Source organism: Rhodospirillales bacterium (genome assembly GCA_016712595.1).
Classification (GTDB): Bacteria; Pseudomonadota; Alphaproteobacteria; order Rhodospirillales; family Defluviicoccaceae; genus Defluviicoccus.
In genome coordinates this window covers 712,843-1,174,215 of sequence record JADJQT010000001.1, presented here as the reverse complement: position 1 = coordinate 1,174,215, position 461,373 = coordinate 712,843, and the positions used below count along the sequence as shown (strand labels likewise).

The window sequence follows — 461,373 nt, the reverse complement described above, 5'->3', positions numbered from 1 at the left end:
GATGTCGTTACCGGCAAGACCAAGCCGGATACTGGCGAGGTCGTTTTCAACGGCGGCATCGATCTGACCAAGCTCGACGAGGCACGCATCGCCAATCTGGGCATCGGGCGAAAGTTTCAAAAGCCGACCGTGTTCGAAAACCACACGGTCCTGGACAATCTGGAGCTGGCGCTCACCGGCCAGCGCGGCGCGTTCGCCTCGCTGTTCTTCCGCCTGTCGGGCGCGCAGCGCCGCCGCATCGATGAAGTGTTGCAGACCATCGCGCTGACGGCGCACCGCTCCCGCTTCGCCGGTGCCCTATCGCACGGCCAGAAGCAGTGGCTGGAGATCGGCATGCTGCTGATGCAAGATCCCGACTTGTTGCTGATCGACGAGCCGGCGGCGGGAATGACCGACGCCGAGACCGCGGCGACGGCGGTGCTGCTCAAGGAGATCGTCAAGAACCATTCGGTCGTCGTCGTCGAGCACGACATGGTGTTCGTCCGCGCCCTCGACTGCCACGTGACGGTGCTGCACGAGGGCTCGGTGCTGGCGGAAGGCTCGCTCGATACGGTGCAGGCCAACCAGCAGGTCATCGAGGTCTATCTCGGACGATGAGGCGATCGATGCGAAGGATGGGCGAAGGGATGCAAACGACGCGACGTGAAGCGGAGGCGCGCGCATGTTGAGCGTCGAGAACGTCGATCTGTTCTACGGGGCATCGCAAGCGCTGCGCGGCGTCAGCCTCGAGGTGCGCAAGGACGCGGTCACCTGCGTGATGGGCCGCAACGGCGTCGGCAAGACCAGCTTGATGCGGGCGATCGTCGGCCAGCAGGGAATCCGCTCGGGGCGCATCGTCTGGGAGGGCGAGGACATTACCCGCCTTGCGACCTACGAGCGGGCGGCGCGGGGCATCGCCTTCGTGCCGCAAGGGCGGGAAATCTTTCCGCTGATGACCGTCGAGGAAAACCTCAAGACCGGGTTCGCCGCCGTCTCCCGATCGCTGCGCCACGTCCCGGACGAGATCTTCGAGCTGTTCCCGGTGCTGCGCACGATGTTGGCACGGCGCGGCGGCGACCTGTCCGGCGGCCAGCAGCAGCAGCTCGCCATTGCCCGGGCGCTGGTCATGCGCCCGCGCCTGCTCGTTCTCGACGAGCCGACCGAAGGCATTCAGCCCTCGATCATCAAGGACATCGAGCGGGTCATCCGCCTGCTCGTCCGCCGCGGTAATCTCGCCATCCTGCTGGTTGAACAGTACTTTGATTTCGCACGCAGCCTCGCCGACAACTATGCGGTGATGGACCGGGGCGAGGTCGTCGTCGCCGGCAAGGGCGCCGAGATGGTGGAGGCGGATGTCCGTCGTCATCTCACCGTCTGATCCAGGCATATCCTCGCGCGCGGGTCCGGCGTCCGCCCGGTCCGGTGCGACCCATGGAATCGCCGATCTTCGCTTCCGCGCCGACGCCGGAACGACCCGGCTTGCCGGACTCGATCAGCGCGCCCCACTGCGCGCGCTGTTTCCCGCCAGCGCCGACGACGGGCTTGCGAACGCCGTGCTCGTCACCACCACCGGCGGGCTTGTCGGCGGCGATCGCCTCGACGTGCGCGTCATCGCCGGCGCCGGCGCCAACGTCCTGGTGACCGCCCAGGCGGCGGAGAAGGTCTACCGCTCGCTGGGCGCCGACTGCCGGGTGAGCATCGATCTGAACGCCGCCGAGGCAAGCTGGCTGGAATGGCTGCCGCAGGAGACCATCCTGTTCGAAGCGGCACGCCTCGAGCGGACGACGCGCATCGACGCCGCCGCGGGTGCCCGCGTGCTCGCCGGTGACATCCTCGTCTTCGGCCGGCGCGCCCGCGGTGAGACGCTCACCCAGGGGCGATTTCGCGACGCCTGGCAGGTCCACCGCGCGGGGCGGCTGGTCTGGGCGGATGCGCTCGCCGGCGCCGGCGATCTCGCCGCCGTGCTCGCCGCGCCCGCCTGCCTCGCCGGCGCCGCGGCCATCGCCACCGCCATCTATCTCGCCGACGACGCGGCGAAGCTCGTCACCATCGTCCGTGACTTGACGGGAGAGGCGGACGGGGGCGAAATGGCGGTTGCCGTCACCTGCATCGCGGGCGTGCTCATCGTCCGCTGGCTGAGCCGCGACGCCAGAGTGTTGCGGTCTGCTTTCGGGCGATTTTGGGCGACGTTCCGCCGCCAGGTGGGCGGCTGGACCTGCGCGCTGCCGCGCGTCTGGTGCGTATGAATGAATAAAAGGGACCATGGGGACAGACGATGCATCTTAGCCCGCGTGAAAAGGACAAGCTGCTCGTTTCCATGGCGGCGGAAGTGGCACGCAAACGCCTCGCCCGCGGGGTCAAGCTGAACTATCCCGAGGCGGTGGCGCTGATCACCGACTTCGTCGTCGAGGGCGCGCGCGATGGCCGCATGGTCGCGGACCTGATGCGCGACGGCGCGACGGTGCTGTCGCGCGATCAGGTGATGGAGGGCGTCGGCGAGATGATCCACGAGATCCAGGTCGAGGCGACCTTTCCCGACGGGACCAAGCTGGTGACCGTCCACGAGCCGATCAGGTGATAGGAGCACGGCGATGATCCCCGGAGAAGTCTTCCCTGCTGAGGGTACGATCACGCTGAACGAGGGGCGGCCCACGGTGACGCTGCTCGTCGCCAACAGCGGCGACCGGCCGATCCAGGTCGGCTCGCACTACCACTTTTTCGAGACCAACGCCGCGCTCGACTTCGATCGCACCACGGCGCGCGGCTGCCGCCTCGATATCCCCGCCGGCACGGCGGTACGCTTCGAGCCGGGGCAAAGCCGCGAGGTCACGCTCGTCGCCTATGCCGGAGCGCGCCGGGTGTTCGGCTTCAATGGTCTCGTCGACGGCCCGCTCGAACAGGCCTGAGGAGCAATGTGGCGATGATGCCGGCAACTGTGGTTTTCGTCATGCACGGAGGTGATCCGCGCACCTACGCGGCTCCGTTCGGCCGACTGTCGACGGTGACGGCGTGGATGGCCGGGACGAGCCCGGCCATGACGTGGTGAGGAGCGAGCACCCGTGCCTTTTCCCATTTCGCGCACCGCCTATGCCCAGATGTTCGGCCCGACGACGGGCGATCGCGTACGCCTGGCCGATACCGACCTCATCCTCGAAGTCGAGGCGGACCGGACGATCTACGGCGAGGAGGTGAAGTTCGGCGGCGGCAAGGTCATACGCGACGGCATGGGCCAGAGCCAGCGCAGCCGGGACGAGGGCGCCGTCGATACCGTGATCACCAACGCGCTGATCGTCGACCATTGGGGCATCATCAAGGCTGACATCGGCCTCAAGGACGGGCGGATCGTCGGGATCGGCAAGGCGGGCAATCCGGACATCCAGCCCGGAGTCGACATCATCATCGGCCCCGGGACCGAGGCCATCGCCGGCGAGGGGCGTATCCTGACCGCCGGCGGGATCGACGCACATATCCACTGGATCTGCCCGCAGCAGGTCGAGGACGCGCTTTATTCGGGCATCACCACCATGCTCGGCGGCGGCACCGGCCCCGCGGAGGGGACCAATGCCACCACCTGCACGCCGGGCCCCTGGCACCTCGGCCGCATGCTGCAGGCGGCCGAGGGGTTGCCGATGAACCTCGGCTTCTTCGGCAAGGGCAACGCCACCAAGCCGGACGCGCTGATCGAACAGGTGGTGGGCGGCGCCTGCGGGCTGAAGCTGCACGAGGACTGGGGAACGACGCCCGCCGCCATCGACGCCTGCCTTTCGGTCGCCGAGGAGACCGACGTTCAGGTCGCCATCCACACCGATACGTTGAATGAATCCGGCTTCGTCGAGAACACCATCGCCGCGTTCGATGGGCGCACCATTCATGCCTTCCATACCGAGGGAGCCGGTGGCGGTCACGCGCCGGACATCATCAAGGTCGCGGGACTGATGAACGTACTGCCGTCGTCGACCAATCCGACACGGCCGTTCACCGTCAATACCCTCGACGAGCACCTCGACATGCTGATGGTGTGCCACCACCTCGACGCCCGCATCCCCGAGGACGTGGCCTTCGCCGAAAGCCGCATCCGCCGCGAGACGATCGCCGCCGAGGACATTCTCCACGACCTCGGCGCCTTTTCGATGATCTCCTCCGACAGTCAGGCGATGGGCCGGGTCGGCGAGGTGATCATCCGCACCTGGCAGACCGCGGACAAGATGAGAAAGCAGCGCGGGCCTCTGGTGGGAGAAGCGCCGGGCAACGACAACCTGCGGATCAAGCGTTATATCGCCAAGTACACGATCAACCCGGCGCTGACCCACGGCATCGCCGCCTACGTCGGCTCCGTCGAGGTCGGCAAGCTCGCCGACCTCGTCCTGTGGAAGCCGATGTTTTTCGGGGTCAAGCCGGATCTGGTGTTGAAGTGCGGGGTGATCGCCGCCGCGGCGATGGGTGATCCCAACGCCTCGATTCCGACACCGCAACCCGTTCATTACCGGCCGATGTTCGCGGGCTTCGGCCGCGCGCTGGTGCACAGCGCGGTGACGTTCGTCAGCGCGGCCGCGCACGAGTCCGGCATTGGCGACGCGCTGGGGCTATCGAAGCCGCTCCTCGCCGTGGGCGGAACCCGCCAGTTGAGCAAGAAGGACATGGTGCTGAACAATGCCACGCCCGCGATCGAGGTCGATCCCGAGACCTACGAGGTTCGGGCCGACGGCGCCCTTCTGATCTGCGAGCCGGCAACGGTGCTGCCCATGGCACAGCGCTACTTCCTGTTCTAGGAAGCGCTGGTTCGAGCGGCCATGCCAGCAAGAAACGCGTGGGGGATTGCGATGCGAAAGGCGATCATAGTTCTACCGCGGGGATCGTGGATTGAAGTCGAGCCCGTGGCGACCGTAACGTTGCCGTACGACGAACGCTGCCGCCGCCGCCTGCGCATGCACGATGACGCCGGCGAGCCGTTCCTGCTCGACCTGGACCGGCCGGTGCAGCTCGCCGACGGCGACGGCCTCGGACTCGAGGGGGGCGGCGTCATCGGCGTGTGCGCCGCCGAGGAGGCGGTGATCGAGGCGCGTGGCGCCACGGTGGCCGATTCCGTGCGCCTCGCTTGGCATATCGGCAATCGCCACGCACAGGTGCAGGTCCTCGCCGACGCCACGATCCGCCTGCGCGCCGATGCGGTGCTGGCCGACATGCTCCGCCGGTCGGGTGCGCGGCTGTTCTACCGGCTGGCTCCCTTTAACCCCGAGCCCGGCGCCTACGCAGCCGAGGTGGCGGCGCCGGCGATGCAGCCCCCTGCGCACATCCATGACCACGACCACGACATCGATGCCAACCATGCCGCCGATCACTGACGGCGCTCTCCTCCGGCTGATGACGTGGATGTCACCGGCGTTTCCCGTCGGCGCCTACAGCTATTCGCACGGTATCGAAGCCGCGGTTGAACGCGGCCTCATCACCGATGCCGTCGGGCTGCGCGCGTGGATCGACGCCATTCTCCGCCACGGCAGCGGACGGTGCGATGCGATCCTTGTGTATGCGGCATGGCAGGCGGAGCGCGCCCGCGACGACGTGCGCCTCGCCGAGACCCTCGCCTGGGCAGACGCCTTTCGCGCCACCTTCGAGATGGCACTGGAAAGCGCCGCGCAAGGACGGGCATTCCTCGATGGCGTGCGCGCCGCATGGCCGCATCCGCGCCTCGATGCGCTCGCCGACTTGGCGGCGGATCTCAAACGGCCGCCGTCCTACCCGCTGGTCGCTGGCGTGGCGATCGCCGCCGCCGGCATCGACATATCGGCGGGCCTCGTCGCCTTCGTGCACGCCTTCGCCGCCAACCTGGTCTCGGCGGGAACGCGCTTGATCCCCTTGGGACAGAGCGATGCCTTACGCGTCCTGGCGGGACTGGAGGCGACGATCCGCGCCGTGGCTCAGGACGCGCAAGGCCTCGGCCTGGCCGACCTGGGAACCGCAACCTGGATGGTCGATTGGACCTCGGCGCGACATGAAACGCAGTACACGAGGCTGTTCCGGTCATGACCAGTCCCTTTCGCGTCGGGGTCGGCGGGCCGGTCGGCTCGGGAAAGACGGCGCTCGTCGATGCGTTGTGCAAGCGGATGCGCGACCAATATCGCCTTGCCGCGATTACCAATGACATCTACACGCAAGAGGACGCGCAGTTCTTGACCCGCTCCGGCGCGCTCGCCGCCGAGCGCATCATCGGCGTCGAAACCGGCGGCTGCCCGCACACGGCGATCCGCGAGGATGCCTCGATCAACCTCGCGGCGGTACGCGACATCACCGAGCGCTTTCCCGATCTGCAGATCGTTTTCATCGAGTCCGGGGGCGACAATCTCGCCGCGACGTTTTCGCCGGAGCTGGCCGACATCACGCTTTACGTCATCGATGTCGCCGCTGGCGACAAGATCCCGCGCAAGGGTGGCCCCGGCATTACCCGTTCGGACCTGCTCATCATCAACAAGACCGATCTCGCGCCCTACGTCGGCGCCAGTCTCGATGTGATGGACCGGGACGCGCGAAAAATGCGCGGTGAGCGCCCGTTCGTCTTTACCAACCTGAAATCGGGCGACGGCATCGACACCGTCGCCCAGTTCGTTATCATCGCGGGTGGCCTGGATGTCGCCTGAGCTGCTCGCCGCCGCAGCGTCGGTCTGCATGGGCGGCGCGCTCGCCGCCCGCCAGCGGCCTTGCCGCGAAACAACCGGGTCTGCGATGATCCACGCAAACACAACTCCGCCGAGGCAATCATAACATGGCGATCGACGTCGCACTTCGTCACCGAACCAGCTACCGCTATGACCGGCCGGTTCAACTCGGCCCGCAGATCATTCGTCTGCGCCCCGCCCCCCATTGCCGAACGCGCGTCCTCTCATATTCGCTGACGGTCACGCCGAAACTGCATTTCATCAATTGGCAGCAGGACCCGCAGGGCAACTACCTCGCCCGCTTCGTCTTCCCGGAGCGGACACGCGAATTCAGCGTCGACGTCGATCTCGTCGCCGAAATGGCGGTGTTCAATCCATTCGATTTCTTCCTTGAACCCGAGGCGGAAAAGATCCCGTTTAGCTACGCGCCGTGGCTCGCCAAGGAGCTTGCCCCATACCTGACGCCCCTGCCCGCCGGCCCGCTCCTCCGCGAATGGCTGGCCAGCGTCCCGCGCGAAGAAACCTTGACCGCCGACTTTCTCGTCGCGCTCAACCAGCGACTACAGGGGGATATCGGCTACGTTATCCGCATGGAGCCGGGCATCCAGACCTGTGAGCAGACTCTCGGCTTTCGACGCGGTTCGTGCCGCGATACCGGCTGGCTGCTGGTGCAGATCCTGCGCAACCTCGGACTCGCGGCGCGGTTTGTCTCCGGCTACCTGATCCAGCTCAAACCGGACGAAAAGCCGCTCGAGGGCCCCGCCGGCGCCGCCGAGGACTTCACCGATCTGCATGCCTGGACGGAGGTGTACCTGCCGGGTGCCGGATGGATAGGTCTTGACCCGACGTCCGGCCTGTTCGCTGGCGAGGGGCACCTGCCGCTGGTGTGTACGCCCGATCCGGAAAGCGCGGCACCGATCACCGGTAGCGTCGACGCGGCGGAGACCGCCTTCGATTTTTCAATGACCATCGAGCGCATCCGCGAGACACCGCGGGTGACCAAGCCCTACGCTGACGATCAGTGGAAGGGAATTCTCGCGGTCGGCGAAGAGGTGGATCGCCGTCTGAAGGCGGCGGATGTCCGGCTGACGGTCGGCGGCGAGCCGACGTTCGTGTCCATCGACGATATGGACGGCGCCGAGTGGAACACGGATGCCGACGGTCCGGCGAAGCGCCACCTCGCCACCGAACTTGTCGGCCGCCTGCGTGACCGCTTCGCACCTGGTGGACTGATCCACTTCGGCCAAGGCAAATGGTACCCGGGCGAAAGTCTGCCGCGCTGGGCCTATGCCCTGTTCTGGCGGCGCGACGGCAAGGAGCTGTGGAACGACCCGGCGCTGATCGCCAGCGACGCGAACCCGTCGCTGGCGACCGTCGAAAACGCCGAGCAGTTCGCCATCGCGCTCGCCGAGAGCCTGAATATCAATCCGGAGTACGCGGTTCCGGCTTACGAAGATCCGTTCCCTTACGTCGCGCGCGAACAGTCGCTACCGGACAACGTCGATCCGTTCGATTCAAAGCTGGAGGACCCCGAAGAGCGGGCGCGTCTCGCTCGCGTCTTCGAGCGCGGCCTCGGCAACCCCGTCGGATATGTCCTGCCGGTGCAGCGCTGGAACGCGCGCGACGGGCGGGCCCGCTGGGCAAGCGAGCGCTGGCGCTTCCGTCGCGGCAGGCTGTTCCTGGTTCCCGGAGACTCCCCGCTCGGATTCCGCCTGCCGCTGGGCTCGCTGCCATGGATCACCCCGGAGTGGTATCCCTACTATTCGCCGGGCGATCCGTTCGAACAGCGTCCCCCCTTGCCGGAACCGAGGAGATTGCGCCAACAGCGGCGCGTGCCACCCGCATCGCCTGCGGGCGGTTCCGCAGGTGGTTTTGGAACGGGTGGATCGCAAGGGCGAGGCGAGCGGCAAACGATCGTCGAGCAGGAACTGCCGATCGATATCAACGCCGTCCGCACGGCGGTCGGAATCGAAGCGCGTGACGGCACCATCTGCGTGTTCATGCCGCCGCTCGAAACCGCCGACGACTACGTCGAGATGATCGCTGCGATCGAAACGGCGGCGGCGGCGGTCGATCTGCCCGTGCGGATCGAAGGGTATACGCCACCAACCGATCCACGCATGGGTGTCATCAAGGTGACCCCTGATCCCGGCGTCATCGAGGTCAACATCCATCCCTCGCGGTCGTGGTCGGAACTGGTCGCAACGACGACGGGACTCTACGAGGACGCCCGCAATACCCGCCTCGGCACCGAGAAATTCATGCTCGACGGCCGGCACACCGGGACGGGTGGCGGCAACCATATCGTCGTCGGCGGAGCCAGTCCCGCCGACAGCCCGTTCCTGCGCCGGCCCGATCTGCTGCGCAGCCTGATCACCTATTGGCAGAACCATCCGGCGTTGTCGTACCTGTTCTCCGGGCTGTTCATCGGTCCGACCAGTCAGGCACCAAGGGTCGACGAAGCGCGCAACGACCAGCTCTACGAACTGGAGCTGGCGTTCCGGCAGATTCCCGATCCTGGCACGATGCCCGTCCCGCCCTGGCTGGTCGATCGGATCTTGCGCAATTTATTGATCGACTCTACCGGCAACACCCACCGGGCCGAGGTTTGCATCGATAAGCTGTATAATCCGGATGGACCGTCCGGGCGCCTGGGGCTGGTCGAATTCCGCGCCTTCGAGATGCCGCCGCACGCACGCATGAGTCTGGCCCAGCACCTCCTCCTGCGGGCATTGATCTCGTGGTTCTGGAACGAGCCGTACACACAGCCGTTGGTGCGATGGGGCACGACACTGCACGACCGCTTCATGCTACCCCACTATGTCTGGAAGGATCTTCTCGGCGTTGTCGGCGACTTGAACCGGGCGGAGATTCCGATTGAAGCCGAATGGTATGCGCCGCACTTCGAGTTCCGTTTCCCCCTTTACGGCGCCGTCGACCACGGCGGGGTGAAGATCGAGTTGCGCCAAGCGCTCGAACCGTGGCACGTCATGGGCGAAGAGGGAGCAATCGGCGGAACCGTCCGATATGTCGACTCCTCGCTCGAGCGCCTGCAGGTGCGCACCACCGGCCTGACGGCAAATCGCTTCGTGCTGATCTGCAACGGCCAGCGCGTGCCGCTGCAATCCACAGGAACGTTCGGCGAGTACGTCGCCGGCGTTCGCTATCGGGCATGGCAGCCGCCCGCCTGCCTGCATCCAACGCTTCCACCGGACGCGCCGCTGGTTTTTGACCTCTTCGATACCTGGTCGAATCGTTCGCTCGGCGGATGCACCTACAACGTCGCACACCCAGGTGGACGCAATTACGAGACGTTTCCAGTCAACGCATACGAGGCGGAAAGCCGGCGCTGCGCCCGTTTCGTCCCATTCGGACATACGCCAGGACATTTCCGCCCACCGGCGCAACTCGACAACGAACAATTCCCCTCGACACTCGATCTGCGTTGGAGTCGATTGAACGGATGACGATGCATCTTCTGCCAAGTCCTGCGCGCCCGGCGATGGCGCCACGCGCGCCTCGCCCCCTCAATCGAAGCGGACCTCGCTCACACGGCGAATACGCCCGTCCGGTTCCGTGGGCGTGAGTAAGATCGACCAAGCATCGGAGGTGCTCCGCGCCGGACGCCTGCACGATACCTACACGCCATTGCCGGGCGTTTACGACGAGATGGTCTCGGCGGATGGCTGCCTGCGGCCGCACTGGCGGCAGTTTATCGACGGCCTGGAAAGCATGAGCGAAAGCGAGCTCGGCAAGCGATGGCGGCTTGCCGAGCGGCTGCTCCATGAGAACGGCCTGACCTACACAGCGGACGTCGGTTCGGGAGGCAGCGGCGGCTACGCCGGGCGGCCTTGGAATCTAGACTTCGTGCCGCTGGTCATCGACGCCAGCGAATGGCGCGCGCTCGAAGCGGGGATCATTCAGCGCGCGCAGGTGCTCAATGCCATCCTCGCCGATCTTTACGGCCCGCAAACGCTGTTGCGCGATGGACTTCTGCCGCCCGCCGTCGTTCTGGGCAATCCGCAATTCCTGCGTCCGTGTCATGGCATCCGTCCTCGCAACGACGTCTATCTCCATATCTACGCCGTCGACCTCGGCCGGGCACCGAATGGCCGTTGGTGGGTTCTCGCTGACCGCACGCAGGCACCGTCTGGCGTCGGCTTCGCCCTGGAAAACCGGGTTGTGCTATCGCGATGCTTGCCCGAGCAGTTTCGGGACTTTCATGTCGTCCGCCTCGCCAACTACTTCCAATCGATGCATGACAGTCTGGTTTCGCGCACCAATCGCGAAAACCCGCGCATCGTTCTGCTTACCCAGGGACCTGAGGGCGAGGGCTACTTCGCTCACGCCTATCTTGCCCGCTACCTCGGATACACGATGGCCGAGGGCGGCGATCTTACCGTTCGCGACAACCGGGTGTTCTTGAAGTCGGTCGACGGCCTCAAGCCGGTTGACCTGATCTTGCGCCGGATCGACGGGGACGACTGCGATCCTCTCGAGCTGCGGGCGAGTTCGATGCTGGGGGTAGCCGGACTTTTGCAGGCAACGCGCGCCGGAAACGTCACCGTCGCCAATGCGATCGGCAGCGGGCTGGCCGAGACCAAGGCGATGCTGGCGTTCATGCCGGCTCTGTGCCGGCACCTGTTGGGCGAGGACCTGGAGATCCCGAACACGTCGACGTGGTGGTGCGGCGATGAGCAGGTGCGCAACTACGTGTCCATGAACATCGACCGTCTTGCCATCGATTCCGCATTCAAGCGAAGAACCTTGCTGTCGCATGCGACCAGCGGCGTGCGGGGCGCATCGCTGTCGCCAACCGAGCGCCGCGCGATCATTGACCAGATCAACGCGCGGGGTGACGCCTATGTCGGTCAGGAACTCGTCTCGCTATCGACGACACCCGTGTGGACGGGCGCCGGTCTGGAACCGCGCCCGATGACCCTGCGGGTGTTCGTCGCGGCGACGAAAGACAACGGCTACGTCGTCATGCCGGGCGGACTTACCCGCGTATCGAAAAGCCGCGACGCCCGGGCCATCGCTCTGCGCCGGGGAGACGGCACCAAGGACACCTGGGTTCTGTCGGACGAGCCGGTCAGCAGCAGCTTCACGCTGCTTCGCTCACCGCTCAGCTACGTCAAGCCGCGGCGGACCGGCAAGGATCTGCCCAGCCGCGCCGCCGACAATCTGTTCTGGCTCGGACGCTATGCCGAACGCTCCGAGGACATCATCCGCGTCCTGCGCAGCGTCGTGCGCCGGCTGACCGAGGACTCCAGTTCGCTCGACAACATAACGGCGATGCAGCGCGTGCTTTTCGTGCTCTTCGAGAAAAGTCAGCTCGCTCCGCCATCGGCAGCGGCCGACGACGATCCGATGCGCGGCCTCGAGACCCAACTCGCTGCGTTGATGTTCGATCCCAACCTCGCCTATGGCTTACGCGAAACGCTCAGCCACTTTCACCGCACGGCGTCGCTCGTGCGCGATCGGCTGTCGCTCGACGCATGGCGGACGCTCAGCCATCTGAACAACGCCAAGATCCTCGAGCGTCCGCGTGAAAGTCAATCGAGCGCGCATCCGCTCGAACTCGGCGACGTTCTGGAATCACTCGACGAATCGATCCGCACCCTTGCCGCCTTTAGTGGCATGGAACTCGAAAACATGACGCGCAACCACGGCTGGCGCTTCCTTGATATGGGCAGGAGGCTCGAGCGGGCGCAGCATCTGGTGGACCTGCTGCACAGCCTGCTCGCCCGCGGCAACCCCGAGGAGGACGGTAGTCTCGTCTTGCTGCTGGAACTGGCCGACAGCCTGATGACCTACCGCTCGCGCTACCTGACGACGCCGATGCTGCCGCCGGTGATCGACCTGTTGATTCTCGACGAGACCAACCCCCGATCGGTCGGCTTTCAGGTGGCGGCGCTGGTCGAACACGTCGACGCACTGCCGCGCGATTTGGATGCAAACGTCCGCACCCCCGAGCAGCGGCTCGTGCTGTCGTTGCTGACAGAGGTTCGACTGGCGGAAATCGCCCAACTCTGTGACGAGGACAGCGAGGGGCGGAGAGGCTCGCTGGAAGCGCTACTCGACACCATCGGCTCCGCGCTTCCCCATCTCTCCGAGCTGATCACCCGTGATTATTTCAGTCACACCGAAGCACGACGACCGGCCGATTTGTAAGCATGCGGAATTCTTCGATTCTCTACGAGGTTAGTCATCGGACTACCTATCGGTACTCCATTCCGGTGTCGTTCTCGCACCATCTCTTGCATCTGAGCCCCCGTGCCTGCGCGCATCAAACCTGCCATCGCACGGCGCTTATCATTCTGCCGACGCCGTCGCAGCACTCGAGTGGGACCGATTATTACGGCAATCCAGTCACTTACATCACCTTGCAGAATCAGCACAAGGAACTGATCCTGCATGCCCGCAGCGTGATCGAGGTGATGTCACTGCCAAAGGTCATCCCCGAGCAGACCCAACCCTGGGACGACGTTTATCGCCGCCTTTACCACGATACCTCAGAGGCGGGCCGCGATGCGTTGCAGTTCGTTTTCGAGACAGCGAAGACAAAGGCGAGCGCGGATATCCACGCTTACGCCATCGCCAGTTTTCCGCCGCGGCGGCCAGTGCTTGCCGGGGTCATCGACTTGACACGGCGCATTTTCAAGGACTTCAAATTCGATCCCACGGCAACGACGGTATCCACGCCGGTCAAGGACGTCTTCAAGGCGCGACGCGGCGTCTGCCAGGATTTCGCCCATCTTCAAATCGCATGTCTGCGATCGCTGCGGCTGCCGGCCCGATACGTCAGCGGCTATCTGATGACCCGGCCTCCGGAAGGAAAGGAAAAGCTCATCGGAGCCGATGCGTCACACGCCTGGGTCTCGGTGTGCTGCCCGGAGCACGGTTGGATCGACGTTGATCCAACCAATAATGTCGCCGTGTCGCTCGACCATGTAACGCTTGCCTGGGGCCGCGATTACGGCGACGTCAGTCCGGTCAATGGCGCCATCTTCGGCGGTGGCGCGCATACCGTGCAGGTCGCGGTTGACGTCGTGCCGATTAATCGTGATCGGGCCGCCTGACCCCGGCTCCACCATAAGTGATATCATCGCAAGCGTACGCTCGCGCCTGTGCGCGTCCTCGTGTATAGAAGGAGGGGTTCGATCGGGGACTCTCAAACGGCAAGGACGACGCGGCGCTAATGTTCGAGGCGATGAACCTCGCGATCCTCGTCGGCGCTGGCCTTATCGCCATCTCGACCTTCACCAGCCTGATTTCGTTCCGCGTCGGCGCTCCGTTGCTGCTCGTGTTTCTGGCGGTCGGCCTCGTCGCCGGTGTCGACGGGCCCGGCGGCCTGACTTTCGATGATGCACCGGCAGCCTATTTTATCGGCTCTGTCGCGCTCGCCGTCATTCTGTTCGACAGCGGATTTAATACACAATTCCGCACGGTGCGCGCTGCGCTCGGCCCGGCACTCACGCTCGCGACCGTCGGGGTCTTGCTGACGGCAGCACTCGTCGGCGCCGCCGCACATCTCCTGCTGGAGCTCGAATGGCTGGAAGCGCTGTTGCTGGGAGCAATCGTCAGCTCTACCGACGCGGCGGCGGTGTTCTTTTTGCTGCGCGTCGGCGGCATCACGTTGCGCGACCGGGTCCGATCGACGCTGGAAGTGGAATCCGGATCAAACGATCCGATGGCGATCTTCCTCACCGTTACGCTGGTGCAGATCATTTCCGCGTCCGACACGGCCACCGCCGCAACCGGACTTGCCTTCCTCGAGGCATTTGCCCGACAGATGGGCTTCGGGCTGCTTGCCGGTCTTGCCGGTGGCCAGGCGATCGTGCTGATTATCGGCCGCCTCAAGCTCGAGGCGGGGCTCTATCCCATCGTCGTCCTCAGCCTTGCTCTGTGCGTCTTCGCCGCAACCGGGTTTGCCAGCGGGAGCGGTTATCTTGCCGTTTATGTCGCGGGAGTGATTGCCGGAAACTCCGGGCTGCAAAGACTGGCGCTTCTCCGCCGCTTCCAGGACGGGATGACGTGGTTTAGCCAGATCGCGATGTTTCTGACCCTGGGGCTGCTTGCAACCCCCTCGCAGTTTCTGGGGATCGCCTGGCCCGCCGTCGCGCTCGCTCTTTTTCTGACCCTCGTCGGCCGGCCAATCGCGGCCTGGCTGTGCCTGCTGCCGTTTGGCTTCACCCGCAATGAGACGACGTTCGTCGCCTGGGTCGGGCTTCGCGGGGCGGTCTCGATCCTGCTCGCCATTTTACCGATCGTAGCCGAACTGCCGAATGGGCGATTGCTGTTCAACGTTGCGTTCGTCGTCGTCATCGTCTCGCTGGTGGTTCAGGGCTGGACGATCCGACCGATGGCGCGGTGGCTGGGGCTGATCGTCCCTCCGCGGATCGGCCCGGTCGAGCGGGTCGAACTCGAACTGCCGGGACGTGCCAGCCACGAACTGATCACCTACAGGATCGCCGCCGAAAGTCCGGTAGCGCGGGGAGAGCGCGTTCCCCGTTGGGCACGGCCGTCCCTGATCGTCCGCGATGGTCGCACGATCCGCGTTCATGACGCCGGACGACTGCGCGCCGGTGACTACGTCTATATTTTCGCGTCGCCGAAACTCGTCCACCTACTCGACCGGCTGTTCGCCCGACCGGCAGGGCTTGATCTCGCCGACCGGGAATTTTTCGGCGACTTTACCATCGATCCGCGAACACAAATCGCCGACCTTGCCGAGGCCTATGGTTTTTCCGTTGCCGACGAGGATGCGACGCTCAGCGTCGCCGATTACGTCTCCCGCCGGATGCAGGGCACACCCGAAACCGGCGACCGCGTGCCGGCGGGCGCGATCGAACTGATCGTCCGCGAGATCACCGACGCCGGCGAGATCGGCGAAATCGGCGTTGCCCTCGAGCCGAGCCGGGCGGCGCAGCCAAAGCTTCCGGTATTCCTGACGTGGCAGGAGATGCGCGCTTTTATCCGGGCGCTGCGATTGAGCCGCCGCCGGCGCCGCCAGCAAAAACGTTTGCGCCGGCAGGAACTCCTCGTGGCGCAAACGCCGATGGTGAACAGCGCCGAAGACTCGCAGCCACCATCAGCGCTGCCCGCGCCACCGCTGGAGACGCCCACTGCGTCGTCGCAAACGATCGTGCGAGACTGAGACGGCAGGCGCAGAGGCGCTGCGCACCGCCGCCCGCCGAGACCATGCCCCGAATTCGAGCCGGCTCTGGCGACAGGTTACGCCGATCGTGCCTTTTACATCAACCGAGAATAGGGAAAACAGCCACCGTAAGTGGCGCGCTCAGCCCTGGCGCGTTTTATACCGCGGGTGCTTTTTGTTGATGACGTAAAGACGTCGCTTGCGCCGCACGACGATGCAGCTCCGCTCGCGCGTTCTTGCCGACTTGATCGAATGTCTGATCTTCATTGCCGCCGCCCAATACACCAACGATCCGCGAGCGGCCTTCCCCGCCGCAGTGGCCGTGACCATAATCGCGCATGCCCCGCTCGTCAACATGAAGGGCTCAGCTTCAAACGCAACACCAGGAGCGCTCACGATTCATCCCCTGCGCGTTGCCGAGAAGACTGCGCACGCTCAGACGAACCATCCGATCATCTCGCGCCAACGCCGATAGCTGTGCGCTCGCCCGTCCCATACCTTGAACAGATGCCAGACGCCGTGTAGCCATAAAATATCGCTCAGTCGCCGATTGTCGTCGAGAAAGGGGTCCTGCTCGCCGATGATCAGCTTGATGTCCAGCCGGCGGATCGGCGCGAGGATGCCGTTCATCCCGACGTTCGCCATGTAGTGGTTGGGCATATTGAAATAGACGTCCTGATCGTAATGGCCGTCGAGCAGGTCGCGGAATCCCTCCGGCGCCTGGGTGAGATCGTAGCGACCACTCATCGCGACCACCCGGTTGAACCGGTGCGGATGGCGAAAGGCGATGTTGACGGCGTGATACGCGCCGAAGCTGCAGCCTAGTGACGTCAGGTAGGGTGTTCCGTTGATCGTTTCACTGAGCGGCAGAACCTCCTGCAAGATGTATCGCTCGAAGGCCATGTGTCGAAACACCCGATCGCGCGGGTTGCACCAATTACAATAGAACGACTCCGGATCGATGCTGTCGACGCAAATCACTTGCAGCCACCCCTCATTCAGATGGTGGCGCAACACGTCAATGATCCCATTGTTCTCGTAGTCGAAAAAACGACCGCAACGCGGCGGAAAAGCGAGCACGCGCGCACCACGGTGTCCGAAAACGAGAAGTTCCATATCGCGACCAAGCGCTGGACTATACCATTTATGATATTCTCGTTTCATTTGCTATACACAATTATTGCAGTTGCGTTAAACAATAAATACATTCATAGATCGTTTAATACATTAATAATTGCCTCGTATCACGATCATTATCACGATTAAAGTTTAATCAATGCTTGAATTTTCGGAACATATGCTCGATCGTTAAAGTTCGACCTGCTGGTATTTGTTACAGTTTGATGAAAAGCTGGAATATCGGAGTGATCCGATGTATGGCGATGCTTGTCGCCAATAGCCGCGAGTGCGATGCCCGGCGCTCCCGGCGAACGCGACGCTGAACGTTCGGGACGATCGTGGCGATGACTTCCTGGTTTGACGACGAAGTGAGCGCGTTGGAGCGGCGGACCCTTTCAGCTCAGGGCTCGGTCAACCCGATTTTGTTTTACGGCAGCTCGTCCTTCACCTTGTGGCACGACATCGAGCAGCATTTCCCCGGCTACAACGTCGTCAATCACGGCTTTGGCGGCTCAACGCTCGCGGACTGCATCCAATACTTCGACCGGCTGGTCGTGCCGATCGCGCCGCGAATGGTCGTCGTCTACGCCGGTGATAACGATCTGGCCGACGGCGCATCGCCAGAAGCGGTTCTCTCCCGCGTGGCGACGTTGGTCCGTCGCAAACGCGACGCGCTGGGTGCGGTCCCGATGGCGTTCGTCTCGATCAAGGTCAGTCCGGCGCGGTTCGCAATCATGCACCGCATCGCCTATACCAACCTGATCGTCGAACGCGCGCTGTTCGAACAGCAGGACGTCCGGTTCGTCGACATTACCCGGCGCATGGTCGGTCGCGGGATGGGATCGTTGCTTGAACTTTATTCGGAAGACCCGCTGCACATGAACCGGGACGGCTATCGCGTCCTCGCGCGCTCCCTTTTTGAGTACATCACCGGGATCGAGCGGCATGCCGGCGATTTACGTGTTGGAACCGCCTTGGCGCACCCCGCCTGGCGCGATCCGCCGGAGCGCGATGCAATGCCCGATGCGCTATCGGTTTGTTAATTCCGATCTGCTATCTCCTTGCCTCGGTGCCATCGGTCGCATAGAGTAAAGCATGCAACTTTTACGTGCTCTCGGCATAGCTGTGGTGGCCGGACTCACTCTCGGGTGCGGTTTAGGTCAGGCGGCGGTACCGCTTCCCACGGACTCATGGCGGTTGTGTCCGCAGGCGATTGCCACGGAGGAGCGTTCGAATTCCATTCCCAAGCACCTGCTCTCGGCGATCGCACTCGCTGAGTCAGCGCGCACCCATCCGGATACCGGCAAACGCATGCCGTGGCCATGGACGGTGATGGCTGAAGGTCAAGGACGCTATCTGCCGACGAAGGCGGCCGCGATCAGCGAGGTCCGCAACTTGCAGGCGCGGGGAATTCGCAACATCGACGTTGGTTGCATGCAGGTCAATCTCTACCACCATGCGGACGCGTTCGCCAGCCTTGATGAGGCGTTCGATCCAGCTTCCAACGTCGCCTATGCGGCACGATTCCTACGCTCATTATTCGAAGATGAAGGATCATGGCGAGATGCGGCCGGCCGCTACCACTCGGCGACGCCAGAGCTGAAAATCCCTTATCAAAATAAGGTCGCGGCGTTGTGGAACGATCAGCAACGGCGCGAGCGCAGCGGCGGCACCGATCTTGAGACCGGGCCGTTGACGGCAGGATTGGGAACGGACAGCACGATCCAATCGCGCGTTCGCTCTCCGGCGTTAATGTTCTCGCTCGCTGACCGGCGCATGATTGGCGGCACCCGGATGCCGGTCATGCCCCGTCTCGCACGATCGCTGCCGGGCGCACCATCGGCACCCTCCGCTCCCGAACCGCCAGTGTCCGGCATCCAGCGCGCCCCACTCGGCATGACCGGGCGCTACGTACGATCCCACGACGAAGAGGCGGCGTTTGCGGCTCGCCGCGTTCAGTATTTGCAAGAACTCCGTCAAGCTGTGGCTGAGGTCAAGCGGTCGTACTCGGTGCAGGTCGCGCGCGACGACCCCCGCTAGGCGCCGTTCCGGGCCCAGGCGCGGACGGTTGTCGCGCTCGGCCACGTTGACGATTTTGAATCGCGCGATCCGCCTGACGCTGCCGCCAACCCCATTCCCGCCACCCATTGGCCCACCTACCCCTGTCCCGCCCGCGCCTGGGATAACCGTTGCGTGCAAGGAACGCACGTCCGAACGCGAGGCATCGCACCGGAGCGGAGAACCCGCCTCAGCGAACGGCCCCTATCGATACGGATGGGATAAGCGGGCTCGGAAGAATTCACCGCCCGTCATGGAGGCGATCGCGAAGCCAATCGCCAGGACGGACGCACCGCCATCGGGCAAATGGACAGAGGTAACGCGCGTTTGCGTCGTCCGCGAGTGCTCGCGCCTTGCCCTCGCCGCCGGGTGTTCGCCTATTGCAGGGTCGCGTGCTCTTTTTCAAGCATCGCGCTTGCCATCAGCGCCCCCTGACGCCAAGCCTCGATCAATTCCAACGCGCGCTCATCGAACTCGTCGTCCAAGTACATATCGGCGATCTGATTGATCTCCGCGAGATCGATGATGTGTCGATAGCCCATCTGGAAAGCGCGTTTGGACGTCATCGCTACAGCCCCATGCCTTGGATGCTCCAGCGTAAGCCGGCGATCGTGAATAATCGGTTTCACCCATCCATTTTTACTTCCGCCGAACCGATTACCGCCCACGGATAGGGGCCGGAAAACGAACGCCCCCTCACCATTTTCTCATCGTGGTGAAAAGACGAAAATTCCCAAATGTCCACGCCTGGATGTGTTCTGCGCCTTGGCCTCCGCCGAGAAAACGAAAAAATCAGATAAATAAGTGTACAAGGCGCGTATACCCATAATACAACATAATTATAATTACATATGCAATATAAATATTCTTTTAAGTTTCATGATTTATTATAAATAATTCAGTGTATGACATCGATATCTACCTCATTCCATTTAAAATGATTAATATATAAATTGAATTACACTCATAACGGGCATGCAGGGCGATACTTCACTAAGTGGCACTTCCGACAATGATTGGATCGACGGGCTCGGCGGCATCGATCTCGTCCGCAGTTCGGTCGATCACGCCCTCAACGACGCAATCGAAAATCTTACCTCGATCGGAAGCGCGGACATCTGAGGCGCAGATCTCTTCAGTCTGGCAACGCAGGCGCGGTGACGGCAACGACGTCCTCGCCAGCAGTTATCATGACGATACGCTGCAAGACGGCAACGGGAACGTTTCGCTGACCGGCGGTATCAACGCAGATACGTTCGTTTTCGACGCCGAGACCGGTGGTGGCGCCCTCGATCGCCCGCGGGCGGATGGTAATCGCCGTTTTCTCGACGTATATCGTTTTTTCGACGTATATAGTGCGGGACGTGGTGGCGAGCGTTAAGCACCGCGAGGGGTTGACTATGCCGAACTGGTCTTTGCGAACATGCCATATCTGATTCACGGCGACAGCGGCGATTGGGAAGTGGTCATCGGTCTGGAGATCCACGCGCAGATCGTCTCGCGCGCCAAGTTGTTCTCCGGGGCGGCTTCCGACTTCGGCGCCGAGCCGAACACCCAGGTAAGCTTGGTCGATGCCGCATTCCCCGGGATGTTGCCGGTCCTGAACCGTGTGTGCATCGAGCAGGCGGTCCGAACCGGAATCGGACTCAACGGCAAGATCAATCTCGATAGTGTCTTTGAGCGCAAAAACTATTTTTACGCCGATCTGCCGCAGGGCTATCAGATCTCGCAATATCAGTCGCCGCTGGTTGGCGAGGGGCGCGTTGCCATCGACCTTGCCGATGGTTCCAGCAAGGACATCGGCATCGAGCGGCTGCATGTCGAACAGGATGCGGGCAAGTCGCTGCACGATCAGCATGCCCGCTACACCCTGATCGACCTGAACCGGGCGGGTGTCGCCCTGATGGAGATCGTCTCAAAGCCGGATATCCGCAGCCCGGAAGAAGCCGGCGCTTACTTGCGCAAGATCCGCTCGATTGTCCGCTACCTCGGCACCTGCGACGGCAATATGGAGCAGGGCTCGATGCGATGCGACATTAACGTCTCCGTCCGCCCCGTCGGCGAGAACGCGCTGCGCACGCGCGCCGAGGTCAAGAACGTCAACTCGATCCGCTTTGTTATGCAGGCGATCGACTATGAGGCCGCACGGCAGGTTGCCATCTACGACGCCGGCGGAACGGTGGTCCAGGAGACACGGCTCTACGATTCCGGCCGCGGCGAAACCCGCTCGATGCGGGCCAAGGAGTTCGCGCACGACTATCGCTATTTTCCCGATCCCGACCTGCTCCCGCTGCACCTCGATCCAGCGGAGGTCGAACGTATCCGCACGTCTCTGCCGGAACTTCCCGACGAGCGCAAGCAGCGGTTTATCGATGCCTACGGTCTCACCGCGTATGATGCAGGGGTGCTAACGGCGGAGAAGGAAGCGTCCGAATACTATGAACAGGTGGCGAAAGGACGCGACGGCAAGCAGGCGGCGAACTGGGTTATCACCAATCTGTTTGCCGTGCTCAACAAGCAGGGCCGAAGCATCGCCGCCTCGCCGATCTCGGCGCAACGCCTCGGCAAGCTGCTTGACCTGATGGCCGATAGCACGATTTCCGGGCGGATCGCCAAGGACGTATTCGAGATCATGGCCGAATCCGGCGAGGATCCCGCCGCGATCATTGAAGCAAAGGGCTTGAAACAGATCACCGATGCCGGCGCCATAGAAAGTGCCGTCGCCAAGGTGGTGGCCGATAATCCTTTGCAGGTCGAACAGTTTCGCGGCGGTAACGAAAAGGTGCTGGGCTGGCTGGTCGGCCAGGTGATGAAGGCGACCGCCGGCAAAGCCAATCCGGGGCAGGTCAACCAGTTGCTGCGCAATAAGCTCGTCTGATCTGCCTTACGGGGCGAGCACGAGAGGCGAACGGCGCAAGCGGGATCAGCCTCCCGTGCCGCTTTTTCTCATCGGTCGCGCCTATAATTCTTCCGTGTAGGCTTCGTGGAAGCGATTGTTCGAGCGGAACTGCGTCTGGATGTGCTCTGCCCGTCGCCGGTTGCCGAGCATGGCATCGACACAATCAGGATCGAAGCGCCGCCCGGCTTGATCGCGCAGAAAGTCGAACGCCCGATCATTCGTCCACGCCGGTTTGTAGCAGCGCTCGGTGGTCAGCGCGTCGAATACGTCCGCGACGGTAACGATCCGCGCTTCTAACGGGATTCCGGCACCGGCGCGGCCCTCGAGGTAGCCGCTGCCGTCGTAAGCTTCGTGATGATAGCGGACGATGTTGCGCAGGACCTCGACGTGCTGACCGGAGCCAACGTTAAAGCCGGTGGCGATGCTTTCGACGATGCCCATTCCGGCCGAAACATGCGACTTCATAATGGTGAATTCATCATCGGAGAGTTTTTTCGGCTTCAACAGAATCTGGTCGGGAATGGCGATTTTCCCAACGTCGTGCAGCGGGGCGTAAAGAAAGACGTACTCGACGAATTCGTCGTCGATGGCGTCTCCCGGATCGCGGTCGGCAAGCGCCTTGGCGATCAGACGAGCATAGCGGGCCATACGATCGAGATGGGCGCCGGTTTCCTCGTTGCGCGAATGGCTCATCGCTCTCGCCACGTCGATCGCCGAACGCAACGCGGTCACGCGCGAGACCTCGTTGATGATCAGCAGCGAAATCAGGTGGGCGTGGAGCTCGAGATGACGGACGACCGCTTCGGAAAAATAGCCGACCACACTTGAATCGAAGAACATGAAGCCGAAAAAGCGGCCGTGATCGTAAAATGGAATAGTATAGCTTGAACGATACCCTGTCTGGACCAGGCGCAGGATGTGCAGGCTGCCGCTGACCCCATCGATCTGTAAATCGTCGATGACGCGCACGTCATGGGAAAGCGCGAGGTCGCGCAGCGACGGTACTTGGTTCAGCCGGGCCTCATAATGGCTGAACGGCGCTTCGCCGTCGGTCGAATGCACGAACGTTTTCAGGATGTCCGTCTGCTCGTCGTAAATGGCGACAGCGATGCGGCCGATTTCCGGTCGTTCCAGCTTCAGGCTCGCATGGATCTCCTGAAGCTGATTTTGGACCGATACGGTATTGCTCAACGTTTCGATCACCGCCGCTCCAGGCTCCCAGCATCAAAGAATTTACAACGTTAGCGATAAGCAATGCTCGGCGCCAGTCGCCCCGCGCAGCATGCCTGCGCAAAAACATCGACAAGCACTTTCCGGACCGATCTCGGGGAGGGGGACGAATTTTCTGGTGCGTGCGCTCTTACCTGCCAAACTCAATCCGAGATTGAAGGCCCCTGATTGGAAGATCGCCAATGCGGCCACTGCCGACCTTGCGCCAGTTGAGATACCTCGTCGCCGTCGCCGAGCATCGCCATTTTGGCCGCGCGGCTGAGGATTGCCTCGTCACCCAGTCGACTCTCAGCGCCGGCATCCGCGAGCTTGAAGACGTGCTCGGTGCCACGCTCGTTGGCCGCAGCAAGCGGCGAATCGCGATGACGCCCCTGGGCGAGGACATCGTTCAGCGCGCGCGCGCCATGCTGCGCGCGGCCAATGATATGGTCGATGCGGTCGAGGCCGGGACCCAGCCACTCAGCGGATTGCTCCGGCTGGGAGTGATCCCGACCGTTGCCCCCTATGTTCTGCCGAAGGCCCTTCCGTCATTACGGGCGGACTATCCGCGCTTGCGCCTTTATCTGCGGGAGGATCAGACGGCCCGCGTGCTCGATCTGCTCGACGGCGGGCGATTGGACGGCGCCATCATCGCGCTGCCGTATGCGACCAACGACCTCGAGATCATGCCTCTCGGCGACGACGCGCTCCTAATCGCCTGCCCCAAGACGCACCGTTTCGCCGGACGGGAACGGTTGCAGAGCGGAGAGCTGGCGAGCGAGCGGATGCTGCTTCTAGAAGACGGGCACTGCCTGCGCGATCATGCGCTCACCGCCTGCCGCCTGCTGCCAGGGCAGGCGAACGAAGATCTGCAGGCAACCAGTCTCGGAACGCTGATGCAGATGGTGGCGAGCGGCCTGGGTCTGACATTCGTTCCCGCCATGGCGGTGGATGTCGAAACGCGCGGTGATACCAATCTGACCGTGGTTCCACTCGCCGACGGCCATCCGTCGCGTCAGATCGCGCTCGTCTGGCGCCCCGAATCCGTCCGGACTCAGGATATGCGGTTATTGGGAAACCGGTTGAAGGATTTCGTCGTGGCCCCGCTTTGTGGGCTCCCCGGCGCCGCGACGATGGCATGACGCACGAAAGCGCCAGCGAGGCCAGCCATGGGAGCGATTTTACGCCACTGTTCGCATCGCCACGTCGCCATGCTTGATCGGCGGGCCGGTCGCTGGTCTAATCACCGCCGTCACGCCCGTCAGCGGCGATCGACGCGGACGCGATGAAGTCCCGGATGGGTGGCCGAGCGGCTGAAGGCACTCGCCTGCTAAGTGAGTATGGGTCAAAAGCCCATCGAGGGTTCGAATCCCTCCCCATCCGCCATTAAAGTGTAGCGTAGTCTGGCGTGCCGACGGTGGTCGAAGCGTAGAATCGGTGTTCTCTACGCTACTTGCTGACCGGCCCCTCGGCAGCAATGCGCCTCCATATCGGTCGTTCCAGGCTTGGTGCTCCTTCCTAAAACCTGCCGCCCCGGCGTACCGGCACGTGCCAGACCGAAGGACGGGGATTGGGACCTAGCCGTCAGTCTGCTTTGGGATTGCAAGTATTTAAAGCGGCCATAGGGATAAGTGCGCCAATGCGTCCTCAACTCGGCGACCGGGATCGGACGTCTCAGCTGTCGAACGACTGAACATCGGCCTTGATGCCATTGAGGCGGAGGATCGACGTCACGGTCCGCGCCCACGCATTTGCACGATCGATCGATTGACTGAGAATGGGGCTGAACGCGACCACCCCGCCACAGCCGTCGGTATCGCCGAGGCCTTCTCGCTTCAGCCAACGTGCGAACCCACGCCTAGCGTCGAACACGCGCACCAGCGCGGTGCCACATTCGCCTTCCGAAATCGCCGCTATTCCCGACAGGAACATCGGCGTCGGGACGTGCCCCTCGCCAGCCCGAACCCCGGCTGCGTTCGCCAACGCCCAGAGCTGCGACCACTCGGCAGTCCCCCGCGCACCCGGCGGCAGGATTGGCGGCTCGCCCGGCTCAACGGCCTCTGCATCGCGCGGGTCGGGATAGGCAGTCGAAAATGACGGCAGCGCACCGGGGTTCATATTCCATCCGGTGACGATCACAGCCGTCTTCCCCGCGCGGTTGCGGATGCGCATCGGCACTTCGAAGCGGGCGCCGTATCCGGTCTCCCACTCGTTGAGCTTCACCGCATTGGGCTCGGCCATCAGCAGGCCCGAATAGAATTGCGCAGCCAGATATCGCCAGTCCTCGGGATCGATACCGAGATCGTCGATCAAAAAGGCAGCCTTCGACTTCCCATCTTTGCTGGTCCGGTCGAACAGATATTTGGTGAACTTGCTCTCGGGCATGATGGCCTGGAGGATGTCGGACGATTCCGCGATGGCCTTGAAATCGAACGTCTTGCGTCCGGCGTTCAGGAGGAAGACGCGTCTCATCTCTTCGAGAACTCGCTGCTCGACATCTCCAGCCTGTTTGCGCGCTACACCGTCGGCAGCCTTCTTTCCGCGCTCAGAGATCGAGCCGCGCGGAAGCCCGTCCGGCCCAGAGCTCGCGAGCCAACCATAAGGCTGCCATACTGGACCACCGGGCTTGAACGTGGCAGCCCCCTCCAGAGGCCAATCCTGCTCCCCCTCGTAGCTAAGCACCTGCACGATCGTCCCATCCTTGATGGCGGCGGCGTAGATCAGACTGTCGAAAAAACCACCGCGATGGACGGGATTGCCGGGATCGATCGCGAAGGCGCCGACATAGCCCGGCACCGCGCGCAGACTGACATCCATCGCGTCACGGACATCGACATCGAGCGCCGAGAACGCGACGCACTCTCCGGTATGGAGTCTGAAGATGTCCAAACCGGACTGGCGATCGACGCTGTGCCAATCCTCGCCAAGTGAATCGAGCCATTCCCAGATCACGTATTTGTAGATATCCTTGTCGTGTGAGACCGTCCAGCCGCTCCCGCGCTCGAAGCCGTGGACCCCGGTCGTTCGCTCGGCGAAGCCCGACAAGGTCGGCACCCCGACCCGAAATTGCGAGCACGTGCGCCCCGAGGGATCAGCAGTTCCAAGAGCAGTAAGCACCTCGCTCGTGAAATAGGCCCACTGCGGATCGGGTAGCCCTTCAACGCTACCATCGAACAGAAACGCACAAGGGCTGGTTGGGCGCTGTTTACTGGATTGCACGGCATCCCCCATTTGTCAGGAGATGGTCACCGATCCGTTCCGGATCAATCTTCCACATCGTATCCCAGCCGGGCGTCATCAACCAGACAGGCAGGAGACGGCCCCCATCTTGCCGGCCCTGGTATAGAGAATCCGCCGAACTTCTATCCAATTCCATCCATTTCGATAATGACCATTGCACGGGAAAGGCCTGGCGCCCGGACATGACTGACTACCGCAATGTGGCAACTGCCTATCGGATCGCGCTCAAGTCTCTCGCTCGCCGATATCTCGAACTTCACGACGAGATCGCCGACCTCGATGCCATGATCGCCGCCATCGTCGACGAGCTTGCTCCCGCCCTGGTGACACGGAATTCCATCGGTCACGCGTCCGCCGCGCAGCTCCTCCTCACCGCCGGCGACAACTCCGAGCGCCTGCAGTCCGAAGCAAGCTTCGCTGCACTCTGCGGCGTGAGCCCGGTCCCAGCCTCTTCCGGCAAGACAACGCGCCATCGCCTCAACCGTGGCGGCGACAGGGCAGCCAACAGCGCACTCCACATCATCGCCATCGGACGGCTTCGCACCGACACCCCCGCACCAAAAGCTATATCGCAAAGCGTATCGCCGAGGGCCATTCCAAGCTCGAGGCCATTCGGTGCCTCAAGCGCTACATCGCGCGAGAAATCTTCTCCCTCATCCGCCAAAGAAGGCAGGAGATCAATCAGGCGCAGATCGCCACTTGACAAACAGAAGGGCATCCGCGGCTCGCAGTACGCCAGCCAAGGATACTGGGAGATGCCGGCAAAGCACGGCCTCGAGGGCTCGATGGGACGGCGCGGCAATCCCTACGACAACGCCAAGGCGGAAAGCGTCATGAAGACGCTGAAGGTGGAAGCCATCTACCTGATGGCCTACGACAGCTTCGAAGACGTCATAGCCGACCTTCCCCGCTTCATCGATCAGGTCTACAACACCCGCCGGCTGCATTCCGCGCTCGGATATCTCAGCCCATCACAGTTCGAGGATCACCACGCCCGGCAGACGGTCAAATCCGCAGCCTGATCCTGTCCATCCCAAGGGGCGCAGTCCAGATCCCGGGCAATCTTCAACGCCGATTGACACCTTCGCGTTGTCGGCGGCTTTCCTGCGCGGCGGCGGACGCCTCGCGAAGGTAGGTCGTCTGTTCGCGGATGGCGGAAACGGCGGCGGCGGCATCCCGGGCTTCGATCGCCCGGAGAAGCTTTCGATGTTGCTCGACGATCGCCTCTCGGTCGCGGAACCGGGACACGACCATGTTCTCGATCGGCTGAAGCGCCTCAATCACCGCGAACATGACGAGCTGGATCACCGGGTTATGGGTCGCGTCGACGAGGGCGCGGTGGAAACGCACGTCCGAGCCGCAGAACTCTTCGTCGCCGATGCCGGCACTCGCCTGGACGTCGATCTCCGCCGTCATGATCGCGAGTTCCGCGTCCGTGCGCCGTTCCGCGGCAAGCCGCGCGCAAACCACCTCCAGCTCGTACCGCGCCTCGAGAACGTTGGACAGATCGAACTCGCCAAGCCCGACGAGGAGAGCCAGCGCGGTGCCGATCATTGACCCGACTTCTTCGCGGTCGGGACGATTGACGAAGTTGCCGCCCGCCGGTCCGCGTCGGGAGCGGATCAGGTTCTGAGCGGCGAGACGCTTCAGCGCTTCGCGGATCGTCGGACGCGAAACCTCAAATCGCCGGGCAAGTTCCTCCTCGGTCGGCAGTCTATCGTCCGCCTTCAGACTGCCGTCGGCAATTGCGCCACGAATGCTTTCGGCAATCTGCTTGGCGAGACTATCGGTCACCAGCGGAGTATATTTGAACGCCATTTTTTCCTGACGCCGTTGTTTCCAAATCACCGCGGATCGGCTGCATCGATTGCCGGCCCCGGCCGATCGATCGTTGGCAGGAGAGCCCGCTCCGCAGCGATTCTGACACTGATAGCCGAATCCCGCTGCGAGAGCGAACGGAATTTGAACATTCTTAAATTTATCAATTTGTTTGACAAATAGGCGAATATCGCTTTTGCTCGATGTGGGATGACGAATGATCGACCTCAGGGCGAAACGAATAAAGAACAACTTGATGGAGGAGACGAAATGCGAACGGCCGCAATCGGACTTTCTATCGTAATCGGGCTGGCACCCTCAAGTGTTGATGCCGCAAACTTCAAGTGCGATGACAATGTTCTGCACCCCACGTACTCGGTGGAAGAACAAGCACTTGTCGATCAGTTCTGGAATGAAACGCTTTTATATTTAGACGCCTATGTCGATGTGCTGAGTACGCCGACCGGGCGATGCAAAGACTCGGCCGAGGCCACGATCCAGACATTCGACGCCACGACGGGCAAGAAGCAGTCGCGCTGTATCCTCAAGTACCGCGATATGGAACTGATGACCAAACACCTGAAGGCGATCCTCGCCGAGCCGGACAAGGCCAAGGCCTGCTTCGACCCACAGAAAAATTACACCGAATTTCAGCTGTATACGCCGAACGCGAAACTCCAATCGGTGTCGGCGGTAAGCCGATGGCTCGATCGGCCACTGCTGACCGACTACTTCACAAAGATCGGCGGGCCCATCGGCAAGGCCGGGCTTGAGCTGAACGAGAACTTCGTCGAAGTCACCTCCAAAACCGACACTCAGGCGCACTGGAAGCGTGACGTCAGCATCAACGGCTTGCCGAACCTGTGGGCGTCGGTTGGCTGGATCCCGTTCTACGCGGAGAACGAAAATGCGCGAAACGAACGCTTTCGCGGCGGCTATCTCTACGCCGAGGTCATGGGGCCTTGGGGAAATCTCCGGATCGCCGAAATCGACGGAGAGAGGGTCGGGGCCGAGATCGGCATGACCGTGCAGTTGTTCAACTCATCCTATCCCTACCACTACCATCATCCCCAGGAGATCTACATCACCTTAACCAAGCCGCAGTGCATGGATCAGAACAAGGACATGGTCATGCATTGGGACAGCGACGCGTTGCATCAGGAACGCGTCGAGGGGGGATGGGCCGTCACCGTCGATGGTTCTGGCGACACCTGGAAGAAGTGGTTCACGAACCAGGATCCGACCAAGGAATGGCTGTCCTATTTCGAACGGAACGCCATCCATGCCTTCTATCTGAAAGAGGGCTGCAACGCCACTATCAAGAACTCCGGGTTGGTAACTGTCTGGGCTCGCTCAACCTCGCGCGATAACCAGCAGTCGACCCGGCTGTGCCACCCGGCCGACGGTAAGCCCCATGTCAACGACATGATGCCGTGGACAAAGGCGGTCTGCGATCTCAAGGACTGGGCGCCGTAAGTCAAGGTTGCTCGTTCGTCCTATTCCTGCGCGCTCCGGCCCGCCGGAGGTGCATCCCGACAAATACTTCAGACGGAAGGTGACGACATGACATTCAAAGGCTGGAGACTCGATAAGACCGATGGCGCGTTCAACTGCGCGCTGACCGACCTCGACGAGGCCGAAATGATGGACGGGGACGTCACCGTCGACGTCCAACACTCGACCATCAACTACAAGGACGGGCTGGCGATGACCAACGCGGGCCCGGTGGTTCGGCGCTGGCCGATGGTGCCGGGGATCGATTTCGCCGGGACGGTCAGCAGCAGCGAGCATCGTGACTTCAAGGCCGGTGACGCGGTCGTCCTCAACGGTTGGGGCGTCGGCGAAGTCCATTGGGGCGGTCTCGCCGAAAAGGCGCGTGTCCGTGGCGATTGGCTGGTACCGCTGCCCAAGGCGTTCACGCCGGCGCAGGCGATGACCATTGGCACCGCCGGTTACACGGCGATGCTATGCGTCATGAAGCTACAGGATCACGGGGTGTTGCCCCAGGACGGCGACGTGCTGGTGACCGGTGCCGCCGGTGGTGTCGGGAGCGTGGCCGTGTCCATCCTGGCGAGCCTCGGATACCGGGTGCTGGCGGCGACCGGGCGTGAAAGCGATGCATCCTATCTCAAGGAACTGGGCGCCGCCGAGATTGTCCCGCGTGCGGAATTGAGCGAAAAGGGCCGGCCGTTGGGCAAGGAACGTTGGGCCGGTGCCGTCGATTCGGTTGGCAGTCACACGCTTGCCAACGTTCTGGCGTCGACCAAATACGGCGGCACCGTCGCAGCCTGCGGCCTGGCTCAGGGCGCCGATCTGCCGTCGACGGTCATGCCGTTCATCTTGCGCGGTGTAACTTTGGCCGGCGTCGATTCGGTCATGTGTCCGAAACCGGTCCGGCTGAAGGCATGGCAACGGCTCGGCGAATGCCTGCCGTTGTCCAAGCTCGAAGCGATCACCTCGACGGTCGGGCTCGCCGACGCCAGAAGGGTCGCCGAGGACATCATGGCCGGAAAGGTTCGAGGCCGCGTCGTCGTCGACATCAACGGCTGACGCGAGCGCCGGTGTCAGCCAGCCTGAATTCGACTCCGATTTTGGAACAAGTGGCCTGATTGGAGCGCGGTCGCTGCCGCCAAGCCGGCGGGTCGGCTTCCCGTCGCCGCCCCCGTCGGCAACTTTCATGTCGCTCGAGGCGACCGTGAGCCACCATGTCTGTACAAGCCTCGAAAGCGACGATTGGAACGTCTGCTTTTCGATTTCTCGAAACGTCGTTAATGGTGAACACCGTCGTAATGGCCCAACTCTGCTCGGCGATCCCACGCGAGATATTCGGGCTTCCGCGACGAGGCCCGCTGGCGCCGCACATCCCGCCCATCGCCAGAAGGCAATATAGGTGCTAAATCCTATTTTGCTTGGCGCGCGGCCATACGCTTGGTATGAGCACCCGAGATCAGGAACTGCGCCAGGACAGAGCGCTGTCGCGAGATCCCCCGCAGGGCTTGGTGTCGGCACGAGAGATGTACGGGCCCCTTCCCGCCATGCGGGAAAGTGGAGGTGGCCAGCCCGAGACCTCCCCAGCGACAGCCGCAAATTTTGGGAAGCCACCTGGGAAGCCAGGAAGCCACCCTGGAGTCGACCCGGAAGCCAGCCGGCCAGAGCAACCAGCCTTTCGCTTCACCCTTTCGGATGCAACGACCATGCTCCCATTCCTGCCCGAGCAGATCGAGCAATGGCCGATCGCGCGGCTGAAGCCGTATGCGCGCAACGCGCGGACGCACTCGGATGATCAGATCGCCAAGATCGCCGCCTCGCTGGTCGAGTACGGCTGGACGGCGCCGGGGATGGTGGCGGACGACGACGAGATCGTCGCCGGCCACGGCCGGCTGCTGGCCGCCCGCCAGCTCGGGCTGGAGCAGGTGCCGGTCATTCGCCTGGCGCACCTGACGCCCGAGCAGGTGCGTGCGTATCGGATCGCCGACAATCGGCTGTCCGAGCTGTCCGGCTGGGACGTCGCACTGTTGGCGGCAGAGCTGCAGGCGCTCGACGCCGACGGCTTCGACCTGGGCCTCACCGGCTCCGACTTCGAGTGGAGCATCGACGACTGCTGCGCCGCCAACCTGTCGGCCGTCGTTGCCGACGATCCCGGCCAGCAGCGCGCCTTCCGCTTCCTCGGTAACCGCGTCTTCCAATGCCAGGGCGTCAAGCTGCTCGGCGGCAAGCATGTGCTGATCGCGGGCAACAGCTTCCGCCTGCCGTTCAACTACGCGGTGTTCCTCGGCGGCGACGACAGCTACGGCGAGGGAGCCAGGGCGATCGAGGACGTGCTGGTCTACGGCAACACCGTCACCGACCTGGTGACCGCGGATCAAGTGGGCAACGTCAACGTCGTCCTGACCAAGCGCGGCGCGGACGAATGGATCGTCAGCGGCGATCTTGCCTGAGACAGCTTCTTGATGCCGGCCGCTGCGGGACTGCATCGAATTTCCGGATCGGATGTCTCGAAAGCTCGACAATGTGTGCGCCGTCGAATTCGATGGAATGCTCGCTTGTCGCGCTGAGCCTGTACGCAGGAGACGTCAAGCGTCTTGCCCGGCGGCCGTCACCCTTGCGGGTCAGGACGGACACCGGGCGAACGCGATCATCATGGCCGGTCCTGGACGCCCTGATGCTCACCCGGCGCATCCGTAAATGCTCCGGCTCCGGCGGTATTCGAGGGCGTCCGGGCGACACGGAACCCCAAGTTGTTGTTCCGATTGTCGGGATTGTTCCTGTTGCGGATCGCGGAGCGGAGGTTCCTCGAATTGTTGTTCCAGGATCCGCCGCGGTTGACGCGTTCGCGAGAGGGGACCGGGCAGGCTCCCGCTTGGGGCACGACGGCCATCGCGGAAGGGGGCAACGCAGCGGGATCGAAGGGGCCGCCGCGAAAATGGCATGGCGCAAACGCCACGTATTCGCGTGTTCGGAATGGGCGATCCATGAGCGTATACGGCGTGCCGCGTCGGCTTCGTCGAGACTGCCGACGCGCATGCGATCACGAAGGCCGCGCAACCGGTTGCGGAACCGGCGGACGTTGTCCTCCGGCAAGCGGCGGCCTCCAGGGAACAGCACGTAGCCGAGAAAAGTAGTCGGTTCGATCGTGGCGCGGATGAGCGTCTTGCGCGGATGCAAGGTCAGCCTCCGGCCGGCGAGATAGGTGCCGATGCTGCGGCGCCAATCCACCAGCGCCAACGGATCGTTGCCGAACAGCACGAAATCGTCCACGTAACGCAGATAACCTTTCGGGCGAAGCACCTCGGTGCAGTAGTGGTCCAGCCCGTCGAGGTACAGGTTGGCAAAGAACTGGCTGGTGAGATTGCCAAGCGGCAAGCCACGCCGACGCTCCCAAGGTGTTAGGAGATCGTCGCCCGGGTAATGAATATAAACCGGTTCTTGCGGATTCGAGCCATCGATGATGCTGTCGATCAGCCAGAGCGTCCGTTCGCAAGCGATCCGTCGGCGAACAGCACACTTGAGGAGTTCATGGTCGATAGCCGGAAAGTAGCGGTAGATGTCGCATCGGAGCACATACGCCGAGCGGTCACGGAAGCGCTCGTAGCGGGTAACGGCGGCGTGTGTGCCCTTGCCAACCCGGTTGGCGTAGCTGTCGAAAATGAAGCCGCGCTCGAAGATCGGCTCGATGACGGCGCACAGCGCGTGATGGACGACCCGGTCGCGGAACGGAGCTGCGGAAACAAGGCGCGGCTTCGGATCCTCGATGCGGATGGTGACATAACCGCCGGGCCGATAGCTTCCCGCCTGTAATTCCCGTTCGAGCTTGAGGATCTCGCGCTCCAGACCCGCCATGAACGCGGCCGGCATCGGCTTGGCGCGCTTGCCCTTGATGGCGCTGCGCGCAGCAGCGTGAAGCGCCGGAAACGTGGCGATCGCGCCGAACAGGTCGTCAAACCGCTTCGGGGGCATGACTTGCTTTCAGCCAGCCGCCGACGAGACGACCGATCTCGTCGATGGTTCGGGCGGCGTGCTCATAACGGCGCAGATCGAGGATTTGCAGATCACTGGCGAGGCGGATCAGCAGACGCAGCTTTTCCAGCTTCAGATTGACCGAGCGCAGGACTGGAGCGCGGTTCCGGGTGTAGGTGGCCTCGACCAGACCTTCGAGAATATCGAGAGCAGCGGACTGAATTCGGTCACCGAGCAGAAACTTCTGCGCGCGCGGAAACTTCTCGACCGTCGGCACCAGCCACACGACGAACTGATAGGCCTTTTCCAGCGCAACTCCGGTCTGCCTGGCGTTATCGGCCACCTCGTTCGATGCTCCAAAAAAAATCGGCCAGGGCTCCGCCCTGGACCCAAGAGGTAAAGTGGTAAAGATTCAAGTCCTAATGAAGCGTCCGGGCGACACGGAACCCCAAGTTGCTGCCCCGACCGCCGGGACCGTCCCTGCCGCGGATCGCGGAGCGGAGGTACCCCGAATAGCAGTTCCAGGATCCGCCGCGGTCGACGCGATCGCGAGAGGAATAAATTCCTTCGTTGTCCGTCCATGCCGAGCCGTCGGTCGGCGCACCCTGATAGGTGCCGTGCCAGACATCCCCGACCCACTCCCAGACGTTGCCATGCATGTCGTACAATCCCCAGGGGTTGGCTGGATACCCGCCAACCTCCGTCGTCTTGCCGTGCTTCGATTGATCGTAGTTCGCCTGTTTCGGCGTGATCGCATCGCCCCAGGAATAGCGGGTGGTTGTTCCCGCCCGGCAGCCATACTCCCTCCCGCTTCCGACGGCAACCGGTACGGCTGCCCCGTCTCCCGCGACAGCCACTCACAGTAAGCCACCGCATCCCACCAGGACACGTTGATCACCGGCCGACGGCCGCGACCCCAACCCTCATCGCCAAGCCGCTCCCGCTTCGTCATCGCGCAAAAATGGTCGTATTCCTCAAACGTCACCGGGTAGCGGCCAAGCGCAAAACCAGCATCAATCCTCACCCGGTGCTGTGGGCCCTCGCTATCATAGCGTCCTTCCTCCCCCGCCGGCGAACCCATCAGAAACTCACCCGCCGGTAACATAACCAACTCCGGACACCAAGGCGCATCGACGTCGCGGAAAACGGTCGAAACGGGAGGTATCGGAGGGACAGGCGGCGGCATCTTCGTCGCCAACACTCCCTCAATTCGCTTGTAGACGCGGACGTGCTCTTCGAATTCGAGACGCCGAGTCAAAACCCGCCGAACCGCATCGATACAATAGGCGTCACCGCTTCGAAGCATCTCCTCCAATTCGGCAACGGCACCGAGACGCGCAAAAACATCGGCATTGTTCAAAGCCGCGAGGAGGTCCTCCCGAAGCCGAACAGGGTTCCGTGCCAGGATCACCTCGCCCTTGCCACCGTCGACGAAAAATTGCGGCGACATCGCCGGCCCGTCGGACGGCAGACTGCGGTAGACGTAGTCATAAAGATCTTGGACGCTGATGAACTCCTGGTCCGGCGCGGCATCACCACTCATCAAGCCCCGCACCAAAAGGCGCGTGAACAGCGAGGTTCGCCCGTCGGTGCCGGTCGGCCCTTCCTTCAGCGCCGATGCATCCCAGGCGAAGGACTGTGCATCGGAAGCCGTGAGCACGTAGCGGCCAAGACCAGGCTGGGCACCAGGTGCATCGCCGCTGTGCGCAAACGTCGCGGCCGTGACCGCGGCCGTCGCACCAGCCTTCCGTCCGGCCATGAATGCGCCGCTGTGGCAGCAGTCGAGGACCAGCACCTGCCGCCGTGCCCGACAACGGTCCAGCCGGGCACGCAGCCATCCTGCTTCCAGGCCGTCCGCCTCAGGCAGATCGACGGTCGTCTCGCCGAGCGCCAAGTAAAAATCATTGTGCGCGGTGAGGATACCGTGGCCGGTGTAGTAAAGCAGGAGCAGCTCATTTGGTGTCGTGCCCGCACACAGGCTGGCAATCGCGCGGCGGACTGGTTGCAGCGGCTGATCCAGCAACACCTCCACGGCATCGAAACCGCCAATGGCCGGATCGGCAAGGGCACTCCGTAACGCTTCGACGTCCTCCGCCGGCGCGAACAAGCGCGCCAGACGCGCGTCAGCGAAGTGGCTGTTGCCAATCAACAAGGCCCGTTTTCTGCCGTCGGTCATCGTCGTTCAGCGTGGGTCCAGTTGCGCCACCAGCGCGGCAACGTCGGCGGACGACGTGCGGCGTGGATCGAACTCGACCGAAACCTCGCGGCCCTTTCTCTTGATCGTGACCTTCGTCGCCACCGCGCCGGGCCGGCTGAGATAGTCTCTGATCATTCGAAGCACACCATCGAGCGCTGTGGGCGCAATCTGCAGCAGCAAGGCGCCCAGCGCCGCGACCTCTCCGCCAGATTTTGCGGCATCCGGCGCAGGCTCCGAGCCCTGTCGGATTTCGCTGATTTCCGGGCGGTCGGCCAAGCCGGCGCAGAGCGCCCCGGTCGCAGCGCGAATTTCCTCCGGCGTGGTATCTCCGGATGCGGCGACAATGACCACGAGATCGAGCTGATCGGACATCTGTTCCCCCTGTTGCTTGTTTTCCGGCGAAAGCAAAACGCCGTTCAGCTGCCGGGTGCGCTTTCCTTGGACGCGCCCATTGCCGCGGATTTGGCGGACCAGGTCAGCGTTACCTTCAGACCGCCCTTGGCGTCGGCGCTGAATAGCTTGATGGCGCCCCCGGTGCCGATCTCCACTGACGTCTCGACCACGATCGTATCGGGTGCGCGCGGCGTCAGGGATTCCAGCGCGCCGGCGACGACGCCGAGCGCGTCACCCATCTCTTTGGCGACGTCGACAAGCTTGCGGCGCACCGGCTGACCCGGCGAGAGTTCGCGAAAGCCACCCCCGACACTTGTTGCCTCGGCGACGACGACTGCCCCCGACGGCAATTCCAGCTCGACGATTGCCGACATATCCCCCTCCCTGCGTTGCAAAGCCCTTCCCCTTTGATACTCTTTGCAAGCTGTTGGGAAAAGTGGCGAAGGGGGGATGAGCGGATGGCGGGAGAGCAGGAGGCCATCGCCGCCGTGATCGATCTTGACGGCAGCTTCCTCGGCACCGGCTTCTTCTCGCGCGGGGTGCTGGTCACCTGCGCCCATGTCATCGACAATCGCGAGCGCGTTCAGGCTCAATTCGGTACGGAAAAGGGCCGCAGGACCATTGCCTTTCGACTGCTCAAGGTATTCCCGCCTCGCCAATCCAGATTATGCGACGAGCCGCATGCGTTGTGCGACATCGCCGTGCTTCGGCCAGATGAACGGCTCAACATCGCTTTGCCGGATACTGAAATTGCCGCCGGCTCCGCCTGTGGCGGGGAGGTGGCAATGCGCGGCCATGTCCTGGACCCGCGCAGCGGTCGCATTCTCGTGCCAGTTCGCGCCACCATCGATGCACATCCGCAACCCAACGGCTGGCGGATCGCCACACCGCTCGACCGCGTTGCCGATGCCCCGAGCGGTGGAATGAGCGGCGCGCCGGTGTTCCACGATCACATCACGGGCGCAATTGGGATGCTCTCCATGGGGGAGGAGGATGGACGCGGACTCTGGTTGGTCATCCCTGCTGAAGCGCTGCGAGAGGCTCTTGCCGATGCCCTGGGAGATCATAAGGCCGACAGCACTGGACCGAAATTTGCGCTCAGAGAAATTCATGCCTCGACCTATTCAAGCTATGCTCATGGAGAACTCTTTGCGCCGCGCCAGAAGGCGCGGCCTGGTGAAGGTGTCGAAGTCCTGTTTGACGTCAGCTTCGGTTGCTCTCCGGATGAAGATTTCCCTCAACTTCGCGAAGTCGATATCGCTATTACGCTGCCGCCCTCATGTTGCGCTGCCGATGTGATTGGGCTTAAAGCGCCACACAAGACCGAGATGGATGTGACCATCCGCTGGCGAGGTCGTCTGAGCGAGCCGCGTTGGCGGCTCAGCGTTGCCGAAAACAATCAAAGCCTGCACGGTCGCAATGCAGCGCTTGATGGGCCACCGCTATTCCGGATGCCGGAAGCAGAAGCGGGGCAGAGGTTTCGCTTTCGGATGATGGCATACGCGAACAAGGCATACTTCGTTGCCGAAGATCTGCCGGGGCCTTATGCGCAACGTTCAAAAGCGCTCAGTATGGCAGCGTCGAAGATTATCAATCGCTTGCAGCTCATGGAGATTAATCGGCCGAATAAGGATGGCGCCATTGTCTTTTGTGAAAGCGAGGCCGAGGTGGTGAAGGTGGAACAATGAGCATCGCCGAGGAAAGCATTGCAACGATTTCGGTTTGGTCACGGGAGCGGATCCTGGAGCGTTCGGAGGCAGTGCGGACAGCGCCGGATGGTGCCCGCTTTGACGCACTGATCGCGCTGGCTGAGCTCGACCCTACAGAAGATCTGCGGTTCATGGACGGGTCCGGGATCGACTTCTCGGATTGCGACCTGAGCGGCTTTGATTTCACGGGGGCAAACCTCACCGGCTGCACGTTTGAGCGTGCCCGCATCGCGGGTACGATCTTTGACCAGGCGCAGGTTGACCGTCGGACCCTGCGGCGAGCCGCCGATTGGCCTGAACACCTGCAACGCTGGCGCCTGCCCGAGCGTCAGCAGCCTTCCGGTGCGCACCTTCCTGATCTGGCAATATTTGGGGACGCGCCTTGGTGTCCGGAGTTGGTTATGTTACCGGCGGGTGAGTTTCTGATGGGTTCGCCGGCGGGGGAGGAAGGACGCTATGATAGCGAGGGCCCACAGCACCGGGTGAGGATTGATGCTGGTTTTGCGCTTGGCCGCTACCCGGTGACGTTTGAGGAATACGACCATTTTTGCGCGATGACGAAGCGGGAGCGGCTTGGCGATGAGGGTTGGGGTCGCGGCCGTCGGCCGGTGATCAACGTGTCCTGGTGGGATGCGGTGGCTTACTGTGAGTGGCTGTCGCGGGAGACGGGGCAGCCGTACCGGTTGCCGTCGGAAGCGGAGTGGGAGTATGGCTGCCGGGCGGGAACAACCACCCGCTATTCCTGGGGCGATGCGATCACGCCGAAACAGGCGAACTACGATCAATCGAAGCACGGCAAGACGACGGAGGTTGGCGGGTATCCAGCCAACCCCTGGGGATTGTACGACATGCATGGCAACGTCTGGGAGTGGGTCGGGGATGTCTGGCACGGCACCTATCAGGGTGCGCCGACCGACGGCTCGGCATGGACGGACAACGAAGGAATTTATTCCTCTCGCGATCGCGTCGACCGCGGCGGATCCTGGGACAGCATTTCGTGGTTCCTCCGCTCCGCGTTCCGTAGCGGGATCTTTCCCGGCGATCGGGTCGACTACTTGGGGTTCCGTGTCGCCCGGACGCTTCATTAGGACTTTAATCTTTACCACTTTACCTCTTGGGTCCAGGGCGGAGCCCTGGCCGATTTTTTTTGGGGGGGTACAAGGGTCATTCGGTTCGGGGAATGCGATGGCCTCGGCCTACGGATCGAACCCGATCACACGCGCGATTGGCCAATATGAGAATATTTGGACGTCTTACGAACCCTGCCTCGCCGCAGAAGCCTCGCCAAAGCGAGCAGATAGCAGCCGCAATCTGTAACCTGTTATAGAACAAGCTGAAAACAGAGACGGTTCGCGCCGAACCTCCCCATCCCCGTGACTTTGTTGTCGAAGACGTCGTCGGTGATGGCGTGGCGACCCAGATCAGGGTTCGTCCGGCGAGCAGCGAGAGCGCCTGTCCGGGTTGTGGCACGCGATCGAAGCGGATCCACAGTCGGTATCAGCGGTGGCTGGCGGATCTTGAGCAACGATACCCTGCTGCGCGTCGTGCGCCGGCGCGGCAGTGCGCGCTTCGTTCCGCCGACCGTGATCGGGATCGACGACTGGGCGTGGCGGCGCAACCAGCGCTACGGGACGATCATCTGCGATCTGGAACGGCGCAAGACCATCGCCCTGTTGCCGGATCGCGAACCGGCAACGGCCCGGGCCTGGCTCTCGGATCAGCCGCAGATTGGCGTCGTCGCCCGCGAGCGTGGCGGAGGTTATGCTTTGGCGGCCGCAAAAGCTCTGCCGAAGGCGATCCAGGTCGCCGACCGCTGGCACTTGATGGAGAACGCCAGCCGAGCCTTTCTCGACGCGGTGCGCAAATCCATGCGGCAGATCCGCCGCGTCCTCGGCGCCGCCACGATCGATCCCGACCTGCTCACCGCCCCAATATGCGAGACACGGGGCGGCTGCAATATGAGGGATACCTGCCGCCGAAAGGAGACGAACGCCGTCCTTCTCGGCCTGGCCAAGGAAGGGGCCTCGATCAAGGAGATCGTCCGCCGTACCGGACTGAGCCGCGGTCTCGTCCGCAAGGTCGTGCGCGGTCAACGCTCGGATGTTTTCCGGGTTCGCGAGAGCTCCCTCGAACCCCACCTGCCTTGGCTCGAAGCCCAGTGGGCGGCCGAGGCCCGCAACGGCGCGGAACTCTGGCGACAGCTCAGAGGCCAAGGGTTCCGCGGCTGCCTTCGCCTCGTTTCCGAATGGGCGACGCGCCGCCGGCGAGCGGAGAAGGTCAATGGCATCGTTAAAGATCAGGCGGCGGTCAGGACGGCAATCGTCTCCCCATGGTCCAATGGACAGACCGAAGGCCAAATCACCAAACTCAAGCTCGTCAAACGCCAGATGTACGGCAGAGGGAAAATCGACCTGCTCCAGGCCCGCGTCATCGGTGCCCAATAGGCGCCATCACCACCAAAATAGCGTCAGATGGGGTATTCGGCCTGCCGCCGCTTTCCCCAACCCTCGGAGAAGGCGCTGCGCTTCAGGTTGATGATAGACGTGGTGTGGATTGAAACAGCCACAGCATCAGATGGAGAAGCGCAGCATGAAGCACTATGCCGGTCTGGACGTTTCGGTCAAAGAGACCTCGGTGTGCATTGTCGACGAAGCGGGCGCGATCTGCTGCGAAGGGAAGGTGCCGAGCCATCCGGAGGATCTGGCGCGGTTACTCAGGGATACAGCCTGGCGGCTTGTCCGGGTAGGTCTCGGGCCGGGCCCTTGTCGCAATGGCTGTTCAGTGGGATGGCGGAAGCCGGATTGCCGGTGGTCTGCATTGAAACCCGGCACACGAAGGCGTTCCTCAAAGCCCAGGTCAACAAGAGCGACCGCAATGACGCCCGCGGCATCGCCCAAATGATGCGTGTGCAGCTATTCCGGCCCGTGCATGTGAAGACCCTGACCAGCCAGAAGCATCGCGCCCTGCTGACGGCCCGTAAGCTGCTGCAGGAGAAATTCATCGCCATCGAGAACGACATCCGCGGCCTGCTGCGCAACTTCGGGCTCAAGGTCGGCGTCGTCGGCGTGCTCAAATTCGACCAACGGATCCGGGAGCTTGTCGAGGGCTTGCCCGACCTCGTCGAAATCATGGAACCGCTCCTGGCATCCAGGAAACAGCTTCGCGAGGCGTTCATGGCACTCCACCGCAGGCTGCTCGCGATCGTTCGAGATGACGCCGTCTGCCGGCGGTTGATGACGATACCCGGCGTCGGTCCGGTCGTATCGCTGGCGTTCCGAAGCACCATCGACAGTCCAGCACGGTTCACGAGCTCAAAGGCTGTCGGCCCAGCCTTGGGGTTGACGCCCGTGCTGCATCAATCGGGAGAGAGCCACCGGCTGGGTCGGATCTCGCTGTGCGGGGACGAGATGATGCGTCACCTGCTCTACGAAGCCGCTCAGGTCATGCTGACGCGAGCACAGACATGGTCGTGGCTGAAGGCCTGGGCGATGAGCATCGCCAAACGGCGCGGTCAGCAAAGGCGATTGTCGCGCTCGCCCGCCGACTGGCGGTGATCATGCATCGCATGTGGATGGACGGCACGGAGTTCCGCTGGACCAGGGAGAGCATACCGGCTTCTGTCTGACGGGTTTCCGAAGCCTCCCGTCGCACGAGAAGGAAATCTTGAGTTCCGCCAGCCGGCGGATCGATGTCCCTCGCGGGACGATGGATGGGGTGAGTTCGCCTGGGCTCTTGTGCCGGTCGCCCGACACGTGATCAGGACGCGCGTCAGATTGTTCCACCCCATCTTCCTGATCCCATGCTGGGAGAGCCAAACGGCTGATCCCGAAGAGAAGCGCGGATCCGCGAGCGACAGCAACCGACGGAACGGCGGATCGCCTGAAAGCGCTTGACCTCAACCGGCCGAATAGAGAAGAGCCAATTTTCAACGCCGAATAACACGCGAGCGGGGCAACGGCTATCGCTGGGACTTCACCAGGGCGTGCTTCCTGCCGCTGTCGGCGGAGCCGCTCGATGCCGCCGAGCGCGATACGCCGGAGTTGGTGGAAGGGCTGGTGCAGGCGATCGAGCATATCCAGCAGCGGCTGCAGCTCGACCTGCCGAAGGCGAGCCAGCGGGCGCTGCGGAATTATCGCCGTCGCACCCGCGCCGGACGCCCGAGGTCATCGAGGTGAGGACGGAGGAGCCCACATGACCCAGGCATCCGATCTCGGCGGCATCGCCAACCCGCTGGCGGCGTTCTATCGCGCGCGGGTCAACGTCAACCTGCAGGCGCTGGGCTCGCTCGTCCGGGGGCAGCGAGACTGTCGGGCTCGGCCTCAACAACCTGCCGGCGACGAAACCAACTGGGACGGCTGGGCCGATATCCCTGACGCGCTGTGGCAGTCGATCGGCGTGCAGCTGGCGATGTTCGGCAGCAACGGCAACGGCTCCACCACGGCGACCATCCTCTCGATCGGCGTCGACGTGAAGACCGTCGACCAGACCAGCGCCGCCCGGCTGCTGCCGAGGCAGGTGCTGCCGGCGGAGAAGCTGGCCGCCGACGGCACGGCGCTGCGCAGCTACAGCGTGCAGGACATTGCCGACATCGGCTTCGCCGCCACGCCAGCGCCGACCGTCCGGACCGGCATCAGCTACACCCTGGCGCTCGGAGACAACCACAGCCTCGTCGAGTGCGCCAACGCCGCCGCGATCACCGTCGGCGATCAGCACCCATTGGCACGCTGGCCGTAACGGGGTAATTATCCCACAACTCGTCGCCAAATAGGGTGCGGCTCGTGGGTTCGTTTTCGAACACGGCAACTCAAGGCGTTACCTGCCGCCCGACGGCAGCTCAGACGGTTGCACCGACGAAGAGGCTGAGCACGTCCCGCGTGGGTCGTGGAGGGACCCGCGGCACGGAGGCGCCGGAGAGCCCGCGGACCGGGAGCACGCCGTGATCCCGGTGGTCGGCATCGGTGCGTCGGCGGGCGGACTGGAAGCGGCGAGCCGCTTTCTCGATGCGATGCCCGCTGATAGCGGGTGTGCCTTGGTCATCATTCTGCACTTAGATCCGACCCGCGAGAGCGCTTTGGCGCAGTTGCTTGGCCGCCGCACGGCCATGCCGGTGGTGGAAGTCGCGGACGGCATGGCCGCCGAGCCCAACCGCGTCCATGTGATCGTCCCCGACCGGACGTTGACGATTCTCGACGGCACGCTGCGCCTCTCCGTACCTGCCGAGCCGCGCGGCCACCGTCACCCGATCGACGTCTTCTTCGAGACCTTGGCGGAGGAATGCCAGGAACGGGCGGTCGGCATCGTCCTCTCCGGAACTGGAAACAACGGAACCCACGGTCTCAGAGAGATCAAGGCGCGAGGCGGCATGACGCTGGTCCAGGATCTGGCAAGCGCACAGTTCGACGGCATGCCGCGCAGCGCGATCTCGGCGGGGGTCGCCGATCAAGTTCTCGCCCCCGAGAAGATGCCGGAGGCGCTGCTGCGCTACGTCCGGCACCGCTACATTGCCACTCCGGATGGGATCGGAACCGGGATACCCGATGAACCTCCTTCCATGCTGGAGGCGATCCTGGCGCTCACGCGGAGCCGGTCGGGTCACGCGTTCGGCGGCTACAAGCGGAGCACGCTGCTCCGCCGCATTCATCGACGCATGGGTCTCAGCGACCGGGAGACGCTGGCCGACTATGCCGAGCTGTTGCGCGCGAACCCGGCTGAGATCAAGGCGCTCGCCAAGGACCTGATGATCAGCGTCACCGGCTTCTTCCGTGACCCCAAGGCGTGGGAGGCGTTGGATGCGACAGTGCTCGCGCCGCTGGCCGCCGAGCGGAAACCAGGTGCGGAGATGCGCTTCTGGGTGCCGGCCTGCGCCTCCGGCGAGGAAGCCTATTCGCTGGCCATGCTGGCGCTCGAGCGGGCCGAGGCGGCGTGGAAGCAGTTCGATGTGAAGATCTTCGCAACGGACCCCCAAGAGGATAATCTGAGAGTTGCGCGCGACGGCATCTATCCCGCGGCCGCCGCCGAGGCGATTTCGCCGGAGCGCCTAAGGCGTTTCTTCAACACGCTCGACGACTCCTACCAGATCAAGAAGGAACTGCGTGAACGAGTGGTGTTCGCTCAGCATAACCTGCTCAGCGATCCGCCGTTTTCGCGCCTCGACCTGATCTCTTGCCGCAACCTGCTGATCTATCTCGACGGGCAGGCGCAGGGGAGGATCCTGGCCCTGTTCCATTTCGCCTTGCGCGAGGGCGGAGCGCTGTTTCTCGGGAACGCGGAAACGATCGGACGGAATGACGAGCTGTTCGAACAAGTCTCGAAGAAGTGGAGGCTCTACCGCCGGCTTGGCCCGACCCGGCACGACGTCCTGGATTTCCCGGTGCTTGGCACACCGGTGTGGTCGCATGGCGGGGAGGTGCTCGCTAAGCCGGACCCGGAGCTGTCCGCTCGGGCCGCCGATGTGGCGCGACGCGCGCTGCTGGAGCGGTATGCCCCGGCCTCGGTGTTGATCGACCAAAAGGGCCGCATCCTGTACTTCCACGGCCCGACGGCTGACTATCTGCAACAGCCGACGGGGGAGCCGACCCGCGACGTGGTGGCGATGGCTCGCTTGGGGCTGCGGGCGCGACTGCGCAGCGCGGTGCGCCAGGCGATCGATACGGCCGAAAGCGTGACTTTCGTGGTGCGCATCCATCAGGATGACGCCGTCCGCCCGACGTCGGTGACGGTCGCGCCATTGGCTGCGCCCGGGCGGCCGACCGGCTTGCTGCTGATGAGCTTCGAGCCGACACCGGAGCTGTGCTCGAGCGCCTGCGCCCTCCCCGAAGACGCTGAGGACGGCGCCGCGAGCACGCGCGCCCTGGAAGAGGAGTTGAGATCGACCCGGACCGAGCTGCAGACCACCATCCAGCAGATGGAGAGCGCGAACGAGGAGCTGAAGGCCGCCAACGAGGAAGTCACCTCGATCAACGAGGAGCTGCAGTCCACCAACGAAGAGCTGGAGACCTCCAAGGAGGAGATGCAATCCTACAACGAGGAGCTGCATACGATCAACAGTGAGCTGCAGAACAAAATTCTGGAACTGGAGACGCTCTCCGACAACCTGGACAATCTGCTGAACAGCACCGACATCGCCACCGTTTTTCTGGACACCGACTTGCGCATCAATTGGTTCTCGCCGGGCAGCCGGGACCTGCTCGATCTCCTGCCCTCCGATATCGGTCGGCCGATCGGGCATTTCGCCTTGAAGTTCGCCGACGCAGACCTGCTGCGCGACGCCGCGACGGTGCTCGACAAGCTGATCCGCATCGAGGCCGAAGTGCGGAGCAACGTCGGCGGGTGGTACCTGCGACGCATGCTCCCCTACCGCACGCAGGACGACCGCATCGCCGGCGTCGTCGTCACCTTCGTCGACATCACCGAGCGCAAGCAGACGGCGGACGCGATCAACGAGGCGCGGATCTATGCCGAAACCATCGTCGAGACCATTCGGCAGCCGCTGTTGGTCCTCGACTCCGAGTTGCGCATCCGATCGGCCAACCGGGCCTTCCATATGCTGTTCGCGGACTCTGCGACCGAGACGGAAAACAGCCTCCTGTACGAGCTCGGAAACCGGCAATGGGACATCCCGCCGCTGCGGTCATTGCTGGACACAGTCCTGCGCACGGACGCGAAGATCGATGACTTTTCGGTCGAACATGACTTCCCGGGACTCGGCCGGCGCATCATGCTGCTCTGCGCCCGCAGGATTCTGGGCGACAGCGGCCGCGAGAATCTGATCCTGCTCGCCATCGAGGATGTCACCGCGCGAATCCACGCCGAGGCGCGACTGAAGCACGACGCCGCCCACGACGGGCTGACCGGCCTGCCCAACCGCCGCGAGTTCGAACGGCACCTCCAGCGGGCTGTGCTTAGCGCCAAGCTGCACGGTTCGGAACACGTGCTCTGCTACTTCGATCTGGACCAGTTCAAGCTCATCAACGACACCGCCGGTCACGCCGCCGGCGACGGGTTGCTGCAGCAGGTACGGGGACTTTTGGCCGGCAAGTTCCGAGAGCGGGATACGCTTGCCCGGCTGGGCGGGGACGAGTTTGCGCTTCTCTTGGAGACTTGCACTCTATCCGAAGCAAGCCGCATTGCCGAGATCATCGTTGCCACCTTTCGGGAGTGGCGCTTCGTTTGGGAAGGCCGCTCCTTTCAGGTCGGCACGAGCGCCGGCGTCGTTGCCATCACCGCCCGATCCGAGAGCGCGGCTCAAGTTTTGAGCCAAGCTGACGTGGCGTGCTACACGGCGAAAGAGAACGGGAGAAACCGAGTAATTGTATACGGCGCCGAGCCTTCACCACATCACGCGCAAATCTTCATCGCCTCGACGTTGAAACAGGCGCTCGAGCAGAACCGCTTCCGCCTATTTGGGCAGCCGATCGTTTCGCTGGCGGCGGACCGCAGTGCAGCACAGCTCCATTACGAGATCCTGATCCGGCTGCTGGGCAATGAAGATGACGTGATGCTCCCGAAAACGTTCATTCCGGCGGCCGAGCGCTTCGGTTTGATGGCTGCTATTGATCGCTGGGTCGTCGCAACAGCGTTCCGCACTTACGCCGAACGTGGCCGCACATCGGCCGGGATTGCGATCAATCTCTCGGGCGGCTCGTTGAACACCGGCGACTTCGCGAAGTTCGTGGCCGACCAGTTGAAGGTGTATTGCATGCCGTCGGACAGGATCTGCTTCGAGATCACCGAGACCGCCGCCATTCACAACCTCGATCAGACGATAGAGTTTATCGGCGAGATGAAGGCGCTGGGCAGCCGCTTCGCTCTGGACGATTTCGGCAGCGGCTTCTCGTCCTTCCGGTACCTGCGAGTCCTGCCTGCCGACTACCTGAAGATCGACGGAAGTTTCGTGGAGCACATGGCCGACAATCCTCAGGACGAAGCCATGGTGGCGGCGATCAACGAGCTCGGCCACACGCTCGGCATCGCTACCATCGCCGAGCACGCGCACAATGGTGCTGTCGTGGACCGCCTGCGGCACCTGGGTGTCGACTACGCGCAGGGCTACGCGTTCGCTGCTCCTATGCCTCTGGAAAGCCTGCTCTAGGAGGTCGACGCGCAACCTCCCATCACCCGGTGTCGACATCGAAAAACTGATCGCGGCTCAGCAAAAGACCGTTCAAGCCGTTGTTCTGCGCCACCGCCTTCCTTTGCGCGGCCGTCAGCACCGGGGCCACCATCGTCGCCGCCATCCTGTTGCAGGACGGAGCGACGACCCAGTGCGCGGTCTGCTTCGAGCGGCATGCAACATCGCGCTGCGCAGCGGCGGCATCACCGGTGCGGTGCTGGCGACCTACAGCAATGCCTGCAGCCGGGACGGTCAACTCGCCAGCACAGACTTGATCCGACTATAGGCCTCGACGAGCCGCCGGCTCGAATGAGGCGTCGACCTCGTGCATCAGGCGAAAGTACCGGGCAGGGCAATCTCGCCCACCACCACCGCGCAATGGCAGGCGGCGGCAGCCGCAACGAAGGCATGCCAGATCGCCTGCTGATAGGCGAGCTACTCCCACAGGTAGAATACGACGCCGACGCTGTAGAAAACACCGCCGATCACCAGTACCATGGTCGCCGGCGGCGAGCCCGATGGAGTTTACCCACCCATCCACGACGCGTTCACCCCGGCTGAACGGGCGTGACATCGCGCCCGGCAATCTCCTTTCGCCATCGAGAACGACATCCGCGGCCTGCTGCGCAACTTCGGGCTCAAGGTCGGCGTCGTCGGCGTGCTCAAATTCGACCAACGGATCCGGGAGCTTGTTGAGGGCTTGCCCGACCTCGTCGAAATCATGGAACCGCTACTGGCATCCAGGAAACAGCTTCGCGAGGCGTTCATGGCACTCCACCGCAGGCTGCTCGCGATCGTTCGAGATGACGCCGTCTGCCGGCGGTTGATGACGATACCCGGCGTCGGTCCGGTCGTATCGCTGGCGTTCCGAAGCACCATCGACAGTCCAGCACGGTTCACGAGCTCAAAGGCTGTCGGCCCAGCCTTGGGGCTGACGCCCGTGCTGCATCAGTCAGGCGAGAGCCACCGGCTGGGTCGGATCTCGCTGTGCGGGGACGAGATGATGCGTCACCTGCTCTACGAAGCCGCTCAGGTCATGCTGACGCGAGCACAGAAATGGTCGTGGCTAAAGGCCTGGGCAATGAACATCGCCAAACGGCGCGGCCTGCAAAAGGCGATCGTCGCGCTCGCCCGCCGACTGGCGGTGATCATGCATCGCATGTGGATGGACGGCACGGAGTTCCGCTGGACCAGGGAGAGCATTCCGGCTTCTGTCTGACGGGTCTGCGAAGCCTCGTGCCAAACGAGAAGGAAACCTTGAGTTCCGCCAGCCAGCGGGCCGATGTCCCTCGCGGGACGATGGATGGGGTGAGTTCGCCTGGGCTCTTGTGCCGGTCGCCCGACACGTGATCAGGACGCGCGTCAGATTGTTCCACCCCATCTTCCTGATCCCATGCTGGGAGAGCCAAACGGCTGATCCCGAAGAGAAGCGCGGATCCGCGAGCGACAGCAACCGACGAAACGGCGAACCGCCTGAAAGCGCTTGACCTCAAACCGCCGAATAGAGAAGAGCCCTTATTCCTTGCCGATTGACAGCGGGTGCCGCCAAGTGGCTATCAACCCGCCAAACCGCCGCCGAGGCTCGTAGAATCTTTTGGCACGTCGGTTACGGAAAGGCCAACAGAGCCGCTTCCACCGTCCGGCGGCCAGGCTTATGCTCGCTTTCGCAAAGGGGGCGGTGGATGGCGAACGAACAGCACTTGGCCCAGTTGCGCGCGGGGGTGGATGCCTGGAATGACTGGCGGGAACAGCACCCCCGTCAGATACTACCGAACCTCAATGGGGCGAACCTCAATGGGGCGGACCTCAGCTGCGCACTCCTCGTCGAGGCGGACCTCCGCGAGGCGAAGCTCGTCGGGGCGGACCTCCACAGGGCACACCTCTCCGGGGCGCGCCTCCAGAGGGCCAAGCTCGACGGGGCGGACCTCCGCCAGGCGTGGCTTTACGAGACCGTGTTCGTGAACGTCGATCTGAGCGCGACACAAGGCCTGGAAGCTTGCATTCATCGCGGGCCGAGCGTGATCGATCACCGCACCTTGCAGCAATCGGGCCGCCTGCCCTTGGCCTTCCTGCGTGGCTGCGGCCTGCCCGACCGGCTGATTGATTACCTGCCCTCGCTGCTCGACCAGGCGATCCAGTATTACTCCTGCTTCATCAGCTACTCGTCGAAGGACGATGCTTTCGCCAAGCGGCTGCACGCCGACCTGCAGAACAGTGGCGTGCGCTGCTGGTTCGCGCCGCACGACCTGCCGATCGGCGCAAAGACATGGGACGCGATCGACGCCGCCATTCGCGTCCGGGACAAGGTGCTGCTAATCCTCTCCGAAAACGCGATCGCCAGTGATTGGGTCGAGGACGAGGTCAGCAAGGCGTTCGCCGAGGAGAAGCGCCGCGGGCAGGTCGTATTGTTTCCTGTCCGGATCGACGAGGAGGTGAAAACGACCTCCGAGCCGTGGGCGGTGAAGCTCAGCGACCAGCGCCACATCGGCGACTTCCGCAAGTGGAAGGACCACGACGCCTACCAACAGGCGTTCGAGCGGGTCTTGCGCGACCTAAAACAGACGCCGAGGTGAATGCAGGCGCTTTGCGTAATGCGACGCACCGATCGCTCCGAGGCCTTAGAGTCCGTCCGGAGACTCTATGAGGGATTACAGAGCTTTCTGAGCATCAGGCGGATGGAGGCGAGGCGGAGGAAGGCGAGCGCGTTGTGGTTGAGGTTTTCCCAGTCCTTGGCGAGACGACGACATCGACCGAGCCAGCCGATGGTGCGTTCGACGATCCAGCGCTTGGGCAGAACGACGAAGCCTTTGGCTTGATCGCAGCGGCGGACGATATCGGTTGCCAGGCCCGGCAAGGCGTTCGCCAGACCATCATTGAACACCGGCCCGGCGTAGGGTAACTGCTCACCGGGTTGGCATTTTCGGGTTGCGCGGGCGGGCTGGATGTGAGTCAAGGTATGGATGCCTCCGCCGTTTCGGTACCGCCTCAGTGACCGGGAGAAGGACGCGCTGCTCACGGAGCAGGCGGCGTTGATCGAGCGGCAGGCGGTGCGCATCGCGGAGCTCGAGGCGCTGCTGGCGAAGCCGAAGAAGACGTCGCAGAACAGCCCCACGCCGCCGTCGCAGGACCGGAAACCGGGCGTGCCCGCGGACAAGAACGACGGCAGCAAGCGGCGCAAGCCGCGGCCATCGCGCTCGGGCTGGGCGCGGGCGCTGACCGACACGCCGGCCAGCAGGATCTGGCGCCGGCACACCAGGTCTGCCTTGCCCATGTGCTGCGCAACGTCCAGTACGCCATCGACTGCGGTGACACCGTCTTCGCCCCGCGCTTGCGCGACCTGCTACGCTGGGCGATCCGCATCGGCCGGCGGCGCGACGCCCCTGCGACCGACGACGCTGCGATGCTACCGAAGTCGTGCCGAACGCCGCCTCGATGCGCTCCTCGCCAACCCCGCCGCACACCCGGCCGGCCGCGAACTGCAGACCGCGCTCAAGGCATGGCGGACGAAGTTCTTCGTCTTCCTCGAAGACCCCGACGTGCCGACGACCAACAACGCCTGCGAACGGGAAATCCGCCCGTCGGTGGTGTTCCGCAAGGTCACCGGTGGCTTCCGCTCGAAATGGGGCGCCCACATCCACGCCGGCTACCGCTCCGTCATCGGTACCGCCAGGCTCCACGGCCACACCGCCCGCCAGGCTATCGGCCAGCTCCTCAACGGAACCTTCGAGCAAACCCTCCCGGCCCGATCGCCAGGGAGGTGAGCAATTACATATCAACTGCCCCTGGAAGGGATTGCAACGGCCCGGCTGAATTCAAGGCACGGCCCCGTTCCAGTGGCAATCAACGCTTGCGGCACAGCCCCGCCATAGGGATCCCCGCATGGGGGACTCCTTGAATCCTGCTGTGTTTTGCGCCGTGCTGAAACGACCCATCCCCCCCCCCATGTTCCCGCCGATTGCGCGTCCCCGCCGGTTCAACGCACTGGCGCCGGGTGTTCTGCGCTCAGCGGTGTGACGCCGGTCCTTTCGCCGTGGACGCCGGACGTGCAGACTTCCCCGGCAGCGCCGATGGGCAACGCATCGAGTCCGTTTCGCTCAAGGCGGTCCGGCTGGCGCGATGCAATCCCTGGTACGCAATGAGGCGCACGACTGGCACGTCGCGGGTGGACGGATTATCTTAAGGCTTTTGCCCCTGGAACTTTTAGCAAGGATATCATTGCAATGTCCGTTTTCAGCCACCGGGACTTCGACGATCATGAAGAGGTTGTGTTCGTTTCCAAGCCGGCGGCCGGCCTGCGGGCCATTATCGCGGTCCATAATACCAATCGCGGGCCTTCGCTCGGCGGCTGCCGGATGTGGCCATATGCCTCGGACGAGGAAGCTCTGCACGACGTTCTCCGCCTGTCCCGCGGCATGACCTACAAGTCCGCGGTTGCCAATCTCGACATCGGCGGGGGAAAGTCGGTGATCATCGGCAATCCGCGCACCGAGAAAACTGAGGTTTTGCTGCGCGCGATGGCCCACGCCATCGACGGACTCGGCGGCCGTTACATCGCCGCCGAGGATTCCGGAACCTCCGTCGCCGACATGAAGCTGATGGCCGAGGAGACCGCGCATGTCGCCGGTATTCTTGACCGGCAGGCGGCGGACGGCGGTATCCGCGATGGCGATCCCTCGCCCGCAACCGCTCTCGGCACCTTCGTCGGTCTGGGCGCTGCCGTCCGACACGGCCTCGGCCGAAACGATCTCGAAGGGTTGCGCATCGCCATCCAGGGCGTCGGTAGCGTTGGCTTCCGACTTGCCCGGCTGCTGCATCAGGCAGGCGCGAAGCTCTGGGTGACAGATATCTACCGTGACCAGCTCACGCGGGCCGTCGACGCCTTTGGCGCCACCGCGGTGGCGCCGGACGAGATTTATGGTCTTGACGTCGACGTCTTCGCGCCATGCGCCATGGGCGCAGTCCTGAATGATCTGACGATCCCGCATCTTCGTGCCCGCATCGTCGCCGGCGCCGCCAACAACCAGCTCTCAGAAGCCCGTCACGGAACAGACCTGATGGAGCGTGACATCCTCTACGCGCCGGACTACGTGATTAACGCTGGGGGTATTATCGATGTCTGGTACGAACGACGCGGACAGTTCGATCGGGATGTCATCGCCCGGCACATCGAGGGCATTGGCGGAACGCTGAGCGAGATTTTCACCCGCGCCCACATCGACGGTCTGCCCACCAATATCGTCGCCGATCAGGTCGCCGAAGAGCGCTTCCGCAAGGCCGGGGCCATGCCCGCGGCCGGCCCCGGTCGCGCCGCGGCAGCGTGAACACGAAGGTATGATCTTGCCGGTCCCGCCTCGCCGCGGCCGGATGCCCGGACTGAGGATACAGGCACGCGGGCGGTGGACCTGATCGTCGGGCCTCCGGCAGGGCGCATCCGAAACCCCGGCCCGCGCTCTACGGGCCCGCCCCTCCTACCCGCCCTGCAGCTCACCGCCTGTGGCTTACCGTGCCGCCGCGGCGTGGAGAAACGCAGAAAGGCTGGTCCTCCCGGCACTTGCACCGCTCCGGGGGGCATCCCAGGGGGGAATAACCCGCGCTGCCATCCCGTCCGCGTCATCTTCCCCCGCAGTTACGCTCCGATCGCGAGGCCAGCCCAGCGGCGGGCTGGTGTCAATCGCGGGGCAGGAGAGATTCGACCAGTGCCGTCCAGTATCGTGCGCCGATTGGCAAGGCATCGTCGTTGAAGTCGTAGTGAGGATTGTGAAGGACACAACCGCCGTCGGTCGCGCCGTTGCCGAGCCACACATAGCAGCCCGGTCTTTCCTTCAGCATGAAGGCAAAATCCTCGGAGCCCATGCTCGGCGCCGGATCATGCTCGACGTTGGCCTCCCCGACCGCCAGGGCGGCGGCATGCGCGGCACGAAGCGTCGCCCCGGCATCGTTCACCGTCGCCGGATAGCTGCGCTGATAGGTTAGCGCACTATCACAGCGGTGCATCCGCGCCGCCGCTTCGGCGGTCGCACCGATCGCCGTTTCGAGCGTGTCCTGCACCGACGGCTCGAAGGTGCGGACGGTGCCACGTAACACTGCTTTGTCGGGAATGACGTTCCACGTCTCGCCCGCGTGCACCTGGGTGATCGAGACGATGGCCGAGTCGCGTGGATCAACCACGCGACCGACGAGGGTGTGCAGCGCGCCGACGACGCTGGAGGCGGCGAGGATAACGTCGGTTCCATGATGCGGCATCGCCGCGTGGCAGCCGCGCCCGCACAAAGTGATTTCGACGAGGTCACACGCCGCCATGATCGGCCCCGCGCGAACGGCGATGCGACCGACGGGCAGACCCGGCCAATTATGCAGGCCGAATACGGCATCAACGGGAAACTTGCGGAACAGGCCCTGCTCGACCATCACCTGCCCGCCCGCTTCATTCTCCTCAGCCGGCTGGAAGATAAAATGCACCGTGCCACGAAATGAGCGGCTCTGCGCCAGATACCGGGCGGCGCCGAGCAGCATCGCGGTGTGGCCGTCGTGGCCACAGGCATGCATCTTGCCGGGGTTTGTCGAGCGATGAGCAAAATCGTTGCGCTCCTCGAGTCCGAGCGCGTCCATGTCAGCACGCAGGCCGATCGACGGCCCAGCGCCGGTGCTCAGCGTCCCGACGACGCCGGTTCTGGCAAGACCGCGATGGACGGCGATACCAAATCCGGCCAACGTCTCGGCGACGAACTGCGCGGTGTTATGTTCTTGAAATGCCGTCTCGGGATGCGCGTGCAAGTGGCGGCGCCAGGAACTCATCTCCCGGTGTAGCATCGATCCGATGTCAAAGATCATTCCGCCGTCCTTCGCGTCTTACTCGTCGATCAGCGCGCCCACGTCCGGCACCCGTATGGCCGTTCTTCAACGAGGTATGTCAAGCCGTCTCTTGGAGATGGCACTCTTGTTGTTGTTCAGCCAGTATCATCGGTAAACATCATCGATTTCGCCCGACAACCGTTTCCGCTAGCTGTGGTTGCGCGAGCAGGGCTGGAGCCGATGCGGAGCGACTTCTATAGTGTCCTCTGTCCTGACCATGTTCGCTGAAATGCCCGGTGAGAGTGTAATGAAAGATGCCGCATTGGCCGATGATCCCGTCGCCGTGCAATCCCCCGAACGGTCGCTCAATCCGCTAATCGCTTGGCTATGGGAGACCGGTTGGAACATTGGATCTCTCCCGGATCTCACGCGCGGGTTGGGACACGCGATGAATGCTGCCGGTGTTCCCACGTTCCGGCTGCGCCTGACGCTGCGCACGATGCATCCGCAACTCGCCGGTCTCAGTCACACTTGGCGGCGCGATACCGACGAGATCGAAGAGTTCTGGCCGCCGTTGAGCGTCCTGCAGCAAGATTTATTCTTGAAAAGTCCCTATGCCCTGATTTTCCAGGGGGCAGGCGCGGTCCGCCGGCGGCTCGATCTTCCGGACACGGCGATGGATTTTCCCATCCTTGAGGAGCTCAAGGCGCTATCTGCCACCGATTACGTCGCATTGCCGCTTGTCTTCGGCGACGGTCGCATCAGCGCAGTGACGATCGCCACCGACCGCCCGGGTGGATTTTCCACGCACGAGTTGCAAACCATCTCCGATGCCATGCCGGTGCTCGCCCGCCTGATGGAAACGCATGCGTTACGGCGCACCGCTCGAACGGTGCTGGAAACCTACCTCGGTCGCCTGACGGGTGAACGAGTCTGGCGGGGACTGATCCATCGCGGCGAAGGCGAGGACATCTTTGCGGTCATCTGGTTTTGCGATCTGCGCGCCTCGACGGCGCTGGCTGACGCGCTTCCCCGCCGCGCCTACCTCGACCTGCTCAACGACTACTTCGAGTGCATGGCGGAGGCGGTCCTCGGACATGGCGGCGAGGTACTGAAGTTCATCGGTGATGCTGTGCTGGCAATCTTTCCGCTCGGCCCGGTCGGCGCCGAACGGACCAGCGAGGCCGGGGATGATATCGCCTGCAAGGCGGCGCTGACGGCGGCGCGCGACGCTATCGGTCGCATGGCGATCCTCAACGCCCGGCGCGCGGATGAGGGCGAGACCCCACTGCGATTCGGTATCGGGCTCCACCTGGGAGACGTGATGTACGGCAATGTTGGCGCCCCCAGTCGCCTCGACTTCACCGTCATCGGCGCCGCCTGCAATGAGGCCGCGCGACTAGAAGCCATGTGCAAGGTGCTGTCCCGGCCGGTGATCATCTCGGCCGATTTCGCCAATGCCCTCGCCGAGCCGCTGACCTCGCTCGGTTTTCACGGCTTGCGCGGCATTCGCCAGCCGCACGAGCTCTTCACCCTGCCCGAATACGCATGAAGTGCCGTTTGGGCGATGTCGAAGGCGCCGCGGGTGTGCTCGGTGACGCCGAGAGACTCACGTCATAAGCCGGATGAAGAGCCACCGAAGGCCAGGCCCGCCCTTGCGTACGCCAGGCGATCCATCGACGCGCGTGAGCTTCAACGGGCTTCGGATGGCACTCCTTCCGCACCCGCCTGCTGATAACATGGCTGGACCGTCTGGATGCTTCGCCTAGCGGTTGGGTTTGCCGCGGCCGGATGCTAGACTCGCGCTCGAGCAGGAGAGTCCGTCGATCGGGATGTCACCGTGGAGGACGCGGGAACCGTTCGCAGGCTGGAATTGCTCCGCCCGCAGGGGAATGCAGTCTACAGGGGAACCCAACAATGAACCGGACGCCCGCGCGTAGCGCGCTCAAACTCGTGATCCTGTCCACCGTCGCGCTCGTCGTTCCCGCTTGGCTCGGGACGGCCACCGCCGCCGAGGAGCAGGTCAGCTACTCCCTCGACGTCGAGCCGATTCTTCAGAGCCGGTGCGTCGAATGCCACAAGCCAGGTGGCGCCGGATACGAGGCCAGCGGCCTCGACCTGACCAGCTACGAAGGCCTGATGAAGGGGACCAAGCATGGTCCGATCGTCGTGGCGGGCGACCCCCTGACCAGCAATCTGGTGGTGCTCGTCGAAGGCCGGGCGCAGATGCGCATGCCGCACAACCAGCGCCCGCTGCTCAAGCAGCAAACGGAAATCTTGCGGCTCTGGGTAAAGCAAGGCGCCGCGAACAATTGACCGAGTGGGCACGAACGGGCGACGGCGGGCGAGGCCCGGCGCCGCCCCAAGCGATTTCGCCGCTAGGGGTGCGGCTCGTGCGGAGCCTGCGCCGAGCGCTCCAGATCCGGACATGACGGGGCGACCACCTTCATCTCTGCGTCACTGACGGCGAGCAACGACTTGACCATCGGGCTATCCGCCTGGCTCTTCATCTGCTGCACCATCGCCGTCATCTGCTGGACCATCCGCTGCTTCTGCTCGTCCGGCATGCTGGTATCGGCGTCGACCTTGGCGATGGCCTGCTGAAGCTGCTCATCCAACTTCTTTGATCGCTGCTCCGGATGGGCGAGTTCGTCGCGCCAGTTCGGGTTCTGCTGCTCAGCCCTTACGGCACTGCACGCGGCAAACACCTTGAGCGATGCGCGACAATATTGCTCGCCGTTCTTATAGCCATGGCTCTTGATCGTTTTTTCCATCTCCTGCATGCCAGGATGCGCCTTTACCGCCGCCGGAATGTCGCACGGATCTTTGTGGCCGTCCTTCGCCGTGCCTTTGGCCGACTCGGATTGCGCCAGGGCACGGAGCTCGTCACGATACTTCTCGGACAGCGGCGCAAGGTCATGTGTCGTTGCGATCACTCGAGCAACCTCGCTCTCGCTCAACGGGCTGTCCGCGGCACGTACCGCTGCCGGGATCAATACCGCAACCACGGACGCGGCGCGGATCAATTGGGTGATCGTCGTGGACATCGGTGCATTACGGATCGGCATGAAAGCCTCAACTTTCGTTCTCAAGGGTGAACGAGCATGGGAGAATCAGAAGTTCGAGTAAACCCGCGCGCATTGGCAAAAACGTGACGGCCCCCGCGAGAGAATTCGCGGGGGCCGCCGAACATCGTTCCTGTCGCGTTGGGGATGACTCAGTGGTGTACGTCCAACCAGATCTTTCGCTTCACGGCATAAAGGATCGCGGTAAAGACAATCAGGAACAACATCACCGAGACGCCAAGTTGCTTGCGTTCCTCGAGATTGGGCTCCGACGCCCAGGCGAGAAAGGCGGACACGTCCTTGGCTTCCTGATCGAGGGTTGCTTCCGTACCGTCGGCGTACTCGACGCGACCGTCGGACAGTGGCGGCGGCATCCCGATCTGATGTCCCGGGAAATAGTCGTTATAGTACATCCCCTCCTGGAGCTTGAATCCCTCCGGGGCAGGATCACGGAACCCGACCATCAACGCATGCACGTAGTCCGCCCCGCCGGCGCGGGCGTCGACGATCAGCGACAGATCGGGCGGAAGAGCGCCATTGTTGGCGACCCGTGCCGCCTGATCGTTGGCGAACGGCGCGGGGACATGATCCGAGGCCTTCGCCGCCCGCATGAACATATCGCCTTCGTCGTTCGGCCCGTCCTGAACCTCAAACTCGGCCGCGATCGCCTGCACCTGTTCCGGTGAATAGCCGATGGATTGCAGGTTGCGGAACGCGACGTATTTCAGCCCGTGACAGGAGTGGCAGACCTCCTTGAACACCTGGAATCCACGCTGGACCTGGGCGCGATCGAAGGTCCCGAACAGGCCGTTGAAGCTCCAGTCCTCGTGCGGCAGTGCAGCGCCTTCGTTGGCCGATGCCGGAGTGGACGCCGGACCAGACCAGGCGAACGCCGCCAGAGCTGCCGCCGCAAGCAGATTGTATTTGGTTTTCATTCCGCGGCCCCCTTTGCCGCAACGCCGACGCCCGCGTGTGTAACCGCCGCGCTGATCGAAGCGGGTAACGGTCGCGGTCGCTCGATGATGCTGATCAGCGGCAGGATGATAAGGAAGTGAGCAAAATAGTAGGCGGTAGCGATTTGGCCAAGGATAACGAAGTATCCTTCCGGCGGATTGGCGCCGACGTAGCCGAGAATTAGGCAGTCCAGCACGAATATCCAGAAAAACTGCTTATAGATCGGCCGGAACCGTGCGCTTCGTACCTTCGAGCGATCGAGCCAGGGCAGGAAGAGCATGACGATGATCGATCCGAACATCGCACACACACCCAGAAGCTTTGCCGGGATCAGCCCCCAGAACAGATCGAACGTAATCGCCCGCAAGATCGCATAGAACGGCAGGAAATACCATTCCGGGACGATATGCGGCGGCGTGACCATCGGGTTCGCCTTGATGTAGTTGTCCGGCTCCCCGAAAAAGTTGGGGGAGAAAAAGACAAACCCGAGATAGACAAGCAGGAAGACGCCAATGCCGAACGCATCCTTGATCGTATAGTAGGGTGTGAACGGGATCGTGTCCTGCGGCCCCTTGACGTCGATGCCGAGAGGATTGTTCGACTTGCTGGTATGCAATGCGACGAGATGCAGGAAGACCAGCGCAAAAATGATGAACGGCAACAGATAGTGCAGGGCGAAGAACCGGTTCAACGTCGCGTTATCGACCGAGAAACCGCCCCAGAGCCACGTCACGATGCTCTCGCCCACCAACGGAATGGCAGAGAACAGATTGGTGATGACGGTGGCGCCCCAGAAACTCATCTGCCCCCACGGCAACACGTAGCCCATGAAGGCGGTGGCCATCATCGCCAGCAGGATGAAGACCCCGATAATCCACAGCAGTTCGCGCGGCGCCTTGTACGAACCGTAATAAAGGCCACGGAGCATGTGGATATAGACGACGATGAAGAACATCGACGCGCCGTTCATGTGCAGGTAGCGCATGAGCCAGCCGTAATTGACGTCGCGCATGATGCGCTCGACGCTCTCGAAGGCGAAGCTGACGTGAGGCGTATACTGCATCGCCAGAAACACGCCGGTTGCAATCATTACAACCAAAACGATGCCCGCGAGCGAGCCGAAATTCCACCAATAGTTGAGATTTTTTGGCGTGGGATAGTCGACGAGATCATGCTGCATCATCGTAAAGAGAGGCAGTCGCCGATCGATCCAGTCGATGACCGGGTTTTTCCAGGTTCGCGCTTCCATGCGTCTGTTCCTCAGCCGATCTTGATGGTCGTATCGCCGGTGAACTCATACGGCGGCACGATAAGGTTTTTCGGGGCTGGGCCCTGGCGAATGCGTCCGGACGTATCGTACATCGATCCATGGCAGGGGCAGAACCAGCCGCCGTAGGGGCTGCGGGGATCGCCGGACTTCTGACCGAGGGGGATGCATCCGAGGTGCGTGCACACGCCGACCACGATCAGCCATTCCGGCTTGATAACCCGGGCGCTGTCCGGCTGCGGATCGACGAGAGTCTTGATGTCGACGTCCTGCGCCGCCTTGATTTCCGCCTCCGGGCGGTGGTCGATAAACACCGGCTTACCGCGCCAGACGACAGTGATGCGCTGACCGACTTCGACCGGCGACAAATCGACGCCGGTTGACGCCAGCGCCAGCGTGTCCGCCGCCGGGTTCATGCTGTCGATGAAAGGCCATGCGGCCAAGGCTGCACCCGCAGCACCGACAACGCCGGCGGCGATGAGCAGGAAGTCACGCCGTGTGTCCCCTTCGACCGGGTGCGGCGGAGAGGTTGACACCATTTCTGCCATGGAAGTTCCTCGTTAATCATCTTCGGGGGCGTGAAATCAACCGCCGGTTGTCCAGCCCCTGGAAGGAAGACGCCCGTGCCGGTCCCGCCCGGCGACGCCCATACCTGTTCCCCTGAACGAAAATCGCGCGGCGCCGACCGCAGGTCGGACTCCACCCGGTCTCGGTACGTATCCATACGCCCGGTGGATTTCGCCCCTGCGGTATGAAAACGCAACGGCGCCAGCATATAATCTAAAAGCCCTACGCAGAAAAGTCTGAAACGCGCACCTTTCGCGCAGGGCGTTCGACTTGTCCCGGTTTATCACCGTTCGATGCGCCTTGCCCTTTTCGAGCCCGACATTCCCCAAAACGCGGGCACCATCATCCGTCTTGCCGCCTGCCTCGGCGTCGGCGTCGATATCATCGAGCCCGCGGGCTTTGTGTTCGGTGACCGGCAGTTCCGCCGGGCCGGACTTGATTACATCCAACTCGCCGCGGTCAATCGCTTCGCCTCCTGGTCAGAGTACCAGTCGAGCCGGCCGGCCGGCCGGCTGGTCCTGCTGACGACGCGGGCCGAGATGCCGTACACACGCTTTCCGTTTGCCGCCGACGACACCCTCGTGCTCGGCAGGGAAAGCGCCGGGGTTCCCGACGCCGTGCATGCGATTGTGGACGCGCGTGTTGCGGTGCCGATGCGAGCGGATGCCCGCTCGCTCAATGTCGCCATTGCCGCCGCCATGGTGCTCGGCGAGGCGCTCCGACAGACGGATGGATGGCCGGAAGCCGCAAGGCGGCCCCCCGCCTGGTCAACCTGACACGCTCTGCCGCATCAGCGGGATGCCGGACGCGAAAACCAGAAGAGAGCGGCGCGATTCGGCTGCTCTCGTCATCCGTGACCGGCAATCGCCAGCGGCCCCCATTCATAGCGCCGCCGGTCCGAGCGGCCGCTCCCCTGATGACAGACCGAACCGAGTCGTTTTCGCGACACACGCATCACGGGCCCGTCGGGCGATCGGCTTGCGCGCCCGTAGGGCTGTCGGCGCTTACCCGCGGGCAACGCGGCGCGGGGCGAGTCAGGTCGATCAGGGAAGAAAGCGGCGGCGGGCTTCCGCCACCGCTTCGCGCACCCGCTCCGGCGCCGTGCCGCCCTCCGATCGGCGGCTGGCGACCGAAGCGTCAATACCGAGAACGCCGAAAACATCGTCGGTAATTACCGGATCAATCGCCTGCATGGCATCAAGAGGCATGACGTCGAGCGCACACCCTCGTCGCTCGGCTTCTTTGACGATAGCACCAGCGATATGATGGGCCCGCCGAAACGGCAATCCCTTGACGCGAACCAGCCAGTCCGCGAGGTCGGTGGCGGAGGGAAACCCCCGCTCCGCCGCCGCGCGAAGCCGGGCGGTATCGAACGTGGCGGTGGCGATCATCCCGGCGGTAGCCGCAAGGCAAAGCTGCAAGGTATCGAACGCCTCGAACACCGGCTCCTTGTCCTCCTGCATGTCCTTGGCGTAGGCGAGCGGCAGCCCCTTCATGACGACGAGCAGCCCCGTCAGCGCGCCGATGATCCGTCCGGTCTTGGCCCTGGTCAGCTCGGCGGCGTCGGGATTGCGCTTTTGCGGCATGATCGAGCTGCCGGTGGAGAATTCGTCGGAGAGCCGCAAGAAACCGAACTGTTCACACGCCCAGACGACGATTTCCTCGGCAAGCCGCGACAGATGCACCGCGAGGACGGCGGCGACGGCGAGAAACTCCAAGGCAAAGTCGCGATCGGACACGGCGTCCAGCGAATTCGCGCATGGACGATCGAAACCAAGCGCCGCCGCGCTCGCCCGCCGGTCGATGGGAAAGGAGGTGCCGGCCAGTGCTGCCGCGCCGAGCGGGCACTCGTTGAGCCGCGCGCGCGCGTCACGGAGCCGGCCGCGATCGCGTCCCAGCATCTCGACATAGGCAAGCAGGTGATGGCCGAGCGTGACCGGCTGCGCCGCCTGCAGATGGGTAAACCCCGGCATGATCGAAGCGGCGTGCCGGTCGGCCTGCTCGATCAGCACCCGCTGGAGTTCAGTGACCATACGATCGAGCGCATCAATGGAATCGCGCACCCACAGGCGAAAATCCGTCGCCACCTGATCGTTGCGCGAGCGCGCGGTGTGCAGACGGCCCGCCGGCTCGCCGATCAACCGGGCGAGCCGATCCTCGACGTTCATATGAACGTCCTCAAGCTCCCGACTGAACGACAAAGTGCCGTTCCGATGTTCGGCGTGCACCTGATCCAGGCCGCGCAGGATCACATCCGCGTCCGCCTGCGCGACGATTCCCTGTTGCGAGAGCATCGTTACATGGGCTTTCGAGGCCGCGACGTCCTGATCGACGAGTCGGCAGTCGAAATCAATGGAGACATTGATCGCCTGCATCACCGCCGACGGGCCCGCCGCGAAGCGGCCTCCCCACATGCGGCTAACGTCCGCCACGGCATCGGCTTCAGGTGTCGTCGCAAATGCGGTAATTGGTGGGGGGGCGTCGTCGTTGCTCACGCGCGGCGACCCGCTGGCGGAATTGGGAGACGGAACATGCGCAATCGCTTCCTCGTACTGGCTCTGCTCGCGGCCATTGTGCTGAACGCAGCGCCCTTCGCAAGCGCCGCGGACAGTCCATGCGCTCATCCGCCGGCAGAATTGGGCAAATACACGGCCGCGAAGTCGGGACTGACCATGCCGGCGACATCGTATATCGACGCCAGTGGCGACGAGAGGCCCTTTGCCGCGTTACGGGGAACAGGGTTGATTGTGAACTTCTGGGCGACATGGTGCCCCCCCTGCGTCGAGGAGATGCCGGCGCTCGACCGTCTGGCGGCGCGGGCACAGGGTCTCGGCCTGAACGTCGCCGCTTTATCCGCGGATCGGGAAGGTGCGACGGTGGTGCGCCGGTTTTATGCGGTCAACGGCATTTCCTCCCTCCCGGTCGCGGTCGACAAATCAAGCCGCGTGATGCACGCCCTCGGCATCGATGGTTTGCCGACGACGGTGCTCTTCGATGCGGACGGTCGGGAAGTCGGCCGTGTCGTCGGTCAGGCCCAGTGGGACGCGCCGGCGACAATTTCTTTCCTCTCCCGCTGCCTCGGTCCGCAAACGTGACAAGACGAGAGATCGTTGCCCTCGCTTCGGTGCTCGCACTGCTTGCCTGCACGCCCACCGGCTCCTGGCAAAATGCGAGCGTTCCCGAGGAGCAGTGGGGAAGCGATCGCGCTGCCTGTCAAGCCTGGTCGCGCGATCAGGCGGAGCGCGACTTCGCCTTGGACCAGCAATCGAGCGCGTCGCTCAACTACAATCGCGGCGGACAATGGTCGAGCGAGATGAACCGCTATTCCGGCCAGACGCGCGAGCGCGACCTGTTCGGGACGTGCATGCGCGCGCGCGGCTATCATTTCGAGGCACAGAGCGAATGACCGGGCATGCGTCTCCTTGCGACCGAATGCGCATTCGACTGTATTGGTGGAACTGGGAGAAATGCCTTAAAAATCCGCGACAGGTGTCAGGCGGCGAGGCGGCGATCCCCGGCGGCGTTGCCCAGCCTTGCGGCCGAGGCTGGCTGTTGGACCGCGGGCTCCGCGGCAAGGTGCACGAAAGCGCCGTCGGCGCGGAATGCGGCGACATCATTATTGATGACATCCGCGATGGCCAGCGGCGCCGCGCGGAACACCCAGGCGTCGCCCCCGCAACCCGCCGGCCGCGCCGGCAACTCCGCGCGACGCACACGCTTCAGCCAGGAAAGCGCGCGGAAAAACAGTCTCCTGACTTCCAGCGCCCGCCGCACCTTCGCTTCAGCAAGCAGCGTTTCGAGCGCCACCCGGCGACCATCTTCGAGCTCGATCATGCGGCCGTCGTGCGCCCACGTGTCGCTGCCCAACATCGGATACAACCTTTCAAAAAGCCCCGATTGCCATCGGTAGTTGTCGAGAATGTACTCTGGCGCACGAAGAAGTTTCAGCCGTATTCTTGCAATCCAGGCCTACGGCGGGGGCATGGCATACGTGACACAACGTAAACGGGTTGTTCACAAGGCCCACTTCAAGACGTTCGTCCACCGGTGGGAGCAGCAGCGCGAGCCTGCGTGGACGTCATTCGTCGTTACCAGAGAGGACGCTCGTGAATCACGTGAATCAGATGTGCAGTGAAGGCCCTGCCGAACTCGCAACGCTTCTGGACGCGTGCGACGCGCGGGTCGGCGAGGAGGCGGCGCTTGCAATCATCGAAGGCGTGGCTGCAGCGCCGCCCAGCTTCGATTCAACCGCCTGGATGCATCTGATTGCGGATGCTCCCTCGGCCGCGTTGACCGCGCTGCTCGAAAGGCGCCTGAACGGCGCCCGTGACCGGCTGGCCGTGTCCAGTGGCGGCGATCGTCGCGCTCGGCTCGCGGCGCTGCGCGCCGAAATGCGTGCCCACCGGCTCGCCGGCTACATCGTACCGCGAAGCGACGAGCATCAAGGCGAGTATGTCGCGGCACGGTCTGAGCGGCTTGCCTGGATCTCCAATTTCACCGGTTCGGCCGGCTTGGCCGTGATTCTACGCGATGCGGCGATGCTCCTGGTCGACGGACGCTACACCACGCAAGCAGCCGGAGAAGTCGACGCGGCATTGTTCACCATCCGTCATTCCACCCGCCAGCCACTTGGCCAACTGCTCGAAACCACCCTGAGCCGCAACGCCAGACTGGGATACGATCCCTGGCTGCATACCCCCAGCCAGATCGCGGCATTCGAACAGGCATGCAAGGCGTGCGGCGCCCGGGCCGTCGCTGTTGAAGGCAACCTCATCGATCGCATCTGGAATGCTCAGCCCTCGCCCCCGGTTTCACCCATCGTTCCGCATGAGGGCCGTTTCGCCGGGCTGACATCGAAAGAAAAGCGCAACGGCATTGCTGAAACGCTCACCCATGATCGGCAGGATGCGGCCTTTCTCGCCCAGCCGGACTCTGTCGCCTGGCTGCTCAATATCCGCGGCGGCGACATTCCGCATATTCCGATCCCACTGTGCTTCGCGCTGGTGCATGCCGACGCCAGCGTCGACTGGTTCGTCGATGCGCGCAAGCTGACTTCCGAGGCCAAAGCGCACCTCGACGATGGCGTCCGGGTCGCTCCAGCGAACGCGCTCGCCCACGCCCTCGATCAGCTTGGCGAGGAACGTCGGGTCGTTCGCGTCGATCCCGAAGCAACACCCGCGTGGGTGGTGAAGCGGTTACAACAGGCCCGCGCGACGATCTTTACGGCCCCTGATCCATGCCTGCTCCCCAAGGCAGTGAAATCGGGCGCCGAACTTGCCGGCATCCGCGCGGCACACGTCCGTGATGGCGTCGCATTGACACGTTTTCTCGCCTGGATTCCCGGCGCAGCAGAGGCAGGTGATCTCAGCGAGAGCGCCGCGGCCGACGCGCTCGCCCGCTTGCGCGCCGAGAACGAGCATTACCGCGGACTGAGCTTCCCGACCATCTCAGCCTCTGGATCACACGGCGCCATCGTGCATTACCGCGTCTCACCTCAATCCGACCGAGCAATCGAACGCGGCAGCCTCTATCTTGTCGACTCGGGAGCGCAGTATCTCGACGGGACGACCGATGTAACCCGGACCATCGCCATCGGCACGCCGAGCCAGGAAATGTGCGAACGGTTCACACTGGTGTTAAAGGGACATATCGCGGTCGCTACCGCCCGATTCCCGGTGGGAACGACTGGCTCGCAGATCGATGCGTTGGCACGGGTAGCGCTTTGGCGTGAGGGCCTCGACTACGATCACGGCACCGGGCACGGAGTCGGATTTCATCTCAGTGTGCACGAAGGACCGCAGCGGATCTCCAAACTTCCGAGCCGGATTCCCCTGCAGCCGGGGATGATCGTGTCCAACGAGCCGGGATATTACAAGCCGGGCAGTTACGGCATTCGCATCGAGAATCTGGTGGCCGTCACGCCGATCGCTTCCCCTGAGGGCGGAGAGGTCGAATTGCACGGGTTCGACACGCTCACACTCGCGCCGATCGACCGCAGACTTATTGTCCGCGAGCGCCTCGATGCCGAAGAGATCGCCTGGCTCGACGCCTACCATCGACGGGTCGACGAAACGATTGGCCCATTCGTGGACGAGAGAACACGGCAGTGGCTCGAATCGGCGACCCGGCCCCTGTAATCCGCGAAGCGCTGCGATGCGGCCTCGCCCCGGTTCCAGGCGCTCCGCCTGCGTCAGTCCTGGCCGTCGGATCACGGCCAGAAGCCTCTTCTCTCTGTGTGAGGGGTGAGGTCGCGCCAAACGGACACGCGCGCTTTGCAAGCGTCGGAACGAGTCTCGCTTTGTTTCCGACGCCGATAAATCTATGAATACTTTAACGTCGGCGGCCGGCGCGCAGGACAACCAAGCGGCAACCGGGCCGAACGAGCTTTAGCGTAACCAACGTCTGTGCAGCCATGATGATTCCCTCTGTGGAGAAGCAAACAGACAGGTTCCATTACCATATCGCTTCCCCCGGCCATCGAAGATAGAGCGATATTCTCCACAACATTGTTAATTTTTTCTTGCATATAGCCAGGACATTGTTTTGCAAAAGGAAAATCATTTTTGGTGGATATGGTGATGCCGCCTAGTAACGGCGACGGGACGCCGCATGACGACGGGAGCGGAGCGAAAGCGCCGCCGCTGCTACGACCGGCCGCGCTTGACACTTGCCGGGAAGCGGCGCGCACGCTACTCGATTGGTCGAGGACCCGTTGGCGGACACCGGACGAGGACGTGCCATGCGTCGATACGGATCGTGTTTAGCGCTGCTCTTGGTGGGATTTCTGACGCCGGCTTTTGCTCGCGCTCAGGAAGCCAGCTTCGACTGCCTGAAGGCTGCGGCACCGATTGAGTTGCTGATTTGCTCCGATCCGGATTTGATCGTGCTCGACGGATCGCTCGGCTCCGCGTTTGAGGCGTCTCAGGCCCGCTTGCCGGCGGAAAAACGTGCCGCCGCCCTGACCGAACAACGGGCTTGGCTCGCCCAGCGACTGACCCGTTGCGAGATTCCATCACGCGGTGATGAGATTTCCCCGTCTTTGCGCTGGCGCGCCGCACCATGCCTGGATGAACTGTACCGGGCGCGCCTGTCCGCCCTCGGCGCTCCGGCGGCGCCGACGCCGCAGCCGCCGAATGGCGTGGCGGAAGCAGGATTCATCCATCCGGCCTGCCTGTGGAGTCTGGTCGAACAGGACCCTGAAACCGGAATGGCCGCCCGCGTGCCCATTGCCGCCTGCACGCTCGGCAATCGCCACATCCCCGTCACCGAGACCGACGACGGCGGATGGTCTGCCGAGAGCGCGTCGGACGGCTACCCCATCTGGCTGTCGTACCGGATCCTCGGCAAGGTCGCAAGCGGCGGAGACGCTGCCGTCATCAGCTACAATTCCGGCGGAAGCGGCCATTTCTCCGAGATTTATGTCCTTCGGCGCGCAGCTTCGCCGGACCACAAAGATACGATGTTAACCGGTGAGATCATCGGAGGCGGCGGTGACCGCTGTAACGGAGGGATTGATCAGGCAAAATTGCTCGATGCGAATACGCTCCAGGTAGATTTCAACGTCACGCCCCAGGATCTCTTGTCGGAGGCCGACGAAGATATGGCAAACGACAACATCGATGCGCTTGCGTTCTGTGCAATCTGCTGCACGGGCACGGTCCGCAGGACCATCGACGTTACCAGCAAGAACGAAAAGACCATCTCGGCGACCGTCGTCGAACTGGTGAGCGATGACGCGGACATGGACGAAGACGAAGGGGCGCAGAAATGCTTCGACGGACTGATCCACAAGGCAGCCCCGACGTTGCCGCACACGTTTTCGCTCGCCGATCTGAAGGCCCTCGCGGCGTCATTTTCAAAAACCTGCCTGAAGACCGAGCATCCTTGACGGTTTGACGACCTTGCGGAGCGGGCCCCACACTCAGCGCGCGCTGTGTCTGGGTTCGCCCGCAATTGGCGCACCTCCGACGGCAGGGATGTCGCCGGCAATGCCAGCGGCAGCCCAAAGCGCATCCATAAGCGGGAACACTTGCGCTCACTCATCGTTGCGGTGCTTGATAGTGACATGCGCGTATCCGAGGTCGGTACGCACGTCGTTCACGCGCAACAGAGCGTGGTGGATTGTTGGACGCGGGGGCACGCGGATGCTGTGGCGTGGTGGCCGACAAAGTGAGAACATCGAAGATCGCCGTGGTGAGGACGACGGCAGTGGACCGATGGGCGGGGGGTATGGCGGCGGCGGTTTCAACCTTCCCGTCGGCCGTCTCGGGGGCGTCGGACTGGTGGCGCTTATCGTCCTGTCACTGGTTTTCGGTATTGATCCGAGCGTCTTGCTCGATGGCGGCCAAACATCATCTCCACCCAGTTCACACGTCGACCGCCCCGCGCCGCAAGCCCGGTCCGACGGCGAGGACGAAGCACGCTCGTTCGTCTCCGTTGTCCTTGCCGACACGGAGGACACCTGGCAGGCACTGTTCAGTCAGATGGGCCGAGCCTACAAAGATCCCACCCTCGTGCTGTTTTCCGGTTCCACGCGATCCGGTTGCGGCTTCGCTCAATCGGCGACGGGCCCCTTCTATTGCCCGCGTGACGGCAAGGTCTATCTCGACACTGCCTTCTTCGATGAGTTGAGCCGCCAGTTCGGCGCTCCCGGCGATTTCGCCGATGCCTATGTCATCGCTCATGAGGTCGGCCATCACGTTCAAAACCTGCTCGGTATCTTGCCGCGCGTCGAAGCGGCTCAGCAGCAGGCCGCGCGCAGCGATGCGAATCGGCTTCAGGTCAGGGTCGAACTGCAAGCGGACTGCTTTGCCGGCATCTGGGCGCACTACGCCGACCGTTCCCGTCATCTTTTAGAAGCAGGCGATATCGACGAAGGATTGAACGCCGCCGCGGCCATCGGCGACGATCGCCTGCAAAAACGCGCACAAGGCTACGTTGTTCCCGATGCCTTCACGCACGGCACCTCGCAACAGCGCGTTCGCTGGTTCCGGCGCGGCCTCGATCAGGGATCGCTCGCCGCCTGCGATACATTTTCCGCGGAGCAACTCTGAGTTCAGACGAGGAAGGCGGACAGCAACGGGCGACGCTCGACGTGCTTGCGGATCGTCGAGCGCAGGCTATCCATCGAGGCATCATAATGCGCGGGCGTCAGGTCGCCGCGCACCATGTTATAGCGCAAGAAGACGCTGTAGGTGGCAAGCACGTCGGTAAGGCAGTAATCCGCCACGTCGGCGAGTTTCCCTGCCTCGACGAAGGCTTCGACGTAGCTGCCGTCGATTCCGCCGATCTTCACGGGAATGTCGGCCAGCGCGGCCATCTCAGCGAGGCTGGGCTTGGCTGACGCGCCGTAGGCCGACAGCACGTCGCACAGATCGACGTGATCCTGGCCGAAGCGGTGCCAATAGTCACGGCGATGGGCTCCATGCAGGCTGGGCACCGCCACGCCGAGAGCGAACGCGCGATAGCGCAAGAGCGGCAGATCGAAGCCATTGCCGCCGAAGGTGACCAGGACCGGGCCGAGTCCGCGACTGTCCACCGGCAGGGCCTTAACGAAACCAAGTAAAACCTCGGCTTCCGTTTTCTCACCAACCGCGCGGCTGCCGATCTGGCCTGCGACCCACGGCCCGTTGTTTTCTTCCCGCTTGGCGTTCAGCGTCGCGATGCAGACGATCTTGTACATCGGCACCTTGAGAAACGCCGCCGACGGGTCCTCGCCGTTGCGCGCATAGCGCTCGCCCAGTCGGCGGCGAATGTCGGCGTCGGGCACGTCGTCGGCCGCGGCGAGCAGGCGACGCGCCGAAGCAAAGTCGGGAACAGCTTCAATGTCAAAAACGACCAGCGTGGTCATTCAAGGCTCCGTCACAGCCGGAAGGGGTAGATACCGCGGCGAGCGAGGCTGAAATCGTCCGCGCCAGATGTCCCGACCATCGGGGGTGCGGTCTTAGCATCGTTTTCGCTTATCGTCTCGTCCTGAAAGCCGAGAGACAGACGGGGCGCGGTTCTCGCCACCCCGGCGGAGCGTTGGGGGCGGCGCTATGCGTCTTTCGCGATCGGTGGGGTGTCCTTCAGCCACGCGCAGAGCAGCGTGTAGCCGAGGGAGAGCACCACCGAGCCCACGAACAGACCAATGATGCCGGTGGCAAGAAATCCGCCGATCGCGCCAATGAAAACGACCACCATCGGAACCTTGGCGCCGCGCCCGAGCAGGATCGGCTTGAGCACGTTGTCGATCAGGGCGACGAAGGCGCACCAGACGGCAAAGACGACGGCGATCAGCGTTGGCGCCGTCGAGAACACATAGATCGCGGCACCGATGAGCACGAGGCCGGGGCCGATCTGCACGATCGCCAGCAGCAGGCAGAGAACAGCGAGCAGCCCCGCCCCCGGAAGCCCAACCGCGAGGAATCCGAGGCCAGCAAGCAGCGATTGGATCAGTGCCACACCAAGAATGCCCCGCGCGACGCCGCGCACCGTCGCCTGTCCGAGTTCGGCGAGTTCTGGGCCGCGATCGCCCGCCAATCGCTGCGCAAACGCGTGCGCCACCTCGTCGCCGTCGTGCGCGTGCGCCATCAGAACGCCGGCGATAACGATCGCAAGCATGAATTGGAGAAGACCGATGCCGGCATCCGCCGTCGTCGATAGAAGAATTCGCCCGCCGCTGGCGAGCTGCGGACGGATTTGCTGGAGTGCGCGGGCGAGATCGTTGGACGCCAGCTTCCAGAATGCCTCGAGGGGTTCGCCGATCAGCGGCCAATCAGCAACGCCGGGCGGAGGAGGCGGCACGCTCAAGGAGCCGTCGATGAGCTTCCCCGCAACGTGCTCGGCGCCGTCGACGAGGGTACCGGCGAGCATGACCGTTGGCACGAGAAGCACTGCGAGCATCACCAGCGTCGCCACGATCGCGGCCATCGCGCGCCGTCCGCCGAGAGCTCGCTCAATCGGGAGATACGCCGGGAAAACGGCGACGGCGATGATGATTCCCCAGACGACCGGAACGACGAACGGGCGAACGATCTCAAAGCACCACGCGCCGAGCAGGGCGATGATGCCGATGCGAATCGCCGCCTCGAGTGCCCGCCTCACGAAAACGCGATCTTGCGCTTGATCCATCTCGATCCGCTCCTTCCCCAACCACAAATCGCCCGAGCATAGGCGACCGGGTGGAAGCTGGCGAGGCACGCTTAGATGTTTGATCTCAGCCTTTGATGGCGCACTCTTTTCGCAGGACGGGACGGATGCGCTATGGGCCAGGTTCTTTACGCAAGCGCCACAGAGCCTGCCCTCGGGCGGGCGAGGTCCGGCCCGTGGAACAGAGCAGCGGCAGTCCGGCGAGCGATACACCATGGTCGAGAGAGCCTGAGGGCACTGTCTAAACGCTCCGCCATCAACCGGAAGACCATCGCCAAATGGGAGAAGCGCCGATCAGTCGCTGATCCGCTGACAGTCCCCGGGGATGCGAGACCGACGATCCTGCCCATCGAACACCGGCTGACAAAGCCAATCATCCCCGCACCAACAGACAGGTCGGGCGAATGTACCGAACGATCCAGGACGCCGCCAAAGGAAACGAAAGAGGCCTGAATACCGCCGGCGCTGCTGCGAGGCCGACTACTGACGCGTTAATCGGATGTCTCCATACGCCCGATTGCGAAATATTCGGCAAAATTTTTATCGAGCTTCTGCCAAGATTGCTTGCGCAACATTACGAAAAATTCTGAGGAGACGTCTCATCAGAGATTGCTGCGAAAAAGGAGCCCAGTATGGTTTTCCCGCGGAGTCGCATAATTGATCTCTGGGATAGGATGCGGAGTTCTTATTGGTTTATACCATCGCTGATGTTTTTGGGCGCTATCATCCTATCAATTCTAATGGTAAGGCTCGATATTTACGTACTGCGCAATAACTTTATCACTGACGAATCGTGGTTTCCCAAATTCGAGGCAGAGGCAGCGCGGTCAATACTTTCGACAATTGCTTCTGGAATGGTAACGGTTGCCGGAGTTGTTTTTTCACTGACCATCGTCAGCCTTCAGTTGGCCTCGTCGCAATTCGGGCCGAGATTGCTGCGCACGTTCATGAACAGCCTCGGCAACCAGATCGTGCTGGGAACATTCACGGCGACCTTTCTATATTGTCTGATTCTGATCGGCACCGTCCGCGATCGCATTGATTTCGTTCCGCAATTATCCGTTGTTACCGGAATTCTACTTGGCGTAATCGATGTCGCAGTGCTGATTTTCTTTATTCATCATGTAGCAACCTCGATTCGCATTGAATCTCTGATCGCGACTGTGACGACGGATCTCCGCACCGTCATCGACCGCATATTTCCCGTCGAGATTGGCGAGGAACCACCGGATCGTGGGGTTGCGAACGACGCGCGCCTTCAATTTGATAAAGATTCGGCAGCCATAAGGGCTCGCAGTTCCGGATATGTCCGTCATGTCGATGGCGAGATGCTTTTGGCGATTGCGAGGCATCACGACCTCGTTTTGCACGTCGACAGAAAGCCCGGCGATTTCGTCGTCGAGGGGGCCACTCTCTTCCGTGTCGTGCCGAGCGAGCGCGTGACCGAAGAGGTCACCGGTCGCATTCTCGACAGTACGGTTCTGGGGCGCGACCGCACGCCAAGCCAGGACATGGATTTTGCCTTGCGGCAACTCGTGGAGGTCGCCCTCAGGGCGCTCTCGCCCGGCATTAACGATCCCTTCACCGCAGTGGAGTGCGTCAATCGCCTCGGCGAAGCGTTGTGCATCGTCGTGCGCCGCCCAGAGCCGTCCGCTTACCGTGTCGATGACAATGGTGTGCTGAGAGTGATCGCCGAGCCTCTCGGACGACCGGAGATGATTCGGACGGCGTTCGATCCCATCGCCCGCGCGGGCGGCAGCAACGGTGATGTCGCCGCGCGCATTCTCGAGATCATCATCACCATTGCGACATACGCGAAAAGCCGCCCTGCACGAATCGAGCTTATCGAGTATGCAAACGCGCTGGAGGCGCAAATGAACGAGCAATTGGCGCTGCCGCGCGATCGAAACGCTGTCGCCACGCGTTTCGCGGCGGCTTTGCGTGAATTGCAAAACGAAGGACGCGGCGGAAAAGGCGTCGCCGAACAGGAAACCTGACGGGAAGAACGATCGCGCGCCATTGTTTTGCGCACGGCCGGCATCCGTTGCGAAATGGGTAATAACGTCTCGTGGGCGATTTCCCCGTAAGTGACTTCACATCCTATTGACGCCGAGTCCGCCGTTTTGCATGCTGCGCGGTATGGTTGAATCACCTTGCGACCTCAATTCGAGGCAGATCCTTATCGGTAATTGCATTGATCTGATGTCGACGCTTGACGCGCAGAGTGTCGATGCGATCTTTGCCGATCCGCCGTATAATTTACAGCTCGAAGGCGAATTATTCCGGCCGAATCATAGCCGCGTTGACGGGGTCACCGACGCGTGGGATCGCTTCGAAGATCTGAACGCCTACGATCAGTTTACCCGCGCCTGGCTCGCCGCCGCCCGCCGCCTGCTCAAACCCGACGGCACGCTTTGGGTCATCGGCTCCTATCACAACATCTTCCGTGTGGGTGCGGTCCTGCAAGAACTCGGCTATTGGATCCTCAACGATATCGTCTGGCGCAAGACCAATCCGATGCCGAATTTCCGCGGCCGCCGCTTCACCAACGCGCACGAAACGCTCATCTGGTGCGCCCACAACCGGCAGGGACGCCACAGATTCAACCATTGGGCGATGAAAAGCCTGAACGATGACCTACAGATGCGTTCGGACTGGCTGATTCCGGTCTGCGGCGGCAGTGAGCGAATCAGGATCGACGGCCGAAAGGCGCATCCGACGCAAAAACCCGAGGCGCTGTTGCACCGCGTCTTGCTCGCCTCGACCGCACCGGGCGAGCTCGTGCTCGACCCTTTCTTCGGCACCGGCACAACCGGGGCAGTCGCGGCGAAGCTCGGACGGCGCTTCATCGGCATCGAGGCAGACGAACGCTATGCCCAGATCGCGCGCGAGCGGATTGATGCCATTGAACCGGCCTCCGAGCCCGGTCTGCTCACCACGCGCGCCGTTCGCGACGAGCCGCGCATTCCGTTCGGCTGGCTCGTCGAACGCGGCATGCTACAGCCGGGCGAGGTCCTGTTTGACGAGCGGCGGCGGTGGACGGCGAAGGTTGCCGCGGATGGCTCGATCGTCGCTGCGGACATTCGTGGCTCAATCCATCAGGTCGCCGCACGAATTCAGAACATGCCGACCTGCAATGGCTGGCAATTCTGGTTCGCCCGCGTCAACGGCGAGTCGGTATCGATCGACTGGTTCCGTCAGAAGCTGCGGGCGGAGTTGAACTGAGCGGTCAAGCCTGCGTTGTGAGCACCGCCTCGCGCTTCATCTCGGCGTTGACCGCGGCGACAGCGGCTGCGACCGCCGCCTCGGCTTGGCGCGCGAGTTCTTTGCGACCGACACCGGACGTGGCAATCGGCTCCTGGTAGCGTACCTCGACGATCGCGCCCGGCAAGCTGAGCATGCGCATGAGATGCGGCAGCATCGTCGCATCGCCGAACCAGCAGTACAGCGCGCGAAGCGGTCCGATCAGCGGCGTTCCGTCCAACGCCCGGCAGTAGGTGATCGAAACCGGCTGAACCATCAACGTACTTCCCACCGGTTGCCGCTCCGCGATGGAGAAAAGCGTCGACTTGAAAGGGGCCACGGCGGAACCGTCGGTACTCGTGCCTTCGGCGAAAAGCATGAGGTTATCGCCGGCGGCAAGCCGCTCAAGCATCTGCCGGCCCTGGATCTTCGCCTCAGCTCCGACGCGATGAATGAAAATCGTGCGCGTCAGCTTCGCTGCCTGGCCGAACAGCGGCCACCGGGCAACGTCCGCCTTGGCGACAAACGTCATGTCCGCGGTCCGGGCGATCACCGGGATGTCGAGATAGGAGACGTGATTGGCGACAAATAGTGTCGGCCCCACGTTACGCGGCTTACCGCGAATCACCAGTCTCAGCCCGGAACAGTAGCACAGCGAGCGACACCACAGGACCTGCAGCGGCCTCCGCCAGCGGCGCAGCGGTCCGATGCTGATCGCATAAATCGCCATAAGCCCGAGGCTGACGAGCACCATCAGGACAAAACGGATGCCCGCCCTCAGCCGGGATCGCCGCAGACGAGCTAAAGGGTTTCCGTCGTTGTCGCCGGCCGCCGGTAGCGACGGTCGTACTTCTCCGACAACTGTTCCGTTACGACAATTACGCATACATCCGTGGTGTTAAACTGGTGGTCGACAACCGCCCCGTCGCCGACGAATCCGCCGACACGGAGGTAGCCCTTGATCAACGGGGGCAACTCGGACAGAACCGTCTGCGCGTCGAATGCGGATTCCGGCAGGATCCCCATGGAAACGTAATGCTGGGCAAGCGCCCGCGGCCGAAGAGACTGTGGCGCGAGATGGTTATAGTAAAGGTAAGAGAGCTGCGCGCCCATTTCTTTCGGTTCGGTTCCGTGAAAACTGGCGCAGCCAAACATCACATCGATACCATGCGCGCGAACGTAGGCAGCGAGACCGCGCCAGAGAAGTTGCATGACGCTGCCGCTTCGATACGTGGTATCGACACAGGAGCGTCCGAGTTCGACGATCTCGCCCGGGTACTGCAGTAGGGCGGTAAGATCGTACTCCTGCGCGGAGTAAAAGCCGCTGCTGCGCAAGGCAACAGACCGCCGCAGCAGCCGGTAGGTGCCGACCACACCAGCGGAACCGTTCCGGCGGGCACGATCGATGACCAGCAGATGGTCACAGACATCATCGAAGGCGTCGAAGTCGCGACGTTTTTCGAGTACCTCCCGGGTTGGGCTCGCCGCCATTTCCTCGTAAAACACGCGGTATCGGAGCGCCTGCGCGGCGTCGATCTCAGCGGGAGTCTCGGCGATACGAACGACGAAACTATTGAACTCTAATGGCTCCACGTCGTGATCGCACTCCGTAACCGCTTGTTCGTAGCATCATGCACCGTTCATTCCTTCTAGACGCAACCACCGGTCACGCTTGGGAAATGGGCGGACGGCATGAGCAATGACCAACCCTTGCCCCAGCAGCGCCTCTCTCAATGCGCTGCCACCGTTCGACAGACTTTTGCCGACGTCGTCGATAATCCCTTGCCGTCTATCGCGTGGGTACCGGACGGTCGCCGGAGTAGTCGTAAAAGCCCCGCCCAGCCTTACGCCCGAGCCACCCTGCCTCGACGTACTTGACCAAGAGCGGACAAGGCCGGTATTTCGAATCAGACAAGCCATCATGCAACGTATGCATCACGCCGAGGCACGTGTCGAGACCGATGAAATCGGCCAGTTCGAGCGGTCCCATTGGATGATGGGTGCCGAGGCGCATTGCGGTATCGATGCTCTCGACCGATCCAACGCCCTCGTAAAGGGTGTAGATGGCTTCATTGATCATCGGCATTACGATCCGATTGACGACAAACGCCGGAAAATCCTCGGCGCTGATCGGGATCTTATGGAGCTGGATCGCAAAGTCGTGAAGCTCTCGATAGGTGTCTTCCTCCGTGGCAATGCCGCGAATGAGCTCGACGAGCTCCATCTTCGGCACCGGATTCATAAAATGCGTGCCGAGAAAGCGGCCGGGGCGGTCGGTCTGCGCGGCAAGGCGGGTAATGGACAGCGTCGATGTATTGGTGGTGATGATCGCATCCGGCGGCAAGACGGGGCAAAGCTGCTTAAAGATCGACTTCTTCACCGCCTCATCTTCGACTGCCGCCTCGATGATGACGTGGCAGTCGCGAAAGCCGTCATAGCCAGTGCCTGTCGTGATCCGCAAGAGGGCTGAGCGCGCTGATTCCGCGCTCAGCCGTCCTTTTTCGACGAGCCGGGAAAACTCCTCTTCGATGCTTTTTACCGACTCGTCCAGCCGCTCCTGGCTGATGTCCATGAAGTAGACATCAAACCCGGATTCGGCGCAGACATGGACAATGCCGGTGCCCATCTGCCCTGCGCCGATCACGCCGACGTTGTTGCGACCCATTCACGAAGCTCCTGGCGGCGTCCTGCGACCGTATTTCACTTCTGCAACGAGGCGGCCAATTCGGGCAATGCCTGGAAGAGGTCGGCAACGAGGCCATAATCGGCAACCTGGAAAATCGGCGCCTCCTCATCCTTATTGATGGCGACGATCACTTTCGAGTCCTTCATTCCGGCGAGATGCTGGATAGCGCCGGAAATACCCACAGCGATATAGAGCTCCGGCGCGACGACCTTGCCGGTCTGCCCGACCTGATAGTCATTGGGCACGAACCCGGCGTCAACCGCCGCTCTGGATGCGCCGACCGCCGCGCCGAGTTTATCGGCAATGGCATCGATCAGCTTGAAGTTCTCGCCATTACCCATGCCGCGACCGCCAGCGACGATCACGCGTGCCGCGGTCAATTCCGGCCGTTCGCTCTTGGTCAATTCCTGACCGACGACCTTGGTTAACGCCGACTCGCTGCCCGGATCGATGGTTTCGACCGTAGCCGAGCCGCCATCCGCCGCCGCCGCGTCGAAGCCGGTGGTGCGGACGGAAATAACCTTGATCGCGTCGCTGCTCTTCACCGTGGCCATGGCATTCCCGGCATAGATCGGCCTGACGAAGGTATCGGCATCGACGACCGCACTGACATCCGAGAGCATAGCGACATCGAGAAGGGCCGCCGCACGCGGTAGGACATTCTTGCCGGTCGTCGTCGCTGCGGCGAGGATGTGGGTATAGCCAGGCGCGAGACCGACGATCAGCGGCGCGATCGATTCCGCCAGCGGATGCGCGTGAAACGGCGCGTCGGCGAGGAGGACCTTTTCGACGCCGGCGATCTTCGCCGCGGCGTCAGCGACCGCAGCACAGCCCGATCCGACAACCAGCAGCGTTGGCGAGCCGAGCGCCAGCGCCGCCGTCACGGTGTTCAAGGTTGCGGGCTTGAGGTGTGTATTGTCGTGTTCGACAAGAACGAGAACGCTCATCAGATCACCTTCGCCTCGTTGCGGAGTTTCTCGATCAGTTCAGCGACGCTGCCCACCTTCACGCCGGCTTTTCGCTTCGCCGGCTCTTCGACCTGCACGGTCGTCAGCCGCGACGCGATATCGATGCCGGCCTCCGCCGCCTTGATCGTCTCGATCGGCTTCTTCTTCGCCTTCATGATGTTCGGCAGGCTCGCGTACCGGGGGGTATTCAGTCGCAGATCGACAGTCACCACCGCCGGAAGCTTGAGTTCGAGCGATTCGAGTCCGCCGTCGACTTCGCGCGTGACCGACAGCCCGTCGTCGCCGACCGTAACCTTCGATGCGAACGTCGCCTGCGGCCAGCCAAGGAGGCCGGCAAGCATTTGCCCCGTCTGATTCGAATCGTCGTCGATCGCCTGCTTGCCAAGAAAGACGAGGCTTGGCTGCTCCTTATCGATGATCGACTTGAGAAGCTTGGCGACCGCCAGCGGCTGCAGGTCCTCATCCGCCTGCACGAGGATTCCGCGGTCTGCACCGATCGCAAGCGCGGTGCGGATCGTTTCTTGTGCCTGCGCCGGCCCCATAGAGACCGCGATGATCTCCTTTGCTTTACCCGCTTCCTTAAGCCGTACGGCCTCTTCGACCCCGATCTCGTCGAACGGGTTCATCGACATTTTGACGTTTGCTGTTTCGACGCCCGTCTTGTCCGGTTTGACACGGATCTTGACGTTGTAGTCGACAACGCGCTTTATGCAGACGAGGATTTTCATGAACGACCCGCGCCCTTCTCTGATGGTTATCTAGTCTTCGGGAAAGGCGGAATTGTTCCCGCCATGCGCCGAGGCAGAGGGCGTCGCCACAGGCCTTGTCCCGCGCCCCGAGCCGCACACTAAGGTTACGTCTATGCAACGTCAAGGTTGCGCGCGCGCCACGCGACCTTTCGCAGTCGGCGACGATGATCGGCATGAATGGCTCAAGAGCGTTGCGCCGGTCGCCTATCCAACGGCGCTCCAATTCATGGAACGCCGGGTGAACGCCATCATCGCGGCGCAGGCGCCGGAGGCGATCTGGCTGCTCGAGCACCCGCCGATCTATACCTGCGGCACCAGCGCCGCCGACGCCGAACTGCTCGATCGACAGCGATTTCCCGTTTACCGCACCGGTCGCGGCGGGCGCATCACCTACCACGGCCCTGGTCAACGCGTCGGGTACGTCATGCTCGACCTGAAGCGACGCGGCGCGGATGTCCATAACTTTGTCGCCAGCCTCGAGGCGTGGTTAATCGCATCGCTCGCGTCATTCGAGATCAAGGCCCATACCAGCCCGGGCCGGATCGGGATCTGGGTCGATACGGGCTTCGCGGGCGAGGCGAAAATCGCGGCGATCGGCGTCCGTGTCCGCCGCTGGGTCAGCTTCCACGGCTTCGCGCTCAACGTCGCCCCCAACCTCGAACATTTCGCCGGCATCGTGCCCTGCGGCATCGCCGATCGCGGCGTTACGTCTCTGAGGGCGCTCGGACTCGACGTCGACATGGCGGACGTGGACGCGGCGCTGCGAACAAGCTTCCCCGCGGTCTTCACTTCCAGCTCGGCAAGCCGTCCGGTGATCTGACGGCGGCGATAATCGCGCGCGGCTACCGGTTGCCGCCGGGCACCCACAAAACGTCGCGTATCCCCTTTTCGTTCTCCCAGCGCGCGAGGACGAAAAGATGATCGGAAAGCCGGTTGACGTAGCGCACGGCGGCGGGATTGATCTGGTCCGTCGCCGCCACATCGCAGATGATGCGTTCGGCGCGGCGTGCCACCGTCCGGGCTAGGTGCAGGTGCGCGGCGACTGCGGTTCCCCCGGGCAGAATGAACGAGGCGAGCGGTTTAAGCTCGGCGTTCATCGCGTCGATCTCACGCTCGAGGCGCTCGACCTGAGAATCGACGATGCGTAGCGCGTCTTCGCTCTTTCGGCCGCCTTCGGGCGTGCAGAGGTCCGCGCCGAGGTCAAACAGGTCGTTCTGAATGCGCGCGAGCATTTCGTCGGCCTGCGCGTTTGCGTGCAGGCGGGCGATGCCGATCACCGCGTTGGCCTCGTCGACGGTTCCGTACGCCTCGACACGCCGGTCATACTTCGGCACGCGCGCACCGTTACCCAACGACGTCTCTCCGGCGTCACCGCCGCGCGTATAGATACGGGTCAAGGTTACCATTTCGCTGCTCCCTATCGAGCGCTGAAGAGGCCGTTCCGTCCCGCCGCCCTCTCGCGCCACGAAACGCCGGCACCTCGTTCGGTTTCCGCCCGCTTCACGCGTTGCGGCCCCCACGCGCTCCCAGGTCAGGCGAGATGCAACAGCATGATGGCCCCGAACAGCGCGATCGCAACCCCTTGGCAAACGACGCGCGCCTTCATCAAGGTATGCGAATACTTCGCATTGAGTCCGCTGTTAAACGCGAAGGCGATGATGCCGGCGACGAGAATGACCACCGTCGCGAGCATGGCGATACCCAGAAGCACCGGAAGAATACTATTCATATCACCATTTATAATCGACCCATGGCGGCGGGTCACCCGCTAAACGAACGATACGGCTAAAGCGGGACCGCTTCGATGGCTTGATGCAATTCCGCCTCTTATCGAGACCTCGAGCGCCGTGCAGATCAACAGGTCGGTCACCCGGCGCGCGAGACCCGCGAGGTCTCGGGGAAGAGAGCGAAACCTCGCGGGATAAGACGTCTCGGCGGCCGATGGCGAAGCGCGGTCAGCTTCGTGCCGACAGCAGCCCGCGAGCGATGACCTGCGCCTGGATCTCCGCCGCGCCCTCGAACACGCTGAGGATGCGCGAGTCGCACAGGACCCGCGAGATCGGATATTCAAGCGCGTAGCCGTTCCCACCGTGGATCTGCAACGCGTTATCGGCGTTCGACCATGCCACCCGGGCGGCGAGCAGCTTGGCCATGCCGGCCTCGATATCACAGCGGCGATCACTGTCTTTCTGCCGGGCGCTGTCGTAGGTGAGTTGCCGGGCGATCATCGTTTCGACCACCATCCACGCAACCTTGGCAGCGACACGCGGGAACTCGAAGATCGGCCGGCCGAACTGAATCCGTTCCTGACCGTACTTCATTCCAAGTTCCAGGGCGTTCTGGGCAACGCCGACGGCCCGCGCAGCAGTTTGGATGCGGGCGCTTTCGAATGTCGCCATGAGCTGCTTGAAGCCTTGGCCTTCGTGCTGCCCCAGAAGGTTTTTCGCCGGCACGGTGAAGTCGTCAAAGCCGAGTTCGTACTCCTTCATGCCGCGATACCCGAGCACGGCGATCTCGCCGCCGGTCATGCCTTCGGCCGGGAACGGATTGCCGGGCTCGCCGCGTGGCTTTTCGGCAAGGAACATCGACAGACCCTTCCAGTCCTTCGTCGAAGGGTCGGTTCGGGCGAGCAGCGTCATCAAGTCGGTGCGGGCGGCGTGGGTAATCCAGGTCTTGTTTCCGGTAATCTTATAGTCGTCGCCGGATTTCACCGCGCGGGTGCGAAGGCTGCCCAGGTCCGAACCCGTGTTCGGTTCGGTGAACACGGCTGTCGGTAAAATCTCGCCGGACGCCAGCTTGGGCAGCCAATGGTGCTTCTGCTCGTCGGTTCCCCCGAGGCGGATCAATTCGGCGGCGATTTCCGAGCGGGTGCCGAGCGAGCCGACACCAATATAGCCGCGGCTGAGTTCCTCGGTGACAACACACATTGCCATCTTTTCCATCTCGAGGCCGCCGAATTCCTCGGGAATGGTCAGGCCGAAAACACCGAGCTCGGCCATCTCCTGGATGATTTCGATAGGGATGAGTTCGTCGCGCTCGTGCCATCCCTGGGCGAAGGGAATGACCTTCTCTTCGGCGAAGCGGCGGAACTGGTCGCGAACGAGTTCGAGTGTTTCGTCGATGCCAAGATTGCCAAAATTGCCGTCGGCGACCAGCTGGGCGATACGCATCCTGCCGGCACCGGAGTTGCCGCAACTGATCAAGCGGGTGACCGTGGGCGTGCAAAACGCCTGCAGGGCGTCGTCGGTCACGCCCATATCGCGGGGCCGGACGATCTCAACCTGGGTCATCGGAATGCCGCCGGCGATCTGCGAGAGATATTCGCCGAATGCCGTCTGCAAAAGGAGCTGCTCGAGTTCGGTCAGCTGGCCGCCCTCGTCAAGCCGTTCGGACCAGGCCAGCATCTGCTGAAGGCCGGCGACATACGTGGCGAGCCATGCATAACCGTGCGCCGCCGTCTGATTCTGGTCGAGCAGATCGGCGTCGATCCGCCCGCCACGGACGACCATTGCCGAGACGCCCTTACGGGCCTCAACGAGCAGGTGTTGCGCTGCACTCAGTGCATCGCGGCAGGACGGGACGAGGTCTTGAAGCAGTGGATTTGTTTTCTCGGCGACGGCGACGTCCATGGCGTCATTCTCCTCCTGAGTGCGGACGAGGTGAGCGCCGGACTCGTCGCGCTGTTTTTCTGGAACGGGAGGCGCCGTACGGCCGACGCCTCCCGATCTTGTGCTGATCGTTAGCCGATCAGATTACGCACGATGTCGGTCATCGACAGAACGCCGACCGGCACGCCCTTTTCGGTGACAACGAGGCGATGGATCCGCCGCTTCATCATTTCGGAGATGGCGAACGACAGCTTCTCGCCCGCATCAATGGTGGCACACCCTTCGGTCATCACAGAACCGACGGTCAAGCTCCGCGCCTCTTCCATCGTCCGCCCCTGGCGAGCGAGGACAATGTCGGTCTGGGACAGAACGCCCACCGCGCGGTCGTTCTCGATCACCATCAACGCATGGATGTCGTTATCAATCATCACCTTTCCGGCCGCAGCCACGGAATCGGTCCGGGCACACGAGACGATGCCGGCGTGCATGCGATCGCGGACCAGCGTGCCGTCGTCGTGAATCTCCGGCACTTCGAAGACCGTGGCGACATCCGGGAGCGGCGCCGAAACCGGATAGGGATGCCGCGCCTTCGGATCGTGGAGATCGCCCTTCGGCAGGGTCGGGGTGGCGGCGGCAGTCGGCGCCGGCGCGCTCTTGCCCAGGCCAAAATCGGGAGCACCGATCAGGACCGCCATGTTTCCGTGCGGATGCTGGTTGTCATGCATGAGTTGATGCGCCAGTGGCAGTTCTTCGTAGGTGAACGCCCGCGACATGCAGGGATTGAGCTTACCGGCGAGCGCCAGCTCGTTCATCGCATAGCACTGCTCGTCGTTGGCGAAGTGCGACCCCTGGAACCGCTTTTGCCGCATCCAAAGGTAGCGCAGATCGATCGTAGCATTATAGCCGGTTGTGCCAGCGCAGATGACGATCTGACCGCCCGTGTCGCAGACGAACATCGAGGTCGGGATCGTGGACTCGCCCGGATGCTCGAAGACCACCTTGGGGCTCCGCTTCTCTCCCAGCACATCCCAGATCGCGGCGCCGAAGGCGCGAACCCCCTTCAGCCAGCTATTGTAGCCAACCGTGTCCTTCCAGTGCGGCAGCATGCCCCAGTGGTCGAACTTGCGCCGATCGATGCACCCCTTGGCGCCGAGCTTGACGCAATAATCGACCTTGTCGTCGCCAGAAACGACGGCGACCGGAATGGCGCCGGCAGCCTTGGCGATCTGAATGGCCATCGAGCCGAGCCCGCCGGCACCGCCCCAGATCAGCACTGGATCGTCCGGCTGCATCTCGTGTTCCGGCCAGCCATGCAGCATACGCCAAGCAGTCGCGGCGACGAGAACGTAGGAGGCCGCCTCTTCCCAGGTCATGTGCTTCGGCTTCGGCATGCACTGGTGCGCCTGCACACGCGTGAACTGCGCAAAGCTGCCGAAATTGGTCTCGTAACCCCAGATCCGGAACGATGGCGAATACATCGGATCATTGCCGGCTGTTACCCACGGATCATTGCGATCCCAGGTCGCGCAGTGAACAACGACTTCGTCACCGACCTTGACGTTCTTGACATCCTTGCCGACGGCATAAACGATACCCGATGCATCGGATCCGCCAATATGGAAGTCTTCTTTCTCGCCACCTTTCTGCCGCGCCTTGATGACATTGACGGGAATACCGAGAGCAGCCCAGACGTTGTTGTAATTAACGCCGGCGGCCATGACGTAGACGAGAACGTCATCGTCGGCGATTGCCGGGACATCAACCACTTCCTTCTGGAACGATGAGGTCGGTTGGCCGAACCGGTTCTCGCGGATCAACCAGGCGTTCATCTTCGCGGGAACTTCGCCGAGGGGCGGTTGCTCACCGATGTTGTAGAGCTGCTTTTCCATGGTCGTTACCATTCTTGTCCCTCCGCGCCCGGGCAGCGATGCCTGATGATTAAAAAAAATTCCTATTATACCGCTCTTGGTATGCCGCCAACGCGCGCGCGCAGCCTCTTTTCGAGCGCCACTAATCGGATCGCCTCGTTGACAGATGAAGTTGTGTTTTAAACCGTAGCCGCTTTCTTCGCAACGCACAATTTGCTAGCTTGGTTCGCATCTGCGGCTCCGCTGCGATGCGGATTTCTTAAGCAATTTGCTGCGTTCGGGCGGGTTCGCCCGGCGCGTTGGGAGGAACGGGATGGTCGAACAGTTCGCAACCGCAAAACAAGCGGCGCCGAAGCGGCAGGCTCCATGGCTGATCCGGACATACTCGGGTTACGCATCGGCCAAGGAGAGTAACGCGCTCTATCGCAAGAATCTCGCCCGCGGCCAGACGGGACTGTCGATCGCCTTCGATCTTCCGACGCAGACCGGATACGACAGCGACCACGTTCTCGCTAAGGGCGAGGTCGGCAAGGTCGGTGTCCCGGTCTGTCACGTCGGCGACATGGACACGCTTCTCGACGGCATTCCGCTCGACAAGATGAACACGTCGATGACGATCAACGCGCCGGCCGCATGGCTCTTGTCGCTCTACATCGCGACGGCGGAGCGGCACGGCGTCGCCCGCAGCGCGCTATCGGGTACGACGCAGAACGATATCATCAAAGAATACCTGTCGCGCGGCACCTATATCTTTCCGCCCGAACCGTCGATGCGGCTGATTTCCGATGTCATCTCGTTCACCTACAAGGAAGTTCCGAAGTGGAACCCGATCAACGTCTGCTCGTACCATTTGCAGGAGGCGGGCGCGACGCCGGAACAAGAACTGGCCTACGCTCTGGCGACGGCTATCGCCGTGCTCGACGGCGTACGCGCCTCGGGCCAGGTTCCGGCGGACGACTTCCCGCAGGTGGTTGGACGGATCAGCTTCTTTGCAACGCCGGCATCCGGTTCGTCACCGAGCTGTGCAAGATGCGGGCGTTCAACGAGCTTTGGGATGAGATCTGCCTGCAGCGATATGGTGTGCAGGACCCGAAACTGCGCCGCTTCCGCTACGGCGTCCAGGTCAACTCGCTGGGCCTGACGGAGCAGCAGCCGGAAAACAACGTCTATCGCATCCTGCTCGAGATGCTGGCAGTGGTGCTGTCGAAAGACGCCCGCGCCCGCGCCGTCCAGCTTCCCGCTTGGAACGAGGCGCTCGGACTGCCGCGTCCGTGGGACCAGCAATGGTCCTTGCGCCTGCAGCAGATCGTCGCCTTCGAGACCGACCTGGTTGAATTCGGCGACCTCTTCGACGGCTCCCGCGTCATTGCGGAAAAAGTCGAGCAGCTCGCCTATCAGGCGCGCGGCGAACTGGCACGCATCGAGGAGATCGGTGGCGCGGTCGCCGCGGTCGAGACGAGTTACATGAAGCGGCGCCTCGTTGAATCGAATGCCACGCGCCTGGCGGCGATCGAGGCGGGGGACCAGGTGGTTGTCGGCGTGAACATGTTCCGCGAGGCCGAACCTTCGCCGCTGTCGACCGCCGAGGAAAGCATCATGACGGTCGATCCGCGGGCCGAAGCGGAGCAGATCGCCTCCCTCACCGCGTGGCGGTCCGCGCGCGATGCCGCGAGCGTGAAAGCCGCTCTGGCGAATGTCGCCGCTGCCGCAAAAGAAGGCCGCAACATGATGGAACCCTCGATCGCTGCGGCGCACGCGGGGGCAACCACCGGAGAGTGGTCGGGCGCATTGCGAGAAATCTTCGGCGAGTATCGGGCCCCGACGGGCGTCGGGCAGGCGGTGGTCACGTCTGATCTCAGCGGGCTCAAAGGCGTGCGCGCCGGGGTCGACGGTCTTACCGAAAAACTCGGCCGGCGGATCAAGATGTTGGTCGGAAAGCCTGGTCTTGACGGTCATTCGAACGGTGCCGAGCAAATCGCCCTGCGTGCCCGCGACGCCGGCTTCGAGGTCGTCTATGAGGGCATTCGTCTTACGCCCGAGCAGATTGTATCAGCGGCGCTGGAAGAGGGCGTGCACGTCGTCGGCCTGTCGATCCTTTCCGGCTCGCACATCCCCTTGGTGACCGAGATCATGGAACGCATGCGCGCCGCCGATCTCGCCGACGTTCCGGTCGTCGTCGGCGGCATCATTCCGCCCGAGGATGCGGAGCAGCTTCTCGCCACGGGTGTGAGCCGCGTGTACACGCCCAAAGACTTCGACTTGAACGCGATCATGTCCGATATCCTCATGGTTGTTGAGGAAACCGCGCTGCAGGCCGCCTGATCGCCTCGCGATCGGGACAGACGGCACGCAAGGCAGAAAAGCGACGTGGGCGGGATCCGGTTTCGCTGAGATCCCGCCCGAAATGCTTAACCCATGCGCACCCGCCGGACTTTCCAGGGGTGCGCGGCGCCGGGCAGCGGACACAGGCGGGCGAGCAAGAACTAAGCGCTGGCATCTTGCAAAGTCGCCGGACGCGGGTAACGATGCAACGAGCACCCAAGCACAGTCCGAACGAGGCTCCCTCCTGGTGCACGCAATGATCGGCGAACGGGCGCGATGGTGACCATTCGCTTCGTGGATGAGCGGGAACGCAACACGCAGAGCATCGTTCTGCCGGCGGGAACCAGCCGGACAGTGTTGGCAATCGCCAAGGATCATGGTGTGCCAATCCTGTTCAATTGCGAAGCGGGCGCCTGCGGTGCCTGCATTGTTCGCGTCGAACCCCTTACTCGCAGCCCCGTATCGCTAAGCCGAATTGATGCCGATGAGCGCGCAGTGTTGGATGCGATCGGGCGGACAACCGGGCGCCGTGCTGCCGATGGTCCCCGTCGGGCGGATCGTGCGGATTGCGACCGGCTCGCCTGTCGCTGCGTTGTCGGGGACGAGGACATTCTCGTAACCTACCCGGCCGGCTTGGGCGATGGCTGAGTCCGGCGAGTCGGTAGGTGCGCTGAGCGAAGCGCGCGCGGTGCTGCGGCGCGTCTTTGGCTTCGACGGCTTCCGCCCGGGCCAAGAAGAGATCATTCGCGCCATCCTCGCTGGCGAGGACGTGCTTGCCATCATGCCGACCGGTAGCGGCAAATCGCTATGCTACCAGCTGCCGAGCCTAGTGCGGTCCGGATTGACCGTCGTCGTCTCGCCACTGATCGCCTTGATGCGTGATCAGATCGGCCAACTTCGCGCGCTCGGGATCGAAGCCGCGAGCCTGAACTCGGCCAACACCGCATCCGAAAACGCCGACGTTCGCCGCATGCTGCGCCAGCGCAGCCTGCGGCTCCTTTATGCCGCGCCCGAGCGACTGGTACGCTCGGACACGCGCGCCGATCTGCGCGAAGCGGGCACTTCGTTGCTGGCGATTGATGAGGCGCATTGCGTTTCGCAATGGGGTCATGACTTCCGGCCGGAATATCTTGGCCTTGCCAGCGTTCGCGACGCCCTCGGCGGGGTCCAGACCATCGCACTCACCGCGACCGCCGATGCACCCACCCGCGCCGACATCGTCGGCAAGTTGTTCCGGGTGGCTCCCCGGACGTTCATCCGCTCCTTCGACCGGCCCAACCTGCGCCTTGCCATGCAGCCGAAGGCTGACCGCCGCCGTCAGTTGGCGAGCTTCATTTCGGCGCATTCACAACAGAGCGGCATCGTCTATTGCGCCTCGCGCAAGACGACCGAAGCCCTCGCGGCCATTCTGTGTGCCGCCGGTCATCGGGCGATCGCATATCACGCGGGAATGGATTCGGCGACGCGCGCCGCCAACCAGGACCTGTTCCTGCAAGAAGATGGCATCGTCGTTGTCGCCACCGTCGCCTTCGGCATGGGAATTGACAAACCGGATGTCCGCTTCGTCTGTCACGCCGACCTGCCCCAGAGCATTGAGGGCTATTATCAGGAGATCGGGCGAGCCGGGCGCGACGGTCTGCCGGCGGATACCTTGACCCTTTACGGTCTTGATGACTTCCGCTTGCGACGCATGCAGATCGAAGCGAGCGACGCACCCGACGAACGGAAACGGATCGAGCGGGCACGGTTCAACGCGCTCATCGCCTTGTGCGAAGCGCCGCGCTGCCGGCGTCAGACACTGCTGGCGTACTTCGCCGAAACATCCGAGCCGTGCGGCAACTGCGATCTGTGCCTGAACGGCGTCGAGTCCTTCGACGGCACGATCGACGCGCAAAAGGCGATGTCGGCGATCCTGAGGACCGGGGAGCGGTTCGGCACCGAGCATCTCGTCCGGCTGCTCACCGGGGCGGACGATGCGGCGCTGCGCCGCTGGCGGCACGATCTGCTGCCGACGTATGGCGTCGGCCGCGACCGCACCGCCGACGACTGGCGCTCGATCTTCCGCCAGCTCTATGCCGCGGGGCTGATTTCACTCGATATTGCTGAACACGGCTGCTGGCGGATCACCGACGCCGGACGGTGTGTCCTGCGTGGTCAGGAGCGCGTTCTTCTGCGCAAGGACGTACTTCGCGCCAAGCTCCCGGTGCGGGAGCGGACCAGGACCGCGGCCTCCGCCACGATCGTGGCGCCGGAACATGCCGCGCTCCTGGCGTCTCTTAAGGATCTGCGCCGCGAATTCGCCCGTGCTCAGGGACAGCCGGCTTACGTGGTGTTTCCCGACCGGACACTGATCGAGATGGCGTCGTTGCGCCCGTCGTCGGAATCCCAGATGCGCGAGCTCTATGGTATCGGCCAGGCGAAACTGGAACGGTACGGCGCGGCATTTCTATCGGTCATTCGCCGCCACGCGACGCCGGTATCCGACTGACCGGAGCCTTCGCGCGCGCTTTCCCACGGGTGCGGCGATGGAGCGACTTTTCAAGGCGGATCAGTCAGATCGCGGAGCCCCGCTCGCGCGGACCTCGAACGGGTAAGAGCGAAGAACCGTTCGTCGCGTTCAACGGTCCTCGTCAGCATCAAAATGCCTGCAAGCGCGTCACGCCCCCCTGATCAGATCTCTTCACGAATAATTAACGCAAATTAACCTTGGTCTTCGGGGCTGATGACGCTTTGCGTGCCTTTTCCATTTTTGGCGCCTGCTGGCCGATATCAGCGAAATTGCGTCACATTCTTGCGATCAGGTCACGTTGGCTGGGCCGCGTTCTTTGCATAGCGACTTCCTGCTGCACCATGTTAAGGTGACGACCGTTGTGATGATGGGACGATGATCATGCAAGCGCTGAGGGACGAAAGTGCGGCCGACGGGACCCCGGACGCGGCGACAAGCCTGTGGCGCTACAGTATGTCTTTGTGGCGTGCGATCGACCGCGAACGGCTCGAGTTCTTCGATCCTTTCCGCATCGCCCTGCAGATTTCCGCCCGCGCGGCACGGCATCATCCGCCGAGTCTGACGGCGATGATGCACCTCATGCGGTACAACTCCGAGATCATAAACAAGGCATGGTGGGCCAACCACGAGCAGTTGTCTCGCTACGTCCTCGATGAAAGCGAGAAAGGCTGTAGCGCTTTTCTTAATACGCTGTTCGATATGCCGGGAGAAAAGTTTGACGAATTCGCTAACCGGCAAGCGGATGTCATGGACGCAGTGTCAAATTTCAACGATCAGATCGAAAAGGTTCAAGACGTTTTCGGTTTTCACTTCGAATCGCCCAGCTATAAGCTGATCCACGAAACGGATAGCTTTGTAATGTACCAGGTGATGCCTTTGTGGAAAGGTGTTACCGTCCGCGACGATTTGAAGCCGATGCTTCTCGTTCCCCCCTATATGCTCGGCGTACACATTCTCGCATTCCTGCCACACGAGGATAAAAGCTACGCGCATGCTTTCGCCAATGAAGGCATCCCCACCTATGTGCGGGTCGTCAAGGACATCTGGGCAAACGAGAAGGTCCAGACGATGACGCCCGACGACGACTGCCGTCAGACGCGCGAGCTATGCGAAAAACTTGTCGAAAAGCACGGGCAGAAGGTGACGTTGAACGGTACCTGCCAGGGTGGCTACATCTCCTTGATGAATGTTCTGTCAGGCACGCTCAAGGACGTGTGCGATTGCCTGATCACCAACGTTACACCCGTGGACGGCACATTCAGTCAGGCGATCAGCAATGTGCCGCGAATGCAGCACGACTTCATTTTCTCGAAGCTGCCGAATGGCAACATGGTGGCGAACGGCTATCTGCTCAGTCTCGGGATGCGACTGATCGCGATCAACCAGGAAACACCGCTGGTTCAGGTGTTGAACCAAGCGCGCATGGAAGAGAAAAGCGGCATGCATCCTGGCAATACGGCCGCGGCGCTTTTCCGCTATTTGCGTAAGGAGCGGGTCCATCTGCCAGTGGCGATCGCCGAGATGAGTTCGATCAGCTTCGAGCAGCCGATCAGCGAAGATGGCACGTTGCCGATCAGCTTATTTGGCAAGCCATTGAAAATGGGCGACCTCGTCGGTCTCGGCGTGCGCTGGTACCAGAATTACGCGATAAAGGACGGTCTGGTCACCCAGCCGTGCGCAACTGCCGGCAATCGCTTCGTGGAGGCATCCGGCCTGCTGGAGGAAGTTCCGTTTCCCGGTGGGCACGTCGCCATTCTCACCAGCCCCTATGCGAAGAACGCCCCGGTCAACGGTCGGTTTGAGGCCCCAAACGGCAAGGTTTGCCGTGGACCTGTCACGTTCCAACTAGAGGTCTCGAAAGAGGCGAACGTTCTGGCGGCGTGATGCGCGGACGGCAGGCTAGATTATTCTCAACCGATGGCAAGGCGGCCCGCTCAATAAGCGGCGGGACGCCTTCACTACGGTGTGCTTACGCGTCTTCGCCGAGGGCGCGAAACGCGACGGTACGACCAACCAGAAAGCCAACGAACGCGGCGAGTACCGGAAGCATTCCCAGGTGCGCGAGCCAGGCAAAGAATGCAATGGCGGCTGCAAGGCGAAGAGCATAAACAGCCTGCAACATCCAGCGCGGAAGTGAAGCCGCGCGCTCGGGGAGCTGCATAGAGATATAGTAGCCAAACCCGACAATCAAACCAAGTGCGGCATAGGAAAGCACGGCCTCCAGCGAAATCTGCCCAGCGCCGAGGCTGCCTCCCATTGGATCATTTCCCCAGAATAGTTGACGGCGATACTGGCACCCCAGAGATGCCGGCGGGAAGGCTTCCCTCCCCTCCGTTCAGGTAGGGCCGACGACTGTGGAAACTCGCACCGACGCCCACTTAACGATCATGCGCGCGCCCACAGACCCCGTTAATCCAACGCCGTCGTTAATCAGTCGACCGCCAAAATAACGTGAGACGCCTTGATCAGAGCGCAGGCGCGCTGACCAACCTTAAAATCAAGACTATTCGCGCTCTCTTTGGTGACGATCGCAGCGATCGTCTTGCCGCTGCCGAGATCAAGCACAATCTCGCTATTAACCGCCCCGTCTTCGCGATGGGAGACGGTTCCGATCAGCACGTTTCTCGCCGAGGTGCGTCCGATCTGCCCCTCGTGAGCCAGCAACACGAAGCTCGACTTGATCAGCGCATAGACGTCTTTGCCCGGCTCCAAGCCGAGTGACTTGACGCTTTCGTCGGTGATAATGGCAAAGAGCTTCACGCCTTCGCCAACATCCAGAACGATCTCCGCGTTAACGGCGCCGAGCTTAACATCCGCGACCTTGCAAGGCAGCATATTGCGGGCACTGGTGCGCATAAATTGCCTCCATGACAGGACGGGACAGACAGCGCCCCTCCGCGAGCGATACTGACAGCGTGGATATCGTCATTCAACACTCGTCGGACGACGTCGGCCTCGGCACGAACCGGCGACCGGCCTCGGCTGCCCCTCTTCCGACAAGAACACACCCGCCCGCCATTACCCGGTCGCTATCAGGGGAGAATACGGCCGTCGGCGTGTCGACGACGGCTATCGAATTCCTGGCCGTTGTCCAATTCTGCGGTCCACGGCCGCGACGCCACCGACAATGCCAAAGGATATCCGCTGATCGTGCGCACCTCGCCGATAAAACGGTAACCGCGGCGATGCACGGTTTCGATGAAACGCGGTGATTTGGCGTCATCTGCAAGGACTTTTCTAAGATCTCTTACGTATTCCTTAATCATACCTTCTGTAATACACGTATTTGGCCAAATACTATTTAATATAAATTCTTTTCTTAACAGTCTTGATGGATTTTCTACAAATAGACGAAGCAACGAAAATACTTTAGGTGGTAGGAAAACCTCAAGCATACCGTGCCAAAGCTGCTCTTCGTCGAAATCGATTCGGAATGTGTCCTGCCCATCATCATTCCCGGGTTGGGTGAGCGCGGCGATGCTCGCGCGCGTTGCCAGAACATCTTCAAGCGTGATCGGTCGGCAGACGCATGCCGCGCTGCGACTTGTGCTTCCCTGCTCACGGGCGCTTCCCTGCTCACGCACCTCCGGCGGTCGCGCCCCGTCGCGCAAGAGTCGCGTTCCCCCGCGAAATAAACGCACACGCTCACCACAGTGGATCCGACTTCGTTCAAAAGCCGTCATGCCGTAGCCCCTTGCTCCCCGAAAACCCTATCGAAGTTAAATCGCTTCAAGCCTTGATGAGCGAGTTCCGCTTCCGCGCGAGCACTTCCGCGCCCTATCGAACAATCGATCACGTCACAGCGCAGTCACAAATATAGGATATTAATCATTATATATAGGCGTTAACAACCCTCTCCAGTACAGAAATCCGTTTATGCCGGTCGCTGCCCGACGAATGCGTCGATTCATCGGATTATCGAACGCGTCTCGCCGCCCGACGAACCACTCGTCACACCCTCGACACCCCGTTTATATGCCCCAAATGGCGGATTGCCGTTGTCGAGAGCAAAGGATTTTTTTGTGACATCGCGCTGGATATGACATCGCGCTGAAAATTATTGCCGCGCGCTTGATCCACCAAAAAACCACGGAAACCCCACCGTTTGGCCACGACCCGGTAATCTCACGCTGTTACGATGTATTAACTGAAATTTATTAATATAATATCAGCATAGTGTGGAATATTATTTCCACACGATGAGTATTTATTGACGTTATTTGTTAGATAATCTCGATATTTATTAGTTTTTACCTCGTCAGGAGGCGAAAATGGACAGCGAAGCGCTGATGCCGACCTATCACAAGATTGCCGTCGTCGGCATGTCTGTTTGGTATCCCGGCGCGCAAAGCATGCGTCAATTTTGGGAAAATATTCTTACTAAACGGTCGCAATTCCGGGAAATGCTCGATCAGCGGCTGCCCCTCGCTGAATACTGGAACGAAGACAAGTCGGCTCCGGACAAAACCTATGGCCGATGGGCAGCCTATATTGACGGTTTCGATTTCGACTGGCGCAATCGGCGTGTGCCGAAATCCGCGGCCGAATCATCCGACATCGTCCACTGGCTAGCGCTCGAAGTCGCACTCCGCGCACTGCAAGACGCCGGCTACAGCCGCGATCAGATCCGAGGCTCGCGCACGGCGGTCATCCTCGGCAATACGCTGACCGGCGAATGGACGCGCGCGAACACCATGCGCACGCGCTGGCCATTCGTCGAAAAAGTGTTGCGCAAGACCGCGATGACGCGCGGTCTCGATGGCGAGGCAATGGAGCAATTCCTGGCGGATGCCGAGGGCGCGTTCAAGTCTGTATTTCCACCAGTGGACGAAGACACGCTTGCCGGCGGTCTGTCGAACACCATCGCCGGGCGGGTTTGTAACTTCCTCGATCTGCACGGCGGCGGCTACACCGTCGATGGCGCATGTTCCTCCTCGATGCTGGCAGTGATCAACGCCGCCAATGCGCTGGTGCTGAGGGACGCCGACATGGTGCTCGCCGGCGGCATCGACATCAGCCTCGACAACTTCGAGTTGATTGGATTCGCCAAGACCGGCGCCCTGACAGCCGACGAGATGCGCGTCTACGATCAGCGCGCGAGCGGGTTCATCCCCGGCGAAGGGTGCGGCTTTGTCGTCCTTAAGCGACTGACCGACGCAATCGATGACGGCGACCGGATTTATGCCGTCATCAACGGGTGGGGCATATCCTCCGACGGCAAGGGTGGAATCACCGCGCCCAGTGTCAACGGTCAGGCGATCGCGCTACGGGCTGCGTATCGCAAGGCCGGCTACGACGCCTCCTCGATCGATTTTATTGAGGGGCACGGCACCGGCACGCCGCTTGGCGATAACGTCGAGTTGCGCGCGATCTGCGCCGCGATGCATCCCGAAGCCGCCGAGCGCAGCGTTGGGGTTACCTCGCTGAAATCGGTGATCGGTCACACCAAGGCCGCTGCCGGCATCGGCGCCCTCATCAAGACGGTCATCGCTGTCAACCGACGGGTTTTGCCGCCGATCTGCGGCACTGAGGTCGTTCGTGACGTCTTCCGCGAAGAGGCCAAGGCCATATTCCCGCTGATCGATGGCGCGATTCGTCCACACGCCGACGTGCTGCGCGCTGGCGTTTCGGCCATGGGTTTCGGTGGCATCAACACGCATGTCACGTGTGAATCGTTCGGCCCGCCTGCCCGCCATATTCAGCCGTTCATGTCCGAAGCGGTTCTTCTGGCTCACCCGGAAGACGCGGAGGTTTTCGTCTTCGCCGCACCATCCATCGACGAGATGCGCCGCCAGATCGACACCGTGCGCGCCGATGCCGCTCACATGGCCAAGGGCGAACTCGCTGATCTCGCCGCCAGCCTCGCCCATCGTATGGCGCCGAACGCGCCCATTCGTGCCGCCTTCGTCGCCGACTCGCCGCAAAGCTTCACCTTAAAGCTGGATGCGCTCACGGCGATGGCAGGCAAGGGCGTCCGCGAGGGCCGCTTTGTGCGCGACGAGCCGCGCGCAATCTGGTTTGGCAACAACGTCAACCGGACGCGCGTCGCGTTCCTGTTCCCCGGACAAGGATCGCAACGCGTAAACATGGCGAAAACGCTCATCCGCCGTTTTGCCTGGGCCGCCGAGCTCGCCGAGGCGGCCGAGCAGGCAACGACGGCTCTCGGCACGGACGGGCTGGTCGATCGCATCCTGATCGACAATCTGCAGGTGCTGACCGACGACGCGATCTCGGCGCGTCAACGTGCCTTGGCGCAGACCGAAGTCGCGCAGCCGGCGATCATCCTGGCATCGCTGATCTGGTATCGTTACCTAGCGGAACTCGGCATTACTCCAGCAGCCGCCGGTGGCCACAGCCTCGGCGAACTAATGACCCTTTACGCCGGTGGTGCGTGCGACGAACGCACGCTGCTCTCACTGGCCGCACGGCGCGGCTATGAGATGTCGCCTGGCCGCGGCGACGAACGGGGCAAAATGGCCGCGTTGATGTGCGACCGACAGACGGCACAGGCATTGATCGGCTCGGTGCTTGGCTACGTGACCATCGCCAATATCAACGGGCCGACGCAGATCGCCGTATCGGGCGAGGGCGCCGCGATCGATGCAATCGTGACCGCGGCGGGGCGGCAAGGCGTCAACGCACGCCTGCTGCCCGTTTCCAACGCTTTTCATTCCAAATACATGGATGGCGCATCGGCGCACTTCGCCGACGTGTTCGCCGGCCTGGAGGGCTCGATCGCCGGTTGCCGGACGCTGTCGTGCATCGACGGCAATCCAATTCTGGGCACGGTCAAGGTTGGCGCACACCTCGGCCAGCAAATGCTGGCCGAGGTAGACTTCGTCGCCCTCGCTCATTCGCTCGCCGAAGAAGCCGATCTCGTCATCGAAGTCGGACCGGGGCGGGTTCTCAGTGACCTGTTCGGCTCGATCGTCGGCAAGGAGACCGTCCTGGCGCTGCCGATCGAACCGCAGGCGGGGAGCATGCAGGGCTGGAAACAGGTTCTCGCCGCCACCCATGTGTTTGGTCATGAACTCAATTGGTCGGCGCTCTACGCCGATCGCCTGATCCGCCCGTTCATTCCGGCACACCAGCGCTTGTTCCTGGAAAACCCGTGCGAACGCGAAATCGTCGTGCCGGCTTCGGCCTTTGGTCTCACCGCCATCCCGGCCCCGGACCACGGCTTTACCTCCGTGGTGGCCATCGGCTCGGCGACCGACGGCGCCACCGTTCTCCCCTTCCCGGCGCCGATGCGGCCGGCGGACACCGCCACCGGATCGCCGCAACCCGCCCCCCACGGTGGTGCCGGCGAAGCGGCAGCGCCCGTAGCTGCGGTTCAGCCGCCGGCGGTGCCGCAGCAGAGCACACGGCAACGGGTGATGCAGGTCGCAGCCGAGCTTACCGGCTTCGATATCGCGATGCTGAGCGGCGATATGCGCCTGCTCGACGATTTGAACATCGACTCGATCAAGTCGGCCGAACTGATCGCGGTGCTCGCACGCGAGTTCGGCAAGGAAGCGCAGAGCGAGGCATCGACCCTCGCCAACGCCAGCATCGATGCGCTTGCCGAGTGGCTCGGCGAGCGTCCGGCGATGCCGGGCGGCCCGCAACCCTCCGCTCCAGCCGTTCTGCCCGCCCCGGCGCCCGTTGCCAGCGTTCCCTCGGCAGCGGTGGCGGGACCGACGACGCCGGCCTTGCTGGTGTTGCCGGCGCAACCGGAGGCGCGCGCGATCGAGAACCAGCTGCTCACGCTGGTGGCGCAACTCACGCAGTTCGAGCAGGAAACGCTCGACGCCGACATGAAGCTTCTCGACGACTTGAACATGGACTCGATCAAGGCTGCGGAAATGCTGACGCTCGTCAGCAAGGAGCACGCGCTCCCTGAGGCGTTGCCGCTCACCGATTACGCCAACGCGCGGATCTCGGATATTGCACGCGCCATCGTCTCGGCGCGCACCCAGGCACCCGCCACCACCGCTCCGGCCGCCGCAACGGCACCCGCCCCATCAGGATCGGCAGCGCGCCGGCAGGCGGCTCCCCCATTTCCGCGACGGGCAAGCTGGGTGCGGAACTTCATCGAAACTCCTGTCCGCAGCGATGTTTCGGCAGTCCCGCCGATGTCGGCATGGCGAACTCGCAACGTTCGCGTCATCCGCGAAAACGATGACCTCGTGGCCGCGGCATGCGCCGCCTGTCTGTCCTCACATGGCGCCCATGTCATAGAGACCGCGTTCAGCAGCCCTGCCGAAGCACATTCCGCACCGGTCGGCGACGTGGTGATTTTCGTGCCCGCCCCCGCCGCGATCCTCGATTGGACATCGCTTGGCTCCTTCCTCGACGCGCTGCATGGAGCCACCCTGAGCGCGCTGGCACTCAATGGAACCGGACCCAAACCGCGCATCGCCTTCGTCCAGCGCTATACCCGCCTGCCCCGGCGCCAGGAAGACAACCCGGTGTACTCGGCGACGGCCTACGTCGCCAGTCTGGCGCTCGAGCGCTCGGACATCCAAATGCGCTCGATCGGCTACACCTCCGGAGCCGCCCACGTGCTTGACCGCCTGGTTGCCGCGATCGGCAGCGAGCTGCTCGTCAAACCGGCGCCGGTGATCGTCTCGTTCGACGATGACGGCGGTCGCTGGACACCGACGTATCCGGTCGACGAGCCAAGCCGTTACCACGACCGCGCCATCGCGTGGACCCGCGAAGACGTGGTGCTGGTCACCGGCGGCGCCCGCGGGATTACCGCGGAATGCGCGCTGGCCTTCGCGCGGAAGACCGGCACGACGATGGCGCTCGTCGGCTCGTCACCGGCGCCGGATCCGCAGGCGGCGGATGATGCCGCCAAAGAGATCCGCCACACGCTCGACCGCTATGCCGAAGCAGGCCTGCGCTGCCGCTACTACAGCGCCGACATTACCGACGGCGCGGCCGTTGCCGCCCTCGTCGCACGCGTACAGCAGGATCTGGGACCGATCACCGGCTTGATCCACGGCGCTGGCCTCAATCGGCCGCGCCCGATCACCACTGTGGTCAGCGCCTCGGCGGCTCAGGAGTGCGCCCCGAAGGTCCTGGGCGCCGTCAACCTGCTGAGCCAGTTGGATATCGCCCGTCTGAAGACCGTTATCGGCCTCAGTTCGATCATCGGCGTGACCGGCATGCACGGCAATGCCGTCTATGCCTTCTCCAACGAGGTGCTTGCCAACCTGTTGGCCGACGTGCGGCGAACGGCGCCCCATGCGCACGTGGTGAGCATCGCCTACAGCGTCTGGGACGAAGTGGGAATGGGCGCGCGGATGGGCAGCATCGATAAGCTCAGCGCCCAGGGGATCGGCGCCATTCCCGTGGCGGAAGGGGTCAGCCGCTTCCTGCGGCTGGCGACGGCGGACGCCGGCACCGATCAGATCATCGTCGCCGGTCGAATGGGACGCAACGGCGCCTGGAACCAGGCAGCGGAGGGGCTATCACAGGTTGATGCGCGCATCGATGGGCAAACGCTGGTCTACCATCATCCGCAGGTGGAGACGGTCTATCGCCGGCGCCTGTCGCTCGCCACGGATACCTATCTCGCCGACCACAACTTCAAGGGCAGCCTGCTGTTCCCGACGGTCTTCGGGCTCGAGGCGATGGCCCGGGCGGTCCACGCGGTCACCGGCGCGGTCTGTCTCGGATCTCACGCGATTACCGACGTCAGCCTTGCCCGACCGATCACCGCCGGCCACCACTACGATACCGAACTCGAGGTCCATGCCGAGGTGCTCGAGCGAGGCACGCCAAGCGATCCGGTACGGGTGCGGGCCGGCGTTCGCTGCGATTTGACCAATTTCGAACACGACCATTTCGCCGCGACGTTCGAGCTGACCGACCTCGGCGAGGGCCCCGGTCACGACGTTGAGGTCGGCGCGCCGCTGCCGATCGCCAAGGAGGGCGGACTTTACGGGGAAGTCCTTTTCCAAGGCCCGCGGTTCCAGCGCATCAGTTCCGTGCACCGGATGGAGAACCCCGATCCGAACAGCGGACTGTGCATTTTCAAATCACGCCATCAACGCGGGGAGTTCCTGCTGGGCGATCCGTTCTTCCGCGACTCGCTGCTGCAGTCGGTCCAGCTGATCATCCCGCAAGACGTCTCGCTCCCGGTGTCGATCGGCCGCATCGAGCTGTTCTCCGCGCCGGACGTCGGCGACGAGGAACGCACCTGCGTTGCCTACCTGGACGAGAAGGACGGCGATTTCTACGTGACCAGCGTCTACGCCCTCGGTGGCGATGGCAGGGTGATCGAACGTCTTCAAGGTTATCGGCTCAAGATCCTGGAACGGCGGGAAACCCCGCGCGTCCTGCGCGAACTCGCGCTCGCCTGACATTGAAACCATTCAAAACCAAGGGGATAGGACATGGGCGAACTCTCTTTCCAGGACGCTGGAGATACTCTCAAAATCTGGGCCGAGGATTGCGGCGGCCCGCAAGGGCAGGAAGTCTTCGTCAGTACATTCATCCCGCCGTTCCGCATGTTCGCGGACGTCGATCGCAGCATCTACTACCCGCATTACTTCTCCTGGATGGGGGAAGCGCGAGAGATGTCGGTGCTTCCCGTCCTTCAGCGGCTGAACCAATGGATGGGTTCGGGCCGATGGGGATTGGTGACCAACAGCGCCTCCGTCGAGGTTGTGGGCGAGACGATGGGGGAGAATAACATCGTCTGCGTGCGCATGTGGTCGGGGCTGCCGAGCAACGCCAGCGTCGATATGACCTTCGACTGGTGGTCGATGGCGCCGGACGGCCCGCTCGAGCGGATCGCGCTCGGTCGGATGAAGACCACCTGGGTCGAGGTTCTCAGGCATGGCTCGGTCAAGCCGGCCGAACTGCCCTCTTTCTACGCGGACTTCCTGAAGCGCGTGGGACCCCAGTACGACGCGCCGGACACCTTGCCGACGTTGCCGGAACCGCTGCGCGATGTGTCCCTCGGCGAGACTCTGTTCAAGGCGAAGCAGGGTCCGCGCGCCGAAGTGCCGCTGGCGACCAAGTCGTTCGAGACGTCTCAGTACCACTCTAACATCGTCAGCAATATTTACTTTTCAAATTACGCCATGTGGCTGGCCAAGATGCGCGAACATTACTTCTGGTCCATCGCGCCGCAACTGTACGTTCCTGGCGCGCAACCGGGCGTGTTGAAGTGCCTGCACTGCGCCGTTCATCACTTAAGGGAGGTCATGCCCTTCGAGGTCATCGAGGTAACGATGGCGCTGAGGGGACTCTATGGCAACGGCGTCGAGCTTTATTTCGAGTTCTTTCGCAAAAACCCGGACGGGACCCGTACGAAAGTCGCCTACGGCGATCACCGTGCCGCCTGGATGGCTAAGGGCGCCGATGGCCGGTCGCAGGTGCGACCGCTGCCGCCGGAACTGGCCCGACCGCTGCGGCAGGCCGCAACCGCGCTCATCCACGCCTGAATGACGTCCCGCATCCACCGGGATGGGGATGAGCCGTAATCACGGAGACGCAACAATGAGGACTTGGATCGCCGGCGCCGTACTTGGCACTTGCATTGGCCTGTCACTGATCGGGCCGTCCGCGCTCGCCGCATCTGAATCGACTCTCTACGACGTTGGCTACCATGAGCACTCGATCAAGGTTGACGAGTACTACGCGCCGCCAGGGGCGGTGATACAGGTGGGGCTGAATTACCGCGAGTGGTATTCGCCCAACGCCACCGATGTGCTCGTCTACGTCTCCGGAATGCAGAGCCACAGCCAATGGTTCAACGACGCAGCCGATGAATTCGCGGCGCGAGGCTTCAATGTCTACGCGCTGGACCGGCGCGGCTCCGGCCTGTCGCATGGAAAGCGTGGCCATGTGCGCACGCCGTTCCAGTGGGTTGCCGATCTTGCCCAGTTCATCGGCTTCGTGAAGGCAAAAAACCCGGGCAAGCGGGTGCACCTGATGGGCAACTCGTTCGGTGCACGCATCGTGATGACCTATGCCGAATCGTTCCCGACGACGATCGATACGCTCATTCTCGAGACTCCGGCGACGGCCATGCGGGTCTCGTTGACGCCGCAGACGATGGTCGAAATTCAGTCGTACGTCTGGAAGTACTACCCCACGCCCCTGCATGACGAGTTGTTCACCGACCAGGTCAACTACCTCGATTTCATGGCGCAGGACGATCTCGCGATCCGCAACATCACCGCGAACATTTACAAGATGGGTGAATTGATCAACGTCGGCAATCTCATGGCCAGAGGCCTTGCCCAATTGACCATGCCGGTACTTATGCTGGTCTCTAACGACGATCCGATCGTCGATACGCCCGCCGTGGTCGCGACCATTTATGATCGATTGAACACGTCCAAGAAGCTCGTCCGCTACGACGGTGTCCGCCACTTCTTGCTGTTCGAACCCGTTCATGCCCAGGTCATCGAGGAGATTTCCGCGTGGATGAACGGCGCAACCACTACGTCCGCCGCGAAGCGCGCGGCCGCAGCCGTCGCGCCCAGTGATGCCGTGGAAGAAGACGGCAGCGATTGGATCTTATCGCTGCGCACTGAAGCCGAACAGATGGGCTGGAGCCCGCTGTTAAACCAATAAGCAGCGCGAAGTGGCTCTGAGAAAAGTGGCGTTGCTCGGGCGGCACTTGGCACGAGCAACGCCACGCAGGCTCGATGTGATCAACAGTAAGTAGGCCCGTGGCGGTCTGCTGAAGCCGGCCGCGGCGCGAATTCTTCGCTCGCACCGCCGGCCAATAGCACGCGTGAGGGAAACCGCCGTGAAGATCCGAACGATCACCGTCTGGGCCGAAGAGATCCCGCTGAAGTTCGCGTTCAAGCACGCGCTGGCTGAGCGGCGCCATTCGGACTCGCTCATCGTCAAGGCGGTGCTTGATAACGGCGCCTGCGGCTGGGGCGAAGCGCTGCCACGCCAATACGTCACCGGCGAAACGGTCGGCGGCTGCATCGAAGCGCTCGGCACGCGGATCCTGCCTCGGCTTGCCGGACTCGAGATTACGACTGCCGACGATCTGCGGGCGGCAATCCTCGATCTGCATGACGATCCGTTAACCGGAGGGGATCTGGCCGCCCTGTGCTCGATCGAGCTGGCGTTGCTCGACGCCCTCGCCCGCTCTGAGGGCAAGACGATGTACGCGCTCCTCGACCGCAAGCCGCGCGTGCGGACCGTCACCTACAGCATGGTCCTTGGCTCCGGCGAAAAGAAGGCCCGCAAACTGGCGCGACTCAGCCGGCTGCTCGGAATCGCTGAAATCAAGGTCAAGGTCGGCCCGTCGCCGATCGATAATGAGCGGCTCGTTTTCGCCGTCCGCAGCGTCTATCCCCATGCCCGACTGCGCCTCGATGCGAACTGCGCCTGGACGCTCGACTCGGCAAGGCACAACCTCGATGTCCTGCGGCGATACGGCATCGAAGCCTGCGAGCAGCCACTGGACAGGCACGACATCAACGGACACGCGCGGCTGGTAGCGGAATACCCGGCACTGCGGATTTGCGCCGATGAATCGCTATGCTCGTACAACGATGCCCGCAAGCTGGCGGTCGCAAGGGCGGTGAATTGCTTCAACATCCGGTTGTCCAAAAACGGCGGACTGTTCAATGCGCTGCGTATTCACGCCCTGGCGCAAAAAGCGGGCATCGCCTGCCAATTGGGAGCCCAGGTCGGCGAAACGTCGATCCTCTCGGCGGCGGGCCGCATATTCGCGGGAATCTCAGGTGATCTTTGCTACCATGAAGGGTCGTTCGGTACGCGCCTGATCGCCAGCGATGTGGTTCGCCGCCCTGTCGTCTTCGGCCTCGGTGGCCGGGCGGTGACCCGCTGCCGTGGCCAAGGCTGGGGAATACCGGCGGACGAGGCGCAGGTCGAGCGCTTCGCAGTGGATCGGGTCAGCTTTCCGCCTGTCGGATCACACGCCGTTTTAATGCGGAGCGAAAGCATGCCGCAGTCTTCTCCTCCATCGCTGGCGCTCGGTGGAATGGCCTGACCGGCATCGTGGCCTCACCGATTGCGGCCGTCAGCGGCTCAACCTCAGCAAGCGAACTCAAACCAGAGAGGGTGACGAGATGCGGTTCCCTTCGATGCTCTCCCGGGGCCCACGCGCCGCGATCGACTACGCGCTCTATCGCAACCGTGAAACCGTGCTGTCGATCCCCGGCCGGCGCCTTTACAAGACATTCGTCGCCGCGACCAAGGACGTCAAATCGACGCAGGCGGCAGTCCTCGCGGACATTTTGAACTACGCCGGCGAGACGGTTTACGGGCGCGAGCACGGATTTGCCTCGGCGCGCGGGTATGACGACTACGCACGCCGCGTTCCGATCAACGATTACGAAGACTTGCGGGAAGCGATCGATCGCCATACGCGCGGCGAGCGCGACGTGCTCTTTCCCGGCAAACCCTTGATGTACAATCAGTCGAGCGGCACCACGGCGTTGCCGAAGCTGATTCCCGTCACCCCGTACAACTTCGAGCGGACCATCCGCGATCGCGGCAAGCTTTGGCTTTACGGCTTGATGCAACAGTTTCCGGGCGCCTACGCCGGCAAGGACATGACGATGATCTCGCCCGCAGTCGAGGGGCATACGGCCGACGGCACGCCGTTCGGATCGCTCTCCGGGCTGGTCTATAAGAATATCCCCAGCTTCCTCAGCCGGGTGCATTCAGCTCCCTATAGCGTCTATACGCTGAGCGATTATGAGGCAAAGGCCTACACCGTGCTGCGCTGCGCGCTGGCGAGCGACGTTTCGATGGTCCTCACCGCCAATCCTAGCACCATTCTCAACCTCGTCACCCGCGCGGACACGTGGAAAGAACGGCTGATCCGCGACATCCACGACGGCACGCTCGACCCTGAAGTCGACCCCACCATTCGCGCCGAGCTCGCGCCCATGTTGCGAGCCAATCCTCTACGGGCGGCGGTTCTTGACCGCTTCGCCCGCCAAAGCGATGCGCTGCTTCCATCCGATTACTGGCCCAACCTGAAACTGATCCACACCTGGAAACAGGGTAACTGTGCCCTGGTCATTCCCAAGCTCAAGCCCTGGTTCCGCGCCGACACGCCGATCGCCGAGTTTGGCTACTTGGCGAGTGAGATCACCGCCACCGATCTCATCGACGCCGAGACCGACGGTTCGATCTTACAGGTCCGCAGCGCCTTCTACGAATTCAGCCCATACGAGGATGGCGGGGACGATCGCGGCGATCGCATGCTGCTCGCCCATGAACTGACCGTGGGCCAGCGCTACTTCGTCTACGTTACGACCTACAGCGGCCTTTACCGCTACGACATGAACGACGTCATCGAGGTGATCGGCTCGTTTGGCCAGGCGCCGGTCATTCGCTTTCTGTTCAAGGGCAAGGGGATTACCAGCCTCCAAGGCGAAAAGCTATCGGAGGAACAGTTGATCGAAGGGGTGCGCCAGGCCGCGTGCGAACTCGCTGTGCGGGCCGATTTCTTCATCGCCTACGCCGATGCCGACCACCAGCGCTACGAGTTGTTGATCGATCTCGGTGACGACGCCCGTTCGCCGGCGCTGACGCAGCTCGCCGACGCGCTCGATCGGGCGCTGATGGCGGTGAATGTCGAGTACGCGGCAAAGCGCAAGTCGGCCCGCCTCCATCAGCCCGTGGTGATCGATGCCGGCCGCAATTTCTTCGAGCGGTATAAGGCGATGCGTCTGGCGGAGGGGGCCTCGGAAGGTCAGTTCAAGTGGCTCCACCTGACATCGAGCGATGATCTTCGCGCCAAACTCGTGCGGCTCAGTGGTCTGCGCGCGGAATCGCATGTTCGCGGCCTACAGCGCGAGGTGGCGGGCTAGGCCGACCTCGCTTGGACGGCGCACGGTGACTGCGAATGCGCGCGTCAGACATGGCGGACCGAGAACCGACGGAAGCCAGGTCGGCCGACGGACATCCGACGGTCCGGCTCGCGCCGAAGACGATCCATGTTTTCGCGCTCGATCTGGCGCAGACCGGAGCCAACGGGGATCAGCGCGGAAATGGGACCCGCCCGAGGCGAGGACCGCAGCGATCCCCGTTCCCGCAACCGGCCCGCCGGCATCGGGACCCTGCCACGGAGGACTGGCTGCGCTGCATTCTCGGCGCCTGCACCGGACGCGATCCGCAATCATTGGTGATCGCGCGCACGGCCGAAGGGCAACCTTTGCTTCACGGCCAGGACCCGATGGAGCGAACGTGCTTTAGCCTTTCTCATTCGGCGGCGTTGATGCTGCTGGCGGTCACGCGCGATTGGCCGGTCGGCGTCGACGTCGAGGCGATCCGCCCGATCCCCGTCATGTCGTCGATCGCCGAGTATTACTTTTCGCCGGCCGAACGCCGTGAACTTCTCTCTGTCCGCAGTGAGGATCGCCTGCGGGCCTTTTTCAACGGCTGGACGCGCAAGGAAGCGTTCGTCAAGGCTACCGGCGACGGCATGGCGCGGGATTTTCGCTCGTTCGACGTGACCCTCGCCCCGGGATCCGCGCCGGCCCTTTCCGCGGTTCGCTCGCATGGCACGATGGAGGTTAGCGATGCTTGGGAGATATTTGCGTTCGAACCACGGCCGGGCTACGTCGCTGCGGCCGTCGCCCGCGGCGGAGGCTGGCGGCTTGCTTTCGATGACTGAGTCCTGCCCGCGGCGCGCTCCGATCCAGCTCGGGACAGTGCCCGGAACAGCCGGGCGGACCAATCGGGATGTGCGCTGATGTCGTCGCTGACCCCCGTGACGCCCGATGGCCGCCCGACGGCCGCCCTGGTACCACTGCTTGCCTCGCTGGCCGCGGTCGGCCAGTTCGCGTGCAATATTTACATTCCGTCTTTGCCCGGAATAGCGGTGGCGCTCGCACAGCCGATGCCGGCGGTGCAGATGACCCTCGCGGCGTTTTTCGCGATGTTCGCACTCGGTCAGTTGATCTGCGGCCCGCTCTCGGATCGCTACGGCCGGCGGCCGGTGCTGATCGTGGGCATGCTGACCTTCCTTATCGGCACCGCGGTCTGCGCCGCGTCCACCGATCTGGGAACGCTCATCGCCGGCAGGATCATCCAGGGCGGAGGAGCCGCCGCAGCGTTCGTCATTTCCCGGGCGATGACCCGCGATTTGTTCAGCGGCACCGATCTCACCCGGGTGATGGCCCTGATCTCCATCGCCTTCGCTCTTGTCCCGGGCTTAACGCCGTTGGTCGGCGGGCTTTTGAATGAGGTGGGCGGCTGGCGATCCACGTTCGCCGCCGCGCTCGCTTTCGGACTGGTCGTCTTCGTTTGTACCCTGCGGCTGACAGAAACCAACCACGCGCGGACATCGCGGATCGATGTTCACGCCATCCGCCGTGCGTACATGGAGGTGCTCGGCACGCGCGCCTTCCTGCGCTTCGCATTGCCTTCGGCGCTGGTCTTCGCCGGCATGTCGGCGTTTTTTGCCGGATCACCGGACGTGTTCATCAACCGGCTTGGCATAAGCCCGATCGAGTACGGGCTTTATCCACCCCTGTCGATCATCGGCTTCGTGCTCGGTGGGCTGGCGACCCGCCGGCTGGCGAGCACGCGATCGCAACCGGAGGTCGCTGGCGTCGGGCTGGGTTTCATCGTCCTTGCCGGCGTGGCGATCGCCGGGTTTCCGGCGGCAGGCGTCGTCCACAAGCACGCGTTCAACGGTTGCATGATCGTCTTCGTCACCGGGCTCGGCATTTTCCTGCCGACGGCGGTAGCTGCGGCACTGTCACCGTTCGCCCGCATCGCCGGCAGCGCCGCGGCCGTGCTTGGATTTCTACAGATGGCGGGAGGTGCCCTCGGCACCATCGCGGTCAGCGCGCTAATCGCATCGCTGCCGGTCATGGCATTTCCACTGGTGATGGCCGCCACGGGCCTCGGCGCGGGGCTCCTGTTCATCGCCTTGAGGCGGAGCGCGACCGAGGGAGCGCGTTTAAGCGCCGATGGCGCTGTTCCTTCGGTGGTCACCGTCGTCGGACCGCCAGCGGGAGAATGATCCATGGCCGTGCGATATCGTGTTTATTCAAACGCTGTTCGCCGGACTGCCGTTCGCCGGGCGAGACGCGATCAGCCCTTGCAGCGGCAGATCAACGCTTCCCCGGATCAGCACCTCGCGATCCGACCAGGGAAAGTCCGGAAAGGTGATCAGCAGCGATACAAGCCCGTGTCCCGCCGCCCAAATCAGTTCGGCGATCGTCCCCGGATCGCCCGGCTGCAACGAGCGGCTGTCGATCAGCATGGCCACCTGGCTCTGCAGCAGGGCGAACGACTGCGGCCCCTTCCCTCCCGGTGCCTGCAGGTCGAGTTCATCGGTGCGATGCGCGAAGGGCAACGCGCCCGCCCTGGCCATGTCCGACTTCGCCATGAAGGTCAGCCGGTATTCGTCAGGGTGATCGAGGCCGAAGCGGACGTAGGCTTCCATCATCCGCCGCAGAACGGTCAGCGGATCGTCGCCGTCATTGCGGATCTGCTCGAATCGATCCAGCAGGCGGGCAAACGCGTGATCGCAAATTTCCAGCAGGATTGCGTCTTTATCCGAAAAATAGAGATAGAGTGCGGCGGAGGTAACGCCGACGCGGGCGGCAATTCGACGGATGGTGGTATTCTCGTATCCTTCCGCGAGAAACACTTCGCCCGCGGCCGCAAGGATTTCCTCGCGACGGACGTGACCCTCTCCTTTACGCTTTCGGTAAGGCTTGCTCATGCGCCGTGCTCGCCTCTTGACTTTTCGATGATCGATAGTAAGTTATCGATGTTTACATCATGCGCCGTCGGTGCGCGAAAGGCAAGCGGCGCAGGGCGCCGTCCGCGCGGCGCCAGGGAGGCGGGGGATGTACACCGTCGCATTGAGGATGCTGGTCGGCGACCGTGCGAAATATCTCGGGCTGATCTTCAGCATCGCCTTTGCCACCATGCTGATGTCGAATCAGGTGTCGATTTTCATCGGACTGATGACGCGAACCGCCAACCAGATCATCGACGTTCAGGAGGCGGATCTGTGGGTGATGGACCCGCGAAGCCATTATGTCGATGAAGTCGAACCGTTGACCGATACCCAACTCTATCGCGTGCGTGGCATTGATGGCGTCGAGTGGGCCACGCCGTTTCTCAAGAGCACGAGCGTGATCCGCGCGCCCAACACGTTGCAACTGACGATCCTGATGGGGGTGGATGACGCCACATTGACCGGAGCGCCCACGCGCATGCTGCTCGGCTCTGTGGAAGACCTGAAGCACCCGGACGCGATCATCATTGATCGCGCCGGTTATCAGTTTGTCTGGCCGGGCGAGCCACTTGCGATCGGCAAGGAAGTCGAACTCAACGATCGCCGCGCGGTGATCGTCGGCATCTGCGAGGCACGTGCACCCTACGCAACGTTCCCTATCGTCTATTCAAAGTATTCCGATGCATTGAATTATATTGGCCGAACGCGCAAGCAACTCTCCTACGTGCTGGTGCGCGCCGATCCCGGCCAGGACTTACAGGAACTTAAAAAGAGAATTGTAGGGGCCACCGGATTAGCCGCACTGACGTGGCGCGAGTTCATGTGGAAGACGATTTCCTATTACTTGTCGCGAACCGGCATTCCGGTAAACTTCGGCATCACCGTTGCACTTGGTTTCATCGTCGGTGCCGCAGTCTCGGCCCAAACCTTCTACATCTTCGTCCTCGAAAACCTCCGTCAATTCGGGGCACTCAAGGCCATCGGCGTCAGCGACGCCACCATCTTGCGAATGATCCTGCTGCAGGCCACGATCGTCGCCATCGTCGGTTACGCGTTCGGCATTGCCTTGTGCGCCGGCTTTTTCGAAATCACCACCCGCGTCGCGGTGCACCTGCGGGGATTCGTGCTGTCGTGGGAGGTGATGGTGGGAACGGCCGCCATCGTCATCGCAATCGCCGCCATTGCGAGTTTTGCCAGTGTGCGCAAGGTCATGGTGCTCGATCCGGCGATCGTGTTCCGCGGCTGAGGACAAGGCGATGGACGCCGTCATGAAACTGCCGCACCCCCCTTTCGATACGGCAACGGACGCTGCGACCCCCACCCCGCCAGCCTCCATCCTGCCTGCCCCCATCGCTGCGGTTCGCTGTCGCGGCATCATCAAGGACTTCGAGACCGGCGATGCGGCGGTGCGGGTTCTTCACGGTATCGATATAGACTTTAATGCTGGAGAAATGACGCTTCTCGTCGGTCCGTCGGGCTGTGGGAAGACAACCCTGATCTCGATCATCGCGGCCATCTTGTCGGCAACGGAAGGATCGGTCGAAGTCCTGGGACAGCCGCTGGCCGGCATGCGCGGACGCGATGTGGTCGCGTTCCGGCGCAAGAACATCGGCTTCATTTTCCAGCAATACAATCTCCTGCCGGCGTTGAACGCGGCCGAAAATGCCTCCATGCCACTGGTGGCCGCGGGGATGTCCCTCGAAGCGGGCGCACGGCGGGCGGCGTCGGTCCTGGAGCGGCTCGGCATGGGGCCGCACATCCATAAACTGCCGCGACAGCTTTCCGGCGGGCAGCAGCAAAGGGTGGCGATCGCCCGCGCTTTGATCCACGAGCCCAAGCTGATCGTCTGTGACGAGCCGACCGCGGCGCTCGACGCCGCGTCAGGGCTATCGGTCATGACTCTGATGCGCGCGGCCGCCCTCGAACCCGACCGCGCCGTCATCGTCGTCACCCATGACAATCGCATTTTCGACTTCGCCGATCGAATTGCCCAGATGGAGGACGGCCGCATCTTGCATATCGAGACGCGGCTTGGCGCCAAGGAGAACGGAGCATGGCACTGAAATTCAGGCCGATGACCCATGGAATGCTGATCGCCGCCGGCGTGGCTCTGGCCTTCGCTGCGGCGTCGGTGGCCAATTCGACAACATCACGGACACAGACCGATCCGCCCGTCACCCCCCCGGCCAGCCCCTATGAGCTCACGGTCGCCGCGCGGGGTCTCGTCGAGCCGGCCAGCGAGACAATCGCCATCGCCATCGATTCCGGCGGGGTCGTGCGGCAGGTGAACGTCGCCGCCGGCCAGACGGTCAAGAAAGGCGATCCGCTGTTTGCCATCGACGATCGCGACGAGCGCGCGGCCGTAACGCTCGCCGAGGCGGATACGCGCGCGACGGAATCATCGATCGCGGCAACCGATCAGAATTTGGCCCTGCAACACTCGGCGGTGAACGAGGCACTGGCGCGCGTCGCCAGCGCCGAAGCCGACGCGGAGCGGACGGCGCTCGATCAACGACGCTATGGCGAACTAATCGAGCAGGGCTGGACGACGCACCAGAGATTTGAAACGGCGACAGCCGATGCGCGCCGCGCTTCCGCAGAAGTGAAAGCCTCGAAGGCGGCAACCGAAAGCGCACGCCGGCAAATCGATGTGCTCAAGGCCGACCGTCAGCGGGCGGTAGCCGAACTCGCACGTGATAAGGCCGCGCTCGATCGCGCCCGGATCGTTCTTGATAAAACCGTAGTCAAGGCGCCGATTGATGGGGCAATCCTCAAGGTGAACGTTCGCCTTGGCGAGTTCGCCGAGCAGGGCGTCTTGAGCGTGCCATTGATGACAATGGGCATTGTCGATCCCCTGCACGTCCGGGTCGACGTCGACGAGACCGACGCACAACGCATCGATGCGCACAGTCCGGCGACAGCGATGCTTCCTGGTGCGTCAGACGTAAAGGCGCCGCTGAAATTCGTCCGCTTCGAGCCGGCAGTCGTGCCGAAGCGCCAACTCGCCGCCGGTTCCAGCGCCGAGCGGGTCGACACCCGCGTTCTTCAGGTGATTTACAGCTTCGATCCCAAGACGTTTCCAGCGATGGTGGGTCAACAGGTGGATGTCTTCGTCGAGACAAGCGCCGCTCCCGGCACCGTGCTTCGGTCAACGACGGACCACCTCGCGCGCTCCGGCTAGAGCGATTTCACGATGACTGTCGATATCCGCAATTGGTGATGTAGTTTGTGCATTCCCTGGAGGAGAAGCTGTCGAGGAGGCTTCTGATTTTGGTCCAGAGGTCGTTGATGGTGCGGGCAGCGGCAGTTCTGAGGAGTTGCTTGAGCTTGGCGAAGACCTGCTCGATGGGATTGAGGTCCGGAGAATAGGGTGGCAGGTAGAGGACGCTGGCGCCACGGCTTCGATCGCTTGGCGGACACCTTCGACCTTGTGCGCGCCGAGATTGTCCATGACGACGACGTCGCCTTCGGCGAGGCATGGAGCCAGAACCTCCTCGACGTAAGTGCGAAAGACGCGTCCGTTAATGGCGCCGTCGATGACGAAAGGGGCGGTGATGCCGTTGCTGCGCAGGGCGGCGACGAAGGTCGAGGTTTTCCAGTGGCCGTGCGGGACGGCGGCGCGCAGCCGCTGGCCGCGCCGGCAACGCCCGCAGGTGCGTGCCATGTTGGTGGTCGCCCAGGTCTCGTCGATGAACACCAGGCGTGCGGGGTTCAGTTTCGGCTGCCGCTGTCGCCAGGCGTCGCCGGCGGCGGCAACGTCAGCGCGCTCCTGCTCGGCGGCATGCCGCGGTTTTTTTGAGCGTCAGCCCGAGCCGGTCGAGGGTATTCCACAGCCCACCGATGCTGGTGGTAACGCCGTGCTTTTCCGAAAGCCAGGCGCGCAGCTCGGCCAGCGTCACGTCGGGCCGCGCCGCGACCTCAGCGCTGATCGCCTCGTGGTGGACCGCCAGCTTGCGGGCAAGATGGCAGCGCTGCGGCCGCGCCGTCGTCTCGCCGGTCCGCATCCGCCGCAGCCGCGCCTTGTAGATGTAAGACACGCTCACCCGGAACAGCGCCGCCGCGTCGGCTGCCGTCATCCCGCCATCGACCGCCGCCAGCACCCGCTCGCGCAGGTCCTGCGAATACGACTGCCCTCGACGCCAACCCATCGCCGCCTCCGGCCCACCAAAACCGGAAACCGATGAACGTATGGCCCGCCCCGTCCGCAAGGGGGTGTTTCGGACTTTGGCGCTGTCCAGTCTGCGTCAACGTATCCGGTCTCGGGTTTTGCCCGGCCAAGATGGAGATCCGCGCAGCTTGGTCCTCATAATCACAACGGCCTCGATCGACCGTTCAATGGGCCAGGGTTACAGGCTGCCGTTCGACTGTCAGGCCATCTTCCTTTCCACCACCCGCAGACACCGTCGGCCGGTCGTCACTGCGACGCGCGTACCGTCCCCCGGATCTTCATGCCGCGGCAAGCTCCGCGTCGTAAGCCCGGCCATGGGCAAGCACCGCCCAGACGATCCGCGCCAGCTTATTGGCCAAGGCGACGATGGCGACGTTCTTCGGCGCGCGCGCCAGCAAGCCCCGCGCCCATCTTCCCAGCGGCGTCGGCTGATCAGCGAGCCGCGGCAGAACCGCTCGCGCGCCATGAATCAGGTTCTTGCGCAGGTAGCGGTTGCCGCGCTTGCTGATCCCGAGCAGATGCGGCTTGCCGCCGGTGGTCCGCTGTCGCGGCGTCAGACCCAGCCATGCCGCCATGTCGCGTCCACGCCCGAAGGTCCGGGCATCGCCCACCGCCGCCGCCAGCGCCGTGGCATTGATCGTGCCTATGCCGGGGATCGTCATCAGCCGGCGCGCCGCCTCGTCTTCGCGCGCCAGCGCCGCGAATTCCGCATCGAAGCCGGCAATCCGCTCGTCGAGGGTCCGCCATTCGCGACGCAAATCCTCGATCAGCAGCCGGATGCGCGGGCTCAACCGGCTGTCGTCCTCGTCGGCGAAGGTGCACAGCTCCACCGCCAGCTTTCCGCGACCTTGCGGGACAGTGATCCCGCGCTCCAGCAACAGAGCGCGCAGATGGTTGATCAGCGCCGTGCGCTCCGCCACCAGCCGCTCGCGCCCCCGATGCAGCGCCTGCACGTCGGACTGCGCCACGCTCTTCACCGGCACAAACCGCATCGTCGGCCGCGTCGCCGCTTCCGCAATGGCCTCGGCGTCGCGGTCGTCGTTCTTCTGCGCCTTGACGTACGGACGCACGTATTCCGGCGACATCAGCCGAACCTCATGGCCCTGGCCGCCAAACACCCGCCCGAGATGGTGCGCCCCACAGCAGGCCTCCATCGCCACAACGCACCGCGGCAACCCGTCAACCAGCCGCTCCAGCATCTCGCGCCGCACCCGCCGCCGCAGCATCACCCGACCGGACCCGTCCAGCCCCACAACACTGCAGACGTTCTTACCCAGATCAATCCCCAGAACCGCGATGTCCATGCCCGTCCCCTCCTTCCTCAAGGCGCCATCCTACCGGATGCCGCAGAAAGGGGCGGGCCATCCCATAATCACACAACCCCCCCCCCCCGGGGGAATCCAGATTCTACTCACCGTGAAACCGCTCTAGGGTCTGTGGACATTCATGTGATCGGTGGGGATTGAACGAACCCGGTGTCGTGGGGTGGGGTGATCGGTTAGCGGGGGCGGCTCCCGTCTGGGAGGATTACGGCGTGTTGAAGCCCGATCCTCAGACAGGAGCACCGCGATGGCCGAGATGAGCCCTCTGCGCCGCCGCATGGTCGAGGACATGACCGTCCGCAATCTGTCATTGGCGACGCAACGATCCTATCTTCACGCGGTCAGCAAGTTCAGCGGCCACTTTGGTCGCTCGCCGGACCAGCTTGGCCTGGAGGACGTGCGGGCGTTCCAGGTCCATCTGGTGTCGACCGGCATTTCGTGGCCGGCGCTGAACCAGACGGTGTGTGCGCTGCGGTTCTTCTACGGCGTCACGCTGGGGCACGGTGAGATCCCGGAGCGCATCCCTTATGCACGCGAGCCGCGCACGCTGCCGGTGGTGCTGAATGCCGATGAAGTGGTGCGCTTTCTCGAGGCGGTGCCGAGCCTGAAGACCCGCGTGGCGTTGACGACGGCCTATGCGGCGGGGCTGCGGGCGTCCGAGGCGGTCGGTCTGAAGCTTGCTGATATCGACAGCGCGCGGATGGTGATCCGGGTCGAGCATGGCAAGGGCGGCAAGGACCGCACCGTCATGCTGTCGGCCCAGCTTCTGGGCATCCTGCGCACCTACTGGCGTCTGGCCCGGCCCAGCCACTGGCTGTTCCCCGGCCGCGATGAGACGAAGCCGGTCGACGTCCAGGTGCTGCATGCGGCCTGCCGCTCCGCCTGCGCCGCGGCCGGACTTGCGAAGCGGGTGACGGTGCACACGCTGCGGCACAGCTTCGCCACCCACCTGCTGGAGAACGGCACCGACACCCGCATCATCCAGGTGCTGCTTGGCCATGCCAACCTGTCGAGCACGGCGCGCTACACGCGGGTCTCGAACGGCCTGATCCGGCATACGCAGAGCCCGCTCGACCGCCTCACGCTGGAGGTCGTGCCGCCCGCCTGATCCGGCCGCGCGATGGCGGCGACATGGGAAGTGGCGGATGTCTTCCGCCGCCACGGCGAGGCCTATCGGCGCATGCATCACGCTCACCTCGGCCGGGTCGAACGGCGGGTGATCAGCGCCATCACGCTGTGCCGGACGGCGGCGCTGGGCGGCCATGCCGAGAGCTGCGCCGACTGCGGCTTCGTTCGTCGCCTCCGCGACCTGCGGCGCGTCGAATGGGTGGTCTATGCGAAGCCGCCGTTCGGTGGCCCGGAACAGGTGCTGGCCTATCTCGGTCGCTACACCCACCGCGTCGCCATCGCCAATTCGCGCTCGGTCGAGGTGACGGGCAGCGACGTCGCCTTCCGCTGGAAGGACTATCGCCACCACGGCAAGGCGAAGCTGATGGTTCTCGCTGCCGATGAATTCATCCGCCGCTTCCTGCTCCACACCCTGCCGGACGGCTTCCATCGCATCCGCCATTACGGCTTCCTCGCCAATCACCAACAGGCAGCAAAGCTGGCGCTCCGCCGCGAGCTGCTGGCCGCCTCGCCGACGGTCGATCCCGAGACCAAGGTCCCACCCGAGCAGAAGCAACTTACAAGCGCGTTCGATCGCTGCCCCTGCTGCGGCGGCCCGATGATCACCTTCGCCATCCTTCTGAGGCCGCCGCCGCAACCCTCGTTCCGGCAGGACACTTCATGAGTGGCCGCCACCCTTGCTGCCCCGCCTGTCCAGCACCGATGCTGCCGTGTGCCGGCACCCATCGTCTTGCCCAACAACCGTTCCGGCAGCACCAGGTCCGGCGCGGCGCCCCACGAAACCCCGGTTCAGCTCACTGCTGCCACCAACCGCCCGGCGTCGCCGGCCTCGACCGCGCCGGATCGATCCCCATGCCGAGCCGCCCGAAAGCGGTCTCGGACCACCAGACGCAGCAACAATCCCCATAGCTCGGCCATCCGCGGGTTCGTTCAATCCGGCTTCGATGAGGTCGCGCCAGCGCACGCCGAAGACCTCGTCCGCGACCTCACAGAAGCCTCCAGATTCCCAAGAGGTTGATTTTCTGATTCAAGCTGCGTGCTGGGGATGGAGGCCAGCATGCATGGGTCTGGGACTTTCGATGGATCTGCGCCGCCGGGTGATCGCGGCGATCGAGGATGAAGGACTGAGCTGTCGCCAAGCCGCGGCGCGGTTCGGCGTTGCGCCATCGACGGCGATCCGGTGGCACGCGCGACGGCGCAAGACGGAGGATTTTGCGCCGAAGCCGCAGGGCGGCGACAAGAATTCGCACCGGATTGAAGCGCAGGCGGGCTTCATCCTGGGCCTGTGGAAAGAGCAGCGTGACATCACGCTGGTCGAAGTGCAGCGTCAGTTGGCCGAACGGGGCACGCCGGTCGGCATCCGTACCGTCCACCGTTTCTTCCAGCGCCGCGGCATCACGCGCAAAAAAGACCGGACACGCGACCGAGCAGGACCGTGCGGATGTCCTGATGCGCCGGCTGGCATGGTTCGAGGCGCAGCCCGATCTCGATCCGGACCGCTTGGTGTTCATCGACGAGACCTGGGCGTCCACCGCCATCGCACGCACCCATGGCCGCGCCCCGCGCGGTGAACGGCTGCGCATAGGCGTGCCGTTTGGCCACTGGAAGACGACGACGTTCGTCGCCGGTCTGCGGCTGTCGGGCATCGTCGCGCCCATGGTGCTGGACGCCCCGATCAACCAGCGGGCCTTCGATGCCTATGTCGACCAGATCCTCGTGCACGAGCTCAAGCCAGGCGACATCGTGATCATGGACAATCTCTCAAGCCACAAATCGCCCGCCGTCCGCACGGCGATCAAAGCCGCCGGCGCTGAGTTGCGGTTCCTGCCCCCTACAGCCCGGACTCCAACCCGATCGAAAACGCGTTCGCCAAGCTGAAGCCCCTGCTCCGAAAAGCCGCCGAACGCACCGTCGACGGCCTCTGGCGCACCATCGGCTCGCTCATCGATCTATTCACACCAGCCGAATGCGCAAACTTCTTCACCCCCGCAGGATATGAGCCAGAGTGAGTGGAAACCGCTCTAAAGTGGCGCGAGCCCCACCGGCCGTTCGGGCGCCACGATCGAAACGATTTACCGCGATCACACCAATAAAAAAGGCCCCGCGATCGGGGCCTTTTCTTTTGCATTGTCACGGCCGACCCCAGGGGACCGGCCGTAAGCCTTGATGCAGTGCCGTTCGAATGGTGGGCTGGATCTAGCCGGCCATGCTCCATACCTGCGGCGCCTTGCCGGCACGCTCTTCCAGCGCCTGTCGTTGCGCTTCCAGCTCAGGCGGCAGATGGTTGCCGAACGTGGCGAAGTACGTCTTGATCTCGGCCGCTTCGGCAAGGGCGCCATCGCGACTGATGTTCATGATGTTCAGGTACTTGTCCTTCGAGAAATCGAGACCGGCCCAAGTCATTTCCTCGTAGGTCGGCATCATCCCGAACGGGCTCTCGACGGCACCGGCACGTCCCCGCACCCGATCGACCACCCACTTCAGCACCCGCATGTTCTGACCGTAGCCCGGCCAGATGAACTTGCCGTTCTCGTCCTTGCGGAACCAGTTGGTGCGGAAGATCTTCGGCAGCTTCAATTCGGTGCGCAGGCCGGTCTTGACCCAGTGACCCCAGTAATCGGCCATGTTGTAGCCGATGAAGGGCAGCATGGCGAAAGGATCACGCCGAATTGCCGCCTGGCCGATCGCCGCCGCCGTCGCCTCGGAGCCCATGGTCGCGGCCATGAACACGCCGTGGTTCCAGTCAAACGCCTCGTAAACCAGCGGGAACGTCTTCGACAGCCGCCCGCCGAACAGGAACGCCGAGACCGGCACACCAGCGGGATCTTCCCACGCCGGATCGATCGTCGGGCACTGCGACGCGGGAGCGGTGAAGCGGGAGTTCGGATGCGCGCCGGGGGCTCCGGATTCCGGAGTCCACTCGTTGCCCTTCCAGTCGATGCCGTGCGCCGGCACCGGGCCGTCCATGCCTTCCCACCACACATCGCCGTCGTCGGTCAAAAGGACGTTGGTGTAGATGCAATTGCCCGGCTTCATCGTCTCCATCGCCATCGGGTTCGACTTGTAGGACGTGCCCGGGGCAACGCCGAAGAAGCCATACTCGGGGTTGATGGCGCGCAGGGTGCCGTCCGGCCCCGGCTTGATCCAGGCGATGTCGTCACCGACGGTGTAGGCCTTCCAGCCCTCGAAGCCGTCCGGCGGCAGGATCATGGCGAGGTTGGTCTTGCCGCACGCCGACGGGAACGCCGCCGCGACATACGTCTTTTCGCCCTGCGGGGACTCGAGGCCCAGGATCAGCATGTGCTCGGCGAGCCAGCCCTCATCACGGGCCATCGTCGAGGCGATGCGCAGCGCCAGACACTTCTTGCCGAGCAGCGCGTTGCCGCCATAGCCGGAGCCATACGACCAGATCTCACGCGTGTCAGGGAAGTGACAGATGTACTTGCGCGAAATCTCCGGCTCGCACGGCCAAGCCACGTCCTTTTGGCCCGGCTCCAGCGGCGCGCCGACCGAATGCACGCAGGGGATAAAATCGTCGTCGCCGAGCACATCCAGCACGGCCTGTCCCATACGAGTCATGATCCGCATGTTGGTGGCGACGTAAGCGCTGTCGGTGATCTCCACGCCGATCTTGGCGATCGGCGAGCCCAGCGGACCCATGCTGAACGGAATGACATAAAGCGTGCGACCGCGCATGCATCCGTCATACTGGGCGCGAACCATCGCCTTCATCTTCTCCGGTTCCTCCCAGTTATTGGTCGGACCGGCTTCTTCCTTCGTCTTCGAACAAATAAACGTCCGATCCTCGACACGCGCCACATCCGAAGGATGCGAGCGGGCGAGGTAGGAATTCGGCTGCTTCTCCGGGTTCAGGCGGGTAAAGGTCCCGGCTTGCACCAGTTCCTCACACAACGCGTCGTATTCGGATTGGGAGCCGTCGCACCATTGCACCTTGTCCGGCTTGCACAGGGCGACCCACTCGTCCACCCAGGCCAGCAGCTTGGCGTTCTTTGTTCGATCGCGTCCAGTAGCAGTCATTTATGGTCCCTCGCACTGATTGGTTTGATCGACTCTCCGCTCAGCGATCCTCTCTCGAACGAACGATGGCGGACGAATGCGCTAACGCCCAGGCTCAACCCGGGTAAAATGGGAATGCAACGATCACATTAAGCATTTCCGGGAATGGTTCAAGCGCAGATGGTGAGCAGTTGCAATAGGAGCTTCGGCGGAGGTTTGCCGATGGATCTGGCCCTCACACACGCCTTGAGGACGCCCAAACGCTGCGCGTTTATCGTGCCTGCTCCCGAACCGCAAAGCCGATCCGGCAACGCCGCAGACGCACGGAAAACCCATGCTGAACCAATGTCTGCGCGGCTGGCGACCCCAACGGGATTCGAACCCGTGTTACCACCTTGAAAGGGTGGTGTCCTAGGCCTCTAGACGATGGGGTCAGGCGTGTCTCTGGTAGCCGGGGCTGCGGGCAAAAGCAAGAACCTCGCGCGTGCCGCTGTGCAGGAAGTTGGTCCGGACGGTGCGCTTGGGCACGCACATCAGTCCGATTTCCCGCGGGCTTTTCACCTTTGACCATCCGGCGACGCGTGGTACGGTCCGGCAAAAGGTCGGCGGCGACGCAAATCGCCGATCGCGCGCCAGAATGGCGGGCATTCACCTTAACGAGCGGGAATCCATTTCAGCTCCAAAAGATAGCGGAGGCAGCAAGTCATGTTGCACGGCAAAGTGCTTGTCGCGCAGGGGGGCGGGCCGACGGCGGTCATCAATGAATCGATGGTCGGCGCGGTGATCGAATCCCGCAAAATTCCCTCGGTCGAGCGGGTTTACGGCGCCTATCACGGCGTTCGCGGCATCATCAACGAGGATTTCCTCGACCTCACGCGTGAGACCACCCATAACCTCGAGATGGTCGCCAACACCCCCACCTCGGGTCTCGGCTCGACCCGCGATAAGCCGGACGAGAAGTATTGCGCCGAGATTTTCAAGGTGTTGCGCGCCCACGGCATCGAGACCTTCTTCTACATCGGCGGCAATGACTCCTCGGATACCGCCCGCATCCTGCACGAGCAGGCGAGATCGGCGGACTATCCGCTGTGCTGCGTGCACATCCCCAAGACCATCGACAACGACCTCGTGATCAACGATCACACGCCGGGCTTTCCGTCGGCGGCGCGCTTCGTCGCCCTCGCTTTCGCCGGCGCCAATCTCGACAACCGGGCGCTGCCGGGCGTCTACGTCGCCGTGGTCATGGGCCGGCACGCCGGGTTCCTCACCGCCGCCTCGGCGCTCGGGCGCAAGTTCGAGGACGACGGCCCGCACCTGATCTACGTGCCGGAGCGGGTGTTTAGCCTCGACGAGTTCGTCAAGGACGTCACCACCGTCTACAACAAGTACGGCCGCTGCATCGTCGCCGTCTCCGAGGGTATCCACGACGAGGCCGGCGATCCGATCGCCACCAAGCTCGCCAAGAACGTCGAGAAGGACGCGCACGGCAACGTCCAGCTCTCCGGCACCGGCGCGCTCGCTGACCTGCTCACCGATCACATCAAGCAGAACAGCAACATCAAGCGGGTGCGGGGCGATACCTTCGGCTACCTGCAACGCTCGTTCCTCGGTTGCGTGTCCGACGTCGACCAGCGCGAGGCCCGTGAAGTCGGCGAAAAGGCGGTGCAGTACGCCCATTTCGGCGACAGCGAGGGCAACCATTCCGGCTCGGTGACCATCCACCGCACCGGCTTCTACTCGGTCGACTACCACTTGACGGCGCTGCAGAACATCGCCGCCAAGACCAAGGTGATGCCGGACGAGTTCATCGCCGCCAACGGCCACGACGTCACCGACAAGTTCCTGCTCTACCTGCGCCCGCTGCTGGGATCCGGCATGCCGGAGGTCTCACGGCTGCGCCTCAACAAGGTGCCGAAAATCCTCAACGTCGGCTGATCCGCCGGCGCATCGGCTCGCAACTTAAGGCGCGCGGTCCCGCAACAGGGGCCGCGCGCTTTTTGCGTCAGCGCCGGCTGGACGGGCGAGCGGAGCTGGCGTAGCGTCTTGCGGTTGCAGGATGAGGGGGATGGAACATGCGCCCGCGGGTGCGCGCCGGCTTCGAGCCGCCGGCCTACATCGCCAGCCTGATCGCCTCGATCAACGACGGCGCCAAGGCCGCCCAGACCGGCGGGCTGTTCGTGCTCGCCATCGCCGTCTACCTTACGGCGACGGTGATCGCCACCTCCGACGAGGTGCTGCTGCGTGGCACCTCCGTCGAGTTCTCCCAGCTCGGCGTCAAGATCCCCGTCCTCGCCTCCTACGCGCTGGCGCCGCTGCTGTTCTTGTTCCTGCACGTCCACACGCTGATCCGCTACGACATGCTGGCGGAAAACCTGCGGCTGCTCGATCAGGAGATGCGCAGCTCGCTTGCCCGCGAGCCGGACCGGGAACGCTGCCGCCAACTGCTCGCCAATGTCGAGTTCATCCAGTACTGGTCCTCGTCCCACGGCTCAACCCTGCACAGCCGGCTCTACAAGATCGTCGTCTGGGTCATGCTGGTGGTGGTGCCGGTGCTGGTGTTCCTCGCCACCCAGATCAGCTTCCTGCGCTACCAGAACCCTTTCGTCACCTACGTCGTCCACTTCGGCTGCCTCGCGCTCGACCTCTCGGCGCTCGTCTATTTCTGGTACCGCCAGGATCGCCGCAAGCAGGATTGGCGGTCCGCCGGCCGCTGGCGGGCGATGATCCGCAACGGGCTTCCCGCCGCCCTGCTGTTCGCCTTCGCCGCCGTCTATCTCGGCATCCCGCCGCCGGACAGCACAACCACTGGACCTGAGGCGGAAGGAAAGCCACATGGCTGGCGCTATCATCCGCTCGACAACACCATTTGTCCGTTCATGGGCCAGCTCGGCTGGGGTTGCCGCCATCTCAAGCTCGACCACCGGCTGCTGGTCGCCGAAAGGCCGGACGGCGAAGTGCTCTACGAACTGCGCACAGGGAGCGCCGATCTTGCCAAGCTGCTCATCCGCGTCGAGGCACTGTTCCTGCGCGGCCGCAACTTCCGCTTCGCCGACTTCGAGGAAAGCGAGTTCTTCGACGCCGATTTTTCCGGCGCCGACCTGCGCGGGGCATCTTTGCGACGCGCGAGCCTTCAAGGAGCGCACCTACTCGCGGCAAACATGCAAGGCGCGAACCTGCAGGGCGCCCAGATGCAGGGCGCGAACCTGCAGGGCGCCCAGATGCAGGGCGCGGACTTGACAGTGGCGCGGATGCAGGGCGCAGATCTTACCGGCGCGGAATTACAGAACGCACGTCTCGGGAGCGCGAATATGCAAGGTGCGATTCTTCTTGAGGCGCAAATGCAAGGCGCCGCCCTCGGGAGCACGCAGATGCAGGCTACGGACCTGCGGGGCGCCAACTTTGAAGGGGCCATATTCGACGAGGTCACCAATGTATCTCTCGCCGATATGCGCAATATTGATATCACTGACCCCCTGCCCAGAGTTGAAATCGAACCGGGAAGACCAGCCCTCGTCGAGGCAATCTCTGCGAATTTCGCTTGCGTCGGCGAAATGCTAACCACGGACGAGGCGACTTACGATATCGCGCTCGCTGCCTATCTCACCGACCTCGCTCGCGCTGACACGGGGGCAGCAAGCAGAATTGCTTGGCGGGCCGTTTCGACCCGGTCGATCGCGGAAAATCCTGATGCAAATCGTCCGCTGTGGCCGGAGCTGGCACGCCGGCTGCTGACGGCGGAGAAAAAGGGCGATCTTACGCTCGATCTTTCGATCGATGCGCGAAAGCAACTGGAAGCGCTGGCCGCGAAAACGCCGGTGCCGCCGGCCGCCGCGACCGTTCCCTGATCCGCACCGTGAGGCGCCGCCGCCGCTCGCGGATTAACCTTTTTTTAACCGGCGGGGCGCATGATCCGGACTTGCCAGCGGGACCTTTTCGCCCGCGGCAAGGCAGGAACCCCTGCCGGGATCGACCACGGCGTCATCAGCGCCTCGTCCTCCTTCAGTCGCTCAAAGCGACGCGCGGCCAAGCCGGCACATCTCCAGCAACTTCGAGATTGAAGGCAGATTTCCATGTTTTCCGTCGTCACCAACAACAACGCCCTCGCCGCCCTGCAGTCGCTGAACAACACGCAGAAGGCGATGTCGACGACCCAGAACCGCATCACCACCGGCATGAAGGTGGCGGGCGCGGCCGACAACGCCTCGACCTTCACCATCGCCCAGGGCATGCGCGGCGATATCGCCGGGCTGAAGTCCGCCTCGCAGAGCATCGCGCTCGGCAAGTCGACCTCGGGTGTGGCACTCAGCGCCGCCGAGCAGATCTCGGACAAGCTGAACGAGCTGAAGTCGAAGGTCACCGAAGGCCAGCAGCAGAACGTTGACCTTGGCAAGATCCAGCAGGACATGGACAGCATCGTCAGCAGCATCGACAGCATCGTTTCCGCCGCCCAGTTCAACGGCGTCAACCTGCTGGACGGCACCAACGCCAATGGCCTCGACGTGCTTACTGGTCTCAATCGCACGTCGGCGACCAGCGAAAGCATCGCCTCCTACAACGTGGCCGCCCAGGACCTGACATCGGCGACGCTCGGCATCGGCAGCCTCAGCGTTACCGGCAATACCAGCGTCAATTTCGCCCAGTCTAACGGCCTTGCGTTCGCGGAGGGCGATACGATTTCGCTGACCATGACCAATGCTGCCGGCAATGCGATCAACTACACCTTTGAAATCAACGATGGCGGTGGCAACGCGCTGACCACCGCGACGGACACGACGACCGATCCGAACGCGGCTGCCGGCACCGTCGCATTTGCCGTCGTCAGCGACACGGCGAGTGACACGCCCTCACAAACCCTGGGCAAGTTGTTCGATGTGATGCGCGATGCCGGTTTCACCGTCGTCAACAACGAGGATGGCTCGTTCGACGTCTCCAGCTCCGGCACGTTGACTGCGGCAACCCAGACCATCACCGCCGGCGGCCTTACGGCCGGCGCCATTGGCACGGCGGCTTCCACGGCGTTCACCGCGGTCAACTCGGCGATCGATACGGTCAATGCCGCGGTCGCGGCCCTCGGTACCGCCAGCAACTACCTCGACGCGTCGGCGAAGTTCGTAAGCTCGCTGACCGACTCGCTGACCACTGGCGTGGGTCAGCTCGTCGATGCCGACATGGCTGAGGAAAGCGCCAACCTGCAGGCACTGCAGACGCGCCAGCAGCTTGGCATCCAGGCGCTCAGCATCGCCAACAGCCAGCCGAGCTCGATCCTGTCGCTGTTCCGCGGCTAGGAACGATAACCCGCGAAGAACGCGGCGGGTTACCGCCGCGCCCCTGCGAACGCGAAAGAGAAGGCTCCGGCGCACTGCCCCGGGGCCTTTTTTCGTGTCCCTTCCCGGCACACTGCCTCTTCGCAGGGCAATTAACCTCGCCTTAACCTTATCCGGGCGATGATCGGTCATTGAACAAAACGATACGCTCGGAGACGCTCGATTGCCCCTCAATATCAGCCTGAAGCCGCGAGAGAGGCTCGTCGTCAACGGTGCCGTCATCCGCAACAAGTCCGCGCGTCACCCGCTCACCATCGAGCTTCTGAACAAGGTCAATTTCATGCGGGAGCGCGAAATCCTGATGCCGGAAGACGCGCTCACCCCGTTGCTTCGCGTCATGTACTGGCTTCAGATCACCTACATCGATCCCGATCAGCGTGATGATGCGCAGCTCCGATTTCTTGAGCTCGTGCGGGAGATCAAGGATGCCGTGAGCGAACCCAGCATCCTTTCCGCTGTGGACGCCGCCGTGGCTTTCGTCGGCCAGGACCAGTTCGGCTCGGCGCTCAAGGCCTTGCGCGACGCGCTGCCGCATGAACGAAGACTATTGGGCATGAATTCGGAAGCGAGCACCAGCGTCGTCGCGGCGATGCGCAATTCCGTCGCTGACGCGCGCGCTTGAACCAGCGTTGGCGAAACACCGGGGATGTCGGTGATCGTCACCGGCGCGATATGACGTCGCGTCGACCAACCGGGTCGATTTAGCAGAAAGGGAAGCGTCCATGTCGATCAAGACTTATCAATCCGCTCAGGACAAGACGACCGATGCCCGCCGGATCGAAATGGTCGTGTTCCAGAAATGCAACGCGCTGCTGGAGAAAGCCAGCAGCGCGCGAACCCAACCAAGCAGTTCGGCGACGCCGCTCGACGTCGCCAAACAGGTCGCCCAAGCCCTCTACCAGAACGACTTGGTCTGGTCGAGCCTCGTCGCTGATCTTGCCAGCGATGACAACAAGCTCCCGGAAGCTTTGCGCGCTCAGCTGATCTCGCTGGGTCTGTGGGCCCAGCGCTATGCCGACGACGTTCGCCGCGCCAAGGCGTCCTTCGATCCGCTGATCAACCTCAACTGCCGGATGATCGAAGGCTTGAACGCCAGTCTCGCCAGCGCGCGCCCGAATGCCATCTTGCCAATGGTGGAAGCAAATCACGCACCGTCGTCGGAGCCGCTGGACCACTGTTCGTAGTTGAGGTGTCGGGCCACACCTTCGACACCATAAACCGGATGCGTTTGTCGATCGGCGCATGATCGATTGCGCCTGCAACGACCTTCCAAATATCGCGGCGCCACGACCGGAGCCGGCCGTGTTGTTTCGGATGTCGAGGCATCTATCGCCGAAATCGGTGCCGGCGGCGAGACGCCGCGCGGTGCGATGGGGGCCTTTTTCAGAAGCCTCCGCCGTCCGCGCGGCACGCAAACGACTTAAAGGACGAAATCACCGGCGAGCCAGGCTGCGGCCGCCGCACCCTTGACCAGGATCTCGAAGTCCGCCGCGAGAGAGCCGGTGATGTTGGCCTGGATCAGGGTATCCGCACCACTGGCGATAGCGTGCACCTGCCCCAGCCCTGAGAACGCCGCCGTGCCGATGAAGGTGAATGCCTGATTGCCGGCAGCGACGCTGTTGGCGTCGATGATCGACAGATCGATGAGATCGCCAAGCGCCCCCCCCACGCCGTCGAAGCTCGTGATCGTATCGTGAGCAGCGCCGACCGCGGATTCGCCGGCGGCGGCGAAGACGAATTTGTCATTGCCAACTCCGCCCGAAAGCACGTCGGTGCCGGCGCCACCGGTCAGAGTATCGTTGCCGGCGAGCCCGGAGAGGACGTTGTTCCCGGCATTGCCGATCAGGGTGTTTCCGAGCGCCTGGCCCGTACCGTTGATCGCGGCGGTGCCGGTCAAGGTCAGTCGTTCGACGTTGGCGCCAAGGGTAAAAGTGGCGCTACTCATCACCAGATCGTTGCCCTCGCCGGCCAGTTCGACGACCTTGTCGCCGGACAGATCGACGAAGTAGGTGTCGTTGCCGCCGCCGCCGGTCATCGAATCCTTGCCGGCACCGCCGTCCAGCGTATCGTTGCCGAGCCCGCCGAAGAGCGTGTCCGCGCCCGCGCCGGCGATGATCCGGTTGTTCGCACCGCTGCCGGTCAGGACGTCCGCCCCCGCGCCGCTGATGATGTTTTCGAAGTTGTAGGCCCGCTCGCTGCCTTCGCCCGTGACCGGCGAGAGCGTGACCGTGCCCGATACCAGATCCACCGAGATGCCGGCGGTCCCCGCCGTCAGGTAGGAATAGTCGAGCGTATCGTTGTCAGCGCCGCCGTCCATGTAGTCGGTGCCGGTACCGCCGGAGATCGTATCATTGCCGCCGTAGCCGTAGAGGGTGTCGTTGCCGGAGTCCCCTGTCAGGTGGTCGTTTCCATCGTAGGCATAAATCTGATCGTTGCCCGCGCCGCCGGCGAGCGAATCGCTGCCGTTGTCGCTGCCGCGGATGTTGTCGTCACCGCCGTTGCCGAAGATGGTGTTGTGGCCGTTGCCGCCGTCGAGATAATCCGACGCCGAGCCGCCTTTCAGCAGATCACTCCCGCCATAGCCGTAGAGCGTGACCGCGACGGTCGAGTTCGTGGCGTCGAAAACATCCTTGCCGTTGCTTCCGGATACCCACTCGAAGCCCGTCGCGGCGACGTTCAGGGTCAATCCGTGCGAGCCCTGGACGTAGAGGTAGTCGGTACCGGCCCCGCCGCTCACCACCGCGACGTCGCCGTCGACGGTGATCGTATCGTTCCCACCGGCACCGATCACTGTATCCGCGCCGCCGCCGGAATCGAGGTTGTCGTTGCCGTCGCCGCCGTTGATCGAGTCATCGCCGTAGCCGGCACTCACGTAGTCATCACCGATGCCGGTGACGATGCGATCGTTGCCGTCCTGGGCATAGATCGTATCGTTGCCGGCGCCGCCATCGACGGTATTATCGCCGCCGTAGGCGTTCATGTAGTCGTTGCCGTCGCCAGCGACAAAGTTGTCGTTGCCGCCGCCGCTACCGTAGATCGTATCGTTGCCGGCGCCGCCAACGACGGTATTGTCGCCGGAACCGGCGTTGAGATAGTCCGATGCCGTTCCGCCGACCAGTGAATCGTCGCCGCCGCGCCCGTAAAGCGCGATCACGACCGACTGACCGGAGCCGTTGAGGGTATCGCCGGCGCCATCGCTGCCGTAGATGGTCTCGATGCCGAGCGCCGCGAGGTTGTAATTGACACCGACGAGACCGTCGATCTGTACCCAATCGCTGCCGGCACCGGCATTAACCACCGCGGAAAGGTCGCTGGCATAGATTGTATCATTGCCGTCACCGGCGATGATCGTATCGCCGATGCCGGCGTTACCGCTGTAGGTGATGTAATCGTTGCCCACGCCGCCGTTCAGCGAATCCGCACCGCTTCCGGCATAGATGGTATCGTTGCCGATATCTCCGATGACGGTATTGTTGCCATCGTAGGCTTGTAGATAGTCGTTGTCGGCACCGCCGTTGATGCTGTCGGCCCCGCTCCCGCCGTAAATGGTATCATTGCCGGTGCCACCGATGACGGTGTTGTTGCCCTCATCGGCGAGGACATAGTCATTCCCTCCCAGTGCGGAAATCAAATCGGCCCCCGCGCCCGGTTGTCCGCCTGTCACGCCGGCAGACACGGTGCCCGGCCTGATCGTATCGTTACCTGCTGTCCCGTTGATCGTTGCCATGTTGTCTTAGACCTTCTGTGAGGTATCCAACGCGAAGCGTGCTCGGACCGATTGGCATCTCCCGTTCCAGGGGGCCGAATGACGCCGGCGGGGCCGAGATCGCGAACGAAATCGGTACTCGTTCGCGGGCGCTGCATACACGCTCGACGAACCCGGCGCAACGGACAAAACCACCTTGATTAGAAGAGCTTAGCAACGGTCGTTCAGCTAAGTGCGAAACGACTCACATAGGATTCGTGGCAGGATTTTGACGGAATTTTGGGTGGCTGATCCGGATTAACCCGAACAATCCGGCACTCTGCTCGGATACGTAGATGGAGCTGAATGCTGATCGCGAGAGCTCGCCTCAGCGTTGGATCGCCACAGCGTTTAGGGGTATTCCGAACTCAAAGCGCCACAACTTCCAGGCGAGAAACGGTCGGATAATCGGCGAGAAGAGGTTCTGTCGCCTCGTTAAACGGTCGAGCAATCGCAAAATCAGCGCGCGAATGCCCCCATAGCAAGAAACTTTTCCTTCCGGTTCTGCCGGATAGTTGCGGCGTCGATGGCGGCAAGCTCATCGAGAGCGCGTTCGATCGCCGTACCCGTGGCATCGATGGCGCTCTGTGGCGTGCGATGGGCGCCGCCCAGAGGTTCGGGAATAATCGCATCAATGACGCCAAGGGATTTCAAGTCCTGGGCGGTCAGGCGTAGCGCCTGCGCCGCCGTCTTTGCCTGCTCGCTGTCGCGCCAGAGGATCGAGGCACAGCCTTCCGGGGAAATCACCGAATAGATCGCATGCTCGAGCATCATCACTTGGTTGCCGACCGCAAGCGCGAGCGCCCCCCCGGAGCCGCCTTCGCCGATGACGACGCTGACCAGCGGTACCGAGAGGGCAAGGCAAGTCTCGATCGACCGGGCGATCGCCTCGGCCTGGCCGCGTGCCTCGGCGTCGACACCCGGATAGGCGCCGGGGGTATCGATCAGCGTGACGACCGGCAGGCCAAAGCGATCGGCGAGGTGCATCAGCCGCTGCGCCTTGCGATAGCCTTCCGGCCGCGGCATGCCGAAGTTGTGCTTCAGCCGGCCTTCGGTATCCGCTCCCTTTTCCTGGCCGATGAACATGCAGGCCCGACCACCCAAACGGCCGATACCGCAGATCATTGCGGGATCCTCGGCAAAGGCGCGATCGCCGGAGAGCGGCACGAAACCATCGACGAGGCGGTCCAGATAATCAGCCGTGTGCGGTCGCTCGACGTGCCGTGCCACCTGTGTCTTCTGCCACGGTGTCAGCCGGCTGTAGGTTTGCTTCAGGAGCGAGTCGAGCTTGCCTTGCAGGCGGGTCACCTCGTCAGCGATGTTCAAATCGCTGCTGCTGCTGAGATGGCGAAGCTCGGTGATCTTGCTCTCGAGCTCGGCAATCGGTTTCTCGAAATCCAGAAACGTTCGCATCGGCTCATGGTGAACTGGTGGCCGGCTCGCTCCGCTCGGCCATAATTGTGGGTACGGCGCCCTTCCGCGGGGAAGCGATCAGCCGACGAACGGAGGCGAGCCGTCGGGCGCGCGCCCGATCGATTCCATTCCGGCATGCTTATAGACGACAGGTGCCCTTCGTCTCTACAGAGAACGGAATGCTCACGGCCGTTCTGGTTCGTCCTCGGGCGGTGCGGCGCGGCGAGCCAAGGGATGCGCACGCTCGACGAGCGCCTTGAGCCGGGCATCGAGCACGTGGGTATAGATCTGCGTCGTGCCGATGTCGGCGTGGCCGAGGAGCTGTTGCAGGCTGCGCAGGTCGGCACCGTGCGCCAGCAAATGACTGGCAAAGGAGTGCCGCAGGACGTGCGGCGAGACGCGCCCGGGCGCGAGGCCGGCCGCGACTGCCGTCTCCTTGAGCAACTGGCCGAACCGGATGCGGGTCAGATGCCCGGCGCCGGAGCGCGAAGGAAACAGCCAGGGTTTTTGCGCCGCGCGCCTCCTGAGGTGGCCGTGCGCGAGAAAATGCTCGCGCACGTCGAGATAGGTGGCGATCGCATCGATTGCCGGCTCGGTCAGCGGCACCATGCGCTCCTTGCTGCCCTTACCACGGACGATCAGCGTCCGTCCGTCCCGGTCCAGCGCGGCGAGCGGCAGTCCGACGAGCTCGGAAACGCGGAGGCCCGTGGCGTAGAGGATCTCAAGCATCGCCGTCATCCGCCGGCCGTCGGCACCCGGACGATCGGCGGCGGCGGCGAGCAGCCGCTCGACCTCGTCTTCGCTCAGGCATTTGGGCATGGCCGGGCGCTGCTTCGGCGCATCAAGGACGAGAGCCGGGTTGTCGGCGCGGGTTCCTTCGGCGAAAAGAAAGCGGAAGAACTGACGCAACGCCGACAGCCGGCGCGCCGCCGTGCGGGCCGACATGTCCGCCTGCCCCTGGGCGAGCATGTACGCGCGCAGCGTTTCACTGTCCGCCGAAATGGCGTTCATGCCCGCACGTTCGGCGTGGGCGAGAAATCCGCTCAGGTCCCGGTGATAGGCGTCGAGCGTATTACGGGCAGCACCGCGCTCGGCCGACATCATTTCGATAAAGGTTTCGAGCGCGCGCAGCGATACCGGCGATAGCGGGGGCGAACGCGGTGCCTCGGCAGCGTCGCCGCAATTCCGTCTGGAGCTCACGGCGCGGTTCCGCCTCAGTCTCGCAGCTAGTGCGCGAACTGTTCGTTCGGCAGGACCTTCTCGATATGATGCGTCGGCGGCTGCAGGTCGACTGTTGCCAGGAGGGCGACGCCAGCCACGAGGAGCACAACGACGGCGATGATGGCGATACGAAGAATCGAACTCATCGGCTCTGGCACCTTCTGCGTCGAAACGAGCGATTGGATCAAGCCTTCGGACCCGCACCGAGGCTCGCGGAATGGGAATGCGTCATCGCGACACGCCGAATATTTTCTGCTAGCGTGAGGCCATGAGGAACCAACGGAAATCTATCGGCGGCGCTGCCGGCTTTCAATCGCGCAAGTGCGAGCGGCATTGAACCGGCGTTGCCGATGACCCTCGACATTCCAGACAAAAATCGTCCGATCGTGCTGATCGGCCTGATGGGCGCCGGCAAGACGAAGATCGGGCGCCTTCTGGCACGCCGCCTCGGGCTGCCGTTCGTCGACGCCGACGACGAAATCGTCAAGGCGGCGGGAGCCAGCATTCCGCAAATCTTCGAGCGACTCGGCGAATCGGCCTTTCGCGAAGGCGAGCGGCGCGTGATCGCGCGCCTGCTGACGCTGCCGCCTCACGTGCTGGCGACTGGCGGCGGAGCGTTCATCGATCCGTCGACGCGGGCGCTGATCCGCTCCCGCGGTGTTTCCATCTGGTTGCGGGCTGAACTTGATATCTTGCATCGGCGCACCAGCGGCCGCAGCGGGCGTCCGTTGCTGGCGACCGGCGATCCGCGGGCGATCCTTGCGGCGCTGATCGTCGAGCGCTATCCCATCTACGCCGAGGCCGACATTGTCGTCGATACCAGCGATGAAGCGCCGGATTCTACGACCGAGCGTGTGCTTGCGGCGCTGGCCCGATATCACGGTGCCGCCGATACCCGGGTGCGGGCATGAGCCCCGACGCTAACGGCGCTTCACACGAGACGATTCGCGTCGCGCTGGGAGCACGATCGTACGATATCCTCGTCGGCGATGGCCTGCTCACCCGGGCGGGAGACCTCATCCGTCCGCTGCTGAACCAGCCACGACTGATCGTCGTCACCGACGAGACGGTGGCGGCGCTGCATCTGCCGGCGCTCACGCGAACATTGACGGGGGTTGGAATCGAGCAGGCGACGATCGTCCTGCCACCCGGCGAGTCGACGAAAGACTTTGCGCATCTGAGCCTGCTATGCGAGCGCGTCCTCGATCTGCGGATCGAGCGCGGCTCGATCCTGCTCGCCCTTGGTGGTGGAGTGATCGGCGATATCGTCGGCTTTGCGGCCGGCATCCTCTTACGCGGCCTCGACTTCATCCAGGTGCCGACCACTCTCCTGGCGCAGGTCGACAGTTCTGTTGGCGGAAAGACCGGCATCAACGCGCGCCACGGCAAGAACCTTGTCGGGCTGTTCCATCAGCCGCGCCTCGTCCTCGCCGACATCGGCACACTGGCCACGCTCGATGCGCGGCAGTTACGCGCCGGTTATGCCGAGGTGGCCAAGTACGGCCTGATCGACGATCCGGCGTTCTTCAGTTGGCTGGAGGCGCATGGAGCGCGCGTGCTCGCCGGCGATATCGCTGCGCAGCGCCATTGCGTCGCCGTGAGCTGCAGGGCCAAGGCGGCGATCGTCGCCGAAGATGAACGCGAGGCGGGGCGGCGCGCCCTACTCAACCTCGGCCATACCTTCGGCCACGCCCTCGAGGCGGAAACCGGCTTCGGCGACGCCCTCCTGCATGGCGAGGCGGTCGCCATCGGCATGGCACTGGCGTTCGATCTCTCGGTCCGCCTGGGCCTCGCGCCGAAAGAGGACGCGGACCGTGTGCGACGCCACCTGACTGCCATGGGATTGCAGGGAGATCTTGCCGTCCTCACCGGCCGGCCGACGACGGCCGACGATCTTATGCACCATATGTATGGTGATAAGAAAGTGCACGGCGGCCGCCTGACGTTCATTCTTGCGCAGGGCATCGGCCGCGCGTTCGTCCGCAAAGGCGTGGACGATGGCGCGGTGCGCGCGCTGCTCGAAGATGCGCTCGCCGAGGCGCGGCGGAGCCCATCGCCAACAACGTGAGTACCATGCCGGACGATTATTTGACGCTCACCGGCGTCGCAGTTGTCATTCTTCTCGTCATTTCCGCCTTTTTCTCCGCCTCCGAGACGGCGCTGACCGCAGCCTCGCGGCCGCTGATGCATCAGCTCGAGCAGAACGGCAATGCCCGGGCGGGGCTCGTGAACCGCCTGCACGCGCGAACCGACCGGTTGCTGAGCACCATCTTGCTCGGCAACAATTTGGTCAACATCCTCGCATCAGCCTTGGCGACCAGCGTTCTGATTCCGATGTTCGGTGACGCGGGGATCGTTTACGCCACACTGGCCATGACGCTTCTCGTTCTTGTGTTCGGCGAGATCGTACCGAAGACTTTCGCATTTCGACGTTCGAACGACGTCGCGCTATCCATCGCGCCAATCGTGCGGACGCTCGTCGTCGTTCTCTCTCCGATCACCCGCACGCTGGAACTCGTCATGCGCACGATGCTATGGGCGATCGGCGCCGGCCGGGAGCAGGCAAGCCTGGGGCCATCGCCCGAGGAACTCCGCGGTGCCATCGAGCTCCACGCCGGCGAGGGCAATGTCGTGCGCGACGAGCGGGCGATGCTGCACAGCATCCTCGATCTCGGCGAGGTGACCATCGACGAGGTGATGACCCACCGGCGCAACGTCACGATGCTCGATGCCGACGAGGCGCCAGCCGAGATCGTCGGCCAGGCGCTGGTCAGCCCGTTCACGCGCATTCCGCTATGGCGGGGGGAGCCCGATAACGTCGTCGGCGTGATCCATGCCAAGGCACTGTTCCGTGCCGTGCAGTCCCGTGGCGGGAACCTCGATGGACTGGATATCGTTGAGCTGGCGGCGAAGCCCTGGTTCGTGCCGGATTCACGAACGTTGATGGACCAGCTCCAGGCATTCCGTCGCCGCCGCGAACATTTCGCAATCGTCGTCGACGAGTACGGCAGCATGATGGGAATCGTCACGCTCGAGGACATCCTGGAGGAGATCGTGGGCGAAATATCGGACGAGCACGACATCGCCGTTCCCGGCGTGATCCGCCAGTCGGACGGCAGCTTCGTCGTGCAGGGCAGCGTCACCATCCGCGACCTCAACCGTGAACTCGACTGGCGCCTACCGGATGAGGAGGCGGTGACCCTCGCCGGCCTGGTCCTGCATGAAGCCAAGCGCATTCCGGATGTCGGCCAGACGTTCCGCTTCCATGGCTTCCGCTTCGAGATCCTCCGGCGTCACCGCCATCAGATCACCGCAATCCGCATCACCCCGCCGGCAGAACAGGAGCGCCGCGGCTAGTCGCGGTTCGACCGCGCGTGTGGCAAACGGCAGCGGGCGAGCGAGACAAGCGAGGAGAACCCAGGAAATGGCATTGAGCCGGCCGGCGCGTCGCGAGCATATACACAGCCGAGACATCCGCTGCCGTGGCTACCGCCGCGAAGACGGCCTTTGGGACATCGAGGCGACGCTCGAGGATACCAAGTCCTACTCCTTCGCCAATCAGGACCGGGGCGGCATCGTCGCGGGGGAACCGATCCATCGCATGCACGTCCGCCTGACGCTTGATGATGCGTTGACGGTGATTGCGGCCGAGGCCGAAACGGAGGCGGGACCGTTCTCGCTGTGCGATGCGATCACGCCGGTGTTCGATCGTCTGCGCGGCTTGCGCATCGGTCCCGGCTGGCGCAAGGCTGTCGTTGGGCGCATGGGTGGCGTACAGGGCTGCACCCACCTGAGCGAACTGCTGCTCGGGCCGGTGACGACGACGGCGATGCAGACCATCGCCGGCGCGCGGTCGCGCCGCCAGCAGCCGGCCGACGACGGCCGCCCGCCCCCCATCCTCGATACCTGCCACGCGCTCGCCCGCTCCAGCGACGTCGTCCGGCGACTCTGGCCGGAGTTTCACCGGCCAGCCGTGAGCGATGGCGGGCGCGCGGACGATGGCGAGTCCCCTCTCACGTAAGCACCCAGGCGCCCGTGGCCAGGCGAGCCCCCGCCCCTTTCCCCCATCTTGCGATCGCGGCGGGATCGCGATCGTCCTCATTGTCCCCGGCCGTGGGGAGACGTCGCAATGAGGCGAGCGGCGGGTTTCGGTTCATCCAGGGGTCGCTTGACGATCACCAGGGCGATCGCGGTGACGAGGGTGCCGGCGACGATGGCGAGGGCGTACCAGCCGAGGTGACTCACGGCGTTGGGAATGGCGAGCACGAACACGCCACCATGCGGTGCGCGCAGACCGCACCCGAAGTACATCGAGATCGCCCCGGCGACCGCGGACCCCGCGACCATCGATGGGATGACCCGCAGCGGGTCCTTCGCGGCGAAGGGAATGGCGCCCTCGGTAATGAACGACAAACCAAGCACGCCCGCCGCCTTTCCCGCTTCCTGCTCATCCCGGGAGAAGCGGTTGCGGCCGATGATCGTGGCGAGGCAGATACCGAGCGGCGGGGTCATGCCGGCGGCCATCACCGCAGCCATCGGCGTAAACGTATCGCTGGTCAACAGGCCGACGGAAAAGGCATAGGCCGCCTTGTTGACCGGACCGCCCATATCGACGGCCATCATTCCACCCAGCAGCAGGCCGAGCAGCACGGCGTTGGTGGTGCCCATGCTTTGCAGAAAGGCCGTCAGGCCTTCCATGATCGCGCGCACCGGAGCACCGACGACGTAGACCATCAGCAGACCGACCACGAGCGTCGAGAGTAAGGGGATGACGAGAACCGGTTTCAATCCCTCGAAATGAACCGGCAGCTTGATGAAATCACGCATCGCCTTGGCGATGTAGCCGGCGAGAAAGCCGGAAACGATGCCGCCGAGGAAGCCTGCCTGCAGATTGACTGCGAGCATGCCACCGATCAGGCCCGGCGCCAGGCCCGGCCGGTCCGCGATCGAATAGGCGATGAAACCGGACAGCACCGGGACCATGATCGCGAACGCCGCGCCCCCGCCGATCTGCATCAGCGCCGCCGGCAGCGTACCCGGCTCCTTGAACGCCTCGATGCCAAAAACGAAGGAGAGCGCGATGGTCAACCCGCCGGCGACGACGATCGGCAGCATGTAGGATACGCCGGTCAGCAGATGCTTGTACGGCCCCGCCCGCTTTTCTGCCGGCTTCGGTTTCGACGCATGACTGGCCACCTCGATTCGAGCCGCTAGCGCCGGCGCGGCCAGCGCAGCCTCGATAACCTGGCCTGCCTGCTTGACCGCCGAGCCGACCGAAGTCTGATGCAAGGACTTGCCGGTGAAACGGCTCAGATCGACGTGCGTATCAGCGGCGATGATCACAACATCGGCCCCGGCGATATCCGCCTCGGAAAGTTGATTCTTGGCGCCGACGGAGCCTTGGGTCTCCACCCTGATCTGATGTCCGGATACGGCCGCCGCCTTCTTCAAGGCTTCCGCCGCCATGAAGGTGTGCGCGATCCCCGTGGGGCAGGCGGTGATGGCGACGATGCGCTTGCCGCCGGGCGCCTCATCGGGCACAACCGCTGGCGCCCCGGTCGGTGCCGGCGCCGGGGCGGCGACAGTCGGCGCGACCCTCGCGACCGATGCGGGCGGCCGGCTGGTGATGCCGGCTTCAGTCAGGGCGTCATCGAGCACCCCTTCCGTGTCGCGGATGGCCCGGCTCGTCACCGTCTCGAAGATCGGCACCCCTTCGAAGCGCGTGCGCTCGACATGAATGTCGGCGGCGAGAATGACCAGGTCAGCGTTAGCGATGTCGTCGTCGCTGAGCGGGTCCGTGGTTCCTTCCGCGCCCTGGCATTCGATCTTGATCGTATGGCCCATCATTCGTCCGATGTTGCGGAGCGCCTCCGCAGCCATCAGGGAATGGGCGATACCGGTGGGGCAGGTGGTCACACCAATGATGTTTGCCAACGTCTTGTCTCCTCCCAATCAAGTCGCGAGCTGCCGGGTCATTACCCGGCTGCAAAATCCCTCGATCTCGTCGCGTGGCGGCAATCGCGGGCCGATCTCGCCCAGGGCACCCAAGGAAAAGGCGGTGGCGAGGCGGGCGCATTCCTCGAGGGGGAGCCGTTGCGTTTGCGCATGCACGATGCCGGCGACCATGGCGTCGCCCGCTCCGACGGTGCTCTTGACGGTAACCGGGGCTGGAGTTGCGTGAACGGCCGACGCTCCATCGACGAAGATGGCTCCATCCGCACCCATCGAGATCGCCACCAGCCCGATTCCCTGCCGGCGCAATTTGCCGGCGGCCTCGATGATTCCCCGCTCGTCGCTGAGCGGCTGGCCGACCAGCTCCGTCAACTCGTCGATGTTCGGCTTGATGATGTCGGGGCCGGATTCGATCGCCTGCGCCAGTCCGGTGCCGCTGGTATCGAGCACCACCTTGCGGCCGCGCGCCTTCAAGAGCCGGGTCAAGTCCCGGTAGCAGGATGTCGGCAGCCCTTCAGGCAGACTGCCGGAGAGGACGAACCACTCACATCCCTGGGCGACAAGATCCTCGATTACCGCGATCACCGCGTCGAGGTCAGCCGGTCGGGCCGCCACGCCGGGGAAATTGATATCGGTGACCCGGTTGCTCAAGTCGTCGACGATCTTGACATTGACCCGGGTGTGGCCGGGAACGCGAACGAACCGGTCAATCAGGCCTTTCTCGGTGAACAAGCGAACGAACAGGTCCGTGTTGCCCTCACCGAGCAACCCTGTCACGGCGACCGCATGGTTAAAACCGGCAAGGAACGCGGCGACGTTGACCCCCTTGCCGCCGGCGTCCGCCTGCGCCCAGGCGACGCGGTTGACCGCGCCGGCGGTAAAATCGGGCACGTTGGCCGTCTGGTCGATCGCGGCGTTCAGGCTGACGGTCGCGACACGCGGAACAGCGTTCATATCGCAGCTCCTTCTGCGGTGAGCGGGGATACGGTCATGCCAAAGCTCGCACGTCGGCCGCAGTTCGACAGGCGAGCGCGCGTTCGGCGAGCGCGTGGGCCTTGTCTTTCGACAGGCCGCGGATCTGCGCCTTGACCGCGGCAATGCTGGGAATGCTGACGCTGAGTTCGCGCACGCCGAGCCCGGTGAGGATGACGACCCCCAGCGGATCGCCGGCGACGCCGCCGCAAGCCCCGACCCATTTGCCCGCAGCGTCGGCAGCGCGCACGGTCCGCTCGATCATCCGCAACACCGCCGGATGCAGGCCGTCCGCCTGCTTGGCCAGCTGCGGGTGCAGACGGTCCATGGCGAGCACGTATTGGGTAAGATCGTTGGTGCCGATGGAAAAGAAATCGACCTCCTCGGCAAAGACGTCGGCCATCATCGCCGAGGAGGGGAACCTCGATCATCATGCCGATCTCGACCGGATCAGCGCCGACCGACAGCCGCACCTCCTCGGTGATTTCCTTGGCTTTCTGCAGCTCCTCGATGGTGGCGATCATTGGATACATGATGCGCACCGGCCCGGTCGCCGCCGCCCGGAAAATCGCGCGGAGCTGGGTGCGAAACAGGTCCTTGCGCGCAAGGCACAGGCGGATGCCGCGCTCGCCCAAAAACGGGTTCATCTCCGCCGGCATCTGCAGGTACGGCACTTCCTTGTCGCCACCAATGTCGAGGGTACGAATGATGATCGGCAGCCCGTTCAGCGCCTTGGTCATCGCCGAATAGGTCTCGAACTGTTCGTCCTCGCTGGGCGCGCTGTCCCGCTGCAAGAACAGAAATTCGGTGCGCAGCAGGCCGACGCCCTCACCGCCCGCCTCGACGGCATGCACCGCCTCGTCGACGTCGCTGATGTTGGCGACGACCTCGACGCGCGTTCCGCAGGTCATGATCGCCGGCTTGTAGCAAGCCTTGCGCTCAGCTTCGCGCTGCGCCTGATGATCGACCAGCGCCTGGCGGGCCTGGGCCGTATCGGCCTCCGTCGGCCGGATCACCAACAGGCCGCCATTGCCGTCGAGGATAACGTTGGTCCCGTCCGCCAGGTCGAGCACGGAATCGCCGGCGCTCACCACCGCCGGAATATCGAGCGATCGGGCGATGATCGCGGTATGCGACGTCGGACCGCCGCCGGACGTGCACAGGCCGAGGGCGAACTTGGGATCGAGCCGGGCGGTGTCCGATGGCGTCAGGTCTTCGGCGATGAGAATAACCGGCGCATCCGGAAGCTGGGGCTCGTCCTCGATCGTCTCGGCGAGCAGCTTGAGGACCCGCCGCCCCACGTCCTTAAGGTCGGCTGCCCGCGCGGCAAGCACCGCGTCCTTCATCGCGGCGAGAATGCCGGCCCGCTCCTCGTAGGTATTCTGCCAGGCCCAGCCGGCGCTGCGCCCCTCGCGAACAAGCGCCCGCGCCGCATCCAGCATTTCCGGATCGTCCAGGAATTCGGCGTGCGCCTTAAAGATGCCGGCCTTGGCTGGCCCGGACTTCTTCCACACTTCGTCGAACAGTTCCTGCAACTCGCGCTTCGAACTTTCGATCGCCCGATCCAGTTTTTTCAGTTCGGTGACGGCATCTCGGGCTGTCGCCTCAACGACGATCTTCGCCCGCACGAACTGGCGGACGGGACCGATGGCAAGACCGGGTGAAGCCGAGATGCCGGCGGCGGTGCGCGCCTCGTAGCGGATGGTCTGGCGCGCGTCGACGACCGGGGTCGCCGCATCGGCCGCCGCCTGCGCTTCGTCCTCGAGCCCCTTCTCCATGGCGGCCTTGAGTGCCGCCAGCGCACTTGCAGCGTCGGTTCCCACCGCGGTTATGCGGAGCGTCGCGCCACGCTCGGCACCCAGCTTGAGCAGCGAGATCAGGCTCTTGCCGTCAGCGACCTTATCGCCGTTGCGAACCCGCACCACTGACTGGAACGACTTGGCGAGATCGACGAACGCTGTCGCCGGCCGAGCATGCAGGCCATGCGGGTTGCTGATCGTCACATCGAAACCGTCGCCGAGGTCTTGAGAGACCGGCGTCGCGGTTGGCTCGACCGCGGGTGCAGAAGAAACGATTCCGCCCGACAGCCGTGCGGCGATCTCGGATGCATCCGTCGTCGTCGCCAGCCACACGGCTTCCGCCGGCTCGCTGAGAACGTCCGTGAGGTTGGCGAGGATCTCGAGGTGCTCGTCCGACCGGGCGGCGATACCGACGACGAGATGCACCTTCTCGCCGAGGTTCCATTCCACCCCACCCGGTACCTGCAGCACCGCGACACCGGTCTTGCGGATCAGGTCCCGATCCTTCGGGATCCCGTGAGGGATCGCAATCCCGTTGCCGAGGAAGGTATTGGCGATCTTCTCCCGGGCCAGCATGCTGGCGACGTACCCGGGCTCGATATTGCCGGCACCGACGAGAAGTTCACCGACCTGACGAATGGCCTCGGCCTTGCTGGAGGGTGTGCCGCCGATGCGGACCGCCGAGGGATCAAGCGCGAGCATGTTTTGTTTCCTCCCAGAGTTCATGATGTCGCCGCTGCTGAAACACGCCGGCTATTGCATGTCTTCGAGTTCCTTGCCTTTGGTCTCGCGAATGAAAGCGAGGACGAAGAAGAACGAGACCGCGGCGAAACCGGCGTAAAGGCCATAGGCGATGCCGAGTCCGAGATTGAAGGCGATCGGCGGGAAGGTGGTGGAGACGGCAAAGTTGGCGATCCACTGCACCCCGGCGCCCAGCGCCAGCGCGGATGCCCTGATCCGGTTGTTGAACATCTCGCCGAGAAGCACCCAGGTCACCGGTCCCCAGGAAAAGCCGAAACAGAAGACGTAGACATTGGCGGCGAGCAGGGCGACGAGACCGGCGTTCGAGCTCAGGACGGGAAAGCCATTGGCATCGACCGACGCGGTGCCGAACACCCAGGCCATCGCCCCCAGGGTCAGCAGCATACCGACCGAACCCGCCAGCAGCAGCGGCTTGCGCCCGAACTTATCAATGCAGGCGATGGCGACCAGCGTCGTCGCGATGTTGGTGATGCTGGTGATCATGGTGATCAGTAGCGAGTCGGCCTCGGTAAAGCCGACGATCCGCCACAGCGCGCTGCTGTAATAGAAAATGACGTTGATGCCGACGAACTGCTGGAACATCGACAACACCATGCCGACCCAGACGATCGGCAGCAGTCCCCACCTGCCGCGCAGATCGGCGAGCCGCGGCTTGTGTTCCCGGGAGACCGTGCGGCTGATTTCCTCGACCTTGATCGACGCGTGCGGACCGATCATCCGCGCCAGCACCACCCGCGCCTCGGTGTGGCGGCCCTGGGCGACGAGGTACCGTGGCGATTCAGGGATCACCAGCGCGAAGATGCCGTACATGATCGCCGCCGGCGCTTCCGACCAGAACATCCAGCGCCACGCCTCGCGGCCGAACCAGAAGGGCGCGGAGGCCGAACCGGCGGCCGAGCCGATGGCATAGTTTCCGAGCAGGGCGGCGAAAATGCCGATGACGATCGCCAGTTGCTGCAGCGAGCCAAGCCGGCCGCGCATCTCTGCCGGCGAACACTCGGCGATGTAGGCCGGCGCGATGACGCTGGCGGCACCAACGCCGATGCCCCCCAGTACCCGCCAGAAGATGAAGTCGGCAAGGCCGATGGGCATCCCTGAGCCGACGGCGCTGATCGCGAACAGCGCCGATGCCATGAGCATGCAGCGGACGCGACCGATCCGATCGGCGAGCGGCCCGACAACGAATGCCCCGATCGCCGACCCCAGAAGAGCCAGCGATACCGCGAGGCCGAGGCCCAGGCTCGACGCGTTGAACTCCTGCTTGAGCGCCAGGACGGTGCCGTTGATGACCGCCGTATCGAAACCGAACAGAAAGCCGCCCATCGCTGCCGCGGCAGCAATCAGGATGACGTAACCAGCATTTGGAACAACAACAACGGATTGCGATGCAGTCGTTGCCATGACTCGGTCTCCTCCCAGAGAAACCGTATTCGTTGTGAATACGTATATTTTCAGCAGTTACCTTAAAATGTAACGCCAGCCTCGAAGCCGATTACGAAGGCGTTATCGATATCCCGTTGTCCATTTGGTTTGATGATGTACTGCAGGTCGGGACGGAAGTAGATGGCGGGGGTAACCTGAACCTGATAGTTCAGCTCGAGCGCGGTCTCGGTCGATTGTTTCTCCAGGCCGGCATCGTGGCGCGCATCACTGAGCTTGTCGCTGAACCAGGCGTTGGTTACGCCGAAGGCCGTCCTGTCCATCGGCCGTGCGCCGATCAGTCCCTGATAGACCAGGCCGCCCGAGACGAAGTACGGCATCGTGCTTTCTTCTTGGTCCGGGCTGGCGACCGCGACGAAGAACACGCTCAGGCCCTGGTCCGCTTCCGGCGCCTCCCGGTAGACCATCTGGTCGAGAAGGGTATAGTAACCGCTGGTTCCGGTAAATTTCTCGGCGGCGACCCCGGTAATAAACAGGTTATTCCCGTTGGCGTCCTTCGAGACATCGTCAAAATGACCGGAATGATAGTATGCTCCGACCTTGTAATGGCCGGGCAGATCAAACAATCCCCTTTGCGGTGTATAACCAAATTCATTGAGGACAAGCACGCCATTGTCGCCGAAGGTGAAGTTGATGCCGTGATGGTTCTTGCCATCCTGATTAACGTCGCCGTCGTAGACCCCAACCATTACATACGTCTCAGGGATCGGACTTACCTTGGCGCGGACGCCCCACACGGAGGTTGGATAGGCGGTGATACCGTTCGACATATTGAAGAACGGCGCTGGCGGCTGCCCGCAGAAGCCGTTGTTGACGAAGCTACAGTAGAGCGGCGAGGTCAGAAAGTCGTCGGTTGCGGACAGGCGGCCGTAGGCGAGGTTGAGACGATCGTCGAAAAGCGAGGTCAGGAATTCGGCTTCGACCAGCCGGTAGGTCTCACCGCCACCGTAAAGCTGTTGAACGCTGATGGCGCTGCCGATGTCCTGCTTGGCGAGGCTTTCGCCCGAGCGCTGTGATCCGAGGACGCGGAACACCGTCTTCGGCACGCCGAGTAACTTTTCCAGATCGAAGTCGCCCTGCAAGAGGATGTTGTGGACGTAGGTCTCACCCTGACGCAGGCCGCCGACCGGATTGGCGAGGAATTCCATCGCGTAGCCGCCGCGAATGTCGACACCTTTGTCGGAAAGGCGGTTCCTCGCTCCGCCCCAGTCGCCGGTTATGTTGTGCTCGAAATCATATTTCATCGGCGATCCGCCCGGCTCCGGCGGGACCTGTTCCGGCAAACCCGTTCCCGGCATCTCGCCTTCTCCTTCCTGCGCGGATGCGCCCGAGCACGGCAGGCAGAACAGGACCCCCGCCGCGGCAAGGGAAAGGAGTGCATCGCTCAGGGCGCGACGAGGACGGCGGCCCCTGCTGAGCGCGATCCCAGCGGGCCGGATCGCTGACTTGCCGTATGCAACCATGGCGTCCCCTCCATCGGACTTGGATTCTTGGTTGAATTGAGGGGCATCTCAACCGATGGTCATGAACCGCTGATGTCAGTGACACTGGCGAAGTCGGTAATATTCGAAACAAACGGCCATGAAGGCGCAGGATCAGGCTCTCCCTGTGCCGCCCCTGTGCCACCTCTGTGCCACGCCGTCTCATCGCTGGGCCCGCACACGCGCCGCGTGCTGCAAAAGCCATTTGCTGCAAAAAAAAGCGCAGGCGATCTGCCAATCGCCTGCGCCGGTTGGGCCGATCACGATCTCCGGCCCGGGTTTGGGAGGTGCAGAGACATTGCCGTTCACATATGAACGGATGATGTCAGCCAGTGCGCTTCGCCTGTAGTATTTGTCATTGAATGCGTGCGCCGAGGGAATACCTGCGAAGGGGTACCTGAGATATGGCCGATCGTTCGCGTGCCATGATCGGACGGCGATCCTTGCTGTTCAATGCGGCCTGCGGGTTCCTCCTTCCGCGGCTCGCCTGCGCCGCCGACCTGCGGGCGACGGCGCTTCGCGTGATTACCCGGGATACCGAGGCAATCGGCGGCCCGGCGATCCGGCACGGACGCAGTTTCGCCAAGGCCGAAGGCATCCCGGTTACGGTCGAGCGCGCACCGTTTGATCGGCTCTACGACGAGATCATGGTCGGCTGCATTACCGGGCGCAGTGCCTACGACGTCGTCATCGTCCCGTCGGATTGGTTGGGAGATCTTGCGCCCTACCTCGCTCCGGTGCCGGAATGGCTGGTCAATTCGGAACCTTTCCGCGATATCCTGCCAGCCTATCGCGATGTGATGATGCGCTGGGAAGGGCAATGGAAAGCGGTCACTGTCGACGGTGACTTGCAGATTGGCGCCTACCGCTCGGATCTCTTTGCCGATCCAGTCCATCAACGCACCTTTGCCGAGCGCTACGGCCAAGCCCTCGTTCCACCAGAGACCTGGGAGGATTACCGACGAATCGCCGAATATTTCCATGGGCGAAGCGACTCCGAGGGCCGAACGGTCGCGGGAACGCTCGAAGCGTTCGCTCCACGGGGACAGCGGGTGTGGACGCTGTTCAGCCGCGCAGCGTGCTATGTGAACCTTCCTCAGCGGCGCGGCGCGATGTTCTTCGATCCGCAAACGATGTCGCCGATGATCGATAACCCCGGGTGGGTCCGGGCGCTGAGCGAGTACGTCGCGATCCGCCCGTTCGCGCCCGTCGACGCCGAGACCCTGGACAGCTACGACGTTCGTGCCCGTTTCGTCGCGGGGCGGGCGGCGATGAACATCGACTGGACGGACACAGGGGTGCTGGCCGCGGATGGCCGCGTGTCAGAGATCGCCGGGCGCGTCGGTTTTTTTATGCTGCCCGGCTGTAAAGAGGTGTGGAACCAGACCAAACAGGAATGGAAGCACCTGGATTCGGTTCGCCACGTTCCCTTCATCGCCTTCGGTGGATGGATCGCGGCCGTGCTGGCCGCCAGTCCCCGGATCGAGGCCGCGTGGCGATACATCGCCTGGTTCAGCAGTCCCCAACATAGCGCCGAGGATGTCCTCGACGGAACATCCGGAATCAATCCTTATCGCCGGTCGCATCTCGCCCAGGCGGACACCTGGCGTCGTGTGTTCGGTGCATCGGACCGTGCGTCTGCCTACCTTCGCGTGCTTCGCAGCAGTCTGGACTCGCCGGATGCGGCGGGCGATCTGCGAATTCCGGGATTTCGCGCCTATGCCGCAGCGTTTGATGCTGCGATCGGGAGCGCCTTGAGCGGCGCTCTTCCAGCGCAAGCAGCGTTGGCGAGCGCGGCAGCGGCTTGGCAACGGATCACCGATCGACTAGGGCGAGACGGCCAGCGTCGTCATTATCGCTGGGCGATGGAATTGGCCGAGTAACGAGAACTGATTGAGTAACAAGACAAGGGACTCATGGCAATCCGCGGCATTCAGCGCCGGTTGTTTCTCATTCTTGCGGTTGCCTCCGCTCTTGTTGCGCTCGCCAGCATCGTCGCGATCCTGGCAATGACCGATATCCGCACCAAGTTCGAGACCGTCTCGGCGCGCCAACTGCCGGAGACGACGGCCGCACTCCGGCTCGCGCAGATCGGCGAGCGCCTGCAAGGTCGGGCGCCCGCACTGATCGCGGCGGCAGATGAGGGGCAGCGGGCACGAGAGATGCAGCGGATATCCGACGACCTGAACGCGCTGCGTCGCGAAGTCGGGCTCCTTCAGGCTGCCGAAAGCCGGGAAACCGCCCTGATCGAACAGATTTCGGCGTCGGCCGCGTCGTTGCACGAGAACCTGTCGGCGCTCGGTGAGTATGTTGCCAGCCGCGCGATGCTGGCTCGCCGCATGCAGCAGGAGGTCGCCCGCGTCTTCACCTTTCAGGACGATATCCGCCAGACCCTCGGCCCCTCCATTCTTGCCATTACCGCCGCCGTCAATCGCGGTCTCGTCGGCGTCGCCACCGACGTGAACACCGAACCGCCGCATCCGCCAAGGCGCGACGTGACCTCGCAGACCTTCATCGCCGCCGTAACCGCGCAAAAGCCGCTGCTCGAGGGCGAGCGCCTGACCCAGGCTGCCGCTAACAGCCTGCTGATTGCGACCGAGGTTCGCACGCCCGCCGAGCTCAATGCCGTTCACGATCGCTTCCGCCGCAGCATCGAGGAATGGCAGGCCCTGCTGCCGGAAATGCCCGATGGCCTCCGCTCGCCCTTGCGCGGGCCGGTCGCCGGACTTGTGGACGAGGTCAGCGGCACGGGAAGCATTTTTGCGCTGCGCAGCGCCGAGTTGCAGGCGCTTGCCCGGGCGGAGGCTCTCATTACCGACAACCGCAGGCTTGCCGACGAGATGTCGACAGAGGTGGACAGGCTCGTCGCCTCCGCCAGCGTGACCGTCGGGCGGGCGGCTCACGCAATCGACGCGACGATTGCCGATCACGCGATCCTGCTCGCCGGCCTCAGCGTCGCTTCGATCATAACCGCGGTGCTGATTTCCTATTTCTTCGTCATTCGCGATCTTGGCGTCAGCATGCGGGGAATCACGGCGGCGATGGTACAACTCGCGCGCGGCGAGCACGAAACCAGTTTTCCAGCGACGGATCGCCCGGATGAAATCGGTGATCTTGCGCGGGCGTTCGTCGTCTTCCGCGACAATGCGCGGCGCATGGAAAAACTCGACGAACAGCTCGCGGAGAAGTCCAATCTGCTCGTCGCGACCTTCGATAACATGAACGATGGCTTCAGCGTTCATGGCGCCGAGGGCCAGTTGCTGGCCTGGAACCGGCAGTTCGTTCTGCTCTATGACCTCCCCGGGGACCTACTGGTTCCCGGCACGCCGGCCGAAAAGATGCGCCGGCTCGTCGTCGAGCGCGGCATACGGTTCCGGACCTCAGCCGGCATACCCATGGAAGCGCCGATCCAGCTAGCGGAACGTGTCCTCGCCGCCCAATGTTTCGAGGCACACCTCGCGTCCGGACGCATCATCGAACTGCGCAGCAACCCGGTCCCTTCGGGCGGCTTCGTAACCATCCATACCGACGTGACCGAGCGCAAGGCGGCCGAACTGCAACTTCGTCACGCGCACAAGATGGAGGTTGTGGGTCAGCTCACCGGCGGCCTGGCTCACGACTTCAACAATCTGCTAGCGGTCATTCAGGGCAATCTGCACTTGTTGCAGGATTCGCTGGCCGGACAGCAAGACCTGCGGGAACGGGCAACGCGGGCGCTTGCCGCAGGGGAGCGCGCCGCGATGCAGATCGAACGGCTTCTGGCGTTCTCACGCCGCCAGAAGCTTCGGCCGGAGATCGTCGACGTCGCAGCGCTCATCGGCGGGATTCTGGATCTGCTGGAATGCAGTGTCGGCGCGCGGATCACCATCCACACGGAGCTGGAAGAGACGCTTCCTCGGGTGTTCGTGGACCCGGGCCAGCTGGAAAACGCCTTGCTTAATCTGGCGTTGAACGCGCGCGATGCGATGGACGGCAGCGGAACACTGACGATCGCCGCCAGGACGCGCGTGCCGATCACTCCGCAGCCGGACAGGGCGACGACGCCCGATGCCAGGCAGTCGGTCGAGGTCCTGGTGCACGACAACGGTTGCGGAATGCCGGCCAACATCGTCGAACGCGTGATCGAGCCTTTCTTTACCACCAAGGCACCGGGCAAGGGCAGTGGCCTCGGCCTCAGCATGGTCTACGGTTTCGTGCAACAATCGGGAGGGGACTTCCGCATCGAAAGCGTGCCCGGGTCCGGTACGTCGATCGCCTTCACGCTGCCGGTCGCCGACCTCCTGGTTACCGCGGCCCCGGTGATCGAAGTGAACTCCCCCGGGCGTCGACCGACCGCTGATCGGCGCTGGTCCGCCGGGACGCCCGAGGGCGCGATCCTCGTCGTCGAAGACGATGCCCTCTTGCTCGAGACCGTCGCCATGCAGTTGCGCAGACTCGGCTATCGCGTGTTCACGGCTACCGACGCGGATCACGCGCTCGCATGCCTGCGGGGCAATCCGGATATCAGCCTTCTTTACACTGACGTTGTTTTGGGTTGCGGTGAGAATGGCTTTGTACTTGCCCAACGCGCACAAGCGATCGCGCCGACGCTTGAGCTGGTATTCACCTCCGCCGAGCGCCCGGAGCTTCTCGACGCGACGACGGACGCGCTGAACGCCGTCGAAATCCTCAGAAAACCGGTGCCGCCAAATCTCCTCGCGGCAGCAATGGCCCGGCATTTCAGCAAGCCTGCGGATCAAATTGATTCCACGACCGTATCGAACACGTAGCCGGCGCCCCGCTCGGTGCGAATGAGACGCGGCGCGTGCGGGTTCGCTTCGATTTTCCGGCGCAGCCGCAGCACCAGGACGTCGATGGTGCGATCGAAAACGTCGCCGCCATGGGACCGCGTCAACTCGAGAAGCTGATCCCGGCTCAACACCCGCCGCGGTGCGCTGATGAATGCTTCGAGCAGCAGAAACTCGGCGTTCGTCAGCGGGACCACCGTGCCGTCCGGCGCGATAAGCCGGCGGGTGGTGAGGTCAAGCAGATACCCCACGAAGCGGCGACAATCGTGGCCAAGCGCTGGCACCGACGGCGTGCCGCCCATCGGGCCCCGTGATCGTCTGAGTACCGCCTTGGCGCGCGCGACGAGTTCGCGCGGATTGAACGGCTTGACCACATAATCGTCGGCGCCGATCTCGAGGCCGACGATCCGGTCAATGTCGGCACCCAGGCCGGTCAATATGATGATCGGCACGTCGGAGGTCAGACGGAGCTTGCTGGCGATGGCAAGCCCGTCGGCGTCCGGAAGGCAAAGATCAAGGAGAATGAGGTCAGGAGTACACCGGCGCAACCGGTCTGCGAGTTCCAAGCTGTCGGCGGCTTCGGCGGCGGCCCATCCCTGAGCCTCAAAGGCGTCTCGAACGATTTCCCGCACCTGCGGGTCGTCATCGACGATAAGCACGTGAGTTTCTGGCGTCATCCGGCTTGTCCCTGGCCAGTACCGGTCATGGTCGTTCCGGCGTTGGCATGACCTCCCCACCGATCCGACGAGAAGCCATTCGAAGTTGTTCTTCGTTGCGATCAGTCATGGCCAAATGGCCAAGTTTGTCAACAGGCAGGAGAATGGCAGAGGTAGGGCACCAACGATCGGTTGAGGCGCTGCGCGTATGAGCCCTGCCCGCTCTTCCGGCGTGCCGCGACATGATCCTCCTCCCAACTTGAGGAACACGTTTGCCAAACCCCGGTGCCACGCGCCGGGCGATGACCAACCGCATCAGAGTGTTCCGGTTGGAATCAAGCGGTCGTCGATTGCGTCGTTGGCGTCGCACGGCCGGCCGCCACAACAAGATCACCCGGCAGCGGAGTTTCCACATGGCGCCTGGATCAGGGAGATGCCGGCGTCGCTGCAACCGGGTGCGCTCAGCCCCATGCTGGCGCGGCGTCGTCGATGACGAACTGAACGCCGGCGCTGCGGCTGCGGCCCGGCTGCAGGCGGCCGGCGAGGTGGAAGGCGGCCCCGGAATGGGCGAGGAGCGCGCGGCCAAGCGGCTGATCAGCACAGCGAAAGGCAACCGCCGGCAGGCGGGTGCCGTTGCCGTCGACCAAAGTGCAGGCGAGATGATCGCGGCCGATCCGGCGAACTGGGCCAAGGCGCACGCTTTCGATGACGAAGCGCGGCTCGGCATGGCCGGCCCCATAAGGGGCGAGAGCGGCGACCGCCTCCACCGCCAAGGCAGCCGCCCCCCTCAGCGTCAGCTCGCCGTCCACGCGCAGGAATGGCGTCGAAGCGGCCTTCAGACCTCCATTTCCTCTTAGCCGAGTGCTCAGAAAGGCAAAAACCTCCGCCACGCGCTCAGTGGCGACGGAAAACCCGGCCGCCATGGCGTGGCCGCCGCCTTTGATCAGCAGCCCCGCCGCGGCCGCGGCATTGACCGCGGCGCCAAGATCAATTCCCGGAAGCGAGCGGCCTGAAGCGATGCCCTGCTCGCCGTCGAGGCCGATCACCACCGCCGGCTTGCCGAAGCGCTCGGCCAGCCGGCTGGCAACAATACCGACGACACCGGGATGCCAGCCTTCGCCCACCGCCCAGATCAACGGGGAGTCGGCGTCCGTTCCTGGGCAATGCCGCGCAAGGACGTCGCACAGCACGTCTTGTTCAATCGCCTGGCGCTCGCGGTTGAGCCCATCCAGACGCCGCGCCAGTTTCTGTGCCTCTGAAGGGTCATCGGTCGACAACAGCCGGGCACCCAGGTCGGCCTCGCCGACGCGGCCGCCGGCATTGATCCGGGGACCAAGGGCGAAACCGAGATCGCGCTCGTTGGCCGCGGCGGTCAGACCGGCGACGTCCGCCAGCGCCCGCAACCCAGGATTCCCGCGCTGCGCCATAATCCTCAGCCCTTGCGCGACGAACGCGCGATTGACGCCCGTGAGCGGCACGACGTCGCAGACGGTGCCCAGCGCCACCAGATCGAGCCACTGTCGCAGGTCAGGCTCCGGCCGGTGGGCATACCAGCCGGCGGCGCGGAGCAGCCGGTTGGCGTCGACCGTCAGCAGGAAGGCAACGCCGGCGGCGCACAGATGAACAAGGCCACTGTCGTCGTCGATGCGCTTGGGGTTGATCACCGCGACGGCGGGGGGCAGCGCTGCCGCCGGCTGGTGATGGTCGACGACGATGACATCGAGCCCGGCGGCGGAAGCGGCGCCAAGGGCATCATGTGCCGCGATGCCGCAGTCGACGGTCACAACGAGGCTCACGCCCTCGCGCGCCAGTTTTTGCAGCGCTGGTGCGTTCGGACCGTATCCCTCGCGCAATCGGTCGGGGACATAGAGTCCTGGTGGTGCGGCAGAAACCGCCCGCAAGAAGCGCAGCAGCAACGCCGCGGAGGTTGCGCCATCGACGTCGTAGTCGCCGAACACCGCGATCTTTTCACCGGCAGCAATCGCCCTGACAAGCCGCTCGGCACCAGTGCGCATGTCCTGCAACCGGCAGGGATCAGGAAGCAGTTGGCGTAGTCGCGGATCGAGAAAAGACGCCGCCGTATCGAGGTCGACGCCGCGCGCCGCGAGGATCCGCGCGACGATGTCCGGCAGACCGTGCCGCTGCATGAGCGCCGTCGCAAGCCGCGCGTCCGCTGTCGCAAGCTGCCAGCAGCGTCCTGTCAGGGACTGCTGAACACCCGCCGCCGGAGCGCGGTCGGTGGGCGGGGATGGCGACAGCAACGGCGCGAGACCCACCTCTTGCTCAGAACGGTTCAATGCGGATCATGCGCGGCGGCTCGGTCGAGGACGGCAGCGCCGCGATCTGTTCGAGCGAGCGGACCATCGCTGCCTCGACCGTTTCGTGCGTCGTCATCACCACCGGCACCGCCTCACCCGGCGCACGGGCGCGCTGCAGCACGGCCTCCATCGAGACGGAATTGTCGCGCAAAATGGACGTCACGTCGGCGAGCACGCCGGGTTGGTCGAGAACCATCAGCCGTACGTAGTAACAGCCGCGGTGCCGGCTCATCGACAGCTCCGGTAAGTCGCGTAGCGCCGTCACCGGCACGCCGAACGTTGCCGCGCGCCGTCCACAGGCGATATCGGCGATGTCGGCGACGACCGCGGATGCGGTCGGCCGCTCGCCGGCGCCGCGCCCTTCTTGAACGACGCGGTCGACGAAATCTCCGTCGGCGACAACGGCATTAAATACACCGTCGACCCGCGCCAGCGGCGCCGCCAGCGGCACCATGCACGGATGCACGCGCCGCTCCACGCCGCCGTCGGATAGCGAGGCGATGCCGAGAAGCTTGATCCGGTACCCGAGCTCCTCGGCGAACGCGATATCGACAGGTGAGATGTGACGGATCCCCTCGACGTGCACCGCCGCGAAGTCGAGGGTGCAGCCGAAGGCGACGGTGGCAAGGATCGCCAGCTTGTGAGCGGAATCGATTCCGTCGACATCAAAGCTGGGATTGGCTTCGGCATATCCGAGCGCCTGAGCTTCCGCCAGGACGGCCTCGAACTCGCGGCCGGACTCGCGCATCGTGGTCAAGATGTAGTTGCACGTGCCGTTTAGGATACCGAACACGCGGGTCCGCCGGTTGCCGGCGAGCCCCTCGCGCAACGATTTGATGATCGGAATGCCGCCGGCGACCGCCGCCTCGTAGGCGAGCGTCACTCCTTTCGCCTCGGCAGCCGCGGCAAGTTCCAGGCCGTGATGGGCAATCAGCGCCTTATTGGCGGTCACGACGTGGCGACCGTGAGCGATCGCCGTTTCACACACCTTTCGCGCCGCTCCCTCGGCACCACCGATGAGTTCGACGACGAGATCGGCGTCCGCCTCGGCGGCCATCGCGACGGCATCGTCAAACCAGGCATAGCCTTGGACAGAGAAGCCGCGATCGAGCCGGATACGATCGCTTACTGCGGTGATCACGATGCTGCGTCCGGATCGCTCCGCCAGGAGGCCTGCGTTCTCCTGCAGCAGCTTGACCGTACCACCACCGACGGTGCCGAGGCCGGCGACGGCGACCTTCAGTGGCCGGCGCTCCTGTGCGGATTGATCTTGCACTCCTCCCCCTACTCCGCCACGACCGAGCACTTTTCGGCCAGTTCGACGACGTTGTGATAGCGGCTGAGGAACGTCTTGATGTTGCGCAACGCCTGGCGCGTCCGGTGCCGGTTCTCAACCAGCGCAAACCGCACGAAGCCATCGCCGTGCTCGCCAAACCCAATCCCTGGCGCGACCGCCACCTTCGCCTCGCGCAGTAACAGCTTCGAGAATTCGAGCGAGCCCAAGTGCTGGAACGCGGCTGGCAACGGCGCCCAGGCGAACATGGTCGCCGCCGGCGACGGCACTTCCCAGCCAGCGGCGGCAAGGCCGCTGATCAGAACGTCGCGCCGAGCCTGATAGCGCTGGCGCATTTCGCCAACACACGTCTGCGAGCCGTTGAGCGCCGCTGTTGCCGCCACCTGCACCGGGGTAAACGCGCCATAGTCGAGATAGGACTTCACCCGAGCAAGCGCCGCGATCATCGGCGCGTTGCCACAGGCAAAGCCGATCCGCCAGCCAGGCATGGAGTACGTCTTGCTCATTGAGGTGAACTCGACGCAGATGTCCTTCGCTCCAGGCACCTGCAGGATTGAAGGCGGAGGGTTGCCATCGAAATAGATCTCGGCATAGGCGACGTCGGACATCACGTAAATTCCGGCATGCCTGCAGAAATCGACGACCTGCCCGTAGAAATCGAGAGTGGCGAGTTCGGCCGTCGGATTGTTCGGATAGTTCAGTACAATCGCGGTCGGCTTCGGCACACTGTGCTGCACGGCGCGTTCTAGCGCGGAGATAAAATCGGCATCGGCGCGCACCGGAATATTACGCACGGCGGCGCCGGCGATGATGAAGCCGAACTGATGGATTGGGTAACTCGGGTTCGGTACGAGGATGACGTCCCCAGGGCTCGAGATCGCCGAGGCAAGATTGGCGAGCCCCTCCTTGGAACCCAGCGTAACCACGACCTCGGTTTCCGGATCGACGGAAACGCCGAAGCGCCGCTCATAATAGCCGGACAGCGCCCGGCGCAGCCCCTTGATCCCGCGGGACTCCGAATAACGGTGGGTCCGTGGATCCTGCACCGTTTCCGTCAACTTGTCGACGATGTGAGGCGGTGTGGGGAAGTCCGGGTTGCCCATGCCAAAATCGATGATGTCCTCGCCAGCGGCTCGGGCGCGCGCCTTCATCGCGTTGACCGCGGCGAAGACGTACGGGGGAAGCCGTCTGATCTTGAAAAATTCCTGCGTCATCACGTCACCTGTCACAAACACCGGAATACCCGGAAACGCCCTTCACCCCTTCGGCGACCGCAGCCGCACACGATACTCGCCATCGTCAACGCGCCGCGGAACCGTATTCGTCGAAGACGGTGAATGACCCGCCATATTGACATCAAATTGCCGATCCAGCGTATCGACGTTATATACGCTCGACGAGCAGGATGGTCACGCCCGTCCGGCAGAGGCACCGAGAAGTTCCGCAGCGGCGATAACCACTGCGTTTTGCCGGCATCAACACCGGCGTCACAATAGGGAGTGCGGTATGGTCGATCAACACGGGACGCAACGGCCGTCCCGTAGGAACGACCTTGAAGCGTTGCAGGAATTGGCCGAGCGCAGTCAGTGCATCGTCAGGGACTGGCTTGCCGACCAAGGGTTTGACGCCGACCGGACGATGGGCGATTTGTTCGACGCCGCCGAGATGATGGTTTCCCTGACATCAACGGTGATGGCGATGCCGGCGTCGCTGGTCACGGCGCAGATGTCATTGTGGCAGGATTATTTCAGCCGCTGGCAGACTTCCGCGAATCGCCTGTTAGGCCCCTCGGGGTCTCCTGGGCATTCGGCGCTCGATGCGAACGTGCGCGACGCATGGCAGAATGTCGACATCTTCAGCTATTTGACCGAATCGTACGTCCTCGCGACGCGCTGCGTACACACGATGCTGCACAACAGTGGCACCGGCAGCGATGCGATCGTCCAGGCGGTCGACTTTCACACCCGCCGGTTCCTCGCCGCACTCTCCCCGGCTTCGTTCGCGCAGGCCAACCCTGAAGTGATCCGCGCGACAACGGAGAGCCAGGGCGAAAATCTTCTCGCCGGGTTGAAAAATTTGCTGAAGGGACTGGAAGCGGCGCAGATCCCGGCGGACGAACGCAGACTGCCGCACGAGGCATTCATCGTTGGCAAGACGGTCGCGACGACGCCAGGCAAGGTGATCTTCCGTAACGACGTCATGGAACTGATTCAGTACGCCCCGCGCACCGCCCAGGTGATGCACCGTCCATTGCTTTTCGTTCCGGCCTGGACTGGTAAGTTTTACGTCTTCGACCTGCGCGTACCGAACTCACTCGTGCGCTGGGCGGTGGAGCAGGGGCATACGGTATTCATGATCTCGTGGGTCAATCCCGGGGCATCCGATGCGCGGAAGACCTTCGAGGACTATGCCGTCGGCGGCCCGCTAGCGGCCCTCGATGCGATCGAGTGGGCGACGGGGGCCCGTGAGGTCAATGCCGTCGGCCATTGTCTTGGGGGAACGTTGCTCGCGGCGTCCCTCGCCTACCTCGCCGATGCCGGCGATGCACGGATCAGCAGCGGGACGTTTCTCGCCACGAGTCTCGATTTTTCCGCACCGAAAGTTTCGGGTTCCCGGGAGTCTGCCAATTCGGCGACCGAGCGCAGCACCATGGGGTCAAGTGTCGGGGAGTTCGGCGAATCGCCTCATGCGCAGCGGGAACAGGACCTGATCTGGTCCTTTGTGCTCAACAACTACCTGCTCGGAAATGACCCATTTCCGTCCGACCTGCTGTTCTGGAACCGCGACCAGCCGAGCCTGCCATTGAGCGTCCACCGCTTCTGTCTCGACGACCTCGGCCGCCGAAACAAACTGATGCAGCCGGGCGGGGTGTCGGTCGGCGGCCGTCCGATCGACCTGCGCAAGGTGCGCGCGCCCACGTATTTCCTCTCCACCCGTGAGGACCACATCGCCCCCTGGACATCGACCTACAAGGCCGCGCGGATCATGGGCGGTCCGCAGCGTTTTACCCTCGCCGCCTCCGGCCACATTTCGGGTGTCCTTAATCCTCCCGCGCCGCACCGCTATTGCTACTGGACGGCCGCGCGCCCATTGGACGACCCTGAGGCATGGCGCGCCGCCGCGCGGGCATTCGAGGGGTCCTGGTGGCGGGATTGGGAGACCTGGATCCGCGAACTGCCCTCGGGTAACGCCCAAGTATCCGCACGTGAGCCGGGTGAGCGGGACTTGCCGCCGCTGTCCGATGCTCCCGGACTCTACGTCACCGGAGCAGCGTGACGCGGCAAGTCCACACGGCTCCCGTCTGAATTATCCGCGCCGACGCCCTCGGCGATCCGCAGCAGTCGAAGCGCGGCCGAATGAGGATCGATGACCCGCTCGGCGGTGTTGTCGAGCAACCGGTCGAGTGACGAGCGGTACTGTCGCAACAGCCGATCACGGACAATGTCTTCCGCAGCCTTGAGAATCCGCATCTCGAGGATGCGGCGATGCCGCGCGGCAAGCTCGCCGCTCGAAAGCAGATGGCCGCGATGTCGATCGATCGCTTCGAGCAGCGCATCAATGCCCTCGCGCTTCTGCGCGCTGGTCGCGACGACGGGGACGTCCCAGCCGGAGTGGCGTTCGTGGCTGAGCGAGCCCAGCCGCAGCATCGCCCGCAGGTCGGCCACCGTCTCCGACGATTCCGCACGGTCGCACTTGCTGACGACGTGAACGTCGGCAATCTCAAGAACGCCGGCCTTGATCGCCTGGATCTCGTCACCGAGGCCCGGAGCCGACACGACAACCACGGTGTGTGCCGCCTGGACGATGTCGACCTCGTCCTGGCCGACGCCGACCGTCTCGATCAGCACGACCTCGAATCCGGCCGCGTCGAGAACGTCGACGACGTCGAGGGACGCGCGAGCGAGGCCGCCGAGAGCCCCCCGCGTCGCCATGCTGCGGATAAACACGCCGGGATCGCCGGCAAGATCGAGCATGCGAATGCGATCGCCGAGGATGGCGCCGCCGGAGAACGGGCTCGACGGATCGACGGCGACGATGCCGACCGTGCGACCGCTCGCGCGAATTTTCTGCGCCAGCGCGCGCACCATGGTCGATTTGCCACTTCCGGGCACTCCCGTCAGCCCGACGACGTGCGCTCGTCCGGTATGCCGGTGGACCTCGGCTATGGCGGCCTTACCGGCTGCGCCCGTTGATTCCGCCAGCGACATTAACCGGGAAACGCTCCGGCGCCGGCCGGCGCGGACCTCGGCGATCAACGCTGAATGGCTCGGGCGGGCGGATGCGGTCTCAGGGCCGTTCATCGACCGCCTCCTGCCGGCAAACCGGCGGCGACAGCATTGGCTGCGACGCTCTCGGCAGCGCCATCCCGGGCCGCGAGATAGTCGGCGGCAAGCGCAACGTACCGGGGAGCCAGCTTCGCGATCATCGTTCGATCCTGTTCGTTGAGGTCACGGATCTTCTTCGCGGGCGTGCCGGCCCAAAGCTCGCCGGTGCGGACGCGCTTTCCTGGCGTGACCAACGCCCCGGCCGCAACCATCGCACCGGCTTCGACGAGGCAGTCGTCCATAATCGTCGCCCGCATGCCGACAAAGGCACCGTCCTCGACCGTGCAGGCGTGGAGCAACGCCATGTGACCGACGGTAATGTCCGAGCCGAGAAACGTCCCCTGCCCATCCTTGGAAACATGCACCACCGTGCCGTCTTGGATATTGGTGCGCGCGCCGATGCGCACGATGTTGACATCACCGCGGACGACACAGCCGAACCAGATGCTGGATTGCACCCCGATCTCGACGTCGCCGATCACGCTGGCGCCCGGAGCGATGAACACCCGCTCCGCAAATCGTGGCAGCCGTCCGCGGTATGGCAGCAGTCTTCCGGTCAAACCAGCGTCTCCTCCTTCAGTCCTGCAGCCAGTATCGCAGGATCGCGCTCACCGCTTGCGGCCTCTCCATCGTCGACAGATGGCCACAGTCTTCGATGATGACGAGCTTCGCCCGGCGGATTTTTTCGGCCATTTCGATGCTGTCCGCAAGCGGCGTCAGTTCGTCCTGGCGACCGCCGATAACCACCGTCGGACACGAGACCAAAGACAGGTCGCGACGGCTATCCGGCCGATTCATCAACAGCCGCTGTTGGCGTAAAAAGGCGTCGCGGCCGACGCGTTCCGCCATGGCCATGATCTGCCCGGTCAACGCCCCGTCGTTAAGACGATCAGGGCAGATGAGTTTCGGCAGCAGCCGTGGCGTTACGCCCTTGAACTGTCCCGTCCGCGCCAGATCAATCAGTTCCTGGCGAAGCTTTATTTTTTCCGGAGGGTCGGAGCGCGCGGTCGTATTGATCAACGCCAGCCGCCTGACCCGGTCCGGCGCCTGACGCAGGATTTCGAAGGCAACATACCCGCCCATCGACAGCCCGGCGAGCGCGAACTCTTCCGGCGCGCGGTCGAGTACGGCGCGCGCCGCCTCTCCCGCGTGCTCGGAGTGGGCAAGATCCGCCACAAAGATGTCCGCAAGGTCGCCCAGCGTATCGGTCTGATGCTGCCACAGCGCCGCATCGCAGAGCAGACCGGGAAGCAGCATCAAGGGGATCTTGAGCATCTCCATTCCTTCTTCCACGCGCCGCCACTGGCTATTTGATCAGCGCGCTCAGTTCCTTGAACTCCGGCGTGCCCGCCTGAGTCAGCCACTCGAAGACAACCATCTCGGTGGAAACAATGCGTGCACCGGCGCTTCGCACCCTTGATATCGCTGTCGCATGGTTGCGGGGCGTTCGTGACGAGACGGCATCCTCAACAACGAATGTCTCGGTGCCGGCGGCAAGCAGATCCATGACGGTTTGCAGGACGCATACGTGCGCTTCTAGTCCGACGACGACCGCCTGCCGCCGACGCACATCAAGGAAGCGTTCGGCGAAGCGCTCGTCGCCGAGGCACGAAAACGTCATCTTTTCCACCGTTGCGCCCGCCGGAAGCCATTCGGCAACCTCGGGAACCGTCGTCCCCAATCCACGCGGATACTGCTCAGAGACAATGATCGGCACGCCGAGGCGACGCGCCGCTCTGATCAGAACGGCAACATTCGCGAGAACGTGTTCAACGGCGTTGACTTTCGGAGCGAGGCGCGCCTGAACATCGACAACGAGAAGGCACGAATCGGCGGCGGACATCATCATGCGCGAGGACCTTGCTTGCGACAGGAAAAGGTATGCTCACGAACAGGCTATGGCACGCCAAGACACGATGGATCAAAGCTTATCGGCGGAAAACGGCGGCGAACACATGCCGCTGATTTCCGCATGGCTCGATTCGTCGCGGCCGTTTCGCTTCGCATATCATCATCGTATATCGAGGCGAGCATTTCCCGCGAAGAAGAAATCTCTACACGATCCGTGCAACGATTGACTTGACAGCGCAATAACCTATCATCCGCCAGGCAAGCGAGCGGATGGACCGCCGTTGCGGCCGCGACTTTCATGTCGCGTTGGATTAAATCCGTATGCTCTTCTCCGACCTGCAACTCAGTGATTCGGTACTTCGTGCCGTCACCGACACGGGCTATGAAAAGCCGACACCGATCCAGGAGCAGGCGATTCCAGTCGTCCTGATGGGTCGTGATGTGCTTGGCTGCGCCCAGACCGGCACTGGCAAGACGGCCTCGTTCACCTTGCCGATGATCGACATTCTTTCCGCTGGCCGCGCCAAGGCACGGATGCCGCGCTCGCTGATCCTCGAGCCGACACGGGAACTCGCTGCCCAGGTCGCCGAGAATTTCGACATCTACGGAAAATATACGAAACTTTCCAAGGCGCTGATCATCGGCGGCGAGTCAATGGCCGACCAGATCAAGGTCCTGGAACGCGGGGCCGATGTGCTCATCGCCACGCCCGGTCGTCTGCTCGACGTGTTCGATCGCGGGCGCCTGCTGTTGAACGACGTCCGCGTTCTGGTGATCGACGAGGCGGACCGCATGCTCGATATGGGGTTCATTCCCGACGTTGAGCGCATTGCCATGCTCGTCTCGCGCATGCGTCAAACGCTGTTGTTCTCAGCGACCATGCCCCCGCCATTCGTCGGCTTGCCGATACCTTTTTGAACAATCCGAAAGAGATTTCTGTCGCGGCGCCATCGACGCCGGCAGAAACGGTCAAGCAGGGGATGATCGTCATCGGCCACGGTGGTCAGGGTGGACTGAAGGAAAAGCGTGCCGCTTTGCGTGGGCTGATCGATCGCGAGGACGTGCGCACGGCGCTGATCTTCTGCAATCGCAAACGCGAAGTCGGCGTTGTCCACCGTTCACTCGAGCGCCACGGCTATGACGCCGGTCTGTTACATGGAGACCTCGCTCAATCGCAACGCACCGAGGTGCTGGAGCGCTTCAAGCAAGGGGAGTTGCGTCTGCTCGTCTGTAGCGATGTTGCCGCGCGGGGACTCGACATTGAAGACATGAGTCACGTCTTCAACTTTGACGTGCCGAGCAATCCAGAGGATTATGTCCACCGTATCGGCCGTACCGGCCGCGCAGGGCGAAGCGGCATCGCCTATACCATCGCGGTGCCGGAGGACGGCAAATACGTCGCGTTGATTGAAAAGTTGATCGGCAAGGCCATCCCACGAATTAGCCTTGATGGCGTTGCTGAGGCCGCTTTGGAAGAGGCGACGGACCGCCGGGGCCGCAGGCGGAAAGTCACGGCGCCGCCGGTCCGTCCCCAGGCCGGGTCCGGCAAACGCACAGCGCCGCGCAGTGACGGCCCGGGACCACGCCCGGTTCAGCATCCGGCTCGCGGTGAACGGGCCATGCCAGCCACGGACCGCTCGACACCGGTGAAACCCGATCGCGCCGAGCACGCAGCCAACCGGCCCGCAACACTCGGGGCGGTTCCTGCCCGCCGCCCCCGCCCGGCACCGCGCCCGAACCGCGAACCAGACGCACCGGTCGTCGGTATGGGCGATCATGTACCGGCGTTCCTGCTGCGTGACGTGCCAATTCGTAAAAAGGCGTAAGGGAGTAACCCTGCATCTCGAGCCGCGCCGTCGATCGGCCTTAAGCGAGGTTCAGGGCGCGCGGCAGGCGAAGCCGGCTTCAACCGGGGTGAGAAGGGGGCAGACACCGAACGTCTCACCGGTCGCGATGGCCATCTTGCCGAACTTCTCGCATTCCTGCTGCGCAAGGGCCTTTGCCTTGCCGTCGCTCGTGCCGATGCCATTGTAGCAGATCGTCACCGCCGAGCGGTCGGTCGGCTCCTTGTTGAAGTTCGTATCGTTGCGATCAAACTCCTTCGCCTTATAGACATAGGCTTCTCTGCCGCCGCAAGCAGCCACCGCTCCCAAGCAGAGCGCGACGCCGATTCCAACGAGGTGTCGTGAATATCTCATACCGCGACTTGTAGACCGTGCCGTGCCCGACGACAACGGCAAGCCGCATACGTTGTGTTTGATCAGCCGTTGCACCATGATACCGACATCGGTCGAAAAAGAGGAAAGCCGATGACCCTTCCGCTTGTCGTCGGCATCAGCGGCGCGACTGGCGTTGTTTACGCTGTCGGGCTTCTGCGCGCGCTGCGACGGCTCGGCCGCCCGACACACCTCATCATCAGCGAAATGGCGGCGCGGACGATCGCCATCGAAACGGATCTCGCGCTCGACGATGTTCGAGGTCTGGCGGATGTCGTCCATAGCAATAAAGATCTCGGCGCCGCCGTGGCGAGCGGATCATTTCGCACCGCCGGAATGGTCATCGTGCCCTGTTCGGTGAAGACACTGTCCGGTATCGCCAATGGATATTCAGCGAATCTGCTAATCCGTGCGGCGGACGTCACGCTCAAGGAGCGCCGGCCGCTTGTCATCGTTTTTCGCGAAACGCCGCTGCATGCCGGTCACCTGCGCCTGATGCTGCAGGCGAGCGAAGCGGGCGCCATCATTCTGCCGCCGATGCCCGCCTTCTATCACCGCCCGAAGACACTTGATGACATTGTTTCACAGACGGTGGGACGGACGCTGGATCAGCTCGGCGTCGATCATGACCTGACAGCGCGCTGGGCGGGTGGCTGAAATCCGGCCGCACCGGGATCTCTGGCGCGGCCGGCCCGGCGTCTGTTCGAAACTATTGCAACTGGCGCCAGATAGCCGCGCGCGCGCGCGGACTGACACCGACGATAAACCCGGCTGCAGCGGCGGCGAGAACCAGGTGCGGTCCGTGGGAGCGGAGCCACGCGCCCGCCGCCTGACCGGCTTCATCACCCATCGCCGCGGCGATGGAGGCATCGGCAAACGCTGCGGATTGCGACCGAGCGCCGGCCGCCGAATACCTTCGGGAAGGCGGTCTTGACGCCAGCCGGCCAACCAACATCACCGTGACCGCGATGACGAGGACGATCACGCCGGTCAGCAAGGCGGCGAGCGGGGCGTCCACTTTCGTTTCCAGCCACAGATAGAGCGCCGCAATCAAAACGAGGACGCCAAAAAGCGCCAGGACCGCCGCTATCACCGCAGCGATCATCAGGATAGCCAGCCGCGATCCCGCCGCGCGCAGCGATGAGAGCGTCGGTATGCCCAATGGCACGGCCACGCTTACCGCCGTCCGAACAGAACACCCAAGAGCAGCCCAACGCCAAAGGCGGTCAGTACGCTGGTCAGCGGCCGATCTTCAATGGTGTGGGTCACGCTCTCAGCCGCGACCCCGGCGCGCTGGCGCGCTTTGTCCGTCCCCTCCCGGACACGGGCGTAGGCATCGGTGCCGACATCCGCGGCCAGTTCCTTAAGCGTCCGCCCCATCGAGGCGAAATCGGCGCGAAGCTTCTCCATTTCCGCCCGCACGGCTTCCATGTCCTTCGTTTTCGTATCGTCAAGAACACTCATCTCTTCGTCCCCTTCATCGACTTTGCCCCGTGATCGGCGTCGTTCCTGGCGAAACGGGAGCACGCGCTCGCCCATGCCGCGACATCCCCGCCCCTCTCACAGGCGATCGATGCCAAGAAGATGAACGCTGAACAAGCCCTGCGGGTCCGTCCATTCGGCGATCGAGCGGAAACCGGCTTCGTGCGCCACCGCACGGAATTCCGCGGGCGCATATTTATAGGAATTCTCCGTATGGATGCTTTCCCCCTCGGCGAAATGAAACCGCCGCCCGCATACGCTCACCGTCTGGGCTTGGACGCTGACAAGATGCATTTCAATGCGGCTTGCCGCCGCGTTGTAGAAGGCGTTGTGTTCGAACGCATCGAGCGCGAACGTACCACCGAGTTCGCGATTGATTCGCGCAAGAAGATTGAGATTAAACGCCGCAGTAAAACCCGAGCGATCATTGTAAGCGGCTTGCAAGATCGCGGAGTCCTTCTTGCGGTCTACGCCGATCAACAACCGGCCGTTCGAGCCAAGCTGCCGAGAAAAGCCGCGGAGAATGGTGATTGCCTCGTGCGGATGGAAATTTCCAATTGTCGAGCCGGGGAAGAAGCCGATGCGCGGCCCGCGCGGAAGATCGGTCGGCAGAGCGAACGATCGGGTAAAATCCGCGTGCAGGGGGAAGATCGGCAGCCGCAAATAATCACGCGCAAGGGCGCGCGCCGCATCGAGCAGGTGTTCATCCGAGATATCGATCGGGACGTAAGCCGCAGGCCGATAGAGCGCATCGAGCAACAGCCGCACCTTCAAACTGGCGCCGCTGCCAAACTCGACGAGAACCGCATCCCGGGGCAACATCGCGGCGATCGCAGTGATGTGCGCGCTCAGGATTGCTGTCTCGGTTATTGTAGGATAATATTCCTTAGTCGAACATATGCGTTCGAACAGCCGTGAGCCACGCGCATCATAAAAGAATTTCGGCGCGATATGCTTGCGTGGCGCCGACAAGCCAGCCCACACCGCCGAACGAAATTCCTCGTATGGGTCGTCTTGGGTAAAACAGGTCTCGCGGCGGGTTTGGCGGAGCATCATGCGTCCTCAGCCAGACGCAAACCGGAAAACTGCCAGCGCTGGTGCGGATAGAAGAAATTCCGATACGTGGCGCGAATATGACCATCCGGTGTAACGCATGACCCTCCTCGCAGCACGATCTGATTGCACATGAACTTGCCGTTGTATTCTCCAATCGCGCCGGATGGCGGCCTGTACCCGGGGTAGGCCGCATAGGCGCTGCAGGTCCATTCCCAGACGTCGCCGAACATCTGCCGTGGCAGTCCGTCGCTGCCATCGTCCGAGCCTGGCATCGGCCGCAACGTTCCGCTACCGAGGGTGTTCCCCGTCCGTGGAATGGCGCGCGCCGCGAATTCCCACTCGCCTTCGGTCGGCAGCCGCTTGCCTGCCCAGCGGGCGTACGCATCAGCCTCATAATAGCTGACATGGCAAACCGGCGCCCCCGGATCGAGCGCCTGCAGGCCGAAAAGCGACATCGCTTCCCATTTCCCACAGTCTTCACGCCGCCAATAGAGCGGAGCCGTCCATCCTTGCGCCGCGACGATCGCCCATCCGTCGGAAAGCCAAAGCTCCGCGCGTCGGTACCCTCCATCGTCGATGAAAGCTTGCCATTCGGCGTTGGTCACCGGGTGGCTCGCCAGCTTGAACGGGTGGATCAGAACCGGATGTGCGGGCCGCTCGTTGTCGAAGGCGAAGCCTTCGCCAAGGTGACCCAGTTCATAACACCCCCCTTCGAATGCGAACCATTCTTTGCGGTACGTCACCGCATGCTGCTCGCCCCGGATGGACCGCCTGTACGCGGGCGCAAGAGGATTGCACGAGAAAGCATGAAGTATGTCAGTAAGGATCAGTTCCTGATGCTGCTGTTCGTGCTGAATGCCGAGTTCGATGATGGCTTGGAGGGTTGCGTTCGGCTCATCGCCCAGACGCGCGAGAAGCGTCTCCATCGCGGCGTCGACGTGCTGGCGATACTGACCGACTTCGGCTGAGGAAGGCCGCGTGAGCAGCCCGCGCGCGGCGCGCGGGTGCCGAGCGCCGACGGCAACGTAATAGGAGTTGAATAAATACCCCCAACGCTCGTCAAACGGCCGGTAGCCGGTGAAGCCCGGCTTCAAGACGAAGGTTTCGAAAAACCACGTGGTATGTGCGCGGTGCCATTTCGTTGGGCTGGCATCGACCATCGACTGAACAGACTGATCCTCCGCCGACAACGGCTCAGCGAGATGCTCGGTCAGTGCACGCGTGCGGCGAAAGCGCGCATCAAGCAACTGATCCGCGCCGCCAGCGGCGTGTGGTTCATGCCGCGAAAAACTGTCTTCCGGCGGTTCGATTGCAGCGACGGGCATCGCGGCACTCCCCTCGGTCCTCGCGCTCGCGCGGCTTGGCTACGCCGGGCGGATCATGAACGAAGCGGCCGTTCTGCGGTTCCCTGCGACAACCGTCCACTCATTCGTCTTCCGTCGCCGCAGCGATTGAATTCCCGCCTATCGCGTTGCATCACCCCGATTCCAGGCGCGGAATCCTCTCCGGAACGAACGCCTTGCGCCTCACCGGTCGGTGCCGCTGGCACCATACACGAACACAACCAGGTGACAAATGGCAAACCCGTTCAGCGGGCACCATTCGCGCGTCAGGGAGGAAGGATCATGCAACAACCATCAGCTATCGTGCTGTGGCAAGGCGCCTGAGAGAAGTTCTTGGGTTAAGAGTGCTGACATGTATTCATAAAATCGAAGCACGCGCGCACATAATCAGCCATGGCTTGGAGTACTTGCCGCCATTTTCGCGCTATACATACGGATGTAAGATTAAGCATCGTGATTATTAGCAGAATAATATTGATTAATATGACGCGTGACTGGACGAATATTGCGGAAATCACGCGACAGATGTCATCCTGCCGACCGATCTCGATACATTTCGACTGGTCGCGTCCCGACGGCTCCACCGCGATATCCACCGATTGTTTCCGACTGTCGATCTCGCCATGCTCGACCGGCTCCACAATAAGTGGCAATCTTATGATTTTCTGTTGAGCGAGGGCTTGCCGACGCTGCGCACCCATCGGTCCAGGGGACGCGAGCAGGTCATGCGACGGTTCTGGCGTCAACCGGCTTTCCAATGATCGTCGAGCCTGTCGCGCTCGGCGGTGGCGAGAGGGACGTCGCGCTGCAGACGGCTATGATCCATTGCCATTCGCCTTCAAAGATTGCGAGTTCTTATTGCGCGGGTATCGCAAGTCGCGAAGCGGGCGCGTTTCGGTGGATGGGCGGCGGCCTCTCATCGCCGGACGCTAACTGCGGGCACAACAAAGGACCGGGCATCCCCAATGGTTGTCCCGGTGGTTGTCGAATGGGACTGGCTCGTTCTCGGTTCGGGTCGATGCGCGCAGGTGCCGGAATCGCGCTAAAATCACGGCCACTAAGAAGCGGTCGCAAGAGCATCGCCGCGCCGCCGTCGCCTGGGAGTGCCGTATGGATCCGATCCTCAATTCCGACCGGTTGCTGAACTGGTTTCTCGCCTTCCACGCCTTCCTACAGGCCCATATCATCACCGAAGCCAATCTCTTGCAAATGCCAGCGATCTTTCTGACGCTGTTCTCCGCGTGGCTGGTTGCGCACTTTCTCGATCCGTGGCTGCGGCATATCGCCGGCAAGGTTGCCGTCGACGAGTACCAAGAGACGTTCTACGTCGATCACATCGTCCCACTCTCGGTGCCCGCGCTATGGGCGGCGGCGCTGTGGTTCTCGACCGTCATCGCCGAACAGTTCGGTTGGCCGCGCAATCTGGTCACGATCGCGCTTGATCTGGCCTCCGCTTGGCTGCTGATCCGCTTCGCCTCGGCGCTCATTCCGAATGCCACCGTCGCCAAGGGCACCGCGATCGTCGGCTTGATGATCGCTACGCTCAACGTGCTGGGATTGCTCAGCCCGACCATCGTGCTGCTGCAAACGGTTTCGTTTTCGTTCGGCGGTGGCCGCATCTCGCTGCTCACGGTCGCGGAAACCCTCCTCACTCTTGGCCTCCTGCTGTGGATCGCAGGAATAATCGGGCGTTTTCTCGAACGGCGAATCGATGGGGTCTCAACCCTCACGCCGCGGTCGCGGGTGCTCTTCGGCAAACTGCTGCGAATCATCCTGATCGGCCTCGCCTTCCTCGTCGCCCTCGTCGCTACGGGAATCGACCTGACCGCACTTGCCGTGTTTACAGGCGCTGTTGGCGTTGGCATCGGGTTCGGTCTGCAGCGAACGGTCTCGAATCTCTTTGCCGGAATCGTCCTCTTGCTCGACAAGTCGATAAAACCGGGTGATATCCTCGAGGTTGGGGGAACTTTTGGCTGGGTCGCGTCGCTCGGAGCCCGTTACGTCGAAGTCGAAACCCGTGACGGTACGCAGTTCCTCATCCCCAACGAGGATATCATCACAAACCGCGTGTTCAACTGGACGCACCAGAACGACAACGTGCGCCTGAAGATTCGCGTTCGTGTCGCTTATGACACGGACGTCAAAAAGGCGCTCTCATTGATGCGCGAAGCCGCTGGACGCCCGGCCCGAGTGTTGAAGATGCCGGCACCCAACCCCCTCATCCTCGGTTTCGGAGAGAACGGCCTCGACCTTGAGTTGCGATTCTGGATTGCCGATGTGCGAAACGGAGTCCACAACATCTCAAGCGACGTGTTCCTTGAGATTCTTGACTTGTTCCGCGAGCACGAGGTCAAGATCCCCCTGCCGCAGCGCGACCTTTATCTGCGTTCGCTGCCGGAGTCCCCGCTCAGTCCTCATCCGTCGACCGAACCATCGCCGCAACCAATGGCCGTAGCCCACCCGGCCGCGGATGGGAAACACCGAAAAACCGGCGGGCTCTCATGAGCAAGGATAAAGGGTTTTCTAAACTAAAGACCCTCGCCCCATAAGCCGTTCGGCGGGTGCGAGGGTCTCGCTGCGGAGCATCTAAGCATCCGCGCCCGGAAAGTCCGAGCTTCAGCCTGGTCTTGATTGTACCCTGCCGGTGCCAAGGGGCCGGCAGCCTTACGTTGATCCGGTGGATTCATGCGTTCTAAGCACCCTCCCCTTGCTGTTCTTGACCCTTTTAATCTGGTCTTATTTGATACGCGTGTCAAGAAGCGCCACGCACGAAATCCCCGCCCCTCTCCCAGGGTTCAACGCCCCGCTGGACGCTGGCGATCGCGCTCGCGGAGCGTTTCATTCAACTGTTCACGTAGATATTCTGCCTTGCGATCGATCTCTTCGATCCGGCGATCGCGCACCTCGAGATCGTGCGTTACGCTCCGTTCGATACGGACTTCGAGCTGAGTGATCTGCGAGATCAGCTGATTGAGCTTGGTTTCAACGACGGCAACATTTTTTGACATCTCACCGAAGTCAGCAATCCGATCGGCCCGCCCTTTGTCGACAGCCTTCGAGGTGTCCTCGACCTTTTGCACCAATGCCGTGCCGCCGGCGATCGCAACCGCCAGGGCTGCCGACGCCACGGCACCGATAACGATTGCCGTGGTTTTATCGATGGCGATCCAGTTTCGGCTGTCCGGGTCTTCGCGGCGTCGCTCCTCGTATCGAAAGTAATCCGCACGCAAGGGTGGTCGCAGACCATCGCCTGCCTCGCCGCTTTGATCAGCCGTCATCGCACGTCTCCTGTTGACGGCGCGTTGGCAACGCCGGTTTCCCATCCGCCGTGCCGTCTGCGCCCCAGAGGGCTGTTGTCTCGGCGCCCCACCGCGCTGTCACGGAGCGTCCCTGCTCTGTCGGTTTGTTCACTGACGCAATTAGCAGACACCGTGTTCCTATTTTGCGCCACTACCAGCAGGAATTTCTGAATTATTGTTCATATGTTTTTGCTTGTTGCAATTTACGTACTCATCTGACTCTTGCGATACCATGCCTTCTACTTTAGATAACTTAGAAACAATCTCGTCAAGTTTTGCATCGACGCCGCGCATAATTATCCGCGCTTCCTGCACTTGCGTTATTCTTTCATTGCGGACGCTTACCAAGCGATCTTCCAACTGAGAAAGACTATGGAAGATAATTTCCCCAGCACCAACAATAGAAATAGATAAAAAAGCTGCCACAAAAGTGTAGCCTAGTATTCTATTTCTATTCATAGCCCCCCCTTTATAGATATCCGGCCTGGACGGGCGTCAATCGCTCATTGGCGCGCGATATGTTGTCTGTAATGCTTGCATATGAATGCTTTCCTTGGCCCATAAATGGCAAAACTGCGCCGAGAGTCGCACCGCCCATCCGGCATCGCGACTGGCGACCAACCCATTGGCCACAACCGCCATGCAGGTACGCACAAACCTTCAATGGCGGCTGGCGCCAGAGACATTTCCACTTTGGATCGCGCAGCCGATCCGCACGCTTTCACCGCCGACCTCTCGTCAAGGCAGCAAAAAAACAGGCTGTCGTTGAACCGACACAAATCCGACCGGTCTCGAATACGACGCCACGTTCACAACTTTTGCAGCGTTGCCCAGCCTTTCGATCGAGATGACACTCGTCGGAATTTTGCTGCTCCGTTCGATTGTTAACGACCAACACTTGCGACCAACCGAAGTCACTCAAATCGATCTCGCCTTGTCTTTCACAAGCTGCACTTGCCATCGATCATTGCGCAGTCCGCACGCTCGCCGTTCCCTCGGGCTCCATCGCTTTGCTATCTCCTTGGCGGCATGGTTGTTGAGCGCGTATGCCGCAATGACCACAATCGTGAAACAAGTAATAATACCTTTATACTGTCACTGATAAGGACTTTAGTCCTTTTTGTCAAGGCCCTTCGACTCCCCTCCGCGCCCGACCCACGCCTCCTGAAATCTCGGGATGAAACAAAATCATTCCACGCAACGCACCGTTGACGAAGCACCTCCCGGGACCGTATCGCTTTAGGCGCATGCCGTTCGTTAAGGATGAGAAGCGATGTCGTCACTGATCCGGGAATTTCGTGAGTTCGCAATCAGAGGAAACGTCGTCGACCTCGCCGTCGGGATCATTATCGGTGCCGCCTTTGGCAAGATTGTCACATCCCTCGTTGAGGATATGCTGATGCCGCCGATCGGCCTGCTCCTCGGCAAGGTCGACTTCAGTGATCTTTTTATTGATTTATCCGCCGGCGATTACGCCTCGCTTGCAGCAGCGAAAGCCGCGGGTGCGCCGGTCATCGCCTATGGAAATTTCCTAAACACGGTGATCAACTTCCTGATCGTCGCCTTCGCTGTCTTCATTCTCGTTAAGCAAATTAATCGCTTGAAACGTGACATTGGTCTTGTACAAGAAGCGTCTTCTCCGCCGCGCCAGGAAGTTTTACTCACTGAAATTCGCGATATACTCAAAGAGAGAAACACTCAATGATGCCAAATAATTCACGGAATTACTTTACTGAATCTGACGTAGATATCCTAAACAAGGAAACAGCATTTGACGGTTATTTTAGAGTTGATCGCTACACGCTTCGCCATCGCTTATACGATGGTGGATGGAGCAGCCCAATGCAAAGGGAGATCTTCGAGCGCGGTCATGCAGTGGCCGCCATTCTCTACGATCCCAACCGGGATCTGTTGGTGCTGATCGAACAATTTCGCCCCGGCGCCTTCGTTGCCGCGTCGGAAGCCCATGCCATGGGCGCATTCTCGCCCTGGCTGATCGAGATCGTCGCCGGCATCATCGATGAAGGAGAGACGCCGGAAGAGGTGGTCCGCCGCGAAGCGGTTGAAGAGGCTGGATGCTCAACCGGCGAGCTGGTGAAGATTGGAACGATCCTGACCAGTCCCGGCGGATCAAGCGAGAGCATCGTTCTTTTTTATGGCGAGGTTGACGCGCCGGGCAGTGGCGAGATCCATGGGCTTGACGCGGAGCATGAGGACATTCGAGTGCTTGTCACCTCCCCTGAAGACGTCTGGCAGTGGATGGACGCAGGGCGCATCGTCAACGGTCCGGCACTCGTCGGCCTTCAATGGTTCCGGTTGCGGCAGGACACCTTGCGCCGCCGTTCTACGTTGGTGGCGTAACGCTCCGTGAATGCTTCATTGGCGGCTCATCCGCATACTTGGCAATTCTAGTAGATTTTTAATCCTATCTAAAGGATATTAGTCATGATACGGTGCTCCACAAGCCTATCCCGGAGTGCCAATAATGACTGCAGCCGCAGGCCCGCAATCCGATCATTCCCCCCGCCGTCGAGTCGTGATGTTGCGAGCCATGCGCAATCATCCCGTCGTTGGTCTTTTGTTAAAAGTCGAAGCACTCATTGTCTTGTCCTTGGTCGTCTTTGCCTTCGCGCAGTGGCAACTTTACAATCGGCTGACATTCCCAGACTATCAAAAGTTATTTTGCGGCCAGTTTACAATCATCAACTATCGCTTGACGAACGTCCAGTCTGATTTTTTATTTCTCGCCGGGAACCCGGAATTGGCCCGCTACATCAACGAGCCGAGCGAGGCGAACCGTCATGCCCTGGAGACGCGTCTGGCCGCGTTTGTTACCCTCAAACGCCAATATGAGCAGGTAAGGATCATCGACCTGAATGGCGTGGAACAACTCAGAATCTCAAATCTTCCAACCGGCGCGGTCGTCCTCCCCCCATCTCAGTTTCAGAACAAATCAGATCGATATTACGTTGAGCAGGGGATGCTGCTCAAATCTACGGAAGTATTTGTATCGCAGCTTGATCTAAATATAGAATACAATGATGCAGAATATTCGCTTATACCGACGATCCGTTTCGTTTCTCCTCTGTTCACCACCAACGGGTCGCGCGTCGGTATGCTGGTCCTAAACTACAGCGCGCAAGACTTGCTTGATACATTGAGAGAGATACCCTCGCTTTCCGGTACATCACTGCTGCTGGACAAGCGTGGAAACTGGCTGATCGGCCCCGATTCACGTGAAGAATGGAACGCACTTCTGCCTGAACGAGGAGAAGCCGTCTTCGCGCAGCGCCACCCTGCCGTCTGGAACGAAATGAGCAAGGTTGCCGAAGGGCATGCCGTCGCCTTTGACGGCACATACTTCTTCACCACGCTTGCGTACCATCGGCATCGCTCACTGCACCCGGCAAGCTCGTTCTTGCTGCCCAGCGGGATCGCGTCCGATCCAGATGTGGAGGCATGGAAGCTGGTTCTCTTCCGCCCCCATGTGCGATTGGCGTCGCTATCGATGGTCGGCAACGTCGTTGCCTCCGGTGCGGTCATTATGGCAATCGCAGCATTTATCTGCTTCCTCGTCCATCGGGAACGGGACCGGCGGCGGACAGCCGAACAAGCGCTCGATTCGAGCCAAGCTGGCGCCCGGGCCGACGCGTCCCTGACGACCGCCGTTCTCGATTCTCTGCCGATCCCGATCTCGGTCAAGGACCCCCAAAGTCGGTACCTCGGCTGTAACGACGCCTACGCCACCCTTCTCGGACGGCATCGAAGTGAGATCCTTGGCCGCACGCCAAGCGAACTCGCCGGCTTACCCGAAGGCGCGGGCGCGGTTGAGCGTGATGCGTGGGTGCTCGGGCAAAAGACGCCTTACGTCTATTCCGCGGATATTGCCCGGGTCGATGGCACGCGGCGGCGCATGACGATCATTAAGTCGCCCTTCATCGAGCGCGACGTGGCGCTGACCGGCGTAATCACGGTCCTATGGAGTTCAGTCGCGCATCGGATGGAGACAACGGTACAGCAATACCGGGTCTTTCTCGAGCGCCTGCTCAATTTAATCGACCAGCCGATCTTCATTGAGGGCAGCGACGGACGCTTCGCCTTCCTCAATCGTGCCGCTTGCGCCGTGCTCGGACTGAAGCCCGAAGAAGCGACGGAAAAAAGCTTCTTCGACATCTTGACGCCCGACGCGGTCGCCGAGGCGCAAGTAAGACGGGAAATAATGTCTTTGGTGACACTTCCGCACATTGACGAAGCGGTGTTCATCACGGCAAACGGCGAGAAACGTCGCTTTTCGACGGTAAGAGTGTCCTTGGAGGACGCCGCCGGCGATCAGATCGTCGTCGGTGTGATGCACGAATTGGTCACGGGTGAGGACAGGGTCAGCGACGCGAATCGTTCTTGATCGGATGCCGCCCGGCCACTACCTTCGCGCGACTTCTCGGCTCGAAGGGCATGCGCCTACGCGATGGATATCCGTGATGGCTTCCTTGATAGCATCGGCAACACCCCTCTCGTCCGTTTGAGGCGCGCTTCGCAGGAGACCGGGTGTGAAATCCTCGGCAAGGCCGAGTTCCTCAACCCGGGCGGATCAGTCAAGGACCGGGCGGCGATGGCGATCGTTCGCGACGCCGAGGCAAATGGACTGTTGCGCCCCGGCGGAATCATCGTCGAAGGGACCGCTGGCAACACGGGGATCGGCCTGGCGCTCGTCGGCAACGCCTGCGGTTACCGGACAGTCATCGTCGTCCCCGAAACCCAGAGCCGGGAGAAGATCGATATGTTGCGCCTGTGCGGCGCAGACGTCCGTCTCGTTCCGGCCGTGCCCTATCGCGACGAGAACAACTATGTCAAGGTTTCGGGGCGAATCGCCGAACAGCTGGCGAGGAGTGAGCCGGCGGGCGCAATCTGGGCCAACCAATTCGACAATGTCGCCAACCGCCGCGGACATTACGAGACCACCGGCCCGGAAATCTGGCGGCAGACCGACGGCCGGATTGACGCATTCGTCAGCGCCGTCGGCACCGGCGGTACGCTTGCCGGCGTCGGAATGTTTCTTAAGGAGCGCAATCCCGATATCGTCATCGGTCTCGCCGATCCCTTTGGCGCCGCGCTCTACAGCTATTATACGATGGGCGAGCTCAAGGCCGAGGGTGAATCGATCACCGAAGGCATCGGCCAGGGGCGGATCACTGCCAATCTCGACGGTGCACCGATCGACCGAGCCTATCGGATTGCCGACGCTGACGCACTGCCGATCATCTTCGATCTGCTAAAATTTGAAGGGCTGTGCCTCGGCAGTTCGTCCGCGATCAACGTGGCCGGCGCTATTCGCCTCGCCCGGGAAATCGGACCCGGCCACGTCATCGTCACCCTTTTGTGCGATTCCGGTACGCGCTATCAAAGCAAGCTCTACAATCCGGAATTCCTGCGCGCCAAGGGCCTGCCCGTTCCGGACTGGCTGGAGTAGCCCCGATTGCCCAACAGTTTCACCAATCCGAATTCGCTGTGCACGATCGATGAACTGGAGAAATTGCTCTACGCACCGTGCGTTCGCATCCTCGACGGTAGCTTCTTTCTGCCGAATTCCGGCCGAAATCCCCATGACGGTTACGTCCAGGCGCACATCCCGGGCGCCCGCTTTTTCGATATTGACCAAATCTGCGACTTAACCAACCCCTTGCCGCATATGCTGCCCACGGCAGAGGCCTTCGCCACAGCCGTGGGCGCGCTCGGCATCGGTAACGCCGACCGCGTCATTGTCTACGACCAGCCGGGATCGTTTGCGGCTGCCCGCGTCTGGTGGACATTTCAGGTCTTCGGTCACGCGAATGTAGCCGTGGTTGACGGCGGTCTTCCTGCATGGATCGCCGCCGGCCTGCCGGTATCCGATACCTGCCTCGCGATCGAGCCCGTCGAATACACGGCGTGTTTCGATGGATCGAAGGTCAGGGGCCGCGCGGACGTCCTCGCCGCGATAAGCAATCCGTCGCTGCAGATCGTCGATAACCGGCCGGCCAGCCGCTATGCGGGTCGCGACCCGGAGCCGCGCCCGACCACGCGACGCGGTCATGTGCCGGGAAGCCACAGCCTTCCCTTTGGCGAATTCCTCGATGCCGGGCGCCATGGTGCATGGCGCCCGAAAAGCGAACTCACCGCAGCTTTTGCTCGCGCCGGCATCGATCCGTCCCGGCCCATGATCGCCTACTGTGGCTCTGGCGTGTCCGCCTGCACGACCGCGTTCGCCGCGCACCTCCTGGGATTTGATACCGTCTCCGTTTACGACGGGTCCTGGTCGGAGTGGGGTAACAGCGACGCCGCGCCGGTCGAACAATGAGCGCGGCGAAAACGGACGACCGCCTTCAAACACTTCTCGCCCACACCGGGCGTGATCCACTGCTCAATCATGGCGTAGTCAACCCACCGGTCTACCACGCGTCGACAATTGTTTTTCCGACGCTGGCAGCGCTTGAGGAAGCGGAGCGCACCCCCTTTGAAGGGACACGCTACGGGCGACGCGGCACGCCCACGACCTTTGCACTGGAACAGGCGATGGCGGCGCTCCTCGGGGGGTATCGCAGCATTGCGGTTCCGTCCGGATTGGCGGCCATCACCGCGAGCCTGCTCGCCTTCCTTGGCACCGGCGATCACCTGCTCATGGTAGATAGCGTCTACGGGCCGGTGCGGGGATTTTGCGAGCGCATGCTGCGCGGGCTTGGTATCGAGACCACGTATTATGACCCAATGGCGGACCCGGCGCCGCTCATCCGCGACAACACGAAGGTTGTTTATCTCGAAAGTCCCGGCTCGCTTACGTTCGAGGTTCAGGACGTGCCTCGGGCAACCGCGGCCGCGCGAGCAGCTGGCGCGATCTCCATCATCGACGATACCTGGAGCGCGGGGTTCCTGTTCAATCCGTTCCGCCACGGCGTCGACGTTTCGGTGCAGGCGGCAACGAAGTATATCGTTGGCCATTCCGATGCCATGCTCGGCGTCATCACCACGAGCGAAGACGCGTTCCTGCGCGTCAAGCGGTCGGTCTCGACACTCGGGTTCAGCGCCGCTCCGGATGACTGCTATCTCGCCTTGCGCGGGCTGCGAACGCTGGCAGTCCGTCTGGCCCGGCACGAGACGTCGGCGCTCACCATCGCCCGCTGGCTCGAAGGCCATGCCGATGTGGCACGGGTCATTCATCCGGCGCTCGAGTCCTGCCCCGGCCACGATGTGTGGAAGCGCGATTTTGCCGGCGCCAATGGCCTGCTCTCCGTCGTGCTAAACGACGCGCCGAAATCAGCGCTGGCGGCAATGCTGGACGGCATGCGGTTGTTCAAGATGGGCTATAGCTGGGGCGGGTATGAAAGCCTCATCGTCCCGTTCGATCCTCGTCCCTCCCGCACCGCCGCCCCATGGCCGCACAACGCCCCCTGCTTGCGTCTCCACTGCGGCTTGGAGGACGAGAACGACCTCCTCGCCGACATCGACGACGGCCTCGCCCGCCTAAACGCGCATCGTTAGTCTTCCCGCGCTACCAAGATCATCAAAAAACGTCGACGAAATCATCCCGTCCATGCGCGGCGAAACCCGTGGGTCAGACGACAAGCCCGGTCGACGTGCCCGGCTCGCAAAGTTGTGCTTCGGCAAACCCGGCCGGCGCCGACTGAAATCCTACGCTGCCGGCGATTCCGCTTTGCCCGCCCGTCGCGCGCATGACCTCGCGGATGTCGTCGCGCGCCGCGGCGGTCAGCGGCACATCGCTGCGAACGATCAGGTCAAGGTGTGACCCGTTGCCTCGGACCAGGGTATCGAGCTGAACCCGCCCAAGGCGACTGAGCGAAACGTCCAGGACGAAGCGCCGATCGTCCTTCTCCCCGCTGGCGGTTCGTCCCGCACCAGGGCGCTGCCTGAAGAGCAGACGTACCGGCAAAATCGCGTCGCCGACAGCGATGGGAATGTTGGCGGTGGACCATCCGTCGGTGGATGTCTTGGCCGCTGTTTTCGCCACATCATCGAAATCGTCGGCAACACGCGCGAGCAGGTCCGGTGCGTCGCTCCTGAGCCGAGTGACCGTACTGTCGCCCAGCCACGAACGCAGATCTTTGGATTGCAAAGCGGCGAAGAACGATCGGATGTTTGTGCCAAAATTGGCGTCGAGCCGCGGCAACGCCGCGTGCAGGGCGTTGCGCGCTGCGTCCGTGGTCACTGTTCGTTCCAAAGGCGCGCCGACGACTGGCGTCTCCGGGTTTTGCAAAAGTGTCTGGCTGGCTTGCGTGGCCACCTGCCCCGCCGCAACGGGTGTCCCGCCGATCCATCGCGTCGGGATCGCGGTCAGCGATTGCCAGGCGCCATCTGCCAAGAGCGGTTCGAGCTGAGCCGGCACAAGGCTTGCGGAGGCGTTCGGCTCCGATACTGGCGAAAGGCGCGGCAGGCCGACGACGGAAACGGTTACGACGTCGCCGGCGGCTAGCCGTGCCGCCGCCGGTAGGACGAAGGCGCCGCGATCGACGCAAACGATCGCCCGGCCGTCCGGGAGCGCCGCGGCGACGACGCCCGGCATTCGCGCGGACGGCCCGAAGACCGAAGGCGGTTCGCCGGCGGAAGTCGGCCGCACGACTGGATCGACGCCCGTGCCCTTCGCACCCGTTTCATTCGCGTCTGGTCCGTTCAGGCGGACCGGCACCTGAGTGCCGGGCTGTAATATCCGTTCGCGAACTGCGGCGGCAACCGCTTGACCGTTCGGTTGCAAGGGCGTCGCTGCAATCTCAGCGCGTGTCGGGATCTGCTCGCCACCGCGCGCGTCGTCGGTCCACGCCAACGGCGTAAGGACGGTGGCGAGGAGTGGCGCCTCAGGATCGGCTTGTGGGCTGGCTGCCGTCGTTGCGCCGATCGACGTCCGTGCCGGCTGAGGCACGAGAACGGCGAGCGGTGCGGCGCTGGGAGCGGCGGAGGCCGATGCGCCGGGCATTCCTCTGTCGCCGCCTCCGCCTTCCGGCAGAATGCGCAAGGTTGCGCGCAACCCGGGCTCGGTTGCGACAATATCGAGGAGGACGCGCACGCCGGCAGGCAGCCTATCCGCACCTTGAAGCGCCAGCAGGCCGACGGGTGTCGATACGAGCGGCGTTCCGTCCGTCGCCGTTCCTGATATCCGTCCGGCGAGTTGAGCGCCGATCAGCAGGCGTGGCAAGGCGGCTGACGCTGCGCCGGCCGGTGTCGGCAAGCCGTCGGGTGCACCAGGCGCAAAACCACGGAGCGCGAAAGGCGGATTAACGTCGCTCATCGAAACCGTCCCGCCGCCGCGTCACGACGGCAGCGAGGCGATGCTCGCAGCAATGTTCTTGACGTCTGTTGCCGCGTCGGCGTTGGGGAAGCGCGTAAGCAACGGCGTCTGGTAGCGGATCGACTCGCGTACCTTAACATCGCGTCGAACGATGCCGAGGAGTTGCGGTGAAAGCTGCAGAAATGAGGCACAGGCCCGGAAAAGCGCGCCGAACGTCTTTTCCCCCTCGCGTTGGGACGATGCCATATTGACGATGATCCGCACGTCGACCTGGACCTGCTCCAGTTGTGCGAGCTTGATAAATGCATAGGCATCGGTCAGTGAGGTCGGCTCGTCGGTGGTCACGACGATGCACGACCCGGCAAGCCGGGTAAGCTGACGCACCGTTCGCTCGATGCCGGCGCCGAGATCAAGAATAACGTGATCGTAGCGGCCGGCCGTCAGCACAAGTTCCTCGCCGAGAAGTGCGATCCGCGACGGTGGAACGGCGGCGAGCCGGCCGCAGCCCGATCGGCCAGCGACGATATCGAAGCCGCCGGCGGCGTACGGCACCGTTGCGTGAGCCAGCGAGAGGCGGCCAGCCAGCACCCCGCCGAGATCGTGCTCGGGCATCAGGCCGAGCTGAATATCGACGTTGGCGAGGCCAAGGTCGCCGTCAAAAAGAAGGGCCCGGCGACCCATCTGCGAGAGGGCATGGGTCAGCGTGATCGCCAGCCACGTCTTGCCGACGCCGCCCTTACCCGAGGCGATGGCGATCATGTTGCGGGGCTTCGGCAACGCGACGGTTCTGAGCTCGGGAGGCTGGGAGAGAGCGGTGGTCATCAATGGGCCTCTTCGGGGTGTAAGGCGGTTCGGGCGTCCGGGGTGGTCGACAGGATCAGGCGGGCGAGAGACAATGGATTGAGGCCCGCGATGGGGTCGGCAGCGTGCGGGCTGATACTGGCGCCCGCGAAAGCGAGGCTAGCGGTTTCGCCAGCAGTGATGAGTGCCCCCAGTCGTCGAGCAATATCGATGCGGGTGGCGATGAGTCGCCGGCAGCCGATGCGGGCGAACGCGGCGGCGATCTCGCCAGCCTCGATGGCGTCCCCGCCGGCGGCGAGGACGAGCACTGGTTCCGCGCCGACGGCCTCGATCAGCGCGGCGAGATTATTCATCTCCGCTCCGGCAAACGGGTTCACGCCAACGGTATCGACGATGGCCCCGTCTTTCGGCTGCAGGGCGAGATCGGCGAGCGCCGACGGCGTTTCAGCAGTATCGAGAGGCACGTTAAGGATGCGCGTGAAGGCTTCGAGTTGCTCAATGCCGCCGGCACGGTGGACGTCGCAGGTAACGGCACGCATGCCGTGCTCGCGCCGATGGGCACCGACCAGAAGCTTCGCCGCCGTCAACGTCTTGCCTGCGCCCGGCAACCCAACCAGCATCAGCGGCCGCGGGGCCGGCCTTTCGCCCAGCGAGCGAAAGGCGAGAGAGGCATCGAGGGCGGCGGCCAGCGCCAACTCGGGCGATTCGTGAGCAAACGCGGCAGCGCGATTTGCCAAGCGGTCGGCAATCGGTGAAGGAACGCCATGGTAGGCGAGCGCAGATGTGATCGGCGCAGTTGGGGTCGGCGCCAATTCTTCCCTCGACCAGGCATCGAACACCGCGGCATCGGGGTCATCCTCGCCGAGCGCCGCAATGATCTGCACGTCATGACCGAGGCGTCCGGGCTCGGTAGCAATGATCACGGCTTCATCGCCCAGTTCCTCGCGGACTTGCGCCATGGCCTTGGACATGGTCGCTGCGGTGAAGGTGCGAACGCGCATGACCGCCTACGCGACCCGTCCGACGGTCTTGATCCGGGCCTTCGGCGCGACCTCACTCTGTGAAATCACCACCGAACTCGGACGGAAACGCTCGATGATTGATCGCACATAGGGGCGAATGGCGGGGCCAGTCAGCAGGACCGGGGTTTCTCCGGCGTGCGCCTGCCGATCGTAGGCGGTGCGTACGGCGGTAAGGAACTGTTGCAGCTTCGTCGGCGCCATGGCGAGTTGCCGGTCGTCCCCCGAGCCCGTCAGCGACTCGGTGAACTCCTGCTCCCATTCGGGAGCGAGGGTCAGCAAAGGAATAAATCCCCGCTCGTTGGTGTACATATCGCTGATCTGGCGGGCGAGGCGGCCACGCACATGCTCGGTGATCTGAGTGACGCTGCGGGTATGGCCGCAGGCCTCGGAGATGCCCTCCAGGATCGTCGGCAGGTCGCGGATCGAGATCCGCTCGGACAGAAGGTTCTGCAGCACGCGCTCGACTCCGCCATACGAGATCTGTCCCGGAATAATATCAGCAATGAGCTTTTGGTGCTCTTTATCAAGCTCCTCCAATAATTTGCGTGTCTGCGCATAGGACAACAGCGACGCCATATGGTCCTTGACCACCTCGGTCAAGTGAGTGGTGACGACCGTCGCCGGCTCGACGACGGTCAGCCCGCGGAACAACGCCTCCTCCTGATGCGCGGAGTCGATCCACAGCGCCGGGAGTCCGAACGTCGGCTCTTTGGTCTTCTCGCCCGGAAGAGTAATCTCCTCGCCACGAGGATCCATCGCCAGGAGCAATCCCGGCCGAACTTCGCCGCGGCCGGCCTCGATTTCCTTGACGCGGATCACGTAGACCTGCGCCGGAAGCTGCATATTGTCCTGAATGCGAACACTCGACATCACGAAGCCAAGTTCGGCGGCAAGCTGGCGGCGCAGTGCCTTGACCTGATCGGTTATCCGCGGTCCGTCGCCGCCGCCGTTTACCAGAGGCAGCAGGCCGTAGCCCAATTCGAGCCGCAAATCGTCCATCTTCAGCGCTGAGGAGATCGGCTCCTCCGCCGGCGGCGGAAGGTCCGCCGCGGCATGCGCCTCGCGCTGCGCTTCGGCCGCTTGTGTGACCTGGCGCCGGCGTGCCGTATAAGCGAGGGTGCCGACGATCCCGGCGACGAACAGGAACGGCACGGCCGGGATTCCGGGCAGGACCGCCAGCAGCACCAGCAGGCCACTGCTCATCCCCAGCACTTTCGGGTTCCCCGCGAGCTGGCCAGACAACGCCTTGTCGGTTTTTCCCGACAGGCCGGCCTTGGTAACGATGATGCCGGCAGCCGTGGAGACGATCAGCGCCGGGATCTGGGTAACCAGCCCGTCGCCGACCGTAAGCCGGGTGTAGGCGTCGGCGGCATCGAGGAAACTCAGATCTCGCTGCCCGACGCCGATGATGATGCCGCCAATGATGTTGATGAACGTGATCATCAGCCCGGCGATCGCGTCACCGCGAACAAACTTGGCGGCACCGTCCATCGCGCCAAAAAATCCACTCTCTTCCTCGAGGTTACGGCGCCGGGAGCGCGCCTCCGCCTCGGTGATCAGTCCTGCGGATAGATCGGCGTCGATCGCCATCTGCTTGCCGGGCATGGCGTCGAGGGTGAAACGGGCGGACACTTCGGCGATGCGCCCCGAGCCCTTGGTGATGACAACGAAATTGACGATCATCAAAATGGCGAAGACGATGATGCCGATGATGAAGTTGCCGCCCATCACGAACCCGCCGAAGGCTTCGATGACGTGGCCGGCGGCGGCTGGACCCTCGTGACCATGGGTGAGGATCAGCCGCGTCGACGCCATGTTGAGCGATAGCCGGACCATTGTCGAGAGCAGCAGAACGACCGGAAATGCGTTGAATTCCAACGGCTTTTCCGCAAATAGCGCAGTCAGCAGAATGAGTACCGAAATGGTGATGGACAGCGCGAGGCAAGCGTCGAGTAGCCACTGCGGTAGCGGCAAGATCAGCACGACGAGGATCGCCACGACGGCGACGGCAAGCATGATATCGCCGTGCCGCTTCGCGCTTTCGAGACGCTGGCCGAAGAGCTTGCTGAGGCCGCCCATTGCCGTCAGCCCGCCGGTCGCATCACCCACTGCAGTCGTTGCCATCGCGCCGTGCTCCGTTGCGCTCAGAATGCCGCATGGTCGAGAGCGTCCCGGCCTTCGCCGGGTGCCGGCACCGGCACGCCCTCTTCGACGTACTGTTTGAGTTTGTTGCGTAGCGTGCGGATCGAAATGCCGAGAATGGTCGCGGCGTGAGTCCGGTTGCCGAGGCAGTGATTGAGTGTCTCGACGATCAAATCGCGTTCAACGTCGGCAACGGTGCGACCAACCAGCCCACCACCGGGCGAAGCGCCAGCGCTCCTGTCAGCCAATCCGTTCGCGCCGATGGCGCCGCGCGAAGCGCCGACCGCAGCAGAGGACGACAGCAGGATCGATTCCGTCCCGATCCGGCTACCGGGAGCGAGCAGAACCGCCCGATGGATGGTGTTTTCCAGCTCGCGCACGTTTCCCGGCCATGCGTGAGCCGCCAGTGCGGCGAGTGCCTCGGGCGTCAGCTCTTTGTTTCCGACGCTGTTCAGCTCGGCGTACTTTTCACAGAAGTGGCGAGCAAGCACGGGGATATCCTTCGGCCGCTCGGCCAGTGGCGGGAGCTGGAGACTGACGACGTTGAGGCGGAAATAAAGATCGGCGCGAAAGCGACCCCGGGCGACCTCTTCCTCGAGATTTCGATTGGACGTGGCGAGGATGCGCACGTTGACCTTGACTGGCTGCGTGCCGCCGACACGGTCGATTTCCCGCTCCTGCACCGCCCGCAACAGCTTCGCTTGCAGGCGTGAATCCATTTCGCTGATTTCGTCGAGCAACAACGTTCCGCCGTTCGCCTCCTCGAAGCGACCGATCCGACGGGCGATGGCCCCGGTAAATGCACCCTTCTCGTGACCAAACAGTTCGGATTCGAGAAGGGCCTCGGGGATTGCCGCGCAGTTGACAGCGACAAAGCGGGCATTCGCTCGCCGGCTTCGCGCGTGGATGAAGCGCGCCATCAACTCCTTGCCGGTCCCGGAGGGTCCGACGATCAGTACCGTCGCTTCGCTCGCGGCGATTTTCGCGGCGAGCGCCAGCATCGCTGCCGTCCGTGCGTCGGCATGAACGATGGGATGACTCTCCTGCGACACGAGAGCGAGCATCGCGCCGATCATCTCAGGATCGGGCGGCAACGGCAGGTATTCCCGCGCGCCGGCCCGGATCGCGGCGACGGCAAGACGCGTGTCGCTGCCGATGCCGCAGGCGACGACCGGCAGGGTCATTCGCTCGCTTTGCAGGGCGACGATCAGCCCGGCAACATCGAAGCGAACGTCAGCCAACAGCAGGTCGACGCTTTCGCCGGCGCGCAGCAGCCGCAAAGCCGCCTCGATGCTCTCGACATGCAGAACCTTGGCGCCACGGCCGATGGCGATGCGGCTCGCAGCGCCGAGCGGACCGGCAAGGCTTCCGAGGATCAGCAGGCGCATGTCCGAACGCTCCCTTCTTCGGCACTCATTCGAAATGCCTTACGCGTTTCGCCGGCGGTAGCATGCTGTTGAGCAACAGCTCCAGACGACGCGGGTTTTCCTGTCGGCAGATCGACATGGCCCCCATAAGGTAGACGCGGCAGATCAACTCCTCGTCGGCGGCATTGCGATCGAGCTTAACTGCCAGCGGTGAGAGGATCATGTTGGCGAGCACGGCGCCATAAAGAGTGGTCAGCAGGGCGACCGCCATGCTTGGCCCGATGTGCTGCGGTTGGCTGAGTTGCCCGAGCATCTGCACGAGGCCGATGAGAGTACCGATGAGGCCCATCGCGGGAGCATAATCGGCACCGCGCCGAAGGACGGCGGCGCTGCGCCGCAGGCGATGCGGAGTCGCCTGGACGTCATGCCGCAGGACGTCCTCGACCTCCTCCTCGCGGGCACCGTCGATCACCATCGAAAGCGCTTTCTGCAGGAACGGGAAGCCCGCGTGCTCACCCAGTACGAATTCGAGATGCAGCACGCCGTGCCGCCGTGCCTCGTCGGCGAGATACAGAATTCGCATCGCCGCGCCGGATGGGTCGGGTGCGGAGTGGATCAGCATGCTGGCGACGACTCGTAGCATCGTCGCCACATCTGTGAACGAAAAGCACATGGTGACAATCGCGAGCGTGCCACCGACGACAATCAGCAGCGAAGGAACGTCGACAAATGAACGCGCGTGGCCACCGAGGCCAATGGCCACCGACAGCATGGCGAAGCCGGCGGCTAATCCCAGCAGCGCGGCTTTGTCGGCTGGCCTGCGCCGTCCGGCATAAGCCTTGCCGGCCGCAGGCTCGAAGAAGGGGGCATCGCTCATCGCTGACTCCGTCAAGACCGATCGCTTTTCACGATTTCCGTCATCGTCACCCCGAGGCGGTCTTCGACGACCACGACCTCGCCACGAGCGACGAGCCGGTTATTGACGTAGATGTCGATCGCTTCACCAACGCGACGGTCGAGTTCGACCACGGCACCGCGACCAAGTTTGAGCAATTGGCTTACCTCCATGGTCGTTCGGCCGAGCACAGCGGAAACCTGCACTGGAACATCATAGACAGCATCGAGATCCTGGGCGGTACGCGGCGCCTCCGGTGGCTCGGCAGAGGCCACGGGCTCTGCGGCGACCGGCCGATTTTCAAGGTTGGGCAGTTCCAGATCGCCGTTCTCAGCCATGGTCGTCTCCACTGCGAAGAGTATCGGACGGGTTTAACCTGCCGCCGTCCGTCGGCGCCTCGAGCCGTCTTGCCTGCGACGTCGTGCCTGCCGCGCCGGTAATTTCCCCTACGAGAACATCCACCTCGCGCCAGAGCGCTGCGTGATCGCGGACGATGCCGCCGCCGCGCCATTCCATCCGGCAGTCGCCTGCCGGAAGCGCTGCATCGGCGGTGATACGCAGCCGACCGTCGAGGTCGTTGCCGAGAGCCAGCGCCTCAAGTCGAGGGCCGAGTTCGGGGAAGAGCGACGCGGCAACGGCGATATTGATCGAGGTTTCCTCTGCCAGCCGAGGCAGGACCGTGGCCACTAGGTGCTCGATTTCCGGGATGGCGTTCTCCCGGTAGCGAACCGGGAGCAACCTCTTCGCGATCACGCCGGCGATCAGCACCGCGTCGCGCTCGGCCTGTGCACGGGCCTCGCCCACCACCGCCTGCAATGCTTGCAACCGTTCGCCGATACCGTCGAGGCTGGCCCGAAGCGTCGCTTCATGGTGCTCCTTGCTCGCCCATTCCGCGTTGGCTTGTTCACGGCCAACAGCGTGCCCTTCGGCGCGCGCCCGCTCCACGTCCTCGGCAGAAAAAACCGGCGGAGCCTCCGGCTCCGGCTCGGCCGGTGCTTCCTGGGGCGCCGGCAGGTCGAAGCGTCGCTCGAAGAGGAATCGCTGGATTTGGGCGGTCGCGACTTTGGCCATGTCAGTAGACCAGCTCGTCGTTCGAATCGTTGCCCGACAGCACGATTTCGTTCGCCTCGGCGAGAGCTTTTGCCGTGGCAACAATAGTACCTTGCGCTTCGTCCACGTCGCGCAACCGCACCGGCCCCATCGCGGCAATATCCTCTTGCATCATCTTGCTCGCGCGCTGCGACATGTTCTTGAAGAACAGTTCCTTGAGCGCCTCGGATGCGCCTTTCAACGCCACGCCGAGCTGTTCTTTGGGAACTTGGCGCAGCAAGACCTGGACGCCCGCGGAATCCAGCCTCACCAGATCTTCGAAGGTAAACATCAACTGCTTGATTCGAGACGCGGATTCTTGATTGCGTTCCTCGAGCGCGTTCATGAACCGACCCTCGGTCGAGCGATCGAAGTTGTTGAAGATCTCGGCCACGAGTTCGTGCGCGTCACCGCGATGGGTGCGCGCGAGGTTGGTCATGAATTCCGTACGAAGCGTCCGCTCGACCTGATCGAGAATTTCCTTCTGCACGGTTTCCATGCGCAACATGCGCATCACCACCTCGAGAGCAAAATTCTCCGGTAGAAGCGAAAGCACGCGCGATGAATGGGCCGCCTTGATCTTTGAAAGAACGACGGCGACCGTCTGCGGGTATTCGTTCTTCAAGTAATTGGCGAGGACAGCCTCGTGGACATTCCCCAGCTTGTCCCACATCGTTCGACCCGACGGGCCACGGATTTCCTCCATGATCTGCTTGACGCGATCGCCATCGAGGATTTTGGTCAGCAGTCGCTCTGTCGATTCAAAGGTACCGACGAGCGCACCGGCGCTTGAAATGTGCTCGCTGAAGTCGACCAGCAGCCCTTCCACCGCATCGGCGTTGATCGTGCCGAGATTCGCCATGTGCATGGACAAGGCGCGGATTTCCTCGTCGTCCATCATCGTCATCAGCTTGCCGGCGTGGGTCTCGCCGATGGCGAGCATGAAGATCGCCGCCTTCATCGCGCCGTTAAGACTGCGAAAATCCGTGATTGCTCGTGACATGGCCGTGCCTTACTGCTCCGCGTGAAGCCAGCTTCGGATAATCGCGAGCGATTCTTCCGGATGCTTGTTGACGATCTCGCCCACGCGTTTGAGCGAGGACGCCTTAACCCTGCCGTCGATACGGGCAATGTCGATCATGTCGTCCGCGCTACCGGCACGCTCTTCGGTGCCCTGTGCATGCATCGCCTGCAGATCACCTCCGGGGCCGGTCAGCGCTGGCGTTGCCGTCTGGCCGGGGAGCAGAGGCGCGCCTTCGGTCACGCCACCGGCAACGGCGGGAGAGGGCATCGAGTCAAGCGCCTTGCTCACGATTGGCTTGACCACGAGCAGCAGCACGAGCAGCGCCAGCACCATCAGCGCGAGATATTCGCCGATGCGCATCAATTCGCTTTTGCTTAGTCCCAGAAGGAGGTTTTCCTTTTCCTCTTGCGGCAGTTCCGGTTCAAGGAAACGCATGCTGATGACGTCAACCTTGTCGCCGCGGGATGCGTCGAACCCGACGGCGTTGCGCACGAGGTTGGAGAGTTTTTCCAGTTCTTCCGCACTTCGGGGCTGATAGGTGCGGCTGCCATCGTCAGCGGTCACATACGTGCCGTCCACAAGGACGGCGACGGACAGGCGCTTGACGACGCCGGTCTCGCGCACGTGGTTGACCACTTTTTTCGAAATCTCGTAATTGACGGTCTCTTCGTTGCGCTTTTCCGTACTGCCGCTACCGCCTCCCGCACTTGCGCCGTTGATTTGGGCGTCGGGCAGGTTCGTGGCGACGGAGACGGGCGAATTCCCGTTGCCGTCGCTGCTGCTGCTCGATTGGCCGATCGTCTGGGTTGAGCGGACGACCTGCCCGTCCGGGTTGAAGATCTCCTCGCTCGTATCGATACGGTCGAAATCGAGATCCGCAGCGACTTCCGCGCGAACCTTGCCGGGGCCAACCGTGCGTTCGACGAGATCCTCAATGGTGTGGGACAGTTGGGATTCCAGCTGACGGCGGCGTTGGTCCGCCTTGCCTGCGGCCAGCGCGATGTCGTTACCATCGGCGCTCTCGGTGAGCAGCGTGCCCTGACCGTCGATAATTGAAATATGTCCCGGGGTCAGTCCCGGCACCGCCGAGGCGACGAGGTTCTGCACGGCGGCGACCTGGCTCGGGGTCAGGCGCGAGCGACCGTTCATTTGCAGCAGCACCGAAGCGCTCGCCTCCGGCTTCTCGCGGCTGAACAACTCGCGTTTGGGAAGCACGAGATGAACGCGCGCCGCCTTGACGGAATCGATCGCTCGTATGGTGCGCGCCAGTTCACCCTCAAGCGCACGGACGAGGTTGATGTTCTGCTGAAAGTTGCTGCTGCCGAGCGCATCACCCTTGTCGAAAATCTCGTACCCGATCGAGCCGCCCGACGGCAGCCCGTTCTAGGCAAGGGTAAGGCGCGTCCGCCCGACCTGGTCGGCGGCGACGTAAATCGAATTACCGCCGGGGCCGAGCTGGTACGGGATTTTAGATGCGTCGAGCTGAGCGGCGATCTTCGCCGCGTCGGTCATGTCGAGATCCGCGTAGAGCAAGGACTGGGGCGGGGTCGAAGAGCGGACCATGATCCAGGCGAAGAAAGCAATGAGCGCAATCGTCACGCCGCCGATCACCGCCAGGCGGGCGGGGCCGAGGGTCTGTACGAAGTTGCGCATTGTCTCCATGGTCTCTCCATCAAGCCGACGCGCCGTTAGTGAGTGGCGCGCATCGGACCCGAAAGGGACCCTAGTCAACAGCGCATGAAAGCGAGGTTAACGTGAGCGGCATGCGGCAGTTTCCGTGGACCTGCAAGCCGATCATTCGTCTGCTGCACCCTGCCGCCGCCCCCCGCGTTTCGGTAGCGGGGTCTTGATCAGGGAGGGTTGCTGTGGTGCCGATGCGAGATTGCGACGCTATCCGGAGCTCGCCGATGGCTGCGATACGGAAAGCACGTCGTTCATCGGCAGTTCCACGTCTCCCAGACTAAGAACGATCGAGCCTGTCTGCGTCGAAACACCCGTAACCGTTCCGCGATAGGTCTGATCGACGGCGACGGCATCGCCGGCTTTGTCGATGGCGCTCACCTGCATGGTATAGACGCCGTCCGGCAACGATCGGCCGTCATTCGATTTTCCATCCCATTGAAAGTCATGGCGGCCCGCGGCCGTCGCACCGCTGCCGGTATAAACGATTGTGCCGCCGGCATCTTTGATCGTGATCGTCGCATTGCTGGCGTTCGATGCCAGCGTGTACGAGCTGTTTGCCTGCCCATCTTGCATCAGCAGCGCATTGCCGCTTGCTTCCACGGAGTTACCGATGAATCCGACCGCCGAGGAAAGAGAGGCTGTCGATTGCGCTGACACCAGCTTTTCAAGGTTGGCATTCTGATAAATCTGCTGCTCGACGCTGGCAAACTGGACGAGCTGCGTGGTGAACTGGTTGGCGTCCATCGGCTCCAGGGGGTCCTGATTCTGTAGCTGCGTGACGAGCAGGGTCAGGAAGCGATTGATGTCGGTGTCGAGTTTTTGCGCATCGGTGGCGGACTGCCCGCCCGATGTGGCGGTCGAAGCCGAGATGCCATCAATAAACATCGGATGATCTCCCTGTCGGGTGGTTCAGGCGCGAATATCGAGGCGTCCGTCGGCCAGCGGCCGAAGTGCCGTTTCGATACGCGGGTTCTTGTCTGTCTCAACCGCTGCGGAGGCATCGTTGGACGATCTGGAGGCGGCTCCATCGAACGCTGCGAACCGCGAACCTCCACCGTTCGTCCCCTGCTCGCGCATGCTGAAACCGAGACTGCCCGCGTCAGTCTTGACTCCCGCGTCAGCGAGGGCGCGCTGAAGGTCGCCAGCGTCGGCGCGCAACGCCTCGAAGGCATCGCGGCGATCGGCGATGAACGTGGCACTGACGCTGCCATCGCGGGCGAAATCGAGCCGGACTTCAATCCGTCCCAGCGCCGCTGGCTCAAGGGCGATGTCAATCCGCTGCACCCGGTCGTGAACCGCCTTGCCGAGGTGCTCGGCGATCTGCGCGGCTGGCGTGCGGACCGAAAAGGCGTTACCCGCTTCGCCGACCTTGGCACCAGCAGGTGCCTGCCCGGCCATTGTGCCGGAGAATCCCTGCCCGAGATCACCGGAATGAGAGCCGGCCGGATCGGTGGGTGTCGACGCAACGGCGATCGGCGCCGCTGCGTCTTCGCTGGTCGCCGCAGCGGCGCTATCAGCCGGCGCCGGAGATTCTAAACGCGTCATGGCCAAAGCCTCGAAGGGCGGCTGAATTTGCGCTGATCGACTACCCGGTTGCGGCGCCGTGGCTGGCGCAGTGTCCGACTTGCGTCGATCTTGCGTGCGATCATCCGGCGCCTGCGGGTTTTGCGCGGCGAGCCCCATGGCCGGTGAGGCTGCCGTCGACGACACCAGGGTTGGCACGGCGGGCGAACCGGACGACCCGACGGCCGGGACGCCATGCCCGGGCGTCACCGATGGATTGCCCACGACGGGGCTGATGACCGGCGGAGATGTAGTTTCGCCGCCGTCGCCGTTCGACAGGGCGAAGGCGGTCTGGGGCGCCAACACCTGCGACGGCAGCGGCGCAGGCGCGGCGGGCATCGCTTGCACGCTGACGCGCGGCATCGATGGAGGCGGTGCTGGCGGCAGGGCCGCCTCCCGAGACGTAACCGAAGCCGGCCTTGCCGTCTCCGCATTTCCGGTCGCGTTGTCGGAGGCGATATTCGACGCCGACGGCGCTCCGCCGCCCGGTGCCCTTTCCGAAACCTTGGCGCTGACGACTACGACAGGCGGCGAGGTGGTGATTGCCGCGAGCAGGCTGGCGTCGACAGCCTTCACCTCTGGCGCGCCTGGATCGCCATCGGCGTCGGCTGTTTCGTCGACCGGGGCGTTCACATCACCGGCTGGTTTCCCCACGCCAACCGGATGCGTGGCAGCGTCAATGCCCGCAGCGGCGGCTTCGGCCGCGGCGCTGACCGCCGGGTCGGGGAGTGTCGTCTCGTCCCTGCGTTCGTCGCGGCGCGGCGCGTCGGATTTGACGGTTCTGGCCCGGGCGCCCTCACCCGTCCCGCTCGCCTCGCGAGGTGCTTTCTGGCGATGAGACTCGTCCGGGTGGTCGCTGCGGTCGTCGGCTGTCGTCGTCGTACCGGTGTCCGGCGATTCTGTTGACCGCGACGTCGGCGCTCTTTCCGGCGCACCCTGGCTCGACGACGAGACGTCCGCGCGATCTGCATAGCGCTGCGTGGCCACATCATCCCGATCGGAATCGTCGCAAACGAAAGACGATGTTTCGGATGGACGAGCGCGGACCTGCGATCGATCAGAGTTCGGCTTGGTCTCCTGCGTCGAGTGCAGCAGCTCCCGGAAGGCCGAGGTTAGAGCCGCAGGACCAGCGGCCGGGCGTTCGCCGCGAAGGTCGCGAGCGGTGAACGCGGACGCTGAGTTCGACGGAGCGAATTGGCCAAGCACGCGTGAAGTCCTCCAATCGGTTCCCCCAATCCAGAGCAACCGCCATGCCAGGGCGCCTGGCATCCTATGTGTCTGAAATACCGCAATTTCTTACCAGGCGCAGTGACGCTGGTTTGACATCCCGGCAAAATTTGCCGGGGCGCGCCGGCAATCTCTACCCGCGCGATGCGCGCTCGGGTGAATCGGCCTGCTCGGTACCCGAAAGCGGATCGCCGGTCAGCCGGGTCGCGAAGCCGAGATTGTGCAGCCCCTCGACGATTTCGCGTACGTGCGCGTCGTCGCGTGTTTCAACGACGACGTCGAGTTCTGTCATCTTCACCGAAAGACGATGGAACAGCCGTTGATGCGCGATTTCGATGATATTGCCACCAAGTTGACCAATAAGATTTGCGACTTTAGCGAGCTCCCCCGGTCGGTCACCAATGGAAACCCGAATGCCGGCGAGGCGGCCGGCACGGACGAGCCCGCGCATCAGCACCGAAGCGAGAAGGCGCGCATCGATGTTGCCGCCGCAGATCACGACCCCGGTTCGCCGCCCGGCAAAGAGGTCGCGCCGGTCGAATACGGCGGCGACGGCTGCGGCTCCTGCGCCTTCGACAACCGTCTTTTCGATCTCGGCCAGCATCTGCACGGCGGCCTCAATGCTCGCTTCGCTGACGGTCAGAATGTCGTCAACGAGGCGCTCCACGATCTGGCGGGGCAGGATTCCCGGTTCAGACACGGCGATGCCTTCTGCGATGGTACTGCCGCCGATGACGGGAGGGCCGCCGGCGACGGCATGCCGCATCGATGCGTATCGCTCGCTTTCGACACCGACAATGCGGAGTTGCGGGCGAAGATGCTTGGCGGCGACGGCGCAGCCAGCGATGAGGCCGCCTCCGCCGATGTGGATGACAAGGACGTCGAGATCCGGCACTTGCGCTAGAAACTCCAGCGCGAGAGTCCCCTGTCCGGCGATGATGCGAGGATCGTCATAGGGATGTACGAATATCGCACCGGAAATCTCGGCCAACGCATGAGCGTGTGCTGCTGCCTCGGCGAGGTCATCGCCATGAAGCTCGACGGTAGCGCCGTGAAAGCGCGTATTCGCAACCTTGATAAACGGGGTTCCGCGGGGCATCACGATCGTCGCCGGAATGCCGAGTCGCTGCGCGTGAAAAGCGACGCCGAGCGCGTGATTACCTGCCGACATGGCGACGACGCCGCGGCGAGCCTGCTCCCCCAGAGACAATAGTTTGACGAGAGCACCGCGCTCCTTGAACGAGGCCGTATATTGGAGATTTTCCATCTTCAGGAAAATCTGCGCCCCACTCAGATCGCTCAGCAGCCGGCTGGGGATGACCGGCGTGCGGACGACAGCGCCTTCGATAGCACGGGCTGCGGCACACACATCCTCAAAGTCGATGCTCACGGCGCGCACTCCTGCCGCAGTGCTTTTCCCCCCGGGGCCGTCCCGGCATCCCTGCCAGAGAAGATACGCGTAATTCCCAGCATTCAAAGAGTTGATGCGCAGCGGCGCGGCCGTCGGTCACAGACCGCTTCTCGACGGGATGAAGATCCCCCGGTCTGAAACCGCGCAGCACCGGCAACGAATGGCAGTGGCTAGTGCAACATTGCCCGGTGGACCGTCGCCTGGGGCAAAAGTCCGGCAGCCGGCGCAGCCTCGCCCTGCAACAAGGCAAGCACGAGTCGATCATCAAGTTCCAAGGTGATCTTGCGGACGGTTCGGTATGCGCCCGCTTCGATCGCCGTTTCTGCCACGTCGGCGACGATCCCCGTCAGGTATTGCGGATCTTCGTGCTCGGTGGCTGCCGCCACGACGAGAAGCTTGTCGCCCTGAACGGCGTTCTGTGGCCCTGGCAAGGCGAAAAGTATGTCGATCTTCATGGGCACATTCCCCTTTCTTGGCCTGCGTTCGCCATCGATACCTAGCAAAAACTACGCCAGTGTCGCTGGCGCGATCAGCGGCCTCCTGTGGATGCGGTGACCGTCGGCGTTTCCCACACAATTTTGACTTAAGCTTTCGGTGTTCATCCCGCCACGGATGTTGTCCACGGCAAATGCCATTGTTCCAGGAGAGTAACGAAGGCGTCCGCGGCCATCGGTTTGCCAAAATAATAGCCTTGCGCGACGTCACATCCGCGCCCGCGCAGGAACTCGAGCTCTTCGCGGCTCTCGACGCCTTCGGCGATGACGCGCAGGTCGAGGCGATGAGCCATGACGATGAGCGCATCGACAAGAGTCGCCTGTGAGTGACTGGTCAATACGCTGTTGGTGAACGATCGGTCAATTTTGAGGGTATCCAGCGGGAAGCGGTTGAGGTAGCTGAGCGACGAATAACCGGTGCCAAAATCATCGACGGCAAGACAAACGCCGTACGTTTCGAGCGCGCGAATGGTCTTGTTGATTTCTTCAGCATCCTCCAGCAACAAGCTTTCGGTGATCTCCAGTTCGATCGCGTCGGCGTCGAGACCGTTGGCCGTTAACGCGTGTCGCAGCGTTTCGATAAGCGTTGATCCGCGAAACTGCCGGCTTGAGACATTGACGGAAAGACGGATGCCGCAATGGCCCAGATCCCGCCAGCGCCGCGCCTCGCGGCACGCGGTGGCAAGAACCCACTCACCGATCGGTATGATTAGCCCGGTCTCCTCTGCAAGTTGGATGAAACGGCCGGGGCTCACTTGTCCGCGTTCGGGATGGTGCCAGCGCAACAGCGCCTCGGCGCCCACGATACGACCGGAGCGAATGTCAACGAGAGGCTGATAACAAAGACTGAGTTGATCACGGTCAATCGCATGACGCAGATCGACCTCGAGCCTGATCCGATCGTGATTTTCTTCGCGAAGCTGCGGATGGAAAAATCGCACGGTACTGCGGCCTTCTTCCTTGGCGATATACATCGCCGCGTCGGCGTGCCGCAGCAGCGTGGCGGAATCGCCCCCATCTTCGGGATAAATCGCCACACCGATACTGACGGAAACGAAGACTTCCTGATCTTCGATCAGAAATGGCCGGCGAATCGCCTCGATGATTTTGAGGCACGCCGCCTCGACATCCGAGCGTCGCCGGACATCGGAAAGGCCAACGATGAATTCATCGCCGCCGAACCGGGCGACAATATCGTTGTCGCGGACCGACGTCTTGATCCGGTACGCGGCCTGGCGGAGAAACCGATCTCCCGCCGCGTGACCCATCGTATCGTTGATTTTCTTGAAGTGATCAACGTCGATGAACAGGACCGCGATGCTCGTTCCGCGCCGACGAGCGCTAATAAGCGCATTCCCCAGCCGATCAAGAGCCATCGTACGGTTTGGTAGTTCAGTGAGTGAATCGAAGTTGGCTTGATAATGTAGACGGTCCTCATAGCGTTTCCGCAACGTGATATCAATGACGGTCAACTGAACTGCCTGCCCGCCATCCCATGGGATAAGCGTATTCTGCGCGTGCAGCCAGATTAACGATCCATCTTTCTTTAAACCCTGCTTCTCGTATTGAGTAGGGGCGAGAAGGCCGTGTGCAGACTGCTGACTTCGTCGCAAGGGCGATAACCATCCTCCTGGCGGGAAGAGGGGAACCAGAGCGCCGAGCCCAACAATGTCGTTGGGGTTATCGTAACCAAATATATCGGCGAATGCCTGATTCGCGAACAGAGGCTCTCCATCGCGTTCGATGCAAATGCCAAGAAGGGATGTTTCTACCAAAGAGCGAAAGCGTTCCTCGCTTGCGCGCAAGTTCTGTTCTGCACGCTTTCTTTCAGTAATATCTGATTGAATACTAATAAAATTTGTTACAGTACCGTCTGATGCACGGACTTGAGACAGAGATGAATTACACCAGTACTGCGTACCATCCTTGCGCCTGCAACAAATTTCCCCATGCCATTCTGCGCTAGATTTCATAATCTCTAACAGGCACTGGCGGTTGTCGTACAAAAAATTTTGAGACATCGGAGTGCCAGGAACCTTGGCAAGGATCTCGTCTCGCGAATACCCCGTCATTTCGATCAGGCGGTCATTGACAAATTCGATATTCCCCTGGGCATCAGTGATCATGACGGCGACGGAGCTTTGCTCTACCGCGCACCAAAGCTTTCGCAAGTCCATCTCCGCACGGCTCAACTCGGTAACGTCGTGGACCGTGCCGAGCATGATCAACGGGACGCCGGCCTCGTCAAAGGACACTTCTCCCATTTGGACAACGTAGCGCAGAGTGGCGTCCGCATGAACGACGCGGTGTTCGATCCGATACGGTGCGCCCGTATAAAGCGCATCCTTGATCGCCGCCTCGACGCGCGAACGGTCGCCCGGATGAACCGCTTCAAGGAACTCGTCGTACGTCGCTGCTTCGGTGATATCTCGACCGAAGATGCGGTAAACTTCTTGCGACCAGAGCATCTCGTTGCTGCGTACGCGCAACTCCCAGTTGCCGAGGTGCGCGATACGCTGGGCATCGATGAGGCTTGACTCGCTGCGATAAAGAGCCTGTTCGGTGTGCTTTTGGGCGCTGACGTCGGCGCGGATGACGGCTCGTCCGCCCCCTCGGGTCAGATATTCACGAACCTCGATCCAGCCGCCGCTGTCCGTGCGATATGATCGCATGACCGGAGGATGCTGACGCCTGCTGAACTGCGTCGCAAGCCAATCATCCATGTCCTGTTCGGGAATGATGATGCAGCCGCGCCGCACCATTGCGTGCATCAGATCCTCGAATGCGAGCCCAGGCTGAAGAATGTCTTCGACGCGTGCCAAGGCCTGGCGATAGTTTTCATTGCACAGGACCAGGTGATCGCTTGCATCGAACAATGCAAAGCCGTCGGCGATACTCTCTATGGCATCAACAAGGTCGTTCCGCTCCCGATTGGCGCGTTCCTCGGCCAATACCTGAGCAGAAATATCGCTGGTAATGCCTCGGTAGCCGCGAAACGTCCCCGAAGCGTCGTGCACGGGGATTCCGCAGACATTAAGATAGACCGCTTCGCCGTTATCAGCAGCGATCTTGCATCGAAAATCGCGAAATGGGCGCCTTGCTTCGAGATCGGCAAAATGAGCGCGCGAAAAACCGCCTGGGTTGTATGAATACAAATCCATCGGCGTCTTGCCGATCAGTAAAGACAGCGATATCGGCTTGCTTTCGGGTGGTTGACGGGAAAACCATGTGAACCGGAGGCTGGAGTCCATTTCCCAGAACCACATAAACCCGGCCACGCCAAAATCATCAAACCTCCGGTCGTCGCGCTCTCCTGCAGTCGTCGCGCCATTTCTCTCCGGTGTTGGCACATCCGCACCCGTACGAACACCTGATTGATCAGGTGAGGCCTGTGCTATAGCCCATGTCGTTTTTTGAAGAGCACCATTTCCAATTTCTGAATTGCTGTCCTCGCTGACGCAAAGCGGGTCGGCCATCGTCCCGGACGATGGCGGGCATGCTTTGGCTTCGCTGTCAAATTCGATCATGGGCGTGAACCATTTTGCGTACTCTTGGCGACCACGGCGAACTGTTTTCCAATGTACCCGTCGCGATCCATGAGCTTAGTCACCTTGTTCGCCCGTCAGATCCGCAACCAAACCTGCATCAATGAATCTTACACGCGTGGGAGACGTCGCGTCGCCGAATGATGGCTCATAAAATGCGAATGATTCGTTAGGAAGGCGATGCTTTTGACGAAAGAATTTAGCATTCTTCACGTCTTTCGGCCTTATCGTCTGACTAAACAGGCGCGCCGACAGCGGACCCGCTAAAAATAACCTCTTATTTGGAAACAAGAGGTTTGATTGAATCTGGGATGGCTTTTTCGTGGCAGACGGGGGCGATCTTCGCTCGGGAAGGTAAATACCGGGTTATGCGACGTGGGTCTCGGACGGCTCGGGGTGGTGGAGACAAGGGCGAAGCAAAGCCGGCAACCGACCCTTGGTGAGGTCAGCCCGTGGTCTGGCAATTGCATGAATCTGTAAGAGAGAAAATAAAACGGGGGTCGGACTCATGCGGAGATCGAGACAGACAAAGATCGTCGCGACAATAGGTCCCGCAAGCGGGAGCGACGACATGCTCGCGCGCCTGTTCGAAGCGGGCGCCGACGCTTTCCGGCTTAATTTCAGCCATGGCACCCACGAAGAACACGCCGCGCAACTGAGGAGGGTTCGAAACCTGGAGGCGCACGTCGGCCGTCCGATCGGGGTTTTTGCCGACCTGCAAGGTCCAAAGCTGCGCGTCGGTCGCTTTGCAAACGGAAAAATCAGCCTCGAGGCCGGCAACCCGTTCCGTCTAGACTTATCGGATGAGCCGGGCAGTATCGAACGGGCCCAGCTGCCCCATCCCGAAATCTTCGCCGCGCTTCATCCCGGGGCCCAATTGCTTTTGGATGATGGTCGCCTCTGCCTTCGCGTGACCGCGTGCGGGACGGATTTCGCCGATACCACGGTGGTCATCGGCGGCGCACTCTCGAACAACAAGGGCGTCAATCTGCCCGACGTTGTGCTCGAGGTGTCCCCGCTGACGGAAAAGGATCGGCGCGACCTGGAGTTCGCGCTGGACATCGGCATCAGCGTCATCGCCTTGTCCTTCGTTCAGCGCCCTGAGGACGTTGAAGAAGCCAAGCGCCTGATCGCCGGGCGGGCGCACCTGATCTCGAAGCTCGAAAAGCCCTCAGCCATTGAGAAACTAGAGGAGATCGTCGAGCTGACGGACGCCGTCATGGTCGCCCGCGGCGACCTCGGTGTGGAGCTTCCTCCGGAAACGGTGCCCGCCATCCAGAAGCGAATCATTCGCGCGTGCCGACAAGCCGGCAAGCCGGTGATCGTCGCCACGCAGATGCTGGATTCGATGATCTCTTCCCCGACACCAACGCGGGCAGAGGCCTCGGACGTGGCGAACGCCGTCTATGAGGGCACGGATGCCGTGATGCTCTCGGGCGAGACGGCGGTGGGACAGTATCCCGTGGCGGCGATCGGGATGATGGATCGGATCATCAAGCACAGCGAAGCGGACCCAGCCTATCCGGAACTGTTGAACGCAGGCCAGGCCAAGCCGAAGCGGACAACGGCGGACACGATCACGGAATCAGCTAGCCGGGCGTCAATCACGCTGCCGGCGGCGGCGATCGTCACGTTCACGAGCTCCGGTGCAACAGCGTTGCGAGCGGCGCGCCGGCGCCCGCCAGTGCCCATTCTCGCGTTGACCCCATCCCTCCAGGTCGCCCGCAACCTCGCGTTTGTATGGGGTATTCACGGGATCGAGGTCGAAATCCTCGATGATCACGTCGACATGGAAGCGCTGGCAGTCAAAGTGGCCAGCGAAGGAAGCTTCGCGAAAAGCGGAGACCACCTCGTCATTACCGCGGGATTGCCCCTGCACACCATGGGCCCCACCAACGTCATGCGCCTCGTTAAGGTCCAACACGAGTAAACGGAGCTTCGTGAGGAGAATTGAACTGCGCCGGGCTTCCCGGGGGCTCCCGATTTTTCGAAGATCGTCCGGCATTTGGGAACCGGTCGAAATGGACACGTAGTGGTAGATCGAGGCGCGAATGACGCCTATTCCGCCGGATCTTGGCGTCGGTAAATCGCGCCAACGCTCCTTTCGTTGAAGCGGTCCCACGCGTGCGAGCGCTTCTCATCGTAAGGAACTAACAGCCGACGCAACTTCTCCAGTGAAACGACAAGGGTCGTGATCCATACTGCGGCCAACACACACGATCGAAGATTAGGGGAGAGGGGTCGGAATGATGAGACGGCGGCTGACTTTGATCGTACTGACGCAGGCACTAACGCTGACACTGAGCGTCATGCTCGTAGCCGCCACGGTCGAGGCCCAACAGATTACGGGCGTGCCGGGTTCGCCCAGCGCGACCACGACCATCGACGGGGAACAGTTACCGCCGCCTCCGGCCCCGTTCGGCGGCAAGATCGAGCGGAATGCCGCGCAATCGACGCCGTACTGGCCAGCGCGCGTCGAGCCGCCGAAGGGCGCACCCAACGTGCTGCTGATCATGACCGACGACTCAGGCTTCGGCGTGCCCAGCACGTTCGGTGGCGTTATCCCGACGCCGTCGCTCGATCGCATAGCCGCCAACGGTCTGCGCTACACCAACTTCAATTCGACGGCGCTGTGTTCGCCGACGCGCGCCGCCCTAATCACCGGGCGGAACCATCATTCGGTGGGCTTCGGCCAGATTGCCGAGATGGCGACCGGCTTTCCCGGCTACGACAGCATCATCCCCCCCGACAAGGCGACGATCGGCCGGATCCTCAAGGACAACGGCTATCGTACCTCGTGGTTCGGCAAGGACCACAACACGCCGGCCTTCCAAGCCAGTCAGGACGGGCCGTTCGACCAGTGGCCGATCGGCATGGGCTTCGAATACTTCTACGGATTCATTGGCGGCGACGCCAACCAGTGGCAGCCGAACCTGTTCCGCAACACCACCCAGATCTATCCCTATTACGGCAAGCCCGGCTGGAATCTGATTACCGCCCAGGCCGACGATGCGATCGCCTACATGCGGCGGATCGACGCGCTCGACCCGGAGCAGCCGTGGTTCGTCTACTACGTTCCCGGCGGAACCCATGCTCCGCATCACCCGACGCCGGAATGGATCAAGAAAATCAGCGACATGCACCTGTTCGATCAGGGCTGGAACGCGCTGCGCGATCAGATCTTTGCCAATCAGAAGAAGCTCGGCGTGATCCCGCCGGGCGCCAAGCTGACGCCGTGGCCCGATGACCTGCTGAAGCGTTGGGACACGCTCTCGGCCGACGAAAAAAAGATGTTCCTGCGCCAGGTCGACGTCTTCGCCGCCTACGTCGCCTATACCGATAACGAGATCGGCCGCGTCATCCAGGAGGTGGAGAACCAGGGCAAGCTCGACAACACGCTGATCATCTACATCAACGGCGATAACGGTACGAGCGCCGAGGGCACCATGGTCGGCACACCGAACGAAGTGGCGATGTTCAACGGCGTCGTCGTCCCCGTCGAGGACCAACTCAAGTATTTCTACAACGTCTGGGGCAGCGACCAGACCTACCCGCACATGGCGGTGCCCTGGGCGTGGGCGTTCGACACACCATTCTCCTGGACCAAGCAGGTCGCCTCGCACTTTGGCGGCACGCGCCAGGGCATGGCGATTTCCTGGCCGAAGGTGATCACCGACAAGGGCGGCATCCGCAACCAGTTCCACCACATCATCGACATCGTGCCGACGATCCTCGAGGCGACCCAAATCAGGCAGCCCGAGGTGGTCGACGGTATCAAGCAAAGCCCGATCGAGGGCGTCAGCATGGTCTATACGTTCGATAAGGCCAACGCCAACGCGCCATCGACGCACAAGACGCAGTACTTCGAGATGTTCGGTGACCACGCCATCTATCACGACGGTTGGATCGCCAGCACCAAGGTGATGCGCCCGCCATGGGATACGTTCGGGCCGGCGCTGCTCGACCCGGCCGGCTTTCCCTGGGAACTCTATGACCTGAGCAAGGACTGGACGCAGTTCGAGAACGTCGCCGACAAGTACCCGGAGAAACTCAAGGAAATGCAGGGCCTGTTCTGGGCTGAGGCGGAAAAACACCAGGTCCTGCCGCTCGACGCGTCGGTATCCGCGCGGCTCGTCACGCCGCGTCCCAGCCTCACCGCCGGACGCAATACGTTCACCTGGTCCGGCGAGTTGACCGGTACGCCAAATGGCGATGCGCCGTTCATCCTCGATTCGTCCTACCACTTTAAGGCCGATGTCGAGATTCCCCAGGGCGGTGCCGAAGGGATGATCGTCACCCAGGGCGGCCGGTTCGGTGGCTACGGCTTCTACATTCTCAAGGGCAAGCCGGTGTTCCTGTGGAACCTGCTCGACCTGAAACGCATCCGCTGGGAAGGCGGCGAGGCGCTGTCACCCGGCAAGCACACCTTGGAGTTTGACTTCGCCTATGACGGACTCGGATTGGGCACCCTCGCCTTCAACAACGTCAGCGGAATCGGCCGCAGCGGTACCGGCGTGCTCAAGGTCGATGGCAAGGAAGTCGCGCGCCAGACAATGGAGCGGACGCTGCCGCTCATCCTGCAATGGGACGAAAACTTCGACGTCGGCGCCGACACCGGCACCCCCGTGGACGACAAGGACTACCAGGTGCCCTTCACGTTCACCGGCGACCTTACCAAGCTGACGCTGACGGTCGACCGGCCGAAGCTCACGCCCGAGGACGAGAAGCGGTTGATGGGAGCGCAGCGCAACAACCAGACGAGCGAGTAGCGAGATCACCGAGATGGAGGTGAAGGCGGCTGATCGCCGCCTTCACCAATAGCCTGAGGTTCGAGAGTGAAGTGGCGGTTTCGCGATAGCGGCGCCGAATTCACCGCCAAGCCGGCTGGTTGATCCGCAAGGGGGCAATGACTTGAACAGGGGATTGATACGATGCGAAATGGGGGGGGGAGGACGCCTCGCGCGAGGAACGGTTGTCGCTGCTGGCCTGTTGATCGCGACCAACGCTCATGCCGGCGGCCTTTTCCTTTACGAGATGGCGACGCCCGATCTGGGCACGGCGTCGGCGGGTCGGGCGGCGGCGGCCGACAACGCAGCGACGGCGTTCGGCAATCCCGCCGGCATGACCCGTCTCGATCAGTCGCAGATGCTGGTCGGCATCCAGCCGGGTTACGGCATCTCCCATTTTGACAAAGACAACGAAACGACGGTCTCGGGCGGCAACGGTGGCAACGCGCTGGGGTTCATCCCGGGTCTCGCCGGCTACTACGTCTATAGTGCCACGCCTGACCTCAAGTTCGGCCTCTCGCTGGGCTCCGATTTCGGGCTCTCCTCCCGCTACCAATCCCAATGGTCCGGCCGATACTATGCACAGCAGGAGCAGATCATCACGCTGGGCGCGTTCCCCGTCGCCGCCTACAGGATCAACCCGTGGCTGTCGATCGGCGGCGGCGCACAGATCATCTACGGCAAGCTGAATTCGAAGACGGGAATCAACGACGCGCTCGATGGCGGCGACGCCAGCATCGACATCTCGAGCCATGACGTCGGATACGGCGGCATCGCCGGCATTCTCGTCGAGCCGGCGGAAGGCACGCGCTTCGGCGTCACCTATACGTCCCAGGTGAAACTCGACTTCAACGAGAAGCCAACCACCAACAATCTCGGGCCGCTGCTGACCGATGCACTGAACGATTCGGGGTTGACCGGCGCCAAAGTCAACCTGGGGCTGACAATACCCAACCAGGTGATGGTCAGCGGCTATCATGAGCTGACCGACACCGTGGCGATCATGGGCAACGTCGTCTGGCAGCAGTGGAGCCAGTTCGGCCAGCCCACCATCGAGGTCGACTCGACCACCAGCCGCAAAGCAACCGCTAACCTCAACTACGACGACACCTGGGGTTTCGCGCTGGGCAGTGCCTACAAGTTCGAGCCGGGCTGGACATGGTCGCTGGGCGTCGCATTCGATACGTCACCGATCTCCACGAAGGAGCGCTCGCCGGCCTTACCGCTCGACCAGCAGGTCCGCGTCGGCACCGGTCTGCAGTATGCGCTGAACGAGCGCATGACCATTGGCGGCGCATACGAATACGTGAACCTCGGCGAGGCCGACATCAGCCGCAGCAAGCCGTTGGGCGGAACCATCCACGGCAATTACTCGACCAACGAAATCCATTTCTTCAATGCCACGCTCAGCTGGAAATTCTGACTCTGCGATAAGCGAGAATATCCAGATAACCACATTTTCGCCGCGCCGCTCCAGATCCGCCGAGCGATACGGCGACAAGACGCCCGGCCAGGTCCGGGCCGAGCACCTTCAATGCGCGGCTGAAGCCGCGTAGCTTTCAGCCCGGTGCCTTATCACATACAGCGGGCGGCACAGTCCGCGACGCCATCGATGCAAAACGACCTGGGCGACGCGAGTTGCCGCCTCGCGCTCAGCGGTGGCCGTGCCGCTTGGTTTGTTCGCTCGGACCGCTGCTGCCACTCGACATCGAGGCCATGCTCTCGAACACGCCGTCCTTGAAGACGAGGGCGTGCATCAGCGCCGCGGCGAGATGGAGGAGGAACGTGGCGAACAACAGGAATGCGAGGACCGTGTGGGTCGATCGCAGCGCCGCGAACAGCATATCGCCCTGGGGAAGGATCGGCGGCAGTTCGAGCCCGCCGTAGAGCACGATCGGGTAGTGGGCGGCAGACAACATTCCCCAGCCGACCAGTGGCACCGCGAACATCAGAACGTAAAGCAGGACATGCGAGCCATGGGCAGCGAGCCGCATCGGTACCGGCATGCCTCGCGGCAGGGGGGGTGGCGGATTGAGCAGGCGGTTCACCAGACGGATCGTCACCAGAACGAGGATCGCGATGCCAAGGGGTTTGTGGATGGACACCAGCCAGTGGTAATCGGCGAGAGAGGCCATCATGCCGGCGCCGATGAACAGCATGGCGATGATCATCGCCGCCATCAGCCAGTGGAGAACGCGCGAGAGACCGGGAAATCGCTGCTGGCTCATGGTCAGGAACCTTTATTCGTTGCGGGGACCTGCACCTCGCTCGGCGTCTTCTCCTCTCCCGCTCGCCGCGTGTAGGAGATCGAGTAGGCGGCGGACCGGGCGCTAAGCAGCGGGTCGTCCGATGGCTCGATGCCGGACGGCAGGACCAGCGGATCGAAATTGATGTCGCGGCAATTGCCCGGGGATTCTGTTTCGGCGTGGTCAAAGGTGAGCGTGCCGACGTCGGCCCGTTCCCGGTCCGGGGGCCAGGGAAGGCTGGCATCACCGGTCGGGTCACCGGACTGTCCCAGCGTCAGAACCAGATGCCATTGCGCGGGCCCCCGCTCGATCCGGGCGATCAGCGCGTCGAACAGGAAATTTTTGTCCTTATCGACGGGGGACCCGGCAGCGGGCTCGGCCGTGGGCTCGCCGGCCGGCGCGGCCGCGGGTTCGACGGCAGCCACGGCCGGATCGACCGCGATCATCGACCACCTTACCGACGTCGATGTGCCGTCGCCATTCACGAAGCGGAAGGCATTGAGAGCGTTGTAGCTCGCAGTATCGAACCCGGAGGAAAGCGCCCGTGCCGTGATGAGCTCCAGCGCCGGCGGCGCCTCGGAGTGAGCGGCAAGAAATGCCTTCATTTTCGCGGGATCAGGCTTGCCTGTGGCGGGATCGGCCTCAGAGGCAAGCAGCAGATCGCGGAAACCCGCCGCATCCCGGACCGGAAAGACCGGGATGTCGACCATCGCGGTTCGCCATTCCTCGCCGTCCGGCGGCCGGAAACTCACCGCCAGGGCGAAGATATCGGTTTTGCTGTCCGCGACATAGGGCTTGCCTCCGGCGAGTGAAAAGCGACCTGTAACCGGGATATGCCCTTTTTCGAAGACCGCAGCCTTGGAGACATTTGTGCCGTTGCCGTTGCTGTCGAAGTAACCCGTGACGCATACGCCCTTCGCATGATTGCGTCGGAATCCCGAAAAGACGCCGTTCACGTCCTGAAATGTATCAATGAGGTCTTCCTGCGTGAGGCGGCCAAGCGAAAAGAGGCCCCCGGCATAAGCAAAGCTGAGCGTGATCGCGGCGACGACTGCGCCGATCACCGATCCGCCAACCAGGATGCGCCTGTCGAGCGGCCAGAGCCGATAAGGCTGCGAGCGGTCATGGTCGTCAGCCATCGAGTGCCTCCTTTATGGTCCCATTGAACAAGCGTAGCCCGGATGGAACGAGGTGCAATCGGGGAATTCCTCGGCCACCGACATTCCTGCGACGCGAGCGGCATGACTCGCCAACCTCAGCCCGCCGGGTCAGCCCACGATGCAACCCGACCAAACACCTTAAAGAGAAACAGAAAATCCCCCAACGCCAGCAGATGAAAACTCTTCCGCTGTTTTGACCTGCCCCGGGTGATCCCCCATTCTTGGTGGCAGAGTGTCCTCCCTCTTAGATTGTGCCATATGTGGAGCGTCCAAGGGAATCCTGCTTTGTTGCGCGCCCTTGCGGATCACTGTCCGTTCCGCCGGGCGGCAGCCTCAACCCCTTGATCAGACCGTAGATGGCGGGGATAACGATCAGCGTCAGGCCGGTCGAGGAGACCATGCCGCCGATCATCGGCACGGCGATCCGTCGCATCGGCATTGTCAGACCAATCCAGTTTGAGGGGGGCACGGATAGACCGTAAGGTCGAAGGATGAAGAACCCTTTCCGCTATTTCAACAGCTCCCCCGAGGTGATCCGGCTCGCGGTGATGATGTACATCCGCTATCCGCTGTCGTTGCGGCAGGTGGAAGATCTGCTGTTCAAGCGCGGCATCGATATCTGCCATGAGACGATGCGCTTCTGGTGGACTCGGTTCGGTCCGCTGTTCGCCGTGGAGATTCGGAAGCGGCGGGTTCATCGCCAGTTGTACTCGAACTGGCGATGACATCTGGACGAAGTGTTCGTGTGGATCAACGGAAAGACGCGTTACCTCTGGCGTGCCGTGGATCACGAGGGCGAAGTGATCGAGGTTTTTGCCACGAAACGCCGGGATCGCAAGGCGGCGCTTGCGTTTCTGAAGCGCGCGATGAAGCCCTATAGCCGGCCACGATCGATCGTAACCGATCGTCTGTGATCATATCGCGCGGCGATGAAGGTTATCGGCGTTGAGCATCGCCAGGAATGCGGCCGCTGGCTCAACAATCGGGCAGAAAATTCGCACCAGCCATTCCGGCGACGAGAGAGGCTGATGGGCCGCTTCCGAAGCCTTAAGACGCTGCAGAAGTTCGCTGCCGTCCATGTCTCGATCCACAACCTCTTCAACATCGAACGTCATTTTTATCGCCGGCACACATTCAAGCTGAACCGTTCAGCTGCACTCGCTGAGTGGCATCGGCTGGCCTCGTAGCCCGCTGAAGCTGGGTGGGCCGAAGCTTCCCCAGTTTAATACTCTGACAACGTCGGATGGCCCGCTCGCCGTTCATCAGCCGCGTCACGTCGTCGCCGCTGGTCGAGTCGCCGCACAAGAGACGGCGGTCCCCGAGCAGCCAGAGATCCCCTGGCGGGAAAATCGGGTGCGCTGGTGGTTCGGGAATGAGATCTTCGTTGACGAGACCGTCGCCGATCAGCGCCAGCAACTCGTCGAGCTCCTCGGCGCTGAAGCCGGTCAGCCCGAGGTCGTAGCCGGCGCCGTTCAGCTCGTGGAACTCTGCCGCGAGCAACTCCTCGTCCCAGCCGGCATCGGGCGCCAGCTTGTTGTCGGCGATGCGATAGGCGCGCACCTGCTCCGGCGAAAGGTGCGCCAAGCGGATCACCGGCACCGCGTCGAGACCGAGCCGGCGTGCCGCCAGGATCCGGCCGTGCCCGGCGATCACCTCGAGCTCGTCGTTGACCAGGACCGGCATGATCCAGCCGAACTCGACCAGCGACGCCGCCAGCTTGGTGACCTAGTCGTCCGAGTGCGTGCGCGGATTGCGCGCGTATGGACGCAGATCGTCGATGCGCAGCGGCTCGATGCTGCCGGGCTGAAAACGCAGGTCGGTCATGAGACCCTGGTGCAGAGGATGTGGACGAGCGCGCGGATGAGCGCGCAGGATTGGCTGGCGTTTTTGGCGCCGGCGCCGGCTCCGGCTTTGGCCAGCCAGCCAGTCAGCTCTGGCCGGCCAGACGGCCAGCTAAGCCTTCGAAACTATGTCGAAACTCACTGGCGTGGCGCGCCGGCCTCACGGATTTTGGCGTTGTCGCTAGCGCTGCGTCGCGCTGCGCGCCCCCACGTTGTAAAGCAGCGTGGAAGGAACCGAACATCCGCACCCAACGAAAACCAAGCATACTTCGCAACAATAGGCTATCCTGGGCACAGTCCTAATCTTCGTTTGTTTATACTAATTGTATGGCCGCACGTCAAGAGCGCTACTTGTGGTGTTGCTGTCGGCTGTAGTTGAAGAGGCCCGCCGAGTTGCGACTGCAGTGTGAAGCAGCAGAGACCACCGAGACTTGCAGTTTGGATGCTTTTGTCGTTTGAGAGCGATATCGACCCAACCGCAGGGTTCGCTTCTCTCGGTTCGGAACGGATCGCCCGTGTAACTTGACCTGACCCAGGCGCAGAGTGTCGCGATAGGTCAAATTGGTGCAAAGAATGAGCATTTTGTCCGGCTGGGAGGCGATTGTCGATGAGGCGCTCAGCCTGACCGGGTCTCGCATCGGCAGACCGCCCCACTTTAGGCATTGGCGCGCTTTGGTGCGGCTGTGTAACGATCATTCAGGCATCGCCGATGGCCCCTCGTTCGCTGCCGCCCTCATCAGATGCATCGATCGGAACTGGCAGGTTCGAAAACGCACCCTCCCTCCCTCGCTGCAGAACTGGCGTTTCGCGGCACAGACAAAGATCAGTGAAAGGAACTGCAGCCCAGAGGTAAGCTTCGAACGCGCTGTAGTTTGCGCAGATCCTGTCTGGTGGGCGAACCAGGTGCCAACCTCCTCCGGGCTAACGGACCCTACTTCGGACAGAAGACGCAGTATCGATCTGGTCCACCGCCGCTCTGACAGGCGATCCTACGAGTTCATCGAGCTGAAAATAGCGTGCGATACCCCGCTCTACGCCGCCGTGGAGCTGTTCAGCTACGGCGTCCTCTATGTCTTCTCTAGACAGCTTCCTTACTATGTGGATTGTCCGCTGATACAGGCTGAGTGCGTGGACCTGCGCGTTCTGGCACCTTCGACCTACTATCGACGCCGCAACAACAGCGAGGACTTCGATCTGAGCTGGCTTGAACGTTTGCTGGACGACGGCATCGCCGCCTTAACGCGGAGCACGTGTCGCGGACCGCTGGCAATGAGCTTCGCGTTTTCGGTCTTTCCCGAAGAATTCGCCTGGGACGCTCGCCATGGTTCCGCAACAGCCGCCTACGCCCTCTCTATGGTCAGCGACCGGCGGCCGCTTTACGAGTAGCCAGAGAGGGCGTCTCTCCATAGCCACCCAAATACCGTGACCCCGGCGCTAGAGCGGTTTCCACTCACTCTGGCTCATATCCTGCGGGGGTGAAGAAGTTTGCGCATTCGGCTGGTGTGAATAGATCGATGAGCGTGCCGATGGTGCGCCAGAGGCCGTCGACGGTGCGTTCGGCGGCTTTTCGGAGCAGGGGCTTCAGCTTGGCGAACGCGTTTTCGATCGGGTTGAAGTCCGGGCTGTAGGGGGGCGTCCAGCACCATGGGCGCGACGATGCCCGACAGCCGCAGACCGGCGACGAACGTCGTCGTCTTCCAGTGGCCAAACGGCACGCCTATGCGCAGCCGTTCACCGCGCGGGGCGCAGTCCAAAGACGACGTCATTTTCACCAGACGCTCGCGACCCCGCACGGACAGAAGATCGCGTAAGGGTTGCAACGACTGCCACCAGACTGGATGCTATTCTTCTTGGGCCATATGCCATGGCGTGCCCATTTCGTCCGCTACAATATCCTGCGCGTGTGCTCGACAGGCGCTCATGCCTCCATCGCCAGCTCGCGACTGCCGGCATGGCTTCGCGACCGCCCCTTCGGCACGCCGGGGATCGAGCACTTGAGCTTCGCCGGCATGGGCATTGATGCCGCTTACGCCAAGTTGCGGGAAACCTACGCCTTGTTCGCGATGCTGGTCAGGCAATTGGCCTCGACCAGCGACAATATAAGACGTCCGGGAAAGGTTATGAAACCACCAAACCCAAGCATATTTTCTCCCGGACGCGCTATCGCGAGGTGATGATCGCGTACTGCATGCTGCCGAGTCAGTTCCTGATCGCTCTGTTGTCGCCGGCATTCCTCGCCCTGCACTGGTTGGATCGGGCCACGAGGGGCGTCTGACCTTCACGTCGCTGCGCAAGCACCGGAACTCCGGCTGCTTCACTGGCAGTGCCAGCCGAGGCCCGCCGGTTGTCGTCGAACAACGCCCAGATGCGCTCGACCGTCGGCGTCATCTCGTCGAGCGGCAGCGGCACCTCGTCCGGGAACGGCTCGCCCAACCACACCGCCCGCCCTGTATCCATCAGGAAACGGTGCACGAGACGGATGTCGCGTGTCATCCGCCGCGGCGGCACCTTGAGCATCTGACGATAAACGAACGCCTTCAGCCAGTCGAAGTCAGCCAGCCCGAGCCGTCGCCGGCGCTGTGGACCGGTACCTGGCGTCACCCCCCAGCGAGCGTCGGCCCCGAGATCGAACATGAAGACAGGGCGTCGTGTCGCACAGGCTTCCGCCAGCATCGAGGCGCTGTCACAGGTGACGATGAATTGATCGGCGAGAGCGAGATAGCCGTAGAACGGATTGTGCTCCGCGTTCGCCGTCCACTGGAAAAAGTGACAGGGAGCCGAAATCGCGGCGCGCAGGGCCTCGGCGGACGCCGGCCTCGTCCGCGCGCTGGTGGTGACCAGCAGCGATCCACCAGCTTTTGCCGCCATGGCGCTGGCTTCTCTGCCGATGCGGGCGGCCTTCTCCGGGTCGAGAGCATAGGGGCCGCCGTAGCCGCCGACGAGGACAGCGATATGCGGCTTCGGCAGATGTACCAAGCGGGGCGTCCAAAGGTTTTCCGCCGCGGCCAGCTTGCCAGCCGTCACCCGGGTTAGGGTCAAGGCGTTCTGCTGGACGTTCGGCAGCCGGCGCAGCCGGAACTCGGGCGACGTCACCACCAGATCGAAAGTCTCCAATCGCCCCCAGGTCCGACCCATATGAACATAACGTGTTCGCCCGCCCGCCCGGCGGCGTATCCAGCGGCAGACCGGCTCGTTGCGCATGGAGGCGGATATGATCAGGTCGGGCCAGGGCGGCCCCAGCGGATCGGACTCGCCTCGGTCGATGCCGAGCAGGGTGGCACCGCGCCAGACGTCGACGGCATATCCGAAGGACCGGTAGGCCAGCCGCTTGACCTCGAACGGCCAGCCCAGCGCCTCAGCAACAGCCAGAATCTGCGCGTTGTCGCCCTCACGGTAACACAGGATCGCCCAAACTCGTGGCGTTGCGGCATCGCTCACAGCGGCGTCCCTCCTGGGGCTCTTGCGGCACCCGCGCTGACGGCGGACGGTCCCGATCGTCCCTACGCCGATTCGCCGCGTCGCCGTTCGCCCTCGATCATGTATCGGCGAACCATGCTCTTGGCGCTGCCATACACCCGGACCCAGGGATCACGATTCAGCGAAAAGAACGTATCGGTCTGAAGCCGATAGCATTCGGCGATGAAGTTGATGTAACGCCGGTGTACCTGCGTTGGTGAGCGCGGGGAGACCCCATGCACGGCGTTGGGCGTGTTCAGCCATAGCACCAGAGAATTGGCCTCGTACTTCACTTCATCGAAGGCCTCGACCAGCTTTTCATCAATGTGCTGGCGCCGATTGAAGTGCGGCTCTTGCGTCTTTAGGTTATAAAGCAACAGATCGCCGCCGGTGGATTGGTCGCCGGGAAGCCGCATGTAGAGGATGCCGGCAAACAGCTTGTACGGCTTATCGAGGTGCGGACCACGCACCGTACTCCGCTCGGTTACCGGACTGTTGACGACGAACTGAGTGTCCAGAGTAACATCGCTCCGCATGTTTTCGCGGAGACTCTCCGGTGGCCTACCTGCTCGGTAACGGCGCAGGCCGTAGCTCAGGTCGTCCAGCGCTTTGCCGAATCTATATGCCATATCTGGATACTCTCGCAGGATCGCCCTGTGCCAGAAGCGGATCAATTCGGTCAAGAACGCATCCGAACAATGATACGAGAAGAACTCTCTCCAGATCGTCGGTGTCGCCGCGTTGGCGAGAACGTCGCAGGCCGGCGAGCGAAACACCTGGTTGTTGGGCAGCGGTCCCGTGCCGGCGATGCGATCCAGGCTGGGGAACGCTGCAGCCAGTTCCGCATAGTACGCCGGATCAAGCGCGTTCCGCACTCGGATATAGGGGAAGGGCCGGTAGACAATCTGCGTCGGGTCCAGCCTCCCAAGAATGCTCGGCATCATTCCATCCCCTCGACCCCCGACAGACGCGTTTGTCGATGCCATTCGAACAGCCGGCCGGCGGTAAACGTAACGACGGCACCGATGATCATGCCGTAAAGCACGTCTACGCCGTAATGGTAGCCGGCGTAGACCGTGCTGACGGCAAGTCCGACGCACAACGGCACCAGCAGCAGCGGCGCTACAGAGAATCGAACCGCGAAATACGCACAAACAAAGGCGACGGCGACGTGGCTGCTGGGAAAGGCACCGCCGACGATGGTTCCGTGCTGGAAGACCCAGCGCTCGATGATCGTTATTGGGCCACCGGCAAGCTCCAGCACCGGGCCCGGATAGCTGGGCCAGAAGATCGGGCCGCCCGCCGGCGTTAACAGGAAATGCAGATAGCAGACCAAGAACGTCAGGGATACCGTAAGTATGTACCTACGAAAGGCTGGCGACGGCAGCTCTGCATTCGCCGTCTGGCGAAGGTAAAGGGCAAAGCCTACGCCTGGAACGATAAAGTAGTATGACGCGTAGCAGAGATACATCAGCTCGGTAAGCCAGGGGCGGCTGCTCTCCTGCAGCAGTGGCGTCAGCACCGCCCCGAACAGCCAGAGATCCGCCGCCACCAACTGCGCATCGATGAGTTGCGGCTGGATGATCGGCAGCATGCGCCCGATCGCCTCGAAGCAGAGCGTGCAAAGCAGCAACGGATACCACCAGCGCAAAAAGCGCGTTAGCGGGTTTGGACGCCGCGCTTGCATCGCAAGCACGATCACCGGCACCGATGCCAATAGAAGTTGCAACGCCACCAGGCTCGTCAGTTGCGCAGCAGTACCGCGATCAATCGCCGACAGCAGCAGGACAGTTATCAGGCTGACGTAAGCAAGAAAAATGCTATCCTGTAGTTGCCAGGACCCCAGGATGAAGCTCACATCCTTGGAATCTGCTACGCGAGATACAGTGTTCAACAACAAGGTTGCCCCGGACTGACCAGTCCTCGATGTTCAATTCCACAATCTGAACGATGCGGTTGCTCACTACCGTGCCGCGGCACCACGCGACCATCTTGCATCGTTAACACAAGGGCCGGAGTTAAGGAAAGCCGTGGGTGCCGCACGAACTTTACAAATCGGTAAGTTGCAGTTTTTTTAACCGTTAGTTACCGCTATGTTACAAAAGCGGCGGACGCAAGATGCTATGCGTGCGGCGGGGATCTGGCTGGGACCGATGGCCGTCAAGCGGAAGAAAATACGTCTCTATCCTTCTGGCGATCGATCACCGGGATGTTTGTAAACGTGCCGCCAGCCTGAGAGGCCGAGCGGCTAAGTCGGGTATAGCCGACACCTAACGGCGTGGCCTGTGGCTGTCGCCGCATAAAACGGCATTGTCGGCTGAACTCCGCATCGCTGTGATGTTGTCAGCCCTCGGCACGGACTCAGTAGAGAGAAGGGGCGCATGAGGCTTGCCGAGACTTGCAACGACATCCTGCCGCTCCGCATCGCGGAGTTTGAAACGCTACCGGAAGCGCTGGATTACGCCGCCCGCGGCCGGACCGGTTTCAACTTCTTTTCAAGCCGCGGGCAACCTTCCTCGGCGCTGACTTACGCCGAGCTCCGCGAATCCGCCATCGATTTGGCGCGCAGGCTCGTCGCCGCGCGGTTCGCACCCGGAAGCCGCATCGGGATCATCGCCGAGACGACTCCCGAGTTCATGACGTTTCTGTTCGCTTGCCAGTACGCGAGCCTCGTCCCAGTGCCACTGCCCGCCAACCTCAACGTTGGCGGCCATCAGGCGTATGTTGATCGGTTACGGGGTATGCTGGCGGCGGCGCGTCCGGTCGCCGCGGTCGGTTCGGTCGATGTCTTGAGGTTCTTGCGGGAAGCGGCAAGCGGCCTTGGGTTGGTGATGGTCGACACCTGTGACGCGTTCTTCGCCCTTCCGGCCAAGAATGCTGACATTCGGCCGTTCGGCAGAGACGATCCCTGCTACGTCCAATACTCGTCGGGAAGCACCAGCCAGCCGCGCGGCATCCCGGTCACACAACGCGCGTTAATCAGCAATGCGCAGGCGATCGGCAAGCACGGGCTCGCCCTGCGCGCGGGTGATCGGGCGACGTCGTGGCTACCCCTCTACCATGACATGGGGCTCGTCGGTTTTTGTCTCACGCCGATGCTTTCCCAGATCACCGTCGACTACTTGGCGACCTCGAGTTTCGCGCTGCGTCCCCGCCTCTGGCTGAAGCTGATCTCCGAATTTCGCTCGACGATTTCCTTCAGCCCGACCTTCGGTTACGAACTCTGCGTCCGCCGGTCGGTGAAGGACGGCGGCAGCGATTTCGATCTGTCCTCATGGCGCGCCGCCGGCGTCGGCGGCGAAATGGTGCGCGTTGATGTTCTCGAACGGTTCGCGAGTGTATTCGCCGAAAGCGGATTCGACAACCGCGCCTTCATCCCCAGTTATGGCCTCGCCGAAGCAACGCTCGCCGTCACTTTCACGCCGCTGGGGCACGGCATGGGCATCGACGTCATCGATCGCGACGCTTACGAGCGGTCGGGGCGGGCCGAGCCGATAATCAATGGTGCAGATTCAGACCCGCATCGGGTGCGCGCTTTTGTATCGTGCGGCGCGCCGCTGCCGGGCTATGAGGTGAGCATCTGTGATGACGCGGGCCTCAGGCTGCTGGATCGCACCATCGGCCGGGTAATTGTGGCCAGTCCGAGTGTCATGCCTGGATATCTCCAGGAAACGGAAGAAAACCCCACCGTCATATTGCCGGACGGCCGCCTCGACACGGGCGACATGGGCTACATGTTCGACGGCGAGCTGGTGATCACCGGCCGCCGGAAGGACATGATCATCTGTAACGGCCGCAACATCTGGCCCCAGGATCTGGAATGGCCGGTCGAGCTGCTGGCCAACGTCCGTAGCGGCAGCGTCGCCGCCTTCTCGGTACTCGGAGAGGAAGGGCAAGAACAGATCGTTGTCGTCGTCGAATGCTACACGACCGATGCAGCGGCACGGCGAGCCCTGGAGCTGGACCTGCTTTCCACCGTTCATCGCAGGGCCGCCGTGCTCTGCAAGCTGGTCCTGGTGGCACCGCGCTCCTTGCCCTACACCTCGTCCGGAAAACTCAGCCGGGCGACCGCGAAGGCGCAATATCTCGAAGGCTCTCTGACACTTGCCGAGCCCCCCTCTGGCGTGGCCAGCCGCGACGCGGCAGCCTTACAGGCGCCGGCATGACTCCCTCCGTACCGGATCCCGTGGTCTTCGACGCGGACGATCGCCGATGCGTCGCTGTCACCGGTGCCACCGGCTTCATCGGCCGCAGCATCGTCCGCCGCCTGCGGGATCACGGCTACAAGGTGCGGGTCCTAGTTCGCCCGGGCGGCCCTGCCACGACAGGCGGCGACGAAGTTGTCCCCGGCACCCTCGAAGATTTCCCAAGCCTATGCGCCCTCGTTCGCAATGCCGACGCCGTCGTCCACTGTGCAGGCGTGGTGCGGGCGTGCAGAGCCGATGATTTCCGCCGCGTCAATACGCTCGGAACGGAACGCCTGTTGGCAGCGATCCGAGCCGCGTCACGGCCGGCGCGGATCATGCTGATCTCTTCGCTCGCGGCGCGCGAACCGCACCTGTCCGCCTACGCGTCGAGCAAGCGGGCGGCCGAAGATCTGGTGCGTTCCAGCGGTTTCGAACATTGCATCGTTCGCCCGCCCGCCGTTTACGGCCCTGCAGACCAGACATCCCTGCCGCTGTTTCGCTTGTTGTCCCGGCCGCTAGCGGTGCTACCCGGCTCGTCGCGGTCGCGGTTTTCGGTGATCTTCGTGGACGATCTTGCAAGGCTGGTCGCCACGCTTGTCGAGCGCCCGCGCTGGAAAGGCGATGTGATGGAGCCTGACGACGGACATCCGGACGGCTATGCCTGGGAGGACCTAGCGACGATCGCCGGCAGAAGTTTGGGTATCGGGATCCGTCCGCTCCTGATGCCGAGATGGCTGCTGTGGCTGCCTTCCATCCTCAGCCAGGCGTGGCCGCGGCTGTTCGGGAAACTGCCGCTCATCACCCCCGGCAAGCTGCGCGAGCTCTACCACGACGACTGGGTATGTCGAAGCGATCTGCGTGGCTGTATGTGCGGATGGCAGGCACAGACACCCTTGTCGGAGGGGTTCGCCATCACCGTGACCTGGTACGTTCGGAACGGCTGGCAGGCCGCCCCCTCGTCATTCATCAAGATGCAGCGGGATGGTTTATGAAAATGCAGAATCAGACCACCCCCCCCATTACCGAAGAGGATATCTGGAATGTTGTTTGTAGCGTGTTGCAGCAGCGTAATACCCGGAACATTGCGTTACTGCCCCAGACCAGGATTAATTCAGAGCTAAGCATAGATTCAGTAGAAGTTCTTGATATAGTAATGGAGATAGAAGAGAAATTCAATATAACGATCCCGATTACCGCGCTAGCGGACGTCGAAACAATGGAAGAACTCGCGAAGGTTGTGGCGGTGCGGGTCAGAGGCGAATGAGATGGACATTCTTGACAAATACAATTTGCCGGCAAGCCGGCACAGCCGCCTGACGAGCATTGGTCAGGATCCGTTCGGGGTTGTTGTGGAGAGCATCTACTCCGCGACGGAAGCGAAGATCAACGGCCGCCGCACCATCCTTGCCGGTACCAATAACTACCTGGGCCTGACATTCGAGCCGACAGCCGTCGATGCCGCCATGCGCGCGATCGAGACGCTCGGAACCGGAACGACCGGTTCGCGCATCGCCAACGGCACGTACCGGAGCCATACACAGCTGGAGGAGACGCTGGCGCGATTTCTGAACCGGCGCTCGGTCTTGGTATGCTCCACCGGATACCAGGCCAATCTTGGCGCGATCGCCGGGCTCGCCGGGCCGAAGGATGTGATCTTCGTCGATGCCGACTCGCATGCCAGCATCTATGACGGCTGCAAGCTGAGCGGTGCGACGGTGGTGCGCTTCCGTCACAATGATCCGCACGATCTCGACCGCCGGCTCGCCCGGATGAGTGCCGATGGCGCCTGCAAGCTGATCATTGTCGAGGGGCTGTACAGCATGCTGGGAGACCAGGCGCCTCTCGCTGAATTGGCCGAAGTCAAGGCGAAGCACGGCGCCTTTCTGATGGTCGATGAGGCTCACTCGCTGGGCGTCCTCGGTGCTCATGGCCGTGGCGCCGCCGAGGCCGACGGGGTCGAGGCTGATGTCGATTTCGTCGTCGGCACGTTCAGCAAGACGCTGGGCGCAACGGGCGGATTTCTTGCCTCGAATCACCCGCGGTTCGATGTCCTCCGATTCTGCGCCCGCCCGTACATGTACACGGCGTCCGCCTCCCCGGCGACCGTCGCGTCGGTGCTCGCGGCCGTGGGCGTGGTCGAATCTCGTCCAGAATTGCGGGATTGCCTGCTGGTGAACGGAAATGCGCTGCGCGAGGGTCTGATTGCCCTCGGCTTCGACATCGCCTCGCCGGAGGGCCCGATCGTCGCCATTCGGATGCCGGACGAGGAGACAGCGGTGTTCGCCTGGAACAGGCTGCTGACGCATGGGGTCTACGTCAACTTGGCGCTGCCTCCGGGAACGCCGAACAACCTCTGCATCCTGCGCTGCAGTTTGTCCGCTGCCCACACCCGCGCTCAGATTGACACGCTCTGCCAGCGCTTTGCCACTGTGGCGCTGGAACTAAGGTCACGAACGGTTGTCGAGGCCGCCGAATAGGCCAGCACGCACAAGCGGCCGACGCCCCGCTCCGCTTCAGGGTTGATAGAGATGAGCATCTTAATCGGAACGACGTCGCGGCATTTGACCATGCACCTGCTGTCGTTTCTTCCTGAGAAACGCAAGGTTTCGATCGAGCGACGGCTGCGTGGACGTGAAGACTTCCAGAAGCTCGCCCGTGCCGATTGCGTCGTCGTCTCATTCGGCAAAAGCGGACGCACTTGGTTGCGGGTCATGCTTTCGCGATTCTACCAACTCCGCTACGGGCTGCCACAGCGCCACCTCCTCTCTTTTGATAATCTGCACAACAAGAATCCGGCAATCCCGAAGATTTTTTTCACGCACGACAATTATCTTGGCGATTACGTCGGGCATGCCGAGCCAAGGGCGCTTTATCGAGATAAGAAGGTTATACTCATGGTCCGCGACCCAGCGGATGTCGCGGTTTCGCAGTACCACCAATGGAAGTTCCGCATGCCAAGTCGCAAGAAGAAGATGAACAATTATCCTTTGCACGGCGAGGATATTTCTGTTTACGACTTTGTCATGCGACCGCGCTCGGGTTTACCGAGAATCATCGACTTCATGAACGGCTGGAGTGGTGAGATCGGGCGAATCAAAGACCTGCATGTAGTCCGCTACGAGGACATGCGTGCAGATCCGGCGGGGGTGCTGGAACGCCTTCTGGAGTTCATCGGCACGCCCGGCAGCTGCGAGGAAATCCGTGAGGCCGTCGCGTTCGGCTCGGTAGAGAACATGCGCGCGCTGGAGCAGAGGCGCGTGTTCTGGCTGAGCGGAAGGCGGATGATGGCTAAGGATCGTGGCAATCTCGATACCTACAAGGTGCGCCGGGCGCAGGTCGGGGGCTACCGCAACGATTTCACCCCGGGACAACTGCAGGCGATCGATGGCCTGGTTGACAGCCGGCTGCTCCCCGGCTTCGGCTACGAAAGGAGGCCGCGGACGGGCGTTGTCGCCGAGGCCCAATGATCTTGTCTGCCTGGGCGCTGCCATGAAACCCTGTGTCTTCATCCATACCAATGCGCGCCAGAGGCTTGGCGCCCTGGTCGCGCAGTACGCTTTGCAACGCAATGCGCGACGGCCGGAGTCGTTCGACGTACGCATCCTGGACACTGCCGATTATCCGTTCCTGGCCGCACGAGAAGGTCAGTCGTTCAAGCGCGACGGTTACATCCGCATCTGGCGGAATGACGATTTGCAGTCGTTTACCCCGCTGCGCTTCCTGCCGCCGGAGACGATGGGCTATGCCGGACGGGCATTGGTGATTGACCCCGACGTTTTCGCCGTCGCCGACGTCTCCGACCTGCTGTCGCGGGATATGCAGGGCAAGGCTGTACTGTGCCGGCGCCGGGGCGGGCTGAAGGGGCGGCAGGGCGAGTATGCGACCAGCGTCATGCTGCTCGACTGTGCCCAGCTCACCCACTGGAACTGCCGGCAGCAGTTCGACGAGATGTTTGCGTTGACACGGGACTATATGGACTGGATTTCGCTGAAGCTCGAGCCGGCAGACTGCATCGGACCGCTGGAAAAGGAATGGAACGACTTCGATCGGCTGACGCCGGCGACCCGGATGCTGCACAACACGCGACGGCTGACGCAGCCCTGGAAGACCGGCCTGCCCATCGAATTTACGGCGGAGGACGGTTTTCGGTCCGCTCCGCTTTACGGCTTGGCCGTCCGCATCGGCAAACAGATTATCGGGCCGAACAAGCTGATCGGACGATACTGGCGGCATCCCGATCGCAATCAGGAGCGGCTGTTCTTTGGCCTGCTGCGCGAGTGCATCGATAAGGGCATCGTCTCTGAGGCGCTGCTGCGCGAGGAGATGCGGCGTGGTCATGTCCGGCACGACGCTCTCGTCGTGCTGGAGCGTGCTGCGCCGCTTGCCGCCTGATGCACCGCCGGCGCGATGATCGAGGTTCCGCTCGGTGACGGGGACAAAGCCAGTGTCGGCGTTGATCGTCCGCGAGGTCAGTACCCGTAACGATCTGGTCCAATTCCTGCAGCTGCCGGCGCGCCTCTACCGCGACGATCCTGCCTGGGTGCCGCCGCTGCTGTTCGAGCGCCTGCATCACCTCGATCCGAGGCGCAATCCCTTCTTCTCCCACGCCGATGTGCGCCTCTGGATTGCCGAGCGTGACGGCTTGCCGGTCGGGCGGATCAGCGCGCAGTTCGAACGTACCGCGGCGGAGGCTGACCACGGCAGCCGTGAGGGTCATTTTGGCTTTCTGGAGGCGGAGGATTCGGCCGAGACCTTTGGGGCGCTCTTCGGGACCGCTGAGGCTTGGTTGCGCCAGCGCGGCGCCCGCTGCATCCTGGGTCCCTTCAGCCTGTCGATCAACGACGAATCCGGGCTGCTCATCGACGGCTTTGCAACGCCTCCGTTCATCATGATGGGGCATGCGCGCCGCTGCTACGCCCGCCGCATCGAAGAACAGGGATACGCCAAGTCAAAGGACCTCATCGCCTATGCCTACGACGTGACCGAATCTCCGGCCACGTCGATAGCGGCCGCCCTGAGCAAGATGAGCGCGCGAAACGGTGTGATCTTCCGCTCGATGGACCGGCGCCGGTTCGATGAGGAGATCGCCGAGGTCGTCCGCATCTTCAATGACGCCTGGGCCGGCAACTGGGGGTTTGTTGCCATGTCAAAGGACGACCTGCGCTATCTCGCCCGCAACATTCGCCCACTGCTCCGTTCGGGCGATGTCGCCTTCGGTGAAGTGAACGGCGAAACCGTCGCCATGGCGGTCTGCCTGCCGAACATCAATGAAGCCATCGTCGATTTCGGCGGCAGGCTGTTGCCGCTGAACTGGCTGAAGCTGATCTGGCGCTTGAAGATCACCGGGCTGGAGAGCGCGCGGGTGGCGCTGATGGGAGTAGTCCGCAAGCATCAAGCGACTCCTCTCGGAGCAATGTTGATGCTGGGCGTGATCGAGCGCATCCGCGTCTGGCATCATGCCCACGGCACCCGCTTTGCCGAGCTGTCGTGGGTGCTTGAGGACAATCGCCCGATGCGGCGCCTCGCCGAACGGCTCGGCGCGGTTCCACACAAGACTTACCGGGTCTACCGCAAGGACTGCGGATAGGCGCTGCAGACGGGTGTTGCGCATCCCTTTCTCCGGAGATTGACATGTTTACGACGGTCGATAACGCGCAGCGCAAGCACCGACGATACCTGCGCCGGAAGCTGGAGCGGCCGCCAATACGCCGGTAACGCTTGCGGCTTGCGCTCGGACGCCCTTGTGATGTAGATGCGCCAACCAAGTTTCATTTGCCGTAACGGACGCGCGCCGCTGGATACCGCGATTGCGACACCCCTGGTGTGGATTCTCGTGGGCCACAAGGCAGACGACAACGCTCAGGTGCTGGCCCTGGCAGAAGCGCTGGGCTGGCCCTACGACGTCAAGCGCTTTGCTTACCGGCGATACGAAGTCATTCCGAATCTCGCTCTGCGGACAACGCTGGCGGGGATCGTCGCCGCGGAGTCGAGCAGCCTGCAGCCGCCGTGGCCAGATCTCGTCGTCTCCGCCGGCCGCCGCAACGAGCCGATCGCGCGCTGGATCAAGGCACAGGCAGCGGCCGATGGTCATCGCGTGCGACTGGTCCATCTCGGCCGACCGTGGAGCCGCCTGCATCACTTCGACCTGATCGTGACGACACCGCAGTACCGGCTGCCCGATCGTCCGAACATCCTGCAAAATCCGGCGCCGCTGCATCGGGTGACCGCTCGCCGCCTGCGCGAAGAAGCCAAGCTGTGGGCACCCCGTTTCGCTCATCTGCCGCGACCCTGGATCGCTGTTCTCGTCGGCGGTGGGGTCGCACCGTACATTTTTGATCATGGGACCGTCGAGCGGCTGGCACATGGAGCCTCGGCGCTCGCTGCCGCAGAGGGCGGATCGGTGCTGATCTCAACCAGCCCGCGCTCGCCGGCGCTGACCGTTCCTACCCTCTGCGAGCAACTCACGGCACCCTCCTATGTCTTTAGGTGGACGCGCGAGCAGAGCGAAAACCCGTTCTACGGGATGCTAGCGCTCGTCGATGAGATCATCGTCACCGGCGACAGCATGTCGAGGCTGACAGAGGCCTGCGCCACCGGCAAACTCGTCCACATCTTTGATCTCGGTGAGGACAAACACTCCATGCGGCGGACCTTCCGGACCTCCAATCTGCTTTCGCAGCACGGGCGCAGCGTCACCCGACGCCTGCAATCGCTTGCCCATCGGCTGATCAAGCGATTGACGCCGCGGCGACTGAGCCGGGAGATCGGTGTCATCCACTCCTACTTCGTCGATGCGGGCGCTGCGGTGTGGCTGGGCGAGCCATTTCCGACGAGTGCCGATTCCGCCGACTTAAACGGTGTTGCGCGCGCGGTCGAGCACGTTCGGGCACTATTTCGACCTCGTACCTTTGGTATATCTCAGTGAGGATGAGCCAGTCTAATCCTGGCGACCGGCAACTCCGCGTCTCGGGGCCACGAGACAAGGCTCGCTTATAGCTCGGCGACGCGGTGGTGCCAGCAGCAATATTTGCTGGCACCACCGCACGTTTTGTTGGTTCTGTCGGCGTGAGGGAAGAACACCTGTGAGCAAGAACGAGATGTCCTCCAAGCTGGCGCGAATCGTCGCCGCCGGCGTGGCGGTGGCCATCGGCGGCGTAACATGGGCCTTACTTGCCGATAAATCTTGCCTAATTGCCCAAGCTCAGGCCAGCAAGGACGCCGTCACGACATGGGTGCAGGTCCATCCACTCCTCAGCCCCGGCATATTCCTCCTGTTCGCGGCGGTGGGCACGATTACGCCGTTTCCGGGAGCCATCCCCATCATGGTGACCGGCGGGTTCCTGTTTGGATCGATCAGCGGCGGCGCCCTTTCCGCGCTCGGAGTCACGTCGAGCGCCTGTCTGGTTTGCCTCGCGGGCCGGTGGCTGTTCGCGGGTCCGATCGAAAGGGCGCTTGCCGGCCGCCGGAATGGCGCGATTGAGACGTTGACGAGCAATGCATTCCACTATCTGCTCGCGCTCCGGCTGCTGCCCGGGATGCCCGCTTGGCTGACCAACCTCGTGCCGGTTCCTCTGCCGATCCCGCTGCGGACCATCTTGCTGGCCACTCCCCTCGGCATTCTGCCGATTTGTTTGATTTTCGCGGCTATCGGCAACGGAGTTGCGATGCTCGGCGCCGAACGTCAGCCCTATTCCGTGCAGATGGTGCTGCAGCCGACATACTTGGTACCACTGCTCGGGCTCGCGATGCTGGCCATCCTGCCGCCTGTGATTAAGAAGATGCGCAAATCCGACAATTGAGCGAACGTTTGGTAGTGCGCAAGCAAGGCTCATTCCGTTTAATGGCCCAGGCGAGATTGATTTCCCTCATGATTCGAGGCTCTGTTGCATTAACCGGGTTGGGCGGCTAGCAGACGGGCTTTTGGAGTGTCTCCGCGATGTCTGTGTTCAAGCGTCGCCGATTTCCGGCCGAGATCCTCCTGCTGTGCGTTCGCTGGTACTGCAAGTATGGGATCAGCTACCGGGACCTTGAGGAGATGATGGCCGAGCGCGGGGTGGATGTCGACTTTTCGACGCTTTATCGGTGGGTTCAGCGCTATGCGCCAGAGATCGAGAAACGGGTCCGCTGGTACCAGGGCTACCGGTCGCCGTCCGTACCCATCCGGCGAGGGCCGCGGCTGGAGTGGGTTGCCGGACCGGCGCAGTTGTGAGCGGCTATGCGGCGGTGCTGATTGGCTCTGGTGCCTGCCAGTTCCAGGGCAGCAGCTCGTGGATGCGGCTACGTTGTTGCACGGACCTGGGAGTGCACGCGCTGAGGCCACGCCCGATCGTTGCTTACGCGATGCGGACGGACTTCGGGCGTCCGCACTCGAGCATGCGGTTCAGGACATTGACGGCGATGGCCACCTCGGTTGCCTGCCGCGACACGGTGCGGAACCGTAGGGCGTCGCCGATCACCCGTTTGTAACGGCTGATCGCCGCCTCCACCAACGCGCGACGATTGTATCCGGCGGCCTTCTGCCAGCCGATGCGCCCGCGCTCGGCGATCATCCGGAGATGCCGGTCGCGTTGCGTCGGCGCGGTCTCGGCCGTCGCGCTCGGCACCGCGGTCGAACGCGGTGGTGCCACGACCGCAGCCCCGGGATGGCGCCCGGCGACGACACCGTAGACGTCGTCGCGATCGTACGCCCCATCGCCGGTGAACGAAGCGACCGGGTCCGCCACCTGGTCGAGCAGCGGGCCGACCCGCGAGCCGTCGTCGACGTCGTTGGTCGTCACCTCCGCCGCGACGATCTGGCCGGTGTCGACATCCACGCCGATGTGCAGCTTCCGCCAGGACCGGCGCTTCTTCGTGCCGTGCTTCTCGATCAGCCACTCGCCGGCCCCGCACAGCTTCAGACCCGTGCTGTCCACCAGCAAATGCAGCGGCCCGGTTGCCGACCGCGGCCGCGGCGGCACCGCCAGTGTCTCGGCCCGCCGGCTCATGGTCGAATGGTCGGGAACGGCGAGATCGAGACCGAGCAAACCAAGGATCGAGCCGATCAGCCCTTCGGTCTGACGCAACGCCAGCCGGAACACGGCACGCAGCGTCAGCCCCGTCGTGATCGCCAGCGGCGAGTAGTGCGGCTGCCCGCCGGGCGTGACGCGCGGCGCGGCGCGCCATGCCGCGATCGCCGCATCGGTGAACCAGACCGTGAGGCTCCCGCGCCGGCGCAGGGCGGCATCGTATTCCGCCCCATTCGTCACTCGGCGCCGCTGCTTCGCAATGTGGTGACGGCGATCGGCATTGGCTTTGAACGGCACGGCCACGCGTCCATCGGTCAGAAAAGGGACCGTTCCCCTACGCCAGCCAGCCCCCGACGGCACCCGCCGATCCGTGCAACAACGTACCTCATTGTCCGCTGTCGCGTGCGCGCATCCGACGCGTCCGCGGGGTCTGAAGCGGGGGCTGTAATTTTAAAAATCAGCAACACCGTGTAATCATGAAGAAATTCGGCGTAGTTGGCGGAGGGAGTGGGATTCGAACCCACGACACCTTTCGGTGAACACGCTCTCCAGGCGTGCGCCTTGAACCGCTCGGCCATCCCTCCCGCGCCCGCCCGCGTCGGGGCATACGCTCGTGCCGGCCACGCTAGCGGAGAAGGCTTCCGCCCGCAACGGCCTTGCCCGCGAACGCAACTGCACAACGAGGATCAACCGATGCTTTCACATTCAACAGCACGGTGTTATGAAGACCGCAAAAGGGGAGCGGAGGGCTCGGGTCATGGCCGTGAACGCACAAGCTGTTATTCAAGCAATCGTCCGGGCGCTCGAAGAGCCGCCGGCACGCGCCAGACAGGTTCGCAAACCTGTCATCACCGTATCGCGAACGATCGGCTCCGGCGGCGACTACGTCGCGCACGCTGTCGCCGACCGTCTCGGTATCGAGCTCTACGGCGCTGAAATCATTAACGGCATCGCCACCGAAGCGAACGTCAGCGCCTCGCTGATGCAAACGCTGAACGAAAAGCTCGATGCGGTCGACGCATGGATCTACTCGGCCGTTTTCGGCAAGCACGTCTCGCGCGACGAATACGTGCATTTCCTCTCGACCGTCATCCGCGGGCTGTACCACACCGGTGGCGTGGTCATCGGTCGCGGCGGCCATGTCATCCTCGCCGGGCGCGATGTTTTGCGAGTGCGGATCGTGGGCTCGGTGGAAGCCTGCGCAACGCGGATCTCCGAACAGGACGGCATTCCCTATCCGGAAGCCAAGCGCTTGGTTCAGGACAGCACGAAACGCCGCGGGAAGTTCATCTGGGATATGTTCCACTCGCGCTACAACGATCCGACCAACTTCGATCTCGTCATCAACACCGATTATTTCCGCCGGCTGGATGACGTCGTTGAAGTGGTGTTGCTGGCCGTTCGCGCTCGTGGCCTCGATCGGAAATGGATGACGCCGCAACAGGCACCCGCCAAGTCCGAAAGCTGACCTCTCGCCCGTCTCGACCCCGAGCCAGCGTTCGGTTCGGGAACCCCGCCCTTTCGTTCGCTTGTGCATAACCGCCCGACGATCCCGCCGGGCCGGATGCATCGCTCACCGTGGCGAAGCCAGTTCCGGACTTTCGGGCGGTCAGCCGTCGTCCATCTTCAAGGCGGCGATGAAGGCTGACTGCGGGATCTCGACCTTGCCGAACTGCCGCATGCGCTTCTTGCCGGCTTTCTGCTTTTCCAGCAGTTTGCGCTTGCGGGAAATATCACCGCCGTAGCACTTCGCGGTAACGTCCTTGCGCAACGCGCTGATCGTTTCCCGCGCGACGACATTGCCGCCGATCGCCGCCTGCAGCGGGATCTTGAACATTTGCCGGGGAATGAGGTCTTTCAAGCGGGAGCAGATCGCGCGTCCCCGCGATTCCGCCTGACTGCGGTCACAAATGAACGAAAACGCGTCAACCGGCTCGGCGTTGATCAGGATCTGGACCTTGACGAGGTTGCCCTCGCGGAAGCCGTCAACCTCGTAATCGAAACTGGCATAGCCGCGGGTAATCGATTTCAGCCGGTCGTGAAAATCGAAGATGACCTCATTCAGTGGCAGCCGGTACACCGCCATCGCGCGCGCGCCGGCATAGGACAGTTCCGCCTGCTCGCCGCGACGCTCGGTGCAGAGCTGAAGAACGGCGCCAAGATAGTCTTGCGGCACGAGGATGGTCGCCCGGATCCATGGCTCTTCCATGGCCTGGATGCGCACCACGTCCGGCATGTCCGCCGGATTGTGCAAAACGATCTCGCTTCCGTCGGTCAAGTGCACGCGATAGACGACGGACGGGGCCGTGGCGATCAAATCGAGGTTGAACTCGCGCTCGAGCCGCTCCTCGACCACCTCGAGATGCAAAAGGCCGAGAAAGCCGCAGCGAAAACCCGACCCCAAGGCCGCGGAACTCTCCGGCTCGTAATGGAAACTTGAATCATTGAGCCGCAGCTTCGCCAGCGAATCGCGCAGGTCCTCGAATTCGGCGGCATCCGACGGGAACAGGCCGCAGAAGACCACCGGGACCGACGGCTTGAACCCCGGCAACGCGACGGCGGCGGGACGCCGCTCCTCGGTGATGGTATCGCCCACCTCGGTATCGGCGACAGCCTTGATGCCAGCGGTAATGAAGCCCATCTCGCCGGGGCCCAGCGAATCCGCCTGGACCAGCTTTGGTGAAAACGTGCCCACCTGCTCAACCTGATGGACGGTGCAGGCCGCCATCATCCGGATCTTCATGCCCTTTCTCAGCACGCCGTCCTTGACGCGCACGAGGATCATCACCCCGAGATAGGGGTCGTACCAGCTATCGACCAGAAGCGCCTTCAGTGGTGCCGCGGCATCACCGGCGGGCGCCGGCAGGCGGGCGACGATCGCCTCGAGCAGGTCTGGCACGCCCAGCCCGCTTTTCGCCGAGATACGCAGCGCCGCCGATGCATCGAGGCCGATGACATCTTCAATCTGGGTTGCGATCCGTTCCGGTTCTGCCGCCGGAAGATCGATCTTGTTGAGCACAGGAATAATCTCGTGATTATTCTCGATCGCAAGGTAGGCGTTGGCGAGGGTCTGAGCCTCGACTCCTTGGGTTGCGTCGACGACGAGCAATGAGCCTTCGCAGGCGGCGAGCGAGCGGCTGACCTCGTAGGAGAAGTCGACGTGCCCCGGTGTGTCCATCAAGTTCAGGACATATGTCTTGCCGTCTTTCGCCCGGAAGGACAGGCGCACCGTCTGCGCCTTGATGGTGATGCCGCGCTCGCGCTCGATATCCATCGAATCGAGCACCTGGGCGCGCATCTCGCGCTCGGACAACGCGCCGCACACCTCGATCAGCCGGTCGGCGAGCGTCGACTTGCCGTGATCGATATGGGCGATGATGGCGAAGTTGCGAATGTGGTCAAGTTCGGTCATGCGGGCTTGTACCATCGAGGCGAGACGGTTTCCACTGCGGGCAGACTACGCGCCCAGCGTCATCGTCCGACGCGCGCGCGTTCACCCGCGCTGGATGCGGCAACGCCACAGGCAAACGCCCTGCCCAGCGTTCGTGGTGAATCCCTGTCCTTTCGCCAGCAAGAAATTGATCCACCGAACACGGGCAGGCGAACCCATCCGGCAGGAAAAGATCCGGCGATGATGGCACGGCACCATCGGGCAGGCGTCGGACCGACGTTTGGCTGATAACTTCGTTTGTGGTATTATTGTCGGTTAAAGGGGGTAGTTTCGCCTGATGGCGGGCGATTTGAGCGCCGTCTCGGCAGACAGCGGAATAGAGTGCGCCGAAGGGGATCATCTGTCGTCCTGGCGGTGGCGTACGGTGAGCGCGCCGTTTGCATCACGCGTTACGCGAAGGGAACCGCCTTCGCGCCTGAACAATTGCAAGGGGCCTGCGCGGCCGTTTGTCGGGTTCGCCGCCAGTCACACCGATGCGATGATCGCATGGGGTGATGGCCGATTGGCGGTGTTTGGCGCGCGCATGGGGGGGGGACGAAACTTATGTCAAATTCATACGTCTATGAAACAGAGTTCAATAATACATTCGCGTTTCAAAACGTCCTGGCGACAGGCACTGACTGTTTTATCGGGAATATTGCCACAGCAAGTGACGTTGATTACTTACAGTTCAGCGGAATCGCTGCAGGGACATATTTTTTTGCCCATATTGACTATTACGGAACGTCGTTTCGTTTCGGTCGCTTTAACGATTCTGGAGCAGTGATCGCTGCGGATGAGAGTAGCAGCTACACCGACCCGGCGCTGTTGGAGGGATACGTCGGCGCCTCGGGCACGCTGCATCTCGCTGTAGCCGGTACCGGCGACCTCGATTTCAACGGTGGCGGCGCGTCCAGCGGCAGCTATCAGGTGCTGATTTCCTATCAGCTCATCGGCATGTCCGGGAGCGATACGCTCAGGGGCGGAGACAATCCCGAGTTTCTCGACGGGCGCGGCGGCAACGACGTCATCCTCGCGGCCGGCGGCAACGACAGCGCCTATGGCGGCGACGGCAACGATGTGATCGATCTTGGCGCCGGAAACGACTTTGCCCTCGGCGGCAACGGCGCCGATACCCTGAGCGGCGGCGGCGGCGACGACCGGTTGTTCGGCGACAACGTCAACTATTCGCCGGCGGAGGTTTATGCCGGCGACGATTCGATCCTCGGCGGCGATGGCAACGACGAGATCTATGGCGGGCTCGGAATCGACTGGATGGATGGCGGGTCCGGCTTCGACCTTCTCTACTACAACGACGAGGTCACCGATCTGATCGCTGATCTCGACGGCGGCACCGTTGCCGCGGCGGGGGGAGCCTGGTCGGAAACCGCGCGCAATTTCGAGCAGATCATCACCGGGTCGGGAAACGACAGCCTTCTCGGTGGCGCCAAATCCGAGACATTCGCCAGCCAGCAGGGCAACGATACCGTCGACTCCGGCGGCGGCAACGATGACATCGATCTTGGCGACGGCGACGATTCTGCTGCGGGCGGGGACGGCCGGGATACGATCACCGGCAGCTTCGGCGCCGATACGCTCACCGGCAATGAGAGTGACGACCTGCTGTACGGCTCGTCACCGGACGACTGGAACGATGACGACCAGGGCGCCGACTCGCTCGCCGGCGGCGGCGGCAACGATACGCTCGCCGGCGGCGGCGGCGGCGATACGCTGGCCGGCGGCGACGGTGACGACGACCTGTCGGGCGGCAGCGGCAACGATACCCTCGATGGAAACGCTGGCAACGACACGATCGACGGCGGCCCCGGCATCGATCTGCTCGTGCTGGAGGCGATCGGCGGACGCGCCGATCTCGTCGCCGGCACCTACATCGGTGGCGGAACGACCAAGCGTATCTATAATATCGAGCACGTCCTCGGCTCCGACGTGGCGGAGGAAATCGACGGAAACGCCGCGGCTAATCGGCTTGACGGCGCGGATGGAAATGATTCGCTCTACGGCAACGACGGCGATGACACGCTGATCGGCGGCAGTGGCGACGACCTTCTGAACGGCGGCAACGGCGCCGATATGATCGACGGTGGCACGGGAACCGACACCGTGGGCTACGGCTCGACGGCCGCCGATGGCAGCATCGATCTTCTTGCCCATACGGCCGTCTTTTCCGGCTTCACCGACACCCTTGCCGGCATCGAAAACGCGATAGGGTCCTCGGGAGCCAACCTGATCGGCGGAACCAGCGGCGCCAACCGGCTCGACGGACTCGCCGGCAACGATACGTTGAACGGACTGGGCGGCGGCGACCAACTAATCGGCGGCCTCGGCAACGACAGCCTGAACGGCGGAGCCGGTAACGACACCCTCTTCGGCGACGGCGGGGCCGACACCCTCACCGGGCTTACCGGCGATGACAGCCTCGACGGCGCCGCCGGAAACGACTTCCTCCTTGGCGCGGTCGGCAACGATTCGCTGGGCGGCGGCGCGGGGGCGGATTCGCTGATCGGCAACAACGGCGCCGACGTTTTGGACGGCGGCTCCGAAAACGATACGCTGCGCGGCGGCGGCGGGGCGGATTCGCTGTTTGGCGGCGATGGCGCCGATTCATTGATCGGCGATTCACAAAACGACAGCCTCGACGGCGGCGGCGACAATGATTCGCTCCTGGGCGGCAGCGCGCACGACACGCTGACCGGTGGCAATGGGAACGACCTGCTGGTCGGCGGCGACGCCTCCGATACCCTGATCGGCAGCGCCGGCAACGATGTCTTCGACTTCAACGCCATCGACGATTCGCGTCCGGGCGGCCGCGACGTCATCGTCGGATTCGACGGCGTCGGCACTGCAAGCGGTGACGTCATCGATCTTGCGAGCATCGATGCGAATTCCCTGCTTGCCGGCAATCAGGCTTTCGTCTTTGTCGGCACCGCCAGTTTCACCGGATCGGGCCAGGTCCGTGTCGTTGATCTCGGTGGCAATACGCTCGTCCAGGCCTGCGTCGATGCCGACCTCGCCGTGGTCATCGAGATCCTGATCCAAGACGGTGCCAGTCTCGCCGCCGATTACGCCGCCAGCGACTTCGCGTTGTAAGCGTTCGCGAGATTTTTTCGCGATTCGGTCTCGCGATCACTTTTCCCGGTCGGAGATCCTTAAACGCAGTTTTTGAACGGTCTTCGGCTCGATGCGTCGCTCGCCCGCGAAAACGACGATTTGCGGCGCACCCTTGCTGTCGCGGTCGAGAGCGAAATCAAGGTCGAGCGTCACTCGCTTCGGCTCAGCGGCTGGCGCCGCATCGGCACCGGCGCGTACCGCCGTTTCGATATCGGCGACAGCACGACTGAGCGCGCCGGGCTGGGGCTGGAGTCCGGACGGCGGAGTTAATGGTGCCGTCGGAAGGCCGCCAGCGGCCCCACCGACGGCTATGGACGGCTTCGGCAGGACGAGCTCGATGACGATGCGCCGCTTCAGCGCCGGCCTCAACGCCTCACTCTTCTCGGCGGCGAAATCATTTGCCGGGACAAGCAGGCGGCCGCCGGCCTTGGCAGGGACCTCGACGAGATCGAGATCAAGCTGCGCTTCGTCGATGCGCATCCCCGTGCTGTTGGCATCACCGGCCGCCTGCGCGGCGGCGATCTCGCGCTTGAGCAGTTCGATCACGGCCGCCAGCTCGAACGCCGCCGCCCGCGCCGACCCGGCCGATAGCATGCCCGCCGCGACAGCGAGCAGCAGGACGAGAGCCGCCGATGACCGGTGCCGAAGCATCACTGATGGGCGATCGCCCGGCTGATGACGATCCGCTGGACGTCCGAAGTCCCTTCGTAGATTTGCGCGACGCGAACGTCGCGAAAGATGCGCTCGACCGGGAAGTCGGCAACATATCCGTAACCGCCCAGGGTCTGGATCGCCTTCGAACACACCCGTTCGGCCATCTCTGAGGCAAACAGCTTCGCCATCGAGGCTTCCGTCAAGCATGGCTCCCCCCGCTCCCTTAAGTCCGCCGCCCGCAGCACCATCAACCGCGCCGCGTCGATCTCCGTCGCCATGTCGGCGAGGCGGAAAGCAACCGCCTGATGTTCGATGATCGGCCTGCGGAACGTCTCACGCTCCTTGGCGTAGGCAAGGGCCGCTTCATAGGCCGCCCGTGCCATGCCGACCGATTGCGAGGCGATGCCGATGCGGCCGCCCTCGAGGTTGGCGAGGGCGATCTTGTAACCCTCGCCCTCCGCGCCCAGCCGGTTGGCCGCCGGCAACCGCATGTTCTCGAAGGTGATCTGTGCCGTATCGGAGGCGCGCTGGCCCATTTTCGACTCGATGTGGGTCACGGCGTAGCCCGGGGTATTGGTGGGCACGATGAAGGCGGTGATACCCTTCTTGCCGGCGGCGGGATCAGTCACAGCGAAGACAATGACGACATCGCCATTTTTGCCCGAGGTGATGAACTGCTTGACGCCATTGAGTACGTAGTCGTCACCGTCCCGCGCCGCCCGGCAACGGAGGTTTGCCGCATCCGATCCCGCCTGCGGTTCGGTCAGGGCGAAAGCGCCGAGCAGTTCGCCACGGGCCATCGGCCGGAGAAAGCGTTCCTTCTGCTGGTCATTACCGAACTTGAGGATCGGCATGCACGCGACTGAGTTGTGCACGCTCATGATCGTCGAGCAGGCACCATCGCCGGCGGCCACCTCCTCGATGGCGAGTGCATAGGCGACATGATCGGCGCCTGCCCCGTCCCACGCCTCCGGCACCAGCATGCCGAGCAGACCGAGTTCGCCCATTTGACGGATGGCATCGGCCGGAAACGCGTGGGTCCGGTCCCATTCCTCGGCGTGCGGCGCGAGCTGCTCGCTGGCGAACGCACGCGCCATGTCGCGGATCATCGTCTGTTCTTCGGTCAGCACCATGGGTCCATCCATCCCTGCCCGCGAGTTCGCCTACCAGCCCCCCTCACCTCGCGCCCCGCCGATCACGGCGCGGGGGCGCGGCCGTTCAGGCTCCGACCTTGAGCGCCGGGAAATCCTCTTCCCAGAATTCGAGCTCGCCGCGCTCGCCGTCCCGACGCATGGCGTTCTCATGCCGGCGTAGCTCGACTCTGCGGATCTTGCCGGAAATCGTCTTCGGCAGCTCGGCAAATTCGAGGCGACGGATACGCTTATAAGGCGCGAGCCGCGCCCGGGCGAAGCGCAGGATGTCCTCGGCGAGTTCGGCAGACGGCTTGCGCCCTGCGACGAGGACGACCACCGCCTTCGGCACCGCGAGCCGCAACGGATCGGGGCTCGGCACCACCGCAGCCTCGGCCACCGCTTCATGCTCGATCAGCACGCTCTCCAGCTCGAACGGGCTGATCCGGTAGTCGGACGCTTTGAAGACATCATCGGTACGGCCGATGTAGGTAATATAGCCATCGCCATCGCGCGCGGCGACGTCGCCGGTGCGGTAGTAGCCGCCGCGGCTGACCTCGGCCGTCTTTTCCGGATCGTCCTTGTAGCCGATCATCAGACCGGTCGGCCGCGGATCGACGGCAAGGGAAATCTCCCCCTCGGCGGCCTCGTTGCCGTCCGGATCGAGCAGCGCCACCCGGTAGCCCGGCATCGGCCGGCCCATCGAACCCGGCTTGAGCACCTGACCGGGCGAATTGCCGATCTGCGCCGTCGTCTCGGTCTGGCCGTACCCGTCACGCAAGGTCAGGCCCCATGCCCTCCTCACCTGATCGATGATCTCAGGATTGAGTGGCTCGCCCGCACCGATCACCTCTCGCAGCTTTACCGGGAACGCAGCGAGATTCTCCTGGATGAACAGCCGCCAGACGGTCGGCGGCGCGCACAGCGTCGTCACGCCGTAGCGGGCGACGACATCGAGCACCGCCTTGGCGTTGAACCGCGCGTAGTTGCAGATAAACACGGTGGCCCCGGCGTTCCAGGGCGCGAAGAAGCAGCTCCACGCGTGTTTCGCCCATCCGGCCGAGCTGATGTTGAGATGAACATCACCCTCGCGCAGGCCGAGCCAGTACATGGTCGAAAGATGGCCGACCGGATAGCTCTGATGGCTATGCTCGACGAGCTTGGGTTTCGAGGTCGTACCGGAGGTGAAATAGAGCAGGATCGGATCGGTCGCCGGCGTCGGCCCCTCCGGAGTAAACGCGGGCGCCGCGTCGTACGCGTCCTCGAACGGCGTCCAGCCTTCGGCGATGCCGCCAACGACGATGCGCGTATAGTCTCCTGGCAGATCGGCGAACTTGCCGGCATCGGCCGCGCCGACGACGACGTGACGGACGCCACCGCGCTCGAAGCGGTCCAGCAGGTCGTCATGGGCCAGCAGCGTCGTCGCCGGAATGACCACAGAGCCCAGCTTGATCGACGCCAGCATCGTCTCCCACAGCGGCACGACGTTGTTCAACATCAGCAGAATGCGATCGCCCCGGCGCACGCCCTTGGCCCGCAGGAAGTTGGCGACACGGTTGGACCGGACGGCCAACTCTGCGAACGAAAGCTTCTGCTCGCCGCCATCTTCCTCGACGACCCACAGCGCCGGGCGTTCGTTGCCGCGCGCCTGAACGTCGAACCAGTCAAGTGCCCAGTTGAACGTCTCGAATGCAGGCCAGCGAAAGTCAGCATAGGCTGAGGCATAGTCATCCCGGTGCGCAACGAGAAAATCCCGCGCGCGCACAAACGTTTCTGTTGGTGTCATGGATGTCTCCCTGATGCTCCCGGACGCGGCGGATCGAGCTGACCGTCGCGTTATTGCTTCCTTTATTTTATTATTTTATCGTTGATTGCTGCCCAATGGGGGATCGCTCATACAGCGTCTTCCAGCGCCGGGAAATCCTCCTCCCGGAATTCAAGGGGACCGCGTTCACCGGCCTCGCGCAGATCGTTTTCACGCTTGCGCAGATCGACACGGCGAATTTTGCCGGTCAGCGTCTTTGGCACATCGGCAAACTCAACGCGACGGATGCGCTTGTAGGGGGCGAGATGGCCAAGCGCGAAGCGAAAGATCTCGTTGGCGAGCGCCTTATTGGGCGCAAACCCGTCACACAGCTCGATCACCACCTTCGGCACGGTGCGGCCAAGCGCGTCCTGGCAGGGAACGACGGCCGCGACCGCGATCGCCTCGTGTTCGATGAGCACGCTTTCGATCTCGAACGGGCTGATGCGGCAGTCCGACGCCTTGAACAGGTCGTCCGCCCGGCCAACGTAGGCATAGCAGCCATCGGCGTCGCGCGATGCGACGTCTCCCGTCCGGTAGTATCCGCCGCTCGCCGGATCGACGGTCTTCTTCCATTCATCCTGGTATCCCAGCATCAGCCCGGCGGGCCGCGGATCGAGGCGTACGGCGATCTCGCCCTCGTCCGCCTCGTTGCCTTCGGCATCAAGCAACGCGACGTCATAACCGGGAAGCGGCCGGCCCATCGAGCCTGCCTTGGGCTTGCGTCCGGGGGTCTGGCCAATCATCGCCGTCGTTTCCGTCTGCCCGTAGCCGTCGCGCAAGGTCAGTCCCCACTCCTTTTCCACGTGCTGGGTAATCTCGGGATCGAGCGGCTGGCCCGAGCTGACGATTTCCCTGAGGCGCACCGGATAGTTGGCTAGGTTTTCTTCCTGCACGAACTGCCGCCAGATCATCGGCGGCGCGCAAAGCGAGGTAACGCCATGGCGGACGATGACGTCGAGCATGGTCTTGGCGTTGAACCGCAGGTAGTTGTAGACGAAGACCGTGGCTCCCGCATTCCACGGCGCGAAGAAGCCGCTCCACGCATGCTTCGCCCATCCCGGTGCGCTGATGTTGAGGTGCACGTCGCCTTCGCGCAACCCCAGCCAGTACATCGTCGAGAGGTGGCCGACCGGATAGCTCTGGTGGGTATGCTCGACGAGCTTGGGTTTCGCCGTCGTCCCGGAGGTGAAGTAGAGCAGCAGCGGCGCGTTCGCCGGCGTTGGACCATGCGGCGTATATTCCGACGAGGCGCGGTAGGCATCTTCGAATTTCGTCCAGCCCGCAGGCGCCTTGCCGACGGCAATGCGCGAATAGTCCGCCTTGATATCGGCGAATTTTCCGGCATCGCCGCCGCCGGCGACAACGTGGCGCACGTCGCCGCGCTCGAAGCGGTCGAGCAGTTCGTCGCGGGTGAGCATCGTCGTCGCCGGAATGACGACGGCGCCGAGCTTGATCGCCGCCAGCATCGTCTCCCAGAAAGGAACAACATTGCTCAGCATCAGCAAGATCCGGTCGCCGCGGCGCACGCCGTGACCGCGCAGGAAGTTGGCGACCTGGTTCGAGCGATTGGACAGCTCGCGAAACGATAATTTGGTCTCGCCGGCATCGCGGCTCGACACCCACAACGCCGGGCGGTTGTTGCTGCGGGCAAAGACGTCGAACCAGTCGATCGCCCAGTTGAAGCTGTCGAGTTCCGGCCAGCGAAATTTCGCATACGCCCGATCGTAGTCTCCACGCTGCGTCAGCAGGAAGTTGCGCGCTTCGAGAAACGCTTCCGTCGGTGTCATCGATGTCTCCTCAAACGCCGCATGTGAGCGTGCTTATCCGGGAGTGCCTCCCTCTCTTGAGAAGAAAAATAGCCGGAATTCCGATTTTGCCCTAGGAGGTTTTCAACCGTTTGTTCCGGCTTTTCGTCATCGCGCCACCGCCGTCCGGCGCATGATTCGTCGCCGTGCGGCCTACCTTGCGTGCGGTGAGGCTTCAATCCGCCGTAGCAGCAAGTCCAGCGCATCGCACAGGCGGTCGAGGTCGCCGGGCGTGGAAAGCCGATGATCGCCAGCCTTCACCAAGGTGATCTCGATATCGTCGCCGACAAGGCAATCGGCCAGTCGCAGCGCTGTCTTCCACGGCACGTCGGGATCACGCATGCCGTGAATCAGCCGCACCGGGCACTGCAGCGCGATCGGTTGGCGAAGCACCAGATGCTCGCGAGCCTCAACCAGGAGACGCTGGGCCACGGGCGTCGGCTGCGGATCGTAAGGGCTGAACATCGGCACGACGCCGTCGCGCTCGAGCGTCCGCCGCTCGCCGGGCGAGAGCACCGGCAGAATCAGGTCCTCGGTGAAGTCCGGTGCCGCGGCGACCCCGAGCAGGCCGGCGATGCGCTGCGGGCGGGCGCGCGCGGCGAGCAGCATGATCCAGCCGCCGAGGCTCGAGCCGACCAGCACTTGCGGTCCGTCCGTCAACTGGTCGAGGACGCGGATGGCATCGTCCGCCCAGCGTCCTATCGTCCCATCGGTGAAGGCGCCAAACGACGCACCGTGGCCGAAATAGTCAAAACGAACGAAGGCGCGATCGTGCGATCGGCAGTGCTCTTCGAGGCGCAGCGCCTTTTGCCCGGTCATATCCGACATATAGCCGGTCAGAAAGACGACACCCGGGCGCAGGCCCGGCGTGCGGTGATAGGCGATGAACGCTCCATCGTCATCGGGCAATCGTTGTGGCGCGGTCGCGAGCGGCTCAGTGGTGCTCATCAGGGGATCTTTCAACGATCGGAAAATGGTGCACGCCTGAACGGCTGCCCGTCGGGACGACCACGACGACCGGCATTACCGGCCTAGACGGGCACTTTGCTGCGCGGGCCTGCCTTTTGGCGGCGCCAGCGCCGCACGGCCGGCTATCGCCACGCGAGCCGTCTTTTTCGCCGTGCGCGTGCCCGCCGGCGCTTTCATGCGTGCCGCGTAGGCGCTTTTCGGCCGATTCGGCGCGGCCGCGAAGCGGCCCCGTTTCGCCGCGCGCTTGGACCGGGACGCGACCTTGACTTTCGTCTTGGCGAGCGCGAACCCCTTGTCGAGTAGGCGGACCATCAGCGTGTTGCGTTCCGATGACGTCTTGGCCCCCATCACCACGCCGATGACGCGCCGACCGTCGCGTTTGGCCGTTGCCACCAGATTGAAGCCGGCCTTATGGGTGTAGCCGGTCTTGATACCGTCGAGGCCGCGGTAGACTCCGAGCAGGCGGTTGTGATTGGGGTACGTCGCCTTCCCGTATCGAAACGCGCGTGTTGCGAAAATACGCGAATGCTGGGGATAGTCGTTGAGCAAGGCCCGCCCGAGACGCGCCATGTCGCGGGCCGTAGAGACGTGCCCGGTGGCGTCGAGCCCAGATGCATTGCGGAATGTCGTGCTCTTCATGCCGAGAGCGCGCGCCTTTTGTGTCATGCGCCGGGCAAACGCGGTCTCGCTGCCGGCGAGGCCCTCGGCGACGACGACGGCGATGTCATTGGCCGATTTCGTCGCCAGGGCAAGCATCGCATCGCGTACCCGGATCGTCCGGCCCGGCGGCAGGCCGAGCTTCGTCGGCGGCTGCGCGGCGGCGTGGCGGGAAACGGCAAAGCGCGTATTGAGACTGACTTTTCCGCGATCGAGCGCCTCGAAGAGCAAATAAAGCGTCATCATCTTGGTCAATGATGCTGGCGCCCGCCGCGTCTCGGCTCTAGCGGATTGCAAGGTCCGTCCGCTTTCGGCGTCCATGATGAACGAAGACATTGCCGCCATGGATTGCGGCACTTGGCACATCAGCGCCACCAACAAGGCGAGCCCGAGAACGATACGGCGGAAATGAATCACAAGACGGGCCTCCGCGTCTGAAACGTACCCCTTGGAGCGCCGCAAAGCGCGACCCAGCGTCCGGACGTCGGGAGCGAAAGCAATTGCCCGTACCGCAGTCCCTGCCCGATGGTCGGGATGGGTGCTCTGACGATCGGCCGCAAAGACGTCAGGGGATCTTGTTCGCGCGACAAAGGTTAGCAGAAGGAGGGCTGGGTTCGATGCCTTTTTTCACATGAACGTCGAACATTCGCCCGGAACCCCGTATGAATGTTGTATAATTGCCCTGAAGGTGGGAGGCTCGACTAAGGGGCAGGAGCAGGTCTCTCCGGGCGCTGCACGCGAGAAGACCCCGTTCGCGGGCGCTTTGGCGCTTGTGCCTTGGCTCGACTTCGTTGTGCGCGTATATAAGGCGTTCTTTCAACGCGCAATCATCGCCCCGGAGAAAGGAACGGTCGAGGCTTTGGACCACGTCGCACGCGCACCGCAAGCCGGGGATGGCCCCGTTCGCATCACCTTACCCGACGGCAGTGTGCGGGTCTTCGATCGTGGCGTGTCAGGCGGCGAGATCGCCAGCGATATCGCCGCCTCGCTGGCCAAGGCGGCGCTGGCGCTGCGCGTCGACGGCGCGTTGAAGGATCTGGCCACGATCATCGATCGTGATGCCGAGGTCGCGATCGTCACCACGAGGGACAAGGACGCGCTGGAGCTGATCCGCCACGACGCCGCGCACGTCATGGCTGAGGCGGTGCAGGAGTTGTGGCCGGGCACGCAAGTGACCATCGGGCCCGCGATCGAGAACGGTTTCTATTACGATTTCGCCAGGGCCGAGCCGTTCACCCCGGAGGACCTGCCGAAGATCGAGCAGCGGATGCGCGAGATCGTCGATCGCAACGAGCCGATTATCCGCGAGGAGTGGGAGCGCGACGCCGCTGTCGAATACTTCAAGGGACGGGGTGAGCATTATAAGGCCGAGCTGATCGCCGCCATTCCGCCGGGCGAGCCGGTGAGCATCTACCGTCAGGGAAACTGGCTCGATCTCTGCCGCGGCCCGCATCTGCCGTCGACCGGCAAGCTGCCGAAGGCGTTCAAGCTGATGAAGGTCGCAGGCTCCTATTGGCGCGGCGATTCACGCAATGCCATGCTTCAGCGGATCTACGGCACCGCCTGGACGAGCAAGGCGGAGCTCGACGCCCACCTGACCATGCTCGAGGAGGCGGAAAAGCGCGACCACCGCCGGCTCGGCCGGGAAATGAACCTCTTCCACTTCCAGGAGGAGGCGGCGGGATCGGTGTTCTGGCACCCGCACGGCTGGACCCTCTACCGGGTGCTGCAGGACTATATGCGCGACCGCCTCGAGGCCGAAGCTTACGTCGAGGTGCGCACGCCACAGCTCTTCGACCGCTCGCTGTGGGAGAAGTCCGGGCACTGGGAGAAATTCCGCGAACACATGTTCACCGCCGAGTCCGAGGACAAGATCCTCGCGCTCAAGCCGATGAACTGTCCCGGGCATGTGCAGATCTATAAGCAGGGCATCAAAAGCTATCGCGACCTGCCGCTGCGCATGGCCGAGTTCGGCTCGTGCCACCGCAACGAGCCGTCGGGAGCGCTGCACGGGCTGATGCGCGTGCGCGCCTTCACCCAGGATGACGCGCACATCTTCTGCACCGAAGAGCAGATTACCGCCGAGACCCTCGCCTTCTGCGATCTGCTGCGCAGCATCTACGCCGACTTTGGCTTTACCGATATCGTCGTGAAGTTCTCTGACCGGCCGACCAAGCGCGCCGGCGCCGACGAAATCTGGGACAAGGCCGAAAGCGCGCTGCGCGACGCAACCGCGCAGGCCGGAATCGAGACCATCCTCAATCCCGGCGAGGGCGCGTTCTATGGGCCCAAGCTCGAGTTCGTGCTGCGCGACGCGATCGGTCGCGACTGGCAGCTCGGCACCCTTCAGGTCGACTTCGTATTGCCCGAGCGGCTCGATGCGACCTATGTCGGCGAGGACGGCGGCAAGCACAGGCCGGTCATGCTGCACCGGGCGGTTCTCGGCTCGTTTGAGCGCTTCACCGGCATCCTCATCGAGCACTACGCCGGACGGCTACCGATGTGGCTGGCACCGGTCCAGGTGGTGGTGGCGACAATCACCAACGAGGCGGATGACTACGCGGCGCGCGTTCTAGCGGCGCTGCGCGATAAGGGGCTGCGAGCAGACGCCGACCTGCGCAATGAAAAAATCAACTACAAGGTCCGCGAGCACTCGCTCGCCAAGGTTCCGTATATGTTTGTCGTCGGACGACAGGAGATCGAGATCGAGAAGGTCAATGTGCGCGTGCTCGGTAGCGGTTCCCAGGCTGTTAGCCTTGGTGCACACAGCCTTGAGCGCGCCATTGGGGCCCTTGTCGAATTAAGAAGAGAGAAGTGTAGCCGTGACATTGCCATCGGCCCCTACCTCCAGGGCAACTAGGGTGGCTGAATGCGCATCACAAAGAGCGGCGTTGCGCCGCCTCGGCAGCCAGGCGCAAGAAACCGTTGCCTTGGAGAACGCACTGGCTAAACTGAAAATAGAGGGGTTTGCACCAGTAACCCGTCGGCAACGCGTCCCGGCGGAAGAATGACGCGCAGCGCCGACGGCAAGGTCCTCGAACGCAAACAGATGCAATCGCACCCGGTCTTTGATCGGAACAAGGCGTAGCAAGTATTGGAACACGTTGGTATCGTCACGAACTGCCAAGGGAGTGCAATGGCGCGCGTCGTTGTCTCAGCCGGGCGCGTGGCCGATTGGCCGACATCAGCGCCCCCTTGCGGGCTGGCGCGGGTCAGTCGCACATCCTTCGTTTGCACTCCCCACGAACAACGCATCGAAGCCGTTGACCATGCGGTCACGTGACCGGCGCCGCCAGCGGCGTCGGGGCGTTCCGGTCCTTGAGGCGTTCCGCGCGCGCATGATGCCGCCTCGCAGCGTCAGCGCCTGTCAGGTTTTTCGTCCGGAGAGGAGCCCGGACGGACACAACACAGCCAATGGAGGTAGAAAATCGCCAAGTCACCGTTAGCGCAAGCGCCGGCTCGGGAGGGGCCACGCGTGAACGAGGAAATCATCGTCCCGGAGGTGCGCGTCGTCGGCGTCGACGGCGAGATGTTGGGCGTGATGCCGATCCGCGCAGCCATTCAGATGGCCTTCGATGCCGGCCTCGATCTAGTGGAAATCGCCGCCGCAGCCGATCCACCAGTGTGCAAGATCCTCGACATCGGAAAATACAAATACGAAGCTCAGAAAAAGAAGAACGAGGCACGCAAAAAACAAAAAATCATCGAGGTCAAAGAAATAAAAATGCGCCCCGGCATCGATGAACATGATTACCAAGTCAAGATGCGCAGCATGCGTCGTTTCCTTGAAGAAGGGGACAAGGTCAAGGTCACTATCCGCTTTCGCGGCCGCGAACTTGTCCACCAGGATCTTGGATTGCGCGTCCTACAGCGCGTGCGCGAAGAACTCGGCGAACTTGGGAAAGTCGAGCAGATGCCGCGGATTGAAGGGCGGCAGATGGTCATGGTGCTGACATCGCGGTAACTGACGCGGGGCGCGATTCATCCGCATCGCCGCGCGGCGGCTGGAGTCGGAGATCATGCCGATGATGCTGTGCGATCGGCTGCTTGAGTCGTTCCTCGACGAAGACGTGGCGCGGGGCGACTTGACCACCCACGCGCTCGCCATCGGCCGTCGCCCAGGGACGATCCGCTTCGCCGTGCGGGCGCCCGCCGTGGTCTGTTGCGTCGAAGAAGCGGAGCGCCTTCTCATCCGCGCCGGCGTGAGTACCCGGCGTTACCGCGCCAGCGGCGATGCGGTCGAGGCGAATACGTTGCTGCTGGAGGGCGACGGTCCGGCGGCGGCGCTCCATGCCGTCTGGAAGACGGCACAGACCCTGCTCGAATCGGCGTGCGGCATCGCCACCGCGATGCGACGCATCGTCGAGGCGGCGCGCGGAATCTCGCCCGACATCTCGGTTGAATGCACGCGCAAGGCAACGCCGGGCACGCGGGTGCTGGCGGCGCGGAGCGTCATCGCCGGCGGTGGATCGATGCACCGGCTCGGATTGTCTGAGAGCATCCTGATCTTCCCGCAGCACGCCGCCTTTCTTGGTACGGCGAAGGACCCGGGTGGGACGACCGCTCTGTGCGAGCGGTTGCCGGTGCTGCGCCGGCAGCACCCAGGAAAAAAGATCATGGTCGAGGCCTGGTCGATGGACTCGGCGGTCCTGCTCGCCGAGGCCGGTGCCGACGTCGTCCAGGTCGACAAGTTTGACGTCGATGCCGTACGCGAACTGGTCAAGCGCACCTGTGGCCTTACGCCAGCGGTCGCCATCGCCGCCGCCGGCGGCATTAACGCCAGTAATGCTGCGGCCTACGCCGCCACCGGCTGCGCCGCCCTGGTGACGTCGGCGCCTTATTGGGCAAAGCCCATAGACGTGACGGTGACGATCGAGGCACGCTGACGTCCCCGCGCGCCTGACGCGACGGCAAACCTGCGATTGTGAACGTCGCACATGATCAATGAAGGTAAGGGACCAGATACGCGAGAGCAAAAAAAGCCGACGCGGCGCACCCACCAATAACAAAAATAGAAAAAGCAAGTCTTTCTGAAAAACAGAATTTCCTTTTGCTTCGCGTTTGCTTCATCTGCGCATCTTCATGAACGCTATCAGCATTTTTTTGCTTATTATTTGAATTCTTATTTTGCTGCGTAGCACTTCTAAATATAAACCGTGTCGTTGTTTTGTCCGTGGCGTCGTCAAACGTCTCCTCAATGACACGCACGGCGCTGATCACGCCGTTGAGCAGGTGCTTTGCCTCCTCAATGGCGATGCTCTTATCGTCGAAAACGCAATCGATCCGCCATTTGTCACGCGACTGAACATGAACTTCATAGCTCGTGATCACCGTCATGGCGCAGTTCCCTCCGACGAGGCGCCGTCCCCGGCAGCCACGAAGCGCCCGCTCCACCCGCAGAACAGCGACGAGATGCGCGAGCCATCCTCACTGATCGGCATGACGATGCTGCGGCATTGCACGGAACGGCCCTGCCGATCGATGAATTCATCGCCGACGCACACCGGCACGCCATGCCTTACGGCCCGCTCATAGTCCTTCAGGGCACGTGCGAGCCTGCTGTTCTCGGGCGCCCTGGAGATGGGTCGGCCGGAAAGATCAGCGCCGGCATCGCAGGCGAGCGCGGAACCAATCCGACCAAACAATGGCTCGCCATCACTGCCGCTCAGCAGCACAACGAAGCTTGACTCAATCTGAGCACCATCGAGAGCTTCGTAGACCGACTTCAGCGTTGGAAATGGCAACTCCCCCCTGGCGCCGCGCCAGCAGCGCAAGAGTTGGAAGATCAATCGCCGTTCCGCGTCTGGCTCTCGCTCAAAGTCTTGCGGGAGTTCCTGCATAGCGTTGTCCTTTACGGGTAGCCCCGCGGGCATCGAACATGCGCGCCACCCAGCGTCAGCCAAGCAAGCGTTCGGGGCGCAATGCGAAGGCTACGGCCAAATGTTTAAGGAAACGCGGAGCAGCGATGGAATCCGCCGTGTGGACGGCGACCTGGGAGCGTGTCAGATATTCTGTGCTCGATTGGCCCGTGTCATTTGTTTCTCGGGTCTGCGACGACGATGGGAACCCCGCTCATTGCCTCCGTCCATTCAATCGCTCTTCGCCATTGTACGCCGGCGTTCTGAATAGCTCGACAAAGCAGCTTGATGGTGGTTTCGTCGACCCCTGTTCGAAGGTAGCGTTCGCCGCGCTCGGAGCAGGGCCGATAACCCGCAGACCAACGGCATCCGCGGGCGCTTTCACAAGACCGTGCTGGACGAGTTCTACCGCATCGCCTTTCGCACAAAGCTTTATCGGAGGATCGCCGGCCTACAGGGCTGACCTGGACCCATGGCTCCGTCAATATAACGAGGGTCGCACCCACCGGGGCCGATGGTGTCACGGCGAGACTTCGACGCAGACCTTCCTTAACTCCTCGCCAACGTCCCAGAGAGACGTTGATCGGTCAGCACAGTCTGCCCGCGGTAGCCGCCTGCTGATCGCATCTGTCAGGACCCCGCAGGCGCTCACGCCAATCCGACATCTGACGGAATCAGATAAAACTGCGAGAGATGCCGTCCTTTAAATCGCGCACGCACCGCGCGGACGGCGGGTGGCCCTCAGGAATGGCCCCCGCCGCACCGCGGGGTGATCAACGTTATTAGTTCTTGTCCTCCGCGAGGGCGGCCTCGATTTCCCGGATGGCGTTGGTGGTCGCCTCGACGGCCTTGACGCGATGACCGTTGAAATCATGTTTGGCATCGTGCAGGTCGGCACGCGCCGTCTTCAGCGCTTCCAGCGCTGCTTCCATCTTTGGGTGATCTTCGCTTGCAGACGGTGATGCCGGCGCAGCAGCAAGCGCGGGAGTCAATCCGGCAAGCGCGAAAACAAACGCGCCGGCGAGCGCAGTGCGCGACAAACGAGACGCCTCAATTGACATGCAGTCCTCCTCATCGACCCGAGCGCCCGTCAGACCACCGGCCAGACGCCGGAGCGGGCTTTTTGGCGCGACATCCTTCTATCCCGCGCCCCGCCACGCGGCGACTTAACACTTGGTAATCCGAAAGCGTCCTTCGCCCGCCGCACACGTCGCCGGAGCCGGCGGCCAGGGCACGCTTTTCGCGTGCGCGTTGTCATCGAGCGCCAAAGGCCTTATCCCGTTAGCGCGTGCCGTCGACGGAAACGCGACCACACTAATCTTAGGACACACGGGGTAACGGAAACGATGAAGACCAGGGATGGGATCACGATTGGCGTGGCAGATCGGCCGATCGTGCTCGATCCCCGTTATGCCAATCGCCACGGCCTCATCGCCGGCGCCACCGGGACTGGCAAGACCGTCACCTTGCAGACGATGGCGGAGGGATTCTCTGCCAGTGGCACGCCCGTCTTTCTCGTCGACGTCAAGGGGGACCTCTCCGGCCTTTGCGCTTCGGGCGAGGCAACCGGCCGCTTCGCCGAGCGTGCGCGCCAGATCGGTATCGAGCGCACGCCGGCCGCTTATCCGGTGCTCTTCTGGGACGTTTTCGCTGCCCAAGGCCATCCCGTGCGGGCGACGGTCTCAGAGATGGGTCCGCTTCTCCTCTCCCGCCTGCTTGAGTTGAACGATACGCAGGACGGCGTGCTCAGCGCCGCGTTCGCTCTCGCCGATGACGAGGGTCTGCTGCTCCTCGACCTTAAGGACCTGCGCGCGATCCTCCAGCATATCGCCGAGAACGCCAAAGCGCTTCAGGCCACCTACGGCAACGTCGCGTCGGCGACCGTCGGCGCGATCCAGCGCAAGCTCCTGGTGATCGAACGCGACGGCGGCGATGTCTTTTTCGGCGAGCCATCGCTAGCGCTGGACGACCTGATGCGCGTCGCCGCCGATGGTCGTGGCATCATCAGCATTCTCGCCGCCGACAAACTGATCAACCGGCCCCGCCTCTACGCGACGTTCCTGTTATGGCTTCTGTCGGAGCTGTTCGAAGAGCTTCCGGAAGTAGGCGATCTCGATCACCCGAAGCTGGTGCTGTTTTTCGACGAAGCGCACCTGCTGTTCGATGATGCGCCAAAGCCGCTGATCGACAAGGTCGAGCAGGTCGTCCGGCTCATTCGCTCGAAGGGCGTCGGTGTCTTCTTTGTCACCCAAAATCCGACCGACGTGCCGGACGACGTCCTGGCGCAACTCGGCAACCGCGTCCAGCACGCCCTGCGGGCGTTCACCGCCAAGGATCAAAAGGCCGTCCGGGCGGCAGCGGAAACATTCCGCGCTAATCCCGATTTCAAGGTGGTGAATGCGATCACCGAGCTCGCCGTCGGCGAGGCTCTGATCTCGGTGCTTGAGGACAAGGGAACACCCGGCGTGGTGCAGCGAGCGCTGATCGTGCCGCCCGCCTCGCACGTCGGCCCGGCACCAGTGGAGGTGCGTGTCGCAGCGTTCGCCGCGAGCCCGCTCGCCGGACGTTATGATACGGCCGTAGACCGCGAGAGTGCCTACGAAAAGTTGCGAAGTCGTGCCGAGCAGGCGGCCCGCCGCGCGGATGCGGATGCGGAGACGGCATCGACGATCGGACGGACTCCTTCGCGAAGGCCGCGCGTCGCGCACCCCCCGGAGAGCGTCGCCGAGGCTCTTGCTAAGAGCGCCGCCCGCGCCGTCGGCTCGCGCCTCGGTCGTGAGATCGTCCGCGGTCTCCTTGGTTCGATCTTCCGCGGCCGATAGCGATGCTCGCCGAAATGCTTTCTCCCGAGGCGCTTACTGCGCTCGTCTCGGTCGTGCTCATCGACATCGCGCTCGCCGGAGATAACGCGGTCGTCGTCGGCATGGCCGCGGCGGGTCTACCCACGCGCCTGCGCACGCGCGCGATCCTCGCCGGCGTCCTCGCTGCCGCCATCCTGCGTATCGCGTTTTCGCTGTTTACCGTCGAATTGCTTCAAGTCATCGGCCTGCTGCTGGCGGGCGGTCTGCTGCTGCTGTGGGTGGCGTGGAAACTATGGCGAGAAATTCGCACCGGCAGCCTGGCAGGGGCCGCCGCACCGGCGCCCGGGAGCGACGCGGCGGACACAAGCGGCAACGACCCGGCAAGTCGAGACGGCGGGCCGCCGCAAAAAACCTTCCGTCAGGCGGTCATCCAGATCGTCATCGCCGACGTCTCGATGTCGCTGGACAATGTTCTTGCCGTCGCCGGAGCGGCGCGCGAACACGCCAGCGTGCTGATTTTCGGGCTCGCGCTGTCCGTCGCCTTGATGGGTCTGGCCGCCACGCTGATCGCGCGCCTGCTGCACCGGCATCGCTGGATCGCCTACGCCGGATTCGTCGTCATCCTCTACGTTGCCTTGCGGATGATCTGGGACGGCGGCCTTGAGGTATTCACCGCCTTGCGATGACCGCCATCCCATCCGGCCGGCGACGCTGGCGGGTGGACGGGACTGTTCTTAGCGTGATTTGGTCGGCTTGACCGTCCGCGGTGCCTTGGTCGGCGTGAACACGGCGACCTCGCGCGCCGGCGCGCTCGCCGCCGACGCCCTCTGCGAGCTTGCCGCCGCCAGCCGCGTTACCGGCTTCGCCGGAGCGGGCACAGCCACCTTCGCTTGGCTCCTGGGCGACGGAGATGTCTGCGCAATCTTGGCTGAACGCGGGCCGCCCGATTTTGCCTGCGCCGTCGCCTTCGCCGACCCTCTCGCTGCCTTTGCGACCGTGCGCGGCGCGGGCTGCGAGATGCGCCTGTCCTTCGAAGACGACGACGCCTGCTTTACCCGCGTCGACGACACAGGAGACGCGCGTACCTCCGCTTTCTTCGTCGCCGCGCTCGCCGTCGTGACCACCGGTCGCACGTCGGGTTCATCGGCGTCGTCAACGTCGATCATTCGAGTCGGCAAGCTGCTCTCTCGCCGTCGAACCGTCGAAATCTCGGGAACAGCGCCGCTTGCCAGCATCTCTGCCCAGCGGGACGCTTGCTCGTCGCCCTGCTGAGACGCCTTGCGCAGCCAGAGTTCGGCTTCGGCGAGATCGATCGGAACGCCGTTGCCGTGAATGTAGGCCTCACCGAGGCTGATCTCCGAGTCGACATGCCCCAGGGCCGCCGCCTGCCGCCACAGACGCACCGCCTCCTGCGGTTCCTGTTCGACCCCCTCACCGCTATAATAAAGGTTGCCGAGGAAATATTGCGCGTCGGGATCGCCTTGCTCGGCGGCACGAGCGAACCACGTCGCTGCAACCTGCATGTCGCCTTGCGTGCTCGCGTCCGAGACCATGGCACAGGCAAGATTGTACTCGGCAGCCGCATGCCCCTGCTCCGCCGCCTGTTGCCAGTACGTGCGGGCGGTGATGGGATCGCGCGGTACGCCGAAACCTTCGGCATAGGCCACGCCAAGGGCGTTGCGCGCATCGGCATTGCCATTTTCGGCCGCCCGGCGCCACCACGTGAGGGCCCCGTCGAGGTTTTGCTGGCCCGCCCACCCTTCGGCCAGTCCAAGGCCCAGCGCATATTCCGCAGCGCCGTCGCCATTGTGAGCGGATAGGCGCAAGGACTCCAACGCGGCTCCGTCACCGCTCTTGGCGCGGGCGACCGCCTCACCGACCACCCCATGTCCGGGTTTATCGGCGATATCGGGCGAGGCACACGCGGCAAGCAGGACCGTCGATAGGACAATGCCGAGTGGTAGGCGCCGTCGAGCCGGGACCATGGGTTTCGTTCCCGTTCAGGATAGGCGATCAGCCTTCCTCATACGCTAAAATGTGCTCTTTTGCGACAATCAATCGCAACGACAATCGCTGCTGCCGATTTTCGTGCTCGTCGCCGGTCGCGGACCAACACTTCAGGACCGATCGGAAGGGGCGAAGCCGTCTCCTTTCGCCCGGCAGTTTATCCGCCGCGACTGGCATCAAAATCGTTAGCTCCGCGGTCGCAGAACCCTGCGTTGCGCGGACCGGGCGATTCCGGTGCGAGACGGTTGAACCCAGCGCAAGAGGCCCATCAACAAGAAGCCGCCGGCGATTATAGTCCAGGCTTCTTCAATCATGTTCCCTCCGCTGCAGCACGTTATGTGTTTGTTTCGATATTTATCCCCAATTAAATTCTAAATTTCCAGTAACTTTTCGACCCGCGCGCCTTTCGCCCGCTTGCTCGCTCTCATACGTCATTTTTCTTACTTATGGCCTTGTTTGGGGGACTGATTTGCCAAGGTCTGGAGGGCCTGCCGAGCGCCGGGATGACCACTGGCTGCCGCCTTTTCGAACCATGCCTTCGCTTCAGCCGGATTCTTCTTTACGCCTTCACCTGTGGCGTAGAGTACCCCAAGGTTGTACTCCGCCTCCACGAATCCCTGGTCCGCCGCCTCCCGAAAGAGCGACGCTGCCTTTTGCGTGTCCTTCGGCACGCCGCGGCCAACCGCATAGAGCAGCGCGAGATTGTTTTTTGCCGGAATGATCCCCTGATCGCTTGCCTGCTGCAACAAGGCCGCCGCCTGTTCATCGCTCTTGGCGACTCCGCGACCACTATAGTACAGAAGCGCGAGATTATATTGTGCGGGTGCGTATCCCTGCCGGGCGGCACTTTCGATCCAATGCACCGCCTGCGCGTCGTCGCGTTCGACCCCGCGCCCGGCGAGATAAAGCAGTCCAAGATCGAATTCCGCCGGAACGAACCCCTGCTCCGCCGCCACGCGCGTCCACCGCGCCGCTTGTGCGTCGTCCCTGGCCACGCCGCCGAGCCCGGCGATGAAGACGGTGGCAAGGCCTGTCTGCGCCAGCGGATCGCCGTCTTCCGCAGCTTGCCGTAGCGTCTCTACGGCCGACGCGTCACCGTTCTTTGCCCGCTCGAGGAGTTGCAAGATCTGGGCCTGGTCGATGGCGGCGAGGCATGGAACCGCCATTGCCAGCGTCAATCCTGCCAGGAGGATCGCGCCGATCAGACCACCTCGAAACCATACGACCATCAAAATCCCCTCGACCGACCCAGACAGGCGAGGAGTCTATCTTATCGCGGCGGCGGCTGCCATATGGGGCATCTGGCCCCTATGTGTCCGCCGCCCCTTTCCGCACAGTGCATCCAGCCCTTCGCTTCCGCAGCCGCGCCTCAGGGACGACGCGGCATCAGCACGGTGTAATCGAAGTCGAGGACAACTGCCGGATCGTAGGTGCCGGCGGAGTCCTTGTCAGGAAATTCCGTGCTTGGCTTGTCCTTGGTCGCCACCGTGCGGATACGCAACGCCCCCACATCGCGACGGCCCGGAATCTCGATTTTGTCAAGTACCTCGGACCACGCGTAAATCGTGTGCTCGGCGAACGTCGGTGCGACATGCCGACCACCGTTGATCGCAACGACCTTGAAGGCGTTGGCGAGGCCGTTGAACGACAGCGAGCGGGCGAGGCTGATGATGTGCCCGCCATAGATCAGCCGCCGGCCAAATCGGCTATCCTTTTGCATCAGCGCATCGAAATGCACCTTGGCGGTGTTCTGGTAGAGCCGGGTTGCGATCATGTGCTCGGCTTCGTCGATGGTCATGCCGTCGACGTGATCGATCTTTTCGCCCGCGGCGTAGTCGTCCCAAACGTGAGGGCTGCCGGCGAGTGTCGTGTCGTACGCGGCGATATCGATATTGACCGGCACGGGCAGGTCCGCGGCATCGACTGCATCGGCGAGGTCCGGCACCACCGGTGAGGGCGCCGGCGCGGCTTCGTCCTTCTTGCGGACCATCACCCAGCGACAATAGTCGAGCACGGTCTCGCCGAGCTGGTTGGTTCCGACCGAGCGGACATAGACGACCCCCGACTTGCCGTCCTTGTTTTGTCTGAGGCCGATGACCGTCGATGTGGTCGATAGCGTATCGCCCGTATAGACCGGCGCGAGGAAGCGTCCCTGTGCGTAGCCAAGATTGGCCACGGCATTCAGTGAAATGTCGGGCACGGTCTTGCCGAAGACGATGTGAAAGGCGAGGAAATCATCGATCGGCGCGCGTGGGTACGCCAACCGGCGCGCGAATTCCTGCGAGGAATTGAAGGCAAACCGGACGCCGAACAGGCCAGTGTAAAGCGCCACGTCACCGTCCGTCACCGTGCGCGGCGTCGCGTGGCGAATTTCCTGCCCCATGTAAAAATCTTCGAAGAAATTCCCCGGATTCGTCTTTGTGCTCATTGCGTCCGCTCCCCTCATCTACCCCATTCGGGCTATTCCAGGCTTTGGCTCCGCCGTGGGATTCCGCCGGCCTGACAGTGTTATTTGCCGGCCGCTCCCACGACGAAGCCGGTGCGACGGCTCAGAACTCGTAGGCGGCCGCGAGGTCGGGGTCCTTCTTCGCCACCAGCCGGGCGAGATCGACGATCACTTTCGCCTGCTTCCAGGTCGCATCGTCCTGCATCTTGCCGTCGATCATCGCCACGCCCGATCCATCCGGCAGCGCCGCGAGGATCTTCTTGGCGAACAGCACCTCTGAGACCTCGGGACTGAACACCCGCTTGGCGATGGCGATCTGGTTCGGTGCCAGCGACCAAGCGCCGGTACAGCCCATCAGGAAGGCGTTGCGGAACTGCGCTTCGCACGCAGCCTCGTCCTTGATATCGCCAAAGGGTCCGTAGAACGCGCCGAGTCCGTTCGACTGGCAGGCATCGACCATCTTGGCGACGGTATAGTGCCACAGGTCCTGCTGGGAAAATGCCCGCTCCTTGCCCTCGAGCGGATCGGCGAGCACGCCGTAGAGCGGATGGCCACCGCCGACCCGCGTCGTCTTCATGCCGCGCGAGGCGGCAAGGTCGGCCGGCCCGAGGCTGAAGCCGTGCATGCGCGGGCTGGCGCAGGCGATCTCCTCGATGTTCTTGACGCCCTGTGCGGTTTCGAGCAACGCGTGGATAAGGATCGGCTTCTTGACCTGATAGCGCGCTTCGAGCAGCGCCAGATACTGATCGACGAAGTGAATATCCCATGGCCCTTCGACCTTGGGAATCATCATGACGTCGAGTTTGTCGCCGACCTCCTTGACGATCTCGTGGATGTCGTCGAGCACCCACGGACTGTTCAGGGCATTAACCCGTGTCCACAAGCCGGTATCGCCAAAATCCACCGCCTTGGCGACTTCGATGAAGCCGGCGCGCGCCGCTTCCTTGGCATCCGCGGGAATGGCGTCCTCGAGATTGCCGAGCAGCACGTCGACCTGTTTTGCCATCTCCGGCACCCGCGCGCGGATCTTCTCGAGGTGCGGAGGAAAGAAATGGATCATCCGCTCGGGGCGAACCGGACGTTCGCGCACCGGCATCGGTGCCCCCGCAGCCAGCGGTTTAAAGAATTGCGACGGCAACTTCATGGCGCCCTCTCCCCTGATTTTTTCGCTATTGCAGCATATTCCCGTGCACAAGGAGGTACACCGAACCCGGGGTTGCGTCAAATGGCGTACGGCGATGAAGTGGAGAAGAGGAGCCGCAGTCTCGTTCTCCGAGCGCGGCTGTCGGATGCGCTTGGAAGTTCGCGGGAGAGCGGGACGAGCCGGGTGTGATCAGAGCATCTGTTCGGCTGAAAAAAAAGCCGCCCCAAAAGGGGCGGCGTGAGTTGGATAGGGAGGAGGTCAAAGTGAACCGGTGTGGTTCACATAGACGCTCGCGGGACAAGACTGTTATACCCCAAACGGGACCGGTCGACAACTTAATAATCAGTGCTAACAAAATTATTTCCGTTCAAGTGCCCGGGCACCGCTCAATCACTCCGCCATGTCCGGCACGACGCCGCAAGCAAGGCGAGCACCGCCGCCGCCCAGCGGCTCGGGCATGTCGGAATAATTATCCGAACCGGCATGGATAACCAGCGCGCGGCCCTTGAGATCGGCGACGCGCAGCCTCGGCGCCATCATCGGTTTCGTCGCCGTCCCGTCGGGGTCAACCTGCAGGCGCGGCAGATCACCCTTGTGTCCGTCCCCCTCGGGACCGAGGTGCTTGCCGGTGGTCTGCGGATCGTAGTGGCCGCCAGCGGCAAGCGCCGCCTGCATCTGCCCTTGTTTCTCGGCGGCAGCGCAGCTCGGATTCTGGTGAACGTGAAAGCCATGCGGTCCGGGCGGCAGCGCGGTCAGGTCCGGCGTCAACTTGAGGCCACTGTCGGTGTCTTCGGCGTAGACGCTGCCGATCGCCGCGCCCGCGCCGGAGGCGCCGACCAAGGTCATTGGAACTGTCACCGACGCCGCCCATGCCGCCGCCGGAAGCACGGCAACGGCCAGTCCGATCATTCCCGTTATTGCCCGCATCACCCACTCCTTAACGTTTGGTCGTAACGGCATTCCAGCATGCGCCGCGCAGATCCCCTAGAGCAATACGTACGCGGGCACAAAAGTTCCGCTCATCTCAACAAAGCCGCTTTTCCTCCAGCTTAACCTATACGCGCGCGATAAATGAGGGACAACGTTGGCGCCATTTGCGCGAGCACGGCCATCTGCGCCAGCACAAATGAGCATCGCGGAATTACCGATTGCTTCGTCGGCCGCGCCCGTGGCAATGGCCGTACTGAACGCACGAGGTGACGCAATGACGTTTGAACTCGACCCAAGACTCGCCGCGGATACGCTACCCGTCGGCAGCCTTCCGCTCTGCCAGCTGCGGTTGATGAACGACGCGACCTTTCCGTGGTTAATCCTCGTGCCTCAGCGAGCCGGCGTCAGCGAGATTTTCGAACTCGACAACGCCGATCAGCAGGCGCTGATCGGCGAGATCGCGCGCGTCTCGCGCGTCGTCTCTGAGGCGTTTCGCGCCGATAAACTCAACGTTGCCGCGCTCGGCAACATCGTTCCCCAGCTCCACGTCCACATCGTCGCCCGCTTTCGCGGCGACCCCGTCTGGCCGGCGCCGATCTGGGGAAAGGCGCCGCCGCGACCCTATGCCGCCGCTGCAGCCGAGGACATGGTGCGACGTATCGGCAAACGGCTGGACACACTCGCCCAGCCGTCGGCGTGACGGCGAGGCGCTTAATCCACCCGGTAGCCTTCTCCGGCCCTCATCACGCCCTGACGGATGAGGTTGTAAGCCTCGTCGGCTTCGCCCCAGCGCTTGACCTTGACCCACTTGCCTTCCTCGAGATCCTTGTAGTGGGCGAAGAAATGAGCGAACTGCTCGCGCATGATCAACGGCAGCTCGCGGTAGGAGACCAAGTCCGCGTAGTATGGATGCAACTCGTCTACCGGCACGCAGACGATCTTCTCGTCGGTACCTTGCTCATCTTCCATGATCAGGCAACCGATTGGGCGCGAGCGGATCACCACACCTGGCGTCACCGGCACCTGGCCGATCACCGCGGCATCGACCGGATCGCCGTCCTCGGAAAGCGTATGCGGGATGAAGCCGTAATTGAACGGATAGTACATCGCCGTGTGCAGGAAGCGGTCGACGAAGATCGCACCGGACTCCTTGTCGAGTTCGTACTTCACCGGATTGCCGCCAACGGGGATCTCGATGAGCACGTTGACGTCATAAGGCGGGTTCTTGCCGACCGGCACTTTCTTCAGGTCCATCGATCCTCCATGCGCACTATGGGACGGCCGTAGTATCCGGCACACCTTTGGTTAGTCTCGCGCCGCCAGGTTGGCAACCCGCATCACCCGCAGGACCGCGATCGCTACGCACCCGCGATGCAGATCGCACCAAGCCCATCGGCCGATTTCTCCCCGGGCATCGTGCTGAGCGGTCTCCGACGAGAGCCCTATAGTATTAATCTTTTGTGACAACTCAACGCTTTGGCTCTTTTGTGGGTTCTCAGACGATGAGGAGTCCGCTAGCAAATAGGCCGGGCCAAGCTCGCAAATCACTCGCGCCCCGAGCAGCGCATGTTGCCAGACAATTCGCCTTGCGAATTGGTGGTTGGCATTGCGGGGAATTGGCGAAGACGCGGACGATGCTGTCTTCATGGCGGTTAATTTGACGAACGATATCTTTGGCACCATCGATTGCCATCCAATCGTGACGTTATGCATGCACCGCCGGCAGCGCGGTGTTTTGACCGGATACGGAATAAGAGAGGGACAAATGAAACGGATCTCCTTGCTGGCGACGGGACTCCTCTGCGCGGGGTTAATCGGGGCCGGCGCGATCGCACCGGCACACGCGGAAACGCGACTCATCGGATCAGGCGCAAGCTTCCCGTTCCCGATCTATTCGACCTGGTTCAAGAGCTTCAGTAAGGCGCACGAGGACATCCGCGTCGACTATCAGGCCAAGGGCAGCGGCGCCGGTATCCAGGACTTCATCAACCACACGGTCGATTTCGCCGCCAGCGACGCGGCGATGACCGACGAGCAGATCAGCAAGGTCGACGCTGGCGTGGTGCTGCTGCCGATGACCGCCGGCACCATCGTCCTCGCCTACAACCTGCCGGACAGCCCCAAGGACCTGAAGCTGCCGCGCGACGTCTATCCCGCGATCTTCGCCGGCAAGATCACCACTTGGCGCGATCCGAAGATCGTCGCCGCCAACCCTGACATCAAGCTGCCTGACCTGCCGATCACCGTCGTTCGCCGCTCGGACAGCAGTGGCACCACCTTCGTCTTCACCAAGCACCTCAGCGCGATCGATCCGGAGTTCGCCAAGGAGGTCGGTTCCGGCACGACCGTGCAATGGCCGGGTAGCGACAAGTTCGTCGCCGCGCCGAAAAACGACGGCGTCACCGCGACAATCAAGCAGACGCCGGGCGCGATCGGTTACATCGAGTACGGATACGCCAAGCTGACCAAGGCGGACACAGCGTTGCTGCAGAACAAGGATGGCAACTACATCGAGGGCGACGCCAAGGGCGGCGAGGCTGCACTTGCCAGCGCCACATTGGGCGCGGACCTGCGCGGCTGGGTCGAAGACCCGGCGGGGGCAGACGCCTACCCGATCAGCACGTTCACCTGGATGCTGTTCTATAAGAAGCAAGACGCCGACAAGGCTAAATCGCTGCGTCTGCTCGTCGATTACTGTCTCGCCGAAGGTCAGCCGATCGCGGACAGCATGGGCTACATCCCGCTGCCGCCGTCGGTCATCGAGAAAGTGCGCGCGGCCGCTGAGCAAATCCAGTAAAGACAGGCTGAAGTCGCTGAAGACTCTCGACCCGTCGCCGCGAAACGGAATCGCGGTGACGGGCAACGCGAACGGCCACTGCCAGGACTGACCGAACCATGCCCCAAAATCCCTTCGCGCACGTCGATCTGTCGCGGTCGATTTCGCGGCCACCGACGAAGGACGTGTACCTGGCCGACCGCAGCTACCGCGCATTCGCCGTCGCCGGCATCTACGTGTTGCTCGCCCTGGTCGTCTACATTCTCTGGCAGATCGGCGGCGCAGCGATGCCGGCCGTGCACGACTACCACCTCGGCTTCCTGACCAGTTCGGCCTGGAACGTCCAGACCGGCCAGTTCGGAATCCTGCCGCAGATCTGGGGAACGCTCTACAGCTCACTGTTCGCGCTGATGATCGGTGGCTTCTTCGGGGTAACGGTGGCGATCTTCCTCACCCAGAACTTTCTGCCGCCGCGCCTGGCGGTGGTTTTCCGCACGATCATCGAGATGCTCGCGGCAATCCCGAGCGTCGTCTTCGGTCTTTGGGGCATCTTCGTCGTCATTCCGGCGATCCGCCCGGTGGCGAACTGGCTGCACGACGTGCTAGGCTGGATCCCGTTTTTCTCGACGTCGCTGAGCGGCCCCGGCATGTTGCCGGCCGCCCTGGTTCTGGCGATCATGATTTTGCCAACCATCGCCGCGATCTCGCAAGATGCCCTGCACCTTGTACCCTACCGCACCAAGGAAGCCGCATACGGGATGGGAGCGACCCGCTGGGAGGCGATCCTCAAGGTTCTGGTGCCGGCGGCGTCGGGTGGTATTTTCAGCGCGCTGGTCCTCGGCTTCGGCCGCGCCCTCGGGGAGACCATGGCGCTGGCCATGCTGATCGGCAACTCGAACCAGATCACCTTATCGCTGTTCTCGCCGGCGAACACCCTTGCCTCGTTGCTGGCGTCGAACTTCCCGGAAGCGGGCGCGATCGAAGTGCAGGCCTTGATGTACGCCGCGCTGGTGTTGCTTGCCATCACCTTGATCGTCAACGTGCTCGGCATCGGTATCCTGACCATGACCACGAAGAGGAGTGCTGTGAAGTGACGAGCACAGCGATCGCCGCCGCGCCTGTTTCGTCCCTGCCGAACCTGAAGCGCAAGCTAACGGAAAGCCGCGCGCTGACCAATTATCTGCTGACGATCGGCGCCTGGGTCGTCGCCATTATTGCCAGCGTGCCGCTGTTATCGGTTCTCTACATGCTCATCGTGAAAGGTGGATCGCGCTTCAGCCTCGATCTGTTCACCGAGCTGCCGCCGGCGGGCTTCGAGATGGGTGGCGGCTTCGGCAACGCCATCGTCGGCACCCTGGTGATGGTCGCGCTGGCCTCGGCGATCAGCATCCCCACCGGCATCCTCGCCGCGACGTTCCTCGCCGAGCTCGGACCCAACTCCAAGCTTGCCACCACCGCCCGCTTCCTCGCCAAGGTGCTGACCGGCTTTCCCTCGATCCTCGCCGGCGTCTTCGTCTACGCCGCCATCGTGCTCGCCATGGGCGGCTATTCCGCCCTCGCCGGCGCCATCGCCCTGTCGGTGCTGATGTTGCCGACGATCATCCTCACCGCGGAGGAAGCGATGAAGATGGTGCCACGCAAGATGAAGGACGCGGCGATCGGTATGGGCTGCACGCGGACCCAGGTCATCTGGAAGGTGGTTCTGCCGACGGGAATGCCGGGAATCCTTACCGGCGTGATGCTCGCCGTTTCACGCGTCGCCGGAGAGTCGGCACCGCTGCTGTTTACCGCGCTATTCAGCAACTACTGGCTCTCGAGCCTTTCCGAGCCCACCGCCTCGCTGTCGATCCTGATCTACAACTTTTCCAGCATGCCCTTCGAAAACCAAATCGAACTGGCGTGGTCCGCCTCCTTGGTCCTCGTCCTCATCGTTTTGCTGTTCAACGTGTTGAGCCGACTCATCGGCCGGCCCAAAATATAATTGCGGGACCCTAGACTAATGATCACTCATTCCCAGCAGGTGCAGACCGAAATCCCGGAGACCACCGCTTCACCAGCGGCGCATCCGGTCATCGACTGCAAAATCAACAAGCTGTTCTACGGTGATTTTCTTGCGGTCCGCGACAGCCATGTGCCGGTGCAACGAGGCAAGATCACCGGGTTCATCGGCCCGTCAGGCTGCGGCAAGAGTACCGTGCTGCGTAGCTTGAACCGCATGAACGACATGATCAAAGGCTTCCGGTTCGAAGGCCACGTGCATTTCCTCGGCCAGGATATCTATGCCAAGGACGTCGACGCGGTGGTCGTCCGCCGCTACATCGGCATGGTCTTCCAGCAGCCGAACCCGTTTTCAATGAGCATCTTCGACAACGTCGCCTTCGGCCTCAGGCTGAATCGCTACAAGGGCGACCTCGCCGAGCGGGTCGAGCACGCGCTGCGCCGCGCCGCGCTGTGGGACGAAGTCAAGAACAAGCTCAAGGCCAGCGGCCTGTCGCTCTCCGGCGGCCAGCAGCAGCGCCTGTGCATCGCCCGCGCTGTCGCCACCGAGCCGTCGGTGCTGCTGATGGACGAGCCGTGCTCGGCGCTCGATCCGATCGCCACCCGGCGCGTCGAGGAATTGATGCTCGAGTTGAAGGACGACTACAGCATCGCCCTCGTCACCCACAACATGCAGCAGGCTCAACGCGTCGCCGACATCACCGCCTTCTTCTCCGTCGATATCTCCGGCGGCGGCCGCACCGGATACCTCGTGGAAATCGGCGCAACCCAGCAGGTCTTCCAGGACCCCCGCGAAACCCTGACCAAAGAGTACCTCCGCGGCGAGTTCAGCTAGACGCGGATCGTCGCAAGACGACCGCACCGATATGGCGAGACCAGAACACGGCGGGAACAGAAAATGACTACGCAACACGGCTTTGCTCGCGTCGCCGCGGCGTTCGTCGCCTCGGCTGTGCTGGTCGGGGGCAGCATCGGCGCTCACGCCGAGAGCACAAGCGGCTCGATTACCATCCGCGGTGCCGGCGCGACGTTTCCCGCGCCGCTTTATGCCAAATGGATTGATAGCTTCGAGAAACAGAATGCCGGCGTCGCGATCGTCTACGACGCCGTGGGCTCCGGCGAAGGCACGAGCCGCTTCGTTGGCGGCGGGATCGACTTCGGCGCCTCCGACGCGGCCCTGTCCGACACCGATATGGCGCGCATCCCTCAGGGCGCCGTGGTCGTCCCGGCGACGGCAGGCATGATCGTGCTTGCCTACAACGTCGAGGGCATTACCGGTGAACTGAAGCTGCCACGGGACGTCTACGTTGGCATCCTCGCCGGTGAGATCACCAGTTGGGACGATCCCCGCCTGCGCGACGCCAATCCCCGCATCTCGTTGCCACACCGGACCATCGCCCTCGTCGCCCGCCTCGACAGCAGCGGAACCACCTACGCGCTGACCCGCCACCTCGCCGCCGTCGGCGGAGCATGGGGCGCCCGTGGCCTTGGCTACGGTAAGATGGTCGACTGGCCGGCCGGAACGATGTTCGCTCGCGGCAACGAGGGCGTGGCGGCACGAATTAAGATCAGCGCCGATTCGATCGGCTACGTCGAGTATGGTTTTGCCAAACGTCTGGGCCTGCCCATGGCATCGCTGCAGAACCGCGCCGGGCACTACATCCGGCCGGAAGAAGAAGCCGGAAAAATCGCGCTTGAGCACGCGTCAAGCGGTGAGGCGGCTGATTTGCGGCAATTCGATCCCGATCCGGACGGCGTGGACTCCTACGGGCTGGTTACCTATAGTTGGCTGTTGTTATATAAACGCTATAATGATGCTCAACGGCGGGACGCGGTGAAGGAGTTCGTCCAATGGGGACTGACCGCTGGACAGTCGTTCAGCAACTCGCTCGGCTACCTGCCCTTGCCGGCTGCGGTATCAAGCCGGAGTCAGCAGGTAATCGACACCATCCAGTAGCGCCAGTCCTCTCGCCATCCGCCGCCGGATTGACCCGACGGCGGTGCGCAGAGGGGGGACCGATGCACCGATCGATCAGGCACGAAAAGTTCCGTTGCATGGCGCGTTGACGCACGGCCGCGTCATGCCTTCCAACATCTTGGATCTCTTTGCCATCGAGAGCGCGCTTCGCGCCGTTCAGAAGAACTTCGCGTGCATCAACACACAGTTGGCCGTCTCGCGCGATGCGATGGAGGACGCCGTCGTCGAACGCATGATGGCCGGATACGTGCTGGTCGATCAACTGCTCGACCAGGGCGTCGATCCGCTAATGATGGGCCAACATCGCTCGCTGATGGAGTTGAACAGCCGCGTCTTATGCGGAACCGACGTGCAGGTCCGCCGCCAGAGTGCAGACCTGATCGCGAATACCGAAAAACGGTTTTACGAACAGGATGGTGGCGGCATCCGTGACATCGTTAACTGGTACAGCCTGCACGGCGGAGACACCGTCTGGGAGCGCGCGGCAGGCGTCTACATTCGCGTACTCAGTGAACCGCAACTGTTCATCGAAGGCAACCACCGGACCGGCGCGCTAATCATGAGTTTTCTGCTGGCCCGCGAGGGCGAGCCGCCGTTCGTGCTCACCGTCGATAACGCTACCGCCTACTTTGATCCTTCGACGATGATCAAACAGACGCGCAAGCGCTCCTTCGCGATGCTCGTCCACATACCGCACATCAAGAAGAAATTTGCGCAGTTGTTGCGCGCGCAGGCGAATCCGGCCTTCTTGTTGTCTCACGGTCGAGGCGACGCCCCGACGGAGGCCGCGAACGGACCGACGGGCAAGGCCCGCACGAAACACAACAGACGTTGATCCACGCTGAGTTGGGCGCAACGGCGCGGCCAGGAGGGGGGGCGCAACCGTTTGTGTGTGCGCAAGGGCGGGAACACGTGCGCCCCGCCCCTCCACCACAGCGGATCAAAATTCGCTTATCTTGACCTCGCCCGCCCGCTGCACGCCTTGGCGGATGAGCTGAAAGGCCTCGTCGGCCTCGCCCCACCGCTTTACTTTCACCCACTTGCCCTCTTCGAGATCCTTATAGTGTGCAAAAAAGTGGGCGAACTGTTCGCGCATGATCGACGGCAGCTCCCGATAGGAAACGAGATCGGCATAATACGGATGCAGATCGTCCACCGGCACGCAGACGATCTTCTCGTCGGTGCCCTGCTCGTCTTCCATGATCAGGCAGCCAATCGGCCGTGAGCGCACGACAACGCCCGGGGTTACCGCCACCTGACCGATGACCGCAGCGTCGACCGGATCGCCGTCCTCGGATAGGGTATGCGGAATAAAGCCGTAGTTGAACGGATAGTACATCGCCGTGTGCAGGAACCGGTCGACGAAAATTGCGCCGGATTCCTTGTCGAGTTCGTATTTTACCGGGTTGCCACCCATCGGGATTTCGATGAGCACATTGACGTCGTATGGGGGATTCTTGCCGACCGGCACCTTCTTCAGATCCATCGGACCTCCGAAAGCGGCATTCAAGATGGGGGATCAGAGCCGCCTCGGCTACCTAATCCCTCCCCCCGCCGTTTGCAATCGCGAAGACTCGCAAACGGGGTGTCCGCAGATGCGAATCCCCCCTCCCAGCGCGTCAGATCGGCTCGGCAAGGCGTCCGGAATAGCGCCGCATCAGCAATAGCAGCAGCAGCAACCCCGGTACGGCCGCGATGGTGGTAAGCACGAAGAACGTCGGCCAATCCACCTGATCGGCGAGCCAGCCGGCGCCCGCCGACAAAGTCGTTCGGCCGAACGCCATCAGCGAGGTCAGCAGCGCGTATTGCGTTGCCGTGTAGGCGATGTTGCACAGGCTCGACATGTAGGCAACGAACGCCGTCGTCCCCATGCCGGTGGTGATATTCTCCACGCTTACGGTGAACGCGAGGACCCGCAGGTCTGGGCCGGCCCACGCCTGGAGTAAGAAGATCAGGTTGGACAACGCCATGGCGACGCCGCAGACGAGCAGGCCGCGCAGGATGCCGAGGCGTGCCACGACGAGGCCGCCGATCAGCCCACCCGCTAGCGTGGCGGTCAGGCCGAACAACTTGGCCACCTCGGCGATGTCGGTTTTCGAAAAGCCGATCTCGAGGAAGAACGGCACCTTCATCACGCCGAGGATGGCGTCGCCGAACTTGTAGAACAGTATGAACAGAACGACGGTCACGACGCTCCAGCCGCGCAACAGGACGAACTCCAGCACCGGACAGATACAAGCACCCCACAGCCAGGTTAAAGCTTCCACCAGCGGATGCGGCAGCCGGCGGCTCCAACCGTCCAGAATGGCCGTCGCCCGGCCCTCCAGCTCTCGGGAAGCGACGCTGGCGCGCGCCTGGGGCTCGGAACTGAGCAACAAGGTCACACTGCCAACGGCAACGGCGCCGGCGAGGATGGTGAACACCACGGACCAGGGCAGCAGGTCGCCCAGGATCAGGCCACCGGCGCCGGCGCCGACCTGGCCGACACGCCAGCCGAAGACCATTGTCGCCGCACCCGCAGCGAGTTGTCGCTCTTCAAGGATCTCCACCCGGTAGGCGTCGAGAACGGTGTCCTGAGCGGCCGAGGCGAAGGCGACGGCGACGGCGAGCGCCGCGGTGATCATCGGCGAGGCGGCAGGATCGGAGCAGCCCATGGCGGCAAGCGCCGCGATCAGCAGGACCTGTGCCGCGAGCGCCCAGCCTCGGCGCCGGCCGAAGCGGCTGGTCAGCAGCGGCAGGGGCAGGCGATCGATGAACGGGGCGTAAAGGAACTTCAGCGAGTAAGGCAGGCTGACGAGAACAAACAGACCGATTTCGGTCTTGCCCAATCCCGATTCGGTCAGCCAAGCAGACAGCGGCTCCGCCAGAGCCCCGAACGGCAACCCGCTGGCAAAGCCGAGGAATATCAGCGCGAGAACGCGCCGATCGCGAAAAACCGCCATTGCCTCGGACCAGCGGTCGACGCGTCGGCGAAGCCGAGCGCGCGCGCGCTCAGGCACCGCAGCGGACGGCAGGACGGTCGTCGGCGCAGCCTTGGTCATCAGCCAAGCGTCTGGCGCACCAGATCGGCAAGCGGTGCCTCCGGCCGCGCGCCGACGTGGCTGATCGCTTCGGCGGCGACGACGGCGGCGATTCGCGCGCACGACTCCAGCCGTAGCCCCCGCGCATGCCCCCACAGGAAACCGGCGGCATAGGCATCTCCGGCTCCCGTCGTATCGACGACGCGGGTGACCGGCACGGCATCGATAACGTGCACTTCGTCACCAGCGGCAACCACCGCACCCTTCTCCGAGCGCGTCAACACGGCGATGGGGCAGTGATCACGCACCTTCTGCAACGCGCCGTCGAACGAGTGTTCCGCGTAGAGCGAGACGATCTCGTCTTCATTGGCGAAGAGGATGTCGATGTGGTTGCCGACCAGCGACAGGAAATCGTCGCGATGCCGATCGACACAAAACGGATCGGAGAGGCTGAGCGCAACCATTCGGCCCGCTTCATGGGCGATCCCCGCGGCGGCGATGAATGCCGCCTTCGCCTGCGGACGGTCCCACAGGTAGCCTTCGAGATAGGTCGTCTGCGCCTTCTCGATCAACGTCGCATCCAGGTCGGCCACACTGAACTCGGAACTCGCGCCAAGAAACGTATTCATCGTCCGCTGTGCATCGGGAGTGACGATGATCAGGCAGCGACCGGTCGACGGACCTTCATGCGCCGGCTTGCCGCCGAAGGCGATTCCCAGCGAGAGGATATCGTGGCGGAAGATCGCACCAAGCTGATCGTCCCTGACCTTGCCGATGAACGCGCCGCGCCCGCCAAGCGAAGCGATCGCGGCGATGGTATTGGCCGCAGAACCGCCCGAGACCTCCACCGCCGGCCCCATGGCGGCATAGAGCGATTCGGCGCGATCGGAGTCGATCAGCGTCATCGTGCCCTTGTTCAAGCCGTGGCGGATGAGAAAGGAGTCGTCGGCTTGCGCAAGAACATCAACGATGGCGTTGCCAATCCCGACGACGTCATAAAGGCTTTCGGCCATCCGTGGTCCCTTCGAGGCTGTCACGAGGCGGCGCAGTATAATCGCCTGGGAACCGTCGGCAACGCCCGCCACGGACAGCTTGCGCACACTGCGCCCCATCGCTACACAGGCGAGCGTTCGCCTCATTTCGATCGGACGCGTTTCCGATGCTATCGGCATTTTTCAAAGCCTTCGAGCAACTTGGCGATCCAGCGTTCCGCAGAGTGCTATGGATCAGCATCGGCCTTTCGCTGCTCGCCTTCGTTTTCGTATGGATCGGCGCGGGGTTTTTCCTGGCGCAAGCAACGTTCCTAAATATTCCGTGGCTCAACGACGTCATCCAGGTGTTAGGCGGCCTCGCAACCGCAGTACTGAGCTGGCTTTTGTTTCCCGCAGTGGTGAGCACGACCACCGGCTTTTTTCTCGACGGCGTCGCGGACGCAGTGGAACGGCGCCATTACCCGGGCCTCCCCGCGGCACGTAGTCAACCCCTCCAAGAAATGCTTGCCTCGACGCTCTCGCTGTTCGTGGCGTTGCTGGTGTTGAACCTGTTGCTTCTCGTTCTCCTGCTCGTCCCACCAGTATTTCCGTTTGTTTTTTATGGAGCAAACGGGTACCTTTTGGGTCGGGAATACTTTGAAACCGTAGCAGCCCGGCGATTGGGACCAACCGAAGTCCGCGCATTGCGCCGTCAGCACCGAGGCTCTCTCTTTGTCGCCGGTGTATTGATTGCTCTTATGCTGACCATTCCCGTTGTCAATTTGCTCGTTCCCCTGGTAGCAACTGCGGCGATGGTCCACGTGTTCGAAACTCTGCGTCATCGAGACTCACGTTGACATCGGTGACGCCCGACTTGCCAGGGCTTTCCGAAAAGGAGTTTGAGGCGAATGTTTCGAATCAAGAAGGCGAGAGGCGACAATGAAGCCGAGGGTTTTCCTGCCGTCGATTCGCCGCCGGCAGCGGACGATCCTTCCCGCGCCGGGAACACTCCGCCACCGCGCCGGATCACCCCGCATCCGTCGCGCTTGTCCGTCTCTCCCAGCCTGCCGGGCGATACCCCGCGCCGCGCCCCGGACCTGCCGTCTGTTCTCGCCCGTCCGGATCACCGCCTGGAGCCGCCGTCCTCCAGTTCGGCTAGAGACAAATGCCTGGTGATCGGTAAGGATGTGCGGATGACGGGCGACATATCATGCTGCGACCGGTTGGTCGTCGACGGTGAGGCGGATATTTCCGTTTCCGGGTGCCGGCATCTGCAAATCGGCGCATCGGGAAACCTTCGCGGCACGGGCGAGGTCGCCGAGGCGGATATCGCCGGTCACTTCGAGGGCGATTTGCTGTGCCGCGAGCGCCTTACCGTGCGGTCGACCGGGCACATCGAGGGAACCTTGCGTTATGGCCAGCTCACCATCGAGGCCGGAGGCCAGATCATCGGCGAAATCGCGGTTATCGAGGTCGAGGGGCCGTGCCTCGACGGGCGCGGCAGCGCCGCGAAAGCGCCGGCGGCACGCATTGTGGTGCCTGGACCGTTGCGCGTGGAAGGCGCCGGGCGGGCCGAGGGGTTGGGACGGACGGACGGGGCAGGACGGGCCGAGCATGAGACACCAGAGCCGATGATCGCGCATCCGTCGTGACGTTAGCCCGGAAATCCTCAACCGCCGCCGTTTTCCTCGCCCTGCTGCCCACGCTTCTGGCGGCGGCGTGCGCCACATCCAAAGGAGGCAACGAGGCTTCGGCCGAGACGTCACCTGCGAACTCGGCCCAGGGCGTTTACGCATCGCGCCCGCCGGGCGCGAATGATCTCGCGCCGGAGCAATTGGTTGGCCTCGACGGCGATCAGCTGATCGCGTTGTTGGGGCCGGCCGACTTTCAACGCCAGGACGGACCTGCGGAAATCTGGCAGTTCCGCGATCCGGACTGCGTCCTCGACGTGTTCCTTTACGCCGATTCGTCGACCGGCAGCTACCGGGTTCTCCATGTTGATGCGCGCGACCGTACGCTGGTTCTCACGGCCGATCCGGCGTGCGTCACCGGCCTGCTGCGCCAACGCCGGCAGTCGCCCGCGCCCGGCTGAAATCCGCCCAGCACGCGGCACGCAACCTGCTTAGACGGTCGGTCGGCCGGCCGCGGGCGGCGGGATGGGCGATACGAGTTCGGCGCCGTCGGTCTTCGCCGTGTAAAGGCAGAGGTCGCGCAGCACGCAGCCGCCGCACAGCGGCCGCCGCGCTTGGCAGACATAGCGACCGTGCAAGATCAGCCAGTGATGCGCGTGCTGCAGCCATTGCTGCGGCGTACGCGCCATCAGCCCCTGCTCGACGGCCAGCGGCGTGGTACCGCGCGCAAGTCCGGTGCGATTGGCGACGCGAAAGACGTGCGTATCGACGGCAATGGTCGGCTCCGCGAACGCGACGTTGAGAACGACGTTGGCGCTCTTGCGACCGACGCCCGGCAGCGCCTCAAGCTGCTCGCGAACGCGTGGCACCTGTCCGGCGAAGCGCTCGACGAGAATGCGGCTCAGGGCAATGACGTTCTTGGCCTTGGTGTTGAACAGCCCGATGGTCTTGATCCGCTGGCGCAGGCCTTCCTCGCCCAGCGCCAGCATGCGGGCGGGCGTGTCCGCCTCCTTGAAGAGCTGCTCCGTTGCCTTGTTAACGCTGACGTCCGTCGCCTGGGCGGAAAGGACGACGGCGATCAGCAAGGTGTAGGGATCGATAAACGCGAGCTCACTGCGCGGCGCCGGATTGATCGCGGCAAGCCGTCGGTAGAGCTCGTCGATGTCCGCCAGCGGCAAAAGGGGGGCCTCACAGTCTTGCCCGTCGCCTGTGGCCGAGCGTTGGCGCCCCGTTGTTCGCTTCACAGCCATCGTCTTCTTTCCTCGCCCTTGCCCCGACAGGAACGGGTTGATAATCATTCCCTGTTGGGCGAGACGAGGAATGATTCAGCCGGCCGACTCCACTGTCCTTTATAGCGCCGTTCTGCGACCACACCGAAGCGCGGGTGCCGCAGCGGCGCGTTTCGTCGTCTGCCTCGTCGCCATCGCCGTCACCATCTTCGGTACTGTTTTGCTGTTTATCGGAGCGTGGCCAGTGCTGCCGTTCTTCGGCCTTGAACTCGTCCTTCTTTATGCCGGGATGCGTTTCAATCAGTTCGCCGGTAACGCCTGCGAGGCGATCAACCTGACGCGCAGCGCGCTGACCGTCCGGCGGATCGACCACTGGGGAAAGCAGTCCTTGGTCTCGTTCCCGCCGCACTGGCTCCAGGTCAACCTGCACGAGATGCCGGGCGAAGACAACCGGCTGGAATTGCGCTCGCACGGCCGCTCTCTTTCGATCGCCAGCTTCCTGCCCCCCGCGGAACGCGAGGAACTGGCGCAGACGCTACGCCTCGCCCTCGGCCGCCTATCCAAGACCCTTCCGACGACAGCGCCTTAAACGCACTGCCCGAACTCACAGGCCTCGACGACGGCGGGCCGGGCACTATCTAACCAGACAGTACCTGCGGGGTGCGCGTGGCCGTTGCCCCGCTTTTCGCCTCAATTGACCTTAAGCACGCCGCCGCGGCCGAGTCCGCCTTCGACGTCCTGCGCCTTGTAATTGCGCAGCGCCACGACCATACCGTTATAGGCATCGAGAAACGCGGCGACCGTGGCCTTGCCCTCCGGGGTTGTCGAAAAGCCCCCGAGACCTCCTCCGGCACCCCCACCGAAAGCCGCCGCGGCAGCGCCGTAGTTGGTCGCGGTCGAGCTGCCTTCCGACGCGGCAATCTGCACCTGCGAGCGAATATCGAACAATGACATCGACACCACTGAGGACTTCGATTGCAGGCCACTGGCAAGGCCGCCGATCGTCGATCCGAACAGGCCGCCCACTGCACCGCCGACGCCGCCGATGCTCGAATTGTTGATGATGATCGCTGGTTCAAGAAAATAATCTGCCGCCACGCGCTGCCCCGCCTGCTGCTTGGAGCCGGCGCGGAATTCCCCCGAGTTGCGCTGCGTTTGGGTGATCCCGGACATGCGGGAATCGAGGCGCGAGTTGCCGATCGAGGTGATAACGAAACAGTTCGACTGCTGCGCAGCGAGCCGGATCAGCGGCTCGATCGTGGTAACGTTGGTCGCGGCGGTAAAGGGACCCCACCACGAGGCGTTGCGCCCGTCATCGACCGCGAGGGTACCGAGCGTCGCATCGCAGTGCTGCAGGTTCGAGGCGGCGTCGACGCTGGAAGCACCGCCGGCCGAACCGGAGATCGCCGTGCCATCTGTGCCCTGGGTGACGGTGCCGCCGCAGCCGGCGAGCGACAGCACGAAAGCGGTGGAAATAACGAGGCGGTGCGACCCCCAGAACATGCGCATGACTCCTTCTTGATCGATAACAGCGTATCCGTACGGGCGGATGCCCTACTGCCCCTGCCGCGCCATGCTAACCAGCAGCGAAAACCTCGTCTCCAGACGCCAGCAGCCCACCGTAGCCGACCGTTTGCGTCTAGCAGCACGCTCCGTCGGTTGCATCACTATGCTGAGCTGCAAGCAGGATACCCATCGGCGAATCCAGCCACCTTGTCAAGACGCAAGGCCGGAGCGACGGGACGGAATAACCGAACGGAACGCATGCCCGACGGCGTCATCAGGTGGTGGTGGCGTCACTCGAGCCCGAGAACGTCGCGCATCGCGTAGAGGCCCGGAGCACGGCCATCGCACCAAAGCGCCGCATGGACCGCGCCCTTGGCAAATATCGCGCGCGAGGTTGCCTTGTGGGTGAGCTCGATGCGCTCCCCTTCCGTTGCGAAGATCACCGAATGCTCACCGACGACGTCGCCACCGCGTAAGGTGGCGAAGCCGATCGCACCCGGCGCCCGCGTCCCGGTGTGGCCATCGCGCACGCGTACGGCCGCATCCGCCAAAGCAATCCCACGCCCTGTGGCGGCCGCGTCTCCAAGCGCAAGCGCCGTGCCGGACGGCGCGTCGACCTTGTGTCGATGGTGCATTTCGACGATTTCGATATCGTAGTCGTCACCAAGAACGGCCGCGACCTTGCGGGTAAGTCCGAGCAGGAGGTTGACGCCCAAACTCATATTCGCCGCCACCACCACCGGAACGCGCTCCGCCGCCGCGGCCAGCGCGGCATGGTGCTCGCGGCCAAGCCCGGTGGTGCCGACGACGAGCGCCGTCGCATGCGCCGCCGCCAGATGTGAGGACTCGAAAACGGCGGCCGGACTCGAAAAATCGATCACCGCATCCGCCGCCGCGAACAGCGCCGCGGCGTCGTCGCCGAGACGCACTCCCAGCGGGGGAACGCCGGCAAGCGTACCCAAGTCCGCGCCCAAGTCCGGATGCCCGGGCCGTTCGCTGCCGCCGGCGAGCACGGCCTCGTCGTTCGCCAGTACCGTCTGGACGAGCATCCGCCCCATCCGTCCGGCGCACCCGGAAATGCCGATGCGCATGATCGTCCCTCGTTTCCCGTCTTTTCCCGTCGCCTGCTGGAGACGCAGGTGGATCGCTCCAGATGCGCTGCGGTTATTCCCGCAGGTCCTGCCAGAGTTCCTTGACCTTGGCGAAGAAGCCGTGGCTCTCGGGGCTGTGAGTTTCTTCGGCGCCGCCGTCGGCGAACTCCTGCAGCAACTTGCGTTGCCGGTCGGTGAGGTTCACCGGAGTCTCGACCATCGCCTCGACGTACATGTCGCCACGTGCCTGGCTGCGCAGGATCGTCATTCCCTTGCCGCGCAATCGGAATGTCGCCCCCGACTGGGTTCCGGCCGGAATTGAAATCCGCGTCCGCTCGCCGTTGACCGTCGGCACCTCCACCGAGCCACCCAGCGCCGCTGCCGTCATCGACAACGGCACCCGGCAATGGATGTCCGCGCCGTCGCGGCTGAAGAAGCGATGTTGGGAGACCGTGACGAAGATATAGAGATCGCCGGGAGGCCCGCCGCGGACGCCGGCTTCGCCCTCGCCGGTGAGCCGGATGCGCGTGCCATCCTCGACCCCGGCGGGAATGCTGACCTGAAGGCTCTTCTCCCGCTGTATCCGGCCGGCGCCATTGCACGTCCGGCAGGGATCGCGGATCGTCTGACCGCTGCCGCCGCATGACGGGCAGGTCCGCTCGACGGTAAAGAAGCCCGACTGGGTACGCACCCGCCCGTTCCCCCGGCAGGTCGAGCAGGTCTCGGGAGCGCCACCACCCGCCGCACCGCTCCCCTTGCAGGCGTCGCAACGGATCGCTGTTGGGACCTGCACCGTTTTCTTGGCGCCGGCGAAAGCGCTCTCAAGGGTTATCTCGAGGTTGTAGCGCAAATCGGCGCCGCGCCCACTGGTACGTCCGCCGCCACGGCCGCCGCCGCCGAACATCTCTTCGAAGATCTCGGCAAAGCCCGAGCTGAATCCGGTGCCAAATCCGGGTCCGAAGCCGCCGTCGCCTCCCGCGCCGCCGTGCTCGAAAGCCGCATGGCCGAAGCGATCGTAAGCCGCCCGCTTCTGATCGTCCTTCAGAACCTCATAGGCTTCGTTCAGTTCCTTGAAACGATGCTCCGCTTCCTTGTTCCCCGGATTGCGGTCGGGATGGCATTCCAATGCGGCCTTGCGGAACGCCTTCTTCAGGTCGTCCTTGCTCGCCTCCCGTCCAACCCCGAGAACGCGATAATAATCCTCTTTCGACATTTAAAATCATCCGCGGCCAGGAATGCTGCTCGCTTGATCAAAAAAGCGGCGGCGGCATCACCGCCGCCGCCAGCATTTCTCAGCGGCCTAGCTGGCCTTTTTATGCGCCGGATCGACCTCTTCGAATTCGGCGTCCACCACCTTATCGTCGCTGGAGCCGTCACCAGAACCGCCGGCCGGGCCGCCGGGAGCCGCATCCGCCCCTTGGCCCTGCGTCGCGCGGTACATCGCCTCGCCCAGCTTCATCCGCGCCTGCCCCAGCGCTTCGGTCTTCGCCTGGATGGCGGAAACGTCGCTACCATCCTTGACGTCCTTCAGGTCGGCCACGGCCTGTTCGATCGCCTGCTTATCGGCGGCAGCGATCTTGTCGCCGTACTCCGCCAAGTCCTTCTCGGTCGCATGCAGGATCGAATCCGCCTGATTGCGCGCCTCGACCTGTTCGCGCCGCGCCTTGTCGTCGGCGGCGTGCGCCTCGGCTTCCTTAACCATCCGCTGGATGTCGGCGTCCGAGAGACCGCCCGACGCCTGGATGCGGATCTGCTGCTCCTTGCCGGTCGCCTTGTCCTTGGCGGAGACGTTGACGATGCCGTTGGCGTCAATGTCGAAGGTCACCTCGACCTGCGGCATGCCGCGGGGCGCCGGCGGGATGCCGACGAGATCGAACTGCCCCAGGATCTTGTTGTCCGCCGCCATCTCGCGCTCGCCCTGGAAGACGCGGATCGTCACCGCCGTCTGGTTGTCGTCCGCGGTCGAGAACACCTGGCTCTTGCGGGTCGGGATCGTGGTGTTGCGATCGATCAGCCGGGTGAACACACCGCCCAGCGTCTCGATGCCGAGCGACAGCGGGGTGACGTCGAGCAGCAGGACGTCCTTGACCTCGCCCTTGAGCACGCCGGCCTGGATGGCAGCGCCGATGGCGACGACCTCGTCCGGATTGACGCCCTTGTGCGGCTCGCGCCCGAAGAACTGCTTGACCTTCTCGACTACCTTCGGCATGCGCGTCATGCCACCGACGAGGACGACCTCGTTGATCTCACCGGCGGTCAGCCCCGCGTCCTTGAGCGCGGCACGGCACGGCGCGATCGTCCGTTCGATCAGGTCCTCAACCAGCGCTTCGAGCTTGGCGCGCGTCAGCTTGATGTTGAGGTGCTTCGGTCCGGAGGCATCGGCGGTGATGAACGGCAGATTGACCTCGGTCTGCATCGTCGACGACAGCTCGATCTTCGCCTTCTCCGCGGCTTCCTTCAGGCGCTGCAGGGCGAGGCGGTCGGAGCGCAGGTCGATGCCTTGCTCCTTCTTGAACTCGTCAGCGAGGTAATCAAGGATGCGCTTGTCGAAGTCCTCACCGCCAAGGAAGGTATCGCCGTTGGTCGATTTGACCTCGAACACGCCGTCGCCAATCTCGAGAACGGAGATATCGAAGGTGCCGCCGCCGAGGTCATAGACCGCGATCGTCCCCGCGCCCTTCTTCTCAAGGCCATAGGCGAGCGCGGCCGCAGTCGGCTCATTGATGATGCGCAACACCTCAAGCCCGGCGATCTTGCCGGCGTCCTTGGTCGCTTGGCGCTGGCTGTCGTTGAAGTAGGCCGGCACGGTGATGACCGCCTGCTTGACCTCCTCGCCGAGGAAGCTCTCCGCCGTTTCCTTCATCTTCTGCAAGATGAAGGCGGAAATCTGGCTGGGGCTGTACTTCTTGCCCTGGGCCTCGATCCAGGCGTCGCCACCGGCTCCTTCCACGATCCGGTAGGGCACCATGCCCTTGTCCTTCTCGGTCACCGGATCGTTCCATCGGCGGCCGATCAGCCGTTTGATCGCGAACAAGGTGTTTTCTGGATTGGTCACCCCCTGGCGCTTTGCCGGCTGGCCGACCAGCCGTTCGCCGGAATCGGTGAACGCAACGATTGAAGGCGTGGTTCGTGCGCCCTCGCTGTTCTCGATCACCCGAACGTCCTTGCCTTCCATGACGGCGACGCAGGAGTTCGTGGTACCCAGATCAATGCCGATGACTTTGCTCATGTTTTCACCTCTCTTGCGGCGAGCCCGCGCGACCCAACCTGGCGTCGCGAAGACCCCCTGGTGGTCGTTGGATTTATCTGTCGTCCAACCTGACGCCTCGGCGCGTTATATATGCGGGGGCTCGAAAGCGCGCAACCGGGCGAGGCATAAACGCGGCGCCAAAACGGCGCTTCGCAATGCCGTCCGTTTCGCCCCGATACTGCAGGCCGCACCGCGACAATCCGGCGCCTTGATGGCTGACGCGTTCGGCGATCCCTGCGCTCACAAGGATTCGTCGATCCGCTGTCCCGACATCGTCTCCTCATTCTCGGCCGCCTTGCGATAGGCGCCCGGCTTGGTCTCGGTGCGCGGAAATTCGATCACCCCCTCGTCAGGGCCGGCCGGGGCGCCGGCACGGGGACCACCCCGCGAGATCCCGACCCGGGCGGGTCGCAGCGTCCTGTCCTGAATGGCATAGCCCGACTGCATGACCTGAAGCACTGTGCCGTGCGGCACGCTCTCGTCCGGAATCTCGAACAGCGCTTCGTGCACGTGCGGATCGAACGGCTGCCCCTCCGCCAAGATCGGCTTGACGCCGTGCCGCTCAAGCGTTGCCAGCAGTTCCCGTTCGGTGATTTCAACGCCGCTGATCAGCGCGTCAAGCACGGCATCACTCGCGCGGATCTCCTCCGTAACGCTGCCAAGGGCGCGGCGCAAGTTGTCGGCCACCGACAACAGGTCACGAGCAAAGCCGGTGATGGCATATTGGCTTGCCTCCTGCCGGTCGCGCTGAGCCCGCCGCCGGACGTTTTCCATTTCGGCCAGTGAGCGCAGGTATTCGTCCTTCAGGCGAGCGACCTCTTGTTCCGCCACGCCCAGCCTTAGGGTCAGATCGTCGATCTGCTCCTGCGCCGAAGCCTCGGTACCGGCGTTGGCCACACCTTCGGCTGCGGCGTCGCTTTTATCCATCGCCTCCTCTGGTCGCGTTGCGGCCGAGGGCTTGGTCTCCTGCTCGCTGTTGCGTTCCGTGTCTGCCATGGTTCCCATTCCCGTCGTTTACCCGCGTCATCCGATCATCCGGCCGACCACTCGAGCGGTGTAGTCGACCATTGGGATAATTCGGGCATAGTTCATGCGTGTCGGTCCGATGACGCCGATGGCGCCGATGATCCTTTCGCTGCCGTCCCGAAACGGGCTTACGATCATTGAACAGCCCGCGACGTTGAAAAGCGTGTCGCCGGAGCCAATAAAGATCCGCACGCCGTCGGCCTTGTCGACCATCGAGAGGACCTTGACAAGAATCTCTTTCTGTTCAAGGGCGTTGAACAGCGAGCGGATGTGCTCGAGTTCACCCAGCGCCTGAACGTCGTCGAGCAAGCGCGCTTGCCCACGTACGATCAGCGAGCCCCCGCGTTCGCCGCCGGCCCACATCGCCAGTCCGGACTCGACAAGCTTGCTGGTTAACTGGTCGAGTTCGGCCGTATGAGCCTCGAGTTCAGACAGAATTTCTTCACGTGCCTCGGCGATCGTCCGCCCGACCAGCCGAGCCGAAAGGAAATTCGAGGCTTCGACCAGAGCCGACGGCGGCAGGCCCGGTGGCGTCTCGATGATGCGGTTTTCGACGACTCCATTCTCGGCGACAAGCACGACGAGGGCGCGGCCCGGATTGAGATTGACCAACTCGATGTGCTTGAGCGGATGCTCGGTCTTGGGCGCCAAGACGAGACCGGTGCAGCGGGTGAGTCCGGAAAGGGCATGGGTGGCACGCTCAAGCATGCCCTCGATGTTGGTCCCGCTGCCGGCGCATTGCTGGGAAATCGCCCGCCGCTCCTCATCGCTGAGGTTTCCGACGCCGAGCAAGCCGTCGACGAACAGACGCAAACCTGCCTCGGTCGGCAACCGCCCGGCCGACGTGTGCGGCGCGAACAACAGCCCGGCATCCTCAAGGTCGGCCATGACGTTGCGGATGGTCGCGGGCGACAGCGAAACCGACAGGAGCTTGGAGAGCGTCCGCGAGCCGACCGGCTCGCCGGTCTCCAGGTACGAATCGACAATCTGGCGAAGGATCTCCCGCGCGCGGTCGTTCAGGTCCCGGATCATGCGTGCACGCCTACTTTCGACTGCCGCCGTCCCGCCCGACGGCGAGACCCCTTACGCGGCTGAGGGGTGATTTAGTCGGAGCATTTAGACCCGTCAACGCGGGGCCGGCAGATGATCGCAAGAGGAACCGACGCTCAGCGCGGTTCAGACCACGCATCGGCGTCGGCCTTTACGGCACCGCGCCCGCACGTTAGGGTGCGCGCCCTTTCACGCAACGAGTGTATGCTTTGATGAGACCCTCCGGCCGCGCCAACGATCGCCTGCGCCCTGTTCGCCTCGAGACGGGCGTCAGCAAGTACGCCGAGGGGTCGTGCCTCGTAGAGTTTGGCGATACGCACGTACTTTGCACCGCCTCTGTCGCCCAGCGCGTCCCCTCCTGGTTGCGGGATAGTGGACGCGGCTGGATCACCGCCGAATATGGCATGCTTCCGCGGGCCACGGCCGAACGGACCGACCGGGAAGCGGCGCGCGGCCGGCAGTCGGGCCGAACCCAGGAAATCCAGCGGCTGATCGGCCGCAGCCTGCGCGCGGTCACCGACCTTACGGCGATGCCCGACCTTCAGGTGCGCATCGACTGCGACGTTCTCCAGGCTGACGGCGGCACCCGTACAGCTTCGATCACCGGCGGCTACGTCGCCTTGCATCTGGCGTTCCAAAAACTGATCAAGCTGGGATTACTGAGCGCATTGCCCCTGACCGACCACGTCGCCGCGATTTCCTGCGGTATCTGCGACGGAGTCTGCCTGCTCGACCTCGAATATCAGGAGGATTCCGCCGCCGACACCGATGCCAACTTTGTGCTTACCGGCGCGGGCGCCATCGTCGAGGTGCAGGCGACCGCCGAGCACAAGACGTTTAATCAGGACGAGTTGCTGAAGCTCATCGCCCTCGCCCGCGGCGGTATCAACGAGCTTGTCGGCCTGCAGCGTCAGGTACTCGGCCTCGCTTGAGCGAGGTCGAAGGAGTCGTCGAAAATCGCGATGCCACGTCGTTTCGAAAACACCCGGCTGGTTCTCGCCAGCCACAACCGCGGCAAGCTGGTCGAGATCGCCGATCTCCTCCGCCCGTTCGCGGTCGACGTGATCTCCGCCGGCGACCTCGGCCTTGCCGAGCCCGAGGAGACCGGTCTGACCTTTGCGCAAAACGCGGAGTTGAAGGCGCTGACATCAGCGCGGGGTTCGGGGTTTGCGGCGCTGGCCGACGATTCGGGCCTGGTCGTCCCGGCTCTTGGCGGCGCGCCCGGCATTTATTCCGCGCGTTGGGCCGGGCCGGAAAAGGACTTCGGTGCGGCGATGCGTCGCCTCGAAGTGGAACTTGGCACGTCCAGCGACCGACGTGCCCACTTCGCCTGCGCCCTGTGCCTCGCCTGGCCAGACGGACATTGCGAAACGCTGGAAGGCACCGTACACGGCCGCCTGGTCTTTCCCCCCCGGGGCGAGGGCGGTTTTGGCTACGATCCGGTGTTCGTCGCTGATGGCTTCAACCGTACCTTCGGCGAGATCGAGCCGGCGGAAAAGCATGCGATCAGCCATCGCGCCGAGGCATTTCGCAAACTGGTGGCCGCCTGCTTCGCGTGATCTCGCAGCCTGCTCAACTCCGTCCAACCATGGACGTGCACCCGGCCCAATCCGCATTCGCTCCACGGAGCGGTGCGAGGTTGATCAGCAGGTCACACTGTTCTGCCCGGCGTTCGCAGGCATTGCGGCTGCTGACGTGCGTATGGATATGGGTTGCTTGCCGGGCGATCAGAAGCCGCCGGCCGGGCGACCGTTCGAAGATCGTGCTCAGATCGTCGCTCTCGCCGATGTAAAGAGCGTCCCAGCCGCGTCCCTGGCGCCGCGCGGCGATAAAGTTTCCGGGTTGGCACGCAAGCGTGGCATCAAGGCCATGCACCACATAAAGATAGGATCGTTTGGAGCGCCCCCACCAGCACCATTCCACCGCCCGCCTAGCGCCGTCCGACGGAACGCTCAAGCAACGAAAGCCGCCCATGTCGTATTCAGCCTCGCAGTATCCGGGCCTTGAAGCAGACAAGACGCCGTCGGCCTCAGCCTTTCTACTAAGATCATATTCCTACATCCTAGTCAAGTGACCCCGCCGTGAACGAGATCGCGATTTATGTTCATTGGCCGTTCTGCAGTTCGAAGTGCCCTTATTGCGACTTCAACAGCCACGTGCGCGAGACGATCGACAGCGATCGCTGGCAGCGCGCCTATCTCGCCGAACTGGATGGTTTTGCCGCCGAAACCGTGGGACGGCGGGTGTGCAGCGTGTTTTTCGGTGGCGGCACGCCCTCACTGATGGACCCAGGAACGACAGCGGCGATCGTGCAAAGGATCACCAGCCTGTGGCCGGTCGCGACGAACCTTGAAGTCACCCTCGAGGCCAATCCGTCGACTGCGGAAGCGGCCCGGTTCCGCGCCTTCAAGGATGCAGGGGTGAACCGGCTGTCGGTTGGCGTCCAGGCGCTCGACGACGACGCGCTGCGCCTGCTCGGGCGCGGCCATTCGACAGCCGAGGCGCGCCAGGCAATCGCGCTGGCCGCGGCGATTTTCCCGCGCTTTTCGTTTGACATGATCTGGGGCTGGCCGGGCCACACGGCGCCAGCCTGGCGGCAGGCGCTCACCGAGGCGATCGCGATAGCCGGCGATCATCTCTCCGCCTACCAGCTCACCATCGAGCCGGGCACGGCGTTCTGGCGCGACGGCGTTCCGGCGGCGGATGAGGACACGGGGTGCGCGCTGCATGACGTCACCCAGGACTTGCTCAAGGCAGCGGGATTGGATGCATACGAAATTTCCAATCACGCGCGCAGCGGCGGTGAGTGCCGCCATAACCTCGGCATCTGGCGCGGCGGTGATTACCTCGGTATCGGCCCGGGCGCGCACGGACGGATCACCACGGATGGCCACACAACGGCGACGCGCGCGGTTCGCGCGCCGGAAAAATGGCTCATGCGTGTCGAGCAAGGAGCGAGCGGGCTTGCCGAGCGCGCCGCACTCACGCGGGAGGAACGCCGTGAAGAGCTGGTCATGCTGGGTCTGCGTCTGCGCGAGGGCCTCTCGCGCGGCCAATTCCGCGCCCTCACCGGCATCGAGCCGGAAGCCGCGGTCGATGCCAATGCCCTCACCCTGCTGATCGAGGCCGGCTTCGCCGAGCGAGACGCTCTCGGCCTGCGCGCCACCGCCGCCGGCCGGTTGCGGCTGGATGCCGTATTGGCACGGTTACTCGCGTGACACGGCGCGCTCACGCCGACGACCCTCAGCTACCGGCAGCGAAACTGCGCGGCGCCTCATCGATTACGTCGACGCCGTTGCGCTCGACCCTGAGGATCGCAAGGCGCCGGTCGACGACACCGTCAACCGTCAGCCGGAAGAGACCATCGCGACCGAAGAACCCGTTAGGATCGGTCAGATGCGCCGGCGAGAACGGCGTGCGCTCGGGTCCGCGGGCGAGAACCGCGGCAAGCGCCGTCGCGTCATAGGCGAGGGTGGCCAGGCGCGGTGGTGGCTGCCCGAAGGCACGCTTGTAGCGCACGTCGAACTCTTCACGCAGGCTCGGCGGGGGCGCGGCGTACCAGGCGCCGACAAGCGCCGTCTCGCTGCCCAGACCGGGCTCATCCCACTTGCCCGTGCCGAGAAGCTGCACCCCCGGAGAGCGGATTCCGAAGGCAGCGAGACTCGCAGCCATGGCGCGCAGTTGCGGCCCACCCTCCGCCAGCAGAAGCGCATCGAAGGCAGGTAGCGGCGGCAACATGGCCATCGATGGCTGGGCGTCACCCGCCGGCGCATCGGATGCGCCGGTCAACTTGCGCATCAGGGCGGAAAAATCCTGGGTGTCAGGATCGTAGGATTCGATGCGGACGACCGCGCCACCGCTCGCCGCCGCTGACTTGCGCAGGGCATCGGCAATCGCCGAGCCATAGAGGTTATCAGGCACGAGCGCGGCGAAGCGGTTCAGCCCCTTCAGCGTTGCATAGCTGATGACCCGCTGCACTTCCGCTTCCGGCGTAAAACCGATAATGTAGACGCCCGGCTGGGCGACGTTGCGATCGCTGGAAAACGCCACGACCGGAACGTTCGCGCTCGCGGCGATGGGGACGACAGCACGCACCGACGACGCCAGCAACGGCCCCAGGATGAGCTGCGCGCCGTTCGCCGCCGCCTGCTTCGCCGCATCGGCCGCGCCGCCGGGCGTGCCCTTATCATCGATCGGCATCAACTCGAACCGTCGGTCGGCGAGATCGAACATCGCCATTTGAGCCGCGTCGGACATCGCCTTGCCGAGCTTGGCGAGTCGGCCGGAAAGAGGAAGCAGCAACGCGACCTTGACTGGCTGGTCCTGCGGCAGCTCTGCCGTGAAGGGCGGCGCGCCCGGCGCCGCGGGCTCGGCAGCGGGCGGGACCGTCGCCGAAAGACCGGGCTTCTTCGCTTCCGGCGTGGGGCTCGCCACCACCTCGCCGCTCTGCGGCCTCGCCGCGCCGCTTGGCAAGCCGGTCGCGCTTCTGAGAGTATCGCACGAGGCAAGGGCGAGCGAGACCGCGAGCAGAGATGACACGACGGCACAAGGCCGGGTCGGCCGCGGAACGACGGGCCGTGGAGACGGCAGGCGGCGGGCGGGCCAGAACGGCATCGCGGGGACTCAAACCTCCTCGTCAGGTCGACGGCACGGTCGTGGCGGAAGGTAGCGATTCGGTCGAGGCGAGTAAATCATCGTCGCTGCGATCGTTAAAGTCGCCTGCTGCGGCCGGCCTCTATCTGATCGCGACACCGATCGGCAACGCCGCCGACATCGGCCTCAGAGCGCTCGATCTGCTGGCGCAGGCCGACGTTATCGCCTGTGAGGACACGCGCGTTACCGCGCGCCTGCTGGCGATCCACGGCATCGCCCGCCCGCTGCTTCGCTGCGACGAACACGCGCACCGCATCGCCGGCCCGGCGCTGGTCGAGCGGGTGGCACACGGCGAACGGGTCGCCTTCGTCTCCGACGCCGGCACACCGCTCGTCTCCGATCCCGGTCAGCGTCTGGTGCGCGCCTGCATCGACGCGGGTCTGCCGGTATTCGCCGTTCCCGGCGCCTCCGCGGTATTGACGGCACTGTGCATTTCGGGCCTGCCGGTGCAGCGATTTCTGTTCGCGGGCTTTCTTCCGCCGCGCACCACCGCCCGCAGAAGCGAACTCGCCGAGGTCGCCGGCCTCGCCGCCACTTTGGTTTTCCTCGAATCCGCGCAGCGACTGGCGGCGTCGCTCGCCGATATGGCGGACGTCCTTGGCACCCGCGACGCGGCGGTCGCGCGTGAGATGACCAAGCTGTTCGAGGAGGTTCGCCGCGGCCGCCTGGGCGATCTGGCCGCGCACTACCGCGCCGCCGGACCGCCAAAGGGCGAAGTAACGGTGGTCGTCGGCCCACCCGCGCCCGCCCAGCCGGTCGACGCCGACGAAGCCGACCGCCGACTGAGTGAAGCGCTGAACACGCTGTCGCCGCGCGACGCGGCAGCCAGCGTCGCCGCAGCAACCGGCTTGCCGCGGCGCCAGCTCTATGCCCGAGCAGTCGCGCTCAGGGGCGATCGAAGCTGAGCCGCCGACGCCCCATCGACGAAACCAGGCTCGCCGCCTGGCGTTTCGGTCGCACCGCCGAAGCGCTGTGTGCGATCGTGCTTCGGCTTCACGGCTGGCAGATCCTCGCGCGGGATTTCCGCACGCCCGTGGGCGAGATCGACCTGATCGCCCGCCGTCGCGGCACCATCGCCTTCATCGAGGTCAAGGCACGGGCAAAGGATGGCAGCACTGAGGCGCTGACGCCGCGCCAGCGCCGGCGCATCGTCCGCGCCGCCGAGGTTTTTCTTGGCGCTTATCCTCACCTCCTCCGCCTTGAGGCCCGCTTCGATTTGATGCTCGTTGCCCGCCGCCGCCTTCCTCGACACCTGCCAGCCGCGTTCCGCGCCGACGATTGATGGCCAAGGTCCGACGTTGGAGCGACTCACTGCCCATAGTGGGCCGCTAGCAGCGACTCATTCGCCCGTATGGGTCGCGCGGCACCCGCTCGCGTCGGAAACCGAGTCCGCACGCGTCCGTTTGGCCGGCTTCGCAATACAGGCTTCCTTGCCAGGCGACATCGATGAATTGAGGCCGATCCATTCGGCGATGCGCTCCGGCTCCCAACCGGCGCGCCGTTCTCCCTCGGCGATCATCAGCGGCCGGCGAATCAAGGCGGGGTCTTCCAGCAGCAACGCCATCGCGGCATCGGCGGACAGCCCTTCCGGCACGACCTCTCCGCTCTTGACGCGAACCGCTGAGCGATTGAACCAATCGGCCACAGCCGTATCGCCAAAAAAGCCGCCGAGCTGCTCTGCCGTCCAGGGCTCGGAAAGGAGATCGCGCACCACGACGTCGTGGCCAGCGGCCTGCAGCACGCGCATCTGGCGCGCATTCCCCTGGCATCCCGGCTTGGCATAAAAGATGACTTCAACCATGGTTCCCGACCCCGTCTTGTACCGCAAACGCCGCCATCGGCCTGCCTCATCGCCGGCCGTGGCTAGCGCTGTGCACACGCAAGCATAACGCATGCCGTCGCGGCCCTTAACGCCAGATCACCCGATCGTTAAGGCAGCGATACGGCACCGACCTAGCCCTCGGCGGGTGCCGATGGCTTTGACGGCGGCGTTACCGGCTCTGCGCTCGCGGCTCCAGGCTTCGGCTTGGGCAAATCGAGGCGGATGTGCAACTCGCGCAGGCGGCGGGCCTCGACCTCGGCGGGCGCGCCCATCAGCAGGTCTTCCGCCCGCTGGTTCATCGGAAAGGCGATGACCTCGCGGATGTTCGGCTCATTGGCCAGCAACATGACGATGCGATCGATTCCCGGCGCCGAGCCGCCATGCGGCGGGGCTCCGAACTGAAAGGCGTGCAGCATCCCACCGAAGCGCCTGCGCACCTCGTCCTCGCCGTAGCCGGCGATAGCGAAGGCCTTGAGCATGATGTCCGGGCGGTGGTTCCGGATAGCGCCGGACGACAGCTCGACGCCATTGCAGACGATGTCGTATTGATAGGCGTTGATCGTCAGCGGATCGCGCGTCTCGAGCGCCTCGAGACCGCCTTGCGGCATCGAGAACGGATTGTGGCTGAACTCGATCTCGCCCGTCTCCTCATTCCGCTCATACATCGGAAAGTCGACGATCCAGCAGAAGCGGAAGGCCTCCTTCTCGCGAAGTTCGAGAAGGTCGCACAGTCGCTCACGGGCCATGCCGGCGAATTTCTCCGCCTTCGCCTTGCTCTGGCAGACGAAAAAGACGGCATCTCCGGCCTGCGCGCCGGCGGCTAGGCGTGCCTGTTCGACGCGGTCAGCCTCGAGGTTTTTGGCGATCGGCCCCTTGGCGCCACTGCTCTCAAAAACGACGTAGCCGAGACCACCCATGCCCTCGTCGCGCGCCCAGTCGTTGAGCTTGTCAAAAAATGCACGCGGCCGGCCGGCTGCTCCCGGTGCCGGAATCGCACGAACGACGCTGCCCTGCGCCACCAGCTTGGCGAACAGGCCGAAGCCGCCGCCGGCGAACGCCGCGGTCACATCGGCGATGATCAGGGGGTTGCGCAGGTCGGGCTTGTCCGAGCCGTAGCGCAGAAGGCTCTCCTCGAATGGGATGCGCACGAAGGGCGGCGGGCTCACCGCCCGCCCGCCGGCGAACTCGGCGAACACGCCTGCCAGCACCGGCTCGATCGCGGCGAAGACGTCGTCCTGGGTGGCGAAGGCCATCTCGAAGTCGAGCTGATAAAACTCGCCTGGCGAACGGTCGGCGCGCGCATCCTCGTCACGGAAGCACGGCGCGATCTGGAAGTAGCGATCGAACCCCGAGGCCATGAGCAGTTGTTTGAACTGCTGCGGCGCCTGCGGCAGGGCGTAGAACTTGCCCGGGTGGTTGCGCGACGGCACGAGGTAATCGCGCGCGCCCTCGGGTGAGGAGGCAGTCAGAATGGGCGTTTGGAACTCGAGAAAGCCGCTTTCGATCATCCGCCGGCGCAGCGACGCGATCACCTCGGAGCGCAGGACGATGTTGGCGTGCAGGCGCTCGCGGCGCAGGTCGAGGAAGCGATAGCGCAGGCGGACGTCCTCGCCGTAGTCGGTATCGGCGGCAACCTGCATCGGTAGCATCTCCGCCGGCGATTCGACGCGAAATTCGCTGATAGCCACCTCGATCTCGCCGGTCGCCAGCGTTGGATTCACCGTTTCTGACGTTCGCCGCACGACGTGCCCGTCGATGGTCACGACGCTCTCGAAGCGCACGGCGGTCGCTGCGTCGAAGGCAGGATGCGCGGAATCGATCACGCACTGGGTAATTCCATAGTGGTCGCGCAGATCGATGAACAGCAGATTCCCGTGGTCACGTTTGCGGTGAACCCAGCCGGAAAGGCGAACGCCGGTGCCGGCATGATCGACACGCAAGGCGCCGCAGGTGTGCGTTCGATAAGGATGCATGGGGAGTGTACCTTCGGGCCGGTCCTGGCAAGGGAAATCGCGCGGGCGCGCCATCGGTAGAGCGCATACACCCGCCTTGCTTGTCAAGCTGCGGGTGCAGCGGCGAAACTACGGCAACCATGTGGCGGTCACGTGCGCGGAGGCTTTGCTTGGTAGGCGCGGGCGGTATAGCTTGGCGAAATGACTTTGATTACCGAAGCCGCTGAACTCGCGGCGTTTTGCGATCGACTCGCGGGCGCCGATCTGATCGCCGTCGACACCGAATTCATGCGCGAGCGAACCTATTGGCCGAAGCTCTGCCTCGTGCAGGTTGCGGGGCCGGATGAGGCGGCGGCGATCGACCCCCTTGCCGACGGCATGGACCTATCGCCGCTGTTCGCCCTGATGCAACAACCGGCCCCGCTCAAGGTGTTCCATGCCGCACGCCAGGACCTCGAGATTTTTCACAAGCTGATGGGCGGCTCGCTGCCGCAACCGGTATTCGATACCCAGGTCGCGGCGATGGTCTGCGGCTTCGGCGATCAGGTCTCGTACGAAACGCTGGTGAGCAAGCTGGCCAAGGCGCGCATCGATAAGAGCTCGCGCTTTACCGATTGGTCGTTGCGGCCGCTGTCGCCGCGGCAGATCGAATATGCCATCGCTGACGTCGTCCACCTCGTCCCGGTCTACCGCAAGCTCGCCGCCCGCCTGCAATCGACAGGTCGCGCCGACTGGGTCGCCGAGGAGATGGCGGCGCTGACCAGCCCGGCGACCTACGCCATCGATCCGCTGCACGCGTTTCGCCGGGTGAAGAGCCGCAGCGGTAACGGACGGGTGCTGGCGGTGCTTCGCGAACTCGCCGCCTGGCGGGAGCGCGAGGCGCAAGCGCGGGACGTTCCGCGCGCCTGGGTCGTGCGCGACGAAGCGTTGCTGGAGATCGCCCACCATACGCCGAAGACGGTCGACGAGCTGGCCCGCACCCGCGGCCTCGCCCGCAAATTTGCCGAGAGCGCCACCGGCGCCGAGGTGCTCGCCGCCGTTGCCCGCGGACGCGCCGTTCCGGAGGAAGAGTGCCCGGAAACCGACCTCCGGCGCGAAGTGCCGCGCGGCGTCGCCGCCGTCGCCGATCTTTTGAAGGTGGTCTTGAAGATGAAGTGTGACGAAGCCGACGTCGCGCTGCGCATGGTCGCTTCCTCCGAAGAAGTCGAACTCATCGCCGCCCACGGCGAGGACGCCGGCGTCCCGGCCTTGACCGGCTGGCGCCGGCACGTTTTCGGCGAAGCCGCCCTCGAAGTCCGCTCCGGTTCCATGGCGCTGGTCGTCCGCGGCAGGAAGCTCGTGCTAACACCGACCGGCGAGCGAACATAAATAACCGCGCGCGCCGCAAGGACAATGGCTGCCGCCATCACTGGCGGAGCGGGGATCAGCGGGATTCTACCATGTGCCGGTGTTGGGCATGCTCGCCCACGGCTCGGCGGTCGGCATCGGGGCTCCGTCCTGCAACAGCTCGATCGAGATGCCGTCGGGCGAGCGGACGAACGCCATATTGCCGTCGCGCGGCGGTCGGTTGATGACGACGCCATCTTTCATCAGCCGCGCGCAGGTCTCATAGATGTTCTCGACGCGAAAGGCGAGATGGCCGAAGTTGCGACCGCCGGTGTATTCGCTTTCATCCCAATTATATGTCAGTTCCAGGACCGGCGCCGCTTCGCTGCGGGCGCGCGCTTCATCTTGCGGCGCGGCGAGGAAGACAAGGGTGAAGCGGCCTTTTTCATTCTCCATCCGGCGGATTTCGCGCAGGCCGAGCTTGCCACAGTAAAAGGCGAGGCTCCGCTCAAGATCGCCGACCCGGACCATGGTGTGCAGGTATTTCATTGACGTATTCCCGCGTGCTGGTGCGGTGCGCGCTGCTGTGCCCCGTGCAGATGGCGCGTGCCGAGATGCGATGGAGATGGAAGCGCCCAACCGGGTTGGCAAGGGAGCAAGCAAGGCGCGGAACCGCGCCCGTGCGAACGGGTCACACCGAGACACGGATGGAGAAAGATGCGACGTCACGAGCGGACGGACTGTTGATCGAGCGGCTAGAACTTGTAGTCGACCATAACCCCACCGAAGAACTGGTGCGGCGAGGATTCCTTCTGACCATCAAATTCGCTCGAACCCAGCACCCGCTGGTAGCGGGCCTGAGTCTGAATGTTCCACTTCTCGGAAATGGAATAGCCGAGCCCGAGACCAAGCCCGATATCCTGCAGACCGGTGTCCTCGCTTCCGCCGGAGCGCACGGCCAGCGAATGATCGACACCGAGTTGCGACGCGCCGTACCCCTCGGTCGCATAGGTCGAGAACAAGCGGGTACTGAACTGCCAGGACGGCGCCAGGGGCTGTGTGTAGTCGATGCCAGGCTGGACCATCCAACCGCCATCGCTTGACTGCGCGTCGGCGCCGACCTGCAAATCGACGCCGAGCGAGGACGACGGCTTACCGCTTGTCCCATCGTGAAACAGGTAGTCGACGAAGCCGCCGAGTTCGACCGGTCCGGCCTCGTCCTTACGCCGGGCGACCAACGGCACTTCGGGGTGCGCGACGTTCGGCACCACGTCGATCGATGGACCGGCCTGAAACGACTGACTGGAGAGGACGTTGGTCCGCACCTGTGTACCACGCTGACCCGTGGCGGGTGACGGCAGCAGCGACTGCTCGGTGGTTCGCCCAATGACAGGACCGTCCAGCACCGGCGCGTCCGCGGGAGATTCGGCCCACGCGAACGGAACGGCGAGCAAGCTCGCCAAAGCCGCGGCACCGAATTTCAACCAACGCTTCATACGCGTTCCCGATCAGACGAATTTTGGCGGACGGAAAACTCGTTCAGACAAGAGGCCCCCGCACCCCGCCCTCACTCCGTAAAAGATAGCGTTTCTGGCCCGAAAGATCCATGCACGGCGGCTGTTTGCAAGCCGATTTCCTCCGCCGGTGGCAGTTCGGCAACGCCCGGGCTTTATCCCGGCGCAGGCGCAGCGCCGGGCGCCTCGGTGGCCACGCTCGTACACTTGAAGGTTGCATATTTCGTGTCGAGCCACGTGAATTGTTGGGCGCTTTCCAAGGTCGCCTGCTTGCCTTCCGCCTGGCAGATCTCTCCGGCCTGGTGCTCGATGTCCGACGTCGAATTGCGCCAAGGCACATAGCGCACGTAGAAGCGGTCCGGCGTGTAGGTGACGACGCGCGATCCCTGGACCGCTTCGGCGCATCCGCCGGTGGCGACAGTGGCGATCAGCAGAACGGGTAGCGTTGAGCGCAGCATGATGCGGTTCTTATATCGCCGTCGCGCGGCCTCGGCAATCGCTGGCCGCATCGGCCTGCTACGTCTCTGCGGCGGAGGATCGGCGGAGGGGATTGTCGGCTGCATCGATGCCAGCAACGTTCTAGACTACGGCGGATGGTGGCAGTCGCCCGCATGTTGGGGACAAAGCCAGGGACAAAGAAGGAAGCGCTCGATGGCGAAGCGGATCTTGATGCTGGTTGGCGATTTTGCCGAGGATTACGAGACAATGGTTCCGTACCAGGCCCTGCTCATGCTGGGTCATACCGTGCACGCCGTCTGCCCCGGCAAGGTGGCGGGAGAGAAGGTGCGCACCGCCATTCACGACTTCGAAGGCGACCAGACTTATACCGAGAAGCCGGGCCACAATTTTCCACTCAACGCCAGCTTCGATGCCATCGACGAGACGAAGTATGACGCGTTGGTCATTCCCGGCGGCCGCGCGCCCGAGTACCTCAGGGTCAATGAGCGGGTGCTCAGCATCGTCCGCCACTTCAACTACGAGAAAAAACCCATCGCCGCGGTCTGTCACGGCGCCCAGATCCTGGCGGCCGCGGGCGTGATCACCGGCCGGCGTGTCTCCGCCTATCCGGCCTGCGCTCCAGAGGTGACCCTCGCCGGCGGCCAGTTCTGCGAGATCGCAATCGACGACGCGGTGACCGACGACAATCTCGTCACCGCCCCGGCGTGGCCGGCGCATCCGAAGTGGCTCGCCCAGTTCGTCACCCTGCTCGAGCGCACGCCCGTCCGCGTCGCGTAACCCATTGGCGGTCGGCCCCCTGGCCACGCGCACCCGGACGAGAAGCCCGGATAAGGCGCCCCGGCAAAGCACCCGGCAAAGCGCACGCCGGGGATCGATAAATTCGCCCTAAAGGGCCGTGCCGCCGACGGTCAGGTTGTCGATGCGCAGGGTCGGCTGGCCGACGCCGACCGGCACGCCCTGGCCGTCCTTGCCGCAGGTGCCGATGCCGGCATCGAGTTCGAGATCATTGCCGACCATGCCGACGCGGGTGAGCACGTCCGGACCGTTGCCGATCAGGGTTGCACCCTTTACCGGCGCCCCCACTTTGCCGTCCTCGATGCGATAGGCCTCGGTGCAAGTGAAGACGAACTTGCCCGAGGTGATATCGACCTGGCCGCCGCCGAACGCCACCGCGTAAAGGCCGGTCCTGACCGAGCGCAAAATTTCGTCCGGCGAATGGGTTCCGGCGAGCATGTAGGTGTTGGTCATCCGCGGCATCGGCCGGTGCGCGAAGCTCTGCCGCCGGCCGTTGCCGGTCGACCGCCCGCCCATCAGCCGGGCGTTCATCCGGTCCTGCATGAAACCGACGAGGATGCCGTCCTCGATCAGTGTCGTGCACTGGCTCGGCGTGCCCTCGTCGTCGATGGTGAGCGAGCCGCGCCGATCGGCGATCGTCCCGTCGTCGACGACCGTGACCCCGGGCGCCGCCACCCGCTGACCGACGAGCCCGGCAAAAGCCGAGGTCTTCTTGCGATTGAAGTCGCCTTCGAGCCCGTGGCCGATGGCTTCGTGCAGGAGAATGCCGGGCCAGCCGGGGCCAAGCACGACCGTCATCTCGCCCGCCGGCGCCGGTTCGGAGTCAAGATTGACCCGTGCTTGGCGCAGCGCCTCGTCGACCGCTCCCTTCCACGCCGCCGGCTCGAACCAGCGCTCATAGGTCACGCGCCCGCCGGTGCCATGGCTTCCCGTCTCCTTGCGACCGTTGTGCTCGACGACGACGGTAACGTTCAGGCGCACGAGCGGACGGATATCGGCGGCGCGCTCGCCGCCTGGGCGAATGACCTGGACCGCCTGCCATTCTCCCGCAAGCGAGGCCACGACTTGGCGGACGCGGGAATCGCTGGCGCGGGCATAAGCGTCGATCTCGGTCAACAGCGTCGTCTTTGCTTCGAACGGCATGCCAGCGAGCGGATTGTCCGGCGTGTAAAGCCGCTGGTTCGTTTGCGCCGGTGAAACCGCGAGGGTACCTCCAGCGCCAGCGCACACGCTGGCAACCGCCTCGCCCGCGCGGCGGATCGCGTCTTCGCCGAGATCGCAGCCGTGGGCATAGCCGGTCACCTCGCCCGCAACCGCGCGCAATCCGAACCCATGGGTGGTATCGAAGCTCGCGCTCTTGACCTTGCCGTCATCGAGCACCAGTCCTTCCGACTGGCGATACTCGAGAAACAGTTCGCCGTCGTCGGCATGCACCAGGGCATCGCCGATCAGCGTATCGAGGCGTGCGCGATCAAGGCCCAGGCGATTGAAAAAAAGGTCGTCGGTTTCAGCGATCGATGTCATGTCAAAGTCGGCCCATCGGTGAAATTCATCGGCAGTCTGCACCGCTGGCGGCGAGTAATCGCGCAGGGCGAGGGTCCGCTTTTAGATGGTGGCGCATTGCGCGTCCGTCGAGGGCACACGACTGCCATCGCGGTCGTCCGAGCATTTAGCGCTTGACCACAATGCGGTCCACCGGTATCCGGCGCCAACTTTGACGGGTGCAGGTGATGGCGACAAAACGTCTTTCCGACGAGAAGGCATGGCGGCCGGCGACGCGGCTGGTCCGCGGCGGCGCGCGCCGCTCCGGCTATGACGAGACCAGCGAGGCGATCTTCATGACGTCTGGGTTCGTCTATGCTTCAGCGGAAGAAGCAGAAGCGGCGTTCAAGGGTGAGCGGGATCGCTTCGTCTACTCCCGGTTCGCCAACCCCACGGTGCAGATGTTCGAACAGCGCCTGGCGCTGCTCGAAGGCGCGTCCTTGTGCAAGGCGACGGCGACCGGCATGGCCGCGGTGTTCACCGCACTCGCCTGCCAGATGCGCGCCGGTGACCGGCTCGTCGCCTCGCGCGCGTTGTTCGGCTCCTGCCAATACATCGCCTGCGAGGTATTGCCCGGCTTCGGTATCGAGACCGAACTCGTCGACGGCCGCGACCTCGGGCAATGGCAACGCGCCCTTGCCCGTCCGGCAACCTGCGTGTTTCTCGAAACCCCGTCCAATCCGATGCTCGAGATCATCGACCTTGCCGCCGTGTGCGAACTTGCCCACGCCGCCGGCGCGAAGGTGGTCGTCGATAACGTCTTCGCCTCGCCGATCCTGCAAAAGCCGCTCGACCTCGGCGCCGACATCGTCGTCTATTCGGCAACCAAGCACATCGACGGTCAGGGCCGCTCGCTCGGTGGCGCCATCCTGACCAACGACGCCGATTACTTCGAGACCTTTCTCGTTCCCTTTCATCGTCACACCGGGCCATCGCTGAGCCCGTTCAATGCCTGGCTGCTGCTCAAAGGGCTAGAGACGCTTGATCTGCGCATGCAGCGGCACTGCGCCAACGCCCGGACAATCGCCCAGCATCTCGCCGCGCGCGGCGATCTCAGCCGGGTGCTCCACCCGTCGCTGCCCAGCCACCCGCAGCACACGCTGGCGGCGCGACAGATGAAGGATGGCGGCAGTCTGGTTACTCTCGATATCCCCGGCGGTCGGGACAACGCCTACCGCTTCCTCAACGCGCTGCAGATCGTCGACATCTCCAATAACCTTGGCGATACCAAGACGCTGGCGACGCACCCGGCGACGACGACGCACCAGCGTCTTACTGTCGAGCAGCGCGCCGAACTCGACATCGCCGACAACACCGTCCGCCTGTCGATCGGCATCGAGGATGTGGAAGATCTGATCGAGGACTTCGATCAGGGGCTCGCCGCTGCGCGTTGACCGAAGCTGCGCCGTCCGTCAGCCCTGAACCCAGGGCAGGCCCTCGACCTTCCAACCGTTGACCGTACCGCGGTGGCGGGCTTGGTCGGGATCACCCTCGAAGCCGGACGTGATGTTGTAGCAGCGCTGAAAGCCGCGCGCCGTCATCGCGATCGCCGCCGACTTCGAGCGCGCGCCCGAACGGCATAAAAACAGGATCGGCGCCTCCAGCGGCAGGCCCGACTTCTCCAGATGCTCGACAAAGTGAGGGTTAACCTCCATCGAGGGAAACAACAGCCACGGCAGGAAGAGTGGCTTTTTACCGGCACGACCGAGATCGGGCACGCCAACATAGTTCCACTCGGCCGGCGTGCGAACGTCGACAAGCACTGCGTCCGGATCGCCAGACAGCACCTCCCACGCCTTCGAAGGCGCCACGTCGCCGGCATAGTCCGTCATCGCTCTCTTCCCTTTCCTGTCCGTCTTATCGGTTACGTGGTCTCAGCAATCGCCATCAGACCGCACGGCGCGCGGCACCGGCCCGCAGATCGGTTTGCCGCTTTCGGCCAGCACCGCGAGCATCTCGCCGAGGCTGGTGAATTTTCGGCGCGGCGCCAGTTGATCGGCGCCAGCGATTTCCGCCGCATCGATCTTCCGCCAGTCGTCGAAGGTGATGGTGCGCACACCACGCGCGCGCATGCACGCCTCGAATGCGGCCCGTCCGGGCTTGAGACCCCGACTCGCCAGCACGGGTGCGTCGGCGGCGATCTGCTCCGCGCACGTTGTGCCGTCTGGCCGGTTGCTGCCAATCACGCCGGTCGGACCGCGCTTTGCCCAGCCGACCGCATAAACCCCCGGCGCTATCCGACCGTCATCGCTGGGAAACAGGCCGCGATCGGCATCGAAGGGAATGCCGGCGATCGGCCCGGTGCGGTAGCCGATCGCAGCCACGACAAAGCTGCAGGCGATGCGTTCGATCATGTCCGTGGCAACGATGCGCCCGTCTTTCATCTGCGTGCCGGCGAATTGGACGGCGCGCACAGCTCCGGCATCGTCGCCCTCGATCGCCACCGGCGCGCGATGGAAGCGGAAATGCAGCCGCTTCGGCTTAACGGTGCGCAGCACCGCCAGTCCGCGCAGCACCGCCAGCGTTTTTTCGCGCAGCCGCCCATCGCGATCGACCGGATTGACCGCGGGGGCGGGAATATCATCAGGATCGATGATTGGATCGCACGCTTCAAGCGCGCCGATCTCGCGCAGTTCGGTGCGGGTGAACTTCGCGTCCGCCGCGCCACGTCGGCCGACGATGAAGACATCGGCGATGCCCCCGGCGCGAATCGCCTCGCGCGCAAAGTCGGGAAGGTCGGACGTCGCCATCTCCACTTCGGACTTGACCAGGACGCGGGCGACATCAAGGGCGACGTTGCCGTTGCCGATGACGACCGCCGGACCAGGACCCAGTCGCGGGGCGAGGTCGCGAAAGTCCGGATGGCCGTTGTACCAGCCGACGAAGGACGCCGAGCCGTAGACGCCGTCGAGCCGCTCGCCTGGAACGTCGAGCGGCCGATCGAGACCGGCGCCGACAGCAAGGACAACAGCATCATAGAACCCGCGAAGCTCGTCCAGATCAACCGCCCGTCCGATCTCGACATTGCCGTAGAAATGGACGATGTCCTGCAGGGCCGTCTGCTCGAAGCGCCGCACCACTTGCTTGGTGCTTTGGTGATCCGGCGCCACCCCGGCGCGGATCAAGCCGAAGGGCGTCGGCAATCGCTCGATGATATCGATGCGAACACCCGGTACGTCCAGCAGCGACTCGGCGGCATAAAACCCGGCAGGACCCGCGCCGATGATGGCGACCGACAGCGTCATTCAGCCGGCTCCCCGCCCCCGCAACCACTTCCGCGACGCTCGCCGCCGCGCTCGTGGAACCAGGGTCCATAAAAGCGGAACGGTTGCAGGCGGGCACGCAACCGACGATGGCTGCGGCAACGCACCCCTGGCCCTCAGGCGGAAACCGTCCACGTATCGCCACGGCGCAAGAGCGCGTTGAGCTCGTCCGCCGACGGCGGCGCTTGGCGCTCGCCCAGCCCCGCGTGGACCGCCGAGCCCAGCGCCATCGCCGGATCGCAGTACAGCACGCCGAGGGCCATCGGCAGCGCCGGCGGCTGCATCGCCGCCAGCAGGCCCGCCAGTGGGCGGTTCGTGGCGTCGTGGACGAGCAGGTCAGCCACGCTCACCCCATTCTCGCCGATGGTCACCGCCTCGATCTCCAGCTTGCCGGGGACAAGCCGCAGGCCGCGTGAGCCCTTGGCGCCGAAGATCATCGGCTTGCCGTCCTGCAGCAGGATCTGGTTGGCATCGGCGACGTCACGCTCGGTGAAGCCGGCGAACACCGCGTCGTTGTAGACGATGCAGTTCTGGAAGATCTCGACGAACGAGGCGCCACGATGGGCGCGAGCCTGCTTCAACACGTCGACAAGGTGCTTTTGCATCGTATCGATCGAGCGGGCAACGAAGCGGCCGCCCGCCCCCAGCGCGAAGCCGATGGGCGAGACCGGCCGCTCAACCGAGCCCGTAGGCGACGTCGGCGAGCGCGTGCCTGTTCGCGACGTCGGCGAGTACTGACCCTTGGTCAGGCCGTAGATCTCGTTGTTGAACAACAGAATCTGCAAATCGACGTTGCGCCGGAGCACGTGTAGCAGATGGTTGCCGCCGATGGATAGCGCATCGCCGTCGCCGGTGACCACCCACACGTCAAGCTCGGGATTGACCAGCTTGACGCCGGTAGCGACCGTCGGCGCGCGGCCGTGAATCGTATGAAACCCGTAGGTCGCCATGTAGTAGGGAAAACGCGACGAGCAGCCGATGCCCGAGACGAACACGGTCGCCGCGGGATCGGCGTCGACATCGGCGAGCATCTTCTGCACCGCCTTGAGGATAGCGTAATCCCCGCAACCGGGGCACCAGCGCACCTCCTGGTCGGTTGCGAAGTCCTTGGCGGTGCGAGGCTTGATGGGGGAGACGACGTTCATCTCTAACCTCCGGAAATCTCAGGAACCCAACCGGGCGAGGATTGCCGCTTCGATCTCGGCAATCTTGAACGGCTGGCCCGATATCTTGTTGAGCCCTTCCGCCGGCACGAGATACTGGGCGCGCAAGAGCTGCACAAGCTGGCCCTTGTTCATCTCGGGCACGAGCACCGTCTCGTAGCGGCGCAGCAGCTCGCCGAGGTTAGGCGGCAGCGGCGAGAGATGGCGCAGGTGAATGTGCGCGACGTCGTAGCCGCGCTCGACGAGTGAGACAACGGCGCGGCTGATCGGCCCATGGGTCGATCCCCAGCCGACGACGGCAAGTCGGCCCTCGCCGCGACCGGTCTCGACCGTCTGCAGCGGAATGTCGAGCGCGATGCGATCGAGCTTTTCCGCCCGGGTATCACTCATCTGCTGGTGGTTGGCCGGATCGTAGGAGATGGCGCCGGTGAGTTGATCCTTCTCCAGTCCGCCGATGCGGTGCTCGAGGCCAGGCGTGCCGGGGATCGCCCACGGACGGGCGAGCGTCGCGGCATCGCGCGCATAGGGCGCGAAGCCCTTGGGATCGGTGCGGAACTCCACCGGGAACGGCGACAGCGCGGTGATGTCCGGCACGCGCCACGGCTGGGCGGCGTTGGCGATATAGCCGTCCGAGAGGACGATCACCGGGATCATGTAGCGGGTGGCAATGCGCACGGCCTCGATCGCCGTTTCGAAGCAGTCGGACGAACCGCTGGCGGCAAGCACGGCCAGCGGGCTCTCGCCGTGACGGCCAAACAGCGCCTGCATGAGGTCGGACTGCTCGGTTTTGGTCGGCAGGCCGGTCGACGGGCCGGCGCGCTGGGTATTGACGACAACCAGCGGCAGCTCGGCGGCGACGGCGAGCCCGAGCGCCTCGCCCTTCAGCGCCAATCCCGGCCCCGAACTCGAGGTCACGCCCATGGCACCGGCGTAGGAAGCGCCGATCGCGGCGCAAACGGCAGCGATCTCATCCTCGGCCTGGAAGGTGGATACGCCCAGGCGGCGCAAGCTGGTCAACGCATGCAACAGCGGAGAGGCCGGAGTGATCGGGTACGAGGCGAAGAACAGCTTGAGGCCGGCGAGATGCGCGCCGGCGACGAGACCCCAGGCGAGCGCCTCGCCGCCGGTGATCGTCCGGTAGAGACCGGGATCAAGAGACGCCGGCGCGACCGAGTAGCCGGGAATATCTCCGCTCAGCTCGGCGGTCTCGCCGAAGGCGTGGCCGGCATCGAGCGCGGCGATGTTTCCGGAGGCGATGAGCGGCGAATCGGCGAACCGCTTCTTCAGCCAGTCCGCCGTCGGTTTGCGGTCACGCCCGAACATCCAGTAGACCAGACCGAGGGTCCAGATGTTCTTGCAGCGCAGCGCGTCGTGCTGCGAGACGCCGAGCGGTTTGACCGTCTCCAGGGTCATCTTCGAGATGTCGATGGCGATGAGGCGGTAGGACGCGAGCGAGCCATCGTTCAGCGGATCGGCGGCATAGCCGGCCTTACGCAGGCTCCGCTCGTTGAATGCGCCGGAATCGACGATGACGATGCCGCCCGGTTTCAATCGCCCTAATTCGACCTTCAGCGCCGCCGGATTGAGCGCCACGAGGACATCCGGCGCGTCGCCCGAGGTCTTGACCGCGCGGGCGCCGAAATTGATCTGGAACGCGGACACGCCATAGGTGGTGCCGACGGGCGCCCTGATCTCCGCTGGAAAATCGGGGAACGTGGTTAGGTCGTTGCCGGCAAGAGCGGTGACCGCGGCAAAGCGGTTACCCGTTAATTGAATCCCGTCGCCGGAGTCACCGGCGAAGCGGACAACGACGGACTCGAGCGGCTGGCGAGCGTCCGAGAGGGACGCCTCGGGTGTCGGAAGGGTGCTGGTTCTCATCAAGATGTCGTTCATCGCCCTTGAGGCAGACGTTCGCAAGGCCCGTTCGAACGCGTCTCACAGGGACCCGGGGTTGTATCTGTTCGTCGGCCAGGCTACCTGTTCCCGAAGACAGATAATGTTTCTTCGTTGCAGTGCGCAACCTGCTCTATTCGCGCTTTGTCACTTTCCCGCGATACGCTGCGCACCAATGGGCCTGAAGGAATACCATACGCCATCATGGATACGAAACAACGATTGGCCGCTGACGCTGCATCAGTGTCATCTCCGCGCCCGGGGCCGCGCCTTGTGGCGCTCGACCTTCTCGACCGCCTGCTTGCCGCCGCGCGGCAGTCCGGCGCCGATGCGGCCGACGCCGTGTTCGCCGACCGCCGCTCGCTGTCGGTCGCCTGCCGCCTCGGCAGCCGGGAATCGCTCGAGCGCTCGGAATCGGCTGTGGTCGGCCTCAGGGTGTTCGTCGGTCACCGGCAGGCGATCGTTTCCTCCTCCGATCTCGGCAAGGACGCGCTCGCCGAGATGGTGAGCCGGGCCGTCTCCATGGCCCGGGTCGTACCGGAAGACCCGTTCTGCGGGCTCGCCGATCCCGCGGAGGTCGGACAGGGTGAAGCCACGGACGTCGACGCCTGCGAGTCGGACGAGATCGACGCCACCGCGGCAAACGACCGGGCGCTGGCGGCCGAAGCCGCGGCACTGGCGATTCCGGGCGTGAGCAATTCCGAGGGCGCCGAGGCGGGCTGCGGCTACGATGCCTTCGCCATCGCCGCAACCAACGGTTTTCGCCGCGCCTATGAGCGGTCGTGGAACAACGTGTCTGTCTCGGTCCTCGCCGGCGAGGGCACGGCGATGGAGCGGGATTACGCCTACAGCAGCGCCGTTTACCGCGGTGATCTGGAAGATGCGGCCACCCTCGGCCGGCGGTGCGGCGAGCGGGCCGTGCGCCGCCTGAGGCCGCGCAAGGCGGGCTCGGCCCAGGTGCCGGTGATCTTCGAGCCGCGCGTCGCCGGCAGCATCCTCGGCCATCTGTCTTCGGCGATCAACGGCGCTTCGGTCGCGCGCGGCACCACCTTTCTCGGCGACAAGCTCGGCGAGCGGCTGTTTGCTCCGACGATCCGCGTTATCGACGATCCTCTGCGCCGGCGCGGCCTGCGCTCGCGCCCGTTCGATGGCGAAGGCATCGCCTCGCAGCCGCACGCGGTGATCGACGGCGGCGTGCTTACCACCTGGTTTCTCGACCTTCGCTCCGCCCGCCAGCTCGGGCTGCGCTCGACCGGTCATGCCTCCCGGGGCGCGTCATCCCCACCGTCTCCATCGGCGACCAACCTCTACCTCGAGCCGGGTCCGCTCTCCCCTGAGGCGCTGATCGCCGATATCCGCAGCGGCCTTTACGTCACCGACCTCATGGGCTTTGGCGTCAATGGCGTTACCGGCGATTATAGCCGCGGTGCCAGCGGCTTTTGGATCGAGAACGGCGAGATCGCCTACCCGGTCAGCGAGATCACCATATCCGGCCATCTTCTTTCGATGTTCGCCGCGCTTACCCCGGCTTCGGACCTGGTCTTCCGCTACGGCACCGATTCGCCAACGGTGCGCATCGACGGGATGACCGTCGCCGGCCGCTGAATCCGTGCCGGCCGGCCGGCGGGTGGCGGCGCGAGGAACCGCGCCGTCTCCTCGGTCGCCTCGATGCAAAGCGGCAGGCAGGCGGCGATATCGCCATCGAGTTGCACCGGCTCTCCGGCGATGCCGTCGATACAGACGCACCGTCCGCGGACGATCAACACGTCGTCGCGACGGTCAAGGCGCCCGCGCAGCAACGACAGGCCGTACGCCAGGGCCGCCCGGCGCCCCGGGCGCAAAAACAGGCAGACATGCAGATCCGGCTCGTCGAGGCGGGCATTCGGCGCGCAGGAAAAGCGGCCGCCGTAGAAACGACCGTTGGCGACGACGACGGACGCGGCGCGATAGTGCCGTCCGTCGACGGTCACGTCGTAGCCGGGGAACGTGAACCGGCGCAGCATCGCGGCAAACGACGCAACGTAGGCGGCCTTCCCGGCAAGGCGCTTGAGGGCGGGATCGACGGCGGCGACGACGTGGGCATCGAAACCGACGCCAGCCATCATCACAAACCGTCGACCATTCGCCCGCGGCAGGCAAACGCGCTTGATGCGACCGGTGATTAGGCTGCGGGCGAGGCGCTCCGGCCGCCGCGGCACACCGAGTTCGGCGGCAAGCACGTTGGCGGTGCCAAGGGGCAGCAACGCCAACGGCGGCGACAGCGGCGACAGCCCGTTGATTACCTCGTTGATCGTGCCATCGCCGCCGGCAATCGCCAAAACATCGGTCTCATCCGCGGCAATTCCAGCGGCGATCATTTCGGCGTCGCCGCACGCGGCCGTCGGCCGGATGGCGAAAGTTATGCCGATCTTGATCAGACCGCTGGCGAAGCGCGTCAGCCGTCGGCCGTTCGATAGACCCGCCGCCGGATTGTGAATGACCGTAACGTGCGGGCGGCGTTTTTCGGCCTGCTCGGACATGGGATCTCGCGAAGGGGTAACGGGCTCGATCATGCGGTGACGACCTTGGGCAGACGAAACAAGCAGCGGGTAATATGACAAAATGAAGACAAAAAACATAACTTTTCATGAATTGACCGGGAAGGGCTGTGATCAATAGAATCTGGCCAATATACTGTTGCCCCACGTGCCCGGCCATGATGGCCAACGAGTCATTTTCCCGTGATCCCGATGAACGCACTGTCCGACGCCCATTTTCGCTATCGTTCGATTTGGATATCGGACATTCACCTCGGTACGCGCGGCTGCAATGCCGAGCTATTGCTTGATTTTTTGCGCTCGACCGAATCGGATTATCTTTATCTCGTCGGTGACATCGTCGATGTCTGGCGGATGCGGCGCTCGTGGTACTGGACCCAGGGGCATAACGACGTGGTGCAGAAGCTGCTGCGCAAGGCGCGCAAGGGCACCCGCGTCATTTATATTCCTGGCAACCACGACGAAAGCTTCCGCGACTTCGCCGGTCATCGCTTCGGGCGCGTCGCCGTGCTGCCGCAAGCCGTCCATGTGATGGCCGACGGCCGCCGATTCCTCGTGCTGCATGGCGATCAGTTCGACGGGATCGTCAAATACGCGAAGTGGCTCGCCTACGTCGGCGACCAGGCCTACAACCTCGCCCTCGCCGCGAACCTCTGGTTCAACAAGGCGCGGCGACGCCTTGGTTTTCCCTACTGGTCGCTCTCCGCCTTCCTCAAGCACAAGGTCAAGAACGCGGTCGAATACATCAGCAATTACGAGCACGCCGTGGTTGCCGAGGCCCGGCGTCGCGGTGTCGACGGGGTCATCTGCGGACACATCCACACGGCGGAGATCCGCCGGTTCGATTCCATCCTTTATTGCAACGACGGGGATTGGGTGGAAAGTTGCACCGCGCTCGTCGAGACAATCGATGGCAGCCTGGAAATCATCCGCTGGGCAGAAATGCCACACGTCATCGGGATGACGCCTGTCGAGGTCACGGAATGCAGATCCTCGTTGTCACCGACGCTTGGTACCCGCAAGTCAACGGGGTCGTACGAACCCTGGGGACGCTGAAAAACCATCTCCAGGCCTTCGGCCACGCCGTTACCTACCTCACCCCCGACCGGTTTCGCAGCCTTCCCTGCCCGTCCTATCCGGAAATCCGCCTAGCCTTGCCGCGTCCGGGCGAGATCTCCGGGGTCATCGACGCGGTCCGGCCACAGGCAATTCACATCGCCACCGAGGGGCCGCTCGGCTTCGTCGCCCGCTTGCTGTGCCGGCGGCGGGGCTACGGCTTCACCACGTCGTTCCATACCCGCTTTCCGGAATACGTCCACGCCCGCTGGAAGGTGCCGCGGCGCTGGAGCTACCGCTGGATCCGCTGGTTTCACGCCCCGGCATCCTGTGTCATGGTCTCGACGCCGACGGTCGAGGCGGAGTTACGGGCGCGCGGCTTTCCGCGGATCAAGCGCTGGTCACGGGGTGTTGACACCGGCCTATTCCGGCCGCGCGACGAGCCCTTTTTCGACCATGCGCGGCCGATCAGCCTCTACGTCGGTCGCGTCGCCGTCGAAAAGAGCATCGAGGACTTCCTGCGCCTCGACCTCCCCGGCACCAAGGTCGTCGTCGGCGACGGACCGCAAATGGCCGAACTTCGCCGGCGCTATCCGGCCGTCGTCTTCGTCGGCATGAAGACCGGCGAGGATCTCGCCCGCCACTACGCCGCCGCCGACGTCTTCGTCTTTCCCAGCCGCACCGATACCTTCGGCCTCGTCATGCTCGAGGCGATGGCCTCGGGCCTGCCGGTCGCGGCGTATCCGGTTCCCGGCCCGCTCGACGTCGTCGACGGCTCCGGCGCCGGCTGCCTCGACGAGGACCTCGGCCGCGCGGTACGCGCGGCGCTCGCCATCGCCCCCGAAACATGCCGGCGGCACGCCGAAACCTTCTCCTGGGAAAACAGCGCCCGCCAGTTCCTCGGCAACCTGCACATTTTCCGTTGAACCGAGTAGCGTCACGTCGTTTGCCTGATCGCGGTCGGATGACGACTGTTAGGATGCTGACTGCCGCACCACCCGCCGTCACCTCGATATTCGATAACTGTGTATTGCTTCCCCTCTGGGGACGTGTCCCCGTCCGGCCACGGATTTCTGGAGTCTCGCTGCTGGTGGTTCGCACCCGAACGTTGGAGCACCGGAAGGTGAAGTTTCCGGCGATCCGGTCAGTCGCGGCGGGCCAACACCACGAGCGAGCGGGCCGCGACGGGGTACGTCTCGCCATCGGCGACGAGCCGGTCATCACAAAGTCCGCCCTCGCCGCTGACATAAGCGTCGGTATCGATCAGCCGCCGCCAGGCACGTCCAGGTTCGATGGTCGGCACCGTCCAGTCGATCGCCTCGTGCCCGGCGTTGAGGACGACGAAGAAACTGTCGTCCGGCTGCGGCTCGCCTGACACGGTGAGGTGATGCTCGCCCGCCTCGCCGCGGATGAGAAAAGCCAGGTGCTTTAATTCCCCGTCGGCCCAGTCGCCGCCATCCATTTCGCCACCACCGCTCCTCAGCCAGGTAATATCCTGGATGGTCGTACCGGGAATGAAACGGGCGTAAAAGAATCGGCGGCGATGAAAGACGATGTGCTCGTGGCGCAGGCGGATGACCGCGCGCACGAACTCGACCAGCGGGCGCTCGTCGCCGTCGATCGGCCGCCAGTCGATCCAGCTGAGTTCGTTATCCTGGCAGTAGACGTTGTTGTTGCCGGCCTGTGACGCGCCGAACTCGTCGCCGGCGAGCAGCATGGGCGTACCTTGCGAGAGCAGCAATGTGGCGATCAGGTTGCACCGTTGCTTGAGCCGCAGGCGCCGGATCTCGACGTCGTCGCTTGGCCCTTCGCCACCGCAGTTCCAGCTATGGTTGTCGTTGTGGCCGTCGCGATTGTCCTCGCCATTGGCCTCGTTGTGCTTGCCGTTGTAACTGACGAGGTCGGCAAGGGTGAAGCCGTCGTGGGCGGTAACGAAGTTGACCGAGGCCCATGGACGCCGTCCACGCCCATCGAAGATGTCGCTCGAGCCGGTCATCCGCGTCGCCAGTCGCGCCACCTGGCCGGCGTCGCCCTTCCAGAACCGGCGCACGGTATCGCGATACTGATCGTTCCATTCCGACCAGCGCGGCGGGAAGCCACCCAACCGGTAGCCACCGTTGCCGACGTCCCACGGCTCGGCGATCAGCTTGACCCGCGCCAGCACCGGGTCCTGGCGAACAGCATCGAGGAAGCCGCTGTCGGGATCGAACAGGCCGCTCGCCTCGCGCGCCAGCGTGGTGGCGAGATCGAAGCGGAAGCCGTCAACATGCATCTCTTCGACCCAATAGCGCAGCGAATCCATCACTAGGCGAAGGACATGGCCATTGTGCAGGTTGCACGAATTGCCGCAGCCGGTGAAGTCCATGTAATAGCGCGCGTCTCCGGGCACGAGGCGGTAGTAGGAGGCGTTGTCGATCCCGCGAAAGCTGAGCGTTGGCCCCAACTCGCTGCCCTCGGCGGTGTGGTTGTAGACGACATCGAGAATGACCTCGATGCCGGCGGCATGGAACGCCCGGACCATCGCCTTGAATTCGTTGATATCGCGGCTGGCGAGGTAGCGCCGCTCGGGAGCGAAGAAGCACAGCGTGTTGTAGCCCCAGTAGTTGGCGAGACCTCGGTCGATGAGCAGGCGGTCCTGCAGGAAGTGCTGTACCGGCAGAAGCTCGATCGCGGTCACGCCCAGCCAGCGCAGGTAGTCGATCACCGCCGGATGGGCGAGGCCGGCGAACGTGCCGCGCAGCGCGTCGGGGATGCCAGGGTGGCGCATCGTCAGCCCGCGGACGTGCGCCTCGTAAAGGATGGTGTCGTGCCGTTGGTGGCGCGGCGGCGCGTCGTCGCCCCAGTCAAACCGCCCGTCGACGACCTTGCACTTCGGCATCCACCGCGCGCTGTTGGCGCGGCTGAACGACAGGTCGGCGTCCGGATGACCGATGCGGTAGCCGAAGTGGGAATCACGCCAGCGCAGTTCCCCGTCGATCGCCCGTGCATAAGGATCGAGCAGCAGCTTGTTGTGATTGAAGCGATGGCCGCGCGCCGGATCGTAGGGTCCATAGCAGCGATAACCATAGAGCTGCCCCGGCCGGACGTCGGGAAGATAGCCGTGCCAGACCTCGTCGGTGTATTCCGGCAGCGCAACCCGCGCGGTCTCGCGGCCGGCGGGCGTATCGAACAGGCAGAGTTCGATCCGTTCGGCATGCGCCGAATAGATCGCGAAGTTCACGCCGCTGCCGTCCCACGTCGCACCACAGGGATAGGGAAGTCCGGGCCAGACTCGCGGGGATGCGCTCATTCGCGTTCCTTGTCCTGGTCAGCGCGATGCCAAGGGCAGTGCCAGGGGCAATGCAAAAATCGCGAGTGATCCAGGGCGCGCACCGCCGACGATGCGCAAAGAGCCGGCGCGCGGCACCGATCGCCCCTCGGCTGTGACCTTGGCGACACCTTTTTTGCGGCCGAGGCCGCGGCGGATGACGCGCCCGTCGCGTCCTGGGTCTCCGCGACCGGGACGGCACGGAGGTTGGTCTACTTCGGGTACTGGGTGATGTGGCTGCTGGCCGCTGCCCCGCTCAGGATGGTAAAGCCCGAGGTATCGACGCCCATCCATTCGAATTCGTCGAAATAGTCCCACTGACCCTCTTCGCCAGGGAAGTAGTATATCGATACCACTGCCTCCGGCGTTCCCTTTCGGCGAAAGCCGGATGATCCTTTCTTCTCCCATTGTTCAGTGAGTGGTGCCGAGAAAACGCTGCCTTGGTGTGCGACCTTCGTCTGATGTTCGACTGCCGCGTTGAGCATCACCGTCATCTTCGTCCAGTCGCTGTCGTTGATCTCGTTCTGATCGCCGATTGCCTCAATCTTGGCGAATTGATCCGAGCGGAAGGTCATCCGGCGACCTCGCGGCTCCTGAAGATCAGGAACGGTATTGGGGTCCGCCGACATCCCCGGATTGTCGATGGTATTGGCTGGCCCGAGTTCGAGATTCGCCGGAATATTCCATAGGGCCTTTTCGGCAAACTTCTGCGCCGACTGCTTGGCAAACTCGTTCCCGGTATAGGCCGGCAGCGTATAAAGGCCCATCGTCGCCTCGCGAAGGGCGGCCCAGAACGCCTTCGCCTCGACCGACTTCTTGAGGATGGCGGCGACAAGTTTCTCAGCGAGCCAAGTCAGCTTTTCCTTCGACATCTTGTGGTGCAGCGCCCACGCATCGGTGATCTTGCTCTCTTTCGGCAGGCTTTTCTCGAGATTGGCCTTGGCGATGTGCGTATTGTCGGATTGCCAGTTGTCCTTGTTGGCGGCGCGCTGGATCACGTCGCGTCGATTCACGCCACATGGGCCGGCGGTGCGACGTTGACCCACCGACGGCGCCGCCACGTAACGGCTAGGCGGAATGGCGGTGATCACCGGCCTATTCGCGTTCGTGGCGGGGCACACGCGCTGGATGGACGCCGTCGGCGATGGCGAAAAGCGGCTCGGCGGCGGTGGCATCGCCCGCGCGCCCGGCTGCCCGCCTGCCTTCGCTTGGACAGGGCGGATAACCCCGCCATAGGTGGTCGCGGGTGGCGACGGTGGCGGGGGACGGTGCGAGGCAATCGCTGGCTGAATCACCGTGTGACGCGGCGCCTGTGCAAAACGCGTCGGCGGCGGCGGCATTCCGCTCCGGGCCATTCCGCTCCGGGCGCCGCTTGGTTGCCCTGCTCTGCGCGTTGCCATTGCCGACCCTCCTTTACTGCACGACTCTCCGGTCGTTCTCTGCCAACTCTACGGTGGTCGGCCTGATCTATTTCCCGAGGCGGGCCTTAACCCCCTTGAGGTCCAACTCGTCGGCGAAGCTGATCCCAGTGCCGGAAATCGGATAGAACTGCTGGAGGCGGGCGGTACCGGACAGCCAATTACCGGTCAAATCGTCGAACGGATCGTTCTCGCCAGAGTCGGGATCGGTCGAGATGGACAGCACATAGTCGATGCCACCGTGTTTGTACTTGCGTTCATTAATTGTTTCCGACTGGCCGACGGCCTCGATGATGCGGTCCTTCAGTGACGTAAGGACGGCGGAGGCATAACTGATCACGTCCTGTCGCGTCGTTGTCTCTGGCCAGAACGTGCTCCGCCCGGACCGCTCGATATTTTCGGTCTCGAAGGAGAATTCGCGGATGGTGTGACCGTTCAGGAAATGGTTGAGATCTTTCTCGGTGACGATCGCATTGATGGAACCGTTCACCGCGTAGGTGTGAACGATGGTTGCCGTACTGCCCGAATTGAGGGCGACGGTCCCTTTGTGGTGATCTCTCCATGTCTTGTCGAGGATGTCGGTGGTGCACTGGACGACACGCCCGCGCGGGAGTGTCCCCACCGGACGTGAGGCTCCCGATGCGAGAGCCGGTTGCACCGCTGACGAGCCTGCCCACCGGATGGGTGGCGGCGCCGGTGGCCCGGCAAAGCGGCGCGGCGCGGCGCCGGTGGCGGCCATCGGCTGGGCGATACGCTCACCGGCACGCGGCGGTGGCCCGACGTGAGCGGCGGCGGAAACAGGGCCCCGCCCGGCGGCCTGGACGAGCGAGCCATTCGCGCGAACAGCGATTGCGGCAGCGGCCCGGTGCCCCATCCGGTCGGCCTCGGCTTCGAGGGCAGTGTCGTGCACGACGGCGATACCGCCCCCGCCTGGCGCTCGAACCCTGCCGGCGCGCTGCTGCAGCACGTGGGTCAACTCGTGGCCGAGGAGCTGGCGACCATGGGCGGTCTCCGGCTGGAAGCGGCCGGGCGCGAAATAGATATCGTTGCCAAGGGTAAACGCGATGGCGCCGATTGAGTCGGCCTGCGGTCCCTCGTGCACGCGGACGTTGGAGAAGTCGGCGGCAAACACCGCTTCCATGTGCTGCTGGATCGTCGCGGGTAGCGTGCGGCCAGTGCTCCGTGGCAACAGGCTCGCGAGCTCATCCATGCTGGGCACGGTACTCGCGCCGGCACCGCGAGCCTGCACTGTAGCCCGCTGGGGAGGCATGCGAAAAGTTCCCTGCAGCACGCGTGGCGTGGTCATGGGCGCGCTCAAAACCAGCGAAGTTCCATGGCGCATTCGTTGTCCACCTCAATCGTCGTCCGATCCCGACCAATTGTCGTTGTCTTCACCGATGTCGTGGGCGCCTCCGGTCTGGAACAACGCGTGGATCGGCTTGCCCTTGTCCTGGCCGAGCGGGCTCTTATGGATGGCGAATGTCCGCGGGCCGCCTTGGCTGTGGTTTCGCGCGATGGAGACGATGAAGTCGGTGCCGTCTTCCGAGACCAGCGTCGCGTTGCCGGCCTTGACCTGCTCGATCGCCCGTCCGAGGACCCCCGGATCGGAAAGCCCGCGGATGCGGCCGCTGTGCAGGGAGGTGCTCGACTCCGCGCCCCAGGTATGGTGAGCCTGGTAAATGAGCTTGCGCGCGTTCCCTTGCAGGTCGGAGAGGAACTGCTCCCAGCTTAGCCCTTTCTTTTTTTTAGCCTTTTTCCTGCGCACGGCGCACTGCACAGCCAGCGCCGGCTTCGCTTGGACCGCGGGAGCGCGCAGCCGCTGATGGACGACACCGGGGCGCAAGTGCGCCGCGCCGGCGGATGCCGGCACCCCGGCGGCACCCAGTACCGCTGTCGCAAAGGCGCCGCAGTCCTGGCCAGCGAAGCGGAACTGGGGCGGGTGCGCCTGGTACTCCCTGACCTTGCCGAGTGCCGCATGCGCTTGCTGAGGGCTTACCGCGTAGCTGCGGGTGACCACACCCGGCTTGGCGAAAGCCTGATCGTCGGGATGGACCCGGCCGGGGACGCCAGTACGCGCCGCGCCAAGGCCGGCGCGCGCATCGAAATTGCGATCGGCCGGGGAAAAACCAAAGGCCTGCCGCTGTCCGCCCGGCGCCTCAACGGCGACGAAGGTATGCCCTGCCGCCTCGGCCGGCAGCCCGGGCGTGCGGTGCATGTAGGAGCCGATGATCAGCCGGTGGCCGCCGCCGACTGCGGCGGTGGGGCGCGCCGGCGTCGCCTGCGCCACAGCGCCGGGAGTTATGAACGCCGGGGCGGGAGGCCCCACCGGCCGCGGAGGCTGGGCCTTCGGCTGGATCACCGCCGGCATCGCGAACGCCGGGGCCGGCCGGCCCGGTGCCGGCCGCGAAGCCGGTTTGCCTTTCGCTTCGGACTTAGGGCGGGCGCTCACCGTCGCAATCCCATTTACGCGCTCTTTACGTTCAAATGAATGTTGATGACCTTATAGGAGCCCATGCTCCAGGTATCGTACTTAAATCCATCCCAGAACTGGGCGAGCTTGTCGGCACGGCCTTTATAGACTTCGAGGTTCGCCTCCCAACTTCTGCCGACCAAGATATGCGTGCGTTTGCTATGGCGCGTGCCGTGATCACCTTGCTTGCTAGCGAGACGAAACTGGCGAAAGGCGACCTTCCTCGTGTCCTTGACCCCGGCGCGCCAGGACTGGCACTGCTGGGGCGCGAGCTGAGCTGCCGGCGCAGCGGTGAGCAATTGATAGAGGTTGGCGAACGTGCCGGAGGCCGGCACGAGGAACTTGGCGGCAAGCTGGGCGATTTCCGCGATCGAGAACGCGTAGGTGCCGAGGATACCGGCGTCCGCCTGCCCGACGTTGTACGCCTTTCCGTCTTCGAGGGCGTCGATACGGGTCATGATTTCCTCGTCGGTCGGGCGATCTGCCGTTTCCTCTTCCTTGCTGACGGGCACTTCGACCCAGTCGCCGCGGGGTTTCTTGCGCTCGTGATCCTTTTCGTCGTCGTCTCCCTCGCCACGCTGGCGCTTGGCCGGCGGCAGCGCCGGGGCAACCGCCAAAGCCGGATCGTCCATGCGCTGCAGGATGCCCCACTCCGGGCGGCCGCGCCGCAACACCCCAAGGCCGCGGGGCGCGGTTGTCTCGAGACGCATGAACGCCGGTGTCGGTGGCCCGACCGAAGCAACGGCGGTGGCGCTCTTCCTCTGCAGGCTGGCGCACGCGGGCGTAGGCGGGCCGGGGCGCGGCGGCGCGGCCGCAGCGGCTGGCACGAGTTTGGCCTGCGCCGCCGGGCCGGCCGGGCTCACCAGGGTCGAGGCTGCGGCGCGATGGCCGAGGCGGTCGGCTTCCGCTTCGAGGGCGTGATCGTGGACGATGGCGAAGCCGCTACCGCTCGAGTTGCGCACCCGCCCGGCGCGCTGCTGGAGCACGTGGGCGAGTTCGTGGCCAAGGAGCTGTTGTCCGTGCGCCGTCTGCGGCTGGTAGCGGCCGGGAGCGAAGTAGATATCGTGGCCGACAGTAAAGGCGATGGCGCCGATCGTCGCCGCTTGTGGTCCTTCGTGCACCCGCACATCGGAAAAATCGGCGCCGAACGCCGCCTGCATCTTGTGCTGCACCGCTTCAGGCAGCGGGCGGCCACCATCGCGATTGCTGAGAAATTTGGCATCAAGCGGCTCAACGGTGCCTGCGCCCGCGCGCTGCGCGCTACATCCCAGCGCCGCTGGCCGCCGCTCCGCCCGCCGCAGACCGCCTGCCGCGAACGTCCCTTGCACGACCCCCTGTCTCATGACCGCAAATCCGACCGCCAAGCTGCGGGCGGCGCGCGCCTCATCTCTACCGCCTTTGCGGTATTCAGAGTAGCAGACGCTTGAAAGCCAGACCAGAAGCGTGAGGCTTCGAGCGCTCAAGGACGCGTTATCGGCGGTGGGGATCGGCGATCAGCGGGACGAAGCGGATCGCTCCGAGGTCCTCCGTTTCGAGCCCGTGTTCATCGCGCCGGACACGAAGCAGGCGTGGATCACCAACGCCGTCGTCGACCGGGACGACCATGAGCCCACCAATCGCGAGCTGGCCGGCGAGCACGGGCGGCACGTCGCTCGCCGCGGCGGTAACGACGATCCGCTCGAACGGCGCCTGTTCTGGCCAGCCAAGCGTCCCGTCGCCGAGTTTCCACGTCACGTTGGTCACGCCGAGACGCATGAAGCGCTGTTCCGCCTCGATGAGCAGATCGCGGTAGCGCTCGACGGTATAGACCCGCCGGCAGAGGCGCGAGAGCACTGCAGCGTGATAGCCGGACCCGGTCCCGATCTCGAGAACCTTCATGCGATCGCCGACTTCGAGCGCCTGGGTCATGCGGCCGACGACGATGGGCGCGCTCAGCGTCTGATGGCAGCCGATCGGCAACGCGGTGTCCTCGTATGCCTGATCGAGGAACGCTGACGGCACGAACATCTCGCGTGGCAGCCGCTCGATCGCCGCGCACACCCGCGTGTCGGTGACGCCGTTGCGGCGCAGGTCCATGATCAGCCGAATCTTGCGTGAATCGGGGCTCACCGGAAGAGCGCCGCGAGCCCATCCACGCTCGCCTTATGGGTGAGATCGAGGCTGAGCGGCGTGACCGAGACGGCGCCGCCATGCACTGCCGCAAGATCGGTGCCTTCGAGGCTGCTGTCCTGGTGGCGATCGCCGGAAATCCAGAAGTAGCGCTGGCCTCGTGGATCGGTGCCTTCGACCATGGTGCCGCCGATCTTATGGCGTCCCTGGCGAGTCACGGCGACGCCGCTGACCGCCGCGGTCGGTACGGCGGGAAAATTGACGTTCAGCAGCACGCCCGGCTTCCAGTCCCAACCCGCAAGTTGCGGCAGCACCCGCTCGGTCCAGGCCTCGGCGGTGGCCCAGGGCGCGTCGGCCCCCTGGGCGTAAAGCTGGCTCAGCGCGATCGAGCGCACGCCGAGCAGCGTTCCCTCCATCGCTGCCGCGACCGTTCCGGAATACGTCGCATCCTCGCCGAGATTGCCGCCGCGGTTAATTCCCGAGAGGACGAGGTCTGGCGGACGATGTTTGAGCAGTTGATGGATCGCCAGCAAAACGCAGTCGGTGGGTGTGCCATCGACAGTGAACCGACGGCGTCCGACCTGGCGGAGATAGAGCGGCCGGCGGATGGTCAGAGAATGGCCGGCGGCGCTCTGCTCGGTCTCCGGCGCCACAACCCAGACCTCGCGGGCGAGCCGGCGAACCACCTTCTCGAGAATTTTCAAGCCCGGAGCACGGATGCCGTCGTCGTTTGAGATGAGGACGCGGGCGGCCGCGAGATCAATCGGAGCGATCGGCATCGCGAATGATGGCGGTCAAGCCACCCATGTAGGGCCGCAGCGCGTCGGGGACATCGATGGCACCGTCCGCGCGCTGGTAGTTTTCCATCACCGCGATCATCGTGCGGCCGACCGCGAGCCCCGAACCATTGAGCGTATGCACGAAGCGCGTCCCCTTGGCGCCCTTCGGCCGGCAGCGCGCGTTCATCCGTCGCGCTTGGAAGTCCCCGCAATTGGAACACGACGAAATCTCACGGTAGCGCTCCTGCCCAGGCAGCCAGACCTCGATATCGTAGGTCTTGCAGGCGGAAAAACCCATGTCGCCGGTGCTGAGCACGACCACCCGGTAAGGCAGATCGAGGCGCTTGAGCACCTCTTCGGCGCAGGCGGTCATCCGCTCGTGTTCAGCCACCGACTGTTCGGGCGTGGTGATGCTGACCAGCTCGACCTTGGTGAACTGGTGCTGGCGAATCATCCCGCGGGTATCGCGGCCGGCAGACCCGGCCTCGGCGCGGAAGCACCAAGTCATCGCCGTCCGCCGCAGCGGCAGCCTTTCCTCCTCAATGATCTCGCCGGCGACAAGGTTGGTCAGCGGCACCTCAGCCGTCGGGATCAGCCAACGGCCATCAGTGGTGCGGAACAGATCCTCGGCAAACTTCGGAAGCTGGCCGGTGCCGAACATCGCCTCGTCCTTGACCAAGGCCGGCGGGTTAACCTCGGTGTAGCCGAAGACGCCGGTATGCAGGTCAAGCATGAACGATGCCAGCGCGCGCTCCAGACGCGCCAGCCCGCCGCTAAGCACGGTGAAACGCGCGCCGGACAGCTTGGCCGCGCGCTCAAAGTCCATCAATCTCAGCGTTTCACCGAGCTCAAAATGTTCCTTCGGCGAATCACTGAAGCTACGCGGCGCGCCCCAGCGGCGAATTTCAACGTTGGCGGTCTCGTCCGCGCCTATCGGCACATCGTCGGCAGGCAGGTTTGGAATCCGGGCGAGTGCGGCCTGCAACTCGGCATCGGCGGCCGCGGCGCGCGATTCCAGGTCGGCTTGATCTCGTTTGCACCGTCCGACGTCTTCGAGCAACGTCGTGACATCCTCGCCGCGCGCCTTGCGCTGGCCGATTTCTTTCGATAATGCGTTGCGCCGCGCCTGGGTCTCCTGCGCTGCGGTCAGAGCATCGCGGCGCGCCTGATCAAGCGCGAGCAGGGACGCCGCCCCGGCCACCACGCCACGCCGCGCCAGTCCCGCGTCGAACGCCTCAGGATTGTCGCGAATCCACTTGATATCGAGCACGTTCCCACCGTTCCGGATATTCCCAGCAGGGGGTTAGCCGAAGGGCACAGGTGGGTCAAGGACGGGTTGCGTGCGTGCGCGGACAGCGTGGGGTCGGTTCAGCAGCGGTACTGTCCCGAGAATTCAGCAAAAGGTGATCGGTCCGGAGGCGACAACCCGGACGAAACGGTCGCGTGGGCAGTGCCTTTTCGCCGGTCTGCTGCAGATGTACGCACTATGCTCGCGCGACCGGCCTCGCCAGCTCCGATGCGGCACCATTGAAGGGCTGTTGCCGGGCCCGAACCCATGGACCTACTATCTGTCTCGACACGTTCGTTTCGCCGGTGCGCCGCAACGGCGGCACAACCCGGATTTAGGCGCTGACGTCGAGCGTCCGGCCGCGATTGGCGTCAACCGGCGGCGGTGGGGCGGATTTTACCGAATTGACGTCGCTGGTGGACGACGAGTCATCGTCGCCATCGCTATCCTGGTTGGTCGGCTGGACTTGCAAAGACTGCAAGATGGATTCTGTGCGCTGCGGCGTATAAGCCGCAGCTCCGGATGATACGCATCCAATCGACATGGTTTCAGTCCTCAAAGAGGTGCAGGAATCGGCGCGACAATCCGTAGCGTAGGCGAAAATAATGAAGAAAGGGTTAACGAGGCGGGCAGGCTAACCTTCGGGCTGACAGAACCTTGAAGACTCTGGCATACCCAAAAGCAGCCCTATTGCGTCGTGCTAGGCGCGTCGTCCTCGTCTTCGATCGCGTTTGCCGCCTCCGCGCCACGACTCCGCTCGACAAAACGCACCGACCAGATCGAAATCTCGTAAAGAACGATCGTCGGAATGGCGAGGCTGACCTGGCTAAGAACGTCGGGAGGCGTCATTACTGCGGCGAAGATGAACGCAACAACGATCGCATAGCGCCGCTTGCTGCGCATCGCTTCCGAGGTGATCAATCCCGCGCGCGCCAGCAAGGTCATCACCACCGGCATTTCGAAGCACAGGCCAAAGGCGAAGATCAGCTGCATGACCAGGGAGAGATACTGATCGACCTTGGCCTCGAGCTGAATCGGCAGCCCCTGCTCGGCGGTCATCTCGAAGCCAAGGAAAAACTTCCAGGCTAGGGGAAAGACCACGTAGTAGGCCATCGCCCCGCCCATGAAGAACAAAATCGGAGTCGCGATCAAGAACGGCAGGAAGGCCCGCCGCTCGTCGCGGTACAGGCCCGGAGCAACAAACTTCCACACCTGCGTGGCGATAATCGGAAAGCTGAGAAACATTGCGGCGAAAAACGCCACCTTCAAATACGTAAAGAAGGCTTCGTGAAGCGCGGTGAAAATCATCCGGCGCTCCTCGTGCTTCGCCGCGAGCGCATCCGCCAGCGGCTGGACGAGGAACTGATAGATCTGTGGCGCCATCCAGTAGCAGACGAAGAACAGCGCGACGATACCGACGACGCAAATGATTAACCGCCGGCGCAGCTCGATCAGATGATCGAGCAGCGGCATGCGGCTGTGTTCGAGTTCATCATCGATCATGTCTGCACGGGTCCCATGAACGGATATGCCAGCCGCGGGCAGCGGCGATTCGCCGCCTCGCGGGCAAAATGGACGAGGATATCGCGGTCGTCAGCCGGTCTGTCCCTCGGACCGTGACGGAGGATCGGGCAACGGTGACACGTCGCCCGGGGCAGGTGCGGATGCCGGCGTGGATCCTGCTGCGAAAACCGCGGGCGCATCGGCGGCGTTGGAAGGCGCCCCGCGATCGCCGGACGTGGCCGCGATTTTCCCACCCAGGGAAGCACTGTCCGGCTGGTCACCGGCTGGCAGATCGCGAGCTGAGATATCGCGGCTAGGCGAGGCCGGTGGCACAGTGCTCGGGCCGGAGGGCGGGCCGCCTTCGACGGCACTCTTCAGCTTCCGGTTGAATTCTGCCGGATCGAAATCCTCTCTCAGCTTGCCAGTCGGGTCGATGGCCGTTTTCAGTTCCTCGTCCGGATCGAAGCGGGCGGCGCGCTCCATCTTGCGTTTGATGTCATCGAGTTCAGCCTCACGGGCGAATTCGGCCAATCCAGCCTGAAACTCGCGACTCATCGCCCGCGCCTTGTTCAAAACGCGGGCGGCGGTGCGGAGCACCGCCGGCAAGTCCTTCGGACCGACGACGATCAACGCCACCACGGCAATCAGAAACAGTTCTTGCCAACCGAGATCGAACATGCGGGCGCACCATCTCCGGCGGATTGACCGGCCCGTCTAGGAGGCCGAAGAGCCTGGGCGTTGACGCGGCTAAGGTCGGGCGACGTGGTCGGATTCGCGAACCGGGTCCGATCCACGCGGCGCCGTGCTCGCGCGGGTCGGATCGGACGGCAAGGCCTTTGGGTCGCCCGAAGCGCCGGCGTCATCGAACGACTCGTCCTCGCGCATGCTTTTCTTAAATGATTTCAGCCCCTTGCCGAAGTCACCCATGATCTGAGAAATCTTGCCGCGTCCGCCGAACAGCACCAAAACCACGACCAAGACGATCAACCAATGCCAAATACTCAAGGAACCCATAGAGATACTCTCTTCGGTGGTTTCGTTCGCGTTCCGCGCGGGATCATTGCAGAAAAGCCCTTGCAGCCGCAATCGTCGCGGACTTCCCGCCGACCGCACGTCAACAAACATTCATATGGCACGCATGCGTCCCGATGGCGAGAACCGTACCGCCACCGGCAATCGATGGCGCTCGCCCCGGAAAACCATAACCGCCCGGCCAGCACTCGCGGGCCCGGACCTGCGGTGTTGTGGCGGACAGATAACGCCTAGGCGGCATGACAAGCGTGATCCTCTTAAGTGTTTACTCCGCTGTTGTGCCAGCGAGCGCACGGCCGGCGATTTTGATCGCGTGACAGTCGCGCCCAGTGCACTATTTTTATAGTGGACACCAACTCGGCTAAATTGGTGATTATCGGGAGGAGCTGACCATGGACGACGAAAAGAAGCGCAGCGAAACGGCGATGGGCGAGCCCGCCAGCGTACGCGAGGAGGCCGCACAGAACGCCGACGAGGTAGCCATGGGACGGACGACAACGGCGAAGGACCTCGAAGCTCAATCGGGCGATCAGATCGCCATGGGTCAACCTGCAACCGCGACGGAAGCGGCGACTCAGGAGGCGGATGAGATTGCGCTCGGCACGCCTGAGACTCCCGCAAAAATAGCGGTGCGTGCGGCCGACGAAGGAGCCATGGGTCAGCCCATAACGAGCGAGCAACGGCAGGAACAGGAAATCGACGAGGAAGCGATGGGAAAGCCATCGGGCCGATCCCCCGGCTGAACGACGGCCTGAGTAGGGTGCCGCGACGACGATTTATAACCCCTCCAGCCGCCGGAACGCCCGGGGCATGCGGCGAAGATTATCTGAGCGCTCGGCGGCCGGACTAAAAAGGGAAAAACCGCGCAAGTGATCGGCTACTCATGTGATGGTGCGACCAGTATAATCCACGCTGAAGATAAACTGATCACTTCAATCTGACACCCGGCAACCTCGTCGATGTCCGTGTAGCGGCGGCGCTGGGCGATGGCATGGAGCCGCGCTGGCTGCAGTTCGCCGACAAGGCCGATAATCTGCGCCAGTCGCTCGAACGCTAAGACACCAAGGACATCGCCCCCTCTACGGGGACACGCCGCAGGCCTACCAGCAACGATATTCTCTCCACAACTTTCCTGTCAGCCGCCAACCATTTGTTCTTGGCGCAACTTACTGCATATCTACCAAGGCAATCAATGCATAGTTCGATGAACATCGATAATTAATTTCTATATGTTTCGACATAATCTAGTAATATTTTTGACATATTATGTATTAAATGGAAATTATTTGTAATTAATCTGTATGATTAATCATTTTTAATTTGCTTTCTCTCTGAGCAACCTTCCAGATTACCGATATGGCAACCGCGTGAACTAATCGCATTGCTGGATGCCCTCGTTGTCAAAGACCCAGGCCAGCCGGTCGCGTAAGTCGTCGCAAACCTGTTGCGCCGCTACGAACAAGCGCCACCGACAAGCCCATCGACGACAACGCAGGCGGGATTACGAAGGACACGAAATGCACAAACGGCCACACTTGTGGACCAGCACCGCCTTGCTGAGTCTTGCGCTCCTCTCTTCCGCAACGGCGTTCGCACAGACACCGCCGCCAAATCCGGGCAGCGCGCCAACGCCAATGGTCGGCGGACCTGTCGATACGCCAGACCGCAACCACGATAAGGGTGTTTCCCCGCACCGTGCGCCACCTCAGGAGATGCACGACGACCGCGACCACCCTCAGCTTGCGCCGCCGCACGGATCACAGAACAATCGACCTGCGCACACGGACAAGCGCGACGGCAAGGATCATGCCGGTGGCGATCATCACCCGGCGCCAGGCAACAAATCCGGTGATACGCGCATGCCGGATCATGATCAGCCACCGCCAGGTGGACAGAAAACACACGAGAAACCACGACCTGATCGCGGCCATGACGAGGATCGCCTTGGCCCGAACGGCGCGGACGAATAGCATTTCAATCGGACCAGCCGACCAGCGACCGACGTCGGACGGGCGCCCTCATCATCGGGCGCCCGTTTTTGCAGCCAGAGACGAAAGCCACTCCCTGCTAAGCCGCGAATCTCTTACCCAAGCAGCCTATGCTGCGCTCTCATGGACCGCTGCCATCGACGTTGTCGAGGTGTGATGCCGACGGGCGCGACCTCTTGCGCCGATCCCATCAGATAGGACGCAAGACGCGCACAGTGCACGCGGATGTCGGGAACGGCGACGATTTCCCAGAACGTGCCGCGCGTGATCGGCCCTACCGCGAACAGACGGGGCGATGGACGCCCGCCACCGTTCAAAAGAGCGCCTTTCTCGTTGACCTCGAGGCCAAGCGACAGTGCGTCCGGTCGGGCAAGGTTGCGCGCGAGCAGATCACGAATCAGTGGATCGTCGCAATTTTGGAAATCGACGTGCAGGCCAGTGCAATTGATGACCCGCGCAAACGTGCGGTGCTCCACCGTGTCCACGTCACGGCGGCGGATAGCGACATTGGCCACGCGTTCGTCCAACGTGATATTATCGATTCGCCCGATACTGACGACGAGTTGCCCGCGGGCGATTGCTTCGTCAATGCGACCGCCCACCGCGGGCGCCATGCGGTGCCGGTATACCTCCCACCACGGCCGGAGATGACGAAGGAAGCGCTGTCTTTCGTTCATCGGCAGCGTGCGCCACATATCGAGCGTATGCGGCCGCAGCCCATCGAAGACGTCCCTCCAGTCGCGCCCGTCCAATTTCGCCGCCGCCACGTATCTCCGCAGCCAGCGGGTGATCCGCGCCACCGAAGTCGTCTTCGGCATCTCGTCAGCCGAAAACACCAGCGGCCGCGACGGGGCGTGACGACGAGGCAGAAGACCGCGCCGTGAGATCGCATGCAGCCGTCCCTCGTGGCCGGCGTCGAGCAACGACAGGACGGTATCGATCATCGTCAATCCGGTCCCGATCAGCAGAACCTCTCCGTGTCGGGGTACACCGCGCACGGCTTCCGCCCGCCAAGCGTCGCCGAAATAGGGCCCCTCGCAGCGGCCACCAACGAGATTACCGGCGGCAAGCACGACCTGATCGAGCCGATAGCATTGTCCCCCCGCCACCGTCAGCATCACCGCGTCGGCCTCTTCGTTGATCGCGATGACCTGATCGGGCACGAGGAACAGGTTTCGTCCATGCCCATTGCGCCACAGTTCGTCAGACAACAGGCTGCGAATGTAGGTCCCATAGAGTCGGCGTGAGACGAACGTATCCGCCGAGGGCAGCGGCTGACCGCGTTCGTTCGCGCGCTTGGCCAGCCAGGTGACGAAGTGATCCGGCTGATCGAAAAACGCGCTCATGTTGCCGGCACGTACATTGAGCAGGTGATTTTCGTTCAACGTCGAATACGCCAGCCCGCGCCCGAAACCTGCCCGCCGCTCGATCAGGTAGATGCAATCGTCCGGTCGGCAACGCCGCAGCATCTGCACGGCAAGCAGGGTGCCGCTGAATCCAGCACCCACGATCGCAATACTTCGCGCTGTTCCGGTCATTGTCGTTCTCGCTTGTTGGCCTGGTGCTCGAGGCAGAGTTCGTGAATCAGACCGGGTCCGATCGGCAGTCAGCATCACGCCGACGACCGCTTGCGGCTTAAGACCGTATCGACCGCGCGAGCACTCGCGATCGTCCGTTCCGCCGCACGCTGCGCCGCGCGGGCAGAGGGAAACTGCTTGTGGTGGAGTTCACGCATCGCGTGGTCGGCGGCATAAAACCGGTAGCTCTGACCATGCTGGATAACCACGCCGACAGCGATCCCCTCGACCTCGATGACGTAGGCGTCGGCTGGCCGCGACGGTTTGCCGTTAGCCCTTGCTATCATCGTTACCCTCCGTGACGTCCCTGCGCTCCTCAAAGGAGCAGTTGGGGATTTCAGGCTGAATGAGCTCCGCTACTGGCCCAAGCCCGCTGCGGAGCCGCCCATCAGATTATGGCGAGAACGATCATCGCCACCGTGGCAAGAGACGTAAGCAGACAGACGAGCCGTCCCACCCATGCGAGACGGCCGTCACCAGCGTCGAGAAGCCTATCGTCCTCGACCGAATTCGCCGTCTGTTCATCAGAAGGCGGAGCGAACGGCGCGACGCCGATCCTCGGCCCATCGCCATCAACGTGGCGAAACCGTTCGCGAACGCCTCCAAAATGTGCACGCGTCTCGGCGCTCCGAACGCCCCGCTGCGCGATCGCCGTCTGTCTGCCGGCTTGACCTGCGGTGGCCTGTGTCGACGTATCCGTCAGGGCATCTTCGAGTGCCGTCGGTACGACACCGACAACATGCCGTCGTTGCAATGCTCTCATCTGCCTCTCCCTCTCGCTTCGAAGTTCGGCACAGCGTCGGGTCGATGGCGAGCATGGCGACGGGGAATCTCCTTCTCCGTGCTGCGCACTGAAAAGGCGCAAAAACGTCGCGATTCATCCCACCGACCTGCACGCCACAAAACCCTTTTTAATTAATTATTATAATAGACATTATAGTGTTTAAATTCGTCCGTCAATCAGCATTGACAACGCCGTGCAACGAGCGTGCGAGATGGATGGCGGCACGGGTGTCACCGAAAACGCCGGGCAGACGGCGCCCTTGTGATTGCGGCCGCGGGTTGGCACCATCCCTTTTGGACGCCGGCGCTCACGGGTCTGATCACGACCGCAACAGAACCGCTTCGTGGGCAGCTGCGCGGTCGGCGAATCCAGCGATCGACGAACGATGAATCCTTTGGACGGGAACCGAACGTTCATCGGTCAGATGACTGCCCGAGCGGGCATGGCGCAGTGGAGTGAGTATGAACAGACACGGGAAGTATCAGACATGACGGCGGGACGCCCGACGGGCGGTCACCTGAAGAGTGGCAAGAAGCGAACGCTCTCGTCCCGTCGCTGGTTGGAGCGGCAGCTGAACGATCCTTATGTCGCGGAAGCCAAGCGGCGCGGCTTGCGCTCACGCGCCGCCTTCAAGCTGATGGAGCTTGATGACCGATTTGCCTTGCTTCGGCCAGGCGCCCGCGTCGTCGACCTCGGCGCCGCCCCCGGCGGCTGGACGCAGATTTCAGCCGAGCGGGTGCGCGCGGGCAAGCCTGGTGGCGGCACCGTCGTTGGCATTGATGTCCTTGACATGGCGCCGATCTTTGGCGCCGTGCTGATCCGCGCCGACATTCTCGACCCCGAGTCCCCGAAAAGGCTCATGGCGGCGCTCGGCGGACAGGCGGACGTCGTGCTCAGTGACCTTGCGCCGCCGGCGAGCGGCCATGCCGGCGCTGATCATCTGCGGATCGTAGGTCTTGTCGAGGAGGCTGTGTCCTTTGCGTATGCCGTGCTGGCGCCTGCGGGCATGTTCGTCGCCAAAGTCTGGCAGGGAGGCACGGAAGCCCATCTGCTGGCCGAGATGAAGCGCCGCTTTCGCAGCGTCCGCCATGCCAAGCCCCCCGCGTCCCGCCCGGAATCGGCAGAAGTCTATGTCGTTGCCATGGGATTCCGTGGCGCACCAAGCGATGAAACCTTTATCGCGGAAGATTTATAGGATAATAATCTTGTTTTATGTGTTTTGTCCTGATACGGTTGGGTTCTCAGCCGGCCGATGGATAGGCCATCGCCGAAGGTATGAGAGGGCCGGACCATGCAGCGCGTTCTGCAGTTGGGCAGCCGGGGAGACGACGTCGCGGCCATAGCGCAGCGTCTGGTGCTAGGCGGCTTCCTTGCCGCCGTCACCGACACCTTTTCCGACTCGGTCATGGACGCGGTCAGGGCGTTTCAACAGAGCCATCGCGACCCCGAAGGCCGTCCCTTGGTGGTCGACGGCATCGTCGGACCGTTGACCGCTCAGGCACTGGCCAATCTGGATCCAACTTCACCCGCGGCTCCCAATAATGGCCTGTTCCGCGTTGATAGCCACGGCGGGCTGCCCAACGGCGGAAGCGAAGCCGGGCGGGCGGCGCTGGCGGCAGCACTTGGTGAGATGGCGGCGGGTGCGTGCGAGGTCGGCGTCAACAATGCCGGCCCCTGGGTCGAAAAGTACCTGAATGGAATTGTCGCTCCGCCCGCCAACTGGTGCGCCGGGTTCGTCTCCTGGTGCTACCTGCATGCGCCCGGTGGCATCCCCTTCCGCTATAGTCTCGGCGCCCGCGATATTTTTCACCAATTTGTCTCGAAAAACTGGGCTTTCCAATCCGCCAATCTCATCCCTCAGCCCGGCGATATCGTTGTCTGGTGGCGCGACAACCCCAGCGGTTGGCAAGGACACATCGGCCTCGTCCACAATGTTGCCAACGGCTGCCTTACGACCGTTGAAGCAAATAAGGGCCGTTTTCCCGCCTCGGTCAGTCAGTTCACTTATGAATTGTCGCGTATGGATCGGGTGCTTGGCTTTGGTCGCGTCCGCTGACGTTCACCGGGCGTTGCGTAACCCTTCCTTAAGGCTGATGGACGACAATCGCAGGCGATAAGTTGGCCCGAACGGAGTAGGCCGTCGCCTTGGCAGACCAGCCCCCCATGTCGCGTCGCCGCAAGTCGGCACTGAGCCCACACGAGCCGGCCGCGGTCGCGCTCGATTATGAATGGCCGCACCCGGGAGCGCCGACGGTGGTCGCCACCGGCCGCGGCGAACTTGCCGATCGGATCGTCGCCGTTGCCAAGGCGAACGATGTACCGATCCGGCAGGACGCGGACCTCGTGGAGGTGCTGAGCTGCGTCGATCTCGGAGAGGCGATCCCGCTCGAGGCCTTTGCCGCGGTGGCGGAAATTCTCGCTTATCTTTACCGGCTCAATGGAACGGCGACGCCGGCGCCGGATAACGCGGAGAGGTCGCGATGATCGAGCCGGCGGAAAGCTCCTCCGAACGCGTAATCAAGGCCTATAAGTGGGCCGCCGGTCTCATCGCGCTGGCTCGCGACCTGGTCGACAAGAATATCGACGTCGACCTCGCCCCGGTGCGGCCCGCCGTCCGCGACCTGTGTGCGACAATCAAGACCCTGTCGAAAGGTGAGGCCGCCGACTGGCTGCCCCGCCTTGTCGATCTGCAGCGCGATCTGTCGTCTCTCGGCCTCGAGCTGGCGACGCGCAAGTCCGGCAATGACGCCGATGCCACGACCGAGGTTTCCCCACAGCCAAGGTCAGAGCCATCACTCGACCCATCACCGGAGCCCCCCGCCTCTCCACCGGGCGATCGGTCCTGAATCGCGGAGAAGGCAATGGACGCATCGAGCTATCTGCAGTTCGTTCTGGCGCTGGTCTTCGTGTTGGGACTGATTGGCGCCGCCGCGTACGCGGCTCGCCGTCTCGGGCTGCCGCAAGGCGGTCGCATCGCCGGGCGTCAGCGCCGCCTGTCGGTGATCGAGAGCCTGCCACTCGACGCAAAGCGGCGACTGGTGCTGCTGCGCCGCGACGGGATCGAGCACCTCGTCCTCGTCGGACCCGCCGGGGATCTTATGATCGAACGAGCGATCACCGATGACGGCGGCTCGTTCAGCGCCGCCCTGCGCGGCGCGCAGACGTCGAGTTCAGCCGCGATGAGCCTGGGAGACCCGGCTTCTGGGTCACGTGGGGCGCTGTCGTGAGCCCCGTCCGATCGTGCCTCACAGCCTGTTGGCGCCGCCCATCATGCCATTTCGTCCTGGCGCTGTCCTTCCTGCTGGTCGGACTGCTGGTCGCCGGGACGGCGTCGGCACAGAGTCTTTCACTCGACCTCGGCAACGACAGCGCCGGCGCCGGGATCACCTCCCGGATCATCCAGTTCCTCGCGCTGTTGACGGTGATCAGCCTCGCGCCGGCGATTCTGGTCATGGTCACCGCGTTTACCCGTATTATCGTCGTGCTGTCGTTCCTGCGAACAGCGATGGGCGTGCAGCAGACGCCGCCCAACCAAGTGCTGATCAGCCTCGCCCTGTTCCTTACCTTCTTCATCATGGCCCCGACGATGGAGCAGTCATACGACGCCGGCATCCGCCCGTTAATGGACGGACAAATCGACGAGGGAGAAGCATTCGAGCGCGCCGCCGCCCCGGTACGGACATTCATGGCGGCGCACGTGCGCGACAAGGATGTCGCGTTGTTCGCGGATATGGCGCATTTACCGGAGCCAAAGCCAGCGCTCGCCGAAGTCCCGCTGCGCGTGATGATCCCGGCGTTCATGCTGAGTGAACTCCGCCGCGCGTTTGAGATCGGGTTCCTCGTATTTATCCCGTTTCTGATCATCGATATGGTCATCGCCTCAGTGTTGATGTCGATGGGCATGATGATGCTGCCGCCGGTCGTCGTGGCGCTACCGTTCAAGATCATCTTCTTCGTGCTCGTCGACGGATGGTATCTGGTTGTCGGCAGCCTCGTCCGCAGCTTCGGGACTTGACGCCGGCCAGCCGAAACGCTGCGCCGCGGGCTTACCGGCTCGAAGGCGGCGCTCCCGGTGCCGGGCTGCCGACCGGCGGCGTCAGCGAACGGCGGAAGGCCATCGCGTTTTCCACCAGCGCGGCGAGAGCCTTCGCGTCGGCATCGGGGGGTGGCACCGTACCGGCGAGCAGTCGGAAGGCGTCTCGTAGCGGCGTTGCCGACATTGCGGATCGGTAGTCACCGTTCAGTTTCGTGAGCTGCGGATCATTTCCGGCAAGGGTCAAGGCGACGGCGAGATCGAGCACGTCCCGTGCCTGCCGGTCGTCGAGCGGCTTGCCGGGATCGGAGCGCGCCGCATCGACGACGCGGCGGATGGACTCCGCGGCTCGGGGCCAGTCTCCCCTATTGCGATAGAGCTTGGCCCGCAGCAGGTCCGCTTCACGCCCGTCGTCGGATGCGATGAGCGACAGCGCTTCGTCGGTCTTTCCAAGACCCGCCAGTGCCTGAGCCTGGGCACGTCGCCGCCGATCCTCAAGCGCACCGGGAAGCCCGATCGTCGCCGTGCGCCGTAGCGCATCGAGGGCAGCGTTTGAATCGCCGTCGAGCAGCTTGATCTCGGCCAGTCGGGCACCGTCCGTTGCCTTGGCCAGCGGCGTTGCTGATGGCGTCAGCAGGGATTCGATCATCGTTGCCGCCCGGTCGAGGAGATCCACGGCCACGAGACGCTCGGCAAGGCGGCGAACGATCTCGTTCCCCTTATCGCCCGGCGGCGTCAGCTCCTTGAACTCGTCGTAGAGACCGAGCGCCGTGATTGGCGGCATCGCATCCGCGCCGCCGCCGAGATACAGCGTCTCAAACGTCCGGCTCATCTCCTGGGTGACGTCCGCGGCGCCGGGCGCCTTTGGAAAATTGCTGACGGCGCGCTTCAGCGTCTGCAACCCGTCGCGGTAATCGCCCGCCGCGAGCTGCGCACGGCCCAAGCGGTCCAGCACCCGAAACTCGAGCTCGTCGCCGCGCCAAGTGAACCGCAACTGATCGAGGGCTTGCACCTCCTGTTGCGGGGGCAGCGTACCGTCCTTGCGGAGCAGGTCGAGACGAGCGAGTTCCGCGGTGACCCGGCCACGCCGGGGATCGACCACCGCCGCTTCTTCGAACCTCGCCAGCGCGTCCTTGACGTTACCAGCCTTTTCTAGTCGCAGTCCGTCAAGCAACGCCAACCGTGAACGATCCTCGGGCGAACTGGTCTCGTTCTTGGCGATTTCGAGCAGGCTTTTCGCTTCCGGGTCCTTGCCGGCGGCGATCGCCGCATCGGCCAACGCCAGCAGCAACGGCGGTCGCAACGGCTGCGGATAGCTGCGGGCAATCTCAGTCCACTGCGGCAAATTGGAGAGATCTCCTGGATCTTCGCCGTCCGGACGCGCGGCGATGGACCACAATGCCGTCTCGTCGTTATTCGCAGCGCGAGCGCGGGCGAGATCGCCGCGGGCTTCGCCCGTTCGACCTGCCATCAGTCGCGCCGCTCCGCGCAGCAACAAAAAATCCGGATCGGCAACGATCGTCGGCCGCTCTTCGGCGGCGAGCGCAAGTTCGCCCAACGCCTCGGCGGCAAAACGCCGGCCAAGCAGAAACTGCACCAATTTAAGCCGGCTGCGCTCGCGCTCGCTGCCGGTGGAGTCGACCACGGCGTGCTCCAGCGTCCTGCGCCGCTCGACGAAACTGTCTCCGACGCCGCCCAGCCAGTCTCCTGCGCTAAGCTGGCGCCGCGGTGGAACCACGGGTGCGAGGCGGCTCGCTGCCTGCGCCGCCTCGGAGACCGGGGAGATGGCCAGCCCATCGACGCTGCGTACTTCCACTCCTTCGCGTAGCGCGCGAACGCGCAGCGTGTCGATTAACGGGGCGACGACGACACCCTGCAGGGTCGGCAACAAACGAAATTGCGGATAGGCGTAGGCGCGTTCGAGCCGGGCGCCGGGTGGTGTTACCGGAACGACGACGAGGCGGTCAGATGTCTGTGGATCGGCCAGAGCGATCGGCGTTCCCGCGCCCGCTACCGGGAGCATCAGACGCGGGCCGAGCGGCGGGCCAAGGTCGGGTGCGGGAATAATCGGTGCGCTGTCGCCAGCTCCTTGCGTGCCGAGACGCAGGACCCAAGCGCGACCGTCGCGCTCGATCCGCGCGTCGATGCCCGGAGCGGGGATTATGCGCAGAACCGTCGCCCGATCGTTCGGCTGCTGTTCGACCGCGCTCGCCGCGGACCCGGCCCGCGCGCGCAGAAGCGCGACGTTCTGGCTCGATGGCTGATCGAAGATGCACCACAGCGACGTGCCCCGGCGGAATACTGCGGCGGCGACCGTCTGCTCCCACTCAAAACGAAGCGCAACCGGCCCAGCCTCGGGCGGCCGAATCGCCGCCGGAACGGATTGCGCAGGCGCCGTCGGCGGTGGCAGTGGCGGCGATTCAGGCGACAGCGCCGAGGGAATAGGCGTCAAGGACGTCTGCGGTGGGCGCGTGAGGACCGGTGTTTGAATAACCGGTGTTTGAATAACCGGCGTTGGGATTGTCGACACCGATGGTAAGGGCGCGGAGCGCGGGACCTCCTGTGCCGCTTCGACGGGCGCCTTTTGCGCGGTGGGTGAGGGCGCAAGGACGTCGACGACCACCTTGCGCTTTTCGCGGAAGTCACGCAACGTCGCCCCTTCCGGCAGGACGAGGGTGACCGTCGTTTGCTTCTCGGTGGTCTCTGCGGTGCCGCCGCGGATGTAGGTCAGATAGCGTCGGAAGAATGCACGCGCATTGATCGTCGCCGGTGCATCGAAGGTGATCGTGGCTCCGTCCGGAGTGCGGATGACGGTATAGCCGACCGGCCCCGGCCAATCGAAGACGACGCGGCTAAATCCCCGGTGTTGTCCGGTGCGAACCGGGACCGCGGGCGGCGGACCGGGCGATGCGTCCGCACGCGGCTGCGGGTCGGCCTCGCTAGCAGCCCCACCGAGTTTGGCGAATTCAAGGATGACGGCCTGATCCGCAGGCACCGCCAGAACCGTAACCCCGCGCCGCAATAAGAAGGTAAGCGCACGCCCGTCTTCGCCAACCGTCGGCACCGAGGTAAACGTGCCTATACCACGAACGGCGGAGAGATCCGCCTCGATCGGGCGCTCAAAGCGCACGGTCAGCTGCCGGTCCTGCGTTTCCGCCTTGAAGCCAACCGGCACCGGCCAGGTCATCGTCAGGCGGGCGCGATCAGCGCCGGGTAAAACGTCGAGTCGTACCGGATCGGCATGGGCCAAGCTCGTCGCCGACAGCAGTATGCAAGCCGAGGTGGCGATGGCAGTCATGCGGGGCAGACGCATGCGTCCGCGCAGGTTCACCGATCATCCCTCACGCTCGCAAAAACGACGAGGTCGACGCGACGGGCAAGGGCCCGTCGCCGATCCTCCGACAGATCCCGTAACCCATCCGAGCGGCTGTCGGCAAGCCCGTAACAGGGAATCGTTCCAGCGAGCCCCCCCTGCTTGAGCGCCTCGGCCACGGCGACGGCGCGCGCGAGGGATAACTCCCAGTTGGACGGAAATGGCCCATCACTACGCGGTGGGAGAGGATCGGTACGACCGTCGACGGAAATTTGATTGCTGATATCGTTGAGCGTCCGCGTCAACCCGGCAAGGACGCGCCGCGCTTCAAAGGTCAGCGTGGCGCTGCCGGACGCGAACAGCAGCGCCTCGGGCAGGGCGACGATGAGCCTGTCCCCTTCGTTTTCAATGCGCACCGAGGCAAGCGACGGCTCGTCTGCCAACGTCGTCTGCAGCACCATGCCGAGATAACCGAGATCGAGCGCCGGCTTCGGCTTGGCGCGGTCGACGGAAAAGCCGGCGGTTGCCGTCGGTAGTTCGCGCCTGATCCAGTCGAGACTTTCAGAAAGCGTTTCAACCGTTTGCCGCCACGCCGGACTTTGTGGATCAACGTCGGCGGAGGCAAACAGCATCACCATGAACGTCAGCATCAGCGAGATCAGATCGGCAAAGGTGATCATCCACGCCGGCGATGCCGTTTCTGCCTCCGGGTTCGCCTCATCGCCGTCTGCGTGCATCACTCCTCCGCGACGCCGTCGCCCTCGCCGCCGTCAGCAGCACGCTCGACAACGGCGCGGAATTGCAACTCGACCGTGCCATCAGCGCCATCGCCCAGGCCAACCGCAAGCGTTTCGGGCCGGGCTCCTTGGGAAATCAACGCGCGTGCGAACGCTCCGGCGCGATCGCGTCCAAGGCGCTGCCCCGGTGAGCCTCCGTTTAAACCAGGTCCGGCCGCGCCGGGCGCGAGGCCGCTGAGCGTCAACGTCGCCTCCAAACGCACCCCCTTCGGCGGCGAGGCTAGGGCAGCAACGATGCGATCGAGCAACGCCGTTTGCGTCTGCCGTACGGACGCATAGCCATCGGCAAAAAACTCCGTACTCGGCACGCTTACCCGCAGCACATCGCCGGTGCGGGAGCGCTCGACGCGCGCCACCGGTAGCAGGCTTTTCAGCGCGCCGCCCAGTTCGGTCAATGCCGAAGCGCCGGCATCGAGCAAGCCGTCGTCGTGCGGCGAGCGCGCCACCGCCCGGTCGTCCGCGAAAGTCGCCTTCAGGCTGTCGGCGACCGCAGCCGATTTCGTATGGTCGAGCACCGACAAGCTGACCAGCAGGATGAAGAATGCGAAGACAACGAGGTAGAGGCCGGCAAACACCGGCCATAACCCTCCGTTCGTCTCCTCGCAGCGCGCGTCTCCGTAATCCACATCAACCGCCACTGCACCACCTCGCCGCCGCGCGTGCATTGCCCAGACGGAACCGGATCACGGCTCAGATCGGGCCGAGGACCGAAGAGATTTTCGCCTTCAGCGTCTCAGCGTTGAACGGCTTGACGATGTAATTGGAAACACCCGCTTCTTTCGCCGCCATGACGTTCTCGGTCTTGCTTTCCGCGGTGATCATGATGAACGGCACGTTCTTGAGCTTGGCCGACTTGCGGACCTCGCGCAGCAACTGCAGTCCAGTCATCGGCTCCATGTTCCAATCGGAGATTACCAGACCAAAATCGTGACTCTCCATCATCTGCAAGGCGCTGGCGCCGTCACCGGCCTCCTCGACATTCTGAAAGTCGAGCTGTCGGAGAAGATTACGGATGATTCGCAGCATGGTCTTATAGTCGTCGACGATGAGGATAGGGATGTTGCGATCAACGCTCATGTCATACTCCATCGGTTCTCTACACGCGTGAAACCCTGTCGCCCGTATTTGTTCGCGATTGTGGCGACGTCCTTCTCAACCCGCCGCCGGTGGGCGGCTGCCGTTGACCAGTTGGCGGAGCTTTGCCAGCTCTTCGGTAATTGCCTTCGCTTTCATCGGATTCATCTGCGCCATCACCGGTGCGAGCTTGCGTTCGTTCATCCGCTCAACCACCGGCAACAGCGTGTCCTTATCCAATTGCTCGAGGATGCGCGCCGCGTCCGCGGGCTTCATGTTCTCGTATATCTTGACGAGCGAGCGCAGTTGTGCCTCCTGCTGCTCGTCGCTCTTCTTCAACAACTGATTCAGAGAGGCTTCTATGTCTTTCATTTCCTTTATTTTTTGATCAAGGCGAGCTTCTGCCGCATTCAGCAGATCAGCGCGGCGGTCGAGTTCGGCCGCGCGGGCGGCGAGGTCATCGCGACGGTGCGCCAGTTGCTGGAGGATCTCCATCTCCTGCGGGCTCGGCGTTGGTGCAGGCGGCGCACCGGCTGTATCGGCCGGTTTATCGCCTCCAGGTCCACTTCCATTCACCGAGGATTCCGCGGAATGCCTGCCAGCCGACTCGCTGGTCCCGCCGCCACCGGCAGGCTCGTGAGCCGACTTCGCGGCGGGATTGTCTGCAGCGGCAGGTTTCTCGGGCGATCCGCTGCTCGCCTGAGCTTCGGCGATCGGCAAGGACGAGGCAGAAAGTCCGACAAGCGCAGCGGTAACGCTGAACAATTTGGCCACCAGAAGCAAAGCTGCGACCGTCAGTGTCGCCGGGACCAGCCGGAACCGGCGCATAATTACGAACTGTCCCATGGTCAGTCTCAGGCCCGGGCACGCAATGCGGCGAGCAGATGACGCTCCGCCGCGGAGCGCGGCTCAGCCGCAGTCGCCGCACTTTGCGGTGCGCGCGCGGACGCAACCCCGACGCCGGCGACGGCGGCCAACGTCGGTGTGGACTGAGTCGAGGGACGCGGCTCAACCCGCTTTGCTGCGCGGACGTCGTTTTCCAGGCGATCGGCGATCTTACCGCCGCGTTCGATCAGAAACTGAAGGTCGTCGGCCAGGGCACGGGCAGATTCCAAACGTGCTTGCAGCGTCTGCGCCGAAACCTTCAGGCCACTGACACCGACATCGGCTCGGTCGGTCGCCATCTGCAGGCCTTGTGTGAGCTTCTCCAACTCCGCGCGGTCGTTGCGCAGACTAGCGATCCGCCGGTTGAGCACGACAGACGTGGCGATGGTGGCGATCAGCAGCACCGCCACCAGCGCGTCGAGAACGATGGTCCAGGGCATGCTCATCGGTTCCTTCTCAATGGATCTACGCAGTTTTCAATCTGTACGGCGATCTGGCCGCCGCTACGTCCCATGCGCGCCGTGTACATCGGCACGCCGGAGCAGTGCAGGCGCACCGCGCTATCCGGCGTTGCGCTAAACATGATCCGGCTGCCAACGCGCAGGTTGAAGATGTCCGCTAATGTCGTTTGGCATTCGGCCATGACGGCGGTCAATTCGACCTGGGTGAACCACAGTTCCTGAGCCAGGTGCGCTTCCCAGATCGAATCCCGGCCGAATTTCTCGCCCATGAACATCTGCAGCAGAAGTTCACGGACCGGCTCGAGCGTGGCATAGGGCAGCAGCAGTTCGACTCTGCCGCCACGATCCTCCATGTCGATGCGCAGGCGCGCGACGATCGCAGCATTCGATGGCCGCGAAATCGTGGCGAAACGGGGATTGGTTTCCAGGCGCTCGAAGCGAAACGTCACCGGGCTTAGCGGTTCGAACGCGGCGCTGAGATCGGACAGCACGACATGCACCATGCGCTCGACGAGCGAGCGTTCGATCGTCGTATAGGGACGACCTTCGATGCGCATCGCCGCGGTGCCGCGTCGACCGCCGAGCAGGACGTCGACGATCGAGTAGATCAGCGCCGAATCGATAGTGATCAGGCCATAGTTATCCCATTCTTCCGCCTTGATAACGCTCATCATTGCCGGCAGAGGCACGCCGTTGAGATAATCACCGAAGCGCACGCTGGCGACGCTGTCGAGCGAGACTTCGACGTTATCGGACGTAAAATTGCGCATGCTCGTCGACATCAGGCGGACCAGCCGGTCGAAGACGACCTCGAGCATCGGCAGTCGTTCGTAGGAAACCAGCGCGCTGTTGAGAATCGCCTGGATCCCCGAGCCGTCGAGATTCCCGCCCTCCGATTCATCGACGCCGAGCAGGCTGTCGATCTCGTTCTGATTTAGAACGCGGGTCGTGTCCTGCGGTCCGCTCGCGGCACCTTCGAGCGCGTCTTCATTGCCTTCCGTCGCGGCAAGCGAGCGCTCCCACTCGGCGGCAAGATCGTCATCGGTGCTGGCGTCGTTTTCGGGTTCGGCCACCGGTCTCGTCCTTAAGTCCGCATCGTTCGCGCGCTACTGCACGAAAAGATCCTTGAACAGCACGTCTCTGACCGGAACGGGGGCCACAGCCGTGGAAATTCGCCGCAGCAACTCCTCGCGCAGGCGCAGGCTCCCGGCGGAGCCGCGCAGGTCGTCTGGGCGCAATTCACGCAAATAGACCTGGCAATAATCCAGAATCCGCGGCATCTCCTGCTCGATGCGCCCTTCGTCAGCCGGGCTCTCAAGCTGCAGGTTGACGACCACCTTCAAAAACGTCGTTCGCCGCTCGCCGGTGTTCAGGCTGACGACGAGTTCCGGTATGGCGTAGTAGACCGGCTCCGGGGCAGGTGGCGGCGCGGCACCGTGTTCGCCGTTCGCCGTGCCATCGGCGTGTTGTTCGCCCTCCGCCGGCGCGGAATCGAAGACGCCCATAAAAAAGGCACCGGCTCCGCCGCCGATCGCGAGCAGCAGGACGGCACCGACGATGATGAATAGTCGCTTCTTGCCGCCGCGCTTCGGCGCACCGCCAGCGTCTTCGCCGTCTTCGGGTGTATTGTCAGCTTCGGCGGTATTCGCCATCTCTTCCGACCCTGGTGACCAACGGCGATCGCAACGTGATCCCGTCAAGGCGAACTCTAGCCGCCGCCGGTTAACAACTGGTTTTCTGCGCGCATGTGCCGCCCGGCAGAAATTGCCGCGCGACCGAGGCGCAAATTGCCGACTGACCGCTGGATGAGTTGATCGCCTCACCTCAACACATTGATAAAAAAACATAATTCCCCTGGCATGCGGCTTGCGGAGGCTCGAGGGGTCAATTACGCAGGCAAGTCGCAGTTATGGAAAACTCGATCCTGGTCGCCCTGTCCCGTCAGGACGCACTCCAGCGGAACATGGACATCGTCGCCAACAACATCGCCAACATGAACACCACGGCGTTCAAGGCGGAGCGGATGATGTTTCGTGAGTACCTCGCCAAGCCATTGGTGGACGGCCATCGTACCGGCGATCCCGTATCGTTCGTCAGCGACGTTGCCAGCGTTCGCGATCACTCCGAGGGTGGCTTCGAGGAAACTGGCAACGATCTCGACGTGGCGATTTCCGGCGACGGATTCCTCGCCGTGCAAACGCCCCTGGGCGAGCGCTACACCCGCAATGGTCATCTTCGCCTCGACGCCAATGGCCAGTTGGTGACCGATCACGGGATGCCGGTCCTGGCACGAGGCGGCACGCCGGTGCAGATCGGCGTTACCGATACGAAAATCGGGATCGCCCGCGACGGATCGATTTCAAGCGAGAACGGCAGCCTCGGCCAGCTGCGGGTCGTGCACTTCGACGATCCCGATCAGATGCAGGCCGTCGAGGCCGGGCTGTATTCAAGTGACGAAACCCCCAAGGACGTGGCTCAGCCGCTAGTCCTGCAGGGCATGCTCGAAAACTCCAATGTCCAGCCGATTATGGAGATGACCCGGATGATTGGGGTGCAACGCGCCTACGACCAGGCACGAACGCTCGTCGATCGCGAAGATGAGCGGATCCGCAACATGTTGCGGACTTATGCGGAATGACAAGCCGTGAGCGAACACCGTTAAGTGGCAACCAGCAGATCGGGGTTTGATCGATGAGATCGCTGAACATCGGGGCGACAGGAATGCTCGCCCAACAACGCAATGTCGAGGTGATCTCCAATAACCTCGCCAACATGAACACCACCGGCTTCATGCGCCGGCGGACGGAATTCCAGGATCTACTCTACCAGAACCTGCGGCGGGTCGGCTCGACGTCGTCGGAGAACGGCGAGGTGGTGCCGACGGGCGTGCAGATCGGCCTCGGCGTCAAGCTCGCTGGTGTCTATCGCATTCACGCGCCGGGAAACCTTCAGGCGACGGACAACCCGTTCGACCTCGCCATCCAGGGCAAGGGTTTCTTCCAGGTGGCGCTTCCGAGCGGTGATACCGCCTACACCCGCGACGGCACGTTTCAGCTCAATGCAGACGGCGAGATCGTCACCCACGACGGCTACGTCGTGCAGCCGGCTATCACCGTTCCGCAGGACGCCGTTGACGTGACGATCAACGCCAGCGGCGAAGTTCTCGTCAAGCTCGACGGCCAGACGGCGCTGCAAAACGTGGGTCAGCTCGAAATTGCCACCTTCGCCAACGATGCCGGCCTCGAAGCGATCGGCAGCAATCTGTTCCTTGAAACCGCCGGGTCCGGGGCGCCGGTGGTCGGCCAGCCGCAGGCCGCCGGATTCGGCAGTATCCTGCAGGGCTTCCTCGAGACCTCGAACGTCAATGCCGTCGAGGAAATCACCAACTTGATCTCCGCCCAGCGCGCCTACGAGATGAATTCGAAGGTCATTCAGACCTCGGACGACATGCTCGCGACGATCAGCAACATCCGATAGGAGCACTGTCGATGCACCACATCATCTTCGCGGCATTCATGTCCGTGCTCATTCCGGCGACGCCGGCCCTCGCGATGTCATCGGCAACGTCGTCGGCGACACCATCGGCCAACATCGGCACTGCCCCCGCGCCGTCGATCACGTTGGACGACGCCGAGATCGAGCGGATCATTCTCGATGCCCTGTCCGATCGGCATGTCGATACCCGTTCGGCGAGCCTGGAGTTCTCCGGCCAGTCGGCGCGCCTCACCCTGCCCGCCGATGCCGTCGTTTCCGTCGAGCGTCTGACCTTCACACAGTCGAACGGCCGCTTCGCCGCAGTCATTTCGGCACGCACGCCGGACGGACGCGCGCAACGCATGACCGCCATCGGCCGGATGCACGCCAACATCGACATCCCCGTTCTCAACCGGCGTGTCGATGCCGGCGAGGTAATCCGGCAAGGCGACGTGCAATGGGTCGCCATGCAAGAGCACGCGATTCCGGCGAACGCCGTTTACGAACCCCGAGAGCTGGTCGGTTTCGCACCGCGTCGCAGCCTGCGTGCCGGTACGCCGGTGACCAGCGCCGACCTGGTCCGCCCGGTCGTCGTCGCCAAGGGCTCCGTGGTCATGCTGGTGCTGCGAACCCCCACCATGTTGCTCACCGCCCGTGGCCGGGCGCTCGAAAACGGCGCGATCGGTGAGACAATCCGCGTCAGCAATGATCAGAGTCGCACTGTCGTTTCCGGCGTCGTCCTGGCCGATGGTCAGGTCGCCGTCGACGGCACGCCGCCGGCGCTTCGCTAGGCGAAGCGGGAGTGTGAGGAGCAGAGCCGATGAAGCTCAACACCCATCAAGCGCTGATCGTTGCCGCCATGACCGCCGTGGTCCTCGGCGGAACGAGCGGCTGCAGCATGTTCACCCGGCTTTCGGAGGTGGGGGAATATCCGGGAATGTCACAGATCAGCAACCCCCAGGCGCAACCAGGCTACCGGCCGGTGAATCTGCCGATGCCCGCAGCGCAACCGTATACCGATAATCCGAATTCGCTGTGGCGCCCAGGTGCCCGCGCCTTCTTCAAGGACATCCGCGCCAAGGAGGTGGGTGACACCGTCACGGTCCGCCTCAATCTCTCTGACAGCGCCAAGATGCAGAACGTGACCAAACGCAAACGTGACGACAACGAGGCGATGGGGGTGGATTCGATCCTCGGCTACGAGACCAAGCTCGGAAAGTTTCTGCCCAACGCCGTCGACAACGCCAACCTCTTCAAGTTCGCCACTAAGAGCAACACAGACGGCGACGGCAACATCGGCCGCAGTGAAAAGATCGAGTTGACCTTCGCGGCGATGGTCGTGCAGGTGCTGCCCAATGGCTCGCTGGTAATCAGTGGCCACCAGGAAATGCGCGTCAACTACGAGATGCGCGAGCTGATGCTCACCGGCGTCGTTCGCCCGCAGGACATCGATTCCGACAACTCGGTCTCGCACGAGCGGATCGCCGAAATGCGCGTCGCCTACGGCGGCCGCGGGACGATGAGCGACCTGCAGCAGCCGCGCTGGGGCACGCAAATCATGGACATCCTCCTTCCGTTCTAGCCTCGTCGTCCCGTGCGCGGGATTTGGCCCGTGCGCGGGATTTGGAAAGTCGGGCTTGCGTCGCCATCTAGGGCAGAGCTTGGGGCTCTGCCCGCCATGCACCGCGCGGACGGTGAGCGCGGCGCATGGCGGGCACGTCTCGCACGCTCTGGACGGAGATCCTGGGATGATTGACCTTTACTATTGGCCGACGCCAAACGGCCATAAGATCACGATGTTTCTCGAGGAGGCGGGGCTGGACTACCGGATAACGCCGGTCGATATCAGCGCCGGCGATCAATTCAAGCCGGAGTTTCTCGCCATCAGCCCCAACAATCGCATGCCGGCGATTGTCGATCAGGCTCCCGCTGATGGCGGCGAGCCGATCGCCGTCTTCGAATCCGGCGCCATACTTCTTTACCTCGCCGAGAAGACGCAAGGGTTCCTGCCGAAGGACGTGCGCGGCCGCAAGACCGTCTGCGAATGGCTCTTCTGGCAGGTCGGCGGACTCGGTCCGATGGCGGGGCAGAATCACCACTTCGTGCAGTACGCGCCCGAGAAGATCGCCTACGCCATGACCCGCTACATCAACGAGACCAACCGGCTCTACGGGGTGCTCGACCGCCGGCTGGCCGGCCGTGCCTTCCTTGCCGGCGACGACTACACCATCGCCGACATGGCCTGCTATCCGTGGATCGTGCCGTGGAAGCGTCAGGAGCAGAATCTCGACGATTTTGCCAATCTGCGCCGCTGGTTCGATACTGTTCGCTCGCGCCCGGCGACGGTGCGAGCATACGAAAAAGGCGAGCCGTGGACGAGCCGTCCGACGGTCACCGAAGAAGGAAAGAAAATTCTTTTTGGACAACGGGCAGCCGCTTCTACCGTCTGATCTCCCGGCGACATCATCCGATCGCGCCGCAGAGGTCGCAGCGGCCGTGAGGGTCCATAGGCGCTTCCGACGGAGGCGCCCTACTCCTCGCGGTGCGTTCGCTCCATCCGCTCGTGTCGCTCCTGCGCCTCGACGCTGAGCGTCGCGATCGGCCGGGCCTCCAACCGCGAGATCCCGATCGGCTCGTGCGTCTCCTCGCAATAGCCGTAGGTGCCGGCATCGATGCGCGCTAGCGCCTCATCGATCTTGGCGATCAGCTTGCGCGCCCGATCCCGGGTGCGCAATTCGAGCGCCCGATTCGTTTCGGACGAGGCGCGGTCGGCAATGTCGGCTTCGGTAAACCCGCCGTCCTGGAGCGACTGAAGAGTCTCGGTCGCTTCCTCGACAAGCTCTGCCCGCCAACGCAAAAGCTTGCGCCGGAAGTATTCCAGCATGACCGGACTCATGAACGGCTCGTTGTCGGACGGCCGGTAGTCGTCAGGAAGTTTCACGGTCATCACGGTCTGCAAGGGAGGTTTAATCCTCCTATCGGAACGGCGCGCAATATAATTTCGGAGGATCGGCGCCGCAAGCGCTAAATTTGTGTCCCTTTCTCAACAACCCATTGAGATATTGAGAAAATGTACATGACGGACTGGAGCGTGCGAAGAGGGTCACCGAAAGACGGAAAATCACGGCGATCGGGTCAACTTGGCGATTTCAACCTCGGCCCGTAATTCGATCTCATCGATGATACCGTCGAGATGCGGGTCGTGCGCGCGCCTGCGTTCGGAGCGCATCGTGCGCGCGAGATCGGCAAGGCGCGATGGCGCGACGCCGCCGCCGAGAATATCGCCACGCAACTGCTCGAGCCGTTCAAGAATGGCCGCACCGTAGCGCGTGGTCGCTTGCCGGCGACTTTGTCCTTCGTCGATCGCAATTTCCTGGACACCGAGAAGCGCGGCAAGCGGCGTGGGCGGAGCAACGCCCGCAGGCTCCTCGGCCGCTTCCGGCGCGGCGCTTTCCAGCAAGGCCGAGAAGCCGGCGGCTGACGCGGAACGGCTTCCTGGCTTGCGCTGCGCGGCGGCAAGAGGACGGGCACGGTCGACGATCGGCGGTCGCATCGGAGCAGGCCTCGCGGTAGCATCGGCATCGGACTTCCACGCTCAAGTCTGCCATCCGAGAGATGAGGATTGCGTTAACCGGATTATTGATGCGGTCGCCAGGGCGCGCCGGCAACATTGGCATCGACCGACGCTGCCGTTAGGCTGGTCGATACCACTTTGGAATGGACAATGCGGTGCGAACAGCCCCGACGTGGATGCGAACAATCGCTCTGGTGGCGCTGGCGGCGGCGCTCGCCACGGCGTTGCGCCTGTTGGTCATCGAAGAGCCCGAGTTCGCGTGGGTATGCCAAAGCGCCGCACCGCCGTGGTGGTGTCCGCTGCGTGCGGATATGATCGCCCTGCTACAGGGGGGATCGCTCGGCTTTATCGCCCTCGCCGTCGGCCTTCTGGCGATGGCGCGCGGTTGTGTTACGGCTGCTCGCCTGGCCTTAGTCACCGGCACCGCCGGCCTAGTCCTTTATCTGCCAGAACCCGCAGCGGGAGGAGCGCTGATGGGAGCGCTGGTCATGCTCCGACGCTAACTTTCGTCGGCGACCGGCAGGCGGGATGGTTCGAGCGGCGAATCGCAGGCGGACGCCTCCTTTCGAGGCCTCGTTTTCCCGTTCTCCATCTTCTCATGCACCTGCATTCGATCCACGACCACCGCCGCTGCGAAGACAAGGGCCATCGCCGTCCAGCCGAGCGCCTGATGGTTGTCGATGCCCTCCTGGACCGCGACGACGAGGCCGCCCGCGGCGAGAACCGTGGCGAGCAGCCGTTCTTCGGCCAGCGTGGGAAGCGAAATCGCCGACACCCCGTGACGCGCAGTACGCCGTCGAACGATCGCGAGCAGCAAAAAGGCGATGGCCGGAATTGCGTAGAGCGCCGAAGGAAAGTCCCGGTAGCGGGGATCGAAGACGAGGCAGAGCGTCGAAGCGGCGGCACTGAACAGCGAGACCGCCCGCACCAGTCCCAGCGCCGCCGGCCGCCAGGCGGAATCCGGCAACCGCCCTCGGCGCAACGCCGCGATCCACGCCTCCATCGACAGCGGGCAGACAACGTTCTCGCGATCGGCGCCGAAGCCGGAGCGGGCACAAGCGTCGAACACGAGCACGGCGGACGCGACAGCGCAGAGCGCGCGAAGGCACAGCACCAGCCAGTCGTAGACCGTCCGGGCGGCAATGAGACCGTCGTAAACGCCGACGACCAGCAAGGTCGCGGCAGCGCTGGCTCCTAAGGCAATCACGAGCCAGCCGGAGGCGGAGAGTCGGCGCGTCATCAAGGTCGGCAGCAATAGAATTAGCGAAAGAACAGTTGTGAACCCGGCTTTCGTCGTCCAGCAAGGATCGTCGGAGACAGGACCGAAGAGCGGAAACTTCGCCGCCCGTTCAGCGTCGAGCAGACCCCAGTGCCCGCCCACCGTGCCCTCGAGCCGGCGTTTCCACGGTTGATCGAAGCTTTCGATCAAGTTGAGGCCGATACCGGCCCGCTCCGCCGCTGCCATCAACTCGCGGACGAACCGGGCCTGGTTGACGACCCCAGGTCGAGCGCCCTCGCGCATCCGTCCAGCCGAGGGCCAGCCGGCCTCGCCGATGAACACACGCTTGTCCGGAAATGTCTCAGACATCATCCGCCAGATTTCGACGACATGCGCAACCGCTTCGTCGATCGGTTTGGGGTCGTCCTCCCAGTAAGGCAGGGTATGGATGGTCACGAAATCAACGGCTCTTGCAACGTCCGGGTAGCGCTTCCAGAATTCCCAGACGTCGGCATAGGTCACCGGAACGTGGACTGCTTTGCGAACCCGCTCGATCATGGCCGCCAGCGCTGCGGGCGGCTGTTCCCGCCGCAGCAGCACCTCGTTGCCAACAACGACAGCGCTGACCGTCTCCGGATAACGATTGGCGAGATCGATGACAGTGGCGAGTTCGCGCTCGTTTTTTGCCCGCTTACGTCCGATCCACGCGCCGAGCATCACCGTCATCCCGCGCGCCCGCGCGATCTCCGGTACGGCCTCCAGACCGTGATTGACAGAATAGGTGCGCACGCAGCGGGTAAGCGATTCCAGGCGCGCGAGGTCCCGGTCGATCTGCGCCGGCGAGAGCATGAGATCCTCGTCGAAGGGCGACTGATCGTCTTGATAGGGCGCGAACGAAACGCAGGGCACTTGCGCCGATGGCGGCTCGGCAACCGCAATGGGACGACCGTCCCACCACCAGTAGCAAAGCATCGGCGCCAACGCCACGAACCAGAAGAACACGGCAAACCACCGGCTGCGGCCGGCGCCGTCGAGCGGTGATGATGTCGGGGTTGCCATGGATCCGAACGAGAGTGGTCGATTGCGATGCACTGTCAGAGATTTAGCTGATCACATCCCCCAGGTATAGTCCCTGGTGTTCCCGCTCCGGTGCGGCTTATGCGACCGGTTAGCCGGAAAAGCGGACCTTGTACCCCCAATTGTCAAGCCGCGAGGGAACGGCATTAAAGGCAATGGTGATCCGCCGCTCACCCCGGTTCGTCGGCACCTGGTGCAGCAGGTAGCTCGGGAACAAGATGACATCGCCCGGATCGATCGTCGGCACGATCCACTTCTCACCGTTGAACGGGTTGATGCTGGCATTCTTGTTGTGGTTGCTGAAGACGAATTCACTACCGCCGAGCCGGCGGAGGAACACCGTCAACGTCGATGGGTGCGGTCTGGTTAGGTAGGCGACAACCGAAATGAAGCTGTTGGCATGGATGTGCGGCGCCTGGTGACCGCCGGTATCGAGGACGTTGACCCACATCCCGCGGATCGACCAAGGCAATGTCTCGCCGAACAGCACCGCGCCGGACTCCGCGAGTTTGGTCGTAATCAGCTTACGGATCGCGGCAAACGGCCCCTTGATCTGCGGGCCGACGGTTTCAGTGTGAGCGAGAAGGTCGGATTTTGTGTTCGTCTTCCATTCTGATGCCTCAATAGTGACGAGAAAGGAGGCAAGACCGCATCGTCGAGTACCTTCGTTGCCCGCATGAACGGCGTCGGAAACAACCCGATGACCTGGTTCATCGCACGACTTCCTGATGGCCGGATCGCCCCGCTACAACCGTGACGGTGCGCGCTTGCGGCCCCTGCGTGTGCCCGATCCCAGTGCCTGGCCCAGGACCTTGGCAAGCGGCCGATGGGCCATCCGACTAAACAAAAGCCATCGTGGGTGCAAGCCGCGGCAACAGCGGCCGATGAAGAATTCAGCCGCCGTTTCCAGGCGAGCTGGTAACCGGCTGTTCACCTTTGGCCGTTACCCTTTGGTGATCGAGCCCGATTCCAGTCGGGCATACCCGAGACATTGACCTGGAGAATGCGATGCATGCCAAATCATTCCTGTCGGGAGCCTTGTGTGCGCTTTTCCTCGCCGCCCCCGCCTTCGCCGAGGATCGGGCGACCGCCGCAGAGGCGGAGGCGATGGTGAAGCAAGCAGCGGCTGCCATCAAAACCGATGGAGCGGAAAAAGTCTATTCCGAGATTGACGACCGTGAAGGCGGTTTCGTCGACCGCGATCTCTATATCGTCGTCTATTCTCTCGATGGAAAATGCCTCGCTCACGGCGCTAACAAGAAGCTGATCGGCAAGGACCTCATCGATATTCAGGATGTTGACGGAAAATACTACATTAAAGAGCGCATGGAACTTGCAAAGACTAAGCAATCGTTTTGGCAAGACTATAAATTCACAAATCCAACAACAAAAAAAATTGAGCCAAAGCAGATGTATTGTGAAAAACTGGACAATTCTGTCGTCTGCGGTGGAATATATAAATCTTAAAAATCATACTGCGATATTACCCGCAAAATGCGGGTTTATAATATAGCGGCGTTATTTTATTGCCCGCCAGACGAGAAGAAAATGTCGATGCACGTCCGTTTCAAGGATGTTCCAGTCAAACTGAAAATCCTGATGGTGCCGGCGGGGATGATCGCTGCCATGGTCGGGCTCGGTGCCTACGCTTTTGTTCTACTGACAACAAACGCCTTCGGCATCGATCGCTTGGCGCGAGATACAATTGAGCCTTCAATCGTCGCCAGCGATTTCTCGTCTGCAATCAATCACAAGGAAAGTCAACTTTACCGCGTTATCTCGATCGCGGCGAACGAGGACGACGAAGCCAAGCTCGACGAGATGACAAAAGAGACGATCAGCGACTTCAAGGCATTCGCCGGCGCGTTCGCAGCGATGAAAACAGCGGTTATCACCGCTGGGATCACGTCACAAGAGGCCGAAGCGTTGGAGACGGGCTTCACCGCGTATATCAAGTCGGCCATTAGTGTCATCGATATGGCCAACGGCGATGCGGCAACCGCCCTGACCATGATGACCGGCACGCAACGAAAGTTCGACGCCTTCTCGGAGACTTTCGATCGGGCTCTGAGTGAACTGAAAAAGGGCCGTGCCGACGGCGTTTCCGCGCTCAAATCGTCGATGAACCAGGCGCGGCTGACGTTTCTGGCCGTAATCGCCGCGGTTGCCGCCTTGGCCATCGTCGTGGCGATCTACATCAGCCGGGTTCTCACCGCGCCAATGATCGGTCTGGCGATGGCGGTACCGCGCATTGCCGCGAAGGAATACGACTCACAGATTCCGGCGCTCGATCAGGGTGACGAGATCGGTCAGGTTGCCCGGGCGATCGACGTGCTCCGCATGCAAAGCCGTGAGGCCGACCGTCTGTCCGCAGAGCAGCAACGAGAGCAGGACGCCCGGGCTCAGCGCGCGCAGACGGTCGAACGGCTGGCGAGCCAGTTTGAGGCGGGCGTTACGGCAGCCATGGCCGGCATTTCCGCCTCGACAGAGGAGATCCGGAAGCGAGCCGGATCTGTCGCCGGCGTCGCCGACTGTGCCGGAAATCGGGCCAACGCGGTTGCCGCTGCCGCCGGAGAAGCATCGTCCAGCGTAGGATCCGTCGCCGTCGCGGCGGAAGAGCTATCGGCAACCATCGCCGAGATTGGCCAGCAGGTGAGCGGATCGGCCAGGGTCACGCAGCTCGCCGCCGAGAAGGCTGACCGGACCAACGAGATCGTCGCATCGCTGTCGACCACCGCCGAGCGCATCGGCGAGGTCGTCGGCCTGATCAGCAACATCGCAGCGCAAACCAACCTCCTCGCACTGAACGCGACGATCGAGGCCGCGCGCGCCGGTGAGGCCGGCAAGGGCTTCGCTGTCGTCGCAAGCGAGGTCAAGTCCCTTGCTCAAGCGACGGCGGACGCCACCCAGGAAATTTCGAACCATATTGCCGCCACCCAGGCGGCTGCCACATCGGCGGTCGAAGCGATCCGCGATATCGCCCAGACGATCACCGAGGTGAACCATTCCGCATCGGCGATCGCGGCGGCGGTGGAGCAGCAAACGGCGACGACGCATGAAATTACCCGCAGCGTCCAGTACGCCGCCGAGCGCACGCGCGATGTCTCGGCCAATATCGTCGAAGTCGGCGGTGCCGCCGGCGAGGCGGGCCAAGCGGCAACGGCCGTGCTGTCCGCCGCGTCCGGCCTCGGAACGCAGTCGGATTCGCTGCGCCGAATTGTTGGAGACTTCCTCAGCGGGGTCCGTGCCGCCTGAAAGCTGCGCGTCCCAACCGGTCGCGCGGCCCCAACCGACCTTACGACTCGTTCGGCTGTAGCCTGGCGCGAATTGCCTCGCGTAACGGCGGCGGCAGGGCGCCGATAGCCTCTTCGACGCGCCTCAGCACGCCGCGCGTGGCATAGAGCTGGTCAAGCAACGACAGAACGACGTCGAGCGCCTCCTCATCGACGGAGAGTTCCTGGCGCAGTTCCCGGATGAGACCGATCCGCGCCTCGTCCAGCTCATCGAAGACAAACCCTTGATCCGTCGTCCGCGGACGGACCCAGCGGTGTTCGATCCACGCCTGCAACTCGACGTGCTGCAAGTGGTGGATGCGCAGAATATCGTCGAAATTTGGCATCTCTCGCCCTCACCGCACCCGGTAGGGATGGGTAGCACTCCATTGTTCGATCAGCCGGATCAGGTCCGCATCCGGCGGATCGGGGAGCATGACGGTCAATGTGACGTAATGGTCGCCGCGCGGACCGCCGCCGGGCGCGGGAGCCCCCTTGCCGCGGACGCGCATGCGGGTCCCCGAGTTCGAACCCTTCGGTATGGTCATGCTGACCGGCCCGTCGACCGTCGGCACCTCGATCTTGCCGCCAAGGATCGCTTCGCTGAGCGTGACCGGCAGATCGGCGAGGATATCGTTGTCCTTGCGGATGAACACTGGATGCGGACGGACCTTGAGCGTCAGATGCAGGTCGCCGGATGGACCACCCATCGTGCTCGGGCCGCCCTGCCCCTTAAGCCGCAGCGTCTTGCCGTCGGTCGTCCCCGCCGGAATGGTAACCTTCAGGCGCCGGCTGTCGGGCAGGAGAATCTCGCGCTGAGCCCCGTTGACGGCGTCGAGAAAATCAACCTCGATGTGCTGACGCACGTCCGCGCCGCGCACCTTGCGCGCGTCGCGCCGGGCGCCCCGGAACAGGTCGGCGAAAATATCCGCCCCCTCGAAGTCGTGAAAAAACTCGCCGGGATCGGCGTAGCGACTGTTCGGACCGGTCTCGGCGTAATCACGGTAGAAGCGGCGCTCGGCGCGCGGAGCGCCCGACGCATCGATTTCACCCTTGTCATACGCCGCCTTCTTCTGCGCGTCGGTCAGGAAATCATAGGCGGACGTGACCTCCTTGAACTGATCTTCCGCTTCCTTATCGCCGGGTCGCAGATCGGGGTGCAACGCTCGCGCCAGCTTGCGGTAAGCCAACTTGATCGTCTTGGCATCGGCGCCTTTATCGACGCCAAGAACTTCGTAAGGATCGCGCATTATCCGTCTTGCCCGCGGCTCCAGCCAGTCGGCATCCTATCGCAACCCATCGCTGCCGACAAACCATGCGTCTCCCAAATCAGGGCTATCGCATCCGGCAACGGCAGAATCTGGTGGAGGGAATCTTGCCTGTAGGGAAAGTGGTGGGGCGGGTCGCGCTTGTGCTGTCGCGACGAGCCCTACGGCCCTGGCTGAAGATCGAACGGCTACCTCAGTACGCCCCCGAACGGAGCGACATCGAAGCGGCATTTCCACGCCCACCAAACTTTCCACGATCCTGGCCACCTCGACCAGCCATCCATGACGATCTGCCCGCTTCCGATGATCCAACAGCCGGCCGGTGCCGGAAGAGAGTGTAGCGGACTCGGCCAAGAGCGCTTCCGGCGCGGCATCCGCCAGCGAACGGATCGCTCGCAGCGGACGCTCCTTCCGGGCCGGCGTTTCAAGGTTAACGTAGGAGAACAGCTCCTTCGACCGCTTGTCCGATCCCAGCACCTCTTCCCTCAACAAGCCGCGCCCACCGAGCCAATCATGCCACTTACGGCCTGCTAGCGCCGATCCGAGAAGAATTGACGGAGGAGGATTGCGGCCGCCCGCTCTTCGACACCGCCGACGACCTCGGGGCGATGGTGGCATGTGCTCTGCTGGAAGAGTCTCGGGCCATGCACGACACCGCCGCCTTTGGCGTCGTACGCACCAAAATACAGGCGGCGCAAGCGGGCCAGTCCGATCGCAGCGGCGCACATCGCACACGGCTCAAGGGTTACGAACAACACGCAGTCGGCAAGGCGCGGCGTTTTGAGGATGGCCGCGGCTTGTCGGATGACTAGGATTTCGGCGTGCGCCGACGGATCCGACAGTTCTTCGACACGATTGCCGGCGCGCGCCAGGACTCGCTCGCCGTCAGGATCAACGATGATCGCTCCGACCGGCACCTCGCCCCGTGCCGCCGCCGCCCGCGCCTCATCCAGGGCAAGGCTCATGAAACGCATCGCCGCCATCCGAGGCTCCTCGACGAACTGCGATAGCGATTGCCAGCGGAGCTTCAGTGGATAGCCTTAAGGCTCTGCCGCGCTTCGTCAATCGTCTGAAAGTTACACCCCTTGGCGAGAGCCGGCGGCGACGCGTTGGTAACCGCTTTGGTCAGCGGTCGGGCGTTGTCCGGCACGTACCAAGTGATCTTACTCTTTTGATAGATGCAGATGCGGACGGCATCCCCGTCAATCAGCGTCGCCTGATTGTTTTCGCCGCAGTCATGGGGCTTGCAACTCCAGGCCATCAGTGTGCCGCCTTCGGCGAGGATCGGCGCCGCCGTGTTCCAGCCGAGGAGAATGTCCTTGTAGGCCTTGGCGCCCAGCATCCTGGTGCCGGCGTCGCGCAACGCGGCATTTTCGTAAAAGCCAGGCTTAAGATCGAATGGATACTTGCCCTGCCACTGCGCCGCGCTCGGCAGGTCAGACGCAGCCGCCCAACTCGCGAGAAAAATGGCCGAGAACGCGACCAGCGAAATTCTGAGCACCAAAAAGCGCGACATCGTGGACTCTCCCGCTCTGCCGCGAAAGATCCGCAGCGTCACAGAAAAGAAAAAATCCACGCGTCGCGCTTTGCAAGCGGCTTATCGGCGATTTGGCGAAAGCTTTCATCCGCGCGGCGCGGTTCAGCCGTCTCAGCGGAACATTATCTTTCCATACGGTTGGGCGATTGACGGATGCGCTCGGGCGCGCGACCATGCCGCCGGGATGATGAACCGGCCCAATCACACCGCGAGAGGGGAAGGTCCGCTCGACTGTAACCGGACGCCCCTTCTATTTTTCGGATTCGTCAACGGGATGCCGAACCGATGAACACTGCCCCGGCGCGGCCGGCTCTTGCCATTCGCGAGGCGCTGCGTCGCAAGGATTTCGTCGCGGCAGAATCACTGCTGCAGCAGCGGCTGTCGGACCAGCCCGACGACGGCGTGGCGTGGCGCGACCTCGCACTCGTCCTCGCCGCTGGTGGGCGACCCACCGAAGCTGTCCAGGCGTTCGCATCGTGCGTGGAGCGGGGGATCGATAAGAACGCTGTCGCCTTCAACTACGCTGCCGCCCTGTCGGACGCCGGCGAAAACGCCCATGCCGAACGGCTGCTTCGCGAGGTCCTCAGCCAGCGGCCGCGACAGTTCGATCTGACCAACCTGCTCGGAGTCGTTCTCAAGCGTAGCGGCAAGCTTGACGAGGCGATCCAGTTTTTTGAGCAAGCGCGCAAGCTCGACGGCAAGTCCCTGTCGCCATGGGTGAACCTCGGCAATACCTGGCTCCTTCTCGGCAATCCGCGCAAGGCGCAGGATGCCTTCGCCCGCGTCGTCCGCCTGGCGCCGAAGGACCCGGAACACTGGCGCCTCCTTGGGGTTTCACAGCAGCGCTGCGGTGCCGTCGTGGAGGCGCGGCGAAGCTTCGAGCGAGGTCACACACTTAATCCCCGCGATACCCGCGTCGCCGGTGATCTGATCGAGATCCTGATCGAGACCGGCGAATTCGATAAGGCGCTAGCTCTGATCGCACGTACCCGGCAACTGACGCCGAACGACGCCCGCTTCGACATCGCCGAGGCCCGTGTCTTGCGTCGGCTCGGTCGGACCGACGAAGCCCGCGAGCGGCTGGAGCAGATTCTGACGATCCATCCAGATGACGAGCGTGCGCTCTTCGCCCTCGCCCGCTTTATTGAAAAGGAAGACCGGCAGGCGGCCAACGGCTACTTCCGTCGCGCCCTTGCCGCAAAGCCGAACTCGATCGAAATCGCTGCGGCCTTATGTGAAAGTCTCAACCGCAGCCGCTACGGCGACGAAGCGGCACACATCGAGGAGTCCTATCAGATCGCCGTTTCGATCGCCGATCGTTGCGGCAGGCACGCCCGCTTCGAAGCGCGGACCTTGCGCGGCGTATTCGCTCGTTGCGTCGACTTCGATCGGATCGACTGCGCCGGGTCCCTCGAGGACCTCGCGCCCACATGGATCGCCGGCTGTTTTCTGTCCGCCTTTCATCTTGAACTCGCCCAGGCGCGAAGTGCTGAGGACCGCTACCGTCTCGTCGACTGGCACCGGGATCTGGGCGACGTTTTGCAGAGACGAATCCCGCGCCGCCCCGTAGCGCCGGCGATCGGCGGTCGGGCAAAGATGCGCGTCGGTTTCATGTCGAGCGACCTGCGCGCGCATCCGGTGACGTATTTCGCGCTGCCATTGCTGGATTTTTACGACCGCGACCGGTTCGAGGTCTTTTGTTATTCGTTTTACGAGCGCCAGCGCGACGACGTGCAAGCGGCGATCGAGGGCCGCGTCGACGGCTTTCGCTGGTGGCCCCGGCGACCGGAGGCCGAGGTCGCCGAAGGCATTGCAGCCGACGACCTTGACATATTGTTCGAGTTGGGCGGCTCGACGGAAATGAACAAGCTCGAGGTAATGGCCTATAAACCGGCGCCGATCGGTGCGAGCTGGCTCGGCTATCCACACTCGTCCGGCTTGACGTCCATCGACTACATTCTTGTCGACCCGTTTATCAAGCCCGAAGATCCGAAGCTGCTCGTCGAAAAACCCTTTGAACTTCCGGAGACATGGGTGGCCCTGGGGCGGCTGGGTTTCGTCGACGTTCCAATCATCGGCACCATTCCACAGGAGCGCAAAGGCCACATCACCTTCGGGACGATGAACAATCCCTACAAGTACACGCCGCAATGCGTGGATGCGTGGGCGCGTATCATGGCGGCGACGCCCGGTTCACGCTTCTTGTTCGTTCGGCCCGAAGGCGGCGTGCCGGCGTTTCGCCGGAATATCGAGGCAGCATTCGCAAAACGGGGCATCGAGCCTGAGCGTATCGAATACACCGCCGTGCGCGGCTCCCATCTGCCGCACTACAACGACATCGACATCGCCCTCGATACGTTCCCGCACGTCGGCGGGACAACGACGTGCGAGACGCTATGGATGGGCGTTCCCGTCGTCAGCCTCGCGGGGCCGGCATTCTTCGAACGCCTGAGCCTCAGCAACCTGAGCAATGCCGGCCTCGCCGATTTATGCGCAACGGACATTGACGGCTACATCGCCAAGGCGCTCGAACTCGCCGAAGACCGGTCTCGACGCCGCGCTCTGCGTCTGCGCCTGCGCGGGCAAATTCGCAATCATCCCCTGGGGCAACCGGAGCGGTTCAGTCGTGCGTTCTACGACGCGGTGGAGCGGGTCGTCGGCCAGTGAAAGCCGTCATTCTCGCTGGAGGGCGCGGCACGCGGATCAGCGAGGAATCGCACGCGCGTCCCAAACCAATGATCGAGATCGGCGGCATGCCAATCCTTTGGCATATCATGAAGTCATATGCCGCCCATGGCGTGTGCGACTTCATCGTCTGCCTCGGCTATAAGGGATTCGTCATCAAGGAATTCTTCTATAATTATCTCCTTCATCGCAGCGACGTCACCTTCGATTTCCGTGCCAATGTGACGACCTTCGGCCTTTCACGCGCCGAGCCATGGCGCGTAAGCCTGATCGATACCGGCGAGGCGACGGAAACCGGTGGCCGACTGCGGCGAATTCGCGATCTGTTGTCCGATGAGGACTGCTTTTGCATGACCTATGGCGACGGCGTGGCCGACATCGACATTTCCGCCTCGATCGACTTTCACCGTGCGCACGGGAAGCTGGCGACGATCACCGCCGTGCAGCCGCCCGGCCGCTTCGGGCGGCTGGCGCTCGATCAAACCCGTGTTGCGTCCTTCCTTGAAAAACCACAGGGCGACGGAGACTGGATCAACGGCGGTTTCTTCGTGCTCTCTTCGCAGGCGATCAATTTCGTTGCCGACGACCGGACCAAGTGGGAGGAAGGCCCGCTGCGCCAAATCGCGGCCGCGGGCCAGCTCGAAGCCTTCATCCACCGCGGCTTCTGGCAGCCGATGGATACGATGCGCGACAAACTGGTCTTGGAAACCCTGATAGCCGAAGCGCGAGCACCGTGGATGACATGGGCGGATTAGCGCGCGTTGATCCTGAGTTCTGGCGCGGCCGTCGCGTGCTGATCACCGGTCACACGGGCTTCAAGGGCGCGTGGTTGGCCTGCATCCTCAGCCGCTGGGGTGCGAACGTCTTTGGAATCGGCCTTGCCCCGGAAACGACCCCCAGTCTTTTTGTTCAGTTGGCGCCGTGGTCTAATCTGGACTCGCGCCTCGTCGATATTCGCGACCGGCAAGCCCTCGCGTCCGCCGTTGCCGAAGCCGATCCGGAGGTCGTCTTCCACCTCGCGGCTCAGGCGCTGGTCCGCCGCTCTTATCGGGAGCCGGTGGAAACCCTTGCCAGTAATGTGCTCGGCACCGTGCACCTGCTTGACGCGCTGCGCGGCTCACGGCGACTTCGCGTCATACTCCTTATCACCAGCGATAAGGTCTATCGTAATATCAACGATGGTGGCGCCTTCTGCGAGGATGCGCCGCTCGGCGGCGATGATCCCTATAGCGCATCGAAAGCGTGTGCCGAGATCGTCGCCCACGCTTGGTCCGCAAGCGGGTTCTTGCCATCGCAGGTGCGTCTTGCCACGGCGCGCGCCGGCAACGTGCTCGGCGGCGGCGACTTCGCCGAGGATCGGCTCATCTGCGACGTCATACGCGCCGCGGTCAATGGGCATGCCCTGACCTTACGCTCGCCGGCGGCGACTCGGCCGTGGCAGCATGTCCTTGATGTCGCCCGCGCCTATCTGCTCTACGGCCAAGCGTTGCTGGACGACACCGCCGAGCTTCCGGCAACGCTCAACATCGGGCCGGGCGGTGGAACCCGCCACACGGTGGCACAAACGGTCAAGGCGTTCATAACCGCTCTCGGCGCGGACGTCCGCATCGAGATCACGCCCGCATCGGAGACGCCTGAAAAGGAGTTTCTTGCTCTCGATCCGGCGGCAGCCGCTTCTGCGATCGGTTGGCACTCACATCTCGACTTCAGCGAAACCATTGCCTGGTCGGCCGCGTGGTACCGGGCGGTACTGCGCGACAAAGTGGGCGCCCGGCAACTCACCGAAGAGCAGATCGACAGATACTTCGAAGAGGTTGCATGCTCACCGGACCTGTCTTATGTCGCGGATGCTCCGCGCCGCTGAGTACCACTCTCGCCGATCTCGGGCGGACACCGCTCGCCAACGGCTTGGTTTCGCGGGACAAGCTCGAAGGGGTCGCCCGTTACCCTTTGCGCGTCGTGGTGTGTGATCGTTGTCGCCTCGTCCAACTCGATCGCGATCTGCCGCCGGCATCGATGTTCTCCGATTACCTTTATTTTTCGTCCTATTCGGCTTCGTGGCTGGCGCACGCCCGCACCTACTGCGAGGCGATGATCTCGCGTCTTGGCCTCGAAGCGAGGAGCCGCGTCGTCGAGATCGCCAGCAACGACGGCTACTTATTGAAAAACTTCGTTGCCCGCGGAATTCCGTGCCTCGGCATCGAACCTGCCGCCAACGTCGCCGCCGTCGCGGTTGCATCGGGGGTCCCTACGCTTGTGGACTGGTTCACCAAGGACCTTGCCGAGCGCCTGCGCAGGGACTTCGGCCCCGCTGATCTCATCGTCGCCAATAACGTCTTCGCGCACGTCCCTGATATCCACGGTTTCGTCGCCGGAATCGCCCGGCTGCTCGCGTCTGGCGGCGTATGGACGGTTGAGTTTCCACACGTGCTCCGACTGCTGGCCGAAACGCAGTTCGATACGATTTATCACGAACACGTCTTCTACTTCTCGATGCTGGCGCTAGAGCCGATCTTCGCCCGCCATGGTCTCGTCGTCAGCGACGTCGACGAACTGCCGACGCATGGCGGCAGTCTGCGCCTACACGTCCGTCATAGCGGGAGCGCAGCGGACATCAGCGCCGCTGTCCATGCCGTCCGGGCGGCAGAGAGTGCGGCTGGTCTCGGCGATGGCAGCGCGTATGCCGGCTTTCAAGATCGAATCGAGCGGGTGTGCGAAGGCCTTCGCCGCTTTCTCTCGCAAGCCCGCGCGAAACACCGGCGCGTGGCCGCGTACGGCGCCGCAGCCAAGGGAGCAACTCTGCTCGATACCGCGGGGATCACCACATCGGACATTCTTTACGTGTGCGATGGCAATCCGCATAAGCAAGGGTTGTTTTTTCCCGGCAGCGGTCTGGAGGTCGTCTCTCCCGAACGCATCGCGACGGACCGGCCCGATGATGTGCTCGTCCTGCCGTGGAACCTCGCAGACGAGATCGGCCGCCAGCTTGGTTCTATCGTCGAATGGAAAGGCCGGCTCGTCCGGGCTATTCCGGCCCTGAGCGTCTGGGAACCGCCGCGATGATCTGGACGCCGACAGCGATTGCGGGCGTGCTCACCGGCACACCCGAGATAATGGAGGACGAGCGCGGCTGGTTCACCCGCGTTTATTGTCGCCAGGCTCTTGCCGATGCGGGAATTGATTTCGTGCCCTCGCAGATCAGCGTTTCGCACAATCACTGCGCGGGTACGGTGCGCGGCATGCACTACCAGTTGCCGCCGGCAGAGGAGCGCAAACTCATTCGCTGCATTGCTGGCCGCGTTTACGATGTCGTCGTCGACGTCCGGCGCACTTCGTCGACCCATCAACGCTGGGTCGCCGTTGAACTCGACGTCGACACTGGAAACGCTCTGTTCGTTCCAGCGGGTGTCGCTCATGGCTTTTTCGCGCTGAGCGATCACGCCCGCCTTGAATACATGATCGACGTACCCTACGCGGCCGAGCATGCTCACGGCGTGCGCTGGAACGACCCCGCGTTGGCGATTTCCTGGCCGGGCGAACCGGCGGTGATATCGGAGCGCGACCGCGCCTGGCCCGATTATGGCGGGTGAACGGGTTCTGGTGACCGGTGCAACCGGCTTCATTGGTCGGCACGTGGCCGCGCGCCTCGCCGCATCAGGGATGCACGTTGGCGCGATTGGCCGAGCGCCGCGACATACGGCAGCCGCGCAGACCCCTGGTGTCGAATGGCTGTATGCCGACCTTCTCGCCGAGGACGAATCTCGCCGGCTCGTCGCGGCGTTCCGCCCAGATATCCTTGTTCATGCCGCCTGGTATACCCGCCATGGGCTATTTTGGACGGCGAAGGAAAACACAGACTGGCGCGCGGCAAGCATCGCTTTGGCCGAGGCCTTTCGCGATGCCGGCGGCCGACGCTTTATCGGGATCGGCTCCTGCGCCGAGTACGACTGGACCTCGCCGGGATCGGTGGCATGGCCCGAAACACGCCCGCTGTTGCCGGCAACGCCCTACGGAAGCGCCAAGTGCGAGGCAGCGGCACGCATCGCCGCCCTGTGCGCTGAAGCGGGCATGGAGTTCGGATGGGCGCGGCTGTTTCATCTGTTCGGCGCGGACGAACCTCCCGACCGGCTGGTTTCTTCGCTGGCGATCGCCTTGTTGGCGGGCAAGGAAGCAACCGTAGGCTCGGGGCGTCACCGTCGCGACTTCTGTGACAGTGCCTTCGCCGGTCGGGCAATCGCCGCGCTTGCGGTCTCGCGTGCATGTGGTCCGGTGAACATCGGTTCGGGCCAAAGCGTTACCATCGCCAAAGTCGCCCGTCTCATGGGTGACCTCTGCGGCCGATCGGATCTTGTGCGCTTGGGGTCGCGCCCGGATCGGCCGGACGACCCGCTCTATCTGGTGCCCGATGTGCGACGCCTGCGCACCGTCGTTGGCTTTCGCGAACAGCACGACCTGCGAGCGCGGCTAGCGGCGGCGATCAATGATCAACGGCGATGCGCCGCCAACATGGCGTCTATGGCATAGACGAGCGTCTTGCCGCCGCTGCCGGGACCTATTCGGCAGCCTCGCGCAGCGTAACGCGAACGGTGGCACTACACGGGTCGATCGCGACGATGGCCTCGTGAAGATCAAGCACGCTTGGTTTGTGGGCAATGCTGATCAGCGTGGCCTGCGGCAGGCGCCGCTTTAATGCATGATAAACGTCACTCTCGGTTGCCTCGTCCAGCGCCGAGCTGGCCTCGTCGAGAAAGAGCCAGTCCGGGCGGTACAGCAGGGCGCGAGCAAACGCGAGACGCTGCTGTTCGCCCGGCGACAGAGCCAGCGCCCAGTTTCCGCTCTCGCCGAGGCGATTGGCGAGATGGGACAGCCGGCAGACGGCGAGTGCCTCGGCACAGGCCTCGTCACTGTAATCTTCAGGTTGACCGGGATAGCTCAGCGCCTCCTTGAGCGTTCCTAAGGGGAGATAAGGCCGCTGGGGGAGGAACAACACACGCGCATCGCGCGGCATCGCGATCCGGCCATGTCCGAACGGCCAGATTCCGGCGATGACCCGGAACAAGGTGGTTTTGCCACTGCCGGACGGACCCTGGACCACGACCGAGCGGCCGCGATCTATGGCAAGATTGACGTCGCGCAACAGGACGCCTCCGTTCGGCAAACCGACATCGACGGCCTCGAGTGAAATCACGTTGGCATTTCCGGGCACGACGTCGAACTGCCGCTCGCTTCGTTGCGCACGCTTGGCCGCGGCTATTGCCTCGCCGAACGTTGTCAGCCGCTCCGTCGTCGCCTTCCAGTCGGCAAGGATCGAGAACGTATCGACGAACCAGGACAGTGCGCCCTGCACGCGACCAAAGGCGTTCGCCGTCTGTGTCAATACGCCGAAGGGTATGGCACCAGCGAAGTACCGTGGCGAGGCGACGACCATGGGGAACACGTCCGCCGCCTGACCATAGAACGCGGTAAACCATGTCAGACGCTTATTATACCGCATATAGTCCCACCAAATGCGGTAGATCGCCTGGAAAGCGCCCTGCAGTCGACGGCCTTCATCCGGTTCGCCCCCGTAAAGGGCGATGCTCTCGGCATTTTCACGAACCCGGATCATCCGGTAACGGAAATCGGCGTTGGAGCGCTGCAACTCGAAATTCACCCGCACCAGCGGCCTGCCGATCTTGAACGTCAGCCAGGAACCCAGACCGGCATAAATGACCGCGACCCACATCATATAGCCCGGCACCTCAAGGCCCCCCATGATCGGCAACGTAATGCTGCCCGAGAGCTGCCAGAGGATCGCCGTGAACGTGACCAGTGTCAGCACCTCCGAAATCAGGCCGAGGCCAATCGCCAGCGTCTGCGTCGTGAACGAATCACAATCCTCCTGGATGCGCTGCTCCGGATTGTCCGATCCGCTTTGCGTCAACTCCAACCGATAGTAGGTGCGGTCGCGCAGCCACTCCCCGCAATAAACGTCGGTAAGCCATCGCCGCCAGCGGATTTGCAGCATCTGGCGGAACCACAGCCGATAGACGGCGACGAGGATAAACAGCGTGGCGATGACGGCGAAATAGCGCAGCTCGCTCCAGAAGGCGTCGACATTCTTTTCTTCAAGGGCGTTATAGAAGCGCGCGTTCCAGTCGTTGGCGAGCTTTAAGATCCACACGATAATGACGTTGAGAAACAGGACGATGGCAAGCAAAGCGCGCGCGATCCAACGCTCGCGGACGCGGAGTTTGCGCCCGAACATCGACACCTCGCCCCACTCCGTCGCCCGCCAATACGGGATGGTAAGGTGCCATAGCTTGGCGAGAAACCCCGCAGCCGTCGACAGCCGCGCGCTCAGGTCACCGTTCATCGTTCATCCCAGCCGCTTTGAACTGGTCGCACTGTGCGGCGAGTGCAAAACACACGCAAATGAAATCATGTTAACCTCGCATATACCCTGTGCGAACGAAGACGATGGCGTCTCATACGCCAGGGCATGACCCTATTCGAGGTGAACGAGAGGAGCGACAGCGTGGCGAGCGCGAAATCGATCGCTGCAAAGGACGTACCGGCGCTGTTGCGACCGGGGATGCAGGTCTACGCTCCGGGCCTGGCCGGCGAATCGGCGGTGTTCGTGCAAGCGCTTCGCGCCGCGCCCGATGTATGCGCAGGAGTCCGCTTCGTCGGCGTCTGGCTTCCGGGCGTGAACCGCGTCGATTATGCCGGCCTTCACCCGCAAGCTCAGGCGAGCGCGTTTTTCGTCACGCGTGATCTCGCCGGCTCGTTCGCCTCCGGGCGCGTCGACTTCCGGCCGTTATCTTATTTTGCGGCATACACTTGGTTGCGCGATCAGGCGGATATCGACCTCGCACTTCTGCACACGGCCCCTCCCGACGCCGAAGGGAACCTGTCACTGGGCGTAGCCAACGACTTCACGCCGTCGATCCTGCATAAGGCCCGGTTGAAAGTGGCGCATGTCAACCCCCTCATGCCGCGCACCTTTGGCACGCGTGTGCCTTTGGCCGCCGTCGATTACATCGTGGAGGCACCGGCGCCGTTGCTCGCGGACGACGATGCGCCCGATACGGTGTTCGACGCCATCGGTCGACACATCGCCGGCCTGATTGAGGACGGCGATACCCTCGAAATTGGTGTCGGTCGGGTGCAACGGGTATTTTCCGCGATTACAGGAGCCCGGGGACTGCGTTTGCATACCGGTGCGATCACGACCCCACTGTTGCCGCTTGTCCGCGCCGGCGGTATCGCCGAGGACGAGGGAGCGATCGTCGCCGGCGTGGCGTTGGGCCAGAAACCGCTTTACGACTTCGTTGCCGACAATCCCCAGGTGCGGTTCGCCCCCGTGGGCTGGACGCACGACATCCGCACCCTCTCCGCCATTGAGCGGTTTATTGCGATCAATTCGGTCATCGAAGTCGATCTTCTGGGGCAGGCGAATGCCGAGATGATCGGCGGCCGGCAAGTCGGTGCGGCCGGCGGCCTCATGGACTTTATGCGCGGCGCCCGCAGTTCGCCCGGCGGTCGCGCCATTGTCGCCCTGCCGGCGGCGGCGAAAGGTGGCGCCATCTCGAAGATCGTCGCCGAATTTCCGCGGGGCTCGGCGGTGAGCGTCGCCCGTGGCGATATGGATACGGTGGTGAGCGAATTCGGCGTTGCGGATTTGCGGGAGAAGACGCTCGATGAGCGCGCGCGCGCCCTCATCGCCATCGCCGCTCCCCAGTTTCGTGACGAATTGACTGCCGCGTGGTCGACGCGTCGCCGGACAATGTGAGCGATTGGCGGTGCCGCGAACAGTCCTATCGAGCCGCGCTGCATTGACGGAGGACTAATTCACCCGCGCCCGCAGCCTTCTCAGCAGATCCTCGATCTCTGCCCGCCGATGATCTCCAGACGAATCGGCGAGATACGCTTCAAGAACGGCGATGGCTGTTTTCATGTTGCCCAGCCGGCTGTGCAAGACAGCTGTTTCCCACCACAGTTCCGAGCGTCGCGGCGCGATCGCCGTCATCGATACCAGTATCTCCAAGGCCCGTTCGAAATTGTCCGCCGCGATGGCTCGGAGCTTAAGATTGTTCTGCAGACGAATCAGGACATCGCGGTTGCCGACCGGCGCATAGTGCCCCGGCTCGATTTCCTTCTCGCCGCCGTGCGCGTCCTTGATCATCCGGCGCAGGTCCTCGGCACCGAGCAGCTTGCCGCCGTGGAAAGGATCGATGATCACCCTCTGCCCGCGGGCGGACAGGCGCAACAGAAAGTGGGACGGAAAAGCTAAGCCGGTTATGTCCGCGCCGTAGGCGCGCCCGGCGTGGAGCCACAAAATTCCAATGGCGACGGGAAGGCCGCGCCGTCGCTCGACCACGTCGATCAGGTTGGCGTTGCGCGGATCGTCATAGGTCTCGCTGTCACCACGGAATTTCCATCGGGCCGCCAATAGATCGGTCAGCGCGGCAATCTGCATCTCGACGCTGTGAGTACGGGCGGTCGTCCGGCGCGCCTCGGCCGCGATTTCCGCAAGAATGTCACGGTAGGGATCAAGGCTTTCGCCTCGACGATCGAGCGCGGCCAGAAGGAGCGCGGCCTCGGCGACGTCGATCTCGTCGTCAATCTGTTCGCCGATGGCGCGCAGAGAGGCAAGCACGACGTCCCGATCTGCAGCGCCGATGTTCGGATATGATTCTTCTCCGTCAACCTGATCCTCCGGCATCTTTTCCAGCAATCCCCTTCGTCGTGACTTTGGAACATTGAAACGGGCGGATGAGCAATGCAAGCACTGGTCCAAGCGGACAGAGAAGCGTTAGCGCGCGTTGCCGGATACAAAACGCATGGCGGCACCAAAAAGTCCCGCCACCATACGGTGGGGGAGCGCTACTGAGCCGAAGGCCGCCTGATTAAAGCGCCCGGAAATATGCACCGTCTGGCGCCCGAGTGCGGCAAGGCCATCGGCTGCGACCGTGCGCGGATCACCCCCGGGCAGCAGACGCGGCGTTTTCAACCTGTCCTGGGAGGACAACTCGCGCCCGTTGCGCGTGGCGCCGGGGCACAGCGCCAGAACGTCGATTGGCTCGCGACGGAGTTCCTCGGCGAGCGCTTCGGCGAAGTGCAGTCCGAAGGCCTTCGACGCGGCGTAGGTCGCGAAGTACGGGATGGGCGCGAACGCCATCGTCGAGGAGACGACAATCAGGCCGGCACGAAGACGCGCCGCGCGCGCGCGCGCGATCATCCCCGGCAGTAGCCGCCGGGAAAGATCAACGACCGCCAGTCCATTGACCATGATCGTACGGCACTGGCTGTCGGCGGGTGCGTCCAGAAAGCGGCCATTGTGCCAGGAACCGGCGTTATTGATCAGCAGATCGATGCCGAAGGCGTCCGCCCGCTCGACGAGTCGGTCCCGATCGGACTCGCGAGTAAGGTCGCCGACGCAGATCTCAACCATCTTGTCCGCTGCCGCCAGCATCTCAGCCGTTTGCGCCAAGCGAGCTTCATCGCGGCCAGCCAGCAGAAGCTGCGTGGCTTTCGGCAGCTCCTGAGCAAAAGCGCGACCAATCCCGCTTGTCGCACCGGTGATCAACGCCCGCCGATAATCGCGCATGACTGCCATCTCCTTTCGTTCCGCTGGGCCCTTTTGCGGCTTGGCGCTCTCGCCTAGGCCTGCGATCGGCAAGCCTATCATACGGCACAATGCCTGGCGCGGATCGCGCCGGGCGGGAGCTTGGTCCCTTTCACGATCCAAAACGATTAAGTTGCCAGCAGGCTCTGACCGTGTTGAAACTAGGATTGGCAGTCGGTTTGCGAAAAATCGAGCCGACGTGGAAGCGTCCATCGTGAGGTGCGAAGGCATGGAACGGGCGGGCGGTAGCGGGGAAAACCCGCCTTACGTGGCAGACTTTCACCGTTTCGGCTTCGCCGTCGTCCGTCACGTGTTCACCCCGGACGAGGTTGCATTACTTGCACGCGCCTTCGACGATATCTGGGCGCAAGGAATGGAACATCCCCGCAGCTATCGGCACGGGAATGTCTTTTTTCGCGTTTCCGACGATCGCAACCTCGGACGGATCGTACGCTACGTGCAATGGCCATCGTATTTCGATTCGCGCCTTGACGCCGTCCGGAGCGACCGCAGGATGCTGAACATTCTCCAGCCGCTCATCGGTCGCGACATCAAGCAGATCATCAATCAGATGCATTGGAAACCACCAGGAGCGGCGATGGCGGACTTCGGCTGGCATCAGGACATCCGCTTTCGCCGACCGCGCTCAGCCTATCGCGAGCCCGGCGAAAGCTATGTTCAGACGGCCATCGCCATTGATCCCCACCGGCTGGACAACGGAGCCATGCGTATGTGCTCCGGAAGTCATCGCCTGGGCGAAGTCGATCTCGGCCCCGGTCGGATCATGGACCGGGCACTCGACGGCGCCGACCTCGCGAAGGCTGGGCTCGATCCCCGGAACGTCGAAGCGCTCGTGCTCGAACCAGGGGATGTCGCCCTCTGGCACCTCTACACGCTTCACGGCTCCGGGCCAAATCACACCTCCGGCGATCGCCGGCTCTACATAAACGGCTATGTCAAGGCATCGATGTGCGAGCGCGGGGAATGGACGTTTCGCGACGGGCAGCCCCTGCCGTTGGGCAACCCCGTGCTGGTGCATTTCGAGGACCTGTTTCGCCGCCCGGAGCCGCACTATGTCGATGACTGAGATCCCCCCGCCATGCCCACGGGAGCAGAGGAGCCGGCCCGGCCGATAAGAACACGAGGGTACACGATCGTGGCAAGAGCAGTCTGGAACGGCGTTGAAATCGCCGCGTCACAAGATGTCGAATTGCTTGAAGGTAACGTTTACTTTCCTGCGGCCACCTTGCGTATGGGCCACCTGCGCCCGTCGCCGCACACCAGCGTCTGCCCGTGGAAAGGAACCGCCCACTATTACGACGTCGTGGTCGACGGCAAGGTAAACGCGGCAGCGGCATGGTTCTATCCCGATCCGAGGCCGAAGGCTGCTCGCATCAAGGGGCACGTGGCCTTCTGGAAAGGCGTGAGCGTCGAAACCCAAGAATAACGATGCATGCTTGGTTGACCCGGATGCTGAAGCATTTACAAGCCACTTCGGCCAACCTATTGTTTTAGAATTATGTCGCGGCCATTACGGATTGAATTCGCCGACGCCGTCTATCACGTAAGTGCACGCGGGAACGCCGGGCAGACCATTTTCCTGAAGGACGGCGATCGGCGGGCGTTTATCGAGCTTTTGGGACGGGAAGTTGCACAGCATCGCTGGCGCTGTCACGGATTTTGTCTGCTCGATGATCAGTATCGCCTTTTGATCGAAACACCCGAAGCCAATCTCGGCCGGGGGATCGGTCGTTTGAACGCGATGTATTCCCAGTGGTTCAATCGCCGGCACGGCCGGGTCGGCCACCTGTTTCAGGGCCGATACAAGGCGATCGTTATCGAAAAGGCCGTATGGATCGCCCGTCTCGCGCGTGATCTCGCCTGGGCTCCGGTGCACGCGGGGCTCGCCAAGCGACCCGGACATTGGGAATGGTCGAGTCATCGATTGCTCGCTAAGAACCGGCAGGGTCCGCCGTGGCTGGTCATCGACGATATCCTCGCCGAATTCGCGGGTGCGCCGGAAGGAACGCGCAAGGCCTATCGCCTATTCGTGGCTGAGGGCAAGAACGCCCCCTCTCCGTGGGCCTCGGTCCGGGCTCAGATGTACCTCGGGAGCGAAGCCTTCCTCCGGTCGATGGCGGAGCGGGCACGGTCACGGCCAAGCGAGCAGATCCCGCGCGCGATGCTTTGTCCCGACCGTCCCACCCGCGAGACAATCATCGACGCTGTCGCCACTGCCGCCGGAGTCGCCGCCACAACGGCGCTCGACCGCCATGCACGGCAGGACGTCTTTCGCGTGACGGTATATTTGCTGCGCCGCGCCGCCAATCTGTCGCTCAAGGAGGTCGCCGCGCTCGCCGGTGTCTCGCCACCCCGAGTCTCGCAAATTCAGCGGGCGATCGAGGAGGCCGGTGGCCTTGTGCGGGTGTTTTCCTGGACGCAGCCGCTCGCGATTTACTTACCTTAACGTCTCCGCTCTGCCCCGGCCGTATCCGTGCTGAATCCACGCGCGTTCCCCGCCGGCGATTGTTTCTGTGGACGGCACGGCGGGACGACGTGCAATCATACCGGGCGGTTACAACCGACTTACCACCCTGCGATTCGCGACAATATCGGCGTCCAAAGCGTTGCTGGCAGCCGTCCGTGTTCGCTTTGAGACCCGGTGTCATGTGATCTCATGCAGCAGTTTGAGAAATAAAATTACCAAAATCCACCGATATTGTGCCAAATACACCACATTAAAGGCGACGAATGAAACGTTGCGCCGTTTTCCTCTCGACTCGGCGCACACTCGCCCGCTAGGTTTGAGGCCTGTTCGCATTCTCACCACATCACCGGGCATGCGGCAGGGCTCACCTCGGCGAATGGAGCGAGGTGGCTCGATATTCGCGCTTCTCAGTCTTGAGGGACGCGAAGGATGCACGAGAGCCCGGTAAGAACCACCCGGGATAAGATTAGGAGACGTTTCATGGACACGTTTTTTCGCTCCTCCGACCGATTGAACAGCGCGACCGAAACCGCAACGGAGTCCGCACCGTTGCTGCCGTTTGAAGCTGAATTTGACGGACTTCGCCGCTCCAGGTCGGCAAAGCTTGAAGATCTCTGCGATCCTCAGCGGTATTGGGATTTCTTCACCGGAACCGACTGAGCTTGACGCCGTCGACTGGCTCGCCAGAGTGTGGAGGGAAGACGCCACTCTCCACCCTCTCTCCGGTCAGGTTGGCAACCGGGCATCTGAAAGTTGGACGGCGCTTGCGCCGGGCACTTTACTGCGAAGCGCCCGGCGCAAGCGCTACTGCCTAGACGTCGAGGTTCGACACCGTTAGCGCGTTTTCCTCGATAAATTCGCGACGCGTCTCAACGGTATCTCCCATCAAAGTCGAGAAGACCTCCTCCGCATCGTCGGCATGGTTGACGCGAACCTGCAGCAGCGTCCGCGCGTTGGGATCAAGCGTCGTCGTCCACAACTGTTCGGGGTTCATTTCGCCGAGGCCCTTGAAGCGCTGGATGGCGATTCCCTTGCGACCGAGCCCTGTAATGGTGTCGACCAGCGTTACCGGGCCGGTGATCGCATGCTCCTTGTCTTTGACCAGGAGTCGGCCATGTTCGCTGAATATTTCCTGCAAACGAGCGGCCTTGCTATTAAGGCGACGCGCCTCGCTGCTTTCGATAACCGCAGAATCAAAGACATGGCGTTCGCTGACCCCTCGCACGGTTCGCATGAACGCAAAGCCACCACCGCTGCTTGCCGAGCCATGCCAGCCACGGTCGACCACGGTCTCGATCGCGTCGAGACGGGCGGCGATCGACTCGGCCATGCCAGAGGCCTGGTCTGGGTCGGCGAGAAGCCGCGGGTCAAACGCGCCAGCGATCGCCGCCTGCTCGACGATGCGCAGGGGCAGATGCTGCGCCAGGCGCTCAAGCAGCGTTTTCATGCTGCGCGCATCCTCGGCGAGTGCGCGCAGATCCGGGCCGGCAATCTGCTCCCCCGAAAAGCTTTCGAAGACAGCCCCCTCATCGATCGCCGCCGCAAAGAGATGTTCCTGCAATGAAGGATCGTCTTTTAGGTAAATTTCTGAAGAGCCCCGCTTTGCCCTGTAAAGCGGGGGCTGAGCGATGTAAAGATAACCTTTCTCGATAATTTCAGGCATCTGACGAAAGAAAAATGTCAGCAAAAGGGTACGGATATGGCTGCCGTCAACATCTGCGTCCGTCATAATGATGATTTTATGATATCGGCATTTGCCAATGTCGAAGTCTTCTCGACCGATACTGGTGCCGAGTGCGGTGATCAACGTACCGATCTCAGCCGATCCCAGGATTTTGTCGGACCGGGCACGCTCGACATTGAGGATCTTACCGCGAAGGGGAAGGATCGCCTGGTTCGTGCGATTGCGCGCCTGCTTAGCCGAACCGCCCGCGGAATCGCCCTCAACCAGGAATAGCTCGCTTTTCGCCGGATCACGTTCCTGGCAGTCGGCGAGTTTGCCCGGTAGAGAAGAGATTTCCAGCGCGCCCTTGCGCCGGGTGAACTCGCGCGCCTTGCGCGCGGCTTCCCGCGCGACTGCAGCTTCGACGATTTTTGCGATTACCTTGCGTGCATCACCCGGATTTTCTTCCATCCATCGATCGAGATGCTCGCTGATGAGCCCCTCGACCACAGGCCGGACCTCAGAGGAGACGAGTTTTTCCTTCGTTTGTGAGGAGAATTTGGGGTCAGGCACCTTGATCGATAGCACGCACGTCAATCCCTCACGCGCGTCATCGCCGGTAATCGACACCTTTTCTTTCTTGCCGGCGCCTGCCGCGGCGTACGCTTGAATTGTGCGCGTGAGCGCGCCGCGAAAGCCGGCGAGATGCGTGCCTCCGTCTCGTTGTGGGATGTTGTTGGTAAAGCACAGCATCGTTTCATGATAGCTGTCGTTCCACTGCAGGGCAGCGTCGACGATAATGTTGTCGCGTTCGCCGTGGATGCTGATTGGCGCCGGCGTCAATACCGTTTTGGAACGATCGAGGTAGGTAACGAAGGCGACCAATCCGCCATCGTAGTGCAGGTCGACGGCGTGGGGACTGACCGAGCGAGCGTCAGTGAGCTGCAGCCGAACGCCGGAATTGAGAAAGGCCAATTCGCGCAGGCGATGCTCGAGCGTGGCAAGGTCGAAATCGGTGCGAGTGAAGATCGATGGCGAAGGCAGGAAGGTGAGTTGCGTGCCGGTGAGCGGACGGTTGTCCTCGTTGGTGGGCGCATCGCCGATGATGGCCAGCGGAGCCTCGGCGTCGCCAGCGCGAAAGCGCATGCGATGCTCCTTGCCGGCACGCCAGATGCGCAGTTCCAGCCAATCCGAAATCGCATTGACGACGGATATTCCAACGCCATGCAGACCGCCGGAAACCTTGTATGAGTTCTGATCGAACTTTCCGCCGGCGTGCAGACGGGTCATGATCACTTCCGCTGCGGAAACGCCTTCTTCTTGATGAATATCGACCGGAATGCCCCGACCATTATCGATGACCGTCACCGATCCGTCGGCATTGAGCTGCACGTGGATGGTATCGCAATAGCCGGCGAGCGCTTCGTCGATCGCGTTGTCAACAGCCTCATAAATCATGTGATGAAGGCCGGAGCCGTCGTCGGTGTCGCCGATATACATACCCGGCCGTTTGCGCACGGCATCCAGACCCCGGAGAACCTTAATCGAAGCGGCGCCGTAGGCCTCGGCTGCGGCTTCGATCATCTTGCCGTCATTCATCGGAGCCACTCCGCTTCAAAGGACCGACCATCGCCGCTCGCGCCGTTGCCGAGTTCGTTCTCGGGTTCAACGTCGTGACCGTCGTTCGCCTGCTCGATGCGGACGATCTGCGCCCGATCGCCGAGCGGCAGGAATGGGGTTAAATCGGTACCAGTATACCATACCTGCGCCGCGAGCGCGTCGACGGCGGCGAACACGGCATAACGATGGCGAGCGTCGAGATGCGCGACGACGTCGTCGAGCAGCAACAGCGGCGCTTCACGGCGTTCACGTTGCTGCAGGCGGGCACCGGCCAGAACAAGTCCGACGAGCAGCATCTTTTGCTCGCCCGTCGAGCAGGTTTCCGCCGGGCGCTGGCTGCCAGTGTGCAGTACTCGCATATCCGAGCGATGTGGACCATATGCCGCGCCGCCACTCTCGCTATCGCCCCGCCGCGCCGATGCAAGCGCCACACGAAACCGGTCCTCGACCGTCAGCGCCGGGACAGCATCGAGCCAATCTTCGAGGGATCCCCGCATGGTGACCGACGCCGGAGGGAAGCCGTCGTTCATTGTGCTCAGGATCTGCGAAAGTTGTGTCGCCGTTTGTCGGCGTGCGGCGGCGACGGCGACGCCCAAGCGCGCCATCGTCTCTTCAAGAGCGTCAAGCCATGAGGGATCTGCGGACAGTTCGACCGTCGACCGCCGCAATAACACGGATCGCTGGTACATCGCCCGCTCATACGCGGCAACGCGCGCCGAATGCGCAGGATCGATTCCCCAGACCACCCGATCGAGAAAACGACGACGCGCGGCAGGCCCGTCCGTGAACAGGCGGTCCATGTCCGGCGTCAGCCAGATGACGGCCAGGGCCTCGGCGAGCGCGGCTCGTCCACGGGCCGGTTGCCCGTCAATCTTGACCTGCCGCCGGTCGCGAGCAGCGTTCGCATCCGCTGCGAAACTGGTCAGCAGGTCGATCGGACCCGAGCGATTGACCAGCCGCGCGGCGATCGACCAGGCAATCGCCGCGGCTCCTTCATCGGCGCGCACCATCTCGGGCAGCCGGGCCCGTCGAAGGCCGCGTCCCGGGGCTAGCAGCGACAGCGCTTCAAGAACGCTGGTTTTGCCACAGCCGTTGGCGCCGACAAGCACAACCGGCTCCGGACCGAGGTCGAGCCGAAGCGAACGGTGGCAGCGAAAATTCCTCAACACAAGCTGGCTGACAACGAGTTGCCCTGCGGTCCTCGCCGCAGTCGCTTCCGCTTGATATGCCGTATCCAGGTTCGACAACTCCGATCGAGTGCGCGCGCGCGTATCCGTCACACCCGCATCGGCATCAGCACGTAGATGGCGCTCCTGTCATCCAGCTCGTGCAGGATCGTTGGCGATGCTGCGTCAGCCATCGATAGTCGAGCATTGTCGCCTCCGATCTGGTCAGCGATATCGAGAAGATAGCGGGAATTGAACCCGATCTCCATCGCTTCGCCCTCGTATTGGACTTCGAGTTCTTCTGTGGCGCTTCCGTGTTCCGGACTGTTGGCCGAGAGCTCAAGCACGCCATTCGCCAGCTTAAGCTTGACCGCTCGCGTCCGGTCATTGGAAATCGCCGAGACACGATCGACGGCACTCTTGAAATCGCGGCAGACAACATCGAGCTGCTTATCGTTATGTTCGGGGATCACCCGCTCGTAGTCGGGAAAGGTGCCGTCAATCAGCTTTGAGGTCAGCAGCGCCGGCCCGATGCCAAAGCGAATTTGCGTCTCGGAAAGGGCGATCTCGACCTCTTCGCTCGCCTCATCAACGATCTTGCGAACCTCGCTCACCGTCTTGCGCGGAATGATTACCCCCGCCATTCCCTGTGCGCCGGCAGGCACGGGCAGCTCGACCCGAGCCAAACGATGGCCGTCGGTGGCGACCGCACGCAGCACGTCGACGCTGTCGTGTCGCACGGTATGCAGGTAGATTCCGTTTAGATAATAGCGGGTCTCCTCGGTCGAAATCGCGAATCGCGTACGATCGATCAAGGAGCGCACATCGGCGGCGGCAAGGCGAAAGCGAAAGGGCAGCTCGCTACCCGTCAGCGCCGGGAAATCCTCGATCGGCAGACATGCGAGGGCAAAGCGCGACCGGCCGCAGCGCAGGGTCAGGCGCTCCCCGCCGGAACTGGATTCGAGTTCGATCTGAGCGCCGTCCGGTAGCTTGCGGACAATGTCGTAAAGCGTGTGCGCGGGCACCGTCGTCGCGCCAGCGGCAATGACGACGGCGGGGACCGATTCGACGATCTCGATATCCATATCCGTCGCCGTGAGCCTCAGCTCGTCACACTCCGCTTGCATCTTGATGTTGGAGAGGATCGGAATGGTGTTGCGTCGTTCGACGACGCTTTGCGCGTGCCCGAGCGACTTCAGGAGCTGCGCGCGTTCGATGGTGACTTTCATTTGCTTATGACGACCCGAACTGTTCCCGCCCTCGACCCAGAGGGGACGATGCTACCGGGCGCACGACAAATCCGCGTTAGTATCGCAGAGCTTCGATCAATGGCGGAAAGATGACGTTGCCCGGCGCAGTATAGCAAAGCTCGATTGAGCCGGTAACGAATTCCTAGCGCTGGACGCTGTAAGGGCTCACCCCTGCAACATTCGCTTTAGAAGCTCCAGATCTTCGGCAAACGCCGCATCACCGTCACGTAATTCTTCGACCTTGCGGACGGCGTGCATCACTGTCGTATGATCGCGGCCGCCGAATTTGCGGCCGATCTCGGGTAGAGAACGCGATGTGAGCTGCTTGGCGAGGTACATCGCCACCTGTCTCGGGCGGGCCACCGAGCGAGCCCTCCGCGCCGAATACATATCGGCAATGCGGATGTTGAAGTGCGCTGCCACCTGTTTTTGGATGTCGTCAATGGTGATCCGGCGGTCGTTCGCGCGCAAGAGGTCGTGCAGGACCTCCTGTGTGGTATCAATGGTGATGGCGCGACCGATGAGCTGCGCGTGCGCAACGACGCGGTTGAGCGCACCTTCGAGTTCCCGCACATTCGAAGTGATGCGATGGGCGAGAAACTCCATCACCTTTTGCGGCATCTCGATGCCGAGTTGATCTGCCTTTGACTGAAGAATGCCGAGGCGGAGTTCGTACGTCGTTGCGTGAATATCTGCGACCAGTCCGCAGTTCAGCCGCGATTTCAGGCGCTCCTGCATTCCCTCCAGGTCGGAAGGCGACTTGTCAGCACTGAGCACAATCTGCCGGCCCTGATCGACGAGGGTATTGAAAGTATGAAAAAATTCTTCCTGGGTGGATTCTTTGCCGCTAATAAATTGAACGTCGTCGATCATCAAGACATTAACGGAGCGGAATTGTTCCTTGAAATCGACCGTGTTTTGCTCGCGCAGCGCGCGAATGAACCGGTACATAAATTTTTCAGCAGATAGATAGACGACCGTACGCCGAGGATCTCCTTGGCGGATGCTCCAGGCAACGGCGTGCATCAGATGTGTCTTGCCAAGGCCGACACCGCCATAAAGGAAAAGCGGGTTGAACGGGACGCGCTTCGCTTCCGATACCCGGCGGGCTGCCGCGTAGGCGAACTCGTTAGGCTTGCCGACCACGAAATGATCGAAGGTGAAGCGCGGATCGAGCGGCGCGCTGATTTCGTCGACGAACTTGCTGCTCCCGCCGTTCATCCCGGAGGCTGGCGACATTCGCGCTGGCTGCGCTGATGACACCGCGGCGATCTGCGCAGGCGCACAGGTGCGCGCACCAAGCATATCGCTCGATGTTGCGACCTCCCGGTCACCATTTACGATAATGTCGATCCCACGAACCGAAGGATTCTCACCGCCCCACAACGCGCGAAGACGGTCCGCATAGTGGGCCATCACCCAGTCGCGCATGAAGCGCGTTGGCACAGTCATGACAACGAGACCACCGTTTTCACCCTGCACCATCATCGGCTTCAGCCAGCTTCGATAGGCGGCTTCGCCAACCTCGGCGCGGAGCAGCCCGCTCACACGCTTCCACTGAAAGTCGAGCGAAGTTGAGCAACTCTCATTATTCATAATGAACCCGTATCGGTTGTTAGTCCGCTCCGCGTGGGCCGTAACGGGGTGACTTTCGTCCGCTGCCTTGTGGTTGACGCAACCACAAGGCAGCGCTTACCACCAGCGAAGCACAACCCGCCCGGCCACAGAGAAGACTGCTTCTCCAGCGGCTAACCGACTTTTCTTAAATCTTCTTAATTTTTCTATTCGGTAAACTGACTTCCACCGGACGTGGATCGTAGTCACTTGCGTCGGATCTTAATGGCGGGCCGTTTGCAAATGTCATAAGCGCTTCGGACGGCAATTCCTCACAAGTACACCCCGTCGGAATGAACTGATTACCCGCAAGCTTCGCGCGTTATCCTAATTAAAATCGAGCAGCGAAAAGCCGACAAATCCCAGGTCATCATCTTTAATACACCCCTCTGCAAAAACCCTCTGCATCCCTCCCTAAGGAAGGTCTTTTTTTACCGGCTTTTTATGGGTGCACTCGAGCAAAGAACTTTAATAGCCGCCGGATCGGTGCGCAACGTGACCGAATGCAGAACGACAAAAAAAAATCTCTTGACCCAACCGCGCGGCATCAGGCGTCGCGCGGCTACCAAGCCAAGCAACGGACGACAATTCAGAGTATAGTTCGGAAAGCGAGCGCAGGCCGCCGTTGAGAGCGTCAGACGGACATAGATTTGATGCGCCGGGCCAAACGCGAAAGCTTGCGAGCAACGGTATTTTGATGAACCACGCCCTTGTTTGCACCGCGCATCAGTTCTGGCTGTGCCAGATTGAACGCCGCAAGGGCCTCATCCTTCCTGCCGCTGGCGATGGCAGTTTCAACCTTGCGCACAAACGTCCGAATGCGCGAAACCCGCGCGCGGTTGATTTCGGTGCGTTTTTCCGTTTGCCGAATGCGCTTCTTGGCTGAAGCGTGCTGAGCCATTGCGTTACCTTCTTTGGAGTTTGCTGCCTCTGAGGCGCGGCACTTCTAAACGTCTCGGGACGACGCGTCAACCTTGTCGCGTACCACCCGGTTGACCGCACCTGATGTCTTCACAAGTGACGCGGGCGGACAGTGCTGTCCACCCGCGGTGTTCGTCGTTCGCCGATGCGTTTCGGCCGTCTAGCGGTTGCGCCATTCCGGCTTGCGCTTCTCGGCGAACGCGTTCATGCCTTCCTTCTGGTCCTCGGTCGCGAAAACGGCATGGAACATCCGCCGCTCGAAGCGGATACCCTCGGCCAGGGTCATCTCGAACGCCCGGTTCACCATCTCCTTGTTGAGCATGGCGATCGGCCGCGACATTGCGGCAATTTTATTCGCCGCCTTCATCGTTTCCGTCATCAGATCGGCGGCCGGCACGACCCGTGCGACGAGCCCGGCCCGCAGTGCCTCCTCGGCCTTCACCTGCCGTCCGGTCAGGCACATGTCCATCGCCAGGGCCTTGCCAACGGCGCGCGTCAGCCGCTGGGTGCCGCCGGCACCCGGGATAGCGGCAATGGTGATTTCCGGCTGGCCGAAGACGGCGGTATCCGCTGCGATGATGAAATCGCACATCATCGCAAGCTCGCACCCACCACCGAGCGCGAAACCGGCAACCGCCGCGACAACCGGTTTGCGGCACTTTGCGGTGCGCTCCCATGACGAGGTGATAAAGTCCTCAAGGTAGCAATCCATGAAGGACTTATCCTTCATCTCCTTGATATCGGCCCCGGCAGCAAACGCTTTCTCGCTGCCGGTCAAGACGATGGCGCCGATCGCATCATCGGCCTCGAACGCGTCAAGCGCCTGGCCGATTTCGCCGACAAGCTGATTGCAAAGCGCGTTCAACGCCTTCGGCCGATTGAGCGTGATGACGCCGACCGCACCTTGGGTCTCGGCGATGATCATCTCGTACGCCATGTCCGTCTTCTCCTCATCCCTCGATGTTATTTTCCGGATGGCCGTCCCGGTCAGTGTTGACGGCGGCCGCAGTAGAAGGTTGAGCGGCCGCTCTGCACGATCTTACGGATGCCACCTCCTTGCGATTGTTCGCAGAGGCATCCCGGACACGGCTCGCCTGCGCGACCATATACCGCGAATTGGAACTGGAAGAAACCGAGTTCGCCGGACGGCCGGACGTAATCGCGAAGGCTCGAACCGCCGGCCGCGATCGCGTCAGTCAATACCGACTTGATCGCGTCGGCAAGCCGCCTGGCGCAGCTGCCGACGACACTCGCGGCGCACCGTTCAGGCGAAATCCCGGCATGGAACAAGCTCTCCGAGGCATAGATATTTCCCATTCCGGCGACGATTCGCTGATCGAGGATGGCAGGCTTGATCGGCATCGACCGCCCGGCAAGTTTCGCATCGAGCCAAGCGGCATCGAAGGCAGGCGCGAGAGGATCGGGGCCAAGCGTGGCAAGTTGCGGATGCCGGTCGAGTCCGGCGGCGGGCGTGAGGTCCATGAAACCGAACCGGCGCGGATCATTGAACCTGATCCGCCCGCCATCATCGGTGCGCAAGATCAAATGGTCGTGCGGTCCCGGCGGCAAGACGTCGCTACGATCGATGCAAAAGCGTCCGGACATGCCAAGATGGGCGATCCACACCTCCGCGCTGTCTAGGTAGAACAGGAGGTACTTGCCTCGCCGGCCAATGTCCTCGACCCGCCGTCCGGTGAGACGCGTGGCAAATCGCTCGGGCATGGGCGCACGCAGGTCCGCACGGCGCTGGACGACGTCGGCGATTCGCCGCCCGACGAGCACTGGCAGCAGGCCGCGGCGCACCGTTTCAACTTCCGGAAGCTCAGGCATGGCCTACGCTAGCGCGGTCCGCTGTCGTCGGCTATGGTTCGCGGCATGTCAGAAACAATTTTCCCCTCCGGCGACTCCAACGATGCGGCCGACGCCGCGAAGGCAACGACGCACTTCGGTTTTCGCACCGTTCCGGAAGTCGAGAAGCGCTCTATGGTCGGCGCCGTCTTCGATTCCGTCGCCAGTCGTTACGACCTGATGAACGACCTGATGAGCGCCGGCGTGCATCGGGTGTGGAAGTCGGCGATGCTCGACTGGCTGAACCCGCAGCCAGACATGCTGCTGCTCGACGTCGCCGGGGGCACCGGCGATATCGCCTTTCGCTTTCTGGAACGTGGCGGAACGCGAGTGATCGTGGCTGACATCAACACGGAGATGCTCGCCCGTGGACGCGACCGCGGAATAAACCGCGGCTGGATTTCACAGATTGACTGGACGTGCGGTGATGCCGAGCAGCTGCCGATCGCCAATGCCAGCGTCGACGCCTACACCATCGCCTTCGGCATCCGCAACGTCACCCGCATTGACTCGGCGCTAACCGAAGCCCGCCGCGTGCTCAGGCCGGGCGGCCGCTTTTTATGTCTGGAATTCAGCCGAGTATCGTTGCCCATGCTCGACCGGTTGTATGATACATATTCGTTTCGCGTGCTTCCCGCCTTAGGGGCCATCGTTGCGCGCGATGCTGATTCCTACCGCTACCTGGCGGAAAGTATCCGCCGTTTTCCGTCGCAAGACACATTCGCGCAGATGATCCGCGCCGCTGGCTTCGACCTCGTCTCCTGGCGCAACCTTTCGGGCGGAATTGCCGCCCTACATTCCGCTTGGCGTACCTGACCATGCCGCTGGCATCTTCCGGGCCTGCGCCCGGATTGCGCCGGACCACGGGCGCGATGGGAGAGCGGCGCGAATGATCCGCGATCTGCGCAATGGCATACGTCTGTGCGGACTCGCCTGGACGCTCGCCCGCCATGACGCCTTGTTCGTCTTCGAGCGATTCCGGGCTGTAAAGCCGCTCGTCTCTTTCGCGACGTTGCTGACTCCCCGCCGACCCGGGCGTCCCGGACAGCGGTTGGCGAAAGCGCTGCAGGACGCCGGCCCTTCGTTCATAAAATTTGGTCAGACGCTCGCAAGTCGCTCCGATCTGGTGGGCGATGAGTTGTCGCGCGACCTTGCTGAGTTGCAGGACCGGTTGCCTCCCTTTCCGTTCGAGCAGGTGCGCGCAACGATCCTCGAGGAGTTCGGCCGGCCGCTTGACGACCTCTACGCGTCCTTCGATCCGACGCCCGTCGCTGCCGCCTCGATTTCGCAGGTCCATTTCGCCGTCGATCGTGAGGGGCGAGAGGCGGCGGTGAAGGTCCTGCGTCCCGGCATAGAAAAAGCATTCGCCCGCGACCTCGACCTGTTCTTGTGGATCGGTGAACTGATCGAAACGCACGTTCCGGCGCTGCGCCGCCTGCGCGCGGTCGAAGCCGTGGGCATGCTCGCCGATTCCGTCGCCGTCGAGATGGATCTGCGATTCGAGGCAGCCGCGTCCGCGGAACTCGCCGAGAATTTCGTCGGCGATCGTACCTTTCATGTCCCCGTCGTAGACTGGACCCGCACCGGCAAGCGCGTGCTCACGATTGAGCGCGTCTCGGGCATCAAGATCGACGAGCGTGATGCGTTGATCGCCGCAGGCCACGACCCGCTCAAGGTTCTGACCCGCGCGGCGGAGGCGTTTTTTCATCAAGTGTTCCGCGACGGATTCTTCCACGCCGATATGCATGCGGGAAACCTATTCGTTCGCGCCGATGGCAGCATCGCAGCGGTTGATTTCGGCATCATGGGACGATTGGACCGAAAGACGAGGCGGCATCTGGCCCAACTTCTTTTGGCGTTTTTGAGCCGCGATTTTCGTCTTGCCGCCCGTGTCCACTTCGCCGCCGGCTGGATTCCCGCCGACCGCTCGATAGACGCCTTCGCTCAAGCCTGCCGATCGATCGCCGAGCCGATCCTTGACCGGCAGCAAAACGAAATTTCAGTGGCAAGCCTGCTCGGCCAGTTGTTTCAGATCACCGAGACGTTCTCGATGGAGTTGCAACCTCAGCTTCTTCTTCTGCAAAAGACGATGCTGGTCGCCGAAGGAACCGGCCGCAAAGTCGAGCCGGAAGCGAACATGTGGTTTCTGGCCCGTCCGCTCATCGAAGCGTGGACAATCGAAAATCTAGGCCCGCAAGGACGGTTGCGCGACGCCGCCGAGGAAACCGTGGGTATTATCCAACAGGTACCGGCTCTCATTCACCGGGTTGACCGCATCGTCTCTCTACTCGCCGACAGTGCAAGCACAATTAATCCCGAATTCCTGCAGCGGTCATCCCCACCGCGCGCTGGCGTCTCCGGCTGGATCGTCGCCGCCTTTCTCGCAGCAATCCTGCTGGGCATGCTGATCCGCTGAGCAGGGCTGCGTTTCGAAGAGCGTGAGCGAAACGCCTCGAGTTCGCTCAAGCCGGGCTGACGTCATCGCGGTTATTTAGGACTCGATGCTGCACGGAACGCACCTAAGGCCCAGTCTTGCCTGCCCACCGGAAAGCCAGTACGGTGTTCAACACTAAAAAAAGAGTTAAACTGTGAAATGAGCGGGCTTCGCGGCAAACGCATCCTCCTCGTCATCGCTGGCGGTATCGCCGCCTACAAGTGCTTGCTGCTCATCCGCAGGCTGCGCGAGCACGGTGCGGCGGTGCGGTGTATTTTGACAGCGGCCGGTACGCAGTTCGTTACGCCCCTGTCGGTCGCGGCGCTAAGCGAGGACAAGGTCTATTCCGAGCTGTTCTCGCTGACCGATGAACACGAAATGGGTCACATCCGTTTGTCGCGGGAAGCAGATCTCGTCGTAGTGGCACCAGCGACGGCCGATCTTCTCGCCCGAATGTCGGCCGGAATTGCCGACGACCTAGCATCGACGGCGCTGCTCGCCACCGATAAGCCGGTGCTCGTGGCACCGGCGATGAACGTGCGCATGTGGCAACATCCCGCGACCCAGGCCAACCTTGCCACTTTGAAACAGCGCGGCGTGGTGAGCGTCGGGCCGAACGCAGGCGAGATGGCGTGCGGCGAATGGGGGCCAGGACGGATGGCGGAGGCCGAAGAAATTCTCGCCGCCATCGAGATGTTCTTTAGTCAAACCGGCTTTGGTCAAACCGCCCTTGTCCAGACCGGGCGGCTCGCGGGCGTGCGCGCGCTCGTTACCAGCGGCCCCACGCGCGAGCCGATCGATCCGGTCCGCTACATCTCGAACCACTCGTCCGGCCGTCAGGGCCACGCCATCGCTGCGGCGATAGCCGGACTCGGAGCGGATACGGTGCTCGTCTGCGGACCGACGGCACTCGCCCATCCGCCCGGCGTGACGGCACGCCAAGTCGAGACCGCATCCGAAATGCTCTGCGCATGCGAGGATTCACTGCCGGTTGACGTCGCTGTTTGCGCGGCCGCCGTCAGCGATTGGCGAGTGGTTCAGGCGGCGTTGCAGAAAATGAAAAAAACGCCCGGCGCGGCGCCTCCGGTGCTCGAATTAACCGAAAATCCGGACATTCTGGCGACGTTGAGCGGTCACGGCGAGCGCCGACCGCGCCTCGTCATCGGGTTTGCAGCGGAGACGACGCGCATCGTCGAGTACGCCCACGCCAAACGGATCCGCAAGGGCTGCGATTGGATTGTCGCCAACGACGTCTCTACGGCGAGCGGCACGTTCGGCGGCGAACACAACACGGTTCATCTGATCACGGCAGACGGCATTGAAGACTGGCCGCCAATGAGCAAGCATGACGTCGCTGCACGCTTGGCTCTGCGCATTGCCGATGCCCTCGACGGCATGCCGCGATGACGCCGCTGCGGATTGACGTCCGGCGCCTGTCGCACGCCAAGGACCTGCCGCTGCCCGCATACGCATCGGCCCAGGCTGCGGGGGCGGATTTACTCGCCGCCATCGATCAGCCGCTGCGGCTCGCGCCCGGCGCACGCGCGCTGGTGCCGACCGGCATCGCTATCGCGCTCCCGGACGGCTACGAGGCTCAAGTTCGCCCGCGTTCCGGACTCGCCGCGCGCCATGGCGTCACCATACTCAACAGCCCCGGGACCATCGATGCGGACTATCGCGGTGAGATCGCCGCGATACTGATCAACCACAGCAACGCTGACTTTGTCGTCGAGCGTGGCATGCGCATCGCCCAGCTCGTCGTCGCTCCCGTCGTTACGTTCCAGTGGAACGAGGCTGACGAATTGGCGCAGACCGCGCGCGAGTCGGGCGGCTTCGGCTCGACCGGCACCGACGCGCCGACGAGGTCCCGCGCCGGTTACGCTGACGATAGGAGTGCGTGAGAATGCTCAAACTCTCGCGCAAGACGCTGTTCGCGATCGAGGCCGTCCTCGACATTGCCTACCACGCGGGCTCCGAGCCGGTGCAGAGCCGCGAGATCACACGCCGACAGGGCATTCCCCGGCGCTACCTCGAGCAGGCGCTGCAAAATCTCGTCCGCAGCGGTATCCTCGTGGGCGTGCGCGGACCTCGTGGCGGATACCGCCTTGCCCGCGAGCGGCGGCGGATAACCGTGGGTGAAGTGGTTCGCATCGTTCGCAACAGCGACCCGGACGAAGAAACGACAAAGGATCCCGGCGGTTCTCCCCTGGGAGTGCGGGTTGTGCGCCCACTGTGGGTCGAACTTCAGGGCGAACTGCTCTCTCGCCTTGACGATGTGACGATGGACGATCTGTGCAATCGTGCGGACCTCGTCGGCATTGTCAGCGAAGGGCGTAACAACCTGGATTTCTCCATATGAACACATGGCGACGTTCGCAGCGCGATCGATGGCGTTGCCAAACGGTGTGGGCCGACCCAACATATGTTATTAACCTGATAGGTTAGTGAGGATAATATGAGCGAGCAATCCACGATCACTGCCGAAGCTGCCCGCGTCGGGCGCGGCCGGGTGTATGACAGCATCCTCGATACCGTGGGCGACACGCCGCTCGTTCGTCTGAGCAAGCTGAAGGCACACGCCGGCGTTGAGGCGGAGGTTCTCGGCAAGTGCGAATTCTTCAATCCCCTCGCTTCCGTGAAGGACCGGATCGGTCTTGCCATGGTGCTGGCAGCAGAAGAGCAGGGGCGGATCAAGCCGGGCGCGACGCTGGTCGAGCCGACCTCCGGGAACACGGGCATCGCCCTCGCCTTTGTCTGCGCTGCCCGTGGCTATCGTCTCATCCTCACCATGCCAGAGAGCATGTCCATCGAGCGCCGCAAGATGCTGGCACTGCTGGGCGCGAAGATCGTTCTGACCCCCGCGGCCCGGGGCATGCCGGGGGCGGTCGCGCGTGCCGAGCAAATCGTTTCCGAGACACCGGGGGCGATCATGTTGCAGCAGTTTTCCAATCCGGCCAATCCGGAGGTCCATCGGCGGACCACCGCCGAGGAAATCTGGCGCGATACGGGCGGCGTTGTCGACGCGCTGGTCAGCGGCGTCGGCACCGGCGGGACGATCACCGGATGCGCCGACGTGCTAAAGCGGCGCCGGCCCGGACTGCGCATCATCGCCGTCGAGCCGGAAGATAGTCCGGTGCTGTCCGGTGGCGTTCCCGGCCCGCATAAGATCCAGGGCATCGGTGCCGGATTTATTCCGGCCGTCCTCGACATCGAGGCGATCGACGAGATCATCAAGATTGGCAACGAGACCGCGTTCAAGATGGCGCGCCTCGCCGCTGAACTCGAGGGTCTTCCAGTCGGCATCTCCTCGGGAGCGGCGCTCGCCGCGAGCCTGGAGATCGCCCGCCGTCCGGAGATGGCGGGAAAGACGATCGTGGTCATTCTCCCGTCGTTCGCCGAGCGGTATCTGTCGACGCAACTGTTTGAAGGTCTCGGCGGCGAGTAGACGCCGCGCGGGATAAAGCCGACGCGAGCATCACCGCCATGGAGTTCACGGATCAGCAGGTTCACCGCTATGCTCGGCATATTCTGCTCGATGAGATCGGCGGCGCGGGGCAGGCACGACTGCTGGGCGCGCGCGTCCTCGTCATCGGGGCAGGTGGGCTGGGCTCGCCTTTGCTCCTCTATCTCGCCGCGGCCGGCGTCGGAACCATCGGCATTATCGACAATGACGTTGTCGATCTGTCCAATCTGCAGCGCCAGATCGCCCATACAACCGATCGCATCGGCCTGGCCAAGGTGGAAAGCGCCCGTCAGGCGATCGCCGCAATCAATCCGGACGTCGCGGTTGTCGCATATCAGCAGCGTCTGACCGTGGGGAATGCGCTCGAACTCATTTGCCAATACGACGTCGTCGCCGACGGTAGCGACAACTTTCCGACGCGCTTCTTGGTCAACGACGCCTGTTATTTCGCTGCCAAACCGCTCGTCTCGGCCGCGATCCTTCGCTTTGACGGACAGCTCGCGACGTTCAGGCCGTTCGCGTCCGCGGGTCGGGACGTCGCGCCCGGTCCATGCTACCGCTGCCTCTACCGTGAACCGCCGCCGGCGGGGCATGTCCCAACCTGCGCCGAGGCAGGGGTGCTTGGCGCCTTCTGTGGCGCGCTCGGCAGCCTGCAGGCGACCGAAGTGATCAAGGAGATTCTCGGTATTGGCGAGAGTCTTGCCGGCTGGCTTCTCGTGGTCGATGCGCTGTCGTCGACATGGCGCCGCATTCGCGTCCGGCGGGATCCCGGCTGCCCGCTGTGCGGGCTGGCGCCGTCGATTGCCGATCTGTCCGTCCACGAAGGCGCGGCAGCGGTCGAGCGCGTCTGCACCGCGCCCAGCCATGCCGGCTGACAGTCCCGCTCGCACCGGGCCGGAAAAGCTTTCCCTGATCGTACAGTCAGATGCGTTCGAGCGCGTCCACTACGCTCTGGTGATGGCAAGCGCCGCGGCCGCGATCGGCACGCCTGCGACCTTGTTCTTCACCAACCATGCGTTAACGGCGTTGCGCGCTGCCGACGCGACGGGTGAACTTGGCTGGCGCACGATGTCGGGAGTCGACGGGCGGCCGGGCGGCATGCTCGATGACGCGCGCCGCGCCCGCGGCGTCGCTGGTTTCGAGGAACTCCTCGAAGCGTGCGTTGCCTTCGGCGTGCGCTTCATCGCCTGCGAAATGGGGCTGCGCGTCATGGGCCTCGAGGCGACCCTTCTGCGCTCTGACGTGCCGATCGAAACGGCGGGCGTCGTGACGTTTCTTGCTGACGCGTCGACTGGCGGAGCGCTGCTGGCGCTATAGGCAGACACGAAATGCAGCCGGTGGGAATGAAGCGGGGCGTAAAAAAAGACGCGGCGGACCCACGAATGGGCCCGCCGCAGTGGGTCGGACGAGGGAGAGAGGAACGCAGACTCATGGCGTTCGCAAGAACGATTGGTAATCGAATTTATCCTCAGCGTCAAGCATATTTTCCTATTTGCCATGCTGCGGCATGACTCTGAGGTCTCGTTGCATCCTGCCTGCCCGTTCTGTTCCGCCACCATTGCCGAGGCGGCATTCATGGCGAATGCCCGGTTTCTGGCACTTCACAACATTGCTCCAGTCCTGCCGGGACATGCGTTGGTGGTTCCGCGTCGGCATGCCAGTAGTATTCTGGCCATCAGCGATGATGACTTTTCGGAACTATTTATCTTCGCCCGAATGGTGACGCACGTATTGATGGAGGTGTTCAGCGCCGACGGCTTCGACTGGACGATTCAAGATGGCGTCAGCGCAGGACAGACGGTCGCGCACGCGCATATCCATGTGATTCCCCGTCATCTCGGCGACCTTCCAGACCCCGGCGACTGGTATCCCCTACTCGTCGCCAGCGAAACCAGGCAGATCGACAGTCGCCACCGCCAACGGCTGGACCCGCAGGAGCACGCGCGGATCACGACTCATCTCAAGGCCTGCGCCGAGCGGATCGGGGCGGCGAATTCTTGAGTTTGCGCGGCGTTTTCGGGCATTCTCCGCCCAATTCGGCAAACGAAAGCAGGACGGCATGTCGGCAGACCGTGTTTATCTTTATGATTCCACATTGCGCGACGGCGCGCAGACCCAGGGCGTCGATTTCAGCGTCGCCGACAAGATCGCGATCGCCCGGGCGCTGGACTCGATCGGGATCGACTACGTCGAGGGTGGTTGGCCGGGCGCCAACCCCACGGATACCACCTTTTTTGATGCTCCGCCGTACCTGCATCGCGCCCGGATGAGCGCCTTCGGCATGACCCGCCGCGCTGGGCGCAGCGCCGAGAACGACCCGGGACTGGCCGGACTCCTGACGGCGAAGACCGACGTCGTCTGCATGGTCGGCAAGAGCTGGGACTACCACGTGACCGAGGCGCTCGGAATTGACCTCGACGAGAACGTGGCGATGATCGCCGACAGTGTTCGCCACGCGCGCACCAAGGTGGGCGAAGTCATGTTCGATGCCGAGCATTTCTTTGATGGCTTCAAGGCCAATCCTGAATTTGCCCTGCGCTGCGCGCGGGCGGCGTTCGATGCTGGCGCGCGTTGGGTGGTGTTGTGCGATACCAACGGCGGCAGCCTGCCGCACGAGATCGCCGAAATCGTCGGCCGGGTGTCGCGCGACGTGCCGGGCGACCATCTCGGAATCCATTGTCACAACGATACGGGTAACGCGATTGCCAACAGCCTGATGGCAATCCACGCCGGTGCCCGGCAAATTCAAGGAACGTTGAACGGGCTCGGCGAGCGCTGCGGCAACGCCGACCTCGTCGCTATTATCCCGACTCTGGCGCTGAAGATGGGATTCGAGACGGGGCTGACCGCGGTCGATATCACGCGTCTGACCCACGTCTCGCGGCTGCTCGACGAACGGCTCAATCGCGCGCCGATCCGCAACGCGCCTTACGTCGGGGAATCGGCATTCGCCCATAAGGGGGGCCTGCACGTCTCCGCGGTGGAGAAGGATCCCCGCTGCTACGAGCACGTCGTCCCGGAACTTGTCGGCAATCATCGCCGTATCGTCGTCTCCGATCAGGCGGGCCGCTCAAACATTCTTTCACGCTTCCGCGACATTGGCCTCGACGTCGACGCCGAGGACCCGAAAGTCACGCGGCTGCTGGAAGTCGTCAAGGCACGCGAGTTCGACGGCTATGCGTATGATGGAGCCGAAGCGAGTTTCGAGCTGCTCGCCCGCGAGGCGATCGAAGGATTGCCGGAATATTTTCGCTGCACGAGTTTTCGCGTCATCGATGAGCGTCGATGGAACGCGAGGGGCGACCTCGTGACGCTGTCCGAAGCGACAGTCAAGATGCAGGTCGGAGGGGAGCACTTCATGACGGTGGAAGAGGGCAATGGACCGGTCAACGCGCTCGACGCTGCCATGCGCAAGGTGCTGCTGCCCCTCTACCCGCAACTCGATGGCGTGCGCCTAGTCGATTATAAGGTGCGCATCCTCACCCCCGGCGATGGCACCCGCGCCGTCACCCGAGTGATGATCGAATCCGCGATCGGCGCTGATCACTGGTCGACCGTCGGTGTATCGACCAACATCATCGACGCGTCCTACCGGGCGCTGCACGACGGCATCGTCTTCAAGCTCTACCGAGAGCGGGCGAAGGCAGCCGTGCCGGCGTGAGCGGTCGTGTCCGGTACAGACCGAAGCCGCGCCGGAATTGAAGCCGGAGCGGCGCCTGCGGTCATCCTCATCGAACCGCAGCTGCCGGAGAACATCGGCATGGTGGCGCGCGCCATGCTCAATTGCGGGCTCACTGAACTGCGCCTCGTCCGGCCGCGCGAGATCTGGCCGAACGACAAAGCGGTGGCCGCCGCCTCGGGAGCTGATCGGGTGCTGGATGCGGCGCGGCTCTACGCCTCGACGCGCGAGGCGATCGCCGACCTGGCGTTTGTCTATGCCACCAGCGCCCGGCCCCGCTATATGACCAAGCAGGTGTTGACCCCACGTGCGGCCGCTACCGACCTGCATTGGCGCTGCGCTGACGGCCAGCGCTGCGGCCTTTTGTTCGGCCGCGAGGCGAGCGGGCTCGACAACGATGACGTGGCGCGCGCCAACGCGCTGATCACCGCGCCGCTCAACCCGGCGTTCAGCTCGCTCAACCTCGGCATGGCGGTGCTGCTCGTGGGTTACGAGTGGTATACCGCTGGTGAGGCTGCGGCGGCGGTTCCGCCTGCCGAGTTGGTGATGCCCGAGCAGACCCGCCCAGCGAGCCACGCCGACCTTGCCGGCCTTTATGATCACCTGGAATCCGAGCTCGATACCTGCGGCTTCCTGCGCAATGCCCAGTCGCGCCCCAGCATGGTGCGCAACCTGCGCAACTTCTTCGGCCGTGCCACCCCCAGCGAACAGGAAGTCCGCACCCTGCGCGGCGTCATCGCCTGCCTCACCGAAGCCCGCCACGCCCGGTCGGGCGGAGGGGAAAGGTAGAGATGCCGAAACGATAGTCTCGTGTGCTTTTTCAATGCCGCCCGGAGTAGCCATAGCCGCCCAATAAGAGCGCTCCCTCAATGTCATTGCCGCCGGAATGGTTTTTTCGGGCTACGTAGGCGCCTGGGTTGGGAACCCATACAGTATTTTGATTGAACGTGACTTTCTGCGCTGGATACGAGTCGGTTGGGCGGAAGGTCGGTCATGTCCGATTTGTTCTGGTTATCCGATGCGGCTTGGGTAGCGATCGAGCCGCACGGTAAGCTTGGCAAGCCATGGGTCGATGATCGCCGCTCCGATCCGGGCGCTCCTCTTGTGCCTGCATCACAGCCATCACGTCGCCCGTATACCCTTGGCGATAGCAGCAACCGATATACCGCGTAGCGTGATTTAAGGAGAGCGGGCCCGCATGACTTCCAATCAGAATTGATCGCTCGGTGGTCCTGCCGATGGGGTCCACTTCACAATGTCGGGCGCCTTGAACAGTAAAACGTGTGTCGGTCAGCCGTGTCGCCACGCCGTCAACGGCTATTTCCGCTCCAACGCATCGATGCGAGGCAAACGCATACGTTGCCCGCCTCCATATGCGATCGCCCTCGAGCCCGACCGCCGCGCCTTGCACTATTGCCAATTCTCAGGATATGGTTGGGATCTCAGGCGTCGCCCATCCAGCACCCGGACCTTCCATTCTCCGAAAACACAGAACGACGAGGTCGATGATGAAGAAGTCCGCGTATCCCGTACTTGCCGCTGCGGCGCTGGTCGTCGCTTTTTATGAGCCAGCCTTCGCCGCCGGCGACGCTGCAGCCGGAGCGGACATATTTAAAAAAGTCTGCACCACCTGTCACAGCAACGAACCGGGCGTGAACAAGACCGGCCCTTCTTTGTTTGGCGTTTACGGACGGAAGGCAGGGTCATCCGACTTCCCGCGCTACAAGGGGCTCGTCGGCGCTGACTTCGTATGGGACTCGACCCTGCTGTTTCAATATCTCGAAAACCCCAAGGAATTCGTGATCGCCCATACCGCGAACAAAACGACGGCGATGACCTACGCTTTGAAGGACGCTACCAAGCGCGAAGACGTCATCGCTTACCTGCAAACGCTAAAGTAGGCTTGTCCGAGGAGGGCGCGACCACAACCACTGCCGGTCCTCGATCATCGCCAGGGGGCTGGCAGCGGCTGTGCCGTACAGCCACCGCGCTTGCCGGTTGTCTTGTTTTGATTGGTTATGCGGTGGCGAGCGAGCAGGTGAATGGCAGCGCTGCCCGCGGTAGGCGTTTGTTCGTCGAGCAGTGCGCCGTGTGTCACGAAACCGCGCCGGAGTTTCACAAGGACGGTCCGTCCCTGGCAGGGGTTTTTGACAGAAAAGCCGGAAGCGCGCCGTACTTCACCGGATACAAGGGGCTGCGCGGTGCCACCTTTGTCTGGACGGCGGAGAGGCTTGATGCCTGGCTGAGCGATCCGCGCGGCTTTCTCGGCGGCCGCGACACCCGCATGACAGCGCAAGTAAAAGATGCCGCCCAGCGCGCAGACCTCATCGCCTATCTCGCCACTCTCAACTGAGGCCTTTACCCCACCGCGATTGCGGCGAGGCGATTGTCCGCCTCCGCCATCGCCGTTAGGATTGCCGTCGGGCCTGCCGAAAAGGACGAGAGTGCGCGCATGGACATCAAAAATCACATTCGCAACATTGCTGATTTTCCCAAGCCGGGAATCCTTTTCTATGACATCTCAACACTGCTCGCGCACTCGGACGCCTGGGCGGTCGCGATGGGCCGACTGGCCAAAGCGGTCAGCCGGCACGCGCCGGACGTTCTCGCCGGCATTGAATCCCGCGGATTTCTCGTCGCCGCGCCGTTGGCTTTAAAGCTTGGCCTTGGATTCGTCATGGTGCGCAAGCGCGGCAAGCTCCCCGGCAAGACGGCTCGTTACGAATACGCCCTTGAATACGGCCATGACGTGGTCGAGATCCAAAGCGACGCGGTCGAACCAGGTCAACGCGTGGTCGTGCTCGACGATCTGCTGGCGACGGGCGGTACGATGGGGGCTGCGATCGATCTGTTTCGTAGCGTCGGCGCCGAAGTGGTGGGTGCCGCATGCATCATCGAACTGACCTTCCTCAATGGCCGCAAGCGGCTTGACGTACCCTTCGACGCGCTCGTCGCTTACGATTCATAGCCCGCCCATTGCCACCTTGGAGCAGTAAAATCGGACAGTTCGCGGCTCGGCTGATCCCCAACCCGCTAAACGCCTACGCCACCGCCTCATATCTCAAAGCTACGGTAGGCCCCGTTTTTTGAGGAGGCCAACCGGCAACGTCATTCGTCCCGCCGTGGCGGCATCAACCACCGCGGCTCCTTGGTCGAGTCCGTCACCATCCGATACGGCGTAGATCGCGAACGAAAAGGTAGTGTCCAGGATCTTTCGCACATTTTTGCGGGCGTTAGCGTGTCTGGTCATACGCTCACGGCTGTAAGTTCCTGCTCGCGAAGCGGCTGCATGTTGAGATAGCGGCGAGTGGACCACTGGGTGCCGGAGAGAAAGTCATCGTCGTTAATCCCTCAATCGAGCGCGAACTCGCCGATCGGTTTGAGCAATCGACGCTGCGACGACCGACGGACGAAGAACTGGACAACCTGATCGAGGGTTGAGTACAGACCGAAATCCTTTACCGCGAAGGACCTGCCCTCGGTCTTGACCGCGGCGATGCATCCATTCGCGATCGCGTGGTTCTCAACATGAAGGCGAACGCTCGCATGCAGGCCATCGTCGACGCGCCGTCGGAAGCGGAACTGCGCGCGTGGTTCGCCACCCATCGCAGCGATATGACCAGCCTCGGCGGGACGATTTCGTCGAGATTTAGCTACGCAATGGCGGCGAGACGGCGGAAGCGGATGCGCAGACGTTGCGCGATACCCTGGCCGACGGCGCCGACCCCCTTCTGCTCGGGCAAGTCCCCACGCCATATCCGCGGCAGAGCCCCGATCAGATCCGCGATGCCTATGGCGCGGATTTCCTGGCGAAACTGCAGACGCTTACCGCGGGAGACTGGGCGGTCATCCACGTCGGCGACGTCTGGCATGTGGTCGGGCTGACGGCGCTAACACCGGAAAAGCAGTCGGACTTCGCGGCCTTTCAAGACGTGATCGGGGACGACTGGCAGCGCGAGCAACAGTTGCGCTTGGCAGCCCGCATGATCCGCGCGATGCGCGCGAACTACGAGGTGCGCCGGGGGAGTAGCGGATGAACTCCGTTCTGCCGTGGCTGATGCGCAGCCTGCTGCTTGCCCTCGCACTTGTGCTTGACCTCGGCATTGTGCCCGTCGCCCGCGCCGACGTCATTCCGATCGCCGTACTGTCGGTACGGGAAGTCGACGCGGGTGTATTCGTGGTCCGCTGGCTGCGCGCGCCTTCGGTTAGCCAGGAAACCGAGGCCTACGCGGCGTACGATCTGCGTTTCCCGGAGCAGTGCGTCCTCCAACCCCCGAAGCTCGCCTGTGGCGCGAGCGGTCTGAACGGCACCATCCGCTTCGCTGGCCTCGATTACAAGAAGCCGGGAGTGGTGCTGCGCGTTTCCTGGCTGAGCGGCATCACCGAGATCTTGACGTTGACGACCGCCAATCCGTCGGTGACGTTCTCCGGCTCGGCGGGCAGTGGCCAGAGCTGGCTGCGCGTCGCGCGGACGTACATCGACGTCGGCATCGAGCATATTCTGGTTGGCGTCGATCACCTGTTATTCGTCTTCGGGCTGATCTGGATCGTCCGCTCGCCCGCGATGCTGGTGAAGACAATCTCAGCGTTCGCCGTCGCTTACAGCGTTACCCTTTCGGCGGCGACACTCGGTTGGGTCGAGGTGCCGGAAGCGCCGGTGAACGCGGCAATCGCCCTTAGCATCGTCTTCATCGGTGTCGAAGTGATCAAGGTCTATCGTGGCGAAGGCGGTCTGACCGCCCGCTACCCATGGGTCGTGGCGTTCGCGTTCGGCCTGCTCCACGGCCTCGGGTTCGCCCAAGCACTGACCCGCCTGGGATTGCCACCCGATCGAATTCCCGTCGCGCTTTTATGCTTCAACGTTGGCGTGGAGATTGGACAACTCGGGTTCGTTACCCTCGTGCTCGCTCTGATGTGGGCCCACCGACGCCTGAGCGCCTGTCCGCCGCGCTGGAGCCAGCAGATTCCCGCCTACCTGATCGGCCTGCTGGCGACGTTTTGGTGCATCGATCGCGTCGCGATGTTCTGGACGGCCACCCGGGCAGGCGTCCGGATCCGACGCTCGAACGCACCTTAGTTGCAAGATCGGCATTCCCGTATTGACGCAACCCCGGCGTTCGCTTACAAATCCCATTAACTCGATCGGGATATATGGATAATGCTGTCGCAGAAGGCGAAATACGCGCTCAAGGCGTTGTGTCAGTTATCGGCGCATCCCGAGGGGCAGTTGATGTTGGTCTCCGAGATCGCCGAACGCGAGCAGGCACCGCGCAAGTTCTTGGAACTCATCCTGCTTGACCTCAAGCGATACGGATTGGTGTTCAGTCAGCGTGGCAAGAACGGTGGGTACGCCTTGGCGAAACCGGCGAGCGAGATCACCGTCGGCGAGGTCATTCGTGCGCTGGACGGACCGCTCGCACCGCTTCCCTGCGCCAGTTTGAGCGGCTATCGGCGTTGCCAGGATTGCAGTGATGAGGACGCATGCCCTGTTCGCCTCGTCATGCGACAGGTGCGGGACGCGATGGCGGCGATCGTCGACAATATCAGTATCGCCGAGGCCGCCGAGACGGCCCGCGGCGGGAGGCAATTCGAGCACGTGCTCGCCGAGTGAGTTTTTTTGGCTATTTGTCTATTTAACTTATAAAGTTATAAATATAAGTGTCGCGCATCGACCGACGTGGGCAGATCGACAACGAGGAGGACTAGATGGTTCGCAGACCCGCAATTGCCCTGCTGGCTGGCGCACTGGCGCTGGGATTCTTCGCGCCGCCGGCGCATGCCGACCGCGCCTTGTTGAACGCGTCTTACGATCCGACGCGTGAGCTCTATCAGGACTTCAACAAAGTCTTTGCCGAGCAGTGGCTCGCGAAGACCGGAGAAAAAGTGAGCATTCGCATGTCTCATGGCGGCTCTGGCAAACAGGCGCGCACGGTTATAGACGGTTTGCCGGCCGACGTCGTTACCCTGGCGCTCGCCTATGACATCGACGAAATCGCCAAGAAAGGCCAGCTTGTCTCCAAAGATTGGCAGTCACGACTGCCGACGAACAGCGCTCCCTATACGTCGACGATTATCTTCCTTGTCCGCAAGGGCAACCCGAAGGACGTTCACGACTGGAACGACTTGGTCAAGCCCGGTGTGTCGGTGATCACGCCGAACCCGAAGACCTCCGGTGGCGCCCGCTGGAACTTCCTCGCCGCCTGGGGATACGCCCTGCGCACCAACGGCAACGATCCCGTCAAGGCCAGCGCGTTTGTCGCCTCGCTGTTCAAGAATGTTCCGGTGCTCGATACCGGCGCGCGCGGCTCGACGACTACGTTCGTGCAGCGCAAGTTGGGCGATGTGCTGATCACCTGGGAGAACGAGGCGTTTCTCGCCCAGCAGGAATTCGCCGCAGATGACCTGACCATTGTGGTGCCGTCGACCAGCATCCTCGCCGAGCCACCCGTAGCGCTCGTCGACGTCAACGCCGATCGCAACGGCAACCGCGATCTTGCCGAAGCCTATCTGCAGTATCTCTACTCGCCAGACGGCCAGCGGATCGCCGCCAAACATTTCTACCGTCCTCGCCATCCCGAAGAAGCCGCCGCGGAAGACGTCGCACGCCTGTCGAAGCTAGATCTGTTCACCATCGACGCGATGTTTGGTGGCTGGGAAAAGGCGCAGGCGACCTTTTTTTCCGACGGCGGTGTGTTTGATCAGATCTACGCGCAGGCGAGATAGGCGATGGCCGCCGCAGCGAGCGCACAGCGGAGCTTCACCGGCTCACCGCGCAAGGAAACGGTGGTCCCCGGTTTCGGCCTGACGCTTGGTCTGACCTTGCTCTATCTTGCCCTAATCGTTCTGATCCCTCTGGCGGCCCTGATCCTCAAATCGTCGTCGCTCGGCTGGCAGGGTTTCTTCGATGCCGCGTTCACGCCGCGCGCCCTCGCCGCCTACCGGCTCAGCTTCGGAACGGCGCTGATCGCGGCCGCCATCAACGCTGTCCTCGGGCTGATCGTCGCCTGGGTGCTGGTGCGCTATGCCTTCCCGGGCAAGCGGCTCATCGACGCTGTCGTCGATCTGCCGTTCGCTCTGCCGACGGCCGTCGCCGGCATCGCCCTGGCGGCACTCTATGCCGAGAACGGATGGATCGGCGCGCCGCTGGCGACCCTCGGGGTGAAGCTCGCGTTCACCCCCGCCGGAATCGTTGTCGCCCTGCTGTTCGAAGGACTGCCGTTCGTCGTCCGAACCGTCGAGCCCGTGCTGCAGGACCTCGACCCTGAAATCGAGGAAGCTGCGGCGAGCCTCGGTGCTGGCCGGATCCAGACGTTTTTACGCATCATTCTGCCGGCAATGATGCCGGCGATCCTGACCGGCTTCGCCCTGGCGTTCGCTCGGGGACTCGGCGAGTACGGTTCGGTCATCTTCATCGCCGGCAATGTGCCGATGGTCTCCGAAATCGCGCCACTGCTCGTCATCATCAAGCTGGAGCAGTTCGATTATGCCGGTGCGACCGCCATTGCCACTGTCGTGCTCGTCGCCGGGTTTAACACGCTCTTCGCTATCAACTGGCTGCAACGCTGGACCAAGCGGCGCAGCGCCTGAACTCCGAAGGAAGTACGGACCATGGTCGGCACCAACGACCGCAAGCTTCGCGTCAGTGTCGCCGAGCCGATTTGGCTGCGGGTCTTACTCATCGCTCTTGCGATCACCATCCTTGCGCTGATCGTCATCTTGCCGCTGGCGGCCGTCTTCGCCGAGGCTCTGCGTCAGGGGATCGGCGCCTATTTCGCATCGTTCGACGACCCCGACGTGCTCGCCGCCATCGAACTGACCCTCCTCGTCGCCGCGATCGCCGTGCCGCTGAACACGATCTTCGGCATCGTCGCGTCGTGGGCGATCGCCAAATTCGAGTTTATCGGCAAGAGCCTGCTGATCACGCTGATCGATTTGCCGTTCTCTGTCTCTCCGGTCGTCGCCGGCCTTGTCTATGTCCTTGTTTTCGGCATTCACGGCTGGTTCGGGTCGTGGTTCGCCGCCAATGGCGTGCAGGTCGTTTTCGCCGTTCCGGGAATCGTGCTGGCGACGATCTTCGTCACCTTTCCCTTCGTTGCCCGCGAACTCATTCCGTTGATGGAGGAACAGGGCAACGAGGAGGAGGAGGCGGCAATTTCCCTCGGGGCGAGCGGCTTCAAGACGTTCTTGCGGGTGACGCTTCCGAACATGAAATGGGGCCTGCTCTACGGCGTTCTGCTGTGCAACGCCCGGGCGATGGGTGAGTTCGGCGCCGTTTCCGTCGTCTCCGGCCACATCCGTGGTGAGACCAACACCATGCCTCTCTACGTAGAAATTCTTTACAACGAATACAACTTCGTTGCCGCCTTCGCCGTCGCCTCGCTTCTGGCGATGCTGGCGCTGGTCACCTTGGTCCTAAAGAAAATCATCGAATGGCGCTTCAGCGGCGGTGCGTCCGTCGTCGGTTGAGAGGTCGAAAGATGGATATCGAGATCAAGAACATTTCCAAGTGCTTCGGGGAATTCGTGGCCCTCAGGGACGTCAGCCTGACGGTGCATCCGGGCGAACTCGTGGCTCTGCTCGGCCCCTCCGGATCGGGTAAGACGACGCTGCTGCGTATCATCGCCGGACTCGAGCGGGCGAGCAGCGGCACGGTGCTGTTCGGCGGCGAGGACGCGCTTGCCCGCTCCATCCGCCAGCGGCGTGTCGGTTTTGTCTTTCAGCATTACGCGCTGTTCCGGCACATGAGCGTTTTCGAGAACGTCGCTTTTGGCCTGCGGGTCAAGGCGCGCGATCAGCGCCCGCGCGAGGCGGAGATTCGCGAGCGGGTCATGCGCCTGCTGACCCTGGTTCAGCTCGACCCGTTCGCCGGACGTTATCCATCGCAGCTTTCCGGTGGACAACGGCAGCGCGTGGCGCTCGCCCGGGCCCTGGCGATCGAACCGGCGGTCTTGCTGCTGGACGAGCCGTTCGGCGCGCTCGACGCCAAGGTGCGCAAGGACCTGCGACGCTGGTTGCGCGGCCTGCACGACGAAATGCAGCTCACCAGCCTGTTCGTCACCCACGACCAGGAGGAAGCGCTCGAGCTCGCCGACCGGGTGGTGCTGATGAACAATGCGGTGATCGAGCAGGTGGGATCGCCAGAGGAGATCTACGACCATCCGGCCTCGTCGTTCGCGTACGAGTTTCTCGGTCACGTCAACCGCTTCAATTGCACAATTGAAGACAGTAAGGTCGAAGTGTGCGGCGGCGAAATCGCCCTGCCGCGAGAACCGGGCAACGGCAACGGGTCCCATGATGGTTCGCCCGCGCTTCCGGACGGCAAGTCGGCGATCGCCTACGTTCGCCCGCATGACATCGAGATCTTTACCTGTCCGGTGATGGTCGGAGCCCCCGCTGTCGTGCGCTACATCTCGGCGGCGGGTCCAGTGGTTAAAGTCGAGCTGTCGACCGAGGAGGCGGCCCGCTTGGTCGAAGCGGAGATTCCACGCGGCCACGTGCACAGGCTTGACCTGCAGATCGGCCAGCCGGTGTACATCCGCGCGCGCAACGCCCGGATCTTCCCCGGCGCGAGCCTCTAAGCACGCCCTGCTGACAGTACCGCCAAGTTGTTCAGGTGAAACCCAACGAAGGACGCACGATTCACTGTCGGATCGATCGATGCGCGTTCTCGGCCCAGCTGTTGATCCTCTACTCCTTGCGCCGCCGGTGTTCGACGACCGACATGATCTCGCGCCTGCCCCCGGCGTTGTCGGTCACCATCACCCGCGGTGCCCGGTCCTGTGCTTTCATCAGCTACTGCATTGACGCAAATAAATGATTCATGGGCCGGGTTGGCTGTGCGATTCTGTGTGCATGGCACAGACGGCGAGCGTCATCGTTGGAGCCGACCCCGCTCCAATCAAGCCACTGGTCCCAAATTCGGGGGCCACTTCACGAACGCCTCGACCGCTTCCAACCCGCCGAGTGCAACAACGATCTCGTCAATGCAGGGTATGCTTCCGCCTCAGACGATAACGCTCTAGATTTTTGCTCCCGGGGGCCGGCCACGAGCGCCGTCCATCGCTGTCAGCCGATGCGCTGTAAGCGGCGCTTTGGCCGCACGTTGCTTCCGGTGACGGCTTTCGGATGATGGCGGCTGTTATTCCGGGACGAACCTTCGACGACCGTCTGCCCGTGCTGCCGGGGGCCGATGCATATTATCGGCGAGTGCAGCTCCCAGCGCCTCGACATCATCTGGATGCGTTAACAGGTGATCGTCACCCGCCGACCGAAGCACGACTGCCGCGCCTGCGGGAGCGCGGTGGTGCAGGCACCGATATCTCCACGGCTGATCGAGGGCGACCTGCCCGCCGAGCGGATGGCGGCGCACGCGCTGGTGACGAAGTACGCGGACCATGCGCCGCTCTACCGGCAGGCGCAGATGCTGGCCCGTCAAGGCATCGTCATCGACCTCTCGACCTGGCGTCCTAGGTCGCTACCGCGGCGGCCGAGCTGAAGCCGCTGTGGCGGCTGCTACGAGCCGAACGGCTCGGCTCGACAAAACTATTCGTCGACGAGACGATCACATCGGTGCTCGATCCGGGGCGCGGCCGTACCACAACCGGCTACTTCTGGGCGATCGCGCGCGACGACCGGCCATGGGCCGGTATCGATGCGCCGGCGGTGGTCTTCGCCTACGCGCCCGGCCGCGGCAACGCGCGTGCGGCCGCCTTGCTCGAGGACTTCCGCGGCATCCTGCAGACCGACGCCTATGTCGCCTACAACAAATCGCTGAACCGCGCGCCGGCGACGGGGCGAAGGCCGGCGCGGTGCTGATCGCCCATTGCTGGGTACACTGCCGGCGGCGGTTCTTCGAGATCGCGCAGAGGCGGCCGGCGCCGATCGCCCGCGAAGCGCTGCAACGGATCACGGCTCTCTATAAGATCAAGGCGGAAATCCGGGCCGCAGCGCCGATGAGCACCCGGTCGCTGGTTAGTGACCAGCAATCACCGCGTGCAGCGGCTTCGTCTCCTCGAAAAGACGTTGCTGTTCGTCGTTTGCCTCGGTCTGGTGCTTTGCCTTCCATTCGGCGAAGGGCATGCCGTAAACGATTTCTCTGGCTTCATCGTAGGTCATTGTCAGGCCCTGCGCCTTTGCGGCCGCCTGGTACCATTTGGAAAGGCAATTGCGGCAAAAGCCGGCAAGGTTCATCAGATCGATGTTCTGCACATCGCTACGCTTTCGTAGGTGCTCGACAAGGCCGCGGAACGCGGCGGCTTCGAGCGCAATGCGGGTTTCGTCGTCCATGGCATCGTCCTTAAGACCGGAAAAAGGAAAACTGTCGTGGCAAGGGTGGGGACGTGGAACGGCACGCGCTCACCCGGACAACTAGATTCGCCCGACCGCGCGCCAACCGATATCGCGACGACAGAAACCGCCCGGCCAGTCAATTCGATCAACGGCTCGGTAGGCGAGAGCCTGGGCCTCGGCAACGCTGCCGGCGCGCGCGGCGATGCCGAGAACACGGCCGCCATCGGCGATCAAACGGCCACCGGCTGGGCCGTCCTCGCGCTTGGTACCAGCATGAAACACGGTGATCCCGGGAATTCCGGCCGCCGCGTCGAGACCGCCGATCACCGAGCCGCGCGGATAGTGGCCCGGATAGCCGTTTGCTGCCATGACGACGACAAGAGCCGGATCCGTGTACCAGTCGAGCTCGACGTCGGTCATCCGGCCCTCGGCGCAGGCGACGAGCGCGGCGAGAAGGTCTGATTTCAATCGCAAGATCAGCGGCTGACATTCCGGATCGCCGAAGCGGGCATTGAATTCGAGGACTTTGATGCCTTCGGAGGTAAACATCAGGCCCGCGTAGAGCACGCCGCTGTAAGGCCTACCCTCCTCGACGAGGCCCCGTATCACCGGCTTTATCACCCCCTCCATCACCTCTTCGGCGATCGCAGGCGTGATGATCGGTGCCGGTGAATAGGCACCCATGCCACCGGTGTTCGGCCCTAGATCGCCATCGAACGCCGCCTTGTGGTCCTGAGCCGAGGCGAGGGGTACGGCTTCCTCGCCGTGAACGAGGGCAAAAAAGCTTGCTTCCTCACCTTGGAGCAGTTCCTCAATAACGAGCTGCTCGCCGGCGGACCCGAACGCAGCTTCGGTCATAAGGTGGTCGACCGCGGCGAATGCCTCATTTTCATTATGGCAGAGGATGACACCCTTGCCGGCGGCGAGCCCGTCCGCCTTGACAACGAGCGGCACACCGGCACGGTGAATGTACTCCTTTGCCTGATCCGGCTCGTCAAAGCGCTCATAGGCAGCCGTTGGCACGCCCAGACGGGCGCATAAGTCCTTCATAAAGCCCTTTGAGCCTTCGATCGCTGCCGCCGCGGCTCGAGGACCAAAGGCAAGGATTCCTTCGGCTTCCAGCTGGTCGACAAGCCCGGCGACGAGCGGCGCTTCCGGCCCGACGACGACAAAGTCGACATTTTCGTCGCGGGCCAGCTGGACGAGGCCTGCGACGTCGTCCGACGCGACGTCGAGACACTGGGCAATCTCGGCAATCCCGGCGTTGCCGGGGGCGCACAGCAGTGACTGGCACAGCGGCGATGCGCGGAGCGCCCAGCACAACGCGTGTTCACGGCCACCAGAGCCGATTACGAGCACCTTCATTCGACGTCTCCCGCGTCACCGTGCGTGCTTCCGGGTTCCGTGTCCCGGTGCATGCGAATCGACGCCACGACAGGTTTTGCCGCCGGCAGCGTCATCGGCCATACTCTCAGCATGAATCGCTCTTCCGTCGTTGACAAGCACGTCGACAACCTGCCGGTGATCAGTGTCGGCGAACTCGCATACGCGCTGAAACGCCATATCGAGCAAGGCTTCGAGACCGTGCGCGTGCAAGGAGAGATCACCGGCTTCAAGCGCGCCGCTTCGGGCCACCTTTATTTCTCTTTGAAGGATGCCGAGGCATGCCTCGACAGCGTCTGCTGGCGTGCGGTCGCCAGTCGCCTGAGCATTGCTCCGGCCGACGGGATCGAGATTGTCGCAACCGGCCGGATCACCACTTATCCCGACCGATCAAAATATCAGCTCGTCGTCGAGCACATTGAGCTCGCAGGCGAGGGGGCGCTGCTCAAACTGTTGGAGGAGCGACGACGTCGGCTTGCCGAAGAGGGGCTCTTCGATGCCGGCCGCAAGCGCCCGATCCCCCTGCTGCCGGATGTCATCGGGGTCGTCACCTCGCCGAGCGGCGCGGTTATCCGCGACATCTTGCATCGCCTCGATGACCGATTTCCGCGCCACGTGCTGCTTTGGCCGGTCCTTGTTCAGGGAACGGAAGCGGCCACGCAGATCGCTGCGGCGATCACCGGCTTCAATGCCTTGCCTTCAGGCGGTTCGGTGCCGCGGCCGGACCTGTTGATCGTTGCGCGAGGCGGTGGGAGTCTCGAAGACCTTTGGGCGTTTAACGAGGAAATCGTCGTCCGCGCCGCAGCCACCTCGTCCATCCCGTTGATCTCTGCCGTCGGCCACGAAACCGACTGGACCCTGATCGACCACGCCGCCGACCTCCGCGCGCCGACGCCCACCGCCGCCGCCGAGATGGCGGTGCCGGTTCGCATCGAGCTCGCCGCTCGCCTGCTGGGTTTCCAGACGCGCCTCGCAGGTGCAACGTCTCGTTCACTCGACGAGCGCCGATCCCGTGTGCTGGCGGCCGCCCGCGGCTTGCCGAGACCGCAAAATCTGTTGCTCACCGCGCGGCAGCGTCTCGACGATTGGGGTGAGCGGCTGCGGCAGGGTCTCGGTATCGGTGTTGAGCGCCGCCGCCGTCGCCTTACGCATGCCGAAGCGGGCCTTCAAAGCCCTCTGCCGAAGATCGATCATCGACGCACGCAAGTGGCCGCAGAGCGGCGGGCGCTGGATGGCGCTCTGCGCGCCCTGCTCGCCGCGAGGACGAATAGCCTGCAAAGAGCGGGTGGCCTTCTTGCGAGCTTCTCTTATGAAGAAGTGCTGCGGCGTGGCTTCGCGCTGATTCTCGACGCCGATGGACATGTTGTCTCGACGATCAAGAGTTTGCGGCCCGACGCCCGATTCGCAATACGCCTGACGGATGGCGATGCTAGGGTTCGCGTCATTGACCGCTCCAGCGATGCCGTGGCTTCGAGGGGGGAGCAGACCTCCGGAGCGAGCGAGGAGACCAAACATGGCGGACGCGCGTCCGGTAGCTTGCGCGCCGGCAAGCGCAAGTCGGGCTCCGAACAGGGTTCGCTCTTTTAAGGCACCATTCTGTTTGTCTGGGTCAATCGAACTGCGGGCAGGTAATACACCCTAAAACGGTGATTCATCTCGCAATGACGACGAGTCAGAGTCGCGCTGATGTCGATAACGCGCTCGTAATGCGTCGATGAATCCAGTCCTCAAGGCGGGCTGGATTCGCGTATGGGTAATGCCACCATTGGCTTTTGGTGGCTGTCATACAACTGTCAATTGCCGCGTTAACCGCTTGCCCCGATTCTTCGATCCACTCGGACGTGGAAAGGGTGCGGGAGCGGACAATGACGACGACCAATCTTGAGCAGCTTCTGGAAGAAACCCAGCGCGTGCGCGCGCGGGTCGCGGACGAAGGCGAGACGATTCTTTCGCGCTGGCGGGCGATGCCGAATGGCGACTTTGATCGCGATGGAATGGGCAATCTCGCCCATTATCTCTCATTTCGCACGATGGACCTGCGGCCGTTACAGAAATCGCTGGTCGCCGTTGGCTTATTAGGGCTTGGTCGATGCGAGAGCCGGGTGATGCCGACACTGGATTCGGTTCTTGCCAATCTCGATCAGCTGACCCGAAAAGCCGGGACAATCGAGCGTCCGAGCGTAGAGGCGTTCTGGTCCGGAATGCACTGCTCAAGCGCGCGACCGACATCTTGCTGGGAGCGCCGATCGAAGGTCGTAAGACGCGCATCTTGTGACTCTCTCGGCCAAGGCAGCCAAAGATAAAAAGCACGTAGCCGAACTGGTGGCGGCCGGGATGGATGCCGCCCGGATCAACTGCGCACACGACGGCCCCAAACCGTGGGCGGCGATGATCCGCAACGTTAAGGACGCGGCGAACGCGCAAGGCCGCGGCTGTCCGGTGCTGATGGACTTGCAGGGGCCGAAAATCCGCACCCGCACGGTAATCACTCCGGAAGACGAAAACATGGTTTATGCCGGTGATCACATCCTGATCACATTTGACGAGCCGGCGGCCCGTCGCGAATTCCCGTATCAGGCGAGTTGCGCCATGCTGGACGTGCTGCATCAGGTCGCGGCCGGAGCCAAGATATCGATCAAGGATGGCCTGATCGTCGGACACGTCGACGAGGTTCGTCGGGAGGGCTTGTTGGTCGCGGTCACGCGCACGCCTCCGGAAGGTCAGCCGCTGGAGATTGAAAAGGGGATCAATTTTCCCAATACAGCGTTGAGCGTCTCGCCGTTGTCGGCGGAGGACCTGGAAGATCTCGACTTCGTTGCCGAGCACGCGGATATGGTTGGCTATTCATTCGTCCAGCGAGTCGAGGACATGGCCTGGCTGCAGGACGAACTGAAAAAACGCCGCGGCAGTCGCCCTCCGCTGGGCATTGTTGCCAAGGTCGAAACGCAACTCGCGTTCACCAACCTGCCGGCCCTGATCGTTCAGGCGACGTCCGGTAATCCGTTCGCAGTGATGATCGCGCGCGGCGATCTTGCCGTCGAAATCGGCTACGAGCGGTTGTCGGAGGTGCAGGAGGAAATCCTGTGGCTTTGCGAGGCGGCGTATGTGCCGGTTATTTGGGCGACACAGGTTCTGGAAAACCTGGTGAAACGAGGCATGCCGTCGCGCGGCGAGTTCACCGATGCGGCGATGGGGAACCGGGCGGAATGTGTGATGCTCAACAAGGGACCCTACATCGCCGAGGGCATCGCCGTGCTCGACAATGTGCTACGCCGCATGGAAGCGCACATGACCAAGAAGAGCCCGCAGCTTCGCGCCCTTTCCGCGTGGGCCGGACTGAACTGACGCGGTGGAAGCCTTACGCGATCACGATCGCAAGAAACGGCGATCGGCGGCGGCTGCCGGCGGCGAGTTGGCGCAAGTTTTGCTCACTACGCACGTTGTGACCTGAACCAACAAAAGGTGACACTGGCATGTTGGAACTAACTGAGAACGCCGCGGGCGCGATAAAGCGGGCGATCGAACGAAGCCAAGAGGATTCGTCTGGGTTGCGCGTAACGCTGGTGGACGGCGGTTGCGCTGAAATGAAATTCAAGCTCGATCTGGTAAGAGAGGCCAGCGCAGGTGATGGCGTCTTTAACTATGATGGGTTCTCGATTTTTATCGATCCCGCTACCGGTGACCTGATTAAGGGAACTCGCGTCGATTACGTTGAAAACCTTGATGGCGGGAGCTTTGTATTTCAAAATCCGCAAGCGGAATCGACCTGCGTCTGCGGTAAATCGTTCACGCCGGCACGCGATGCCTGAGTATCCCCGCGTGGCCGCAGCCGCGCTGGGACTTTTGCATGGAACAATCTACGGTAAACGAATTCGAACACATCAAGTGTAAGTGCGATTTGTGAAGCTCCGCTGAGGGGTGGCCTCTTGACCGCCCGCCGGTGCTCCCGCCGGCGGGTCGGACACCGATGATGATGGCAATTGAGCCGTCAGGCGATTTTGATGCCCGGGTTCTTGGTGCCGGCTGCTCAATGCTTGAGCGTTCGAGATCGTTATCCGATGGCCCGCGAATCGATCGACGATTCCGCTGATCCAGCGCGGCGAGATATCGTCGTGCAGACGTGTGCTTTTTTGCCTGACATGCCCTCAATGAGGACGGGGCGACGCGCGCGCCGCTACCGTTATCTCAAAACTTGCAACGAAATCATGGGGACAGACGGAGGCGGGAATCCCGCACGTCTGTTCTGACTCCGGTCCAGCCTATTGAGCGTGATCGGACGTAATTTTCTGCATGATTCTCGTGTTGCTTGTGCAAATTTCGAATGTTTTGGAAAATTGCGGTGCATCGATTAAAAATATTCGCGCTTTGGCGGCGATCAAGGAAAGAAAATTCTACGACAAGACGGTAGCGGGGCCCCCGACGTCGACCGCCGTCACACCGCTTTGAGGGGACGGGAGGGAAACTGCATGTCCGAACGGATTCGCCGAGGCCGACGGCTGCACCGAAGGCAGCAAGCGTGCCGCATGAATCAAGCCCAGACCGCTATCGTTGGTGCGCTGATTTTGGCGATATCGCCGCCTGCCGTGAACGCTGCGGAGACAAGGGACGACGCCACGGTCGATGCCGCCCAAGCAGCCGGTCCGGCAACAGATCAGGATGACACGCCCCCGGTTACGCCCGATCCGAACCGGGGCTACGGTGGCCGGGCCGCGACAGGCCATCTTACCCGCAAGCTCGAAAAAAGCCGACGATCGGCGCTGAAGGCCAAACCCAAGACCGGCGAAGCGCTGCAGGATTGGCTCAATGGACCCTCGATCCTCGGTGAATGGGGCGGCTACCGGCAGCAGTTGGACGATCTCGGGATTACCTTCGGCGGTTTCAGCGGCAATGCGTTTTTCGCCAATGCCACCGGCGGCGCCCGGCGCAGCGCCACGGCTGCGAGCTTTACCCAGGCTTGGACCGACCTCGATTTCGAAAAGCTCTCTGGATGGACGGGCTTTCTTATTCACACCGAGATGGCCATTACCGGCGGTAACAACCTCTCGGGACACAATCGTGTCGGAAATCTCTTCAATGTCGCCACGGAATACACGCCGAATGGCGTTTACCTCGGCCAGATGTACGCGCAGCAAGCGTTCTTCGGTGACGCGCTCAGCCTGCAGGTCGGGCGTCTGACGACGACCAACAATTTTGCGACGCTGCCGGTCTTTACCGATTATGTCTCAGTCGCCGGTAACGGTACGCCGACAGCACTACCGCTGGGTTCGACCTACTTCACCTATCCGCCAGCCGTTGAATGGGGGGCTGTCGCGACAGCACAGGCGACCAGCAGGATCACCGTCGCCGGCGGTGTCTACAACACCAACAACAGCAGCGCGGCGCCTCAAGCCTCGCAGAACGGCACAGATTTCGGTCTGACGTTCGATAATGGCGTCATGGCCGTGTCGCAAATCACCTACACAGATCCCGCCACCGATCCAATCTGTCTTCCCGGCATCTTCGCGTTCGGCAGCTATTATTCGAGCGCGGACTACCCGCGCTTACGTAACGGTCGGGACAAATCAGGCAACTACGGTTTTTACTGGATGGCGCAGCAGATGGTCTATCAGCAGGGTGGCCCCGGCAGCCCCCAGGGACTTACGCCGTGGTTTGCGGTTGCCTGGAATCCGGAAGAAAGCGCTGACTTCTTGCCGCTCTACGTATCGGGTGGCGCCGTCTACCAGGGCCTTATCCCCGGCAGGAACACCGATACGACGGCGCTCGCCGTCTACTCGGGGACGTTCAGTAAGTTCGCGCAAAACACCACCACGGAGACGGTTCTCGAAGCGAATTATACCCTGTGGGCCACCCCATGGCTTGGCATCACCCCCGACTTTCAATACGTTTTCAATCCGATGGGTGGTGCCAGCAAGAACGACGCGGCGGTATTCGGCGGTCAGATTCTCATTGTCTTCTGACCTTGATTTGCAGAGGTACGAGAATTCGAACGCCTAGCGTATGGGCCGGCGAAGCCGGATGAATTCAACCGCGAATGACCAGCGCCCATAAATATTCGGCTCATTTGGTAAATTTAAATTTCAGTCAAGAGCCGAGTCTGATCCGGCGCGAACCAGGTCCCTCGTTATCAAGTGCCGACGTTCCCCAGAGTCGCTCGATCGCATAAAACGCCCGCATCTCCGGGCGAAACAGGTGCACGACCACGTCGCCCGTGTCGATCAGCACCCAATCGCACTGCGCCGCCCCTTCGATCGCAACGGGGGGGAGGTTCAACGTCTTGACGGCCGCAAGGATGTGCTCAGCCATAGCGGAAATGTGCCGTGCCGAGGTACCTGACGCGATGATCAAAAAGTCGGCCATGCTGGACTTGCCGGCAAGATCGATCACAACCACGTCCACGGCCTTGACGTCGTCAAGCGTGCGCTTGATTACATTGACGACGGCTTCGGCCGAAGAGGCTGTGTTAATTATCGGAAGGATGGTGCCGCCTCCTTGTCATCGCCGCTCCATGGTCATCATCGTCTCCCGCGCTTCCATGCTTTGCCGCTCTGCTGCGCCGGCCCGCGCCTTGGCTCGATCGACGTCCGATACGGCCCGCCGTGCGCGAATCCGGGTCGCGGACGCCGCGTGCGGGCGAATATTCAAAAAGACCCAGGCTGGCGGCGGCATTGTTACGATCGATCGAGCCAGCGGTTCGACGACCCGTGCATCGGCGAAGACCCGCGCCGATCGTGCAGTCAATGCCAGTTTAGAGTATGGCGGGCGCGAAAATACGGCAATGGGTATCAAGCGAAAAAGCCGCTTCCAATCCTTCCAACCGCTCACCTGCTGCAGGTTGTCGGCGCCCATGAGCCAGACGAAGCGGCACTTCGGAAAGCGCGGCAGCAGAAGGGCGAGCGAATCGGCGGTGTGTGCGGTGCCCAGGCGACGCTCCACGTCGGTTACGCGAATCCGTGGATGGCGCGCGACCCGGGTGGCCGCTTTCAGCCGCTCGTCGAACGGCGCCATTTCGCGCGTGCTCTTCAGCGGGTTTTGCGGCGTAATCATCCACCAAACTTCGTCGAGGCGAAGTCGCTTCAGCGCCAGCATCGAAATGTGGCGATGTCCCTCGTGGGCGGGGTTGAATGATCCGCCGAGAAGACCGATCCGCCGCGCGGCCAAGGCTTCACGCCCGGACACGAAGGGACATATGACGTCGCAAATCGTCTGTCCGCGCGAAACGGGGACACTTCAAGGGCGGCATTGGCCACCACCCCTGACGATGTATTTGAAACTGGTGAGTTGTTCCACGCCGACAGGTCCACGGGCGTGCAGCTTTCCCGTGGCAATACCGATTTCTGCCCCCATGCCGAACTCACCGCCATCGGCGAATTGTGTTGATGCGTTGATCATCAAGATGGCGCTGTCAATGGAGCCAACAAAACTCTCCGCGGCAATAGGATCCTCAGTGATGATTGCGTCGGTATGGTGCGAAGAATGCCGGTTTACATGGCGAATGGCCTCGTCGAGGTTCTCGACGATTTTCACCGAAAGGATCGTATCCAAATACTCCGTATCCCAATCCCGCTCGCTTGCCGGCACTACGCGGCAATCGATCGCCCGCGTCGCCGCGTCGCCGCGAACCTCGCAGCCGGAGGTGATGAGATCGCTGATAATATCGGGCAGAAGTGCGGGGGCCACATCTTGATCAATAAGTAAAGTTTCGGTGGCACCGCAAATGCCCGGGCGCCGCATCTTGGCGTTGAACACGACTCGGCGTGCCATCTCGTGATCCGCTTCGGCGTGCACGTACGTATGGCAGATGCCGTCCAGGTGCTGGAACAGCGGCACCTTGCTTTCGGCGGTAACGCGCTCGATCAGAGAGCGCCCGCCTCGCGGCACGATAACGTCGATGCAGGTGTTCATCTTCAGCATCTCACCAACTGCGGTGCGGTCGGTGGTTGGCACGAGCTGGATACTGGTGTCCGGCAGGCCGGCAGCCATGAGTCCTGCCGTCAGGCATTCGGAAATCACCGAAGCACTGAGGAAACTTTCCGATCCGCAGCGCAAGATCGCCGCATTCCCCGATTTCAGGCACAGGCCGCCGGCGTCGGCGGTGACGTTCGGGCGGGATTCGTAAATTACCCCGATGACGCCGATGGGCGTGCGAACACGCGCGATATGGAGTCCGTTGGGCCGGTCCCACTGCGCGATCGTCGTGCCAACCGGGTCAGGCAGAGCGGCGATCTCGTCGAGGCCACGCGCCATCGACTCAATGCGTTCGGGCGTCAGGTGAAGTCGGTCAAGCAGCGTCGTCGCCAAGCCCTTCTTGCGGCCGGCTTCAACGTCGCGGTCATTGGCCGACAGGATGTCGCGAAAGCGTGCCCGGATGTTCATCGCCGCCTGGCGAAGCGCTTGGTTCTTCGCGTCGCTGGCAGCGAGCGCGAGGACGCGAGCCGCCTTGCGGGCCGACGTTCCGATATGGTGCATCAGCCGTCGCAGGCTGTCCTCGCCGGGCACGACGGCACCGACGGCAACATCGGCAGTGAGCGTGGTCATTGACTGTTCTCTCGGTGCAAAGCCAGATCGCCTCGATGGATCAGTTCATCTCGACCACGGTAGCCGAGGCACGCCTGTATTTCACGGGTTTTGTGACCGATAATGAGACGCGCGTCAGCCGATGAGTAGGCGCAGAGGCCCCGCCCGAGTTCCCGTCCGTCTGCGGTGCGGACGATAACGGCAGCACCCTTACCAAACGTGCCCTCGATCGCGACGACACCGGCCGGCAGCAGACTCTTTCCGTGGGCGAGAGCCGCCTCGGCACCGGTATCGACAACGAGCACGCCCGCCGGCTTCAAGGTCCCGGCGATCCACCGCTTGCGTGCGGCTTGCGGGCTTGCGGCAGATGGGAACCAGGTGCAGCGCGCGCCGTCTTCAATACGCGCGAGCGGATTGAGGGCGTGCCCATGCGCGATCACCATGCTGCAGCCGGCGGCGAGGGCGATGCGCGCGGCGGCAATCTTCGTGTGCATGCCGCCGCTGCCAACTCCCGATCGAGGATCACCGGCCATCTTGTCGATCTCCGGGGTGATCTCGTTGACAATGTCGAAGAAACGCGCATCGGGATCGGTGTGAGGGTCGGCGGAATAAAGGCCGTCGATGTCGGAAAGCAGCACCAGGAGATCGGCTCCGACCATCGCCGCCACGCGCGCGGCGAGGCGGTCGTTGTCGCCGAAACGGATCTCGTCCGTCGCCACCGTATCGTTTTCGTTGATCAGCGGCACGGCACCGAGCCGGAGCAGCATCTCCAACGTGTTCCGCGCATTAATGTAGCGACGGCGGTCCTCACTATCGTCAAGCGTTAACAGCACTTGCGCGACGGTGATCTCGTGCCTGGCGAGAACCTCCTGATATGCATGAGCGAGACGGATCATCCCGGTCGCCGCCGCGGCCTGCTTTTCGTCGAGTCGCAAAACGCCCGCGCCCAGCCGAAGATGGCGACGCCCGACGGCAATGGCGCCCGAGGAAACAAGAACCACCTCCTGACCGCGCGCTCGGCATCGGGCGAGGTCAACGGCGAGAGCTTCGAGCCACATGCGCCGGATAGCGCCGCTGCGCTCGTCGGCGAGCAGGGCCGAGCCTATCTTTACCACCAGCCGCCGGTAGCCGCTAAAGGTCGGCAGCCCCCCCCACCCTGTTGTCGGGTTTGCGGTCGAGGCCGTTGTCCTCAGACGAACCGTCCATGTGTTCAAGCTCGTTGCAATCGTGACAGCCGCGCGAATCCGCATCCGTAGCGTTGCACGTGCGTGGCGGCAGGCGTTCTGCCGCGTTCACGGCTCGCCTTCACGCGCCGTCAGTTCGCCGGTTTCACGGTGTGCCTGCACCTCGCCGGCGATCGCGGCAAGAAGAGATGCGATACCAAGGCCCGCCACACCGGAAATGCCGTAAATCGGGCTTTCGACGATGGCCGCCAGCGCTGCCGTTTTGACCGTGATCTCGTCTTCGGCGAGCGCATCGACCTTGTTCAGTGCAACGATCTCCGGCTTTTCGGTCAGACCATTGCCATACGCACAGAGTTCGCCTCTCACCGTATAATACGCGGCCACGACATCGTCCTGAGTGCCATCGACGAGGTGGACAAGCACCCGACAGCGCTCGATGTGCCCAAGAAAGCGCGTGCCGAGCCCGACACCTTCATGCGCGCCTTCGATCAGGCCCGGGATGTCGGCGAGGACGAACTCGCCATCGCCAACGGCGACCACGCCAAGGCTCGGATAAATGGTCGTAAACGGATAGTCGGCGATTTTGGGCCGGGCCCGCGAAACGGCGGCGAGAAACGTCGATTTGCCGGCATTTGGCAGACCGACCAAACCGGCATCGGCCAACAGCTTCAGCCGCAGGACGATCCAGAACTCTTCGCCCGGGCCACCTGGAATGGTCCGGCGCGGCGCGCGGTTGGTCGACGATTTGAAGCGGGCGTTGCCGACACCGCCGGAACCGCCCCGGGCGAGCACGATGCGCTGATCGGGTTCGACGATGTCGGCAAGCAGGGTCTGCCGGTCCTCGGCAAAGATCTGTGTGCCAACCGGAACAATCAGCTCGACGTGCGTACCGCGCGCGCCGGTGCGATTCTGTCCCTCGCCGTGGTGCCCGCGCCCGGCCTTGAAGTGCTGGCGGTAGCGGAAGTCGATTAGGGTATTGAGGTCAGCCGATGCTTGGACCACGACGCTGCCGCCGTCGCCGCCATCTCCCCCGTCAGGTCCGCCGAATTCGATGAACTTCTCGCGCCGGAACGACAAGCAGCCATCTCCGCCGTCGCCGCTTTTAACCAGGACCTTGGCTTCGTCAAGAAAGCGCACGCGATGGGTTCCGCCGATGCCGCTGGCCTGAGCTTGGGAAGCCTCCGGCTTTCGCCGCTACGCCATCCTATGTCAAGACCGGCCGCCAAGCCCCGTTGCAAGCCCTGCAGACAGTGGCCGTGTGCCTGCGATCAGCCGATCGGATCAACGCTGATAAACTTGCGCCCCTGTGCGCTCCGCCGGAATGTGACGCGCCCTTCGGTGATGGCGAAGATCGTATGATCGCGACCCAGGCCAACACCCTCACCCGGATGGAATTGGGTGCCTCGCTGGCGGACAATGATGTTGCCGGGAATGACCCGCTCGCCGCCGAACTTCTTGACGCCGAGTCGCTGAGCGTTGCTATCGCGACCGTTGCGCGAACTGCCGCCGGCTTTCTTGTGTGCCATTCCGTTCTACTCCTGCAACGCCGGTTCGAGAACAGGCGCCGCTGCCTCCACCGAGACGGCATTTTCGTCAATCTCCGCTTGTTCGGAGATCGGCGCAGCGGCTGCCAACTCACTGGCATCGCCGGTCAGGCTGATGCCAGCAATGCGCAAGGCGGTCAAATCCTGCCGATGGCCTCGAGTGCGGCGTGAATTCTTCCGGCGCCGTTTCTTGAACACGATCAACTTCGGGCCGCGTGTCTGTCCGAGCACTCGAGCGAACACCCGCGCTTCTCCTGGGACGGATGCGCCGACCAAGGGCTCCTTGCCGTCTTCGGCCAGCATCAAAATCTGATCGAAAGCGACGAGATCGCCCGTCTCGACCGCGAGCCGCTCCACGATGATGCGGTCATCCTCGGCCACACGATGCTGTTTACCGCCGGTACGTATCACTGCGAACATGCTAAGCCACGAACCCAACAAAAGCCTGCCCCCCAACGCGGCTCGCCGGAGGAGAGGCGGACTATATCCGCTCTTACCCGCCTGTCAACGGCCGCGTTCGCCCGCGTAATCTCGGGGACTGGCCTCCGGCAAGACATTGCCTGGTCGGCGTTGCTGTCTGCGAATGGCGTTAATCGTTCACGGTGAGCAGGCGAGGGTCGCCTATGCGGGTCCCCGCGCAGGACACACAAAGTCGTAGTGGCGATGTGCGGTTGCCGCGAGGCTTCCGCTCCGGTCCAACTCACCGCGTACCGACAAGAGATGCGATGGGGGCGGGGGAGAGGGCCATCGGCTGCTGGAAAGGATTGCCGTGGATAAGAATAATCGCGGCAGTCGGCGCCGAAGCGGTGGCGAACAGCAGAACGGCGAGGATTTCGGCGCGAGGCTGATCGACGTGCACCATGGTGATCGAGACCATGGTCAGGAATCCGAGAAATGCCATCCCAAGCCATTTCAACGGGTTGACATGGGTCTGGCTGAGCGCGATGCGCAGGTCGCGTGAGCTGCGCGCCTGGATCGCCTGCTCAAGCATGCGCGAATGCACGCTCGGATTCAGTGCCGCTGCAACTGGCCTCGAGGACAGGTAAGACAGGAGTGAATCGAGCGCGTCTCCTACCTCCTGGCTGCTCTGGCGACGCGCAAGCATCGGCCATTCCACATTAGCGGTAAGGCTCGCGTAGGCCTCGACGGCCGCCCGCAACCTGCTCCTCTCTTCTTCAGGGAGCTGGCTCGCGAGATCGATGATCGTCCTGAGGTTTCCCGCTTCCTGGAAGACCGCCGTCGTCGCCCGGTCGTGAGCGATCCAGGTATCGTTGGCGAGGAAGGCGAGATTAAGGGCGAACAGAACGTTGATGACAGTGAGAAAATTCTGCGCGATGCCGCGAAAGGTCTTGATCCGGTCGGCAAATACCGATCGCTGCGCCAGCCATAGCAGAAACGACGCTGCCCCGTATGTGCCGATGAGGACGGCAACAGCAAAGACGTACTGATCATGTGGACCGATTGCGCTTGGCATATCTCGTGCGGCAACTCGTGCTCGGTGGTCGGATCTCGATTGAGTCGGGCGCAAAGGTACGCCGATGAGCACAACCAGCCCGTCGGCGCACCGATGCCGCGAAGAGGCGTTTAAGGAGCCGATGCTATTGCGGGAGTCCGTTGAGTGCGTACATGGCGAGCAGCAGACGGCTCGGACGACCGCCCCAGTCACCAAACCACTTGTCATACACTTGAGCGATCTGCCCCGACCGATAGAGCTGTGCCAGCGCGCCGTCGGCGACGACGCGGAAATCGGCGTCGTTGCGGCGCACGACGAGCGCATAGGGCTCGTACGTAAATAATTCCGGCGCGAGCATAAACTTGGTCGGATCCTTGGCAGCACGAGCGAGGCCAATCAGGACGATCTGATCGCCCGCGTGCGCATCGACTTCGCCCTTGCTCAACAGCTTCATCGCCTCGCCATGGTCCTTGACGGTCACAACCTTGGCTTCGACGAGGCTCTGTTTCAGCCGCTCACGCAGCGTTGTTTCCGTGGTTGTGCCTTCAACGACCGAAACACGCTTGCCTGCGAGGTCACCGACACTCTGAATCGTCGACCCCGCGGGTAAAAGCAGGCTCGCTCCGGTTATGAAGGTCATATTGGTGAAATCGACCTTTTCCTGGCGCGAGATCGTGTGTGTCGTATTGCCGCATTCGATGTCGACGGTTCCATCAGCAACTTTGTCGAGCCGCTCATCCGCGCCAAGCATGACGTATTTGACTGTGATGTCGGAGCGTCCCAGGCGCTCCTTCACCGCCTCAACGATACGCAAGCACAGGTCTACAGAGTAGCCAGCCGGCTGCTTGCTCTTATCGACAAACGAGAAGGGCGGTGAATCTTCGCGGTGGCCAAGGACAATCGTTCCCGAATCGTTGATCTTTTGCAATGTTCCAGTCAGTTCCTGAGCAAGTGCCGGAGAGACCAAGTTTGCGGCCAGTGCTGCCGCGAAGAGCATCCGTTTCATCGAACCCCCAAAAAAAAGGCCGTTCTCCGCCATGCGGTCGGCCAGTTATGGATGGGACAGCTTAGGGAACGATACCGGCGACGTCGATGCCAAACCACTTCTCGGAAAGACGCGTCAGTGTGCCGTCATCGCGCATCGCTTGGACAGTCTCACCGATGCGGACGGCAAACTCGGGATCGCCTTTGTCAATCGCGATAGCCACCGGCTCGAAGAATAGGAAACCCGGGACCATGCGGATTGGCGCACCCTTGTTGATGTCGTCCTCCGCAAGGCCAAGAGATGTGACGATCGCATCGACCTTATGTCCGACCAGGGCCCCGACAACATCTGCACGCGTCGCATAAAGGCGGATCTTGGGATCGTTGATCAGGTAGGTAACGGCGGTCGAGTTGTCATAGATGACGAGATTCTGACGTAGGTAGTTCTCAAACGTCGTGCCCTGACGCACGCCGATCACCTTTTTCGACGCATCCTGTGGTCGCTCGATCGTTTTGTCGTCTTTGCGAACGACGAGCGCTGCGGCATCGAAGCGATAGACTGCGGGGAAAATAAGAGACTGCTCGCGCTGTTTCGTCGGTGTGACGGATGCTGCGGCAAAGTCCCATTTGCCGTCCCAGTGACCGGCGAGAATCTCGTTCCACCCGGGGCTGACGAAGCGCACCGGCAACCCCAGACGTCGCGCGATCTCGCTCGCCACGTCAACATCGAAGCCGGTATAACCACCGGCCTCAGTCTGACTGGACAGCGGCATCTGATCAGGTGCCGGTGCGGCGGCAACGGTGAAGTAGCCACGCTCCTGCGCACGCCGCAAAACGTCGTCGGCGTGGGCGGGCGCGGCGTATTGAACGAGCGTGGCGAAGAGCCAGATAAGTAGCACGGATCGCATGCGTCCTCCCTCCTTGCGCCGGACCGGACGGCGAACGATCCGGATCTCAATGGTGTTTGGCACGCCGGTAGGTGTTCGGCAAGGGCAGAAGCACGTACTAGGGTCTGTGGACATTCATGTGATCGGTGGGGATTGAACGAACCCGGTGTCGTGGGAGTGGGGTGATCGGTTAGCGGGGGCGGCTCCCGTCTGGGAGGATTACGGCGTGTTGAAGCCCGATCCTCAGACAGGAGCACCGCGATGGCCGAGATGAGCCCTCTGCGCCGCCGCATGGTCGAGGACATGACCGTCCGCAATCTGTCATTGGCGACGCAACGATCCTATCTTCACGCGGTCAGCAAGTTCAGCGGCCACTTTGGTCGCTCGCCGGACCAGCTTGGCCTGGAGGACGTGCGGGCGTTCCAGGTCCATCTGGTGTCGACCGGCATTTCGTGGCCGGCGCTGAACCAGACGGTGTGTGCGCTGCGGTTCTTCTACGGCGTCACGCTGGGGCACGGTGAGATCCCGGAGCGCATCCCTTATGCACGCGAGCCGCGCACGCTGCCGGTGGTGCTGAATGCCGATGAAGTGGTGCGCTTTCTCGAGGCGGTGCCGAGCCTGAAGACCCGCGTGGCGTTGACGACGGCCTATGCGGCGGGGCTGCGGGCGTCCGAGGCGGTCGGTCTGAAGCTTGCTGATATCGACAGCGCGCGGATGGTGATCCGGGTCGAGCATGGCAAGGGCGGCAAGGACCGCACCGTCATGCTGTCGGCCCAGCTTCTGGGCATCCTGCGCACCTACTGGCGTCTGGCCCGGCCCAGCCACTGGCTGTTCCCCGGCCGCGATGAGACGAAGCCGGTCGACGTCCAAGTGCTGCACGCGGCCTGCCGCTCCGCCTGCGCCGCGGCCGGACTTGCGAAGCGGGTGACGGTGCACACGCTGCGGCACAGCTTCGCCACCCACCTGCTGGAGAACGGCACCGACACCCGCATCATCCAGGTGCTGCTTGGCCATGCCAACCTGTCGAGCACGGCGCGCTACACGCGGGTCTCGAACGGCCTGATCCGGCATACGCAGAGCCCGCTCGACCGCCTCACGCTGGAGGTCGTGCCGCCCGCCTGATCCGGCCGCGCGATGGCGGCGACATGGGAAGTGGCGGATGTCTTCCGCCGCCACGGCGAGGCCTATCGGCGCATGCATCACGCTCACCTCGGCCGGGTCGAACGGCGGGTGATCAGCGCCATCACGCTGTGCCGGACGGCGGCGCTGGGCGGCCATGCCGAGAGCTGCGCCGACTGCGGCTTCGTTCGTCGCCTCCGCGATCTGCGGCGCGTCGAATGAGTGGTCTATGCGAAGCCGCCGTTCGGTGGCCCGGAACAGGTGCTGGCCTATCTCGGTCGCTACACCCACCGCGTCGCCATCGCCAATTCGCGCTCGGTCGAGGTGACGGGCAGCGACGTCGCCTTCCGCTGGAAGGACTATCGCCACCACGGCAAGGCGAAGCTGATGGTTCTCGCTGCCGATGAATTCATCCGCCGCTTCCTGCTCCACACCCTGCCGGACGGCTTCCATCGCATCCGCCATTACGGCTTCCTCGCCAATCACCAACAGGCAGCAAAGCTGGCGCTCCGCCGCGAGCTGCTGGCCGCCTCGCCGACGGTCGATCCCGAGACCAAGGTCCCACCCGAGCAGAAGCAACTTACAAGCGCGTTCGATCGCTGCCCCTGCTGCGGCGGCCCGATGATCACCTTCGCCATCCTTCTGAGGCCGCCGCCGCAACCCTCGTTCCGGCAGGACACTTCATGAGTGGCCGCCACCCTTGCTGCCCCGCCTGTCCAGCACCGATGCTGCCGTGTGCCGGCACCCATCGTCTTGCCCAACAACCGTTCCGGCAGCACCAGGTCCGGCGCGGCGCCCCACGAAACCCCGGTTCAGCTCACTGCTGCCACCAACCGCCCGGCGTCGCCGGCCTCGACCGCGCCGGATCGATCCCCATGCCGAGCCGCCCGAAAGCGGTCTCGGACCACCAGACGCAGCAACAATCCCCATAGCTCGGCCATCCGCGGGTTCGTTCAATCCGGCTTCGATGAGGTCGCGCCGGCGCACGCCGAAGACCTCGTCCGCGACCTCACAGAAGCCTCCAGATTCACGCGAGGTTAATTTTCTGATTCAAGCTGCGTGCTGGGGATGGAGGCCAGCATGCATGGGTCTGGGACTTTCGATGGATCTGCGCCGCCGGGTGATCGCGGCGATCGAGGATGAAGGACTGAGCTGTCGCCAAGCCGCGGCGCGGTTCGGCGTTGCGCCATCGACGGCGATCCGGTGGCACGCGCGACGGCGCAAGACGGGGGATTTTGCGCCGAAGCCGCAGGGCGGCGACAAGAATTCGCACCGGATTGAAGCGCAGGCGGGCTTCATCCTGGGCCTGTGGAAAGAGCAGCGTGACATCACGCTGGTCGAAGTGCAGCGTCAGTTGGCCGAACGGGGCACGCCGGTCGGCATCGGTACCGTCCACCGTTTCTTCCAGCGCCGCGGCATCACGCGCAAAAAAGACCGACACGCGACCGAGCAGGACCGTGCGGATGTCCTGATGCGCCGGCTGGCATGGTTCGAGGCGCAGCCCGATCTCGATCCGGACCGCTTGGTGTTCATCGACGAGACCTGGGCGTCCACCGCCATCGCACGCACCCATGGCCGCGCCCCTGCGCGGTGAACGGCTGCGCATAGGCGTGCCGTTTGGCCACTGGAAGACGACGACGTTCGTCGCCGGTCTGCGGCTGTCGGGCATCGTCGCGCCCATGGTGCTGGACGCCCCGATCAACCAGCGGGCCTTCGATGCCTATGTCGACCAGATCCTCGTGCACGAGCTCAAGCCAGGCGACATCGTGATCATGGACAATCTCTCAAGCCACAAATCGCCCGCCGTCCGCACGGCGATCAAAGCCGCCGGCGCTGAGTTGCGGTTCCTGCCCCCCTACAGCCCGGACTCCAACCCGATCGAAAACGCGTTCGCCAAGCTGAAGCCCCTGCTCCGAAAAGCCGCCGAACGCACCGTCGACGGCCTCTGGCGCACCATCGGCTCGCTCATCGATCTATTCACACCAGCCGAATGCGCAAACTTCTTCACCCCCGCAGGATATGAGCCAGAGTGAGTGGAAACCGCTCTAAGTGATTGAAAACTGGCGCGCCGGAGAGGATGAAACTGGGCACTCGTATGTCATTGTAGGCGCTTTATAATTTTGGCGACGATCACGATGGTTTGCTCCGGCTACGGTCGCGTCCACCCTTCGGCCAGCTTTTCAATGACCTTCTCGAACCAGTTTTCGTACCAGTACCAGGTCTTTGCGACCATGACCCCGTAGCCCTTGGCGGGCTTCCGCGCGTCCAATTGCTTGGCCAGCAGCGTGTGGTCGTAGATCGTGAAAGCCGGGTGGCCGGCGGCTTTGACCTTCGACACGATTTCGGTCGGCAGGTATTTCGGTCGCTCGACCTCCTTCAATAGCACGCGCTCGACGGCCTCCGCCTCGGGCGAGCCGGGCTTGATGAACTCTACGGCAAGGTCGGCCTTGGCAGCCTTGCCGGAAACTTTCGGCACGAAGGCCACGCGGTAGCGGAATTTCTGGTCCAGCTGTTCCTCGTCCGACAAGCCGTTGTGGAAATTGTCCATGGCCGTCGCGATATGCGCCGGCAGGTCAGCCCCGATCAGCCCGGCGCGTTGCGCTCCGTCGAAGGTCACAAACTGGAGGGCAATCGGCAACCGCTTTTCCAGCGCGAACTCCTTGCCGAATAGCGCCTTGATGGCGTCGTTGAAATTGATACAGCAGGCTTGGAGTTTGGCGCTCAGGGCATCGTCAATCCTGTTTGTCGACCGGTGCTCGATCTCGTGCCTAATCTCGGTCAGGAATTTCAGATTGTTGACCACACCTTTTTCCAGCGGGCATTTCCCGTGCGCCAGGCACTGGCTGAGTTCCCAATATTTATCTGCACCGCTTGGCGTTTTGTCGACGGCACCGCCCTTCTTGTGCCGGTAGTCGATACCTTCCCGTTTGTAATAAGCGTGCAGAAGGTAGGTCCAAGCGATGATGCTGGTAACAATGAACAGTTCGGCGCGAAAATAGAGCCCGGCACTGTTGAACGTGTGCACGGCAGCGATCATCGCCTCGCGGGCCTTCACGAGCAGCTCGTCCCCCTGTAGGTGCAGGCCGGTCGCCGGATCGATGTCGGGCCAGGCCTCCAGAAAGGCGTCCAACTCTGCGTCCGAGGCCGCTTTGACGGTCTTGTGTTTTGCACCATCGCGTATCTCCGAGATGCGCGCGTGATTGATAGAACGCGTGGGCCGGGAGAAATATGCTTGGATATCCTGCGGCACGTATTTGCGTGCCAGCATCGCTTTCACGATCGCGACTTCCCATTTCTCAAGCGTATTGCCCAGTCTGCGCGCCAACTCTGATTCCCTCCACGTCTCGGCTGAAAGAGCAATAACGTTACGGGAGCCAGAGTCCTACTGGCGCTGCACAGGTTTTGCTCGACGATCGGAAGGTTGTGGAAAGTCAGCCTCCGGCTCAACCTCGACGACGTAGTCGTGGAACACCGGCTGCTCCAAGCTTGTCAGCACTTCGATGCGGGTCCGCGGTGCGGGCAGGCCGCGCCCGTCTGCGATCATGCCCTCGACATGCAGCGCGAGCGCATCGGGCAGGCTGGCCTTGGCGTCATCCACTGTGTCGCCCATGGCGAAGCACGCTCCGAAGTCGGGCACAGTGGCGAGATATGGCTTCCCGCGCTCCTTGAGAATGACGGCGACGTAGCGGCGGCTTTGATTGTTCATGGCGTTACCTCCTTATTGTTGCTTTTTATCGTGATCGACCTCGTCCGGGACCATGGGAAGGATTCTGCTCTTTCCGCCTCGCTTCCGATAGCAGCTCCGCAACACGCGCGCGGCGTTCCTCACGGCTGTCGCGCGTCAATTCGTCCGCCGTCTGGCGGATTTCGTTTTCGTGCTGCCGAACCTGCGCTTCCCGCACAAGGTCTTCTGCCCGCGCCGCGCTCACCAGGTCGCGGATCAGGCTGCGCCGTTCCCGCGCATCGATCAGGTCGAGCGCGCTCGCGCGCCGGTCAATGTCGCGGCGCTCGCGCTCGTTGCGGCGGTCCAGCGCCTCAGTCTCCAGCCGGTGGCGCTCGGCGGCGTTGATCGCCGGATTGCGGCGCAACGGCAGAATGACCGAACGCAACGCCGGCACGCGGTCGAACAGCGCGAAGACCTTGCCGGCGATACGGTTGAAGAGCCGGTCCTGCTCGGCCTTGTGGGCGGCATGCAGTGACAAACGTTCGGCGCGGTGCGTGACTTCCAAGGCCTGACGTTTCGCGTCGATCGCGCGGCGGCGGCGGGCTTCCTGCTTCGCGGCAAGATCGGCAGCCGATTTCGCGCCACGGGCGCGGGCCTGTTCCCGCAGGCGCTCGGTGAACGCCTTTTCGCGCTGCGTCTGTTGTGCTTGCGCCTGTTCGATTGAAGGCAGGGCTTCCGGCGGCAGGGTTTCCAGCCGGGCCTTCACGTCGCGGGTTTTGACGCCGTCGATCTGTCGGGCAAGGGCATGGACATGGCCCGCCCGGTCCACGACGACATGGGCGCGGCGCTCGCCCTGGGCCAACACATAGCCTGCACGTTCCAGTCCGGCGCGGAAGGATTCCGCACTGTCGGACGAGCGGTAGAGCGTGGTGATGGCATCACGCCGGGCCTCGGGCGTGATCCCACTGGCCTCCGCCATAGCCTTCTCGGCGAAGCTGATTTCGGGCGTTTTCTCAAAACGCGCGTCGCCCCGATCCTCAGCCAGACCGGGGGGAAGCTGGAGGCCATAGGCGTGGGCCAGCTCGCGGGCGCAGGTGCGCAACTTCATGCGGTCATGGCTGATCGGGATAGCCTTCATGGTGTCAATGTCGGTACGCGACCAGACGACATGCGCGTGCTCGCGTCCGTCTTTCACATGGAAGACGATGGCGCGCGGTTGTCCGGTCAGCCCGAGCTTATCCTCGATATGATCGATGGCCGCCATGTACTGCGCCCGCGATAGCGGAGCGGACGGATTGATCGACAGGCTGTAGAGCGGTTTCTGCGCACGGGTTCCGGCCGCCACGGCCTCGAACTCGGCTAACGTGCCGTGGAGATCATCCGCCACCGCCCCGCGCACGGACGCAATCTCGATCCGCTCATTGTCATATTCGTTCGACAGATGAGTGGCGAGGTCGCGTCCGCCTGTGCGCTGGCTGCCTTTGAGGATCATGGCGCACGTCCCATGGCCTCGAAGCAGACAGTGCGCATCTCGGCAATATCGCGGAGCGCGGCGGCAACGGTCGGCTCGGCCGGGTCGAGTTGCCCCGCCAGAGTAGCGGCGCGTAGCGTCTCCGCGATCCGACCGAGATTGCCGAGAAGACGGGCAGCCGTTTCATGGCTGACCGTGGGCCGACGAACGGCACGGTCAAGCGACCGGTTCAACGCTGCGGCACGCAGGTAGGAAGCCACGGGGACACCCGCGCGATCGGCCATCAGGCGGATCGCCTCGGCTTCCTGATCGTTGAACCGCGCCGTTAGCGTCGTTTGACGCTGGCGGGTATCGCTGCCGCTTGCCACGTTCGGCCTCCTTTCGCGCATCCAGGGACGCGGTATCCCTGGCCGGTTCCAGCGCCGGGGCGCTGGTGCATGGGCGGTCCGGGAGGGAGAGGCATGTCTTCCTCCCGGTCGATGGGTGTCCAGAGGGAGAGCGAAGTCTCCTTCTGGTCCGGTGCAGCGGGATACGCTGCGATCGCTCGCACAGGCTCAATGCCGGTGGCGGGCGATATGCCGGGGGATGCAACGGGGGGCGGCTCAAAGCTCCCCTTGCCAAGATGGCGCGGACTCTCCGCGCACATCTTGCAACCCACCTTAATGTTAAGATTAATTGTCCGGGAACAAGATTAGGATCAGCTTAAGACCCGCCCGGATTGCATGCTCCTGTATGTTCAGGGGCCGAATGCGATGACTTTACAACAATATAGTGCCGTTGGTCAAATTCTGGTCACTATGACGACTGCATCTTTTCTTCGGCCTCGGCGATATAGTCAGACAGCTCGTCATCCACCCGGCACCGGGCAGCGATGACAGTGGGCCAACGACCGCGCCCATCCGGTTTGATCGTTGCACCCCAGTCCTCAACCAAGATTCGAACCATCGGCAAATTGTTGGTGCCCAGAGCGATATGCAGCGCGGCAAGTCCGGTCTGCGGGTCCGTCGCATTCACGTCGGCCCCGTCGTCAAGCGCCGCGATGGCACTGTCCGGATCGGCGTTATAAACGGCTCGTAACAGGGCATGATCGAGTTCTTCGGCGGCGGTCTTATCGTCGGGCCGGGTCTTGCGTGCCTGCTTTGGTGCAGCGCCGGTCATATCGTTTCCCCCCCGGCGGCGCGCTCGAAAATCAAGCGATCCGCGCGGAACAGGTTTGGGCCGACCGTCGGGCGCTCATCGAGCGCGCTGGTGCTTTCGTGGCCATAACCGACCAGCGGAAACGGGTTCTCCGGGCTGAGCCAGTAGAGGCGCGGCGTTCCTGTCAATGTGTTGCGCATGAAGGCGAACAGCGCGCCCGCCGGTTGAAACAGGACGCCTTCATATAGCCGACGCGCTGTTTGCCCGGCTGAAACCGATTTTGTCCGGCTCCAGTTGCTCACGACCTCCCGCACCGCACCGAACGGTCGCGCCGGCAGGGTTTCGACGGTCAGCGTCGAGAAGGGGACCCAGTGGTCAAAGCCGTCGGCCTTGATGCCGATGCCCTTCACCGCTGGCTCCGCCCGTCCGGCGTAGCGGCCGAATAATTCCGGCGTGAGCGCCTGCCAATCCGCCTTGTCCGGCATCACGCCCATGAATTGCACCAGCGCCTCGCCGAGCGATGCCAGCGGGTCGTCGTCCGGCAGGTCCGCCGCGAAACGGTGGCAAAAGCGAACCATGATGTCATTGGAGCGGTGCGTGTCGGCGAGGAAGCGTTGCAGCGTCTTCAGCGGCAAGTGGTCGAGCCGGATATCATTGGCTTCGGCAACCAGCTTTTGCAGGGTCGGCACGCCGATCCGGTTTTCCTCCATATAACGCAGCAAGGTGCGGCGTATCCGTTCCCGGTCCGCCTGATCGAACCGGGTCTGTTGCCATGCCGCTGCCTGTGCCTCCGCCATATGACCAGCCTGTGCCCAATACCGCCGGGCGGTATGCAAGCAAACTCCGCCCCGTCGATTGTCATATTGCACGAAAGAAAAGGCGGTTACAGCATCATGTCCGATTCCAACAAATCTCCGTCCAGTATCCCGGCGTTCGTCCTCGGTGCTGCATTCTTCTATTTCGCCAGCCTGTCCCCGGAGGGCGCACCCCAATGGTTTTTCGGAATACTGGGCGCGCTATCCATGTTGACCGGCCTGAACCGATTGAACCAGAACCTGGATCAGGACCGCAAGATCGAGGCCGCGAACACCCCGAGCGGCAATTTTGGCAGCGCGCGTTTTGCGAACAAGCGCGAATGCGCCGCCGCCGGTCTCGACGATCCGAACGGTCTCTTCCTCGGCACGCATGAGGGGGAGATGCTTTTCCACAATGGCAAGGCGCACCTGCTGACCGTCGCGCCCGCGCGCACCGGCAAGGGCATCTCGGTCGTCACGCCCAATCTCCTCCATTGGGGGGGCAGCATATTTGTGACCGATCCCAAAGGGGAGCTAGCCGGAATGACGGCGCGCCACCGCGCCGAACTGTGGAACCAGAAGGTCTGCATCCTGAATCCCTGGGGGCTGCATGGTTTGCCGCAGCACCGCTTCAATCCGCTGGCGGTGCTGGTCGATCTCTATAACGACGAAGCCCTGCGCCGCAGCCTCACCGGCGAAGTGCGCGACCTGGCGCTGCAATTGGTGCCGGAACCGGAAGGGGAGGCGAAGAACCGGTTTTTCCGGGAAGGCTCCCGCAAACTCCTGCGGGCGCTGATGCTCCATATGGCGACACGCGATTGCCCGGAGCGCTGCACCCTCCCTGAACTGTGGCGCATGTTGCAAAGCACGGCACATCTGGAAGAGGCTATCACCAGCATGGCGCTGTCGGACGCGCTGGACGGCGTGATCGCCGATCTTGCCGAAGACGTGGCCCGCTTGATGGCGAACAATGCCGAACAATTCGGCGACTTCCGGGAAGGCGCGGTGCAGGCCGTTGATATTTTCGAGCCGTCGGGCTGGCTGGCCGATAGCGTCAGCGCTTCGGACTTCAGCTTCGCTGAACTCAAAAGCCGACCGACCACCATCTATCTCGTCATTCCTCAGGACGAAATCGGCACGCACGGGGCATGGCTGGGACTACTGGCCCGCCAGGCCATTGATGCCGTCGCCCGCCAGCACGGCAACGAGCAAGTGTTGTTTCTGCTCGACGAAGCCTCGAACATGGGGCGCATTCACAATCTGACCGAAAGCCTGACCGCGCTACCCGGTCTCGGTGTGCGGGTGTGGATGATCGTGCAGGAACTGGCGGAGCTGCGCCGGGTCTATGGAAAGGAAGCCACCGCAACCATCATGTCGCAGTCGGAGGTGGTGCAGTTTTTCGCGGTTCAAAATCACGACCTGGCCAAGGAAATCTCGGCGGCGCTCGGCACGCGCACGGTCATCACCCACAATATCAATCTCGGCAGGACGATCGACGAAAACGCAGGCGAGAGCCGCAGCGAAACGGCGCGTCCGCTGATGTCGCCGGACGAAATCCGCATGCTGCCGCGTGATAAGCAAATTCTGTTCGTCCAGAACGCCCCGCCGATCCTTGCGCAGCGCGTGCCGTTTTGGAGCGTCAGGCCCTGGGGGGACTGGGCGGAGCATAATCCGGTCGAAGGCAATACGCCGCGCTCGAAGGCGACGTTTCGCATGAGATATCTGATCAACGGGGTCAAAGTCTGATGCAAACTTCGAAGGCGCTCAAATGCCGTGCTCGTCGGCCGCGCTCTCATAGGCTTCGATCAGATCAATCTCATCCAGCGCGGTCTTCTCCGGCACGATCATCACCCGCCCGGTAATCGAAATACCGGGCGGGATGAACACCACCAGCCCACCTTTCACTGACGACAGCGCCGTCCCTACCTTGTGCGGCTTATTGCGAGCCTTTCCCCTATATGTAAAAGACTCAAACACTATTACATCATATCGACTTGCTTGTTTTGATTTAATCTGCATATTTTTCTTTTTAGTTATTAATAAATATCAAGTATAATTAATAACATGAAATCTACATTATTCGCAGTCATTGTTTTCACTTTGTTTTATTGCCTGCCGTCAATGGCGATGGTCGCCTTTGCCGAGCCGCCGGCGAACAACATCGACCAAAATGGAAACGGATCGGCCCCGCGCCTCGCCATTGTCGAAGATCAGAAAAGCGCCGCGTTCCGCTTCATGATCGACGGGCAGGAAGTTGCCCGCCTCGACTCGGCCGGACTGTATGTCCGCGAGGGCATATCTCACGGCGGCGTGCTTACCGACTCCGAGCCAACGGACTTTGATGCTCGCATCACACAGGGAGCGAAAGCCAAGTGAAGCACGTTGCCCTTCTCATCGCGCTGACACTATCCATCGCGCTTCCTGCCAAAGCGCAGGAAACGTCCGGCAGCTTTACCGAAGGCTCGATCAGAATCGGCTACGACGACCGCACTTGCGATGCCAGTCTTGAAGGTTCACTGCGCTACAACAGTGGCGGTGATGCGGTCGAGGTTTGCAGCCCGTATAGGCCGAAAGCGATACATTTTGATGGCGTGAATGACTGGCTCAGTATTGATCACGACAATCTTTCCGGCATCGCTGATTCCAATAAATATACGATCAGCTTTTGGCTCAGACCGGCAACAGGCGGCTGTGACTTTTGCCGTATTTTTTCAATCTCCGATAACGGCGCTCTGGGTGGTTTAACGGAACGCTTCGTGCTCGTTATGGACGATGCTGATGCAAACAATATCTACGATATTGAAGTTTATTCAAATAAAGACCAGACAGGTAACACCTATTCCGGCCCGATTGCGGGATCAAATGAAATATTGGATGTCGGATCATGGTATCATGTTTTAATCAGCTATGACGGTACGCAGGGTTCCGATCCTGCGCGTCTTCGACTTTATATCAACGACTCCGATCAACAGGCATGGTCCGCAGGCGCTTTGACGGCCATGGTCGATTTTGCCAGTGATTTTTCGCCAAGCACGGGAACGGATGATCCCTTTGTCACTATTGGTGGGTTCTATGATGGCCCGTGGCAACTGATTCCTGCCGACCTGGCGGACTTCTGGTTCAATCCCGCTACGGCTTTTGACCTCACCAACGTTACAAATCGCCGTAAATTCATCGATGCCGCCGGGGGACCGGTTTATTTGGGCGCTGATGGCTCTTTGCCAACAGGAACAGCGCCTCTTTTGTTTTTGTCGGGGCCGCTTTCCGGCTGGCCTGCCAATAAAGGCACCGGCGGCGGCTTTATAAGCAACGGCACGTTGAGCAATGGTGCCTCGCCGCCCGGTGCCAGCACTTCTTATGAGTGGCGTTTTTGGGGACAATAATTTTGAAACGGTAATTATTACGTGGAAGGTGCGTTGTGACGCAGCAAGACAAAAAATATAAATGCAAACGGCCACCTTCTTTTTTGGTGATGGCTTTGTTTGTATTTCTTGTCTCAATCTTCGTGGCGAGGACAGCTTGGGCACAGGAAACGTCCGGCGGCTTTCTCGATGGCTCCATTAAGATCGGTTATGACAACCGCGCCTGCGACGCCGCGCTCGACGGTTCCATCCGCTACAACAGCAGCACGTCATGCGCCGAATTTTGTGACGGAACCGACTGGGTTTGCCCGGCGGGCGGCGGCGGATGCGCCGTTGGTGCGGTGGTCGATTCTGGATATTGTGGCGGGTCCATTAATGGCGATGACATCATTGTGCTTCCCACAGGATGCCCCGCTGGCGCGTCCGCGAGCGGGAGCTGCTCCGGCAATGACGTGTCAATCTGGTATCAGGGTGCAAACGCCGTGAATGGCACGATCACCCATCCTGCCGACGGGGACGCCGCGCAGGCAGCGGCACTGACAGCTGCGGTCGGGGACGATTCGTCGAACAATATCGCCGAGTATTGTGGGAGCATCACGATCGATGGGGCTAGCTGGAGGCCGCCTTCGACAGCCGAGATGGCGATCCTTATGAAGAATAAAGCGTCACTGACGGGGTCTGCTGCACTGACCATATCGGACAGCTATTGGACGGCAAGTTTGGCCGATGGCAGCAACGCATGGATCATAAATCAGGATGGCAGTATTTGGTGGGACAACTCCGCGTTTGTCAGCAACCTTATTCGCTGCGTTCATACGCAACCCCCGAGCGGCGGGGGGAGCGGTGCCGGCCTCTCCGGTCCCTCAGATTGTCCAAATATCGGCGACCTGTGCGCGGATGGCACGGTGTTCGCGGGCTGGCATCCGATCACGCAGGAACGGCTGTTCATCCCGAGCACTGATCAAGGGACGACAAGCAAATGGAAAACATCGACCGGCACAAACGATATCGCGACCGATTCAACTTATGATGGGCGTATCAACACCAATCAGGTGCCGAATGACGTGACGTTTCCTGCCTTCAAACTATGCAAGGATTTGGGAACAGGCGGGCATACCGACTGGTATCTGCCCTCCCAAGTAGAGGTATTCTATTTATGGTCCGTGCGCGGAGCAATCGAAGCAGGCGGAAATATTACCAATTTTCAGAATACTCACTACTGGTCTTCGACGGAGTACGATACTGACAGCGCGTGGCGGCAGAACTTCACCCTTGGCTACCAATTCAACGATACAAAACCCAGTGCCTACAGGGTGAGGTGCGTCAGGCGATGAGACAGTCAGTAAATATAGTTGCGTTTGTTATGTTGATGGTTATGTGGCCGCACTATTCGTTTGCCGACTGCCCTGTAGTCCCGAACGGCACCACAATTCTCACCCCTGAAACCCGGCGCGAAGGTGCGATCATCTACAATACGGACCATCACATTTTCCAGGGCTGCATAGGCAGTCAGTGGGTGGCACTGAACATAACTTCGCTCAACGGATTCACTATCGACGCCTGCAAGAAGCCTCCACTCTGCCCCAACATCGGCGATGTGTGCGACGATGGCGACGCGGGCACGACCAATGACCCGATTTTCGCGGGGTTCATGGCTTATAATGACCCAAGCAGCGAAGACAAAGGTAAATGCAAGGCATTGTATGTAACAAATAAAAACCAAAGCACGTCGAGCCAGTGGAAAACGTCTTACGGAACCAATGATATTGCGACGGACTCCACTGAGGACGGAAAAATCAACGACAGTCAAATTCCGACGTCAACAACATTTCCGGCCTTCAAGCTTTGTAAAGATTTATCTTATGGAGGATATTCGGACTGGTACTTGCCGTCTCAAGCAGAAATGCGCCTGCTATCTCAGAATCGTACAGCAATCAATGCGCATGCGGCAGGTTCGTTCACGTCAGCCTACTACTGGACCTCATCAGAGTTCGATGCGTCATATGCGTGGTATCAGAATTTTGGTTCTGGTGGCGCCTACGACATCTCCAGCCCCACCAAAAATTTAGTTAGCGGCGTTCGCTGCGTCCGACGGTAAAAGAATCTCAGTCCGTTGCGGACCACTACGCTCAAAAGAGGGCAAGTTGCCGGTCAGTGGGATCTTTTATCTCATACACAAGGCGGGCCATCGTGATCGTGCTGCGTCCCTCCAAGGTCGGCTTCATGGCGACGTGATTGTGGATTCCCCACGAAATCCAGATTTTCAGGCCCGCGCCTTGGAACGTGAGATGCGGCGTGTCCGACCGGCACGATCCGCCGAAAATTCCCAGCTCAAAGGCCAGCGCTTCGGCCAGTTCGGCGTCGGTCATGCCGCGCGCAGCGTGCTCGGCCCACTTGGCTTTCGCGCCCGAAAATCCGCCTGTGGCGCGGATGAACCCTTCGCGCTTGTCGGCCTCGGTGAGAGGGCGCTCGGTCGTCATGGCGCGATCCTCCGAAGGGTGAGAGGGGGCGCTCACGCGCCCGCCTCCTGCTTCGGTTTCGGCTCGCGGAGAACGATGCGGCCGGTGAAGTTGACCGGGAGCATGTCGAGCTGGAGCGTCATGCCCTTGGCGTCGTCGTGATCCCAGGCGGCCCCGATGCGGGTCCAGATCGGATCGTCGCCCTCGGCGACGTGATAGGCGATCAGGTTCGGGCCTTTGCGGTTCGATTTGTCGGTCATTTTCAGTTCCATTCGTTCAAAGTTGCTTCGATGCGAAAGGACGGGCGGGCGTCATAAGCCGCAGCGGTCAAGACCAACACGGGAGCGCAGCGAATGGAGCGGGCCGCGTCATTGACGGCAAGGCGACGGCCGCCAGAACAAAGCATCAGGGGAAGCAACGGGCGAAAGGACGGGAAGGAATGGCCGCAGAACCGCAAAAGGATGGAGAGTTATCGCTGCGCGTCGATGAAAAATGACTCTGAAAGGTGCGCCTTCGTGTGGCCGCCTATCATGACGACCGGAGGCGGTGATAAGATAACTTATGGAAATTCACCCGTAATTCTGCCAAGCGGATCAATCTTTTGACCAGCCCGTGACCAAGCCTTCGGCGTTCGCATCCACCATAACTTTCCTCGGATAAAGCCGAAAGAAGGAGCGATCCGATGGAAGACAAACAGGCCGGTGGCCGCCAGACGGTCACGCTGACCGTCCCCGAAACCCTCCAGAAACGCCTGCGCACGATGAACCTGGCGTGGGAATGGCTCAACGACCCCGAGTTCTGGGAAACGATACTGGAACAGGGCGTGGCGAAGTGGGAGCGCGAGCAGCAAGAGCTTGGCGAAATGCTCCGCGCTCTGGAGAGCAGCCATGAAGAATAGGAAACCGCACAAGCCGGCGGTGCTCACCGTCACCATCCCGGAGCCGCTACGCGGCAAGGTCGAGGCCTTCCTCGGAAGCGACATCATCAACGACCCGGCATTCTGGACGATTGCGCTAAGGACCGGCGTCGAAGAACTGGAGCGGCAATTCCGCGAAATTGAAGCCGAGACCGAACAAGAAGCTCAACAAGAGGGGTACACGATGATCTTCGGATCGTCCGTCGTCATCGAACCAGACGACCCTGACGATGACCTCCCCTTCTGAACCGTTATCGCGGCACGAAGCGGGCCGGGATGGCGACAGCCTCCCGGCCCCGATTATTACCGGAAGGCGTTGGCGAAGCACATGAAGCCAGCTACCGCCGCTATTCTCGGGCTACAACGGTATCATAGAGGCCGTAATGCGTCAGGCCCTCATGGCTTTCGATGCCCGTGTAGCGAAGTGAGGCGTCCTCGTAACGGCGGAACGCAAAGACGGCTTCGTTCATCCGCTCGGTGTTGAAAACCTTGAGGCGCACCAGCAGATGGAAATCTGCCACCGTCAAGCCCGTCACAGCGAGGAACAGGTCTGGCTCCAGCTTAGTGATTACGTCCTGAAGAGTGTTCTCGCGGAAATCCGTCAGATACATGAACGCGGGAATGCGTGTGGCGAACTTTATCAGCTTTTCCTGAACAAGCTTGCGCTTGTATTTGTATTCCTTTTCCCCATCGGTCAGTTCCCTCTTCTCGTTTGGCGTCAGGTCGCCGTCCTTCGCTTTATTCTTGAGTTCCTTGACCTTATCGCTCTTGTTGATGATCGTCTCGATGATGTTGTCGCCGAGCGCCCGCCAGCCCTCGATGCGTTCGACGGCGGCCATCGCTTCGGGACTATCCAGCACGCGGCGCAGGGTATCGTTGTCCACATTCACCAGCAGCGCGGATTCCCATTTCCGGGCGAGCAGCGTGGCCGAGGTGCCCGCCATCGCGATGTCGAGGATGCCGCCCGCGTCTATCTGCGTCATGTTGGCACCGTCATAGGCCAGCACCGGCAGGAACGAGATAAGCTCGCGCACGGCGTTTTCTGGGTTCGCCTCGCCCGGCGAAAGGCCGATGCCGTATTCCGACAATTGCCGCAGCGCGCGCGTCGGCGCAAAATCAAAAACAAAGCAGACCGGCTTGAGGATTTCTTCCTCGTTCGGATTGTCGCCGTTGGGGTTCTTGATTGACCACGGCGACTGCACTCGGAATGCGGCCTGGAAATAGGTTTCTGGCGATTTGAGGTTGCGCAGCATCAGGATCGACGACCACTGCGCCACCGTCACGCCTGTCGTGAGCTTGCCGCAGGACAGCGTGATCGTTTTCGAGTCGAAGCCGCTGCCGACCGCCTGCCGGACGGGCGGCAGTGCATCGAGGCCGATCCCTGCCGATGTGCCCGCCGCCACGATCACCCCGTAATCGTGCCAGAATACGTTGTGCTTCTCGGCCAGGAGGTTCGCCATCGCGTGGCAGGCGGCGACATTGGGCAGGAACCAGAACGAATGTTGCAGGTATGGCAGGAGGCGCACGTCTGAATAGGGAAACGGTGGCCGGGTGCCCGTTCTCAGGCTCTCGACTGTTTGCGCCGCATAGCCGCCCCGGATGATATCCAGCCATTTTTGCACATCGGTCTTGTGCTTGAACGTCGCCGCATCGCCGGTGCTGGTGGCAGCGAAAAAGGCATTGAGGTCAAATTCGTCAAACTCCCCGGCGCTGGCAATCGCCAGTAGCTCGTCGGGCATCTGATAGGTCAACAGGCGCATCTGCGGCAACGCGCCGTAGGGATTGCGCTTGCCCGGATTCCGGGCGGCAAACGCGGCCTTGGCGCGCTGTTCGTCGGTGTAGGTCCAGTTGAATATCTGTTCCTCGATGAACTCGCCGGTGGCGAGCGCCTTGAACGGGGTGCCGGAGAGATAGAGATAGGCTCGCGTGGTGATCGGCAGGAACTCCGCCTCGCTTTCCGAAAGCACGCCCAAATCCTCGTTCACATCTTCAAGATCGGCGGCGTATTCGAGGCTGGTTTCCTGCTTCGCGACCGTCGCATCCTCGCCCTCGAACAGCTCCTTCGCCGTCTCGCGCCATGCGCCGAAATGGTATTCATCGAACACGACCAAATCCCAATTGGTTGTGTGAACCCATTCGTGGCGGGCCTTGATGTTACCTGCCTTGTCGCGCCCTAGCAGGTCCTGGAATGACCCGAAAAAGACCACCGGCTTGTCGTGGTCGATCTGGCTGGGGTCACGCCCGGATTTGCGCGAAAGATATTGCCAGCCGTCAAAATCTTGATGGGATTCAAGGTCGGTCTGCCACGCATCTTCAACGGCGGGCTTGAACGTCAGCACTAGCACCCGCTTTGCAGCCAGCTTCTTGGCAAGCTGATAACTGGTGAAGGTCTTGCCGAAGCGCATTTTCGCGTTCCAGAGAAAACGCGGAACGGCGGTGGCGTCCTGTTGCCAGCGGGAATGATAATAGGCGTAGGTCTGCTCCACCGCTTCCACCTGCTCCTTGCGCGGTGGAAAATCCTCGTGGTGCGTACCGGTAAATTGCTGGCCTGTGCGCAGTTCGGCCAACACGGTTTTCACATCCGCGACCGTGCACTGCATCCATTCGAGTTGCGGGTTGGCGAAGCCCTTGCGCCTCAAGGCTTCGCGCACGACATGATCCGTGATGATGCCGCCATCATCCCGTTCGGCGCACTCGTCCAGCTCGATGGTGTAGTTGGTGATGGCGGCGGTCTTAAGCTGTTCAGTCACCCGCTGCTTCACGTTGCGGGTGGTCTGGCCAACTTTGAGAAGGCCTTTATGCGTATCGGCAGCGATAGCATAGGCATAGAGGCGAGGGCGAACCTCCGGCTTGGGTGTGAGGATTTCCTCGATAGAGGGCTTATTCATCGGCACCCGCCATCGGGCGGATCATGCTTTCAATGAAAGCGATCTCGTCTGCCGTAAGGCCATATTTCTCGTATAGCTTCTCGTCCGTCCATCTTTCTGCCCAGGTTTGTTGCGGGACAAAGCCGTAAACGCCACGAGGGGCGTCCTGGCTTATCTTCCTAAGCGATACCAGAAACCGCACGAACCGCGTTTTGAGATATGAATGCACACTGTCGGCCTCTTCCTTCGACCCAAACGGCCCCGCAACAACGTAAGTAAGGGTGCAGACAGATCCAGGAGCAGCTACGAGCGGTGGCCCCAAAACAAGATCCACCCCGCTTTTCTCTCGTTCACGGCCAGAGCCAGCTTTTGGGATCAGAACTTTCCACGCATCGACGAGATGATCGCTTTTCGTAACGTAATGTGGAGACACCCAAGCGGTCTCACGTTTTGTCCCGATGTTCAAATGTATGCGCAGATCGCCATCATTAGGCTTCGCCCGATAGTCCTTGAAGTTAGAACTCAAGGCGGGGCCGAACGGGTCTCTAGGAGATACAATATCAGAAAATGATGGTTCGGAGAAGGCGAGGACTTTTCTTAAAATATAGACCGATCTAATATCTCTAATAAAAACATCGAACTCATTTAGGTTGCGCTTATCAGGGCCATTTTCTATTCCGCCACGAACAGTGGTAACTTCGCAATCTCCATCATGTTCGGAATCCCAGAGAAAATAACTAATGCCACCATTGATTCCTACGGACGGAAACATCTCGGCTGCGTTGTGATAATCGACGATTACCGACAATCGACGATCACCAAGCATCTCGGACCGAAAATCATCCAGGTATTTCCCGCCCGCCATCCAGCGGGAGGGTGTAACCATCGTAATGTAACGGGGTTGAAGATTTTTGGCTTGCTCGATGAACAAGTTATATATCGGCATGACATTCTGCCCTGCCTCATCAGCAGATAGCTGATACGGTGGGTTTCCGATAATCACATCGAATTGCATTTCGGCTCCGAACAGCTCGCCGATGCGAGCCTTTATGTCGTTGGTATGGATGAAGGCGTAGGCGTGATTTTCTAGCGCCGGCCCCCGGTCAAAGAGCGCGCGCGGTGCGCCACAAAATTCGCATTTTGCGTTCTTCCACGAATGTTCTGTGCGCGCGAACCAGATATTGCCGCCATCAGTGGCAAAACCTCTCGCCACGGAATGTTCACCGTTGGCGTGTTTCGAGCAATAGAGGCTCCGTCGCGCCAACAGGCTGGTCAGGGTGGTGATGCCGATGCCGAATATTTGCCGGGTCAGGATATGATCGACCCGCTCTTGCAGGTCGGGGATTTCTTCCGTTAGCCCGGCGATCAGCCGCGTGGCGATCTCCCGCAGAAACACACCTGATTTCGTGAAAGGATCAAGGAAGCGGACGGAACGATCCGCCCATATATTCGCGCCGCCGTTACGTGCAGCCCATGCCCCTGCCAGCGTATCCAGCATCCGGTTTGCGAACTCCGGCGGCGTGAATACCTCGTCGTTGGACAGATTAGCGATGCAGGTCAAAACATCGGGATTGCGCCCCCGTAACGTAAAACCGGCCTGTTCGTTCATACGGCATCCCCCGTTTCGCCGCTGGCAAATCCTGCCAAATCGCGCGGTGTCATCGGCGGATACACTCTGGTGGGCGTAAAAATCTCATGCCTGCCGAGTTGGGAAAACAACGAGTCTTCCGCGCCAAAGCTCGCCATGCCGGTCAATACATCGAGCCGGAAATCGCGCCGCTGGAACTTGCCTTTGCCGAGATAGCCCCACTCCACCACGTTGATCGGCGCGCCGTTCATGTCGCGCATGGTCATGGCGTCGCCATGCACGAGATTGAGTGACAGCACGAAGAACGCGGCGCGATACAGCTCATCCGCCTCGTCCACCAGATTAAGATACTCCGCGAACACTTCCAGCATGTTCGCCCGGCATTCGGCGATGTTGTCGTCCAGCAGTTCGATGCCGTAGCAACACATCAGCGCCAACAGCGCGTAATGCCGCTTCTCGAAGTCGGACTTGCAGAACTTCGCTTCAACGGCGGCGAGCTTGCGCTGTAGAACAGGAACGAGAAAATTCCCGCTGCCGCAGGCAGGCTCCAGAAAACGGGAATCGACTCGCTCCGTCTCGCCCTTGACGAGATCGAGCATTTTTTGCACGAGCCAAGGCGGCGTGAACACCTCCCCATGATCGGCAACACGCTTCTTGGACTTGATAAGATTCATGGAAACTCGGCCGGCGTCACACCGATTTCCTGCAATTCGTCGGCGAGGATTTCGCCGGGATGGATGAGTGGCCGCGCCATATCTCTCTCGCCTCCTTTTTGGAATTTTCTATATTAGCGGTTGCTGCGGATTGTTCGGCTTGCCCTTGAAGGGCGCGACGTTGATCTCGTTTTCCCGCTTGCGGGCCTGCGCAATGTCGTAGCTGTTCTGCATACGCATGAGCGTATCCATCGCCACGCCGAACGCCTTCTCGATGCGCAGTGCCATTTCCGGCGACAGGTGCGCCCGCTCGTTCAGCAACGCCGACAGTGCCGGGCGCGTGACGCCCAGCACATGCGCGGCGTCCGTCACCGACAGGCAAAGTGCCTCGATGATCTCGCTTTTGACGAACCCGCCAGGATGGGCCGGGTTCTTCATTCTCAGTCCTTGCATCGTCGCCATAACCACCTCCTAGTGGTAATCCTCATAATCCAGGTCGAAGATTTCGATCTCAGCCTGGTCGATCCCGAACGTGATCCGCCAGTTCTTGGTGATAAACAGGCTCCAGGTGCCCTTTCGGTCGCCGGTCATCTGGTGCGCCTTCCAGCTCGGCACGGTGCGCAATTCATCTTCGCGCTCCATGTCTTGCAGGAAGGACACGATCCGGCGCAGCTTCGGCACCACCGCCGCTTGCAATCCGCTCGCGTCATCGTCCTCGATGAATCTGCGCAGCCCCTTATGGACCACGTTCCTGATCTTCATGGCCCATACTACTAGTAAGGGTGTTGCCTGTCAAGTTACGCTTTACGGGCCGCGCGCCTGCCATGCCCTTGCGATGGGCCGGATTGGCGGTGTCGGGAACGTGTGCGGTCATGGCAGGAATTTTCCGATCCGGTCGAAAGCCGCCTCGAACCGCGCCAGCGTTTTTTCGATTTTGTCGCCCTTCCCCTGAAGCAGCTCCGGGTGCTGCAACAGGTACATGGACGGGTCGAAATGGCTGAACTCCGGGATTTCAGGCGGAAGGACACGGAAATAGGCTTCCGCCTTCTTGACCAGCCGCCCGGTCGTGGTGTCGGCCGCGTCCAGCTTTTCGACCGTCAGCGCGTGGGTCTTCGGTAGCTGATAGGTCTTGTTTACCAGCTCGACGAACAGCGCCGGCTCGAAGAAATCCTCGATGTCTGCCTCATCCTTGCCCGCGATCTCGGTGGCGAGAATGATGCGCTCGTGATCGAGAAGCGCGGCCTTGTGCAGCTCGTCGAGCTTGCGCTTCTGGCCGCGCTCGAAGTCGGTCAGGACGGCGACCTTGAGCTTGTTGCCGTAAAACAGGCGGACGAAGGGCAGCACTTTGTCGATGCCGCCGGACGGGCAGATGGCCCATTGCGGCGCAAGGTGCGTGCGTCCGGCTGCCTTCAGCACGGCGGACGCCGCTTGCAAATACAGGATGTCGCTCGGACCTTCGACCAGCAGCGTGTTCATGCCGATCACCAGCGTCTGGGTGACTTCAAAGCCCATTGCGCCGAAGATCGGAAAGTTGGTCTGCGGATCGGTTGTCAGTACGTCAGGTCGGATTTTCGTGCCCTGGGATTGCTTCCGGTCGCGGGCGTCGCGCGTCACCACATCCTCGACGGTGCGCACGCTCGCGAGGTCGTCCGCCGGCACCATGAAGGGCGAATGCGTCGTGTAAATCAGTTGGTGGTTCGGCGCGATCTGCTCCGCGAAATACCGCAGCAGGTCTTTCTGCGCGGTGCCGTGCAGGGTCAGGCCCGGCTCGTCCAGCAGCAGGATAACGCTGCCGTGGCTTTTCTTGATCTGGGCGAATTTGACCAGGAAGGAAAAGAACCAGATGAAGCCGGCGGACCGCTCGGAAAACGGCACGGTCACGCCGTGCAGCGTGTTCTTCACGCGCGCGCGGGCGACGGGGCCGCTGTTGAACGGCGCGGGATCGGCCGATTTACCCTCTGACAGGACGACCGTGATCTCAAGGTCATCGTTCTGGGTCCAATACTCGAAAATCTGCTCGGTGATGCGCAGGGCCGCCGCCTCGCACTTGGCGTTCAGTTCCTCGAAGCGATCGAGTGCGGCCAACTCGTCGATTGTCGTGCCGGCATATTCGAGGAAATCGAGGAAGACCCGGTCGCCATTGTCGATGGGCTTTCCGGCCGTCTTGTCGGCGTTAAGCTGGTTGATCGACAGCGCGCCGCTCATGCGGTCATAGTGCGAGAAATAGAGGAATTTCGGCGTTCGGGGATTGAGGATATCGATCGCCCTGCACTGGGCCGAGTTCTTCCTGAACTTCTTCAGAGCCTCAAGCAGCTCTTTCTGACGGTCGGTCCGCTCGGCAACGGCCTCCAACGCAGCGGCGGCTCTTGCTGTTGTCTTTGCGCCACCCAATCCTCCGCGTTCATCCTTGTTGAGCGAAAATCGCTTCCCAAGCCCGTCGAGAACCTTTTCCTCGTCGATCGGAACAGTCCAGGTGGTTCCATCCTCTTCGTAGGCCTTCTTGATGGTGACGATTTTGCCGGTGACAACGCCCTCACCCAGTTCGGCTTCGATCGCAGCGACATCCCTCTCGTCCATCTCCCACTCAGTGCGCATGACGATGGCATGCCCATCCGGGTGACGTGAATCGTATTCGGAGAGGTAGCGGCGCGGATAGTTCTCGATCTTCCCGTAGTCATTGAAATCGGGATTGGTTGATCTGAGGCATTCGAGCGCCTTCAGGAAGGCCGTCTTGCCCGCCTCGTTTTTCCCTACGAGGCAAGTGGACTGCGAAATATCGACCGGATTGGAGTCGATAATGTTCCTGTAATTCGTTGCATGCGCCTTGATGAGCTTCATTCCCGGCCCGCCTTCACCCGATTCCTGACGGCGAACAGAATAGGAACGCACATTAGGGGGGTCAACCGTCGCGTTACGCTTGACGGGACTTATCCTCTGCCTTCTTACTAACGACAAGTAGAAACGGGGGCGAATATGGAGGTAGCAAGACGACAGACCCGACACAGGGTCACCAGCCTTTTGATTTATGCAGCATTGTTGGCTTTGGTTCAATATTGGGTGGTCTCAACGGGCTTCACGCCCAATGAAAACGCCATCTGGCTTTATAGCGGGTTCGCCAGTCTCCTGTTCGGTAGCCGCCTGCTCAATCCGCACTTCACGCCTCCGGCAGATGCGGCCACGAACGCATTCATGGCACTGGCGGCGCTGATTGCGGGATCGCTCGTTGTTGCGCCCGGCAGCGCCGATGCCATACTGTTATGGGGCGTCATCGCGCTCTGCGCCGCGATCTGTGTTGTGTCGGTCCTGGTTCTACTCATCAGGCCGCCGGTCGGCGCGGAGACCCGCCCCCTCGTCCGGCTTGCGGACAAGGCGGTTCGCGGGCTGGGAAGCCCGGTCGTCATCTTCACGATCGTCATCTTGCTGTGCGTCTGGCTCTTTCACCGGACGCGCGCCGACGAGGTTGCGGCCATTCTCAGCGCCTGGGCTGTGATCGTCGTCCTGCGGCCCGTGGAGTCGATCTTAAGCTTCGTCGATTGGGCCAGAGAACAATGGGGCGTGGTCAGGGCTGATCAGGTTATCGGCGCGATAGCAGCCTATCAGTCCCCCGGAATCGTCCTGGTGCGGCAGCTCGGCGATAACAGCGTACCGCGCGGAACGCCCATGGTGGTTGCCGACGACAATGGGCCGTGGATGCTGGGCGTTGCGCTAAACTATGTCGGACGCGACGAAGGCAATCTTTTGCGCGTCCTTACCGTGCGACTGCCGGAAGGCCTCAAGAATCGTATCAGCAAGCTGCCGGAGGCAAGGGGCACAGGTATTGCGCTTGCGCTATCCGTCACGCCGGACGAGCTGGCGGACATACCGGCAATTCAATGGATCAACCGTCTGTGCGGCGTCGTCGTAAGCGACACGAATCTTGACCATGTGATGTTTGAAGTCACGGAAGATCGGGACATTGCGGAAGGTCGGCTGGTGGAATCTCGAATTGGCGATCATCACGTCATGTTTCAGATCATTGATGGCCTGACGCGCGAGGACATTGTTCAGCAAAAGAATACCTACGGTTATGCGCGAGCCAAGGCCCGAAAGATCGGCCGGTGGGACGCGGATGTCGGAAAATTCGTTCCGGTGAAATGGTTGCCCCGGATCAACGCGCCTGTCTTCCTGCTCGATGCGGACGAGCATGTCATTGCCCCAGAGGTAATTGGGCATTTCCCGAGTACAAGCTTCGGTGTGGGTCTCAATATCTCAGAGGCGGTGACGCATAATACCGCTGTTCTCGGCATTCTCGGCATCGGCAAAAGCTATCTAGCGATTGAGTTGGTCGAGCGGATGATCGCGGATGGCATCAAGGTTATTTGCCTAGACCTAACCAATCAATATGCCGACCTGCTGTCGGCCTTCATTGATTCGGTCTATGAAGCCGCCCGCCTTCAGGAACTTACTGTTGCAGGCCAGGGCGGGGTTCCAAACCAGAACCAGGAACAGGGCGGGAGCCACCTGGCGTTTCGGGCGCGGGTCACGGAACAGCTCCGCAATTTCGTCAATCCAGCCGAACAGCGGCGGCTGCGCGTCCTTAATCCAGCCCAGTTTGAGGTCACGCGGCAGGCGGGCGGCATGTTCCAGGGCAACGCCAACATGGCAACCCTTACACCGACGGAAATCACCGCGATCATATCAGATGCTGCCCTCACCGTGTGCCAGGAACTCGGCATGATCGACCGGGCGCGGGTCTGCCTCGTTTATGAAGAAGCGCACTCGCTTGTGCCCGAATGGAATTCGGTGGTCGCTGAAGGCGACAAGGCGGCGACGGCGCGGAGCGCACGGGCGATCCTGCAAGGACGCAAATACGGCCTCGGCTGCCTGCTCATCACGCAGCGCACGGCGAACGTGACAAAAACCATCCTGAATCAATGCAATACGATCTTCGCGATGAGGACGTTCGACGACACAGGAAAGGAGTTTCTGTCCAACTATATTGGCCGGGACTATGCCGGTGTGCTTCCCAGCCTTGAGGCGCGGCATGCCGTAATTTTCGGCAAGGCTTCGTCCTGCGAGAATCCGGTTCTAGTACGTCTGAATGACCGCCAACCCTTCCTCGACGCCTTCCGCGCGGAACATCCGGTCCTGCCATTGCCTGCTGTGGCCCCGCCTGAAGATGTGCCTGGGCCTCCTGCACCGGAGAACGGGCTGGATGACGAGATTCCGTTCTGAAACCTGTCGAGACTCGCTTGCCTGACAAGCGACCCGGCGTCCGCCACCGGCGGACGCCGAATTTTTCGCCCTTCGCCCGGAAGGCGAAAGCCGCCGCTTACGCGGCGGCCTCCATCGTCTGCGGCTGCAAGCCGGTGAGGTAATCGGCGGCGCGCTGCGCGTGGGCGGCGGCGGTGAAGATCGCCCGCTTGTCGTCTTTCAGGGCCTTCAGCCACGATGCGATATAGGCGGCATGTTCGGCACGCGGTTGCGGGGTCAAAGCGAGGTCGGCGCAGATGAAAGCCGCGCCAAGCTCTGCGACCAGTTCTTCCATCGCATAGCCTTCATCGCCCCACCGCGTGCGCCCGAAATCACGGGCAAGGCGCTGCGGCGCTTTCGTCCAGTGCGTCATCTCGTGCGCCAGCGTGGCGTAATAGGCTTCCGGCTCCTTGAAAGCGACAAAGGGCGGCATCTGCACATGATCGCTTGCGGCGGTGTAATAAGCCCGGTTGCCGCCCTCACTGATCTTCGCGCCGGTGGCGGTAAAGAAGGCTTCCGCCTTCTCGATGCGCGCCACGGGATCAAGCGCCGGTTCCTGTACGGCGTAGAAATGCGCCGGCAGTTCGTCCACCTGCTCGGCATTGAAGACGGTATAACCCTTCATGAAAGGAATTTCCCGCTCCACGTCCGCGCCAGTCGCCTCGTCCTGCTCGGTCCGGGTGATGGTGTTGGCATAAACGACAAGGCTCCCCTTCTCGCCTTTGCGCACCTGTCCGCCCAGTTCCTGCGCCTGCTTGTAGGTCAGCCACAACGGGGCGGCGAAGCCCTGCGCGCTCGCCGCACCCCACAACATCAGCACATTGATTCCGCGATAGGGGATTCCGTTCGCCCGCAAGGGTTTCGTGATACGGCCTGCCGCATGGTCGGCGTTCCATGGCTTGAGCCACGGCCTGACGCCCTTCTCCAGCGCGGCCACGATCTGATCGGTGACACGCTGATAAATATCTGTAGTCATTGCCTTTCTTCCTTGTGTAGTGGGTTGCGCTGCAACCCGACTAGCCAAGCGGCAATGAGCGGGGGTGCGGCTGTCAGGGCCGCCGCCGGGGAAAGGGGGATCACCCGGCCTGCACAAGCCGAAGGCGCGGAAGGCAGGGGAACGCCCCGGCGGCGTCCGCCGCGTCAGCAAGGATGAAAGCCTTGACAGCCCAGGGGCCGCAGGCCCCTCTTTTCTTGAAACCGCGCGCCCGGCGCGCAGGGCCGCAGGCCCCTTCTCAACGGATGCGTGGGCCATGCCCGCACCGACGGCCGAAAAAGCGGGCAGCAAGCCCGCCCGGCCCCTTCTCGATTGCGCGAGGGATAGTCACCGCATGGCCGAAACCCGGCTCCGGGGTTCGGGGCGCGACGCGCCTATAGCCCGGTCCGACCTGCCGGACGCGGCCGCATTTTTCGTCTTCGTGGAGATTTCAGTCGGGGCGACGGATCACCCGCCTGTCCCCCTTCTCCCTCATGTCCCCTCGACCGCCAGCCATGGCGATCCATTCCCGTGCCGATTGTGTGTCTGGGCAAGCACGGAATGGCTCTGATGACCGGGGTCTCGTGAACAAGGAGGAACGAATATGAACAAGCTGATGACCATCGCAGAACTGCAATCCCGCACCGAAGCCGAACTGCGGGGCCTGTTCCGTCAGGCGACCCTGGCTCTGGCGCTAACCGCCCACAACACGCCGGAGCGCCGGAACAGCCTGGCGACGCTGGAGAATATCTCCCGCACCATCGCTCTGGCACCGGGGCGGGGGCTTTAGCCCCCGCCTTTCGGCGCGCTTCGCCGCAGCCATTCTCAGCCGCGCGGTTTCATCCGCTATCGCTCAGGAGTTCTTAGAAATGAACCGCGCAAATGATATCGGGAAACGGGACGACTTCGATGTCTGCTCTGACGATGATTGGGCGGGTAGCTCCTGGGTCTCCCTCGTATTCTGGGGTGCCCGCAGCACGTCTGTCACCATACGCTTAATGTCTTCGGACGATGTCTTTTCAGGTATCTCGACGCATGGAATCCCGGCGCGTGTCAGCGCCAGCCGTTTAACGTCCATGCGATCATCGGCGTCTTCTGACTGATAGTGTCCTGTACCGTGATATTCAACGGCCAGCATCGGCATGCCGAATCTGTCGATCAGGAGAAAATCGACACGCTTGCTATTGTAGGAACTGAACGCCTTTTTATGCAGCTCCGTCTCCCGCTTCTGTTGCTGCTCGTCAAAAAAAGGGGTCTTGATGAAGGCTCCCATCGACACCTCAAATCCAAGACGCCAATCGGATTGGTTCGTTTCGATCCATTCTTCGAGTGCATAAAGAACGTCCACGGCCTCACTGTTGACGGGACGATCAGCGCGTAATGTGGCTTGTTCGATGAATCTTTTTTGGTTCTCTGGATCAGAGATGTCGTTTTCGTCTTTGATACGCTTGTATCTGGCGGCATCTTCGCGGCGCTGGTCTTCGGCATCCTTCATCTCGCTGACTTGTCGACAAAGTGCGACGACCTTTCGCTGACGTTCGGCAAGGTAGCGTTTGGCGCGCAGGTTCCGGTAGCAAAGGACGGCGATGATACCGACAAGTAGCCATGTGATTGCGGATTCCATTGTCAGCAAATTCTCATACCGTTTTGTTATGCTCGCGCTCAAGCAAAGCGACCGCATGCTCCAGCGTCTCACCGAGGCCCCAGTCATGGCTATCGGCGATGGCGCAGAACGCTGCGATAGTCTCCGGCCGAGCTTTCAGATTGAGCTGCATGTTGCGCCCGGTACGCCGTCGGCGCGGCAGATCGGCGTGCGGAGCCTCGACGACCGGCAGCGGCTCGCGGCTGCGGAATCCGGCTGCCGCAGCAGCCTTCTTCGTTTCGGCTTTCGGCGGCTTGTCATTGGCGGTTGCCGGCTTGGGCAACCATTCGGCCGGATCGAACTCATCGAGCGTGTCGGCAAAGCCGAGATCGGTGCGCTCTCGCTCCATGTTATGCCACCCTGGCGGCGATGGGCGCGCGCTTGAGTTTTGCAATCACCTCGCCCGCAAAGGCGCGGGCATTCTCACGCGCCTTCTCTACATTGCTGACCTGCGTGGCGGACAGGTCCGAAAGCAGGCCGCCGAAATCGAAGATGTCCCGGAAAGCGGCGCGCTCGACGATGGAGGTGGAGAGTACGTCGATGCCCGCCTTGTCGAGCTGGTCGCGCACATTGCGCAAGGCCCGCGAGGCGATGGCGGCGCTGGTGCGGGTCAACAGGATGCTGTGCGGGATCGTGCGGCGGGCCATGCGCTCCTGATTGCGGATCAGCTTGATCGTCTTGGCCGCGCCCTTTGCGTCCATCGACGCGCCCTGCGTGGGAATGAGGACCAGGTCCGACATGCCGATTGCATTGGCGACCATGAGGCTTGCCGTGCCCTCAAGATCGACGATCACGAACTGCGCCTTTTTCGCGGCGCTCTCGATGTGATCGACGATCGTGTCCTCGCTTACATCGGCGATGATCTCGATAGTTGCGGGCTTGCCGGGCAGCCGCCCCCATTGCGAAATCCATCGTTCGGGATCGGCGTCGATGATAGTGACGCGCGCGCCTTTGCCGGCCAATTCGCCGGCCAGCAGCAGTGCAGACGTAGTCTTTCCGGCTCCCCCTTTAGGATTGGCAAAAGAAATAACAGGCATGGTTTCTCACTATGTAAATTACTGAAAACTATAACTAATTAAAGATACCAGATAGCTAGTAAATACCAAACGAGTATTTGAAAGCATACTGATAGCTATCGGATAGCTTTCTACTAACAAGCAGGGCGCTACCGGGTAGCTATCCGATAGCTATCTACGGGCGTCATCGGGATGCAGGGGTATCAACTTGTTGATTCGTCCGCACACTGTCGGTGATCGTAGAGCCGGGTACTGCCGAAGGCCGCATAAACCCTTGGCTTACAGAACAAACTTGCCATAGCGGCAACGATTGCGGACAATTTGCGGTGGTCGCTTCCGGCCTCGCGTAAATATATTCAACAATTCGAGGAAATATTGCCGTAACAAAAAGAAAACCCGCCAGAGGCGGGTCGCTCGATTAAATCGAGGTATTTGTGAAAATCAGCAATCCAAATATCTCAAAACCTGCATACTAACGCAAGTAGTTTTTGCGTTGCTTTCGCGCGCCCTGATTTTCTGCGGATTTTCTCCAAACAAAAGAGGAGAAAACCATGACTATGCAAAACGCCTGCGCGCAATCCGCTTTCGTGGACGCGCATCGGCACCTGAAAAGCCGAATCGTCGAGGGCCGCGCGCCCGTGCCGGGACCGGCACTGCCGGTGACAGAACGTCGGCAACGCGCGCTGCAAACCTGTCACCGCTATCGGGCGCAGGAGCCGGAACGTCGTCCCATGCCCAAGGGCAGCGGCGCCTATGTCCCTGAACTGGCGGCGTGGCTGGAGGACGATCCCCATCTATGCGACGGCGCGCGGCGCTGCGCCCGCAAACTGGCCGAGGAAACCTATCGGCAAAACCGGGAAGGCCGGTCGCTGGCGGTGACAGTCACATACCTCGCGCGGGCGCTCGGCCGTTGCCGGCGGACGGTGCAACGCTATCTCCGCCAGCTCGAACGGGAGGGCTATATCGCGGTCGATGTTATCGCCGGGGCGCGCTCACGCATGTGCGTAGGACTGATCGTGCGGCTATGCGATCCGCTGATCGCCCGCCACCATCGCCAGAAATGGCCCGACAGCGCCCGGAATCCGGGGGCGACAGCGGAGTCACAGGATCATAGGTTCAAGGGTTACTTAAGAGGACATTGCTCCCAAATCCCGGTTCAGGAATGGGCGATGCGTTGCATGGACGGCGTCTTTCACTCCTTTATGAAAACCAACCCGCTCGCGGGCCTGCCCGCAATCGTTCCTGCCTGACGATCAGGCCACAATAGCCATGCCGATTCCGGCCCAATAATGGGGCGGAGAGGCCGGTATTGCTTTCAGGGGGTGGTTCTCGGTCCGACCGGAGCCAAAACGCATCCTGAAGCAACCTCGGCCAAAGGCGGCGGCGTCATGCCGCCAGCCTGTCAGACGCGATCCGGTGATAGTCCGGGTCCAGCTCCATGCCGAGATAGTCGCGACCGGCGCTGCGCGCCGCCGCCAGCGTCGAACCGGAACCGCAGAACGGGTCGAGCACCAGCCCGCCCGCCGGGCAGAACGCCTCGATCAGCGGCGTCAGGACCGCGACAGGCTTCTGCGTCGGGTGCAGGCGATTGCCGGTGTAAACCCAGTCGATGACATCGGCGGGCGGGTTGTCCGGCAGGGCTGGTCGGCCCTTTGCCAGCACATAGGCAGATTCGTGCGTGTAGCTGACGAAGCGGGTCTTCGAGGCATAGCGTTTGCGGAAGACGATGTGGCCGACGCTGCTAAATCCCGCTGCGCGCCAGGCGCTCATAAAGCGATCGGTCTGGGTCCAGCCGTAGAAGCTGACGCACAGGCTGTCGTTCTTCAGGACGCGGAACATCTGCCGCGCCGCCGGTTCCAGCCAGTCGGCATTGTCGTCGTTGGCGATGCTGCGGCCCGTGCGATCCTTGTAGCGGACCAGATAGGGCGGATCGGTGAGGATGAAATCCACCGACCGGGCGGGCATTGCGGCCATCAGATCGATGCAATCGCCCTGGGCAATGGCGTTGCTGGAGGGGATGGACTGTTTCATGGCGAACTCCTGTCGTTGATGCGTTTTCCTGACGCTGACAGGGCGGGCCGGAGAGGCCGCCGCCGCATGGTCCACACGGGAGGCATCGAACGGAGCGGGCAGGCCATTGCGGCGGCGGCACGGGCAGCCACAAGCGGCGATGAAAGAAAACGCGCCGACAGGCGGGCGCGGGAACAGTGCCGATCCATGCAGCAAAGTGACCAGCCTGTGGGCAATCCATCTGGACGGATGCCCGGCAGGGTCGGAGCATGCGCACCGACCATTACAGCCTGGGACCGATACCGCCGCCCGCAGAGCCGGGCCTGCGCGTCGTCGATGACTTCCCGGCAGAGGTGCCGGTGACCGATGCGGAAATGGACGTGATCGAAGCGTTCCTGGGCGTGCAGTTGCGCGCAATTCTGAGCGGCGCGCCTGAAGAAATCGAGGGCGTGGCACGCGGTCTGAATACGGACTTAAATCTTTGTCATAATCACGCTAGACTGAGGCGTCCCGTACCAAACCGCAAAAGCCGAGAGTAATCGCGATGGCCCAACATGCCCCCGCAACCCCGCCGGATTCGCAGAATGCGCCGCGCCGCGCCGCGCTCTACATGCGGGTGTCCACCGGACGGCAGGCGGAAAGCGATCTGTCGATCCCGGACCAGCGGCGGCAGATGACGACCTTCTGCGCCGCGCGGGGATGGGAGGTCGCGGCGGAGTTCGTCGATGCCGGCCTGTCGGGCACCGATGACAACCGTCCCCAGCTTCAGCGTCTTCTCGACATCGCCACGGGCGGCGGAGGGCCATTTGACGTAGTTTTGGTTCATTCCTTCAGCCGCTTTGCACGCGACCACTTCGCGCTCGAATATCATGTGCGGCGGCTCCGCAAGCACAATGTCCGGCTGGTCAGCATCACGCAGGACCTGGGTGACGATTCCATGAGCGTCATGGTCCGGCAGGTCTTCGCGCTGTTCGATGAATATCAGTCGAAGGAAAACGCCAAACACGTCCTGCGCGCCATGCAGGAGAACGCCCGGCAGGGCTTCTGGAACGGCGCGGCGGCTCCCTACGGTTACGCGATCGTCGCCGCCGAACAGCGGGGCGCGAAGACCAAGAAGAAGCTCGCCGTCGATCCGGTCGAGGCCGAAGTGGTGCGGCTGATCTTCAAGCTGATCCGGGAAGGAGACGGCACATCCGGGCCGATGGGCGTCAAAGCGACAGTGTGCTGGTTGAATGAGCACGGCTATCGCACCCGCAAGGGCGCGCGGTGGGGCATCGGCCCTTTGCACAATCTCATCACCCGCACGACCTACAAGGGCGAGCACCGCTTCAACCGCAAGGTCTGGAAGACCAAAGAGACCAAGCCCGAGTCTGAGCAGATCGTGGTGCCGGTCGATCCGATCATCGACGCGGCTACCTTCGATGCGGTGCAGGCGCAGCTTAAATCCCGCAATCCGAAATCCACACCACCACGCACCGTCACCGGTCCGATACTTCTGACCGGTCTAGCCACCTGCGCCAGTTGCGGCGGCGGCATGACGCTGCGCACCGGCAAGTCGGGCCGCTATCGCTACTACGCCTGCGCCACTTGTGCACAGAAAGGCAAATCGGCCTGCAAGGGCCGGTCGGTCCCGATGGACCGCCTCGACAACGCCGTGACCGAACGGCTGGCGGACCAGTTGCTGACGTCCGAGCGGATGGAAAGCCTGCTGGGCGGCCTCATGGAGCGGCAGACGGCACGCGACGCCGATCACAGCCACCGGCTCACGGCGCTGCGCGGCAAGCTCTCCGATGCCGAAGACCGGCTGAAGCGGCTCTATCAGGCGATCGAAAACGGCGTCGCCGATCCGGCCGACCCGACACTGAAAGACCGGATCGCCGCAATCAAGACGGAGCGCGACATTGCCCAGGTCGCCTTTGACCGGGCGGTTGCCGAACTGCAACCGGCTGCGCGGATCACGGCGGACAAGATCGCCGCCTGCGTCAATGTCATGCGCACTAACGTCCTTGACGGTCCGGTGCCGTTCCGCCGCGCCTATCTGCGCGCCATGATCGACAACGTCGAAGTGGATGACACAGAAATCCGTATTCACGGAAGGCGGAATGTTCTTGAACGGCTCGTAATGGGTGGTGGGGCAACTCCGGCCGGAGTGCCCAGTTTTGTTCGTAAATGGTGCACCCGGCAGGATTCGAACCTGCGACCTCTGCCTCCGGAGGGCAGCGCTCTATCCACTGAGCTACGAGTGCCAAGTCGGGACGATAGCGCACACTGTTCGTTGTGAGCAAGCGTCGCTAAAATTTGCGCCGTCGTTGGGGCCGGGGCAAAAGCCTACGCTGGACGGTGATGGCGTTGTCGCTGTGTCGATATAAGCGGCGATGTCGCGCCATACCACCTCTGCGTTAAGGTCGCGGGTAAGCATGTGATAACCATCGGGATAGAGCACAACGCGAGGCCGGTTTGCGGTTTCATGCGGCAAGCGGCTGACCATCTGGGCGATCGCGGCGGGGGGAATGACTTCGTCCCGTTCCCCATAAAGGATCAGCACAGAGCCATCGAGAGCCGAAGACGCGGCCATCGCCTCGTCCATAAGATTGACCAGACCCCAAATCGCATCGATGCGCGTGCTCTTGATCACGAGCGGGTCTCGCCCCAGGGCTTGCAGCATCTCAATATTGTCGGAGGCTCGAATCCCGAGGCCACGACCAGTCAGTGTTCCGTCGGGCACCGCGTGCACCGCAAGCCATAGCGCCGTCGTCTGGTACCATGGCATTGAACGGCGTCCCCATACCGCCGGTGCCGAGAGAATTTCCCCCGTAACGGGCGGCGGGTCCGGTTCGGTGAGCGCCGTCATCACGACAGCCGCTCCCATGCTCTCGCCGAATAAAAAGATCGGCAGCTCGGGATAGCGTGCGCGAGCGGCATCAACGGCAGCCCTCAGGTCACCGATCAATGCCGCCGAGCCGGGCCATACGCCCCGGTTCGGTGCCGCTCCAAACCCCCGTTGATCGTAGGCGTACGACGCGATGCCACGATCCGCGAGCCAGTGACCAATCCCGTCGAAAAAGCTCGAATAATCGTTGAAGCCATGTAACGCCACGATTACGGCGCGGGGTGAACAGCCGATCGGCTGCCAGGAGCGGAGCGGCAGCGATACACCGTCCGCCACCACCAGGCGATCGGCGACTATCGCCGGTTTTGCAACGCTCGGACCGGCGGGGAGTTGGAGCGGCGCACAGGCCGCAATCAGCAAAGCAATCACCAATGCCGCCAGCGATTTCGCTCGCCTCAAGCCGTCATCCCGGATGCGGCGGGCAGATCGTCGATACGCCCTTCGGGATTGCCAGTGAGCTTTAGAAAGATGTCCTCAAGCTCGGTCTCGCGGGTGGTGATCTCGAGGATGGAAAGCCCGGCCGCCCCCAGGGCCGCCAGAATCTCGCCACCATGCACCTTGCTCGGCGCGTATTGAAAGGCAAGCCGGCCCGGGGCCCGCACCTGCACGGCAAACCTGTGGGACAGCGCCTCAGGCAAGACGGTCACCGGCTCATGCAGCGTCACCACCATCGTCTTCGAATCGATGCCACGCAGTAGCGCCTCGGTGGTATCGCAGGCGATCATCCGGCCGTGATCGATGATGGCGATGCGATCGCACAGCGCTTCGGCCTCCTCGAGGTAGTGGGTGGTCAGAAGGATGGTGGTGCCCGCCTCGTTCAGCTTGCGGACGTAAGCCCACAGGTGGCGGCGAAGTTCGACGTCGACGCCCGCCGACGGCTCGTCCAGCACGAGGATCGGTGGCGCGTGCACCATCGCCTTGGCGACGAGTAGCCGCCGACGCATCCCGCCAGAAAGGCTGCGGGCGTAGGCGTTCGCTTGGCGCGTCAAACCGACGGCATCAAGGATCTCATCCGTGCGCCGCAGTGCCTTCGCAACACCGTAGAGACCTGCCTGCAGTTCGAGGAGTTCGCGCGGGGTAAAGAATGGATCAAGATTCAATTCCTGCGGGACAATCCCGATCGCCCGGCGCGCTGCGCGCATCGCGCCATCGATGTCGTGTCCCCATATGCGTACGCTACCGGACGTGCGCACGACGAGACCGGCCAGAATATTGATTAGTGTCGACTTTCCAGCGCCATTCGGCCCAAGCAGACCGAAGAACGCCCCGTGCGGCACACGCAACGTAACGCCGTCGAGGGCACGGACGGGCGGCTGACCATTACGGCCGGGGTAGGTCTTGACGAGATCGACGACGTCGACTGCACAGTTCGGCGACAGTCCCGCATTGGCATCGTTGTCGGATTTAGCGTGCAGCATGCCCTACCGCTACCACCACCGCGCGTTGTTGGTCAATCGCGACGAGCGGAGCAGGCAGGCAGACGGACCCGATCGCCATTCTGCGTTAATCCGACCGTGCTCCGGATGAATTGACCAACGAAATTGGCCGCGTAATGCCGCGGCGGCGTTTTCGGCGCCGCGATCATTCCTCCCCGAAGCTGTCCCTCATTTCGACCAGATTCTCGCGAGCGCTCCTGCGTCAACGGGCTGTTAACCGCATTCGTGTTTCGATCCGACCATCCGATTACGAGCCCGAGGTCATGCACAATGTGTGAGAAAACGATCGAAAAGATCCCATCGATGACGGCAGAGGAACGACTGCAACTTCGATGCAACTGTGCCCGCGCCATCGCCCGATCGACCGATACGCTTGTGGTCAAGGAAGCCGAGCGCGTCGTCGCCGCTCTTGATGCGCTCGCAGCCCGCGAAGCCCGTTTCCTCGTCCGCCAGTCTACCGCTCGTCGCATCGAATACGCATTTCGCCGCCTGCCAGCAAATCATAAAGAACGTGAGATGATTCGCCAATTGCATGAGCAGTCAGATGAACCCGCTTCGCGTCCCCAGGTTTCGGAGGATCGATCCGATTGGATCAGGCATCGCCAAATCGACGCAATGTGCCGGGATCGCCGCCACTTGCTACATCCAAAGGAAATCGCTTGCGTGAACCCACAGGCTGCGTGCGATGCCGAGCACTGGGCTCCCGCACTTATTGAAGTCGACGCTGAAGGCCGATTCCTGCGCCTGAAGGCGGAGGCCGTCGCTGCCTTTGGCAGTCTCGGCTATGTTGCTCGGACGTCCCGCCGGTAACCCTTTCGGCTGCGTCCAAGGTTTTGCCCGGCATTGACCACACGGCGGTTTTATGACATAAAACCTATCAAAAGGGCTGATCAATTTTGATTCTCTGCAGAAGAGCAGAAGGATCGAAAGCGTGGGGCGATCGGATCGTGGGAGTAGGTGAAGCGAGTAAGGGGGGACGAAAACGATGCTTGGAAAGGCGCAGTGGGCGTCTCGATCTTGTGCGCAGAAGCTTTTGGCACGGCGCAGGCGACAGTCGCGAACGACGGTTGCCCTTTCCTGCTTCAGCGCTCGTCGAAGCGACGACAATCCGCCGTCATTACCATTCGCCGACGTGACGCCCGCGGTCACGGGCAACCCGGACAAGGCGGGCGACGACATCGTTGATTCGCCATTGATGTGAAACTTTCCGTACGTCACGGTGCGTGCTCGTCGAAATCAAGATTGTGCGGTTTCTGACGGCACTTCGGGCAGACGGAGAGGGAACGGCATGCACACACGCTCCTTGGACCGATGGCAGCATGACCACGCTTTCGGCCAACAACATCAGCGGGCGGGAGAGCGACGGACCCTTGCCGTCGCGATGCTGACAACCGTGACGATGGTTATCGAGATCGTCGCCGGTCTGGCATTCGGTTCAATGGCGCTTCTCGCCGATGGACTGCATATGGCGTCACACGCGGCGGCACTCGGCCTTTCCGTAATCGCCTACGTCTACGTCCGCAAGCACGCCAACGATCGCACCTACACCTTTGGAACCGGCAAGATCAACGCGCTCGCCGGCTACTCGAGTGCCATTATGCTGGCGTTGTTCGCCTTGGCGATGGCCGTTGAGAGTGGTCTGCGTCTGCTGAATCCGCAACCGATTGCGTTCGATCAGGCGATTCTGGTGGCGATTCTCGGGCTTGCCGTCAATGCCGCGAGTCTGTTGATGCTTCGCGACGCCGACGGTCATCTTCACGGGCACAGCCACGGACATGGAGAACACGGGCACGAAGAACACCAGCACGCGCATCAGAAGGGGTATCATCAGCACGCTGGGGAGTACGACCACGCGCAAGACCACAATCTGCGCGGCGCTTACCTGCACGTCCTTGCCGATGCGCTAACCTCTCTGCTTGCGATCGCCGCTTTGGTGGCAGGCAAGGTTCTCGGCTGGTCCTGGGCGGATGCCCTTGTCGGTCTGCTCGGCGCGGTTCTTGTCAGTCGGTGGGCGGCAGGGCTTGTGCGCGAAAGCTCTGCCGTATTGCTCGACCGTGAAGCGCCGGTGTCGGTACGCGAACAGCTCCGCGAAGCGCTCGAAACCAAGGATGACCGCATCGCCGACCTGCATGTCTGGTCCGTCGGTCCGCAGGGCTATGCTGCGGCGCTCTCCGTCGTCTCTCACGCGCCGGCAACGGTGGAAACCTACCGGGCGATGATCCCCGCTGCGGCGCGTATCGTGCACGCGACGATCGAGGTACACTACTGCCAAGACTGAAAACTCGCCAGCCACACGACGCGCTTCAGCGAAACACGTCGTGCGGGGAGCGCATTTTGGTCAGCCGTGCACCGACAATACTTTGCGGTATGCGGGCAGCGTCAGGAATTCGACGAACGACGGCGGTGTCGCGACGTCGCGAAACAAATCGATGGCGTCGGCAAAGTTGCCACCGTCGAAGCGATCGGCGCCGAGGACCTGTTTGAGCTTCGCCATCTCGCTTGCGATCACCTCACTTATCAACGCCACGTCGATTGTCCGGCCATCGTCGAGTTTTGCCTTGTGCTTGCGCCATTGCCAGACTTGCGTTCGACAGATTTCCGCCGTCGCCGCGTCCTCCATCAGATTGTACAAAGGCACGCACCCGAGACCGCCAAGCCAAGCCTCGATATACTGAATACCGACGCGCACGTTATTGCGCAGGCCCTCCTCGGTGATCGCCCCGTCCGGTACGGCGATGAGATCGCTGGCACTGATGGCGATCTCATCGCGCAAGCGCTCGAGCTGGTTCGGTCCCGGCATGTGCTCGTCGAAGATCGCCTTGGCCAGGGGTACGAGGCCGGGATGCGCCACCCACGTGCCGTCATGGCCGTCCGTCACCTCGCGCAGCTTGTCGGCGCGCACCCGCTGCATCGCTTCCTCGTTCGCCACCGCATCAGCCTTTACCGGAATGTACGCCGCCATTCCGCCGATCGCGTAAGCACCGCGCTTATGGCACGTCTTGATCAGCAGAAGGCTGTACGCGCGTAGAAACGGCACCGTCATCGCCACGGCATTGCGTTCCGGCAGCACAAAGTCAGAGCGATTACGAAATTTCTTAATAAAGCTGAATATATAGTCCCATCGCCCGCAGTTAAGACCCGCTGCGTAGTCGCGCAATTGAAAAAGCATCTCCTCCATCTCAAAAGCAGCGAGGATTGTTTCGATCAACACAGTCGCCCGTATGCTGCCGTGCGGGAGATCAAGTTCTTCCTCTGCATAGCAAAACACATCCGCCCATAGCTTTGCTTCGAGATGGCTCTCCATTTTTGGTAGGTAAAAATACGGACCGGAACCCTTATCCAGGAGTTTTCTCGCGTTATGGAAAAAGTAGAGCCCAAAATCAAACAGCGAGCCACTGATTGCTTGGCCATCGAGAAGCACATGCTCTTCGTCGAGATGCCATCCGCGTGGACGAACAACCAAACTCGCGGTCCGTTCGTTCAAGCTGTATGACTTGCCGCCCTCCGTGTGGGTAATCGATCCCGCGACCGCATGCATGAGGTTGATCTGGCCGTCAATCACGTTTCCCCAAGTCGGGGTCAGGGAGTCTTCAAGGTCGGCCATGAACACGTTGGCGCCGGAATTCATCGCATTGATGATCATCTTCCGATCGACAGGGCCGGTGATCTCGACCCGACGGTCGGTGAGATCGGCGGGTGGCGGCGGTACGCGCCAATCGCCGCGGCGGATGTCGTTCGTCTCGGGCAAGAAGCCCGGCAGTTCTCCGCGATCGAGGCGGGCCTGACGGGTGTTGCGCGCGGTCAGGAGCCGTCGCCGTTCCGCGCCAAACCGCCGCTCCAGCCGGGCGATAAAGCCAAGGGCCGCTTCACTCAGCACCTCGACGTATCCGGACGCCATCGCGCCGCGCAACGCCAACCCCGGCACCGACGTGCTTTCCATGACATGCGTTCGATCGCTCATACTGCCTGCCTCCCGTTCCCGTCACGCCCGGGACGCGTCCGGTGCTGCGGCCGCCTCACCGTGCCGCGGCGATGCCGACGCTCCTTTCATTTGTCTCTGATCACAGAATATCGCGAAACCTCCGGCGCGCGCGAGCACCAAGCAGGCGATGGCCAGCCGATGCTATTGGCATGTAGGCCGCTTAGTCCTATTTTCTCGACGAATGGTCTTGGCAAATTTGCTGACGGGCATGGTGAATGCGCTCGCGTCCGATCGACCCTTTGGACCGCCGATTGCTCTCAAGAAGACTCGTCGTACTCGCACCGCTGCTGGCACTGATCGCCCCTGCGCAAGCGCAAGTCCCTTCGTCGGCCGAAAGGGCGGCTCTTGCTTCGCAGTTCGGCTTTACCGTCGAAGACGCCCGCAGGCTCGGTCGCGGGTTGATTATCTCCAAAGATGCGGTGCCATCTTTGCGCAATGAGTTAGCGGCGACCGCGGCTGTGCGGTTGCCGGCGCCGCTGGCGATCATCGCCGGGCTGATCCGCGACGGAGTGACCGTCTCAGCCGATCCGTCAGTGAGCGCTTATCGTCGCATTGACGAGCCGGCCGGCCGGTCGTCGGGCGCACCGCCCAATGATCCCATGTGGGCCGGCATGCGCTTTGCCGACAGCGAAAGCGAGGTTCGTCAGCTTCTCGAGGTCGAACCGGGAGACTCGCTCAATCTTTCCGCCGACGAAATCACCACGCTCGGCAATGCGGGTAGGCTTCGAGTTGGGGACAGCCTAAATGCAACCGTCGCCCGTGCCGTCGCGAGCTACCAAGCGATCCTGATCAATCGCTTCCGCGCCTATCGTGACCATGGCCTCGCCGGTCTAGCCAATTACGATCGGGGCGATACCGTCTCATCACCCGCCGCACAGTTGCGCGAAATTGATCATTCGTCGTCCGTGCCGGCGCGGCTGGCAAGCATTGTGCGAGATCTCGACCGCTTTCCGGATGCGTCCGGCGTTCATGCGGACAATTATTTTTATTGGAAGAAGACGAAGGTAGAGGGCCGTTCGCTGTTCATCCTCTCCCACGTCCTTGTCGAGGAGCAACCGGACGCTGTGCTGTTCGCCATGCGCGAGTACTACGTTGGCCACACGTATAATACGCTTCAACAAGCGGGCATTGTTCTGCCTAATGGCGAGAGCTCCGATTTATTCATCTTCAATAGCACATTGACAGATCGGATCACCGGCGTGTTCAGCAGCATTGCCCGGGCGATCGGTCAGCAACGGTCGCGCGACGCGCTCGAGGCTTACCTCGCGAGCCTGCGCGGAGTGAGTGCTCGGTTTGACGCCCGACCGCTCGCACAGTATCCGTAGCAACCTAGAAATGCCGGGCTGGCGAGCTATAACGCCTGGCTGAAGCATACCGCCATCGCTGAAACGCATTTCGTCTGGCCAACCACGCCGTTGGCCGTATAGCGCATCGTCGCCGGATCGAGCGAACGGGCTGCGTCGCGGACGGTTTCGATTAGGCGTTCGTGTCCACTGATCGCGGCACTCAGGTGACGACTGTTTTCGTCAGACACCCGTTCCAGTCGCTGCATCGCATGACGAAGGCTGGCATGGACGATTGCATTGCTGGGCTCGCCCCCGAGGCCGTGCGTGGCGATACGGCCGGCTATCCGTTCGTAGGTTCCGGCCGCAACCCGTTTATCCGCACTGAGCCTGCTGAGCGCCGACCGCTCGCCTGTAACCAGCAGGGCGTTCTCGCGTTCCACGGTCTCACTCAAATGTTCGATCGCCGCGAGCAAATCCGGCAAGCGCGGTTGGGAGTCGTCAGACGGAATTGCCATGACAGGCACCTTGGCTTCAGTCGAGCGGGACATCATCGCGGCGATCCTTCCCGTGCTTCCTGGGCCTGCAGGAGAGCCTTCGCCACCGGGGCGGCGAGACCGACACCGCCGCTTTTGGCGATGGCCGATCCGTATTCCTGAACCTGCATTGAGCGCCACATGTCCTCCCCCTCGCCGCCACCGAACTGCTCGTCGGTCTTCAGGCCCTCGAACATCGGTTTGAGCATCTCAGAAAGGTAGACCGCCTCAAACTCGACAGCCTTCTTCTGCAGTGTCTGCCAGTCCGCATTCCGATCACCGCCGCTACCAGCAGAAGCACCGAGTTTCGGGGTTGAAGCGGCGGATGCACCGAGCGTTGTATCTATCATCATAATCGTCGTCTCCGTCTTGAACTGGAGCTCACATCACGTCGATGTCGGCTTGCAGCGCACCAGCCGCCTTGATCGCCTGCAAAATCGAAATCAGATCGCGCGGACCAACGCCGAGCGCATTCAGTCCGCTGACAAGGTCCTGGAGCGAGACGCCACCGCGAACGATGCCGAGCTTGCGATCGGACTGCTCGTCGACGGCGATATCCGTGCGCGGCACCACCACCGTTGAGCCGTTGGCGAACGGCTGAGGCTGGGAGACCTGCGGCTGTTCGGTGATGCGGATGGTAAGATTGCCTTGTGCGATGGCAACGGTCGAGACGCGTACGTTCTCGCCCATGACGATGATTCCAGATGCGTCGTCGATAACGATGCGCGCCGGCAGATCGGGTTCGATGCGCAGTTGCTCGATGTCCGTCACCAGATTGACGACACTGCCAATGTACGCGTCGGGAACGGCGAGGTGCACCGTGCTGGGGTCGCTCGGCCGTGCCACCGGTTCACGCAGGTAGGCATTGATCGCCTGAGCGATGCGCCGAGCGGTGGTGAAGTCGGGATTGCGCAGGGTGAGCGTCACGCTGTCCATTTGTGCCATCTCGTAGCCGACCTCGCGTTCGATGATCCCGCCGTCAGCGATCCGCCCGGACGTCGGCACGCCCTTGGTGACGGTCTCGCCCTGTCCCTTGGCGGAGAAGCCACCAACGCTCACCTGTCCTTGCGCAACCGCATAAACCTCACCATCCGCACCGAGCAATGGCGTGACCAGCAGTGTGCCGCCAAGCAGATTGCTCGCGTCCCCCAATGCCGAGACGGAGACGTCAATGCGGCTGCCCTGGCGGCCGAACGAGGGCAGATCGGCCGTGACCATGACCGCCGCGACGTTCTTCGACGTCGTCCCCTTATCGGTCGGCTTGACGCCGAGGCGATTGAGCATCGACTGAAGGCTCTGCTTGGTGAAGCCGCCGTCCTTCATCTTGTCACCAGTGCCGTTGAGGCCGACAACGAGGCCATAGCCGACAAGCTGGTTCTGGCGTACGCCCTCGACGTCAACAAGATCCTTAATTCGCGAGGGCGCGGCGTTGACCGGTAGGCTGCCGAGCAGCATCAGAGCGGCCACGGCAAAGAGAAGTGATGTTTTCAGGCGTCGCATCAAGACACGTCCTTCGGCTTCGGGCGGTCGGTTCCGCTCTACCCGTTGCCATTCGCGTGCCAACCCAGCCATGCATGCAATCGATTGATATAGATGGATTATTTTCTGCCGTTCGGCGCTGGGCAGCGATTGCCGACCGGCAAGGACCGCTCCAACCCGGCAAATCTTGCCGGCGGACGGCTTCATCGCCGTTGCGTGGCGCGCGGTGCTTGCGCCCGGTGGCCAAACCCCACAGACTGGCGAGGGTCTGGTCCCCGCGAAACTGGGCCACCGCCGATCGGGCGGAGCCAGGGAGATCTCGGATGACGCTTCGTCGTCTCGGTGCCGGTTGTGCTTTTGCGCTGCTCGCCGCTTGGCTGCCTGTCAGCGCTAGCGCCGGATCAAAGGACCCGCAGACCAAGGCGTTCGTCTATTGCTCGGAAGCCAGCCCCGAGAGCTTCAACCCTCAACTCTCGATCGCGAATACGACATTCGATGCCTCCTCGCGCAACGTCTACAACCGACTGGTGGAGTTCGAGCGCGGAACGACGACGCTACGCCCGGCGCTCGCCGAATCGTGGGCGATATCCCCCGACGGCCTCGTCTATACCTTCCATTTGCGCCACAACGTCGCCTTCCACACGACGCCGTGGTTCACGCCGACACGGCCGTTCAATGCGGACGACGTCCTTTACAGCTTCCAGCGCCAGTGGGACCCAAACCATCCCGACCATGCGCTGTCGGGTGGGACGTACGAATATTTCAACAGCATGGACATGCCGAAACTGATCAAGGCGATCGAGAAAATCGACGATTACACGGTCCGGTTCGTCCTGAGCCAGCCCGAGGCTCCGTTTCTCGCCAACCTGGCGATGGACTTCGCTTCGATCCTGTCGGCGGAGTACGCGGCGGCGATGCACGCCGCCGGCACACCGGAAAAGATCGACCTTCAGCCGGTGGCGACAGGGCCGTTCCAGTTTGTCTCCTATCAGAAGGACGCCATCATCCGGTTCAAGGCGAACCCCGATTACTGGCAGGGCAAGCCGGCTATCGATACGCTGATCTTCAGCATTACGCCCGATCCCGCCGTCGCCTACGCCAAGCTTAAAGCCGGTGAGTGCCAACTCATCCCCTACCCAAATCCTTCGGACCTTTCGGCGATGCGTCGCGACCCTGAGATCCGGGTGATGAGCCAGGAGGGGCTCAACGTCGGCTACCTCGCGTTCAATACTCAGAAGCCGCCGTTCGACGACGTGCGCGTGCGCCGCGCGCTCGACCTTGCGATCAACAAGGACGCGATCATCGCGGCTGTCTATCAGGGCGAGGGACGCAAGGCGAAGAACCCGATCCCTCCCACCATGTGGTCCTATAACGACGCCGTAAAGGAGACGGCGTACGACCCCGAGGCCGCCCGCCGACTGCTCGCCGAAGCCGGCCACGCGGGTGGCTTTACCACCGACATCTGGGCCTTGCCGGTCACGCGCCCGTACAATCCCGACGGCCGGCGCATGGCCGAGATGATTCAAGCGGACTGGGCCGAGGTGGGCGTGCGCGCGCGCATCGTCAGCTACGAGTGGGGCGAGTTCCTGAAGCGAACGAAGGCGGGCGAGCATCAGACGATGCTCTTCGGCTGGATCGGCGATAACGGCGATCCGGATAACTTCCTCTACGTTCTGCTGAGTTGCGTGGCGGCAAAGGACGGCACCAACCGCGCCCGTTGGTGCAACGCGGACTTTGACGACGTGGTCACCCGCGCCAAGCGCACCACTGACATCGCCGAGCGCTCGCGCCTCTACCAGCAGGCGCAGGTCATCTTCAAGCAGCAGATCCCCTGGGTAACCATCGCCCATTCGGTTGTCTCGACGGCGATGAGCACGGCCGTGAAGAATTACAAGATCGATCCCCTCGGCGGTCACATCTTCAATGGCGTCGATCTCGCTGATTAGGCAGCCGCGCGCTCCACGACCGTTAAATGGCCAGGACCCGTAATTGTGCTTCGCTTCGTCGTCACACGCCTTGCTGTAATCATATCGACGTTTCTCGGTGTCACGCTTCTTACCTTCGCATTACTGCGACTCGCGCCCGGCGATCCGATCGAGCTGATGCTGGGCGAGCGCGGTCTCACGCCGGAACGCCATGCGCAGATGCGCGCGGAACTCGGTCTCGACCGGCCAATGGCGATTCAATACGGCGCCTACCTGAGGGGGGTTTTGTCGGGCGATCTCGGTCGCTCGATCGTCACCCGCACGCCGGTGCTGCGCGAATTCCTTGCTGTTTTTCCGGCAACGGTCGAACTGTCTGTCGCGGCGATCGGCTTTGCGCTCGTGCTCGGCATCCCTTTCGGCGTCCTTGCCGCCGTGCGCCGCGGCTCGGTCTTCGACTATGCGACGATGACCATTTCCCTCGCCGGATATTCGATGCCGATCTTCTGGTGGGGGCTGCTGCTCATTTTGCTGTTCTCCCAGTACCTCGGCATAACACCGGTCTCCGGGCGTATCGATGTGCTCTACGATGTGCCGCCGCGTACCGGCTTCATGTTAATCGATACGTTGCTGGTCGACGAACCCGGCGCGTTCGTCTCGGCGCTTCATCACCTCGTCCTGCCGGCTGTCGTGCTCGGTACAATCCCGCTGGCCACGATCGCGCGGATGACCCGCTCCTCGATGCTCGAGGTCCTCGGCGCCGACTATATCCGGACCGCGCGCGCCAAGGGGTTGTCTCGCATGCGCGTGATCGGCGTTCATGCGCTGCGCAATGCCCTGATCCCGGTGGTGACCGTGGTCGGCCTTGCCGTCGGTGTCCTGTTAGCCGGCGCTATCCTGACCGAAACCATTTTCGCCTGGCCGGGGGTCGGCAAATGGCTGATCGATGCCGTCCGCCGGCGGGATTATCCGGTGCTGCAAGGTGGCATTTTGCTGGTGGCGAGCGTCGTCATCGCCGTCAATCTGCTCGTCGACGTACTTTACGGCGCGCTCGACCCGCGCATTCGCCACGCGCGCTGACGATGCGCAAACCCGACGCCGCACCCGGGCGACGCGAAGACACGGATATGTCCCTTGCTGCTGCGCCTGCCCCGCAACAGGCGTTGCGAAGATCCTTGCGGGCGAGCCGCGGGCCGATGATCGGACTCTCGGTCATCGCCGTTCTCGTCATGATTGCTATCATTGCGCCCGTCATTGCCCCACATTCGCCGTCCGAACAGTTCCGCGATGCCTTTCTCGTACCGCCGTCATGGATGACCGGCGGGTCGCCGCGCTTCCTCCTCGGAACCGACCCGATCGGCCGCGACATTCTCTCGCGCCTTATTTTCGGGGCCCGCATTTCCCTCGGCGCCGGTTTTCTCGCCGTCGGTCTGGCGCTCACCGTCGGCATCGCGCTGGGCCTTCTCGCCGGATTCCTCCGCGGTGCCGCCGACATCACCATCATGCGGTCAATGGACGTATTGCTGGCGCTGCCGAGCCTGCTGCTGGCAATTGTCGTCGTCGCCCTGCTCGGGCCGAGTCTGACGCATGCGGCGGCGGCGGTCGTGGCTGTGCAGGTCCCGCACTTTGTCCGCCTCACCCGAGCGGCGGTCCTTGCCGAACGACAAAAGGACTATGTGACCGCAAGCCTTCTCTGTGGCGCGGGGCCGTTGCGACTGGCGCTGATCACCGTCTTGCCGAATTGCCTGCCACCGCTGATCGTTCAGGCCTCCCTGGGATTTTCGACCGCCATCCTCGACCTTGCCGCTCTCGGCTTTCTCGGGCTTGGCGCTCAGCCTCCGATTCCTGAATGGGGGACGATGCTGGCGAACTCGATCGCGTTCCTCCGCCGCGCCTGGTGGGTGGTGACCTTTCCCGGCCTTGCCATCCTTGTAACCGTACTCGCCTTCAATCTGCTCGGCGACGGCTTGCGCGACGCCCTTGACCCCAGGCTGAAGCGCTGATGTCCCTGGTCGAGGTTGAGGGATTGCAAGTGGACTTCGGCAGTCCGCGACATCCGCTCCGCGCCGTCGAGGACTTCTCCCTCACCGTCGATGAAGGTGAGGTGATCGGCCTCGTCGGCGAGTCGGGCTCGGGCAAGAGCGTCAGCATGCTGGCGCTGATGGGACTGATTGGCTGGCCCGGCCGCGTCACCGCCCGCCGTCTGCGATTCGCCGGGGCCGATCTTGACATCCTGTCGCAACGTCAGCGCCGACGGATGCTCGGCCGCGATATGGCGATGGTGTTTCAGGAGCCGACGGCGAGCCTCAATCCGTGCTTCTCTATCGGCTATCAGATCGCCGAAACGTTGGCTGTTCATACGCACTTGCCTCGACGTCAACGGCGCCGACGCGTAATTGAATTGTTACGCCAAGTAGGCATCGCGGCGCCGGAAGACCGGTTTGGCGCGTTCCCGCACCAGCTCTCTGGTGGGATGAACCAACGCGTGATGATCGCCATGGCACTCGCCTGCCAGCCGCGCTTGCTCATCTGCGACGAGCCGACGACGGCACTTGACGTCACCGTTCAGTCACAAATTCTCGACCTCCTGCTGAGTCTGAAGCAAGACATCGGCATGGCAATGATCCTGGTTACCCACGACCTCGGCGTCATCGCTCGAATGGCGCGCCGGGTGATGGTGATGTACGCTGGACGGGTGATCGAAGAGCGGCCGACTGCGGAGCTGCTGGAACGGCCGCGGCATCCCTACAGTCAAGCGCTGCTGGACGCCTTGCCCGAGCGCGTCGCCACGCGCGGCAGACTTGCGGCAATTCCCGGCACCGTTCCAGGATTGGCGGATCGCCCGTCCGGCTGCGCGTTTCATCCCCGCTGCCGCTACGCTGGCGCACTGTGTCGCAGCCGGATGCCGATGCTCGACGACGACGCATCCGGCCGCGTCTCCTGCCACACCCCACTGAACAGCGGCGGCGAACCATGAACGCGCCGTGGCATGATCCGGGCGGGCTGCCGGTTCTGCGCGCGGACGGCCTCGAGCGGTCTTACAGGATCGATCGCGGCTGGCGACACCGTCCTGCTCTGCTGCGCGCGGTCGACGACGTCTCGTTCAGCCTGCCACCGGGCAAGACACTCGCCGTTGTCGGCGAGTCCGGCTGCGGCAAGTCGACGCTGTCCCGCCTCGCGGCGATGATCGAGCCACCAACAGCGGGCCGACTTAGTGTCGATGGCATCGATGTCGCCACTGCGCGCGGATCGCTGCGTCGGCAACTGCGGCTGAGCGTGCAAATGATCTTTCAGGACCCGGCTGGCTCACTCAATCCGCGACAACGGATCGCCTCGATCGTCGGCGAGCCGCTAACGGTGAATGCGCGCCTTGGCGCCGGTGAACAGCGGGAGAAGGTGGAGGCAATGCTCGGACGGGTCGGACTCGCGCCCAATTTCGCCCGCCGATTCCCCCATATGCTGTCGGGTGGTCAACGCCAACGCGTCGCGATTGCCCGCGCACTCATACTGCGGCCCAAGCTGGTGATCGCCGACGAACCGACATCCGCTCTCGACGTTTCGATCCAGGCGCAGGTGCTCAATCTGCTCGTCGAACTGCAAGCCGAGCTCAAGCTCGCCTACCTGCTCGTTTCGCACGATCTGATGCTGGTGCGTCACCTCGCCGACGAGGTTCTCGTGCTCTACCTCGGACGAATCGCCGAGCATGGGCCGACAGACACGATCTTTGATCGACCGCGCCACCCTTATACGCGTGTGCTAATCGCGGCGGCCGCGCGGACATTCACGGGACGGTGGGCACACTCATTATGGCGTGGAGAGCCGCCATCACCGATAAATCCTCCCGGCGGATGCGCTTTTCATCCGCGCTGCCCGCATGTAACGACGACGTGCGAGCACGTTCGACCAGCGTTGCGGTTCATCGACGGGCGGTTTGTCGCCTGCCATTACGCCGAGGCGCTATGAAGTTGCAAAGCCCGGGGGTGTCTCACATTGAGGCCCCCACATCATGCTCCATGCTTCTGCCAAATTCCTCCGGCAGCGTTGATTCTCAGAGCGCAAGCTGAGCGGACGTGAAATGGTATCGCGCGCGGCGCTAAACAGAAACGGTCTGTTCATTCGCCCAGGAGTAGCACTCGACAGGAATGCTCGGCGTCCTTTGCTTCGATTTCGCGCGAGAGGACAATTTTCATGCACGCTCCGCCGCGTATGGTGTAAATAGTCCCTTTGGATGCGGTTCTGCATTGCCGCGATCAGGCTCCGGCAAGATTCAAGTACAGGAACAGGACGATCAAGAATGCAAGGACAAGCAGCTGTGTCTCCGGACTGGCCGGGGGCGCGCATTCCAGAATTTGTCCGTGACCTCACGACGGCAGCGGTCGCGGTGATGAGCCGGGACGGCATCCTGCTCGACGGAAATCGCGGCTTTTTCGACCTTCTGCCGGAATCAATGATGGCCGGCGACTGTCTCGACGTCCGTGATCTTTTTATTCGGCCGGGTTTTGACCAGTTCGCCGTCGGGGCAGGAGCTGGCTCAGGTGTCCTTTATCGCGGAATTCTGAATGTCGGCAAGGCGCCCGATGCGGTGCATACGTTACAAGGCGCGCTTTACGCGCTCACCGACGGTGTACTGCTCGTCGCCGAGCTCGAAGTTGCGGGCCTGCAACTTTTGCGCATGAAAGTATCGAAACTGACGGATGATCTCGCCGATGAACAGCGCAAGCTCGCCGAGGCCTTAAACGAAGCCAGAGCGGCGATTCGCTGTCGCGACGAAGCACGCGCCGCTCTCAAGCAAAGGGTGGAGTAAGCGCTCCTGTCGTTTGCCGCCAGGATTGCTGCCTTTCGCTTGTGCCGCACCAGATGCGAACGCTATCCACCGGCGTGAGCGAAGTGCATGCGCCAGACGGAGTATTGCGCCGCATTCGATATCGAGCTTATAAGGTCGATTTGAGTATATCTGGCTCAGAGCCGCGGTCTTTTAGCTGGCACTGTCAACCAGGATCAGCAGGATCCCTGCGAAGTCATGCGACATCGTCGAAGAGGAGCGACCGCGCAGGACCGCGATGCTTAACCGACCCGCATCGCCTGACAAACGCCGAGCCCGGGCAGCCGAGGACACGCATCGCTAGTCTCGCGGACGTTTTGCACACGATCGCCGATAGACTTTCACGCCGGAAATCAACGGCACTAAGCACAGGTTGCGACGAATGAGTTCGCAGAGCGGACAATCAGCAATACCCGTATCGATGGCCGAGACATTGCTCGAAACCGCCCAGACGGGCGGACTGCCGTTTCCCGATGTTCTTCGCGGGCTCGAGGCAGTGGTTGTCGCGATAATCAGTGCCGAGGGGATTCTTTTAGACGCCAATCGGGGGTTTTTGCTTCTGATGACGCGCAACCTCTTCGCTCCGGAAGTGGGTGACGTTCGCGACCTCTTCGTCAGCCCACGTTTTGACGAGCTGACCTTGATGCGCGCGCGCCCGCTTCAGGACTCGGTGTTTCGTGGATTGTTGAGCTTCGGACAGGCCGGAGGCCGGGTAACGTCATTGCGTGGCGCGATCTATGCCCACGACGAGGACTATCTGCTCATTGCCGAACACGACATCGTCCGACTTGAAACTCTGCGCGCAACGCTTCTCGAACTGCAGGACGATCTTGCTGAAAAGCAGCGCCACATCATTCACATCGAGCATCGCGCGGCAAAACTGCAGGAATTAGCCGACGCGGCGATGCGCGATCGCGATACCCTCCTCGATGCGCTGGCCCGACGCGGCGGCTTGCCAAACACGGATTGATAAATCGTGGGCCGGCCGCAGATTTTACTACCCTATATGGGTCCCATTCGCCGCCTGCCGTTGTGGATATATGGTTGAGTTATGGGGAAAATTAGCAGGAGCGGAGTCCGGTGCCCTGTTTGGCAGGACATTGCGGTCGGTCAGAAGGCGGCGACTTCGGACGCTGATGTCCGGCGATTTTCGGCATCAACCAAGACAATCCGTGGCTCCCAATCGGCGGCTTGCTCGAAGGTCATCTGAGCATAAGCAGCGATGATGATCAGATCGCCGATACCCGCCAAGTGCGCCGCCGCGCCGTTGATCTGAATGCAGCCCGACCCTGCGGCGCCTTCGATCACATACGTCTCAAACCGCGCGCCATTGGTGATGTTGTAGATCTGAACCTGCTGGTGGACGAGCAAGCCGGCCGCGTTCATCAGGTCCGTGTCGATCGTGATGCTCCCCTCGTAATGCAAATCAGCGGCGGTGACCGTCGCTCGATGAATCTTCGAGAACAGCATGGGAATTTGCATTCTGCGACTCCACGTTTCGCCGGGCCCTAGCCGCGCGACCCGACTCCTAGCAGTCTTCGCCGGCGGCGACAACCGCCTCTCGGCGGCTGTTCCCGTTCGCATCCACTAGGGTCTGTGGACATTCACCTGAGCGCCAGATAGGAGCCTGCGAGATGGATCATGGCTCTGAAGCTGGTGTGGGTTTTGTCGTAGCGCGTCGCGACGCGGCGAAACTCTTTGAGATTGCAGAAGAAATTTTCCACGAGATGGCGCCAGCGGTACATGGCGAGGTCGCACGGGATGGAGTGCTTGCGGTTGGCCTTGGGCGGGATAACCGCGAGGGTGCCGCGACTGTTCAGTTCGGCACGGATCCAGTCAATGTCGAAGGCCTTGTCGCCAAGCAGAGCGGCAAAGTCGATTTCGGCGATCAGCGGCGCAACGCCGAGGCTGTCGTGCCGCTGGCCGGGCAGAAGAATGAAGCGCGCCAAGTTGCGAGGGCATCGACCAGCGCCACGATCTTGGTCGTCAGGCCGCCGCGCGATCGGCCGAGGGCCTGATTTTGAGTCCCCCCCCTTGCGCCGGTGCCCTTCTGGTGGACCCGGACGATGGTGCCGTCGATGATCGCGTACTCGAAGTCCGGATCATCCGACAAGCTTTTGAAAAGTCTTTCGAAGACGCCCTTCTGCGCCCATCGGCGAAAGCGCCGAAAGACCGAGTTCCAGCACCCAAAGGTTTCGTGCAAATCGCGCCAGGGCGCCCCGGTGCGGGTAATCCAGAATACGGCTTCGAGAAACCGGCGGTTGTCCACAGCCGAGCGGCCGGGGTCGCCCGGCTTGCCAGGAAGCATCGGCGCTATCCGCCGCCACTGCGCATCGCTCAACACGTTTCGATCCAAGGCTGATCTCCATTTTTCAGCCTTGAATCTGGAGGCTTCTGTGAGGTCGCGGACGAGGTCTTCGGCGTGCGCTGGCGCGACCTCATCGAAGCCGGATTGAACGAACCCGCGGATGGCCGAGCTATGGGGATTGTTGCTGCGTCTGGTGGTCCGAGACCGCTTTCGGGCGGCTCGGCATGGGGATCGATCCGGCGCGGTCGAGGCCGGCGACGCCGGGCGGTTGGTGGCAGCAGTGAGCTGAACCGGGGTTTCGTGGGGCGCCGCGCCGGACCTGGTGCTGCCGGAACGGTTGTTGGGCAAGACGATGGGTGCCGGCACACGGCAGCATCGGTGCTGGACAGGCGGGGCAGCAAGGGGTGGCGGCCACTCATGAAGTGTCCTGCCGGAACGAGGGTTGCGGCGGCGGCCTCAGAAGGATGGCGAAGGTGATCATCGGGCCGCCGCAGCAGGGGCAGCGATCGAACGCGCTTGTAAGTTGCTTCTGCTCGGGTGGGACCTTGGTCTCGGGATCGACCGTCGGCGAGGCGGCCAGCAGCTCGCGGCGGAGCGCCAGCTTTGCTGCCTGTTGGTGATTGGCGAGGAAGCCGTAATGGCGGATGCGATGGAAGCCGTCCGGCAGGGTGTGGAGCAGGAAGCGGCGGATGAATTCATCGGCAGCGAGAACCATCAGCTTCGCCTTGCCGTGGTGGCGATAGTCCTTCCAGCGGAAGGCGACGTCGCTGCCCGTCACCTCGACCGAGCGCGAATTGGCGATGGCGACGCGGTGGGTGTAGCGACCGAGATAGGCCAGCACCTGTTCCGGGCCACCGAACGGCGGCTTCGCATAGACCACCCATTCGACGCGCCGCAGGTCGCGGAGGCGACGAACGAAGCCGCAGTCGGCGCAGCTCTCGGCATGGCCGCCCAGCGCCGCCGTCCGGCACAGCGTGATGGCGCTGATCACCCGCCGTTCGACCCGGCCGAGGTGAGCGTGATGCATGCGCCGATAGGCCTCGCCGTGGCGGCGGAAGACATCCGCCACTTCCCATGTCGCCGCCATCGCGCGGCCGGATCAGGCGGGCGGCACGACCTCCAGCGTGAGGCGGTCGAGCGGGCTCTGCGTATGCCGGATCAGGCCGTTCGAGACCCGCGTGTAGCGCGCCGTGCTCGACAGGTTGGCATGGCCAAGCAGCACCTGGATGATGCGGGTGTCGGTGCCGTTCTCCAGCAGGTGGGTGGCGAAGCTGTGCCGCAGCGTGTGCACCGTCACCCGCTTCGCAAGTCCGGCCGCGGCGCAGGCGGAGCGGCAGGCCGCATGCAGCACCTGGACGTCGACCGGCTTCGTCTCATCGCGGCCGGGGAACAGCCAGTGGCTGGGCCGGGCCAGACGCCAGTAGGTGCGCAGGATGCCCAGAAGCTGGGCCGACAGCATGACGGTGCGGTCCTTGCCGCCCTTGCCATGCTCGACCCGGATCACCATCCGCGCGCTGTCGATATCAGCAAGCTTCAGACCGACCGCCTCGGACGCCCGCAGCCCCGCCGCATAGGCCGTCGTCAACGCCACGCGGGTCTTCAGGCTCGGCACCGCCTCGAGAAAGCGCACCACTTCATCGGCATTCAGCACCACCGGCAGCGTGCGCGGCTCGCGTGCATAAGGGATGCGCTCCGGGATCTCACCGTGCCCCAGCGTGACGCCGTAGAAGAACCGCAGCGCACACACCGTCTGGTTCAGCGCCGGCCACGAAATGCCGGTCGACACCAGATGGACCTGGAACGCCCGCACGTCCTCCAGGCCAAGCTGGTCCGGCGAGCGACCAAAGTGGCCGCTGAACTTGCTGACCGCGTGAAGATAGGATCGTTGCGTCGCCAATGACAGATTGCGGACGGTCATGTCCTCGACCATGCGGCGGCGCAGAGGGCTCATCTCGGCCATCGCGGTGCTCCTGTCTGAGGATCGGGCTTCAACACGCCGTAATCCTCCCAGACGGGAGCCGCCCCCGCTAACCGATCACCCCACTCCCACGACACCGGGTTCGTTCAATCCCCACCGATCACATGAATGTCCACAGACCCTAGAGCGGTTTCACGGTGAGTAGAATCTGGATTCCCCCGGGGGGGGGGGTTGTGTGATTATGGGATGGCCCGCCCCTTTCTGCGGCATCCGGTAGGATGGCGCCTTGAGGAAGGAGGGGACGGGCATGGACATCGCGGTTCTGGGGATTGATCTGGGTAAGAACGTCTGCAGTGTTGTGGGGCTGGACGGGTCCGGTCGGGTGATGCTGCGGCGGCGGGTGCGGCGCGAGATGCTGGAGCGGCTGGTTGACGGGTTGCCGCGGTGCGTTGTGGCGATGGAGGCCTGCTGTGGGGCGCACCATCTCGGGCGGGTGTTTGGCGGCCAGGGCCATGAGGTTCGGCTGATGTCGCCGGAATACGTGCGTCCGTACGTCAAGGCGCAGAAGAACGACGACCGCGACGCCGAGGCCATTGCGGAAGCGGCGACGCGGCCGACGATGCGGTTTGTGCCGGTGAAGAGCGTGGCGCAGTCCGACGTGCAGGCGCTGCATCGGGGGCGCGAGCGGCTGGTGGCGGAGCGCACGGCGCTGATCAACCATCTGCGCGCTCTGTTGCTGGAGCGCGGGATCACTGTCCCGCAAGGTCGCGGAAAGCTGGCGGTGGAGCTGTGCACCTTCGCCGACGAGGACGACAGCCGGTTGAGCCCGCGCATCCGGCTGCTGATCGAGGATTTGCGTCGCGAATGGCGGACCCTCGACGAGCGGATTGCCGGCTTCGATGCGGAATTCGCGGCGCTGGCGCGCGAAGACGAGGCGGCGCGCCGGCTGATGACGATCCCCGGCATAGGCACGATCAATGCCACGGCGCTGGCGGCGGCGGTGGGCGATGCCCGGACCTTCGGGCGTGGACGCGACATGGCGGCATGGCTGGGTCTGACGCCGCGACAGCGGACCACCGGCGGCAAGCCGCATCTGCTCGGGATCAGCAAGCGCGGCAACCGCTACCTGCGCAAGAACCTGATTCATGGCGCGCGAGCGGTTCTGCCGCGGCTCGCTGATCAGCCGACGCCGCTGGGAAGATGGGCGCGGGGCTTGCTGGCGCGCGCGCCGAAGAACGTCGCCATCGTCGCCTTGGCCAATAAGCTGGCGCGGATCGTCTGGGCGGTGCTTGCCCATGGCCGGGCTTACGACGCGGAGCTTGCCGCGGCATGAAGATCCGGGGACGGTACGCGCGTCGCAGTGACGACCGGCCGACGGTGTCTGCGGGTGGTGGAAAGGAAGATGGCCTGACAGTCGAACGGCAGCCTGTAACCCTGGCCCATTGAACGGTCGATCGAGGCCGTTGTGATTATGAGGACCAAGCTGCGCGGATCTCCATCTTGGCCGGGCAAAACCCGAGACCGGATACGTTGACGCAGACTGGACAGCGCCAAAGTCCGAAACACCCCTTGCGGACGGGGCGGGCCATACGTTCATCGGTTTCCGGTTTTGGTGGGCCGGAGGCGGCGATGGGTTGGCGTCGAGGGCAGTCGTATTCGCAGGACCTGCGCGAGCGGGTGCTGGCGGCGGTCGATGGCGGGATGACGGCAGCCGACGCGGCGGCGCTGTTCCGGGTGAGCGTGTCTTACATCTACAAGGCGCGGCTGCGGCGGATGCGGACCGGCGAGACGACGGCGCGGCCGCAGCGCTGCCATCTTGCCCGCAAGCTGGCGGTCCACCACGAGGCGATCAGCGCTGAGGTCGCGGCGCGGCCCGACGTGACGCTGGCCGAGCTGCGCGCCTGGCTTTCGGAAAAGCACGGCGTTACCACCAGCATCGGTGGGCTGTGGAATACCCTCGACCGGCTCGGGCTGACGCTCAAAAAAACCGCGGCATGCCGCCGAGCAGGAGCGCGCTGACGTTGCCGCCGCCGGCGACGCCTGGCGACAGCGGCAGCCGAAACTGAACCCCGCACGCCTGGTGTTCATCGACGAGACCTGGGCGACCACCAACATGGCACGCACCTGCGGGCGTTGCCGGCGCGGCCAGCGGCTGCGCGCCGCCGTCCCGCACGGCCACTGGAAAACCTCGACCTTCGTCGCCGCCCTGCGCAGCAACGGCATCACCGCCCCTTTCGTCATCGACGGCGCCATTAACGGACGCGTCTTTCGCACTTACGTCGAGGAGGTTCTGGCTCCATGCCTCGCCGAAGGCGACGTCGTCGTCATGGACAATCTCGGCGCGCACAAGGTCGAAGGTGTCCGCCAAGCGATCGAAGCCGTGGCGCCAGCGTCCTCTACCTGCCACCCTATTCTCCGGACCTCAATCCCATCGAGCAGGTCTTCGCCAAGCTCAAGCAACTCCTCAGAACTGCCGCTGCCCGCACCATCAACGACCTCTGGACCAAAATCAGAAGCCTCCTCGACAGCTTCTCCTCCAGGGAATGCACAAACTACATCACCAATTGCGGATATCGACAGTCATCGTGAAATCGCCCTAAGCAGGATTCCCTTGGGCGATCCACATATGGCAGGCTCTGGTGGAGGGATCACTGGATTTTGGTGTTGTCATGGCGGGTCGTCCTCGGGTGGTGGCGACGGCGGAGCAGTGCGAGGAGTTGCGTGCGCTGGCCGGTTCGCCGGATCGGGCGGAAGCGGATCGGGCGCGGTCGATTTTGTTGTCGCTGCAGGGTTGGTCGAGCGCTCGGATTGCCGAAGCGTTTTCGGTCGAGCCGAACAGCGTGCGCCATTGGCGCTGGACGTTCGGTCGCGAGGGGGTGGCGGGCCTGCGCGCCCGCAAGGCACCGGGGCCGGAGCCGGTGAAGGCGCGGGCGGCGCTGGCGGTGGTCTCGGCAGTGCTGACGGACGAGGTTGCCGATCGGCGGAACTGGACGCTGCCGCGGTTGCAGAACGAGATCGAGCGGCGCACCGGCGAGCGGATTTCCAAGTCGCGGCTGAGCGTGGTGATGCGCAAAAAGGGGGCTGGCGGCGACCCCGGCACACGCTGAAGGGGCGGCAGGACGCCCAGGCCGGTCGATCGCTCCGGCCTGCGGCTTCGTCTGCTGAAGCAGCAGGCCCAGGCCGGCGACATCGTGCTGCTGTTCGAAGACGAGTCCGAGGCGCTCACCCATCCTTATCTCGCGCATGTGTAGGCCGGGCGCGGCGCCGACCTGCGCGTCGCAGCGCCCGGCCAAGCGCGCAAGGTGGCGATGATCGGCGCGCTCGACTTCGCGGCCGGCACGCTGGTCGTCGAGACCAGCCGGAGCAAGCGAAGCAGCGATTTCATCGCTCTGCTGACGCGGCTCGACGAGCTCCATGGCCCGCGCCCCGGCCGACCGACGAAGCCGGTCGTGCTCGTCATCGACAACGGTCCCATTCATACCAGCAAGGCGTCGCGTGCCGCCCTCGCCGCGCGGCCATGGCTGTGCGTCGAATGGCTGCCGAGGTACGCCCCCGAGTTGAACGACATCGAACATGCTTGGCGTGACCTGAAGCGGCATTTCCTCGCCCATCAGACCTTCCGAGACCTCGACCATCTCGACCGCGCCATCCATGCTGCCGTCACTGACCTCAACAACGAACGCCAATCCAAAACGTGTGCAAACCTACGAATCGCTGCTTAGGCTCCGAGCTCATTAGCTCGGATATCATTGCGTTCTACGAACTCATCAAGAATGCCTTCGACGCCGGCTCGCGCACCGGCGCAGACATTCGCTTTCAGATCGCCATGCGGAGGAATGACTACCTTCGCATCCGCGACAGGGCGCAGTTGCTCAGCGGGGAGGAGGCCTAGCCTATTCGGTAGCATCGAGAATGCTCCTGTGTAGGTGTTTCTCACGGCATTTGATGGATCGGGTTGACGGGAAGCATTTCGGGGCGGTTGTCCATCGTTTACGGATGGACCCGTACGGTGTGATCCCGTTCAAGGTCTTGAGACGGCGGGCTAAGTTAGATGTGGCCGCATTGAACGACTGATGCGGTGCCACGGCATCCGCGCGGTGACGCATCGCCGCGTTCGGGGGCTCACCCCCGACAGCAAGCATGGCCTGCCGATCGCCGGCGATCTCCTCGGTCAGACATTCCTCATCACCCGGCCGAACTCGTCCACCGTACTCGTCCCCCGCACCCCCGAACAGGCGGAACTTCAGAGCGCATAACCCGCTGACCATTCTTCCGGGGGAAGATCAGGTGCCCGAAAACCTGGATTTGCATGCGAAAAGGTGCTTCATGGTGATCGCCCATGATCTTGATGACGCCGGATATAACTGTGCGTCGCGCACGCGGGTTCCGGCGAAGACCGAGTGGGGCAGCGATGTCGACCATCGAGGTGATCAACTCTCGGTGGCCGAATGGATCTGCGTTCGGCTATAAGCCAGCATTTTCGGGAGCTGTGAAATGCGTCGAGCTGTCGTCCAGCGACGAACAAAGGAAACCGACGTTTCGGCGACGGTCGATCTGGACGGAACCGGCTGTTATGACGTCGCCTGCGGGATTGGCTTTCTCGATCACATGCTCGAACAGCTCTCTCGACATAGCCTGTTCGATATCTCGCTGCGAGGCAGGGGCGATTTGCACATCGATGCGCACCATACCGCCGAGGACACGGCGATCGTTCTCGGCCAAGCATTCGCGCAAGCGCTGGGAGACCGCACCGGCATCTGTCGTTTTGGGCAGGCGCTGTCGGCGATGGACGAGGCCTTAACGCGCGTCGTCGTCGATGCATCGGGGCGACCGTTCATGGTCTGGCGAGTGGGGTTCTCGCAGCCAAAGCTGGGTGGGCTCGATACCGAACTGATTGGCCACTGGTTTCAGACATTGGCGCATAATGCGGGGTTGACGCTGCACGTCGAATTGCTCTACGGCACCAACAACCATCACATCTGCGAATCGTGCTTTAAGGGGCTGGCGCGCGCGCTTCGAGCCGCCTTCGCGATTGATCCGCTGCGATCCGACGCCGTGCCATCGACCAAGGGTGTTCTGGGAGGCTCTCTATGACGGCCGCTCCCATCATCCTCGAATATTGTTCGTTGCATCCGCGTGGCCGGTGCTAGCCATGCGCATCTATACCGTGCATGTGCGCCGGCCGCTGGGCGATCCCGCGCATGACGTCTGTCTGGTCAAGGAAGGTTTTTGTTGGCCAGCGTTCCTCTTTACGACATTTTGGGCTCTCGGTGCCCGGTTGTGGTTGATCGCACTCGCACTGTTGATCGTTCAAGCTGCGGTTGATGCAGGCCTGAGCATCCTCGGGATTGAGCCGGGAATGCGCGTCGTGGCGAGTGTGGCAGTGGCGGTGATCGCAGGCCTCGTCGGCAACGACTTAAGGCGCTGGACGCTGGTCCGCCGCGGGTTTCAGCAGATTGCCGTGGTCACCGGCAGGGATCGCGACGCGGCCGAATGCCGCTTCTGGTCGCAACGCCCGCAACTCCTGTCAGGCGTACCGCGATGAACGTCGTCATCGTCGATTATGGGTCGGGAAACCTGCGTTCAGCCGCCAAGGCGTTCGAGCGCACGGTCGCCGATGATGGGCTCGACGTTGCCGTTCGCGTAACCAGCGAACCCGCCGATGTCGCGAACGCCGATCACATCGTGCTACCGGGGGTGGGCGCATTCGCCGATTGCCGCCGAGGTCTCGATGCGCTGCCGGGCATGGTCGACGCACTGGAGTACACAGTGATCGGGCGCGGTAGGCCGTTCCTCGGTATCTGCGTCGGCATGCAACTCATGGCGCGCGTCGGCCTCGAGCACGGCGTACACGCGGGCCTCGGCTGGCTCGACGGCGAGGTTGCGCTGCTGCCGGCGGCGGCGAACGGGCTTAAGATTCCGCACATGGGCTGGAACGATCTCGTGCTGCACGATTCTGACCACCCACTGCTTTACGGCCTGGATCACGGTGCCCACGCTTACTTTGTCCACTCGTACGCGTTGCGCACGGAGCAGGCGTCATCGGTGCTTGCCCACGTCGATTACGGCGGCCCGGTCACCGCGATTGTCGGCAGCGGCAACCTGGTCGGAACGCAATTCCATCCGGAGAAGAGCCAAGCAACGGGCTTGCGGCTCATCTCGAATTTCCTGAGGTGGCGGCCTTGATTTTTTTTCCCGCAATCGACCTGAAGGATGGCCGGTGCGTCCGCCTACGCCGCGGCGACATGCAGACGGCGACGGTGTTCAACGAGGATCCCGCCGATCAGGCGCGTGTTTTCTCCCGGGCGGGATGTCAGTGGCTTCATGTCGTCGATCTCGACGGCGCCTTTGCCGGCCGGCCAGTGAACACCCGCGCCGTTGACGCGATTCTCAACGCCGTCGACCTTCCGGTGCAACTGGGTGGCGGCATCCGGACTCTCGCCACCGCCTCCGACTGGCTGAGCCGCGGCGTACGCCGCGTTATCCTCGGCACGCTGGCGCTGCGATATCCGGATCTCGTCCGCTCCGCGTGCGCCGATTTTCCCGGGCGTATCGCCGTCGGCATTGATGCCCGTGACGGGCGGGTCGCGGTTCAGGGCTGGTCCGAGCAGTCGGAGATTTCTGCCTTCGATCTTGCCCGCCGATTCGAAGACGCCGGCGTTGCTGCCATCATATTCACCGATATCG

The 461,373-nt window shown here is 62.9% G+C and carries 407 protein-coding genes, 4 tRNA genes and 25 pseudogenes (2 of these 436 cut by a window edge); 220 read left to right on the top strand and 216 right to left on the bottom strand.

What is annotated here, in order from left to right:
- From urtD to IPK66_05280, 13 genes are all read left to right on the top strand, one after another.
- Window positions 1-597: the 3' portion of an urea ABC transporter ATP-binding protein UrtD gene (urtD, locus tag IPK66_05340; GenBank protein MBK8174705.1), read on the top strand. 177 nt of this gene lie to the left of the window's left edge; only the last 597 of its 774 coding nucleotides appear in the window; its start codon lies beyond the left edge, outside the window; its stop codon occupies window positions 595-597.
- A 64-nt stretch (window positions 598-661) separates the two neighbouring features.
- The gene (gene urtE / locus IPK66_05335) at window positions 662-1,357 is read left to right on the top strand and encodes an urea ABC transporter ATP-binding subunit UrtE (protein ID MBK8174704.1); all 696 of its coding nucleotides are present in this window, start codon (window positions 662-664) and stop codon (window positions 1,355-1,357) included.
- On the top strand, window positions 1,332-2,225 hold the full coding sequence (locus IPK66_05330; GenBank protein MBK8174703.1) for an urease accessory protein UreD: 894 nt from the start codon (window positions 1,332-1,334) through the stop codon (window positions 2,223-2,225). Before urtE ends, IPK66_05330 begins: the two co-directional genes overlap by 26 nt.
- Window positions 2,226-2,254: 29 nt before the next feature.
- Window positions 2,255-2,557 carry an urease subunit gamma gene (locus IPK66_05325; protein MBK8174702.1) on the top strand — a complete coding sequence of 101 codons (303 nt, stop codon included), beginning with the start codon at window positions 2,255-2,257 and terminating at the stop codon, window positions 2,555-2,557.
- A gap of 13 nt (window positions 2,558-2,570) precedes the next feature.
- Window positions 2,571-2,885: an urease subunit beta gene (locus tag IPK66_05320; GenBank protein ID MBK8174701.1), complete on the top strand. Its 315-nt coding sequence runs from the start codon at window positions 2,571-2,573 to the stop codon at window positions 2,883-2,885.
- 153 nt (window positions 2,886-3,038) lie between these two features.
- A complete protein-coding gene (gene ureC, locus IPK66_05315; protein MBK8174700.1) occupies window positions 3,039-4,748 on the top strand; it encodes an urease subunit alpha in 1,710 nt (569 codons plus the stop codon).
- A gap of 51 nt (window positions 4,749-4,799) precedes the next feature.
- Window positions 4,800-5,321 carry an urease accessory protein UreE gene (locus tag IPK66_05310; protein MBK8174699.1) on the top strand — a complete coding sequence of 174 codons (522 nt, stop codon included), beginning with the start codon at window positions 4,800-4,802 and terminating at the stop codon, window positions 5,319-5,321.
- Entirely contained in the window at window positions 5,305-6,003 is a 699-nt protein-coding gene (locus tag IPK66_05305) for an urease accessory protein UreF (GenBank protein MBK8174698.1), read from the top strand. Before IPK66_05310 ends, IPK66_05305 begins: the two co-directional genes overlap by 17 nt.
- On the top strand, window positions 6,000-6,611 hold the full coding sequence (ureG, locus tag IPK66_05300) for an urease accessory protein UreG (protein ID MBK8174697.1): 612 nt from the start codon (window positions 6,000-6,002) through the stop codon (window positions 6,609-6,611). Before IPK66_05305 ends, ureG begins: the two co-directional genes overlap by 4 nt.
- Window positions 6,612-6,736: 125 nt before the next feature.
- A complete protein-coding gene (locus tag IPK66_05295) occupies window positions 6,737-10,096 on the top strand; it encodes a transglutaminase family protein (protein ID MBK8174696.1) in 3,360 nt (1,119 codons plus the stop codon).
- Window positions 10,097-10,211: 115 nt separating this feature from the next.
- A complete protein-coding gene (locus tag IPK66_05290; GenBank protein MBK8174695.1) occupies window positions 10,212-12,803 on the top strand; it encodes a circularly permuted type 2 ATP-grasp protein in 2,592 nt (863 codons plus the stop codon).
- A gap of 17 nt (window positions 12,804-12,820) precedes the next feature.
- The gene (locus tag IPK66_05285; GenBank protein ID MBK8174694.1) at window positions 12,821-13,711 is read left to right on the top strand and encodes a transglutaminase family protein; all 891 of its coding nucleotides are present in this window, start codon (window positions 12,821-12,823) and stop codon (window positions 13,709-13,711) included.
- 119 nt (window positions 13,712-13,830) lie between these two features.
- The gene (locus IPK66_05280; protein MBK8174693.1) at window positions 13,831-15,789 is read left to right on the top strand and encodes a potassium/proton antiporter; all 1,959 of its coding nucleotides are present in this window, start codon (window positions 13,831-13,833) and stop codon (window positions 15,787-15,789) included.
- 141 nt (window positions 15,790-15,930) lie between these two features.
- Here IPK66_05280 and rpmJ read toward each other — a convergent pair whose 3' ends face one another.
- Window positions 15,931-16,056: a 50S ribosomal protein L36 gene (rpmJ, locus tag IPK66_05275; protein ID MBK8174692.1), complete on the bottom strand. Its 126-nt coding sequence runs from the start codon at window positions 16,054-16,056 to the stop codon at window positions 15,931-15,933.
- 168 nt (window positions 16,057-16,224) lie between these two features.
- The gene (locus IPK66_05270; GenBank protein ID MBK8174691.1) at window positions 16,225-16,953 is read right to left on the bottom strand and encodes an esterase family protein; all 729 of its coding nucleotides are present in this window, start codon (window positions 16,951-16,953) and stop codon (window positions 16,225-16,227) included.
- Window positions 16,954-17,252: 299 nt separating this feature from the next.
- On the opposite strand from IPK66_05270, the gene IPK66_05265 reads away from it, so the two are divergent.
- Both IPK66_05265 and IPK66_05260 read left to right on the top strand, forming a co-directional pair.
- The gene (locus IPK66_05265; GenBank protein ID MBK8174690.1) at window positions 17,253-17,951 is read left to right on the top strand and encodes a GDSL family lipase; all 699 of its coding nucleotides are present in this window, start codon (window positions 17,253-17,255) and stop codon (window positions 17,949-17,951) included.
- Between the two features lie 52 nt (window positions 17,952-18,003).
- Entirely contained in the window at window positions 18,004-18,948 is a 945-nt protein-coding gene (locus tag IPK66_05260; protein ID MBK8174689.1) for a lytic transglycosylase domain-containing protein, read from the top strand.
- Window positions 18,949-19,343: 395 nt separating this feature from the next.
- Here IPK66_05260 and IPK66_05255 read toward each other — a convergent pair whose 3' ends face one another.
- Complete coding sequence (locus tag IPK66_05255; protein MBK8174688.1) at window positions 19,344-19,532, bottom strand: hypothetical protein; 189 nt, start codon at window positions 19,530-19,532, stop codon at window positions 19,344-19,346.
- 569 nt (window positions 19,533-20,101) lie between these two features.
- A complete protein-coding gene (locus IPK66_05250) occupies window positions 20,102-20,407 on the bottom strand; it encodes a hypothetical protein (GenBank protein MBK8174687.1) in 306 nt (101 codons plus the stop codon).
- On the opposite strand from IPK66_05250, the gene gatB reads away from it, so the two are divergent.
- On the top strand, window positions 20,390-21,844 hold the full coding sequence (gatB, locus tag IPK66_05245) for an Asp-tRNA(Asn)/Glu-tRNA(Gln) amidotransferase subunit GatB (protein MBK8174686.1): 1,455 nt from the start codon (window positions 20,390-20,392) through the stop codon (window positions 21,842-21,844). The genes IPK66_05250 and gatB overlap by 18 nt on opposite strands.
- A gap of 81 nt (window positions 21,845-21,925) precedes the next feature.
- On the opposite strand, the gene IPK66_05240 is transcribed toward gatB, so the two are convergent.
- Entirely contained in the window at window positions 21,926-23,068 is a 1,143-nt protein-coding gene (locus tag IPK66_05240; protein ID MBK8174685.1) for an HD domain-containing protein, read from the bottom strand.
- A 209-nt stretch (window positions 23,069-23,277) separates the two neighbouring features.
- Between IPK66_05240 and IPK66_05235 the strand changes: the two genes are divergently transcribed.
- Both IPK66_05235 and IPK66_05230 read left to right on the top strand, forming a co-directional pair.
- On the top strand, window positions 23,278-24,216 hold the full coding sequence (locus IPK66_05235) for a hydrogen peroxide-inducible genes activator (protein MBK8174684.1): 939 nt from the start codon (window positions 23,278-23,280) through the stop codon (window positions 24,214-24,216).
- Between the two features lie 153 nt (window positions 24,217-24,369).
- A tRNA-Ser gene (locus IPK66_05230) sits at window positions 24,370-24,460 on the top strand.
- A gap of 288 nt (window positions 24,461-24,748) precedes the next feature.
- Here the strand turns inward: IPK66_05230 and IPK66_05225 are convergent.
- Window positions 24,749-26,305: a hypothetical protein gene (locus IPK66_05225; protein MBK8174683.1), complete on the bottom strand. Its 1,557-nt coding sequence runs from the start codon at window positions 26,303-26,305 to the stop codon at window positions 24,749-24,751.
- 176 nt (window positions 26,306-26,481) lie between these two features.
- On the opposite strand from IPK66_05225, the pseudogene IPK66_05220 reads away from it, so the two are divergent.
- Window positions 26,482-27,017: pseudogene (locus IPK66_05220) on the top strand (IS110 family transposase).
- Between the two features lie 52 nt (window positions 27,018-27,069).
- Window positions 27,070-27,336 (top strand): transposase, encoded by a 267-nt coding sequence (locus tag IPK66_05215; GenBank protein ID MBK8174682.1) that lies wholly within the window; start codon window positions 27,070-27,072, stop codon window positions 27,334-27,336.
- A 43-nt stretch (window positions 27,337-27,379) separates the two neighbouring features.
- Here the strand turns inward: IPK66_05215 and IPK66_05210 are convergent, their stop codons facing one another.
- Window positions 27,380-28,132, bottom strand: coding sequence for a FadR family transcriptional regulator (locus tag IPK66_05210; GenBank protein ID MBK8174681.1), 753 nt, complete (start codon window positions 28,130-28,132; stop codon window positions 27,380-27,382).
- A gap of 270 nt (window positions 28,133-28,402) precedes the next feature.
- Between IPK66_05210 and IPK66_05205 the strand changes: the two genes are divergently transcribed.
- From IPK66_05205 to IPK66_05195, 3 genes are all read left to right on the top strand, one after another.
- Entirely contained in the window at window positions 28,403-29,608 is a 1,206-nt protein-coding gene (locus tag IPK66_05205; GenBank protein MBK8174680.1) for a hypothetical protein, read from the top strand.
- A gap of 87 nt (window positions 29,609-29,695) precedes the next feature.
- Window positions 29,696-30,682: an oxidoreductase gene (locus IPK66_05200; protein MBK8174679.1), complete on the top strand. Its 987-nt coding sequence runs from the start codon at window positions 29,696-29,698 to the stop codon at window positions 30,680-30,682.
- A gap of 644 nt (window positions 30,683-31,326) precedes the next feature.
- Entirely contained in the window at window positions 31,327-32,070 is a 744-nt protein-coding gene (locus IPK66_05195; GenBank protein MBK8174678.1) for a ParB N-terminal domain-containing protein, read from the top strand.
- Between the two features lie 200 nt (window positions 32,071-32,270).
- Here IPK66_05195 and IPK66_05190 read toward each other — a convergent pair whose 3' ends face one another.
- The 7 genes and pseudogenes from IPK66_05190 to IPK66_05160 form a co-directional block, all read right to left on the bottom strand.
- A complete protein-coding gene (locus tag IPK66_05190; protein ID MBK8174677.1) occupies window positions 32,271-32,606 on the bottom strand; it encodes an SUMF1/EgtB/PvdO family nonheme iron enzyme in 336 nt (111 codons plus the stop codon).
- A pseudogene (locus IPK66_05185) lies at window positions 32,546-33,589 on the bottom strand (RNA-directed DNA polymerase). The gene IPK66_05190 and the pseudogene IPK66_05185 overlap by 61 nt, the downstream one beginning before the upstream one ends.
- Complete coding sequence (gene avd, locus IPK66_05180; GenBank protein ID MBK8174676.1) at window positions 33,570-33,932, bottom strand: diversity-generating retroelement protein Avd; 363 nt, start codon at window positions 33,930-33,932, stop codon at window positions 33,570-33,572. The pseudogene IPK66_05185 and the gene avd overlap by 20 nt, the downstream one beginning before the upstream one ends.
- Window positions 33,933-34,008: 76 nt before the next feature.
- Window positions 34,009-34,775 (bottom strand): annotated as a pseudogene (locus tag IPK66_05175) (formylglycine-generating enzyme family protein).
- Between the two features lie 525 nt (window positions 34,776-35,300).
- Window positions 35,301-35,765 (bottom strand): annotated as a pseudogene (locus tag IPK66_05170) (caspase family protein).
- A 6-nt stretch (window positions 35,766-35,771) separates the two neighbouring features.
- The gene (locus IPK66_05165; GenBank protein MBK8174675.1) at window positions 35,772-36,158 is read right to left on the bottom strand and encodes a hypothetical protein; all 387 of its coding nucleotides are present in this window, start codon (window positions 36,156-36,158) and stop codon (window positions 35,772-35,774) included.
- A gap of 44 nt (window positions 36,159-36,202) precedes the next feature.
- On the bottom strand, window positions 36,203-36,553 hold the full coding sequence (locus tag IPK66_05160; GenBank protein MBK8174674.1) for a hypothetical protein: 351 nt from the start codon (window positions 36,551-36,553) through the stop codon (window positions 36,203-36,205).
- An 84-nt stretch (window positions 36,554-36,637) separates the two neighbouring features.
- Here IPK66_05160 and IPK66_05155 point away from each other — a divergent pair, with 84 nt between their 5' ends.
- The 6 genes and pseudogenes from IPK66_05155 to IPK66_05130 all read left to right on the top strand — a co-directional run bounded on the left by IPK66_05155 (window position 36,638) and on the right by IPK66_05130 (window position 46,979).
- Entirely contained in the window at window positions 36,638-37,867 is a 1,230-nt protein-coding gene (locus tag IPK66_05155) for a trypsin-like peptidase domain-containing protein (protein ID MBK8174673.1), read from the top strand.
- 152 nt (window positions 37,868-38,019) lie between these two features.
- Window positions 38,020-38,976 (top strand): SUMF1/EgtB/PvdO family nonheme iron enzyme, encoded by a 957-nt coding sequence (locus IPK66_05150; GenBank protein MBK8174672.1) that lies wholly within the window; start codon window positions 38,020-38,022, stop codon window positions 38,974-38,976.
- 359 nt (window positions 38,977-39,335) lie between these two features.
- Window positions 39,336-40,332: pseudogene (locus tag IPK66_05145) on the top strand (ISL3 family transposase).
- 145 nt (window positions 40,333-40,477) lie between these two features.
- Window positions 40,478-41,513, top strand: a pseudogene (locus tag IPK66_05140) (IS110 family transposase).
- Window positions 41,514-42,079: 566 nt separating this feature from the next.
- Window positions 42,080-42,622 (top strand): hypothetical protein, encoded by a 543-nt coding sequence (locus IPK66_05135; GenBank protein MBK8174671.1) that lies wholly within the window; start codon window positions 42,080-42,082, stop codon window positions 42,620-42,622.
- 202 nt (window positions 42,623-42,824) lie between these two features.
- Entirely contained in the window at window positions 42,825-46,979 is a 4,155-nt protein-coding gene (locus IPK66_05130; protein MBK8174670.1) for an EAL domain-containing protein, read from the top strand.
- Between the two features lie 22 nt (window positions 46,980-47,001).
- On the opposite strand, the gene IPK66_05125 is transcribed toward IPK66_05130, so the two are convergent.
- Complete coding sequence (locus IPK66_05125; GenBank protein MBK8174669.1) at window positions 47,002-47,256, bottom strand: hypothetical protein; 255 nt, start codon at window positions 47,254-47,256, stop codon at window positions 47,002-47,004.
- Between the two features lie 339 nt (window positions 47,257-47,595).
- On the opposite strand from IPK66_05125, the pseudogene IPK66_05120 reads away from it, so the two are divergent.
- Together IPK66_05120 and IPK66_05115 are read left to right on the top strand one after the other, a co-directional pair.
- Window positions 47,596-48,219: pseudogene (locus IPK66_05120) on the top strand (IS110 family transposase).
- Between the two features lie 463 nt (window positions 48,220-48,682).
- Window positions 48,683-49,573: a toll/interleukin-1 receptor domain-containing protein gene (locus IPK66_05115; GenBank protein MBK8174668.1), complete on the top strand. Its 891-nt coding sequence runs from the start codon at window positions 48,683-48,685 to the stop codon at window positions 49,571-49,573.
- A gap of 65 nt (window positions 49,574-49,638) precedes the next feature.
- On the opposite strand, the pseudogene IPK66_05110 reads toward IPK66_05115, so the two are convergent.
- A pseudogene (locus IPK66_05110) lies at window positions 49,639-49,836 on the bottom strand (transposase).
- 124 nt (window positions 49,837-49,960) lie between these two features.
- On the opposite strand from IPK66_05110, the pseudogene IPK66_05105 reads away from it, so the two are divergent.
- Window positions 49,961-50,761, top strand: a pseudogene (locus IPK66_05105) (transposase).
- A gap of 459 nt (window positions 50,762-51,220) precedes the next feature.
- Entirely contained in the window at window positions 51,221-52,321 is a 1,101-nt protein-coding gene (locus IPK66_05100; GenBank protein ID MBK8174667.1) for a Glu/Leu/Phe/Val dehydrogenase, read from the top strand.
- Window positions 52,322-52,667: 346 nt separating this feature from the next.
- Here the strand turns inward: IPK66_05100 and IPK66_05095 are convergent, their stop codons facing one another.
- The gene (locus IPK66_05095) at window positions 52,668-53,831 is read right to left on the bottom strand and encodes an amidohydrolase (GenBank protein MBK8174666.1); all 1,164 of its coding nucleotides are present in this window, start codon (window positions 53,829-53,831) and stop codon (window positions 52,668-52,670) included.
- A 268-nt stretch (window positions 53,832-54,099) separates the two neighbouring features.
- On the opposite strand from IPK66_05095, the gene IPK66_05090 reads away from it, so the two are divergent.
- Window positions 54,100-55,344: an adenylate/guanylate cyclase domain-containing protein gene (locus IPK66_05090; GenBank protein MBK8174665.1), complete on the top strand. Its 1,245-nt coding sequence runs from the start codon at window positions 54,100-54,102 to the stop codon at window positions 55,342-55,344.
- Between the two features lie 365 nt (window positions 55,345-55,709).
- On the top strand, window positions 55,710-56,108 hold the full coding sequence (locus tag IPK66_05085) for a hypothetical protein (protein ID MBK8174664.1): 399 nt from the start codon (window positions 55,710-55,712) through the stop codon (window positions 56,106-56,108).
- Window positions 56,109-56,170: 62 nt separating this feature from the next.
- On the opposite strand, the gene IPK66_05080 is transcribed toward IPK66_05085, so the two are convergent.
- The 4 genes from IPK66_05080 to petA form a co-directional block, all read right to left on the bottom strand.
- A complete protein-coding gene (locus IPK66_05080; protein ID MBK8174663.1) occupies window positions 56,171-56,860 on the bottom strand; it encodes a hypothetical protein in 690 nt (229 codons plus the stop codon).
- Window positions 56,861-57,009: 149 nt separating this feature from the next.
- A complete protein-coding gene (locus tag IPK66_05075) occupies window positions 57,010-57,792 on the bottom strand; it encodes a cytochrome c1 (GenBank protein MBK8174662.1) in 783 nt (260 codons plus the stop codon).
- A complete protein-coding gene (locus tag IPK66_05070; protein ID MBK8174661.1) occupies window positions 57,789-59,060 on the bottom strand; it encodes a cytochrome b/b6 in 1,272 nt (423 codons plus the stop codon). Before IPK66_05070 ends, IPK66_05075 begins: the two co-directional genes overlap by 4 nt.
- A gap of 11 nt (window positions 59,061-59,071) precedes the next feature.
- The gene (petA, locus tag IPK66_05065) at window positions 59,072-59,617 is read right to left on the bottom strand and encodes a ubiquinol-cytochrome c reductase iron-sulfur subunit (protein MBK8174660.1); all 546 of its coding nucleotides are present in this window, start codon (window positions 59,615-59,617) and stop codon (window positions 59,072-59,074) included.
- A 321-nt stretch (window positions 59,618-59,938) separates the two neighbouring features.
- On the opposite strand from petA, the gene IPK66_05060 reads away from it, so the two are divergent.
- Entirely contained in the window at window positions 59,939-60,421 is a 483-nt protein-coding gene (locus tag IPK66_05060; GenBank protein MBK8174659.1) for a tRNA (cytidine(34)-2'-O)-methyltransferase, read from the top strand.
- Between the two features lie 267 nt (window positions 60,422-60,688).
- Here the strand turns inward: IPK66_05060 and argH are convergent, their stop codons facing one another.
- Window positions 60,689-62,059, bottom strand: coding sequence for an argininosuccinate lyase (gene argH, locus IPK66_05055; GenBank protein MBK8174658.1), 1,371 nt, complete (start codon window positions 62,057-62,059; stop codon window positions 60,689-60,691).
- Between the two features lie 117 nt (window positions 62,060-62,176).
- Between argH and IPK66_05050 the strand changes: the two genes are divergently transcribed.
- Complete coding sequence (locus IPK66_05050) at window positions 62,177-62,740, top strand: TlpA family protein disulfide reductase (GenBank protein MBK8174657.1); 564 nt, start codon at window positions 62,177-62,179, stop codon at window positions 62,738-62,740.
- Window positions 62,737-63,051, top strand: a complete 315-nt coding sequence (locus IPK66_05045) for a hypothetical protein (protein MBK8174656.1) — start codon at window positions 62,737-62,739, stop codon at window positions 63,049-63,051. Before IPK66_05050 ends, IPK66_05045 begins: the two co-directional genes overlap by 4 nt.
- Window positions 63,052-63,137: 86 nt before the next feature.
- Here IPK66_05045 and IPK66_05040 read toward each other — a convergent pair whose 3' ends face one another.
- A complete protein-coding gene (locus tag IPK66_05040) occupies window positions 63,138-63,515 on the bottom strand; it encodes a hypothetical protein (protein ID MBK8174655.1) in 378 nt (125 codons plus the stop codon).
- Window positions 63,516-63,769: 254 nt separating this feature from the next.
- Here IPK66_05040 and IPK66_05035 point away from each other — a divergent pair, with 254 nt between their 5' ends.
- From IPK66_05035 to IPK66_05025, 3 genes are all read left to right on the top strand, one after another.
- Window positions 63,770-65,782 carry an aminopeptidase P family protein gene (locus tag IPK66_05035; protein ID MBK8174654.1) on the top strand — a complete coding sequence of 671 codons (2,013 nt, stop codon included), beginning with the start codon at window positions 63,770-63,772 and terminating at the stop codon, window positions 65,780-65,782.
- Between the two features lie 638 nt (window positions 65,783-66,420).
- Complete coding sequence (locus tag IPK66_05030) at window positions 66,421-67,533, top strand: hypothetical protein (GenBank protein ID MBK8174653.1); 1,113 nt, start codon at window positions 66,421-66,423, stop codon at window positions 67,531-67,533.
- Window positions 67,534-67,789: 256 nt separating this feature from the next.
- Window positions 67,790-68,698 (top strand): zinc metallopeptidase, encoded by a 909-nt coding sequence (locus IPK66_05025; protein ID MBK8174652.1) that lies wholly within the window; start codon window positions 67,790-67,792, stop codon window positions 68,696-68,698.
- Window positions 68,699-68,700: 2 nt separating this feature from the next.
- Here the strand turns inward: IPK66_05025 and IPK66_05020 are convergent, their stop codons facing one another.
- Window positions 68,701-69,495 carry a hypothetical protein gene (locus IPK66_05020; protein MBK8174651.1) on the bottom strand — a complete coding sequence of 265 codons (795 nt, stop codon included), beginning with the start codon at window positions 69,493-69,495 and terminating at the stop codon, window positions 68,701-68,703.
- A 185-nt stretch (window positions 69,496-69,680) separates the two neighbouring features.
- The gene (locus IPK66_05015) at window positions 69,681-70,757 is read right to left on the bottom strand and encodes an AI-2E family transporter (GenBank protein ID MBK8174650.1); all 1,077 of its coding nucleotides are present in this window, start codon (window positions 70,755-70,757) and stop codon (window positions 69,681-69,683) included.
- Between the two features lie 225 nt (window positions 70,758-70,982).
- Between IPK66_05015 and IPK66_05010 the strand changes: the two are divergent.
- The 3 genes and pseudogenes from IPK66_05010 (at window position 70,983) to IPK66_05000 (ending at window position 74,000) form a co-directional block, all read left to right on the top strand.
- Window positions 70,983-71,081: pseudogene (locus IPK66_05010) on the top strand (IS481 family transposase).
- A gap of 368 nt (window positions 71,082-71,449) precedes the next feature.
- The gene (locus IPK66_05005; protein ID MBK8174649.1) at window positions 71,450-72,772 is read left to right on the top strand and encodes a DUF2254 domain-containing protein; all 1,323 of its coding nucleotides are present in this window, start codon (window positions 71,450-71,452) and stop codon (window positions 72,770-72,772) included.
- 142 nt (window positions 72,773-72,914) lie between these two features.
- Window positions 72,915-74,000 carry a site-specific DNA-methyltransferase gene (locus tag IPK66_05000; protein ID MBK8174648.1) on the top strand — a complete coding sequence of 362 codons (1,086 nt, stop codon included), beginning with the start codon at window positions 72,915-72,917 and terminating at the stop codon, window positions 73,998-74,000.
- A 4-nt stretch (window positions 74,001-74,004) separates the two neighbouring features.
- On the opposite strand, the gene IPK66_04995 is transcribed toward IPK66_05000, so the two are convergent.
- From IPK66_04995 to IPK66_04975, 5 genes are all read right to left on the bottom strand, one after another.
- Window positions 74,005-74,772, bottom strand: coding sequence for a 1-acyl-sn-glycerol-3-phosphate acyltransferase (locus IPK66_04995; GenBank protein MBK8174647.1), 768 nt, complete (start codon window positions 74,770-74,772; stop codon window positions 74,005-74,007).
- A 47-nt stretch (window positions 74,773-74,819) separates the two neighbouring features.
- Window positions 74,820-75,509 (bottom strand): GNAT family N-acetyltransferase, encoded by a 690-nt coding sequence (locus tag IPK66_04990; GenBank protein MBK8174646.1) that lies wholly within the window; start codon window positions 75,507-75,509, stop codon window positions 74,820-74,822.
- A gap of 298 nt (window positions 75,510-75,807) precedes the next feature.
- Complete coding sequence (locus IPK66_04985; GenBank protein MBK8174645.1) at window positions 75,808-76,683, bottom strand: 3-hydroxybutyryl-CoA dehydrogenase; 876 nt, start codon at window positions 76,681-76,683, stop codon at window positions 75,808-75,810.
- A gap of 35 nt (window positions 76,684-76,718) precedes the next feature.
- Window positions 76,719-77,651: an electron transfer flavoprotein subunit alpha/FixB family protein gene (locus IPK66_04980; GenBank protein MBK8174644.1), complete on the bottom strand. Its 933-nt coding sequence runs from the start codon at window positions 77,649-77,651 to the stop codon at window positions 76,719-76,721.
- Complete coding sequence (locus IPK66_04975; GenBank protein ID MBK8174643.1) at window positions 77,651-78,400, bottom strand: electron transfer flavoprotein subunit beta/FixA family protein; 750 nt, start codon at window positions 78,398-78,400, stop codon at window positions 77,651-77,653. Before IPK66_04975 ends, IPK66_04980 begins: the two co-directional genes overlap by 1 nt.
- Window positions 78,401-78,533: 133 nt before the next feature.
- On the opposite strand from IPK66_04975, the gene lipB reads away from it, so the two are divergent.
- Window positions 78,534-79,241 (top strand): lipoyl(octanoyl) transferase LipB, encoded by a 708-nt coding sequence (gene lipB / locus IPK66_04970; protein MBK8174642.1) that lies wholly within the window; start codon window positions 78,534-78,536, stop codon window positions 79,239-79,241.
- A gap of 22 nt (window positions 79,242-79,263) precedes the next feature.
- On the opposite strand, the gene IPK66_04965 is transcribed toward lipB, so the two are convergent.
- The 4 genes from IPK66_04965 to ccrA form a co-directional block, all read right to left on the bottom strand.
- On the bottom strand, window positions 79,264-79,827 hold the full coding sequence (locus IPK66_04965) for a cob(I)yrinic acid a,c-diamide adenosyltransferase (protein MBK8174641.1): 564 nt from the start codon (window positions 79,825-79,827) through the stop codon (window positions 79,264-79,266).
- 125 nt (window positions 79,828-79,952) lie between these two features.
- The gene (locus tag IPK66_04960) at window positions 79,953-80,150 is read right to left on the bottom strand and encodes an HIG1 domain-containing protein (protein MBK8174640.1); all 198 of its coding nucleotides are present in this window, start codon (window positions 80,148-80,150) and stop codon (window positions 79,953-79,955) included.
- A 226-nt stretch (window positions 80,151-80,376) separates the two neighbouring features.
- Complete coding sequence (locus IPK66_04955; protein ID MBK8174639.1) at window positions 80,377-82,050, bottom strand: acyl-CoA/acyl-ACP dehydrogenase; 1,674 nt, start codon at window positions 82,048-82,050, stop codon at window positions 80,377-80,379.
- A gap of 110 nt (window positions 82,051-82,160) precedes the next feature.
- On the bottom strand, window positions 82,161-83,918 hold the full coding sequence (gene ccrA, locus IPK66_04950) for a crotonyl-CoA carboxylase/reductase (protein MBK8174638.1): 1,758 nt from the start codon (window positions 83,916-83,918) through the stop codon (window positions 82,161-82,163).
- A gap of 292 nt (window positions 83,919-84,210) precedes the next feature.
- Between ccrA and IPK66_04945 the strand changes: the two are divergent.
- The 4 genes and pseudogenes from IPK66_04945 to IPK66_04930 all read left to right on the top strand — a co-directional run bounded on the left by IPK66_04945 (window position 84,211) and on the right by IPK66_04930 (window position 90,612).
- Window positions 84,211-86,219, top strand: a pseudogene (locus tag IPK66_04945) (protein meaA).
- 276 nt (window positions 86,220-86,495) lie between these two features.
- Window positions 86,496-86,867 (top strand): (2Fe-2S)-binding protein, encoded by a 372-nt coding sequence (locus IPK66_04940; GenBank protein ID MBK8174637.1) that lies wholly within the window; start codon window positions 86,496-86,498, stop codon window positions 86,865-86,867.
- Window positions 86,860-88,707, top strand: a complete 1,848-nt coding sequence (recQ, locus tag IPK66_04935; protein ID MBK8174636.1) for a DNA helicase RecQ — start codon at window positions 86,860-86,862, stop codon at window positions 88,705-88,707. The genes IPK66_04940 and recQ overlap by 8 nt, the downstream gene beginning before the upstream one ends.
- Before the next feature lie 402 nt (window positions 88,708-89,109).
- Window positions 89,110-90,612 carry a hypothetical protein gene (locus IPK66_04930; protein MBK8174635.1) on the top strand — a complete coding sequence of 501 codons (1,503 nt, stop codon included), beginning with the start codon at window positions 89,110-89,112 and terminating at the stop codon, window positions 90,610-90,612.
- An 85-nt stretch (window positions 90,613-90,697) separates the two neighbouring features.
- On the opposite strand, the gene IPK66_04925 is transcribed toward IPK66_04930, so the two are convergent.
- The 3 genes from IPK66_04925 to IPK66_04915 all read right to left on the bottom strand — a co-directional run bounded on the left by IPK66_04925 (window position 90,698) and on the right by IPK66_04915 (window position 92,339).
- Window positions 90,698-90,985, bottom strand: a complete 288-nt coding sequence (locus IPK66_04925; GenBank protein MBK8174634.1) for a hypothetical protein — start codon at window positions 90,983-90,985, stop codon at window positions 90,698-90,700.
- 173 nt (window positions 90,986-91,158) lie between these two features.
- Window positions 91,159-91,584 (bottom strand): TOBE domain-containing protein, encoded by a 426-nt coding sequence (locus tag IPK66_04920; GenBank protein ID MBK8174633.1) that lies wholly within the window; start codon window positions 91,582-91,584, stop codon window positions 91,159-91,161.
- A 176-nt stretch (window positions 91,585-91,760) separates the two neighbouring features.
- Window positions 91,761-92,339, bottom strand: coding sequence for a winged helix-turn-helix transcriptional regulator (locus tag IPK66_04915; GenBank protein MBK8174632.1), 579 nt, complete (start codon window positions 92,337-92,339; stop codon window positions 91,761-91,763).
- A 660-nt stretch (window positions 92,340-92,999) separates the two neighbouring features.
- Here IPK66_04915 and IPK66_04910 point away from each other — a divergent pair.
- The 7 genes from IPK66_04910 (at window position 93,000) to IPK66_04880 (ending at window position 106,705) form a co-directional block, all read left to right on the top strand.
- Window positions 93,000-99,080 carry an SDR family NAD(P)-dependent oxidoreductase gene (locus IPK66_04910; GenBank protein ID MBK8174631.1) on the top strand — a complete coding sequence of 2,027 codons (6,081 nt, stop codon included), beginning with the start codon at window positions 93,000-93,002 and terminating at the stop codon, window positions 99,078-99,080.
- A 33-nt stretch (window positions 99,081-99,113) separates the two neighbouring features.
- A complete protein-coding gene (locus IPK66_04905) occupies window positions 99,114-100,169 on the top strand; it encodes a hypothetical protein (protein ID MBK8174630.1) in 1,056 nt (351 codons plus the stop codon).
- A 55-nt stretch (window positions 100,170-100,224) separates the two neighbouring features.
- Entirely contained in the window at window positions 100,225-101,307 is a 1,083-nt protein-coding gene (locus tag IPK66_04900) for an alpha/beta fold hydrolase (GenBank protein MBK8174629.1), read from the top strand.
- 178 nt (window positions 101,308-101,485) lie between these two features.
- Window positions 101,486-102,709, top strand: coding sequence for a hypothetical protein (locus IPK66_04895; protein ID MBK8174628.1), 1,224 nt, complete (start codon window positions 101,486-101,488; stop codon window positions 102,707-102,709).
- 79 nt (window positions 102,710-102,788) lie between these two features.
- Window positions 102,789-104,543, top strand: coding sequence for a GH3 auxin-responsive promoter family protein (locus IPK66_04890; protein MBK8174627.1), 1,755 nt, complete (start codon window positions 102,789-102,791; stop codon window positions 104,541-104,543).
- A 35-nt stretch (window positions 104,544-104,578) separates the two neighbouring features.
- Window positions 104,579-105,349, top strand: a complete 771-nt coding sequence (locus tag IPK66_04885; GenBank protein MBK8174626.1) for a 4'-phosphopantetheinyl transferase superfamily protein — start codon at window positions 104,579-104,581, stop codon at window positions 105,347-105,349.
- Window positions 105,350-105,427: 78 nt separating this feature from the next.
- On the top strand, window positions 105,428-106,705 hold the full coding sequence (locus tag IPK66_04880; GenBank protein MBK8174625.1) for a multidrug effflux MFS transporter: 1,278 nt from the start codon (window positions 105,428-105,430) through the stop codon (window positions 106,703-106,705).
- Window positions 106,706-106,732: 27 nt separating this feature from the next.
- Here the strand turns inward: IPK66_04880 and IPK66_04875 are convergent, their stop codons facing one another.
- Window positions 106,733-107,413 (bottom strand): TetR/AcrR family transcriptional regulator, encoded by a 681-nt coding sequence (locus IPK66_04875; GenBank protein ID MBK8174624.1) that lies wholly within the window; start codon window positions 107,411-107,413, stop codon window positions 106,733-106,735.
- Between the two features lie 127 nt (window positions 107,414-107,540).
- Between IPK66_04875 and IPK66_04870 the strand changes: the two genes are divergently transcribed.
- Genes IPK66_04870 through IPK66_04860 form a run of 3 tightly spaced genes read left to right on the top strand, consistent with a single transcriptional unit; the run spans window position 107,541 to window position 110,615 of the window.
- Window positions 107,541-108,680, top strand: a complete 1,140-nt coding sequence (locus IPK66_04870) for an ABC transporter permease (protein ID MBK8174623.1) — start codon at window positions 107,541-107,543, stop codon at window positions 108,678-108,680.
- Window positions 108,681-108,702: 22 nt separating this feature from the next.
- On the top strand, window positions 108,703-109,497 hold the full coding sequence (locus IPK66_04865) for an ABC transporter ATP-binding protein (GenBank protein ID MBK8174622.1): 795 nt from the start codon (window positions 108,703-108,705) through the stop codon (window positions 109,495-109,497).
- The gene (locus IPK66_04860) at window positions 109,488-110,615 is read left to right on the top strand and encodes an HlyD family secretion protein (protein MBK8174621.1); all 1,128 of its coding nucleotides are present in this window, start codon (window positions 109,488-109,490) and stop codon (window positions 110,613-110,615) included. Before IPK66_04865 ends, IPK66_04860 begins: the two co-directional genes overlap by 10 nt.
- Window positions 110,616-110,622: 7 nt before the next feature.
- On the opposite strand, the pseudogene IPK66_04855 reads toward IPK66_04860, so the two are convergent.
- Window positions 110,623-111,582: pseudogene (locus tag IPK66_04855) on the bottom strand (IS630 family transposase).
- A 298-nt stretch (window positions 111,583-111,880) separates the two neighbouring features.
- The gene (locus tag IPK66_04850) at window positions 111,881-112,906 is read right to left on the bottom strand and encodes an IS110 family transposase (GenBank protein MBK8174620.1); all 1,026 of its coding nucleotides are present in this window, start codon (window positions 112,904-112,906) and stop codon (window positions 111,881-111,883) included.
- 265 nt (window positions 112,907-113,171) lie between these two features.
- On the opposite strand from IPK66_04850, the gene IPK66_04845 reads away from it, so the two are divergent.
- From IPK66_04845 to IPK66_04835, 3 genes and pseudogenes are all read left to right on the top strand, one after another.
- Window positions 113,172-114,032, top strand: coding sequence for a site-specific integrase (locus tag IPK66_04845; protein ID MBK8174619.1), 861 nt, complete (start codon window positions 113,172-113,174; stop codon window positions 114,030-114,032).
- A gap of 12 nt (window positions 114,033-114,044) precedes the next feature.
- Window positions 114,045-114,716, top strand: a complete 672-nt coding sequence (locus IPK66_04840; GenBank protein ID MBK8174618.1) for a transposase — start codon at window positions 114,045-114,047, stop codon at window positions 114,714-114,716.
- A gap of 397 nt (window positions 114,717-115,113) precedes the next feature.
- Window positions 115,114-116,061 (top strand): annotated as a pseudogene (locus IPK66_04835) (IS630 family transposase).
- A gap of 187 nt (window positions 116,062-116,248) precedes the next feature.
- Here the strand turns inward: IPK66_04835 and IPK66_04830 are convergent.
- Both IPK66_04830 and IPK66_04825 read right to left on the bottom strand, forming a co-directional pair.
- Complete coding sequence (locus IPK66_04830) at window positions 116,249-118,090, bottom strand: phosphoenolpyruvate carboxykinase (GTP) (protein MBK8174617.1); 1,842 nt, start codon at window positions 118,088-118,090, stop codon at window positions 116,249-116,251.
- A 337-nt stretch (window positions 118,091-118,427) separates the two neighbouring features.
- Window positions 118,428-118,503 (bottom strand) — tRNA-Glu (locus tag IPK66_04825).
- Window positions 118,504-118,774: 271 nt separating this feature from the next.
- Here IPK66_04825 and IPK66_04820 point away from each other — a divergent pair.
- From IPK66_04820 to IPK66_04800, 5 genes are all read left to right on the top strand, one after another.
- A complete protein-coding gene (locus IPK66_04820; protein MBK8174616.1) occupies window positions 118,775-120,004 on the top strand; it encodes a 6-phosphofructokinase in 1,230 nt (409 codons plus the stop codon).
- Between the two features lie 137 nt (window positions 120,005-120,141).
- The gene (locus IPK66_04815) at window positions 120,142-121,914 is read left to right on the top strand and encodes a pentapeptide repeat-containing protein (protein ID MBK8174615.1); all 1,773 of its coding nucleotides are present in this window, start codon (window positions 120,142-120,144) and stop codon (window positions 121,912-121,914) included.
- Window positions 121,915-122,139: 225 nt separating this feature from the next.
- Entirely contained in the window at window positions 122,140-123,354 is a 1,215-nt protein-coding gene (locus tag IPK66_04810; GenBank protein ID MBK8174614.1) for a flagellin, read from the top strand.
- 202 nt (window positions 123,355-123,556) lie between these two features.
- Complete coding sequence (locus IPK66_04805) at window positions 123,557-124,015, top strand: flagellar biosynthesis repressor FlbT (GenBank protein MBK8174613.1); 459 nt, start codon at window positions 123,557-123,559, stop codon at window positions 124,013-124,015.
- A gap of 100 nt (window positions 124,016-124,115) precedes the next feature.
- Complete coding sequence (locus tag IPK66_04800; protein ID MBK8174612.1) at window positions 124,116-124,577, top strand: flagellar biosynthesis regulator FlaF; 462 nt, start codon at window positions 124,116-124,118, stop codon at window positions 124,575-124,577.
- Between the two features lie 236 nt (window positions 124,578-124,813).
- Here the strand turns inward: IPK66_04800 and IPK66_04795 are convergent, their stop codons facing one another.
- From IPK66_04795 to IPK66_04780, 4 genes are all read right to left on the bottom strand, one after another.
- Entirely contained in the window at window positions 124,814-127,120 is a 2,307-nt protein-coding gene (locus IPK66_04795; GenBank protein MBK8174611.1) for a calcium-binding protein, read from the bottom strand.
- A 477-nt stretch (window positions 127,121-127,597) separates the two neighbouring features.
- Window positions 127,598-128,551, bottom strand: coding sequence for an acetyl-CoA carboxylase carboxyltransferase subunit alpha (locus IPK66_04790; protein MBK8174610.1), 954 nt, complete (start codon window positions 128,549-128,551; stop codon window positions 127,598-127,600).
- A gap of 183 nt (window positions 128,552-128,734) precedes the next feature.
- A complete protein-coding gene (locus tag IPK66_04785; GenBank protein MBK8174609.1) occupies window positions 128,735-129,655 on the bottom strand; it encodes a tyrosine recombinase XerD in 921 nt (306 codons plus the stop codon).
- Window positions 129,656-129,777: 122 nt separating this feature from the next.
- The gene (locus tag IPK66_04780; protein ID MBK8174608.1) at window positions 129,778-129,918 is read right to left on the bottom strand and encodes a hypothetical protein; all 141 of its coding nucleotides are present in this window, start codon (window positions 129,916-129,918) and stop codon (window positions 129,778-129,780) included.
- A gap of 204 nt (window positions 129,919-130,122) precedes the next feature.
- Here IPK66_04780 and IPK66_04775 point away from each other — a divergent pair, with 204 nt between their 5' ends.
- The 4 genes from IPK66_04775 to IPK66_04760 all read left to right on the top strand — a co-directional run bounded on the left by IPK66_04775 (window position 130,123) and on the right by IPK66_04760 (window position 133,793).
- Window positions 130,123-130,683: a shikimate kinase gene (locus IPK66_04775; GenBank protein ID MBK8174607.1), complete on the top strand. Its 561-nt coding sequence runs from the start codon at window positions 130,123-130,125 to the stop codon at window positions 130,681-130,683.
- Window positions 130,680-131,840, top strand: a complete 1,161-nt coding sequence (locus IPK66_04770) for a 3-dehydroquinate synthase (protein ID MBK8174606.1) — start codon at window positions 130,680-130,682, stop codon at window positions 131,838-131,840. Before IPK66_04775 ends, IPK66_04770 begins: the two co-directional genes overlap by 4 nt.
- Before the next feature lie 5 nt (window positions 131,841-131,845).
- Window positions 131,846-133,129 carry an HlyC/CorC family transporter gene (locus IPK66_04765; protein ID MBK8174605.1) on the top strand — a complete coding sequence of 428 codons (1,284 nt, stop codon included), beginning with the start codon at window positions 131,846-131,848 and terminating at the stop codon, window positions 133,127-133,129.
- 67 nt (window positions 133,130-133,196) lie between these two features.
- On the top strand, window positions 133,197-133,793 hold the full coding sequence (locus IPK66_04760; protein ID MBK8174604.1) for a DUF2889 domain-containing protein: 597 nt from the start codon (window positions 133,197-133,199) through the stop codon (window positions 133,791-133,793).
- 77 nt (window positions 133,794-133,870) lie between these two features.
- Here the strand turns inward: IPK66_04760 and IPK66_04755 are convergent, their stop codons facing one another.
- The 5 genes from IPK66_04755 to IPK66_04735 form a co-directional block, all read right to left on the bottom strand.
- Window positions 133,871-135,706 (bottom strand): PTS fructose-like transporter subunit IIB, encoded by a 1,836-nt coding sequence (locus IPK66_04755; protein ID MBK8174603.1) that lies wholly within the window; start codon window positions 135,704-135,706, stop codon window positions 133,871-133,873.
- 18 nt (window positions 135,707-135,724) lie between these two features.
- Window positions 135,725-136,678, bottom strand: coding sequence for a 1-phosphofructokinase (gene pfkB, locus IPK66_04750; GenBank protein MBK8174602.1), 954 nt, complete (start codon window positions 136,676-136,678; stop codon window positions 135,725-135,727).
- Window positions 136,675-139,197, bottom strand: coding sequence for a phosphoenolpyruvate--protein phosphotransferase (gene ptsP / locus IPK66_04745; GenBank protein MBK8174601.1), 2,523 nt, complete (start codon window positions 139,195-139,197; stop codon window positions 136,675-136,677). Before ptsP ends, pfkB begins: the two co-directional genes overlap by 4 nt.
- Window positions 139,198-139,248: 51 nt before the next feature.
- Window positions 139,249-140,658, bottom strand: coding sequence for a sugar porter family MFS transporter (locus IPK66_04740; protein ID MBK8174600.1), 1,410 nt, complete (start codon window positions 140,656-140,658; stop codon window positions 139,249-139,251).
- A 62-nt stretch (window positions 140,659-140,720) separates the two neighbouring features.
- Entirely contained in the window at window positions 140,721-142,160 is a 1,440-nt protein-coding gene (locus IPK66_04735) for a carbohydrate porin (GenBank protein ID MBK8174599.1), read from the bottom strand.
- Window positions 142,161-142,603: 443 nt separating this feature from the next.
- Between IPK66_04735 and IPK66_04730 the strand changes: the two genes are divergently transcribed.
- Complete coding sequence (locus IPK66_04730) at window positions 142,604-144,061, top strand: extracellular solute-binding protein (GenBank protein ID MBK8174598.1); 1,458 nt, start codon at window positions 142,604-142,606, stop codon at window positions 144,059-144,061.
- Between the two features lie 33 nt (window positions 144,062-144,094).
- Window positions 144,095-146,947: a PAS-domain containing protein gene (locus tag IPK66_04725; protein MBK8174597.1), complete on the top strand. Its 2,853-nt coding sequence runs from the start codon at window positions 144,095-144,097 to the stop codon at window positions 146,945-146,947.
- Here the strand turns inward: IPK66_04725 and IPK66_04720 are convergent.
- From IPK66_04720 to IPK66_04705, 4 genes are all read right to left on the bottom strand, one after another.
- Entirely contained in the window at window positions 146,914-147,642 is a 729-nt protein-coding gene (locus IPK66_04720; GenBank protein MBK8174596.1) for a response regulator, read from the bottom strand. The genes IPK66_04725 and IPK66_04720 overlap by 34 nt on opposite strands.
- A gap of 440 nt (window positions 147,643-148,082) precedes the next feature.
- Window positions 148,083-149,768: a single-stranded-DNA-specific exonuclease RecJ gene (gene recJ, locus IPK66_04715; GenBank protein ID MBK8174595.1), complete on the bottom strand. Its 1,686-nt coding sequence runs from the start codon at window positions 149,766-149,768 to the stop codon at window positions 148,083-148,085.
- A 136-nt stretch (window positions 149,769-149,904) separates the two neighbouring features.
- A complete protein-coding gene (locus IPK66_04710; protein MBK8174594.1) occupies window positions 149,905-151,215 on the bottom strand; it encodes a homoserine dehydrogenase in 1,311 nt (436 codons plus the stop codon).
- Window positions 151,216-151,223: 8 nt separating this feature from the next.
- Entirely contained in the window at window positions 151,224-152,447 is a 1,224-nt protein-coding gene (locus tag IPK66_04705) for an LL-diaminopimelate aminotransferase (protein ID MBK8174593.1), read from the bottom strand.
- A gap of 292 nt (window positions 152,448-152,739) precedes the next feature.
- Here IPK66_04705 and IPK66_04700 point away from each other — a divergent pair, with 292 nt between their 5' ends.
- Entirely contained in the window at window positions 152,740-154,509 is a 1,770-nt protein-coding gene (locus IPK66_04700) for an alpha/beta fold hydrolase (protein ID MBK8174592.1), read from the top strand.
- On the opposite strand, the gene meaB is transcribed toward IPK66_04700, so the two are convergent.
- The 4 genes from meaB to IPK66_04680 are packed head-to-tail and all read right to left on the bottom strand — an operon-like array spanning window position 154,488 to window position 157,407.
- Window positions 154,488-155,534: a methylmalonyl Co-A mutase-associated GTPase MeaB gene (gene meaB / locus IPK66_04695; protein MBK8174591.1), complete on the bottom strand. Its 1,047-nt coding sequence runs from the start codon at window positions 155,532-155,534 to the stop codon at window positions 154,488-154,490. The two genes, IPK66_04700 and meaB, sit on opposite strands and share 22 nt — an antisense overlap.
- A complete protein-coding gene (locus IPK66_04690) occupies window positions 155,531-156,118 on the bottom strand; it encodes a gamma carbonic anhydrase family protein (GenBank protein MBK8174590.1) in 588 nt (195 codons plus the stop codon). Before IPK66_04690 ends, meaB begins: the two co-directional genes overlap by 4 nt.
- Window positions 156,119-156,134: 16 nt before the next feature.
- The gene (locus IPK66_04685) at window positions 156,135-156,839 is read right to left on the bottom strand and encodes an alpha/beta hydrolase (protein MBK8174589.1); all 705 of its coding nucleotides are present in this window, start codon (window positions 156,837-156,839) and stop codon (window positions 156,135-156,137) included.
- 25 nt (window positions 156,840-156,864) lie between these two features.
- Window positions 156,865-157,407 carry a hydrolase gene (locus tag IPK66_04680; protein ID MBK8174588.1) on the bottom strand — a complete coding sequence of 181 codons (543 nt, stop codon included), beginning with the start codon at window positions 157,405-157,407 and terminating at the stop codon, window positions 156,865-156,867.
- A 323-nt stretch (window positions 157,408-157,730) separates the two neighbouring features.
- Here IPK66_04680 and IPK66_04675 point away from each other — a divergent pair.
- Window positions 157,731-159,235, top strand: a pseudogene (locus IPK66_04675) (DEAD/DEAH box helicase).
- Between the two features lie 51 nt (window positions 159,236-159,286).
- Here the strand turns inward: IPK66_04675 and IPK66_04670 are convergent.
- Window positions 159,287-159,607: a hypothetical protein gene (locus tag IPK66_04670; protein ID MBK8174587.1), complete on the bottom strand. Its 321-nt coding sequence runs from the start codon at window positions 159,605-159,607 to the stop codon at window positions 159,287-159,289.
- 111 nt (window positions 159,608-159,718) lie between these two features.
- Between IPK66_04670 and IPK66_04665 the strand changes: the two genes are divergently transcribed.
- Window positions 159,719-160,282 (top strand): UbiX family flavin prenyltransferase, encoded by a 564-nt coding sequence (locus tag IPK66_04665; protein ID MBK8174586.1) that lies wholly within the window; start codon window positions 159,719-159,721, stop codon window positions 160,280-160,282.
- A 52-nt stretch (window positions 160,283-160,334) separates the two neighbouring features.
- Here IPK66_04665 and IPK66_04660 read toward each other — a convergent pair whose 3' ends face one another.
- The 4 genes from IPK66_04660 to IPK66_04645 are packed head-to-tail and all read right to left on the bottom strand — an operon-like array spanning window position 160,335 to window position 163,488.
- On the bottom strand, window positions 160,335-160,799 hold the full coding sequence (locus tag IPK66_04660) for a phage holin family protein (GenBank protein ID MBK8174585.1): 465 nt from the start codon (window positions 160,797-160,799) through the stop codon (window positions 160,335-160,337).
- Window positions 160,800-160,801: 2 nt separating this feature from the next.
- Complete coding sequence (locus IPK66_04655) at window positions 160,802-161,164, bottom strand: DUF883 family protein (protein ID MBK8174584.1); 363 nt, start codon at window positions 161,162-161,164, stop codon at window positions 160,802-160,804.
- A gap of 21 nt (window positions 161,165-161,185) precedes the next feature.
- Window positions 161,186-162,160 (bottom strand): L-histidine N(alpha)-methyltransferase, encoded by a 975-nt coding sequence (gene egtD / locus IPK66_04650; protein ID MBK8174583.1) that lies wholly within the window; start codon window positions 162,158-162,160, stop codon window positions 161,186-161,188.
- Window positions 162,160-163,488 (bottom strand): ergothioneine biosynthesis protein EgtB, encoded by a 1,329-nt coding sequence (locus tag IPK66_04645; GenBank protein MBK8174582.1) that lies wholly within the window; start codon window positions 163,486-163,488, stop codon window positions 162,160-162,162. The genes egtD and IPK66_04645 overlap by 1 nt, the downstream gene beginning before the upstream one ends.
- A gap of 1,128 nt (window positions 163,489-164,616) precedes the next feature.
- On the opposite strand from IPK66_04645, the gene IPK66_04640 reads away from it, so the two are divergent.
- Window positions 164,617-166,011 carry a mechanosensitive ion channel gene (locus IPK66_04640; GenBank protein MBK8174581.1) on the top strand — a complete coding sequence of 465 codons (1,395 nt, stop codon included), beginning with the start codon at window positions 164,617-164,619 and terminating at the stop codon, window positions 166,009-166,011.
- Window positions 166,012-166,301: 290 nt separating this feature from the next.
- Here IPK66_04640 and IPK66_04635 read toward each other — a convergent pair whose 3' ends face one another.
- Together IPK66_04635 and IPK66_04630 are read right to left on the bottom strand one after the other, a co-directional pair.
- Entirely contained in the window at window positions 166,302-166,784 is a 483-nt protein-coding gene (locus IPK66_04635; protein ID MBK8174580.1) for a hypothetical protein, read from the bottom strand.
- A gap of 159 nt (window positions 166,785-166,943) precedes the next feature.
- Window positions 166,944-167,264: a hypothetical protein gene (locus IPK66_04630; GenBank protein MBK8174579.1), complete on the bottom strand. Its 321-nt coding sequence runs from the start codon at window positions 167,262-167,264 to the stop codon at window positions 166,944-166,946.
- Window positions 167,265-168,087: 823 nt separating this feature from the next.
- On the opposite strand from IPK66_04630, the gene mscL reads away from it, so the two are divergent.
- From mscL to metC, 6 genes are all read left to right on the top strand, one after another.
- Window positions 168,088-168,510 carry a large conductance mechanosensitive channel protein MscL gene (gene mscL, locus IPK66_04625; protein MBK8174578.1) on the top strand — a complete coding sequence of 141 codons (423 nt, stop codon included), beginning with the start codon at window positions 168,088-168,090 and terminating at the stop codon, window positions 168,508-168,510.
- Window positions 168,507-169,166, top strand: a complete 660-nt coding sequence (locus tag IPK66_04620; protein MBK8174577.1) for an NUDIX domain-containing protein — start codon at window positions 168,507-168,509, stop codon at window positions 169,164-169,166. The genes mscL and IPK66_04620 overlap by 4 nt, the downstream gene beginning before the upstream one ends.
- 124 nt (window positions 169,167-169,290) lie before the next feature.
- On the top strand, window positions 169,291-171,207 hold the full coding sequence (locus IPK66_04615) for a PAS domain-containing protein (GenBank protein ID MBK8174576.1): 1,917 nt from the start codon (window positions 169,291-169,293) through the stop codon (window positions 171,205-171,207).
- Between the two features lie 63 nt (window positions 171,208-171,270).
- Entirely contained in the window at window positions 171,271-172,272 is a 1,002-nt protein-coding gene (locus IPK66_04610) for a cysteine synthase A (protein ID MBK8174575.1), read from the top strand.
- Between the two features lie 6 nt (window positions 172,273-172,278).
- A complete protein-coding gene (locus tag IPK66_04605) occupies window positions 172,279-173,139 on the top strand; it encodes a sulfurtransferase (protein ID MBK8174574.1) in 861 nt (286 codons plus the stop codon).
- Window positions 173,136-174,317, top strand: coding sequence for a cystathionine beta-lyase (metC, locus tag IPK66_04600; GenBank protein MBK8174573.1), 1,182 nt, complete (start codon window positions 173,136-173,138; stop codon window positions 174,315-174,317). The genes IPK66_04605 and metC overlap by 4 nt, the downstream gene beginning before the upstream one ends.
- Window positions 174,318-174,390: 73 nt before the next feature.
- On the opposite strand, the gene IPK66_04595 is transcribed toward metC, so the two are convergent.
- The 12 genes and pseudogenes from IPK66_04595 to IPK66_04540 form a co-directional block, all read right to left on the bottom strand.
- Window positions 174,391-176,076 (bottom strand): hypothetical protein, encoded by a 1,686-nt coding sequence (locus IPK66_04595; protein ID MBK8174572.1) that lies wholly within the window; start codon window positions 176,074-176,076, stop codon window positions 174,391-174,393.
- A gap of 21 nt (window positions 176,077-176,097) precedes the next feature.
- Window positions 176,098-176,898, bottom strand: a complete 801-nt coding sequence (locus IPK66_04590) for a MinD/ParA family protein (GenBank protein MBK8174571.1) — start codon at window positions 176,896-176,898, stop codon at window positions 176,098-176,100.
- Entirely contained in the window at window positions 176,898-177,878 is a 981-nt protein-coding gene (locus IPK66_04585) for a GTP-binding protein (protein ID MBK8174570.1), read from the bottom strand. The genes IPK66_04590 and IPK66_04585 overlap by 1 nt, the downstream gene beginning before the upstream one ends.
- 6 nt (window positions 177,879-177,884) lie before the next feature.
- Window positions 177,885-180,023, bottom strand: a complete 2,139-nt coding sequence (flhA, locus tag IPK66_04580) for a flagellar biosynthesis protein FlhA (protein MBK8174569.1) — start codon at window positions 180,021-180,023, stop codon at window positions 177,885-177,887.
- A 20-nt stretch (window positions 180,024-180,043) separates the two neighbouring features.
- Window positions 180,044-181,429 carry a sigma-54-dependent Fis family transcriptional regulator gene (locus IPK66_04575; GenBank protein MBK8174568.1) on the bottom strand — a complete coding sequence of 462 codons (1,386 nt, stop codon included), beginning with the start codon at window positions 181,427-181,429 and terminating at the stop codon, window positions 180,044-180,046.
- A gap of 25 nt (window positions 181,430-181,454) precedes the next feature.
- Window positions 181,455-182,285 carry a MotA/TolQ/ExbB proton channel family protein gene (locus IPK66_04570; protein ID MBK8174567.1) on the bottom strand — a complete coding sequence of 277 codons (831 nt, stop codon included), beginning with the start codon at window positions 182,283-182,285 and terminating at the stop codon, window positions 181,455-181,457.
- Window positions 182,286-182,296: 11 nt separating this feature from the next.
- Entirely contained in the window at window positions 182,297-182,641 is a 345-nt protein-coding gene (gene fliN / locus IPK66_04565; protein MBK8174566.1) for a flagellar motor switch protein FliN, read from the bottom strand.
- Complete coding sequence (locus IPK66_04560; protein ID MBK8174565.1) at window positions 182,634-183,374, bottom strand: hypothetical protein; 741 nt, start codon at window positions 183,372-183,374, stop codon at window positions 182,634-182,636. Before IPK66_04560 ends, fliN begins: the two co-directional genes overlap by 8 nt.
- Before the next feature lies 1 nt (window position 183,375).
- Window positions 183,376-184,395 carry a flagellar motor switch protein FliG gene (fliG, locus tag IPK66_04555; GenBank protein MBK8174564.1) on the bottom strand — a complete coding sequence of 340 codons (1,020 nt, stop codon included), beginning with the start codon at window positions 184,393-184,395 and terminating at the stop codon, window positions 183,376-183,378.
- Between the two features lie 9 nt (window positions 184,396-184,404).
- Window positions 184,405-186,069 (bottom strand): annotated as a pseudogene (fliF, locus tag IPK66_04550) (flagellar M-ring protein FliF).
- Window positions 186,070-186,306: 237 nt separating this feature from the next.
- Window positions 186,307-186,984, bottom strand: coding sequence for a hypothetical protein (locus tag IPK66_04545; protein ID MBK8174563.1), 678 nt, complete (start codon window positions 186,982-186,984; stop codon window positions 186,307-186,309).
- A 24-nt stretch (window positions 186,985-187,008) separates the two neighbouring features.
- On the bottom strand, window positions 187,009-187,644 hold the full coding sequence (locus IPK66_04540; GenBank protein MBK8174562.1) for a flagellar hook-length control protein FliK: 636 nt from the start codon (window positions 187,642-187,644) through the stop codon (window positions 187,009-187,011).
- 136 nt (window positions 187,645-187,780) lie between these two features.
- On the opposite strand from IPK66_04540, the gene IPK66_04535 reads away from it, so the two are divergent.
- Window positions 187,781-188,500 carry a hypothetical protein gene (locus tag IPK66_04535; GenBank protein MBK8174561.1) on the top strand — a complete coding sequence of 240 codons (720 nt, stop codon included), beginning with the start codon at window positions 187,781-187,783 and terminating at the stop codon, window positions 188,498-188,500.
- Between the two features lie 522 nt (window positions 188,501-189,022).
- Here the strand turns inward: IPK66_04535 and IPK66_04530 are convergent.
- The 3 genes from IPK66_04530 to IPK66_04520 form a co-directional block, all read right to left on the bottom strand.
- The gene (locus IPK66_04530) at window positions 189,023-190,279 is read right to left on the bottom strand and encodes a threonine ammonia-lyase (protein MBK8174560.1); all 1,257 of its coding nucleotides are present in this window, start codon (window positions 190,277-190,279) and stop codon (window positions 189,023-189,025) included.
- Between the two features lie 191 nt (window positions 190,280-190,470).
- Window positions 190,471-190,755, bottom strand: a complete 285-nt coding sequence (locus IPK66_04525) for a hypothetical protein (GenBank protein MBK8174559.1) — start codon at window positions 190,753-190,755, stop codon at window positions 190,471-190,473.
- A 143-nt stretch (window positions 190,756-190,898) separates the two neighbouring features.
- Entirely contained in the window at window positions 190,899-194,321 is a 3,423-nt protein-coding gene (locus IPK66_04520) for an EAL domain-containing protein (protein ID MBK8174558.1), read from the bottom strand.
- A 526-nt stretch (window positions 194,322-194,847) separates the two neighbouring features.
- On the opposite strand from IPK66_04520, the gene pyk reads away from it, so the two are divergent.
- The 3 genes from pyk (at window position 194,848) to IPK66_04505 (ending at window position 200,549) form a co-directional block, all read left to right on the top strand.
- Window positions 194,848-196,269 carry a pyruvate kinase gene (gene pyk / locus IPK66_04515; protein ID MBK8174557.1) on the top strand — a complete coding sequence of 474 codons (1,422 nt, stop codon included), beginning with the start codon at window positions 194,848-194,850 and terminating at the stop codon, window positions 196,267-196,269.
- A gap of 319 nt (window positions 196,270-196,588) precedes the next feature.
- Window positions 196,589-199,108 (top strand): sulfatase-like hydrolase/transferase, encoded by a 2,520-nt coding sequence (locus IPK66_04510; protein ID MBK8174556.1) that lies wholly within the window; start codon window positions 196,589-196,591, stop codon window positions 199,106-199,108.
- A 169-nt stretch (window positions 199,109-199,277) separates the two neighbouring features.
- Window positions 199,278-200,549: an outer membrane protein transport protein gene (locus IPK66_04505; GenBank protein MBK8174555.1), complete on the top strand. Its 1,272-nt coding sequence runs from the start codon at window positions 199,278-199,280 to the stop codon at window positions 200,547-200,549.
- A 229-nt stretch (window positions 200,550-200,778) separates the two neighbouring features.
- Here the strand turns inward: IPK66_04505 and IPK66_04500 are convergent, their stop codons facing one another.
- The 3 genes from IPK66_04500 to IPK66_04490 form a co-directional block, all read right to left on the bottom strand.
- A complete protein-coding gene (locus IPK66_04500) occupies window positions 200,779-201,354 on the bottom strand; it encodes a cytochrome b (GenBank protein ID MBK8174554.1) in 576 nt (191 codons plus the stop codon).
- 2 nt (window positions 201,355-201,356) lie between these two features.
- Window positions 201,357-202,511 carry a catalase family peroxidase gene (locus IPK66_04495; GenBank protein MBK8174553.1) on the bottom strand — a complete coding sequence of 385 codons (1,155 nt, stop codon included), beginning with the start codon at window positions 202,509-202,511 and terminating at the stop codon, window positions 201,357-201,359.
- A 265-nt stretch (window positions 202,512-202,776) separates the two neighbouring features.
- On the bottom strand, window positions 202,777-202,971 hold the full coding sequence (locus IPK66_04490) for a hypothetical protein (GenBank protein MBK8174552.1): 195 nt from the start codon (window positions 202,969-202,971) through the stop codon (window positions 202,777-202,779).
- Between the two features lie 52 nt (window positions 202,972-203,023).
- Between IPK66_04490 and IPK66_04485 the strand changes: the two are divergent.
- A pseudogene (locus IPK66_04485) lies at window positions 203,024-203,719 on the top strand (IS6 family transposase).
- Here the strand turns inward: IPK66_04485 and IPK66_04480 are convergent.
- Window positions 203,667-204,356 (bottom strand): annotated as a pseudogene (locus tag IPK66_04480) (ParB N-terminal domain-containing protein). The pseudogenes IPK66_04485 and IPK66_04480 overlap by 53 nt on opposite strands.
- 590 nt (window positions 204,357-204,946) lie before the next feature.
- Here IPK66_04480 and IPK66_04475 point away from each other — a divergent pair.
- On the top strand, window positions 204,947-205,759 hold the full coding sequence (locus tag IPK66_04475) for a hypothetical protein (protein MBK8174551.1): 813 nt from the start codon (window positions 204,947-204,949) through the stop codon (window positions 205,757-205,759).
- 64 nt (window positions 205,760-205,823) lie between these two features.
- Here the strand turns inward: IPK66_04475 and IPK66_04470 are convergent.
- Window positions 205,824-206,112: pseudogene (locus IPK66_04470) on the bottom strand (IS630 family transposase).
- Between the two features lie 99 nt (window positions 206,113-206,211).
- On the opposite strand from IPK66_04470, the gene IPK66_04465 reads away from it, so the two are divergent.
- Window positions 206,212-206,547 (top strand): hypothetical protein, encoded by a 336-nt coding sequence (locus IPK66_04465; GenBank protein ID MBK8174550.1) that lies wholly within the window; start codon window positions 206,212-206,214, stop codon window positions 206,545-206,547.
- 25 nt (window positions 206,548-206,572) lie between these two features.
- On the opposite strand, the gene IPK66_04460 is transcribed toward IPK66_04465, so the two are convergent.
- From IPK66_04460 to IPK66_04450, 3 genes are all read right to left on the bottom strand, one after another.
- Window positions 206,573-207,811 (bottom strand): mitochondrial fission ELM1 family protein, encoded by a 1,239-nt coding sequence (locus IPK66_04460; GenBank protein ID MBK8174549.1) that lies wholly within the window; start codon window positions 207,809-207,811, stop codon window positions 206,573-206,575.
- Between the two features lie 62 nt (window positions 207,812-207,873).
- Entirely contained in the window at window positions 207,874-208,770 is an 897-nt protein-coding gene (locus tag IPK66_04455) for a hypothetical protein (GenBank protein ID MBK8174548.1), read from the bottom strand.
- Window positions 208,770-209,687 carry a phosphatase PAP2 family protein gene (locus IPK66_04450; GenBank protein MBK8174547.1) on the bottom strand — a complete coding sequence of 306 codons (918 nt, stop codon included), beginning with the start codon at window positions 209,685-209,687 and terminating at the stop codon, window positions 208,770-208,772. Before IPK66_04450 ends, IPK66_04455 begins: the two co-directional genes overlap by 1 nt.
- Before the next feature lie 523 nt (window positions 209,688-210,210).
- On the opposite strand from IPK66_04450, the gene IPK66_04445 reads away from it, so the two are divergent.
- The 10 genes and pseudogenes from IPK66_04445 (at window position 210,211) to IPK66_04400 (ending at window position 220,168) form a co-directional block, all read left to right on the top strand.
- Window positions 210,211-211,995: a fatty acyl-AMP ligase gene (locus IPK66_04445; GenBank protein ID MBK8174546.1), complete on the top strand. Its 1,785-nt coding sequence runs from the start codon at window positions 210,211-210,213 to the stop codon at window positions 211,993-211,995.
- Complete coding sequence (locus tag IPK66_04440) at window positions 211,992-213,008, top strand: SDR family NAD(P)-dependent oxidoreductase (protein ID MBK8174545.1); 1,017 nt, start codon at window positions 211,992-211,994, stop codon at window positions 213,006-213,008. The genes IPK66_04445 and IPK66_04440 overlap by 4 nt, the downstream gene beginning before the upstream one ends.
- A complete protein-coding gene (locus IPK66_04435) occupies window positions 213,005-213,280 on the top strand; it encodes an acyl carrier protein (protein MBK8174544.1) in 276 nt (91 codons plus the stop codon). The genes IPK66_04440 and IPK66_04435 overlap by 4 nt, the downstream gene beginning before the upstream one ends.
- A gap of 1 nt (window position 213,281) precedes the next feature.
- Window positions 213,282-214,493: an aminotransferase class I/II-fold pyridoxal phosphate-dependent enzyme gene (locus tag IPK66_04430; GenBank protein ID MBK8174543.1), complete on the top strand. Its 1,212-nt coding sequence runs from the start codon at window positions 213,282-213,284 to the stop codon at window positions 214,491-214,493.
- A 90-nt stretch (window positions 214,494-214,583) separates the two neighbouring features.
- Window positions 214,584-215,483 carry a sulfotransferase domain-containing protein gene (locus tag IPK66_04425; protein ID MBK8174542.1) on the top strand — a complete coding sequence of 300 codons (900 nt, stop codon included), beginning with the start codon at window positions 214,584-214,586 and terminating at the stop codon, window positions 215,481-215,483.
- 22 nt (window positions 215,484-215,505) lie between these two features.
- The gene (locus IPK66_04420) at window positions 215,506-216,408 is read left to right on the top strand and encodes a hypothetical protein (GenBank protein MBK8174541.1); all 903 of its coding nucleotides are present in this window, start codon (window positions 215,506-215,508) and stop codon (window positions 216,406-216,408) included.
- 34 nt (window positions 216,409-216,442) lie between these two features.
- The gene (locus IPK66_04415; GenBank protein ID MBK8174540.1) at window positions 216,443-217,603 is read left to right on the top strand and encodes a dATP pyrophosphohydrolase; all 1,161 of its coding nucleotides are present in this window, start codon (window positions 216,443-216,445) and stop codon (window positions 217,601-217,603) included.
- Between the two features lie 234 nt (window positions 217,604-217,837).
- Window positions 217,838-218,941, top strand: coding sequence for a mitochondrial fission ELM1 family protein (locus IPK66_04410; GenBank protein ID MBK8174539.1), 1,104 nt, complete (start codon window positions 217,838-217,840; stop codon window positions 218,939-218,941).
- Window positions 218,942-219,098: 157 nt separating this feature from the next.
- The gene (locus IPK66_04405) at window positions 219,099-219,815 is read left to right on the top strand and encodes a TVP38/TMEM64 family protein (protein ID MBK8174538.1); all 717 of its coding nucleotides are present in this window, start codon (window positions 219,099-219,101) and stop codon (window positions 219,813-219,815) included.
- Window positions 219,816-219,952: 137 nt separating this feature from the next.
- Window positions 219,953-220,168 (top strand): annotated as a pseudogene (locus IPK66_04400) (IS6 family transposase).
- A gap of 181 nt (window positions 220,169-220,349) precedes the next feature.
- On the opposite strand, the gene IPK66_04395 reads toward IPK66_04400, so the two are convergent.
- Window positions 220,350-221,318, bottom strand: a complete 969-nt coding sequence (locus tag IPK66_04395; protein MBK8174537.1) for an IS5 family transposase — start codon at window positions 221,316-221,318, stop codon at window positions 220,350-220,352.
- A gap of 199 nt (window positions 221,319-221,517) precedes the next feature.
- A tRNA-Ser gene (locus IPK66_04390) sits at window positions 221,518-221,605 on the bottom strand.
- 173 nt (window positions 221,606-221,778) lie between these two features.
- On the opposite strand from IPK66_04390, the gene IPK66_04385 reads away from it, so the two are divergent.
- Window positions 221,779-222,489, top strand: coding sequence for a cytidylate kinase-like family protein (locus tag IPK66_04385; GenBank protein MBK8174536.1), 711 nt, complete (start codon window positions 221,779-221,781; stop codon window positions 222,487-222,489).
- 141 nt (window positions 222,490-222,630) lie between these two features.
- On the opposite strand, the gene lepA is transcribed toward IPK66_04385, so the two are convergent.
- Entirely contained in the window at window positions 222,631-224,433 is a 1,803-nt protein-coding gene (gene lepA / locus IPK66_04380) for an elongation factor 4 (protein MBK8174535.1), read from the bottom strand.
- Between the two features lie 801 nt (window positions 224,434-225,234).
- Between lepA and IPK66_04375 the strand changes: the two genes are divergently transcribed.
- Window positions 225,235-227,559: a hypothetical protein gene (locus tag IPK66_04375; protein ID MBK8174534.1), complete on the top strand. Its 2,325-nt coding sequence runs from the start codon at window positions 225,235-225,237 to the stop codon at window positions 227,557-227,559.
- A 36-nt stretch (window positions 227,560-227,595) separates the two neighbouring features.
- Here IPK66_04375 and IPK66_04370 read toward each other — a convergent pair whose 3' ends face one another.
- From IPK66_04370 to IPK66_04345, 6 genes are all read right to left on the bottom strand, one after another.
- A complete protein-coding gene (locus IPK66_04370) occupies window positions 227,596-228,234 on the bottom strand; it encodes a hypothetical protein (protein MBK8174533.1) in 639 nt (212 codons plus the stop codon).
- Window positions 228,231-229,367 carry an acyl-CoA dehydrogenase family protein gene (locus IPK66_04365; GenBank protein ID MBK8174532.1) on the bottom strand — a complete coding sequence of 379 codons (1,137 nt, stop codon included), beginning with the start codon at window positions 229,365-229,367 and terminating at the stop codon, window positions 228,231-228,233. The genes IPK66_04370 and IPK66_04365 overlap by 4 nt, the downstream gene beginning before the upstream one ends.
- An 85-nt stretch (window positions 229,368-229,452) precedes the next feature.
- The gene (locus IPK66_04360) at window positions 229,453-231,150 is read right to left on the bottom strand and encodes an AMP-binding protein (protein ID MBK8174531.1); all 1,698 of its coding nucleotides are present in this window, start codon (window positions 231,148-231,150) and stop codon (window positions 229,453-229,455) included.
- Between the two features lie 107 nt (window positions 231,151-231,257).
- Window positions 231,258-232,958: an AMP-binding protein gene (locus IPK66_04355; GenBank protein ID MBK8174530.1), complete on the bottom strand. Its 1,701-nt coding sequence runs from the start codon at window positions 232,956-232,958 to the stop codon at window positions 231,258-231,260.
- 171 nt (window positions 232,959-233,129) lie between these two features.
- On the bottom strand, window positions 233,130-233,924 hold the full coding sequence (locus IPK66_04350) for an alpha/beta hydrolase (protein ID MBK8174529.1): 795 nt from the start codon (window positions 233,922-233,924) through the stop codon (window positions 233,130-233,132).
- A gap of 75 nt (window positions 233,925-233,999) precedes the next feature.
- The gene (locus tag IPK66_04345) at window positions 234,000-235,019 is read right to left on the bottom strand and encodes a D-alanyl-D-alanine carboxypeptidase (protein MBK8174528.1); all 1,020 of its coding nucleotides are present in this window, start codon (window positions 235,017-235,019) and stop codon (window positions 234,000-234,002) included.
- A 214-nt stretch (window positions 235,020-235,233) separates the two neighbouring features.
- Between IPK66_04345 and thrS the strand changes: the two genes are divergently transcribed.
- The 3 genes from thrS to modD all read left to right on the top strand — a co-directional run bounded on the left by thrS (window position 235,234) and on the right by modD (window position 239,488).
- A complete protein-coding gene (gene thrS, locus IPK66_04340; GenBank protein MBK8174527.1) occupies window positions 235,234-237,462 on the top strand; it encodes a threonine--tRNA ligase in 2,229 nt (742 codons plus the stop codon).
- 567 nt (window positions 237,463-238,029) lie between these two features.
- Complete coding sequence (locus IPK66_04335; protein MBK8174526.1) at window positions 238,030-238,566, top strand: translation initiation factor IF-3; 537 nt, start codon at window positions 238,030-238,032, stop codon at window positions 238,564-238,566.
- A 55-nt stretch (window positions 238,567-238,621) separates the two neighbouring features.
- Window positions 238,622-239,488 carry a ModD protein gene (gene modD, locus IPK66_04330; GenBank protein ID MBK8174525.1) on the top strand — a complete coding sequence of 289 codons (867 nt, stop codon included), beginning with the start codon at window positions 238,622-238,624 and terminating at the stop codon, window positions 239,486-239,488.
- Window positions 239,489-239,543: 55 nt separating this feature from the next.
- Here modD and IPK66_04325 read toward each other — a convergent pair whose 3' ends face one another.
- The 3 genes from IPK66_04325 to IPK66_04315 form a co-directional block, all read right to left on the bottom strand.
- Window positions 239,544-239,939 carry a hypothetical protein gene (locus tag IPK66_04325; GenBank protein ID MBK8174524.1) on the bottom strand — a complete coding sequence of 132 codons (396 nt, stop codon included), beginning with the start codon at window positions 239,937-239,939 and terminating at the stop codon, window positions 239,544-239,546.
- Window positions 239,936-240,442 carry a hypothetical protein gene (locus tag IPK66_04320; protein ID MBK8174523.1) on the bottom strand — a complete coding sequence of 169 codons (507 nt, stop codon included), beginning with the start codon at window positions 240,440-240,442 and terminating at the stop codon, window positions 239,936-239,938. Before IPK66_04320 ends, IPK66_04325 begins: the two co-directional genes overlap by 4 nt.
- Window positions 240,443-241,242: 800 nt before the next feature.
- Window positions 241,243-241,521 carry a hypothetical protein gene (locus IPK66_04315; protein ID MBK8174522.1) on the bottom strand — a complete coding sequence of 93 codons (279 nt, stop codon included), beginning with the start codon at window positions 241,519-241,521 and terminating at the stop codon, window positions 241,243-241,245.
- A gap of 285 nt (window positions 241,522-241,806) precedes the next feature.
- Between IPK66_04315 and IPK66_04310 the strand changes: the two genes are divergently transcribed.
- Complete coding sequence (locus IPK66_04310; GenBank protein MBK8174521.1) at window positions 241,807-243,282, top strand: DUF853 family protein; 1,476 nt, start codon at window positions 241,807-241,809, stop codon at window positions 243,280-243,282.
- A gap of 2 nt (window positions 243,283-243,284) precedes the next feature.
- Window positions 243,285-243,947 (top strand): YjbE family putative metal transport protein, encoded by a 663-nt coding sequence (locus IPK66_04305; GenBank protein ID MBK8174520.1) that lies wholly within the window; start codon window positions 243,285-243,287, stop codon window positions 243,945-243,947.
- A gap of 48 nt (window positions 243,948-243,995) precedes the next feature.
- Here IPK66_04305 and IPK66_04300 read toward each other — a convergent pair whose 3' ends face one another.
- From IPK66_04300 to IPK66_04280, 5 genes are all read right to left on the bottom strand, one after another.
- Window positions 243,996-245,246: a sel1 repeat family protein gene (locus tag IPK66_04300; GenBank protein MBK8174519.1), complete on the bottom strand. Its 1,251-nt coding sequence runs from the start codon at window positions 245,244-245,246 to the stop codon at window positions 243,996-243,998.
- Between the two features lie 462 nt (window positions 245,247-245,708).
- On the bottom strand, window positions 245,709-246,497 hold the full coding sequence (locus tag IPK66_04295; GenBank protein MBK8174518.1) for a sel1 repeat family protein: 789 nt from the start codon (window positions 246,495-246,497) through the stop codon (window positions 245,709-245,711).
- A gap of 140 nt (window positions 246,498-246,637) precedes the next feature.
- Window positions 246,638-247,696, bottom strand: a complete 1,059-nt coding sequence (locus IPK66_04290; protein ID MBK8174517.1) for a MaoC family dehydratase — start codon at window positions 247,694-247,696, stop codon at window positions 246,638-246,640.
- 121 nt (window positions 247,697-247,817) lie between these two features.
- Entirely contained in the window at window positions 247,818-248,858 is a 1,041-nt protein-coding gene (locus IPK66_04285) for a CoA ester lyase (GenBank protein MBK8174516.1), read from the bottom strand.
- A 390-nt stretch (window positions 248,859-249,248) separates the two neighbouring features.
- The gene (locus IPK66_04280) at window positions 249,249-249,785 is read right to left on the bottom strand and encodes a superoxide dismutase family protein (protein ID MBK8174515.1); all 537 of its coding nucleotides are present in this window, start codon (window positions 249,783-249,785) and stop codon (window positions 249,249-249,251) included.
- A gap of 277 nt (window positions 249,786-250,062) precedes the next feature.
- Between IPK66_04280 and IPK66_04275 the strand changes: the two genes are divergently transcribed.
- Window positions 250,063-250,488 (top strand): HIT domain-containing protein, encoded by a 426-nt coding sequence (locus IPK66_04275; GenBank protein MBK8174514.1) that lies wholly within the window; start codon window positions 250,063-250,065, stop codon window positions 250,486-250,488.
- Between the two features lie 11 nt (window positions 250,489-250,499).
- On the opposite strand, the gene ppa (IPK66_04270) is transcribed toward IPK66_04275, so the two are convergent.
- A complete protein-coding gene (gene ppa / locus IPK66_04270) occupies window positions 250,500-251,042 on the bottom strand; it encodes an inorganic diphosphatase (protein ID MBK8174513.1) in 543 nt (180 codons plus the stop codon).
- A 511-nt stretch (window positions 251,043-251,553) separates the two neighbouring features.
- Between ppa (IPK66_04270) and pstS (IPK66_04265) the strand changes: the two genes are divergently transcribed.
- From pstS (IPK66_04265) to IPK66_04240, 6 genes are all read left to right on the top strand, one after another.
- The gene (gene pstS / locus IPK66_04265) at window positions 251,554-252,585 is read left to right on the top strand and encodes a phosphate ABC transporter substrate-binding protein PstS (protein ID MBK8174512.1); all 1,032 of its coding nucleotides are present in this window, start codon (window positions 251,554-251,556) and stop codon (window positions 252,583-252,585) included.
- Between the two features lie 98 nt (window positions 252,586-252,683).
- A complete protein-coding gene (pstC, locus tag IPK66_04260) occupies window positions 252,684-253,658 on the top strand; it encodes a phosphate ABC transporter permease subunit PstC (protein MBK8174511.1) in 975 nt (324 codons plus the stop codon).
- Window positions 253,659-253,669: 11 nt separating this feature from the next.
- Window positions 253,670-254,545 carry a phosphate ABC transporter permease PstA gene (gene pstA, locus IPK66_04255; protein ID MBK8174510.1) on the top strand — a complete coding sequence of 292 codons (876 nt, stop codon included), beginning with the start codon at window positions 253,670-253,672 and terminating at the stop codon, window positions 254,543-254,545.
- A gap of 18 nt (window positions 254,546-254,563) precedes the next feature.
- Entirely contained in the window at window positions 254,564-255,397 is an 834-nt protein-coding gene (locus IPK66_04250) for a phosphate ABC transporter ATP-binding protein (GenBank protein ID MBK8174509.1), read from the top strand.
- A 63-nt stretch (window positions 255,398-255,460) separates the two neighbouring features.
- A complete protein-coding gene (gene pstS, locus IPK66_04245) occupies window positions 255,461-256,519 on the top strand; it encodes a phosphate ABC transporter substrate-binding protein PstS (protein ID MBK8174508.1) in 1,059 nt (352 codons plus the stop codon).
- Between the two features lie 94 nt (window positions 256,520-256,613).
- Entirely contained in the window at window positions 256,614-257,375 is a 762-nt protein-coding gene (locus IPK66_04240; GenBank protein ID MBK8174507.1) for a hypothetical protein, read from the top strand.
- Window positions 257,376-257,480: 105 nt separating this feature from the next.
- On the opposite strand, the gene ppa (IPK66_04235) is transcribed toward IPK66_04240, so the two are convergent.
- The 3 genes from ppa (IPK66_04235) to IPK66_04225 all read right to left on the bottom strand — a co-directional run bounded on the left by ppa (IPK66_04235) (window position 257,481) and on the right by IPK66_04225 (window position 260,573).
- The gene (gene ppa / locus IPK66_04235) at window positions 257,481-258,026 is read right to left on the bottom strand and encodes an inorganic diphosphatase (protein ID MBK8174506.1); all 546 of its coding nucleotides are present in this window, start codon (window positions 258,024-258,026) and stop codon (window positions 257,481-257,483) included.
- A gap of 133 nt (window positions 258,027-258,159) precedes the next feature.
- Window positions 258,160-259,581 carry an MFS transporter gene (locus tag IPK66_04230; GenBank protein ID MBK8174505.1) on the bottom strand — a complete coding sequence of 474 codons (1,422 nt, stop codon included), beginning with the start codon at window positions 259,579-259,581 and terminating at the stop codon, window positions 258,160-258,162.
- Window positions 259,581-260,573 (bottom strand): adenosine kinase, encoded by a 993-nt coding sequence (locus IPK66_04225; GenBank protein MBK8174504.1) that lies wholly within the window; start codon window positions 260,571-260,573, stop codon window positions 259,581-259,583. Before IPK66_04225 ends, IPK66_04230 begins: the two co-directional genes overlap by 1 nt.
- Before the next feature lie 146 nt (window positions 260,574-260,719).
- Between IPK66_04225 and IPK66_04220 the strand changes: the two genes are divergently transcribed.
- The 3 genes from IPK66_04220 to IPK66_04210 are packed head-to-tail and all read left to right on the top strand — an operon-like array spanning window position 260,720 to window position 262,623.
- On the top strand, window positions 260,720-261,388 hold the full coding sequence (locus IPK66_04220; GenBank protein ID MBK8174503.1) for an EI24 domain-containing protein: 669 nt from the start codon (window positions 260,720-260,722) through the stop codon (window positions 261,386-261,388).
- Window positions 261,389-261,439: 51 nt separating this feature from the next.
- Window positions 261,440-262,183 carry a polymer-forming cytoskeletal protein gene (locus tag IPK66_04215; protein MBK8174502.1) on the top strand — a complete coding sequence of 248 codons (744 nt, stop codon included), beginning with the start codon at window positions 261,440-261,442 and terminating at the stop codon, window positions 262,181-262,183.
- Window positions 262,180-262,623, top strand: a complete 444-nt coding sequence (locus IPK66_04210) for a hypothetical protein (GenBank protein MBK8174501.1) — start codon at window positions 262,180-262,182, stop codon at window positions 262,621-262,623. Before IPK66_04215 ends, IPK66_04210 begins: the two co-directional genes overlap by 4 nt.
- Window positions 262,624-262,653: 30 nt before the next feature.
- Here the strand turns inward: IPK66_04210 and nth are convergent, their stop codons facing one another.
- Window positions 262,654-263,412, bottom strand: coding sequence for an endonuclease III (gene nth / locus IPK66_04205; GenBank protein ID MBK8174500.1), 759 nt, complete (start codon window positions 263,410-263,412; stop codon window positions 262,654-262,656).
- Between the two features lie 70 nt (window positions 263,413-263,482).
- Here nth and IPK66_04200 point away from each other — a divergent pair, with 70 nt between their 5' ends.
- Window positions 263,483-263,980 (top strand): DUF2244 domain-containing protein, encoded by a 498-nt coding sequence (locus IPK66_04200; protein ID MBK8174499.1) that lies wholly within the window; start codon window positions 263,483-263,485, stop codon window positions 263,978-263,980.
- Between the two features lie 101 nt (window positions 263,981-264,081).
- On the opposite strand, the gene IPK66_04195 is transcribed toward IPK66_04200, so the two are convergent.
- From IPK66_04195 to hrcA, 6 genes are all read right to left on the bottom strand, one after another.
- Window positions 264,082-264,900 (bottom strand): hypothetical protein, encoded by an 819-nt coding sequence (locus tag IPK66_04195; GenBank protein ID MBK8174498.1) that lies wholly within the window; start codon window positions 264,898-264,900, stop codon window positions 264,082-264,084.
- Window positions 264,901-265,187: 287 nt separating this feature from the next.
- Window positions 265,188-265,988 (bottom strand): 4-hydroxy-tetrahydrodipicolinate reductase, encoded by an 801-nt coding sequence (locus IPK66_04190; GenBank protein ID MBK8174497.1) that lies wholly within the window; start codon window positions 265,986-265,988, stop codon window positions 265,188-265,190.
- Window positions 265,989-266,061: 73 nt separating this feature from the next.
- Entirely contained in the window at window positions 266,062-267,201 is a 1,140-nt protein-coding gene (gene dnaJ, locus IPK66_04185) for a molecular chaperone DnaJ (protein ID MBK8174496.1), read from the bottom strand.
- 87 nt (window positions 267,202-267,288) lie between these two features.
- On the bottom strand, window positions 267,289-269,217 hold the full coding sequence (dnaK, locus tag IPK66_04180; GenBank protein MBK8174495.1) for a molecular chaperone DnaK: 1,929 nt from the start codon (window positions 269,215-269,217) through the stop codon (window positions 267,289-267,291).
- A gap of 261 nt (window positions 269,218-269,478) precedes the next feature.
- Complete coding sequence (gene grpE / locus IPK66_04175; protein MBK8174494.1) at window positions 269,479-270,234, bottom strand: nucleotide exchange factor GrpE; 756 nt, start codon at window positions 270,232-270,234, stop codon at window positions 269,479-269,481.
- 27 nt (window positions 270,235-270,261) lie between these two features.
- Entirely contained in the window at window positions 270,262-271,296 is a 1,035-nt protein-coding gene (hrcA, locus tag IPK66_04170; protein ID MBK8174493.1) for a heat-inducible transcriptional repressor HrcA, read from the bottom strand.
- Window positions 271,297-271,526: 230 nt separating this feature from the next.
- Here hrcA and rph point away from each other — a divergent pair, with 230 nt between their 5' ends.
- Both rph and rdgB read left to right on the top strand, forming a co-directional pair.
- Window positions 271,527-272,246 carry a ribonuclease PH gene (gene rph, locus IPK66_04165; GenBank protein MBK8174492.1) on the top strand — a complete coding sequence of 240 codons (720 nt, stop codon included), beginning with the start codon at window positions 271,527-271,529 and terminating at the stop codon, window positions 272,244-272,246.
- 30 nt (window positions 272,247-272,276) lie between these two features.
- A complete protein-coding gene (gene rdgB / locus IPK66_04160; GenBank protein ID MBK8174491.1) occupies window positions 272,277-272,873 on the top strand; it encodes an RdgB/HAM1 family non-canonical purine NTP pyrophosphatase in 597 nt (198 codons plus the stop codon).
- A gap of 13 nt (window positions 272,874-272,886) precedes the next feature.
- On the opposite strand, the gene IPK66_04155 is transcribed toward rdgB, so the two are convergent.
- Window positions 272,887-273,288 carry a hypothetical protein gene (locus IPK66_04155; GenBank protein MBK8174490.1) on the bottom strand — a complete coding sequence of 134 codons (402 nt, stop codon included), beginning with the start codon at window positions 273,286-273,288 and terminating at the stop codon, window positions 272,887-272,889.
- A gap of 107 nt (window positions 273,289-273,395) precedes the next feature.
- On the opposite strand from IPK66_04155, the gene IPK66_04150 reads away from it, so the two are divergent.
- Window positions 273,396-274,532: a coproporphyrinogen III oxidase gene (locus tag IPK66_04150; protein ID MBK8174489.1), complete on the top strand. Its 1,137-nt coding sequence runs from the start codon at window positions 273,396-273,398 to the stop codon at window positions 274,530-274,532.
- Between the two features lie 25 nt (window positions 274,533-274,557).
- Here the strand turns inward: IPK66_04150 and IPK66_04145 are convergent, their stop codons facing one another.
- Window positions 274,558-275,853, bottom strand: a complete 1,296-nt coding sequence (locus IPK66_04145; GenBank protein MBK8174488.1) for a penicillin-binding protein activator — start codon at window positions 275,851-275,853, stop codon at window positions 274,558-274,560.
- Here IPK66_04145 and rsmI point away from each other — a divergent pair.
- Window positions 275,847-276,872 (top strand): 16S rRNA (cytidine(1402)-2'-O)-methyltransferase, encoded by a 1,026-nt coding sequence (rsmI, locus tag IPK66_04140; protein ID MBK8174487.1) that lies wholly within the window; start codon window positions 275,847-275,849, stop codon window positions 276,870-276,872. The two genes, IPK66_04145 and rsmI, sit on opposite strands and share 7 nt — an antisense overlap.
- The gene (locus IPK66_04135) at window positions 276,869-277,249 is read left to right on the top strand and encodes a YraN family protein (protein ID MBK8174486.1); all 381 of its coding nucleotides are present in this window, start codon (window positions 276,869-276,871) and stop codon (window positions 277,247-277,249) included. Before rsmI ends, IPK66_04135 begins: the two co-directional genes overlap by 4 nt.
- Window positions 277,250-277,306: 57 nt before the next feature.
- Here IPK66_04135 and IPK66_04130 read toward each other — a convergent pair whose 3' ends face one another.
- Together IPK66_04130 and aspS are read right to left on the bottom strand one after the other, a co-directional pair.
- Entirely contained in the window at window positions 277,307-277,768 is a 462-nt protein-coding gene (locus IPK66_04130) for a hypothetical protein (GenBank protein MBK8174485.1), read from the bottom strand.
- A 152-nt stretch (window positions 277,769-277,920) separates the two neighbouring features.
- Complete coding sequence (gene aspS / locus IPK66_04125) at window positions 277,921-279,762, bottom strand: aspartate--tRNA ligase (GenBank protein ID MBK8174484.1); 1,842 nt, start codon at window positions 279,760-279,762, stop codon at window positions 277,921-277,923.
- Between the two features lie 180 nt (window positions 279,763-279,942).
- Between aspS and rnd the strand changes: the two genes are divergently transcribed.
- Window positions 279,943-281,109 carry a ribonuclease D gene (rnd, locus tag IPK66_04120; GenBank protein ID MBK8174483.1) on the top strand — a complete coding sequence of 389 codons (1,167 nt, stop codon included), beginning with the start codon at window positions 279,943-279,945 and terminating at the stop codon, window positions 281,107-281,109.
- Window positions 281,110-281,175: 66 nt separating this feature from the next.
- Here rnd and IPK66_04115 read toward each other — a convergent pair whose 3' ends face one another.
- From IPK66_04115 to IPK66_04105, 3 genes are all read right to left on the bottom strand, one after another.
- The gene (locus IPK66_04115; GenBank protein MBK8174482.1) at window positions 281,176-281,616 is read right to left on the bottom strand and encodes a VOC family protein; all 441 of its coding nucleotides are present in this window, start codon (window positions 281,614-281,616) and stop codon (window positions 281,176-281,178) included.
- Window positions 281,617-281,822: 206 nt separating this feature from the next.
- Window positions 281,823-282,563 (bottom strand): MipA/OmpV family protein, encoded by a 741-nt coding sequence (locus IPK66_04110; GenBank protein MBK8174481.1) that lies wholly within the window; start codon window positions 282,561-282,563, stop codon window positions 281,823-281,825.
- Window positions 282,564-282,736: 173 nt separating this feature from the next.
- Window positions 282,737-283,039 carry a hypothetical protein gene (locus tag IPK66_04105; protein ID MBK8174480.1) on the bottom strand — a complete coding sequence of 101 codons (303 nt, stop codon included), beginning with the start codon at window positions 283,037-283,039 and terminating at the stop codon, window positions 282,737-282,739.
- 193 nt (window positions 283,040-283,232) lie between these two features.
- On the opposite strand from IPK66_04105, the gene IPK66_04100 reads away from it, so the two are divergent.
- Window positions 283,233-283,817 (top strand): DJ-1/PfpI family protein, encoded by a 585-nt coding sequence (locus tag IPK66_04100; GenBank protein MBK8174479.1) that lies wholly within the window; start codon window positions 283,233-283,235, stop codon window positions 283,815-283,817.
- A 108-nt stretch (window positions 283,818-283,925) separates the two neighbouring features.
- Here IPK66_04100 and tldD read toward each other — a convergent pair whose 3' ends face one another.
- Window positions 283,926-285,359 carry a metalloprotease TldD gene (tldD, locus tag IPK66_04095; GenBank protein ID MBK8174478.1) on the bottom strand — a complete coding sequence of 478 codons (1,434 nt, stop codon included), beginning with the start codon at window positions 285,357-285,359 and terminating at the stop codon, window positions 283,926-283,928.
- Window positions 285,360-285,565: 206 nt separating this feature from the next.
- Between tldD and metZ the strand changes: the two genes are divergently transcribed.
- Window positions 285,566-286,771 (top strand): O-succinylhomoserine sulfhydrylase, encoded by a 1,206-nt coding sequence (metZ, locus tag IPK66_04090; GenBank protein ID MBK8174477.1) that lies wholly within the window; start codon window positions 285,566-285,568, stop codon window positions 286,769-286,771.
- Window positions 286,772-286,789: 18 nt separating this feature from the next.
- Here the strand turns inward: metZ and IPK66_04085 are convergent, their stop codons facing one another.
- The 4 genes from IPK66_04085 to IPK66_04070 all read right to left on the bottom strand — a co-directional run bounded on the left by IPK66_04085 (window position 286,790) and on the right by IPK66_04070 (window position 291,681).
- Window positions 286,790-287,209, bottom strand: coding sequence for a rhodanese-like domain-containing protein (locus IPK66_04085; protein MBK8174476.1), 420 nt, complete (start codon window positions 287,207-287,209; stop codon window positions 286,790-286,792).
- A 42-nt stretch (window positions 287,210-287,251) separates the two neighbouring features.
- Window positions 287,252-288,622, bottom strand: a complete 1,371-nt coding sequence (locus tag IPK66_04080) for an FAD-dependent oxidoreductase (protein ID MBK8174475.1) — start codon at window positions 288,620-288,622, stop codon at window positions 287,252-287,254.
- A 134-nt stretch (window positions 288,623-288,756) separates the two neighbouring features.
- Entirely contained in the window at window positions 288,757-289,785 is a 1,029-nt protein-coding gene (locus IPK66_04075) for a 2-oxoacid:ferredoxin oxidoreductase subunit beta (protein MBK8174474.1), read from the bottom strand.
- A gap of 18 nt (window positions 289,786-289,803) precedes the next feature.
- Window positions 289,804-291,681: a 2-oxoacid:acceptor oxidoreductase subunit alpha gene (locus IPK66_04070; protein MBK8174473.1), complete on the bottom strand. Its 1,878-nt coding sequence runs from the start codon at window positions 291,679-291,681 to the stop codon at window positions 289,804-289,806.
- A 219-nt stretch (window positions 291,682-291,900) separates the two neighbouring features.
- On the opposite strand from IPK66_04070, the gene IPK66_04065 reads away from it, so the two are divergent.
- Window positions 291,901-293,301, top strand: coding sequence for a TldD/PmbA family protein (locus tag IPK66_04065; protein MBK8174472.1), 1,401 nt, complete (start codon window positions 291,901-291,903; stop codon window positions 293,299-293,301).
- Here IPK66_04065 and IPK66_04060 read toward each other — a convergent pair.
- Window positions 293,244-294,248: a diacylglycerol kinase family lipid kinase gene (locus tag IPK66_04060; protein ID MBK8174471.1), complete on the bottom strand. Its 1,005-nt coding sequence runs from the start codon at window positions 294,246-294,248 to the stop codon at window positions 293,244-293,246. The two genes, IPK66_04065 and IPK66_04060, sit on opposite strands and share 58 nt — an antisense overlap.
- A 177-nt stretch (window positions 294,249-294,425) precedes the next feature.
- Between IPK66_04060 and IPK66_04055 the strand changes: the two genes are divergently transcribed.
- Together IPK66_04055 and IPK66_04050 are read left to right on the top strand one after the other, a co-directional pair.
- Window positions 294,426-295,289 (top strand): UDP-2,3-diacylglucosamine diphosphatase, encoded by an 864-nt coding sequence (locus IPK66_04055; protein MBK8174470.1) that lies wholly within the window; start codon window positions 294,426-294,428, stop codon window positions 295,287-295,289.
- On the top strand, window positions 295,217-296,215 hold the full coding sequence (locus tag IPK66_04050) for a glycosyltransferase family 1 protein (GenBank protein ID MBK8174469.1): 999 nt from the start codon (window positions 295,217-295,219) through the stop codon (window positions 296,213-296,215). Before IPK66_04055 ends, IPK66_04050 begins: the two co-directional genes overlap by 73 nt.
- A 218-nt stretch (window positions 296,216-296,433) precedes the next feature.
- On the opposite strand, the gene glgX is transcribed toward IPK66_04050, so the two are convergent.
- Window positions 296,434-298,578 carry a glycogen debranching protein GlgX gene (gene glgX / locus IPK66_04045; GenBank protein ID MBK8174468.1) on the bottom strand — a complete coding sequence of 715 codons (2,145 nt, stop codon included), beginning with the start codon at window positions 298,576-298,578 and terminating at the stop codon, window positions 296,434-296,436.
- Between the two features lie 230 nt (window positions 298,579-298,808).
- Window positions 298,809-299,594: a hypothetical protein gene (locus IPK66_04040; protein MBK8174467.1), complete on the bottom strand. Its 786-nt coding sequence runs from the start codon at window positions 299,592-299,594 to the stop codon at window positions 298,809-298,811.
- Window positions 299,595-299,673: 79 nt separating this feature from the next.
- Between IPK66_04040 and IPK66_04035 the strand changes: the two genes are divergently transcribed.
- Entirely contained in the window at window positions 299,674-299,832 is a 159-nt protein-coding gene (locus IPK66_04035) for a hypothetical protein (protein MBK8174466.1), read from the top strand.
- A gap of 231 nt (window positions 299,833-300,063) precedes the next feature.
- On the opposite strand, the gene IPK66_04030 is transcribed toward IPK66_04035, so the two are convergent.
- From IPK66_04030 to IPK66_03985, 10 genes are all read right to left on the bottom strand, one after another.
- Window positions 300,064-301,356 (bottom strand): DUF4157 domain-containing protein, encoded by a 1,293-nt coding sequence (locus IPK66_04030; GenBank protein ID MBK8174465.1) that lies wholly within the window; start codon window positions 301,354-301,356, stop codon window positions 300,064-300,066.
- A gap of 12 nt (window positions 301,357-301,368) precedes the next feature.
- Window positions 301,369-302,463, bottom strand: coding sequence for a hypothetical protein (locus IPK66_04025; protein ID MBK8174464.1), 1,095 nt, complete (start codon window positions 302,461-302,463; stop codon window positions 301,369-301,371).
- Between the two features lie 14 nt (window positions 302,464-302,477).
- Window positions 302,478-303,827, bottom strand: coding sequence for a DUF4157 domain-containing protein (locus tag IPK66_04020; GenBank protein ID MBK8174463.1), 1,350 nt, complete (start codon window positions 303,825-303,827; stop codon window positions 302,478-302,480).
- Window positions 303,828-303,954: 127 nt separating this feature from the next.
- Window positions 303,955-304,593: a protein-L-isoaspartate(D-aspartate) O-methyltransferase gene (locus IPK66_04015; protein ID MBK8174462.1), complete on the bottom strand. Its 639-nt coding sequence runs from the start codon at window positions 304,591-304,593 to the stop codon at window positions 303,955-303,957.
- Window positions 304,590-305,372 (bottom strand): 5'/3'-nucleotidase SurE, encoded by a 783-nt coding sequence (gene surE / locus IPK66_04010; protein MBK8174461.1) that lies wholly within the window; start codon window positions 305,370-305,372, stop codon window positions 304,590-304,592. Before surE ends, IPK66_04015 begins: the two co-directional genes overlap by 4 nt.
- A complete protein-coding gene (serS, locus tag IPK66_04005; GenBank protein ID MBK8174460.1) occupies window positions 305,353-306,642 on the bottom strand; it encodes a serine--tRNA ligase in 1,290 nt (429 codons plus the stop codon). Before serS ends, surE begins: the two co-directional genes overlap by 20 nt.
- A 352-nt stretch (window positions 306,643-306,994) precedes the next feature.
- The gene (locus IPK66_04000) at window positions 306,995-307,204 is read right to left on the bottom strand and encodes a hypothetical protein (GenBank protein MBK8174459.1); all 210 of its coding nucleotides are present in this window, start codon (window positions 307,202-307,204) and stop codon (window positions 306,995-306,997) included.
- A gap of 143 nt (window positions 307,205-307,347) precedes the next feature.
- On the bottom strand, window positions 307,348-308,163 hold the full coding sequence (gene tatC, locus IPK66_03995) for a twin-arginine translocase subunit TatC (GenBank protein MBK8174458.1): 816 nt from the start codon (window positions 308,161-308,163) through the stop codon (window positions 307,348-307,350).
- A gap of 90 nt (window positions 308,164-308,253) precedes the next feature.
- The gene (gene tatB / locus IPK66_03990; GenBank protein ID MBK8174457.1) at window positions 308,254-308,841 is read right to left on the bottom strand and encodes a twin-arginine translocase subunit TatB; all 588 of its coding nucleotides are present in this window, start codon (window positions 308,839-308,841) and stop codon (window positions 308,254-308,256) included.
- A gap of 69 nt (window positions 308,842-308,910) precedes the next feature.
- Complete coding sequence (locus IPK66_03985; protein MBK8174456.1) at window positions 308,911-309,177, bottom strand: twin-arginine translocase TatA/TatE family subunit; 267 nt, start codon at window positions 309,175-309,177, stop codon at window positions 308,911-308,913.
- Window positions 309,178-309,587: 410 nt separating this feature from the next.
- On the opposite strand from IPK66_03985, the gene IPK66_03980 reads away from it, so the two are divergent.
- A complete protein-coding gene (locus IPK66_03980) occupies window positions 309,588-309,938 on the top strand; it encodes a hypothetical protein (GenBank protein MBK8174455.1) in 351 nt (116 codons plus the stop codon).
- A gap of 1,014 nt (window positions 309,939-310,952) precedes the next feature.
- Here the strand turns inward: IPK66_03980 and IPK66_03975 are convergent.
- The 4 genes from IPK66_03975 to IPK66_03960 all read right to left on the bottom strand — a co-directional run bounded on the left by IPK66_03975 (window position 310,953) and on the right by IPK66_03960 (window position 313,523).
- A complete protein-coding gene (locus tag IPK66_03975; protein MBK8174454.1) occupies window positions 310,953-311,168 on the bottom strand; it encodes a hypothetical protein in 216 nt (71 codons plus the stop codon).
- A 110-nt stretch (window positions 311,169-311,278) separates the two neighbouring features.
- Window positions 311,279-312,721 (bottom strand): FAD/NAD(P)-binding protein, encoded by a 1,443-nt coding sequence (locus IPK66_03970; GenBank protein MBK8174453.1) that lies wholly within the window; start codon window positions 312,719-312,721, stop codon window positions 311,279-311,281.
- A 74-nt stretch (window positions 312,722-312,795) separates the two neighbouring features.
- Entirely contained in the window at window positions 312,796-313,047 is a 252-nt protein-coding gene (locus IPK66_03965) for a hypothetical protein (GenBank protein MBK8174452.1), read from the bottom strand.
- A 101-nt stretch (window positions 313,048-313,148) separates the two neighbouring features.
- Window positions 313,149-313,523: a hypothetical protein gene (locus IPK66_03960; GenBank protein MBK8174451.1), complete on the bottom strand. Its 375-nt coding sequence runs from the start codon at window positions 313,521-313,523 to the stop codon at window positions 313,149-313,151.
- A gap of 445 nt (window positions 313,524-313,968) precedes the next feature.
- Here IPK66_03960 and IPK66_03955 point away from each other — a divergent pair, with 445 nt between their 5' ends.
- The 6 genes from IPK66_03955 to fliP all read left to right on the top strand — a co-directional run bounded on the left by IPK66_03955 (window position 313,969) and on the right by fliP (window position 317,559).
- Window positions 313,969-314,739: an RlmE family RNA methyltransferase gene (locus tag IPK66_03955; protein MBK8174450.1), complete on the top strand. Its 771-nt coding sequence runs from the start codon at window positions 313,969-313,971 to the stop codon at window positions 314,737-314,739.
- A gap of 96 nt (window positions 314,740-314,835) precedes the next feature.
- Window positions 314,836-315,600 (top strand): CHAP domain-containing protein, encoded by a 765-nt coding sequence (locus IPK66_03950; GenBank protein ID MBK8174449.1) that lies wholly within the window; start codon window positions 314,836-314,838, stop codon window positions 315,598-315,600.
- A 107-nt stretch (window positions 315,601-315,707) separates the two neighbouring features.
- Window positions 315,708-316,028, top strand: coding sequence for an EscU/YscU/HrcU family type III secretion system export apparatus switch protein (locus IPK66_03945; protein MBK8174448.1), 321 nt, complete (start codon window positions 315,708-315,710; stop codon window positions 316,026-316,028).
- Window positions 316,025-316,390, top strand: coding sequence for a hypothetical protein (locus IPK66_03940; protein MBK8174447.1), 366 nt, complete (start codon window positions 316,025-316,027; stop codon window positions 316,388-316,390). The genes IPK66_03945 and IPK66_03940 overlap by 4 nt, the downstream gene beginning before the upstream one ends.
- A gap of 15 nt (window positions 316,391-316,405) precedes the next feature.
- Window positions 316,406-316,771: a FliO/MopB family protein gene (locus IPK66_03935; protein ID MBK8174446.1), complete on the top strand. Its 366-nt coding sequence runs from the start codon at window positions 316,406-316,408 to the stop codon at window positions 316,769-316,771.
- Window positions 316,768-317,559, top strand: a complete 792-nt coding sequence (gene fliP / locus IPK66_03930; GenBank protein MBK8174445.1) for a flagellar type III secretion system pore protein FliP — start codon at window positions 316,768-316,770, stop codon at window positions 317,557-317,559. Before IPK66_03935 ends, fliP begins: the two co-directional genes overlap by 4 nt.
- Before the next feature lie 31 nt (window positions 317,560-317,590).
- Here fliP and IPK66_03925 read toward each other — a convergent pair whose 3' ends face one another.
- The 8 genes from IPK66_03925 to IPK66_03890 all read right to left on the bottom strand — a co-directional run bounded on the left by IPK66_03925 (window position 317,591) and on the right by IPK66_03890 (window position 325,759).
- Window positions 317,591-320,908, bottom strand: a complete 3,318-nt coding sequence (locus IPK66_03925) for a hypothetical protein (protein MBK8174444.1) — start codon at window positions 320,906-320,908, stop codon at window positions 317,591-317,593.
- Window positions 320,905-321,627: an OmpA family protein gene (locus IPK66_03920; GenBank protein MBK8174443.1), complete on the bottom strand. Its 723-nt coding sequence runs from the start codon at window positions 321,625-321,627 to the stop codon at window positions 320,905-320,907. The genes IPK66_03925 and IPK66_03920 overlap by 4 nt, the downstream gene beginning before the upstream one ends.
- Window positions 321,627-322,325: a hypothetical protein gene (locus IPK66_03915; GenBank protein ID MBK8174442.1), complete on the bottom strand. Its 699-nt coding sequence runs from the start codon at window positions 322,323-322,325 to the stop codon at window positions 321,627-321,629. Before IPK66_03915 ends, IPK66_03920 begins: the two co-directional genes overlap by 1 nt.
- A 52-nt stretch (window positions 322,326-322,377) precedes the next feature.
- Entirely contained in the window at window positions 322,378-322,764 is a 387-nt protein-coding gene (locus IPK66_03910) for a response regulator (GenBank protein MBK8174441.1), read from the bottom strand.
- A gap of 75 nt (window positions 322,765-322,839) precedes the next feature.
- A complete protein-coding gene (locus tag IPK66_03905) occupies window positions 322,840-323,256 on the bottom strand; it encodes a hypothetical protein (protein MBK8174440.1) in 417 nt (138 codons plus the stop codon).
- Between the two features lie 359 nt (window positions 323,257-323,615).
- A complete protein-coding gene (locus IPK66_03900; GenBank protein MBK8174439.1) occupies window positions 323,616-324,092 on the bottom strand; it encodes a hypothetical protein in 477 nt (158 codons plus the stop codon).
- Window positions 324,089-325,180 carry a flagellar motor switch protein FliM gene (fliM, locus tag IPK66_03895; protein MBK8174438.1) on the bottom strand — a complete coding sequence of 364 codons (1,092 nt, stop codon included), beginning with the start codon at window positions 325,178-325,180 and terminating at the stop codon, window positions 324,089-324,091. Before fliM ends, IPK66_03900 begins: the two co-directional genes overlap by 4 nt.
- Before the next feature lie 33 nt (window positions 325,181-325,213).
- Complete coding sequence (locus IPK66_03890; protein ID MBK8174437.1) at window positions 325,214-325,759, bottom strand: flagellar basal body-associated FliL family protein; 546 nt, start codon at window positions 325,757-325,759, stop codon at window positions 325,214-325,216.
- Window positions 325,760-326,016: 257 nt separating this feature from the next.
- Here IPK66_03890 and flgF point away from each other — a divergent pair, with 257 nt between their 5' ends.
- The 5 genes from flgF (at window position 326,017) to IPK66_03865 (ending at window position 330,031) form a co-directional block, all read left to right on the top strand.
- A complete protein-coding gene (gene flgF, locus IPK66_03885) occupies window positions 326,017-326,745 on the top strand; it encodes a flagellar basal-body rod protein FlgF (GenBank protein MBK8174436.1) in 729 nt (242 codons plus the stop codon).
- Window positions 326,746-326,798: 53 nt separating this feature from the next.
- Window positions 326,799-327,584, top strand: a complete 786-nt coding sequence (gene flgG / locus IPK66_03880) for a flagellar basal-body rod protein FlgG (GenBank protein ID MBK8174435.1) — start codon at window positions 326,799-326,801, stop codon at window positions 327,582-327,584.
- An 11-nt stretch (window positions 327,585-327,595) separates the two neighbouring features.
- Window positions 327,596-328,372 (top strand): flagellar basal body P-ring formation protein FlgA, encoded by a 777-nt coding sequence (gene flgA, locus IPK66_03875; GenBank protein MBK8174434.1) that lies wholly within the window; start codon window positions 327,596-327,598, stop codon window positions 328,370-328,372.
- Window positions 328,373-328,401: 29 nt separating this feature from the next.
- Window positions 328,402-329,163 carry a flagellar basal body L-ring protein FlgH gene (locus tag IPK66_03870; protein MBK8174433.1) on the top strand — a complete coding sequence of 254 codons (762 nt, stop codon included), beginning with the start codon at window positions 328,402-328,404 and terminating at the stop codon, window positions 329,161-329,163.
- 166 nt (window positions 329,164-329,329) lie between these two features.
- Window positions 329,330-330,031, top strand: a complete 702-nt coding sequence (locus tag IPK66_03865; GenBank protein MBK8174432.1) for a glutathione S-transferase N-terminal domain-containing protein — start codon at window positions 329,330-329,332, stop codon at window positions 330,029-330,031.
- A gap of 80 nt (window positions 330,032-330,111) precedes the next feature.
- Here the strand turns inward: IPK66_03865 and dksA are convergent, their stop codons facing one another.
- Window positions 330,112-330,528, bottom strand: a complete 417-nt coding sequence (dksA, locus tag IPK66_03860; GenBank protein ID MBK8174431.1) for an RNA polymerase-binding protein DksA — start codon at window positions 330,526-330,528, stop codon at window positions 330,112-330,114.
- 174 nt (window positions 330,529-330,702) lie between these two features.
- Window positions 330,703-331,134, bottom strand: coding sequence for a flagellar assembly protein FliX (locus tag IPK66_03855; GenBank protein MBK8174430.1), 432 nt, complete (start codon window positions 331,132-331,134; stop codon window positions 330,703-330,705).
- Between the two features lie 176 nt (window positions 331,135-331,310).
- On the opposite strand from IPK66_03855, the gene IPK66_03850 reads away from it, so the two are divergent.
- Complete coding sequence (locus IPK66_03850) at window positions 331,311-331,658, top strand: hypothetical protein (GenBank protein ID MBK8174429.1); 348 nt, start codon at window positions 331,311-331,313, stop codon at window positions 331,656-331,658.
- Here IPK66_03850 and IPK66_03845 read toward each other — a convergent pair.
- Both IPK66_03845 and IPK66_03840 read right to left on the bottom strand, forming a co-directional pair.
- A complete protein-coding gene (locus IPK66_03845; protein MBK8174428.1) occupies window positions 331,655-333,433 on the bottom strand; it encodes a hypothetical protein in 1,779 nt (592 codons plus the stop codon). The two genes, IPK66_03850 and IPK66_03845, sit on opposite strands and share 4 nt — an antisense overlap.
- 109 nt (window positions 333,434-333,542) lie before the next feature.
- On the bottom strand, window positions 333,543-333,941 hold the full coding sequence (locus tag IPK66_03840) for a hypothetical protein (GenBank protein MBK8174427.1): 399 nt from the start codon (window positions 333,939-333,941) through the stop codon (window positions 333,543-333,545).
- 518 nt (window positions 333,942-334,459) lie between these two features.
- Here IPK66_03840 and IPK66_03835 point away from each other — a divergent pair.
- Both IPK66_03835 and IPK66_03830 read left to right on the top strand, forming a co-directional pair.
- Window positions 334,460-334,918, top strand: coding sequence for a cache domain-containing protein (locus IPK66_03835; GenBank protein ID MBK8174426.1), 459 nt, complete (start codon window positions 334,460-334,462; stop codon window positions 334,916-334,918).
- Between the two features lie 81 nt (window positions 334,919-334,999).
- A complete protein-coding gene (locus tag IPK66_03830) occupies window positions 335,000-336,706 on the top strand; it encodes a HAMP domain-containing protein (GenBank protein ID MBK8174425.1) in 1,707 nt (568 codons plus the stop codon).
- 40 nt (window positions 336,707-336,746) lie between these two features.
- Here IPK66_03830 and IPK66_03825 read toward each other — a convergent pair whose 3' ends face one another.
- From IPK66_03825 to IPK66_03810, 4 genes are all read right to left on the bottom strand, one after another.
- Window positions 336,747-337,070: a hypothetical protein gene (locus tag IPK66_03825; protein ID MBK8174424.1), complete on the bottom strand. Its 324-nt coding sequence runs from the start codon at window positions 337,068-337,070 to the stop codon at window positions 336,747-336,749.
- Window positions 337,071-337,079: 9 nt separating this feature from the next.
- Window positions 337,080-337,976, bottom strand: coding sequence for a J domain-containing protein (locus IPK66_03820; GenBank protein ID MBK8174423.1), 897 nt, complete (start codon window positions 337,974-337,976; stop codon window positions 337,080-337,082).
- Window positions 337,977-338,521: 545 nt separating this feature from the next.
- On the bottom strand, window positions 338,522-338,974 hold the full coding sequence (locus tag IPK66_03815; protein ID MBK8174422.1) for a nucleoside deaminase: 453 nt from the start codon (window positions 338,972-338,974) through the stop codon (window positions 338,522-338,524).
- Between the two features lie 44 nt (window positions 338,975-339,018).
- Complete coding sequence (locus tag IPK66_03810) at window positions 339,019-339,507, bottom strand: hypothetical protein (protein ID MBK8174421.1); 489 nt, start codon at window positions 339,505-339,507, stop codon at window positions 339,019-339,021.
- Window positions 339,508-339,813: 306 nt separating this feature from the next.
- On the opposite strand from IPK66_03810, the gene IPK66_03805 reads away from it, so the two are divergent.
- From IPK66_03805 to IPK66_03780, 6 genes are read left to right on the top strand one after another with little or no spacing between them, the layout of a single operon-like run.
- A complete protein-coding gene (locus IPK66_03805; GenBank protein MBK8174420.1) occupies window positions 339,814-342,195 on the top strand; it encodes a tetratricopeptide repeat protein in 2,382 nt (793 codons plus the stop codon).
- Window positions 342,192-342,968 (top strand): glucose-1-phosphate cytidylyltransferase, encoded by a 777-nt coding sequence (gene rfbF / locus IPK66_03800; protein MBK8174419.1) that lies wholly within the window; start codon window positions 342,192-342,194, stop codon window positions 342,966-342,968. The genes IPK66_03805 and rfbF overlap by 4 nt, the downstream gene beginning before the upstream one ends.
- The gene (rfbG, locus tag IPK66_03795) at window positions 342,956-344,077 is read left to right on the top strand and encodes a CDP-glucose 4,6-dehydratase (GenBank protein ID MBK8174418.1); all 1,122 of its coding nucleotides are present in this window, start codon (window positions 342,956-342,958) and stop codon (window positions 344,075-344,077) included. The genes rfbF and rfbG overlap by 13 nt, the downstream gene beginning before the upstream one ends.
- Entirely contained in the window at window positions 344,032-345,276 is a 1,245-nt protein-coding gene (locus tag IPK66_03790; protein ID MBK8174417.1) for a class I SAM-dependent methyltransferase, read from the top strand. The genes rfbG and IPK66_03790 overlap by 46 nt, the downstream gene beginning before the upstream one ends.
- Window positions 345,273-345,803, top strand: coding sequence for a dTDP-4-dehydrorhamnose 3,5-epimerase family protein (locus tag IPK66_03785; GenBank protein MBK8174416.1), 531 nt, complete (start codon window positions 345,273-345,275; stop codon window positions 345,801-345,803). Before IPK66_03790 ends, IPK66_03785 begins: the two co-directional genes overlap by 4 nt.
- Before the next feature lie 10 nt (window positions 345,804-345,813).
- Window positions 345,814-346,737, top strand: a complete 924-nt coding sequence (locus tag IPK66_03780) for an NAD(P)-dependent oxidoreductase (protein MBK8174415.1) — start codon at window positions 345,814-345,816, stop codon at window positions 346,735-346,737.
- Between the two features lie 28 nt (window positions 346,738-346,765).
- Here IPK66_03780 and IPK66_03775 read toward each other — a convergent pair whose 3' ends face one another.
- Window positions 346,766-348,568 carry an ABC transporter ATP-binding protein/permease gene (locus IPK66_03775; protein ID MBK8174414.1) on the bottom strand — a complete coding sequence of 601 codons (1,803 nt, stop codon included), beginning with the start codon at window positions 348,566-348,568 and terminating at the stop codon, window positions 346,766-346,768.
- Window positions 348,569-348,730: 162 nt separating this feature from the next.
- On the opposite strand from IPK66_03775, the gene IPK66_03770 reads away from it, so the two are divergent.
- A complete protein-coding gene (locus tag IPK66_03770; protein MBK8174413.1) occupies window positions 348,731-349,987 on the top strand; it encodes an acetyl-CoA hydrolase in 1,257 nt (418 codons plus the stop codon).
- A gap of 54 nt (window positions 349,988-350,041) precedes the next feature.
- Here the strand turns inward: IPK66_03770 and IPK66_03765 are convergent, their stop codons facing one another.
- Window positions 350,042-350,920, bottom strand: coding sequence for a transglutaminase family protein (locus tag IPK66_03765; protein ID MBK8174412.1), 879 nt, complete (start codon window positions 350,918-350,920; stop codon window positions 350,042-350,044).
- A 90-nt stretch (window positions 350,921-351,010) separates the two neighbouring features.
- Window positions 351,011-351,805: an SDR family NAD(P)-dependent oxidoreductase gene (locus tag IPK66_03760; GenBank protein ID MBK8174411.1), complete on the bottom strand. Its 795-nt coding sequence runs from the start codon at window positions 351,803-351,805 to the stop codon at window positions 351,011-351,013.
- A 247-nt stretch (window positions 351,806-352,052) separates the two neighbouring features.
- On the opposite strand from IPK66_03760, the gene IPK66_03755 reads away from it, so the two are divergent.
- The 3 genes from IPK66_03755 to IPK66_03745 all read left to right on the top strand — a co-directional run bounded on the left by IPK66_03755 (window position 352,053) and on the right by IPK66_03745 (window position 354,290).
- A complete protein-coding gene (locus IPK66_03755; GenBank protein MBK8174410.1) occupies window positions 352,053-352,910 on the top strand; it encodes a phytanoyl-CoA dioxygenase family protein in 858 nt (285 codons plus the stop codon).
- A gap of 69 nt (window positions 352,911-352,979) precedes the next feature.
- The gene (locus tag IPK66_03750) at window positions 352,980-353,270 is read left to right on the top strand and encodes a DUF427 domain-containing protein (GenBank protein MBK8174409.1); all 291 of its coding nucleotides are present in this window, start codon (window positions 352,980-352,982) and stop codon (window positions 353,268-353,270) included.
- 72 nt (window positions 353,271-353,342) lie between these two features.
- Entirely contained in the window at window positions 353,343-354,290 is a 948-nt protein-coding gene (locus IPK66_03745; protein MBK8174408.1) for a helix-turn-helix transcriptional regulator, read from the top strand.
- A gap of 832 nt (window positions 354,291-355,122) precedes the next feature.
- On the opposite strand, the gene gyrB is transcribed toward IPK66_03745, so the two are convergent.
- From gyrB to mutM, 7 genes are all read right to left on the bottom strand, one after another.
- Complete coding sequence (gene gyrB, locus IPK66_03740) at window positions 355,123-357,558, bottom strand: DNA topoisomerase (ATP-hydrolyzing) subunit B (protein ID MBK8174407.1); 2,436 nt, start codon at window positions 357,556-357,558, stop codon at window positions 355,123-355,125.
- Window positions 357,559-357,569: 11 nt separating this feature from the next.
- Window positions 357,570-358,832: a DNA replication/repair protein RecF gene (gene recF / locus IPK66_03735; protein ID MBK8174406.1), complete on the bottom strand. Its 1,263-nt coding sequence runs from the start codon at window positions 358,830-358,832 to the stop codon at window positions 357,570-357,572.
- A gap of 38 nt (window positions 358,833-358,870) precedes the next feature.
- Entirely contained in the window at window positions 358,871-359,989 is a 1,119-nt protein-coding gene (locus IPK66_03730) for a DNA polymerase III subunit beta (GenBank protein ID MBK8174405.1), read from the bottom strand.
- A 186-nt stretch (window positions 359,990-360,175) separates the two neighbouring features.
- Window positions 360,176-361,606, bottom strand: a complete 1,431-nt coding sequence (gene dnaA, locus IPK66_03725; GenBank protein ID MBK8174404.1) for a chromosomal replication initiator protein DnaA — start codon at window positions 361,604-361,606, stop codon at window positions 360,176-360,178.
- Window positions 361,607-362,258: 652 nt separating this feature from the next.
- Window positions 362,259-362,525: a 30S ribosomal protein S20 gene (gene rpsT / locus IPK66_03720; protein ID MBK8174403.1), complete on the bottom strand. Its 267-nt coding sequence runs from the start codon at window positions 362,523-362,525 to the stop codon at window positions 362,259-362,261.
- 180 nt (window positions 362,526-362,705) lie between these two features.
- The gene (locus IPK66_03715; GenBank protein ID MBK8174402.1) at window positions 362,706-363,482 is read right to left on the bottom strand and encodes an enoyl-CoA hydratase; all 777 of its coding nucleotides are present in this window, start codon (window positions 363,480-363,482) and stop codon (window positions 362,706-362,708) included.
- A 50-nt stretch (window positions 363,483-363,532) separates the two neighbouring features.
- Complete coding sequence (gene mutM / locus IPK66_03710) at window positions 363,533-364,375, bottom strand: bifunctional DNA-formamidopyrimidine glycosylase/DNA-(apurinic or apyrimidinic site) lyase (GenBank protein ID MBK8174401.1); 843 nt, start codon at window positions 364,373-364,375, stop codon at window positions 363,533-363,535.
- 33 nt (window positions 364,376-364,408) lie between these two features.
- Here mutM and ubiE point away from each other — a divergent pair, with 33 nt between their 5' ends.
- From ubiE to IPK66_03635, 15 genes and pseudogenes are all read left to right on the top strand, one after another.
- A complete protein-coding gene (ubiE, locus tag IPK66_03705; protein ID MBK8174400.1) occupies window positions 364,409-365,209 on the top strand; it encodes a bifunctional demethylmenaquinone methyltransferase/2-methoxy-6-polyprenyl-1,4-benzoquinol methylase UbiE in 801 nt (266 codons plus the stop codon).
- A gap of 73 nt (window positions 365,210-365,282) precedes the next feature.
- Window positions 365,283-366,809, top strand: coding sequence for a 2-polyprenylphenol 6-hydroxylase (gene ubiB, locus IPK66_03700; GenBank protein MBK8174399.1), 1,527 nt, complete (start codon window positions 365,283-365,285; stop codon window positions 366,807-366,809).
- A gap of 177 nt (window positions 366,810-366,986) precedes the next feature.
- Entirely contained in the window at window positions 366,987-368,234 is a 1,248-nt protein-coding gene (gene coaBC / locus IPK66_03695; GenBank protein ID MBK8174398.1) for a bifunctional phosphopantothenoylcysteine decarboxylase/phosphopantothenate--cysteine ligase CoaBC, read from the top strand.
- The gene (gene dut, locus IPK66_03690) at window positions 368,231-368,728 is read left to right on the top strand and encodes a dUTP diphosphatase (GenBank protein ID MBK8174397.1); all 498 of its coding nucleotides are present in this window, start codon (window positions 368,231-368,233) and stop codon (window positions 368,726-368,728) included. The genes coaBC and dut overlap by 4 nt, the downstream gene beginning before the upstream one ends.
- A 2-nt stretch (window positions 368,729-368,730) precedes the next feature.
- Window positions 368,731-369,186, top strand: a complete 456-nt coding sequence (locus tag IPK66_03685) for an Rrf2 family transcriptional regulator (GenBank protein ID MBK8174396.1) — start codon at window positions 368,731-368,733, stop codon at window positions 369,184-369,186.
- A 96-nt stretch (window positions 369,187-369,282) separates the two neighbouring features.
- The gene (gene cysK, locus IPK66_03680; GenBank protein MBK8174395.1) at window positions 369,283-370,272 is read left to right on the top strand and encodes a cysteine synthase A; all 990 of its coding nucleotides are present in this window, start codon (window positions 369,283-369,285) and stop codon (window positions 370,270-370,272) included.
- Between the two features lie 38 nt (window positions 370,273-370,310).
- Window positions 370,311-371,165 (top strand): molybdopterin-synthase adenylyltransferase MoeB, encoded by an 855-nt coding sequence (gene moeB / locus IPK66_03675; protein MBK8174394.1) that lies wholly within the window; start codon window positions 370,311-370,313, stop codon window positions 371,163-371,165.
- Window positions 371,155-371,607: a DsrE/DsrF/DrsH-like family protein gene (locus IPK66_03670; GenBank protein ID MBK8174393.1), complete on the top strand. Its 453-nt coding sequence runs from the start codon at window positions 371,155-371,157 to the stop codon at window positions 371,605-371,607. Before moeB ends, IPK66_03670 begins: the two co-directional genes overlap by 11 nt.
- 180 nt (window positions 371,608-371,787) lie before the next feature.
- The gene (locus IPK66_03665; GenBank protein ID MBK8174392.1) at window positions 371,788-372,291 is read left to right on the top strand and encodes an HIT family protein; all 504 of its coding nucleotides are present in this window, start codon (window positions 371,788-371,790) and stop codon (window positions 372,289-372,291) included.
- A 58-nt stretch (window positions 372,292-372,349) separates the two neighbouring features.
- On the top strand, window positions 372,350-373,951 hold the full coding sequence (locus IPK66_03660) for a citramalate synthase (protein ID MBK8174391.1): 1,602 nt from the start codon (window positions 372,350-372,352) through the stop codon (window positions 373,949-373,951).
- 6 nt (window positions 373,952-373,957) lie between these two features.
- Window positions 373,958-374,758, top strand: coding sequence for an RNA methyltransferase (locus IPK66_03655; GenBank protein ID MBK8174390.1), 801 nt, complete (start codon window positions 373,958-373,960; stop codon window positions 374,756-374,758).
- A 204-nt stretch (window positions 374,759-374,962) separates the two neighbouring features.
- Window positions 374,963-375,052 (top strand): annotated as a pseudogene (locus tag IPK66_03650) (IS5/IS1182 family transposase).
- Window positions 375,053-375,477: 425 nt separating this feature from the next.
- Entirely contained in the window at window positions 375,478-375,870 is a 393-nt protein-coding gene (locus tag IPK66_03645) for a c-type cytochrome (GenBank protein MBK8174389.1), read from the top strand.
- A 2-nt stretch (window positions 375,871-375,872) separates the two neighbouring features.
- Window positions 375,873-376,322, top strand: a complete 450-nt coding sequence (locus IPK66_03640; GenBank protein ID MBK8174388.1) for a c-type cytochrome — start codon at window positions 375,873-375,875, stop codon at window positions 376,320-376,322.
- 99 nt (window positions 376,323-376,421) lie between these two features.
- Window positions 376,422-376,937 (top strand): adenine phosphoribosyltransferase, encoded by a 516-nt coding sequence (locus tag IPK66_03635; protein ID MBK8174387.1) that lies wholly within the window; start codon window positions 376,422-376,424, stop codon window positions 376,935-376,937.
- Between the two features lie 383 nt (window positions 376,938-377,320).
- On the opposite strand, the gene IPK66_03630 is transcribed toward IPK66_03635, so the two are convergent.
- Window positions 377,321-377,575 (bottom strand): hypothetical protein, encoded by a 255-nt coding sequence (locus IPK66_03630; GenBank protein MBK8174386.1) that lies wholly within the window; start codon window positions 377,573-377,575, stop codon window positions 377,321-377,323.
- Between the two features lie 89 nt (window positions 377,576-377,664).
- On the opposite strand from IPK66_03630, the gene IPK66_03625 reads away from it, so the two are divergent.
- The 10 genes and pseudogenes from IPK66_03625 (at window position 377,665) to IPK66_03580 (ending at window position 384,966) form a co-directional block, all read left to right on the top strand.
- Complete coding sequence (locus tag IPK66_03625) at window positions 377,665-378,006, top strand: peptidyl-prolyl cis-trans isomerase (GenBank protein MBK8174385.1); 342 nt, start codon at window positions 377,665-377,667, stop codon at window positions 378,004-378,006.
- A 20-nt stretch (window positions 378,007-378,026) separates the two neighbouring features.
- Entirely contained in the window at window positions 378,027-379,046 is a 1,020-nt protein-coding gene (locus IPK66_03620; GenBank protein MBK8174384.1) for a HupE/UreJ family protein, read from the top strand.
- Between the two features lie 81 nt (window positions 379,047-379,127).
- Window positions 379,128-379,580: an Rrf2 family transcriptional regulator gene (locus tag IPK66_03615; GenBank protein ID MBK8174383.1), complete on the top strand. Its 453-nt coding sequence runs from the start codon at window positions 379,128-379,130 to the stop codon at window positions 379,578-379,580.
- 95 nt (window positions 379,581-379,675) lie between these two features.
- Window positions 379,676-380,692, top strand: coding sequence for a sulfate ABC transporter substrate-binding protein (locus IPK66_03610; protein MBK8174382.1), 1,017 nt, complete (start codon window positions 379,676-379,678; stop codon window positions 380,690-380,692).
- A gap of 3 nt (window positions 380,693-380,695) precedes the next feature.
- Window positions 380,696-381,556, top strand: coding sequence for a sulfate ABC transporter permease subunit CysT (cysT, locus tag IPK66_03605; GenBank protein ID MBK8174381.1), 861 nt, complete (start codon window positions 380,696-380,698; stop codon window positions 381,554-381,556).
- 21 nt (window positions 381,557-381,577) lie between these two features.
- The gene (gene cysW / locus IPK66_03600) at window positions 381,578-382,435 is read left to right on the top strand and encodes a sulfate ABC transporter permease subunit CysW (GenBank protein ID MBK8174380.1); all 858 of its coding nucleotides are present in this window, start codon (window positions 381,578-381,580) and stop codon (window positions 382,433-382,435) included.
- A gap of 11 nt (window positions 382,436-382,446) precedes the next feature.
- On the top strand, window positions 382,447-383,547 hold the full coding sequence (locus tag IPK66_03595) for a sulfate ABC transporter ATP-binding protein (protein MBK8174379.1): 1,101 nt from the start codon (window positions 382,447-382,449) through the stop codon (window positions 383,545-383,547).
- A gap of 671 nt (window positions 383,548-384,218) precedes the next feature.
- The gene (locus IPK66_03590; GenBank protein ID MBK8174378.1) at window positions 384,219-384,464 is read left to right on the top strand and encodes a transposase; all 246 of its coding nucleotides are present in this window, start codon (window positions 384,219-384,221) and stop codon (window positions 384,462-384,464) included.
- Complete coding sequence (locus IPK66_03585; protein MBK8174377.1) at window positions 384,461-384,784, top strand: transposase; 324 nt, start codon at window positions 384,461-384,463, stop codon at window positions 384,782-384,784. Before IPK66_03590 ends, IPK66_03585 begins: the two co-directional genes overlap by 4 nt.
- Window positions 384,736-384,966, top strand: a pseudogene (locus IPK66_03580) (transposase). The gene IPK66_03585 and the pseudogene IPK66_03580 overlap by 49 nt, the downstream one beginning before the upstream one ends.
- Here the strand turns inward: IPK66_03580 and IPK66_03575 are convergent.
- Window positions 384,941-385,255, bottom strand: a complete 315-nt coding sequence (locus IPK66_03575) for a DUF1244 domain-containing protein (GenBank protein MBK8174376.1) — start codon at window positions 385,253-385,255, stop codon at window positions 384,941-384,943. The pseudogene IPK66_03580 and the gene IPK66_03575 overlap by 26 nt on opposite strands.
- 81 nt (window positions 385,256-385,336) lie before the next feature.
- Window positions 385,337-386,623, bottom strand: a complete 1,287-nt coding sequence (gene purD, locus IPK66_03570; protein MBK8174375.1) for a phosphoribosylamine--glycine ligase — start codon at window positions 386,621-386,623, stop codon at window positions 385,337-385,339.
- A 111-nt stretch (window positions 386,624-386,734) separates the two neighbouring features.
- Here purD and IPK66_03565 point away from each other — a divergent pair, with 111 nt between their 5' ends.
- From IPK66_03565 to IPK66_03545, 5 genes are all read left to right on the top strand, one after another.
- A complete protein-coding gene (locus IPK66_03565; protein ID MBK8174374.1) occupies window positions 386,735-388,228 on the top strand; it encodes an exodeoxyribonuclease VII large subunit in 1,494 nt (497 codons plus the stop codon).
- A gap of 278 nt (window positions 388,229-388,506) precedes the next feature.
- Entirely contained in the window at window positions 388,507-388,944 is a 438-nt protein-coding gene (locus IPK66_03560; GenBank protein MBK8174373.1) for a hypothetical protein, read from the top strand.
- The gene (locus IPK66_03555) at window positions 388,913-389,986 is read left to right on the top strand and encodes a hypothetical protein (GenBank protein MBK8174372.1); all 1,074 of its coding nucleotides are present in this window, start codon (window positions 388,913-388,915) and stop codon (window positions 389,984-389,986) included. Before IPK66_03560 ends, IPK66_03555 begins: the two co-directional genes overlap by 32 nt.
- A gap of 128 nt (window positions 389,987-390,114) precedes the next feature.
- Window positions 390,115-390,450, top strand: coding sequence for an iron-sulfur cluster assembly accessory protein (locus tag IPK66_03550; GenBank protein ID MBK8174371.1), 336 nt, complete (start codon window positions 390,115-390,117; stop codon window positions 390,448-390,450).
- 714 nt (window positions 390,451-391,164) lie between these two features.
- The gene (locus tag IPK66_03545; GenBank protein ID MBK8174370.1) at window positions 391,165-392,598 is read left to right on the top strand and encodes a carbohydrate porin; all 1,434 of its coding nucleotides are present in this window, start codon (window positions 391,165-391,167) and stop codon (window positions 392,596-392,598) included.
- A gap of 124 nt (window positions 392,599-392,722) precedes the next feature.
- Here the strand turns inward: IPK66_03545 and rsfS are convergent, their stop codons facing one another.
- The 10 genes from rsfS to IPK66_03495 all read right to left on the bottom strand — a co-directional run bounded on the left by rsfS (window position 392,723) and on the right by IPK66_03495 (window position 401,228).
- Complete coding sequence (rsfS, locus tag IPK66_03540; protein ID MBK8174369.1) at window positions 392,723-393,118, bottom strand: ribosome silencing factor; 396 nt, start codon at window positions 393,116-393,118, stop codon at window positions 392,723-392,725.
- 15 nt (window positions 393,119-393,133) lie between these two features.
- A complete protein-coding gene (locus IPK66_03535) occupies window positions 393,134-393,829 on the bottom strand; it encodes a nicotinate-nucleotide adenylyltransferase (GenBank protein MBK8174368.1) in 696 nt (231 codons plus the stop codon).
- Between the two features lie 39 nt (window positions 393,830-393,868).
- Window positions 393,869-395,176, bottom strand: coding sequence for a glutamate-5-semialdehyde dehydrogenase (locus IPK66_03530; GenBank protein ID MBK8174367.1), 1,308 nt, complete (start codon window positions 395,174-395,176; stop codon window positions 393,869-393,871).
- Window positions 395,173-396,405 (bottom strand): glutamate 5-kinase, encoded by a 1,233-nt coding sequence (locus IPK66_03525; protein MBK8174366.1) that lies wholly within the window; start codon window positions 396,403-396,405, stop codon window positions 395,173-395,175. Before IPK66_03525 ends, IPK66_03530 begins: the two co-directional genes overlap by 4 nt.
- 42 nt (window positions 396,406-396,447) lie before the next feature.
- The gene (obgE, locus tag IPK66_03520; GenBank protein MBK8174365.1) at window positions 396,448-397,476 is read right to left on the bottom strand and encodes a GTPase ObgE; all 1,029 of its coding nucleotides are present in this window, start codon (window positions 397,474-397,476) and stop codon (window positions 396,448-396,450) included.
- Window positions 397,477-397,607: 131 nt separating this feature from the next.
- Entirely contained in the window at window positions 397,608-397,865 is a 258-nt protein-coding gene (rpmA, locus tag IPK66_03515) for a 50S ribosomal protein L27 (GenBank protein ID MBK8174364.1), read from the bottom strand.
- 6 nt (window positions 397,866-397,871) lie between these two features.
- Window positions 397,872-398,303 carry a 50S ribosomal protein L21 gene (rplU, locus tag IPK66_03510; protein MBK8174363.1) on the bottom strand — a complete coding sequence of 144 codons (432 nt, stop codon included), beginning with the start codon at window positions 398,301-398,303 and terminating at the stop codon, window positions 397,872-397,874.
- A gap of 280 nt (window positions 398,304-398,583) precedes the next feature.
- Window positions 398,584-399,357: a DUF4239 domain-containing protein gene (locus IPK66_03505; protein ID MBK8174362.1), complete on the bottom strand. Its 774-nt coding sequence runs from the start codon at window positions 399,355-399,357 to the stop codon at window positions 398,584-398,586.
- Window positions 399,358-399,481: 124 nt separating this feature from the next.
- Window positions 399,482-400,342, bottom strand: a complete 861-nt coding sequence (locus IPK66_03500) for an amino acid ABC transporter substrate-binding protein (protein MBK8174361.1) — start codon at window positions 400,340-400,342, stop codon at window positions 399,482-399,484.
- A 61-nt stretch (window positions 400,343-400,403) separates the two neighbouring features.
- The gene (locus IPK66_03495; protein ID MBK8174360.1) at window positions 400,404-401,228 is read right to left on the bottom strand and encodes a transporter substrate-binding domain-containing protein; all 825 of its coding nucleotides are present in this window, start codon (window positions 401,226-401,228) and stop codon (window positions 400,404-400,406) included.
- A gap of 240 nt (window positions 401,229-401,468) precedes the next feature.
- On the opposite strand from IPK66_03495, the gene IPK66_03490 reads away from it, so the two are divergent.
- From IPK66_03490 to IPK66_03480, 3 genes and pseudogenes are all read left to right on the top strand, one after another.
- The gene (locus tag IPK66_03490) at window positions 401,469-402,329 is read left to right on the top strand and encodes a site-specific integrase (GenBank protein MBK8174359.1); all 861 of its coding nucleotides are present in this window, start codon (window positions 401,469-401,471) and stop codon (window positions 402,327-402,329) included.
- 12 nt (window positions 402,330-402,341) lie between these two features.
- Window positions 402,342-402,875 (top strand): annotated as a pseudogene (locus IPK66_03485) (transposase).
- Between the two features lie 535 nt (window positions 402,876-403,410).
- Window positions 403,411-404,359, top strand: a protein-coding gene (locus IPK66_03480; protein ID MBK8174358.1) for an IS630 family transposase whose coding sequence is annotated in 2 segments (ribosomal slippage) — window positions 403,411-403,908 and window positions 403,910-404,359 — 948 coding nt in all. Because the reading frame shifts where the segments join, the coding sequence is not laid out codon by codon here.
- A gap of 116 nt (window positions 404,360-404,475) precedes the next feature.
- Here IPK66_03480 and IPK66_03475 read toward each other — a convergent pair.
- From IPK66_03475 to IPK66_03450, 6 genes are all read right to left on the bottom strand, one after another.
- Window positions 404,476-405,651, bottom strand: a complete 1,176-nt coding sequence (locus tag IPK66_03475) for a DUF3644 domain-containing protein (GenBank protein MBK8174357.1) — start codon at window positions 405,649-405,651, stop codon at window positions 404,476-404,478.
- A gap of 57 nt (window positions 405,652-405,708) precedes the next feature.
- Window positions 405,709-406,032 (bottom strand): type II toxin-antitoxin system HicB family antitoxin, encoded by a 324-nt coding sequence (locus IPK66_03470; GenBank protein MBK8174356.1) that lies wholly within the window; start codon window positions 406,030-406,032, stop codon window positions 405,709-405,711.
- Window positions 406,033-406,057: 25 nt separating this feature from the next.
- On the bottom strand, window positions 406,058-407,482 hold the full coding sequence (locus tag IPK66_03465; GenBank protein MBK8174355.1) for a relaxase/mobilization nuclease domain-containing protein: 1,425 nt from the start codon (window positions 407,480-407,482) through the stop codon (window positions 406,058-406,060).
- The gene (locus IPK66_03460) at window positions 407,479-407,850 is read right to left on the bottom strand and encodes a hypothetical protein (protein ID MBK8174354.1); all 372 of its coding nucleotides are present in this window, start codon (window positions 407,848-407,850) and stop codon (window positions 407,479-407,481) included. Before IPK66_03460 ends, IPK66_03465 begins: the two co-directional genes overlap by 4 nt.
- 406 nt (window positions 407,851-408,256) lie before the next feature.
- Entirely contained in the window at window positions 408,257-408,619 is a 363-nt protein-coding gene (locus IPK66_03455) for an ankyrin repeat domain-containing protein (GenBank protein ID MBK8174353.1), read from the bottom strand.
- Window positions 408,616-409,395: a hypothetical protein gene (locus IPK66_03450; GenBank protein MBK8174352.1), complete on the bottom strand. Its 780-nt coding sequence runs from the start codon at window positions 409,393-409,395 to the stop codon at window positions 408,616-408,618. Before IPK66_03450 ends, IPK66_03455 begins: the two co-directional genes overlap by 4 nt.
- A gap of 96 nt (window positions 409,396-409,491) precedes the next feature.
- Between IPK66_03450 and IPK66_03445 the strand changes: the two genes are divergently transcribed.
- Entirely contained in the window at window positions 409,492-411,138 is a 1,647-nt protein-coding gene (locus IPK66_03445) for a type IV secretory system conjugative DNA transfer family protein (GenBank protein ID MBK8174351.1), read from the top strand.
- An 18-nt stretch (window positions 411,139-411,156) separates the two neighbouring features.
- Here IPK66_03445 and IPK66_03440 read toward each other — a convergent pair whose 3' ends face one another.
- The gene (locus IPK66_03440; GenBank protein MBK8174350.1) at window positions 411,157-411,297 is read right to left on the bottom strand and encodes a hypothetical protein; all 141 of its coding nucleotides are present in this window, start codon (window positions 411,295-411,297) and stop codon (window positions 411,157-411,159) included.
- A gap of 216 nt (window positions 411,298-411,513) precedes the next feature.
- Here IPK66_03440 and IPK66_03435 point away from each other — a divergent pair, with 216 nt between their 5' ends.
- From IPK66_03435 to IPK66_03420, 4 genes are read left to right on the top strand one after another with little or no spacing between them, the layout of a single operon-like run.
- Window positions 411,514-411,768 (top strand): hypothetical protein, encoded by a 255-nt coding sequence (locus tag IPK66_03435; GenBank protein MBK8174349.1) that lies wholly within the window; start codon window positions 411,514-411,516, stop codon window positions 411,766-411,768.
- Window positions 411,765-412,775, top strand: a complete 1,011-nt coding sequence (locus tag IPK66_03430) for a hypothetical protein (protein MBK8174348.1) — start codon at window positions 411,765-411,767, stop codon at window positions 412,773-412,775. Before IPK66_03435 ends, IPK66_03430 begins: the two co-directional genes overlap by 4 nt.
- Window positions 412,776-412,810: 35 nt before the next feature.
- A complete protein-coding gene (locus IPK66_03425) occupies window positions 412,811-414,088 on the top strand; it encodes a DUF1566 domain-containing protein (GenBank protein MBK8174347.1) in 1,278 nt (425 codons plus the stop codon).
- The gene (locus IPK66_03420; protein MBK8174346.1) at window positions 414,085-414,852 is read left to right on the top strand and encodes a DUF1566 domain-containing protein; all 768 of its coding nucleotides are present in this window, start codon (window positions 414,085-414,087) and stop codon (window positions 414,850-414,852) included. Before IPK66_03425 ends, IPK66_03420 begins: the two co-directional genes overlap by 4 nt.
- Before the next feature lie 31 nt (window positions 414,853-414,883).
- Here IPK66_03420 and IPK66_03415 read toward each other — a convergent pair whose 3' ends face one another.
- Together IPK66_03415 and IPK66_03410 are read right to left on the bottom strand one after the other, a co-directional pair.
- Window positions 414,884-415,234, bottom strand: a complete 351-nt coding sequence (locus IPK66_03415) for a hypothetical protein (protein ID MBK8174345.1) — start codon at window positions 415,232-415,234, stop codon at window positions 414,884-414,886.
- A 32-nt stretch (window positions 415,235-415,266) separates the two neighbouring features.
- The gene (locus tag IPK66_03410) at window positions 415,267-415,473 is read right to left on the bottom strand and encodes a hypothetical protein (GenBank protein MBK8174344.1); all 207 of its coding nucleotides are present in this window, start codon (window positions 415,471-415,473) and stop codon (window positions 415,267-415,269) included.
- 422 nt (window positions 415,474-415,895) lie between these two features.
- Here IPK66_03410 and IPK66_03405 point away from each other — a divergent pair, with 422 nt between their 5' ends.
- Both IPK66_03405 and IPK66_03400 read left to right on the top strand, forming a co-directional pair.
- Window positions 415,896-416,111, top strand: a complete 216-nt coding sequence (locus IPK66_03405; protein ID MBK8174343.1) for a hypothetical protein — start codon at window positions 415,896-415,898, stop codon at window positions 416,109-416,111.
- The gene (locus IPK66_03400; protein ID MBK8174342.1) at window positions 416,101-416,376 is read left to right on the top strand and encodes a hypothetical protein; all 276 of its coding nucleotides are present in this window, start codon (window positions 416,101-416,103) and stop codon (window positions 416,374-416,376) included. Before IPK66_03405 ends, IPK66_03400 begins: the two co-directional genes overlap by 11 nt.
- Before the next feature lie 100 nt (window positions 416,377-416,476).
- On the opposite strand, the gene IPK66_03395 is transcribed toward IPK66_03400, so the two are convergent.
- The 6 genes from IPK66_03395 to IPK66_03370 all read right to left on the bottom strand — a co-directional run bounded on the left by IPK66_03395 (window position 416,477) and on the right by IPK66_03370 (window position 424,075).
- Complete coding sequence (locus IPK66_03395) at window positions 416,477-419,017, bottom strand: DEAD/DEAH box helicase family protein (protein MBK8174341.1); 2,541 nt, start codon at window positions 419,015-419,017, stop codon at window positions 416,477-416,479.
- Window positions 419,010-420,605, bottom strand: coding sequence for an Eco57I restriction-modification methylase domain-containing protein (locus IPK66_03390; GenBank protein MBK8174340.1), 1,596 nt, complete (start codon window positions 420,603-420,605; stop codon window positions 419,010-419,012). Before IPK66_03390 ends, IPK66_03395 begins: the two co-directional genes overlap by 8 nt.
- A complete protein-coding gene (locus IPK66_03385) occupies window positions 420,602-421,258 on the bottom strand; it encodes an N-6 DNA methylase (protein MBK8174339.1) in 657 nt (218 codons plus the stop codon). Before IPK66_03385 ends, IPK66_03390 begins: the two co-directional genes overlap by 4 nt.
- Before the next feature lie 108 nt (window positions 421,259-421,366).
- Window positions 421,367-421,699 (bottom strand): HigA family addiction module antidote protein, encoded by a 333-nt coding sequence (locus IPK66_03380; protein ID MBK8174338.1) that lies wholly within the window; start codon window positions 421,697-421,699, stop codon window positions 421,367-421,369.
- Window positions 421,700-421,708: 9 nt separating this feature from the next.
- Window positions 421,709-421,999, bottom strand: coding sequence for a type II toxin-antitoxin system RelE/ParE family toxin (locus IPK66_03375; protein MBK8174337.1), 291 nt, complete (start codon window positions 421,997-421,999; stop codon window positions 421,709-421,711).
- A gap of 108 nt (window positions 422,000-422,107) precedes the next feature.
- Window positions 422,108-424,075 (bottom strand): AAA family ATPase, encoded by a 1,968-nt coding sequence (locus tag IPK66_03370; protein ID MBK8174336.1) that lies wholly within the window; start codon window positions 424,073-424,075, stop codon window positions 422,108-422,110.
- A 135-nt stretch (window positions 424,076-424,210) separates the two neighbouring features.
- Here IPK66_03370 and IPK66_03365 point away from each other — a divergent pair, with 135 nt between their 5' ends.
- Window positions 424,211-426,451 (top strand): DUF87 domain-containing protein, encoded by a 2,241-nt coding sequence (locus IPK66_03365; GenBank protein MBK8174335.1) that lies wholly within the window; start codon window positions 424,211-424,213, stop codon window positions 426,449-426,451.
- A 97-nt stretch (window positions 426,452-426,548) separates the two neighbouring features.
- On the opposite strand, the gene IPK66_03360 is transcribed toward IPK66_03365, so the two are convergent.
- Window positions 426,549-427,445 carry a DUF1738 domain-containing protein gene (locus IPK66_03360; GenBank protein MBK8174334.1) on the bottom strand — a complete coding sequence of 299 codons (897 nt, stop codon included), beginning with the start codon at window positions 427,443-427,445 and terminating at the stop codon, window positions 426,549-426,551.
- Window positions 427,446-428,046: 601 nt separating this feature from the next.
- On the opposite strand from IPK66_03360, the gene IPK66_03355 reads away from it, so the two are divergent.
- A complete protein-coding gene (locus IPK66_03355; protein MBK8174333.1) occupies window positions 428,047-428,232 on the top strand; it encodes a hypothetical protein in 186 nt (61 codons plus the stop codon).
- A gap of 63 nt (window positions 428,233-428,295) precedes the next feature.
- Here IPK66_03355 and IPK66_03350 read toward each other — a convergent pair whose 3' ends face one another.
- From IPK66_03350 to IPK66_03340, 3 genes are all read right to left on the bottom strand, one after another.
- Window positions 428,296-428,937, bottom strand: a complete 642-nt coding sequence (locus IPK66_03350; protein ID MBK8174332.1) for a DUF2726 domain-containing protein — start codon at window positions 428,935-428,937, stop codon at window positions 428,296-428,298.
- Window positions 428,938-429,079: 142 nt separating this feature from the next.
- Complete coding sequence (locus IPK66_03345) at window positions 429,080-429,433, bottom strand: stability/partitioning determinant (protein MBK8174331.1); 354 nt, start codon at window positions 429,431-429,433, stop codon at window positions 429,080-429,082.
- A 1-nt stretch (window position 429,434) separates the two neighbouring features.
- Window positions 429,435-430,121: a ParA family protein gene (locus IPK66_03340; GenBank protein MBK8174330.1), complete on the bottom strand. Its 687-nt coding sequence runs from the start codon at window positions 430,119-430,121 to the stop codon at window positions 429,435-429,437.
- A gap of 530 nt (window positions 430,122-430,651) precedes the next feature.
- On the opposite strand from IPK66_03340, the gene IPK66_03335 reads away from it, so the two are divergent.
- Window positions 430,652-431,350, top strand: coding sequence for a winged helix-turn-helix domain-containing protein (locus tag IPK66_03335; GenBank protein ID MBK8174329.1), 699 nt, complete (start codon window positions 430,652-430,654; stop codon window positions 431,348-431,350).
- A gap of 136 nt (window positions 431,351-431,486) precedes the next feature.
- Here the strand turns inward: IPK66_03335 and IPK66_03330 are convergent, their stop codons facing one another.
- Window positions 431,487-432,131 (bottom strand): DNA methylase, encoded by a 645-nt coding sequence (locus IPK66_03330; protein MBK8174328.1) that lies wholly within the window; start codon window positions 432,129-432,131, stop codon window positions 431,487-431,489.
- A gap of 248 nt (window positions 432,132-432,379) precedes the next feature.
- Between IPK66_03330 and IPK66_03325 the strand changes: the two genes are divergently transcribed.
- From IPK66_03325 to IPK66_03315, 3 genes and pseudogenes are all read left to right on the top strand, one after another.
- The gene (locus tag IPK66_03325) at window positions 432,380-432,649 is read left to right on the top strand and encodes a hypothetical protein (GenBank protein ID MBK8174327.1); all 270 of its coding nucleotides are present in this window, start codon (window positions 432,380-432,382) and stop codon (window positions 432,647-432,649) included.
- A 398-nt stretch (window positions 432,650-433,047) separates the two neighbouring features.
- Window positions 433,048-433,560 (top strand): annotated as a pseudogene (locus IPK66_03320) (recombinase family protein).
- 84 nt (window positions 433,561-433,644) lie between these two features.
- Window positions 433,645-433,779 (top strand): annotated as a pseudogene (locus IPK66_03315) (recombinase zinc beta ribbon domain-containing protein).
- Window positions 433,780-434,280: 501 nt separating this feature from the next.
- On the opposite strand, the gene IPK66_03310 reads toward IPK66_03315, so the two are convergent.
- The 3 genes from IPK66_03310 to IPK66_03300 form a co-directional block, all read right to left on the bottom strand.
- Window positions 434,281-434,356, bottom strand: a tRNA-Arg gene (locus tag IPK66_03310).
- Complete coding sequence (locus IPK66_03305; protein MBK8174326.1) at window positions 434,347-435,399, bottom strand: alpha/beta hydrolase; 1,053 nt, start codon at window positions 435,397-435,399, stop codon at window positions 434,347-434,349. Before IPK66_03305 ends, IPK66_03310 begins: the two co-directional genes overlap by 10 nt.
- Window positions 435,396-436,418, bottom strand: coding sequence for an ABC transporter ATP-binding protein (locus IPK66_03300; protein ID MBK8174325.1), 1,023 nt, complete (start codon window positions 436,416-436,418; stop codon window positions 435,396-435,398). The genes IPK66_03305 and IPK66_03300 overlap by 4 nt, the downstream gene beginning before the upstream one ends.
- 393 nt (window positions 436,419-436,811) lie before the next feature.
- Here IPK66_03300 and IPK66_03295 point away from each other — a divergent pair, with 393 nt between their 5' ends.
- Entirely contained in the window at window positions 436,812-437,246 is a 435-nt protein-coding gene (locus IPK66_03295) for a hypothetical protein (protein MBK8174324.1), read from the top strand.
- Between the two features lie 478 nt (window positions 437,247-437,724).
- Entirely contained in the window at window positions 437,725-438,714 is a 990-nt protein-coding gene (gene dmeF / locus IPK66_03290; protein ID MBK8174323.1) for a CDF family Co(II)/Ni(II) efflux transporter DmeF, read from the top strand.
- 60 nt (window positions 438,715-438,774) lie between these two features.
- Here the strand turns inward: dmeF and aceB are convergent, their stop codons facing one another.
- Complete coding sequence (gene aceB, locus IPK66_03285) at window positions 438,775-440,376, bottom strand: malate synthase A (GenBank protein ID MBK8174322.1); 1,602 nt, start codon at window positions 440,374-440,376, stop codon at window positions 438,775-438,777.
- Window positions 440,377-440,669: 293 nt separating this feature from the next.
- Between aceB and IPK66_03280 the strand changes: the two genes are divergently transcribed.
- A complete protein-coding gene (locus IPK66_03280; protein MBK8174321.1) occupies window positions 440,670-441,743 on the top strand; it encodes a hypothetical protein in 1,074 nt (357 codons plus the stop codon).
- Between the two features lie 26 nt (window positions 441,744-441,769).
- Here IPK66_03280 and IPK66_03275 read toward each other — a convergent pair whose 3' ends face one another.
- From IPK66_03275 to IPK66_03265, 3 genes are read right to left on the bottom strand one after another with little or no spacing between them, the layout of a single operon-like run.
- On the bottom strand, window positions 441,770-442,219 hold the full coding sequence (locus IPK66_03275; protein MBK8174320.1) for a hypothetical protein: 450 nt from the start codon (window positions 442,217-442,219) through the stop codon (window positions 441,770-441,772).
- Between the two features lie 32 nt (window positions 442,220-442,251).
- The gene (locus IPK66_03270) at window positions 442,252-442,590 is read right to left on the bottom strand and encodes a rod-binding protein (protein MBK8174319.1); all 339 of its coding nucleotides are present in this window, start codon (window positions 442,588-442,590) and stop codon (window positions 442,252-442,254) included.
- 28 nt (window positions 442,591-442,618) lie between these two features.
- The gene (locus IPK66_03265; protein MBK8174318.1) at window positions 442,619-443,737 is read right to left on the bottom strand and encodes a flagellar basal body P-ring protein FlgI; all 1,119 of its coding nucleotides are present in this window, start codon (window positions 443,735-443,737) and stop codon (window positions 442,619-442,621) included.
- A 302-nt stretch (window positions 443,738-444,039) separates the two neighbouring features.
- Between IPK66_03265 and IPK66_03260 the strand changes: the two genes are divergently transcribed.
- From IPK66_03260 to IPK66_03230, 7 genes are all read left to right on the top strand, one after another.
- Window positions 444,040-445,662 carry an ABC transporter substrate-binding protein gene (locus IPK66_03260; protein MBK8174317.1) on the top strand — a complete coding sequence of 541 codons (1,623 nt, stop codon included), beginning with the start codon at window positions 444,040-444,042 and terminating at the stop codon, window positions 445,660-445,662.
- A 45-nt stretch (window positions 445,663-445,707) separates the two neighbouring features.
- Complete coding sequence (locus IPK66_03255) at window positions 445,708-446,718, top strand: ABC transporter permease subunit (GenBank protein ID MBK8174316.1); 1,011 nt, start codon at window positions 445,708-445,710, stop codon at window positions 446,716-446,718.
- 47 nt (window positions 446,719-446,765) lie between these two features.
- A complete protein-coding gene (locus IPK66_03250; GenBank protein ID MBK8174315.1) occupies window positions 446,766-447,641 on the top strand; it encodes an ABC transporter permease subunit in 876 nt (291 codons plus the stop codon).
- Window positions 447,641-448,615 carry an ABC transporter ATP-binding protein gene (locus tag IPK66_03245; GenBank protein ID MBK8174314.1) on the top strand — a complete coding sequence of 325 codons (975 nt, stop codon included), beginning with the start codon at window positions 447,641-447,643 and terminating at the stop codon, window positions 448,613-448,615. The genes IPK66_03250 and IPK66_03245 overlap by 1 nt, the downstream gene beginning before the upstream one ends.
- Window positions 448,612-449,601, top strand: coding sequence for a dipeptide ABC transporter ATP-binding protein (locus tag IPK66_03240; GenBank protein ID MBK8174313.1), 990 nt, complete (start codon window positions 448,612-448,614; stop codon window positions 449,599-449,601). Before IPK66_03245 ends, IPK66_03240 begins: the two co-directional genes overlap by 4 nt.
- A 265-nt stretch (window positions 449,602-449,866) precedes the next feature.
- A complete protein-coding gene (locus tag IPK66_03235; protein ID MBK8174312.1) occupies window positions 449,867-450,442 on the top strand; it encodes a hypothetical protein in 576 nt (191 codons plus the stop codon).
- Window positions 450,443-450,881: 439 nt separating this feature from the next.
- Window positions 450,882-451,430, top strand: a complete 549-nt coding sequence (locus IPK66_03230) for a hypothetical protein (protein ID MBK8174311.1) — start codon at window positions 450,882-450,884, stop codon at window positions 451,428-451,430.
- Between the two features lie 140 nt (window positions 451,431-451,570).
- On the opposite strand, the gene IPK66_03225 is transcribed toward IPK66_03230, so the two are convergent.
- The 4 genes from IPK66_03225 to IPK66_03210 all read right to left on the bottom strand — a co-directional run bounded on the left by IPK66_03225 (window position 451,571) and on the right by IPK66_03210 (window position 454,728).
- A complete protein-coding gene (locus tag IPK66_03225) occupies window positions 451,571-451,942 on the bottom strand; it encodes an aspartate 1-decarboxylase (GenBank protein ID MBK8174310.1) in 372 nt (123 codons plus the stop codon).
- A gap of 122 nt (window positions 451,943-452,064) precedes the next feature.
- A protein-coding gene (locus IPK66_03220; GenBank protein MBK8174309.1) for an IS5 family transposase occupies window positions 452,065-452,816 on the bottom strand; the annotation gives its coding sequence in 2 pieces (ribosomal slippage) (window positions 452,065-452,414 and window positions 452,414-452,816; 753 coding nt in all).
- Window positions 452,817-453,183: 367 nt separating this feature from the next.
- Window positions 453,184-453,855, bottom strand: a complete 672-nt coding sequence (locus tag IPK66_03215) for a transposase (GenBank protein MBK8174308.1) — start codon at window positions 453,853-453,855, stop codon at window positions 453,184-453,186.
- A gap of 12 nt (window positions 453,856-453,867) precedes the next feature.
- Window positions 453,868-454,728 carry a site-specific integrase gene (locus IPK66_03210; GenBank protein ID MBK8174307.1) on the bottom strand — a complete coding sequence of 287 codons (861 nt, stop codon included), beginning with the start codon at window positions 454,726-454,728 and terminating at the stop codon, window positions 453,868-453,870.
- Between the two features lie 265 nt (window positions 454,729-454,993).
- Between IPK66_03210 and IPK66_03205 the strand changes: the two genes are divergently transcribed.
- From IPK66_03205 to hisA, 9 genes and pseudogenes are all read left to right on the top strand, one after another.
- Window positions 454,994-456,019: an IS110 family transposase gene (locus IPK66_03205; protein ID MBK8174306.1), complete on the top strand. Its 1,026-nt coding sequence runs from the start codon at window positions 454,994-454,996 to the stop codon at window positions 456,017-456,019.
- Between the two features lie 296 nt (window positions 456,020-456,315).
- A pseudogene (locus IPK66_03200) lies at window positions 456,316-457,275 on the top strand (IS630 family transposase).
- Window positions 457,276-457,355: 80 nt separating this feature from the next.
- Window positions 457,356-457,793, top strand: coding sequence for a helix-turn-helix domain-containing protein (locus IPK66_03195; GenBank protein MBK8174305.1), 438 nt, complete (start codon window positions 457,356-457,358; stop codon window positions 457,791-457,793).
- A gap of 162 nt (window positions 457,794-457,955) precedes the next feature.
- On the top strand, window positions 457,956-458,408 hold the full coding sequence (locus IPK66_03190; protein ID MBK8174304.1) for a transposase: 453 nt from the start codon (window positions 457,956-457,958) through the stop codon (window positions 458,406-458,408).
- Window positions 458,409-458,783: 375 nt separating this feature from the next.
- Window positions 458,784-458,942 (top strand): hypothetical protein, encoded by a 159-nt coding sequence (locus IPK66_03185; protein ID MBK8174303.1) that lies wholly within the window; start codon window positions 458,784-458,786, stop codon window positions 458,940-458,942.
- A gap of 238 nt (window positions 458,943-459,180) precedes the next feature.
- Entirely contained in the window at window positions 459,181-459,780 is a 600-nt protein-coding gene (hisB, locus tag IPK66_03180) for an imidazoleglycerol-phosphate dehydratase HisB (GenBank protein ID MBK8174302.1), read from the top strand.
- A 58-nt stretch (window positions 459,781-459,838) separates the two neighbouring features.
- Entirely contained in the window at window positions 459,839-460,231 is a 393-nt protein-coding gene (locus IPK66_03175) for a DUF2628 domain-containing protein (protein MBK8174301.1), read from the top strand.
- A complete protein-coding gene (hisH, locus tag IPK66_03170; protein MBK8174300.1) occupies window positions 460,228-460,872 on the top strand; it encodes an imidazole glycerol phosphate synthase subunit HisH in 645 nt (214 codons plus the stop codon). The genes IPK66_03175 and hisH overlap by 4 nt, the downstream gene beginning before the upstream one ends.
- Window positions 460,869-461,373: the 5' portion of a 1-(5-phosphoribosyl)-5-[(5-phosphoribosylamino)methylideneamino]imidazole-4-carboxamide isomerase gene (gene hisA, locus IPK66_03165; protein MBK8174299.1), read on the top strand. Its footprint extends 251 nt past the window's final position; the window shows 505 of its 756 coding nt (coding positions 1-505); its start codon is at window positions 460,869-460,871; the stop codon falls past the right edge of the window. Before hisH ends, hisA begins: the two co-directional genes overlap by 4 nt.

Bases quoted from the DNA above. Each gene is read 5' to 3' on its own strand.
- urtE (MBK8174704.1), top strand. From the start codon at position 662: ATGTTGAGCGTCGAGAACGTCGATCTGTTCTACGGGGCATCGCAAGCG.
- IPK66_05330 (MBK8174703.1), top strand. From the start codon at position 1,332: ATGTCCGTCGTCATCTCACCGTCTGATCCAGGCATATCCTCGCGCGCG.
- IPK66_05325 (MBK8174702.1), top strand. From the start codon at position 2,255: ATGCATCTTAGCCCGCGTGAAAAGGACAAGCTGCTCGTTTCCATGGCG.
- IPK66_05320 (MBK8174701.1), top strand. From the start codon at position 2,571: ATGATCCCCGGAGAAGTCTTCCCTGCTGAGGGTACGATCACGCTGAAC.
- IPK66_05310 (MBK8174699.1), top strand. From the start codon at position 4,800: ATGCGAAAGGCGATCATAGTTCTACCGCGGGGATCGTGGATTGAAGTC.
- IPK66_05305 (MBK8174698.1), top strand. From the start codon at position 5,305: ATGCCGCCGATCACTGACGGCGCTCTCCTCCGGCTGATGACGTGGATG.
- ureG (MBK8174697.1), top strand. From the start codon at position 6,000: ATGACCAGTCCCTTTCGCGTCGGGGTCGGCGGGCCGGTCGGCTCGGGA.
- IPK66_05295 (MBK8174696.1), top strand. From the start codon at position 6,737: ATGGCGATCGACGTCGCACTTCGTCACCGAACCAGCTACCGCTATGAC.
- IPK66_05280 (MBK8174693.1), top strand. From the start codon at position 13,831: ATGTTCGAGGCGATGAACCTCGCGATCCTCGTCGGCGCTGGCCTTATC.
- rpmJ (MBK8174692.1), bottom strand. From the start codon at position 16,056: ATGAAGATCAGACATTCGATCAAGTCGGCAAGAACGCGCGAGCGGAGC.
- IPK66_05270 (MBK8174691.1), bottom strand. From the start codon at position 16,953: ATGAAACGAGAATATCATAAATGGTATAGTCCAGCGCTTGGTCGCGAT.
- IPK66_05265 (MBK8174690.1), top strand. From the start codon at position 17,253: ATGACTTCCTGGTTTGACGACGAAGTGAGCGCGTTGGAGCGGCGGACC.
- IPK66_05260 (MBK8174689.1), top strand. From the start codon at position 18,004: ATGCAACTTTTACGTGCTCTCGGCATAGCTGTGGTGGCCGGACTCACT.
- IPK66_05255 (MBK8174688.1), bottom strand. From the start codon at position 19,532: ATGACGTCCAAACGCGCTTTCCAGATGGGCTATCGACACATCATCGAT.
- gatB (MBK8174686.1), top strand. From the start codon at position 20,390: ATGCCATATCTGATTCACGGCGACAGCGGCGATTGGGAAGTGGTCATC.
- IPK66_05235 (MBK8174684.1), top strand. From the start codon at position 23,278: ATGCGGCCACTGCCGACCTTGCGCCAGTTGAGATACCTCGTCGCCGTC.
- IPK66_05225 (MBK8174683.1), bottom strand. From the start codon at position 26,305: ATGGGGGATGCCGTGCAATCCAGTAAACAGCGCCCAACCAGCCCTTGT.
- IPK66_05215 (MBK8174682.1), top strand. From the start codon at position 27,070: ATGCCGGCAAAGCACGGCCTCGAGGGCTCGATGGGACGGCGCGGCAAT.
- IPK66_05210 (MBK8174681.1), bottom strand. From the start codon at position 28,132: ATGGCGTTCAAATATACTCCGCTGGTGACCGATAGTCTCGCCAAGCAG.
- IPK66_05205 (MBK8174680.1), top strand. From the start codon at position 28,403: ATGCGAACGGCCGCAATCGGACTTTCTATCGTAATCGGGCTGGCACCC.
- IPK66_05200 (MBK8174679.1), top strand. From the start codon at position 29,696: ATGACATTCAAAGGCTGGAGACTCGATAAGACCGATGGCGCGTTCAAC.
- IPK66_05195 (MBK8174678.1), top strand. From the start codon at position 31,327: ATGCTCCCATTCCTGCCCGAGCAGATCGAGCAATGGCCGATCGCGCGG.
- IPK66_05190 (MBK8174677.1), bottom strand. From the start codon at position 32,606: ATGGATCGCCCATTCCGAACACGCGAATACGTGGCGTTTGCGCCATGC.
- IPK66_05165 (MBK8174675.1), bottom strand. From the start codon at position 36,158: ATGTCCGATCAGCTCGATCTCGTGGTCATTGTCGCCGCATCCGGAGAT.
- IPK66_05160 (MBK8174674.1), bottom strand. From the start codon at position 36,553: ATGTCGGCAATCGTCGAGCTGGAATTGCCGTCGGGGGCAGTCGTCGTC.
- IPK66_05155 (MBK8174673.1), top strand. From the start codon at position 36,638: ATGGCGGGAGAGCAGGAGGCCATCGCCGCCGTGATCGATCTTGACGGC.
- IPK66_05150 (MBK8174672.1), top strand. From the start codon at position 38,020: ATGGACGGGTCCGGGATCGACTTCTCGGATTGCGACCTGAGCGGCTTT.
- IPK66_05135 (MBK8174671.1), top strand. From the start codon at position 42,080: ATGACCCAGGCATCCGATCTCGGCGGCATCGCCAACCCGCTGGCGGCG.
- IPK66_05115 (MBK8174668.1), top strand. From the start codon at position 48,683: ATGGCGAACGAACAGCACTTGGCCCAGTTGCGCGCGGGGGTGGATGCC.
- IPK66_05100 (MBK8174667.1), top strand. From the start codon at position 51,221: ATGTCCGTTTTCAGCCACCGGGACTTCGACGATCATGAAGAGGTTGTG.
- IPK66_05095 (MBK8174666.1), bottom strand. From the start codon at position 53,831: ATGATCTTTGACATCGGATCGATGCTACACCGGGAGATGAGTTCCTGG.
- IPK66_05090 (MBK8174665.1), top strand. From the start codon at position 54,100: ATGAAAGATGCCGCATTGGCCGATGATCCCGTCGCCGTGCAATCCCCC.
- IPK66_05085 (MBK8174664.1), top strand. From the start codon at position 55,710: ATGAACCGGACGCCCGCGCGTAGCGCGCTCAAACTCGTGATCCTGTCC.
- IPK66_05080 (MBK8174663.1), bottom strand. From the start codon at position 56,860: ATGCCGATCCGTAATGCACCGATGTCCACGACGATCACCCAATTGATC.
- IPK66_05075 (MBK8174662.1), bottom strand. From the start codon at position 57,792: ATGAAAACCAAATACAATCTGCTTGCGGCGGCAGCTCTGGCGGCGTTC.
- IPK66_05070 (MBK8174661.1), bottom strand. From the start codon at position 59,060: ATGGAAGCGCGAACCTGGAAAAACCCGGTCATCGACTGGATCGATCGG.
- petA (MBK8174660.1), bottom strand. From the start codon at position 59,617: ATGGTGTCAACCTCTCCGCCGCACCCGGTCGAAGGGGACACACGGCGT.
- IPK66_05060 (MBK8174659.1), top strand. From the start codon at position 59,939: ATGCGCCTTGCCCTTTTCGAGCCCGACATTCCCCAAAACGCGGGCACC.
- argH (MBK8174658.1), bottom strand. From the start codon at position 62,059: ATGTGGGGAGGCCGCTTCGCGGCGGGCCCGTCGGCGGTGATGCAGGCG.
- IPK66_05050 (MBK8174657.1), top strand. From the start codon at position 62,177: ATGCGCAATCGCTTCCTCGTACTGGCTCTGCTCGCGGCCATTGTGCTG.
- IPK66_05040 (MBK8174655.1), bottom strand. From the start codon at position 63,515: ATGTTGGGCAGCGACACGTGGGCGCACGACGGCCGCATGATCGAGCTC.
- IPK66_05035 (MBK8174654.1), top strand. From the start codon at position 63,770: ATGTGCAGTGAAGGCCCTGCCGAACTCGCAACGCTTCTGGACGCGTGC.
- IPK66_05025 (MBK8174652.1), top strand. From the start codon at position 67,790: ATGCTGTGGCGTGGTGGCCGACAAAGTGAGAACATCGAAGATCGCCGT.
- IPK66_05020 (MBK8174651.1), bottom strand. From the start codon at position 69,495: ATGACCACGCTGGTCGTTTTTGACATTGAAGCTGTTCCCGACTTTGCT.
- IPK66_05015 (MBK8174650.1), bottom strand. From the start codon at position 70,757: ATGGATCAAGCGCAAGATCGCGTTTTCGTGAGGCGGGCACTCGAGGCG.
- IPK66_05005 (MBK8174649.1), top strand. From the start codon at position 71,450: ATGCGGAGTTCTTATTGGTTTATACCATCGCTGATGTTTTTGGGCGCT.
- IPK66_05000 (MBK8174648.1), top strand. From the start codon at position 72,915: ATGGTTGAATCACCTTGCGACCTCAATTCGAGGCAGATCCTTATCGGT.
- IPK66_04995 (MBK8174647.1), bottom strand. From the start codon at position 74,772: ATGGTGCTCGTCAGCCTCGGGCTTATGGCGATTTATGCGATCAGCATC.
- IPK66_04990 (MBK8174646.1), bottom strand. From the start codon at position 75,509: ATGGCGGCGAGCCCAACCCGGGAGGTACTCGAAAAACGTCGCGACTTC.
- IPK66_04985 (MBK8174645.1), bottom strand. From the start codon at position 76,683: ATGGGTCGCAACAACGTCGGCGTGATCGGCGCAGGGCAGATGGGCACC.
- IPK66_04980 (MBK8174644.1), bottom strand. From the start codon at position 77,651: ATGAGCGTTCTCGTTCTTGTCGAACACGACAATACACACCTCAAGCCC.
- IPK66_04975 (MBK8174643.1), bottom strand. From the start codon at position 78,400: ATGAAAATCCTCGTCTGCATAAAGCGCGTTGTCGACTACAACGTCAAG.
- lipB (MBK8174642.1), top strand. From the start codon at position 78,534: ATGCAACGTCAAGGTTGCGCGCGCGCCACGCGACCTTTCGCAGTCGGC.
- IPK66_04965 (MBK8174641.1), bottom strand. From the start codon at position 79,827: ATGGTAACCTTGACCCGTATCTATACGCGCGGCGGTGACGCCGGAGAG.
- IPK66_04960 (MBK8174640.1), bottom strand. From the start codon at position 80,150: ATGAATAGTATTCTTCCGGTGCTTCTGGGTATCGCCATGCTCGCGACG.
- IPK66_04955 (MBK8174639.1), bottom strand. From the start codon at position 82,050: ATGGACGTCGCCGTCGCCGAGAAAACAAATCCACTGCTTCAAGACCTC.
- ccrA (MBK8174638.1), bottom strand. From the start codon at position 83,918: ATGGAAAAGCAGCTCTACAACATCGGTGAGCAACCGCCCCTCGGCGAA.
- IPK66_04940 (MBK8174637.1), top strand. From the start codon at position 86,496: ATGGTGACCATTCGCTTCGTGGATGAGCGGGAACGCAACACGCAGAGC.
- recQ (MBK8174636.1), top strand. From the start codon at position 86,860: ATGGCTGAGTCCGGCGAGTCGGTAGGTGCGCTGAGCGAAGCGCGCGCG.
- IPK66_04930 (MBK8174635.1), top strand. From the start codon at position 89,110: ATGCAAGCGCTGAGGGACGAAAGTGCGGCCGACGGGACCCCGGACGCG.
- IPK66_04925 (MBK8174634.1), bottom strand. From the start codon at position 90,985: ATGGGAGGCAGCCTCGGCGCTGGGCAGATTTCGCTGGAGGCCGTGCTT.
- IPK66_04920 (MBK8174633.1), bottom strand. From the start codon at position 91,584: ATGCGCACCAGTGCCCGCAATATGCTGCCTTGCAAGGTCGCGGATGTT.
- IPK66_04910 (MBK8174631.1), top strand. From the start codon at position 93,000: ATGGACAGCGAAGCGCTGATGCCGACCTATCACAAGATTGCCGTCGTC.
- IPK66_04905 (MBK8174630.1), top strand. From the start codon at position 99,114: ATGGGCGAACTCTCTTTCCAGGACGCTGGAGATACTCTCAAAATCTGG.
- IPK66_04900 (MBK8174629.1), top strand. From the start codon at position 100,225: ATGAGGACTTGGATCGCCGGCGCCGTACTTGGCACTTGCATTGGCCTG.
- IPK66_04890 (MBK8174627.1), top strand. From the start codon at position 102,789: ATGCGGTTCCCTTCGATGCTCTCCCGGGGCCCACGCGCCGCGATCGAC.
- IPK66_04885 (MBK8174626.1), top strand. From the start codon at position 104,579: ATGCGCGCGTCAGACATGGCGGACCGAGAACCGACGGAAGCCAGGTCG.
- IPK66_04880 (MBK8174625.1), top strand. From the start codon at position 105,428: ATGTCGTCGCTGACCCCCGTGACGCCCGATGGCCGCCCGACGGCCGCC.
- IPK66_04875 (MBK8174624.1), bottom strand. From the start codon at position 107,413: ATGAGCAAGCCTTACCGAAAGCGTAAAGGAGAGGGTCACGTCCGTCGC.
- IPK66_04870 (MBK8174623.1), top strand. From the start codon at position 107,541: ATGTACACCGTCGCATTGAGGATGCTGGTCGGCGACCGTGCGAAATAT.
- IPK66_04865 (MBK8174622.1), top strand. From the start codon at position 108,703: ATGAAACTGCCGCACCCCCCTTTCGATACGGCAACGGACGCTGCGACC.
- IPK66_04860 (MBK8174621.1), top strand. From the start codon at position 109,488: ATGGCACTGAAATTCAGGCCGATGACCCATGGAATGCTGATCGCCGCC.
- IPK66_04850 (MBK8174620.1), bottom strand. From the start codon at position 112,906: ATGGACATCGCGGTTCTGGGGATTGATCTGGGTAAGAACGTCTGCAGT.
- IPK66_04845 (MBK8174619.1), top strand. From the start codon at position 113,172: ATGGCCGAGATGAGCCCTCTGCGCCGCCGCATGGTCGAGGACATGACC.
- IPK66_04840 (MBK8174618.1), top strand. From the start codon at position 114,045: ATGGCGGCGACATGGGAAGTGGCGGATGTCTTCCGCCGCCACGGCGAG.
- IPK66_04830 (MBK8174617.1), bottom strand. From the start codon at position 118,090: ATGACTGCTACTGGACGCGATCGAACAAAGAACGCCAAGCTGCTGGCC.
- IPK66_04820 (MBK8174616.1), top strand. From the start codon at position 118,775: ATGTTGCACGGCAAAGTGCTTGTCGCGCAGGGGGGCGGGCCGACGGCG.
- IPK66_04815 (MBK8174615.1), top strand. From the start codon at position 120,142: ATGCGCCCGCGGGTGCGCGCCGGCTTCGAGCCGCCGGCCTACATCGCC.
- IPK66_04810 (MBK8174614.1), top strand. From the start codon at position 122,140: ATGTTTTCCGTCGTCACCAACAACAACGCCCTCGCCGCCCTGCAGTCG.
- IPK66_04800 (MBK8174612.1), top strand. From the start codon at position 124,116: ATGTCGATCAAGACTTATCAATCCGCTCAGGACAAGACGACCGATGCC.
- IPK66_04795 (MBK8174611.1), bottom strand. From the start codon at position 127,120: ATGGCAACGATCAACGGGACAGCAGGTAACGATACGATCAGGCCGGGC.
- IPK66_04790 (MBK8174610.1), bottom strand. From the start codon at position 128,551: ATGCGAACGTTTCTGGATTTCGAGAAACCGATTGCCGAGCTCGAGAGC.
- IPK66_04785 (MBK8174609.1), bottom strand. From the start codon at position 129,655: ATGATGTCGGCCGAGCGCGGTGCTGCCCGTAATACGCTCGACGCCTAT.
- IPK66_04780 (MBK8174608.1), bottom strand. From the start codon at position 129,918: ATGAGTTCGATTCTTCGTATCGCCATCATCGCCGTCGTTGTGCTCCTC.
- IPK66_04775 (MBK8174607.1), top strand. From the start codon at position 130,123: ATGACCCTCGACATTCCAGACAAAAATCGTCCGATCGTGCTGATCGGC.
- IPK66_04770 (MBK8174606.1), top strand. From the start codon at position 130,680: ATGAGCCCCGACGCTAACGGCGCTTCACACGAGACGATTCGCGTCGCG.
- IPK66_04765 (MBK8174605.1), top strand. From the start codon at position 131,846: ATGCCGGACGATTATTTGACGCTCACCGGCGTCGCAGTTGTCATTCTT.
- IPK66_04760 (MBK8174604.1), top strand. From the start codon at position 133,197: ATGGCATTGAGCCGGCCGGCGCGTCGCGAGCATATACACAGCCGAGAC.
- pfkB (MBK8174602.1), bottom strand. From the start codon at position 136,678: ATGAACGCTGTTCCGCGTGTCGCGACCGTCAGCCTGAACGCCGCGATC.
- ptsP (MBK8174601.1), bottom strand. From the start codon at position 139,197: ATGCTCGCGCTTGATCCCTCGGCGGTCCGCATCGGCGGCACACCCTCC.
- IPK66_04740 (MBK8174600.1), bottom strand. From the start codon at position 140,658: ATGGCAACGACTGCATCGCAATCCGTTGTTGTTGTTCCAAATGCTGGT.
- IPK66_04735 (MBK8174599.1), bottom strand. From the start codon at position 142,160: ATGGTTGCATACGGCAAGTCAGCGATCCGGCCCGCTGGGATCGCGCTC.
- IPK66_04730 (MBK8174598.1), top strand. From the start codon at position 142,604: ATGATCGGACGGCGATCCTTGCTGTTCAATGCGGCCTGCGGGTTCCTC.
- IPK66_04725 (MBK8174597.1), top strand. From the start codon at position 144,095: ATGGCAATCCGCGGCATTCAGCGCCGGTTGTTTCTCATTCTTGCGGTT.
- IPK66_04720 (MBK8174596.1), bottom strand. From the start codon at position 147,642: ATGACGCCAGAAACTCACGTGCTTATCGTCGATGACGACCCGCAGGTG.
- recJ (MBK8174595.1), bottom strand. From the start codon at position 149,768: ATGCAGCGGCACGGTCTGCCGGACATCGTCGCGCGGATCCTCGCGGCG.
- IPK66_04705 (MBK8174593.1), bottom strand. From the start codon at position 152,447: ATGACGCAGGAATTTTTCAAGATCAGACGGCTTCCCCCGTACGTCTTC.
- IPK66_04700 (MBK8174592.1), top strand. From the start codon at position 152,740: ATGGTCGATCAACACGGGACGCAACGGCCGTCCCGTAGGAACGACCTT.
- meaB (MBK8174591.1), bottom strand. From the start codon at position 155,534: ATGAACGGCCCTGAGACCGCATCCGCCCGCCCGAGCCATTCAGCGTTG.
- IPK66_04685 (MBK8174589.1), bottom strand. From the start codon at position 156,839: ATGGAGATGCTCAAGATCCCCTTGATGCTGCTTCCCGGTCTGCTCTGC.
- IPK66_04680 (MBK8174588.1), bottom strand. From the start codon at position 157,407: ATGATGATGTCCGCCGCCGATTCGTGCCTTCTCGTTGTCGATGTTCAG.
- IPK66_04670 (MBK8174587.1), bottom strand. From the start codon at position 159,607: ATGAGATATTCACGACACCTCGTTGGAATCGGCGTCGCGCTCTGCTTG.
- IPK66_04665 (MBK8174586.1), top strand. From the start codon at position 159,719: ATGACCCTTCCGCTTGTCGTCGGCATCAGCGGCGCGACTGGCGTTGTT.
- IPK66_04655 (MBK8174584.1), bottom strand. From the start codon at position 161,164: ATGGGCGAGCGCGTGCTCCCGTTTCGCCAGGAACGACGCCGATCACGG.
- egtD (MBK8174583.1), bottom strand. From the start codon at position 162,160: ATGCTCCGCCAAACCCGCCGCGAGACCTGTTTTACCCAAGACGACCCA.
- IPK66_04645 (MBK8174582.1), bottom strand. From the start codon at position 163,488: ATGCCCGTCGCTGCAATCGAACCGCCGGAAGACAGTTTTTCGCGGCAT.
- IPK66_04640 (MBK8174581.1), top strand. From the start codon at position 164,617: ATGGATCCGATCCTCAATTCCGACCGGTTGCTGAACTGGTTTCTCGCC.
- IPK66_04635 (MBK8174580.1), bottom strand. From the start codon at position 166,784: ATGACGGCTGATCAAAGCGGCGAGGCAGGCGATGGTCTGCGACCACCC.
- IPK66_04630 (MBK8174579.1), bottom strand. From the start codon at position 167,264: ATGAATAGAAATAGAATACTAGGCTACACTTTTGTGGCAGCTTTTTTA.
- IPK66_04620 (MBK8174577.1), top strand. From the start codon at position 168,507: ATGATGCCAAATAATTCACGGAATTACTTTACTGAATCTGACGTAGAT.
- IPK66_04615 (MBK8174576.1), top strand. From the start codon at position 169,291: ATGACTGCAGCCGCAGGCCCGCAATCCGATCATTCCCCCCGCCGTCGA.
- IPK66_04610 (MBK8174575.1), top strand. From the start codon at position 171,271: ATGGATATCCGTGATGGCTTCCTTGATAGCATCGGCAACACCCCTCTC.
- metC (MBK8174573.1), top strand. From the start codon at position 173,136: ATGAGCGCGGCGAAAACGGACGACCGCCTTCAAACACTTCTCGCCCAC.
- IPK66_04595 (MBK8174572.1), bottom strand. From the start codon at position 176,076: ATGAGCGACGTTAATCCGCCTTTCGCGCTCCGTGGTTTTGCGCCTGGT.
- IPK66_04590 (MBK8174571.1), bottom strand. From the start codon at position 176,898: ATGACCACCGCTCTCTCCCAGCCTCCCGAGCTCAGAACCGTCGCGTTG.
- IPK66_04585 (MBK8174570.1), bottom strand. From the start codon at position 177,878: ATGCGCGTTCGCACCTTCACCGCAGCGACCATGTCCAAGGCCATGGCG.
- flhA (MBK8174569.1), bottom strand. From the start codon at position 180,023: ATGGCAACGACTGCAGTGGGTGATGCGACCGGCGGGCTGACGGCAATG.
- IPK66_04575 (MBK8174568.1), bottom strand. From the start codon at position 181,429: ATGCGCCTGCTGATCCTCGGAAGCCTTGCCGGTCCGCTCGGCGCTGCG.
- IPK66_04570 (MBK8174567.1), bottom strand. From the start codon at position 182,285: ATGAGCGATGCCCCCTTCTTCGAGCCTGCGGCCGGCAAGGCTTATGCC.
- fliN (MBK8174566.1), bottom strand. From the start codon at position 182,641: ATGGCTGAGAACGGCGATCTGGAACTGCCCAACCTTGAAAATCGGCCG.
- IPK66_04560 (MBK8174565.1), bottom strand. From the start codon at position 183,374: ATGGCCAAAGTCGCGACCGCCCAAATCCAGCGATTCCTCTTCGAGCGA.
- fliG (MBK8174564.1), bottom strand. From the start codon at position 184,395: ATGTCACGAGCAATCACGGATTTTCGCAGTCTTAACGGCGCGATGAAG.
- IPK66_04545 (MBK8174563.1), bottom strand. From the start codon at position 186,984: ATGTTTATTGATGGCATCTCGGCTTCGACCGCCACATCGGGCGGGCAG.
- IPK66_04540 (MBK8174562.1), bottom strand. From the start codon at position 187,644: ATGACGCGTTTAGAATCTCCGGCGCCGGCTGATAGCGCCGCTGCGGCG.
- IPK66_04535 (MBK8174561.1), top strand. From the start codon at position 187,781: ATGGCCGGTGAGGCTGCCGTCGACGACACCAGGGTTGGCACGGCGGGC.
- IPK66_04525 (MBK8174559.1), bottom strand. From the start codon at position 190,755: ATGAAGATCGACATACTTTTCGCCTTGCCAGGGCCACAGAACGCCGTT.
- IPK66_04520 (MBK8174558.1), bottom strand. From the start codon at position 194,321: ATGATCGAATTTGACAGCGAAGCCAAAGCATGCCCGCCATCGTCCGGG.
- pyk (MBK8174557.1), top strand. From the start codon at position 194,848: ATGCGGAGATCGAGACAGACAAAGATCGTCGCGACAATAGGTCCCGCA.
- IPK66_04510 (MBK8174556.1), top strand. From the start codon at position 196,589: ATGAGACGGCGGCTGACTTTGATCGTACTGACGCAGGCACTAACGCTG.
- IPK66_04505 (MBK8174555.1), top strand. From the start codon at position 199,278: ATGGGGGGGGGAGGACGCCTCGCGCGAGGAACGGTTGTCGCTGCTGGC.
- IPK66_04500 (MBK8174554.1), bottom strand. From the start codon at position 201,354: ATGAGCCAGCAGCGATTTCCCGGTCTCTCGCGCGTTCTCCACTGGCTG.
- IPK66_04495 (MBK8174553.1), bottom strand. From the start codon at position 202,511: ATGGCTGACGACCATGACCGCTCGCAGCCTTATCGGCTCTGGCCGCTC.
- IPK66_04490 (MBK8174552.1), bottom strand. From the start codon at position 202,971: ATGCCGATGCGACGGATCGCCGTGCCGATGATCGGCGGCATGGTCTCC.
- IPK66_04475 (MBK8174551.1), top strand. From the start codon at position 204,947: ATGAGCATTTTGTCCGGCTGGGAGGCGATTGTCGATGAGGCGCTCAGC.
- IPK66_04465 (MBK8174550.1), top strand. From the start codon at position 206,212: ATGCTATTCTTCTTGGGCCATATGCCATGGCGTGCCCATTTCGTCCGC.
- IPK66_04455 (MBK8174548.1), bottom strand. From the start codon at position 208,770: ATGCCGAGCATTCTTGGGAGGCTGGACCCGACGCAGATTGTCTACCGG.
- IPK66_04445 (MBK8174546.1), top strand. From the start codon at position 210,211: ATGAGGCTTGCCGAGACTTGCAACGACATCCTGCCGCTCCGCATCGCG.
- IPK66_04440 (MBK8174545.1), top strand. From the start codon at position 211,992: ATGACTCCCTCCGTACCGGATCCCGTGGTCTTCGACGCGGACGATCGC.
- IPK66_04435 (MBK8174544.1), top strand. From the start codon at position 213,005: ATGAAAATGCAGAATCAGACCACCCCCCCCATTACCGAAGAGGATATC.
- IPK66_04430 (MBK8174543.1), top strand. From the start codon at position 213,282: ATGGACATTCTTGACAAATACAATTTGCCGGCAAGCCGGCACAGCCGC.
- IPK66_04425 (MBK8174542.1), top strand. From the start codon at position 214,584: ATGCACCTGCTGTCGTTTCTTCCTGAGAAACGCAAGGTTTCGATCGAG.
- IPK66_04420 (MBK8174541.1), top strand. From the start codon at position 215,506: ATGAAACCCTGTGTCTTCATCCATACCAATGCGCGCCAGAGGCTTGGC.
- IPK66_04385 (MBK8174536.1), top strand. From the start codon at position 221,779: ATGGCCGTGAACGCACAAGCTGTTATTCAAGCAATCGTCCGGGCGCTC.
- lepA (MBK8174535.1), bottom strand. From the start codon at position 224,433: ATGACCGAACTTGACCACATTCGCAACTTCGCCATCATCGCCCATATC.
- IPK66_04365 (MBK8174532.1), bottom strand. From the start codon at position 229,367: ATGGTGCTGACCGAAGAACAGACGATGATCCGCGACATGGCGCGTGCG.
- IPK66_04360 (MBK8174531.1), bottom strand. From the start codon at position 231,150: ATGACACCAACAGAAACGTTTGTGCGCGCGCGGGATTTTCTCGTTGCG.
- IPK66_04355 (MBK8174530.1), bottom strand. From the start codon at position 232,958: ATGACACCGACGGAAGCGTTTCTCGAAGCGCGCAACTTCCTGCTGACG.
- IPK66_04350 (MBK8174529.1), bottom strand. From the start codon at position 233,924: ATGAGCACCACTGAGCCGCTCGCGACCGCGCCACAACGATTGCCCGAT.
- thrS (MBK8174527.1), top strand. From the start codon at position 235,234: ATGAACGTCGAACATTCGCCCGGAACCCCGTATGAATGTTGTATAATT.
- modD (MBK8174525.1), top strand. From the start codon at position 238,622: ATGCCGATGATGCTGTGCGATCGGCTGCTTGAGTCGTTCCTCGACGAA.
- IPK66_04325 (MBK8174524.1), bottom strand. From the start codon at position 239,939: ATGACGGTGATCACGAGCTATGAAGTTCATGTTCAGTCGCGTGACAAA.
- IPK66_04320 (MBK8174523.1), bottom strand. From the start codon at position 240,442: ATGCAGGAACTCCCGCAAGACTTTGAGCGAGAGCCAGACGCGGAACGG.
- IPK66_04315 (MBK8174522.1), bottom strand. From the start codon at position 241,521: ATGTCAATTGAGGCGTCTCGTTTGTCGCGCACTGCGCTCGCCGGCGCG.
- IPK66_04310 (MBK8174521.1), top strand. From the start codon at position 241,807: ATGAAGACCAGGGATGGGATCACGATTGGCGTGGCAGATCGGCCGATC.
- IPK66_04305 (MBK8174520.1), top strand. From the start codon at position 243,285: ATGCTCGCCGAAATGCTTTCTCCCGAGGCGCTTACTGCGCTCGTCTCG.
- IPK66_04300 (MBK8174519.1), bottom strand. From the start codon at position 245,246: ATGGTCCCGGCTCGACGGCGCCTACCACTCGGCATTGTCCTATCGACG.
- IPK66_04295 (MBK8174518.1), bottom strand. From the start codon at position 246,497: ATGGTCGTATGGTTTCGAGGTGGTCTGATCGGCGCGATCCTCCTGGCA.
- IPK66_04290 (MBK8174517.1), bottom strand. From the start codon at position 247,696: ATGAGCACAAAGACGAATCCGGGGAATTTCTTCGAAGATTTTTACATG.
- IPK66_04285 (MBK8174516.1), bottom strand. From the start codon at position 248,858: ATGAAGTTGCCGTCGCAATTCTTTAAACCGCTGGCTGCGGGGGCACCG.
- IPK66_04280 (MBK8174515.1), bottom strand. From the start codon at position 249,785: ATGCGGGCAATAACGGGAATGATCGGACTGGCCGTTGCCGTGCTTCCG.
- IPK66_04275 (MBK8174514.1), top strand. From the start codon at position 250,063: ATGACGTTTGAACTCGACCCAAGACTCGCCGCGGATACGCTACCCGTC.
- ppa (MBK8174513.1), bottom strand. From the start codon at position 251,042: ATGGACCTGAAGAAAGTGCCGGTCGGCAAGAACCCGCCTTATGACGTC.
- pstS (MBK8174512.1), top strand. From the start codon at position 251,554: ATGAAACGGATCTCCTTGCTGGCGACGGGACTCCTCTGCGCGGGGTTA.
- pstC (MBK8174511.1), top strand. From the start codon at position 252,684: ATGCCCCAAAATCCCTTCGCGCACGTCGATCTGTCGCGGTCGATTTCG.
- IPK66_04250 (MBK8174509.1), top strand. From the start codon at position 254,564: ATGATCACTCATTCCCAGCAGGTGCAGACCGAAATCCCGGAGACCACC.
- pstS (MBK8174508.1), top strand. From the start codon at position 255,461: ATGACTACGCAACACGGCTTTGCTCGCGTCGCCGCGGCGTTCGTCGCC.
- ppa (MBK8174506.1), bottom strand. From the start codon at position 258,026: ATGGATCTGAAGAAGGTGCCGGTCGGCAAGAATCCCCCATACGACGTC.
- IPK66_04230 (MBK8174505.1), bottom strand. From the start codon at position 259,581: ATGACCAAGGCTGCGCCGACGACCGTCCTGCCGTCCGCTGCGGTGCCT.
- IPK66_04225 (MBK8174504.1), bottom strand. From the start codon at position 260,573: ATGGCCGAAAGCCTTTATGACGTCGTCGGGATTGGCAACGCCATCGTT.
- IPK66_04220 (MBK8174503.1), top strand. From the start codon at position 260,720: ATGCTATCGGCATTTTTCAAAGCCTTCGAGCAACTTGGCGATCCAGCG.
- IPK66_04215 (MBK8174502.1), top strand. From the start codon at position 261,440: ATGTTTCGAATCAAGAAGGCGAGAGGCGACAATGAAGCCGAGGGTTTT.
- nth (MBK8174500.1), bottom strand. From the start codon at position 263,412: ATGGCTGTGAAGCGAACAACGGGGCGCCAACGCTCGGCCACAGGCGAC.
- IPK66_04200 (MBK8174499.1), top strand. From the start codon at position 263,483: ATGATTCAGCCGGCCGACTCCACTGTCCTTTATAGCGCCGTTCTGCGA.
- IPK66_04195 (MBK8174498.1), bottom strand. From the start codon at position 264,900: ATGCGCATGTTCTGGGGGTCGCACCGCCTCGTTATTTCCACCGCTTTC.
- IPK66_04190 (MBK8174497.1), bottom strand. From the start codon at position 265,988: ATGCGCATCGGCATTTCCGGGTGCGCCGGACGGATGGGGCGGATGCTC.
- dnaJ (MBK8174496.1), bottom strand. From the start codon at position 267,201: ATGTCGAAAGAGGATTATTATCGCGTTCTCGGGGTTGGACGGGAGGCG.
- dnaK (MBK8174495.1), bottom strand. From the start codon at position 269,217: ATGAGCAAAGTCATCGGCATTGATCTGGGTACCACGAACTCCTGCGTC.
- grpE (MBK8174494.1), bottom strand. From the start codon at position 270,234: ATGGCAGACACGGAACGCAACAGCGAGCAGGAGACCAAGCCCTCGGCC.
- hrcA (MBK8174493.1), bottom strand. From the start codon at position 271,296: ATGATCCGGGACCTGAACGACCGCGCGCGGGAGATCCTTCGCCAGATT.
- rph (MBK8174492.1), top strand. From the start codon at position 271,527: ATGAGACCCTCCGGCCGCGCCAACGATCGCCTGCGCCCTGTTCGCCTC.
- rdgB (MBK8174491.1), top strand. From the start codon at position 272,277: ATGCCACGTCGTTTCGAAAACACCCGGCTGGTTCTCGCCAGCCACAAC.
- IPK66_04155 (MBK8174490.1), bottom strand. From the start codon at position 273,288: ATGGGCGGCTTTCGTTGCTTGAGCGTTCCGTCGGACGGCGCTAGGCGG.
- rsmI (MBK8174487.1), top strand. From the start codon at position 275,847: ATGACACGACGGCACAAGGCCGGGTCGGCCGCGGAACGACGGGCCGTG.
- IPK66_04130 (MBK8174485.1), bottom strand. From the start codon at position 277,768: ATGGTTGAAGTCATCTTTTATGCCAAGCCGGGATGCCAGGGGAATGCG.
- aspS (MBK8174484.1), bottom strand. From the start codon at position 279,762: ATGCATCCTTATCGAACGCACACCTGCGGCGCCTTGCGTGTCGATCAT.
- rnd (MBK8174483.1), top strand. From the start codon at position 279,943: ATGACTTTGATTACCGAAGCCGCTGAACTCGCGGCGTTTTGCGATCGA.
- IPK66_04115 (MBK8174482.1), bottom strand. From the start codon at position 281,616: ATGAAATACCTGCACACCATGGTCCGGGTCGGCGATCTTGAGCGGAGC.
- IPK66_04110 (MBK8174481.1), bottom strand. From the start codon at position 282,563: ATGAAGCGTTGGTTGAAATTCGGTGCCGCGGCTTTGGCGAGCTTGCTC.
- IPK66_04105 (MBK8174480.1), bottom strand. From the start codon at position 283,039: ATGCTGCGCTCAACGCTACCCGTTCTGCTGATCGCCACTGTCGCCACC.
- IPK66_04100 (MBK8174479.1), top strand. From the start codon at position 283,233: ATGGCGAAGCGGATCTTGATGCTGGTTGGCGATTTTGCCGAGGATTAC.
- tldD (MBK8174478.1), bottom strand. From the start codon at position 285,359: ATGACATCGATCGCTGAAACCGACGACCTTTTTTTCAATCGCCTGGGC.
- metZ (MBK8174477.1), top strand. From the start codon at position 285,566: ATGGCGACAAAACGTCTTTCCGACGAGAAGGCATGGCGGCCGGCGACG.
- IPK66_04085 (MBK8174476.1), bottom strand. From the start codon at position 287,209: ATGACGGACTATGCCGGCGACGTGGCGCCTTCGAAGGCGTGGGAGGTG.
- IPK66_04080 (MBK8174475.1), bottom strand. From the start codon at position 288,622: ATGACGCTGTCGGTCGCCATCATCGGCGCGGGTCCTGCCGGGTTTTAT.
- IPK66_04075 (MBK8174474.1), bottom strand. From the start codon at position 289,785: ATGAACGTCGTCTCCCCCATCAAGCCTCGCACCGCCAAGGACTTCGCA.
- IPK66_04070 (MBK8174473.1), bottom strand. From the start codon at position 291,681: ATGAGAACCAGCACCCTTCCGACACCCGAGGCGTCCCTCTCGGACGCT.
- IPK66_04065 (MBK8174472.1), top strand. From the start codon at position 291,901: ATGGATACGAAACAACGATTGGCCGCTGACGCTGCATCAGTGTCATCT.
- IPK66_04060 (MBK8174471.1), bottom strand. From the start codon at position 294,248: ATGATCGAGCCCGTTACCCCTTCGCGAGATCCCATGTCCGAGCAGGCC.
- IPK66_04055 (MBK8174470.1), top strand. From the start codon at position 294,426: ATGAACGCACTGTCCGACGCCCATTTTCGCTATCGTTCGATTTGGATA.
- IPK66_04050 (MBK8174469.1), top strand. From the start codon at position 295,217: ATGCAGATCCTCGTTGTCACCGACGCTTGGTACCCGCAAGTCAACGGG.
- glgX (MBK8174468.1), bottom strand. From the start codon at position 298,578: ATGAGCGCATCCCCGCGAGTCTGGCCCGGACTTCCCTATCCCTGTGGT.
- IPK66_04035 (MBK8174466.1), top strand. From the start codon at position 299,674: ATGGCGGTGATCACCGGCCTATTCGCGTTCGTGGCGGGGCACACGCGC.
- IPK66_04030 (MBK8174465.1), bottom strand. From the start codon at position 301,356: ATGCGCCATGGAACTTCGCTGGTTTTGAGCGCGCCCATGACCACGCCA.
- IPK66_04020 (MBK8174463.1), bottom strand. From the start codon at position 303,827: ATGAGACAGGGGGTCGTGCAAGGGACGTTCGCGGCAGGCGGTCTGCGG.
- surE (MBK8174461.1), bottom strand. From the start codon at position 305,372: ATGCCGATCGCTCCGATTGATCTCGCGGCCGCCCGCGTCCTCATCTCA.
- IPK66_04000 (MBK8174459.1), bottom strand. From the start codon at position 307,204: ATGTCGATTGGATGCGTATCATCCGGAGCTGCGGCTTATACGCCGCAG.
- tatC (MBK8174458.1), bottom strand. From the start codon at position 308,163: ATGATCGATGATGAACTCGAACACAGCCGCATGCCGCTGCTCGATCAT.
- tatB (MBK8174457.1), bottom strand. From the start codon at position 308,841: ATGTTCGATCTCGGTTGGCAAGAACTGTTTCTGATTGCCGTGGTGGCG.
- IPK66_03985 (MBK8174456.1), bottom strand. From the start codon at position 309,177: ATGGGTTCCTTGAGTATTTGGCATTGGTTGATCGTCTTGGTCGTGGTT.
- IPK66_03980 (MBK8174455.1), top strand. From the start codon at position 309,588: ATGGACGACGAAAAGAAGCGCAGCGAAACGGCGATGGGCGAGCCCGCC.
- IPK66_03975 (MBK8174454.1), bottom strand. From the start codon at position 311,168: ATGCTATTCGTCCGCGCCGTTCGGGCCAAGGCGATCCTCGTCATGGCC.
- IPK66_03970 (MBK8174453.1), bottom strand. From the start codon at position 312,721: ATGACCGGAACAGCGCGAAGTATTGCGATCGTGGGTGCTGGATTCAGC.
- IPK66_03965 (MBK8174452.1), bottom strand. From the start codon at position 313,047: ATGATAGCAAGGGCTAACGGCAAACCGTCGCGGCCAGCCGACGCCTAC.
- IPK66_03960 (MBK8174451.1), bottom strand. From the start codon at position 313,523: ATGAGAGCATTGCAACGACGGCATGTTGTCGGTGTCGTACCGACGGCA.
- IPK66_03955 (MBK8174450.1), top strand. From the start codon at position 313,969: ATGACTGCCCGAGCGGGCATGGCGCAGTGGAGTGAGTATGAACAGACA.
- IPK66_03950 (MBK8174449.1), top strand. From the start codon at position 314,836: ATGCAGCGCGTTCTGCAGTTGGGCAGCCGGGGAGACGACGTCGCGGCC.
- IPK66_03945 (MBK8174448.1), top strand. From the start codon at position 315,708: ATGTCGCGTCGCCGCAAGTCGGCACTGAGCCCACACGAGCCGGCCGCG.
- IPK66_03940 (MBK8174447.1), top strand. From the start codon at position 316,025: ATGATCGAGCCGGCGGAAAGCTCCTCCGAACGCGTAATCAAGGCCTAT.
- IPK66_03935 (MBK8174446.1), top strand. From the start codon at position 316,406: ATGGACGCATCGAGCTATCTGCAGTTCGTTCTGGCGCTGGTCTTCGTG.
- IPK66_03920 (MBK8174443.1), bottom strand. From the start codon at position 321,627: ATGCACGCAGACGGCGATGAGGCGAACCCGGAGGCAGAAACGGCATCG.
- IPK66_03910 (MBK8174441.1), bottom strand. From the start codon at position 322,764: ATGAGCGTTGATCGCAACATCCCTATCCTCATCGTCGACGACTATAAG.
- IPK66_03905 (MBK8174440.1), bottom strand. From the start codon at position 323,256: ATGGAGATCCTCCAGCAACTGGCGCACCGTCGCGATGACCTCGCCGCC.
- IPK66_03900 (MBK8174439.1), bottom strand. From the start codon at position 324,092: ATGAGCATGCCCTGGACCATCGTTCTCGACGCGCTGGTGGCGGTGCTG.
- IPK66_03890 (MBK8174437.1), bottom strand. From the start codon at position 325,759: ATGGCGAATACCGCCGAAGCTGACAATACACCCGAAGACGGCGAAGAC.
- flgF (MBK8174436.1), top strand. From the start codon at position 326,017: ATGGAAAACTCGATCCTGGTCGCCCTGTCCCGTCAGGACGCACTCCAG.
- flgG (MBK8174435.1), top strand. From the start codon at position 326,799: ATGAGATCGCTGAACATCGGGGCGACAGGAATGCTCGCCCAACAACGC.
- flgA (MBK8174434.1), top strand. From the start codon at position 327,596: ATGCACCACATCATCTTCGCGGCATTCATGTCCGTGCTCATTCCGGCG.
- IPK66_03870 (MBK8174433.1), top strand. From the start codon at position 328,402: ATGAAGCTCAACACCCATCAAGCGCTGATCGTTGCCGCCATGACCGCC.
- IPK66_03865 (MBK8174432.1), top strand. From the start codon at position 329,330: ATGATTGACCTTTACTATTGGCCGACGCCAAACGGCCATAAGATCACG.
- dksA (MBK8174431.1), bottom strand. From the start codon at position 330,528: ATGACCGTGAAACTTCCTGACGACTACCGGCCGTCCGACAACGAGCCG.
- IPK66_03855 (MBK8174430.1), bottom strand. From the start codon at position 331,134: ATGCGACCGCCGATCGTCGACCGTGCCCGTCCTCTTGCCGCCGCGCAG.
- IPK66_03845 (MBK8174428.1), bottom strand. From the start codon at position 333,433: ATGGCAACCCCGACATCATCACCGCTCGACGGCGCCGGCCGCAGCCGG.
- IPK66_03835 (MBK8174426.1), top strand. From the start codon at position 334,460: ATGCATGCCAAATCATTCCTGTCGGGAGCCTTGTGTGCGCTTTTCCTC.
- IPK66_03830 (MBK8174425.1), top strand. From the start codon at position 335,000: ATGTCGATGCACGTCCGTTTCAAGGATGTTCCAGTCAAACTGAAAATC.
- IPK66_03825 (MBK8174424.1), bottom strand. From the start codon at position 337,070: ATGCCAAATTTCGACGATATTCTGCGCATCCACCACTTGCAGCACGTC.
- IPK66_03815 (MBK8174422.1), bottom strand. From the start codon at position 338,974: ATGGCGGCGATGCGTTTCATGAGCCTTGCCCTGGATGAGGCGCGGGCG.
- IPK66_03810 (MBK8174421.1), bottom strand. From the start codon at position 339,507: ATGTCGCGCTTTTTGGTGCTCAGAATTTCGCTGGTCGCGTTCTCGGCC.
- IPK66_03805 (MBK8174420.1), top strand. From the start codon at position 339,814: ATGAACACTGCCCCGGCGCGGCCGGCTCTTGCCATTCGCGAGGCGCTG.
- rfbG (MBK8174418.1), top strand. From the start codon at position 342,956: ATGGGCGGATTAGCGCGCGTTGATCCTGAGTTCTGGCGCGGCCGTCGC.
- IPK66_03790 (MBK8174417.1), top strand. From the start codon at position 344,032: ATGCTCACCGGACCTGTCTTATGTCGCGGATGCTCCGCGCCGCTGAGT.
- IPK66_03785 (MBK8174416.1), top strand. From the start codon at position 345,273: ATGATCTGGACGCCGACAGCGATTGCGGGCGTGCTCACCGGCACACCC.
- IPK66_03775 (MBK8174414.1), bottom strand. From the start codon at position 348,568: ATGAACGGTGACCTGAGCGCGCGGCTGTCGACGGCTGCGGGGTTTCTC.
- IPK66_03765 (MBK8174412.1), bottom strand. From the start codon at position 350,920: ATGCCGGAGGATCAGGTTGACGGAGAAGAATCATATCCGAACATCGGC.
- IPK66_03760 (MBK8174411.1), bottom strand. From the start codon at position 351,805: ATGCGCGATTATCGGCGGGCGTTGATCACCGGTGCGACAAGCGGGATT.
- IPK66_03755 (MBK8174410.1), top strand. From the start codon at position 352,053: ATGGAACGGGCGGGCGGTAGCGGGGAAAACCCGCCTTACGTGGCAGAC.
- IPK66_03745 (MBK8174408.1), top strand. From the start codon at position 353,343: ATGTCGCGGCCATTACGGATTGAATTCGCCGACGCCGTCTATCACGTA.
- gyrB (MBK8174407.1), bottom strand. From the start codon at position 357,558: ATGATCGAAGCCGCAGCCGAGGCCTACGGCGCCGCTTCGATTAAGGTT.
- IPK66_03730 (MBK8174405.1), bottom strand. From the start codon at position 359,989: ATGAAAGTCACCATCGAACGCGCGCAGCTCCTGAAGTCGCTCGGGCAC.
- dnaA (MBK8174404.1), bottom strand. From the start codon at position 361,606: ATGAATAATGAGAGTTGCTCAACTTCGCTCGACTTTCAGTGGAAGCGT.
- rpsT (MBK8174403.1), bottom strand. From the start codon at position 362,525: ATGGCTCAGCACGCTTCAGCCAAGAAGCGCATTCGGCAAACGGAAAAA.
- IPK66_03715 (MBK8174402.1), bottom strand. From the start codon at position 363,482: ATGGCGTACGAGATGATCATCGCCGAGACCCAAGGTGCGGTCGGCGTC.
- mutM (MBK8174401.1), bottom strand. From the start codon at position 364,375: ATGCCTGAGCTTCCGGAAGTTGAAACGGTGCGCCGCGGCCTGCTGCCA.
- ubiE (MBK8174400.1), top strand. From the start codon at position 364,409: ATGGTTCGCGGCATGTCAGAAACAATTTTCCCCTCCGGCGACTCCAAC.
- ubiB (MBK8174399.1), top strand. From the start codon at position 365,283: ATGATCCGCGATCTGCGCAATGGCATACGTCTGTGCGGACTCGCCTGG.
- coaBC (MBK8174398.1), top strand. From the start codon at position 366,987: ATGAGCGGGCTTCGCGGCAAACGCATCCTCCTCGTCATCGCTGGCGGT.
- dut (MBK8174397.1), top strand. From the start codon at position 368,231: ATGACGCCGCTGCGGATTGACGTCCGGCGCCTGTCGCACGCCAAGGAC.
- IPK66_03685 (MBK8174396.1), top strand. From the start codon at position 368,731: ATGCTCAAACTCTCGCGCAAGACGCTGTTCGCGATCGAGGCCGTCCTC.
- cysK (MBK8174395.1), top strand. From the start codon at position 369,283: ATGAGCGAGCAATCCACGATCACTGCCGAAGCTGCCCGCGTCGGGCGC.
- moeB (MBK8174394.1), top strand. From the start codon at position 370,311: ATGGAGTTCACGGATCAGCAGGTTCACCGCTATGCTCGGCATATTCTG.
- IPK66_03670 (MBK8174393.1), top strand. From the start codon at position 371,155: ATGCCGGCTGACAGTCCCGCTCGCACCGGGCCGGAAAAGCTTTCCCTG.
- IPK66_03665 (MBK8174392.1), top strand. From the start codon at position 371,788: ATGCTGCGGCATGACTCTGAGGTCTCGTTGCATCCTGCCTGCCCGTTC.
- IPK66_03660 (MBK8174391.1), top strand. From the start codon at position 372,350: ATGTCGGCAGACCGTGTTTATCTTTATGATTCCACATTGCGCGACGGC.
- IPK66_03645 (MBK8174389.1), top strand. From the start codon at position 375,478: ATGAAGAAGTCCGCGTATCCCGTACTTGCCGCTGCGGCGCTGGTCGTC.
- IPK66_03635 (MBK8174387.1), top strand. From the start codon at position 376,422: ATGGACATCAAAAATCACATTCGCAACATTGCTGATTTTCCCAAGCCG.
- IPK66_03630 (MBK8174386.1), bottom strand. From the start codon at position 377,575: ATGGGTGGCGAACCACGCGCGCAGTTCCGCTTCCGACGGCGCGTCGAC.
- IPK66_03620 (MBK8174384.1), top strand. From the start codon at position 378,027: ATGCGCAGCCTGCTGCTTGCCCTCGCACTTGTGCTTGACCTCGGCATT.
- IPK66_03615 (MBK8174383.1), top strand. From the start codon at position 379,128: ATGCTGTCGCAGAAGGCGAAATACGCGCTCAAGGCGTTGTGTCAGTTA.
- IPK66_03610 (MBK8174382.1), top strand. From the start codon at position 379,676: ATGGTTCGCAGACCCGCAATTGCCCTGCTGGCTGGCGCACTGGCGCTG.
- cysT (MBK8174381.1), top strand. From the start codon at position 380,696: ATGGCCGCCGCAGCGAGCGCACAGCGGAGCTTCACCGGCTCACCGCGC.
- cysW (MBK8174380.1), top strand. From the start codon at position 381,578: ATGGTCGGCACCAACGACCGCAAGCTTCGCGTCAGTGTCGCCGAGCCG.
- IPK66_03595 (MBK8174379.1), top strand. From the start codon at position 382,447: ATGGATATCGAGATCAAGAACATTTCCAAGTGCTTCGGGGAATTCGTG.
- IPK66_03575 (MBK8174376.1), bottom strand. From the start codon at position 385,255: ATGGACGACGAAACCCGCATTGCGCTCGAAGCCGCCGCGTTCCGCGGC.
- purD (MBK8174375.1), bottom strand. From the start codon at position 386,623: ATGAAGGTGCTCGTAATCGGCTCTGGTGGCCGTGAACACGCGTTGTGC.
- IPK66_03565 (MBK8174374.1), top strand. From the start codon at position 386,735: ATGAATCGCTCTTCCGTCGTTGACAAGCACGTCGACAACCTGCCGGTG.
- IPK66_03560 (MBK8174373.1), top strand. From the start codon at position 388,507: ATGACGACGACCAATCTTGAGCAGCTTCTGGAAGAAACCCAGCGCGTG.
- IPK66_03550 (MBK8174371.1), top strand. From the start codon at position 390,115: ATGTTGGAACTAACTGAGAACGCCGCGGGCGCGATAAAGCGGGCGATC.
- IPK66_03545 (MBK8174370.1), top strand. From the start codon at position 391,165: ATGAATCAAGCCCAGACCGCTATCGTTGGTGCGCTGATTTTGGCGATA.
- IPK66_03530 (MBK8174367.1), bottom strand. From the start codon at position 395,176: ATGACCACGCTCACTGCCGATGTTGCCGTCGGTGCCGTCGTGCCCGGC.
- IPK66_03525 (MBK8174366.1), bottom strand. From the start codon at position 396,405: ATGCGGATTCGCGCGGCTGTCACGATTGCAACGAGCTTGAACACATGG.
- rpmA (MBK8174364.1), bottom strand. From the start codon at position 397,865: ATGGCACACAAGAAAGCCGGCGGCAGTTCGCGCAACGGTCGCGATAGC.
- rplU (MBK8174363.1), bottom strand. From the start codon at position 398,303: ATGTTCGCAGTGATACGTACCGGCGGTAAACAGCATCGTGTGGCCGAG.
- IPK66_03505 (MBK8174362.1), bottom strand. From the start codon at position 399,357: ATGCCAAGCGCAATCGGTCCACATGATCAGTACGTCTTTGCTGTTGCC.
- IPK66_03500 (MBK8174361.1), bottom strand. From the start codon at position 400,342: ATGAAACGGATGCTCTTCGCGGCAGCACTGGCCGCAAACTTGGTCTCT.
- IPK66_03495 (MBK8174360.1), bottom strand. From the start codon at position 401,228: ATGCGATCCGTGCTACTTATCTGGCTCTTCGCCACGCTCGTTCAATAC.
- IPK66_03490 (MBK8174359.1), top strand. From the start codon at position 401,469: ATGGCCGAGATGAGCCCTCTGCGCCGCCGCATGGTCGAGGACATGACC.
- IPK66_03470 (MBK8174356.1), bottom strand. From the start codon at position 406,032: ATGAACAATCAAAGCCGCCGCTACGTCGCCGTCATTCTCAAGGAGCGC.
- IPK66_03465 (MBK8174355.1), bottom strand. From the start codon at position 407,482: ATGATCCTCAAAGGCAGCCAGCGCACAGGCGGACGCGACCTCGCCACT.
- IPK66_03460 (MBK8174354.1), bottom strand. From the start codon at position 407,850: ATGCGCGAAAGGAGGCCGAACGTGGCAAGCGGCAGCGATACCCGCCAG.
- IPK66_03455 (MBK8174353.1), bottom strand. From the start codon at position 408,619: ATGACCGGCGCTGCACCAAAGCAGGCACGCAAGACCCGGCCCGACGAT.
- IPK66_03450 (MBK8174352.1), bottom strand. From the start codon at position 409,395: ATGGCGGAGGCACAGGCAGCGGCATGGCAACAGACCCGGTTCGATCAG.
- IPK66_03445 (MBK8174351.1), top strand. From the start codon at position 409,492: ATGTCCGATTCCAACAAATCTCCGTCCAGTATCCCGGCGTTCGTCCTC.
- IPK66_03435 (MBK8174349.1), top strand. From the start codon at position 411,514: ATGGCGATGGTCGCCTTTGCCGAGCCGCCGGCGAACAACATCGACCAA.
- IPK66_03420 (MBK8174346.1), top strand. From the start codon at position 414,085: ATGAGACAGTCAGTAAATATAGTTGCGTTTGTTATGTTGATGGTTATG.
- IPK66_03415 (MBK8174345.1), bottom strand. From the start codon at position 415,234: ATGACGACCGAGCGCCCTCTCACCGAGGCCGACAAGCGCGAAGGGTTC.
- IPK66_03410 (MBK8174344.1), bottom strand. From the start codon at position 415,473: ATGACCGACAAATCGAACCGCAAAGGCCCGAACCTGATCGCCTATCAC.
- IPK66_03405 (MBK8174343.1), top strand. From the start codon at position 415,896: ATGGAAGACAAACAGGCCGGTGGCCGCCAGACGGTCACGCTGACCGTC.
- IPK66_03400 (MBK8174342.1), top strand. From the start codon at position 416,101: ATGAAGAATAGGAAACCGCACAAGCCGGCGGTGCTCACCGTCACCATC.
- IPK66_03395 (MBK8174341.1), bottom strand. From the start codon at position 419,017: ATGAATAAGCCCTCTATCGAGGAAATCCTCACACCCAAGCCGGAGGTT.
- IPK66_03390 (MBK8174340.1), bottom strand. From the start codon at position 420,605: ATGAACGAACAGGCCGGTTTTACGTTACGGGGGCGCAATCCCGATGTT.
- IPK66_03385 (MBK8174339.1), bottom strand. From the start codon at position 421,258: ATGAATCTTATCAAGTCCAAGAAGCGTGTTGCCGATCATGGGGAGGTG.
- IPK66_03380 (MBK8174338.1), bottom strand. From the start codon at position 421,699: ATGGCGACGATGCAAGGACTGAGAATGAAGAACCCGGCCCATCCTGGC.
- IPK66_03375 (MBK8174337.1), bottom strand. From the start codon at position 421,999: ATGAAGATCAGGAACGTGGTCCATAAGGGGCTGCGCAGATTCATCGAG.
- IPK66_03370 (MBK8174336.1), bottom strand. From the start codon at position 424,075: ATGAAGCTCATCAAGGCGCATGCAACGAATTACAGGAACATTATCGAC.
- IPK66_03365 (MBK8174335.1), top strand. From the start codon at position 424,211: ATGGAGGTAGCAAGACGACAGACCCGACACAGGGTCACCAGCCTTTTG.
- IPK66_03360 (MBK8174334.1), bottom strand. From the start codon at position 427,445: ATGACTACAGATATTTATCAGCGTGTCACCGATCAGATCGTGGCCGCG.
- IPK66_03355 (MBK8174333.1), top strand. From the start codon at position 428,047: ATGAACAAGCTGATGACCATCGCAGAACTGCAATCCCGCACCGAAGCC.
- IPK66_03350 (MBK8174332.1), bottom strand. From the start codon at position 428,937: ATGAAGGATGCCGAAGACCAGCGCCGCGAAGATGCCGCCAGATACAAG.
- IPK66_03345 (MBK8174331.1), bottom strand. From the start codon at position 429,433: ATGGAGCGAGAGCGCACCGATCTCGGCTTTGCCGACACGCTCGATGAG.
- IPK66_03340 (MBK8174330.1), bottom strand. From the start codon at position 430,121: ATGCCTGTTATTTCTTTTGCCAATCCTAAAGGGGGAGCCGGAAAGACT.
- IPK66_03335 (MBK8174329.1), top strand. From the start codon at position 430,652: ATGACTATGCAAAACGCCTGCGCGCAATCCGCTTTCGTGGACGCGCAT.
- IPK66_03330 (MBK8174328.1), bottom strand. From the start codon at position 432,131: ATGAAACAGTCCATCCCCTCCAGCAACGCCATTGCCCAGGGCGATTGC.
- IPK66_03325 (MBK8174327.1), top strand. From the start codon at position 432,380: ATGCGCACCGACCATTACAGCCTGGGACCGATACCGCCGCCCGCAGAG.
- IPK66_03300 (MBK8174325.1), bottom strand. From the start codon at position 436,418: ATGCTGCACGCTAAATCCGACAACGATGCCAATGCGGGACTGTCGCCG.
- dmeF (MBK8174323.1), top strand. From the start codon at position 437,725: ATGCACACACGCTCCTTGGACCGATGGCAGCATGACCACGCTTTCGGC.
- aceB (MBK8174322.1), bottom strand. From the start codon at position 440,376: ATGGAAAGCACGTCGGTGCCGGGGTTGGCGTTGCGCGGCGCGATGGCG.
- IPK66_03275 (MBK8174320.1), bottom strand. From the start codon at position 442,219: ATGGCAATTCCGTCTGACGACTCCCAACCGCGCTTGCCGGATTTGCTC.
- IPK66_03270 (MBK8174319.1), bottom strand. From the start codon at position 442,590: ATGATGATAGATACAACGCTCGGTGCATCCGCCGCTTCAACCCCGAAA.
- IPK66_03265 (MBK8174318.1), bottom strand. From the start codon at position 443,737: ATGCGACGCCTGAAAACATCACTTCTCTTTGCCGTGGCCGCTCTGATG.
- IPK66_03260 (MBK8174317.1), top strand. From the start codon at position 444,040: ATGACGCTTCGTCGTCTCGGTGCCGGTTGTGCTTTTGCGCTGCTCGCC.
- IPK66_03250 (MBK8174315.1), top strand. From the start codon at position 446,766: ATGTCCCTTGCTGCTGCGCCTGCCCCGCAACAGGCGTTGCGAAGATCC.
- IPK66_03245 (MBK8174314.1), top strand. From the start codon at position 447,641: ATGTCCCTGGTCGAGGTTGAGGGATTGCAAGTGGACTTCGGCAGTCCG.
- IPK66_03240 (MBK8174313.1), top strand. From the start codon at position 448,612: ATGAACGCGCCGTGGCATGATCCGGGCGGGCTGCCGGTTCTGCGCGCG.
- IPK66_03235 (MBK8174312.1), top strand. From the start codon at position 449,867: ATGCGGTTCTGCATTGCCGCGATCAGGCTCCGGCAAGATTCAAGTACA.
- IPK66_03230 (MBK8174311.1), top strand. From the start codon at position 450,882: ATGGCCGAGACATTGCTCGAAACCGCCCAGACGGGCGGACTGCCGTTT.
- IPK66_03225 (MBK8174310.1), bottom strand. From the start codon at position 451,942: ATGCAAATTCCCATGCTGTTCTCGAAGATTCATCGAGCGACGGTCACC.
- IPK66_03215 (MBK8174308.1), bottom strand. From the start codon at position 453,855: ATGGCGGCGACATGGGAAGTGGCGGATGTCTTCCGCCGCCACGGCGAG.
- IPK66_03210 (MBK8174307.1), bottom strand. From the start codon at position 454,728: ATGGCCGAGATGAGCCCTCTGCGCCGCCGCATGGTCGAGGACATGACC.
- IPK66_03205 (MBK8174306.1), top strand. From the start codon at position 454,994: ATGGACATCGCGGTTCTGGGGATTGATCTGGGTAAGAACGTCTGCAGT.
- IPK66_03195 (MBK8174305.1), top strand. From the start codon at position 457,356: ATGGCGGGTCGTCCTCGGGTGGTGGCGACGGCGGAGCAGTGCGAGGAG.
- hisB (MBK8174302.1), top strand. From the start codon at position 459,181: ATGCGTCGAGCTGTCGTCCAGCGACGAACAAAGGAAACCGACGTTTCG.
- IPK66_03175 (MBK8174301.1), top strand. From the start codon at position 459,839: ATGCGCATCTATACCGTGCATGTGCGCCGGCCGCTGGGCGATCCCGCG.
- hisH (MBK8174300.1), top strand. From the start codon at position 460,228: ATGAACGTCGTCATCGTCGATTATGGGTCGGGAAACCTGCGTTCAGCC.